This window comes from Lysinibacillus sp. FSL K6-4013 (assembly GCF_038630435.1).
GTDB classification, from domain to species: domain Bacteria; phylum Bacillota; class Bacilli; order Bacillales_A; family Planococcaceae; genus Lysinibacillus; species Lysinibacillus boronitolerans.
Window position 1 is genome coordinate 3,629,809 of sequence record NZ_CP152031.1, and the last position, 461,373, is coordinate 4,091,181.

Below are 461,373 nucleotides of genomic sequence, written 5' to 3' on the forward strand. Positions count from 1 at the left end.
TAAGCCTACAAATACAATACGTTTGAGGCTGGCATGGTCTTTCACAAATGGTAATTTCGTTAGTTTCTTTAATTCAGTTGAGACGTCCCCTGCACTAATCCATGTATCGAGGGCTTCACCGTAAAAAGATGAAAAGCTTGCCCAGTCCTGCATTTGTTCACGATGTTTTGTGACTCCTACCACTAATAGTTCGGTAGAAATCGTTTCAAATGTTTTTGCTTCTTTTACAATATGCATGTAAACTCCTCCATTCCATATACTATTATAACGAAGTTTCTGAAAATGGCGTAATATTTGCCTATATCTTCTTTTAGAAAATAATGAATGTTATAATAAAAGCAATTATTTGCGAAGGTTGTGATGATATTGAGTTTACTCCAAAATACCCCATTACTAATTGCCCTCTTTGCGGTTCTCTTTGCACAGTTTGTTAAAATCCCCATCCATTTTTTAATGACCAGACAAGTAAAATGGGGACTTTTTACCTCAACGGGCGGAATGCCTAGTTCTCACTCCGCTTCTGTCACTGGATTGGCAACCTCAATTGCCTATGAGACAGGTTTGGAATCCCCCATTTTTGCGGTAGCCGCCATGTTTTCCATCATCGTGATGTACGATGCCAGTGGTGTTCGTTACCAGGCAGGGCAGCATGCCGCTATATTAAATCAACTACGTAAGGATTTTCAAACATTGGTTCATGATTTAAAAAAGTGGCCACAGATGGACGGACAAGAGAAAATGGAGGAATTAAAAACACTATTAGGCCATAAACGAAGTGAAGTATTTTTTGGGGCTCTCACGGGTATTTTTATCGCCATCATAACCTACGAGTTTTTCATCTAACAGACATAAACACATCCTCAAAAGGGAGGCTGTGTTTTTTTTGTACAAAAAAAGTATCCCCTCTTCAATTGAAGAAAGAATACTAAGCACGTTAGAACATTCTGTATCCACTTTTACGTAAATAAATCATCACGATACCCGCCACAATAGATCCTGCAAAGCCACCTGATAAAATAGCAATATCTACAAACTGAAGAGCCTGTAATTTATCAATTAGTGCTGGGAAGGCAGAGCCTGGCTTAAAAATATAATCTAAGAAGCTTACTTCATCTACAATAAAGATGACAACAATTGGATACACAATTGCCATTAACCATGTCATCCGTAACAGCATATTTAACAAGAATCCGATACCAAAGAACATGACGAAAAATAACAATATAGAAATGATTAACTGTACTAATGAAACTGGACCATCCATGTATGTATAACCTCCGTTTTCCTCTCATTAGTTTACATGATTACGACACCGCTTTCAATGAACATATCCTTGTTTTCGCTTGTTCGTCATATTTAGGAAAATCATTCAATTGATCACCTGTGGTTGCTCTTTGAAGTTAGGGGTATTCTCCCACCTTCCGCGGGTAAACTATAGCTTCAAGTTAGATAAATGCTTTTTTTATCAAAAAAACTATTGAAGACAAATGCTTATCTTCAATAGTTTCTATGATTTTATGAAGTTGATTGAGCTACTAAAAACTTTGGTGATTTCCAAAGCTGTGCCCATTTTTTAAAGGCTGTCAGCACAATTAAGAAGCCAAGCATTAGCATGATAACAGATAAAATCCCATTTAACATATTAAAGCCTGCAGCGGCTGGATTCCAGTATACATTTTTAATCATCCAATAGCCTGCAACGTTGACCGTAATGTATAAATAAGCCAATGGGATAAAGCATGTCAATGCATAGATGCGTTTATCTGCGACCTTCAATACCATCGTCACTCCACATACTAGACCAATGGCTGCCATTAGCTGATTGGATACACCAAATAATACCCAGATTGAGCTTATATCCCCTGAATACAATAAATAGCCCCACATAAAGCAGGCAAGTGCACTAGCAAAAATTGTACCTGGTACCCAATTGGTACGCTTCAGTGGTTTATAAACATTGCCACCAAAATCTTGTATTAAATAACGAGCTACCCTTGTTCCAGCATCAATGGCTGTAAGAATGAAAACCGCCTCAAACATAATGACAAATTGATAGAAGTACGAAGATAACTCTGCGAACCAAGGAATACCTGTAAAGATATCTGTCATACCAACTGCTAGCGTTACAGCACCTCCTGTTCGTCCTTCCAAGTCCATGCCGATACTTTGAGACAATGCTTGTAGATGAACGGGCTCCATTCCTAATGTAGCAAATACAGCTGGTGCTGAGTTAATCGCAAAATAGTCGGCTGGATGAAGAGCAGTAGCTGCGATTAAAGCCATCACGCCTACTAGTGACTCTACTAACATAGCACCAAAGCCTACAATACGGATGTCCTCCCAACGATCAATCATCTTAGGCGTTGTTCCTGAGCCTACAAAAGCATGGAAGCCAGAAATGGCACCACAGGCAATTGTAATAGAAACAAACGGCCACACAGGACCGGCAATTACTGGTCCACCACCATGAATAAACTCTGTCAATGGTGGGAATTGAATAGCAGGATTAACAAAGAAAACGCCAATAATTAGTGCAATAAATACCCCAATCTTCATGAAACTACTTAAATAATCACGAGGTGCTAATAAAAGCCACACAGGTAATGCAGCGGCGAAAAAGGCATAGATCGGTAAGATGATAGCTAATGTATCCCGATCAAATGTTAAAAAATCACCGAATGCTGTGCCTTGAATAAGCGGTCCGATAAATACCCCAATCATTAATAAAATAAAGCCTATCGTAGATGTAACAATTAAATTGCCTGTTTTACGATAGGCAATACCCACAAGCATGGCGATTGGTATCGTAATACCTACCGCAAACGTTCCCCATGGATTGCGCTCTAAAGCGCCTAACACCACCATCGAGAGACCTGCCATTGTAATCGTAATAATGAATAGCATCGCAAGGCCTGTACAGAAACCTGCGATAGGGCCTAACTCCTCCTTCATCACTTCCGATAGGGATTTACCACCATGACGCATGGATGCAAATAAAACAACAGCATCATGAACTGCCCCACCAATTACTGCTCCGATTAATAGCCATAGAAGTCCAGGTAAATACCCAAACTGTGCAGCTAGGATTGGTCCCACTAAGGGTCCTGCTGCTGCAATCGCTGCAAAATGATGCCCAAAGGTTACCCATTTATTCGTCGGAACATAGTCTTTACCATCTTCCAAAGCGTGGGCTGGGGTGGGCGTATCATCTTTTATTTTAAGTACCTTCTTTGTAAAGAAAATGCCATACAAACGATAGCTGATCATCAAAATACAAATAGACCCTATCACTATTGTAATCGCATTCATGCAAACACCCCTTTTACTTTTTCCACATCATAGCAAAGGAATGTCCTTAATATTCCTAAAATAACTGAAATGTCAGAAATTAAAGCTGAGCGGTAGTATTTGTTCATTGAAATGCAACTACTTCGATAGGTCAAAAATTTTCCTTACATCCTTCATATACAGTCTGCTAACAGGAATGGAATGTCTGTTGTGCACGATTAAATTAAATTTAGAACTACTCCAGGGCTCAAGTTCCACAATATGCTCTAAATTGACAATATACGCACGATGGACACGTACAAAGCCTTTTAAAGTAAGCTTTTTTTCTAACGCAGCCAATGACTCGGAAGCAAAAAAACGTCCCTGCTCTGTCACAACAACCGTTTTACTATCCTCAGAGGTACAATACAAAATATCCTGTATTTTCAGCAGTAAAATTCGATCGTTTGCATAAACCGTTAATTTATCGAGCTTGTCTAGCTGTGAAACTTTTAGCTCCTCCATCGTTTTTGCCTGAGCAGCTCTTTTTTTAGCTAAAAGCTTTTCCACAGCTGTTTGTACCCTTTCTGCCTCAAAGGGTTTCAATATATAATCAAATGCATTGACTTCAAATGCCTGCAATGCATAGTCATCGTAGGCTGTTGCAAAAATAATTTCTGGCCTCTGTTCATTCAGTAATAATTGTTTAGCTAAATCAAGACCATTGTTTATGCCTAATTCAATATCCAAAAATATACAATCGACTTCTTCAAGCTGTGATGCTTTATACAGCTCCTCAAGATTTTCAGATTCACCACAAACATTCACCAACGCTGTTTGCTCTAATAAATATCGCAGTTCCGCACGTGCTAAGGGTTCATCATCCACAATATATACATTCAATTTCTTCTACTCCCATCTAGTCGCCTTTAACGGCAGTTGAATCATAATTTTTGTTCCTACATCTAACGTACTTGTTATATGAAAATCCGCCTCAGAGCCATAAATTTCATGAATTCGTTGATAAATATTCCATAGAGCAGTTCCTGTCCCCTGTTCGGATTGCATAATACGCTTGCCAAGTTGTTTTACCTGCTCCTTCCTCATACCACAGCCGTTATCTTCCGTTAACAGGACCAGCTTATCATTCACACGTTGTACTTTGACATAGATTTTGCCTTCATTACGATTTTTAAAGGCATGATAAATAGCATTCTCGACAAGTGGTTGCAAGGTAAATGGAGGAATTTGCACATCAAAGAGTGTTTCATCCATGATAAATTCAACTTCGTAACGATTTGGAAACCGTGTTTGCTCAATAGATAAATAAGCTTCAACATGATCTATTTCATTTTTCAATGGAATGAGCATTTGCCGTGCGCCCTGCAAATTGCTTCTAAAAAATGTACTAAGCTTGATTAATAATGCTCTTGCCTCATCTGCATCTGTCCGAATCAAGCTTGAAATAGTATTCAGACTATTAAAGAAGAAATGTGGATGGACTTGTGCTTGTAATGCCTTAATTTCAGCATCCTTTAATAATTTCCGCTGTTGCTCAATTTCAGCAAATTCAAGCTGTGAGGAAAATAGTCTACTTAAGCCCTCAGCTAATTCCTTCTTCACCCCTGTTAAAGAATCTGCTTTAGTAAAATAAAGCTTTAAGCTTCCAACCGTTCGATGTTGTACCTTCAAGGGCAAGACAATGGCAGCACTTAATGGGCAGCTAGCGTGCGGACATTGAATTTCCTTTTGAGATGTAGCCATTAAAATTTTGCCTTCCTCTAATACTCGTTTTGTCAAAGCTGTCATGATTTCTCGATGAATTAAATGATGATCCTCACCAACGCCAACATGTGCTAACACCCCATTTTTATCGGTAATAGCGACCGCATCTACTTTTATTTCTCTTTTAATAATTTCTGCAACCGTTTGGCATGATTCTTCATTCAAGCCCTTACGAAAATGCTCAATTGTTTGTTGGGCAATTGAAAAAGCTTGATGGGTTTGTAATGCCTTTGTGCGCTCCTCTTCATCAATAAACGTTTTAATAATCATGAAAAATAAAAATATCCCAAAGGCATTCATTAAAATCATTGGCATGGCAATTAATGAGACTAGCTGCAAAGCCTGCTCAAATGGCTTCGCGACTACTAAAATCACCAGCATTTGAATCGTTTCCGCACAGATGCCAATGATGACCGCTTTCTTATAGGAAAACGTTTGACGGATTTTGAAGCGTTTACTTAAACCACCTGTAATAAAGCCAGCAAGAATCGTTGAAACACCGCAGGCTATTGCTGTAAAACCACCAAGTGTAATTCGGTGAATACCTGCAATAATGCCTACACACACGCCAACGAGAGGTCCACCAAAAATTCCTGCAATAGCCACACCAATTAGCCTTGTATTGGCGATCGCCTCTTCTGCATTGATTGTACTATGTATCATCTGATTTAAAGGATGGATTGTCCCACTTTCAATTTTAATCCCTGTATAACTGCTGATAATACATAGGCTACTAAAGATAATAATGAGCCATATTTTCTCTTTCGTTCCTTGCTCCTGAAACAGCTTTTCTCGAAAGAGTCGCCATCTTGACATTAAAAAGGCAAACACAATGATCAGCCCAACTCGCTCTAACATAAATAAAAACAGCTCCATCAAAGGTCACCTCCTAAAAGTCATGTCATTTTTTAAAGAATAAACGATAAGAGGTATAGCCAAAAATATCACCTGGATTAATCCCTTCTATCGCCTCTAATTGATGTCTTTCAAATTGATTGGAGGCCATTTCCTTTAACATCACTGAGGTCGTTTCATCTTGTGCTAGTTCCTGTGGATACAGCCATTTCGCTTCTAAAATTTCTTTTTCTTGAATGGAAACCTGCTGCTGCTCATCTAGCATACGACAATAAAAGATGGCCATATTATCACTGATATCATCACGGATGACGCCTGTTCTAAACCCAATTAAGCCTGAGACTCTACAATCGATGCCTGTTTCTTCTTTGATTTCACGAATAACCGCTTCATCTACCGTTTCTCCTGCATTAACAAAACCTGCTGGCAATGACCAACGTCCTTTCAATCCGCTATAAGCCTTTTTCACAACTAACCATTGGCCAAGCTCATTCACCGTAACACCTGATACACCCAACCATATTTTCCCTCGATCTTTTCTCATAACCTTCACCTCTATCTACCTATTATACCTGCTCACTTTCTATGGAATGAAGCATTTATTCTGAATTTTACAGTTAATCCACAGTGAAAATGCTTCTTTCATTCAACCTCAATGAAAGAAGCTATTATACATTGCCTTGAATTTCACTAAATAAGGTCATAAAAATTTGTTGGAAGTGTCAGATGATTTTTAACATAGTTACTTACAAACGGGAAAATAAAAAGAAAGAAAAAAGCTCCTTTCATTCATCATGTTTTGCAACATCATCAATCAAAGAAGCCTATTATTGTTAGCCCATTATTCGAATGGATTTATTTACTTTTACTCACAAACCTCAGGCGTACCTTCACGCTTTGCTGTTCTGAAAGACGTACCGCAGCCACATGATGCAATGGCATTTGGATTATCGATTGTGAAGCCACCGCCCATTAGCGATTGTTTATAGTCAATTTTTGTTCCCATCAAAATCGGCGCATCTTCACGGGAAACAAGAATTGTTAAACCATGCTGAACATCTTCAAAATCATCATCTTTTTTCTCTTTATCAAAATGCATGCCATAGGATAGCCCGCTACAGCCGCCACCATTCACCACTACACGTAAAAAAGAACCTTGTTCTTCATTATGCTCCATCATTTCATTAATATGAAAGCCAGCAGCCTGTGTCACTTCTATAATTTGCTTTGTACTTGTCATCCCAATCACCTTCCTTCTTACGTATTATCATAACAATTTTGACCATTGTATGACAAACATTCAGCTTCAAGTCGATTATAAGTTATAATTCTCATATTTTTCACATTAATAGTATTTTTTATTCATGTTAATAAAAACATCATTGGTATAATAGTTACAACGAATTCTTGGCAGGGGGTAATATATATGGAGATTTCACCATATTATGAGAAAAAAATTCAATGTTTAAATTGCAAAAAAGAATTTCCAACATTAAAAGTGCGTTCAAAATTTATTAAAGTAGATCATACGGAAACAGATTTTCAACCTATTTATGCAGATGAAGTGAATGCTCTCTATTATAATGTTTTTGTATGTGAGCATTGCGGCTTTTCCTTTACAGAAGACTTTACAAAATATTTTGCACCGGGTATCCAAGATGATATACGTACACAAATTACAGAAAAATGGGTTCATCATGATTTCAAGGGTGAACGTACCGTATTTCAAGCGATTCAAGCCTATAAGTTAGCGTTTCTTTGTGGCACGATTAAAAAAGAAAAAAATGTAGCGATTGCTGGACTAACTTTACGTCTTGCATGGCTTTATCGTTCCTTAAACAATAGTGGACAAGAAGAGCGCTTTATGAAATTAGCGCGTGATTATTATATGGAATCTTATTCTACCGAGGACTATAGCTCTACACAAATGTCAGCTGTCCGAATTATGTATATGATTGCTGAATTATCTAGACGTATTGGAGATATTGAAAATGCGACACGCTTCTTTTCTAGAGTCATTGAAAAACAAAGTGTCGGTGGTGAGGCAAAAATTATAGATATGGCGAAAGAACAGTGGGCCATTATTCGTGAAGAAAAAGAACATGCGCGTCATAAATAGGTAAATAAAAAAGTTCTAGCTTGCAAAAAGCTAGAACTTTTTAAAAAGGCTTAGAATACTTGCTCTACTTCCACGATACCTGGTACTTCTTCTAATAATGCTCGTTCAATACCAGCCTTTAATGTAATCGTAGAACTTGGGCAACTGCCACAAGCACCTAATAAACGTAATTTCACAACGCCATCCTCAACATCTACTAATTCACAGTCTCCACCGTCACGTAGTAAGAATGGACGTAATTTATCTAATACCTCTTGAACTTGGTCGTTAATTGTTGCTTCTGCCATTTATCTCGACTCCTTTCCTTATAATGATTATAATGTTAGCAACAGAAAAAATCCAATATTGAATCACAAGGAGAGAAAATACTATGCCATCAACAAAACCTATGATTGAAATTTATGGAACAGCTGTCATCTGTGCTAGTTGTGTCAATGCCCCATCTTCCAAGGATACATATGAGTGGCTACAAGCAGCCATCAATCGCAAATATCCAGATCAAGCATATGATATTCGCTATATCGATATTGAAGGTCCAATTGAGAATGAACGCGACCAAGAGTATGCGTCACGTATTCAAGACGATGAATTTTTCTACCCCCTTGTCCTCATTAACAATGAGGTAGTTGGAGAGGGCTATGTCCAATTAAAGCCTGTATTTACGGCCCTTGAAAATTTAGGGTTTGTCCCAGACGAAACGGTTTAATAAAAATAAAGGGATTGTTTCAAAATGATTTTTGAAACAATCCCTTTCAGCTAATTAATCATTTTGACGTTTGTAATACCATAATAATCCTGATTTCATTAAGCGAGCGATACGCCCAGTTACTGTTGTATCAGCTAAGTATACAAAGCCTTGTTTTTTACCAAGAGCTCCCATAAAGCCTTTTAATTTAATATCTGGCATCTTCTCTGGTAAATGTTCACCTTTCCAACGCATACGAAGTACTTTCACAATTTGCTCCGCTTGTTCCTCTGCTAATTGTGCTGTTGGGGCTAAATCTGATGAAGCACAATCTCCTACAACATAGACATGTTCATCATCGAGTAAATTAAAATACTGTGTGACAAGTGGACGGTCATGTTTATCTTTCTCAACATCCATATCACGCACAATTTTGACTGGCTGGACACCTGCAGTCCAAACCACTGCATCGAGTAAAATTTCATCATCATGATTAAAAATTTTACCTGGCTCTACTCTTGTAATATTTGAATTGGCAACCACATCAACATTATGCTTAACAAACCAATCCTTTACATACTTACTTAGTTTTTCTGGAAAATCTTTCAATATACGTTGACCACGGTCAAATAGCTTGATTTTTAAATCTGAGCGACTTTCACGTAGCTCACTTGCAAGCTCAATTCCACTTAGGCCAGCCCCTATAATTCCAACTGTAGACCCAGCTGGTAACCCACAAAGTGCTTGGAATGTTGCACGTGATTTACCCATTGTTTGAATGCTGTACGTATACTCTTCCGCACCTGGTACACCATGATATTTATCTTCACAGCCAAGCCCAATGACTAAATCATCATATTCTATACGTTGTCCGTCTTCAAGAATGACTACTTTTTCCGCACGATTAATTTCAACGACTTCTCCATATACGGCTGTTAAACGTTCATGCTCTGGGAAGCTTACACGAATTTCTTTATCTGTTGCTGTCCCTGCCGCCAATGCATAAAACTCTGTTTTCAAACTATGGAAAGGGGCTCTATCTACTATAACTACCTCTCTGTCTAATGGTAGGCTGTTTAATAGACGAAGCATGACACGCATATTGCCGTAGCCGCCACCTAAAAGTACTAATTTTCCCATAATAGTCTCCTTTTATATCTCTTTTAATAATTGTTCACAAAGTATCCACAAACGAGTATAACCGATTGTGAGAAGTTTCACAATATCAGAATGAAATTTTGTGAAAGATTTCACAAAATAAACGAGAACCTGTTCATTTCTATTGATTTTTAAGCCATTAATAACAAATTCCCTTTATCTTTTATTAAAAAACGTTTCTTTTCTCTTAAACATAAATAATTGACGAAAATCGTAAAACCGAGTAGCATTACTTTGGTGAGGTGACATGGATGAATCCAATGGTTGAATTTTGTATAAGTAATTTAGCAAATGGCTCTCAAGCAACTTATGAAGTACTCGAACGCGATCCAAACATCGACGTTTTGGAATATGGCTGCCTCAGTTATTGTACAAAGTGCTCAGAATCCTTCTATGCAATAGTAAACGGTGAGTTAGTAGAAGCAGATTCTCCTGATGAATTAACGAAAGCCATTTATCAATTTATTGAAGAAAATCCTTTATGGTAGTTTTCTAAAATGCCTATATGAATAAATTTGAACAAATAAAAAGGATGTTATGCTGAAAATTAGCATAAACATCCTTTTATTACTTTAGTACGTCCACTACATATGTAGGTTGGCATTCTTTTTCGAGGACAGTCTTTGTAGGCGTCACCCCAGTATTCACATGAATGGTGTCACAGCCAAAACGAATGCCACACATAATGTCCGTATCATAATTATCACCGATCATTACCATGTCTTCTTTCGCAATTCCATGTTCGGTCGCAATTACTTCCAGCATGGCTGGCGATGGCTTACCAATATAGATTGGTTCAACATCTGCAACTTCTCCTACCAAGCGTGCAAAAGAACCATTGCCTGGTAAGAACCCATATTCTGTTGGGAATTTAATATCCTGATTCGTGGCAATAAAGGTCGCTCCTTGCTGAACAAAAACCGTGGCCCTAGCAAGTGCCATATAATCAAGCGTACGATCAATCCCCATAACAAATACATCGGGCTCATCCTCAACAGGCACAATATTTTCATTGAGTAGTGCCTGACGAATACCATCTGTACCCATCATCGCTACTTTTTTGCTTGGAAAATGTAGGGCCACATACTTTGCTGTGACCAATGCACTTGAATAAATATGCTCTAATGGCGCGTTCACGCCAATAGACAGTAAAGCTTCTTGCAGTTGTTCTCGCGTCTTCGAAGAATTATTCGTTACATAGAATGGCTCAATTCCTGCTTGCTGTAAACGATGAATAAAAGCTACCGCAGAAGGAATACCTTCCTTCCCACGGTAGACAGTACCATCTAAATCAAAGCAATAGGCCTTATATTGTTTCATTGATGATCCTCTGGCAAAAATGCTGAAACAGGTCCTAATTCATTTGTTAAATAATTATGAACTGCTGGCGAGAACTGCTTTAAAGCCATTAGATTGGCTGTTAGTACATGGATAACCTCTTGGATATCTACCTCTATAAACTCACGCACAAGCATTTTACGTAAGCCAACAACTGCTTTGTATGGTGCTTCCAAATCAGCAGCTACAACTTTTTCATCGACTAAAATATCAATAATATCCTCGTAGCTTCCTGGATCGCGCATAATGAAACCGTCAATCATTAAATTTCCTACATCCATCATTGACTCCATAATGTTGTGTCCAATTCGCTCGATAGCTAATTTCTTTATATCATTCTGAAGCCAGTTATCCTCTGTCTCCAAAATAGTTAATAGCCCATCTAAGTACTGTAAATTTTTTGTGATTTTATTACGATCTACAAAATACACAAGGAAAGCCCCCATTCAAATCTTTAAAAGTTGATAGTCTTTTCTCTTCTATAGTACCATAACTATAGGATTGGAAGGAGATTAAAAGATGGAACGTTTTTTTTTATATGATGATGTAGAAGATACGAAAACAAGATTTGTTAGTTTTGCTGGACAAAAGCTACGTTATGATTTAGCTATATTACAATCTGGCCGCTTCTTTGGAAAAGTGCTTGTCATGGATATCCAGTTCGGTCGCTTTGCTATTATTGGTCCTGATGATGTAGAAGAGCCTGGTTACTTAGAACATGTGTACAATCGCACAGAGGAAGAAACAATCGAATTACGGGAATACTTGCGTGAATTATTGAACTAACACCCATTTTATTGGGTGTTTTTTTATATAACATAAAAAAATTTCGCTAACCCTGAGCGATTGCGAAATCTTTTTACGTATTGTTATTTATTTAAAGTGGATGGATTATCTTTATTATGGGGCTTGTCTTTATTTTCATTATCATTTTGCTTTTTCGCTTGCTGATTTTGACCAATCACAGCTAAATCGTCTACACTAATATCAAAACCATACCCATATTCCTCTCGATCTAATGGCTTTTTATTGCGTTTTTCTTTTCCCAACATCATCACCTCCATTCATAAATTATCCCTTTTTTAATGATTTATACGCCCTTTTTCTCAATACATTTAAGCTGTGACATCCTTAATAATCCACTGGGCAGCGCTTATTAAATCTGGAAAGACAGCATCTGCTAATGGATCTTGTTCTCCTAGGAAAACACCCTTTGTTCCTGCCCGTTTTCCTGCAATAATATCCGTATCTGTATCACCAACCATATAGGATTTTGATAAATCAATGTTATATTTCTTTCCTAAATCCACAATTAATTTGCTATTGGGCTTGCGGCAGGCACAACCTGACTTAGGTTTGTGCGGACAATAAACGACTTCATGGATTACTGCCCCTTTTTTCTTTAGCTCCTTCACCATATGTTCATGTATTTTCTGTAAGCCACTTTCCTTCATAAAGCCTAAACCAACCCCACCTTGATTTGTCACGACAAACACATAATCAAAATGCTTATTTAGCTTTCTGATTGCCTCAGGCACTTGCGGTAAAAAATACAAATCCTTAGGCTTATTCACAAACTTCACACGATTGGTCAGTACTTCATTGATAACACCATCACGATCTAAAAATACGGCTCTTTTCATTTGCAACACACCTTCGATAAGCTGTTTTGTGCTTTAGTTTTCCCAAATTCCGAAAAAGCTAACAATGACGAAGAAAAAACCTGATGCCTATCACATCAGGTTTTTGTATGCTTATTTATTCTGCTAAAGGTTCATGGTCTGTTGGCTTTGTTTCTTCACTCATATCCACTATTTCTGGCTGTTTCATGACTTTCCCCAGTTTACGCAATACGAAATAAGCACAGCCGAAATTACAGTATTCATATAAATAATCTTGAAGCGTACTTATTTTTGTATCAAAAGTGGATTTTTGATTTTTATCATCAAAAAAGCCCTTTAAACGTAACTGATTATAGCCCCAATCACCTACAATATAATCGTATCTGGCTAAGATATCTGAGTACCTTTCCTGAAAAACTTCCTCCTGAAAGGCCTCGCGATAATCTTCTATTAGTTCATATTCTAATCCTTCAACTATGATCAAAGTGACACCACCCTTTTCGTTCAGCCTTGACGTTTACACTTCTGCTTGTAACTGACGTTCTTTCGTTGCAGCATTTACTTGTTCGTCTGCATGGTAACTACTACGTACAAGTGGGCCAGCCTCACAATGCTTAAAGCCTTTCTCCATGGCAATTTTACGCAATTTACCAAATTCTATTGGTGAATAGTATTTTTTAACTGGTAAATGCTTTTTCGTTGGCTGTAAATATTGACCAATCGTCATAATATCTACATTATTTGCACGTAAATCGTCCATTACTTCTAAAATTTCTTCATGTGTCTCGCCTAAACCAATCATTAGTGATGATTTCGTTGGAATTTCAGGCTGCATTTCTTTAGCTAGACGCAGGAACTCTAAAGAGCGTTCGTATTTTGCACGAGCGCGCACTCTTGGTGTTAAACGACGAACCGTTTCAATATTATGATTTAAAATATCTGGTTTTGCATCCATTAACATTTGAAGGTTCTCCTTCATCCCACCTAAATCTGATGGCAATACCTCAACAGATGTGAAAGGACTTTTACGACGAATAGCACGTACTGTTTCTGCTAAAACTTGCGCACCGCCATCCTTTAAATCGTCTCGTGCTACCATTGTAATAACAACGTGCTTTAAATTCATAATGGCTACGGAATCAGCAACGCGCTCTGGCTCTGCCAAATCTAGTTCATTTGGTAAACCTGTTTTTACTGCACAGAAACGACAAGCACGTGTACAAACGGAACCAAGAATCATCATGGTAGCAGTACGTCTCTCTCCCCAGCATTCATGGATATTTGGACAACGCGCTTCTTCACATACTGTATGCAGATTTTTCTCACGCATCAGCTTTTTAAGCCCTTTATATTCATCATTCGTGTTTAGTTTTATTTTTAGCCAATCTGGTTTTCTTACATGTTCTTCTTTACTTGTAGGTTTACAAGATGTCATACGAATATCGCCCCTATCAAAAATATACATTTTTTAATATTAACTATCTTCACTGTTGTCAATGTAACATATTAAAGGCACTCCAACAACTATCACAACAAACATTTCTATTTATAAGGGACAGGTATTTCTATGGACGGTTGAGGGGCATCACTACTATTGGTATAAATGTTTGGAACAGGTCCCCTTGTGAGGCCCATCGCTACAGGTATATCCTGCGCAACGGTAGAAGACTTACTAGCGAATGGGACAATAATCTGAACATTTACCTCTAAATGAATCCCTACCTCCACATAAGCACTGTTGATTCCAAATTCTTGAATAGAGGATGTCACATTACTATGAACATTCCCAATCACATGGAAGCGAATCGGAATCTTTGGCCCTAAATTTCCAAGCAACGGAATATTGGCTGCTTGACCAAGCGGCACAAAAAAGACAATGCCATCACCATCTTGGATCCTGTTAATATCATATTCAACATTATCTAATTCAGGTAAATGGGATAGCTCCCCCTGTTCAGCTTGCTCCAAATACATTTTAACAAGCTCTAATGTCTCTGCTCGAACACGATTAATGATTTCTGTATTAAACTTAGTCGTCATCATTTCAGACGTACCTGGAGGAATATCTTCAATGATATCATTTACATCTAATACATTCGAGGTACGCGAATTAATGGCTTTACTCACAACGTAAGATGCAATCTTCGTGGTTTGTACTTCCGCATATTGCAAATAGGTTGGCATGAGCCGTTCATTTAAATAATAAATAAATAATATAAGGCAAACAACCACACTAACAATTAAAATCGTCAATTTATTAAGACGCATTCCCCTTTTACCATATGAGCGTAATTTCATTCTTTTTCGAGGGAAAAACAAAAAAATCTCCTCCTGTTCCATAACGTATGAACAGAAGGAGCAATTTATTCTACTTTTGCAGGAACCACATAATCCGTCTCAACATTTTCAATTGTTACCGCAGGATAATCCACTAAATTAATTTCATATGTAGCTGTAAGCAATTGATCTTGTTCTTCAAAAATACGAATCCATGGTAATGCCGCATCCAATGTGTTTTGTCTAGATACAATCCCACGGCGTCCATCAGATAATTTTAAAATAACACCATTTGGATAATGAACGACAGCTCTTTTTAAAGCTTTTACAATTCGAGCATCATAAAGAGTGCCAGAGCCAGCTTCAACAATAGCTAGTCCTTGTGAAGGGAGCATCTTCTCCCGGTATACACGATTCGTCGTCACTGCATCAAAAACATCTGCAACGCCAATAATCTTGGCAAATGGATGAATTTCAAAGTCAACAAGCCCTCTTGGATAGCCACTTCCATCAATACGCTCATGATGCTGGAAAGCACAGTGCGCCACAAGCAGAGAGATTGAATGTAAATTCCGCAATAAATCAAAGCCGTAACGAGCATGCATCTTCATCATTTCAAACTCATCATTCGTTAAACGTCCTGGCTTTGTTAAAATATCCTTCGGTACCATTAGTTTGCCGACATCGTGTAATAATGCACCGATCCCGATTAAGCGTAAATCCTCAGCAGAGTAGCCAAGTTCTTTGGCAATGGCAATAGAATACAAAGTGACTTGGAAAGAGTGTTGATATAAATATTCATCAAATAAGTAAGCATCTGTTAAAATGGTTAGAATTTCATTATTTTCAGTAACTGCAGAAAGTAATTCATCTACAATCGAAACGATTGTCTTTGATTGCTGATCTAATATATAAGAAGCATTTACTGGATTCAAACCATCAATGGACTGAAACGAATCCTTTATAGTTTTGATGACTTTATTTCGCATAGCAGGTGGAACAGTCTCCTCTACTTCTATGCCCTCAGAAATCTCATCGTCAATATATAAATAATGTGTATTTAACTGTTGAAGTCTTTGAATAATACGGTCATTAATGACAACATCTTTCTTTAAAAGCGGATGACCTGCCTCATTCCAAATGGTTCTTCCTAATACCATTCCTTCTTTTAATACATCGATTGAAATTAATCGCATTGACTTCTTCCCCATTCCATTCTTTAAACTCTCTCTATTGTTTAAAGAATCTTTGACCATAATCTATCATAATGTTTCGTAAAAATTCAGGTAAAATATATTGTTTTTTTGCATATTTAAAACTTGGATAAAAATAACCAAATGTAAACAGATCCAATGTGACAAGTTTATAAATGTGATTTTGATCTGCTAGCTTACCATTAATCATTAATTGCCGATTTTCATTCATGGAAAATCCATATGTCAATATTTTTCCAAAAATGACGCCTCTAAACCCTAATCCTTTTAGCTCGATATAGGGCCATTCTTCATTTTTGGATTGCATATAAATCTCTTTCATTTCAGGGACGGATAATTCAATTGTACATAAATTAATTGGATGTGGAAAAATCCGGTGCAAATCTAGGGCAGTCACTATTCCTTTAGGAAGACCATCTAAAAATATCCCTGCATTGAATAATGCACAGTCGGCTCCGCTCTTTTCCAAAATTGCATGTGCAAATAAATCAGATAGCTGTGAATAATGGAACCATTCCTTGTTGTAGGCTTTCTTCGTAGTAAAAACTGGAGTATCCAATATTCTGTTTCCTTCATCCTCCAAAAGCTGTACCATTTTCTGTTCATTTTTAACAATTGGCAAATCCTTATTATGAATTAAAGTATCCTTTTTTTCAACAATTTTCCTCAATTTTTTATCATATTCTATGATAAGATGTCCAGTATATTGGCCAAACTTACCTCCACCTGTCAGTAAAACCCCATTAATCACTTTGCCCTCTGGTAGGACATGATGAGTATGAGAGCCGAATATAACATCAATTTCTGGACACTCATCCGCTAAGAGCTCATCCTCTGTAATGCCTAAATGGGATAAGCATACAACAATGTCTACTTCTTCACGTAGTTGATGCGCTAAACGTAGCAGTGTACTTCGAGCGTCGTCCATATGCCAATTTAATTCTTCATAATATACTTCAAACATGGCCGTGGCTGCAATGACGCCAATCTTCGTACCCATTGCTGTTGTTAAGATTACATAAGGCTTCATCCATGCTGGCTTCTTCCCGTGGGAGGCATATACATTTGCAACTACAACATCAAAATTAGCATTGTCATATAAGTGGAAGAGCTCTTCATGGGATAATGTAATGCCTTCATTGTTGCCGATTGTCACTACATCGTAACCCGCCTCATTTAGCAATCGCACATTACCTTTCCCAACTGTTGCTTCTGTATAAATGTTGGAACGATCTAAATGATCTCCAACATCAAACAAATAGCTTGTTTCCCCGATATTCCCTAATTTATTGCGCATTTCTTTCACATAGCTTTGCATTCGTGGCCAATACTTAAAATGACTATGCAAATCATTTGTGTGAAAAATATGGATCTTTTCAAGCATTAAAGCCACCTCACTTCAAATTAAGCTAATATGCCTTCTATAATAGATCGAATTCCTAATAATAATAGAATAATCCTTAAAGCTAGTACAAGTGTATCGGATTTAATTCTTTTATTTAACGCAGCACCGAGCTTTGCTCCAACATAAGCTCCAGGAATAACTGGAATAGTATAAAGCCATGGTACATGACCGAAATAAACATGGCTTGCGGAATTAACGATGGACGTTAAAAATACCATAAACATCGATGTTGCCACCGCGACATGTGGTGGGAATAAGAATAAAATAATCATTGCTGGCACAATCATGGAGCCGCCGCCTATCCCAAATAAACCAGAAGCAAAGCCAATACCAAATGTTAATGTAATAGCAAACCAAATGGGATAGCCATATACATAGGTTTTTCCCTCAGAGTCAGTAAATTCTTGCTGTATACCATTTTTTACAAACCATTTAACAGGCTTCAGTTTGTCCCGCACAAGCAAAATAATCGATAAAATAATAAGTAAAATACCAAAATATAAATTAAAGGATGGTAAATCTAACCCTTTATTGACCCATGCGCCAAGGATTGTTCCTGGAATACTTCCAATAAAGAATATAAAACCACTTTTATAATCCACCGTTTTAGATTTCATATAGCTTAGCGTGGAGGCAAGTCCCGTGAAAATCATCATCACCACTGATAAACCGACTACTTTTTGCGGCGTAATATCTGGAATCATTCCTAAATTTAAGCCAATGTATAATGTTGCTGGTACTAATACTACACCACCACCTAGCCCAACTAATGAGCCAATTAGACCAGCAAGCAATGCAATGATGACTAATAAAATAAACTCCATTATAGTTCCCCTTCAAACATGTTTAATTGTTTAGGTGCCAACCCGACATCGTTAATATTCAACATACCTTGTAGCTCCTTTGCGTTTTTCGCTGCATGATTACCTGAATTATTATTAAATAAAACGAAGAGTTCATTGACCTCGGGTTCAAGCTTTTTCATACTATCCCCAAGCTGCTGTAATTCCTCTTTATTATAATCATATAAGAAGCGAACTTTACGCCAATTTTCTGCATTTCCTGTGTTGCGCCAACCGTGTATATTGCGACCATGGAGACGAATCAACGCTTTATTTGCAGTCACTACCGGATAAAAAGGAACAGATCCAACACCAGCCTGTGGTTCGTCACAAATCGTATGGATAAATTGATGTTCTCGTAAAAAATCTATCGTCTGCTGGACAACATTTTCTGCGTACCATGTTTGATTTCGAAACTCAATCGCCACTTCAAAATCCTTGAGCTGTTGTCGGATATACAATAAATATTGCACATTTTTTCCTTGGCAATCAAACCATGGTGGAAATTGTGCTAATACCATGGCTAGCTTTCCATAACGTTTAAATTCATTGGCACATTCAATAAAAGCATTGAACATATCATTTTTTGATTCAAAGGGAATCTCTCCACGTAAATGACCCGTCATGCCTTGGTAAGCTTTCACAACAAAACGGAAGTTTTCAGGTGTATCCTCACACCATTTCCGAACATGCTCTTTGGCTGGTATGGCATAAAAGGAAGTATCTACTTCTACCGTTAAAAAATGACCTGTGTAATCAAATAATTTATCCTTTGAGGTAGTCACTCCACTATAAAGTGAAGGGTGATCGCCCCAACCAGTTAATCCTACTACAATCATGTGACATCCTCCTCTATGTACATAATCATAGCACACAGTATGTCACTACAAATAAACATCATGTAAAAAATATAGCTTTCTTTTGTCCATTCAAATAGAAAGCTGTCACTAACTTTTGGGCACTATACAAAAGAAAAAGCATGAGTCCATATTCCATTGAACTCACGCTACTTTAACGGACTACCATTTATTTCACAAGGTTTTGCTGAATAGCCTCTAAAAACTTAATCCTGCTGTATGCAGGGCCGCCTTCCATTAATGGATCTAGTACATTAACAAATACTTGGTCATTTTTAAATGCATTAATATTTTGGATGATTGGATTCTTTTTAAAGTCTTCTAAAGCATTCGGCGCATCTGCATTTTCATCTGTTGAAAACTGCACAAATAAATAATCAGGATTCATATCTGCAAGCTGCTCAACAGAAATGGCCTCTTGAGATTTAGCTTTAGCAACTTCATCTGGTACTGCTAAACCAAGCTCTCCATAAAGGACAGCATTTAAAAATACTTCTTTTGGATAAACATACGCTTGTCCTCCACGAATACGAATAGCCGCTACTTTTTGATCTTGTAGTTTCTCAGTTAACGTAGCTTTAGCAGCTTCTATATCAGCCTTATATGTAGATAATATCTTCTCAGCATCTGCTTGCTTACCAGTTAGTTCAGCTAATAACTTCAAATTAGATTCCCAGTTCGTCGAAATATGTGAAACCAAAATTGTAGGAGCAATTTTCTCTAATTTACTTTGTACCTCTTCTGGGAACTTTGTTGAACCTAAAATGACATCAGGATCTAATTCTAATATTTTTTCAAAGTTTGGTTTAATTTTCTCACCAATTGATTCTGCTTTGTCTGTTACAGAAGCATATAGCTCAGGGAACTTGCCACCAACAGCAATAGCCCCAACTGGATGAACATCCAGCACAACCATATCCTCCATCGCTTCCATAGCACCTGTTACAACAATTCTTTCAACCTTTTCTGGCACTTCATAGCGTTCACCAAGATATTCAAGCGTTCTCGTGCCATTTCCATTTGTCGATTCTTCTTTTGTTTGTGTCACTTCTTCTTTTGTTGTATCAGCGGATGATTCCTCTTCTACTGCCTTCTTCTCTCCACATGCGGCGAGAAGGAGCATAAATAATGCTATGAAACTAATAAATAAAAACTTCTTTTTCATTTACATTTTCTCCTTTTAAAGATGATTAACTATCTCATCTGGCTTATTGAAGTACTGAACATCTTCTAGATTTATCAACCCCTCCCTAATTGATATTGATTCTCATTTTCATTTTAGTGTGTAATCTTAAAAAAATCCAGTACTATTTCTCTCCATTTTTATTCGCAACATAAAAACACAAAAAACCCCTAGTCACAATTGATGTTGTGACTAGGGGTGGCTAATAAATTAACCGATAGAACCTTCCATCTCGAATTTAATCAGACGGTTCATTTCTACTGCGTATTCCATTGGTAGTTCTTTTGTGAATGGCTCGATGAAGCCCATTACGATCATTTCTGTCGCTTCTTCTTCGGAAATTCCGCGAGACATTAAATAGAATAATTGTTCTTCAGATACTTTTGAAACTTTTGCTTCGTGCTCTAAAGATACATTATCGTTAAAGATCTCGTTATAAGGAATTGTGTCAGAAGTCGATTGATTATCCATAATCAGCGTATCACATTCGATGTTAGCACGTGCACCACTTGCTTTAGGACCGAAACGAACTTGTCCCATATACGTTACCTTACCACCTTGTTTAGCAATCGATTTAGAAACGATTGTTGAAGATGTGTTTGGTGCCATATGGATCATTTTTGCGCCAGCATGTTGATGTTGTCCTTTACCTGCTAATGCAATCGATAATGTCATACCACGAGCACCTTCACCTTTTAGGATACATGCTGGGTATTTCATTGTTAATTTAGAACCGATGTTACCATCAATCCATTCCATTGTACCGTTTTCTTCTACAACTGTACGTTTCGTTACAAGATTGTAAACATTGTTCGCCCAGTTTTGAATTGTTGTATAACGGCAATAGGCATCTTTACGTACAACGATTTCAACAACTGCTGAGTGTAAAGAGTTTGTTGTGTAAACAGGAGCTGTACAACCTTCAACATAGTGTACGTGAGCGCCTTCATCTACAATAATAAGTGTACGTTCGAATTGACCCATATTTTCTGAGTTAATACGGAAGTAAGCTTGTAACGGTGTTTCTACTTTAACACCTGGTGGCACATAAATAAATGATCCACCTGACCATACTGCTGAGTTTAAAGCAGCAAATTTATTGTCTGTGTAAGGAATCACTTTGCCCCAATATTGTTTGAAAATATCTTCGTTTTCACGTAGAGCAGAGTCAGTATCTTTGAACACAATACCAAGATCTTCAAGGTCTTTTTTCATGTTGTGATAAACTACCTCAGACTCATATTGTGCAGATACACCTGCAAGATATTTTTGTTCTGCTTCTGGGATACCTAATTTATCAAAAGTTGCTTTGATTTCATCAGGTACTTCATCCCATGATTTTTGAGTAGCTTCTGATGGTTTTACATAGTACGTAATTTCATCAAAATCTAAATCTCCAAGATCGCCACCCCATTGTGGCATCGGTTTTGTATAAAATGTTTCAAGAGCTTTTAAACGGTATTCTAGCATCCATTCTGGCTCTTGTTTCATATTTGAAATTTCACGGACGATTTCTTCAGTTAAACCGCGTTTTGAACGGAAAATTGATACGTCCTTATCATGGAAACCGTATTTGTAATCGCCGATATCAGGCATTTTTTTAGCCATCGTTTCTCCTCCGTTCATTGAGATGTATTTTTCTGGGTAATCATCCCTTGCTTTGAGTGAAGCCATAGTAGCTTTCACTCAAGAACAAGGAAGTAAGATTTATTTCACACCTTTTTCCATTGCTTTCCAAGCCAATGTTGCACACTTAATTCGTGCTGGGAATTGTGAAACACCTTGCAGTGCCTCAACATCCTCAAGGTCATATTTATCGCTGTACTCCTCACCCATCATCATTTTAGAAAAAATATCAGAAAGCTCAATAGCTTCCTCTACTTTTTTTCCTTTGATGAGCTGTGTCATCATTGATGCAGAGGACATAGAAATAGAACAGCCTTCACCATCAAATTTCGCATCCTCTACAACACCGTCTGTCACTTTCAATGTTAAGTGAATACGGTCGCCACAAGTCGGATTATTCATATCGATCGTTACAGCATTATCATCTAAAGATCCTTTATTACGAGGATTCTTATAGTGATCCATAATGACTGAACGATATAGTTGATCTAAATTATTAAAAGACATCGCCAAAATACTCCTTCGCAGAACGTAACCCTGCAACTAAACGGTCAATATCCTCCTCTGTATTGTACAGATAGAAGCTTGCTCGTGCTGTCGCTACTTGCTGAAGACATTTCATTAGTGGCTGTGCACAATGATGTCCTGCACGAACAGCAATACCATTCATGTCAAGCACCGTTGCCACATCATGTGGATGTACATCATCTAGATTAAATGTTACTAATCCACAACGCTTCATAGGGTCACGTGGGCCAAAAATTTTCAAACCGTCAATTGTTTCAAGTTGATCCATTGCGTAGCCTGCAAGCTTATGCTCATGCTCTAGAATGTTATCTAACCCGATATCAGTTAAGAAATCAATAGCGGCTCCTAAACCTATTGCACCTGCAATAATAGGCGTTCCACCTTCAAATTTCCACGGTAATTCCTTCCACGTTGACTCATAAAGCCCAACAAAATCAATCATTTCGCCACCAAACTCAATTGGCTCCATCTTTTCAAGGTGTTCCTTTTTACCATATAGTACACCTATTCCAGTTGGTCCGCACATTTTATGCCCTGAGAAACCTAAGAAATCTACATCCAAATCTTGCACATCAATTTTCATATGTGGCGCAGCTTGTGCACCATCGGCTACCATGACAGCACCATTAGCATGTGCAATTTGAGCAATTTCTTTAATTGGATTTATTGTTCCAAGTACGTTTGATGCCATAGACACCGAAACAATTTTTGTTTTAGGTGTGACTGTCGCACGTACTTTCTCTAGGCTAAGAGTGCCGTCTGCTTCAAGCTCAATGTATTTTAAAGTTGCATTTTTTTCTTTGGCTAATTGTTGCCAAGGAATAATATTGGAATGATGCTCCATATGAGTAATGACAATTTCATCACCCTCAACAACATTTGCACGACCATAACTTGTCGCAACTGTATTTAAAGCGGTTGTTGTACCACGCGTAAAAATAATTTCCTGTGTTGATTGCGCATTAATAAACTTACGAACCTTTTCACGAGCACCTTCATATTTATCTGTTGCACGGTTTCCTAGTGTATGCACGCCACGGTGAACATTGGAATTATCAAATTCATAATAAGCTTTAATCGCTTCAATCACTTGAACAGGCTTCTGAGACGTCGCTGCACTATCAAGATATACAAGTCTATGACCATTTACATCCTGATTTAAAATTGGGAAATAGCTTTTAATGTCTTTATTCATCATTAGCGAACTTTCCTTTCAATAACCTCCGTCAGTTGCTTTTGAACGCCTTCAATTGGTAATTGCGTAACAACTGGCGCAAGGAATCCATGGATAACAAGGCGCTCTGCTTCTGCTTTCGAGATACCACGGCTCATTAAATAATAAAGCTGTAATGGATCTACTCGACCAACAGATGCTGCGTGTCCTGCTGTTACATCATCTTCGTCAATTAATAAAATTGGGTTTGCATCCCCACGAGCTTTTTCTGACAGCATTAATACACGTGATTCTTGTTGTGCATCGGCTTTTGTCGCACCATGCTCGATATAGCCAATACCGTTAAAGATTGATTGAGCTGCATCTTTCATTACACCATGCTTTAAAATATGCCCGTTAGAGTTTTTACCCCAGTGACGAACCTCAGTAGTGAAGTTAAGTTTTTGTTCTCCACGACCAACTACGACTGTTTTTGTATCTGCATGAGAACCGTCACCAATCAAATGCGTGATGTTTTCAGAGATTGTATCAGAATCATTCATTAGACCAAGAGCCCAGTCAACTTTTGCGTCACGTGCTAAACGTGCACGACGATTAACATATGTCGTAAATCCTTTTGCAAGGACATCTACTGCACCATAGGTTACCTGTGCATTATCTTGAACAACGACTTCCGCAATAATATTTGCTTGCCCTTTTGCCTCTTCTACTGTTGAAACATATGTTTCAACATATGTTACAGCTGAATTCGCTTCTGCTACTACTAAAACATGGTTATATAATGAAGCTTCCGCATTGTCATTAAGGAAAACAACTTGAAGTGGTTGTTCAATAATCACGTTTTTTGGTACGTATACAAACACACCACCATTAACAAGTGCTGTATGAAGTGCTGTTAATTTATGCTCATCTACTTTAACTGCTTCAGTCATAAAGTATTTTTGAACAAGTTCGCCATGTTCACGAACTGCTGTGAAAATATCAGTAAAAATAACACCTTTATCAGCAAGTTCTTGTGATGCCTTAATATATGCTGGTGTATTATTACGTTGAATATATAGGTTTTCTTGTGCTTCAAGGTCAATTAAACCTTTTGCTTCTTCAGGTAGAGCATCCAATGAAGGGAATGCCTCACTATGAACTGCCAACGCTGGGAAGTTCATGAAATCCCATTTTGTGATATTCGTTCTATCTGGTTTTGGCAAATCTAAACCAGTTACTTTGTCTAGTGCTGCCGCGCGAAGTTCTGTAAACCAAGTTGGTTCACCATTTGCTTCTGAGAACGAGCGCACGTCCTGTACTGTTACAGGCAAGTTAATTTCCACTGTCATGCTAGTTCGTCCTCCTTCTTATGCTTCTTGTTCTTCTGTTTCTTCTTCGATTCCTAATTCTTTTTTAATCCAGTCATAGCCTTCTGCTTCTAAGCGTTGTGCAAGCTCCGCACCACCTGATTTTACAACACGTCCTTGCATCATTACGTGTACATGGTCTGGAGTAATGTAGTTTAATAGGCGTTGGTAGTGTGTAATCATTAAGCAGCCAAAGCCTTCACCACGCATTGCGTTGATACCTTTTGACACAACTTTCAATGCATCGATATCAAGACCAGAGTCAATTTCATCTAAGATTGCAAATGTTGGTTTGATCATCATTAATTGAAGAATCTCATTACGTTTTTTCTCACCGCCAGAGAAACCTTCATTTAAATAACGTTGAGCCATATCTTCATTCATTTCAAGGAATTCCATGTTTTTATCTAATTCGCGGATAAATTTCATTAACGAAATTTCATCGCCTTCTTCACGACGTGCGTTAATTGCTGAACGTAAGAAATCAGCATTTGTAACACCAGCAATTTCAGATGGATATTGCATAGCTAGGAATAAACCAGCTTGAGCACGTTCGTCCACTTCCATTTCAAGCACATCTTCGCCATCAAGCTCAACAGTACCTGAAGTTACTTCATATTTTGGATGACCCATAATAGCAGAAGCTAGTGTTGATTTACCAGTTCCGTTTGGTCCCATGATTGCGTGAATTTCGTTTGTATTAATTGTAAGATTTACGCCTTTTAAAATCTCTTTCCCGTCGATAGCAACGTGAAGATCTTTAATAACTAAAGTTGACATGAAAATACCTCCATAGTGTTCAGTGAATGGGTCAACCATTCCTTAATTATCATCATTCTAATCTTAACTGAAAATCGTTCTCTATGCAAACCATTTCAATTACTTTCCCATTCCTTAAATAAAATCTTGAAAAATAAAGACTTTGTAAGCATTTTCAGATTATTACTCCTTCACCTAAACAATGAGAATTGACTTTCTTCATTTTCAATGAAATCTCTCTAATTGAGAATCGATTTCATCTAGCTACATAGTGAAAACCTCGAGAAAAGTGCTAATTGTAGCGGTTTTGTGACAAATTAGCATAAACAACATATCTATACTATAACCTATTTCATTAAAATGGAATCAATTTAAGTTCATATTGTAAGAAAGAAATTTTGCTATAATAATGGATGGATTATATCCTCAAAAGGATGATATTGTAGATATATTAAAAGACAGAAACGTAGGTTGTATCTAGCATTTCTGCCAATTCCCATTAGCTTAGATGTAATGCCCATAAATCTCCTTTTGTTTCTAGTAAAAAAACATCTGACAGCTGATACTTTTTATTTTGACATTAACAGTCATTTTTCATCTTAAATAATATATAATTAAGGTATAATCAATCTTATTTTTAGATTAATAGAGGTGAAATGTTAGTGGAGTTACGTCAATTACGCTATTTTGTAGAGGTTGCTGAACGTGAGCATATTTCAGAGGCTGCTGAGCATCTTCATGTAGCCCAATCTGCCATTAGTCGGCAAATCGCAAATCTTGAAGATGAGTTAGGCACTCCGTTATTTGAGCGAGTTGGACGAAATGTCAAATTAACACCAATAGGGAAGACATTTCTTGAGCATACCATTACGGCATTAAAGGCCATCGATTTTGCAGCAAAGCAAGTAGAAGAATATCTTGATCCTGCAAAGGGCTCAATTAAAATCGGCTTTCCAACAAGTTTAGCTAGCTATGTTCTGCCAACCGTTATTTCAGCCTTTAAACGCGAATATCCTGATTTACAATTTCAACTACGTCAAGGATCTTATCGATTTTTGATAGATGCAGTCAAAAATCGGGAGTTGAACCTCGCCTTTTTGGGACCCCTGCCACCGAAGGACGAATCCATTCAATCAACCATTCTGTTTACTGAAAATATTGCTGCACTCCTACCAGCCAATCATCCATTAGCTAAAAGAGAAAGCATACAGCTTGCAGAGTTGAGAAATGATCTATTCGTATTATTTCCAGATGGTTACATTTTGCACAAGGTAGCGATGGATGCTTGTCGAGCTGCAGGCTTTTTACCAAATGTCATTTCAGAGGGGGAAGACTTAGATGCACTAAAGGGCTTAGTCGCCGCTGGCATTGGTGTGAGCCTTTTACCAGAAAGCTCTCTTTATGATTCAGCAGCACGCTTTACCATAAAGGTTCCAATTGAATCACCTACGATCCCTAGAACTGTTGGCATTATTTCTCCTGTAAATCGCGAAATTGCACCATCAGAAATCATTTTCTTAGACTTTGTGAAAAACTTCTTTTCTCGTCTTTCTCAATTTCAATAAAAAAATCGCCTTTTTGGCGATTTTTTTGACTTTCAATTATTTAGTTGGATGATCACCAATCCATTGTAACGTTTTTACTCCTAAGCCTCCTGCACGCCATAACACCACGTCATGATAATTTCTCCGCGGTACATAGTTCACCCATTTTTCAAGCGTTACTTGATCAGCATACCAAACTTCATGGCTGATTCCGCTATCATCTAAATACGTAAAATAAACCACTTCACTTGCCTTATCACGTTTCTTTTCTGCTTTCGTTTCAGCTAATATTTGCTCAGCCTCTAGCTCCGTTAAAGCACCATTTTATCTTCTGCTACCCTTTCGAAACCACCTGTAGCAAAAGCAATGGCTAAATCTTGATTTTCTTCACTAAATCATTAAGAAAAGAAAAAGTGGCTTTCGCACCTAACATGTTGAAAAAGCATTATAAAATGTCTATTTTTCTCAAAATTCGACAAATAATGCAATAATCACATTATATTTATCAATAAATTCAAAACTACATATTCGTATTAAATAAAAAATAAATTCAAAAAAGGTATGCGAGTTATATGACTCACATACCTTTCAACTATTATTTAACCGGTACTACTGCACCTTTCCACTCTTCTAAAATGAAGTCTTGGATTTCTTTAGATGTTAATACTTCTAATAATTTTTTAATTTCAGGTTTTGTTTCATCACCTGCGCGTACAGCGATGATGTTAACATATGGAGATTCTTTATCTTCAAGAGAAATAGCATCTTCGATTGGGTTTAGACCGTTATCGATGGCAAAGTTAGAGTTGATAAGTACTGCATCGCCTTCATCATTTTCGTACATTTGTACAAGCATTTCTGGTGCAGTATTTGCATCGAATTTAAAGTTTTTAGGATTTTCTTCAATATCCTTTAATTCTGCTGCTGTTTTATCAATGCCTTCTTTTAATTTAATTAAGCCTTTAGCCTCTAACAATGAAAGCATACGACCATGGTCAGATACTGAGTTAGAAAGCAAAATTGTTGCGCCTTCAGGCAGGTCTTCTAACTTTTTATATTTTTTTGAGTAAATACCGATTGGTTCAATATGAACGCCACCTGCATTGACGAAATCATAGCCATTGTCTTTAATTTGTAGCTCTAAGTAAGGTATGTGCTGGAAATAGTTTGCGTCAATATCTTTTGACTCTAAATCTTGGTTTGGTAGAACATAATCTGTATAAGTTTCAATTTCTAGGTCTACGCCTTCTTTAGCTAAGATCGGTTTTGCTTTTTCTAAAATAACTGCGTGTGGTGTGTTAGAAGCACCTACTTTTAATGTTACGCTTTCTTTGCTATCTGTTTGATCGCCAGATGCTGATTTTTCATCTTCTTTTTTATCTGTACCGCAAGCTGCTAATGCTAGTACAAGTATTGATAAAAATAATCCTGCTAATAACTTTTTCATTTATGACACTCCCTTTTATTTGTTTAAAATATGTTAGCGGTAAAAACCGGAATAACCTCATTTCCGTGCTAGCGTTTATCAATTTTCTCGGTAATTAAATCACCAATCCATTGAATAATAAATACGACTACTAAGATCAAAATAGTTGCCATTAATGTCACATCTTGGCGATTTCGCTGGAAGCCGTCTAAGAAGGCTAAGTTACCAAGACCACCTGCACCGATAATTCCTGCCATCGCAGTATAACCTACAAGAGCAACAGCCGTTACCGTGATACCAGAAATCAAAGCTGGTAATGATTCAGGGACCAATACTTTCCAAATAATTGTAGAAGTTTTTGCTCCCATTGAACGGGCTGCTTCAATAACACCTTTATCAATTTCACGTAACGCAATTAATACCATACGAGCATAAAACGGTGCTGCACCGATAATTAAAGCAGGTAACGCCGCATTGGCACCTCGAATTGTACCTAGTAAAAACTTCGTAAATGGAATTAATAAAATGATTAATACAATAAATGGAATGGAACGGAAAATATTAACGAGTGATCCTGTTAAAAAGTTAACGATTTTATTTGCCCATAACTGATTGGGACTTGTTAAAAATAGAACGATACCAATGACTAACCCAAGAATAAATGTCACAACCGTTGATATAGCTGTCATGTATAAAGTTTCATACGTAGCTTGCCACATATTTTCCCAGTCTACATTCGGAAAGAGATTAGTTAGCATTTGCAATCACCTCCGTTTGTACTTCGACTGTATTTAAATAACGAAGGGCTTCTGCCACGTTTGTCTTTGAGCCATCAATTTGCACAATTAATGTACCGTAGGCACCATTTTTTGTTTGGGAAATGTTTCCATGAACAATACTTACTTCTACATCAAATTGTTTCACAAGATGTGAGATGACAGGCTGTTCTGTTTTTTCACCAACAAAAATTAATTTGACAAGTTGTCCAGTTGGATAGTTTGTTTTAATTTGTGCTACCGTATCCTGTGTTTCCTTAGTGTCTGTAATTTGAGATACAAACTTTTTGGTAATGGCTGCTTGTGGTGCTTGGAAGACTTGTAATACCTCACCACGTTCCACAATTTCGCCTGCCTCCATCACCGCTACACGATGACAAATTTTGCGGATGACATGCATTTCGTGGGTAATCAGGACGATTGTTAAGCCTAAGCGTTCATTTATATCAACGAGTAAATCAAGAATGGCATCCGTTGTTTCAGGATCAAGTGCTGATGTCGCCTCATCACATAGTAAAACCTCTGGATTATTCGCCAATGCACGTGCAATCCCTACACGCTGCTTTTGTCCACCAGAAAGCTGAGATGGATATGCCTTATCGCGCCCTTCTAAGCCTACAAGGGCTATTAATTCCTTCACACGTGCTTCACGTTGAGCCTTTGGAAAGCCTGCGATTTCTAAAGGGAAAGCTATATTTTCGGCAACTGTTCTCGACCAAAGTAAATTGAAATGCTGGAAAATCATACTTACCTTTTGTCTAGCTGCTCTAAGCTTTTGTCCTTTTATCGATGAAAATTCCTGATTGTTCACCGTTACTGTTCCTGCTGTTGGTTTCTCTAAACCGTTTAGTAAACGAATCATGGTGCTTTTACCTGCGCCACTATAGCCGATAATGCCAAAAATTTCACCTTTATTAATAGTAAGGTTGACGTCTTTGACTGCCGTTAATTCGCCATTTGCTGTTTTGTATTTCTTTGTAATATTTTGAAGCTGGATCATAGCGAATACTCCTTTTCTCATATAGAAAACCCCTTCACTCACAGACAAGTAGAAGGGGTCACGTATTATACGTTAAACCGTTCTCTCATCTTTCAAAGAAAAATCTTTGGGTGATTTGGCACCTTTTCACATTGTGATGGTTGCCGGGCTTCATAGGGCACTTCCCTCCGCCACTCTTCATAAGAGTTCGATATATTTAATGTTTTAGTAATATATTTGATACTTTACCACGCTAGTAAAGTTCAGTCAATTGATTTTTTTAACAATTCATATAAAAATGGTACGGATTGAAAGGCATAAATCTTTTCTGTCACTTTTCCGCCATCACTGATGAGTAGACATGGAACACTTTCAATCTGATGCTCATAGGCAATGTGTTCCAAAAAGTTGATATTTGCTTTACCTATTTGTAGCTGTGGCAGTAATTGTTCAATAATGGACATCATTTTAGATGCCACTGCACACGTTCCACACATCGGTGTATATAAATAAAATGCAGTTTTCTCTCCCGACTGTTTAGCCGCTTCCCACTGCTCTGTTGACCATTCTTCCATTTACTCACGCAACCTTACAAAATATATTCATTATGGATTGAAAAATGTGCACGCAGTAAAATCATCGCTAACACTTTTCTTGGTGTTGTTTCTACTTCCTTGTACGTTGGCATTGTGCGCAGATGTTCAGCTTCTGGATAATGTCTGTCCATTAATGCACGTAGCTTATCGCCTGAAGTATCTGCATCAAAAAAAGTAAATAGCTCACAGCCCTCATAGGGATCCAGTAGTTCTTCTAATTGATGCACACCAATTGTACCATTCGTACATAGTATTGTAACATTCTCATTCAAAATAGGCTCAATTTGTAGCTTATCTGAGCGCCCTTCTACTATCAAGCATTTTCCCTCGAACATTACGCCACCTCCATTTAGAGATCCCTACTTATAAGTCATTATATAACAAAAAACGCCGGTAGTTGCCGACGTTTTTCGATTATGGCTTGTCTTATTCAGCGATCATTTCTTCGTATTGCTCTGCTGTCATTAGTTTTTCGACTTCTGATGCATCAGCAGGCTCAACAACGATCATCCATGCTTTTTCATATGGTGATTCATTAACGAATTCTGGGCTATCTTCTAAATCTGCATTTACTTCCACTACAGTACCTGAGATGGGTGCATATAATTCAGAAACAGTTTTTACTGATTCTACGCTACCGAATGGATCATCTGTTTTGATTTCGTCGCCAACTTGTGGAAGCTCAACGAATACGATATCTCCTAATTCAGATTGTGCGAAGTGAGTAATACCGATACGTACTTTTCCATCTTCTACTTTTACCCATTCATGTTCTTCAGAGTATCGTAAGTCTTTAGGTGTGCTCATGCAAAAAACCCCTCCATAAATATGTAATATATTCACTTTCAGTGTGCCATACTTCTCCTATAAATACAAGGTTTAATACGGTTATTTCCAAGCTTGCTCAAAATCTACTTCTTTAAAACCTAAAGTAACTTTTTTTCCATCTGTGACGATGGGACGTTTAATTAACATACCATCTGAAGCTAGTAGCTCAAGCTGCTCATCCTCCGTCATTTCTGCTAACTTGTCCTTTAAGCCAAGCTCACGATATTTCATACCTGAGGTATTAAAAAATTTCTTCAAAGGTTGTCCACTAGCTTGCCAAATAGCTGTTAATTCTTCCTTAGTTGGCGGTTGCTCTGCGATATGTACCTCTTCATAGGAAACCTCATGCTCATTTAACCACTTCTGTGCCTTTTTACATGTTGTACATTTCGGATAATGGAAAAATTGAATCGTCATTACAATGCTCCTCTTCTGTCTTTTTCTGTAGTATACCATCATAGTTGTTTTCAATGGTGAACTTCACTCTTTTTTGTAAGTTTATCCATCCGTTGTGCAAATTTATCCGTTGCTTTTATGATTATCCATCTCATATAAAAAACCTAGCTATCTTTTGCAGATAGCTAGGTTAAATTTGCACTATTAAACAATATATTTTTCAGCATCAATTAATTTAACTGAAGCCTCACGCTTCTTCGCAATTAAATTGTATGGATTATTGCGAGTTAGCTTACGCAGTGCAGATAATGTCATACGAGCAGCATCGCCATCTGCGGAAGCAAGAATTGTGTCTTTTGCTTCTTTTTCGATCTCTGCGAATGCTTCCTGACAGAAGATTTGCGTATAGAGCAATTTTTGATGTGCTTTTTCAGCACCATCACGAGCAATTGCCTTTTCTGTACGTAAGACAGCTGATTCCATTGCAAATAATTGGTTTGCGATATTTGCAATGTTCACTAATACTTCTTGCTCTTGGTCAAGTTTTGCTCCAAAGCGTTGTGCTGCTAAGCCTGCAGCTAATACAGCAATTTTCTTCGCATTTTTCACTAAATATTTTTCTTGTGCTAGCGGCTCTGTACCGATGTCCTCTGGCATTAGCATAAGCAGCTCTTGCTGTAAATTTTGAGCAACTTGTAATAATGGTAACTCACCTTTTAGCGCCTTTTTCATAAATGTGCCAGGTACAATCATGCGGTTAATTTCATTTGTACCTTCAAAAATTCGATTGATACGAGAATCACGGTAAATACGCTCAACCTCGTATTCAGCCATAAAGCCATAGCCACCATGTAGCTGTACTGCTTCATCTGCAATGTAATCTAATGTTTCTGATCCAAAGACTTTTGCAATAGAGCATTCAATAGCATATTCAGCGATAGCACCTGCAATTACTTTTCCTTGCTTTTGCTCTTCAGGGCTTAACTGACTTAAGCGGTCCTCAAATAGACCAACCGTACGATAGTTTAATGATTCTGATGCATACAGTTGAGAAGCCATTGTAGATAATTTCTCTTTTGTCAGATTGAAATCAGAAAGCTTTGTTTTAAATTGCTGACGTTGGTTTGTATACTGAATAGCTAACTCCAATGCACGCTTCGATCCGCCAATTGTGCCCACGCCTAGTTTATAACGACCAATGTTTAAAATATTGAACGCAATGATATGACCACGACCAATTTCGCCTAATAGATTTTCTACAGGTACTTCCGCATCTTCCAATACTAATGTACGAGTTGATGATGATTTAATCCCCATTTTCTTTTCTTCAGGGCCTACTGAAACACCATTGTAGGCACGTTCTACGATAAAGGCAGAGAATTTATCGCCATCAATTTTTGCGTAGACAACAAATACATCAGCAAAGCCTGCATTCGTAATCCACTGTTTTTCACCATTTAAAATATAATGTGTGCCAGCTTCATTTAATTTGGCAGTCGTTTTTGCACCTAGAGCATCCGAACCTGAACCTGGCTCTGTTAATGCATAGGCAGCGATTAATTCACCTGAAGCAAGCTTAGGTAAGTATTTTTTCTTTTGATCTTCATTACCGAATAAAACAATTGGTAATGACCCAATTCCAACGTGAGCACCATGTGTGATAGAGAAACCACCTGCAACAGACATTTTTTCAGCGATTAAAGCTGAAGAAACTTTGTCTAATCCTAGCCCATCGTATTCTTCAGGCACGTCTGCTCCAAGTAAGCCTAATTCGCCTGCACTTTTTAGGAGACGCACTGAATGCTCAAATTCATGGTGCTCTAAATTTTCAACTACTGGTAAAACTTCATTTGCTACGTATTCCTCTGTTGTTTTAGCAATCATTTTATGCTCGTCAGTGAAATCTTCCGGTGTAAATACACGATCTAATTCCACATCTTCAATAAGAAATCCGCCGCCTTTAATGAAATCAGTTGTTTTTTCAGTCATGATTAATTCCTCCCAATATATCTTTTTGTTAGTTGATTCCCCTAATGATCATATATAGAAAAGCTTGATGTATACAATGTTCGGAGGCAACCGTAAACAGTACACCTCAAGCTGATCTAGCAAAATTTATAGAATTTCAAATACGCCAGCAGCACCCATGCCGCCACCAATACACATTGTCACGACGCCATATTTCTTCCCTTGACGCTTCAATTCATGAATTAGCTTTAAAGTTAAAATAGCTCCCGTTGCGCCTAATGGATGACCTAATGCAATCGCTCCACCATTGACATTGACTTTCTCTTGGTCGATGCCTAAATGCCGTACCACCTGTAATGACTGTGAAGCAAACGCTTCATTAATTTCCCATAAATCAATATCATCGATGGATAAGCCTGCAATTTCCAACGCTTTTGGCACTGCCACGATAGGCCCGATACCCATTACTTCAGGAGGTACACCGCCTACTGCAAAGCCTAGGAATTTTGCCATTGGTGTCAGTCCTTGCTTGTCAGCTTCTTCACGATCCATTACTAGTACAGCTGCTGCACCATCGGAAGTTTGAGAGGCATTACCCGCCGTTACACTGCCTTTTACATGGAAAGCTGGACGCAATTTTGCTAAACCTTCAACTGATGTACCTGGACGTACACCTTCATCCATACTGAATGTGAATTTTTTTACTTGTGGTTTATTGTTATCGTCTACGTAATGCTGTTCCACTTCGATTGGTACAATTTCATCATTGAATTTACCTTCTTTAATTGCCTTTTCAGCAAGCGTGTGCGAGCGAACAGCAAAAGCATCTTGATCTTCACGACTAACATTATATTGACGAGCTACTTCCTCAGCTGTATGTCCCATGCCCATATAATATTGTGGAGCCGTTTCCGCTAAAGTCGGATTTAAACGTGGTGTATTCCCTACCATCGGCACCATACTCATGGATTCTACACCACCAGCAAGAATGGCCTTTGAGTGTCCTAGCATAATTCGCTCTGCTGCATAGGCAATCGCCTGTAAACCTGATGAGCAAAATCTATTAATCGTCAGAGCAGGGGTTGTATCTGGTAATCCAGCAAGTGCCCCAATACTACGTGCTACATTCATTCCTTGCTCTGCTTCTGGCATCGCACAGCCTAAAATTAAATCATCAATCGGCCCTTCATAGCCTGCTCTTTTCAGTGTTTCTTTGACTACGACAGCACCAAAATCGTCTGGTCTTACTGTTGCTAAAGAACCTTTTTTTGCTTTTCCAATTGGAGTTCGTGCTCCTGCTACAATAACGGCTTCACGCATCGTATTAATCCCCCTTTGTTTCATGTGCAAGATTGGTTTATTTCGTCAATTTAGTTACGAAGTGGTTTACCTTTTAACAGCATGTGTTGCATTCTCTGCTGTGATAGCGGATCAGCAACAAGGCTAAGGAATGCCTCACGCTCTAAGTTCAATAAATATTGCTCATCGACTAATGTGCCGTACGGAACCTTTCCACCTGCAATAACATAAGCTAATTTTTTAGCAATTTTTAAATCATGTTCGCTAATAAAGCCTGACTCAAACATCCCTTGCGCACCGATGAGTAATGTACCATAGCCTGATGCACCGACCACTGGTACTTTTGTTGGTACAGGTGGTTGATAGCCCGCTTCGTAAAGCGCTAATGCCGCCTGCTTCGCATCATACAATTGATGATCTGGATTAACTGAAATACCATCCGCAAAGTTTAGGAAATTATTTTCACGTGCTTCCTCACCAGATGTTGAAACCTTCGCCATCGCAATTGTTTCAAATACTTTATTAGCAATATGTTGATAATCTACCTCTACACCGTTTGGTAAGCCCTTTAGGAATTTTTGATAGAGCGCTTTATTTCCGCCACCACCTGGGATTAATCCAACCCCTACTTCCACCAAGCCCATATATGTTTCCATTGTTGCTTGAATATGTGCAGCTGGTAAGCAAACCTCTGCTCCTCCACCTAATGTCATAGCAAACGGTGCTGCTACAACAGGCTTACGTGAATATTTAATTTTCTGCATAGCATCTTGGAATGCCTTAATGACGAAATCTAGCTCAAATATATTATCATCCTGTGCTTCTACTAAAATCATTCCTAGATTTGCGCCAACACAGAAGTTTTTCCCCTGATTACCGATGACTAAGCCCTTATAGTTAGCCTCTACTTCATCTACCGCAAAGTTAATCATTTGGATAATATCTAAACCGATCGCATTGGATTGCGAATGGAACTCAAGTAATGCAATTCCATCACCTAAGTCTATTAAACTGGCACCTGTGTTTGATTTAATCACACCATGCTTTTTCTTATAGCGTTTTAAATTAATCTCTTTTTCATTCACAGGCACTTTCACATATTGTGAACCATCATAGTATGCTAAATCACCGTCTAATTCTGTATAGAATGTCTCAAACCCATTTGCTAACATCTCTTTGACAAATGCAGGTACCTCTCGGCCTTCAGCCTCCATTTTCGCCACAGAATCTTCTACGCCTATAGCATCCCAAATTTCAAATGGCCCTTGTTGCCAGCCGAAGCCCCATTTCATCGCGTTATCAATGGCTACGATATCATCGGCAATCTCACCATGTAGCTGTGCAGAATAAAGTAGCGTTGGTGCAAAAATACCCCATAATAGCTCACCTGTACGATCCTTCGCATAGGTTAACGCCTTCACTTTATTGGCTAATCCACGAGTTTGTTTTGCCATTTCAATAGAAGGTGTTTTTAATTTTTTGGCTGGACTATACGTTAAGGTTGCTGGATCAATCTCATGTATCTCTTTTCCTTGTTTTAAGAAGAAACCTTGACCCGATTTTGCTCCTAGCCAACCGTTCGTGACCATTTTTTGTAAAAACTCTGGTACTGCAAATACTTGCTGCTCGTCACCTGTTGTTTGATCGTACACATTTTTCGCTACATGAATGAATGTATCTAAACCAACTACATCTAGCGTACGGAAAGTTGCAGACTTTGGACGGCCAATAAGCGGCCCTGTTACAGAGTCTACCTCACCAACAGAGTAACCACCTTTTAACATTTCCTGTAAAGTGACTAGTAAACCATATGTTCCAATGCGGTTGGCAATAAAGTTTGGTGTATCTTTTGCAAGTACAACTCCTTTACCAAGCACATCTTCCCCAAACGTTTTCATGAAGCTAACTACTTCAGGTGAAGTTGTATTGGCAGGAATCACTTCTAATAATTTTAAATAGCGAGGTGGGTTGAAAAAGTGTGTGCCAAGAAAATGTTTTTGGAAATCATCTGAACGCCCCTCTGCCATCGCATTAATGCTAATACCTGATGTATTTGAACTAATGATTGTTCCTGGTGTACGAACAGCATCAATTTTTTCGTAAAGACTTTGTTTAATTGATAAATTTTCTACAACAACTTCAATAATCCAATCTACGTCTTTTAGTTTCCCTAGATCGTCTTCAAAGTTGCCAACCGTTAGTAGTGATAAATTTTTCTTAGAAGTAAGTGGTGCTGGCTTTTGCTTTAATAACTTTTGCAAAGCTCCGTTTACAATACGATTTCTTACAGCTGGATGCTCTAAAGAAAAACCCTTTGCCTCTTCCTCTTGCGTCAGTTCCTTTGGTGCAATATCCAATAGTAATGTTGGTATACCGATATTTGCTAAATGTGCTGCAATTCCAGAGCCCATCACCCCAGAACCTAGAACAGCTGCTTTTTTAATGTTGTAAGTCACAAGCAATTCCCCCTTATTCTCCCATTGAATGAATAGCCATTCATTTTTTGGCCAAAAAAATATCAAGTGTACCTTAGTAAATTTTTTGTCCTTTTGTTGAATGAGATTCCCTCCACTCAACCAAGCACGACTAAGGTTTATCTTCGTTCCAAAACGACACTTCTCAATGAATGAAGATAAAACTACTTTTCTGTTTTTAGTGTAGATTATTTTGTCTAATTTAGCAATCTTTTTTCAAGAATTATTTTTGCAGTATACATCTTTTTTTGTTTTTAACGAGCTAAAAGAGGACAAGAAGTAGCGATCGAAACGGCCAAACAGAAAACTTTCAGATTGCAAGAAAAATGTGTAGAATGGAAAGCAAGGAGAGTGAATACTTAATGAAAACTATTACTACTGCAGAACAATTTAACGAATTAATCGCTGGCGATCAAAAAGTTTTAGTGAAATTTTATGCTGGCTGGTGCCCTGATTGCACACGTATGAATATGTTTATCGATCCAATCATTGAAGAGTACAACCAATATGACTGGTATGAGCTAAACCGTGACGAACTTCCAGAAATCGCTGATAAGTACGATGTTATGGGAATTCCAAGTCTATTGATTTTCCAAAATGGTGAAAAGCTTGCACACTTACATAGTGCAAATGCAAAAACACCTCAGCAAGTAACAGAATTTTTATCTGCTCAACAATAATGGCGAGAGAGCTGCATTTCTTCTTGAAATGCAGCTCTTTTTGAAAGGAGATTCCATTATGCGTCAACAATTAATACTACTTGGAAAATCACAATACGATGATTCGATTGCGCCAAGCTATCGCAATTCTGCCTGTGGACCTACTACGATTCATGTCATCTTAAATTTTTTAAACGAGTCAACTCCTTCCATTAATGAGCTATATAAACTGCTTGGTGGTACAAAAATTGGCTTATTCAAATGGAGACTGATTCACAATCTTCGTCAACTGCTTCCAACCTGGGATATTCGAACTTGTTCATTAAAGGAAGCTCTACAGGAAATTGACGCAGGCCGACCAGTTGCTATGCGTTTTGATCGCTATTTTAGCCTTCAGTGGCGAGATAAAAAATCAACCTTTGCTTATCATTGGGTACCGCTTATTGGCTATGAGATAAAAAATGATGAGCTATGGCTAATATTCCATGATAATGGTGGTCCACAACGTGATAGCCAAATTCGACAGGCTCTCTATAAAGATAACGAAAAGGTATTATCCTTTGTTAAATTAGCACCTTACTAGGGCAAACTACAGACTATTAATTGCTCTTTTTTAAGGTTTCTTTAATTACCTCTGCAAAAATATCAGCAGTTCGATAGGTTTCTTCCAGATTATTTTCCGCCCCTCCAATATTTAGTAACAATGAATTTCCATGCAGGTCTTGATTATAGGTATTGGCTGGTCTCTCTCCCTTTTCTATAACTCCTCTCGATAGCCCAGGGTATCGTTGCTCCAATTGTTCATGAAGCTGTACAGCAAATTGTTTATTCTGCTCATAATTAATACTGATTTTCGAAACAATAAATTGGATCTTTGCATATGATTTACCATTTATTTCGATCGTTGAATCACTTCTACTACTGGAATCTCGGTGAATGTCAAACACCATCTGAATACTGTCATTGTCTTCTAACGCTTTTTTTAAATAGTAACCAGAAAATAAATAGGCTTCTGTGTATTGCTTATTATATTTTTCTAAGACGCCAAAGATATCTGAATTATCATGAATGGCATTAATTTGCATATCATTTAATGCTTTACTTAACCTTTTCCCAACAAGCGTAACATTTTTCGTTTCACTCACTGCCGTCATCTTTTCCTTTTGTACGTCAAGTTCGGGAAAATAAGATTCCCGATTATGCGTGTGATAAATGTAAACTAGAGGCTTTGCTAACGTTTGTGCAGATTGTCCAAATGTATGGTTGACCCCATCTCTTTCAAGAATTAGCAAACAAAAAACGAAAATAGATACGAAAACGCCGCTTGAAATAATCGTCGTAAATCTTATAAATTTCCTTTTTTTCTCTAAGTCCCTCGCCTTCATTCGAAGCATCTTTTCCGTTGTGCTTTTAAACTCTTTTGATGGATGCTGAGGGTACAATTCTTTTAGCTCATCCATTAATTCCTGCTCATTTTGCATTTGGCAAAGCCCCCTCTACATCTATATTTAGTTTGTTTTTCAGAATCTTCAAAGCTCGATGGTAATCCACTTTAACTTTCGCCATACTGCATTGTAAAACGGCTGCAGTTTCACTTACTGAAAATTCATTAATACCTCTGAGAATGACAACAGCTCGGAAATTGGGCTTTAATGTTGCAATAGCCTCATGGATTAATCTTTTCGTTTCTGCTATTTCAAATTCTTCATCTGGTTTCTTATCGCTTGATGCTAACTGTTTAAAAAATCCCTCTTTAAATAAGGTCGTAAATCTCTTTTTTCGATAATGATCGATTGCTACATGTTTTGCTATTGATAATATCCAAGTATTTAAAGGATAGTTACTATTAAATTTTGGTAAACTTTTCAAAACTCGAATAAATACTTCTTGTGTTAAATCCTCTGCATCATTTTGATTACCCATAAAATAAATCAAAAACCGATATACATCCAAATAATACAAATTGTAAATTTCTACTATTTTTGATTCTAAATTAGGCGAATCAAACAAGCTCTCCCCTCCTCCATGTATATTGTCACTTATAATTCGTTTGAAAGTGAAAAAAGGTTACAAAAAATTTCAATAAAAAAAGCAGAGCATATGACTATACTCTGCGATGATCAACTAAATAAGGGTATACAAAGATCGGGCGTGCTTGGCAATTAGCGTGTAGCCACGCTCTTCTATTGCTTTAAAAATATGTGGTTCATACGTCGGTACCACAAGACTCGTAAAATCCGCATCAATTGGTACATTGGTTTGAATTGTTGCAAGCTCATGTGATAGCTGCAACATTTCTAAATTATCCTGGATTTTTGTCCTTTGGCCTGGCTTCAATTCACCAAGTGATGCCAGTATTTTGTCTATCGAGCCATATGTTTGAATAAGCGTTAACGCTTGTTTAGGGCCAATCCCTTTCACGCCTGGATAGCCATCACTTGAATCACCCATAAAGGCTTTCACCTGTGCAAACTGTGAAGGTTCAATACAATATTCTTCTTTAAAGCGAGCGTGTGTATAAATATCGTATTCTGTATAGCCCTTTTTCATAAACGCAATTTCTGTAGATGGTCTTAAAAGCTGAAGTAAATCCTTATCACCACTAATGACCGTAATGTCTGCCTCGTCCTGCCATTTTGTAATCATGGAGCCAATTAAATCATCCGCTTCCATACCCTTCACGCCGAAATTTTGCCAGCCCATTTGCTGCGATAAATTTTTCGCCATATCAAATTGTGGTAGCATCTCCTCTGGTGGTGCTGGGCGATTCGCTTTATAGCCATCAAATAAATCATTGCGGAATGTATGTGCCCCCATATCCCAGCAAACCGCCATATGTGTTGGCTTCATAATAGTTTGTGCTGTTAGAACATGGCGCACAAATCCTTGGGCTCCATTCGTTGGTGTTCCATCTGCCAAGCGAATAAAATGCCCCATGGCAGCCGAAGCGAAAAAAGAACGGAATAACAGTGCCATACCGTCGACAATCAATAATTTTGGTTTTGTTGTCATAATAAATTTCCTCTCTATTACAATACAAAGTTTGTATTAATTTATTGTTTTCTACTTAAACATTATAGCAAACTTTCAAAAATCAGCATTGTTAATACTCGGAAATACGCTTGCTCTACAACATAACCTTCCCTTTTTTCGAAATACGATTGCGATGATCTAGCTGAATGCCTGTTAACCATTGCAAAAATGCCGTCACACCGATTTTAACAGTTTCTGGACGCAGTATGCCTTCTTTAGGATCAGCATAAACAAAGTCAATATGACGAACACCCTCATTTTCTCCAATAAGCTTGAGGATATCAAACAACTCATAAGCAGTTAAACCACCTGGCGAGGCTGCAGGAACATCACAGGCAAATACAATATCAAGTGCATCTAAATCCACTGACACATAAATACGATCTACTTCATACATAAGCTGACGTAGCATTTCACGTATTGTGAGCTGAATACCATCACGTCGCATTTGCTTTAACGTAATCATATGGATGCCTTGTTCTTTAGCATAATGTATCATTTCAGGTGAATTGAAAAATCCATGCAAACCGACATTATAGACATGTCTTCCCTCAACAACCCCTGCTGCAATTAACTGATGAATTGGAGAATCTTGCGCTAAACCAATTTCCTCTTGGTTTCTTGCATCTAAATGCGTATCAATCTGAATGATGCCAATCCGATCCTGTGGGAAGGCATTTTTTATACCTTTTATGGAGTGCGCGGTAATTGTATGATCTCCCCCAATTAAACAAGTAAAGCTTCTTTGAAAGGCTATACTTAAATTTTCTGCAGCGGCCTCAATGGCAGATTCCGAAAGCATTCTATCCTTTTCTAGAATCGCCACATCCCCGATATCCACAACTGAAAGGGCACGCAAATTCACCTGCTCATCTAGATTATACGATTGAAAACCTGGCCAAGCCTTTCGAAACGCTGTTGGGTACTGTGCTTTTGATGACGCACCATTGGCATACGATAAAAGAGCACCATATACAACAATATCTACCTCATTTGGATTCGGATTTGCTTGCTGCTTTATCCACTGATGCATAGCTGATCCATTTTCCTGCTTCCATTGGCATTCTGATTGTATAAACATATTCATCTACCACCTTCTTCTCTATTCCACTCAAGTTAAATTGACCTACACTAATTGTTGCTCTCCTATAAATGTCCTAACATATTTTCTCTATAGTAATAGTACCATTCGTACAATGATTTTCGTCAAAGATTTTCTTTTTTCCTTTTATATTGAAAATATTCTTTTAATCAAACAAAAAAAGCAAACTTGAAATCAGTTTGCTCAGAAATTGCATGTATTTAAGTTAGGGTTATGTCAATTCTCTGCTTTGTGAGCGGGTTTCAACCTGCTTTTATCAAATACTCTTCAAATAGCCACCCTTATTTTTGCCAATACTTAGGTCAACTCTTCGTCGAGAAATCCCTCTTATCAAGCAGAGTCCCCCTCCATTTCGACTACTTTTGCTGTTTCGAATGGCTTTCGCAAAGTTCTGCTACCTCATACATGGAATAGCTTTGAAAATTATATTGACTACGTAGTTCTTGATGATAACTTAATAGCTCTTCTAGCATCGCCAAATTCTTATCAGTATGCTTACCAAAATTATGAGGGTGCCACCATAAATGATAAAAGGCTTGTGCCTGGGCAGCCTTGAGCATGCCTTCCTTTATTCGCTTTACTTTTAAATTTTCGAATATCCGCAATGGACTACAGTATGGCCTTAAAAAAGCACTTGATCGAATATTAATCAGTTGCTCCTCTTGCATTTCTTCCAAGGTGGCTATATGATGGCCAGTTATATTCCAATAGCTATCTATCCACTTCTTAGCACCTAAAAGTCTTCCCTTTTTCGTAAACTTTTGTGCGTCATATAGTACATGATTTTCGGTGCCTCTATAGCAAACATATCCCGCTTCTAAACAAGCTGTAAAATAGTCTTTGTTTATTTGATTACGAGGAAACACAATGGACTTCATGGGCGCAGTATAGCCGTCACTGATTGTTTTCGTTGCATGTAAATCAGCACAAAAGGCAGCTTTCGTTTGGCCCTTCTCCAAGCAATAAAAATGAGAAAAGGTATGACTTCCTATTTCCTGATGTGGTGTACGTTTAATTTCCTCAATTAATGATTTACCAAAATGCAGGAGATCCTCTTGTTCATTGTCGCCTACTTTTGCTAGCTGTGTATGTGCTGCAAAGCGCATATTTTCATATTTCACAGGGATACCTCGTAAATAATGAGCCATTTCTGCCTTTGATTCAGCAAATAATAATCCAACGGTAGCCCAAGTTGCATGGATGTCATATTGCTCAAATAACGCTAGTATCCTGGGCAAGGCTTTACGTACACCATATAGGTTTTTATTGTATTGCCCATAACGAAATACGTCATGGACACCCCAATTTAGCTCAAAATCTAATGAAATAACGAGACCCCCACCATTCATGTTGCTACTTCCTCCATTTTTGCACACCTAGTAGTAGTGCACGTATTTTTGATTGGATAATGTAGCCTGAGTAAACATGAACAACCTGGCCACCAAAGCTCAATTTAAAGGCTCGTACATTTCGATTGTCCGTTAATTCCCCCATATCATATAAGACAAAACCTTGCTCCTTTAGATGTAGCAGGTTATGCCAAATCAAAAACCGATTTGCATACCGGAAAGGACGTTTTAATTGGGCAGGCAAAGCTGTTGCATGACATGTTACCTCGTAATAAGACATCGCTTTTTTCTCATGCACAATATCTAATCGATAACATAATGTCTGTCCACAAAAACTCTGGATCTCCGATAATAATAATGCGCCCTGCTGATTGAGAAGCAGGATGGTTTCCATTTGCGACTTGCCGATTGTTTCAATTTTCTTCCTTTTGGCAAACTGATTGTAAAATTGCTGAAAAGCTCTCAAGTTTTCTATGGATGGCTCTTTATACAAAATGACTTGATACGATTCTTTTTGGGCACGTCGTAAGATTTTACGATTACCTTCAGACAGTGCTAAATACAATGAAAGCTCATGCTCTTGTAAATGAATATGAATTGTTTCGCTTTTCACAAGCTTCCGACTTGGTACTAGTGAATGCGTATAGCCTACAACTTTCATAGACTTTCGAAAATTGGCTGGCTTTTCGAGAAAATAAAAATGCTGCATTGCGATATTCCATCGCTTACTTTTAATGGACAGAATGTACATCGCCCCCACTCTCTGTATATTTTTCTACATGGTGTCGCTCAAAACGAGCAATTTTATAATGTTTCATTCGAGAAATAGGTTTATAGCCTAGCTGTACTAAACGCTTGCGCTTGCGCCATTGCCAAAAACTTACCGTTACCCACAATGTTTGTGCTGGTTTTATTTTTCGGAAAAAAGCTGTAATAATATCGATTTGTTTGAAAACATCATAGGCTAAAAAATAGGTTTGCTTCGGTAAGGCTTCTACAATTTGCATTGAATCCACTCGCCAATTTGAGGCATGTAATGCAAACGCTGGCTTATTCGTTTCTGCAAAGGAGTCTTTATAGATCGTATAGCCCTTATAAAAGAGGGCCATGACTTCTTCCTGATCAAGCTGCATCGCTTCCTGAATCGACATTTCTTCAAATAAATTCCCGACAGGTTGCTGTGGTGATACGTCCTCTGATGGGGATAACTCATACAGCTCCACTTGTTTCAACCGAATAAATTTTTCTACGAATTGTTGTCCATATTCTAGCCAATCTTTTACCTTTCCATACTTTACTAAATAACGTAAATGGCCCAGTGTGTTACGCTTCCAATCTACGACTCGATGGTTCCCTTTCATATATTCCTTAAGTCGTTGCTTTAACGATAAAAATCCTGCCAGTAAATTTGTACGTTTCGTACCGCTGCTAGCAAGCATCTGTCTTGTAAAATCAATGTCGGAGCGCCAGTCAAATTTATATTGCTCATAGCCTATACTCATATCAAATAAGCGATAGTTAGCAGCAAACGTTCGCTGGATGGTTTCCTGATTGATTATCCGACCAGCACCAAATAAATTAAAGGTTGGCTCATGCGCAAGAGCATATGTCACATAGCGACCACGACAGCATAATCCATAGGTGAAAGCAATCCACTGGTTTTCAAAGACAAGTGCATCGACCTCTACCTGTAATGCCTCACCTTTAAGCATCGTTAAACGCTCAAAAAAATCTCTCTTCTTGCCTTTAGTAAAGCCACTTGTATCCAGTTTTTTTGCCCATCGACGATCAAATAATCGAAACATTTGCCAAAGCTCGTCCTGTGAAGGTTCGCGCCTTGCTAAGGAGCCTAAATTTTTTAGTTTTCGTTCTCGTCGATCAACGCCATGCATTTTTCTACGTTGGTTGAAATGGTGCTGAAAATCTATTTCTGAAAAGGCAAGATAGGGTGTCACAACTCGGAAAAGACTTGTACGTAATTGTCTTTCTACAAAGTATTGCTCTAAGATTTTAGTAGACACCTTACTTTCTAATAAACCATGCAAAGAAAAAAGAATATGTCGATGCTTTTTTATAAGCTCATCAAAAACAAAAGTTGTAGCTTGCTGTAACCATTCCTTTTTAGACACAACCCCTGTATAATTGGCGATGTTTTCTCCTGCAAAAGCATACACCCTTACCCCTAAGCGAATAGACACTGTAAAGGGGAAAAAAGCCATAATCGTGCCCTCATGTTCAATGGCGTAAAGCTCTACACGCTCTTTCCGACCTACAATTTGCCACCAATTATAAAACCAAGCAAATTCTATAAACGGATTATCATTGTCCTCTTCTTCTAAAATGGCATCCCAAATTTCCTTGTACCACATAAGCTCATCATCAGTTCTAATGCGAATTAATTGCAATTTAATCCCCTTTCTTCACTAGTTCTGAAACAGCCTGTTGATAAACAGCCAATGTTTTTTGATACATGGGGTTAAAGGTGAAATATTGTAAATAACGGTGTTCACTTGCCGTCCCCATTTGCTTTCTTAAAGTAGCATCCATTAATAATTGACGCAGCCTCTTCTGCAATAATTCGTTATTCTCTCGTTCCACTAAAAATCCGTTGTTATGATCAAAAATAAGCTCTTTCACACCACCTACATTTGTTGCAATAATAGGAAGACCTACACGCATCGCTTCAATAATCGAAATCGGCAAGCCTTCCCAATCTGATAACAGAACAAACAGGTGGCATTTCTCTAGATAAGAATGAACGTCTAATTGATTACCTAAAAATGTTACACGATTCGATAAACCATTTTGTTCAACGAAATGTTCTAGAGCTGGACGCAGAGAACCATCCCCAATCAATTGAAGGTGCCATGGGATATCCGTCAGTTCCGCTAAAGTCTTTAACAAGACATCTTGTCTTTTAGGCACTTCAAAACGAGCAACCATGACAATGACTGGCTGCTCCTCCATGCATATCTTTTTAGTTGTCTCACTTCTCTTTATAGGGTCAATGCCATTATGAATCGTCAGTAATTTATGAGCAGGAGCAACCTTTTTCAGTAGTGCTAGTTCCCGATCATATTCAGACACCGTAATAATTTTTGTCGTGAATGGCTGAATTGATTTTTCCAACCGATGATAGAACAGCTTTTTCTTTTGAGGAACACCTTCTGTAAAGCTCCAGCTGTGTGCCGTAAAAATAGTAGGAATTCGTAACAAACTACCGACTACGCGACCAATCACACCAGCCTTGGATGAATAGGTGGCTATAACGTCTGGTTGTAGGTGTTTGAAAACGGCTCTTAATTGCCAAAATGCTTGAAAATCTTTCGTTATATGAATAGCCCGTTGAAGAGCAGGCACACTGATAACAGGAATTTTATGCGCTTGTAAGTGCCACAGTGATGGTTGATAGGAGCCCGTCACTACTGTGACATCATGCCCATCCTGTTTTAAGTGGATAGCAAGTGCCTCCACATGCTTTTGTGCACCTCCAACTTTATCCATTCGTGTAATAAGCTGAACGATCTTCAGTATGGCCACTCCTTATTTTTTAATAAGCACCTGTGCGTGCAACGACAACATAAATTGTCTTAAACAAAATTTGGACATCCAACCATAAGGAATAATGATCAACGTATTCAATGTCATATGATATTTTTTGTCCATGTGAAATATTCGACCTACCGTTAATTTGAGCTAGGCCTGTTAATCCTGGCTTTACCTCCAAACGTCGAGCCTGTAAGGAATTATATGCATTCGTAATCGTTGGTACCTCAGGACGTGGACCTACAATGCTCATATCACCCTTTAACACATTTAAAAGTTGTGGGATTTCATCTATACTGAGCTTTCGTAGGATAGCGCCTACTTTTGTGATGCGTGTATCTTGCTCTGTTTTAAAATAATAATCATCAGGGATACCATCAGCACAAATAGTTGGCATATTAACTGGAACGGCCTGAATACACATTGTTCGTAGCTTCCAAATCACAAAGCGGTGATGATCGAGGCCAGTTCGGATTTGTTTAAAAAATATGGGGCGACCTGTCGTGATGAGTAAAATGAGGAATACAGCTAGCATTAGAGGAATCGTTATAAAAAGCAAAAATAATGCCCCAATAATATCAAATATTCTTTTGCCGTACTGACCATAGAATGTGAGATTCTGAGCTGTCTGAACGTGCAATACATCATCCTTTGCATTTTTTTAGCACTTAACTCTATATATTCATTTTGAACATTTCTAGAACTATTTTAGAAAAAGTGCCTATTTTATGAAAAAAGGAGTTATATCAGCGACACTTGCTGAATAACTCCTGCTGTCTTATTATATGCTTGCTTCTAAAATTTGAACATCACATTCAATCACAACATTACCTTTTAACGCTTTACTAATCATACATGTTTGTTCTGCCTTGTATGCTAAGCGTAGCAGTCTTTTTTCAAGATGTTCTGTTAGCTCTTGCACAATAATCGTCGGTTTATGTACAATTTTTTCATACGTAAAAATGCCATTTTCTACACTAACAAATCCTTGTGCCTGCATGGATAACTCCAGCACATCTATTTCTGATCTTTCGAATAAAGCAGCTAGTGTAATCAAATAACAGGTTGCGGCTGCCCCTAAAAGCATTTCATCTGGATTTGTACCAATGCCTGGCCCATTCATTTCCTGAGGAATAGAAATTTGTGTTTGCAAATTACTTGCTTGGATATTTCCTGTACCGTTTCTTCCCTCCGACCAAGTTAAGTCCATTGTGAATTTATGCTGAACCATTCTAACTCCTCCTTTATTTATGAAGCGAAGAAAAATGCCCGCTTACAAATGTAAGACGAGCATTCCTTTTATTCAACTGTAGCTGTATTTTTTTCTGTCTCAATATGACGCCCTTTTTTAGTCATGGTTTGGTACTCAGCAAGACGAGCCGTTGTACGCCAATAGTGATAGACAAGTCGATCAATCCACAGCAAAGCCTCCACTTTCGATACGGCTGTCTCTAACTCTACCACATTTTCAACTGTATGCTCAAAATATGCGTTTCGTTTATCACGTCGCACCGCAGCCATTTCGGAAGAAGTGACTTCAAGCAAGGTTGCAATCTCAGGTAGACGTTCATCCTCATCAATGATCAGTAGTACTTTTTCCAATACCTCTAACCACTTTTGGGTTAATGTCTCCTGTAATTGAAAGGCATTTGGATGTTGCTCGCGTAATGCCTTTGACAAACGATAGAGGTGGTCTAAAGCATGCAAAAGGGCAATATGCTTAAAACGTTCTTTTTGAGAGGAAGATTGGATAGCATCCATAAATAAACGTGTTTTTTCAATCGCCTCATCCATTTGAGCCAATCTACTGTCTGTTTCAGCTGTGCGTTTTTTTCCTTGAATAAGAGAAACGAGTACAGTCGTCATTTCCTTAGTAATATCTTGTAATGTATTAAAGGATACCTCTACTGCAACCCCAGGTAATTTGGCAACACTATTATCTAAATTACGAGTTAAGTAATTTCCTTTTTCAGGTATCATTTTTTCAATGGCCTTTGCAAAAGGACGAACAAATGGCACAAAGAGTACCGCGCCAATCACACTAAACAATGTATGGAAAACAGCAATGCCTAGTGTTTCATCAAAGCTACCATTGATGGATTTCGTGACGAACTCTGTAAGAGCAAACATAAACCTTGCACCGAATGTCACGAGTATAGCAGTGACTACATTGAACATCACATGTGTCACAGCTGTTCGTTTCGCAGCTGTTGATGCACCAATCGCAGCAAATAATGCCGTAGCAGTTGTCCCGATATTTTGACCAATGACTAAATAAGCAGCCTGTTCAAAATCAATGGCACCTGCATATAAAGCTGTTAAAGTGGCTGCTATTGCGGCACTAGAAGCCTGCATAATAACCGTCATGATAAGACCCAAAACAATTAAAATGAGTTTTCCACTAATAGAATTAGCACTAAATGCGTCGAATGGAATTTTATCTTGTACAGCAGCCATTCCTCCCTGAAGAACATCAATGCCTAAAAATAATAAGCCAAAACCAGTCACTAGCCCTCCAATTGCTTTGTAATCACGCGGTGCGAGCAATTGGACAAATACACCAAGTGCAATAAAAGGCAGTGACATTGTCTGCATATTTATCTTGAAGCCAATTAAGGAAATAATCCAGCCAGTACTTGTACTCCCGATATTCGCGCCAATAATGACTCCTATCGATTGGACAAATGTGAGGAGACCAGCACTGACAAAACCAATCGTAATCAAGGTTGTGGCCGTGGAGGATTGTACAAGCATTGTCATGAATGTACCAGATAATACCGAGCTAATGGTCCCACCTGTAAAACGATTGAGCCATTTTTTCAAGGCATCTCCTGCCAATTCCTTTAAACCGTTCGTTAGCATCGTCATTCCAAGTAAGAATAAACCGATGCCCCCTAGCACATTGATCAACCTATCAACACTCCCCGCTAAAATTGTATCTATATTATGAAAGACTCCTTTTTTATAGGAGTTTTATTCCTCAAACATTCTTAATCGTACCATTAATAAATTTGAGAAAATAGGGATATTTCCCTGCATTGTATAAAATCAACCATTATTTTACGAAAAACAATGTGATAATTTTTATGGTAGAATAGAATAAATAATTCTTTAGGAGATTTTCAAAATGATTTTAACAAAGCAAGAAGCAATACAAGCACTTAAAAAGAACAAGTTCATCGGTTTTACTATTACAACAGGCAATATTATTATGAAAAAGATTAATAAAACCGAGTATAATATTTTTGTTTTTGAAGAAGGAAGAGAAAAACCATTACGCTATGTAGGCTCTATTATGAACGTAATGGCGACAATGAGCGATAAAGCTTCTAAAAAGGATTTTGTGATTGTTGAACAACTACCAGCTGGAAACAGTGCTGAAGAATCTCAATCTACTGAACAGGAAGGAGTAATAGAAGAGAAAGTCGAACCAATTGAGGAAAAGCCTTTAGTTGAAGGTCAAGAAGAAAGCCGTGCGATCGCTGGCTATGAAGGATTGTACGAAATGACGACAAGTGGTCGAATTATCACGGTAAGAGAAAACCGCCCATTGGCTCGTTGTAATGATGAGTATGGGTTCCATATTGCGCGACTAACAAAGGATGGGAAGGCATCTAGCCATAATGTCTTTGAACTTTGGAAACAGACATTCCCAGAGCTGGAGCACACTCTTTTCAAAGGGGCCTTAAAAGCCAAGTATGGTACAGGCTGTAAGCTAATTGATAAACCAGGTATCCATTTTTAATGAAACACCCTCAGCTTATTTGCTGAGGGTGTTGTTACTTAGTTATGATATATTTTTTGCCATTTGAAAATCTTTATTATATTGATTTTAGCTGCTTTATGAAAGCCAGCCTGCATGAGCTTTCTCCGTCTGTATCTCTTATACCAGGGGGCTATTGTACAGACTGTTCTCCCCTCCCGTTGCACATCTGCAACGATCTCAACTAGTCGCTGGCTGTCATATTCTTTTATAAACGACATATTGTCTGACAGCTCATAGGAATAGTTAACCGTTTCTTCCACTGCCGTTTGATCGTGTCGCTTATAGATGACATGATCGCTCTCTGCAAATAGCCGATAGCCCTTATAGAAGTCTGCAACATTTGTCGCTTGCTCCTTCACCGTCATGAGGTCCTTCATTGATAATTCTTGAAATCTCACATTTCCGTTATCCTGTTGTTGCTCTGCAATATAAACGTCTAAACTATGAATCGCTAGCATTCGTTGGAATATTTTTGTAACAGCTCTTAGCCACTCCTTCGTGCTTGCATGCTTCAGAAAATAACGCAGTTCTCCTAATCGGTCTCGCTTTAATTTTACTAGCTGATGATTATTCGTTAATAGCCCTTTTAGTCGGTCACGTAAGACCATCCATAAACGAATAATACGCTCTGTAACTCCTTTTGTACTCATCACAAATTTCCTAGTAAAATCAATATGTGTATACCATTCAAACTTATATGGCTCATAGCCACTTCCTAAGTCATAATAACGATAGCCAGCTTGATGTGCTTTTAGCATATTTTCTTTCTCAATGAGGCGTCCTGGACCAAATAGGTTAAAATCTGGTTCATGGCCCATTGCCTGACAAAAATTACGCTCTCTACAGCATAGGTCAATTGTAAATGCAATCCATTGACCTTCAAATTGTAAACTATCGACTTCTACCCGAAGCACCTTGCTGTTTGTTTTTGCTAGCCGCTCATAAAATAGGCGTGTTTGCTTTTCTGTAAAGCCACTTTTATCAATTTTCTTTTGCCATCTTCTCTTGAATAACATAAACATGTCTTGGAGATGATTGTGATTTACTTCCTGAAAGACGACATGACCAAGTGACTTTAATTTGTTTTCACGTCGTTTAAGGCTTTTGAATTTCTTGCGATGCTTTTGTAGAAATGTATCCATTGGAATGGTTTGAAAATCGATATAGGATGTGACAGTTCGAAAAATTGAATGAGGCATCTGATATTCAATCGCATACTTTTCTAATTCTTGAGAGGTATTTTTACTTTCTAATAATCCATGTAACACGATTAAATAACGCTTATATTTTCGTGAAAACTCCTTCAAGAGAAATGTGATAGAAGGTTCTAGCCACTCCTTGTCAGCGATCACTTCCATATAGGTCGCAAAACCTTGTCCTAAAAAGCTAAAATAATGGATTGTACTAAATCGTACAGAATGCACTAACGGAAAAAAAGCCACTGCTACACCTTGATGCTCCACTATGTAAATCTCGACATTGTCATGAACCCCAAGCGTTGTCCACCAAGTTGAAATCCATTCGTACTCAATAAAAGGGTTATTATTATACTCTTTTTCAAGTATCTCTGACCAAGTGCTCCGATAGGGCTCTAACTCTTTGATAGTCGTAATGAGTTTATAAGCTAGCAATGAACTAAATCGCTCCTTTTCCCGTGATCATCGCCATACATTTAGTAGCCACTATATTCCTAGCAAGAAAGTATTAGAACATTACACCAACGTAAAAACCCCTCCTTATTAGAAAGGAAGGGCTATGTTTCATTTATACGTTTACAAGAGATACCTCATCTTTTGTCACTGCATTGACCATATGTGCTGTCGCCACATAGCTTAATGTCATACCAGGTCCAATGGTTGCGCCAGGGCCTGGATATGTTTCCCCCATGATAGACGCTGAACAATTGCCAGATGCATACAATCCCTCAATGGGTTCACCATTCTCCTTTATTACCCGAGCATATTCGTCCACTACGAGGCCACCTTTCGTGCCGATGTCTCCAGGATAAAGACGTAATGCGTAGAATGGCGCTTTCTTGATTTCTGCTAAATTTGGATTTGGCAGTGTCGGATCCCCGTAGTAATTATCATAGGCACTATCTCCTCGATAAAAATCATCATCATGTCCGTTCCGCGCAAAGTCATTAAAACGATTCACCGTCGCGACTAGGCGCTCCGTTGGCACATCCATTTGTCTAGCAAGCTCTTCAATCGTTTTCGCACTTTTTGCGACTCCCTGCTCAAACCAACTTTTCGGGAAGGCCTGTCCTGGGAACAATCCCGTAAAAATATAACGGCTTTTAGCTGAAGCATCAATCAATATCCAGGAAGGAACCGCCTGCTTTGTGGTCTCTTGATGCTTATACATCGTATCCACGAATTCATGATAGGGAGCCGCTTCATTGACAAAACGTTGCCCTGTGCTATCCACTACAATCATATTGGGCACGCCTCGATCTGCCACAAGGAAGAATGGATGTCCTTTTGGATCAATAACAGAAGGTGCTCCCCACACTTTATCCATTAAATCCAACGTAGCACCAATTTTTAAGCCAGGTTCAATGATGTCACCTGTTTGTCCTTCTGGAGAAGAAGTCCATGCAGCATTCGTAGGGCTTGGTAAATACTTTTCACGAAGTGTTTGATTATGTGAGAAGCCACCTGATGACAGTACAACACCTTTCTTTGCCTCAATTTTAAGCTCTTGCCCATCTCGCTCCACAATCATTCCAATTACTCTTCCCTTGTCCATAATGAAATCTTTAAAGGCAGTTGATAGCCAAAGCTCACCATTTGCTTCTGCTAGGGAAAGTCGTAAACGTGCGATTAAAGCTTCTCCTAATGCTACCGGATCGCTCTTAGTCACCTTTGACTTGACTAAGCGCGCTCCTAATTTCAGTGCTGTAGTTTTACCTTTTAGCGTCCGTGTAATCATATTCACCTTATGAAACTCGTAGCTATTCATCGTGAAGCCTTTTGTTGATAGAGTTGCACGACGCATCGAATTTGCCAAAGAGCCCATTTTTGATAAATCGAAAATAAGTGGTTCAATGGCGCGTCCCTGTGATAAGCCACCAGGTTTTTCTGGATAATAATCCGAGTAGCCTTTTGCATATTGGAAGCGCATATGCTTTGTTTTATTGTATAAAAAGCGCAACATTTCAGGTCCTCTCGTAATATAAGCTTCCTTTAGCCCTTCTGGCACACGATCACCGATTGTAGAATCTAGATATTGGCGTGCAAGTTCATGTGTATCTGGGACACCTGCACCTTTAATGATATGATTATTAGGAATCCATAAGGCACCGCCTGAAATAGCAGAAGCACCACCATAGCGATCTGTTTTTTCAATCACTAATGATTTCATTCCTTGTAACTTTGCTGTTAAACCTGCTGTCAATCCCGCTGCACCAGAGCCTACTACTACTACATCATAACTAGCATCCCATTTCATTCAACCATTCCTCCCTATATGAGCTAAATCGATGAATCTGGCCTTTCTATTAAAAAGTATAGAATTAAACCAATATTCAGTCAATTTAAACCATTCCCTATTTTTCCACAAAAAAAGGAGCCTAGATGCTCCGTTTAAGGTTTTAGAATCACCTTTATACAGTTATCTTCCCGTCCACTAAATATTTTATAGGCTTTACTTGCTTCTTCTAATGGCAATTGATGTGTAATGGTACGATACATTAAAAGGCAAGATGACACGGTCACCCTCACATCAGTTCTTATCTATTACATAATCCTTCTGTGAAGGAATAACGCCTTGGTAAATATGCAAATCAGATCTCCAAATAGCAGTAGAAGTGATTTGCACAATAATATCGTCCTTCTCTTTAATAGTTGGACCCTCTACATTTTAACTTGGATATCTTTAATTCCCTGATATGTTACAGCCTTCATGACAACGACAACACTCCCATTGCATAGTATCATCACAACAAGCATATATTTTCGACTCTATTCTTTCCTTCGCTAACCTGCAGTATGCACATCTTTGTCATTATCGTTTTTATGCAGGCAATTCAATGTCAAGCATATTCATTTCTACTTAGCATATAGTTTGAAAAAGGCATTAAGTTGATGATAGGGCGGAGGAATTTTACAGGTGAGTGCAATGATACTTGGCGGTTTTCTATTTTTCAGTGTGAGCATTGGGGGCGCGATTGCCTGGATTTTCTCTAAGCTATTTCAGCATACGACACAGGGGTTATCATTATTGTGCGGAGGTTTTTTAGTAGGCTTACTTGTGCTAGATATCATCCCTTCTTCCTTTCAAATCTATCAATCATTTGGGATTATATTAGGTATTTTTATTGGTTATTTCATCTTCCAACTACTAGATACCTTATTTCATGCTTCTCATGCACAGAATCCCTCTGTCTCTCTATTAACACTAGCTATGATTATCCATACAATACCTATTAGTCTCACTGTTGGAAATTTACTTGGAAATGCTGCATTAAGTATTTCTCTCACAGCCTCCATTATTCTCCACCATGTTCCAGAGGGATTTGCATTATCTACTGCACTCATCTCTCAAGGTGAAAGGCTTTGGAGACTTTTCATTTATTTCTTCATCTTCTCTATTTTCTTTAGTATTTTCATCTGGTTTGGTCAGTATTGGGCTTTACCAGACAAAGCACAAGGGATCTTAATGGGCATTTCGATAGGATTGATTGCTACAGCTAGTATTTCTGAATTCATTTTGCATCAGCTACAGAAAGTCTCATTTAAAGCATTTTTTATGTATCTCTTTCTAGGTTATTTCCTAAGCTATATTTTCCATATACTTGTTGAATAACAAAGGGATGTCTCCGCGCATGAGACATCCCTTTCCTCTTTTATTCTTCTTCACTAACTAGCATTAAAGTAAGCGTTAAAATTTTAGAAACCTCTGCCCGAGTAAGATTACCTTTTGGGTTAAACTTACCATTCGTACCATTTAAAATACCTAGATGTTGCAATAGACCGATAGCCTGTACTGTTTCTTGACGCATTTGATTTTTATCTGTGAATGAATTGTCTTTGCTCACTTGCGCAACATTCACTTCCATACCTTCTAAATACCTAGCAGTAATATAGGCCATTTCCTCTCGTGTAACGGGCTTTTTCGGCTCAAATTTTTCACCATTGAAAATATCGATTAAGCCATACTCCTCAAGAATCGCTACCTCCTTAGCACCCCAGAAACCACTAAGATCAGTATAAGAAGCAGGACCCTCATAATCTTCATTCACATTTAAGCCAGATGCACGGAAAATAATAGCCGCCAGTTCTCCACGCGTCACTTGTCCATTTGGATTAAACGTAGTAGCCGTTGTCCCATTAATGATATCTGTTTGATATAGTAACTGAATATAGCTTTCAGCCCAATGACCAATAGCATCCTTGAAATATCCACCTGCTTTTAACTCAACGTCGGCACGAGCAAATACCTGTACCATATCATTTAAATCTTCTGCACTAACTGCTTCCCATTTGCCAGCTGTATATACCTCACTCTTATAGCCATTACTAGTTTGTGTAATTTTTATTTGAATCGCAGGCCCAAATAACTTCTTCAGTTCTTCATAGTTTTCCTTAAACTCTTTTTCTCCCTCTGGATAGAGGTTTGTACCATCTTTGTACGATTGAAGAATCGCCTCTAATGAAATTTTTACTGTAATACTATTTTTTGTTGTAACAATCGACACTTCATTATTTTCAAAGCCTATTTTAGATAACAAAAGCATTTTATAAATATCTTGATAGGGCATGGCTTGTAACTGACTAGTGGCTGCAACATTCTGCTTTGGATGGATTATATTTGCTACATTTACTACATCCTGTGCATACGCCTGTCCACCAACCCCTGTAAAACATGCAATACTCAGTGCACCAGCTAACATTATTTTCTTCACTGTTTTTCCCCCTTCAATTCATAGATTCAGTGTACTAAAACAACAGTTTATAAATCTATAAAAATATGGTAATTAAACAATAATTATATAAAAGACCCATTTTTAACACATTATAATTTTCCTATTTTACTTTTGAGTTTGAAACTAGTTTAACAGAAGGAGAAATTTCTCAATGCTATCTACCACAATTACATATGTAATTAGATATATCTCTTAAATGAGGGCAGCTTAAAGGCTGTTCTTTGTTATATTTCTTTTACACTGGGTACATACTTGGAAAGAAACTTCTTTCAGATAACTTTATATTTATATAATGTTAGAGGCTTTCATTTGATTTTTATTCAACGGTAGAAGTAGTATGGAATTGTAACGAAGGATTGATCTACATATCCACACTATTATATTGATGTAACAATTTCAAAGGAGGAATTTCGATGAATTATCAAAACATTACAGTTGCAGGTAGTGGTGTATTAGGAAGCCAAATTGCTTATCAATCTGCTTTCAAAGGTTTTAATGTAACAGTGTATGACATTAACGATGAGGCGTTAAAAAATGCACAGGATCGTATTACAAAATTAAAACCATTGTATCAACAAGATTTAGGTGCGACACAAGAAGAAGTGGATGCAGCCTATGCACGTCTTTCATTTAACAGTGACCTGGCTCAAGCCGTTGCCAATGCTGATCTTGTTATAGAAGCAATCCCTGAAGTTGTGAGTATTAAAACAGAATTTTACACGAATCTTGGAAAAGTAGCACCAGCAAAAACAATTTTTGCAACAAACTCGTCTACTTTACTACCAAGCCAATTTGCTGAAGCAACTGGCCGTCCTGAGAAATTTTTAGCTCTTCACTTTGCTAATACGATCTGGAAAAACAATACTGCGGAAATTATGAAACACCCTGGTACAGATATGAAAGTGTTTGATGAAGTTGTTGAATTTGCGCGCGCTATCGGCATGGTACCACTACCATTGCATAAAGAGCAACCTGGCTATATTTTAAACTCATTACTAGTTCCGTTTTTAGATGCAGCTGAATCTTTACTTGTAAAAGAAGTGGCTGATCCAGAAACAATCGATAAAACATGGATGATTGGTACAGGCGCTCCACTTGGACCATTTGCTATTCTAGACATCGTTGGCATTAACACTGCCTATAATATTGTGGAAGCGAAAGCAACTGCCACTGGCGATGAAAACATGAAAAAATTAGCTAACCTCTTAAAAACAGAGTACATCGAAAAAGGTAAACTTGGCCGTGCAACAGGGGAAGGCTTTTACACATATCCAAACCCAAGCTTCGCAAAACCAGACTTCCTAAAAGGCTAATCAATATAAAAAGATGTACATAGTACCTTTTACTATGTGCATCTTTTTTTCTTTCCCAATGTTCGTAGTGACAATCCGAACTTTAGATAAGACTCGTAATTTATTCTATCACGCATGTAGGAACGAGCTCTGTTAACAATATGTAATCTGGCGCCTACTCGAAATGCTCAGTTTTACAAAAGAAGTTCATCAGATTTCCGACTCGAACACCAGAATAGAAAAATCGACTGGTAGCTTTCACAGGAAGAAGTCCCAAAAACTAGGGGCGTCTTGAAATTTTACTGTTGCAAGCTTTTCTATAATTTTTAATTTAATTTCTTGTTCTAGGTCTTCCCTTTCATGATAGTCCGTATTGTGTAAACAATGTTTAATTTTTGGGATGAAATTCTCAATTATTGTTAGAGTCTCTTCGTTATTTTTATTTTCTAAATTTCCCATAATTTATTCCTCCTTTTTTCTGAGTGAATGATTGAGTTTATTTAAAGCCTTTCTATGATGATTAGATATATTCTGGGGAGTTGTTTTTAATATTTGAGCTATCTCTTTTATAGAAAGCTCTTTTACATAAATCATCTCTAAAATTTGAAGCTGTTTTACCGTTAGTTTTTGCAAGGACTTTAAGAGCTGTACATCTTCTATATTGTCCAATAAACCTCCACCAATTAAATGATCTAGACCATTTTCATTGCGTGTATCTTCTATTAGCTCTTTTAGGGTCGTCTCCCCTTCCTCTGATAATCCCTTATCTAAAATTAATAAAGATCGCTTTTGCAGTCTTCTTCTTTTTTTATCAAAATCTAAACTAAAGAAATAAATTAAATTACTAACATATTTGATCTTCCTAACATTTATATAGTGAGATTGAAAAGATTCATCAACGAGCTTCTTATTCAAATCAGTTGGATATAAGATCGCTTTTTGCACTAAATAAAGATTTTGGGGATCTGACAAAAAGCTTTTAACAATCGGATTGTTAACCTGTTCATTATTTCTATAGAAAAATTCCTCTATTTTTTGTTTATCATTCTTCATTTAATAATCCCTCCTATTATCCGCCTTCTTTCTATATAAAGTGAATGTTGTATCTACATTATAAACCAAAATAAGAACAAACGTTCTTAAAAAGGGTGAAAAAAATCACCTTTTATACAAAAAAGGTGATTTAATCCAACTTATTTAAATATCTAATATAGCTTTTATTTTTTCTGGCTGATAACCAGTAATTCTCTCTACTTTATTATCACTGACTAATAAAGTAAATGGGATAGCGCTACTATTAAATTGCTTAAACTCCATTAATACGTGCTCTTCATTAATATCCTTATTAATATAAGTAATATTATTTTCCTTTAACCAATCCTTCAACCTAACACAATATTGACATCCATCGCTTGAATATACCGTTATATCATACTTCATCTTAGAGACCTCCTTTTTTCTATAAAGAGGATTAAAACATAAGAAATGAAACCATGACAAAATAATGTTTTTTTACAGGAAGGTTGTTTTTATTATAAAAGAATCCTCTTTATATAGTACAGTTACAGTTTTGGTGATATAGCCAAGCGGTAAGGCAAGGGTCTGCAAAACCTGGATCCTCGGTTCGAATCCGAGTATCACCTTATATCACTAATTTGGAGTAAGAGGGAGGTAATTTACATTATGACACCAGAAAATGTTCCAATTTGGATTAGCCTAATAGGAAATTTTGGATTCCCTATTGCCATAACAGTCTACCTGTTCATTCGCTTTGAAAGGAAAATAGATAAATTAGAGGCTGTCATCATGGAGTTATCTGAAGTTATAAAATCTCTTAATTACAAGAAAGGAGGGTAAGCCACATGGAAATTGAAAAATTAATGGCCTGTTACTGTAAAGCAAGAGAAGTTCAATCATTTTATACAAATTGTTTAGCGGGTGACAGTCTGTCCCCAAAAGAACGCGATTTACTAATAAATCTTATTCAAAATGCCAGTATTTCTTCTAATTTATTGTGGGAATATTGTCAGATTCATGCTAATGAAACATGATCTATTAACAAAAATAAACCCATCAAATAATTTAGGTTAAGAACTACCTAATTTTATTTGATGGGTTTTAATTTTTAATAAGTGATTTAAGCTTCTTTAAATCCAAACGTTCCTATTAAAAATGCTATTAGAAATATTATTAGCAAAATGGAATTGAGGATAATTAAAAGTAATTCTACTACCGCATCTAATACCATACCACTTTTTATACAGTCGAATAACAAGAAATCAACATTTATGGAGCAACTTTTATATTATTATGTAATGTCGATAATAAGGTTTTTTCATAATCTTTAAGTACTGACTATTATAAATAAAAAAAGGCAAAGTTGATTTCAGGCAAGGAATGGTTTATTCGATGTGATGAAAACTGTAAATAACACGTGTGGTATAATTGTAATAAAGTCAAACCTTCATTTACATACAAAGGGGCGGTGCTATTTGCAAAGAAAAATTTTTACGTATTTATCAATAATTTTCTTGTTTTTAACATTTCTTATTGGATTGGCTCCTCAATATATTCTGGGAATTGGCATAACAATTCCATTTATTTTAGGAATTTCAGGACTAATATTTGCTATTTTAGGGATAAAGGGACCCACTCGTATGATTTTAGTTGTCCTTAATTCGTTTATATTAGTAGTGTTTATCGGGATTTATCTAATGGCTTTTTATGGATTTAATAAACCTTAAAAGAAGCAAAGTTTATCTTTAAAAGTCAGAATGATAGGAATTTTATGATAGTCTACAAAGAATAGCTATACTAAAAAGCATATAATTTCGTTTTATAGGTTTAATTTATATTTCCTGAAAAAAATTTAAAAATGCAGTTTAAATATCCAGTTGTATTTCACTTTACATAGTAATGAAGCACATCATACTAAATGTTGCTTCAAATACTTTAAAAGGGAGAGAAAACAATGACTGAAAAACAAACTAAATCAGGAATTAAAGAGTTATCGAAAAATGAGGTTAACAATTTAGTTGAAAAAGCATTGGCAAATGAAAGTGTGCAGACGCTTATCAACAACTCACTAAATCATTACCCTGCTATTAAAGCTAAGTATACTGATCTTCGAGCTTTAATAACACAATCATTAGGCGGAGAATTTACTAAAGGAACTACCCCTGTACAAGTTCTTACTTTAGTTATGGAAGAACTTCAGACAGTTATTACTTTTACTGTCGAAAACGCAGAATTTAAAGCTGTTTCGCATTTCCATGGTCATTCAAGTGTTATCGAAGTTACACAATCTGTTGGAGTAAATTTATTCCCAATTGTAACTATTAAGATTAATGGAGAGTATTTCGATTATGAATGGCACACAAACCCATTATATGATGTCAATGAATTACGTTCTTCTACACAAAATAATGAACTTAATCTAATGTGGTCAAATTGTACTATCTGTACTACTGTTTGTGACACTATCCAAGGTTTAGGATGTACCTTAGCTGGTACAGCAGCTTGTATGGTAGCTTGTGCTCCAATCGGTACTGTAGCGTGTCCATTTATTTGTGCAGCTGTTTTTGGATTAGTGTGCCTTAGCGAAAATAAGATCACATGTGGACCAGGTTGTAAATCATTAGGGTTTTGCTAAATAGAAATAACAAGTTATAAAGTTAATATCTCCCCACCAATAATGTTATAATTAAAATAGGAGGGGAGATTCTTGTTAGCCTATAAGAGAATAATTATAATACATTTACTTATTATGTTTTCTAGCATTTTTATTAGTTTTCAGATAAAAGGTATATGGATAGGATTACTTATATTTTTATTGGTGTATGCTTCTCTTTTTTGGTTGTTTATTGGACTACCTTATGCATTTCAAACAAAGTCGAAGTTTTTCGAAAGGTATTGGAATTGGTTAGTAAAAGGTGGGAAAATTGGTCCAAAAAGCTAAAGATTTATTCTTTAATATTGCTTAATAATAGTAACAGAATACTCAATTTTATAAGAGAAATATTAAATTTAATCTACCTCCGAAAATGTTAGACTTTTACTAACATTTCAGGGGTAGATTTTTGTTTAATATTGAGCGAATTTCTCCTTTTTATTTATTATCATCTTCCTTCTAACACTTTATTATTTAAAAGGAGATGACAAAATGAAATATGAAATCATTTTAGAGCGGGTAAAAGTGGTCAAGTTGTTTAAAGTTTTAAATGCAGTTCCTGATAATTTAGATAAGATTCGAGCAAGGGAATTGTGGCAAGAAACAGATCAAGGTTCAGGATCTGTTATTGCTGTATTAGATAGTGGTGTTCAGGTTGACCACCCGAGTTTAAAGGACAATATTATTGATGGCTATAATTTCACAGATGATGATGAAGGTAATCCTTCAATATTTAAAGATTATCTTGGACATGGTACACATGTATCTGGAATTCTAGCTGCTGTTGATAATGGCAAGGGAATCACAGGTATTGCGCCAAAAAGTAAACTTCTTATATTAAAAGTAATAAATCGTAAAGGAAGAGGAAGCTTTGAGAGTTTGATTAAGGCAATTATGTATGCCGTTACTTGGACTGGACCTAATGGAGAAAAAGTAAACATTATTAATATGTCACTCGGCAGCCCAGAACCAAATGAAGAATTGCATAAAGCCATAAAATATGCCCGTTCAAAAGGTATCGTATTAGTAGCCGCTGCTGGTAATCAAGGCGATGGAGAAAGCGCAACTATCGAAATATCATACCCTGGTTTTTACAAGGAAGTAATTCAAGTCGGCTCTATCTCTGAAACAGACACGCCTTCAAAATTTTCTAATACGAATGTTAATTTAGATTTTGTAGGGCCTGGTGAAAATATATTATCTACGCATTTAAACAGTGATTATGTAGAATTGACAGGAACCTCTATGGCAGCTCCGTTTGTTGCCGGTGCGGCTGCACTTATTACAAAAAAAATTAAACATTGTGAGCCCCATTTGATTCCAATGTATGTATATGACTACTTATTAACTCATGCTCTTTCATTGGACCATTTCTCCATTAATCAGGTAGGAAATGGTTTTATTCAGTTGAAATAATTTGTGGTAACAATGGCAGTTTATTCATTCCCCTTAAAAGATAAACATCAACATCTGCCTTTTAAGGGGAGTATTTTTCTTGTTTTTAGTTCATTATGCTTCTAATTACTATTTTGGGAGTGATAAATAGTTAGAGTTGTTGATATTTTATATCTTTGGTATTTAGCAAAAACATATTGTATTGAAAGGATTTGAATAAGGAGATGGGTATTCTAATTCCAATTGGGATAGGTTTTTTCGCTAATATGTTAGTATTTGGAATAAGTATACTTCTTATAAAAGATAATAGAAAAGCATCTAAGCTAACCCTTATTTTCTTCGGGGTCATTGTTCTTCTGTCGTTGATCATTGGTAGTTGGTCAGGAATAGGCTTATTTGTTATAAGCTTAGGTATGTTACTCTTATCTATCTGTTTATATGTATATATTTTTATTGAGCGTAGCTTGAAAAAGGACCTATAGAGAATGGGGCTGGGACAAAACCCATCTCTAAACTAAAAAGCCGATGAAATTTTACGATCAGTAAAATTTCATCGGCTTTCAATTTTTTCATAAAAATAAGGACCACTTCTGATAAAATTAAGTCACCACAACCAAATTATACAGAAAGAAGGATCCTTATGTTTAAAGATTATAACATGAATCAATTAGTTTTGCCTTTAGATTTAGAAGTAAAATTACAAAAGAATGATATTGCCTTCCATGTCCATCATTTAGTCGAAAGTATCCCGCCTGAAGCGTTTGAACCATTCCTTCGAAATGAGGGCTGCCCTGCCTACCATCCACGCATGATGCTTAAAATTATCTTATGCGCCTACACGCAATCTGTCTTTTCTGGTCGTAAAATTGAAGCGCTTTTAAAAGACAGTATTCGGATGATGTGGCTAGCTCAAGGGCATGAACCAACCTACCGCACAATCAACCGATTCCGTGTCCAACCAGACGTAAAAGAGTTAATTCGTCAATGCTTCGTTCAATTCCGCTGCCAGTTGGTACAAGGGGGATTAATTAACCAGGAAGCTATTTTTATTGATGGAACAAAGATTGAAGCGAATGCGAACAAGTTTACATTCGTGTGGAAAAAGTCGATTGAAAAATATCATAACGGACTAATTGAAAAGTCAAACCAGCTTTACGATGAGCTGCTTGAAAAAGAAATCATGCCAGAAATTGAACGGGAAAATGAAAATGAATTAGCATTGGAAGACCTCGCTCGAATGGTTGAAAAAGTAGATGAAGTAATTTCTGAATATGATCGAAAAATTGAGGATTCATCAGATGTAGCAGAGCGAAAGGCTTTAAGAACGGAACGGAAATTCCCAAAGCAAGCTCGGAAAAAATTAATCGACTATATTGAACGCAAACTAAAATATCAAAGAGACTTCGAAATCTTTGACGAACGAAATAGTTATTCGAAAACAGACCCGGATGCGACATTTATGCGTATGAAAGATGACTATATGAAAAATGGTCAATTGAAGGCAGGTTATAACATACAAGTGGCAACAGAAGGTCAGTATGTGCTTGCCTACAGCATTTTTCCGAACCCAACAGATACACGTACATTAATCCCATTTTTAGATGAAATCGAACAACGTTATTTTAAGTTACCCAAACACATTGTCGCAGATGCCGGATATGGCAGTGAACAAAATTATGATGATATCCTTTCGAATCGTAAGAGAGAAGCCTTAATCACGTACAATATGTATTTAAAAGAACAGAAGAAAAAGCATAAGCAAAACGAATTCAATACAGCGAACTGGGATTATGATAAAGAACATGATCGATACACTTGCCCAAACCAACAACAGCTTGTATTTAAATATCGTACCACGAAAACGGATCAATATGATTTCAAGCGTGAGTTTAAGATATACGAATGTGAAGACTGTTCCGGATGCCCTCTCCGTTCATCGTGTACAAAAGCAAAAGAAGGAAATAATCGTAAGATAATGGTGAATGAGAAGTGGGAAGAACAAAAAGAATATGTGCGAGCAAAGCTTTCAGAAGAAAAAACAAGTACCATTTATCGTCAACGTAAAATTGACGTGGAACCAGTTTTTGGATTCTTGAAGGCTAATTTGCGTTTCACCCGATTTTCTGTACGAGGAAAATCGAAGGTTGAAAACGAGATGGGCCTCGCATTAATGGCCGTGAATTTAAGAAAATTCACAGCCATTAGCTAAGATCTATAGGGAGACTACATAAAAAATAGAGAAATCCGAATTTGAATTCATTCAAATTCGGATTTCTCACTAATTGAAGCTAGTTATGTCCCAGCCTCATCTTTTCATTTCTCCATACTCACAGAATGCACGATGACAACAGGCACTGAGGTAATTATTGTAAGGAGCTTTGATTTGAAATGACGGCAGTTTTAAGGAGTACTGCCGTGTGACTTAAAGATGCTTCTGCATACCATATATGTAAGAACAAATATGTAGATGGGGGGATATTATGGATCTTCTGTTGACCACTTTTCTTAGGCTAGATATTCCGTATAATTACTTTCACGATTCATTCCCCATTATGATTGAATACTTGGGGATTCTTGGATTTTGGCTCGCATCCACATTTTCGGTCATTATTATCATGCTAAGTATATGGTTTCTTATAAAGAAAGCGGGCATTGTTAGTGCTTTACTTATTCTTTTTATCACGGTGATTCTTTTATTCCTTGCTTTCTTTTCATTGTTCCATTGCTACTCACCATAATAAATTGAAGCCTTTGAAGATGAATACTTCAAAGGCTTTTTAGCATTTTTAGAAATACAGCACCATATAATCCTCATCAAAATATTGCTGTCCTATTTTTAAGGCGTTTCGTTCTGTTCCAAAAACGTGAAAACCTAACGATGTGTATAATCCTTTTGCTGATTCATTGGAAGAAACAACTGTTAAATTAATTTGCTTGACGTCTACTAGTGACTTTGCTTGATTGATGATCTCTACCATTAGTTGTTTTCCTATGCCCAATCCCCGCTTTTTTGAAGAAACATAAACGGCAAAAATACTCGCTTTATGCTTTAGCTTCATTTTATTTGCTTGCACCAATGTCGCCACACCGAGTAAATCCTCCTGGTCAAATGCCCCAAATGTAAATGTTCCCTGTCCCTCGAGCCTATTTGCAAACGACTCAAGTGACAAATCCTTTTCTTCCTCGAAGCTAGCGCCAAAAGCTTCTGGATTTGTTTGCAATCCCTCTAATCTTAAATCTCTATATACCTCAGCATCTGCTGCTGTTAATTGTCTATTTTCCATGCCTTTTCCTCCTATCATACTTTTCCTATTTATCGGTCATAACAATTGGCATTTGATGTACTTTTCCAACAGTAATCCTTAAAATGGAAGTGAAGGAGCTGAAAATCTATGGAATCTACTAATATGTCAAAACATTTTCGTACGTTACAGGCACAACGAGCACACTATCTACCAGCTATTCATTCCCTTTCACAGGAAGAACTATGGCGAGTAACACGTGAGGGAAAATGGTCCATTGGTGAACACTTTTATCACCTTTATTTGATTCTCAAAATGCTCCACACAGCAACCAAATATTTTTTATTCCTCACGCCTATCGCTAAAATGCGAAGAAACAAGCCATTCTCTACTGAAATACATGATATTTATGAAGAATATCAATCCAAAAAAGGACAAGGAATGCGAGCACCAGGTATTTTAGTTCCACCTAAGAAAATACGCTTTGTATTAAACAGTTATGATATCGAGCATTTACTTATCAACGAGACACTTGCTTTGCAAAAGTTAGTACAAAATATAGACGAGGATGTTGCAGGACACATAGTTTTTCCTGATCCCATTGCGCATTATCCTAATCTCATTCAAGCTATTCAATTGTTGGCTATTCATGAGAGACATCACTATAAGATTGCTGTTAAAAGAAAAGTGACCTAAAATGATGCTAACATTTTAGGTCACTCTATAGTTTCTAAAGCAGCATGCGTAAAAACTTTTCAAAATGCACGCCTGCCTCACGAGGTACTTGCTCCTTCGAAGTAGCTTCAATTGCAGCGGCTAAAAATGTTTCTGCTAGTGTCATTGATTCCATTAAATCTTGTCCGCGCATCATGCCGCCCATTATGATGGATGCGAAGAGGTCGCCTGTGCCTGAATAGCTCTCACCATTATAGTTGCGGATATTATGAAAAGACCGCTCAGAATCGACAAACATATTCCCAACATAACGCTTGTCCGTATCCCCTACTGGTGGATTCAAACCCGTAATAATGACGTTTGCTCCAGTTGCTTGCTGTAGCTGCTGACCTGCCTCCTTAAGGGCATGAATATAATCTGTATCATTTTGATAGCTCAGTAGCCTTTCATATGATAAACCTGTAAGCAAGCAACATTCCGTAACATTTGGCGTAATAATATCAGCACACTTTACTAACGCTTTCATACGATCAAGCAATTCACCAGTAAACATTTTATAAACCTCACCATGATCACCCATTACTGGATCGACAAGCAACGTCGTCTTATTTGAGTGAAACACGTCTAAAAAGCGAAATATATTATCGATTTGCTCCTTACCTGTAACAAAGCCTGTGTGAATACCATCAAAGGTAGCTCCAAGCTTACTCCACTCATCTATGAAAGAGTCCATCTTTGATGTTAAATCTTCACAATAAAAGCTTGAATATCCTGTTTGAGCCGTTAAAATAGCTGTTGGTAGTGGGACTGCTTGCACACCCATCACAGAGAGTACAGGCATCGCCGCCGTTAACGAGCACTTTCCAAAGGACGACATATCTTGAATTACTGCAACTTTTTTCATCATACATTCCACCTAACTCATCCTGCTTTTACTCTCCTCATCGTATCACAATTAGAAAGTTGCGAAAATAACCTTAAACTGACCCTTAACTTTTTTATGAAATTGACACTTTTACAATAGTCAGACCTTTGTTAAAGTAAAAATCATCAAAATATTCATCATAGTGAGGAAGAGACAAATGCAAAATATACAAAGGCCAACATCCTATACAAAATCACGTACAAAAACATTTGATTTAGTCATTACAGCCATTTTAGCAGCACTTGTTTTCGTTGCTACAATGTTTATCAATCTGAAGCTACCGATAGGGCAAGGTGGTCTTATCCACTTAGGAACATCTATGCTGTTTATCTCCGCTATTTTATTTGGGCCAAAAAAAGGAGCACTTGCTGGAGCTATTGGAATGGGCTTATTCGATATCGTAGGTGGCTGGTTAATTTGGGCACCCACAACCATTATTTCACGCGCATTACAAGGCTTCATTGTTGGTAAAATTGCTTGGTCAAAAGGACATAAAGGTGATAATCTTGGGTTGAATATTTTAGGAGCAGTAGTATCAATGCCCGTGATGATTGCTGTTTACTATGTTGGGCAAGCCATTATGTTCAACAGCTGGATTGCCCCGCTGGCATCCATTCCAGGAGACGTCATTCAAAACATCGTAGGCTTAGTTATCGCCATCCCGGTATGTGTTGTATTGAAGAAAACGCCATACTTCAAAAAGAACTTTTAATGAGAATACGCCATCTTGCTGTTCAATACAGTAAAGATGGCGTTTTTTATGGTGTGAGATGTAGAAACAATGAATTTCAAGATAACGTGAAACTAGCCTTGATTTTTTTCATACTATAAGGTGGAGGTGGAAAAATGCCAAGAGTAAAATACCGTGATGCAGACGTTGCTTTAATGGCAAGGATGATGAGGGCAGAAGCTGAGGGTGAAGGTCAACAAGGTATGCTTTATGTGGGCAATGTCATTGTAAATCGTGCAGTGGCGTCCTGTTTAGACTTCAATGATGTAAGAACGATTGAGCAGGTTATTTACCAGGTACAAGGTGGAAACTATTCTTTTGAAGCTGTTCAAAAAGGCAATATGTTTTACCAACGAGCGAGAGAAACGGAAAAAAGATTGGCGAAACAAAACTTAGATTTTTGGCGAGAGCATCCAGCAAAATACGCACTCTGGTACTTCAATCCATATGCACCATGTCCCCCAACATGGTATGGTCAGCCGTTTACAGGACAATTTAAGAATCATTGCTTTTATGAACCTGCTCCAGATACTTGTGCCAGTGTATATATGGGATAAGGTTTTTTGACTTTTAATAACCTACATTCACAAGTTTAATAACGCACTACTACAATTCAAAGCCAAACGTGTTAATTGACTATAAATCGCCAGATGTAAAAAGGCTGAAGGAATAGATGCGAATCTAGTTCCTTCAGCCTTATGCTAGCTCTTATTTTTTAATCGTTACATATTTGCTATAAACATACCCCGACGTATTATTATAAGATATCTTATACCAGCCTTGTATTTCCTCTAAAATTGTAATTTCGGTATTCTTTGAAATTGTCCCATATACTTTTCCTGAGTTCGATGGCTTTGAACGAACATTTAAGTGATAAGCCGTAACAATCCCTTTAAGTGATTCTGGCTGAGTAATTGTTGGCTTCGATTTGTCTGGTGCTGTCTTACTTGGATTCACCGGTTTTTCTACTGGCTCATCTTTAGGTTTATTCAATGCTTTTACCAGCTTTTGATAAAATTCACCTGACGTTTTTACCCCAGTAAATTGGCTAGCATCTACTTTTGCTTTTGTTGCTAGCATTTTTATTTCTTCTTCTGTAATCAAAGCTTTGACATTAATCGATGCTATATTTGTATATTTACCATCTTCCGTTGTAGGAATGGCTAAAATATCTTTATTGATTAATTCAACAACAGCAGCACGGGCAGGCGATTTCATATCGACACCAACGATTTTCCAGTTATGTTGGATCACTGGCTCATACACACCGTTCATCTCTTCTTTTAGATATCGAATAGCTAGATTACGGATTGTACCGCCTGTTTCTCCATAGGCACTTTCTTCTTTAGAGGACCAAATCATATTAAACTTACGCCCTTCAAGTGCCTGACCTTTTGATACAAGAAAATCCATTCGATAAGAGTTCATACCAAGCTTTAAGTTGTCTTCTAGCTTAATCGGGGTACCATCTAATTTGCGTAGATTTTTTATTCTGTTACCTGGCTGCTCAGTTAAATCGATGTCATATTTTACATTTCCGAAATAATCATTCGTACTATATTTAGAGGAACGACGCGTTTTATCAAAACTAATCGTCACATCTCCATCTCGTGTGCTATTAAAATAGCCAACTGCCCATTCCATATAATCTTTTAAATCTTTGCCCGTTACTTCATAAACTGATACTTCTCCACCAGCAAATTGATAATTATAGGCGATATCCTTTTTCTTAATAGGACCTACATCCAATGAAGCTTTGTCATTATCAATCTGATGTGCTACCACATCTGCCTTACTATAATGCAGCATGACCTCATGGAAAAAATCTGATAAAGGTGTTTCTTGGATGTGTACAGCTGGTATACCCTTAATTTCATTTTTGGGAACAAGATTTGTTCCTTTAAGCTGTGCTACTTCGATATTAGCATCTTCACGTGCATAATCATGGTATGGCTTCAACGTTTTTTCTAGGTCTTTATCCGATTCAACAAAGGTCCCGTCTTCATTCTTTACTGGAATAGTTGAAGCATCTTTTTCTTTAAGCAACAATTTCTCACCTTGGCGAGTAAATGTTAAATCAATTCGTGAAATATGTGTTCCATATTTATTAGGCTCTGTTATAAAAACACCGTTCACTTCTTCTTTATTTATCAGTACATGATTGTGTCCTGCAAAAATAGCAGCTAGTTCTGGTACGGCATTAGCCATTTCCTTCACACCCGTTCCTGGAACACCATTTTCATTTTCCAATCCCATATGCATAAGGCCAATCATGACATCTACTTTACCCTCTAATTCCTTAACTGCCTTTTTAGTCTCTTCTATCGGGTTTTTGACAACTAAACCATCAAGATGATTTGTCCCCTTCTCATACTCTGTAATCAAAGGTGTAACCATGCCAATAACCCCGATTTTAACCCCTTCACGCTCAATAATTGTATATGCAGGTAAATAGCGTTCGCCATTTTCTTTATAAACGTTCCCAGCAAGTCTTGCTCCATTAAATTGACTGGAAACTTTATCTAATACATCCAAACCAAAATTAAACTCGTGATTACCATATGTCCAAGCTTCATAGCCCATTTCATTAACAGCAACCATCATCGGTGACTGCGGCTGGTCATTAAACAATTCTGCAGAATTATCCTGTATTAAATCTCCATTTTCCAGTAGGATGGTATTCGGATGATCTTTACGGATATCTTTAATAATTGTATATAATTGCGTTAAACTTCCTGTGAGATTTGGTCCATCCACTGCGTAATCCCAAGGCATAGAGCGGCCATGAATATCTGACGTAGCCAGGAGTGTAATATGAATATCTTTCTCTTCCTCTTGTGCATTGACAGGCGTTTGTGTAAAGACAATTCCTGTTGCCAGAATCAATACAGCCATACTTAGTATTGTTATAACTTGTTTCAATTGATTCATTTCCTAGTTTTCTCCCTTTTTATTCTGAATTTTAAGATTCCTAATCAGTGTAGCATTTATGGAGATGTCTAACCAGGTAAAATCTATCATAAAAGTAATATAATTTCATAAATTTAACAGATATTAGCGTGATTAAAGAGGAAAAAGCAATAGAAAATCGATATTCAACAAAAGTTTCACTCCCGTCCAATATCCCTATTTTAATAGGATTTATTTGATTCATCTGGATATGCTACAGCCACTCTCACACGTTTTTCCTTTAATAACAGGACTCCCATCAAACCAATGAAGGAGAATATAACAGGCGAAATGAAGCCATAGTAGTACCCATCACTTACATTGCCTGTGGCAGCTTGAAAGTAATCTAAAATATACCCAAAAATAATGGGTAGCAATGCGGCACTTAGAAAGCCCCCTGTATTGGCAAACCCAGAAACAATGCCTGATTCATTTAAAGGGAAAGTTTGACGAACTGCCGCAAAGGTTAAAGCACTTGCACCATAGCCAAAGCCGATGATAAAGAACAGGACAATGAGCATGAAAATGGACGGATGCCCTTTCAATAAAAGAAAGGCAAACCAACTCGCTAAAACCGCAATGTGCACAACAATATAGGGTCTCTTAATTGTACCTAAACAGCCAGCAATCCAGCTCATTAAGGGTGCTCCTATTAGTGCTCCGACTAGACCAATCATAATTAGCTGACTAGCCTCTGACCGTGACATCTCATACATATTGATCCCATATGGTACTGCCCACGAGCTAATAAAGCCAACATACCCGCCAACAACGCCAAAATGACAAAAAAATAAAGCCCATGCTTGCCTGCTTGAAAATATTCTTCGTAATAATCTGGAGCTTTTTTCACGTTGTATTTCTTCAGTTTTGAAGACTGGTTCCTTTGAAAAGATGCGTTTTGTGTTTTGTACGAGCACAAAATAAAGAAGTACACCACATAAGCATAGTAAAAGTCCTGTAGAGAAAAAGGTGATTCGCCAACCTAATAAAAGAATCAATGTAGCAAAAGGCACTGTTGCCAATAAGAAGCCTAAGCTCCCTGTCATACCTGCAAAGCCAATTAATCGTACAAACTCCTTTTTATGAAACCATTGTGCCAAAATAAGCACCATATTCACCCATATGGTGGCATCTCCTACACCAGTAAGTATTCTAGAAAAGAATAGAATGAATTCATGTGTACCTAGACTGTAAAGAATCGTTCCTATACCTGTAAGGGTGGCACCAATGATGAGGAAAAGGTTTGGCCCAAATCGGTCAGCTAGAATCCCCATTGGAATTTGCAAACTCGTGTACACAAAAAATTGAATACTCGTCAATAAGCCAATTGTCGAAGCCGTTACCCCAAAATCCTCCATCAATTGATCTGTAATTAACCCTGGAGCAGTTCGCTGACTTGCCATTAACAAATAGGTAAACAATACAGCAACAAACACAATCCATCTGTACTTATGTTGTTGTTTGTCCAATAATCACTACTCCTATTAGCTTTTATGTTATGTATATGAGTTCGAGGTCAGGATAAAACCTGCTTTTGAGGAAGCTTGAAAATTACGACAGAAAGAAAACGCACCCAGTCTACACTAAGTGCGTTCATGCTATATTATACTGCTGGCTGAGGCTGTTCACTGACATGTACTGCTGGTTGACGGTCTTTCCAAGGCATTGCTTCCTCTAGCTGTCTACCTAGCTGTAATAACGTCAATTCATCTGCAAACTTACCTGTCATTTGTAGACCAATTGGTAGACCTGATTTACTTTCTGCTAAAGGCAATGATATGGAGGGCTGACCTGTAGCATTGAATAAATTTGTAAACGGTGCATACGTGAAAATTTGCTCTGTCCATTCAACAGCCGAAATGTTAGGATTGTTGGCATTTAATTCACCAATTTTAGCAGGAAGTGTGCCAATAGTTGGACTCAATAAAATATCATAATCTTCAAAGAAGCCTGCAACTTGACGAGAAACGACTGCATTTGTATGAATAGCTTCCAATAAATCAGCCGCCTTTAATTGACCACCATATTCATAGCATTTCCAAATGGCGGCTTCAATATAGTCTGGAGAAACTGCTTTACCAGTTCCCGCTGCAGCCCCCTTAATCATTTGATAAATATTCGCTGTCCAAATATCGACCGTCGCCTTTGTGAATGATGCTTGTTCATATTTCGGACGCGCCTCTACTACCTCGTGTCCTAGTTCTTTTAATACTTGAACTGTTTTATGAACCGCTTCTATACATTCCGGATCGACAAATGCCCCAGAATTTGTTTCAGTTGTCCAAGCAATTTTTAGCGGGCGCACTGTTTCCTGGATAAGTTGTCCATACGGTGCATGTGTTACTTCTAATTTGGAATAGCTTCCTAAGTCAGGACCTGCTACTTGATCTAATAGCACCGCTGTATCACGAATTGTACGAGTCACAGCGAACTCAATGGCAATACCATTTAAAGGCTCACTATTGAATGGACCAGCTGGAACTCTTCCCCGTGTTGGCTTTAATCCCACTAACCCACTACAGGAAGCGGGGATACGAATAGAACCTCCGCCATCATTAGCATGAGCGATTGGCACAATACCACTTGCCACAGCGGCTGCTGACCCTCCACTCGAACCGCCTGGACTATGATTTAAATTCCACGGATTGCGCGTTGCACCATAAATAACTGCTTCAGTCGCTGCATTATAGCCAAACTCAGGTGTTGTCGTAGTACCTGCTAAAATCAAGCCAGCCTTTCTAAAACGCGCCATTAATTCACTATCGACGGGTATAACCGTATTTTCTCCAATACGACTCCCCATACTATGCGGAACACCCTCTGCATGTAACACAAGCTCTTTAATTAAAAACGGAACACCTGCAAACGGCGCATTTTCATCAACCTTCTCAATTGCTTTGTCAGCCTGCTCTTCTAACACACTAACAACTGCATTAATGGATGGATTGACTTTTTTTATTCCTTCTAACGCTAGCTCCTTTAATTCCTGTGGTGTTACTTCCTTTGATTTTACTAGCTCTGCTAACCCAATACCGTCATAGGATGCATACTCTTGTAAATTCATATTCTCACCTCGTATAATAGTAATCTTGCAACTATAATGTACTGAATATTCTAAATTTAAGATATTACCCGAAAGGATAATTCTGTTTTAAGTAGAATATAAAAGCATAATAGAGAAATGAGGTGTTTTCATGTTTTTAGAAAATGATTTAGAAAACATTCTTAAAGCGAGCTATCATATTTCAAATATGAATGTGAAACAAAGTAATGAAGGGTTTAAACATGAACTATTGCATACAATAAGTCAGCATCTCGGCTATCACCATATGTTATTTTGGGAAATAGCAAATAATGAGTTAACCGCCCCTGTGCTTTTTAATATAGAGCGTCATACGATTAATGAATATTTACAAAGATATAAAAACTTTGATCCATTACACCCTCAAAATATAAATACACAGCATTCCATTCAGCTAATGAATAGGAATGAAGTTATGTGCCTGCAAAAACAAACCCACTATAAAGAAGTTTTTTTGAAAGAAAATCGCTATGAAGATGAAATGGCCATGTATTTAAGAATAGACAATAAGCTCGTAGCAGTTATTGGCTTTTTAAGGAAAACAGGAGAGAAGCTATTTAATGAAAAAGATATTTTAAAGTTAGTGTATTTGAAAAGAAATATCGAAAACATGTATTCCCTCCATCACTATTCACAGCCTTCCATCTTATTTGAAATGACAGAAAGAGAAAAAGAAGTTTTAAGCTTTGTTTTAAAAGGCTTAAAAAATATAGATATCGCCCAGCAATTATTTGTCAGTGAAAATACAATCAAAAAACACCTTCAAAACCTATATAGAAAGTTTCAAGTAACCAATCGTACCCAACTGCTGGCAAAGTGTTTGAAGTATATTGATCATATTTAGGAGGGTCATCTATTGAATTCAAAGGTAGTATGATTAATTGGCATAAAACTATTTTCCCTCAGTAAAAAACCGCCCCACCAATTGGTAGAGTGTGTCTAACAATTGGTGGGGCGGTTCTCATTTTAATTCTAACTATAAGGTGCTCTTTTACTTAATTACTTTGTACTTTATACACTTTACTATCAAGCTGTCTATTTATTGCCTGCTGTAAAAATCGTGTGGCGGTAAATAGTTTTTCTTCATCAATATTCGTTTGAATGCCTAAACGATGCAGGAAATTTACTAAATCATTCGTTGACACATTGCCGCTTGCACCAGGGGCATAGGGGCACCCCCCTAAACCTCCAATAGCACTGTCGTATTTTGTAATCCCCAGCTCAAGTGCTGCAAAGATATTGGCTAAAGCACGGCCATACGTATCATGAAAATGAAGGGCAAACAAATCACGATCGTATTGAGTGAGTAGCTCTGATAAAATAGCCTTTACTTGTACAGGATCTGCTACCCCAATTGTATCGCCTAGTGAAATTTCAGAAACGCCCATTGCTAGATAGGCATCAATGATTTCCTTCACTGTTTGAAGCTTTACTTCATCACCAAACGGACTGCCAAATACAGTTGAAATATAGCCTCTTAACGGTATACCTTCACGATTTGCTGCTTCAGCTACAGCTTTTAAGTTCTGTAAAGATTGGTTAATTGAAGCGTTTACATTACTTTGATTATGCTCCTCAGAGGCAGAGATAAATAACGCAATTTCATCAACCTTTTGTTGAATGGCTCCTTCTACCCCTTTCAAATTAGGCACAAGAGCTGCATACGTTATTTTTTCATCACGTGCGATTTGCTCAAACACTTCATGATGATCGGCTAAAGCTGGTATCCACTTGGGACTAACAAAAGAGGATACTTCGATATGACGGACACCTGTTTCACTTATTAAATTAATCCATTGCACTTTCAAATCAGTTGGAATAAAAATTTTCTCATTTTGTAAGCCGTCACGAGGACCAACTTCTCTTATTTCCACTTGTTTTGGTAAAGTCATCAAGATACACTTCCTTTAATTAAATGCCGAACAGCTGTAGCATAATCCAGCTTGATGCATAGAATACCATGAATTGCACACCGGCCCCTACACCTAAAATACGATTTAATAAACCACCCACAGTTGCGACTGTAAATGTTAACACTACTCCTAGCAATTGTGCCTCGTTATAGGCAAGCAAAAATGCTAATCCGATGAACATCGCTACGATTGCTTCCTGGCTAATATATTTCAATACTAATACAGATGCTTTACGTGCATAATTCATCGCAAATGGATAAGCAATTAAAGCGGCTACACTAATACCGATTAACCCAAAAATGAAAAAGTCCCATGAAGACATGAGCGTGTGTAAGTTGTTAACTGGATCTACTGTAAAAATCGGTGGTGCATTAAATAAAGGTGATGCTGGCCCAAGTGCTACTGGGCTTAACGGAATACCGAATGCAATTAATGGAATAATCGCTTCAGCTATATATGTTGATTCCGTTACACCATTCATGACAGTAAGACTCGTTGTTGATTTTTTATAGGCACCTTTTGTACGTGAGCCCACAATTTCTCCCATCAATGACGTCATCCCGACAGGACTGAAAACAAATGTAAGGGAGGAAAGAAACGTTGTAATGCTCGTAAAAATGGTCTGCCTTTTCGATAAAATTTTAAATGGATTCGGGAAATAGCCCTTCCATGATTTCGTTTCGGGAGCAAGATTATATTGATTTGGCTTACTGCGAGCTAGATCATTTTTAGCAACCGAAGAAGCCGCCATTAAAATATTACAAAACATCGGTCCAATCGCAATTCCTAAAAAGAATGTAATACTTAAATGTTTATCCAGCATCGCGAAGCTAACGCTATCTAAAGCTTTAATGAAAAATGCAAATGGAATAATGATTAAAATACTTGCCCATTTTCCCTTTGAAAAGAATGCGATTAAAATAGCGGCAAGAGTAAAAATGATGCCTGATGAAGATTTAAAAAAGTCGGCAAATTGACCTAAAAACTGACCTAACAATACAGCGGTTGGTAGGGCGATAAAGGCACCGATAACACCGCCAGAAATCATTTTACGTAGTGCAACGTGCGGCATGCCTAAACGGCGTAATGTATTGGCATGATCGATTAACGGTACAGCCGTTGTATCCCCTGGAATGCCTAATAACGCAGTTGGGACAGCATGTGTTAAATGCTTAGCTAACACGCCCGCCATGAAAAAGGCGAATACCCCTTCAGGAGGCGCTCCCAGCAAAATAACTAACAATGTAATGGGTACCATAATTGCTGTTTCATCTGTACCTGAGATAAGACCAATGACAGTAAAGATAGCTGCACCAAGAAGTGCAAATAAAAGAGCTATTAAATAAATACTCATTTTTTATCCGCTCCTTTCAAGCCTTGTAAGCTAGAAAGAATGCCAAAATCCTCAAGCTCTTTTTTTGTCACTGGATCTTCCTCGATTAAGCGTATTTCCTCGTCTATATCAATTTGTAAATCCTCAAATGCTTCCTTTAAAGAATGACTGGATGCTTCATCTTCTACTAAAATACGCTTTGGTTTAAAAAGAATCGTATTAATAGCAACAACAATCAGAATACCCGTGATTCCTGTTAACAGTGAATAAGAGTTAATCATCTGAGGGTCTGCAAACTTCGGAAAAACCCACTGGCCAAACTGATAGCCTAAAAAGCTTGCGGCAACGCTTAAAATAATTGAAATAATTAACTGATTGCCAGAAACCGTGTCTCCTAAAATTTCAATAAACTTCTTTTCCTCTACATTTTTTTGCCCATTGTATGGAGTATTCGCCATGTATTATTCACCTCGCAGAGAGTTTGTAATCTCTAAAACACGATCATAACGGAAATCCTTCTCTTCTACCGCCTGCTGCACAACTCGATCAATAATATCGCCTGTTGCCCCAGCCATTACAGCCAAGTTTTTCGCATGCAGACGCATATGACCAGATTGAATACCCTCTGCTGAAAGTGCGCGTAAGCTTGCTAGATTTTCTACTAATCCTACTGCGGCAATGTAGCTGGCTAGCTCCTCTGCTGATTGCACATCCATAATTTTTAGCGCTGCTTTTGCAACAGGATGAGTCTTCGTAGCCCCTCCCACAATACCAACAGCTAATGGCAATTCCAACGTACCAACAAGATTGCCTGCTTTATTCAGCTCCCACGTTGTTAAAGAACGATATCTACCAGAACGAGCAGCATAGGCATGAGCACCAGCCTCAACAGCACGTGTATCATTACCCGATGCTAATACTGCAGCAGTAATACCATTCATAACCCCTTTATTATGTGTGGCAGCCCGATACGGGTCAGCATCTGCAAATTCGTAAGCACTTACAATATTTTTAGCAATCTCTATCCCCCCGAGCATTTCTGTCGAGAATTCTCCACGCGCACGGACAATACGCTTATCTGCTAAATTTGAAATAATCCGTAGCACAACTCGTCCATTTGTAATACGTTCGATTAATGGTGACACAGATTCCGCCATCGTATTGACTGCGTTTGCCCCCATTGCATCCTTCGTATCTACGATTAAATGAACGACAACCATTGTTTCTTTTGCTGTGTCGATTAAGTGTACTTCTATATCCTTCACTCCACCGCCTAACTTGACTAACGTTGGATCTTTTTCATTACAATGCTCAATGATCTCATTTTTATGTTCAAAAATTTTCGCCCTCGCTGCATGAGGATCCTCAATATTTAATACCTGAATCTGTCCGCGCATAACTGTGCCCGAGCTGGACGTAAAAATACCACCTAGCTCATATGCTGCACGGGCCGCATTACTAGCCGCAGCAATTACTGATGGCTCTTCCGTAGCCATCGGAATAAATACCTCTTTGCCATTCACCTTAAAGTTGGCCGCTACCCCTAGAGGCACTGAAATATGTCCAATAACATTTTCAACCATTGCATCAGCAAGCTCTAATGAAATTCCACTTTTTAAAGCTTCAACTTCCTCGTTGGTTAAATTTGATTTTTCAGCGATTAACTTAATTCGCTCTTCTACTGAAAGTAAATAAAATCCCTTTATACGTGAAGTCATCCCCATACCTCCAAAATTAAAAAAGTGTAATATAATTCAACTTAGTTGAATAACATTACACCAATTGTAAATTGTCTGAATAGTATTGTAAACAAGAAATTTGTATTTTCGATAATATTTACGTTTAAAAGAAAGATTTAATCCTCAACATAAATCGTTAATACCTTTGAGTTTTCTGCAGAATTATTAATAAAGATATGCTCCTTTTTCCCAGAAAAATACGCAGAGTCCCCCTCTTCTAAATGGTAAAATTTATGATCGTATTTCAAGACGATACTACCCGAAATGACATAAATAAATTCATCATTATCGTGTGTATAAGGGGCTAAATTTTCCGCCCCATTATGTACAGTAACAATAGAAGGATTGATATTGCTCATATAGCTCTTATTCGCTAACAGCTCATATTGATAGCCAAGTTCATTCGTCTCAACAGTCTCATTGCGTTCTTTTTTCGAAACAATCGAAATACCATCAAATTGATCCTGAATAACAAACCAAGCCATTGGCACATCAAATATTTCCGCAATCTTAGACAATGTCACCAGACTCGGTGTCGCTTTGCCATTTTCTATTTTTGAAATATGACTTTTCGTTAAATTAATTTGCGAAGCTAAATCATCCTGAGACATTTTATTTTTCTTCCGCATCTGCTTTATTTTTACTCCAACTTCTAGTAAGTTCATCTATTCCAGTCCCCTCGATCATTTCGGTTTTTACAATAACTATACTATATTTTTAAATGATGGATAGAAAAATACGGAGCGTATAATACTCCTTCATTTTCGTCTGTTCAATTAAATTCAAAAGGGTGTGCTGAAAGTTTCTCGACTTTTAGCACACCCTTATACCATTATAGTGATAGGATTCACATCTTCTTAGGCTGAATCCCGCGCGAAATTGTTGAATTATCCATAAAAATTAATTTTGAGAAGCAATAATCAGCTTAAATAAAGGAAATAAATGGAATTTTTATTTATAAATGGTATTAAATTATATTTAGTAAAAACGAAATGTTAGTCACAGTTTTTCTATACGAATAACTTTGATTTTTGCTGGATTTGACTCCAAAATTTCAGAATACCAAATCCTCACTTCATCTCCACTTTTAATTCCTTTCATAGAAAGTTTCGATTCATTAATTAAAATTGAAACTGTTTCAAATTTATTTAAGTACATGAGATTTTCGCTAGAGAAACTCTCTATATCAGATTGTTGAACGTCCTTTCCTTGAATAAAATAGACTATTCCTTCATGCATTACTATATAACCAATTTCACTTTCGGTATTTTCTTTACTAGCAAATAGTTGGCTAACATTACCTAAGAACCATAAAGCAACAAGAAAAAGTAACAATAAGACTGTATTGATAATAGGTTTGGGGATTCTGTTCTTCATTCAAACCACCACCTTATACATTTAATAATTTTCATATCATTTTAAATATACATAATATACAAAATATTGCGCTCACCTCTATTCTACAATACAAAACAGTACTTTACTTGTAATACTTCCCAAAGAAGGAATACAGAAAATATTTTGAAGTTTTCAATGCAATCGGATAGAATTAGGAAAATAAAAAAAACTTGTATTGAACTGCCGAAGATAAATTACAAGCTGTTGAGCGCTACTTAAGAGGAATGGAACAGAAATCTCCTATGCTATAGCTAAATCTATGGGGACTAATAATAAAGCAACCCTTAAATGGATTAAACAATATAAAATACAATGTAGTTGAAGCTATTATTCAGCCGTCTGTAACCGCTAGAATAAAATAGACAGTTTTCGCTCGAATCACGTGAACACTTTCGCTAACCAAATAGACTATCTAGTAAACTAGAATTATTCGTTTACTGGAGGTAAGAGACTTGGAGGAAAAGTTAGTGTTATATGTTGAGATTCATCAATTATTTAAACGGAAAATGAAAATTGCACAAATTGCTAAATATTTAAAAGTAAATCGTGGAACTGTTTATAAGTATTTAGCAATGTCCTTTGAAGAGGCACAGGAGTATTTAGGGAATGCACTTAGAAAGCCTAAAAAACTAGATCCCTATCGGGATTGGATTGTGGCTTGGTTGGAAGAATATCCTCATTTAAGTGCAGCACAAATTCAAGATTGGTTACTAGAGAGGTATCCTAATTTAGAAATTGGAGAAAGCACAGTACGCTCTTATGTAAAAGAAATTCGTGAAATATATCAGATTGAGAAAAGAAATATCGTTAGACAATACGAAGCCGTTCCACAACAGCCAATGGGTAAACAAATACAAGTGGACTGGGGCGAAACAAAACAGAAAACTACAGAGAAAAAAGAAATAAAACTGTATTTCATTGCTTTTGTATTAGCACATTCAAGATATAAATATATGGAGTGGCAAGACCGGCCTTTTACGACAAAGGATGCCATTCGCTGTCATGAAAATGCATTTAGCTTTTTTGGGGGAAGCACTGAGGAAATTGTTTATGACCAAGACCACTTAATCACAGTTAGTGAGAATGCCGGCGATTTAATCTTAACCTCCGAATTTCAAGCGTATGTAAAAGAACGGAAGTTTCGTGTGCACTTATGTCGAAGGGCAGATCCAGAGTCAAAAGGAATGATTGAAAATGTAGTGAAATACATAAAAGGTAATTTTGCGGATAGTAGAGTTTTTAAAGATATTAAAAGTTGGAATATAAGTGCAACCCAGTGGTTAGAACGAACAGGAAATAAAAACGTACACAATACAACAAAAAAGAGACCAGTAGAAGTGTTTCTCGTCGAAAAGCAACACTTACAACCAGTCTCCCCTATACTTTCATTAGAAAGTAACCATGAAGTTATTATAGCAAGGAACGTAAATAAGGACAATACGATTCGCTTTAAGTCAAATCGTTACTCAGTCCCATTAGGGACTTACGGTACGCTACATGATAACCAAGTGTACCTTCAAACAAAACAAAATACATTGATTATTCGTGAACAACCAGCTGGTGAAATCCTAGCTGAACATAAGATTAGTACGCAAAAAGGAAAACTGATTAAAAATCGAAATCACACAAGAGACAGATCTAAAGGCATTGAAGAGTTAAAACAAAGTGTCATTTTTAGTTTTGAGAATCGAGAAGCTGCAACGATATATGTAAATGAAATTTGCCAACTGTATAATCGTTATCGTCGTGACCAATTAGCAATTCTTTTATCTGTTATCAAAAGTGAACCTCAGTGGATTAATCAAACACTTGAAAAATGTATAGATGAAAATCTTTATAGTGCCAACGATTTTCGTGATGTCGTTAGTTATCTAAAGAAATTAGGTAATGATTCTATATTAGATATTAAAAAAAGTAATAGCACGCTAACTTCTAACACGAAAATTAAGGTAACGACACGTTCTCTTAGTACATATACAAGTATCTTAGGAGGACGTAATTAATGAATAAAACAGTCAAAGAATTACAAGAACACTTTCGTCAATTACGTTTAGCTGAAACCGCAGAGGAGCTCCCGCAGCTCCTTCGTGAAGCTGAAAAAGCATCTTGGACTTATTTAGAGTTTTTAGAAGCAATTACAACATTCGAACTAAATAAACGAGAAGCTAAAAGTATTGAGAGACGAATGAAATGGGCTCGTTTCCCTTTTATAAAAACACTTCAAGAGTTTAATATAGATGAACAAACAGCCCTAACAGAACGACAATTGACGCAACTTCTAGAGTTCAGTTGGTTAGAACAACAGTATAATTTAATATTTTTAGGACCGCCTGGTGTAGGAAAAACATTTCTAGCTATCGGGCTAGGTATAGAGGCAATTCAAAGAGGTTTTCAAGTGTATTTCATAACGATGGGAGAACTAATTCAGCTACTGAAAACACAAGAGTTTGCGCATAAGTCACAAGTGCAGATAAAACGATTACAAGCTTCTGACTTAGTAATTATTGATGACCTAATGTACATGGCAATGGATCAGCGCGAAGCAAACCTATTCTTCCAGCTGATTAATCATCTGTATGAACGGAGTTCAATTATATTAACCTCAAACAAAAGCCCTGAGCAATGGAGTGAATTAATGGGCGATGAAGGTATAACAACAGCCATTCTAGATCGACTATTACATCGTGTAGAAATTGTTCATATGAATGGTGATAGTTATCGAATGAAAAATAGACAGCATGTGTTTTAAGCAAAAGTGTTCATTTCAAACGAGCAAAAACTGTTATTTCAACTTGACGGTTACACCGTCTACAAATTAAACACTAGAGTTTACTCTAAACCAACCTATTCACTTGTTTCAGACATGTTGAACAAAGCACTCGAACGTTTACCTGAGCACCACCAGTTACTTATGCATACCGATCAGGACTGGCATTATCAAATGAATAAATACTGTCGCGCCTTAGAATCAAGAGGGGTTGTTCAAAGTATGTCTCGTAAAGGAAATAGTTACAACAACTCTGTCATGGTGAATTTCTTTGACATTATGAAATCCGATTTCCTTTACATGAGGGAATTAGAAAGTATAGAGCATTAAAAATAGAATTAGAAAAATATATAAACTACTAGGCAAAATTAAAAACGAGTCCGGTGCAATACCGAACTCATTTATCCAAAGTAGCCAAATGAAATAACGAAGCTTACATACTTCGAATTAACTATTTAATTCATTTATGTGTAACCTACTTAATTGCGCTCTGATTTTTGGAATGCTACAAATAAAGATAATTTTTTATTAGAAAAACCTTAGTTACCTCTAAAGACATTAGTCTCTATTATTGAAAGCAGATGCAAATAAAAAAATACTAAGAGACTGAGACATTCAGATGTAAAAACAATTTTATAAATTAATACCCAAAATAGAGCCTTTGAAGAATTTGATATGCATATATTCACATGAATTCTTTCACATTTAACCAAAAACGTTGGATATCAGTTTAAAGAGATAAACGGATGGTTATCTCGCTTTATGACTACTCCCACTCAATCGTCGTTGGGGCTAAGATGTAATATCATACGGTAGGTTTTAAGATTATTATCAAAACGGAAAAATGCATTCAAATCATGTAATTTTTTATCCTCAATTGTAGATGGTGACTCCCATTTATATGTCTATGTCGTTCCAATGTCTTTATCATCAATTTGAAAAGAAAAACATAGGGAAATTTTAGTCTTCCTATGTTTTCATTCAAATTATTGATCTGTTTGTTCTTGCTTCTTTTTCAAATACTCCGCACGTATTTTCTCAAGTTGCTGCTTTTTATCAAATTTGGCCGGCTTGTTTTTTTCATGATACTTTGCCACAGCCACCTTACCTTTAGTATCCAATTGATATTTCCCCACTTTGGTTCACCTACTTTTCCTGCCTTTAAAGAAATCTATTCAACAAATATAGTATACCTTATTTTGCTGATATAAACCTTTTTCCTATATTGTTGTACTGCTTAACCTTAATTTCGGAAAAAGCTTAGTAAATAATTCAATGCCAAATGTATTTAAAGTATCTGTATCCGCACTCATTTTAGATGCTGTTACCTTTATTCTTATTTAGCGTTAATTATTGCTCACCTTTATGTATGGAGACGGCGGGTGTTACTGATCAAAAAACCAAAAAGTGTGTAATATCAACGTTTACAAAGCTTTTTTGACCAATAAAAAGTGCGCTTACAAAGGAATTAATAAGGTTTACTCAATTTGCTTACGGAGACAAATTTTTCTATTACAATACTATAACTAGCTCTTCTTTTATATTTAGGATATTTCGCCAAACTACTATAGAGATTAGATAAAAACATGCAATTTGTCCAGTTAATGAAAGGTAGCAATGTTTCAAACTGAAACATTGCTATTACGTCTTATATTATGGTTTTCTACATAAATAATATCATTATTATCTATGGAGTTAAATAATTCTTGAATAGGTATAACTTCAGAAACTGTAAAATCTCTTCCTTTAACAGCGATTGCAATAACTTCGTTTCTATTATTAACAACTGGACCCCCACTATTTCCACCAAGTATAGACATATTAACGGTATATCTTAAAAACTGTGTTGGCGGTATGACATTTGCTCTAGCACTTTGAACTTTCCCTTCTAGTTCATGCAAATATTGCCCATCCTTATATTCTGGGTAGCCGAGTAAACAACATTCCATTCCAGATTCTATTTCAAGGGAATAATTAAAACCTATTTTGGATTTATCAATACCCTCGATTTCTAATATTGCTATATCTCTTACCTCATCAAATGCAATGATTTTTGCAAACCATATACCTTCTTCATATCTTGATTTGGAAACTGGAATATAATATTCATCTTCAAATCTTGTATAATCAAATTTTATCACTTTTTCTACGTAGGGCTTAATTACATGCCAATTCGTTATTAAACCTATGTCCTTTAACATAAAACCTGTTCCTTGTTCCGCTTCTAAATCTTGCATCTTATAGACTCCCGCAATATATTCCATAAATGCAATACTTTCGATTACAAATACATTTTGCTCCCTAAACTGTTTTCTTGATAAAGGAATATTAATAAAAGCATAAGTTTTCCCACTCTTATCATTTACTTGTTTAATTAATTCATTGTATCTAGTACCGTATTTCAAAAATACTTTATCATTTTTCCCTTTAACAAATCCTATGTGTGAAATCATTCCCCTTACTATATTAAACATATCATAATCTTTTAATTTAGTTTTTCTAAACGTATGCTTATTATAAAATAGTCTTTTAGCTTCTTCTAAATTATTAATATTTTTTTCAATATTATTTAATATGGTCCGGATTTTTTTTACATACTTACGATTTATGTTTAATTTACTATTAATCTTTATTCCTGTTACATATTGTGCCTTATTCTTTCTACTAATTCTGGTTTTACTATTATTTATAGTAAAACCATTAGATGTAATTATATTTGATAAAACACTACCAAGAACTAAATTTATTTCATCATGAAGTATATCCTTATTTATATCATCAAGTTTTGTTGAAAAAGTTATATCGTCAGCATATCTCGTATAAACACACCGTTTAGACTTAGCTAGTCTATGTAATTGTTTATCTAATTTATTTGCAATAATATTAGAAATTATAGGAGAAGTTGCTGCTCCTTGAGCAAGAACATTGTTATTATCACAACAAATATTTGCTAGAGTAGTTGCAACTTCTGAATTAAATTTAAAATACGTCATAAACATAGCTCTAACTCTTGCAAAGTTAATACTTCCGAAAAAATCTTCTAAATCGATATTTAAAACAACTTTATTATTAATATGTGATAACGCATTCGTTTTTATACTTTTATCTATAGTAAATCCATGAGCCGTGTTATGTAACTTTGTATAAACTAATCTTAATATGTAGTTTAACTTTTTCTGAATTATATCCAAATTTTTCGAAGGTTTGTTAATCTCCCGAAATTCGTCTTTTTGTTTTTTTGGAATTTTAAAGTTGGTATATGATTTTTTTCCTACCACTTGTTTCCATAAAAGTTGTTGAGGTACTTCTAGCAAATTAGCTATATCTTCAAATGATTTTAAAAGCTCAAATTCACTTTTAATAGTATCATCTGGCTTTGTTAAATTAATTTGCATCTATAGAACCCCCAATAAATTTTGGAGTAGCCATTCCTACCTTTCTAGTCATGCCGGCTAGATCAACGTTAAATAACAGTTGATTAAAAGTATATGTGCGCGGAATATATATTCCATTTTCTATTTATCAAATAAAGGCGATAACACCTTTGATGTTCGAAGCTACTCCAATAGTAATTATATATCTAATTGTGAATTTTGCATATTCTATGTGTAATAAATATGAAAAATCATGTTAATAGTATCTTTTTCTAACAGTTTTTCGTGACAAATAACCTTAAAACCTACAACTTGCGATTCAATAATCAAAGTTTAGAAAGCCCCCTACTTTCCAAATATTGAATCGCTATTGAAATTAGTGATAGGCAACGTTTATAAAAATAATCATAGTGTCTATCATCCTCAATATCTATTTTTGTAGTTTCATGATGGCGAATTCTAAAGTTATTGCCAATCGCAGTAAGATCATGAAATTCCTTTTCAAACATCTCTTTATATGATGCATTATTGTTGCTTATATCCCTAACAATTCTATTTATCGATTTCTTCTTATCTAATGTGGGAAAGTAATATGTCTTCAGCCTTTCAAAAGCATCCCAAAGTTTTTCAACGGCAATTTTTAAATTATCTTCTTCATAATATTTAGCCGCTTCCTGAAGTAACTCCTTGAGTCCTACCTCTTCGATTGTAACTAATGTTGTTTTCTTTATATGACTGTCAAACTTGCCTATAATTTTGCCGTTATCTAATTTCATTGCAATATCATTTAGCTTCAATATTGCATTAAATTGCATTTCAAAATCGTTAGAACAGCTATGTTTCGCAAAAAATTCGACTACATCCAATACATAATAGGGTAAATTGTTTAAAATAAAATCTTGAAGGTCGCTAGTTTCAACGTACTGATTTTGTTCATTGTAGCATTTAGGAATGTAAAACTGCCGTAAATCATTAAAAACTATTTCGCTTAATGAGACATTATATGTAAATCCCATTTCTTCTACTTGGTAGTTCTCATTATATTTTTCTAAAAGTTGATAAATCTGATTTCTTGCATGGCGTTTAATTGATAAGAATATTCTTTTCTCTTTTATTGCTTTTAAATTCCTCTGAGAGTATGGAATGAATATAATATTTTCTTCTGGTCGAAATATTCTCCATCCATAGACATCACGGTTAGATATTTTTTCTGCCGGATATAATTCATATCCATCGTTTCGCAACATTTTGTTTACTTCTGCAAGAAACTCCTTCCAATATCCTGTTTCATCCCTAACTATAGGATGAAAAATCTCACATATAAATTTCAAGTAAATTTCATCGTTTCCATTTTTCAGTTGGAATCGTTCATCCTCAAAAACCCAGCAAAATGGATAATCATCATTGTTTACAGTATGCTGCCATATGTCACTTTCCGCGTCTGGAAATCTTGAATCTATACTTCGCATATTTTTCAAATTATATAATCTCTTGAGAAACTCAATTTCATTCCAACGTCCAAAATAAGTATATTTAACATTTTTCTTCTCAAACCATTCATCTATATCAATTCCATTCCGGAACAAATCATAGATATCACGTTTTGTTATCTCACTAATTCGGTTCATGGTTTCAAATACCTCTCCTTTCATAAGTATCCCAAAGAAAACTAACAAGCGTTATACTACTGCCGACAGCAAGTTTTGCATGTCTCTCTTCAAGTCCTTTATATGTGGCACTTTTCCCATGTCCTCTTCCATAAGGGTTGCGCAACGCAGCCAAATTTGTAGCTATCGCACGTAAATTGCCCAAGATTGATTGCTTTTCTAAATCACTTGTTAATATCTCCAAGGTGCTTACCTTCATACGCTTGAATGTAAATTTTACCATAAAGTACAGGATTTGAAGGCAATAAAGGATTCCAAATTGAATGGTGCTATTGTTTATCCTTATGATGCAGTTCATCGTATTTATGTAAGAGGCAAAAAAACAAGGCAATGGTTATTAATTTTACCATTGCCTTTTATCTCTATTTCTACTTCAAGTATATACTAATCAATTTAAATAATATTCTCCCTAAGAATATAACTTACTGAAGAACCCTTTTCTATAAGGAAATTTAGCACAACTAGAATTTTTTGTTTTAATCTCTTATTCTTCTTAATCTTTTCTCGCTCTTCATAAACATACCTTCTCACCAAGTTTTCTAGATAGTAAGAAGTATTCATTTCAAGTTTCGAAGTGTAATATTCTGAATGCCTTGATAACATATTTGATACCCATATTAATCCATCAGCATAAAATGAACTACCGATGTCATTCAACAGTTTAGAAATTGAATATAATACTGAAGGATGCTGCCCCATATGCTCAGATACATCCTTAATCAATCTCATATTAATTACTTTTAATGAATCCCATTCTTTCTTAGAATCATTCCAATGTGTTTGTGCAAACAAGTAACTCTTTATAATTTTATCTACATACCAGCCATTATTAGTCAATTCCACCATTTTATCTTTGAAATGATTCCACACAAACCAAAAATTATCATAACTATGCATTCTATCTTCAGCATAAATAAATTTTTGAAACATTTCGGCTATAGGTTCTGTTGAGTTGAAATTATCGATAAATGGTTGAATCAATTGTGGCACTTCTTTAATTTCTGAATTTAAAACTAAATAAGCATATCTTTCCAAAAATTCATCACGAACCATATATTCAACATTATCACCATCTCTACCTTTTGTTAGCTCTCTTGCAAATTTGGAAATTATTTCATGAGCAATAGCAATATGTTCTTTAAAATGTAACTTAGTAGGCATCATTTTCAGAGCATTTGATAATATAAACAACTCTAGCTCTTGAATATTACCTAAATCAGAAATTGAAAACTCGTTATCAAACATCTTATTCAGGTTCATCTCATTATCAATTAAAAACCTATCCAATAATTCTCCTAAATCAAATCCGTTTAAGCCATCTTCAAAGCTCTTTTCGCGACTTTCATCTACTAATTCGTTATATTTTGGCTTTAATACTAGATAACCCAATAGCAAGGAATGAGCATTATCAAATTCTTTTTCCCACATCTTATGAATTGCTACCATAGAGAAAATGTTGAATCTTTCAGTCGACATTATTCCCCCAACAGATTCATCCTTTAACAGTATTAGTAAAAGCAATAATTTTATCGTTTGCCTTTCTTTAGGAAATAAATCCATCAGTTTTGGTAATGAAGCAATTGCTTCCTGCACACCATCCCCAACTTGGTAAACATAGTTTGGTTGTACACAGGATGCCACTTTAGCAATAATAATGCCCTTACAAAACTCTCTTTCTTCATCATTCAATTTATCTATATAATGCTCAACTAATACCGCACATACACATGATGGTATTTGATTATTAAATAAATGGAATAACTCATTTTCAGCATATGTTTCTTGAGATAGATCCGGGTTGTATGGCTCATTAAGTTTTTCTAGTATTTCCTTAACATCCTCTAATGCATTTTGAGGGTTACTATCATACCTCTCATATTCCTTATATTTGTCATCATTTTTAGATTTGAAATCAGCCCACAACTTCAAAGGTACATATCTCATATGTTCCTTATACACTTTTTGAGTTTCCTCTCTAAATGCATCAATTTCTGGGTCGATTTCAGGTTTAAACTCTATCGATATGCCTTCATCAGTCTCTTCAGCTTTAATACTCATTTTTCGCCTATCCATTCTTGCTAAAAACAATCTCCACGTCTTATCAGCTTCATTTTGTTCAGAATCTGGTGGGAGTTTACTATAATAATCATTAAGAATATTCCATAGAATTTCCTGACGTTTCTTCGCTTCTTCCTCTCCAGATTCATGCGTTGAAAATACTTGATAGTTTAGACATAGACTTTCTAAGTTCCACTTACGATGCTTATTTTCACAAGTTTCTAGCCTCTCAATATCATATATATTATTTTTACTAGAACCCATTTTTTGTCCTATCGAATATAGTGTTTTAGCACCTTGTTCTGAAACCGATCTATGAGTGTCGTGAATAATAAATTCTCTAGTTCTAAATAAGATTTTTGCAATATCAAATGTTTTTTCTGGACATGCTAACACGACACTTGTCACTACAGATGAAATAGAAGCGCTATCAGAAATCTCAAGTAGATAATTTAACCAACTCACTAACACTTCAGCATCTGCATTTTCAGCTAGTTCTAGCAGAAACTTTTCCAAAGCCATGTGTAAAGATTGCAATAAATTAGGACTTACTGGAGAACTTGTGCCTCTGTAAATCTCCCACAAGCACTGACTAACGTACTGCTTTTTCTGTCTGCCATCACTTAACTTAACTTCAACTTCGGTTATAGTATCGAGTCTAGAGGCTAGATCCGAATAAATATATTTCTTTACAGATTTATTTGTGAAATTTACTATGAAGTCCATAGTAGCTTTGGGTTTAATATGGAGCAACCAATAAATAGGACTTTGATAAGCACTAGCAGGAAAATATTCTATACCGTCTTTTTCTATACCAAAGTCGTGTTCAACATCTTCTCTCCAGCCCGAGAATAAACGGTTTTCTTTTGGTGTATAAGTCCAATAAAAATCAGCTAACTCTTAACTCTAAAATCTCATCAGGTACTACGCTACAGACAGGTAAACCATCAAGCTTTGTCAAAATGAACTTTGCTAAATCATAATAAGGGTCTCTATGATTCTTCCATTTATTACTTATTATTTCGGTAATAATAGCTTTCAATTCCGTGCTTAATTCATATGAGCCATTTATAATTGTCTTAATAATGGTTTCTAGTTTTTCATCTCGTCGATAGTAAGGATCCCTACGAATAGCATCTTGATAAAATTTCAGAGCAATAAGACCAGCAAATCTAGTAGTATTTCCTTTTCTGAATTTTTCATTCCAATCATTAATTATAGGCAAAACAAAATTAATATTTTCAATTCCTATTATTTCTATGTTATCAAAAGCAAACTCGATTAATGCCTCCCATCCGACTCCTTTTGGCTTTGTTAGAATGTGTTCCAGAGTAAAGAGATTTATATCTTCAATGCCTAATTGCTTGAAGAGTTCCTCATCTACTTCCTTGCAAGCAATCCTTAATATAAACGTTAATCTTTTCAATAGTCTACAATCATTTGATAATAATTCATTCTTAAATACATCGAAAAAATTTCTTGAATAGTTTGAAAGCAGGATCGAGGCGAATAACTCATCTTTCCAAAAAGAATCAATCTCATTATGCTTAATAGTATCTTCAATAAATTCTACAATTTCATAGTCCTCAAGTAATAGTTTTTCAGATATCCAATTTCTTAAACATCTTCTTATAGGCAAAGATTCACCAATTGATACAAAAAAGCCGTGTTCATCAGACCTATTAGTGAATTCTTTATTTATAATTTTCTCTAATGCCCATTCTTCATAAATATCATGAGTTATGAAATAACCCACGTCTTCATATCCCAGCATTCCGTCTTTCATTAACTCATCACATTGTTTACCTTGCTCAGCTGTTACATCAACAAAAAATTGACCTGTATTTGCCCTTTGTGCTGCAATCTCTAGGAAACACTTTTCTCTTTCTGGTTTACTTTTCTTTATTCTTTGCTCCCATAATTCAGATTTGAATTCAACATAATTAATTTCATCAATATCCTTATAAAATTTCAAATATTCATTAAGATAGAAGGGATTCCTTATCAATTCTAGTAACTTCTTATCTTTCGGCAGAGTAAAAGCATTCCTATTAGATATAGTGATTAGTTCTTCCTGTTCTAAAGGGCCTATCCCGATATTTAATGGAACAATTTTATATATCTCGAAAAATTGATAGTTAAGATCTTTAAGATAGGTATCTCTAGTTGTAAAAATAACTTTCCAGTTATCTTCAACTATTGCTGATAATAATTCTTTGAAAGGGTCTGTATTCTTCAGGTCTAGTAATTTTTCAGCTGAATCAATTACTATTGTTTTGCGCTCTTTATCTTTATGAACATCAAGAAAATCTCTTAAACCGAAATCACCAAATATATCATTAATGTTTCTTACCTCAAACTCTGTAGCCTTAAAGATATAGAATGGGACATCTTCTTCGTAACTTTCATAAATTTTCTTTACTAGAGAAGTTTTTCCGACCCCTCCAGCACCACTGATAATACATACTTGATTAGAACCATCAATGAGCAGTTTGAGTTCTGTCTCTCGCTTGATTTCAAATTTTTTATCATTAAAGGAAATCTCAGTATTTATGTACTTTAATAAATTCTCACTATGTTTTTGCATATCTTCTAGTACTGAAAACATACTTTTTTCTAATGTAAAAAAGTGCTTCGCTAAATTATCATTTTTTACAGTGACAAATTCAGATTCAAAAAAGCTGGCTAATTTCCACTCTAAACTTATCTCTAATGTTTTTGCTAACTTTTCAATCTCTTTTAACCCTTGAGGCATCTGTCCTTTGTTTTGTCCCCACTCCTGATTAGAGTAGACATACAACTTATTCACACTAGGGTAGTCCCTTTTTAATTTATTTAATGTATCCTCTAATTCTTTCTTATGATTGGAAAGTGGCGTTTCATAGAATTTTGCTTGCCACGCAACTACTTCATCATCATTAACCTTAATAGGATTTGTTTCTATTGCTGACTGATTCTTATATCTAAATATCCCATATTCCAAATTAAATTCTTTACAGAATAGCAAGTAACTAAGCCATTCAAAGTTATTCTGTGAATTTTCACTAAATTTCGCCTTAAAAATATCCCAATTTGGTTTTATCATAGATATCACCCCTTCTATAATCATCAAGTTCCTGTAATTATAGGCACTTTAAATTGCTCATGAGTATGTTGAATTTCACGCTCATTTGAGAATGGTAATCCCTTAATCCTCTCATGAATTACCTTCTTTATTAGTTATTTTTTTACACATTCCGACAACTCAATATTATTTTACCAAAAATTTCATTTAAGTGAATGATTTGCTATTGAATAAGAATAGCAAAATTACGAGATATAAAGGTTCTTTTATTTACTGGTAGAAAGAAGTTAACCTCGCCTCACTACATTAAATAGTTATTTAGTAAAGTGAATATTTTTCTCTAGATGTTTTCATATCAACGAATTTCTTTAAATATACTTTTTACCATTTTGAGAAATAACTTATCTTTTATATTTAAAATCATTAAAAAACAGACAGAATACAAATTTTCTGTCTGTTTTAGTTTATTTAAAGAGCTTAAATGCTAGTAATACTAAATGCCCTTTACAACCTATAAAATTATTGAACTATCACTATATCTAATGAATTTAATTTTGCTTTTATGTTTCAATAATACACCCCATACCAAAGGCCATTAATTCGCTAGATACCCTTTTTGATTAAATCAAGGAGCCCATCAGCTCGCTTCAGAAACTCATTTATTTTTTCTTCCCTAATCCTTCTTCGTTCTTCCATAATTGTATTCATTGATTTACTTTGCTCTATACTTCTAGGCCACTGATTAATATTAACTATCTTCTTGCACATCCCTACACATCACTTTCTAAAAAAAGTCTCACAGTTCTTAGGAATAACAAAAGCAGTGAACTCCTTACCCATTCCTTCATTCGGTTGATCTTTAATTGCTTGTATAAATGATGGGTTAGAAAAACCAAGAGGTACCGCAAACTTTCCCGTATATTCGGCAAGCTGCTGGTTTATATATCTCCCCTTACTTCTTCCACATCTGCAACTCTTTTCTGACATGTCTAGATTAAATATATCATTACATTCAAGGCACATAAGAAGCTTCATTTGCATCCCTCAATCTCTATTAGTATTCTTTTCCTTATCAATCATTTCCTGAATATATGTTATTACTTCGGGGTCGTTCCTGTACTTTGTTATTTTTTCAGTAATTAGCTTGTTTTCAAACATGCCCCTTAAAAGCTTATAGTTGTCAGCTTTCCTTTTAAAATTATAAAAGTCATCGAGTATTAGCTTTGCAAGTAGCGTTATAAAAAACTCTTCTTCTAGAACTCCTTCAAGTCTTAACCAAGCATCTTCGGTAAGATACATCTGAAATTTTTCAGTAAGCATCTTTCCGAGTATTAGCTTCATCGATTCAATTTCATAGCTATAAAGTCGATCTTTAATCTCAGGATTTTTCCTTAAAAATTTTTCAATACTAAATGCTACTGTTTTTAAAAGGAAGTCCTGCTTTTCGGACAGCAAAACCGAATGATTATCAAAATAAAGAAAAGCATCTTCATTATCCAAATAACTGCCTTCGCTTTCCTTCTTGTTATTTAGAGTCAACATAGGAGCAATACTCTTATAGAATTCCAGAAGTTCTTCTTCTATCCTACTATTTTCCTGTTGTAATAGAAGTCTCGCTTTTTTCTCCCAATCTGGAAAACATGAGGTGAACTTTTCCACAACCTTGGTTAAAGGGATAAAGGTTCTAATTTCACGACCCGAAAACTTGAAATCCATTACCATCATTCCAAATTTTCTTTCAACAATGGCTGGATGACCTTCAATTTTACGAAAGGCTTTTAAAAAATCATATTTTTCTGGTGGGATACTTACCCAAGTAAGAGCAATTGCCCTTAACATTTCTTCAGGGTTGTACTTCGGTCCCCCTTCCTCCTTGCAAGCCATAAAAAACAAACCATTCAGTTCCTTAACTAAATTCAAATAATAGACCAAGAGCTTAACAGCTCCAATCTGTGTTGGGGAAGAGTACTTAACTAATTTTTCCTTAATCCAATTATGGAAAGTTCCTTTATCAGAGTTCTTATAAACTATCTCCATGATTTTTTCCTGATCTGCAATTGTCCATCTTTCAATCAATTCTATCTTTTCACGTTCACTTTTAGGAAAATATCGGTTAAGCAACTGCTGTGGATCAACGCGTAACGGTAACCTTATTGGGGTTGAGAGATGAGTGTCTGCCCATTCTTTTGCTTTTACACACTGCAGATAATCTATATCTCCACTTACACTAGCAAACTTGGGAAAACGGCTCTCAATTAGCATAGCAATGGCTACTATATAAAGATGGTAAGGATATCCTTGAGTCTTAGCATCAAATACAATAACTGAGCTTTCGCTATTCATTAAAATATCTGTTTCATTATTAGTAGATGGTGCAGCATCCCTATACATTTTAATATCCGAGTAAAGGATGAAAGTTTCTGCAAATTTCTTACCGCCTAAATCACCACATGTTTCCCAATATCGAGAAGGCTCTTCGTGTTCTTTGGATTTAACATATACAGGAATCTGAGTGTCAAATAAATTTTTTTCTTTTATTTCTGCAAAATCATAAGCTTGTATTAATATCACTGTTTCTTTGTAAACACTTTTCCAATCTTTTTGAGAAATCTTATGAGGAAGCATCGAAAGACGAATATATGTCCCCACTCAATATCACACATCCCTTCTTCTATATATACAATTAAATAGAATTCTTCCCTCTCATTTATTGGTATGTTTTAATATCATTGAAATTAAAAGGTTATCTCGGCATTAGTAAGATAACCTCTTAGTTGCAATACCAGCATATCCTGCATAGCACATAAATTAATTAGATTATAGAAAAGCTGCCATCCTGTGTCTTTATTAATTCCTGCTACTCAATTCTAAAAGTTGCTCTGTTAGCTTTGTTATATACTCGGTGTACATCTTTCTTGGATTGTTTTACATATGATTTAATCATTGAATAATCGTTCGTGTTGACATCTTCCACTTTCTCCAGCGTTGCTCCTACACTTCCAGCCAAATACCCAGCAGCCCCCAGTATCACTCTCAGTTCCTGCATCAATTCTGAAGATAATGCTTCATGTGCATTATTTTTCATCACTTTTTCTTCATCGCTTTCAACAATTGTTGCCAGATCAATTACTAATTTCCCTGAATATATTTGCATATAGCTTGTCCCCTTCATGTTGTATTTCATTTTTATTGTTAAAGAATATATACTTTGCACTCATTTTTTTTTGGTTGATTTAAAAGACACTTAATTTTCTATTACACATTTTCTTGTAACAGTTGATTTTCCTTTTCGATTCGCATTCCCGCTTTTATCAAAGCTAAGTGCAAAATATCTCGCTGCTCACATTTCTCACTGCTGGAAAAATCAAAAATAAAATGGTCAGTCACAATTTCATACTTTGCCAGAAGAGTTATTAAATCTGTTAGAAGCTTTTCAGATATATCTGCACGGGGATCTTCATTTATTTTGGTAATTCTATGTAGCTCGACTTGAATAAATCCTAATTGCTTCGAATATTCCACACGCTCCCCTCCTACTAAAACATTTTCTGTGGATTGACCAAGGTATTTATCGCAAATACAAGGGCATCATTAAAAGCTGTCCTATATGCTAATTTTGTTTGGATATGTACTTGATCAAAGATGTTTCCTTTAATGTCATCGATGAATTCAATTCTTTTTGTCTCGTCGTCAAATTTTCCAAATTGGGCAAGCTTCTCATCCAAATCCCTATGCAGCAGTTCTGAATACATAACATACTCTTCACTTGTAATAATTTGTTCAAGCCTTTCTTCAATTAACTTGTTCACTACTTTTTGAAATCCATCAATCATTAAATATCACCTCTAATTATTCCTAATATGAATAAATTCTTAATTAGAATATATCATGATATATATTGATTGTAAAATGCAATAACGATACGATTACTAATAATGATATTTAGAGGGTTGAAATATGAGTGATTTATTAATTGGAAGACTAATCAAAGAACTTAGAAAAAAAAACAATATGACAATGGTTGACTTTGCAAAAAAAATTAAAATATCCCAGCCGTCACTATCTAAGATAGAATCAGGAAGACAAGAGGTATCGTTCTCCCTATTGGAAGCTATATGTCATGAATTTGGGATTACAAGGAGTCAATTTTTTAAAATACTTGAAAGGGATAGTATATATCACCAAACTTCTTCGGCTTTAGATTTCGAGGAATCTGTGGATGCAAACAAAGAAATTGAACATAAAATCGGAGAAATAGTTTCAAAGATGACATTTGAACAAAAAAGAGCTTTGTACATTTTTTTATTTTCCAGTAGCAAGGAGTAGTATTATCCTGTAAGTAGGTTTTTTAACTAAAAAGACCTAAGTCTGGACTTACCCCTGTCAAGTAGACAGCTTTAAAAAAGACTAAGCAGCCATCTGGTGTCGATATTCTATCGGTGCCAGGTGGTTGAGTCGTTTTTGGAAGCGTTGGAAGTTATAAAAGTAGATGTATTGCTCAACGGCTTGCCTCACTGCTTCTTCCGTATTATCGTGTAAAAGATACAAACACTCGCTTTTAAAGTGCGAGAAGAACGACTCGATACAAGCGTTATCATGGCAGTTTCCTTTGCGAGAATGACTGCCAATCATGCCAAGTTGACTTACGGTCTGATGATACTTAATCGATGTGTATTGGAAGCCCTGATCCGAATGGATGATGCTTCGGTACACCTTTCTTTTTGCCGTCAATTCCTGTAGTGTGTCCATGACTAATTCTAAATCGTTACGCTCACTAATTTTCCAGGCGACAATTTCGTTGTTATATAAATCTTGTACAGCTGATAGGTAGAGAAAACCATTTTTCGTCGGTAAATATGTAATATCTGTCACGAGCACCTCATTTTCTACACGCTCCTTAAAATTACGCGCCAGCACATTATCAAATACACGTGATAGTCGATTTCCCCATATACGATGCTTTTTACGGATAATCGATTGAATACCCAACTCACTCATTAATCGATAGACCTTCTTATGATTCACATGAAATCCTTTGTCTCGTAAAGCGATTTTCATACGAGGATAACCATACATTTTATGCGTTTGATGAATCGCTAAAATATGCTCCTTTAAAAGGATATCATCACGTTTACGTAACGATACCTTGCCATTTTTAAGCCATCTATAATAACCTGAACGTTCAACTTTCGCCATTTCAGTGAGCCATGTAATCGGATACCGATCTTTCATTTCTTCGATAATATGATAACGGTCTGGATAAGTGGGCATTCCTCCATTTACAGATTTGGATACTGCTTTTTTAAGTATTCTACCTGTGCCTTATAGTAATCACGTTCTTCTTCTACAGTTTTAAAGTGGGTACGTTTTCCTTTTAACGGATTCTTCACACCTTTCGCTCCAGAACCCGTAGATGGAAGGCGATTAAAGGCTTCAATTGATCCAACTTCTTTAAATTTTTTCACCCAGGCCTTCACTTGTGAAACATTGCGAATTTCATATCGATCCGCAATCTTTTGCATACTTTCATTGCTCGTTAAATAGGCTTGTACAATTTCTAACTTCAATTCATTTGAATACGTATTATTTTTTCGCGACATAGAGAAAATCCCCTTTAAGTAAAATGTTTATCTACAGCGTACTGTAGGTTTTTTAACATTGTCTACTTAAAGGGGATAATATCAGTCTTGGATTTTTTCTTATCCATGATTTAGGTCTTTTAGCTTTCGTTTTTCCCAAATGCTTTTAGTAACTTTTGTACTGAAGATTGTTGGAGTAATACATTTGTACTTCTAAAATCAAATGATTTTCCCCACTAAAGGTTGATAAATTTACTTACACATCTACAAACAAATCCTATAAAATTTTAGAGCCGCATTTTTGCATAATAGTCTACTATTTAAATAATTCCGGCACCAAAAAATTAGTTGCAACAGCCCCAGCATTTTTTAACGATACCACACCTACTGATAATTTTACTTGTCTAAGCCTATCAGTCATTAAGGGATCATTAAATATCTTGTTACGGATGTTTGATATTCGCTGACTTCTATCGCCATATTTAGTCCTTTTGGAAAAGCTTTCGTCAGGAAGAACAAATAAAACTCCGTGTTTACTGTCTGAATCCTGCTCAGCCAGTATACAGTATCTCCAAACCTTATCCTCTAGTTGTTCCAATGGCTCCGTACCGGTATCTAATTCGATGTTTAGATATTTTGTTTTTTGTCCTAGATTATCAACTTCCCTTTTTAATATCCAGTCTGGACGGATAATAGTTACCCAATCACCAGTGCTTTTTTTATACTGTTGATTTTTATTAATAAATTGTGCTGCCCTAGCGTGTGCTGCTCCCTTGTTAAACATAGCTACGGGCTTACTTGCCTTCTTAATCCACATTTCATATGGAACAAGAGACGGTGATAACGAGCTATATAATTTAGTTTGATTGTAATGCTTATATTGCGGCAATGCTAATCTTTGTTTTGTGGTACACATAATATTCAGAACTACCTCTTGTGTATATAAGAAATGTAGTTTATTCTTCTTTTCTAATAGTTGATATATTTGATTCTTATTGTAATCTTCAAACAAAAGTCCATTTTCAATTAACAAATTAATTCCACCAGTACCAATCGAAAAACACTTAAAACGTTCACCATCGAAACCTTCTGCAAAACTAGAAGAACGAACTAATTTAAATTCCTCCAGTCTTCTTAATCGATTTTTAAATGAGTATTCTTTAATCTCTTCTCCCAAGAACTGAGTAAAATACTTATATAGTTGTGCCATCGTAAGCATTCGATGACGTTCTAGATATTCTAATAACAAGATCTCAGCAGTTTTAACTTCCAACCGGGATCTCCCTTTCCCTTTAATTACATTAACATCGTCCAATCTTTCACAAACTCCCTTCCATTTTAGTTTTATAAATTTCTGTGAAAAACAATTAGCACCTAACCTCTTCTATAGTTGTTGCGTTCGAAGTCTATTACCACGGAATAAAAAAGCCTGAGTAACAGCGTTTTCCATAGTAATAGAGTTTCCTCTGCTTAAAAGCCTATTATTTCGGGTCAATTAAAATATATTACTTAGGCTAAAATGACCTAATAAAACTGGATTGGAATTCATATCACCTTGGTATATATAGAAAATTCTGTAGAGCAAAGCTCCAAATGGATTTAACTAACTACTTTTCATTAAGCATTATATCGGGGATTCTCTATATTTCTAGTAAACTACCATAATAAAACTGAAGGGCTACATCATGGTTAAGAATGTCCAATTAAATGCTCGAAAACTCTAATATAGAGCTATTGAATTGTGTTTATATGGCGATAATTTAAAATCATAAAAACGAAGTACTTTGAACTATATTGATTGTTCCCGTATCCGGAATTGCCATCAAGAAAAGTGTTTATCACGGCTATTAGTAACATTCAATGGTTACCAGATAAAGATACTGTGAATAAATATATCGCAAATCATTGATATAATGGCATTTTATATAGTTACCATCATTCGTTACCAAATCATTTTCAAACATAAGTCCTAGCTAGAATTCAAAAAATAATCCTTTTATGTGCCACTTAAATCTTAATAAACTATCATTTTTGGTTATGGTACTCAATAAAGGTAACCAGTCATGGTAACCAATACATGAAATAGACACTATTATGGGTTACCAATATCAGTTCCTCTCAAGAATTGGCTTCCTTATTTAATTTACTGTTGCTCTCATTGTTACAACGAATTAAACTAAATTCCCCATAATCGAATCCCTGTAAATAAATAACAAGATCAACCTAACCGGATTGATCTTGTTCATTGCATTTTATCTACATGCCGAATATTTTATTAAACAAGCCTTCATTTTCTTCTGCTGCTAAAATGGAACGAACGCTTTCCTCTGGCATTGCTAGAGGAAAGGTTATTTTTTCGATTCTGCTTTGAATTCTTCCAGCTGGATATTTACCCGACAATTCCTCTACACTCAAATTCGAGGTTAAAATGGTGACTTTTTTATAATTCATGCGCTCTTCTAAAATCTGAGTAAAAATGCTTTCTGACCAATCGGATGCTTTTTCTACACCAAAATCATCGATAATTAAAACTTCCACATTTCCGAAATAATTTAAAATATCTAATTCACGAATGCCATTCTTATTGTCAAAAGTATTTTTTAGCTCATTAAGCATATTTGCTGAAGAAATATATAGCACATTTACATCCAATCGTCTGATAATGTCATTCGCAATACTTACTGCCAAACTGCTTTTTCCACTACCAGTTGTTTTACTGTAAAGATACAATCCCTTTCCTTGATCCTTGAATTCATGAAAATTCTCCGTAAATTCAGTTGCGACTCGTTTTGCAAACTCGGCTTTCATCCGGTTTACCTCTACTTGATATATATCTGTTCGAAACTCCTTTACAGTACAATCTTGAAGGTCAATTGGAATCTTTGCGAATTTAAACTTAGTTAATAATTCCTTATCTCGTCGGCAGTTGCAAATAGCCATTTTAACTTCACCTAGATTATTTTTTAATACAATATATCCAGAACCGTCACACTGTTTATAAGGACATTTGTCTGAAACCACATCTAAGACTTCAAATGATTCCGTTCGCTTTTGCTCGATTGAACCATACTTCTCCTGAAGATTGCTTAGTATTTGTGAAAATTGGTCGTTTAGTTTTTCCATTAGATTTTTCCTCCTGAATATTATCTTGCTTGTGATTTAATTTCTTTTTAAAATTAGGATGCTTATCGAAAATGTAGTTTGCCACATATGCAAATGACCGAATACAGTCCCTTTCGTGTTGTGGTGCAAACCCATTGAAACAATTGTCAATTAACTGGGTTACTGTTTGTAAATTAAGATCCAGTTGTGCAACTTGTGTAATTGATAATCTATCCGAATCCGTTAAAACGTACTTTCTACTTTTCATTAGAAAATATCGAGCAATTTGATAAGCAAAGGGGTCTTGGAAATAACTATCATTTGCTGACTTAGAGTCTTCCTCATCAATTTCTTTGTAAAAAATCTCTGTAGTATTCTCTGGTATTGCTCGCGCATCTTGATTATCCGAAGAATCAGTCATACTTATCGAAGCTTCATTTTGCACATTCGATGATTCACTTAATACCTGTTTTGATAATTCAGTAGACTTAACTCGATCATTATAGAAAATATCAAAGTGTTCTAGTCTGTAACCTAATTCATTAAGTTCCTCAACTATTTTCACTAGATTGACCCTGTACTGCAGGGTTTTATCATATTTATATCTTGGGTTTGGATTTCTCCTTTCAAAGATATATTTCTTATTAACAAGCTCTTTCAAGTTTCTCCTAACTGTACTTGGACTGCCTAACATGATTTCCTGAGACAGTTCTTCAGAAGATTTATAAATCCAGCCATATCTTAAATCAGAAACTTTATTTGTAGAAATACGTGCTAACTCTTCAGCAATCAAGCCGTCTGAATCCTTTACTCGTTTTGACCAATAAAGTAATTGATTTAAAGTTGTTGCCAAGGCAAAGTTTCCTGTTAATTCTACTAGTTCCTCTTTAATTACTGCTCTTTTTAAAATGGAATTTGCCATACTTTCCCCCTTCTAATTAGAAATAAAAAGACCCCCTCCTTATTCAGATAATGAATGTTTAAAACACACATTATTAGAACCAAGTTGGGGATCTCCCTTTTTAAATTGAATTTAATTAATTTGTATTAAAACAAATTGAATTTATTTTAAACTTAATTTTATTATTTTCGCTCCTTTCAATTTAAACTATAAAAATTATAGCCGCATTTTTTAAGATTTTAAGTTATTTTTAGAAATTAATAAATAATAATTTTAAATTATTGCTGCCAATAACTACTTTCTCTTTAACTAGACTCCTATGCTTTGTTCCATTTTCACTTCTTCTACAATATTATGTTGATTTACCACATAAACATATACCAATCCATTTAATTCTTGGTAATCATTTATGTAAATAAATAATCCACCCTGCTACACTGTGAATGGTTAGGGTGGATTACTTTGCTCTAATCCACAATGGCACAGCCATTTGGATTGCCAAGGATTAAGTCCTTGATCTTACTTATTTTAACATATTTACAAAACTTTTCACCAGAGAATAGGTTGCCAGCATAAACGTTATTTAACTAAACTAAACAATTTTTTGACTATCTTTTAGTCTTCCGTTCACTAGGTTGCTCTTCTTTTAGTTCAGACTTTTCTTAGTGTTTTTCTGATTTCCACCGTACCTTTTCTATTCTGTTCCACCATTGAAAAAAATGCTACTACAGGAACACTTACCTATACCCCAATGATTTGTTCCATTTTCACTTCTTCTACAATATTATGTTGATTTACTACATAAACATATACCGACCCGTTTAATTCGCGGTAATCATTTAATTCCAATTGTTGAGAAAGCAACTCTATAGATGGTGTTAGTAAAATAAATCGTGTATTTCCATCTGCTTCTTCGCTTGTGAAATCGACTAAGCCAAATGCATTCTTAACACGGATGTTTAATCGCCCACTCTGATATTCATACTCTTTTACAACTTCTATGAAATCTTTTGGAATAACACGTGATGCACTTTGAATTGATTGTACATGTAGCTGTGTAATAGATTTAATGGATTGTAACTGGATACTTCTTTCTCTTTCGATATTTTCAAGTCGCTCTTTACTACGTTCCTCTAAGTCTTCAATTTGAGTATAGGTTTGGTTAATTAACGCGCTGTTTTTATTATTTAAGTTATCACTTAAATAATTAGTTAACCTTTCCTGCAGTGTTTGCATTTGTTCATCAAATGAACGTCGTAAATAAGTACTCTTACGGTTTAAATAATCATCACGTTTCATTTGAACAGATTGAAGTATCTTTTTCGCTTGAAGAATAGATTCTTTTTTAAATGTTTTATCTTCTTTACCTGCTGTATTGATTAATTTAAATTGCTTTTGGAATAGGAAATACGGATCTACTTGAATGAACTCCCCAGTTTCCCTTTTAGCTAATAACATTAATTCTTGTTCTAATTCCCGGCCTGTACCATCAACTACACTAATACTGCTAAGTTCTAATGTTAAAGGTTCACTTACATTTGTTTTTACTGTACAGATTGGTAAAGCAACTTGTTGTAACTCTTGACTTGCGAGTTCCATCGCTAATTTTTTTAAAGGATGATCATTCTGTAATATTGATAACTGTTCTGTTTGTTTATCTGGTCTTAATGTAAACCGTAATGATTCATCAGTTCTTAAAGAATATTTTCGCTTCTTAATTAGTTCACGAATATTTTTAGGGAATCGATCAATTCGAACTGTATTGTTATCGTTTGAGATATTTAATTTAATACGTGTTTCCTCAAACTGTTTTACTACAAACTCACCATAAACTCGTGATGGCATACTGCTAATTGAAATTTCTTGATATGCACGTCTTGCACCCGGTAAATCAAAACTCGAATCATCTAAGCGTTCTTGTTTTGCTAATTCTAATAATCTTTCATGTTCTTCAGATAATGTTTTTTCCATTTGTGCAATTAGCTCATCTAAATTCTCTCGTCCGCTAATTGCTTCCTCCATTAAGTGAGATAAATCGATATTATTTTCTTCAAGTACCTCACCAATAAAATCATAAACTTGATCTTGTCCTAAATCTGTGCGCATTTGTTCCATCTTATCGAGTAGACGTATCAGTACATCTCCTTCTCGTGTATTTTTAGCAACAAGATTAAAGATGAATACTTCATTTTTTTGTCCAATACGATGTATACGCCCCATACGCTGTTCCAAACGATTTGGATTCCACGGAATATCATAGTTAATCATTTGATTACAGAATTGAAGGTTAATAGATTCTCCCCCAGCATCTGTGGCAAGCATGATTTGTACATCATTTCGAAATCGCTCCACTTGTTCACGACGTTGATCCATCGAGTAGTTCCCAACGATTTTTGTGACTTCAGGGACATGCTGTAGAAGCTTTCGTTCAAGGTAATATAAAGTATCTTTTGATTCCGTAAAGATAAGAATTTTTTCTCCTTTAGAAAGCAATCCATCCGGACCGAATAATGTGTTTTCAAGCTCTAAATATTTACGTTCTATATCTTGATTTACGAGCATCTCTGCTTTATAAACTAAGCCATCTAAAATCTCTATTTCTAGCTTTAATTCCTCTATATCAATAACATCCGTTTCCCCTTCAACTAATGTTTCTATTTCTTCTTGCTCTTCTGTTGAAAGTTCGTCGTATTCAAATGGTTCAATTGATTTATTGACCGTTAACTCGGATTTTAATAATTCTTCTAACTTTTCTTTACGTCTTCTAAGAGATAAATAGATAGCATCTAAAGACGAACTTAGGCGACGTTGTAAAATCATCATTGCAAATGCTACGTTTGGTTTATTATTTTGTTTTGCTCGATTAAAATGCTCTCGTGCATAGGTAGTAACTTCTTCATAAAGTTCACGTTCGCTGTAGCTTAAATCAAATGAAATGGTCGTTGTGGTTCTTTTCGGGAATAACGGAGTACCATCAAAATTTTTCATTGTTTCCTTTAATCTACGAATAACAAAAGGATTACTCTTTTCATATATAGAATCACCTGTATTTAAACGTGAAAAAATATCATGGTCTACCAAACTCATTAAATGTCGGAAATTTTCTTTATCTCCTTTATGGGGTGTAGCCGTTAGTAATAAGCAATGCTCTGTATGACGTAGTAAACTCTCACCAAGTTGATAAATTTTCGTACGATTCACTTTACGTTTCTTGACACCATGTGTATAGGCAGCCATTTTATGAGCTTCATCAACTATAACTAAATCAAATTGTGCTTTTAAAATAAATGCTTTAATTTCTTCACGTGAAGCCCAATAAATTGATGCAATTATTTTGTCATGTGATTCGAATGGATTTACCTCACTTGAGCTATTTAATAAACTTCGATTTACGATGGTAAACTCTTCTCCGAACTTATCTTTAAGCTCTTCCTGCCATTGTTGCAATACTAGAGGGGGAACTAGAATTAAAATACGCTCTGCTGCTTGTCTTGCAATTAACTCACGAATCAACATTCCTGACATTATCGTTTTCCCTGCGCCGGGATCATCCGCTAGTAGATATCGAACTTGAGGTGACTGTAACATGCGACTATATACTGCCTCAATTTGGTGCGGTAGTGGAATAATCTTTTTGTTTCCTCTCGCACGAGACTTCGAAAACTTATCCTCTGTCTTTAAAATATAATATTGTAAATAGTGTTGCAGTCTTTGAGAATTAAATGAACTTTCCTCATCTTGAATGTTTTCTAATAGTGCTAGTTGCGACCTATCTAAATACTGTTCATAATATTTATTTGTTTTTCGCCCAATTGATTCAACTAAAAATAAATCATCGTCAATTTCTTCAAAATGCTTAATTTCAACAATTTCCGGCCAGAAAGAGCCTTTAATAATTTCTCCTATCTTTAACAAAATAACATCCCTCTCAATACTTACATTCTCTTAGTTTAAATTATATAGTAAACTCCCATATACTGTTAGAAGAAATATAAGACAAAAAAGCTAGAGAACGGAATTAACAGTTCTCTAGCTTCTCTTTAGTAAAGCGCATTATACATATGAATCGTAAATTCTGTCTCGCGATATAGTGTGGCTTTGTCATCTTCCACGGTTACCATTCTTAGTACACAAGTTTGTCCTGTTGGATAATAGTTTTCTACAAGATTAAATGTTAGTTGCTCAGTGCGTTCATGGTTTTCACCCACCATATCAAATGTCCATTCTAATTCATTTGAAATTCGCTCATCATTTAGGTAGAATGCAGCCCGAATTGTACGTGCCTTACATTCTTGAGAAATACTTTGTTCTTGATATATTGGCACTTGGATACGGAAACCTGTAATTACACGTTTTGGCATGGCTACGCTGATTTCAACAGGAACTGCTTGGGAAGTACGACGATAATCAATTAGCGGTACTATTACTTCTTGAGGTGTTGCACCTCCGTGTACAAACTGTAATCCTCCACCGCCAATAAATCGGTTTACGCCTTTAGCAATCACTTTTTCTACACCTTGTAATGTTGAAAAATCATCTGGCACATTAATTGCTCCATCATCTATTAGTAGATTATGACCAATAGCAAAACGACGATTAGAATCAATTATTTCACCTTTAACACTCACTACTTTAATATCATTTTCAATTCTTGGATACTGATAAAGGAATCCGTGATCTGCTGTTATAAAAATTCGTTTTGCTTGCAATTTAGATAATCGATCAACAGCAATTGATAATTCTTTTATTGCTCGTTCTGCAGCTATATATGTAGCACGCTCGGATTTTACAGAATCACCTGCTGCATCGATTACATCATGATATAAGTAAACGAGACGCTTTCCTTTTAAATTTTCATCTGCTGTCGTTCTTGACCAATCTAATAAATCTGTTAAACGATAGGCAATTGCTTCTCGATGAGCTGCTTGTAGAATTTTAGTGCGATTCGCTAATCCATTTGTAGGTTGATCATCTGCTAATACTGTTCCATTTTCAGTAATCGATAATGTTTTATGAGGTAATAAAGATGCCATACCTAATTGTGTATATGTTGGCATATTCGCAACTAACGGACTGATAGAGGCAACCCCATTCGAACGTAAATTTAACCGAGAAACTAATTCTGCTCCTACCTCATATCGTACTGCGTCCGAAATTATCACAAATACTCGTGTTGATTCTTTCTCAAGAATGGGCTGTAAAACTTCTTTATAAAACTTAGCCTGTTTAGGTAATTTTCCTACATCTGCAGTTTCTAAAAGGTAATTAGTCTCTTGAGCAATTTTCAATAAATATTTATTTTCATACCAATTTGTTAATTGCTCAGCTAGTTTTTCTAGCATTTCTTTGTTTTCTAATTGCAAAAACCCCGTCATAAAGCGTCGATATGCTTGATCAACTAAGTAAAGTTCACTTATATATTGGACATATAAAGGCTCACGAGTATCATATTGCTTCAAGAACATTTTATACTTTGATAAATCCACTGCATCAATCATTACATTTAACAAGTTTCGGATTCGTTCATTTCGTTTCGCCCAATACATTTTTAAACGCTTATTCAAAATCTCTGTCCAAGCATCAAAATTGGATGTTTGATGCAGAAGTTCTTCTGTTAGCCTATTTATCAATAAATAATCAATTATTGGGAAAGTTGAAATATCAGCAAATTGCTCGATTGGCCGTTCATGTAACACATCAATAATTGAAAATCTTTGTTCGATTTCCTTCATATATGTTTCTAAGACTTCTACTTCGCTTTCTTTTGTATGTAGCCAGTCATCAATAAATAAAGCACATGCATTACCACGTGTTGTTTCATATTTCTTTTGTAATGGCTGGTCTTCAAATTGTGCATGACGTTTGAAATGTGCATACAGTACATGTTCCATTAAATACTGTAAAGTCAAATCACTTGAATGCAAACCAAAGTATTCCGAAATATGCTCCCACATACGATTAGTGCTAAACCTTTTTGATATGGCTTTATATACTTCATTTGATTCTTCTTGTAAGCTACGCAACAATAAATGACGAGTAATCTCTTCCATATTTGCAATGGGTGCGCCTGTTAGCACTGCTAACATTGCATACTCGATTTCACGGTCAGTAGCATTAGGCGGTACTACTTTCTTTAATTTATTTTTACGCTCTGCACTTTTAAAAAAGTCTCCATATTCCTTAATCAAAGGTCTTAAAACGGCATCACTTACTTGTAACTGCTCTGCAAGTAAAGCATTCGTATCCGCTTTAAACTCTGTACCATAAAGCTCCATATCCAATAAAAAATTATCTTCTATCGCTGGCTTTGCAAAATCAGCATATAATAAAAAAGAATCCTTTTTCTTTTCTAACTCAATTTCTAATTTAAGCGTAAAGAAGTTATTACATGTTAATTGGCGGATTTGAATCGGTTGCTCTGCAAAAGCTTCTTCTAAATCAGAAACATTATATTCTCCTTGCTCGTCATACCAAAAAATAACCGTGCGCGGCTTATTTTTTTTATATAGTTCTTCCTCTATTCTCTCTTTTAACAGTTCAATGACATTCATTGTGTCACCTCATTATGAATATTTACTAATAATTTTAATTATACCTTAATATGAAACAAGCCTCCTTACCAAAGTAAGAAGGCTATGAATTATTTATTTAATCTTCGCTAATACACCTTTACCGCCACGATAAAACTTTTCATAGTTCACTTTCACACCATCGTCTAAATCAATTTCAAGCTCTTCGTTAGCTATTTCAGCTAGACGTTTATCAAATTCTCGTAGTTCATCTATTTTCTTTTCAAAAGATGTTTTTTCTGCTGTTAGCTTTTTCTTCTCACTTGCTGATAAGTTTGGATTAACTAATCGGTTCTCTAAATCTATAATTTCATTTTGATACTTAGCTTGAATTTCTTGCAGATGCTGGAAACGAATTGTTGCCATTGTATCTGGTTGATAATGATGCATATAAATAAGTGTCCGTAATCCTTTTTGTTTTCCAGAATCCACTAACCAATATATCGGACGTTTTTGATACATCCTACAATGATCTGCAAAAAACTCATCTAAGAAGTAACGACGCAATCGTGTTTCTGTATCTTCACTGTTCTTCATTTCCAGTGCTTCGGCTAGCCATTGCATATTTTCATCTACAGTAATAGGAGAAAAAGCAATAGATAAAAATTCACGAAGTCGAGTGATAATGTCATTTTCAAAATATTTCGTTTCGGTAATCTGTATATAGGGTTTAACGCTAATATTGTTAATAGTATATCTTCCCGTAATTACTCCTATAAAATATGATAGAAAAGACTTAGCATCGTTTTCTTTATTAGCTGTTTTTAAAGCGATTTCAGTAGTATCAACCTTGTAATTAACCTCTTTCTCTAATTGATAGCATGATATAAGAATTTTATTAATCTGTTCTTCATTTGAAAGTTGTTGGTTAAATCTATTTTCAGCATGAAGTGACCAATTGATATACGCTTCATTTAATTTTGTAGCATTTTCTTTATACTTCAATAATGGATGATTAGTAAAATCCCAAGAAACTTCGGAATCATTCCAATTCTCTTCTGCAATTTTAACGTTTTGTTGTGTTAAAGAAAGTAAATCAGGATTATCTAGCGGAATTATAGGTAAATTTGAAATTGGCCCTACGTTGAAGTCTAATGTTGGTGATAATATTTCTAATAGTCTTTTAGCTACATTAGAATTTAAAAATGCTAGTACGTATAGTCGAGTGTTATCATCCTCGAAAAACATAGAAGATCCCTTAGAATCAAAAATAAATCCTTCATCAAATAATCTTAAAGAAATGCCTCCAGAAGTTAATGCTGACCAAGTAATGCCTTTTTTGAAGAAGTAACTAATGTTAGTTATTGTTCGTGTAATTGAATTATATTTTTTTATTGCAAATTCTTTCATCTCTTGACCGTCATTTTCCCAATTTACAACATATTCATTGTTACCATACCATTTCATATATGTTCCACCTTTATTATAAGGGAACCATTTGTATTTTTTATCTAATGCCTCATTTAGAGATGTTATATTAAAACCAATCTTGTGATATGGTACTTCAAACCAAAACTTTAAAAAACGGTCATTATCTAAAGTTTTAACACCTTGTCTTGGAGCAGCAATATCACCTAATTTATTTCCTTTAGAGAATACTTTTTCAATGTTTTCAGTAACCCAATAACCAATAATATAACTTGGGATACTATTAAACTTAGTTTGATTTATAGAATAAATTTCACGATTACTTTGAATGTAATCTATAGCCTTCTGTTGCTTTAATATTGGATTCTTCTCTTCAACTAATCGTAAATAACGGCCGTTAATAGCTTTTAAAGTATAGTTTCTTAAAATAAATGTGGTTGATTGTACTACTTCCCCACTTATTTCTTCAAATGCTCTAGGCCCTAAGTGAATCATATTATCGATTAACTTTGAATCAATGATTTTCTTTCTTAATTTTTCATAGCTACTTAAAAACATCCATGAATTTTGATTTATACATGCGTATATGGAACTTTGATGCATAAAATGTTCAACTTCCATAAATGCTGAAAATAAATCTCCTTTTGAATCAGGATAGTTATTATTGATAAAAGTAATCAAAATAGTATTCATGTTTCTGTTACCCATATAGGGCGGATTTGTTACAACTACGTCATATTTATTACGCATAATCTTCGTTTGCTGAATTAAAGATGGTAGTGTTTCTTTGGCCGTGTCATGTTGTTCTGCAAAAAACAAATCTTCTACAGGGTGATTTTGGATATGCTCTAACCGTTCCTCAACAAATTTAAGGTTTCGTTCTGTAATATTAATTAAGGAACCATACGTTTTTGCATTTTCATATTGGTCAAAAAAAGCTTTTACTTGCTTATATCGCTCCCCCTTTTCTTCCTGAGCAATATATGCAATCACATCATCTGAAACATGATTCGTTTCTTGAATCGATGCTAAATTTAACCGTATACCCTCTCTTTCAATACTTCGCAAGAAACGGCGAGAATAAGAAGCGGCCTTCATGACTACCGCGAATGCTGCTAATTGATATGCGCGGTCATCAATATCTAATCCATATAAATTGTTTTCTATGATCAATCGTGGAATATCACGTTCTGGATATGCGCACTTTTCATAAATCTGATGGAATACTTCAAAGGCATAAACTAAAATATGTCCACTTCCCATTGCAGGATCAAGTAGCTTAATATCCTCTACTCTTAATTCTTTATTCACATATGGAGCAATTTTCTCGTGGAAATCCTCTTCTTGATGCTTAATGAAGTATTCCCAATTACTGATTAAATCTTCATCTTCTCGATGTGCCTCAGTCCAGTAGCGTCCAAGTGAGTTTTGTACCATATACTGCACTATCCACTTTGGTGTAAAGAGTTGTGTTGCAAAAGGAATTTCTTCTTTTTTATATTTGCTTTTTTGCGCAAAAACTCGGTCCTTTTCTTCCGCGATGTAATATTGATACAACCAACCAATCACTTCAATTTCATCGAAACTATTCGTTAATTCATCATTTTGAACAAGTACCTTAATAACTGATTCTGCATCAAGTAAAAAGTCTGGCAGTAGAAGTTCCGTATAATCTTGAATTTGTTCAAATAGGAATGGCAAAATACTGTTTAATTTATTACATTGTGCAATAAATAACTTGCGATATGCACCTTCTGTATCCCCTGCATCTAATAATTCACGAATTTCTTCTTGTTTTATTGGTAAATCCATTGTTTCATATTCAAATAAAATATCAGGGTCTACTCGTCCTACACTACTTGACAACACATTTACTTTTTCAGGTAAGTAATCATGTACTTCCATATAACGAATGGCAATAATACGGTTAAACCATGTATAGGCAACTTCTTCAACTAACTGCTTATAACCTTTTTGTCTAAGCTGATTTTTTAATGAGTTGAATGCTTGTTTCATATAAAGGGGATATGGCTTATCATTAATCATTAATTGCCCAAATTGTTCTTGAATTTCTAAATCATTCTTATCATCAATACCGTACATTAATGCCTTTATTTTTACTTGATTAATTAATTGACGTCGTGATTGAATGGCAAAGTTTTTCAATTCCGTTTTGTTCACTTTTTCCACCTCATTACAACAATGGAAAGGGAAAGTCCCTTCCAATGCCTATAATTCAATTTTTAATGTATTTTCTTTTAGTTCTTTTAATAACTGTGTTCGTAACTCGGCTAGTACAGCATCTAAGTCGGACTGTGTTTCGATGCTAGTGTGTGAAATCATATTTTTTAATTCGCTTGAAGAAATAATTTTTGTTCCTTTTTCACGTACAACAATAGGAGGTGCATCCGGAGTGGGTGGAGTTACTTTAGCTTGTCGATTTAACTCTTCCTCTTTCTGTTTCGCCTCTATTTGAATTGATTCGGTAACCGAACGTAGTTTTGATAAATTCATCTGAATGGTAATCAAACTATTGCTGCCTAGAATTTCTTGCTGTAACGCCTTGAATTGTTGCATCTTATCATTAATTAAAGCTAAAACAATATCATTATTTGAATAATAATCTTTCAAATCATCTAGTTTTTTCTCTAAATGATTAATTTGACTTACAAGACCTTGTTTTTGTTCTGTTACTTCTTCTTGAATTGCTTGTTCTAGTTTTTCAATTAAACGTGGTAATTGTGGAATTTCAAGATAAGGCAATGATTTTGTTAAGATATCTGTTATCTGCTTTTTTAGCACCTTTACTTTCTCTGATTGAGTATAACGTAAATCATTTTGAACTTGATTTAAAAAAGCTACGGCCTCATCAAATCGTTCAATTGGTGATTTTAGATAGAAACCAGATAACTGTTCGATAGCTTTTTCCCAAATGTATAAATCATCTTCGGCATCAATAAATGCCTTAACAAGCTGTTCCGGTTCTCGAATTTGTGTTAATTGAAGAATATCAATTTTTAAAGAACTAATCTTTGTTCCTTCAGGATAAGTAAACTCAGGAGATATTGTTTTCTTTCGACGTTCATCCATCTCATCTAATGGTTCGATAAAATATTTTTGTAATGCTGAACTTATCGCATTCGCGAACTCTTGATAAGAATCCCCAATATCCATTCGTCCAAACAAATCTTTATATAATCCAATGAAATCTCGACGTACTTTTGGATCCACTTCAATTTCGGGAATCACACGTATTTTATCTCGCTCTGTTGTTCGAGCAAGTTTATCATAAAATTGAGGTGAACTTGTTGGCGTAAAGTGTTCATCTGCAATCATTAACTTTACTTTACCAGAGTGCATTAAAGCTAGGACAATGCCAATTGTATCGTAGTCACTCCAGCCATAAGGGACCTGATTATATTTATCAATAAAGTCCTTTAACGACGGTTTCTGATGCATACGAATGAGTTCATCTAAATAGCGTAATATTTCGTTATAAGCTTTTATATTACCTGTTTCACCTAATAAATCATTTGAAATACCTTTCTCAGCTAGGTTTCTCCATTGTTCTTTGAATGTTTTCATTTGTATTGGTTCATCAATGTATTCTAAATACTTGTATGTGTTTTGAATTAACATATCAAAAGCATCTGATACTTGCTTTTCAAAATTTCCTCGGAATGTACGCTCTTGCATTTGAATGAAGATTGTTGCTTCTTCACAAGCTTTTCGTAATAATTCTTCTGCCTTTACCTCGTAGTCACCAATACTGTCCATTTTCGCGTCATAAATACGATGTTGGGATTGTGTTGTACTTGGATTACGTTTTAAATTCACATAACGACGAATCTGTTCAGAAATACGAATTGCTTCTTCTGCCTCGGCAATTAATTCCTCATTTAAATAAATAACCATTTGCCCTTCTATTGCCTGTAAAGCCGCTTCTGTATGTGTTAACCCTCCTGTAATAACTTGCATTGTTAACGGATATTTCATATTTGTTTTTGCATAATTATCAAAACGTTTATTGTAATCAAATAGCATTCCTTTTTGATAGTTATATTTAGTGTTTGGATACATTTTTTCAAAAAATGTATCTCCTAATCTTTCTTTGATTTTAATAGCATTAACATCAAGGTTACGAATTTCTTTGTTTATTTCTTGCTCTTCATCCGATAAGAATGAATAAGTACCGTCTGCGTGCTTTTCAATAAACATCGTTTGCTCCAGACGGTTTAACGATTCTTTAATCACAAGTTCATTTTTTTCTGACTGAATACTTTCTAATAAAAGAGTTGAAATATTATTTGGTGTTGCTTTAATGTGGTCTATTCCTTTAATCAAATACAATACTTTTAATACATCAACATCATATTTAACTAGACCTTCCGAATTTTTTGCGCGGCTTTCAGCTCTCGAAATCGTCTGTACGATTGCTGATTCTAAATGTTGACGAATAGTTGGATAAAACTCCGCCATCGTTACTAAATTGCCTAACTCTTCTTGGCCATTATAAATCGCTGCTTCTTGGAAAGCTTTTAATAATGAACGTTCCCCTCTTGAAGCGTAAGAACTTCCTTCACCATGTATACCAATTTTCTCTAAAACAGCTTGCAATAAATCTACTTGATAAGGTACAAATGGATATGTTTCCACAAACTCATTAGTAGAGCGATAACCAGAGCGATATTGTGTTCGGTCTTTATCAAAAGAAAGTCGATTTCGAATTAATTGTTCATTTGGTTCAAAGATGGACTCTAATGTTTTCGATGCCGTTTCTGTCTTTTCTAATAATCGGCGTTTTAAAACTTCGTCTGTATCTGAACTCGATAGATTAATCCGTGTTTCAAATCTTCCTTGAATTTTTGAGAAGTCTTTTGTATTGGCTGCATTCATATTAGAAACGTCTTTAATTTTTTCCTGAGAAGTAACAGCAATCCACGCTTGTCCCATTGCAGCTGCACCAATTTCTTCTACTGCGTTTTGTAAGTCAAGCATAAGGTTATTATCTGTACCAATATATTGACCAACTTCATCAATTAAAAAGATTAAGCGATAATCAGGGCCTTTAGATTTACAATATTGTGCAACAAGCTCCCCTAACTGAACCGCTGAAATCGAAAATTCCTTTTGTGCTGATTTTACTAGGAAATCCGCTGTCTCTTGTTCATAGCCAATTTCACAAAGTGCAGCAATAATTTTTGCATATCTCAAGCGGAATTTAGTACGGAAATCTTGCCAGTTTTCGTTATACAATTCTTCAATTTTAGAACAGAAAGCATCATATTTTTGGTCACTTGCTAACTGTCTTTCAAAATCTGCTACCCAAAGAGTATTTGAATAACCTAGATGTTCATTAAAAATACGTAAGATAATTTCGATAATACTTTCTTTCGTTCCACGTGCTGCACTAGCTCCAGCTTCAGAACCTACATTAAATAACAATGCATCTGAAGGTTTTGATTCTATCCGAGACATTGCATCTAAAATTACAGTATCAGAAATCTTATCTTTAAAGTATTCATATGGTGTTTTATTTCCCACTTTCTTACCATCCAATAAATATGATAGAATTTTAAGGAAATGTGATTTACCGGAACCGAAGAAACCAGAAATCCACACACCAACATTTTTGGTTGGATTTGAATACGCTTTCTCATAATTTTTATAAAACCCTTTTAAGCTATCTAAAATTTCTGCTGTGACAACGTATTCTTCTAATTCTGTTTGTATTGTTTTTTCATCAATTTGACCTGCTTGTACAACACCATTAATTGGTCGGTCAATTTTCTTCTCAAATATCTCTTGAATAATCATTATTCACACTCCTTATGAAATCCTTGTAATTTGATATTCATCTTCATGTCGGAATTTATTAAATAGTCGTAGATCTACTCCTGAAAAATAACCCGGATAAAATAATATAAGCGGTGTTCTAAATGCATGATTAGATAGTTTTTTAAGTAAATGACTAGATCGAATAAATGGATGTACCGTTCCTACACCTGTTATAAAAATCAATTCCACGTTATCCGCTTTTTCAATAAATGCATTTACCAATAAATCTTGATCTTCTAATACAGTTTGAATAGCTTGAGAAAGTTCCAAATAGCCTTCTTCTTCAGCAATAGTGATTAATTCTATTAGATCATCTTCGAATAAACTAATTAGAAATTCAAAAAGATTGATTTCTTTTATATTTAATGTTGTTCGCTTTAATAATCCTTCAACATATGTACGTACTGTTAATTCGTCTTCTGCTGGATAATCAAAAACAAAATGCGGAATTTCACTGCCAATTCCTTTGGGTGTTGTAAATCCTTCCTCGTTTATACGTTCTTCTAATTGTTCTAATCTTTTATATATCGTCATACTAAACACCTACCTCTAATGTAATCATCGCTTTTAACAATGGATCATGTTCTTCTGCAAATTGTTTTAGAGCCTGACTAACATGTAAAGGAAAGACTTTATACTCACCATCTACCAATTCTATCATACCACTCTCTCTGTAAAACAATAGGAGAATATTGTTAATTTTTCTTTTTGTCGTTACATTCCAATTTGCAATTTTTTCTGATTGCTGTTCCTTTTCTTCCATATAAAAGTTCATATTCGAACTGTGTAAAATCCCATGATTATACTGATACCGATAAATAATTAGCTCGTAGAAATTTTCATAGGCATATCGATAACTTTTCAAAAAACTATATAACAATAGTGCCTTTTGGTCATGATTATGTCCTTGAAAATAATAGTCGGTTAACATTGGATATAATGTCATCGCTCTTCGATAAACCATTTGAAATCTTTTACCTATGGTCAATTCACTTCTAAGTAAAAATGGATTTTCATTCAATACATTTTGTCGAATTTCGTCTCTACTTAATCCTTTATTAAGTGATTTTAAGACATATTCAATATCTTGTTGGAACCATCCTTCACTTGCAAAACTAGCTGAGTATTCCATTGAATTCCCCTCACTTTTCCTCTTATTTGGATTATATCTATAAATGACGTAAATGAGAAATCGGTTAACTAGAAAAATCACTACTAATAGGAATCTAGTATATGAATATGAAACTTTCTATTAATTTACTCGTATTACTTTACAAACACCATTTTTTAGGAGGTAAATTTGATGAGAGAGGCTTGGCATAAGAACGATGAAAAGATTTATTTGATTCCACAAAATTTATCGGAAAGAGATGTCGAAAATCATAAGCAAATAGCAAAGAAAGGTACATTTACTTGTCCCTATTGCGAAGCAAAGTTAATTGTAAAAAGCGGAGATGTGCTTGGAAATTATTTTTCTCACCTTCATGGTGAAGGTTGTGAAATTTCAAAGCAAAGTGAAGCAAGGTACAAAAAGTACGAGAAGCAAAAGAAAAATGATACACCACGACATCCACAGATCTTATCAATAATGAATGATGAATTAGAAGTATTATCTAGAGTATATCCATATCTGACTAGTTCCTACGGTTATCTAGATACTGAATTTAGTATGTACATTCCTGACATCTCATTAAAAATAAACGACAAAAAATATGCTTTTACTATTATAACGAACATTAGCAGTTCAACTGATACTACAATAGCAAAAAACATAAATAAACAAAAACAATATTACGAATCACTTGGGTATGAACCTTTATTCTTTATTGAACGTAGTCACTTAGGAGTTGATATAGACGGACAATCTTTAGTACTTTGGGCAGCTGAACATGAAGCGTTAACAACCCAAAAAGCCGATATAAGTTGGAAGCAATTTTTAACTAATTTAGCTCCAATGAATGAATACCATCAAATCCTAAACCTCCCAAATAAAGATTTGAATGTAAAAAGCATCATGTACATAACACCGGCGGGCGAAGAAATTGCAATCGAGGCATTCCATGTACTAGAGCAACCATTTACAACACCTGTAAAAGCCTATTTTTTAAGTAAACCATATAAAATGACATTTTCTAAAGCATTTAAACTAGCAGAAGACACACTGTTATTGGCAGATATGCAAATTGAAAGTGAGAACCAATCAATATACGCAGAGAAATTCAAAAAAGCAAAAAGCACATTTATAGAACAACAAAAAGAATTAGAACGAATAAGAGAGGAACAAGAAACACTTGCAAAACTCAAAGAGAAGGAAAGACAAAAGCAAGCAGAAGAAAAAAGAAAGGACTATCAAGAAAGCTTAAATAATAGTTCTTATAAAAAAGCGGATAAAGTAGCAAAGCTCGAATTGTTAAAACGAACTTATAACGCAAATAATTAGGTGAATTTGAACTCGAACATACACTAACTCTATTAATTATTTAATAGACAATCTATGTATAATACATTTAAATGTTTTTTTAATAAAATATTATGTAATTAATTATTATTGTTTAGGAAATTTTTAGACAAACTAATATTTTAATTTACTGATGAAAAAGAAATCATTTTCCATAGAGCCATAAGGATTCTACCTAAGTCTAGCCCAAAATGTCCTAGACATTCTCAATTCGGTTTTAGGACTCATAATATAATCTATTAAGTAAAAGATTTTATTTTTTGAGTAGGTTTTATTAGTTTAAATTTCTACAATCTGCCCAAATAACTGAACAACAATTTTAAAAGATCTGGATATTTATGTTAACATTGAGGTGAGATTATGAAGAAATGTTCTTAAACTAACATGGCAGTTTAATTCCGTAAAAGGAATAAGATTGTTCTATGTAGAATCAAGAAACAAGGATATGAATTTTGGGGTAGTAAGGTGTGTTGGCGAGATAGATAAAAGGAGTTGTTAGAATGGCAATTTTCCAAGAATTCTTTTACATACCTGATGAAAATATGACGAAGATTTCCACGGGAGAAAATAAAATATTTGGTGGTGAGGTTCGTAATAACAAAGGGCAAATTGTAAAACTTCTTAGACCTGTCAGCAAGTTGGAGGCTACTTTATATTATGGCTGGAAGTATAGGGATACACTTTTTAAGGTTGGTAAGTTAGGTATGGCAGGTGTAAAAAGTTATAAATCAAAGAAAAAACAAGAACCAGATGTTGTTGTGAAATTTAGAGATGCTCTACAGGTTTACCTAAATGCTGTGCGCAATGGATCGCTTACAATGGAGATAATTTCAGATGTGATGGAACATTTGGGTGAACTGAAAATGCAACCTAATTTTGAAAAAATCAATATTGCACTTTCTATGGAGGATTTGGATGTGCTTTTAAATCGAATGTTTGATTATACAAAAAAACTTGCAGCAGATAATGCGATTGAACTAACCAGTTTAGAGAAAGAAACACCTTCGCAATCTGTGAATCCAATTATAAATCTGCAGCGTTGTCTTGAAACACAAAAACGCATTTTTGAACTGGCTTCTTAGATTATAGCAAAATTGAGCAAGCTCCTTATGGAACAAATGTGACTATAGTTACTTTACTCAATGAATTGGGATATTTGAGTTTATCGTTTTATTGAAAAAAAGTTCAATCAAATTGATGTTCTTCAACTATCCGTCGCTAAAATGAAGGAAATAAAACATAAATTAGAAAAATTTAATATAAGAATTATTTATAAATATATTTAGAGCGTGTATTGATAATAACACGCTCTAATAATTTGTTCGTTTACACTGTTATTAGGATTATGTGCTATTCCTTATTTTCCAAAATTCGTCCAATCATAGGTGTTTTCTTTTTGTTTACGTTTCTTTTCTTCCGATATACTTTCTACGTTCTTTTCTTTAATAAAGCTCATGATGAATCCACAATCTTCACAAATATATTTATAGATATCAACGGATTTATCATAACGACTAAACTCTTTATTTTCTTCAGATATTAATCTAAAGGAAATATCCCCTTTTGCTACTATTTCATTATCAATTGAGGTATTTACATCAACGTCAACATCTATATGTACATCGTCATAACCTCTTGTTCTAACCTTAACATCATTATAGGCGGTTGGATAAATATCAATATTTACATCTATTTCGTAATATCCTTTACGAAAATGTACTCCCCCACACACTAAACAACCAATCTCACTAATATTAATCACTCCCAACTAGTTATTAATATATGTATATGAAATTAATTGACTTGATAACAATAAAATTGTTTTAAGGCTAAATGAAGTAATGTACGATAGAAACAAAGAAAAGTTGGCTCAATTGGATTTCTAGATGACTAGATGAAATTATTGTTTTACCTAATGTATACCCGCACATAAATCTTATAAGAAAGTTAGCGAAGCAGAATTAAGATAACTATTTACTAACTATTTATGAAAATGATCTTACTAATAAAAATAGTAAACATCTACAATCGCGAACGACTCCGCAGCAAGAATTGTGTTTTTTCTTTATGTTAAGCGCATTTCCTCCTACACATCCTGAATTATCATTAGTATTTATTCCTCTTCTCCCCTTCGAATTAAAAAATCCTTCTATTATAATATTTAAAATTCGAAAGGATTGAACTCAGGAAAATGAATTTAACAATCGCACAATACAAAGCGCTATATGAAGAAATGTTGGAAGTGAATGAAGAAAATATTCAAGGGATGTTTGTTGTATCTAAGGAAGAAGAACTTAAAGTACTGGCAATGCAGTTTTTAATTAATAAGTGGAAAAATGAAAATTATTATGAACAAGATGCGTCCTACTATGAAGATGCCGAAGTTGTTGTAGTGGAAATTCGACGGAAAGAAGAAGGGTTATACTCATTCTGAGGGCTTGGCTTTACGGGTAAGTGTACATTAGCACATATAACAGAAATTTTTGATGCAGAAACTAATGTTAGCCATATAATCTTTCTAGAAAACGAGGGAGAAATTGAAAAAGGGAAAAAAGAATTGTATTCGGCTTATGATTCTAGATATACTTATGCTGTGTTTGGAAACCAATAACATTTGAATTAATAGATGTCTTGTATCTAGACGAGAACTAGATAAAAACCATAATAAACATTTACTTTATTATATAGTCACTGAGATACGTGAATTAGATTATTATAGTTTTTATGATTTTTTAAGATATTCAATATTGGAATCTATTAGATGACAGCCTAAAAGCAGTGGGAATTTTCCCTCTGCTTTTTTATATGCATTTACTTATCAAAATTAAAAATATCAACCACTTAATTATTTTGTAGATCCTCGCACACTTAGTTATGAACGTAGTTTAATTCTTTCCAATATTTTTTTATTATCTTTAAAAAGCCTATTCGAATATTCAGTAACACCCGCTATTATATTTTCACCTGAATGAGCTAGTGATTAATTCACAAAAAAAAATATTTTTTTTAAAAAACCTATTCGAATATCTAAAATCACTCGCTATTATATTTTCACATGATTGAGCTAGTGGTTAATTCACAAAATATATTACTTTTTGAAATACCTATTCGAATATTTGAAATCACTCGCTATTATGTCTCTAGCTTGCAAGCACTAAAAATTTCCACGAACTGAAAGGAGCAAGATTTATGCTAACTAAAAACACACTACAAGAAAAAGTAGAACCAAACAATTTTAAAGGTGAATGGATGGATTTAAAGACAGCTGCAGTCTATTTAAATGTCTCATATAAAACATTAAGAACCTTTCAAATAATGGGTTTAGAAATTGTAGAAATCGGACGAATTCGTAGAGTTTCTAAGACTGCATTAGATAACTTTATGTATAAACATAGTATTTAACAAAAAAATCGGAGGTAAATAAGTATGACAAATAAATCAAAATATCATCCAGCAATTAAAGAATATAAATTAAAAAATGGCTCTAAATATTATCGTTTTACTGTCTACTTAGGCGTTGATCCATTTACCGGAAAAGATGCAACTGTGACTCGTAGTAAATTTCCGTCACAAAAAGCAGCTCAGGTAGCGATTGATAGACTAAAGTATGAATTTAACAACGGAAAAAAACCAGAAAACATGCGTAAAACATTTTCGGAGGTTTATGAAGAGTGGGATGTTCTTTATAAAAATTCTGGAATTGTGATGAGTACGTATTCTAAAACGGAAGGTTATTTTAACAATTATATCCTACCATTTTTTGGCCATATGAAAGTTTCTAAAATTACTGCTGATCATTGTGAGAAATTCGCTTCCAAACTTTCAAGTAAATTAAAGTATTTTCATCATATCATTAGCTATGCATCTGATGTTTTGGATAGAGCTATACGTAAGAAATACATTAACTCAAACCCATTTAATATTATCAAAATTCCGAAAGAAACAATACATGTAATTAATGAGAATTACCTAAATATCGAAAACTTAAAACTATTAACTACCCATTTACCATTATTAGATTTAAAAGTACATGCTTTACTGCGCATACTCATTTTTACAGGAATCCGTAAAGGCGAACTATTAGTATTAAAATGGGGAGATGTTGATTTTAAAATGAAGACACTAAATATTTATGAGGCTTATTCTTATTCCAAGCATAATAATAGAAATAATGTTGGTCCTACTAAATCAAAACATAGCCGCACCATTTTTCTTGACGATATCACTCTAGATATTCTAAAACAGTGGCAACAAGAACAAAATTTACGATTAACTCAGCTTGGAATTCGAATTAATAAGCCAACTGAACAATTAATTTTTAATAACTCTGTTAATAGCTACTTAAAGTCATATTATCCAAACGAGCAACTTACAGAGGTTCTCGAGGTACTGAAATTAAAGTTTATTACTGTGCATGGTTTACGACATACACATGCAACACATTTAGGTGAAGCTCATGCAGATTTTGTTGGAATTCAAAACCGTCTCGGACATTTGTTAACCAAAAACACTACAACCGAACACTACTTACATGTGACAGATAAAATTAAATGGGACACTCTCAACTCTTTACTAGCCTATTATAAAGAGCATGGCATCAACTAATTCAAGATGTACTATCGTGAGTTTTATTAGATTTGACGAGTATTTAAACCGCTACGGAGTATAAAATTACTCCCTAGCGGTTATTTTTTTGCTTACTCTTTTGTTTGCCAAAGCTAATTTCATCACATACACTTTAATTGTAGTAAATATTACTATACCTCTTCGTCTCCGTAAGCAATAGACTGGAGGAATATATGACCAATATTAAAAGTTACCAACTAAAAAACAAAGAAACAAGATACAAATTTCACGTATATGTAGGTGTTGATCCGTTAACTGGTAAAGAACAAACGACTACCCGAAGTGGATTTAAAACTAAAAAAGAAGCTAAAGAAGCTCTTCTTCAAATTCAACAAGAAATTCGTAATGGTAGTTTTCGTAAACAGGCAGTAGAAACATATCGTGACGTTTATGAATTATGGATGGAACATTATGAAAATACAGTTGAAGACAGTACATTGTTAAAAACGAAGCGGATTTTTAAAAATCATATTTTATCGATGTTTGGTGACTATAAGATTGCTAAAATTGATGCAGCAATTTGCCAAAAACATGTGAATCAGTGGGCAAAGAAGCTCCAGCGTTTTCGTATGGTTAAAAATTATGCTGCGTTAGTCATGAAATACGCAATCAAACATGGTCTAATCGATAAAAACCCCTTTGATCTTGTAGAAATGCCCATTATCAAATCAAAAATCAGTTTAGAGGATGAAGATGAAGAGTTTGAAAACTTCTATTCACGTGAACAATTGATTCAATTCCTACATTGTCTAGAGAAAGATAGCAATTTAAAAAGAACCACTCTGTTTCATCTTCTAGCATTTACGGGAATGCGTAAAAGTGAGGCATTTGCACTTCAATGGAAAGACATTGATTTTGAGTCGCAAGAAATCAGAATCACTAAAGCTGTAAAACGAGGGGAATCAGGGTTATACTTGGGGCCTACCAAAAACGGTGAGTCTCGCACAATCAAAGCTGATGAAAAAACGGTGAGTCTTCTTAAACTATGGAGGATTGAACAAGCGAAAATTTATAAAGCTAAAGGATCCAATACAAACAATAAAAAACAGCTAGTATTTTCAAATGAACTTAATGTAATACAAGATCCAAATAAAACAGTCCAATGGCTTTCATCTTTTCTTCAAAAGTATGATCTTGATTATATTACCGCTCATGGATTACGTCATACTCACTGTTCTCTCCTATTTGAAGCTGGTGCAACAATTAAAGAAGTGCAATTCAGACTTGGACATAAAGATGTGAAAACAACCTTAGATGTATATGCTCACGTTACAAAAAAAGCAAAGGCAGAAACAATCGATAAATTTACTAACTTTATTCATGAACCCAATCATGATTAATTTTCTAACAAAGGATTAACAAAGGTTAATAAGGTTTTTAATAAGGATTCAATCCTATTCAGTACAACTCAAAGGCAATAAAAAAGCGCCATAAACGTTGATATATCAACATTTATGACACTCCATGAAATTCAGTAAATTTCACTGTATGGAGACGGCGGGAGTCGAACCCGCGTCCAGAAACTCCAATACTTCAGCTTCTACGCGTGTAGTTTGCCTATTTACGATTCACGTAACATTATGCCGACAAACAGGCGTCCTGTACGCTAACCTGGAAATCTCTTGCCGATGACTCAGGTGGCACCATCGACCGTATCCCACTAAAGTTGGGCCCCACGTTCTCTACATGGGCGATAGAGAGGCAGAGCGCTTACGAGCTTACGCTGCGAAAGCTAAGTTTTGTTGTTTGCCAGTTATTATATAACTGTCGTTGATGACGGAGCCGAGCCCTCCGACGCGCGACCAAAGCTTGAACCATCCCTGTCGAATCCGTAACGTCCCCTTGAATATGAAGCGAAGCGGCTTGGCCTCGTTCAAACAAAGAGCTAGAATTGCTTCTAGTACGGTGGGAGCTTAAAAGTACGCTTCCATGAAATCTGGCAATCAGTAATACATATTATAAAACAAAATGAGAGAGAGTTCAAGTGTACCGCTTTAATAGAAAAAATTGGCTTCGCTATAAATACTATCCGCCAGATTAAGTCTGCTATCCACCACTTTTCAACCTCTATCCGTCACTTTCGCCATTCTATCCGCCAAACTCGCTCGCCCCACCCAACAACGAAAAAACTCACCGCTATCCGCAGTGAGCTTTCTCTAAATCTATTAATATTGATTTTTTGCTTTGAAGGCACGTTCCATCTCGCGTTTGGCTTCTTTTTTGCGCATGTCGCTGCGCTTGTCGTAGTCTTTTTTCCCTTTACCGATGCCGATTAGGAGCTTGGCGTAGCCATCCTTGATGTACATTTTCAGTGGAACGATTGTGTAGCCGTCACGTTTTACGGCACCGACTAGCTCGCCGATTTGCTTTTTGTGGAGCAGCAGCTTGCGGGTGCGTAGTGGATCGTGATTGAAGCGGTTGCCTTGTTCAAAGGCGCTAACGTGCATATTGTTGATCCATGCTTCGCCATTGCGGACGCGGACAAAGGAGTCTTTCAGTTGAACTTTGCCTGCACGGATGGATTTGATTTCTGTACCTGTTAGGACCATGCCTGCTTCGATTGTTTCTTCGATGAAGTAATCGTGGCCTGCTTTTTTGTTTTGTGCTAATACTTTACCAGAACCTTTTGCCATATCTTTCACCCTCTACTTAAAAGGTTGAGCTTAAGCGAAAGCACCCTTTCAATGGATACTTTCGCTTAGGCTTATTTACGTTTTGTTTTTTTCTTTTTGCCTTTTTTTGCAATGCCCTCATAGAACTTTTGCTTTTGCTTCACGCGTTTTTTTGGACCTGGGCTTGAGTCATCTTTGCGGCGTCCACGTGGATCACGGTCACTTTCGCGTCGTTCACCTTGCTTTGATGAGCTACGAGTTCCACGATCATCCTCTTGACGGCCGCCTCTACGATTGCCACCACGTCCGCCTTTTTCCTCATCATTGCGTGTGCTTCGGCGACTGCGTCCACCTTTGTTATCGCTGTAATTTTTACGTGCATGAATAACAGTTGGTGCTGCTTTGCGTGTTCGTCCATATGAAGTTACCATTCCAACGATTTCAAAGTCAATGGATGACTCCTCAATAATGACATTTGCCACACGAACTGTCACTTCATCCCCAATACGGAATTGGCGATTCGTTCGTTCCCCGATCATAATCATTTGACGATCATCGAAGCGGTAGTAATCATCAGTCATATTGCTAATATGGACAAGTCCTTCGATGGTGTTTGGTAGCTCCACGAAAATACCGAAGTTTGTAATGGATGAAACAATCCCTTCGAATTCTTCACCAATTTTGTCGGACATATATTGTGCTTTTTTCAGTGCGTCTGTATCACGTTCTGCATCAACAGCACGACGTTCACGCTCAGACGTGTGGTCAGCAATTTCATCCATCGCCATACTCCACTGTGCAATGGTTTCTCTCGATGTATCCTTGTTAATTAAATACGTACGAATTAAACGGTGTACAACTAAGTCAGGATAACGACGAATTGGTGATGTGAAGTGTGTATAGAAATCCGTTGATAAGCCAAAGTGTCCAAGACTTTCAGGGTAGTACTTCGCCTGCTGCATTGAACGTAGGAGCATCGTAGAGATAACAGGCTCCTCTGGCATCCCTTCAATAGCCTTCAAAACATCCTGTAATGCCTTAGGATGAACGGTATTACCAGTACCTTTAATTAAAATACCGAAGTTCGTGACAAATTCAAAGAAGCGTTGAAGCTTTTCAGGCTTTGGATCTTCGTGAATACGGTATAGAAACGGTACATTCATCCAGTGGAAGTGCTCTGCCACTGTTTCATTGGCAGCTAGCATGAAATCTTCAATTAATTTCTCCGCTACTGTTCGTTCACGTAATTCAATATCCACTGGCCATCCTTCTTCGTTTACGATCACCTTAGATTCTTTGAAGTCAAAGTCAATAGCTCCTCGCATTTCGCGTTTACGGCGTAAAATACCAGATAGCTCAGCCATGTTTTTAAACATTGGAACAAGTGGCTCATAGCGTTCAATTAATGCCTCATCCTGCTCCTCTAAAATCTTGTAAACGTCCTTATATGTCATACGTTCAGTCGTTTTAATGACACTTTGGAAAATTTCATGTGCAACCACATTACCATTCGCATCAATAATCATTTCACAGGAGAGTGTTAAACGGTCAACCTGTGGATTTAATGAACAAATGCCGTTTGATAAACGATGTGGAATCATTGGAATGACACGGTCTGTTAAATAAACACTTGTCGCACGATCATAAGCTTCAATGTCAATGACCGAGCCTTGCGTTACATAATAACTTACATCTGCAATATGTACGCCAAGTTTATACGTTCCATCTACATTTTTCGTTACGGTTACGGCATCATCTAAATCCTTTGCATCTGCCCCATCAATTGTCACAATCGTTTCATGACGTAAATCACGACGCCCTACTAAATCGGCCTCGGTAATTTCATCTGGCACACGCTGTGCCGCAGCAATGACTTCATCTGGGAATTCAGGTGGAATGTCATGCTTATACAAAATGGATAAAATATCCACACCTGGATCATTTTTATGCCCTAAAATTTTTGTAATATAGCCTGTAGCAGATTTTAAATCCTCTGGCCATGTTGCTACCTCAACAACAACTTTATGTCCATCGACAGCTCCTAATGTATCTCCTTTGGCAATAAAGATATCCATTGGTAGCTTTTTATCGTCAAGAACAACAAAGCCGAAGCCACGGTTAGCTTGGAATGTGCCGACAAAGCTTGTTTGACCACGCTCGACAACCTTTGTTACCGTACCCTCACGTCGATCACCAAATGATTCCTTTAAAACACGAATCAGAACGATGTCTCCGTTAATGGCACCGTTAATTTCATGCGGCGGAATGAACACATCATCCATGCCCTCGACATCAGGTGTCACGAAGCCAAAGCCCTTCGCATGTCCGATAAATTTACCTCTTAGTAAATTCATACGCTCTGGTAGGCCATAGCGATTGGAGCGAGAGCGTACAACTAAGCCTTGCCCCTCCATGCGGACAAGAGTTTTCACAAGCTCCTTGAACTCCTCCGCATCCTCAAAGCCGAATTCATCCTCGATTTCACCGACGGTTAGTGGTTTATAATCATCTTTGCTGAAAAAATCGAGTAAACGACTTTGTAGTGTATCTTTTTGATCTTTCATACATATTCCCTCCTTCATGAGAAAATCCTATTTATAATTATTGTGCCCAATTTAGGCTTTCTAAAAAGCGATAAATGTCCTCATGTAATTGATCTTTTTCTTGATCTAATGTAATAACATGTTTTGAGTTTTCATACCACTTGATGTGCTTTTCAAGTGACTCAGTTTGATTATATATAATGTTGGCAGATTCTGTCTCTATTACTTCATCATTTGTAGCTTGTACGACGAAAATAGGCGCGTAAATCATGTCAATTTCTTGACGAGTGCGAGCTATAAATTCTCGTAGCTGCTGTAGAGATGGCATGCCTTTGTCAGCAATGCTTGCAACTTCAGCTTCAATTTGCTCTTCCTGTTTCCCTTGGAACTTTTTATAGTCCCTTGCATATTTCAAGACACCCTCAAACATAACGTCGGTTGTACGCATTGTCATAGGGGCACACATTGTCACAATTCCTTTAACAGGATTATTTAATGCAACGTTTAATGCCATAACACCGCCTAATGAAAGGCCAGCAACGGCTATTTCCTGATAGCCAGCATCCTGTAACTGTTTGTAGGCGGCAATAACATCCTGCCACCAGTCTGCTGGACCTGTTGTGATTAGTTCTTCTGGTTCCACACCGTGACCTTTATAGTGAGGTGCTAATGTAGTATACCCTTTTTTCTCTAAAAATCTACCAAGCATTCGTACGTCTGCAGAGCTCCCTGTGAAGCCGTGTAATAATAAAACAGCACGAGGTCCTGCCTGAAAGAAAAATGGCTGTGATAATGATTTGTTCACTGTAAGCACTCCTTCATTCTAAAACACTTATACATACTATACCCATTCTCGTCATCTCGATGATGCCTAGCAGATGACATTGGTTATTGTGTTACAATTCATTTTTTACTACTGAGAGAGAAATTACCATTTAACTATGATAAAAGAAAACGCCCAACCAATTCGGTTAGGCGATATATCTTCAACTATTAGATTTTTGTAATAGCGATTGCTAATAAAAAGAACACTATAGCTAACACAATTGTTGCACGGTGAAGGATTAAATCCATACCACGTGCTTTTTGCTTTCCAAATAGTTGCTCAGCTCCACCCGAGATGGCACCTGATAAGCCTGCACTTTTACTAGATTGAAGTAATACCACAACGATTAACGCCAATGATACGATAACTAATGAAACTAATACTACTGTATGCATTCACTGCACCTCCCGAACTTTGAAACATCACAACAGACTACATTATAACAAAAAAAGGTTGTGATGACAAACTTCGCTTTATGTTTTGCTGGAAATTCTCCGCCTCATACTTCCACCCTTGTCGACTTATGCTACTATTTGTGGATGTCACTCCCAATAAATTAAATTATAATGGCAAAAATGAACTTTTTTTGGAGGGTGGGAAAATGAATAAAAAAATAACAGCGCTGCTAGTACTATGCTGCATGATTCCCTTTCTTACGGCATGCTCAAAGGCCATTGACCTACTTCTTGAGGAAGAGGATGTAACAACTACAACCTTAGCAGAAGATACAGAGAATGATATGAAGAAACCAGAAAGTAAAGCGCTATCTGCCTCTTTTTCACCTAATGATCTTTTCTCAACCTCATTATTTAAGGATGATCCTGCCTTACTACAATTCACTAAAAAAGTTGAAAAACAAGTAGCAAAGTTTGAACAGCACTTTGAAGTCCCTTATACTGGGAAGCTAAACTTCGAAGATTTTGAGGTGCAGCTGAATGACTTAAATAGCCTGCTTTCCTTCGTCGATCCCTATACAGCTGGTTATTTTCTTACTTATGAATGGACGGCTTGGGAAATAGATAATGGCTATTTGGTAGAGTTGTCGATTGATTACTTAACAGATGCCAAAAAGGAGCAAAAGGTCGATCAATATGTAGAGGCTTTTGCTGACCAGTATATTACGACAGATATGACAGATTTTGAACGTGCTAAAATCATTAATGATACGGTCGTACAGTTAGCCACTTATACAGAACAAGGCTCTACTGAGGGACAGACGGTTTTTGAGCTGATAGACGAGGAAACTGCGGTATGTCAAGCCTATGCTCTACTAGCTTATCGCCTACTATTAGCTTCAGATGTAGAAGCGAAATACGTATATGGCTATAGTGAGGATCAGCTGCATGCTTGGAATTTAGTCAGTATCGATGGCAATTGGTATCATCTTGATACAACGTGGAATGACGTGGATTCAGCGGAGCCTTATGCGATTTCCTATGAATACTTTTTAGTCAGTGATGAAAAACTAAGACAAGATCATTTATGGGTAAATGAAAATTATTTTACTGCTACAAATAACAATTATGATTTTATGCATGATATGTGGTATGCCAATACTGTGGACGATGTGATTTATTATAATAGTATCAATGATAATATGGTCTATTCTTATAATTTAGACACAAATGAAAACAATCAAATTACAGAAACGGCATGCTATTATTTAGCTACTTATGATGATTCCATTTATTGCAGTGACTATGACAATGCTGGTTATTTAACAAAAATAAATGTCCAGGACGGTTCGGAAGAAGTCTTGCTTGAAGATGAAGTCCTCAACTTGTACATTGAAGAAGACATTTTATATTATGAAACAATTGATGGCGCACAACATCAGGAAAATTTGTAATGCCCCAAAAGAATCTGTGTGACTTTTACACAGATTCTTTCCTTCCCCAATATTTACATAATTACCATATTCCATTAACAAACCTTTAACGCTAGCTTTACACCATTCCTTTACACTTACAATTGAATTCACCTAAAGGAGGAAAATCATGAAATACGCAAAAAAATGGACTTCATTGTTCTTAGCAAGTGCAGTGACTTTATCCGCAGTTAGTATCCCACAGCAAGAGGTACATGCAGCCGAAGTAAAGAAACCGACGAATGTCATTATGCTTGTGATGGATGGTAGCAGTAATAATGCTGTCACTCTTTCTCGCTGGTATAAAGGTGAAAGCCTAGCAATGGATGAAATTTTATCGGGTGCTATGCGCACATATTCTGCTGAATCTGCCATTACTGATTCTGCACCAGCTGCGACAGCATTAGCAACTGGGCATAAATCGAACGATAAATATATAGGTGTGCTGCCCTCTGTGATCAACTCCCCTGGATTAGCCCAAATCGCTAAGGAAGATGCCTTCCGACCTGTAGCCAATGTGCTAGAAGGAGCTAAGCAGCAAGGTATGGCCACTGGATTAATTTCTACTTCCGAAATTCAACATGCTACACCTGCTGGTTTTTCTGCCCATGTCAACAATAGAAGTCAATATGGGGATATAGCAGAGCAGCAGGTTTATCAAAATATTGATGTTGTCTTAGGCGGTGGTCTGGAATCACTATCACCAGGCACATCGAAAAATGCTCGTCAAGATGGCGAGGATTTAATCAAGGTTTTGAATGAAAAAAATTATGATCTCGTTAAAACGCGCGATGAGCTATTTAATAGTCAATCCTCAAAAATTTGGGGAAGCTTTGCCCCAAGTGCACTTGCTTATGATTTAGATCGTACCAAAACAAGAGCATCTGAGCCTACACTTGCTGAAATGACGAATAAAGCAATCAATACGCTGAAAAAGGATGAGGATGGCTTCTTCCTCTTTGTAGAAGGTAGTAAGGTTGACTGGGCTGCACATGCCAACGATACTATTGGTATCATTAGCGATATTTTATCATTCGATGATGCAGTGAAAGAAGCGGTTGATTTTGCGAAGGAAGATGGTAATACTTTAGTCATCGCAGTAACTGATCATGGAAATAGTGGCATTACGATGGGGAACGCTAACACAACTAGTACCTATTCCAGCATTCCAGTTTCTGCCTACATCGACCCGTTAAAAAAAGCTACAATGACCATTGAAGGAGCTTTAAGCCAACTAAAAGAAGATCGCTCTAATTTAGTTGAGGTCGCTGCTCTTTATGGCTTAGATTCATTAACGGAGGACGAGCTTAAAACATTACAGTCTGCTAAAGACTTAGGCAATGAAATGGTAAAAATGCTAGCCAATCGTGCAAACATTGGTTATACAACAGGTGGTCATACGGGGGAAGATGTATTCTTATATTCATTTGGTCCTTCTAAATTGACAGGATTAGTAGAAAACACTGATTTAGCCCATACAATGGCACGCTTTATGGGCTTTGACTTAAACACATTAACAAATGATTTATATGTGCCTGCAACGAAGGCATTTACGGAAAAAGGATTTACAACAAAAATTGACTTATCGGATAAAGAAAACCCAACATTTATTGCACAAAAAGCAGATATCACAGTGAAAATTCCAGTCAACAAAAACACGATGACGTATGAACAAACTTCCTCAAACACGGCAAAGACTCATACATTTGATACAATCAATGTCTACAATGGCTCTGAATTTTATGTATCTAAAAAAGTTATTAATGAAGTGAAATAAAAATAATAGCACGAACATAAGTTGAGATTATTCCCTTATGTTCGTGCTTTTTTTACATAAGTAAACCAGCCAATAATTTGTAAACTCTACATATCCCCCCAAAACCTTAAATTTACCTTAAATTAATCTTATGATTTACTGAATTCATCTTAATTCAGCAACATTTTTCTCCACATTCCGTCAAATCAGTGTTAAAAACATAAGGTAAGGATTTTTAACTAGTAAATTACTATTTTTTTGAAAGTTTAATCCTATACTTTTTTTCATTGGAGGTGGACAAATGCAATCCATCAAGAATAATGAGTATTTACGCTTCATTGGCTTCACGCTGTTTTATTTGATTGTTTTGGTACTGCTGTTTCTTATACATGGCTTCCATGATATGAACGCTGGACCATTTATATATACGGAATTTTAAATAAAGGAGATTAAAATATGTTAAGTATTTTGGCAGCTATTGAACGTGTGGCCCTCCAGCAGCCACAAAAAACTGCTTATCAGACACACAATGCCTCCTTAACTTATAGTGAGCTTTGGCATTTATCAGATCGTCTTGCCGATTATTTAATGAAGCTTAAGTTGCGGAGACAACAACCTATAGTCATTTATGGACATATGTCCCCCCTACAAATTGTTGCGTTTATCGGAGCTGTAAAGGCTGGCCATCCATATGTACCTGTTGATTCGTCAACACCATCCGAAAGATTACAGCTCATTACAGAAGCTTCTGGAGCAGGTTTAGTATTGACAACAGAGCTATTACAGATGCCGTTGAACCTGCCAGTTATGGCAGTGCATGATATTCTGGATGCCTCCTCAAAGGACGTGATCCTATCATCCGCAACATGGGTTCGAGATAAGGATATCCATTATATTATTTACACTTCTGGTTCAACAGGTCAACCAAAAGGGGTACAAATAACAGCTAGTAATCTAACACACTTTGTTAGGTGGATGCAGGAACACTTCCCTTTACAGCAAGACGGCGTATTTTTAAATCAAGCACCTTATTCCTTTGATTTATCTGTTATGGATCTCTACCCAGCTCTTGTAGGTGGACACACACTTTATGCGATTACACAGCAAGAAATTGCTAATCCAAAAGCCTTGTTTGATTCTTTAGCGACGTCAAATACTCGTGTATGGACTTCTACACCTTCTTTTGCCAAGATGTGTTTGATGAACAAAGAATGGGATCAAAAACTCATGCCTAGGTTGGATACTTTTTTATTTTGCGGAGAGGTTTTACCGATAGCGGTATGTAACGAGTTGATGTTCCGTTTTCCACAGGCAACAATTTATAATTTATATGGTCCTACGGAAACAACCGTCGCTGTATCCTATGTAAAGGTGTCGAAAGAGCTAGTAGCACGCTTCGAACAATTACCGATTGCCCCTATAACGGAGCCAAACGTATCTGTAGCCGAGGATGGAGAAATTATTATTTCAGGGCCAACCGTTAGTGCCGGGTATTTGGGAGCGCCTAAATTAACAGCTAAAGCTTTTCCGATCGTTAATGGCGATCGCATCTATCAAACGGGTGATATAGGCTATGAGCAGGATGGTTATTTGTTCTTTTCAGGTCGTAAGGATTTCCAAGTGAAATTACATGGCTACCGTCTTGAGATTGAAGAGATTGAAAAACAAATCAGTAACCTGCCACCTGTTTCAAGCTGTGTTGTTGTACCTGTTTATAAAGAGAAGGAAATCATTTCTCTTAGTGCCCATATTGTTTTACGTGAGCCATTAACAGACGCTGCTTTTAAAACAACAAAGCAATTGAAGGCTCTTTTATCGGCGTACTTACCTGCCTATATGATACCGAAAACATTTAAATATATGGACGCTTTACCACTAAATCCAAATGGTAAGGTAGATCGTAAAGGATTGGCGGTTATGGAGACAGTATGACGCCTTATGGAAATATAGCATTTTTTGTGATCATCGGACTTTTATTATTACCTACCATCCTCTTAGGGTTACGAGGCAAATCTTCGAAACGTTATAATCTTTTTGTATCGGTCATTGTCTTAGCATTAATCTTCGGACATTCATTAAACGGGACGATCTCGCTCGTATTATTTACTGTCTTTCAGGTTGTACTTATTGTGGCTTATCAGCGTTACCGACTTCAGCAAAATAGCGGTACCATTTTTATAATAGCAGTGCTTTTATCCATATTACCCCTGATTCTTGTGAAGGTTTTGCCAATTCTCGGGTTACATCATGTATTTGGCTTCCTTGGTGTGTCCTACATTACGTTTAAAGCGGTACAAATGATTTTAGAAACCCGTGATGGCTTGATGAAAGAGAAAATTTCTGTAGTAGAGCTAGTCTATTTCTTATTATTCTTTCCTACCGTATCATCGGGACCTATTGATCGTTGGCGTCGTTTTACAAAGGATTTTCATACCGTACCTTCCTCGGGAGATTACCAAAAGCTGCTATTGAGTGGCATTAATTATATTTTTGTCGGCTTTTTATATAAGTTTATTTTGGCTTATTTAATTTACAACTACACGCTTATTTATTTGCCTAACCATACGTATAACTATTTGACACCTTTTCAGGGGCAGCTAGCGTATATGTATATGTATAGCTTTTACTTATTCTTTGATTTTGCTGGCTATAGTGCATTTGCTGTTGGTGTGAGCAGACTAATGGGTATCCAAACACCAATTAACTTTAATCGCCCCTTCGCCAGCCGTAATATTAAAGATTTTTGGAATCGTTGGCATATGAGCCTTTCCTTCTGGTTTAGGGATTATGTCTATATGCGCTTTGTCCTTTGGATGACAAAGAAAAAATGGCTAAAAAATAAATTTGCTATTTCGTATATAGGCTTCTTTTTACTATTCTTTTTAATGGGTATTTGGCATGGTCTGGAATGGCACTTTGTGGTCTATGGACTCTATCATGCCCTATTGATTATCAGCTTTGATAAATTTGAACGCTGGAATAAAAAGCATAAGCGTTGGCCAAAAAATAAATGGACGCATGCTATTGGCGTAATTATTACGTTTCATGCTGTATGCTTCGGCTTCTATATTTTTTCTGGCACATTATTTTAAACAAAGGGCTGTAAGAGCCTGTTCACTAAAGGAGAATTATTAATGGATCAACAACAAGTTTTAGAAATGCTAGTCGAGTTATGTGAAGATGAAATTATTGTAGAAAACCCAGATATTGATTTATTTGAAGAAGGTTTACTAGATTCGTTTGGAACAATTAATTTACTAGTCGAAATTGAAAATCGTTTTAATATTTCTGTCCCTATTACTGATTTCAATCGTGAAGAATGGAATACGCCTAATCGAATTGCAGGGAAATTAGCTGAAAGACAATGATCAAAAAAGGCTTTCTTTCTTTATTTATTGCATGTGCTCTTTTTACTGGCTTTGTCTTTTTTCCTAATGCTTGGATTAAAGCCTGGATATCCAATGAGGATGTGGAGCAAGCCAAAACGAACATGTCTCCACTTGTATTTCAGGGCACCTATTTACAGGAGCGAATGTTGCAGGAGCCTAATTCCATGCCACTTTATGGCTCCTCGGAATTAAACCGTTTTGATCCGTTCCATCCATACAATTATACGCGAGCAACTGATGCTCCGTATTCGACATTTATGATTGGACGTGGAGGCATGCAGTCCATTACCCACTTCTTGAATTTTGCAGCACAAGAAAAGAATTTAAAGGATAAAAAAGTGGTCTTTATCATCTCCCCGCAGTGGTTTACAGAGAAGGGCATGGGTGAATTTCACTTTTCACCGAATTATTCCATGTTACATGCTTATGATTTAGCCTTTAATCAGGAAATGGATGCCAACCTTCGTAAAAGAGCAATGGAGCGCCTACTAGAATTTGATACTGTCAAACGAGATCGCCTCTTAAAGACCATGTATCAATATCAAATGTCTAACGGCAAGGAAAAACCAATTACTGGACGTATGGCTATGGTCGCGGGGCGTTTCCACAAGGAGTTACTAGAAAAGAAGGACTTATATTATTCCATTTTCCCACGTAAAGGTCATGCATTAAAAAGTAATGACAAGCTGATTGCCAATCAAAGCTTTGAGCAACAATTGCAGCATGCAGAGGCATATGGGGAGAAGCGTGTATCCAACGACTATATGATTGAAGATCGCGCCTATCAGCGACTTGTAAATGCTAAATTTTCAAAGTTTAAAGATATACGAAAAAAAGAGGATTATACAAACTCTCCTGAATATGAGGATTTCCAACTAGTTATCGATGTTTTAAAGGATGCAGGTGCCAAACCACTATTCGTCTCCATTCCAGTTAATGGCTATTGGTATGATTATAATGGCTATCCTGAGGAACGTCGTCAAAAGTATTACGATAAAATGGAGCAAGTATTAAAGGATGCAAATGTTGCCTATGTTGATTTTTCAGATCATGAATATGATCCTTACTTTATTATGGATACGATTCATATTGCCTGGAAGGGCTGGGTCTATCTCGATCAAGAACTAGATCAGCATTGGTCACAGCCATAACAATAGTCAGGACAGTCTAATATTAGTAGACTGTCTTTTCTTATTATCGTAAGAGACCTTTTATGTAAAGCGCCATTTGCTCGCTTATCTCATTTAGTTTTTCAATGGCTTCACTAAATTGTTGAACCTGCTCTGCCTGATCATTTGAAGCTACTTCAATTTGCTCCATGCTTTCCATAAGTGCTTGAATATTACTCGTAATCGTTTTAAGAGAGGTTTCAATTTGTTTTGTTACTGTAGCTGTCTCACTAGAAAGTTTCCTTACCTCTTGATCCCCATAGCCCTATCCCCCTCTAATTTTCTTTATTATACTTGACTGCTTGGGGTATACATACTTCTTAATAAAATACCTCAAAGCATGTACATACTTTGAGGTATTTTTTGTCTATATTATTTAAGGTTGTAGAACGATTGTAAACCAAGTTGCTCTTTAATGCGAAGAAGTTGGTTGTATTTTACTACACGGTCTGTACGTCATGGAGCACCTGAGCATGCACCTTAATTGATTATGGTCAATTCTATGATGTCTACAATAACTTCGGGAATATTAGTGAACACAAAAACTTGAACTTTCGGATTTTGCTTGTTCCCCATTGCATGGTCCAAATTGTGACCGCATAAATAGTTGAATCGCCAAACTCTTTTTGTACACGTTCTTCAATCCATTGGCTTTTGCGTTCAAAGTGATATTTAAATGATAAAGTTCTTTGTCTGTTAAAGGTCATTCTTCGTTCATAAATAAAACCCTCCACCGATAATGTTTTTGTATCCTAGTAATTGGTGGATTTTGTGTAATAAATATTAATGGTAACAAACAGAAAAATTTGCATACAATTTAAAAATTCGCCTATTTTTCATCTGTGTAAAATTGTTCAATATACTGCTCTTCTTCCTCGGGCGATAATAAACGAGTTGCTCTTCCTGAATTTGTTGTGTCATCGCCACCTTGCAATTCCCAAATTTTATTATGGTCGTCAACGGCGTTTGAAAAGTCACCTTTCGACCATCTTTCTAATATTGAAATGTAAAGATCTTTATATTTATAATCGTTCATTTTAACTACAGTTAACAATCGGTCAACTTTTTCTTGTGTTATTCGCTCACGACCCCATTGAGAAGCAGCTTTCACTTTTTGGTGAGACATGCTATGGATGGTTTCATTTACTTTGCTTTCCATTAAATTGTCAGGATAAAGCAATTCTTCTTTTGTAACTTTTTTATCTTCAAGCGCTACTCCGTCAACAACAATAGTGGCTCTTTCTTTTTTGGTAACAGGTTTTTCCTTTTGTTCGGTGGATTTAATGTAACCAAAAATCCCTCCAAAAATTATCAATATTGCAATGATAACAATTGCAGATTTTGTTTTTCTCTTCATGTTATTAACTCCTCATTGTAATTTATATCATTATATCATTATGTAATTATGTATTGGTTTATATTATGTAATTAGGATAATAATAACAGAGTGTTCAATGACTATAGTACGAAAACTGTTCGTAGATAATGGTATATACTTTGTATTCAGCATGTTAACCAACGCAAAATTGCGTCCTTAATTAAATACAACTAATACAATTTTGTATGCGTTAATCCGTCACAGGTGCTCTCTATAGAGGAGAGTACCTCAAAAAAACATTGCTGAGGTATCTAGCATTTTGCTAGGTACATAACGTTTTTACAAGGGGGGCGTGTTTTGCGACTCCTTTTACATGAACTGTAGAAACGTTTTCAATTTCATTCACCTCATGAAACTCGTCCAGATATTGAATGAAGTGAGTTGTATTGTAGTTATAAATTTCTGTTGTTCTGATTGAATAATTTTTAATCTGCAAATGTAAATTCTTTCAACAAATCTTTAATAAGCACGAAAAAACCTCCAATCTACAAGTGTTTCTCACACTTATAAATCAGAGGTTGAAACAATACATCCGTATTGCCTATTTTCTCTTCAATCAAATACCTATTTTAAGTTATAGAAGGAATTTAAACCAAGATACTCTGCTGTTGAACCAAGTTGATCTTCGATACGAAGAAGTTGGTTGTATTTAGCTACACGGTCTGTACGTGATGGAGCACCTGTTTTAATTTGACCAGCATTTGTTGCAACAGCGATATCAGCAATTGTTGCGTCTTCTGATTCACCAGAACGGTGAGAGATAACTGCTGTGTAGCCTGCACGTTTTGCCATTTCGATCGCTTCAAATGTTTCAGTTAACGTACCGATTTGGTTTACTTTGATCAGGATGGCATTGCCTACGCCCTGCTCAATACCAGCAGATAACTTTTTCGTATTTGTTACAAATAGGTCATCACCTACTAATTGTACGCGACTGCCGATACGGTCTGTTAATAGCTTGTGTCCAGCCCAGTCGTTTTCGTCTAAGCCATCTTCAATTGAAATGATTGGGTATTTATTTGTTAACTCTTCGTACCAATCCACCATTTCTTCAGAAGTTTTGACAACACCTTCTCCATCTAAGTGGTATTTGCCGTCTTCTTTATTGAATAGTTCAGAGGATGCTACGTCCATTGCAAGTTTCACTTCGTCACCTGGTTTGTAGCCTGCTTTTTCAATCGCTTCTAAGATCACTGTAATCGCTTCTTCGTTAGAGCCAAGGTTTGGTGCGAAACCACCTTCATCACCTACTGCTGTGTTGTAGCCTTTTGCTTTTAGAACAGCTTTTAGGCTATGGAAAATCTCAGCGCCAATACGTAATGCATGACGGAATGATTCTGCACCAACAGGCATAACCATAAATTCCTGAATGTCTACATTGTTATCTGCGTGAGCACCGCCATTTAGGATGTTCATCATTGGTACTGGTAATTGCTTAGAGTTGAACCCACCAAGATATTGATAAAGAGGTACATCTAAATAATCTGCCGCAGCATGTGCAACTGCCATGGATACACCTAGAATTGCGTTGGCACCTAGCTTGCCTTTATTTTCTGTGCCATCTAGCTCGATTAAAGCTTTGTCGATGACTACTTGATCAAGAACAGAATAGTTACCTTCCAATTCTTCCGCAATAATTGTGTTTACATTTTCAACTGCTTTTAATACACCTTTGCCTAGGTAACGAGATTTGTCACCATCACGTAATTCTACCGCTTCGTATTCACCTGTTGATGCACCTGATGGTACGATTGCGCGACCAAATGCGCCTGATTCTGTAAATACTTCAACCTCTACTGTTGGGTTCCCACGTGAGTCTAAAACTTCGCGCGCATAAACTTGTGTAATAAATGGCATAATTAATTCTCCTCTTTTTCAATTAATGATTGTCCTGTCATTTCAGTAGGCTGTGACACCTCTAATAATTCTAACATGGTTGGTGCTAAATCGGCTAAAATACCACCATTTCTTAACATTATATTTGGTTTTGTCACAATTACTGGAACAGGGTTTGTTGTATGAGCTGTCATTGGCTCACCTGCTAAAGTTAACACTTCATCAGAGTTGCCATGGTCAGCTGTAATAATAGCTGCGCCCCCTTTTGCAAGGAGTGCATCTACTACTTTCCCTAAGCATTCGTCTACTGCTTCAATGGCTTTAATAGTTGGCTCCAGCATTCCACTATGACCAACCATATCAGGGTTGGCAAAGTTAAGAATAATGCCATCAAATTTTTCAGCCTCAATTTCTGCAAGTAAAGCATCTGTCACCTCATAGGCAGACATTTCAGGTTTTAAATCGTATGTCGCCACCTTTGGAGAAGCAATTAAAATACGTTCTTCACCTGGGAATTTTTCCTCACGTCCACCACTCATAAAGAATGTAACATGTGGATATTTTTCAGTTTCTGCAATGCGCAACTGTGTTTTTCCATTCGTCGCTAATACTTCACCTATTGTATTTTTCAAGTTGTCATTTTCATAAGCAACCTGTGCGTTGACTTCATCACTATAGTGTGTGAAGGACACAAATTTTAAATTCTTTGGATGATTTGTAGATATAGCAAAGCCATCGAATGCTTCATTTGTAAACACTGTTGACAGCTGAATGGCACGATCAGGACGGAAGTTAAAGAAAATCACAGCATCATGATCGCCAATTGTTGCTACTGGCTCGCCATGCTCTTGAATGCTAAATGGGATGACAAATTCATCTGTTACCTCACGCTCATAGGATGCTGCTACACCACTTTTAGCACTTTCTGCTGTTTGACCAACGCCATCCACCAGGACATTATAAGTCAGTGCGACACGATCCCAACGTTTATCACGATCCATTGCATAGTAACGTCCATGAATCGAAGCAAATTGCCCTATGCCTATTTCAGCCATTTGCTTTTCAGTTTCTTCAATATAGTCTAATGCTGTTGTTGGACCAACATCACGACCATCTAAGAAGCCATGTACATAAACTTCATCTAATCCCTGCTGTTTAGCTAGCTTCAATAGTGCAAACATATGCTCATAATGACTATGGACACCACCGTCTGACAATAAGCCCATAACATGTAGCTTTGACTGATGAGCTTTAACATGTGCTACTGCATCTAAAAAGGCTTGATTCGTGAAGAAATCTCCATCACGAATAGATTTATTTAAGCGTGTTAAGCTTTGATATACGATACGTCCTGCACCGATATTTAAGTGCCCCACCTCGGAATTCCCCATCTGTCCTTCAGGTAATCCAACGGCTTCTCCCGCAGCTGTTAATGTCGCATGAGGGAATTGATGCCAATATCGATCAAAATTTGGCTTATGCGCCTGTGCTACTGCATTCCCGAATGTTTCATCTCGAAATGCAAAGCCGTCTAAAATAATTAATGCTACTGGCTTTTTAGGCATTTGCTGCCGCCTCCAATAATGTTAAATAAGATTCTGGTTGTAAGCTTGCTCCACCAACTAAAGCACCATCAATATGTTCTTTCGATAAAAGCTCCTGAATGTTATCAGGCTTGACACTGCCACCATATTGAATGCGCACAGCATTCGCAGTTTCAGCATTATATAGCTCTTCTACTACTGCTCGAATCGCTCCGCATACTTGATTTGCATCGTCTGCCGTAGCAGTTTTACCAGTACCAATCGCCCAAATCGGTTCATACGCAATGACCATATGCTCTACTTGCTGTGCTTCAAACCCAGCAAGTGCCGCTTTAATTTGGCCTGCCACTTTTTGCTCTGTTGTGCCTGCTTCACGTTCTTCTAGTGTTTCGCCACAGCAAATAATAGGCACGATAGCGTGTGCAAGTGCTGCTGCTACCTTCTTATTAATCGCTTCATCTGTTTCGTTGTAGTATTCGCGACGTTCTGAGTGTCCTAAAATGACATAGTCAACATCCACACTTGCTAGCTGTGCTGGACTAATTTCACCAGTAAAAGCACCTTCATTTTCATAGTGCATAGTTTGTGCACCAATCGCCAGCTCTGACTCACTAGCAACTTGCACAAGTGTAGGTAGGTAAAGAGCTGGTGCGCAAATAACAGCATCTACTTTGTCATTGGAAGGAAGTTTTTCTTGTACAGCATCTACAAACTGAATAGCCTCTTCAAATGTTTTAAACATTTTCCAGTTACCTGCAATAATTGGTTTACGCATCATTTTGCCTCCGATTAGCTTATTTATCGTTTAGTGCTACAATCCCTGGAAGCTCTTTGCCTTCCATTAATTCTAAGGAAGCACCACCACCTGTAGAAATGTGATCCATTTTATCTGCTACTTCAAATTTTTCAACTGCCGCTGCCGAATCGCCACCACCAATTACTGTGTAGCCTGCTGTTGTTGCCATTGCATCAGCAACAGTTTTTGTGCCGTTTGCAAATTTGTCCATTTCAAAGACACCCATTGGTCCATTCCAAATGATTAATTTAGAGTTTTTGATAACTTCTGCATAGTTTGCAGCCGTTTTAGGTCCAATATCTAGACCCATCCAATCAGCTGGAATAGCATCTACATCAACGATTTGTGTTTCAGCATCCTGTGAAAATTCATTTGCCACAACAGCATCGACTGGCATATGTAATTGCACACCTTTTGCTTTTGCCTTCTCAATAAAGGACTTTGCTAGCTCGATTTTATCTTCCTCTAGCAATGATTTACCGATATCGTGGCCCTGTGCCTTAATAAATGTAAAGGATAAACCACCACCGATAATTAAGTGATCTACTTTTTCTAATAGGCTTTCAATAACACCAATTTTATCTTTTACTTTGGCACCACCAATAATGGCTGTAAACGGATGCTCAGGGTTAGACAAGGCTTTACCTAGTACATCTAATTCCTTTTGCATTAAGAATCCAGATACAGCTGGAATATGCTTAGCGATTCCTTCTGTAGAAGCATGCGCTCGATGGGCTGCACCAAAAGCATCATTAACATAAATATCGGCTAGCTGAGCAAATTGCTGTGCTAATGTTGGGTCATTTTTCTCTTCACCAGCATGGAAGCGTACATTTTCAAGCAATAGAATGTCTCCATCTTGCATGTTTGCAACGGCTTCTTCCACTGCTTGCCCAATGGATTCATCAAGCTTCGTAACAGGCTTGCCCATTAATTCCGCTAAGCGAATGCCAACAGCTGTTAAACGCATATCCTCTTTTACCTCACCTTTTGGACGTCCTAAGTGAGAAGCTAGAATAACTTTAGCACCCTGCTCTACTAAATACTCAATTGTAGGAATCGCTGCACGAATACGCGTCTCATCGGTAATAGCACCATCTGCCATTGGCACATTAAAATCTACACGTACAAAAACGCGTTGACCCTTTACATCAATATCTTTCATTGTTTTCTTATTTAACATGAAGAAACTCCCTTCAAAGTTTGTTTTAGTTTTACACCCTTGTGTTTTACCCATCTTGGCTCTACACCATGCTTACTAAATTGAAAAGTCAGTTTAGTACTTTCAGCGTCACTATCTCATGTAAGTATGATTCTCCAACTTTTGATAATGAACCCTAATACTTGTTTTTATAGTAGCAAAAGTTAACTGCGATGTCTTGCAATCAACATGTATCAATTACGTCTCAGCGTAATTGTGACCAGATTTTTTTAGAACTTGCTCGAAACATTCCTTTTCAAAATCCGTGACATTCGCTGAGGCTTTTATCTTGATTCAGTCGTGATCGGACACCAATGAACCAAGAAAGTCATTTGTGTATGCATCTCACCACCTATAAAGGTGGATGTTTTCTGCTGAATCTAGAAAAAAGGAGTAAGGGTTATCCCTTACTCCCAATACCCTTGTATATTATATCTATTCGATATTATAAAGGCTATACTTTTTGTGCATAAAAAGCAGTAATATGTCACACTTTTTACTCAAAATGTCGAAATATGATACTTATTTATGGTTTAAGCCTTGTTCAGCAATGTATAAAGCTAGGTCCATTAAGCGAGTAGAGTAACCAATTTCGTTATCATACCAAGCTAAAACCTTCACCATTTTGTTTTCTAACACCATTGTTGAAAGGCCGTCTACCGTAGAAGAATGATGGTTACCATTATAATCAATTGAAACTAATGGTAGCTCATTGTAATCTAAAATGCCTTTTAACTCATTTTCAGAAGCTTCTTTTAATGCTGCATTAATCGTTTCTTTCGATACATCTGCTTTTAGCTCTACAACTAAGTCAACACATGATACGTTAGGTGTTGGCACACGCATAGAGAAGCCATCTAGCTTACCTTTTAATTGTGGCAATACTTTTGATACAGCTACTGCTGCGCCTGTTGTTGTTGGAATCATAGACACCGCTCCAGCACGTGCACGACGTGGATCAGAGTGTGGGAAGTCTAGAATTCGTTGGTCATTTGTATAAGAGTGAATTGTTGTCATCATACCGCGTTCGATGCCAAATTTCTCATCAAGTATTTTAGCTACTGGTGCCAGACAGTTTGTTGTACAAGAAGCATTGGAGATCACATCATCAGTTGCTGGGTTATAATCCTCATGGTTTACACCCATAACAAATGTAGGCATTGCTCCTTTTGCTGGTGCTGATAGAATCGCTTTTTTCGCCCCTGCTTCAATATGCTTGCCTACTTCTTCCATTGAACGGAATCGACCGGTACATTCAAGCACTACATCTACGCCTAATTCGCCCCACGGTAATTGTGCAGGATCTTTTTCAGCATATACTTTTACACGTTGACCATTTACTACGAAAGAATCTTCATCTGCATTGACTTCAGCATCATAGATACCGTGTACTGAATCATATTTCAATAAGTGCGCAAGCTGACCAGCATCTGTTAAGTCGTTTACGGCTACTACTTCAAATTCATCATGCTTCATTGCCTCACGAAATACTAAACGTCCAATACGTCCAAATCCATTAATCGCTAATTTTAATGCCATTGTTAATTCCTCCAATAATGTGTGATGTTTGTCTCTATGAATAGAGACATCAAAATTTACTTTATGCTCATTCAAAAAATGCTTTAGCACTTTCTGAGATCGAGTGACATGTTTACAACTTTGCCATCATTCAAGATGCTTATTTTCTATAGAAGATATTTTAGCAGCAATTGCTTTGGCCGCTGCTTCATCTGTTACAAATATGGTTTGCTTAGGTGCTACTTTAAAATAAGAAAGCATTGCATTGACCTTCTTTTTGCCTGCTGCAACTGCAATGACCTGCTCACTGTTTTGTACCTGCTCAAGCTGGATACCAATTGTGCGTATGCGATGTACTATTTCTCCATCGGCATTGAAATAATAACCGAAAGCCTCACTTACAGCGCCTTTTTCCTCAAGAATTCGCAAATCCTCAGGAGATGAGTTACGACGAATCGCCATTTCCTCTGCGGAGCCAATCCCATGAATGACGCAATCTGCTTGATCATAGAAGGCCATCATTTCTGTTACCATCGGCTCTGTTAACATCGCTTGATAAGCTTGCTCACTTAAATGCTCTGGTAAAAATAAAGTACGGTACTGAGTTTCCATTTGCATGGCAAATGTTGCAACAAGTGTATTGGCCTGCATTTGCATTTCATGTCCAATCCCCCCGCGTGCAGCTACAAAGGTGATATGCTTTTGTCCGTCTAAAGGATGTAAAAACTGCGCAAGAGAGGCAACAGATTTTCCACCAGTGACAGCTACAACTTGCTCATCAAAAGCAGTCGACATAAATTGCAATGCTGCTTCTTTGCCAAGCATGGTTAGGATTGTCTGATCCTCATTGTAATCACCAGGAACTACGACTACACGTTGGATGCCCAAGTGGCTTTCAAGCACTTTTGCAAGCTGGGTTAAACCAGCCCATTCATAAACGATGGCTCTTAATTTTTCAATGACTATTTCACCATCATCTGTACATACCATACCCGACTTTTGCGCATCTAATAACCCTTGTTCACGTAAAATATCAGTTTCTTTGCGTATTTCTCTTTCTGTCATTTTCAGTGAATCGGCTAGCGTACGTCGCCCGATTGGTTGCATAAGTTGAACGGCTTGCAAAATTCGATATCTTGCTTGCAGAAGCGGATACATTTCAGGAAGTAGCCTTTGCTGCGCCTCTGGAACAGTTAACATATCTATCTACTCCCCTAATTAATAGTGGTGGGTTTGTTTTTAACCCACTTAATTATTTTGTGTCCCACTTATGGTTTTATTATAATATGCATTGTTTTAAAGTGCAAGTAGTTGTCTTGTTCTGGATAAAAAAAAAGCCTCATAGCTATAAAAACAGCTACAAGACTTTGTTGAACTTATTTAGTGAAAGATAAAATCGCGTTCTTTTTAAAACCTTCTAAAGCTTTTGTTGCTTCAGTTTTATTTGTAAATTCAAAAATACGAACGTCCTTTTTCTCAAATACTGTAATTACCCACATTGTAAAATCTCCCTTCACTTCATTCATTTTTGTAATATAACAACCACTAAAATTTGTGATACATTTGCTAAACTGTTTTATAACAACTTCTTACTTGATACCTATTCTACTCCGATTTTTAGGAAAAGAAAGTCTAATGTGAAGGTCTTCACAAACTGTTCAAATTCAAACCGCTTTCATTGAACAATTTGTGAATTGTGAGAATGACAGCTAATAATAAAGTCATTTATACCGTTAATAACTCTTTATACTTTCAGTAGATTAACTGCCTAATCGCTCCATTAACGTGGCATAATCTAAATTACCATACTGAATGACGACACCATCTTTTTCAACTACCGGAATCATTAGCATATATTTTTCATGTATGCGATCATCCTGCTCTATATCAATTATTTCAATATCAAATAGAACATCTTCCTGAACAAGCTGTAATGTCTGTAGCCCTTCTACACATAAAGGACAATTCGCCCTACTAAAAAATTTAATTTTCATAGATAGCACCTCCTCCTTTATTATAAACGATGTGGCAATGAAGAAATGGCTACTATTCTTTGATGATGTTTATTTGAGCTTTCTTAGTATCCTTCTTTGTAATGGCTGTATTTTTGCCAACAATGACGGAAATCACGACAATCATTGCCACGACGATCGTAAACCAAGAGATGGATTCATTTAAAAATAGCGTAGCAAAAAGAATCATTAAAAATGGCTGTAAATATTGGATCTGACTAACTCTTGCAATACCTCCTAAAGCCATTCCACCATACCAAGCAACATATGCTAAAAACTGACTGACAACAGCTAAATATAATAGGCTAACCCACGCTGTAAGAGGGGCATGTAGCATTTCCAAGGAAAATTGGGAAATGACAGGGACAATAAAAAAGGGAGCCGCCAGCAAAATAGCCCAAGCAATAACCTGCCAGCTCCCTAATTCCTTCGCTAACTGTCCTCCTTCTGCATAGCTAAGACCTAATATTACAACTGCTGCTAATAATGCTAGATCTGCCATATGTAATTGTCCTAAGCCTAAAAAGCTAGCATAAATAATAACTGCTATAGCCCCAATAACACTCGATAACCAAAACTTAAATGAGGGACGTTCACCTGCTCTGAATAAAGCAAAGCCCGCAGTCGCTAAAGGTAAAAGTGCTAATTCGATTGCGCCATGTGTAACTGGCAGCCTTGTCATTGCCCAAGATGTAAGTAAAGGAAATCCTAATACTGCCCCAAAGGATACTATTATCAAGCTTTTAAATTGTCTAGCATTCGGTAGTCTTTCTTTTCTTACAAGTAAAACGATGGCTACTATGAACGCCGCGATGACAGCTCTCCCCAATCCTACAATTGTCGCTCCAAAGTATGGTACAGCTGTACTTGTTGCGGGTAACGTTAGACTAAAACAAATTACCCCCACAAATCCTAACAGCATACCTATTTTTTCTTTTCTTTTATCCTGCATGTGCTCATCCTTTCATTTTCCTCTCCATCTGTCCCTGGTATAATCCATAGTAATCGGTACTATCTCTAAAATGAACAGAATTTTCTGCCAACTGTCCTGGTACAGATAAAGGAGGAAGGACGATGATTGCAAAATATGTAGAGGTTGTAGAGAACATTAAAGAGCAGCTTGCTAATGGTGTGCTCATTGCAGGCAGTAAACTACCTTCCGTACGACAACTGTCTGAGAAATTTTCCTGCAGTAAAAATACAGTGATAAGAGCTTATAATGAGTTAGAAAAGGAGCATCTTATTTTTTCCAAACCTAAAAGTGGCTACTATGTTGTGAATAACATAGAGCAACCGAGTACACACCAACAAGTTATTGATTTTTTATCTGCTGGTCCAGACAAAAGCATTATGCCCTATATTGAATTTCAGCATTGCATCAATCAAGCTATTGACACATATAAAGAAGAATTATTTAGTTATAGTGATCAGCAAGGGCTTTACTCGCTACGTGTACAATTGGCTAAGTATCTGCAGGATTTACAGGTCTTTACTGAACCTGATCGATTATTTATTGTCTCGGGCTCACAGCAAGCATTACATTTACTAGCGGCGATGCCTTTTCCGAATGGTAAAAATAATATATTAATAGAACAACCTACCTATTTTGGTTTTATAGAATCTGTCCATCTACAACAAGCTACAACTTTTGGGATTGATTTAACAATGGAGGGCATTGATTTAGATCGTCTTGACTATATTTTTCGCAATAATGACATTAAGTTTTTCTATACTGTCCCGAGATTCCATAATCCTCTTGGTCATAGCTATACAAATGACGAAAAAAGAAAGATTGTGGAATTAGCAGACAAATATGATGTTTATATTGTGGAGGATGATTTTTTAGGAGATTTAGATCCTAACACAAAAGCGGATCCGTTATTTTCTTTTAATCCCTCTGGTAGAGTTATTTATATTAAAAGCTTTTCAAAAGTATTTCTTCCAGGTTTAAGAGTAGCGACAGTCGTTCTTCCCACTATAATGACAAATCATTTTCTACGTTATAAATTTAGTGCTGATTTCAATAGCTCTGTTCTCTCGCAGGGTGCCTTAGACATTTATTTAAAAAGCGGTATGTTTCATAGCCATATTAAAAAGATTAAAGAGCTTTATATAAGAAAAATGAGCGTTTTACAGGAGGCTTGCGAATCATTACTTCCCACCTCTACTAACTATACGAAACCAGTATCAGGCTTTTATCTTTCTATTGTTCTTCCTGATAATGTAAGTGCTAGGCAGGTGGTTCATTTATTAAAGGAAAAAAATATATTGATGGATGACGTTGCTAGAATGTTTCTACCAGAATTTAAAAAGGATAATCTTATTCGTTTAAGTATTTCTCAGGTAGATGAACAATTAATTTATACTGGTATTCAGGAGCTAGCACTTTGCATTTCATCATTTAAACGTAAAATGCGCTATCCAAATTCCATTCACCTATTGTAATTAAAAAAGGCATTGATTGTGAGCAAGCTACACATCAATGCCTTTTGTTTTAAGTTATTTTAAATGACTATCGAAGAATTTTACCATGGCATTATAGAATTCAATTCTATTTTCTTCATTTGCGAAGCCATGTCCTTCATTATCTTTTAGCATGTACTCTACCTCCACACCTCTAGCGCGTAAGGCTTCCACAATTTGATCGGATTCTGCTTTGTTCACACGTGGGTCATTTGCTCCTTGAGCGACAAATAAAGGTGTTTTGATTTTATCTGCATGGAAAACAGGTGAAACAGCAGTTAACAATTCTTTGTCTTTCTCTGGATGGCCTACACGCTCATAAAACATGTTACGCATAGTTTCCCAGTAAGGAGGGATGGTATTTAATAATGTAAATATGTTAGATACCCCTACATAATCAACTGCAGCAGCATATAGATCAGGTGTATACGTAATACCCGCTAATGTTGCATAACCACCAAATGATGCTCCATAAATACCAATGCGATCAGGGTCTGCAATGCCCTGGTCAATTGCCCATTGTACACCATCAGTAATATCATCTTGAATCTTCAGACCCCATTGCTTATTACCAGCCTGAAGGAACTCTTTACCATATCCAGTTGACGAACGGAAATTCACCTGAAGCACTGCATAGCCACGATTAGCTAATAATTGTACTTCTGGATTGAAGCCCCACATATCACGTGCCCATGGTCCACCATGTGGATTGACAATAAGAGGGAGATCTTTCACTTCTTTATTTTTCGGTAAAGTTAAATAGCCATTAATCGTTAAACCATCTCGGCTCTTATATGAAATTGGATGCATTTCTGCAAGTTCATTCGGATTTAACCAAGGGCTTAAAGTGGCCAACTCAGTTAATTCATCTGTTGTAGAATCGTAGTAATAATATTTTCCATAGACAGTATCACTTGAAACGCTCACAATAAATTTTGTCATTTCTTTATTGTAATCATTGATACCAAGCTCACTTTCATGCACATTCAGCTTGCTTTGGATTTTACGGAAAAGCTTTTCAAAGTTCTCGTCAAAGAATTGGTAATGTGGTTTATCTGTTACATACGCACCATATAGCAATTTATCGTGTTCGGCACTATATAAGACACCAGAAACATCTACTTGATCATTCGACATAATTACTTCTTCATTACCTTTTAAGTCGTATTTCACAACTTCAACTTTGTCTCTACCTTTGTTTGATGTAGCATAAATGTATTGATTGTCTTTTGAGAAAGCTAGTGGCATTACTTCATCTCCAGCTTTCATTTCAATAAATGGCTTGAATTCATCCTTTTCAGAATCTCGATAAAGAATCGTGCCTTCCACACCATCTGAAGCTACAGCAATTCGCACATTGCCATTGCGATCCGCTAGCCAGCTCGTAATATTACCTGGATTTTTTGCAACGTGCGTTGTTTCACCAGTCTTTACATTCAGCTTGTAGACATCAAAAACTGTTGCATCTTCCTTATTCATCATGATAAGTATTTCATCTTTAACACCCTGTAGGCCACTTAATACCCCAACTGTGACATTTGGATATGGCGTTAGATCTTTTTCCTCAGAGCCATTAAATGTTGTAGAATAAATATGGAAGTTCTCATCTCCACCTTTATCCTTTAAATATAGTAAATTATTATCCTTCCAGAAAAATCCTGCGACATCCCGATCTTTTGAATTCGAAACACGAACAGGCTCACTATCATCATTCATCTTTTTCACGAAAACATTCGCTCTATTCTCCCAAGCAGAGGAGTAAGTAATGTAATTGCCATCTGGTGAAAGTTCATAACCGAAATTACCAGGATTTTTCATAAAGTCTTCAACTGAAATTTCCTTTACACCTTCATGATTGGAACCATTTTTTATTTGTTTTGCATTGTTTAATATTTTTACTGCATCTTGTTTGGACATTGCTTCTGTATTTAATGATAAGCCATTAAATAGACCAATCTTATTGGCTTTCTCTAAATAGTCAGCAAGTGAAGCTTCTTTTTCTTCTTTATTTAACGCTCTAACTAAAATACGAGCCGCTTCATCACGTTTAATTGTCAAACTTAAATCTGTGAATTCTCCAGCCTTTACCCATTTATCAATAATTTGTTGACGCATTGAATCTGATCCGTGCTGGAATGTTAAAGTTGTTACAGCTAAATTCAAAAATTCCTGCGCTGACACACGTTCTTCTTGTGCTGTTACTGTGCTATTAGTTTCATTTGCAGCACGGACTTCTTGCATTGTTGCAGGAATAACTACAGAGGTTGATAAAATAATTGCTAACGATGCAGATAAAAATCTTTTTTTCAAAATGATTCCTCCCTATATCCGTTTACGTTATATCGATTGTCGATATATTTAAATTATACCAATTCTAGCATTATTGTCAATAATTGAGAGGCTATTATTTAAGCCATAATGAAAGCGAACTAAACAGATTAGTTCGCCACTACCTCTATTAAAATTTCCTGCTTGCTCCGCCACCAGCAGAAGATCCACCACCAAATCCACCAAAGCCGCCTCTACTCGAACGTCCTCCACCAAAACTACCAGGATAACCGCCATAGCCTCCAGCACGAGGACCTCCGCCACCTTTCGAAAAGAACGTATAAAAAATAAGGACAATGATAATGATTAGGATAATTAACCAAGTGGGCATGTCTTCCTCTTCGTTTGTTTGCGATGGCATATCACCGTTCCAATTATACTCTTGGGCAACAGCGCGAAAAACTTCAGAATAGGTTGCTTGAAAAGCTTGATCTAAATTACCCGTACTTGCCGAGGGATAAAATGCATTATCTAAAATGCGTCCTAATTTACCATCTGGTAATGCTCCTTCTAATCCCTGGCCCACTGCAATTACAACGTCGTTATTTCCTTCCCCTTGACCAAAGGTAGCTAAAATCAAGACACCGTTATTTTTTTCCTTATCTCCTATGCCCCATGAACGAATCAATTTTGTCGCATACATTTTCGGTTCTTGTCCATGAAGACTATCAATTGTGACAACCATGATTTCAGCCCCTGTGCCTTGATCCAATTGCTCGGAATAATGATTTATCTCTTCTTTGACATTCGCCGAAATGACATTAGCAAAGTCATGTATATACGTATTTTTCATAGGTGACGGCATCGTTGCTTTCGCTAGATTTGAGAAAAAAAGAAGCACCGAACAAACGATGATCATCTGTACAATGCAACGTTTCATTAATGGGTACCCGATTGGTTAAAGTCGATAGATGGTGCTTTGTCAGCTCCTGCTGCGGCTTTAAAGTATTCTTTTTGTTCGAAGCCAAACATTCCTGCCATTAAATTCCCCGGGAAACGTTTAACATGTTTATTGAATTGTTGCACCTCATTATTGTAATCCTCACGTGCTACAGCTAGACGATTTTCGGTACCTGCTAGCTCATCCATTAACTGGCGGAAGTTTGCATCTGCCTTTAAGTTTGGATAATTTTCTACAACTACTAGTAAACGACTAAGAGCGCCAGTTAAAGCATCATTGGCAACAGCTTGCTCCTCTGGTGTTCTTGCACTTCCCATTTGTGCACGTGCCTGCGTAATATTCGCTATCACCTCTTGCTCATGACTCGCATAGCCTTTCACAGATTCCACTAGATTGGGAATCAAATCATAGCGACGTTGGAGCTGATTTTCAACTTGTGCCCATTTAGAATCAACATTTTCCTCGGCTGTCACCAGGCTATTATATTTAGGTATAAATAATAAGGCGATTACAACAAGAATGATGACAATTATTCCAATTGGTCCAAGTAACTTTTTCAATTTTAAGCCTCCTTGACTTGCATTTCCTTCTAACTTTAGTCTACATTTTTACCTTTACATTTATACCGTATGAAATTGAATTGACACGACATACTAAATACTGCAACAAAAAATTATTGAGGAGGCGTTTTTTTTGTCACAATCGTTTTACAATGAATCATCAAACCAAACAAATTTCAATCAACAACATAGCCTAAATCATGGTGGACATGAAATGATGGACATGCATGAAACAATTGGCGAAATTATTGCAGGTATGAACCAAGCGATTATTTTGCGTCCCCATGTAAAAGATCCTGAATTACTCAATATTTTGGATCGCCAATATAATTTCACTCTTGGTATGTACAATACGATCGTAGAATCCTTCAAAACAGGACACGATCCATCTGTTCCAACAGGACGCTACCAAATGGAAACAGGAAATGACTTCAAATATGGCCTAAATCCTGGTCAACCAAAAAAGCCAATGCAAAACGCAAATGAAATCAATGATGAAGCTATTTCTGGATTTTTACTTGGCGCTCAAAAAGGAGCAGCAAAATGCATGACAACTGCTGCGTTGGAGACAACAAACCCTGTAGTTCGTCGCGTTGTTGCGGATAGTATTCCTAACTGTATCGAAATGGGATACGAATTATCCATTTATCAAAATAAACACGGCTATTATCAGGTGCCTCAGTACTCTCAACAGGATATGCAAGCGATGCTGAATGCATACGACACAACATCTAATCCCCTTCATTAAATAAAAACAGTCCATGGTGAATACTCACACCATGGACTACTTTTTTAGTACAAAAAAGCGAACAAGTATGTCGTTCGCTTTTTCAGTTTTATAATACTTTTCCTAAAAACGCCTTCGTACGGTCGCTTTGTGGATTGCCGAATAGTTCCTCTGGAGAACCTTCTTCTACAATATAGCCCCCATCCATGAAGACCACTCGATCGCCTACTTCACGGGCAAAGCCCATTTCATGTGTCACAACAACCATTGTCATCCCTTCAGCTGCTAGATTTTTCATAACATCTAGCACCTCTTTTACCATTTCAGGGTCAAGTGCTGAAGTTGGTTCGTCAAATAAAATAGCTTTTGGCTTCATTGCTAAGGCACGAGCAATTGCCACACGCTGTTGCTGACCACCTGATAGCTGCTCAGGATAATTATATGCCTTGCTATCGAGGCCAACCTTTTTTAATAGTTCATGTCCTAGAGCCTCTGCGTCTGTACGACTCATTTTACGAATTTGCATAGGTGCCATTGTAACATTATCAATAACAGTCATATGCGGGAATAAGTTAAATTGTTGGAACACCATACCTACTTCAGCGCGAATTTCATTGATATTCGTTTTAGGGTCGTTAATTTTTACATTTTCAATATAAATAGCACCATCCGTTACTTCTTCTAACATATTGATGCAACGGAGAAATGTACTTTTTCCTGAACCAGACGGCCCAATAACACAGACAACTTGTTTTTCTTGAATTTCATAATCGATTCCTTTTAATACTTCAAGCTTGCCAAAGTATTTGTGTAGGTTTTCAATTTTTATCATCTAGCTTCCCGCCCTTCTACCTTAGCTTTACGAGGGACATAGCTATTGCTAAATCGTTTCTCGATAAATGCCACAATTTTCGTTACACCATATGTTAAAACTAAATATAATAATGCTGCAACGATATACGGTTCCCAGAAGCGGAAGCTTGCACCAGCTACGACCTTACTAGCGTATAAAATATCTGGTGCTGCAATTACTGTTACGAGTGAAGAATCTTTTAATAATGCGATAAATTCATTTCCTAATGGTGGAATCATCCGTCTAAATGCTTGAGGTAAAATGACCTTACGCATCGCTTGGTTATGCGTTAATCCAAGAGAGCGAGCAGCCTCCATTTGTCCTTTTGCAATACTTTGGATCCCTGCACGGAAAATTTCTGCATTATAAGCAGCACAGTTTAAAATAAGCGCTGTAATCCCTGATACCATATAGCCTAAAGAATGACCAAAAATTGTTGGAATAACTGCTAAGTGAATTAACAAGATTTGTACAAGCATCGGTGTTCCACGGAATAAATCGATATATAGTTTAGATGGCCAATAGATCCATTTTTTACTCGATAATTTTCCAAGGCCTAAAAATAGCCCTAATAGAATACCGCCAAAATAACCACTAAGTGTCAAAATAAGTGTTACGCCAATACCTCGTATAAACATATCTCGGTAGTTCCAGACAATGTCCCAGCGTAAGTCAAAGATGTCCATCCGAAAACCCCATTCCCCTTTAAATTACGATTAATAAATGAGCCGTTAGCACAGTTACTATGTTAGTAGCATCATGTCATTCATTTCTTACTAAAAATCAGTACCTGTAATTTCTTTTAATTTACCGTTTTCTTTAATCTTTTTAAGACCTTCGTTTAATTTATCTAGTAATTCTTTATTGCCTTTTTGAACCATGAAGCCATAGTATTCTTTTTCGAATGCGTCATCTTCAATTACTTTTAGTTTTTGATCTGGATGAGCCTTAATATATTCATAAACGACTGCGTTATCTCCGATAGCTGCATCAACATTACCATTTAGCATCTCTTGAATAGCGATTGGCTGACTTTCAAAAGCCATAATATTTGTACTTGCTTCCCCTTGAAGCTTTTTCGCCGCCATATGACCAGTAGCATTAATTTGTACTGATACTTTTTTATCTTTTAATTCATCAAGAGATTTAATTTTTGAATCTTCTTTCACAACAATTAATAACTGAGACTCATAGTATGGTTCTGTAAAATCAAATGATTCTTTACGTTCTTCCGTAATTGTGATCCCTGAAGCACCGATATCTGTTTCACCGTTTTTAATTGTTTGGAACACTGGCTCCCATCCAATATTATTCCACTCAACCTCAAAGTCCATCTCATCTGCAATTGCTTGTAGAATATCGACATCAATCCCTACAATTTTCCCTGAATCGTCAACAGATTCAAATGGTGCAAAAGTGGCCTCAGTACCTACTTTATAGACCTTTTTGCCATCTCCACCATCTTCTGAAGAAGAGCTACCTGAAGATGCCCCATCTTTTGTACCACATCCTGCAAGCGCTAATGTTAATGCCGCAATAATCATCAGTAACATCCAACCTGTTTTTTTCATTATATTTCCCCCTAGTTCGATAATTTTCCAAATTACGTATTATTTTTCGCAATTCGGAAATGTTAGACTATTAGGTCAATTATATTAACATTATAGTATTTAGACAACAACTTTTCGCATAAAACTAAATATTTTTTCATATAAATTTATATGAAATTCATATAATTTGAAAAAACATGTATAAATAACAAGAAAATAAACCTAAAACTAATATATATACAATGAGAACCATGCCAAATTTCGATAAATTTAGGCAAAAAAAAAGAATCCCCTCAGATAGGATTCTTTTTTTTCGACTATTGCTAGTCTCACGTACAGTATGTTCACTAAAAAATAATTTGGAGTTGTTGCTTTTTTGAAGGTTTGAAAGGAATAAATAGGGGAATAATGCCAACTAGGACAGTATTCCCTATTCTTCCTCTCGATCTCCAGTAAGCAGGCTGCTAAACTACTTATTAGGAGATGAGCTATAACAGTATATCAATTAATCAGTAAAATGGCGCCCTCGGAGGGAATCGAACCCCCAGTGCAAGAACCGGAATCTTACGTGTTATCCATTACACCACGAGGGCAAAAGACACAAAAAAAAAGTACTCACTCTAGGCTTACGAAAAGCATGATGTAGATAACCCTCATTTTTGAAGCATACCTGCAAAATAGTGTTCTGTACTTTAAACCTTATAACCTTAATCATTATACAAGCCTATCCTATATAATTCAACCATAGATTGCAAAAACAATTTATTTTTTTTAATTTCACTTTAGCAGGGTTAATATTTGACCTTCCCTGACTATAATGTGTATGATAAGGATACAGCTGAAATACAAAGGAAAATTTTCAGCAAAGGTATTCGAATTTAGCTTTTTAAGGAGGATTTAACATGAATTTAATTCCTACAGTTATTGAACAAACTAGTCGTGGTGAGCGTGCATATGACATTTATTCACGTCTACTTAAAGACCGTATTATCCTTTTAGGAAGTGCCATTGATGACAATGTTGCCAACTCCATTGTCGCTCAGCTTCTTTTCCTACAAGCAGAAGATCCAGATAAAGATATCTCTCTTTACATTAATTCACCTGGCGGATCCATTACGGCTGGTATGGCAATCTATGACACAATGCAAATTATTAAACCACAGGTACAAACAATTTGTATTGGTATGGCTGCATCAATGGGTGCTTTCCTACTTGCAGCTGGAGAACCTGGTAAACGTTTTGCCTTACCAAATGCTGAAGTTATGATTCACCAACCACTAGGTGGTGCGCAAGGGCAAGCGACAGAAATTGAAATTGCTGCTAAACGTATTTTATTCTTACGTGAAAAATTAAATGGCATTTTATCTGAACGCACTGGTCAACCACTTGAAGTCATTGCAAGAGACACAGATCGTGATAACTTCATGACTGCTGAACGTGCAAAAGAATATGGCTTAATTGACCACATTATGCATCGTAGCGATAATAAATAAAAAAGAGAAGGCATCACAGAATTGCTCTGTGATGCCTTTTGTATTTATTGAATGTTAATCTTCGTTTTCAATAATTGTTGCCAACGCTGTAACCGCTTGCTCAGCATCGTTACCTTCACTGCTTAAAGTCACTTCAGTACCTTTAGCAACTGCTAAGCTCATGACACCCATAATGGATTTGGCATTTACTTTTTTCTCGTCTTTTTCTAGAAAGATATCAGCACTAAAACGATTTGCTTCCTGCACAAATAGTGCTGCTTGTCTAGCTTGTAGTCCTAATTTTAATTTAACCTGGACTCTTCTCTCAATCATTCTCAAAACTCCCCTTCACTACCGTTCATCTATTAGTTTTATCTTACCTTACTTACAGGCAAAAGAACAATAAGCGATTAGCATGACATTCATACCTGAAAAGTATGATAACTTAACCACCTATTTTTTCACCACGCCTTAATGCATCCGCAATCTCATCAATTTTTCTCAATCGATGGTTAACACCAGATTTACTAACCGTTCCACTAGATACCATTTCACCAAGCTCTTTCAATGTCACATCTTGGTATTCAACACGGAGACGAGCTATTTCACGAAGCTTCTCTGGTAGTTGATCAAGACCAATTGAATTTTCAATAAATCGAATATTCTCTACCTGCCGTAATGCTGCACCAATGGTTTTATTTAAATTGGCAGTTTCACAGTTCACAATACGGTTGACACTATTACGCATATCTCGCAAAATCCGAACATCTTCAAATTTCATCATAGCCTGATGTGCGCCAACAATATTAAGGAAATCTGAAATTTTTTCCGCTTCCTTTAAGTACGTCACAAAGCCTTTTTTACGTTCGATTGTTTTGGCATTGAGTTCAAATTCATTCATCAAATCCATTAATGCTTCACCATGCTCTTTATATAAAGAATAAACCTCTAAATGATAAGCCGATGTTTCTGGATTATTGACAGAACCTCCTGCTAAAAAGGCTCCTCTTAAATAAGCTCTTTTTTGGCCACTCTTTTGAATGAGCTTTCTTGAGATAGTATGGTTAAATTGAAAGTCGTCTGAGATGATTTCTAAATTAATTAATAGCTCACGCGCACCTTCTCTTACACGACATATATACACATTATTTTTTTTCAATCGCATTTTCTTTCGAACAAGTAATTCCACATTGTACGGATACAATTTTTTCATAATCGTATATAGTCTTCTGGCTATTGCAGCGTTTTCGGTTTGCACGTCTAAGCTTAGTTGTTTATTTGCAAAGGATAATGAACCATTCATACGAATTAGGGCAGAAACTTCTGCTTTCATACAATGATCGTCCGCTTCTATTTGTGTCAATTCTTTTTTTGTTTCAGAAGCAAAAGACATATCACGCCCCCCTTTCAATCATGATTTCTATGTATATGTTCATCTTACCATATACAATAAAGCCATTATGTTTCTATTATTGGTCCTCTTACTTTTTGATGGTAAATATCAGCATAATCTACCAGCCATTCCGCAACATTCGTAGCATTATGGCGAACCGTTCCATCTGGTCGAATTGTAGCAATGTCCCGTTTAATAACTTCTAATCCCATACTTTCAAGCTTTGCTACGTCAAATGTTACTGGTTCCGCTCTTTCTTCTTTATACAATTCTTTTACAGGGTTCGGTAGTTCTTCATCATTTACTAAAATGGAATCGATAAAATCATGGCCAACATGCTTATGTATGGCTGTTACATGATCGCCTGCTGTATAAGAAATAGTTTCGCCCTTTTGTGTCATTAAATTACAAACATATATTTTTCTTCCTTTAGCCTTAACAACTGCTTCTCCTATTTCCTTCACAAGCAAATTCGGAATAATACTTGTATATAGGCTTCCTGGTCCTATTAAAATATAGTCTGCACGAAGTATTGCACGAATAGCTTCTGGTAACGGTTGCACATTTTCAGGTACTAAAAAAACGCGATTAATGCGTTTGGTCGCTGTAGGGATTTTTGATTCGCCCTCTATAATTGAGCCGTCATCAAGTACAGCATGTAGGGTGATTTTTTTATTAGCAGCTGGAATTACTCGACCATGAACTTTTAAAACCTTTCCCATCTCACTTATAGCATGACTGAAATCTCCGGTAATATCAGTAAGGGCTGTAAGCATTAAATTTCCTAAGGAGTGGCCTCGTAAATCTTCAGATGCCGAAAAACGGTATTGAAACATTTGCTCTACAAGGGGCTCAATATCTGATAATGCTGCAATCACGTTGCGTACATCACCAGGTGGTGGGATATCATAATCATCACGTAAACGACCTGAAGATCCACCATCATCTGCTACTGTTACAATAGCAGTTATATCAAATGGGTGATGCTTCAGCCCGCGAAGTAACGTGGAAAGCCCTGTGCCACCACCAATTACCACAAGCTTTGTTTGCTTTTTCCCCATTCACTCATTCCTTTCTACGATTAATATCACGATGCGTAATAACCGTATTTTCCTTGCCCGCAAAATATGCACCAAAAAATTCTGCTAATGTCACGGAGCGATGCTGGCCCCCAGTACATCCAAAAGCAATAACAAGCTGTGATTTGCCTTCTTGTCGATAGAGCGGAATCATAAAGTCTAATAAATCCGTTAGTTTTTGTATTAGTATTTGTGTATCTTCCAACGCTAACACATAAGAAGATACCTCCGTTTGAAGACCCGTTTTTGGACGTAGCTCCTCCACATAGTACGGGTTTTTAAGGAAACGAACATCAAACACTAAGTCTGCATCAATCGGCATTCCATGTTTAAAGCCAAAAGACATAATATTAACGGTAAAAATAGTATCTGCCTCACTCGCAAATTCTTTGACGATTTTTTCACGTAATTGCTTTGGTTTCATGTTAGATGTGTTATAAACTAAATTGGCACGACCTTTTACGACAGATAAAAGTTCTCGTTCCTGTTTAATCCCATCTAGAGGTAAACCATTCACTGCTAATGGATGTGCACGTCTTGTTTCTTTATAACGTCTGACTAATGTGGCATCATCTGCATCTAAAAATAAAATACGAGCAACAATATCGCCTTCTTTTAGTATATGGTCTAATGCGCCAATTAGAGCATCAAAAAAGTCGCCTCCGCGCATATCCATCACTGCTGCAATTCGAGTACTGTTTTTACCAGAATCCCTTAGTAAGGTTAAAAAAGTTGTAAGTAACGCAGGTGGTAAATTATCAATACAGTAATACCCTAAATCCTCAAAGCTTTGAATAGCTACTGTTTTCCCAGCCCCAGACATTCCTGTAATAATAACCAATTCATGTGTACTTTGTTGGCCTTCAACCACCACTGTCATGCAACTCCTTTATTGTTCTTTTGAAATTTGTATTTTTTGATGAAGTAATTCAAAATCCGTTGTATAGTCAAACGTGCCATACTGAATGCCTGATTGCGAAACAGCAAATTGTAAATTAGTTCGATCTCCTTCAGCCATTGGCAAATGTGCTAAATCCTCTACTGGATGCCATGCAAGTTTGCCTTCTCTTGTTTCTTCAAATGGTACTCCATCTACATCCTTTGCAACAAATGTATAGAGCATCCATTCATCCACTACATCATTGTTTTCTTTAATGATCATCGTATAAACACCCTTTAAATGAACATGTAAAGGTGTGACATTTGTCTCTTCTTGAAACTCACGAATAGCAGCCTCAAAGATTGACTCGCCGCTCTCCATTTTCCCTCCTGGAGCTACATACCAGCCTCGTCTTGGTTTCTGAAGTAATAATACTTTACCGTCTTTTACGGCAATTAAATTTGCAATTCTTTGCATAGGCACACCTCTAATCACTTTTGCATTCTACTCTTCATTATAACAAGACCTTGTAAGATTTGTCCTCATTTACAACTCTTGTACGCAGACTATTAACAATTTAGTTCTATTCAAAGATAACCATCTCATCTTGGGCGAAATTTACGTGTTTCGTGATATTATTATTTGATTTTTTACACATAAAAAAGTAGGCTGCTCCCACCTAATGGAGGCGGAAACAACCTACTAAACAAAATAAAAGGGGGATTGCTAATTACATTTTTAATCATACACCTTTTATATGTCATTCAAGTTACAGCAATATTAAAACCACATTAAAATTGTATTTTTTTCCTTAAAATAGCCACGTTAGGCATTAATCTTCTCTAATAGCTCTTCTACATAATGTTGAACAGCTTGCGCGGCAATACTACCGTCACCAGTTGCTGTTACAATTTGACGAAGTGATTTTTCACGAACATCTCCAGCTGCAAAGATACCTGGGATTTTTGTTTCCATCGTGTCATTTGTCAAAATATAGCCAGCGTCATTTAAAATACCTAATGATTCAAATGGTTTAGTTAAAGGTAGCATACCAATATAGACGAATACACCATCTGTAGCAAATTCAGATTCTGTACCATCAACAGTTGATTGTAGTGTTACACTCCCAACTCTACCATTCGCTTCATTGATTTCTTTGACAGTTGCATTCCAAATGAAATCAATTTTTTCATTGGCGAAGGCACGATCTTGTAAAATTTTTTGTGCACGTAATTTATCGCGACGGTGGACAATTGTCACTTTATCTGCAAAGCGAGTTAAATAAACACCCTCTTCAACAGCTGAATCTCCGCCACCTACGACAACAAGATTTTTTTGTTTAAAGAATGCACCATCACATACTGCACAGTAGCTGACACCACGACCACCAAGTTCTTTTTCACCTGGCACACCCATTTTTTTATATTCTGCACCAGTTGTAATAATAATAGCACGTGTTTTATATTCTTTTGCGCCTGATTTAATTGTTTTATATTCTTCTCCATCGATGATTTCCGTTACATCACCATAGGCGTATTCAGCACCAAATTTTTTAGCATGCTCAAACATTTTTGTAGAAAGCTCTGGTCCTAAAATTGTCTCAAAACCTGGGTAGTTTTCCACTTCTTCTGTGTTTGCCATTTGTCCACCCGGAATGCCGCGTTCAATCATTAATGTTGACAAATTCGCACGAGATGTATAGACGGCAGCAGTCATCCCAGCAGGACCTGCACCAATAATTACTACATCATAAATTTTTTCTTCTGACATAAATACTTCCCCCTAAACAGAATACTTTTTATCTTCATACAACCAATACACAAAACGTCATTATAGAAGAAGATCAATGACGCTACGAAAAAATTGGTGTTAGCGTTAGTATGTTCATCGTATGTGAAAGTATAAAGTTATTCAACTATGTTGCTCATACTTTAATTATGACTGTTTGGCAAAAACGTTAAGATTTCGTCAATATACTTCGATAAAGTAGATACAGATACTCCATATTGCTGTGCAATTTCCTTTTTTGTCACTTTGAGCATTTGTGAAGATCTGAATAAATAATCATTTGCTCCTGCAATTGCTGTTGGATTTGTAAAACGATAATTTTCTACTAAAGCTTGTTCACATAGCACAAACCACATTTGAAACATAGGTACAATTAATGATGATAGCTTTCCATACTGTTCTAATAAAATTTCTGAAACCTGTACTGACCGTAAAAAGCTTGCTTCTACTTTGTTTTTCTTATCAAATTCATGTCCTAGTGCATAAGCCAAAAATAATTTCTCAAAAGAGCCTAATTGTTCAATATTAATCCATTTTGGATGGGCAATAATTTCTTGCTTATGCGCTGTGCCTTTCAGTAAAAACAAGCCAAAAATGCGCTCACTTTTATAAGTGCTCTCTAATTTTTCAACAATAAAATCACGATCATGCTCCAATGCATCAAGCCCAAATTCATTTTCTTGTTGACGCCAAGGTTCAAAGCCCTCTTTGTCTGGGTCTAATTCTAGAAGCTGATCCCAAGCACTTTTCGAAATCTCCTCATGTCCTGAGAAATAGGCAGCATGCGACAACCAAAAGTAAAATCCTGCATCTCCTACATAGCCTCTCTTTTGCATACTGCGCAGCCATTTATAGGCTAATTCATATTGGCCGATTAAGGCTAATGTAGCACCAAGTTTATATCGATGCTCCCAAGTATAGGGTTGAATTTTGACAAGAACATTTAACAGTTCTTGTAAATCCTCTTCATTTTTTTCATAATAAGCAATCACCGTTAAATTGCATAATGCATGTAGATTGCCCTTATTTTCACGTAGCACTGTATGCAAGAGAGCCTTTGCTTGCTCTTCTTCTCCAACATAAAAATAAGCGAGTGCTAGATTATTATAGGCGGACCAAAATGCTGGTCGATCTTCAATTAAATCTTCTAAAATAGTAATAGCTTCAGGAAAATCTCCCTTTTCCATGCAACGACGAGCTTGCTCCTGACGATATAAATCCTCACCAGAGCCTTCAAGCTCTTCAAAATCATCTTGCTCAAAAGCGACAAACTCTAATATTTCTGCCGCTTCATCTGCATAAGCACCCTCAGGTTCTAGCTTTAAATATTCTTCAGCAAAGCGTTTTGCATCATGCATGATGCCCACACATCCTGATACTTCTGCCATGTAAAATATGATTTCTGGATTATCTGGATCAATTTGATAGGCACGACGAAGTAGATCATACGCTTCCTCAAAACGTTGACCTTCTAACTCTACTATGGCTAACTGCAAGATAATCATTGGATCGTCGGGGCTTAAATCTACCGCACGCTGTAAATATTTATAGGCTTTATTCATTTGTCCACTGTTCATTGCTTGAATTGATTTCTTATAATAATAGTCGCCTGTTGGAATGAACGACACTATATTCGATTGAGTCTCATTTTGACGTTTCTTTTCCAATATATTTCCTCCGAAACAAGAAATAAGGAACGTATTTTACGTTCCTTTACACAGTATCTCCTATTATACCACACAATCAATAATATGCTGTTATTTCTCCTCGTGACGTTTTTCCAACACATGTAGAACATCATAAATGCTTACTTTTTGTTCTTGTAATAATACTAGTAGGTGATAAATTAAATCAGCAGCCTCCCATTTTACTTCCTCAGCATCTCGGTTTTTGGCACCAATAACCACCTCTGTTGCTTCTTCCCCAACCTTTTTACAGATTTTATCAATGCCCTTATCAAATAAATATGTAGTGTACGCTCCTTCTGGCATTTCCTGCTCTCGCTTTTCGATGACACGAGCAAGTTTAGAAATGATGTCAATAGAACCTACCTTCTCATTTTGCTGAATGACTTCAGTGAAGCAAGAAATTGTACCATTATGACATGCTGGCCCCGTCGGTAGAACCTCCACTATTAACGCATCTTGATCACAATCTGCTTTGATTGACACTACTTTTTGTGTATGGCCACTTGTTGCTCCCTTATGCCAAAGCTCTTGACGGGATCGAGAATAAAACCAAGTTTCCCCTGATTCAATGGTTTTAGCTAATGACTCCTTATTCATATACGCTACTGTTAATACCTCTTTTGTATTGGCATCTTGTACTACAGCTGTAACAAGACCTCTCTCATCAAATTGAATATTCTCTATCATCTTACCGCCACTCCTTTTTCACGTAAGTATTCCTTTACTTGCGCTACACTCGTTTCTTTATAATGGAAGATGGAGGCTGCTAGTGCAGCATCTGCATCTACCTCATGTGCTAATACTTCGTAAAAATGTTCGGCATGTCCCGCTCCACCACTGGCAATCACAGGAACTGTCACAGCTTCACGTACTGCTTTGGTTAAGGCTAAATCAAAGCCTGATTTTTCTCCATCTTGATTCATACTTGTTAATAAAATCTCACCAGCTCCTAAGCGTACAGCCTCTTTTGCCCATTCAATAGCTGACCAAGATGTTTTGTTGCGTCCACCATGTGTATAAACCATCCATGTGCCATCTTCCTCACTATAGCGAGCATCAATTGCTACAACAATGCATTGTGCGCCAAAGTAATCAGAGCCTTCCTTAATAAGTGCAGGTCTTTCCAACGCGGATGTATTCACCGAAACTTTATCAGCACCTGCTCGTAAAATACGCTTCATATCATCCAACGTACGAATGCCTCCGCCAACAGTAAAGGGTATGGCAAGCGTAGCCGCTGTTTGACGAACGACATCTACCATCGTTTCTCGACCTTCATGTGAAGCAGAAATATCTAAAAATACAAGCTCATCTGCTCCTTGTTCATCATAGAACTTCGCAAGCTCTACAGGATCTCCTGCATCTCGGATAGAGACAAATTGTATACCTTTTACAACACGACCTTCTTTCACATCAAGACATGGGATAATACGTTTTGTTAGCATGCCTTCACACCTTTCAACCATTGCTCTAATAAATAAACACCTAATTCCCCTGATTTTTCAGGGTGAAATTGCATGCCAGTCACAGAACCATTCGTCACAATACCAGGTACTTTAATGCCATAGTAATCAGCATAGGCAACAAGCTCTGATTCTACTATATCTGTTGCATAAAAGGAGTGAACAAAATAGACATGCTTGGCTGATACTTCATTGTGTAACCATGCAGGACGATTTGCCACAATCAGTTCATTCCACCCCATATGTGGTACTCTGTATGCTTGGCCCTCTTGGCTACCACTAAAGCGTTTAATACATCCCTTGAAAAAGCCTAACCCCTTTGTTGGGGTTACTTCATCACTTTGCTCGAATAATAATTGCATGCCTAGACAAATCCCTAAAAGAGGACGGTTTTCGCTTTGTACCTTCTGTAAATATTGATCTAAGTTTGTTTCAGCTAAACGCTTTCTGGCATCAGGGAATGCCCCCACCCCGGGTAATAAAAGTGCGTCAGCTGTATCTAACGCCTTCTCATCAGCAGTTATAATAACCTCACAGCCAAGCCGTTTTAATGCTTGCTCCACACTAAATAAATTGCCCATACCATAATCAATAACACCTATTTTCACGTCAACAGCCCCTTAGTAGATGGTACGCCTTTAACACGCGGGTCAATTTCCACTGCGGCATCAATCGCACGTGCTAATGCTTTGAAAATTGCCTCAATAATATGATGTGTATTCTGGCCATAAGGTACAATCACGTGAACATTCATCCTTGCCTCAAGGGCAAATTTCCATAAAAATTCATGCACTAATTCTGTATCAAATGTTCCTACTTTTTCTTTTAATGCTGGCACACGATACTCTAAATGAGGTCGATTCGAACAATCGACCACTACCTGAGCTAGTGCGTCATCCATCGGTACAAAGGCGTTACCATAGCGTTTAATGCCTTTTTTATCACCAAGTGCTTCTCGAACAGCCTGACCTAATACAATACCAAGGTCCTCTGTTGTATGGTGATCATCAATATAAGTATCGCCATTAGCATGTATTGTGCCATTAAATAGTCCATGCTTAATAAATAAGTCAAGCATATGGTCCATAAAACCTACGCCTGTTTGGATATCAGCCTTGCCCTCACCATCTAAATCAATGGCTACTGAAATTTGCGTTTCATTCGTTGTACGCTCTATCTTTGCATATCGTTTCTTTTCTGTCATCGTCCTATTCCTTCTCCCATCCACGTGATTCCACTGCACGAGCATGTCCCTCTAAGCCTTCCATACGCGCTAGACGTGCAATTTTTGATGCATTGTCACTCCAGGTTTTTTTACTATAGTAAACAATACTTGATTTTTTCACAAAATCATCGACATTTAAGCCACTTGCAAAACGAGCCGTACTATTGGTTGGTAGTACATGATTGGTCCCTGCAAAATAATCACCAACTGGCTCAGAACTATATCGACCTATAAAAATACCGCCAGCATGTCTTATTTGCTCAGCTAGTGCCTCCGCATTTTCTGTCACAATTTCTAAATGCTCTGGTGCTAATGAATTAATAGCTTCCACTGCATCCGCTAATGTTTCAGCTACATAAATTACCCCAAATTTCTCTATAGAAGCACGCGCTACTTCTTGACGTGGTAAGTTCAGCAGCTGCTTCTCTACTTCCTCAGCTACTTTTTTAGCTAATTGCTCTGAGGTTGTGACAAGAATTGCGCAAGCTAGCGGATCGTGCTCTGCTTGTGATAAAAGGTCTGCAGCAATTTCATCAGGATAGGCTGTATCATCAGCCAGCACAGCAATTTCACTCGGTCCAGCGATCATATCAATGGCCACTTCTCCAAATACCTCACGTTTGGCAAGTGCCACATAAATATTTCCTGGACCTGTTATTTTATCGACTGGGGAAATTGTTTCCGTGCCATAGGCAAGTGCAGCTATGGCCTGTGCCCCACCAACTTTATAAATCTCATCAATCCCTAAAAGGTGAGCCGCCACAAGTACACCTGCTGGTAGTTTCCCTTTCTGCCCTGCAGGTGAAGTAATAACAATACGTTTCACCCCTGCAACCTGCGCTGGTATCACATTCATCAATACAGATGAAGGGTAGGCTGCTGTACCACCTGGAACATATAGTCCTACTGCATCTAAGGCCGTTACCCGTTGACCTAACCAAGAACCCTCTCCCAGTTCTAGGCGATACCCTGAACGTATCTGTTGTTCATGATAAAAGCGAATATTTTCTGCTGCTTCCGCTAAGTCCTTATAAAGTTGAGGATCAAGTTCACTTACTGCTTCTTGTATTTCTTCTTCAGAGACGCGCAAACTCTTAGGGACATAGCCATCCCACATCTCAGTATAGGTACGTAACGCCGCATCTCCCTGTACCTTAACATCCGAAAGGACTTGTCGCACAACTTTTATTTGTTCCTCATTTCCTCCTTCAAGTGGTCTTTTTAAGGAAATGCCTTTTTCAAGCTTTGTTATTTTCATCGGATTAATCCCCTTTAGTCCTTCATATGTAGCTAAAAATGATTACTCTTTCTGCTCATTCACACATTTCTTTAATCGCTTCACAAGATCAATAATCCGCTCACCTTTCATACGATAACTTACTGGGTTTGCAATTAATCGAGAAGAGACAGCAGTAATAAATTCATATTGTACTAAGCCGTTCTCTTTTAATGTACGACCTGTAGAAACAATATCGACAATTCGATCAGCTAAGCCAATCATTGGTGCTAATTCAATAGAGCCATTGAGCTCGATTATTTCCACTTGCTCACCAATGCCTTTGTAGTACTTCATTGCAATATTCGGATATTTCGTAGCAATTCTTGGCGCAATTTCATTCATGGAGGTGTTTGGTAAGCCTGCAGAAGCGATATAGCAATTACTAATTTTCAAATCAAGTAATTCATGCACCTCTCGCTGTTGCTCTAACAAGACATCCTTACCAGCAATACCTATATCCGCAACACCATGTTCAACATAGACAGGAACATCCATTGGCTTTGATAAAATAAAGCGAATTTTTTCCTCTGGTATTTCAATCATTAATTTACGTGACATTTCTACTTCTTCTGGTAAATTAAAGCCTGCCTCTAACAGCATTTGATATGCCTCTTCAAAGATTCGTCCTTTGGGCATTGCAATCGTTAATTCATTCACCGCCAACTTCCTCCTGTCCAACTACCACCACTTCTGTAAAGTATGCTAAAAAGGCCGCTTCATCGACTAGACTACTACGTAACTGCAAAGTAGCTAATTTTCCTGCTGCTCGTAAAGTTTTAACCTTTAGTAAAGCTGCCTCAAATTGTTCTTCTTCAAAAAGTACAACTGTTGCTTCCTGTCGTTTCTCGGACTGCCCATTAAGTGTTTCTAATAAACGATCCACACGAATACTAAATCCTGTAGCACCAACCTTTGAACCAAATACCTCTAACAAGCCATCATAACGGCCTCCATTTCCTAATAGGAAGCCACTTCCTACAGCAAATACTTCAAATAGCATACCTGTGTAATAACTCATATGACTCGAAAGTGTGAAATCAAAAGCTACATAATCAGCTAAGTTAGCCATTTCAAGTAGTTGAGCAAGTTGTTGCATGTATTCTAATGCGTCATTTTTACGTACATATTTTTCAATATCTCGTATATCCTTGACATTCATGGCTTCTTCAATAAATTGTAAGAGGGCATCGGATTTAGCTTTTGGCAGATCAAATGATTCTACTGCTTCTTCAAACCCTACATAATTTCGTTGGACAAGCAATGTTCTAAGCGTTGTTTGCTGTTCAATACTCTCTGTGTAATCTTGTAAAATGCAATTTAATATACCAGCATGTCCAATTGTGATTTTAAACTCTTCCAATTTAAAATGCTTTAATAGCTCCATTGCCGTTACAATAACTTCTGCATCGGCAAAAACTGATTGATCACCTATTAACTCAATTCCCATTTGATCAAACTCAGCTGGCCTGCCACCTTCTGCTTCCTGAGCTCGAAAAACGCTGGCAAAATAGGCAAGGCGTAATGGAATCATTTCCTTTAATAGTTTCGATGTAGCTACTCGGGCAATCGGTGTAGTCATGTCAGGTCGCAGCACTAACGTATTCCCTTGGCTATCCACTAACTTAAATAAATGAGCATCAGCAATCGCTGAAGCCTTCCCCACTGTATCGAAATACTCCACCGCAGGCGTTTTTATAAACTCATAACCCCTTTTATATAAAAAGTCTCTACCAGCATGTCTAACTGCTTCAACTTTCTCATAGATTTGCGGAAATGTATCGCGCATTCCAAGTGGTTTTTCAAACATTTTTATCGACGACATATGGACACTTCCTCACATTTCACTTTAATTCACTAGAGTGTTAGAGAATTAGATTATGAAAGAATTTTAACTTATTTCAATAAAACAGTCAACGTTATCCTCATTAATTATCGAAATCTTTAAATACTTATTATTCTGTTAATTATACACATTGAATTGAAAAGACTTGCAAAAAAAGCATGACTCATTTTTCTTATAATTTGACAAAATGCTTTAGCGAGAACAAGAATAGGTCTAAAATGTGACAAAACAATCATCAAACTTTTATATTAATACCTTTCAAAAAACTTAATTTAGAATAGCATTAATAACAAAAAGAACCATTTACACTACACATTGGTGCGATTTATTATGGAAAAGGTGATTTTATACTGGTGACAAAGTGTCACTTCACTCAACTGAAAACATTGATGGAACTGCAATTAAATTAACTTTTGTTGAAACAACTTGCTTAGGCGATCATGACACTTGTAAATTCAAATCATACTATGACATAGCTCTTATATAAACAGTAAAAGCTACTCCAAAAACTAGTGTGTTTTGGAGTAGCTTTTTTATGCTAAAAAACTCACGAAGTATAGAACCATACTACGTGAGTTTTTATTATTTCTTTGGTGTACACCACTCTACAACCTCATTACGTTTGCGCTCTGCCATTTGTTCAGCTGTATAAATAATTTGCATCGGATTACCCCCTGCTAAACAGCCTGCTGGCACATCCTTATGTACAAGTGTGGCAGCTGAAACAATGGCGCCATCACCAATTGTTACACCTGGTAAAATGGTTGAATTTGCCCCAATCATTACTTCATTTCCAATATGAACATCACCTAAGCGATATTCCTCTATTAAATATTCATGTGCTAAAATGGTTGTGTTAAATCCAATCACAGTGTTGTCTCCAATAAAAATTCGTTCAGGAAACATGGTATCTGGCATGACCATTAAGGCTAATGACGTTTGCTTACCAATAGTCATGCTTAAAAATGTACGATAAAGCCAGTTTTTCACACGTAAAAATGGTGTGAAGCGTCCGATTTGAATGACAATGAAACACTTCATCACCTTCCAAAAGGACACCGTGTCATATATATTCCAAAGTGAATTGGCTCCTTGGACACGGTAACGTTCTGTTTTACGCGCCATCTACCTTACCCCTCTTTCACAATATCAAATAAATCTGACATATGTTGCAACATATATTCTGGTTGATACTGCTGTAAGTAAGCCTCTCCCTTAATTGCCCAAGCGACACCCGCTGCTCTTACACCAGCACGATGTCCAGCTTCAATATCGTGCGAATTATCGCCAATCATAATCGCATAGTCTTTTTCTATTCCTAATCTTTCCAACGCAAGTAATACTGGCTCTGGATCAGGCTTCACATTCTTCACATCATCTGTACCAATACGTACATCAAATAGATGTGTTGCACCAAGAATAGCAAGTCCACGATCGATGGTCTCATTACGTTTCGTCGAAACAATAGCCAATCGTATACCTTGCGCTTTTAATTGCTCTAGAGTTGACACAACATCAGGGTATTGGCTAACTAGTTCATCATGGTGTGCAATATTCCAAGCTCGATACATTTCTATCAAAGTATCTTCTTCACCTGGTGCAATGTCATTAAATGTCTGTTTCAATGATGGACCGATGAATTTCAGGCAGTCTTTTGGCGAATATTGCCCGGGAAATCGCTCATTTAATACATGCATAAATGTTTGAATGATTAAATCATTTGTATTCAGTAAAGTTCCATCAAAATCAAATAGTAGTGCCTTTACAGCCATTTTTTACAACCCCTTATTTATTATCCAAGTATTTTACGGCTGGTTTCACCTTTATTCTACGATAAATAATGGCACCTAGACCCACTACAATACCAATAATGGATACAACCTGTGCTGAACGTAAATCTCCAACTAAGTAGAGGCTATCTGTACGCATTCCTTCGATAAAGAAGCGACCGATAGAATACCAAATTAAATAGCTAAAGAAAATTTCACCACGATTTAAGTTCACTTTGCGCAAAACTAATAAAATGATAAGCCCAATCAGGTTCCAAACCGATTCATATAAAAAAGTGGGGTGTACATAAGAACCTAATTCTTCGATATACATTTGATTAATAATCCAATCTGGGAGCATTAGGTTTTCTAAAAATGCTTTCGATACCTCACCACCATAAGCCTCTTGGTTCATAAAGTTGCCCCATCGACCAATAATCTGCCCGATTAAAATACTAGGTGCTGCAATATCTGCTACTCGTAAAAAGCTTACATTTTTTATACGAGTAAATATGTAAGCTGTCACAAATGCCCCGATGAGTGCACCGTGGATGGCAATACCACCATTCCATATCTCAATAATTTTGCCTGGATTTTCGCTATAGTAATCCCATCGCATTGACACATAGTAAATACGTGCACAGACAATGGATATAGGCACTGCCCATAATAATAAATCTGCAAGAAAGTCTTCAGGCAAACCTCGCTTAACGGCCTCTCTCTGCCCAACAACATAGGCTAAAATGATTCCCGATACAATCAGTAATCCATACCAACGAACTGGAATTGGGCCTAAATGAAAGGCAATCGGGTCAATTTGCAATAGTAATAAATCCATTTTCTACTCCTCTCAATATGCCATTAACAATATTGTTTGAAAATTTTTAATCGTCTAACACATCATTTGATGAAATCACTTCATCTAAACGTCTTGAAAATTCCTCTGCCGCATTGACGCCCATTTTCTTTAAACGATAATTCATCGCTGCTACTTCAATAATAACGGAGACATTGCGTCCTGGTCTTACTGGAATTGTTAATTTTGTTAGTTCCGTATCGATTATTTTCATTTTTTCTTCTTCTAAGCCTAATCGATCATAAACTTTTTGTGGATCCCATATTTCGAGTTCAATGATGAGGGTAATACGTTTATAGGGGCGTACTGCACTTGCACCAAATAGTGTCATAATGTCAATAATGCCGATGCCTCGTATTTCCAATAAGTGCTCTAATAAAGGTGGAGGGCTTCCAATTAATAGGTTCTCTGATTCTTGACGAATTTCAACACAATCATCCGCTACTAAACGATGACCTTTTTTTACAAGCTCAAGAGCTGTTTCACTTTTACCCACACCGCTTTTGCCGATTATAAGCACACCGATGCCATACACATCGACAAGTACCCCGTGCGCTGCTGTCATCGGAGCTAAGCGTCCCTCTAAGTAGTTCGTCAATCTACTCGAAAATTTAGTTGTGGTCATATGTGTTTTAAACACAGGTACATGCTTTTCGTTTGATGCTTGAATAAGCTCCTCTGGTACTTCTAAATCTCTAGAAATAATGATAGCAGGCGTGTCCTGTGAACAAAGTAAACGCATACGCTCAAGCTTAACATCTGCTGGGAGCATTTCAAAAAAGGAAAGTTCAGTCTTGCCGAGTAATTGTACACGATTCGCTGGATAATGAGTAAAGTATCCTGCCATTTCAAGCCCTGGTCTTGAGATATCGCTAGTCACAATTGTCCTGCCTATTCCTTCTTCACCAGCTAATAACTCTAACTTAAATTTCTCCATAACATCTCTTGTTAATACTACGACCAATGAAAAAGCCTCCAATCAATGGATAAGGTTCACCTTATTTTAGCATGTCTATGTGTAAAAGAAATGTATTTACTCTCAATACAGCGTTTGCTTGCACTAAAAAAACTAGCGGCTCTCCAGCCCGCTAGTTTTTAAAAAGCAATTATTTTTGAGTTGCTAACCACTTAGCAACTGCCTCAGCATCTGCACCTTTTACTAATCCTGCAGGCATGCCGTTTTTACCATTATTTATAATATCTAAAATTTCTGATTCAGACAAACGTGAACCTACATTATTTAATGCTGGACCATTTGCACCTTGTAGCTCGCCACCATGACAAGTAACACAAGATTTCATCGCAATTGCTTCGCCATTTGGCTCTGCAGCACTTTCATTACCCTTATTAGATGCAGTTTTATCTCCGCCGCCACATGCAGCTAAGAAGATTGCTGATCCGAACACTAATGTTAACATTGCTTTTTTCATTAGTACCCCTCCTCATAATAAATACCTTACGCCGCCATTATACCAAAATTATGCACGTTTGAAACCTTCTCCTAATACCTCGTATGCATCAGAAACGATAACAAACGCTGATGGGTCAACGCTTTTAATGAGTTGTTTCAGCTTTGTGAATTCTGTTTGATAAACAACAACCATCAGAACTGGTCGTGCCTCTCCTGTATACCCACCAATTGCTGGTAACTTCGTTACACCACGATTAATTTCAGCATAAATGGCTTCTCTAACCTCATCTTGTTTCAATGTAATGATATAGACCATTTTAGATTGACTAAAACCTAGCTGAATAATATCAATCGTTTTTGTGGTAACATAAAGTCCAATGAGAGCATACAAACCTTTTTCTAAGTCAAAAACAATTGCTGCACTAATTGCGATTACGCCATCTATTAACAGCACACTTGTTCCAAGCGACAATCCTGTATACTTCGTAATGATTTGCGCTAGTAAATCAGTGCCACCAGTTGAAGCATTCCCCTTAAAGACCATTCCTATTCCTAGCCCAACAACAATTCCACCAAAAAGAGCACCCAATAAAGGATTATCAGTCCAAGGTTCCCAGCTATTTGTTAATAAAACAATAAACGGTAACGTAATTGTCCCAATAAAGGATTTTATCCCAAATTTTTTGCCCAGTAATAAAACACCAGCAATAAAAAGCGGAACGTTAAACGCATACTGAACAATTCCCGGATTCCAGCCAAATAAACCATGCAAAATCGTACTAATTCCACTTACCCCACCTGAAGCGACTTGATTTGGTAATAAAAAGACATTAAAACCAATAGCAATTATTGCCGCTCCTACAATGACATACACATACTCCACAATGCTATCTCTCACATCATGTTTCATTTCCCCACGCCCACTTCAACTATCAGAATTTTTTAAAGACGAGATGATTATAGCAAATACTTTTAGCATTGAGAACTTCATCTTGATGAAGGGATACTATATTGAGGAGCTGTAAAATAAGCTATCTTACTGTAATCAATAAGATAGCTTTTGCTGAATTAGTTTAAAATGATTTTTCTGCCCATTCAATGGCTTCATAATATAAAAGATCAATGTCAACTAACTGAATATTCAACTGTACAGCTAGCTCTTCTAAGCGCGGCCAATCTAGTTTACTTAACGCAACACTAAACTCCAAATAAGGAGTCATTTCCGTTTCAAAGCCCAGAATGGTATTCGTAATATCCTCTGAGAATGGTAGCTGCTGTAAAATAACATTCATCGGTCTTTGAAGTAATGTATCAATTAGAGAAAACATGCCGACTAAAAAATACTCTGAGAAATTCTTTTTATAAGCTAGCTTAGCTAGTTTTTCACAAACCTTAGCTCGGAATAAAGACGTACACATCACTTCTTTAAAAAGATCGGAATCGGCATCAATATCAATTTCACGCATGGCCAATAAATAAATCCATTTACGTAGATTTGATACACCCAATAACACAATCGCTTGTTTGATGGAGCGCACTTTCGATTTAGAACGTTTAGATGAGTTATTAATCATTTGCAATAACTTGTATGTTAATGAAATATCACGTTCAATATTTTCTGCTAACAATTGAATATTCGGTTCTTCCTCTTTTAGTAAGGAGATAGTGTGAATGTATTGAATCGCATTTGCTGGAATGTCTGTTGCTCGTATTATTTGCGGTTGTTCAAAAAAATAACCTTGAAATAACACATAGCCAGAGGATTTAGCGACTTCAAATTGATGACGCGTCTCTACTTTTTCAGCAAGCAATTGAATATGTGGAAACTTCTCCTTAACCTTATTTTCGATTTCCATTCTTTTTACAATGGAAGAAGCTAAAAAATCGACCTTAATATAATCAATTTGTTCGAATAATTCATCATAAACTTCCACTTGATCATCCATCATAAAATCATCCAAAGCAATTTGGAACCCCTGTTTTTTTAGCTCAATTACACGTTCCACTAATTGATAGGTAAGTGGAACATCCTCTAATATCTCAATCACTACCTGTGAGGGATTTAAAAATTCATATATAGAGCTCATCAATAAGTTTTCAGTAAAATTTACAAAACCAGGTTTACCTTTCGTTACCTCTTCAAAACCAATTGAAAGAAATGAGTTCACAAGTACATCAATCGTTGCTGCATCTGAATCGACCATTGGAAAGGCATTTACGTTTTTGCTACGATATAACAATTCATATGCAACAACTTGCTCATGAAGATTAAATATAGGCTGTCTGCCAATGAATACTTCCATTCCGTTGCCCCCCATTTCTCCATTTTCTAGTAATTTATAGTATAACATTTTTTACGACCTGATGCTTATACTTCAAGCTAACTTAACAGGCCAACTTGGCTTTTTCAGCCAATAAAAAGGAAAGGACAGTCCCTGTGATAATAATCACTTAAGGACTGTCCATATTATTTACCTACTTTGGATTTTATTGCACCAATCACTGCAGGCACAACAGATATAATGATAATCAAAATTAGTACAACTGAGAAGTTATCTTTAATAATTGGAATATTCCCAAAGAAGTAACCTAATAATGTACAACTGAATACCCATAAAATTGCACCAAAAATATTATAAAATAAGAAATAACTATATTTCATTTTACTTGCACCCGCCACAAACGGGATAAATGTACGAATAAATGGCATGAAACGTGCGATTACGATCGTTTTCCCACCATGTGTATTAAAGAATTTTTCAGCTGCTTCCATACGCTCTTTTTTAACAACTCTACCGAGGAGGCTCTTTGGCGGAATAGATGTCCCTACCTTATGTCCAATATGATAGTTCATCGTATCTCCCAAAATAGCTGCAGCTAAAAATACAGGGATTAAAATCCACATATCGAATGCGCCCATTGCCGCAGCTAATGTTCCACTTGCAAATAACAAGGAATCACCAGGTAAGAATGGGAAAATAACAACGCCTGTTTCTACAAAAACAATCGCAAATAAAATAAGATAGCTCCAATTGCCAAAATCACGAATAATTTCTTCTAAATGCACATCGATATGCACAATAAAACTTATTAACTCCTTAATGAGTTCTAACATGTTTTTGTATGCTCTCTTTCAATAGTATTTTTACCTAAAAGCTTTGACGTGGCTTCACCTCAAAGGGTTCCAGTTTTGTACGTCTTTTTACATTACTTCCTCACTATATGACAAGCTCTTGAAAAGTATGTAGAAGATTTCACAAGTTTGATTTTATCACTTACAGTCATCTACTCTCAACTGATTTTACTATTATACGAATAATGTACAAAAAAAGAGCTACCATTTTTCAATAGTAGCTTTTCTCGTTTAAACTTTTTCTTTTAATGAACGTCTTAATATTTTTCCTGTTGTGTTTTTTGGTAGTTCATCCAGTATTTCAATTACTTTCGGAACCTTATACTTCACCATATGTTTAGCACAATAGGATAGTAGATCATCTGTTGTAGTAGCAGCTACTTCTTTCAGCACAACATAGGCATGTACTGCTTCCCCTAAGTTAGGGTCTGGGAAGCCTACCACTGCTGCTTCTACAATATTATTATGGGCAAACAGCACTTCCTCCACTTCACGAGGATAAACATTAAAGCCCCCTACAATAATCATATCCTTTTTACGGTCAACAATGTAAAAATACCCTTCTTCATCTACCTTTGCTAAATCTCCTGTATAGAGCCAGCCGTCACGAATCGCCATCGCCGTTTCTTCAGGCATTTTATAGTATCCCTTCATCACGTTTGGACCACGTACAATTAGCTCTCCAACTTCGCCCACAGGTACTTCCTGACCATTAACATCGACAACTCTATTCTCGACATTACTAATGGATGTTCCAATAGAACCAGCTTTACGATCACGATCTAATGGGTTAAAACATGTAACTGGTGAAGCTTCGGATAAGCCATAGCCCTCTGACACACGCACATTAAATTTCTGTTCGAAATTATGTAATAGCGCAACAGGCAAGGAGGCACCACCTGAAATAGCTAAGCGAATTGTTGAGAAATCCTCTGGATTGCCTTCAGGTAATTGGTACAAGAAATTATACATAGTAGGAACACCAGCAAATACCGTTGCTTTTTGCTCTCGTGCTAAAGCGAAAATTTCGCTAGGGCTAAAGCGTGGGGCAAGTAAAACTGTTGCTCCACTTAATAAAGGCGCATTCACCACTACCGTTAAGGCAAATACATGGAAAACAGGTAGTGTCGCAATAACACGGTCCTCTGCATTAATGCCTAAATAATGCGCAACATCACGTGCATTTGAGTACACATTGCCATGTGTCAGCATAGCTCCCTTTGGACTACCTGTAGTTCCTGAAGTATATAAAATAATAGCATTGTCATCCTCTGCAACTTCAACAGGTTGTAAAGATTGAGTGGTTTTGGCGATTACATGTGTAAATAAATGTGTTTTTTCTTGTGCTTGTGGTGATAAAGCTGCCACTTTTTCTGCTATATCTGGTGTGGTTTCACAAACTATAAATGTTTTTACCTGTGGAAATGCTTGTACACCTTTTTCAACCAATGGTAGCAACATATCTAGAGCAATGACTGCTTTTACATCTCCATTATGCAAAATGTAAGAAATTTCATCCGGTGTATAGATTGGATTAACAGGTATTGCTGTTGCCCCTAAGCGCATTGTTGCATAGAGAGCGATTAAGTAGTGTGGCGTGTTGCCGAGTAAAAACGCCACATGATCCCCTTTTTCAACGCCTAAATCTTGTAATCCCTTTGCAAAGCGGCCAACTGTATGCTCAAATTCCCCGTAAGTCGTATCTTTCCCCATAAAATGATACGCCACTTTTTCAGGTTGTTCTGCTGCCTGTTGACGAACACGTGAAACTAAATTCAATTACACCATCCCCTTATCGTATAAAATGAATCGTTATTCAGTAATATTATATAAGAAATATATCTAAAAAACAATGAAACTTTTTATCTCATGTCATAAATTACGTTAAATAATTCATTTTTTTCTCCTTTAAACCATTACCTCATGAGCGAATATGGGAGATATAGCGCCATCGAATTAAATAAAAATAAACCACTTGTATTAAGACAAAAAAGCCAAAAGCAAAGAATACTTCTTTTACAATCGATATATTCGCGATGTCCCTTAAAATACCTTGAACCATTAGAAAAGCAAAGGCACTATGCATCATCGCAACACCCCAAGGTAAGAAGAATTGGGGAAACAAATGGCGATTAACTAGCTTTTTTAACTCCGTATCTGTTAAACCCATACGTTTTAATACATCAAATTTACGCTTTTCACGTTCGAGGGATGTATGCAATTTAAAATAGATAAAGCTTCCAGCCGCAAGTAAAAATACAGTGGCTACTAAAACACCCACTAATGTAAATAATGAGTAGGTAGCTAGTATATAAGAATAATTTAATCCTGCATTTTCAAAGTAAAAAGGGCTAAACTTATCCTTTTTAATAAAATATAAATTGGATTCTAGATAATCGATATCCTTACCGATTTCCTTCGTTTCCATCCATTGGGGAATAACAAATGTGAACAGATGATAGCTTGGTTGAATAATGTCTTGCTCGGAAATTGGATGAATAAGCTTTGCGAAATCTTCATCACTAATGACAATCGAATTGACACTGACAATAGAGCCTGGAAACACTATTTTTGGATAGACACTATCAATAGTGAGCGGTATATTATTTTCTTCTAAAACAGTATGCACAACTCGATCTTTTAATTTTTTTAGGGAATCCTCCGAATAAGGAATAAATACTGCCTCACCTGCTTCCAGATTCAGTAATGGATAACTGTAGGAAGAAAGCAGAACATTCATATCGGACTCTCGAAAAACCTCCACTTCATTTCGAGTGAAAGAGGAGGTTTGCTTCACAACAATAAAACGGGATAGCTGATAAGATAAACCTTTCTCCTCTAATTGCAGCCTTAAAGAATTGATATGCTCCCGTTCATATGGATTATCGACATCCCCTTTATAAACCAGCCCTAGTGGATTTAATCGATCATATTGCGTTGTATAGGAGGACATCGTTGCTAAAACACCAACAGATAAAAATGCAAGCGTCGATACCATCGTCACAACGAAAAACATTTTCACGTTATCCATCATTATATGCGTTTGTTCTGCTAGCGATAGTAGACGGTAGCGTTGCCAATGATATTTGCGTTTCCCACGTGCTAAATCTAAAAAACAAGGCACAGAATCACTGAAAAAATAATAGGTGCCAAATGTTGCGGAAAATGGTATTAACAGCGTTAGCCCGATTAGTGATGTATGTCCGACAACAAACGCGAGAATATACGTCGTTACAATTAAAACAATACCATAGAAAGCTCGTATTTTGGAATACGTTGTTAAGCTATTTAAATAATCACTGCCTTTTATAAGATCTCGTAATTTTCTCTCTCGTGTAAAATACACACTAATAAAGGAAATGACGAAAAATGCACTTGTGAAAACACCAATCGTTAATAAAAATGGCTCCCATGAAATATAGAGTGGTAAATCTTCTAAATGTAAAATTTCCCGAACAATCATAAAAAAGAATTTTGAAAAGGAGAAACCAAAGACAATCCCTACAATAATGGAGCCTGTTCCAATAATCATTGTCTCTAAAAAGACAAGTTTATTCATCTGACGTTTTTCCATTCCCAAGTGCAATAAAATAGCAAATTCATGTGATCTGGCCTCTAAAAAGGCACTCATGGAATAATATAAAAAGAATAATGTAAACAGGACGAGAACAATTTCAGCCCCCACCATCCCAATGAGAGACATCTCCCCTAATATCCCACGTTCAATATCAGGGTGAAACATCAGCATGGAATAGATAAAAAATACAGCCACAGAAAAAAAGCTTGCCATGAAAAAGGCGCCATATATCCGGCTGTTCCGCACGACATTACGGTAAGCGAATTGTCGAAAGGTCACCTACTTGCCCTCCTCCTAGTAAGCTCAAAACATTTAAAATACGTTGGAAAAACATCTGACGGCGGTCATCTCGATAAATTTCATTAAAAAATTCACCATCTTTAATGAATAACACTCGATCACAATAACTTGCTGCAATTGGATCATGCGTGACCATCACGATTGTCGTTTGTTTATCCTGATTCACCTTTGTCAATAGTTCAAGCACATCACGTGAAGAATTTGAATCTAAATTACCTGTAGGTTCGTCCGCTAAAATGAGACTAGGATTATGAATAAGCGCACGACCAATTGCTGTTCTTTGTGCCTGTCCCCCAGATATTTCATTTGGACGTTTATGAAGGAAGGAAGTTAAATCTAGCTTTTCTACAATACTTGCCAGACGCTCCTCCATTACCTCTAGTGGCTGTTGATCTAACGTTAAGGGCAACACGATATTTTCCTCGACCGTCAGCATATGCAAAAGATTGAAATCCTGAAACACAAAGCCAAGCTGTCTTCTTCTAAAATAGGCAAGCTCTGTTGCATTCAACTTATGTGGATTCATTCCATCTAAAATGATTTCTCCACTAGTTGGTTCATCGATGGTCGAAATAATATTCAACAATGTCGTTTTACCGCTTCCTGAGGGCCCCATAACAGCTAAAAACTCGCCTTCTTCCACGTCAAAGCTCAATTGATTTAATGCACGATGCGTTACTTTACCTTCGTACACTTTTGTCACATCTTTAATTTGTAAAATAGGCATACTTCATTCACCTTATTTCTTCATTAATTCTAAGGATTGAGGTAAAAGCCACTGTAAAACAACCTCAAAACCAATGTGAAAATGAGGCTCTGTTAAAGCCAGTATTGACTCTTCCTCTACTAAACTAAAGCAATGCTCCCCAATAATCACATCCCAAGCATCCATTTCTCCCTCTACGATTTCCCCACATACAGTATAATACCCACTATACATAATCTGTTGACCGTCTACAGGAAAAGCATTCAATAATGTTGGTTGCTGTAAGTTTAACCCAAGGCTCTTTGAAAAATGCAGTAGTTCTTCATCTAACTTTTCATTTGCCAGGATAAAATTTTGATAGGCTAATGGATCTCCCGCTTGCAGATGTGTCATATAAAGCGCATTTGTTTTCTCCTTATCAATCGTTAGTTTCCAATCTTCTATACGTACCTCTACCATCCTAGTGCCCCCTAATTTGTAAATGTTACTGTCACAATCGTCCCTTTTCCTACCTCTGATGTAATAGCCAGCTCATGCCCTAGCTTTTCACAGATTTCTTTGGCTAAATAAAGGCCCATTCCAGTTGATTCACCTGTTTTCCGCCCATTTTCGCCAGTAAAAAAGGCTTTCGTAACACGAGAAAGATCGGAAGCTGGAATCCCAATACCCTCATCACAAATCGCAAGTTGTACATAGTCATCCTTTTCAATGGCAGAAATAACAATTTTTTTATTGGCTTCAAACGTGTATTTCACTGCATTGGTGATAAATTGTCCAAGAATGAAACGAAGCCATTTTGAATCACTGGCAACAATTAGATCGTCGTCAATATGAATTTCTGGGAAAACTCTTTTCGTAATAAATAAACGTTTATTTTCATTAACAGTTGCAGTTACAATACCCTTTAGCGCAACTCGCTCTACTTGCATATCATCCTCAAAATTTTCTAGGCGTGCATTAACAAGTACCATGTCCAATCCTCTACGCAAGCGATCGATTTCCTCCTGAACATTCTTTTTATCAAGAGGTCGGTCATCTTGTAATAATAATTCAATCACTGAAATAGGTGTTTTCATTTGATGGACCCACTGGTTCATAAATTGATCATGCCTTTTTTGACTTGCATATAAAGCATGCAGCTCATGTTGATAAAGTCGATACAATTCATGCATATACTTCTCGGTTTGTATAGCTTCTGGCGTTTTTGCATTTTTTTGTAGCACATCCTCCATTGCTGATGGAAGCTGAGTTATCTTCAATAAGTAGCGTTGCCGCATTAAATAGCGGACAAGTAAAAAGGATGCTAATAGCACAAGGCTAATACAAAAGGAATAAATAGCCGTATCAATATTTCGAAAACCGTCTAGTGCATAGATAACCATGATGAAGCCAACTAATAAGAGCTGGAACACAATAAATGATGCATAATCACGTAAAAAAAGTTTCCAGCCCACTATAGCTCACCTGCACTTAATATGAATCGATAGCCTGCACCACGTACCGTTTCGATTGTTGACGATATATGATAATCCGCTAACTTTTTTCGAACTCGGGTCATATTCACATTCAAAGTGTTTTCATCGACAAATGCTTGATCGTCCCAAAGCTCCTCTAACAATTGCTCACGGGAAACTACTTTCGGTGCATTGCCCATCAATAGCTCTAAGATGATACATTCTTTTTTCTGAAGTGGAATTTCTAAATCATTTTTATGTAGCTCCATTCTTTCTAAATGAAGTACAAGCTGTCCTTGCTTGATTGTCCGTTCTTCTTGCCTTGCTGCATATTCACCATATGTACGGCGTAGATGACTACGGATTTTAGCCAACACAATTTCGTAGTTAAAAGGCTTTGTAATAAAATCGTCGCCCCCATTTTCAAGTGCAAAGATTTGGTCCATTTCTCCTGAGCGTGCAGAAATGAAAATTATTGGACATGTTGTATGCTGACGTAGCTGGCGACACCAATAATAGCCATCGTAAGCGGGTAAATTTATATCAAGCAGCACCATATGTGGATTAAATGCTGTAAATTCTTCTATAAGATGATCAAATTCTTGAATTATTGCAACTTCGTATTGATATTTTCTAAGCGTTTCCGCTAGTAATGATGCAATCTTGACATCATCTTCAACTATGAATATTCGATGCTTTTCCATATCAACACTCCTTTCTTTCTATATTGTATCAAAAAAAGGTTCGACGACATAATTGTCAGCGAACCTTTAGGCTAAAACATTACATGAAACCGTATTTTCCTTAATAAATTAATTGTAAAAAGTCCTCAGTTGAAATTCCGCCAAAATAGGTAGGAATATCGATGTCTGCTAATGTCTTAGCAATTGCCGCTCTGTCATAGTTTGTCCCAACTAAGCGCTGTTCTATATCAGCCATATCTCCTACACCAAAGAAATCTCCAAAAATATGCGCTTCTTCAATCACACCATGATTTACTTCCAGGCGAATATCAATGCCTCCTGTTGGGAACCGATGTGTTTTTTGAATATTAAAGCGTGGTGATTTCCCAAAATTCCACTCCCATGTTTGATAGCGCTCTTCTGATAGCTTATGGATATTTGCCCAATCTTCTTCGGTTAACTCATAATAACGAATATTTTCTTCCCCACCAAAAATGGATTTCAAAATTTCAAGACGGAATTCCTCAATCGTCATTTTCTCTTTTAAAAACTCTGAGATGTTTGCTACTCGTGAGCGAATCGATTTAATACCTTTTGATTCAATTTTATCCTTTTTAACCTTTAAGGCAGAAACAACCGCATCAATTTCTGTATCGAACATCAAAGTACCATGACTGAACATACGTCCTTTTGTAGAGAACTGAGCATTTCCTGAAACTTTACGTCCCTCTGCTAATATATCATTGCGTCCTGAAAGTTCTGCATTCACACCCATTTTTGCTAGAGCATCAACTACTGGCTGCGTGAATTTTTTATAATTCATGAAGCTATCGCCATCATCATTTGTAATAAAGCTGAAGTTAAGATTCCCTAAATCATGATAAACAGCACCACCACCTGAAAGACGGCGCACAACAATAATGCCATTGTCCTCTACATAGTCTGTATTGATTTCTTCAATTGTATTTTGGTTCTTACCGATGATGATGGACGGTTGATTAATGTAGAAAAGGAGCACCGGCTCTTTCTCAACGTCCATTGTTTTTAACAAATACTCCTCAATAGCAAGGTTAATGCGTGGATCATGGATCCCTTTATTATCAACGAAAATCATAGTTCACGTTTCCTCCTTCACAAAATATCCATATTTATTTTACCGTAAATTAGGCATTTTGTGTTGACGAAAAGCATCTGTTATAATACACTAGAAAATATCAAAACAGTAATAGTACAGATGAACTTAAAGGAGGAGTCCACAATGTTAGAAAACGTAGTTGAATTTTTCAAGAATTTACCTGCAAAGCAATGTACTGAGTGCGGTGAAAAAATGGAAGAACAAAGCGAATGCTACAGCAACACTTGTGAAAAATGTAACCACCTATAAGCATTTGCCTATTCTGATATAGTCATATACGTGCCCCACACGTAGCAATCATGACACCCTTCATCATATTTTGATGAACCCTTAATTAAATCTCTTACACTTACAAAAAACAACAGCTGATACGCTCATATCAGCTGTTGTTTTTATATTGTTGAAAAAGACTGTGTCACTTATTGTTGGAAGCAGCTTGCTACTCGTTCACAGGAAAGTAGCCTGAAATGGAAATCCCATTTCACCTTTCTATAGATGTTTTGTTTTATTTAGGTCATTTGAGGCTAAGGAATTAGCGTTGTGTGTTGATAAGCTACTCGGATCTGAACAAAAAAAGCACTCACCGTTCATTGGGTGAGTGCTTCATGATTAGTTTTCTTCAGCCACTTTAGAGTAACGTTTATTGTGCAGTAGCATGAAATAACCAAATGTGATAGCTAAGAATGCTACTAAGAAACCAGCTAGAACACCATAGTTTTGCATTAAGAATGACGTATCACCAGTAGAAATACTTGATTTAAATGCTTGAACTGTATATGTCATCGGTAATAGCTTGTTAAATACTTGTAATGGTGATGGAATTAATTCTAATGGGAATGTACCTGCACTTGTTGTTAATTGTAAAATCAATACAACAATTGCCATGAAACGTCCTGGATCACCGAAGATTGAAACAAGCATTTGGATTAAGGCTAAGAATACATAGCTTGTTAATAATGCTGTTAAGATAAAGTAGCCCATGTTATTCACTTCAAGCCCTAGGCCCCATTTTACAATGACTACTGTTAGTAATGTTTGCACTAAACCTACGACTGCTAGTACAGTCACTTTACTTGTAAACCAAGATGCGCCGTTTTTAGGACGAATAGCAGGTTCAACAAGTGGGAACACAATCGAAATTAATAATGCCCCTACGAATAAGCCTAGTGAAATAAAGTATGGTGCAAAACCTGTACCATAGTTAGGAACATGGTTTACAGACTCTTTTTCAACTTCAACTGGACTACCTACCATATCATACGTATCTTGATTTGCTTTGACTTCATTTGCTTTTTCACTAGCCTCACCTAGTTTGCCAGATAAAGTAGCTGTACCATCTGCTAGCTCCGTAGAACCATCTGCAAGTGTTGCAGATCCTTGTGCTAGCTCACCAGATTTTGAAGCAAGTGTAGAAGTACCTTGATTTAATGTTGTTGTACCATTCGCTAATTCATTTAATCCAGATGCTAATGTTTTTGAACCTGTTACAGCTGTATTCACACCTGCATGTAGTTCACCTAATTTAGCAGCTAATGTGGCATTACCTGCTTGTAGACCTTTTGCACCTTCCAATAAAGCATTACTTTTAGCTGTTAATGCATTCGCACCAGCTAGCACTTCTGCTTGACCTGCTGCAATTTGGCTTGCACCAGAGCTTACTTGATTAGCACCGGCTTGTAATTTTTCTGTACCAGCTGATAAAGATGTTAAACCGTTATGCACACTAGCACTACCTGCCTGTAATTCTGCTAATGTTTGTTTTAATGCTGCTGCTTGTTCTTCAGGCATTGAAGCCATCATCGTTTGTAATTGATTCGATAGGGCTGTAATGCCTGCCTCCACTTTTGCAGATCCCGCTGTTAATTGGTTTGCTGCACCATTCAAAGCACCCGCGTTCTCAGCAATAGATGCTGCACCTGCACTAATTTGCTGTTGTTTGTCGTTTAAAGTGTTTAAACCAGCACCAACTTTTGCAACACCTTGTGTATATTGTGATAACCCCTGTTCAAGGCTCGTTGCTCCATTTGCAGCTTGCTGTGCACCCTGTTGTAATTGAACAGTACCATCTTGTAGTTTGACTAAACCACTAGATAAGTCATTCGCGCCTTTTGCGGCATCTCCTGCACCTTTTGTTAATTTATCAGTACCATTTGATAGTTCAACTGTGCTCGATGCTAGTTGCTCCAGATATCCTTTTAAATCTTTTGCACCATTCGCTACTTTTTGTGCACCCTCATCTAGCTTATTTGAGCCATCTGCAGCTTCTGTAAAGCCATCTCCAAGTGTTGCAATTGAATCAAATAATTTTTCAGCATAAGTCGCTGATACTTGAGAATTTACTTCAGCGCGTACACGATCCATTGCAGTCTCACCAATTTGAGCACCAAGGAAGTTCAATCCCTCGTTTGGAATGTAGTTCATTACTAATTTTGATGGTTTGTCATCTAATAGTGTTGTTGCATGTTCAGAGAAATTTGTTGGAATTTCTAAAATCATATAATAGTCACGACTATTTAAGCCTTTTTCAGCTTCCTCTTTTGAAACTTCTATAAAGTTAAATTGCTCGCTATCTATCAATTTATCGACCAAGGTATCCCCTAAGTCTAATTTAACGCCATCCATCTCAGCACCAGTATCCTCATTAACAACAGCTACTGGAAGATTAGGAAGCCCCGCATAAGGATCCCAAAACGCCCATAAAAACATACCCGCATACATTACTGGAATAAATAATACAGCAATGATTGACACAAGCATTTTTCTTGTTTTAAAGATCTTCAGCCACTCAGCTTTAATCATATAATATCCTCACTTCTAAACTATTTGACCGAAAACGTCATTTGGTCATTTTCATTCAAAAAAAATAATCAACCTCGACAATATTGCAAAAAGAGCACTTGATTCAATACTTATACAGCTGTATTTTATCGAATCAAGTTAAAATCAAACCTCGAAAGATAGTTTCCTTAAAAAGATTAAGAATCTTTTCTTCAGGGATTACATCACCATGTAACTCATGCCAATCGACAACAAAAGCAAGATATGCCTTCAGCAATAAGTAACTAACTAGCTCCGCATCACACTCTCTAATTTCACCTTTATTAATACGTCGTTGTATTAACTCTGCGACATACGATAAGATTTCAGTCTCGATACGTAGTAGCACCTGTTTAACTGCTGGTGTTCGTAATTCTTTTTCTTCCTCGATTAGCTTTGCAAATAAAAGATGTTTTTCTCGGAACTGTAGCATTTTCATTAAAGCATTATGCGCATTATCCATAAAGCTTGCTGATGCATCCAACACTGCATCTGCTTCCGCTTTCATCTCTCGTACAAGTGACATTGCGATCTCTTGAAATAAAATTTCTTTATTTGCAAAGAATGTATAAATCGTACCTTTACCGACATTGGCAATTTTCGCCACTTGCTCCATTGTTGTTGCCTTGTAGCCAAACATTGTAAAAGATTTTGCAGCTGCTTCAAGAATTTCCTGCCTACGATCCATTAGTAACATCCTTTCTTGTTAGGTTATGTACATCTCTCGTACACTTTAATAAAAATGACCAGAAAACCATTTCGGTCATCTGGTCATTATCATATTCCTATTTCAAAAAAATTGCAAGCCTTTAATGATGATTTTTTTCATCTTTTTTGTCGTCATCATGATCCATACCATTTGAAGTATCATTATTATGATCCATCATGTTATTATCCATGCTGTTATTGGCTTTTTCATCCTCTGGGACAACCTTAGTCATATCAGGGCTTCCAGCAATAATTTGTTGTTTTGGCATATTATGAACACCGTTAGCTGTTGTATGTGCATACATATAATACACACCATCATGTTCAAATGTAGTCGTTGCTTTATAAACACCATCTTGCTCTAATTTCCCATCAATCATTTGTCCTTCATCACGTTTTCCTGATTCCCAAACTTCAAATTCTACTACAGCATCATCCACATTTTCTCCACCCTGTTCAACATGTGCTGCCAGCTCAATCGTTTCATTAAGTGCTACTTCTTTTGGTGTTAAAATTTCAACTTCTGGGATTTGAGGTACTTCTGGTTCTGGCAGTGCCTCTTTTTTTTCTCCACATCCTACTAATAATGTAGGGACTGCAATTAGCGCAAATAACCACTTTTTCATCTTTTAATCCTCCATTAATGGCAACCGTATCTTCACGGATGTGCCTTTTTCAACAACACTTTCAATTTCTAATGTACCCTGTAACTGTTTTAATAACTGTTCAACAATAGATAAACCCAATCCACTTCCACCGTCCGCACGACTTCTTGCTTTGTTAACGCGATAAAATCGTTCAGTAACATGTGTTAAATCCTCAGCAGGAATACCAATTCCATAATCCCTAATGGTAATTTGTGCACTACCAGCCTTTTCAACAGCCACTATTTCCACCTTAGAATTTTCATGTGAGTAATTAATCGCATTTTCAATAATGTTAATAAAAATTTGTTTTAGCTTTACTTCATCCGCTTCAATAATTAGTGCATCATCTACATCTAAATATAAAGTTATGTTCTTTTTATTTGCTTGATGTGCTAAGATTTTTTGAACCTCTCGTAATGTTTCTCCTAACGGAATTGGATATAACTCAATATCGGTTTGTTCATTTTCTGTTCTTGCCAGTTGAAGTAATTCGTTTGTTAAGCGTTCCATACGGTTGGCCTCACGAACGATTAGCTGAATGGTTTCTTCTTTTTGGCCTTCTGTAATGATGCCATTTTGCATGGCTTCGCTATAGCCCTTTACATAGCTAATCGGTGTTCGTAATTCATGGGAGACTGTTGCCAAAAACGTTTTTTGTGCTTCATCCTCTTGCTGAATTGCCTCTGCCATTTTGTTAAAGGTACTAGATAATTTACCGATTTCATCTCGTGAATTGACAGGTACACGAGTCTCATAATTCCCATAGGACATCTGCTCCACTGCAAGCTGTAAATCGTTTAATGGTCGCATAATATGTCGTATTCCTTTATAAATTAAATAGCTAACAACTACTAAAAATATAAAGGCACTAATAAACAATAAAATAACGCCACTATTAGCCAATTCACTGATTTTAGCCAGTGGAAAATAAATATAGATAATACCTTCTAATCGATTTTGATCAACAAGTGGTACAACCACCGAAATAAGTTGTCGATCAAACCGAGGCTCGTACCCAATTTTTTGCACATATTTTCCTGCTAGTAATTTTTGTCTTTCCTCTGGGCCAATCAATGTCTCATAATCTATATCAAATGGAACACAGGCACTTAATTCACGAGGATTCCTTACCGCAAATATATTCAAATTGGAATAATCATTAAATTCTTCAATATCTGCAATAAATTCATCCGTAACCTTGCCATTATCATACATCGTCTGAAGCTTTAAGCCGACTTCCACCATTGTATCTTCTGTATCCTGTACATATAAGCGTTGATATAAAAAATTTGTGAGCACATACATAAAGACAACGGTAATAATTAAAAAAGCGAAAATTAACAACCAAATGCGAGTGGCGATCTTTTTCATTCGCCAGGGTCAAAGCGGTAGCCCACTCCCCAAACGGTTTGAATATGCGAAGCCGCATCCTTTCCAAGCTTTATTCGTAAGGTTTTAATATGTGTATCAACCGTGCGCGTACCACCTACATAATCAATATCCCAAATGCGTTCTAGTAGTTGCTCCCTCGAATAGGCATTACCTGGATTTTTCATAAATAAGTGTAAGAGCTCAAATTCTTTTAAAGTAAGTGGAATACTCTTTCCATCAACAGATACTTTACGTGCTATTTCATCTATTTTAATAGAGCCATAAATCACGTACTTTTGCTGTAGCTCTGTAATATTTGCACCACTTCGTCTTAATACAGCATAAATTCTGGCTACGAGTTCTTCATGTGTAAATGGTTTAACAATATAATCATCCCCGCCAAGGGTAAGACCTTTCACCTTATCCTCATTCGCATCACGTGCAGTCAAAAAAATAATCGGCACATTTGACATAGCACGAATACTTTGACAAACAACAAAACCATCCTCATGTGGCATCATTACATCAAGTAGTACTAAATCTATATTTTCACGTACTATTACATCGTAAGCTTCCGTTCCACTAGCGGCAGTAAATGTCTCTATATCAGAGTTCTTGAGCATCATTTCAATTAAATTACGCATATCCTGCTCATCATCAACTATTAATACAGTTGTCATTATTGTTCCTCCCTTACTAACAGCTGAAAGGCACCTTTCCCTACATCAACTGTTTTTTCCTTCTGGCCATCCTTTATAAAGTACAATGTGTGATCATCATAGCCAGCGACAACAATATAATCTTTAAACTGGTCCACTACAAAGGGGTTTGCCCCAACCTCTTGCTGCCATAATATATGTCCATCAAAGTCTGCCACATATAACTCATTATGACCATGACTCACAACAAGAACAGCATCTTTGGTCTTTTTTAAGCCTACTGGCATCAAAGGCATGTCGATCTCTCCATGCAGTTGACCTGTAGTCAAATCATATTTTTTAACAGAACTATTTGGCTTACTTCCTTCTCCATGACCACCAACCCATAGCTCATGTGTTTCTTCTAGAACAGCAATTCCATGTGCAGATTTTTGAATCGGCCACTCTTGCTCAATTGTTAAATCCTTCATATTTAACACCGATAATTTTGTATCTTTAAAATTAATAACATATAGTTTATCCCTATACGATGTCATTGACATTGGATAATTGCCTAGTTGTTGTGTAGCTAGCTGATTTCCTTCTTGATCAAAGCTTGTCACTGTATTGGTTTTACTATTCGTGATAAAAAATTGCTTGATGTTGTCATCGTAGTATACATTGGTCGTACCAATCTCTACTTTTTTTGAATAGAGCTTTTCTCCGGTTGATATTGTATAGACGTCGATGTTATTTAGTTGGTGTCCATATAATAAAACTTGGTCATCACCTAATAGTATGGCTCCTGAATAAGCCTTATCAAATAACCATGTCGCAAGTACAATCCCATCCTCATCAATAAAATCTAATGATGGCTCTTGTATGTTTAATGAAGCTATAAAACTTCGTTCCCTTTCAATGGGTTCATATGACTTTTCAGCGCAACCCGCTAACCATATAATTTGTAGTAACGAAAAAATGAAGAATGCCCATTTTTTCAACTTTATCACCTCTGCCCCTTAACTATACTTCACAATTGTGAAATTCGGGTGAAACTTGGAAGGTAAATTTATGACAAACCATGAAAATACATTTCACATTTCATGCTCGCAATTCCTCTAACAGTCTAATCATCCAACCAATATTTCCGTCCTAACATATATTACAAAGATAATGGTAAGGAGGAATATAGTATGATTTCCATTAGCTTATGTATGATTGTAAGAAATGAAGAAGAAGTTATTGGTCGTTGTCTTGAGTCCGTCAAAGATATTGTAGATGAAATTAATATTGTTGATACGGGATCAACAGATAATACAAAGCAAGTGGTTGCACAGTATACAGACCGAATTTTTGATTTTAAATGGATACATCACTTTGCAGCAGCACGGAACTTTTCCTTTCAACAAGCAACAAAGGATTACATCCTTTGGCTTGATGCCGACGATGTTTTTTTAGAGGAAGATCGCCAAAAATTAAAGGCACTCAAAGCATCTCTTAACTCTGATATTGATGCTGTTTCAATGAATTATCATTTAAGTTTCGATCATGAGGGAAATGCAGACGCCTTAATAAGAAGATATCGACTTGTCAGAAGGGAGAAGCAATTTCAATGGATTGGTGCTGTTCATGAATATTTAGAAGTTAGTGGTATGTTGTTTGATAGTGATGTCGCTGTTAGCCATTTACCATTAACACACGATCACTCCCGCAATATTACGATTTATAGACAACTGATTGAAGCTGGAGAAACACTATCACCACGTGATACATTTTATTTTGCTAATGAATTAGTAGATCATGGCCTGTTTGAGGAAGCTATTTATTATTATGAATTATTTTTAACGTCCAAATTAGGGTGGGTTGAAGATAACATTCGTGCCTGCTTAAAATTAGCAGATTGCTATTCCCATTTAAACGATAAAGAAAACAATCTCAGTGCTATACTACGAAGCTTTGAATACGATATCCCCAGACCAGAAGCCTGCTGTCGCCTAGGCTATCACTTTATGGAACAATCTAGAAATTACGAAGCTATATTTTGGTATGAACAGGCTCTAGTTATTAAACAGAAGCCCAATGCCCCCTTTCAGAACAAAAGCTTTTCTACATGGCTACCCCACTTGCAGCTCTGTGTTCTTTACGACCGCTTACAACAATATGAACTGGCCAATGCCCATAATGAATTAGCGGGCTCGTTTATTCCAAATGACCCCAAAATTCTACACAATAAAGAGTATTTCAAGCGTATTTTAACAATCAATCAAAATGACTCTTAAAAAATATCAACAACCATCTAAAAAAATTTCAGCTCATCTTCACATGATAAACATCCAATTATCTTAAAAATATTTGCAACGAATCTATAAATAACTCTCTATTTACAAGTAATTAATAGTTATGTGTCTACCTCCTTTATCATTACGCAGAATACGATATTTGAGAGAGGAGGTGAGACTATGCATTTTGGAAATTTTAAAGATAGAGTTTGCAGTAGATGTCATTCATTTCCTTGTTGTTGTAAAACTGGTCCTATTCCAAGTTGTCCAATTTGGCCAGTGAAACCTACAGGACCGACTGGGGGAATAACTGGACCTATAGGTAGTACTGGGGCGACTGGCGCGACTGGGGCGACCGGGGTTACTGGCGTTACTGGCGCGACTGGGGTCACTGGTTCTACCGGAGTTACTGGGGCTACTGGGGCTACTGGCGTTACTGGCGCTACTGGCGCGACTGGCGCTACTGGTGTTACTGGCGCGACTGGTGTTAATGGGGCGACTGGCTCTACCGGCGTTACTGGCTCTACTGGGGTCACTGGGGCTACTGGTGTAACTGGCGTTACTGGGGCTACTGGGGCGACTGGGGCGACTGGGGCGACTGGGGCGACTGGCTCTACCGGCGTTACTGGCTCTACTGGTGCAACCGGGGCTACTGGCGTTACTGGTGTTAATGGGGCGACTGGTGTAACTGGTTCTACTGGGGCTACTGGGGCTACTGGGACTACTGGCGTTACTGGCGCTACTGGGGTCACTGGGGCTACTGGCTCTACTGGTGTTACTGGGGCGACTGGCTCTACCGGCGTTACTGGGGCTACTGGGGCTACTGGGGCTACTGGTGTTACTGGTGTTACTGGTGTTACTGGTGTTACTGGCTCTACCGGCGTTACTGGCGCTACTGGGGTCACTGGGGCGACTGGGGTCACTGGCGTTACTGGCGTTACTGGCGCGACTGGGGTCACTGGGGCTACTGGCGCTACTGGCTCTACTGGTGTTACTGGCGCGACTGGCTCTACTGGTGCAACCGGGGCTACTGGCGCTACCGGCGTTACTGGTGTTACTGGCGTTACTGGTGTTACTGGGGTTACTGGCTCTACCGGCGTTACTGGCTCTACTGGGGTCACTGGGGCTACTGGTGTAACTGGCGTTACTGGTGTTACTGGCGTTACTGGCGTTACTGGCGTTACTGGCGTTACTGGCTCTACTGGTGCAACCGGGGCTACTGGCGTTACTGGAGCCACTGGCGTTACTGGGACTACTGGTGTAACTGGTTCTACTGGTGTAACTGGTTCTACTGGTGTAACTGGTTCTACTGGCTCTACTGGTGCAACTGGGGCTACCGGCGCTACTGGCTCTACTGGCGTTACTGGTGCTACTGGTGAGATCGGGGCTACTGGGGTCACTGGTTCTACTGGTGTTACTGGCGCTACTGGCTCTACCGGCGCTACTGGAGCCACTGGCGTTACTGGCTCTACTGGCATTACTGGAGCCACTGGCGTTACTGGCTCTACTGGTGTAACTGGGGCTACTGGCGTTACTGGCTCTACTGGTGCTACCGGGGCTACTGGCGTTACTGGGGCCACTGGCGTTACTGGGACTACTGGTGTAACTGGTTCTACTGGCTCTACTGGCTCTACTGGCGTTACTGGTGCTACTGGTGAGATCGGGGCTACTGGGGTCACTGGTTCTACTGGCGTTACTGGCTTTACTGGCTCTACTGGTGTTACTGGGACTACTGGTGTAACTGGTGTTACAGGAGCTACTGGTGTAACTGGGGCTACTGGGGCTACTGGTGCAACCGGGGCTACTGGTGTTACTGGGGTTACTGGGGTTACTGGCGCTACCGGGGCTACTGGCTCTACTGGCTCTACTGGTGCAACCGGGGCTACTGGCATTACTGGAGCCACTGGCGTTACTGGTGTTACTGGTTCTACTGGCGCTACTGGTGCAACCGGGGCTACTGGCATTACTGGAGCCACTGGCGTTACTGGGACTACTGGTGTAACTGGTTCTACTGGGGCTACCGGCGTTACTGGGGCTACCGGCGTTGCTGGGGCTACTGGCGCGACTGGCACTACGGGAGCTACTGGCGTTACTGGCTCTACTGGGGCATTTGGAGCTACTGGAGCTACCGGCGCTACGGGGGTTACTGGCGCTACGGGTGTAACCGGAGCTACTGGCGCTACCGGCGTTACTGGGGTTACTGGGGTTACTGGGGTTACTGGCTTTACTGGCGCGACTGGGACTACTGGCGCAATTGGACCTACTGGGGTGACTGGTACTACTGGCGCAATTGGACCTACTGGGGTGACTGGTACTACTGGGCCTGCATTTACTGAAGGGTTCTCTGCCTTTAAAAACTCGTTGACTGTTAGTGGATCTACTCCAATCACTAACTGGAGTGTCGCTTCACCATACTTTACAACACCTGCTTTCAATCCAACAACTGGTATATTCACTGTACCAACTACAGGTAGGTATTCCTTTGAAGCAACCATTAACTACTCCACTGCTGCGGCTATTACCGTTACTTTAGGAGCAGGAATAAACCCTTCATTTGCAATTAGACAAAATGCTACTACAAATTTAATTAGTGGCTTGTTCCCTGTACTAAACGTCAATGTGGCACTTGTATTAACATTACGCGCAGTTCTTGGAAATGGCACAATCACTTTAGCAGGAGAAGTGGATTTAAATGCTGGAGATACGATCGATTTGTTCTATGAAGCCAATGGATTGACCATCTCTCTTACACTAGGCGGCGCTAACTCTGGTGGTATTGTTTGGTCATGTCATCGAATTTCTTAGGGCTAGGACATTAATAAGCAATACAATTCTTAGAAGAAATAGCCAACCTCAAAATAGTGGTTGGCTATTTCTTTGACAATATAAAGGATGGTACAAACATTGATAATAAATGTTTGTCCCATCTGATTTGTATTACTTGAAGATTTCCATTAATACTTCATTTGCAACCTGTTTACCTTGCTGCACACACTCTGGAATCGATATCCCTTCAAACGAGCTTCCTGCTAGCTTTACTGTTGGAAAATGTTCTTGTAGTTCCTGCTTGATACGAAGGACTTTCGCCTCGTGTCCAACTGTATATTGTGGCATCGCATTTTTCCAACGTGTTACAACAGTTGTAATAGGTTCGCCATCGATACCAATCGTTTTCTTTAAATCCTGAAGCACAGTTTTTTCAATCTCCGTATCCGATAAAGCCACAATCGCTTCGTCGCCCACTCGACCAATATAACTACGTAATAATACATAATCCTCTGGTGAAGTACCTGGCCATTTTCGATTCATCCAAGTACAAGAAGTAATCGAAAAATCACTATTTCTAGAGACATAAAAAGAAAGAGCATCTAAATCACCGAGCTGTTCCTTTTTAAAGGCCATTGTAACGGTAGCAATAGTCGCAGCCTTCATTGTCCCCAATTCATGTAATATACTTAGCTTGCTAAACATTTTTTCAGCCATATTAAAAGGGGTAGCAATAATAACAGCATCCGCTTTGATATGCGAGAAATTATTGAGCATCACCTGAACTGAGCCATCCTTACCATGCTCTATTTCCTCTACTTTGACACCCTTCATCACGGTCCCCGGAAGTAGTGATTCTTCTATACTTTCGATGAGTGTTTCTAGGCCATTGCTAAAGGTTTGAAAGATTCCTTTATTTTCAGCTATCTGATGATTGCTTAAGAAATTCGTTCCTGACTTCTTCATACCAATCAGCAAACTACGATATTTTTGTTCTAAACTATAAAGCTGTGGGAATGTTGAACTCATACTTAATTGCTCAATATCCCCTGCAAATGTACCCGCTAGTAAGGGCTCTACTAGATTTTCCACAACCTCCGCACCAAATCTTCTTCTAAAAAACGCTCCTAATGGTTGATCGTCATCCTGTGTAGAACGGGGAATGAAAAAGTCCCCCGCCGCACGAACTTTACCACTAAGTGAAAACAAGCCTGACGTTATAAATGAAGAGATATGGGGTGTCTCTCCTGATAGGAGATGACTAGGTATTGGGTATAACTGACTACCAACAGCAACATAGTTTGGCCCCGCATTACTTGTTAATAGTTTCTGTTCGATCCCGAGATCCTTTGCTAAAGCATTGACATAATTTTCACGATCAAAAAAAGATTCTGGCCCACGCTCAATAATAAAGCCATCTTTTCTTAGAGTTTGAATTTTTCCGCCAAGACGTAATGACGACTCGACAAGTACGATATCTAATGGCAATTCTTTTGCGCTTGCTTCTTTTTGCATATAGAACGCAGCTGTAAGGCCTGTAATGCCACCGCCTACGACAACTACCTTTCGTCTTTTCTGAGTCACCAACATCATCACTTTCTTTTCGCTTAGCTTAATTTTTTATGAATCGCCTCTACCATCGCATCAATAAATAATGGGTGTGTATTTGGCATTGCTGGACGATAGTATTTTGCACCAAGTTCATCACAAACAACTTTACATTCAAAATCGTTGTCATACAACACTTCTAAATGCTCTGTTACAAAACCTACTGGTGTATAAACAAATGAACGGAAGCCTTTTTCTTCAAATAGCTCACGTGTCAAGTCTTGAACATCTGGACCAATCCAAGGCTCTGGTGTTTGGCCTGCTGATTGCCAGCCAACCTCTACATTTTTTAAACCTGTCGCAGCTTGAATAAGACGAGCTGTTTCAATAAGTTGATCTTCATATGGATCACCTAAGTTTTTAATTTTTTCAGGCAATGAATGTGCTGACACAATTAGACAAGCTGTTTCACGTTCTTCTTCTGACATTGCATTGAATGTCTCATTCACTTGTTGTTTCCAGTACTCAATGAATTTCGGCTCGTCATACCAAGATTCTACAGAAGTAATCTTTAAGCGACCTCCTGCTGCCTCTTCAGCACGACCATTATAAGACTTAATAGAGAAAGTAGAGAAATGAGGAGCTAAAACAATAGAAACCGCTTCTTTTATGCCCTCTGCTACCATTTGCTCAACTGCATCTTCTATAAATGGATGAATATGTTTTAAACCAATAAACAATTTATATTCTACAGCATCCTGTACTTCGTTCAAACGTGCACATAATGCTTCAGCTTGTGCTTCTGTTGCCGCAGCTAATGGAGATAAACCACCGATTGCTTCATAGCGGCTACGTAAATCTTCTAAATGCTCTGCAGAAGGTTTACGTCCATGACGAATATGCGTATAGTAAGGTTCAATATCTTCTTCTTTATAAGGTGTTCCGTATGCCATTACTAGTAAGCCTTTAACTTCTTTCATTACCCTTTTCACCTCTAAAATTGTTTTATGTTTTCATACATTATGTGATAAAAAGAAGCTGCCCAATCTTGATTATTGGACAGCTCCTTTTCTACATTGAAATTAAAATTCCCTATATAGAAAAGGACATATTATTCACATTTGATTGACTTCTATAAAGAACGAGCATGAATTTGTTGAGCACTATATTCATGAATAAGCGTTGTAAGACGTTTTAAGACATCCGGGTCAACCTCTGGGAAAACACCATGGCCTAGATTAAAGATATGACCTGGCATTTCTAGACCTTGATCGATAATATCTTTTGTTCGTTTTTCAATAATTGACCAATCTGCAAGTAATAGGGATGGATCTAAGTTTCCTTGTACAGGTTTTGTAATACCATTGGCACGCGCGTCTTTAATAGGTAAACGCCAGTCTAAGCCCACAACATCAATCGGTAAATCATTCCATTCTTTTGCCAAATGGCTAGCACCAACTCCAAATTGAATTAGTGGTACATTTTCTTTTTGCAACTCTGCAAAAATACGAGTCATAATCGGTTTAATAAATACACGGTAATCCTCTACATTTAAGGCTCCAACCCATGAGTCGAACACTTGGATAGCTTTTGCACCAGCTTTAATTTGAGCCGTTACATCTGCAATAATCATGTCAGCGAGTTTATCCATTAAAGCAAACCAAGCTTGAGGTTCAGATACCATAAATGACTTTGTTTTATTATAGTTTCTTGAAGGACCACCTTCAATCATGTAGCTTGCAAGTGTAAATGGGGCTCCAGCAAAGCCGATTAAAGGCACATTCAATTGCTCTTCTGCAAGTAACTTGATTGTCTCTAAAACAAATGGTGTATGCTCTTTGGCATTGAATTCACCTAATTTTTCTACATCTGCTACTGACCGAATAGGATTAGAAATAACAGGACCAACACCTGCCTTAATTTTCACATCTATCCCGATTCCAGGGAGAGGTGTGACAATATCTTTATATAAAATTGCAGCATCCACATTGTAATTCTCTACAGGTAGACGAGTGACATACGCACATAGCTCTGGTTGATGTGTAATTTCCTCTAAGGAATACTTTTCTTTAATTGCACGGTATTCTGGCTGAGAACGTCCTGCCTGACGCATATACCAAACAGGTGTATGTGCGGTCCTTTCTCCACGTGCAGCACGTAGAAGTGTATCATTAAAAGTTGTCATGAATAATTCCTTCCCCTCGTTAAATTCTTACTATAAAAAATCGCTTGTTTATTCCTTTATTATTGATATCCGTTTCCAATAGTAAACGCTTCCTCTGTTATTGTATAGTTTTCCTAGTGAAATGTCATAAAATTGTTCTTTCTCGACATATTCTTTTTGAACGGAGCGTTAGACTTACACCAGAAAGGGTATAATCACGCTATATTAGTAAGATTCATAAGGAGGATAAATTCATGTATATTTATTTAACTTCTGGTACTGGTGATTTTTTGGAGCAGGTAAAAAATAAGTATCCTAATGAGCATATGATTTTAATTCATGGGGAAGGAAACTCTGTACTGATACATGAAACCGAAGGAAAAACAGTATTTGCGACACCCCGTAAATTTGAAGTGCTGGATGCAGTAAATGATTTAGAGGAACGTGGTTTCTTTGTTTTCAATAATATTCCTGTAACAGATGAAGGACGGCCAGTTTTCGAGCACCGCTTTTTAGAACGATCACGCGCTATTGAAAATGAGCCTGGCTTTGTTGCATTTCGTTTATTACGTCCAATCAAGAGTGAGACTTATATTGTCATGACTCAATGGAATGGACCACATTCATTTGAAGCTTGGAAAAGCTCGAAAGCATTTGAATCAGCTCATGCTAAAACAGATGACTCAACGGCCGTACGCCAGCAAAATATCTTTTCAGCAGCTTCTTATGTCACAACTTACAATGCAATACCAAAAGAAGATATTGAGTAGCTAATATAAAAGCTCATTTTCCGAATGTTTGCATTGGAAAATGAGCTTTTCAATTTGTCAGCTATAGCCTCTTCATTTGGACATTTTGGCTGTTAATTCACTAATCACCAAAACTATAATAACGGCTATATAAAACATCGGCTGTGTAATGGCGCACAAACCTACAATAATGGCTTGAGTAATCATTGCTAAACGCACAATTTGCTTCACAGCTAGTTGACGAGCATGATCTGGTAACGGATAGAGCATGTCCATTCGAAATTCGCCGCTGGATAACAGAGCTTGTTTTAACTGAATAGTTGTCGCAAAGCTGAGTGCACCTGCTACAATCCATGTAACGACAGGAATATCTACAAATGCTGCAATGATTGCTGAAATAGCAGTAAGGCGTACCCATAAATAGAAATGGTCATCTGTTCGAATAAAGGTACGAAATACCAAGTACTTTTGAGCATTTTCCTTACCATATGGTACAAATTTATAGAGCCAGTCCATCCAGCTTCGACGCCGAATGCTACCGTGTAAATGAGGTACGTCTGTAAAATAATTTGCAAAACGATAGAAGCTCATCATACGATTCTGTTCAAGCTTGACAAAATGCTCATACGGCACTGGTTCACCAACTGATTTTTTACTAAAGACTATCATATAAATAACACTAATAACTGTCGCGATTACTGCTAATAACAACTGTGCATGGAGCCCCATATAAATAGCAGCTGCAAAAATGACAGCTCGAATAAACCTATCCACCCAAACCATCTGCCCTCGTTCACTATAACGATAGCTGAATTCTCCTCGAACACTTAGATATTTCAACACAATAGTAAGTAAAAATATTGTCCATATTTCGACCGTTGTTAATTCAGTCACGGCTTTTAATAAAGGGATACTAACAATATAGACAATCGCTACAATCCACACCTGAGACCAAAACGTCCAAGCCAACGCCTTGCTGAAGTACAAAGACATCTTTGATTCTAAAGGTAATAAGTATACTTGATCTGGCTCTCTCAACAATGTAGTCGGACGGCTAAAGGCCAATAAAATCCCGATGATAACAGCTATCAGGACTTCTGCTGGAAAGTCTGTTTGAACAACTTTCAGCCATTCGCTATATTGATAGCCCCCTGCTCCTATTAGAAATACAAGTACGATAGCAATATGCCCTGTAAAAATAAATTGCATATATTTTTGTACTTCTCCTATATAATGCATGAAGCGAGAGGACCATACATCACGCAAGTTCTTCATGGTCCCGCTCCTTTGTCATAGCAATATAGAGGTCATCTAATGTCGCATACGGCATAGCAAATGATTGACGTAAATCAGCCATTGTTCCTTGTGCTCGAACTCTTCCTTCATGCAATAAGATAATGCGATCACAATGCTTTTCAGCTGTTGATAGAATATGTGTAGACATTAATATAGAAGCGCCTTCTTTTTTCTTTTCATCCATTTGATCTAATAACGATTGAATACCTAATGGATCCAATCCCACAAAAGGTTCATCAATAATATATAGACTTGGATTCACTAAAAAGGCACACATAATCATAACTTTTTGACGCATTCCCTTTGAAAAATGTGAAGGGAACCAATTTAATCTTTTCTCCATTCGAAATTCTTTTAACAGTACCTCAGAACGAGCATCGAGTGTTGCTTTGTCAATACCGTAAGCCATTGCAGTTAATTCTAAATGCTCTCTTAATGTTAGCTCATCGTACAATACAGGGGTTTCAGGAATATAAGAAAAAGCTGTACGATACTTGTCCGTATCTTCCTTTAATGTTACACCATTTAAACGAATGTCACCTTCCTTTGGCAACATTGTTCCTATAATATGTTTAATCGTTGTACTTTTCCCAGCTCCATTTAAGCCGATTAAGCCAACTAGTTCACCTTCTCCAATCGTAAAAGATAGATCTTTAATAACAGGTTTTCTTGTATAACCACCTGTCACATGCTGTACCTCTAATACTGACATATCCTCACTCCTCTTCTTGAATTATATTTTATCAAAAATTAGCAAATGATACAGGTTTGAGTATGATAGAATGTACTTACATATACGTTAAGGGGGAAATTCTTATGAGCGATTGCCTATTTTGCAAAATTATTGACGGATCAATTCCAAGCACAAAAATTTATGAAGACGATCATGTCTATGCATTCACGGACATTTCACCTGTTGCAAAAGGACACACACTATTAATTCCTAAGCATCACTGCCAGGATCTATTCGAAATGCCAGAGGAAGTAGCACGTCATTTATATGCTGTTGCACCAAAAATCGCGAATGCTATTAAAGCAGCGTTTCAGCCAATTGGTTTGAATACAATTAATAACAACGGTGCTGCTGCTGGACAAACTGTTTTCCACTACCACTTACATTTTATTCCGCGTTACGATGAAAAAGAAGGGCTAGGCTTAATTTGGCAAACACAAACATACGCACCAGAGCAGTTGGCAGAAGTAGCAGAAAGTATTAAAGCCAATCTATAAGCCATTTGTAATATATTAACATCTGAATGTTCAGAATGCTGTATTGCAAATTTTTAAAATTTAGCGTACAATCACAAATAAGTTTCGCTAGCGGTCAAGAGGACACGCTAGGAGACAAATAGATTAGCATAGTCGAGGAGAGATTCAAATGAATACAAAGAATTTAGTATTAATGGCACTGTTAGTAGGTGTCGGTGCTGCTCTTTACGTGGTTACACCAGGAATGGTGAATGGGATGAAGCCTGATTTTATGTTAACCATGATGTTTATTGGTATTTTATTATTCCCAACAGTGAAAGAAACGTTCCTACTTTCTCTTTCAACAGGGGTACTTTCAGGTTTATTTACAACATTCCCAGCAGGTCTTGTTCCAAATATTATTGATAAAGCTGTTACTGGTTTTGTATTTTTAGCTGCTTTACTCATTCTCAAAAAACTGGCAGGTCACTTCGCCGTATCTGCTGTATTAGTTGGTTTGGGAACGATTCTTTCAGGAACTGTCTTTTTAGCAGTTGCACTTTTTGTATTCAATGCAAATGTTGGTGCAACGTTTGCGATGCTATTTATTGGCGTTGTCCTTCCAGCTGTCGTATTTAACGTTGTTGCTTTTGCAGTGATATATCCAATTGTTTCAAAATTAGTGAAGCGCTCCAAGTTCAATACAGCTATTTCTCAAATATCATAAATAAACACTTAAATAATCCAAAGAAACTAAACTGTGATGGCCAAATCACTCGTTTAGTTTCTTTTTTCTTTTTGTATTTATGCATTTCATGGTTTAATAGTAAATAAACATGACTAGAAATGAGGTATCTAATATGAAAGCAAAACCATTTTTACTAGGACTAACAACAGGAATTATCGGCGGGACAATTGCTGTGCTTTTCTCAACGCCGCAATCTGGGCAACAGCTACGTGCTTCTGTTAGACAAAATGTTTACCAAACAAAAGGTATGCTCCTTGATGTAAAACAACAAGTAGGAACTGTAAAACAATCTGTTAATACACTAACAAATGAAGTAAAAAATAATATCCCACAAATAATAAATGATTTAAAGCAAACAATTACGACTTTTACTGAAGAAATCGAACCAACGAAAAATAATTTGCAACAAGAATTAGATGCTTTACAGAATTCGATAAGCGAAATCGAGAAAAACATTGCACAAATTACGGAAAACAAGAAAAAACCTCAAGAAAAAGTTAGCGACTAAAGTCCTTATTCACAGTCGGATAATCTATTTTTTTACCAAAAACTATTGCTATAATATTATTTTTTAACCACTTTTCAATTTTTTAATTTTTCTAACTTTAAACTTTTTTTCTTTACTGCTATAATATTTTTAAAAATGTGAAAGAAAGCAGTAGGTGATGGCTTTGTCAGAGGAATTATATACACAAAAAGAAGCGATGCTTTATAGTCAAAGAATCGCACAGTTATCAAAAGCGCTGTGGAAAGCGGTTGAAAAGGATTGGCAACAATGGATTAAACCTTATGATTTAAATATTAATGAACACCATATTTTATGGATTTCATACCATTTAAAAGGTGCTTCCATTTCTGATGTTGCGAAATTTGGCGTTATGCATGTTTCTACAGCATTTAATTTCTCCAAAAAATTAGAAGAGCGTGGCTTTCTTAAGTTTTCCAAGCGTGATGACGATAAACGTAATACGTATGTTGAGCTTACAGAAGCCGGCACAGAGCTCATTGTAGAGATGAATAAAAACTACCATAATACGTACCATTCTGTACTTGAAGGGTCATTAGCATTAAAAGATTTATACGGCCGTTTCCCTGATTTTTTAGATGTAATGGCTGTTATTCGCAATATCTATGGTGAGGATTTCATCGATATTTTCGAACGCTCTTTCCAACATTTCCGTGATTCCTTTGACACGCTAGAAGAACGCACACCTGTAAAAGGATAAGACGAAGCTTCAAACTGCACATAATTTTTCCTGCAATTATTTATAAGTTGAACAAAAATGAGTTATACTGTTCATTCAGGAATGAGTCATGTGAAGGAGGTATTTCAGAAATATTTCTGAAGTGCCTCCTTTTTCTTGCATTCTAACATAATTCAATTTACATTAAATAGGACACTTCCTATTTCGGAGTTGATAAAAAACCATGCATTGCTGGAAAATTTTAAATTTAGAACATCATTACGGTACTACGCGTATTATTATAATGGGTGTCATTACTTTTTTAGTGGTCTTTTCTGTTTCGTATGTAACGTTTAATTTATTCAATGAAGAGCATTATACAGATCGACTATTCTGGCTCTTTGTAATAGCTGTGCTAACACTTTATCCCATTCATAAATTTTTGCACTTTGTGGCTCTATTTGATTTACGCCAGCATTTAAAATTACGCGTACGTAGTCAGTTTTATATAATTCCTGTTTTACACATGCGAATTCGAGAGCCTTTATCTAAAAATCGATACATCTTAGCATTACTTACGCCTTTTATCGTTCTAAATACTAGTATTATAGTTGGAACATGGCTTTTACCAGCCTATACCCATTATGGGACATTGCTGTTAGCCTATCACTGTAGTCTATGTCTGATTGATATCCTTTACGTGAAATATCTATTGAATTCACCTAAAAATTCGCAAATAGAAGAAACACCTAAAGGCTATGAAATTTTAGTTCCACCGACCGTTCACTAAATTGCTTGTACTTGTTTTTTATTGACGTTCTTTGTTATGCTATTACTATTGAAAGAGGGGAGGAATAGACTTGCTATTAATGATTGTAGTTCTATTCTCGGTATTCTATTTATTTCAAATTAATCGCATGACCTATGCTCTATGCATGCGACGTGAAATTCCCGAAGAAAACCAACCAAAAATATTCCGAACTATAAATATACTTATTACTATCCTACTTGTCTCATTCTACATTGAAATTTTATATGCAGTATAGCAGAAAAATCCATTACGCCTCGGCGTAATGGAATCTAATTTTTTCTGGCTTTTTTTGAAAAGCTCCTTTCAAAAACATGTGACATCCGCGCCCGTCCGCACGCTCGAAGATAAGTCGAGCCCCCCATGCAACAACTTTTACTAATCAATTAAATTGTTTAGAATCTAAGGCATGCGGCGCGAATGCCTACATTGTCAAGAAAAGCTAAGAGTTAAAGCTCTTAGCTTTTCGCTGTTTTATTAATTAGTATAGGAACGCTGCACCAACGATAATTAATAAAATAAATAACACAACTAATAAAGCAAAGCCTGAGCCGTAGCCACCGCCACCGTATCCTCCGTTGCCCATAACTTCACCCCCTTTCTTTTCTATATCCTATGCGCTTCAAAATTTGAAATATAGGCAATACTCAAGGGGGAACCATTTTGTTTTTAAATCGTTTATGTTATAGTAAAAAATGGACGAAACCATGTTAGGAGAGAATATCCACTATGAAAAAGACAGTTTTATCTTTAACTCTAGCTGCATCTGTATTAGCGCTTGGTGCTTGTAGCGGCGGAGACAGCAAAGCAATCGTTACTTCTAAAGTGGGCGATATTTCAGTAGCTGATTTTAATGAAAAGGCAAAAGCTTTAACAGGCTCATATGTAATGCAGCAAATGGTGACTGAAAAAGTTTTAGCTGACAAATATGAAGTAACAGATAAAGAAATCAAAGAAGCTTATGACACTACTGCATCACAATTTGGTGATGGCTTTTCACAAGCGCTTGCTGAAAGTGGCTTAACTGAACAGGGCTTTAAAGATTCTTTACGTGTTCAACTTCTTCAAGAAAAAGCTTTAAAAGATCAAGCAATTAAAGAAGATGATGTGAAAAAATACTACGAGCAAATGAAAACAGAACTAAATGGTCGTCATATTTTAGTAGCAGATGAAAAAACAGCAAAAGAAGTGATTGCAAAAATTAAGGGTGGCGCTAAGTTTGAGGACGTTGCAAAAGAGTACTCAACAGATACTGGTTCTGCTCAAAAAGGTGGAAAGCTTGGATGGTTCTCTGTAGGTTCAATGGTTGACGAGTTTAACGATGCTGCTTATGCTCTTGAATTAAATACATTAAGTGAACCAGTAAAATCTAGCTTTGGTTACCACGTAATTGAAATTACGGACAAGCGTGATGTAAAAGGCGTAGGTTCATTTAAAGACGAAGAAGAAAACATTCGTTCAACTATGTTAAGTAAACTGAACCAAACTGGCGAAGCTCAAACGATTCTTAAAGATATTGTTGCAAAGATGGCTAAAGATGCAGATGTAAAAACATCTGATAAAGATTTAAAAGAATCACTTAAATTCTTTACAACAACAAGTGAAGAACAAGCAAAAGCAGCTGAAGAAGCAGCTAAAAAGGCTGAAGAAAATGCGCCAAAAGAGGATTCCGAAGATAAAGCAAAAGATACTGACAAGGAATCTAAATAACTTAGAGACGAGTCTATACAAAAAAGAAGCACCTGATATATCAGATGCTTCTTTTTCTTCTCTATTTTACTTTAAATTGGCTAATTTCAGTTTGTAGGTCGTTTGACATTGTTTGAAGAACATTTGCAGCACTTGCTATTTCCTCATTAGAGGCACTTTGCTGCTCAATTGATAAAGCAATATGCTGTATGCCTGAAGATGTGCCATTCGCTATGCCAACGACTTCTTTTACAGCCTCATCTGTTTGACTTGTTTTCTCATTGACACGCAAGACAATATCCTTTACTTCCTTTGTACGATGACTTATCTGTTGCAAATCTACGACTATATTTTTAAAGGTATCGCCTGTCTGTTCAACAGATTCACGCCCTTCCTCCACAAACTGCGTCCCACTATTAATAGCATAAACAGCACTGGAGGTTTGGTTTAAAATATCATCCACCAATGTTCGAATATTATCTGCAGCTTTTCCAGATTCCTCTGCTAGCTTTCTTACTTCATCTGCCACTACTGCAAAGCCTTTTCCAGCCTCTCCTGCACGAGCTGCTTCAATAGATGCATTCAATGCAAGCAGGTTTGTTTGATCTGTAATACTTGTAATCAGCGCTACAATCGTACTAATTTCCTTTGATTTTTCACCTAAAGCATTCACAACTTCGGTTGATTGATGAACAGATTCATTAATGGTATTCATTTTCTCAATCGTTTGCTCAATTAACTGTAATCCTAAATCAGCCTTTTGGTTCGTTTCATTCGCTATTGAGGCCACTGCCTGTACAGCAGAAGATGCATGATCCATATCTTTAGTGATTAAATGTGCCGATTCAGATAATAAATCCATTTGCCTTAATTGTCCTTCTGCACTGGAGGCAATTTCCCCAATGGCACTGGAGATAGTTTCAACTGTTTGACTGCTTTGCTCGGTAATCGTTGTAAATTCCTTTGTAAAGGCTGATACATCTGTCGATGCTTTATTCGTCTTTTCAATGACCGTGCCAATTTGCTCTAACATATGATTAAATTCAGTAGATAATTGACCAATTTCATCTTTCAATCGATCATCAATGCGAACAGTTAAATCGCCATCAGCAGCCAGTGTCATAGCATTTAACACACGCTTTACACGCCTTAAGACGATATACCTTGTACATAACGAAATAATTACTGTGCCGATAAATAACGAAATAAATGTATTGATGACAACCCCTGCACTACCATTTAAATGCACTACTTTCTCGAATTGACGACTAACAAATTCTGAAATATGGGAGCTAATAAACAAGCTTATGCCAATTGCTAATATCATTTTGAAAATTAAACTTTTCCAAAACTTAATTTTCCGTGAAAAAAGTCCCTCTGTATCCATTACTTTTCCCCATTCCTATAATTTCTCTCTCTATTCTAAAATAAATATTCACATTGGTACAATAGTTAGGCACTACAAATAAATATATGAATACTTAGACTCAGAGAAATTAATAACGAATAGCTAGACAGCAATGTTAGTTTATGGGCTGATTTATACTGCTTTTTAAATAGTAGGCTTGTAGAATGAACGATTATCAAGAGGGAAGAGTCTCTCTGTAAATTCACCCGGTGTCGTTTTTCCTAATGCTCTTGTTAACATATTCATCTTTGCATCAATGTTATCAATATAATGCAAGATTTCTGCTTCCTGAATCATCGGTTTTTTCGGGCTACCCCATTCTTCTTTCCCATGGTGAGACAATACCATATGCTGTAACAGCATGACTTCCTCACCTTCAATTTCAAGCTCACTAGCAATCTTAGCAATTTCATTCACCATAATCGTAATATGGCCTAATAAATTGCCCTCCACTGTATACATTGTGGCAACTGGTCCTGATAACTCTACAACCTTGCCTACATCATGTAAAATAATTCCCGCATATAATAAGTCACGATTTAGTGTTGGATATAGATCAGCAATGGCTTTACCTAGTTTAAGCATAGAGACCATATGATCTAATAAACCTGACGCGTAGTCATGATGATTTTTTGTCGCTGCTGGAAAAACTAAAATGGCCTCTTGGTGTTTTTTTATAGCCGCTCTAGTAATTCGTGAGATATTTGGGTTTTTAATATCAAAGAAAAATTGTGTTAATTCTTCATATAGTTGTTCTTTCGGTGTTGCAGAGGACGGCACTAAATCATGAATAGCGATTCCTTCCTCTGGCTTTGCAACACGAATAGATTTGATACGCAATTGATTCTTTCCTCTATAGTCATGAATCTCTCCGCCAACACGTACAATGGCTTCCGCATGGTACATCTTTTCATGATCCTCATTCGTGTCCCATAGCTTTGCCTCTATATCCCCACTTTTATCTTGTAATAATAGCGACATAAATGGCTTTCCAACGGTTGTAACACCTTTTGTCGCTTGTTTTATTAATAAAAATTGATCAACTGCTTCTCCAACTTGGAGCGTCGTAATCCCTTTCATGTTGACGCCACTCCCCTTTCATTTGCTAATGCTCCTATATCGACAATCTGATCTCTCTGCCAATATTTGAGCATTGTATCATGGCAAGTAAAATATAAAATTTGACGTTCATATCCTACTTCTTTCATTAATTGTACCATTTTGTCTGTGCGGTTTCGATCAAAATGGACAAAAGGATCGTCCATAATCATGGGAAATGGAGCTGCGCTCACTAGGGTTTTTGCTAGAGCCATTCGCAATGCAATATAAGCTTGCTCTTTGGTAGCCTGCGACAACTCCACCATTTGATAACGTATTCCTGCAGCATCCTGTGCTACAAAATAACCTTCCTCATGAATCGAAAGTTTGTCATAGTTTCCTTCTGTTAGTAAACGGAATATGGCATTTACCTCTGCAAGGACATGAGGTAATTTTTCTTCGCGAAGACGGAATAAAGTTTCATGAATAGCTGTTGCCACAGCTTTTTTAGTTGCCCATTGCTCTATTAACTGCTGCAATTCTGTTTTCTCCTGCTCAAACTGTTGAAGCAATTGACCATACTTTTCATCATTTAATAGCTGTTCTTTTTCCATTAGCAAAGCGGCACGTTGTTCAAGACATTGGTCAATTTCTAATTGCAATGACTGCTGCTCTTGTTGTAAAGCAAATATGCCCTCGTTAACAGTGTCCTCCATCAGATTTTTCTTCTGTTGAAGATCGAGTGAAGATAATTGAGCCTGAACAGTTTGCAATTCTGTCTCAATTTTTCTTCTCTGTTCAAATTGCTCATGCATTTCATAATAAGCCTGTTCATTTTGGATTTTTGCTTCACTGAATAGCTCGTACATTTCAGCTGTATAACGATCCATTCTTGATTGTCCACCTTCTATTTTTATTTGGATGTTGGCTAGCTGATCTTTTGCATGCTGTGCTTGCTGCTGATGCTGTTGTGCTTCAAGGTAGGCTGTTCGTAAATGCATATAAATTTCCTGTTCATCATAGGCTCCATCTAAAACCCGTTGAAGCTGCTCATAAATGTTGCTCTTTTCTACCTGTGTTTCTTGCAATAGACTTGAGGTACTGTTTCGTTTAGCTGCTAATTCTTGTACACCACGAATACGCATAAATAATTCGGGCATTAGCGTTCTAGCTATCGTTCCTTGTAAGCGATAACGCTTTAAAAAATGCTGGAGTGTCTGAGTGGCTTCTTCACTCTCTACCTCCGCTTGTTGAATTTTATATTCAAGAGAAGTGTATTGCTGCTCTTTTTCTTTCTGCTGTTCATTGATGTGTAACCAACGATCTTCATATCTTTGCTTCTTTAAAAGAACTGCTTGTACTGTCAATTCCTCCTGCTCTAACTCCCGTAGGAGGAAATTGTGCTCTTTATTAGTAGGTTCATCTGCTTGCTTAACATATCGAATAAACAAAAAGGTTAGCAATGATAAAACTGCTCCAATTAGGATTACAACTATGTTTTTTTCAAATACGCCATAAGCAAACGACATGAAACCAATCAGTAGTACAAGCCAGATAAAATAATGAGGCTGCTTCTGCTTACTGCGTTGCGATTTGGCAGCACGTAATTGCTCAAGCCTCCGCTTTTGTTGTGGCCACTGTGCTAAAATATGTTCTTCCTCGCTTGTTAATGACTCAAGCATTAGCTGCTGCTTCTGTTTGGCTATTGCATCTAACTCTTGGTGTACTTGATCGAGTGAACGTAGATAAAATTTTAGCTCCTCCTCGGCCTCCTCTAATTTACTTATTTGAAGCTGAAATTGTTGCTCCTGTTGGAGTGAAACTGTTTCGTTCAGAAGATTTTCTTGTGCCTCTTTGTCTGTTACACCTAGTAAACGAAACTGTGCTTCAATTTCTTGTTCGAGTAAAAAGAGATCATCCTGTAAATTTTGCTCCTTCACCATTAGCTGATGCCACGTTGCCTCTTTTTGCATAAGGTAAGCCATTTCATTAACCTTTTGCTCATCCACTGCTGCTATTAGTTTCTCCTGCAATGTTTGATGCTGCTCCTTTAATTGCATCAGTTGTTGACTTTCATGTAACAGACGATCCTTTATTTGTTCATAACGTCTAATACCCTCTGATGGAAACTGAACATGCTGATAATTGGTCATTGTTTGTTGCAAAGTCTGTTGCTGCTTGAGAAGAGGAAGCGCTTGCTTTTGAATAGTTAATTGCTGCCACTGTTGCTGTTGCTGTTTTTGCGTACCATATAGTTGTTCTAACTTTTGCTCGAGTAACTGTAATTGCTGTAATTTATCCTCAAAGGTTTGTATTTTTCCCTGTTCCTGTTTAATCGTCCGCTCCAGCTGCTTTAATTGCTCGATCTTTTGATTAATCAATGGCACTTTACCTGTCTTTTTAAACAACTCACTAGCCTCTTTATCCATTTTCTTTTCAAGGGTGGATAAATGCTGAATACCTGTTGTACCTGAGGCCAGTAGCAAATGAGTTAGCTCCTCTTCAGACATTTTTTCAATACCTTGTAGCTCATGCAGTGAAAAAGAAAAAATGGCTTCAAAGGATGCCCTAGAATAACCATATAAAAGCTTTCCTAACAGCTCCTCATGCCCCGTTGTACCATCCTCAAGATAGACAGTAACATCACCAACAGCTTTTCCTTTCACACGTTCAATTGTGCATTGACCATAAATTGGATGCAAAAGTGTCAGCTGACCCCCATATTTTGTCGAAATTTTCGGCTCATATTTGCGCTGTGTCTGCTGCCTTGTAGGGAAGCCAAAAAGCATTTGTAGTATAAACTGTTGAATCGTCGTTTTTCCTGCTTCATTTAAACCATAAAAAATAGTGACACCATCATTTAACGAAATGGAGATATTTTCATGCTTACCAAAGCCATAAATTTGGATTTTTTGAATTGTCAGCATGTAATCACGCCCTTTGAATTTCTTCTGCTAATAATGTCTGTGCACGATGCGTTAAGTTCTCAATATCCTTTTCACTAAGTGGCTCTATTAGCCTTGCCCCACCGGCATATTGGTACAAATCTTTTAAAATATCCTTCCATTCATTACTGTCCCACTGTTCCATTAAGCTCACAACGGATTGGGTAGTTGCGGTATGCTCATAAAATCTCGCGGCCTTTTGCAACACCATTTTTTGTACCCAACACATTGGCTCAATACCTTCCTCAGCCTCTCGAATAGTCTCTAACCATGCATCTACTGTTGCATGCTCAAATAAAGCTTCCGTTTGTTCGTCAATTTGTTGCAAATGAAGCTCTACTACCGATGCGCCAAACTTCTTTCTATTGGCTGTAATCGCTTCTGCACATCTCTTCAGCAATTCATTGGCGTGTACCACATCCGTACAATCCACCTCTATCGTGTTATAAACGACAGCAGAAGTAGAGATAAAATCAAGCTCAGTCGATGTTTTGGATAACGTCACATCATAAAAACCTTTCATTCCTTGTTCTTTACGATGTCGACTTTGAATATTGCCTGGATAAACAATGGGCGGGTTTTGATGTAAAAGCTGTCGTTTATGAATATGGCCAAGCGCCCAATAATGATAGTTCTTTTCAAGTAACTGCTGTTTTGTAAAAGGGGCATACACATCATGTGTCGTATTGCCTGCCTCACTGCCATGTAGCATACCAATATGAAGGGCATGCTGATCATGCGCAGTTGGATAGCTTTCAATAACGGATTCCCTTAAATGACGTTCGGGATAACTAAAACCATATATATTCACTTGCTGACCACGTATTTTTAATTGAACTACACTCGTTTCAACCGGTAATTCATAGACATTACTTGGTAAAGCAAAGCGTGTCCATGTGCCATTTAAATGATCATGATTTCCGTAGCTCACAATCACAGGGATATTGTGTTGAAAGAGCTTTTCCATTGCATCTTGAAATCTTCGTTGTGCTTGCAAGCTACGATTTTCACCATCATAAATATCCCCAACAATTAGTAAAAAATCAGGTTTTTCCTGAATCGCTTTAACGATAATTTTATCGAACGCTTCAAAAGTGCTTAACCGTATTTTCTTTAAAATGGGTTCGGGTAGACCAAATAAGCCCTTAAATGGACTATCTAAATGTAAATCTGCCATATGGAAAAAACGAATTGCTGACATCCAATCACCTCAAATAGTAGATAATTCTCTCTTTAGTGCAAACCAAAGTAATAATATGCTGATTAACCAATACCGAATATTTGTTCTATTTTATCATAATTCATGTTTGATGAAAAATGCTATTACGGAAAAAACAACATTGCCTCACTTTTTCCACAATTTTCGTAATTTATCAAAAAATCCACTAGTTTTACCGTGAAGTTTATAAATCTTCTATGTATAATAGAAATATATTCAAGTAAAAGGGTGGGGTCTGTATGGAGAATTATCGTTTTACAGCTTTTGAAAAAACAGGAGAAACATTATTTGATGAAACTTGGACTTTTGAAAATGATGAGGCTGCTAAACTAAATGGACAACAACAAATTGAAGAAAAAGGTGTTGCCGATAAAACTCATCGTCTTGTAAACGCTTCAGGTAAATTAATTTTATTCCATGTTTAGTGGCTAATAAAAGGCACGTAGTCAAGTGTTTGCTACGCGCCTTTTATTATTTTTATTTACCTACAAAGACAGGCATTCTTTTCTCTACAAATGCATGAATGCCCTCAACATGATCTGTTGTTTTACGCATTGCAGACTGGCCCTCAGCCTCTAATGCTAAGATATTTTCTAGCTGTGGCATATTTTGTGCATGCAGAATTTTTTTCGTCGTAATCATGGAAGAGATAGGGGATGCAAGCATTTTCCCAACAAGCTGATCTGCCATTGCAAATACAGTGCCCTCTGGTGCAATATAATCAATTAACCCTACATCTAATGCTTCATTTGCTGTTAATACCTTCCCTTCCCATATCATTTGTTTCGCTTTAACCGTTCCTACACGTTCCTTCATGAAGAAATGACCGCCACCATCTGGAATCAGTCCTATTCCAATGAAATTCATAGCAAGCTTACTATTTTCACAGGCTACAATAATATCTGCCCCTAGTGTTAGACTAAATCCTAAACCTGCTGAAGCTCCATGAACTGCTGCAATCACTATCATCGGTAGCTGATAATATGCCTTTACGATACGTGTCAGATAAACCATTGCCTCATCAATATTCAGCGGTTTGCTTTCATCTAGCATTGCTTTTATATCACCACCCGCAGAAAAGACCTTTCCTTCTCCACGAATAACAAGCACCTGAATATCTTTTTCCTGTTGTAGAGCTTCAAAGCATTCTGCTAGTTCACGCATCATAATATCATCCATAGCATTCATCGCCTGCGGACGATTCAACGTTAATGTTGCACGACGTTCTAATTTTTCTAAAGTAATTGTTGAAAATTCCATCTCTATAACCCCCAAATATGAATAGTCATTCACTATATATAATTCGTGTTTTTTTAGAAAACTCCTTCTCTCTAAGCAAAAATGCTCCTTGTTATGCTATATTAAAGGACGAATATTGAGATAAAGGTGGTAACGTATTTTGACACAAAAAGACTATCGTGTATTACTTTATTATAAATATATTACGATTGAAGACCCTGAAGCTTTTGCAGAAGAGCATCTAGCACTGTGTAAAGAGATAGGGCTTCTTGGTCGCATTTTAGTAGGCTACGAAGGTATTAACGGCACTGTATCAGGTACCATTGAGCAAACAGATGCTTACATGAGCCATATGAAGGCTGATGCTCGTTTTAATGATATTATGTGGAAAATTGATGAGGTTGAAGGGCATACCTTTAGAAAAATGCATGTACGTCCTCGTAAGGAAATTGTTCACCTAGGCTTAGAACAGGATATCAATCCGTTAGAAATCACAGGTGATTATTTAACACCTAAAGAATTTATGGAACAGATGCAAGATGACAACACAGTAATCATCGATGCCCGTAATGACTATGAATATGATCTCGGTCATTTCCGAGGTGCTGTACGACCAGATATCGAAAACTTCCGTGACCTACCTGCTTGGATGGAGGCACATAAAGAAGATTTTGCAGATAAAAAGATCTTAACTTATTGTACAGGTGGTATTCGCTGCGAAAAATTCTCAGGTTGGCTAAAACGTGAGGGCTATGGTAAGAGCGTAGGTCAATTGCACGGCGGTATTGCTACATATGCGAAGGATCCTGAAGTAAAAGGTCAATTATGGGATGGTCAAATGTTTGTTTTTGACCGTCGTCGAAGTGTACCGATTAATCAGGTGGAGCATGTCATTGTTGGGAAGGATTATTTTACAGGGGAACCTTCTGAACGATATACAAACTGTGCAAACCCTGCGTGTCATAAATTAATGCTTTGTGAAGAAAAACACGAGGCATTTTACATGCGTAGCTGTTCAGATGATTGTCGCCGTGCCGAACGCAACTTTTTCGTGGAGGAAAATGGTTGGACAAAGGAACAAGTTGAAGCGCAAATTGCTAAGATTGCAGAGGTCCAACAATCAAATTGTTAATACTTAGAGAGATAATGCATTAAAGATAGTTTCCCTGTAGTTTGGGCAAGTAAGATCCCAAATCCATTCAATTTAATTCAGGGGATTATTTCATAGTCATTGCAGCTCAAAAAATTCAGCATAGTGATCATCAGTTCAAAAGAGCATCGTTCATCAAGACGATGCTCTTATTTATACACTTTATCCTTGTCCTAAATAACGTCCTACCTGGCGTCCACTAAATAAACACCCACCAACAAATGTCCCTTCTAAAGCGCGGTAGCCATGGACACCACCACCACCGAAACCACTTACTTCACCAGCAGCATATAACCCAGGAATTGGCTGACCGTCCATACCCAAAACAGCACCATTTAAATTTGTTTGTAAGCCACCTAAAGTTTTCCTTGTTAGAATGTTTAAGCGAACAGCAATTAAAGGCCAATTTTTGGTATCTAAAATTTTATGTGGCTTGGCAACACGCACCCATTTATCGCCAATATAATTTCTTGCTCCATGAATAGCGTTTACTTGCAAATCCTTCGTAAACTTATTGTCCATTTCACGATCTCTTGCCAAGATTTGTTCTTTAATCTTCATGAAATCAAGTAGCTCATTCCCAGCAAGTTTATTCATTCCATCTACAAGTTCCTTTAGATCATGTGCAATCACAAAATCCTCTCCGTGATTTTTAAAAGCTTGGATCGGAGCCGGTGGGCCTGGTAAAATGCGTTTTAGAACATCGCTAATGCTTTTGTTTGTTAAATCTGGGTTTTGCTCTGAGCCAGATAAAGCAAATTCTTTCTCAATAATTTTTTCCGTTAAAATAAACCAGGAATAGTCATAACCAGTTTTTTGAATCGCCTCCAACGTACTGAGCGTATCAAACCCTGGAAAGTTGGGTGCATGAAAACGATTCCCCTCTGCATCAAACCACAGGGAGGAGGGACCAGGCAATATCCGAATCCCATGGTTAGGCCATATCGGATCCCAATTTTTTAACCCCTCTGTGTAATGCCACATACGATCACGATTAACAATGCGTCCCCCAGCGTGTTCCGTAATCTCTAGCATTCTTCCATCAACGTAAGCTGGCACACCACATACCATATTTTTAGGAGGTGTCCCTAATCGAGCAGGCCAATTTTTTCTTACTAAATCAAAATTAGCCCCAATACCTCCACTTGCCACAATCACAGCTTTAGCTTCGTAGGAAAATTCGCCGATCCCTAATCTGGAACTTTTTTCACCTCGATTAATAAAGGTTTCAGCAAGCACCGTTCCGCTAATTCCTGTAATCTCCCCTTCTTGCTGGATAAATTCATCCACACGATGTCTTGGCTTGAAGTCAATAAATCCATCTTTTATAGCCTGTTTCACTTTATCTACAAATGGCTTTACAATGCCAGGGCCTGTTCCCCAGACAATGTGAAACCTTGGTACTGAATTGCCGTGTCCTCCTGCTAACGAACCTCCCCGCTCTGCCCATCCAACAACGGGGAAAAACTTTATTCCTTTTGACTTTAACCAGTCGTATTTTTCACCTGCAGCAAAATCGACATAGGCTCTTGCCCATTTATATGCCCAAGAATCCTCATCATCTAAACGATCAAAGCCTGCAGTTCCTTGCCAATCCTGCCATGCAAGCTCCTTACTATCTTTAATCCCAAGCCTTCGTTGCTCTGGAGAATTTACTAAAAATATGCCACCGAACGACCAATATGCCTGTCCCCCGATTGAATTTTCAGGCTCTTGATCTACTAAAAGAACTTTTTTCTTTGCATCGATTAATTCACAAGCTGCGACTAATCCTGCAAGTCCAGCACCGACTATTGCAACATCATACTTCATTCTTACACCCCCAAATCCATATCCTTAACTAACATTCTTCTCTCACAGTCTATTTACCTTCTACTATTCATATTTTTGTCTAAAATGTGACAAACAAAATCGTTCGCTTTCTCGGATCCACACCATCGACAATTAGCATAAAACCTCTATTTTATTCCATTTAATTCCCATATAATTTTTTATTCTAAAACTGCACAGAAACCTGATACTATCGGACTTTTCAAATAGCGTTAGCGCTTTCATTGTACTCCCCAAAAAGACGAACAATAAAATAATATAATACATAAATTGTTCGTAATTGGTTATTTTTCAGACTTTTGAAGTCAATATTTTTAAAGTTTTTAAGAAATATCGTTGACAAAGGTGAACAATAGGGATTATGATGTTAACAAATTTAATCACAAAAAATATAACGACGGAGACACACTAGTCGCAAGAAAATCCAAAGAGAGCTGATGGTTGGTGCAAATCAGTGATTTCTACGATAATAGTTCCACTCCTGAATAGATAGGCTGAACAACTTAAAAGTAAGCTTATCCGTCTCATGCACGTTACGCATATAGCTAAGACTGCCAGAATAAATTTTCCAGCAGTGATTAAGGGTGGTACCGCGAACCAAAGTTTATACAGCCTTTCGCCCCTTACAACACAATAATTGTGTTTGTAAGGCGTGGAAGGCTTTTTATATTGTTTTCGATTTAGAAAGGAGATTGTTTGCATGCTGTAAGATGTTCGAATTTTACAAATTTCAGACTGTCGTAGATAAAGCCACTACCAACCAATAATGATAAAAAAGGAGCTAATTATAATGACTACTGCAACAAAAACAAGAACTATTAACGTATTTATCGCTGATCCACTAAGTGAGGATGGTATTTTCCCATTACGCCAGGAACAAGATTTAGATTTAAACATTATTGTTGACACAGGACTAGCACCAGAAGAATTAATCGCTAAAATCGCAGATGTAGATGTATTACTTGTTCGTTCTCAAACAACGGTAACACGTGAAGTGATTGAAGCAGCTAAAAGCTTAAAATTAATTGGTCGCGCTGGTGTTGGTGTCGATAATATTGACCTTGCTGCTGCTACAGAACACGGTATTATTGTGGTAAACGCACCAGACGGCAACACAAACTCAGCTGCCGAGCATACAATTGCGATGATGACTTCACTTGCCCGTCATATTCCACAAGCTTTTAATACATTAAAAAATGGGAAATGGGATCGCAAATCTTATGTTGGCGTGGAGCTAAAAAATAAAACTTTAGGTGTTGTAGGTTTTGGTCGAATCGGCGTTGAAGTAGCGTATCGCGCAAAAGGTCAACGTATGAATGTTATGGCATATGATCCTTTCCTAACTGATGAACGTGCCAAAGAATTAGGTGTAACAAAAGCAACGGTTGAAGAAATTTGTGCAGCTGCAGATTTCATTACAGTTCATACACCACTTCTACCTGAAACTCGCAACCTTATTAATAAAGATAAATTTGCGATGATGAAAGATGGCGTACGTATTATTAACTGTGCGCGTGGCGGTATTATCAATGAAGACGATTTATATGATGCAATCGTAGCAGGTAAAGTGGCTGGAGCAGCTCTTGATGTATTTGTTTCTGAACCAGCAACAGATCATAAGCTACTGACTTTACCACAAGTTATCGCAACGCCTCACTTAGGAGCATCTACAATCGAGGCACAGGAATCTGTAGCGGTTGATGTATCAAATGACATCATTAAATTTTACAAAACAGGTACTGTAACAAATCCAGTAAACATGCCATCTATACCAAAAGAGCTTCTTGCACAAGTTGAGCCTTTCTTTGAATTAGCTGAAAAGCTTGGTTCATTCCTATCACAAGTGACAACAGAGCCAGTCAAGGAAATCAACCTATCTTATGCTGGCGAAGTAGCAAACTATGACGTTCGTCCATTAACTTCAAATGCGTTAAAAGGTTTACTGTCTAAAAATCACGGTAATCATGTCAATGATGTGAATGCTCGTTACTTATCTGAACGTATTGGTATGAAAATTAATGAGCACAAAACAACAACAGCAAAAGGCTTTACAAGCTTAATTACTATTGAAATTATTACTGCTAACGAAACGCATACTGTAGCAGGTACACTATTAAACGGTTTAGGTGCACGTATTGTAAAAGTGGAGGACTATGTTGTAGACGTCATTCCACAAGGCCACCTACTTTACATTAAAAATACTGACAAACCAGGTGCAATTGGCCGTGTAGCAACAAAGCTAGCAGAAAAAGAAATCAATATCGCGACAATGCAGGTTGGTCGTGCACAGGTTGGTGGTACAGCGGTTATGATGCTAACGGTTGACAATGTTGTAACAGAAGAAGATTTAGTATTTGTGGCACAGCTTGAAAACATTGATGAAGTGAAAGCCATTACCCTATAATTATCAACAACAAGAAGCAGGGAGTCTCTACTCTCTGCTTTTTCATTTTGGTAAAATGATACTTTTCTAAAGGTTCTTCGTCTTTAAAGAAAAGGAGGTGCACAGCTTGAACATAGAAGAAATATTTTACTTACATAATCACACCATTTTTAAATACTTATATTACTTACTAAATGACGAAAAATTAGCGGAGGATTATACACAGGAAACCTTTGTCCGTTATTTGAAACATCACCAAACAATTAAAGAAGGGGCTGATCTCGCTTGGTTACGGTGCACCGCGCGTAACCTTGCCTATGATCATTATCGTCGAAAAAGGATTATTCAATTTGTCCCTTTTTTACAACAGCATGAAGAACAAACGTCACCTTCTCCTCATCAATGGCTGATGCAACGAGAAGATGCCAGGATACTATATCTTGCAATTCGCAAACTAAAAATTACCTATCGTGATGTGATTATCCTGCGCAAAATAGAGGGACTATCGATCGAGGAAACCTCCAATATTCTTGGCTGGAATGAGGGGAAAGTAAAAAACACATTAAAACGAGCACTCGTCGCTTTAAAAAAAGAGCTAGGAGGTGAGATGGATGAAGCATGATAAGAAGACATGGCAACACTTAGATGGTTTAATGCTATCTGATCAGCAGGAAAAAAAATTATTACGCAATATGACAGAGCCTTTAGTAATTAATAAACAAACGAGAAAAAATAAATGGAAAATCCCTTCTGTATCATTGCTATTTATAGTAGTTCTTGCTTTATTAGTTTTATCTTTTGTTCAACGTCCTACTAATTCTCCTATGACAACGGATTCGTCCAAAGCAATCCAACGAATCTATTTAAAGGAGAATATAAACAAGGAAACCTTTATAGCAAAGGATTCTTGCCTTTATGTTCCTCAGCAATGCTATGCTCATTCAAAGGCTATCATACAGCTACAAAAAAATTTGGACAACGCTTCTCCTGTAACAATATCCGCTAGTCAATGGAAAAATGGTACTATCTATGATATTTTGATTCTCTATAATGACCGTACACAAGAGAAATGGAAGGTACTCAATAACAAGATTTTCTTCAATGTTGAAACCAAGCAAGCCTTTCTAATTGAAGAATCAATTGACTCTCTACGCTATTTTTATGATGAGAAGCGGTCGACGAAACTTATTATGGGGAATATTTTCATCCTACTTACGCATTTCATCCTATGGATTGCAAAAAAAAGAATGCCTTATACAGAACGTCGCTTTTTCGCTGCGACAGTTGAGCATGCCATTGCCAATGCCATCATGCTCGTGTTGTTTGGAGGTATTTCATTTGGTATCTATCTTGTGCACCATACTATTCATGCAACAATTATTTATGGCCTTTTCTCACTCTACTCCTTTATGCAAATCTATTATCGTAAAAAGGCTGGTGAACCTCAGGGTTACTTAATTGCTAGCGCTCTTGTTCAGCTTTGTATAGCTATAGCTTTTACATGTTTATACCTTAGACTGAATGTCTATTTTTAACAAAAAAATGTACTGACTCCATGAAGGATCAGTACATTTTTTATTATAGCCTATTTACAAGCTCCAACAACGCTGTCAAAGAGTCCACCTCATAGGTAGGTGTCACAGCCCCGTTGGCGATATTGCTTTCACGATTAATCCATACATTGCGCATTCCCACACGAGATGATCCTAAAATATCAGTATTAAGATTGTCGCCAACCATAATTGCCTCATCAGCTGTAATACCTGCCTTCTCCATTACATACTCAAAAATAGATGCGTCCGGCTTACCTTTACCAAAGTCACCTGAAATAATAATATGATCAAAATATGGGGCAATTTCTGGTGTGATTTCTAGCTTTAGGTTTTGCAAACTTGGTGCGCCATTTGTAAGCAATACAAGCTGATATTTTCCTTTTAATTCATCTAACACTGCAAAAGTATCTTCGTATAAAAATGGAGCCACTTTACGCTCGGCTACAAAGCGCTCTCCTAGCTCTGCTCCAAACGCTGTATCCTCAATCCCAAGAGCAGCTAACCCTTTTGTCCAAGCCGCTGCACGATAGCTAGGAACAATTTCCTTCATTTTTTGGAAGGAATCCGTCGAGTCGTCAAATGTTCCCCAAAGACCTTCAAATGGATTGATACCAATTAAAACCGTATAATCATATGTTTCATAACCCTCATATAAAGCACGTGCCTCTCGGCGAACAGCTTCCTCTAACTCAGCAGGATTCACATTATGTACAGTTGCTGCATAGTCACATGTTTTTTCAAATGCTGTTTTGACTGATTTTTTATCCCATAGTAATGTATCATCTAAATCAAAAATAATAGTATTTATCGACATTTTGTCCGCTCCTAGCTCCCGATTAATACTATTATTTTAGCATATTTTCAAAATATTTAGGATAAAAAATTATACACATTTCCTCTAGCTAAAAACAAGCTGTGCATCAATTTCTCACAGCTTGTCATCTATTAATTATTTTTATTTCGTAAACGATTCATTAAACTCTGAATGTCTGCTCTTTTTTGTTGTGTTTCTTCTTGTAAAATTTCAATATGGTAAATACCATTTTTTTCTTCTATCTGAACACGATCGCCTACTTGCACAGCCTTGTTTATGGCTGACTGCGAAATAATGAGCTGTTCCTCTTCTGCCGGAAACTTTAAAAAAACCGCATAGCCATCTTCAATACGGTCCAATGTGTATTTACTCAAGCTCACTTACAAGTTCCCCTTTCTCATTCCGTAATTGCGCAGCATCTCCATCGTTTAACCAAATTTGTTTAGTCGTCCATTTCAAATAATTTTGCCCTTCCCGCGCATTGGTTCCACTAGTAATATAAATTATTTTCCCTGGCTGTAAAGAGAGATTAGGGAAATTATAAACTTGATGCCCTTCAATTGAAATAAGCTGCCAACCTTTTAAAGATACTGCTTGTTGTCCACTATTTTTGATTCCTACTATTTCAGTAACTAGATCCTTGCTAACGATTTCAATAGCTGTTGTCGGTGCTACTTCTTTAGATGGTTTATTGCCCGTTTCCACTCTAGAAGTTTCCTTGCCATTCACCGCATAGTTTACCCCATCTGTGGACACCGTAATCGTTCCTAAATCCGCGGTGGCATATATTTTACTACCAATAGCCTGCAAACGGTCCACAATTTCTGCATGTGGATGTCCATACTTATTATCCTCTCCATAACTTAATATCGTGACCTCTGGTTTTACAGCCTGAATGAACTCCTCTGAGCTACTTGTGTTAGAGCCATGATGTCCAGCTTTTAAAACTGTTGCTTTCACATCATACTGCAACATTTCCTTTTCTAATGCCACTCCCGCATCTCCTGTCAATAAAAAAGAGACATTCCCATAAGTCATTTTTAAGACAATGGAGGCATCGTTATTGTCTGTAGCCTGATCATTGGCATTTAAAACTTTCACATTTACATCCTTATCAAATTCGATATCATCGCCGATTTTTGGCACATGATAAGGAATATTTTTTTCATCGATACGTGTCAGCATCTCTTCAAAGGTTTGCGATGTATGTACTTTTCCCGAATCAAAAAATTGCTCAATCGTCATGTTATCTAATACAGGAATAAGCCCTCCAATATGATCAGCATCTGGGTGTGTTGCTACTACAATATCAAGCTTATTTATCCCAAGTTCTTTTAAATAAGAGACAATCTGTTGCCCTGCGCCCTTCACTCCCCCATCTATAAGCATCGTTTTACCACTTGGTGATTCGATCAGTATAGAATCCCCCTGTCCTACATCAATAAAATGAACCTGCATTTCATGACCAGCTGTTACAGGAATTTTCTCTGTCTTGACTGCCTCGGTACAGCCGGCTAATAAAAAAATACAAAGGAGTAATACTATTATTTTTTTCATCTACTAACTTCCTTTCTATTCTCCTATTATACAAAAAGAGAGCTAGCCATGGGCTGCTCTCCTTTTACTTTAAACAAATATCCACCATAAAATCATCGTAATTATAATAGTCACAAGCCCTTGGAGTAATGTGGCCACCGTTTGGGCTTTATAGGCTTGTGTTACTTCCATACCACTATACTGCGTAATCACCCAAAAGAAGCTATCATTCACATGGCTAACTGTCATTGCTCCTGCACCTATTGCCATCACCACTAATGCTAATGGTACCGCTCCATCAATCCCCAATGTCACAAGCATTGGGGCTACTAAAGTAGATGTAATCACAAGAGCTGTTGTGGAAGAACCTTGAGCCGTTTTCAACGCTGCTGCTACTATAAACGGCACAAGAAGGAATAATGTACCTGAGGCAAACATACCTAAATCCATTTCTTGAAGCATTTCTCCAACACCAGCATTTTTTATAACAGTTCCAAACGAACCACCAGCCCCTGTTATAAGTAAAATTGGTGCTGCTTCTTTTAGACTTTCGCCAATCCAACCTGTTAATGTCGTTTCATTGATTTCAGGTAATAATAAAAAGGCTGCTGCTACACCTAAAAATAAGGCCACTGTTGGAGAACCTAAAAATTTAAAGATGGTATTGAAAGTCGATTCCGTATCACCAACTAATGCTGCTATAGAACCCAAACCAATTAACACAATCGGCAGAACGATTGGTAAAAATGCTTTAAATGTTGAGGGCATTTTACCAAAGGATTTAATGACTTCCTCATAATCTAATGCCTCTACCTCATCTTCAGGAACGCGAATTTTTGTCGCCACTTTTACTGACCATAGATAACCTACGAATGTTGCTGGTATCGCGACTAGTAAACCAATGACAATGACTGTTCCTAAATAATCAGCTGCGCCAATATTTCCTGCTGCTGCAATAGGCCCTGGAGTTGGTGGTACTAATACATGCGTCGCAAATAAGCCAGTTGCTAAAGCTACTGCCATAGATGCAATCGTAACATTGGCTCGCTTTGCTAATGATTTTTGCAAGCTGGATAAAATAATAAAGCCAGAATCACAAAATACTGGTATGGATACGATATAGCCAATTAAAGACATCGCTAATTGTGGACGTTTAGGTCCTACAATTCTTAACACTACTTCTGCCATTCGATAAGCAGCACCTGATTTTTCTAATATTAAGCCTATAATAGTACCAGCAATAATGACTAAACCAATACTTGTCATTAAGCCTCCAAATCCAGTATTAATGCTTTCCACTACTGTCAATAATGGCATACCTGAAGCAATTCCAACGAAGAAAGCACTGATTAATAAAGCTAAAAACGGATGAAGCTTTAACTTAGCTGTTCCTAAGACAACAAATAATACCCCTATTAATATAATAATGAACAACATCTAGACATCCCCCTTTTGTAAGTAACGCTCTATCATTCTTTTAGTTTTTAACCGAATAAAGTGTGCAGGTTCTTGCATTGCCTGCTGCACACCAATCTCCTCATCTACCAATGACTCAACAACTGTAAAATACGCTTGTAATGCTGTATTTGCCTTTCTATCAATTCCTCCAGATAACAGCATCACCTCTACATGCGCTTGCTTTGCAGCCTTTGCTACACCTAATGGTGCCTTACCATGTAATGTTTGGAGATCCGATTTTCCTTCACCGGTGATCACTAACTGTGCTCCTGCTAAATGAGCCTGAAGCTGTACAGCATCCAGCACAAGGTCAATTCCTGCATGGAAGGTGCCTTTTAAAAAAGCGATTAATGCGCCCCCCATTCCCCCAGCGGCCCCCGCACCTTTATAGTCATGTAATCGTATAGTAAATTGAGCTTCAACAATATCTGCAAAATGCTTTAAACAACGATCAAATTCAGCGATTTGATGTTTTTGAACCCCTTTTTGTGGACCAAAAATAGCTGTTGCTCCTCGATCTCCAATGAGCGGATTATCCACATCACAGGCAATCGTAAATGTTGCTTCGGCTAATCTAGTATCTAGTAGACTCATATCTATGACATCTAATTGCATTAGGTTAGAAACACCTGCATCAAGTTCCAACCCCTCAGCTGTTAATAATCGCACACCTAATGCTTGTAACATACCAGTACCCGCATCATTTGTAGCACTTCCACCAATGCCAATAATAAATTTTCTAAAACCTTGATCAAGTGCGGCTTTTATTAATTGTCCTGTGCCATAAGATGTAGCAAGTTCAGGATTTTTCTCATTTTCTTGTAACAGCATAATACCAGATGCTTGAGCCATCTCTATTACACAGGTTTCTTGATCGCCCAGTACACCATATTGAGCCTGGATAGCTCTTCCCAATGGATCAAGCACAGTTGCTGAGCAATATCGACCATCTGTAGAGGCAATAAGTGATTGTAGTGTACCTTCACCACCATCTGCCACTGGTAATATAATTGTTTCAATAGAATGATCCACATCCAGGATTCCTTTTTGCATTGCTTTTGCTACTTCAACTGCTGATAGAGTACCCTTGTAGGAATCTGGACTAATGATAACTTTCATGTTCTACCTCCACTTATGTCGTCCATTGACATTTACGTAAATTTTCATATCCCCAAGTTAAGCGCTTACAATTTATTATAATGACAATAAATTCAGAAAACATTATAATAGGTGTACAATTTAACTGTCATATAACAGGCTGTTTTTTATGCGAGGTGTATAAACATGTTGACAAAAAAGTTAGCAGAAGAAATCGTCCATCAAACGATGTTGCGCTTGCGTCACAATATTAATGTTATCAGCCCAAGTGGGGTCATTTTAGCTTCCGGAGATAAAATGAGGGTGGAAAATATTCATGAAGGGGCACTATATGTAGCACAGACAAAAGAGACTTTAATTATAAATGAGGAAAATATAGCACTTTATCCAAACACAAAACCAGGCATCAATATGCCGATTATGTATCAAGATGAGGTTGTAGGTGTTATAGGTATTACAGGAAATTCAGAGGATATGCTTGAAATTGCTAATCTTGTGCAACTCACAACAGAGATTATGGCTCATCAAGCAATTGTTGAATCTAAAAGCGAATGGCAACGAAAGAATAACGATTACATATTCGAAGCACTCGTTCATGGGAGTAAGCTAGATGGAGCCTTAAATGAACGAATTCAGAAATTACCATTTACTCTTTCGAGCCCTTTTCAGGTGATTTTAGTAAGCTTAAATGAAGCATCTTACGCAGAAAATACAATACCCTTCTTTTTTGAGGATCTATTTTACAAACAGCCTATTCTTGCTGGTCATAGCCAATTACAGGAATACTATATCCTACTAACAAATTGTGGGGAGCAAAATAGCCGTCCCATTATAAAAGCACTTCGCAAGCAGAAACAGAAACTACCATCCCTTCAAATTGGTGTAGGGCCCGTGGTACAGCATTTATCTCAGCTTCCCTATAGCTATCAAGGTGCCAGAACAGCTCTAAAATTTGCTGTAATTTATAATGAATTGACTTTTTTTGAAGATGTCGAGTTATTTTCTCTTTTTAAACCTCGTGATTCCGAGGAAGTACAAGCATTTTACCGTCGTATACTCAAAAACTTGGACGCTAAACAATTGGAAACATTACAATCGTTTTTTGACTGTAATTTACAGCTAAAGCATTGTGCTCAGCAATTGAATATTCATCGACATACACTTACGTATCGTTTGAATAAAATAAGGGAATTAACAGGCTATGATCCACAATACTTTGAGGATGCTGTTCTGCTAAAAATGGCCTGTACATTACGAACACTACAAACAATGAAGGCAATCTGAACACATCAGATTGCCTTTATTATTAAGCCTTATATAATTCATTTAAAAACTCAATTTTCTTTCCAATAGCCTCTTCAAAGGTCATGATATAGGCAGCAGGATCTTTCGGATTATGGAATTGTGTAATTCTCCCTGTTTCGGGATGAACAAATTTTGAGGATGCCCCACAGCCAATTCCTAAGATTGTCTGCACTTCTTCCATAATAACGATATTATAAATACTTTCTTCTCCTGCTTTACTATAGCCGACATTTTCTAAATTACCTAAAATATTTTTCTGACGATATAAATAGTATGGAACATAATCATTTTCTTTTGTCCAGATTTGTGCCATTTCCATCATTTCAGCAACCGTATCACGGTCGGCTACTTTGTATTTATCCTTATTACGTGTCATCTCTGATGCACGTTTAAATGATAGCGTATGAACAGTTAAAGACTCTGGCTGCATCTTTGCCGATTCCTCTAATGAATGCTGGAATTCTTCAATCCCTTCATTTGGTAGCCCAATAATGAGATCCATATTAATATTGTTCATACCTGATTCTCTTGCAAGCCAAAACTTATCAATGGTTTCCTGGACTGTGTGATGACGACCAATTGCTTTTAATGTTTCATCTGTATAAGATTGTGGATTTACACTAATACGATCAATACCCCATTTTTTTAGTACTTCTAATTTTTCTGGTGTGATGGTATCAGGTCTTCCTGCTTCAACTGTCACTTCTCGAATTGTTTCAGGATTAGGGAATGATTCATACATTGTTTGATATAAGGCGTCCATTTCATCGGCCTCGATGGAAGTCGGTGTACCACCACCCCAATAAATGGAGGTGATTTTCATATCATTGTCCTTCAGCCATTTGCCCATTTCGCGCAATTCAATATGCAAGCCATCTAAAAAAGTCGTAACACGGCCTTGCTTACGATTACTACCAATCGCATAGGCTGGGAAAGTGCAATATGCACATTTGGTAGGACAGAATGGAATACCGATATAAACACTGATCTCTTGTCCAATTGCATCAAGATCAGGAATAGTAACTAGTTGTCGGTCCACAATTTCCTTCAATAGGGCAACTTTGTCCTTTGATAAGCGGAAATCTCGAATTAATAGATCAGCAATTTCTTGCTCACTCTTACCTTCTTTTCTAAATTTATGATACAGCTTTGTTGGGCGTACACCCGTTAAAATCCCCCATTGCTGATGCACTCCAGTATGCTGTTCAAGAACATCTAAAAATACATGTGACAATGCACGTTTTATGCGAATATTTAGCTCACGATCTGTTGCTGGGGACTCATATTGAATACTGTACTCATTTGTGTATTGCTTACCATCTACAATCAAGTTTGCTTTTGTAGAAATGGAAAAATCGTCCCCAGTCTGATAGTCAAATGAAGCAGACATGTCTGCTCCCATTGGTTCAACCTTCAGCTTGGAATCCTCAAAAAATAAATTCGCAATATGATTTAATACGCGAATCCAATCTTCAGGATATTTTTGATCTATGTGAATAATTTTCATTTCGTTTCGCTCTCTTCTTTTATATAATTGCAGATTTAAGTTTAACAAATTTCTATGACTATAAGCAAAATAACAATTAGAATCCATAAAATAACAGAATATTCAGTTTAAATATAGACAAACAATTTTTTTGTCATTATAATTTTCAGAAAAGGTGGTGTCGAGATTGTTTATTTTAAAAAATGGCAATTACACATCTGTTTCGAGCTTTATTCATCAAGTAGAAGTAGCATTCCACCATTTTGATTTAGAACGATGTGACGAAAAAACATTATATGTCACGGTAAAACTTAAATACGGCACACATAAAGTACTTTGTGATTTTATTTACATTATTGATCAACAAGAAATCTATGGTGCTATTTCAATTAACAAGCATTATGAAAAGACCAGGGTATTTATTCAACAGCAGTTTCAGCAATTTTTATTGTATTCAGATGAAATGGTATTAGCTAAAAACTTCATGAACACAGTACCTTTTAAACAATGTCTTCAACAATTTGCGAAAATATATCCAGCCCATATTTCCTCAAAGATCCATTACACTCCAGCAATGGCTGAGTAACTACAAATAAAAAATAGTATGCCAAACATTGCTGGCATACTATTTTCTTAATTATTTTAAATATTCGTCCACAAATTCAATAGGTACATATGTCTTTGTATCTTTCAATGTTGGTGCAACTGTTAGTGTACGTAATGCCTTATTATAGCCAAATGTTTTTTCACCGCGAGTAATTGTGTAAGACATATTCCCTTTTGAAAGGATTGCCCCCTTGCCTGTAGAATCCACTTTGAAGCCAAGCTTTTCAGCGATCACACGCAATGGCACCATTTTTGTACCAGCTACTTCATAAGAATCTGATGCGATAACATTATCAATTTCTTCATTTATTGGATTCTTAGTAGCTGAGGAATCATCGTCCAGTACAATTACTTTAGATGGTGTTGTTTGCGCTGGAATACTTTTAGTAGAGGCCGTATAGAAAACAACTAGATGCTTCTCTGCTAAATCTTTAGCGTCCACCTTTTCACCTTTTTCATTGAATAGCTCTGTTTCTTTCCCGATATTTAATTTTAAAATATCATACGTATTAGTTAAATCTTCAAAGAAATAATCCACTTCTACAAAGCCTGCTTTTTCTGTTTCAACGATGACAACCTCTGGATTGAATTGTGGTGGATATATATATTTTTGAGGTTTGTTAGCAAATGTATAAGCTACTATTTTATCACCCTTTTGAAGCTCCACTTTCTTCCCAGTATTGTCGAACACAAGAGTATCTTTAGTCATTTCTAATACATTTGTTTGCTCGCCTTCTTTTACTGTGTAATATGTAATATTTTCCCCAACACGAACATCTTCCACAGTACCACGAGTATCATTAAAAATGTGTACGGGATCAATTTGTATTTGTGGTACCTCTGCTTCTGTAGATTGCTGCTCATTTGCTGAAGCTACCGGTACAAGGGCACTTCCAAATAATAATGCAGACATAGCTGCAGGTGCTATTTTTTTCATGTTCATAAAATCTCTCCTTATTGTTTGGATTCAAAGGAGTAGTAGTTTTAAAATGGAAAAAGTTTCAGTACAAGCAGAGGATTTTATAAGAAAGAGGTGGCAGTAGATACTACCACCTCTTATTCGCTATTCTTTAACAATCTCGCTCAAACCAGTAATATCGATGCCATTTAAAGCTTGAGTAGCAAGGCGATCCGCTTCCGAATTATCCTTACGTGAAACAAGCTGGTATTCGGCTTGAATGTGAAGTTGCTCCAGCTTAGCATCAATTTTATCTGCCCAGCTTGCTAGTTCTTTTTCCAATGCTGGCCATTCCCCATTCAGCTGATTGATGACCACTTGTGAATCTCCTATAATACGCACAGGCAAATGGTGGACATTTAAAAGTTCTAGCTCTACTAAGGCTAAATAAAGCGCTGCATACTCTGCCTCGTTATTTGATTTCAATTCAGACGAAAAGGCATTCCTTCTCAATCGTAAAGGTTTACCATTTTGTTCGTAATAAATGGCGCAGCCTAGTCCTGCTTGCCTTGTCCCACGATCAAAACCTCCATCAAAATAGAGCGTAATATTATGAGGCTCTGTATCAATTTCCTTTAAATATGCTTTTAGCTCTTTAAGTGACCAATTTGTATCTTGCCGATCAATACAATGTAGCGATTTTACCCTTCCCGTTCTTTCCATATCCTCTGCAAGTAAAAGTGCTTGAGCTGCAGGCATTTCAGCGGAACGTAAAACTGTTGTTGCTCCTTTTGGTGTTTTATAGGTCCATTCAATGATGACATGCATATTCATAACCTCCCATACTCTTTAACTGGTACATAAAGCAAAAACGTGTACCGACCAATAGCGGATACACGTTTTCCTCTCACTTGTTATATGTGCAATTCCTAGAAAAATTATTCCTTTTTAAATTGCGATTATCACCTATTATTGAATTCCTTCATATAAACCTTGGATAGGTTTTATTAAAATGCGATTTACTTCTTCGATTACTTTACTTACCTTCATTTCTGCCTCAAGCATCGTTGAAATTTTTTCATTTTGCTGTGCAAGCTGTGCCGCTTTTTGTGCATAGACAAGCTCATCCTCCAAAATATCCTCACCAGCTAATTGCTTTTTCTGTAATTCGATTTGGATTTTACGGAAGTTTTTAAAGACATTTAATGCCTCTTCATCATTTTTAACAACTTCAACAGCAGCTTTTAACGCTTCAAATTCTGGAATCTTACGGAAAGTTGCTTCTAGCGCATTAATGTCATTATAAATATTAATCATTCATACAATCTCCTTTTAAATAAAGTAAACAATCAAGCCTTGCACAATCCCAATCAATCCACCAAGCACTGCACCTAATACAGTAATCATTTTAAACTCACGTTTAGAAATGCCTAATACAAGTTCCTCTAATTTCTCTACTGGGAATGAGTCTACCTGCTCTCGCACTACTTCTTGTAAGTTTAAACGTTTTAGTACATCCTCAAGTTTTTCCTCTGCCTTCACAAAAGCCTTTTCTATAACCTGTGGAATCACGGTATACTTCGCCCACTCATTTCCTTCAGGCCAATAATAAGAAATCGGTTGATTTAAACGTTCAGAGATTGCTAATTGTTCTTTCACGTACACTTGTAATTTCGATAAAATGGGGTCAAATTGAACATCTTGCAAAAAGTCCATAGCTGGTCGATCTTTGAATTTTTCCCATTCCTGTGAAAATATTTTTGTTAGTAATGTTGTTGTTCCTGGTGCTTGTAAAAACTTCACAAGCTCACGTTGAACTTTCCCAACTAGTGAAGTGGAATCACCTAAGAACATATTGATCATGCCGCCTAGAGATCCTTTGGATGATAAAAAGTCATCAATCATTGCCTTAATCGTCATTTCGCCTTCTGGTGATAAAAAATAATCCTCGCCTTTTTCTAAAATATGCTGAACCGCTACTGGAATTTTAGCATCAATCGTATTTTGGATATCCTCAGATAGCAATGTACGAATTGATTTTGTTGATAGTGTATTCTTTACTGACGAAAATTGTCCCTCTACAATTGCTTCAACCTTCTGCTCAATGGTAGCAGGCATATGTGAAAACCCGGCTAAGTTTAGCCAATCCTGAATTGTTTTGTCGTTTGTAAAGATTGTTTCTTCAACTTTTGTTTGTACAAAGTGTTCTACTTTGTCTTGAATATCCTTTGAGAAAAACTTTTTTCTAAATGTTTCGGGAGTTAGTAAATAATTTACTACTGTAAGACCCAGCTGTTTCGCTAATTCATCACGTCGTTTGGGTATAAGACCGGGTGTAAACGGTAATCGCCAATTTTTAATATATATCGCTTTATATGGGCGAAAAAGCATTTTAATGGCTAAGTGATTTGTAACGCCCCCAATTGCAGCCCCAATGAAAGCCATGAAAAGTAATGTCACTATAAAATTATCCATTAGTATCCTCTCATTTCAATTGTATTCAAGATTGGCGTTTTTTGTCGCCTTCTGCACCCATTATAGCAGAGCAATGATTTTCAACGAAAGAAATACCTCTTTAGAATTTCAATGTCATCCTATTTACTTCTATGAAAAGTGAATAGTTGCAAAAATACCGTTATACTTGAATAATATGACTACATACTATAGAAACGAGGTTTGATGATGATTCAACATTTCAGTTTTAAACCACTATTTGAAAACACGCAACTACCTGGTTGGACTATTTCATTTTTTTATCAACGAGAACGATACCAAGCGGAGTATTTAAAGGACGGTACGATTGAGTGGATAGGGGCCATTCCGTCAGACGAGGAGGCTGTTAAAAAAATGATACATGAGCTAATGCTGTTTCATGTATACGATTAAAATCCGTAGTCAATTTTTCATTCTGAACCCGTATAAAAATACCTATATTTACTATAAATAGCACATCATTTAAGCTAATTATGTTGAATCATGTTGAAATTTGTATATTTTTCTTATACATTTATGATATCAGCTTAAGAGTAAATGTTTTTTATGCAGGGGGCCATTTCAATGAGTAAAGTCACACTTTCGGATGACTTAAATAGCTATAATTCAAAAGCGTTAATTCGTGTAAAAGTAAAAGAATTTTTTTCAGAATTTTCCGCTAAAATATTCGAATTAGCGGATGAAGCGGGAGCTGTTAATAGTAAGAAATTCGAGGAACTTTCTGGCTATAAAAGCGACTTTTACAATGAGTATTGCAGTCAATTAAAGGGCTTTTTTGATTCTTCTACTAGCTCTTTCGGCAAGAAATCGATTAAAACGTTCTATTTAACGTATAATAATAAGAACTATGTTCTAACACAGCAAGGCATAACTGAAAAAGCACCTGTTTCTATCGCACCGTTTACAGGTGTGATACCTTTCAAGGAAACGGTCCATGATGTTGAAAAAGCGTGTTTAAAATTACGCTTCCAGCAAGAATAAATAGGGTAAACGTTTAGAAAGGGGGGAGTCTCAATGAGCATTTGAGACTCCCCCTTTACTATAAAAAATAATTCATTTAAAAAAATCCGCAAGCTAAAGCACTCTTGAGATTTTTGACGTGTCGTATTATATGAGATGCAAAATGCTTCTTTCCCTAAACAAACTATCTTTGATCTTTTTAAAGTTAGCATATAGTACTGGTAAATACAATCTTTTGATAGTTGAATCTAGCGACTTTTTTCGCAATGCCTCTTAATAAACAAACGAAAAAATCGTTGTCAATATTTGTGTTTTTCTTTTAAATAATTTATGATTGAAACATCCAACAATTTTTTAAATCATAGGAGGTGTACACTTTGTTTACTTCCCTCATTCGGGCGGGAACAAAGGAATTATTTGGACGGAGACATATTGGAGATAACCATTAGGTTGGCGGCATTCGCCCTACTAATTATAATGACTGGATTTTTCGTTGCAACTGAATTTGCAATCGTAAAAGTGAGATCTACCCGCATTGATCAATTGCTCGCGGAAGGGCATAAAAAAGCGAAAAATGCAAAACGTGTTGTTTCAGATTTAGATGAGTACTTATCTGCCTGTCAGCTAGGTATTACCATCACTGCACTTGGTTTAGGTTGGTTAGGTGAACCTACATTTGAAATCATTTTGCACCCAGTGTTTGAATTTCTAAATTTGAATGGTAGTATTACATCTATCCTTTCATTCATACTTGCATTCTCAATCGTTACGTTTATGCATGTTGTTATTGGGGAATTGGCGCCAAAAACATTAGCCATCCAAAAAGCAGAATTTGTCACATTAAACTTTTCTGGCCCATTAATTATCTTCCACAATATTACGTATCCTATCATTAAGCTATTAAACGGCTCTGCCCGTGGTTTAACAGGTCTTTTCGGCTTAAAAATGATGTCAGAATCAGAAGTAGCTCACACAGAGGAAGAGTTGCGTATGATTTTGTCGGATAGTTTAAAAGGTGGAGAAATTAATAACTCAGAATATGAATATGTTAACAGTATTTTCGAGTTCTCAGATCGTCTTGCAAAAGAAATTATGGTTCCTCGAACTGAAATTGTCGGCATTGAAAAAGAGCTAACGATTAAAGAAGTTTTTGATTTAATGGGTGTTGAGCAATATACTCGTTATCCAATTCTGGATGGAGATAAAGATCATATTATTGGCTTAGTTAACATGAAGCATTTATTAACCGCTTACATCAAAGATTCTAAAAATGGTGATAAGCCAGTTATTGATTATATGCAACCTATTATTCGAGTGATGGAAACAACGCAAATTAACGATCTATTACTAAAAATTCAACGTGAACGTATTCATATGGCCATTTTAATGGATGAATATGGCGGAACATCTGGTTTAGTGACGATTGAAGATATTATTGAGGAAATTGTCGGCGATATTCAAGATGAATTTGATGAAGACGAAATCCCGGAAGTACAAGAAATTGCAGAAAATCATTTTATTTTAGATGCGAAGATGCTTCTTGAAAATGTAAATGATATGCTTGGTACTGACATAGAAGATGATGATATTGATACTATCGGTGGTTGGTTCATGACGAAGCGTTTTGATGCGGTCGAAGGAGACAGTATTCAAGAGCAAGGTTTTGAATTTATCGCAAAAGAATTAGATGGTCACCATATTTTATACTTAGAAGTTCTGAAATTACCTAACAGTGATTTATCAAATGAATATGACGCAGTCATTGATTAAAATTGAATTGAATTGCCATACTCGTCGTGGTACTATTAGAAGCACGCTTGTAATCTAGGCTATAAATATGGTCTTTTCTTCACACCTTATAGAGGTGGGAGCAACGTCCGTAATAAATAGATGAAAACGACTCCCTTTTTAAAAGGGGGTCGTTTTCTAATGTCGGAAAGTTTTGCGAGGAGGAAACAAAATGGAGCTCTATACAAATTTACGTCAAGGGGAAAAAGGTGCATGGCTATCCATTGGTACATATCTAATCCTAAGCTCTGCTAAGCTAACAATAGGCTACATTGGTACATCTGAGGCACTGAAGGCAGATGGTTTAAACAACACCACTGATATCATTGCATCCATCGCGGTACTGATTGGTTTACGCATTGCCCAAAGACCACCTGATTCCAACCACCAATACGGACATTTACGAGCTGAGACTGTTGCCTCTTTAGTCGCATCGTTCATTATGCTTGTTGTCGGTCTCCAAGTATTAGTTAGTTCCCTAAAAAGCTTGTGGGAGCCCACTGGTACAACACCTTCACTATTAACAGCCTATGTAGCAATAGGTAGTGCAGTTGTCATGTATGTGGTTTATCGCTATAATTTGGCACTATCAAAGAAAATTAAGAGTGCCGCTGTTAAAGCTGCTGCCTTTGACAATCGCTCTGATGCACTTGTCAGCATCGGTACAGCCATTGGTATTTTTGGAGCCATTTTCGGCTTTCCGATCATTGATTCACTTACAGCTCTCATTGTTGCCTTTTTAATTATTAAAACAGCAGTAGAAATTTTTTGGGAAGCTGTTCAAAGTCTTACAGATGCATTTGATATTGATGAAGTTGAAACGTTATCGGTCTTAATCCGTAACGTGGACGGGGTAATGGAGCTTTTAGACTTTAAAGGACGTGCCCATGGCAATATGTATTTCATCGACGTAACTGTCACAGTAGATCCTTATTTAAATGTCTTTGAAAGTCATCGCATAACCGAAGAAATCGAACATACCATTATGCGTGAAAATCGCTTTTGTCAGGTTCTTGTGCATATTGAGCCATATATCATTCCTCCGCAAAACGAAGAAAAGTCTCCTACCAGTTGATTGGTAGGAGACTTTTCTTATTTAATAGCTATATAAATATCCACTTGTGATTCATGTGGATTAGCGCATCGTTCATCATACAGTTCAAAGTCGCCTGTATATGTTCGTTCAACTTTAGAATTTGCAAACCATGCCCAAATCTCTTGCCAAGTTTGGATGACAACTTCAGGCATCGTGCCTTTATCTGATGTAAATACTAGATACTTAGCTGCTGGAATCATTTTAACTACTAAATCTGTTGGAATGTCATCATTATTTACTTCTACTCCTAGTGTAAGAGTATAATTACCATTCACATCCGTTTCATAGTCTGAATACAAACCAAAGACATGGCCATTTTTTCGTTCGGCTATTTGGCCCGCAATATTTTGCTGATAAAAGTCATCCCATAATTGTGGAATTTTAGCATGCTCTGTTATTTCATTTGCATTACTTGTTTGAGTTGAAATACCTACGATGTTAAATGCGGTTAATTCAACTACTTTTGGTTCCTTCCCTTCACTTTTTCTCCATCGCTTCAAACTTGGCAAAAAGGAAGTCAGCATATTCCGTGCCTCATTTTCTGGCATACCACCTTCCTTAAGATGCGGTACACAAATTTCGATCATTTCTTCTACTGTTAACTCGGGTTGTTTAAACTTGCCTCCCTCGTAACAATATATACAATACTCCAGAATTTTGTCCCCATCTTTTTCAGTACCCAATAATGCCTCTTCTACTAAAGGCATACCGCAGCTTTGACAATAGCTTTGCATCGTCATTCCACCTTTCGCTTTATTTGTACTTACTATAGCAAAGGAAACCTGACAACTGTCTGTCATCAATTATCTAGATTTTTATATAATTGAACAATTTCTAAAGCTCGTTTTTGAATAATATCTCTTATATAAAGTGGTTCCATAATTTTAATGCGATGCCCAAAGCTTAACAAGAAACCATAAAGCCATTCATCTTCGGGTATAGATATATGAATCATAGATTGTTCATGGTCTATATGTTCTGCACCAAAGGATTCCTCCACTAATGTTGTAATGTCTTTATCAAAAGAAATGACTAAATCGACTACGTTTTGTGGTCGATGCCATTCTTTACCCCAAGGGAGTTCACTTAAATTCACTTCCTTACGCTCAAAGGTAGAATCAGCTTGAAGCAAATGTTTCATTCTCGCAAGCTTAAATAAACGAAAGTCCTTTCTTAATGTACAATAGCCATACAAATACCATATCTTCCCTTTTTGAACAATTGTATGTGGTTCGACTATTCGGCTTGTTTGTTCACCATAAGTAGTAGAATAATGAAAGCTTATGCAACGATTATTCTCTATAGCTGTCTTGAGCGTCGTAATAAGCTCTTTAAAGAGAGCGTTTGGTCCCCATGGACTAAGATCAACAAATAGATGGTCCATCGATTGTTTTACATGATCATCAGCAATACTCGTTATTTTCTCGAGCACGGCTTCAGCGTGGGAATCTTCATAGGTAGTCAAAGCACTTTTAATCGCAATAGAAAGTGACGTGAGCTCATCCTTCGTCAACACTTGCTTATCAACACGATAACCATCGATTAAACTAATGCCACCATTTACACCTTGCTGACTAATAACAGGTACACCAGCACAGCTCAATGTTTCAATATCTCGATAAATGGTACGAATCGAAACATTAAATAACTCTGCTAATTCCTGTGCCTTAACCTTTTTACGGTTGATTAATATCATCGTCATGGTTAGAAGTCTTTCTAATTTCATGGTAAAATCTCCTTTCTTGCCATCCCATTATTCCTATATATACTTCTATTTTAATTAATAACCTATCTTTTTAAGTATTTTTTAAGTACTTTTTGAGTATTTTTTAAGACAAATGTACTATAATAACGCCTAATTATTGTTACAACAATTATACTATTTTAACAATAAAAGAAAAAACAAGGCTTATGCCCATATGCAACTTTCATTAACAATACTATGTTGTTTCATTTTTGTATAAGAATAGTTTGATTTTAACGCCTAAGCAATTATTTCAATTCTCTTAACACAAACTAAAAAACTTTTATCTTCTATATAATGAACGGCGAAATTTTCTTTGAATGGATTTGACGCGATGTGACAAACACATCGGGATTCATTGACTCTCACCCGTGAAAGAACTACACCATAAATTGCTTTTTTCTGGCATCAAATTTTTAATAGAAAAGTTGAGTGATTTTCACTTTTCTTGCCCTTCACTATATATAGGAAGCCTTTTCACCCAAAATGAACTAGAGTTTAATGTTTTTAATTTAATTGTATAAAGGAGAGTTTGATGTGATTCGAGCCGTTTTAATAGACAATGAACCGTTAGCTTTACACTATTTTCAAAATAAACTACATGCCTTTCAACAAATACAGGTGATGCAAACCTTTACAAGCGTAGAAGTATTTCTGAATGAACTACCAACTATGGAATTTGAGGCTATCTTTTTAGAAGTAAAACTTCAAGAATTATCAGGACTTGAAGTTGCTGATATTATCAAAACGGAACGCCCACAAGTCAGTGTAATTTTCATTACCGCCTATCATGAATTTGCATTACAAGCCTATGATATTGGCAGTCTCGACTATGTATTAAAGCCTATCAGTCATGCCCGTTTAGAAAAAACTGTAGCCCGTATTGAGCATGAATTTTCCATTCAGCAAATGCTTCAACAGGCTACACAAACTGTCTTAAATGTACAATGCTTCGATCAATTTGCCGTCTATAGTAACAATAGTTTAGTGGCATTTAAAACAGAAAAGACAAAAGAATTGTTTGCTTATTTTATTTTGCATCCAAATATACCGATTCATCGAGATTATTTAATTGAAATTCTATGGCCAGATTTAGATTATGTACGAGCCAAATCAAATCTTCATACAGCTCTATCTTATTTAAGGAAAACGCTAAATACAATTGGCTACGAAAACTGTATTGTCTTTTCAAATAAATACTATATCTTCGAAAAGCCAAATATCGTATGTGATTTATACGATTTTCAAAAACTTCATGAGGATTTTTCAAGACTTGAATTTCCTTCTATTTCTTTGATTAATCAATGTCTTTCTATTTATAAGAATGGCTTATTTGTTTTTGATGATTATGAATGGTCAACTGCCTATAAAGATAAATTAATGAAATCATACATAGAGCTATTAGAAAAAGGGTTTCAAACAACGGTCTTTTCAGATACTGAAAGAGCTATGGAATTTTTACATGCATTAATAGAGTATGATCCCTATAATGAACAAAAACTTGAGCACTATTTATATACGTTAATACAGGCAGGGCTTCATGAACAGGCACTCAAAATTTTCCAAACATATACGCAAAGACTAGAGGAAGATTTAGCACTAACACCTAGCTCTACATTATTAGAGATATCTAAAAAATTATTTGTTCAACATAAATAATGTAAAAAACGGCGAGTGCTTCTATGTGAGTAGAAGCTCGCCGTTTATTTATATCCCACTACCTTCAGTTAGCCCGTGTTTAACAGCATACAGCGCTGCCTGTGTACGGTCTTGTACTTGTAGCTTTGTAAAAATATTCGAAATATGGGTTTTCACTGTCTTTTCTGTGACAAATAGTGAGGATGCAATTTCCCGATTACTCTTTCCTTTTGTAAGCTCTGCTAGCACATCCTGTTCACGAGGTGTCAGCGGATTTATTAAATGGGGTGCATTCTGAGACTCCTGGCGATCCATTTCAAGCGTTGACGTTGCTTCAGGATGTAGAGTGTTTTCACCACGCATAATACGACGAATGGATAAGACCAATTCATCTGGCTCAATATCTTTTAACTGATAGCCTGCCGCTCCTGCCTCCATTGCTGGAACCACATGATCTCGATCAGAAAAGCTAGTGAGCATTAAAATTTCTATTTGTGGAAACTTCGCTTTGATGCGTTTAGTCGCCTGGATGCCATCCATTTCAGGCATGACTAAATCCATTAAAATAATATCTGGTTGAATGCTTTCTGCTAATGCAACAGCTTCGTGCCCATTTTTGGCCTCTCCAACAACCTCAATATCCTTTTGTGTCTTTAAGAAAAACAGTAGTCCTCTACGCACCACGTGATGATCGTCTGCAATTAATACACGTATCATGTCCTCTCCCCCTTAATATGGCAAGCGGATTAGCAGCTCCGTACCTTTGCCAATTTCACTTACCCAGTCGGCAGTTCCACCAACTGATTTTGCACGATCCTTGATAGATTGTAAGCCCATTGAAAGCAACTTTGTATTGTTGTCAATGACAAAGCCCCGTCCCTCATCACGAATAACCAACAAAATATCTGTTGATGTAACAGTAATATACAATGCTGCCTCTAATACACCTGCATGGCGACGTACATTATTTAACGCCTCTTGGGCTACGCGAAATAATGTTTCTTCAATACGTGAGGGAAATTGCAATACGCCTGAAACTGTTACATGTAGTTTTAAGCCAAGCATTTCAGCGTATACTTTCATGGCCTCAAGTAAACCATTTTCCAATCCTTTAGGTCGCAATTGCCAAATTAACGCACGCATCTCTGTAAGTGCATCTTGTGTTAAATGCTGAATCTCTTTAAATGTTTCTTTCACTTCGCAATCATCCGTCATTTCAATGCCAGCCCTAGCTGTTAACGTAACCGAGAATAGTAGTTGATTAACTGAATCGTGTAAATCACGAGCTAGGCGATTACGTTCCTTCACAAGCGCCATTTCCTGCTCCTGCTTTGTCAGTAAAATTCGCTTAATAGCTGAACCCATCTGAAAGGCAACTGATTCTAATAAAGCAAGCTCCTCCTCTGAAAAGCGTACTGTATCCTTAGATGCAACATTTAATACGCCAAAACGTTCTTGTCCAGATTGAAGAGGTACTGTCGCATGATGCGTGATTCCTTCATGATCCCCAACATTTGCAGCTATGGCACTTTCAATACGCTGACACTCGATAATATTGGAGGCTTTTTTTAGCTCTTCATTACGATAACGCGATACACACCAACAACCGCCCTTTTTTAAATAATGGCAATTGTTATATTCCAATGCCTCTGGTAGATTTTCATGGACAACTAGTTCTGAACGCCCCTTTGCATCAATAAAAAAAATCCAGCCTGTTTCAAAATTGGTGCCATTTAAAAATTTGATGAGCGCACCTTTTAGCATTGTGACAATTTCAGTTTCTTCATTTAATAGTTCAGCAATCTCTTTTAAAATACTGATATTGGAATGCTCATTCTCCCTCACGAAAACACCTCTTCTTTAGCATTACTATTGTTAATGATACCATTAAGCTATTGAAAGCGTCTGCTTCCACCGTTCATACTTTAGACTGAAATTCATCACTTACCTTATTTTGTGTAAGTTGATTTACATATAAAACTAGAACCACTATAATCGAACAAGGACATGGTTTTATGAAGGGAAGATTGAATATGTCTAAAAAAGAAGAAAATGGCTTATTATTTATTTGGATTGTTTCTGCTATAGCAACACTAGGTTCGTTATATTTTTCTGAGATTCGTCATTATGAACCTTGTAAATTATGTTGGATTCAACGTATTTTTATGTACCCAATTGTTATAATGACGACAGTAGCATTTATACAAAAAAATGCACGTATTGCTGTCACAACAGCTGTATTTTCTGTGGTTGGCGGCTGTATTTCACTTTACCATTACGGAATTCAAAAGCTTAGCTTTTTAGCTGAAAATGCCCCCTCCTGTGGCGCAGTTTCTTGTACAGGACAATATATTAATTGGTTAGGCTTTATTACTATTCCGTTTTTAGCATTAACTGCATTTATTTTAATCGCAGGGGCAAGCTTTTATTTAATCAAAGCTTCTAAAGCTGCAAAATAATCGAAAGACCGTGTTCTACCTTTGGAATACGGTTTTTTCTACGGAGGAAGATCTATGTTTCATTATGAAATTGCTGAAGATAACTTAAGTGTGGAAGAATTGCTACGTAATCATTGGCGACTCGGTAAAAAACTCGTTCATGAATTGCGTATGGCCAAAGCCATCACATTGGTAAATGATGAGCTGATTCAATGGAATACACCATTACAAACTGGAACAATAATCAAATTTACGTTTCCTGTTCCAACTTCTAGCTACAAACCAACACCTGTATGTGCTATTGATGTAGTCTATGAGGATGACCATTGTTTAATCGTATCAAAGCCAAAAGGTATGGCAACACATCCTAATGATGCTCGTGATACACATACATGTATGAACCATGTCATGGCACATATCAAAGAACAGGGTGGCATTTATGCTGAACATGTTCATCGTCTTGATAAAGGGACACAGGGCTTATTACTAGTAGCAAAGCACCCTTTAGCAAAGTCCATTTTCGATCGAATGATTGAGGAAAAAACCATTATTCGTACGTATGCAGCAGAGGTGCAAGGTAACTTACGAACGTCTTCTGGAACGATTGCTGAACCAATTGGCAAAGACAGACACCATGCCACAAGACGTGTTGTGTCCAAAACTGGACAGCATGCTGTAACACACTATGAAGTGGTGGCGCGTTACAAAAATTCCTGTGTCGTTCATCTCATACTTGAGACTGGGCGAACACATCAGATCCGTGTGCATTTAGCCTATATTGGCCATCCAATTATTGGGGATACAATGTATGGTGCACGAGAAACAGTAAGTGATGACTACGAACTACATGCCATTCAATTAGAATTTGACCATCCATTTTTAAATAAACGTATTATCGTCAAGGACGAGCAATAATCAGAACCACCAGTATAACTGGTGGTTTGCTCTGCGCGTGAAACGCTGGGGTACTGGCCCATGTCTAAAGACATTCTGAATGGTCCGCCAACCGCACTCCGTTTTCACACAAACCGCTAAAGCGGCTTACTTATTTTTTCTTTCTCTTGATTTCTTCTCCTGTGAATGGGTCAATGAATTCTTTCATCGTCATTTGATCTTGCAGGATATCTTCTTGTAATTGATTTTTTATATACTCCTGTATCTTTTTCTTATTTCGGCCGACTGTGTCCACATAGTATCCTCGACACCAGAATTGACGATTACCGTATTTATACTTTAAATTTGCATGTCGGTCGAAAATCATTAGACTACTCTTCCCTTTTAAATAACCCATGAACGCAGATACACTCAATTTCGGTGGAATACTTACCAACATATGAATATGGTCAGGACAGGCTGTTGCCTCTATGATTTCTACATCTTTTCTTTCACATAATTGGCGCAATATTCTTCCAACATCCGCTTTAATTTGACCATAAATAATCTGCCTTCTATACTTTGGCGCAAAGACGATATGATACTTACAATTCCACGTTGTATGTGCTAAACTTTTATTATCCATTTATGGGGGCTCCTTTCGTACGAAGTCGGTTGACTAGACCTGACTTTATTGTACGTTTGGAGTTTTTTTATTGTCCATAGCTAAAAGCTTTCCGGAACCCCCTGCATAGCAGGGGGTTTTCAAAGCACACAAAGAAAAATCCCGCCTCTATTGGAGAGCGGGATTTAATCATTTTTTAAAAATCAAATTTAAAATGATCAGGATCTTGTCCAAATCGTTGGTTACGATCTAATGTTGCCATTTTCTCCATTTGATCTTGGGTTAATTCAAAATCAAAAATCTGTGCGTTTTCCTCAATTCGGCTCGGTGTTACGGATTTGGGAATAACGAGTGTATCATTTTGTAAATGCCAACGCAGTACTACCTGAGCAGGGGTTTTATCGATTTCTTTCCCAATCTCAATAATGGTAGGATCAGCAAGTACACCACCACGTCCTAGTGGAGACCATGCAGTAACAGCAATTTGGTGTTCACTACAAAATGCCCTTAATGGCTGCTGTTGTAAATATGGATGTACCTCCACTTGATTAACCATCGGTGCAGTATTTGCCTTAGCCAATATTTTTTCTAAATGATGCTCATGATGATTCGATACTCCTGTTGCGCGAATTAACTTTTCATCGTAAAGGCGTTCAATAGCTCGATATGTTTCTTCAAATGTTTCAGGGACAGCCCAATGAGTTAAATATAAATCTAAGTAATCCATATTTAAATTCTTTAGCGAAACCTCAAAGGCACGTAATGTTGCATCATATCCTTGGTCATTATTCCATACTTTTGTTGTAACAAAAATATCTTCACGACGAATGCCTGAATGTCGAATTGCTTCTCCTACTTCTACCTCATTACCATATAAGGATGCTGTATCAATAGCTCGATAACCGTATTGAAGGGCTTTATCAATAGCTTGTAATGTTTCCTCACGTTCTGTCATTTTGTAAACACCTAAGCCAAAACGAGGCATTTCTACACCATTTGATAATGTTTTCGTTGATTGTAAATTCAAAAAGCACAACCCCTTTCTTTTCCTAGTACCATTATACAAAAAATTGGATTTAAGAAAAATAAAGCGGCTAGTTAATACTATTTTTTCTTCTGTTCAACATCTTCCAATTGAATTGGATCAGCGATGCGCTCATCCTCTGCAAGCTCTAGCCCATCACGTAAATGCTCCATCTGCTTGCCCAAATCTTTTAATTCCTTCATATCTCTCACCATTGTCCCATTTTCAATATTTGGCACCTTTTTTTCCATACTGATCACCTCACTTTTAGTTTTCCCGATATCAAGCTGTTTGAACCATTTCTGACATATTTTATTCTGCTATGTCGTTTCATTTTTTAAGTAGATAGGCTATACTAAAAAGAGATTTCTTTATAACATGAGGAGGGTTACTTCCATGAAATTATTATTAATCATTGGTGTAACAGTTGCTTTCTTAACAGCTATTTTCACTGCTGGATACGAAGGCGACTACAAAGCTGACAAATAATATCTCAAGAAAATCACTAAGCTTTTAGAAAAGCTTAGTGATTTTCTTTTTTTGTGGAACAATAGAAATACTTGACTTTCCTTTATTTTTAAAATAAACTAACTTACATAAAGTAACTTAATAAAAAAAGATAACTACACGGAGGTATTCTAAATGCATTTTCATGAAAAACCTAACACGTATGTAACGAATGTTGAAATTAAAGTGAGTGATTTACAACGCTCTCTAACCTTTTATCAAGAAATTATTGGCTTTAACGTGTTACAACAAGATTCACATAAAGCTATGTTAACTGCCGATGGTGAAACAGCTCTATTAACTATTGTTCAGCCTAAAACCGTGGAAGATAAGCTTAGCATGACGACAGGACTTTATCACTTCGCCCTATTATTACCTAGTCGACGTGACTTAGCTAATGTCATTTCTCATTTTCACGAAAAAGGTGTATACCTTGGGGCTTCTGACCATGCTGTAAGTGAAGCACTCTATTTAAATGATCCTGATCATAATGGAATCGAGATTTATGCCGATCGTCCTGAAAGTGAATGGGCATGGCATAACAATCAGGTGCATATGGTGACAGAACCACTCAATATTCGTTCTATTTTAGAAGAGGGAGATGGAAACTGGCTTGGTCTACCTGCTGGCACAGTAATGGGCCATATTCATTTATCGGTCTCTAACTTGGCTGAAGCAGAGCAATTTTATACAAAGGGATTAGGATATGATATTGTCACACGCTACGGGTCCCAAGCATTATTTATTTCTACAGGCCGTTACCATCATCATATCGGTTTAAATACTTGGCACTCAGAGAATGCACCAAGGCTTGGAAAAAATCAAGTTGGCTTAAAAACGTTCTCATTGCGTTTAGATAACGAAGAACAAGCGGCAACGATGAAAAATAATCTTCGTGGTATAGGCGCACCAGTTACAGAAATTGTCGGAGGGTTTCAAACAGAGGATCCTGCGGGGAATGTTGTGTTATTAAAGTTTTAATATTAAAAAGCAGTTCTCACAAGCGGAGAACTGCTTTTTAATGTAACCCTGGATATCCTTGTTGACGTAATGCCTCATAAATAACAATTGCAGCCGTATTGGACAAATTAAGTGATCGCACATGATCACTTTGTGGAATACGTAAACACATATCTCGGCGTTCATAAGCAAAGTCCTTCGGCAAACCTGTAGTTTCTTTTCCGAACATAAAATAAATATCTCGGTCTTGATCACTAAAATCATTTTTCGTAAACGGCTCATCACTGTATGTTTCGATTAAATAAACATCTCCATTTTTAGAGTACTCTATAAAATCCTCAAGTGAATCATGATAGACAATATTTACACTATGCCAATAATCTAAGCCCGCCCGTTTCAGCATTTTATCATCCGTTGAAAAACCTAGCGGACGAATTAAATGGAGCGATGTATTAGTACCCGCACAGGTACGTGCAATATTCCCCGTATTGGCTGGTATTTCTGGTTGATATAAAACGATATGCAATGGCATAACGACACACTTCCTTATTAAAAAATTCTTTAAGATGACTCTTTAAAAAGTTAACGAAGCCTTCCTCTTTTGGAGCGACTCTTCTCACAATTAGAGCGGATCCGCTCTCAATCATAGAAACTCCAAGCAATTGATTTCATCCCTACATTAAACTGTAGTTAGTCAATTGCTTCTACATCCAATACTACTTAAAAAACTGCAACCCTTTATAAATTTCACTTCGCACTTCTTTGTCCTGCTCTGTAGCTTCTGCTTCATGTAAGGCAGTTTGTGCAGTATCCCCGCCAATCTTACCCAAAGCCCATGCGGCTGTGCCTCGAATGACAGGACGGTCATCTTTATGAAGTAGAGCAATCAAATCTGGTATGGCGGCTTCCTCTTTAAAATGAGCAAGTGCCAAGATGGCATTACGCTGGATAGGCTTTTTTCCACGCCATGAGCCTGAAACATGACCAAATCTCCCCTTAAATTCCCGATTAGTAATCGTTAAAAGCGGTGTCAATAATGGTTTGGCTAGCTCTGGATCTGGTATAAATTCTTCATGAATCCAATTAATTTTCCCTTTATTTTTAGGACATACTGTCTGGCATGTATCACAGCCATAGAGTCGATTACCGATATGACTACGAAACTCATCTGGTAATGTACCCTTCGTTTGAGTCAGAAAAGCAATACAACGCTGTGCATCCAATTGTCCACCTTGAATTAAGGCTCCCGTTGGACAAACATCCAAGCACAGTCGACAATCTCCGCATTCATCCTCCATTGGCTTATCTGGCGCAAATGGAATATTTGTAATGAGCTCTCCTAAATACACATAGGAACCAAATTCAGGCGTTATAATCGAGCAATTTTTTCCGCTCCACCCAATGCCTGCACGTTCAGCTACCGCCCGATCTACAAGGGCTCCTGTATCAACCATTGATTCAATACGTACACCTTTGACATGTTCCTCAAGCCAAGTGGATAATAGCTTTAAACGCTCACGTAATGCTGTATGATAATCGACACCCCATGAAGCACGGCAGAAAATTCCACGTCGCGCACCCCTTTTACCAATTGGTGCATTTTGCATACGTGAAGGGTAAGCCACAGCTATCGCTACAATACTCTCTGCTTCATCTAGTAATTGAAGGGGTTCTGTACGTTTTTGAATATCACTTTCTTCAAATCCAGACTGATAGCCAAGCTCCTGCTGGCGACGCAATCTGTTTTTTAATTCTGTAAAGGGAGCTGCTGTTGTAAAACCTATTTTATCAACACCAATGGACATCGCATATGCCACAAAATCACGTTGTAGGTCGTGTATGTTCATTTTATTTCCAACTCCTTACATGGTACAATATTAGAAATAGATAAAGTAGGTGATGTTCATTGGAAATTTCCATTAACCCAACTCTATTAACACAACATCCCGAGCTAAAAATCGGCATTATTCATTATACCAAAATTGTTGTAGCAGAATCCCCTCAAATGATTAAAGGGCGTATGCAATTGTATCAGGAAAATCTTTTTCTTGAAATGCAGGAACTTCCTGTAACACAGCGTGAGGGGATCGCAGAATGGCGACAAATTTGGAAAAAGCTTGGTGCTGATCCAAATCGCTATCGTCACTCAGCAGAAAGCCTTATGCGTCGAATTAGTAAGCAGAACTATTTAACGCCAATTCATTCAGGTGTTGATTTAAATAATTTCTTTTCACTTCAATATGAAATGCCAATTGGGCTATATGATGTTGCTCAAATCAAAGGGTTTGTAACAATTGATCTTGGTCATGACGAGATTGGTTATGAAGGTTTGAATGGGCGCTTTAACACATTAGAAAATATTCTGTATAGTCGTGATGAGGTAGGAGCATTTGGCTCACCTTTTGTTGATTCTAAACGCACAGCTGTCACAGAGGAAACAACTGATGCGTTACATATTTTTTATTTCCGCCCTTCCTTAACAAATGATGCAGCGAATGAACTGCTAGCGTCAGCTGGGAAAATGTTTAATCAAATTCATGGCGGACATTATCAAATCGCAATTATATCAAATGATGTACCATCTATAACACTATAAAAAGGACGTGTTTTCGTGATTAATCTTGCAGAAGCTGTTAAACTAAAAAGTATTTTAGGAAAGAAAACTCAAGAGCTAGTAAACGAACTACATCGCAGTGCCTTTGTAACAGTTGAAAAGGGACAAGCCCCTAAAACAAGTAATCGAGCACTCCCCCTTATTGAAGCTGACTTAGCCCAAGTTCGTCTAGATACTCGTACATTAGACCGCCTCGTTTACGAAGCAAACATCCAAAACACAGTAGACTTTAAAGGTCAAAAGCTAGCACTAGTAGAAGCCATCGAACTAGCAACACAACTTCGTGCCGAGGCTGATATGTGTAAAGATTTCAGTATGCGAGAAAAAGAGAGTGTAAGATTTGGCTATGGCGAAAATACAATGTTATATGAAATTGCTTTGTATGAGCCAGATGAATATAGAGAACGAGCTACAAAGCTTGAAAAAGATGCACATAAGCTATCTAATCTTATTAATTCAAAAAATTACAGTATTCAAATTAATTTTGACGATTCCCGTTATTTCTAGACTCGGGACGGTGAGACTCCAAACCGAGTTGGATGTGCTGTTTTCAAATCTAGCTTTTTTGGCTAATTAGTTAAAAACCAATAACAAGTTACCTGTTACTGTATGACCGATGACTAATGACCAACTATAAGCAATGGCCATACTCAAAACAACTTGATTCCATTTGAAAACGCCATCCAAGGCTCTCCTACATTTATGTATGGAGAGCTTTTTTATTTACTCAAAGAATAATTTGGATGACTAGTTTGCCCCATTCAAGGACAAAATGGAAGTATCTATAGGAAAGGGGTCATACTATGACACAGCAAAATGATTCAACACATGAGCAAGATATGACATTGACCAATCGACAGGGACATCCCATTACAAACAATCAAAATTTAAGAACAGTTGGTAATCGCGGTCCTGCAACACTTGAAAATTATGATTTTCTAGAGAAGATGAGCCACTTTGACAGAGAGAGAGTTCCAGAACGGGTTGTGCATGCTCGTGGTGCTGGAGCACATGGGTATTTTGAATCCTATGGTGTTGTTGGCAAAGAACCCATTTCTAAATATACACGCGCAAAAGTCTTTCAGGAAAAAGGGAAGAAAACGCCTGTCTTTGTGCGCTTTTCAACTGTTATCCATGGTGGGCACTCTCCAGAAACATTACGTGATCCCCGTGGTTTTGCAGTAAAGTTTTATACAGAGGATGGCAACTGGGATTTGGTGGGCAATAATTTAAAAATCTTCTTTATCCGCGATGCGCTGAAATTTCCAGACATGATTCATGCTTTTAAGCCTGATCCCATTACTAATATTCAAAACGTTGAACGTTTCTTTGATTTTTGTGCTAGCTCACCAGAAACCTTCCATATGGTAACATTTGTGTACTCTCCATGGGGAATTCCTGCAAATTATCGTATGATGCAGGGTTCTGGGGTTAATACGTACAAGTGGGTGAATAGTGAAGGCAAGGCAGTCCTTGTCAAATATCATTGGGAACCGCTTCAAGGAATTAAAAATTTAACACAAAAAGAAGCAGAAGAAATCCAACAGAAGAATTTCAATCATGCTACACAAGATTTATATGATGCCATCGAACGTAAAGACTTCCCTGAATGGGAGCTACATGTTCAAATTATGGAGGATGGTCCACACCCTGAGCTTGATTTTGATCCATTGGATGATACAAAGCTTTGGCCTAACGATCAATTCCCATGGTATCCAGTGGGCAAAATGGTATTAAACAAAAACCCTGAAGATTATTTTGCTGAGGTAGAACAGGCTACTTTCGGCACAGGGGTACTTGTCGATGGCTTAGACTTCTCTGATGATAAAATGTTGCAAGGTCGTACTTTCTCTTATTCTGATACACAACGCCATCGTGTAGGAGCCAACTACTTACAGCTTCCAATTAATGCACCGAAAAAACGTGTAGCTACCAATCAACATGGTGGGCAGATGATGTATAAGCGTGATTTGGCACCTGGCCAAAATCCACATATTAATTATGAGCCATCCATGCTGAATGGATTAAGGGAAGCAACACAGGCTGGTAAAGAATATACACCATTCGTTGAAGGAAACCTTGTTCGTGAATCAATTGATCGTCAAAGTAATACCAAACAGGCTGGTGAAACTTATCGTAACTTTGAACAGTGGGAGCGCGATGAACTTCTTGAAAATTTAATACGTGATCTATCGGTCTGTCATGAGGACATTCAAAACGCCATGATTGCTTTAGCAGAAGAAGCCGATGAAGAATATGGTCGCTTACTGAAGAAAGGTTTAAACAACGCTCAAAAAGACTCCTCGGCATCAAAACCACTTGGCAATATCAATGGTGATCAAGCACCTCAAGATGCAGTGAAGAAAGGACACGATGCCGAACCTTATTAACGAAGCTAAAAAAAATGATCCAGGGGGCGTCCCTGAGCCGCTTCACTCACTTCCGTTCGCTCCAGGGTCTCATCTGCGACGCTAAATCTCCTAGGAGTGAAGCTGGCTCCGCTCCAATCAACCATTCTGCAAAGGTCTTTACTTTTTCATAGATCAAATAGCCCATTATCGGTATTTAGACCTCTCGTGGGATACGAGACAGGCAAGCCTCTAAACGGAGCAGTAGCGGAGGAAGCGGCTCGGCGCTCACACAGGAAAGCAAGTAGCCTGCAACGGAAATCCATTTCTACCTTTCAATTGACTGTTTTGCAACATTAAGAAAAGACATTACATTTTTTGTAATGTCTTTTGCTTATTGTTCATATGCCTTATACCAATGATAAGGTTGAATTTCCTTTAATGATTTAAATACCAATTCACCATCTGCATTCGTAATCGCCGCCTTTACATTCTCTCCCCAATAGAAAAGTCTTTCCTGGCAGACTCCACAGGGTGTCAGCACTACAAATTTAGATGTTTCGTCTTCCCTAGCAACACAAATCGAATGCGTAACCTTTGTATTCAATTTATGTGCCTCTAGGATGGCACCTGTTTCCATACATAATTCAGTAGCAGCATTCATGACCTCTGGTGCGACACTTGTTAAAATTTGCCCATCTGCGGTATATAAAGCTGCGGCTCCTCCCCATCCAGAGGGGTATCTTTTTTCTGCTAATGCTACCGCTGCTTCATAAAGTTTTCTTTCTATATTCATCTTACTTACGTCTCCTTATTCCTCATGCACGCCTGGTAATAGCCTCAACATCTTTTCCTGTGCATCTAAAATAGCCTCTGTTCCTAATGGAATGGCAATATTCGTTGTTTCATGTCCAATCTTAAAACCTGCCACTACTGGAATCCCTAAATCTGCAAAATACTCCTTCATTAATGAATGAAGTGCTGCTTCATCAGTTCCTGTCTGTGTAAATGAGCCAATGACGACTCCTGCTAATTGCTCGAACTTCCTTGCTTGTTTTAAATGCTGAAGCATCGAATCAATAACCGGAATCGTTTCATTTACATCCTCTATTAATAAAATCCTGCCCTCAGTTTGCACTTCAAATTTGGTTCCTAGTGTGCTGACAAGACGATAGAGATTCCCTCCAATCATTTCACCACGTGCAATGCCTCCAGCAATCGTTGTTAACAGAGAAATTGCCTCTGTATACTGAATTTCCATCGGAGAGAATAGCTGTAAAAACATTTTCTTCGATAAATCATCCATCTTATTAGCTGACATAAGCATTGGTCCATGAAATGTCACCATATTGGCATATTCATTAATCGCACAATGTATATATGTAACATCAGAAAAGCCCCAGAAAATTTTAGGATTTTCCTCTATTAAGGCATAATCAATTTTTTCAGCTATTCTGGCAGAGCCATAGCCTCCCTTTACACAAAAGATTGCTTTCACTTCTGGGTTTTTCACCATGTCATGAAAATCAGCTAGTCTGATTTCATCACTACCTGCCAAATATTCATGTTTTGCATGAATCGTATCACCCACAATATAACGAAGTCCCAATTCGTCTAAAAAGGCTACTGCTTCTCCTAGTTTTTCAGGCTCTACAAGACTTGAAAGTGCAACAACACCGACTAAATCTCCCTTTTGTAAACATGGTACGGTACTTTTCACAGTTATTCCTCCTCTTGTTTTCCTTATTTTAGCATAGCAAAACTTCAGAGGCATTGATTATTGCTACGCTGATTGCCTATAATTAACTTTACTATTCAATTAATAAAGGGGTTATGGCTTCATGAAAATACCACCATATATATTATTAGTACTCGCAACTCTTTTATGGGGTGGTAATTTTGTTATTGGACGTGCCATTAGCGGAGATATCCCTCCCCTAACACTTGCCTTTTTACGCTGGTGTGTCGCATTTATTATCTTTTTTCCCATAGCATTTCGCCAATTAAAGCATGAATGGCGGATACTGAAAAAACATTGGCTGATTGTCATTATCTTATCGTTAACAGGTGTTGCAGCATTTAACACGCTTGTTTACATTGGATTACATTACACAACGTCCATTAATGCATCGTTGATGAACTCTTCTACGCCTATAATGATTTACATACTTTCTTTTATTTTTTTGAAGGAAAAACTATCAAAATTTCAGTTAATAGGGACCGTTTTATCTCTGTGTGGAGTTGCCTTTATTATAATGGGAGGCTCTTTTACAAGGATGGTAGATTTTACTTTCAACAAAGGAGACTTAATTGTGATCGCAGCGGTATTTTGTTGGAGCGTGTATTCATTGCTCATTAAACAGTATGCCACTCGTTTACCAGGGCAATCTACCTTTCTAGTAACGATTGGACTTGGGGCTATTGTGTTATTCCCATTTTCTCTCTATGAAACACTGTCTAGCGCAACTGTAATTCATTGGGAATGGTCAACCATTGCTGCTATTTTATATGTTGGTATTTTCGCTTCCATCGTTGCTTTTCTCTGCTGGAACAGTGGTGTTATCCAGCTTGGAGCGAACAAGGCAAGTATTTATTTAAATTTCATTCCTGTTTTTGCCTCCATTTTCGCTGTTCTTTTTCTAAGTGAAAGATTGCACTCTTTTCAGCTTATAGGTGGACTAGCCGTTGTAGCAGGGGTTATTTTATCAGGAAAAATAAATAAGCAAAGACTTCAATCCTAAGAAGTCTTTGCTTATTTTTGCTAATTCGTACCACCATAAATTACTGTAACATTAGGATGGTTTAATAATTGGCTTGCTGGGAATTCTTCTGTAATATGACCACTTTTCAATTTCTCAATCGCTGGGAGTTTTTTTTCACCAAAGGCAATGAGGATGATTTCCTTTGCCTTCATTATGGATTGAATGCCCATTGTAATCGCATGTGTTGGTACTTCAGATGGATCATCAAAGTAAATAGCATTTTCTGTTCTTGTGGACTCTGTTAACTCCACGATATTCGTCTTGGAATTAAACGATGTGCCTGGTTCATTAAAAGCGATGTGTCCATTTACACCAATGCCAAGAAGCTGTAAATCAATGCCTCCTGCTTCTTCAATGCGCTTATCATATGCAGCACATTCTTCTGCTAAATTGGCTGCCTTCCCATTTGGCAAATGGATATTTTCCGGCTGTATATCCACAAAATTAAATAAATTCTCATGCATAAATGTAAAGTAGCTTGCTGGACTTGTTTGCTCAAGACCTACATACTCATCCAAGTTAAAGGTTTGTACTTTTTTAAAAGATAAATGGCCAGCCTGATGTCGAGCCACTAATTTCTTATACATACCTACAGGTGATCCACCAGTTGCTAAACCTAAAACACTATCAGGTTTCTCTTGTATTTGTTTGGAGAAAATAGTAGCTGCCACTTCACTAAGTTCCTCGTATGTATTCACTTCTATCCATTTCATTCCTTATACGATACCTACCTTACTATCAATATTATTAACTAATATGTATAATATTTCACTTTATAGTAGCTAATATATTAATCTTACTAGTTATTTATCTATTTTTCTATCATTTCCTACTTCATTTTATGCGTGTAATCCTAGACTATTTCGGTTATGTTATTAATAAGGAAGTGAGGCGATTGTATGAATGAACAGATTCAGCACTATTTACAGCATATTCAATTTCAAGGAACGTTAGAGCCATCTATACAGCTACTTGGACAATTACAAACTAAACATCTATTAAACATTCCCTATGAAAATTTAGATGTTGCCTTGAACCGTGGGATCTCCTTCGCTATTCCTGATTTATTTCAAAAAATAATTATTGATAAACGTGGTGGCAATTGTTTTGAACTAAATATCTTATTCAGCTGGCTCTTACGGGAGCTTGGCTTTTCTGTCACCAATCGCTATGCTCAGTTTTGGCGCAACATAACGGAAAATACTCCTTCAGAGGAAATCCCCATGCATCAATTATTGTTAGTGAATGATGGTGGTCAATTCTATATCTCGGATGTAGGTGTCGGTGCCTTAGCGCCCTGTAAACCAGTGCCACTGATTGCTGGCTATCAACACCGTGAAGGTAAAGAGTTATATAAAATAGATTATGATGAAGCGAATGGTTGGATGCTGTTGGAACAAGCTAAACATAGTTGGCGTTTGCTTTATAGTTTTCACGACGATGCCAATGATGCAAAATTTGCACCACGACTTTCCAAGCAAAAAAATAAAATTGCTATGATTCGAACCATTGGTGGCCGTCATACCATGATGAACAACGAATTTAGAATTTATGAAGGACAATCCTTAACTACTTATACAACAAACACTGAGAAGGAATGGCTGCAAGCTCTACAGCGTTTTTTTCATATCTCTATACAACAATAAGGAAAGCAAGTCCATCGGTGGCTTGCTTTCCTTTCACATTATTCCATTGTCCGATTGAGCAATTCAAACACAACTATGTCATTGTGTAGCTCTTTGACTAATCCTATATCATCTACAAAATAATAAGTTTTCACCACATCACTAAATTCTGACCTTTTCTCTACTATAACCACGCCCGTATATTGCACTTCACCAGCTTGTACTGTGCCATCAGTAGATTTTACAGTTACTCGTTCCCCGGCAGAAATCCCTGGATCATCTTCATGTAAAACAACACCTATTCTAAGTGGCAGTTCTATATATAAATCATAATGTGTGTTAGCTTCACTAGCAATGGCTTGACCGTATGCTCGATCATGACCATATAAAAGCTCATCAGAAATAGTTTGTCCTGTAGTTACATTTTTGACTGTCCATACATCATTTTTACCGTCGTGTTGCTGATATTGATAGTTTAAAGTATAACGCTTATTGTCACTTAAAGAGTAATAGGCATACGTATATTCAAATGCGGGGTCCTTTAGCAAGTTAGGCTTAGATAGCGTCATTGCTCTTGCTAAAAACGCTGAGAAATGGGCGCGTGTAACAGGGTCATTAGGTTTAAACGAACCATTCTCATAGCCCCTTACTAAATGATTATGGGCCAGTGTTAAAATTTCTTTATAACCTGGTGTCTGCTTACTCACATCTGTAAAATAATAAGGATCTGAACCTTTTAATTGAAAGGCCCTACTTAGCACAATCGCCATTTCCCCCCTTGTAAGCGGTGCATCTGGATGAAATTTATGGGCAGTATCAAATATACCTTTATTTTGCACAGCCGCAATTTCTTTATAAAATTTATGGGTGGTTGTGACATCTTGATAGTTTGGATTTTGTACATGGATCGTGTTTAAGCCTAAAGCACGTGTTAGCATTACAGCTACCTGTGCTTTCGTAATATAATCATTCGGCTTGAACAAGTTATTAGAATACCCTTTCGCAATATCCTGTTCTACTAAATAATGAATTTCCGTCGTCAATGTATCATCCGTTAGATCGATAAAGTTGGCTGCCTGCACTTCCTTTGGTAAAATACCAATCGTTATCAGGATCAAACATACTAGCTTCAATATGTTCTTCACATTATCCCTCCTCCTTCGATTCTTTACCCATAAAGACGTATTCATATGCTTAAAATGAAAAAAGCCTCTATTAAAAGAGACTTTATTCGTTATTTTTATATTGAATTAATCCAATCCCTATTCCAGTCGGATCGACCAAATAAGCAAGATAGAAATCATCAAACGCCATTTTGTCACGCAAAATAGTAGCACCGTTGTGTTTTGCCTGTGCAATGACTTCGTCAATTGCATCGACTTCAATTTGAATTCTTGTACCATGTGGAAAATCGCTTGGTCCTTTACCAATGCCACCATTTATTCCAGCTTTGTCTTCATTTCCAGTCATAACTGCCCAATAATCCCAATTTGGAGCTGCCACCTCCCAGCCAAACACTTTACTATAAAAAGCTGCCGCTTTCTCCGGTTCCTGACTATTTAATTCAAAGCCAATCACTCTTCCCATCCATATGCCTCCTCTTTATTTTTAGCATAACAAATAATTCAACAATTAATTGGAATTCCCTTCCTAAAGGCTTTAGAATTTTGACAATATTCCGAATAAAAAATTTATGTATTTAATTAGTTAGAAAATTATGTATAATTAAATTAGAACGACTGTTCAAATCATTAAAGGAGTACAACATTGAGTAAAAGACGCTATGACAGTGATAAGGCAAAGATTGAAATTATCAAACACGCCATCCAATTATTTTCTCAACATGGCTATAATCAGACATCTGTTGGTGATATTGCGAAAGCCTCTGGTTATAGTAAAGGACATATTTATTATCATTTCGAAAATAAAGAAAAGTTATTTGTGCTTTTGGCGCAGCAATCGATGAAAAATTGGCATGACAAATGGTTGCAACAAGAATCTTCATACACCACATCAACAGATAAATTGTATGGTATGGCCATGCATGTCCTCTATGAGTATCAAACACCTTTACTAAAGTCAGGTCAGGAACTGGCATCTAATCCAAAATCAAGTCCTGATTCTATACAACAGTTATTTAATTTAGCTATTACGCCAATGAATGCTTATCGAGCAATTCTTCAAGAGGGCATCGACAAAAACGAATTTATTAATGGCAATGTTGATACATGGACCATCTTACTTGGTACATGGCTAGGTGGATTATGTCAGCTCACCAATACTCAAAATTTAAAATCATTAGAACCACTCTTTCAACAGGCAATAACGATTTTCTTAAAAGAAATTAAAAAAGGTGGGATTTAAATGAAAGTAGGTTTAATAGGTGATAGCTTAACAGAAGGTCGTCCAGGCGTTTCATTTTATAATGTCTTGAAACTTCAATATCCTCATATTTCATTCGATAATCTTGGCAATCCAGGCGAGACGATTAAAAGTTTATTTACTCGCTTGGAAAAAGCACCACTCCAATCTTCCTATGATCTCCTTATTATTTGGATAGGCGTCAATGACGTCTATTCAAAATTATTAAAGGTGCAAGCACAACCAGTGGCGAAGGATCATATTGAATTCGAAGAGTACTGCCTCAAAGTAGTAGAGAAGGCACATGCCGCTTCTAAAAATGTAGTGTTAGTATCTCCAACATTAGTAGGAGAAGATCTTCAAAATCCCTCTAACAAAGAAATAACACAATTAACGTCTGTTATGGAGTCTATTTCAATGAAATCTGGCAATGTTTATTTTGTAAATATGCAAAATCTCTTTAAAGAGCATTTAGAACATTTGGAGTGCTCAGGCTTTATTAATACGAATGTAATAAGAGTCCTACTGGATGTTTTATTTTACAAAAGTCCTTTACGTATCGATAAATTATCTCAAAAAAGAGGGCTACATGTAACTTTAGATGGTGTTCATTTGAATAGTAAAGGTGCTGATATAGTGGCACAGCAATATAGCTCTATCATTGAACTTTATAAAGTCGAAGGAGACAAAATCGGGAGGTTCTAAAGATGAGAAAGGTTGCAGTTGTTACAGGTGGTGTATCAGGGATAGGAAAGGCTATTTGCCAGGAATTAATTGCTCGCCATATATTTGTCATTATTGCTGATATTCAAGATCATGAGGGTCGTGTGTTAGAAGCAGAGTTAAATAAGGATATCGCCCATGTAAAATTTGTACATTTAAATGTAACCGATTACAAAAATGTAACTTCTGTCATTCATGATGTATTTGAAGAATTTCACCGTATAGATTATCTGTTTAATAATGCTGGTATCGCTATGTATGGGGAGATGGGTGAAATGACTATTGAGGATTGGAAGGAAATTATGGCCATTAATTTATGGGGTGTCATTTATGGGACTCAAATAGGCTACCCACTTATGAAAAAACAAGGTTTTGGTCATATCGTCAATACCTCCTCTGCTGCAGGGTTAGGACCTTCTCCTTTTTCTACTGCATACGCTACTACCAAACATGCTGTTATAGGACTAACAACCTCTCTACACTATGAGGCTGAGGAATTCGGGATTAAGGTGAGTACTTTATGTCCAACGTTTGTGGATACACCAATTTTCGATAATGCAAAGGCGATTCATATGGATAAATCAATTATCACCCAACAATTAAAGCAGCAAAAAATGATCTCACCTCAGCGAATTGCAAAAATGGCTATAGAGGGTGTTCATCAAAATAAGCCTATCATTTGTCCAATGCCAATGCGCAAAACACTGGATGTTGTTTTTACTATTTTTCCTTTTTTACACAAAGCGTTAATGAGAATGGTTTGTAAAGTGAGTCGTAATGCACGTTTAACCTAATGTTTCACAAGGCTCCCTTCTAATGGGAGCCTTGCTTATTTTATAATACGACACCATCGCTCATTTTAATAATACGATCTGTATATGCCAACATTTCTTCGTCATGCGTCACTAATAATGTTGTTATATTTAAAGTTTTTGTTAATGTTCTTAATAACACCATAATCTCTTTAGAGCGCTGTGAATCTAAACTAGCCGTTGGTTCATCAGCAAACAATACTTTCGGTTGATGAATAATAGCACGTGCAATTGCTACACGTTGCTTCTCTCCCCCTGACAAGGAGGAAGGATAGGCAGTTTTACGATGTTCCATTCCAACTAACTCCAATAGCCGATTGACTTCATATTTCTGTTCATTCTTTTTTAATGAAGATTCAGCAACATCTAACATTAATAACAATTGCTCCTCCACTGTCAAAAATGGGACGAGATGTGCAAATTGAAAAACAAAGCCGAATTTACTTGCACGTAATTTTCGTATCTGTTCAGGGCTCATCATAGTTAGATTTTGTTCTTCAAATAGCACTTGCCCATCTGTTGCTGGTTGTAATCCTGCTGCTATCGTTAATAATGTACTTTTCCCAGAGCCAGAAGCACCTACCAATGCTGTAATCTCTCCCTCTTTTAAAGAAAGATTGATGCCCTTTAAGATTTCCTCCTCGACTTCTCCATTCTTAAACGTTTTTCGTACTTCATCCATTGTAAATACCGTCATGATTAAGCCTCCCCCTGCTGTATTGCTTGTAACGGTTCAATTTTTTTAATTTGCATTCCTGATAATGTAGCACCGATAAAGCCTATGAGGAGGAACACAATGGATAACTGTGCTGTAGTACCCATTGATAAGGTGAATGGCATCCCCTTAGGAGCAACGACGTTGAAAAGCTGGCTAAGGCTGACTGATACAATAAGTGAAAAAATTGTAATAATAGCCATCTGTGTCCAAATCATTTTAAATAGCTTACTTGTTTTTAATCCAATCGCTTTTAAAATGCCATACAAGCCAATTTTTTGTACATTCATCATATAGAAGAAAATAGCAAACAACATCCCACTAATCACCACTAAAAACCAGATAATCATATTTAAAGATAACTGTTCCGCATTATAACTAGGGATAGTATTGAGAAACTCTTTATTGCTATAAGCTTGCAATCCCTTAATATCTTTCGGCTCACTATTTGGTACATAAATTAACTGCTTATCATCCACTCGATACATCTCCTGATAAGCCTTTTCACTAATATAAACAACGGGAGCATGGCTATATTTTTTTTGCTCTACAAAACCTGTTACAATAAACTTTCCACCGTACTGATTATTCGTTAATATATCTCCAACTTGAATTCCTTTATCTTGCAGCGAACGATCCAAAAGCACCTCGTTTTGTTGCACATTGCTAAAAAGTTTAGATTCCGTTGATGTCACAAAGGCTACACTTTGCTGTTTATCATCCTGATCGTTTAAAAAGCCCATCTGGATCGAAAAAGCTACTGCCTCTTTTTCTTTACTAAAGACTTCCTGCTGGAGATTGCTATCGATTCTTGAAAGATTAAACGTTCCATCCGCATCCTCAGCCATATAAAATTGTCCCTTCGGTAAATCCTTAATTAAAGCAGCATTATCCTGTGACAGACCATTTGCTAAACCCGAGATAATAAACGTTAAAAAACTAACTAGGAAGATAATGGAGCCCAAGATTAAAAACCGTACTTTATTCTTCTTCATTTCTTTCCAGGCAAGATTCATCACTAACCCCTCCATTTCTTTGATTACTCATAGCTTATAATTGTTAAATGAACAGAGCATGAACTAATCGTTAAAATGTAGGGATGATATAGAAAGCCACTCTATAAAGGCATTTTTATCCCTGAACTGCCCCGTAAAAGTTAGACACCAATCTAACTTTTACGGGGGTTTTTTTATGGCAAAAGTAAGTGCTGAACAACGTATTCAAGCAGTTCAACGATATTTAAATGGAAATGAAACTTTGATCGAAATTGCGAAAGATATCGGTGTGACAGCTCAGATCGTCAGTGAATGGGTTCGCCGTTATCAAAAAAATGGCGTAGAGACTTTCTTAAAGTCCTATACAAACTATTCAGCTGACTATAAAATGAATGTACTTAATTATATGAACGAGACAGGTACATCTTCGAGAGACACAGCTGCACTATTCAATATTTCATCTCCTGGCATGATTCGGAATTGGAAGTTGAAGTTTGAAGTTGGTGGTTATGATGCCCTTGTTTCTAAGAAAAAGGGGCATCCATCTATGAAAAAAGAGACAAAAAGAACAACGAAATCAACACCAGCTGAAGGATCTGTTGAGGCGTTAGAAGCACGAATTAAACAATTAGAAATGGAGAATGCGTACTTAAAAAAGTTGAATACTTTAGTTCAAATGCAAGAAAAATTACCAATCAAATCAAAGCGCAAGTAATTTATGAACTGAAGGAAATCTATGAAGTAGTGGAATTAATCAAAGTCGCTGATATTCCACGTAGTACGTATTATTACTGGGAAAAGCGTTTGAATCGTCATGATAAATACGCTGATGTGAAAGTCGCAATTCAGTCCATTTATCATGAACATAAGGGACGTTATGGTTATCGTCGGATCACCAAAGAATTAAAAAAATTTGGTATTCATCACGATCCAAAAACGATTAACTGCTTGATGAATGCCATTGGCATAAAGTGTGAAGTCCGCATGAAGAAATATCGTTCGTATAAAGGTAACGTCGGAAAAATTGCCCCAAACATATTACAACGCGATTTTACAGCGGAAAAAATGAACGAGAAATGGGTAACAGACGTGACAGAGTTCCATCTATTTGGTGAGAAACGCTATTTATCACCCGTCCTTGATCTATGTAATGGCGAAATCATTGCATACACGGTAATGAAGCGTCCAGTGTATAAACTAGTCCATAATATGTTAGAACAAGCATTGGAGCGCCTCGAATCAGGTGATCAAGTCATTCTTCATTCAGATCAAGGTTGGCATTATCAAATGAAAAAGTATCAACAAACATTAAAACAACACGGGATTACGCAGAGTATGTCCCGTAAGGGCAATTGTTTGGATAACGCAGTTATTGAAAATTTCTTTGGCTTATTAAAATCTGAACTCCTGTATCTACAAGAATTTGAATCCATGGCACATTTTGAACAGGAACTCCATGACTATATTTACTATTACAATCACAAACGAATAAAGGCAAAATTAAAAGACCTAAGTCCGGTGGAATACCGAATTCAGGTCTTAGAAGTTGCTTAACTAAATATGTCTAACTTTTTCGGGTCAGATCACCCATAGAGTGGCTTCTTTTGTGAATTTTATTTATCTTTACTTGCTAAAATCTTATTTTGTTATAGAACCTCGCCTTGAATGAATTGCTATTTTTTGATTTCTAATCACGGTCTTACTATTTTATACGAACTGTGAATATCAATTGTTGTATGAATATAGTATCTATAATAGAAGACAAGCACACATTTATCTATTAGTTAACGTTACCACGATCATCGTGATTACATATAATATAGCTGTTGTATAGGCAACAATAAGACCCATTCAGTCTACCTCTTTTTTATCTATGTTTATATACATTCTATAATTTTTTACAATAAAAAAAGAATCCCTAATAAATCAAGGATTCTTCGTTGTAATTGATACCGGTGGTCGGGGTCGAACCGACACTCCAAAGGAACACGATTTTGAGTCGTGCGCGTCTGCCAATTCCGCCACACCGGCATAATGGAGATAAAAAAAATCGGATAAACCGATTAACAGTTAAAATATGGAGGCGGCAACCGGATTTGAACCGGTGATAAGGGTGTTGCAGACCCGTGCCTTACCACTTGGCTATGCCGCCGTCATACATGGAGCGGAAGACGAGGTTCGAACTCGCGACCCCCACCTTGGCAAGGTGGTGTTCTACCACTGAACTACTTCCGCAAAAATGGCTGGGGTACTAGGATTCGAACCTAGGCATGACGGAATCAAAATCCGTTGCCTTACCGCTTGGCTATACCCCAACAATGGGGCGACTGATGGGAATCGAACCCACGAATGCCGGAACCACAATCCGGTGCGTTAACCACTTCGCCACAATCGCCATTGTATTATGATGTTTATTAATTTTATATTAGATGGGGCGACTGATGGGAATCGAACCCACGAATGCCGGAACCACAATCCGGTGCGTTAACCACTTCGCCACAATCGCCATAAAATTAATTGGCAGGGGCAGTAGGAATCGAACCCACACCAAAGGTTTTGGAGACCTCTATTCTACCGTTGAACTATGCCCCTAAAATAATAAAACTGGTGGAGGGGGACGGATTCGAACCGCCGAACCCTAAGGAGCGGATTTACAGTCCGCCGCGTTTAGCCACTTCGCTACCCCTCCGGGAAAATCTGGTGCCGGCTATAGGAATCGAACCCACGACCTACTGATTACAAGTCAGTTGCTCTACCTGCTGAGCTAAACCGGCAAAAAAACAAGATGGGTCAGGACGGAATCGAACCGCCGACACTTAGAGCTTCAATCTAATGCTCTACCAACTGAGCTACTGACCCATATTTTAAAATAAATGGCGGTCCCGACCGGGATCGAACCGGCGATCTCCTGCGTGACAGGCAGGCATGTTAACCGCTACACCACGGGACCATTTGGTTGCGGGGGCTGGATTTGAACCAACGACCTTCGGGTTATGAGCCCGACGAGCTACCACTGCTCCACCCCGCGATAATACTATAATGTTGTAAAAATAATGGTGGAGGATGACGGGCTCGAACCGCCGACCCTCTGCTTGTAAGGCAGATGCTCTCCCAGCTGAGCTAATCCTCCATCTGGGTATTTAAATGGTGACCCCTACGGGATTCGAACCCGTGTTACCGCCGTGAAAGGGCGGTGTCTTAACCACTTGACCAAGGGGCCATCGTTTGGAACACATCAAAGTGCTGGCGGAGAGTAAGGGATTTGAACCCTTGAGACAGTGTTAACCGCCTACACGATTTCCAATCGTGCTCCTTCGGCCACTCGGACAACTCTCCAAGAATGGCTCCGAAGGCAGGACTCGAACCTGCGACAACCTGATTAACAGTCAGGTGCTACTACCAACTGAGCTACTTCGGAATAATTTTAGTATATAGCCTAGCGACGTCCTACTCTCACAGGGGGAAGCCCCCAACTACCATCGGCGCTAAAGAGCTTAACTTCCGTGTTCGGTATGGGAACGGGTGTGACCTCTTTGCCATCATCACTAGACTATTTGAAAGACAATACTTATTATAACATAACTTATAAAAATTACAAGTATATTCTAATATTTTATTCTTTCAAAACTGGATAAACGATACATTGAATGTTTCAAACATATTGGTTAAGTCCTCGATCGATTAGTATTCGTCAGCTCCATGTGTCACCACACTTCCACCTCGAACCTATCTACCTCATCGTCTTTGAGGGATCTTACTTACTTGCGTAATGGGAAATCTCATCTTGAGGGGGGCTTCATGCTTAGATGCTTTCAGCACTTATCCCGTCCACACATAGCTACCCAGCGATGCCTTTGGCAAGACAACTGGTACACCAGCGGTGTGTCCATCCCGGTCCTCTCGTACTAAGGACAGCTCCTCTCAAATTTCCTACGCCCACGACGGATAGGGACCGAACTGTCTCACGACGTTCTGAACCCAGCTCGCGTACCGCTTTAATGGGCGAACAGCCCAACCCTTGGGACCGACTACAGCCCCAGGATGCGATGAGCCGACATCGAGGTGCCAAACCTCCCCGTCGATGTGGACTCTTGGGGGAGATAAGCCTGTTATCCCCGGGGTAGCTTTTATCCGTTGAGCGATGGCCCTTCCATGCGGAACCACCGGATCACTAAGCCCGTCTTTCGACCCTGCTCGACTTGTAGGTCTCGCAGTCAAGCTCCCTTGTGCCTTTACACTCTACGAATGATTTCCAACCATTCTGAGGGAACCTTTGGGCGCCTCCGTTACCTTTTAGGAGGCGACCGCCCCAGTCAAACTGTCCGCCTGACACTGTCTCCTGCCCCGCTAAGGGGCATGGGTTAGAATTTCAATACAACCAGGGTAGTATCCCACCGACGCCTCCTTCGAAGCTGGCGCTCCGAGATCTCTGGCTCCTACCTATCCTGTACAAGTTGTACCAAAATTCAATATCAGGCTACAGTAAAGCTCCACGGGGTCTTTCCGTCCTGTCGCGGGTAACCTGCATCTTCACAGGTACTATAATTTCACCGAGTCTCTCGTTGAGACAGTGCCCAGATCGTTACGCCTTTCGTGCGGGTCGGAACTTACCCGACAAGGAATTTCGCTACCTTAGGACCGTTATAGTTACGGCCGCCGTTTACTGGGGCTTCAATTCGCAGCTTCGCTTGCGCTAACCACTCCTCTTAACCTTCCAGCACCGGGCAGGCGTCAGCCCCTATACGTCACCTTACGGTTTTGCAGAGACCTGTGTTTTTGCTAAACAGTCGCCTGGGCCTATTCACTGCGGCTCTCATGCGCTTGCACGCTCAAGAGCACCCCTTCTCCCGAAGTTACGGGGTCATTTTGCCGAGTTCCTTAACGAGAGTTCTCTCGCACACCTTAGGATTCTCTCCTCGACTACCTGTGTCGGTTTGCGGTACGGGCACCTCTCACCTCGATAGAGGCTTTTCTTGGCAGTGTGAAATCAGGAACTTCGTCCATACGGACTCGCCATCACAGCTCAACGTTACAGTGTGCGGATTTGCCTACACACACGCCTTACTGCTTGGACGCGCACAACCAACGGCGCGCTTACCCTATCCTACTGCGTCCCCCCATTTCTCAAACGGTGAGGAGGTGGTACAGGAATATCAACCTGTTGTCCATCGCCTACGCCTATCGGCCTCGGCTTAGGTCCCGACTAACCCTGAGCGGACGAGCCTTCCTCAGGAAACCTTAGTCATACGGTGGACGGGATTCTCACCCGTCTTTCGCTACTCATACCGGCATTCTCACTTCTAAGCGCTCCACCAGTCCTTCCGGTCTGACTTCAACGCACTTAGAACGCTCTCCTACCACTGACATCGTAGATGTCAATCCACAGCTTCGGTGAATCGTTTAGCCCCGATACATTTTCGGCGCAGCGTCACTCGACCAGTGAGCTATTACGCACTCTTTAAATGATGGCTGCTTCTAAGCCAACATCCTGGTTGTCTGTGCAACGCCACATCCTTTTCCACTTAACGATTACTTTGGGACCTTAGCTGGTGGTCTGGGCTGTTTCCCTTTTGACTACGGATCTTATCACTCGCAGTCTGACTCCCGTGTATAAATATCTGGCATTCGGAGTTTGTCTGAATTCGGTAAACCGGGATGGCCCCCTAGTCCAAACAGTGCTCTACCTCCAGTATTCTCATCACGAGGCTAGCCCTAAAGCTATTTCGGAGAGAACCAGCTATCTCCAAGTTCGATTGGAATTTCTCCGCTACCCACACCTCATCCCCGCACTTTTCAACGTGCGTGGGTTCGGGCCTCCAGTAAGTGTTACCTCACCTTCACCCTGGACATGGGTAGATCACCTGGTTTCGGGTCTACGACCACGTACTACTTCGCCCTATTCAGACTCGCTTTCGCTGCGGCTCCGCCTTCTAAAGCTTAACCTTGCACGTAATCGTAACTCGCCGGTTCATTCTACAAAAGGCACGCTATCACCCATTAACGGGCTCTAACTACTTGTAGGCACACGGTTTCAGGATCTCTTTCACTCCCCTTCCGGGGTGCTTTTCACCTTTCCCTCACGGTACTGGTTCACTATCGGTCACTAGGTAGTATTTAGCCTTGGGAGATGGTCCTCCCGGATTCCGACGGAATTTCACGTGTTCCGCCGTACTCAGGATCCACTCAGGAGAGAACGAACTTTCGACTACAGGGCTTTTACCTGCTCTGGCGGACCTTTCCAAGTCGCTTCATCTAACTCGCTCTTTTGTAACTCCGTATAGAGTGTCCTACAACCCCAAGAGGCAAGCCTCTTGGTTTGGGCTCTTCCCGTTTCGCTCGCCGCTACTCAGGGAATCGATTTTTCTTTCTCTTCCTCCAGGTACTTAGATGTTTCAGTTCCCTGGGTCTGCCTTCAAGACGCTATGTATTCACGTCAAGATACTACGCGATTAAACGTAGTGGGTTCCCCCATTCGGAAATCTCCGGATCAAAGCTCACTTACAGCTCCCCGAAGCATATCGGTGTTAGTGCCGTCCTTCTTCGGCTCCTAGTGCCAAGGCATTCGCCGTGCGCCCTTAATAACTTAACCAAGTTATTAAGCCTATAAAAAAACTTAAAAAATAAATGTGTTTGTTACAATTTCAATGTCGTTTTATCCAGTTTTCAAAGAACAAGTTTTGAAGTATTTCATTCAGAAAGAATGAACCTTCAAAACTGAACGCAAAACGTAATCTTACAAACCCAAGGTTTGTATTCCGAAATAATCCTTAGAAAGGAGGTGATCCAGCCGCACCTTCCGATACGGCTACCTTGTTACGACTTCACCCCAATCATCTATCCCACCTTCGGCGGCTGGCTCCAAAAGGTTACCTCACCGACTTCGGGTGTTACAAACTCTCGTGGTGTGACGGGCGGTGTGTACAAGGCCCGGGAACGTATTCACCGCGGCATGCTGATCCGCGATTACTAGCGATTCCGGCTTCATGTAGGCGAGTTGCAGCCTACAATCCGAACTGAGAACGACTTTATCGGATTAGCTCCCTCTCGCGAGTTGGCAACCGTTTGTATCGTCCATTGTAGCACGTGTGTAGCCCAGGTCATAAGGGGCATGATGATTTGACGTCATCCCCACCTTCCTCCGGTTTGTCACCGGCAGTCACCTTAGAGTGCCCAACTAAATGATGGCAACTAAGATCAAGGGTTGCGCTCGTTGCGGGACTTAACCCAACATCTCACGACACGAGCTGACGACAACCATGCACCACCTGTCACCGTTGCCCCCGAAGGGGAAACTATATCTCTACAGTGGTCAACGGGATGTCAAGACCTGGTAAGGTTCTTCGCGTTGCTTCGAATTAAACCACATGCTCCACCGCTTGTGCGGGCCCCCGTCAATTCCTTTGAGTTTCAGTCTTGCGACCGTACTCCCCAGGCGGAGTGCTTAATGCGTTAGCTGCAGCACTAAGGGGCGGAAACCCCCTAACACTTAGCACTCATCGTTTACGGCGTGGACTACCAGGGTATCTAATCCTGTTTGCTCCCCACGCTTTCGCGCCTCAGCGTCAGTTACAGACCAGAAAGTCGCCTTCGCCACTGGTGTTCCTCCAAATCTCTACGCATTTCACCGCTACACTTGGAATTCCACTTTCCTCTTCTGCACTCAAGTCCCCCAGTTTCCAATGACCCTCCACGGTTGAGCCGTGGGCTTTCACATCAGACTTAAAGGACCGCCTGCGCGCGCTTTACGCCCAATAATTCCGGACAACGCTTGCCACCTACGTATTACCGCGGCTGCTGGCACGTAGTTAGCCGTGGCTTTCTAATAAGGTACCGTCAAGGTACAGCCAGTTACTACTGTACTTGTTCTTCCCTTACAACAGAGTTTTACGATCCGAAAACCTTCTTCACTCACGCGGCGTTGCTCCATCAGGCTTTCGCCCATTGTGGAAGATTCCCTACTGCTGCCTCCCGTAGGAGTCTGGGCCGTGTCTCAGTCCCAGTGTGGCCGATCACCCTCTCAGGTCGGCTACGCATCGTCGCCTTGGTGAGCCGTTACCTCACCAACTAGCTAATGCGCCGCGGGCCCATCCTATAGCGACAGCGAGATGCCGTCTTTCAGTCTCTTGCCATGAAGCAAAAGAGATTATTCGGTATTAGCCCCGGTTTCCCGGAGTTATCCCAAACTATAGGGTAGGTTGCCCACGTGTTACTCACCCGTCCGCCGCTAACGTCAAAGGAGCAAGCTCCTTTTCTGTTCGCTCGACTTGCATGTATTAGGCACGCCGCCAGCGTTCGTCCTGAGCCAGGATCAAACTCTCCATAAAAGAAATTTGATTAGCTCAAATTGTTTTGCTGGCATCATGTTTGATGTCCAAAATTGTGTTTTGTTCACTAGCTAAGCTAGCTACTTAAAACTTTATTGATTACGTTTTGCTTGTTCAGTTTTCAAGGTTCATTTTTGTTTAAGTCGTTTTTTTCAGCGACTTCTTTATATTAACATCTTATTTAAAACATGTCAACAACTTTTTAAGAGAAGTTTTTTATGCTTTTTTCTGAGTTAATCGTTATGTCTTAGCGACAATTAATATAATACAATACTAAGATATTATTCGTCAACAACTTTTCTAAAAAAATATCGAGGTATTTTTAGATACCTCGATTACAAGCATACTACAGTCATTGCCCCATTTCTAGAGCATCTTTATTTACCTTGTAATGACGGTGAAATATCCTTTCATTTTTCGCTGCAATTGGTTCAATTTGAATATAGCCTTTATCCACTAAATACTCCACAAACACTTCTAAATCCACTGAGTAATTCACGAGCTCATGATGATCATGTAATTCCTGAATGGTCCACATTTCTTTTGTTTGCATGACTTCTAGTATATGCTGTGCCCCATCTCGTGTACGAGAGTGGATTAAAAACTCACTTGCTAAAAACAACAATTCTAAGCGCTTTTCTATTGGCTCATTACTTGTCACTAGCTCTTCATACAGCTTATAGATGGCTGGCTCAATTTTTTTCACCTGAGCCCAAACAGTTACTTCAGGATACAGGCCACTATCGATAATAGATAAACGACCTAAATGATGTAGGGAATCCACAACGTGATTATAAGCATCCAAGTAACTTCCTTTATCGAAGTATTCTTTCCCTTCCAAATAGCGACGAATTAACTTTGAAAATTGAATACCTGTTTTAATTTTACGTCCGCTATACGGAAATTCCTGCAATTCTATTTTTAATTTATGCAGAAATTCATTCCGATCAAATAATACTCTACCGAAGAATATCCAATCGACGACCTTCCGATTTGAACCGATGAGTAACCATTTTCGAATTAATTTTTCCGTAACAGTATGTAGAGCGATTTTATTTCCTTCATATAAGTAATGTTTTGAAAAGACTGGTTGCTCTGCTTCTTTTACGATAATGAGTAAAACCGTATCAAATGTATCTGTAACGTTACTTTGTTCTTCACGCTTTTCCACTAAAATTACGCCTAATGTATTCGACTGACTCGCACGTTCTTGATAGATTGGACGCAGTACTTGCTCCATGTTCAGCCCTCCTTTATTCATAATAGGTTCTTTATTCCGTTAAAAATTCGACATACTCTAAAAGTATTCCTTCTTTCATTCAGTTCAAAGCTAAAATACTTTGTCCTTATATGTTATAGTAGATTTTAGATTGGGAGGCAAGATGAAATATGAAACCTTATAAAAGTAAAATTAATAAAATTCGTTCATTCGCACTAGCACTAATCTTTTTTGGTTTTATTGTCATGTACGGAGGCATTTTCTTTAAAAATAGCCCGATATTAGTTTTAATTTTCATGTCACTAGGTGTTCTTTGTATTATCGGTAGTACAGTTGTATACGCTTGGATCGGATTACTGTCAACAAGAGCTGTTCAAGTTGAGTGTCCTAATTGTCATAAGCATACAAAGGTTTTAGGACGAGTAGATATGTGCATGTACTGCAATGAGCCATTAACACTTGATCCTACTCTAGAAGGTAAAGAGTTCGATCAATCCTATAATAATAAATCAAAAAAATCCTAGCCCTTTCTAAGAGCTAGGATTTTTATTGAACTTTTGCAGTAGCAACTTTACATGTTGGACAAGTGCCGTATATCTCTAAGCGATGCGAATGCACATCAAAGCCTGTTACCTGTGATGCAAAATGCTCTATTTCGTCGAGTCCAGGATAATGGAAATCGACGATCTTACCACAGCATTCACAAATCATATGGTAATGATCGTTTGTCACGAAATCAAAGCGACTTGAAGCATCCCCGTAAGTTAGCTCTTTCACAAGACCTACTTCACGAAATACACGCAGGTTGTTATAAACAGTCGCTACACTCATATTAGGGAACTTGCCCTCAAGTGCTTTATAAATTTCATCGGCAGTAGGATGTGCCATTGATTGAATTAGATATTCCAAAATAGCATGACGCTGAGGAGTAATACGTACACCAGTTGTTTTCAACGTGTCCAGTGCATCTTGTAAATGCGTTGTAGACATCGTCATGCACCTCTTCCATAAGTATTATTAATTTATAATTGTTATAAATAGTGTATCCAATTCGTACTACTTCGTCAACAATCACACATTGCTTATCCTCAATAAATCAATGGCTGTTCCTTAATATCCTCTTGATAGATCCATGACATTTTCTAAATCAGTATCACCTTTTAGCCATTTTGTTAGGCTTGGCTTGAAGATTTCTAAGCTACGCTCGACATATCGAGAAGAATGACTGGATACATGGGGTGATACTATGACATTTGGTAATGTCCATAATGGATTGTCAGATGTCAGGGGCTCCTCTTCGAATACATCTAAAACTGCGTGTCCTATTTGCTTTGTTTCGATCGCTTGAATGAGTACCTTTTCATCCACTAAATTACCTCGACCAAAATTCATGAAGATCGCATTATTTTTCATCGCAGCAAAATGCTCTTCTTCTAATAAATGGGTCGTTTCTGTTGTTTTTGGTAATACAGAAATAACAATATCCGCTTGAGGTAGAGCCTCTTTTAATTGAGCAAAGCTAATCATCGTATTCATATAGGCCGCTTCTTTACCAGAGCGGTTACAGCCGATCGTCGTAACCCCAAAAGCTTGCAATAAACGCCCAACTTCCGAACCAATGGCACCCGGTCCCAAAATAAGTGCCGTACTATCTCGTAATTCCGTTTGTTGTGCTTTTTTCGACCATTCACTTTTCTTTTGCTGCTCATACATCCAAGGCAAAGCTCGTTTAATGGCTAAAATATGAGCAAGCATGGATTCAGCCATAGGCGTTTTATGAATGCCCCGAACATTTGAAACTAGAATGCCGCGTTCGATAATAGCCTGAGCCGGCATTTTTTCTATACCTGCCGATGCAACAAAAATCCATTTTAGCTTCGTCGCATATTGAATACTCTCTTCTGTTAAATCTTCACCATATGTAACTAAGACATCCGCTTGTTGAAGCTCTTCATTTGATAAGCTCTTTTCAAAGATAAATTCAACCTGTGGAAATTCTGCTAATAATGGCTCTCGTAAATCTGGTCTAGGTTCAAATGTAAAATAGATTCTCATTGTTTTGCCTCCTGTTCTGCTAAATAAGCGTAAACTTCTTCAATATGATTTTTTACTCGAACCTTGCGCCAAGCTTTTACAAGCTTCCCCTCAGTATCAATTAAAAACGTTGAACGCTCTATGCCCATATATTCACGTCCATACATTTTCTTTAAAGTCCATACATCATATGCTTCAGCAATAGCATGATCCTCATCCACTAATAATGAAAATGGCAAGCCATGCTTATCAATAAATTTTGCATGTTTTTTCTCGTTATCTGGACTAACACCAAGAACAACAGCATTTAAATGACTGAAGTCCTCAAACTTATCGCGAAAATCACATGCCTCTGTCGTACAGCCTGGTGTCATATCCTTTGGGTAAAAATATAAAATAACATTCTTCCCTTTAAAATCAGCTAAATGCACCATCTCGCCCTTTTCGTTCATTAGAGAAAAATCTGGCGCCTTTTGTCCTTCTAGTAAAGTCATACAATCTCCTCCTCTGTAGGTTCTATTTTACTCTAAGTAACAAATCAAGTCATATCCCTTAATTTCTTTGGATTTCTTACAGTGATAGGTCTACAATAGATTACGTATAAAAAGTTAGGAGGCAATTCTATGAATCATGCAAAATCTGAAGCAATACATGCAGAGGCTTTACAGCATATTGTTGGTGGTGTAAACAGCCCTTCTCGTTCATATAAAGCAGTAGGTGGCGGTTCTCCTGTAGCCATGGCGCGAGGAAAAGGTGCCTATTTTTGGGATGTAGATGGCAATCGCTATATCGACTACCTAGCAGCATATGGTCCAATCGTTACTGGTCATGGCCATCCACATATTGCAAAGGCCATAGCGCACGCAGCTGAAAATGGTACACTGTTTGGGACACCGACTGAATATGAAGTTACTTTTGCAAAAATGTTAAAGGAAGCCATCCCTTCGATGGATAAAGTACGCTTTAACAACTCTGGCACAGAAGCTGTTATGACAACGATTCGTGTGGCACGTGCCTATACAGGCCGTACAAAAATCATGAAATTTGCTGGCTGCTACCACGGGCACTTCGATTTAGTATTAGTGGCTGCTGGATCAGGTCCAGCAACATTAGGAACACCTGATTCAGCAGGTGTTACAACTTCGACTGCTGAAGAAGTTATTACTGTACCTTTTAATAACCCTGAAGCCTTTACAGAAGCCATGGATAAATGGGGCGAGGAGATTGCAGCTATTTTAATCGAGCCAATAGTAGGAAACTTCGGTATTGTTGAACCGAAGCCAGGTTTCCTTGAATTAGTACATGCTACAGCAAAGGAAAAAGGGGCCCTAACGATTTACGATGAAGTCATCACGGCCTTCCGCTTCCACTATGGTGGCGCTCAAAATTTACTTGGCCTAACACCTGATCTAACTGCACTTGGTAAAGTTATTGGTGGTGGTTTACCAATCGGTGCATATGGCGGACGCAAAGAGATTATGGATACTGTTGCACCACTCGGCCCAGCATACCAAGCGGGTACGATGGCTGGAAATCCTGCATCTATGCAAGCTGGTATTGCTTGCCTAGAAGTGCTACAAACACCAGGTATATATGAGGAAATGGATAGATTAGGCGCAATTTTAGAAGAAGGTATTTTAGCTGCCGCTAAAAAACATGGCGTAACCATCACGTTAAATCGTCTTAAAGGAGCGCTTACTATTTACTTTACAGATGTGAAGGTAGAAAACTATGAACAAGCTGAAAGCTCTGATGGTGAAATATTTGGACGCTTCTTTAAACACATGCTTGAGCAAGGTATTAATCTAGCTCCTTCTAAATATGAAGCATGGTTCTTAACAACTGAGCATACAGAAGCAGACATTCAGGAAACAATTAAAGCAGTAGATATTGCGTTTTCTCAATTGTAATCTTGACAAGAAAAAGGCGACTTGCAAGTAGAAGTCGCCTTTTTCTTATTATCCATGCAAATCTATGTATTTTATGAGCACTTCCTTCTATAATGTAAAGAAGCTAAAAAATATTAGACAGAAAGGACATCTTTATGAAATTAGGTGCCCGTGTATTTAAAACTGGTGTAGCTATCGTATTTGCATTATTTATTGCAGAGTTGTTAAAACTACCTTCACCTGTTTTTGCTGGAATTGCAGCTATTTTTGCTATTCAGCCTTCTATTTATCGTTCTTACCAAACCATTGTGGAGCAAGTACAAGCGAATATTATAGGTGCGACAATTGCCGTCATTTTCGGCTTACTTTTTGGCCATCATGTCGTTGCCATTGGTATAGCCGTCATAATAGCTATTGGTTTAATGTTAAAGTTTAAACTCGAAAAATCACTTTCGCTAGCGTTGGTATCAGTTGTAGCTATTATGGAATTTCAAGGGGATGACTTTTTAACGTTTGGTTTGATACGCTTTGTTACGATATTAGTTGGGGTATTAGCAGCATTTGTCGTAAATCTTGTGTTCTTACCACCTAAATACGAGGTAAAACTATTTCGCAAAATTTATATTTTACAAGATGATATTATTCGTTGGACACGACTGGCTGTACGGCAAGCTTCTGAGCATACATCCACAAAAACAGCATTAAGTAAGTTTAAAAACCGTATGCTACGAGTGGATACGCTGTATGATTTTTATAAGGAAGAGCGTAATTACTTAAAAAATAAAAAATATGTGAAAGCACGCAAACTAGTAGTCTATCGTCAAATGATTTTAACTTCCAAGAAAAGCTTGGAATTGCTACAGCGTTTGCATAATCACGAAAATGAATTAGCTCAGCTCCCTACACAATTTCATTTAATGATTCAGGAGAGACTTGATTCCTTGTTAACATACCATGAGCAATTGCTCTTAAAATATACAGGAAAGCTAAAGCCTGAGCATTCGGAGTGGAGTAAAAGCATTGACTATGTCCAACGTAATGAGCTGATGGAAATTTTCATCAAGCAAATCAACTTTGCTCGTGAAGAGGGCGATACGGAGTTTTCTAGCTATCACCTACTCTATATATTATCGCGTATTTTAGATTATGAGGAAAACCTAGAACATCTCGATACACTCATTGTGTCCTACCAAAGCTATCATGGACATGAAATCAATGTAGAATTTGAAGAAGAATTCATTTAGCTAGCATTTTATGGCAACAGATTACCTTGATTCTAGGGGCTTTTGATCACCCTTTGAATGAAGAAAAGTCTGTTGCTTTTTCTATACAAAAAACCTCCAAGTAGTAATCTACTTAGAGGAAAGGAGCTAAGAACGTAATGTTAGCAGTTGTTGCTCTGCTTGTTGGCGTTTGACCGTTTGTTCATCACGTAATTGCTGATAATTGGCAATGCCTGATACAATAGTATCCCACATTTCTTCAAGAGTCTGGGTAGTGCTGGATTGTTGAGCCATGGCAGTACTTAATTGCACCGCTTCCTTGCTAGCTCCCCCAAATTGCTTCATACGGTCTTCAAAGGCAGAGGCTGATTGACTTTGTAATTGTTGACGTCTTTCATTAACTGCATTCATCAAACCCATTTTAAAAACAGGAATGGTTTTAACAAAAGCCCCATTAATTTGTTCAATCAATTCACTGTTACCATTACGTAGCATATCGATTTGGGGAGCTGTGATAATAGCCACCATACGCGATTTTTCTAAATCATCTATTTTTTGCTGGAGCATCTCTGCAATAGCTTGCAAACGATTTAGCTCCATTTTCGCCAGCTGATTACCTGCTTCACTCTGTTTTTCATACATCGGAATCAATGTTGTTTGGACTTCATGAAGTTTCATATCAGTTGCTACGATATATTTTTCTAGCTCTAGATAGTACATGAGGTCCTCTTGATATAAGCGTGCAAGTACTCGATTATCCTTCGCTAATTCTTCTTCCATCAGCACAAATTGATAATGGATTTTCTCAATCTCTCTCCCCAGTCCATTGTATTTCGTAAATAAATCGCCATCATTTTTGGTCTTCCGTGCAAATAGCTTTTTAAAAAAGCCCTTTTGTTCTGTAAAATCTTGTTTGTCGAAAGTCTGCATAAGGGCTTCAAGCTGCTTAAATAATTCATTTGATTCGAAAGTTGTTGACTGGGTGATGATTGCTAAAATTTGATCTGCAAATGTAGCTAATTTTGTAGCCGGCTCTTTTCCCAAAGCTAATAGCTCTAACTGATTTTTTATATCGATTTGATTGGCAATTTGCTTTACCTCTGCATGATCCCGTAACTGTTCTTTGAAGGCTTCTGCTGTTTCCAGCGTTAGCTGCTTCAGCGTCAACGAGTTATTTGACATTTGTGCCGCCTCCTTCCTATCATCAGAAAAAACGATTAAAGAGTTTTTTTATGATTTTGTCGGGTGCAGTTTTCTGTGGCTTTGGTTCTTCGTAGTGCAAGTCAAATAGCATATGCTCTAAACGATGTACATCGTAACTATCTTCTCGTAAATGTTTTTCTAAATCTAGTTGTCCTGTCGGGTTATAAAAAACAATATCCACACCAAATCGATTTAAAAAGGCCAATAATGCCATATCCTCACGTGATAAAGCTGGTTGTTGAGGTGCTTGGAATAATACCAGCTTCGGTACCTCTTGTGAATAATCAAAGCTTTGTAGTAATCGCAGTACCTCCGGAGGAATCATCGTCATTTGTTTAAATAAAAATAACTGTAAATCATATAAGGACTCATTCAGCTGTTGTTTCAACATGGGCTGCTCACAGGAAGTTTTTATCGTATGTGCAATTGCACGCTGTAGCTCCAATGTTAATTCCCCATATTGCCACCAATCACTTTGCATAATACGCTCTACTGACAGCTCTCCATTTACTAGGCAATGCTTATAGTGAAAGTGGAAATTGGCTCTGCTCGTTGATGCATAGGGGAATTTCTGGACAAAAACAGTTTGCGGATTTGCTAATAACTGATGCATATAATGCCAGTATTCTTCACGTTGGCTCGAAACCCCACTAATTTTTGCAAATATGACTGGTATGACAACCTCATCTCCAACCACTTCAAACTGCGGTCGAACCAAAGCTTTCTCTTTTGCATAAATAAAAATATCGTCATATGTCATCCTTAATGTTAAGGAGCGTGGCATAAAATCTTTAAACTGCCAAGGCTTATAGACACCTGATTGCTGATCATGCATTAATTGTTCAAAATGCTGACTCGATCGATATCCGACCGTTGCCTGTCGATCACGCAACTTATCAGGAAATGGCTGTAAAGCTGTTTGATTTGAATATGCATATGTGATGGAGAAAGAATCATTAGGATCAATCTCAGCAAATTCATCCGTTTTAGCTGGATGAAAAATTAATACGTCACAACCTAGCTCCATTAATAATAATAAGAAATAGCGCTGACTGAGTGTTGCTTCCCCGTACCAAACTACTTTAGGAAAATCATCTGTTGGTTTCATGGATTTTGTCCATAGAATCCAATGATTTTTTAACCATTTCACCATATCAATTAAAAAACGGCGAAAGTCATTTGCTAGCAAACCTAACGATTGCTGTTTTTGAAAGAGCTCTACTACTTTAATGGTTGCTAACTGTAAATGGCGATTCATTACACTATCATCATGTTTAGGAATTAATTGATAACCATACATCATTGCCACTAAACGATTAATAGATAGACCTTGTGGAGTTTGTTGATGCTGTGAAAGGATTGCTTGTATTGCCTGAAAGTCTTTTGGTTCAATATGTTTATTTAATTCTTCACTTAAAATATGGATGTTAGCGTTTTGTGACAATGTAAATAATGAATTGAAGTAATCATCTTCTTCGATTGGTACACCCAATACACGTACAGCAATTCTACTAAAACTCACTTGTTGCTCTGTTTTTTCATAAAATGCACGATTCTTTGGTGAATCTTGAAACGCCTGTAGCCAATCATCAGGATGACGCTCCAACACTGATTTAATTGTGATTGTTTGCATACAAACGCACCTCCTAAAAATCATCCTCAGCCTATGTGGAAGCATTCATTTATCATAGGGCGCCTCACCTAATGACAACAAAAATATTTGAACTTTTATATGACCGTATGTTGTGATGCCATCTTTAAAACCGCTTCCAATAAATCTTTTGTAAATGCTTCGCCGTAGAGAGGCGAGTAAGTTGTATTTTGTAAAACTTTAGGCTGTTTATCCTTTAAATCTCCATGATTTGGTGTAAAACCTAAATCAGCCATTGCAAGCATGCCATAATCCATAATAGAATCACCTGCTGCGATATGCATATCGTATGTACAGAATTCCTTTATATATTCTATAGCCGCTTCCTTTGTCAGCACCTTAGGCATAAAATACAATTTTTTCCCTTGTAATAGAACATACCAACCATGCACATCAAACTCTCGAATCATCGCTTGTAATTCATCGGATGGTAAAACGTTGATATCTACATGATGTACGTAAAAAAGCTCATCAATATACAAAGAACGTTGTAGCCATGTATCAGATTTAATCGTCTGAAAAAGCTTTAGCATATCCATACGAGGAATTGAAGAATCTTCAATGCGTCTAGATAATGTTTGTGTCCATTTTTCATATGGCTGACCCTTTTCTACTATTGTACCCCCATTGCTTGTAATTGCAAAAGCAGGGCATAAATCATGAATAAAATGAATTCTTTTATATTGATGTAATGCTCTTGTTGTAACAGGTACAAATAGAGTTTGTTGGTGCACCTGTTGCAATAGGGGTGCTGTTGCCTGGGTCATCATACTCATTGCAGTTTCAATCTTGTGTTCAACGACGATTGTCTCTGTAGCTGGCGGAAACATCTCCATCATGCGTTTAGAATAAATAAGGGTTCTATCTAAATCAGATGTAAATAATATCATCATATTCTCCTCTATAATTCTTTGATCAAACCACAACATGCATAGGACATATACGAATACTCTTCAACCAATACATTTTTTTCCTGTGCTAATAACAAAATATGTTTTAGCTCATCCATGTACTGTGGGTTAATTAAAATTTTCCAAGGTATCCTTCGCAGCAAAACTCTTGTCGTTTCCCCAACACCTGGCTTAATGAAATGAATATTATCAATACCAAAATCTCGTTGAATTGTTTGCACGGACTTCATGCCCTCCCAAGTAATCGGAGAGAATTCCTGCTCTTGAATTTGTTGCACAATTTTACTCTGTACTTGTTCAAAACATGTGACGATACGTTCTATGTACAGCTTGGAGACATCTACGGCCTCTAATTCTTTATAGTATTTTGCACCATGAAAATCGTTTGCATCCATAAACTGCAAATTTAATACCGTTCTACTCACTAAACCAGATACAGTTGAATTTAAACAAGCAGAAGGTATTAAAAAATCCTCACGAGTTCCATAAATAGCGGCACAATGGCCAGGATCAGCCAAAACAGCTAAATTGGCGCTTAACTGTGCTTGATATTGTAAGTTAAACTTTTGGCAGGATTGAATTAATTCATTGGTAATTGCCCCTTTTCCTGTCCAACCATCAATAAATTGAAGACTTCCTAGAGGGTGCTGTGTCAAAATATAACGAATTGCCGTTTCATCAAAACCACGACCTCGTAGTATAGAAATGGAGTAATGTGGAACATTCACATGATAACGTATGGCTATATACCGTTTGATTAAAATACCAATGGGTGTACCTGCACGAGCTAAACTCACAAGAATTAAATTTTCTAACCCTCTATTTTCAATGATTTGCTCTGCCACTACGCCAACTGCGATTGCTATTCTTTCTGCATAAGCATCTAACGCTTTATAAAAAAGATTCATGTAGGTATCAGATGGTTGCTTCTCCACTGGCAGCATTTCCGAATAATGTATGCCCGATTGAATGAGCTGTTCACGTTTCTCATTATCCATTTCAAGGAATGCACTTCCAATATCACGCAATAAAAAAATAACGTCCTCTGGTGCATAACTCCCCATTTTATCTGGCTGCAAAGTCGATATCATCGTTCTCCCTCCAATTCATGCATACTAATTACGTATACTTTGGCTTTAGTGGCTTCTTGTAATGCCTTCACCACACGAGCAACTACCGCTTTACTTGCTATACGTTCCACAATGAAGAAAAGTTCCATGTAGGACTGGCTTTGAAGATTATATAAATAATTAGTAACCCCGTTATTTTCTGGACTTTCAAAGGCTATTTTTTCGTTAATCGTATATCCCAAATCATCCGTACAATAGATTGGACTACGAGTAGTTGATTGAAAGTAAACATCATTTCCTAAATAAGAGGCAATTTGCATAGGAACATACATGAACTCACCCGTGCCAATAACAAGCGCTGGCCCGTTTGTTCTTAGCTCTTGTAATTGCTTAGCGATAGCTTGTAACGATTTCTTTTGTGCAACATGCTGTTTTGAAGTGAGCAAAAACCTCCCTGTCGCTACTAGATAAGGCTGATTATTTACTAAACCATTCTCCGCAACAGATTGATAGAATTTACGATCAACAGGCGCCTGAATTGACCATAGTTCCATATCTTCTGTAGCCTGTGTTTGTAAATTTGGTTGCGTGCTTGTTAAGCTTGGCATACCTGAACAGCTAAAATTCCCACACATAATGGAGATGAACTCTATAGAGATATCCCATTGTACTTCTAATTGCTTAAAGATGGATTGCTGCTGTTTTGAACGCCAATCTAAAATAGATAGTACCGCATACTGTCTCACTAAAGGAAATTTCTGTCTTAATGTCTCAATAATATTAATGACCGTATTCCCCGTCGTAATCTCATCATCAATTAACACAATGCGCTTAGCTTGCAGTAAAAATTCTGGTTCCTCCGTATAAATTCTATGGCTTGTCGCATGTGAATGTTCTTCCTCAAACGTAACAAATGGCTCAAAATCAGGCAGCACTTCACGTGTTGTGTGGATATACATAGCATTCGAGTGAAAGGCATTAAATACTGCGTGTCCAAGTGCTGTTGCCGTCTCTGCAAAGCCAATAAACAATGTTTCATCCGTTAATTTCAGGGTTCCTTCTATGGATTTTTGTACTTCATCCAAATTAGCTCCGTCTTTTAAAGCTTTTACGACAGACTTAGCCATTACCTTTTGTCCAGTAAGATGCTGCTGATACAGCATAGCTAAAAGAGTTCCTGTCAGTAAAGGGATTTGCGGACGGACAGCCAAATGTTTGCCTAGTACTGTGCTTACAAACAAAAATTGTCTTTTCTTATTAATCCGAGCCGCCATTTTAAACAAATTGGATAGCGCAAAATTATGTGGATTGTAGGTAATTTCAATATCTATTGAATAATTCGGTAAAATGCTTAATTTACTCATTTGTTGTTGCATATAGACTACCACCTATTTCAGACTGTAATAAAAGTGAGGCAAAATCGACAGATTCATGATAGACACCATAGACATGAGCCTGTTTTAAAATCCGCTGTGCCCATCTCATATGTGGCTTAATTTCATTCATTTTATTAGCATAGTGACTTTTCATAACACCTTTTTGTCCATCATTATTTTCTATAATACTTAGTGCATCTAAGTATTCCTCATACGAAATAGCATAGAGGGCATGCACAACACGGATATGGCTCGGATGAATAATTGTTTTTCCCACTATGCCATTTTGTTTATCCATTAAAACTTCTTTCATTAATCCGTCTAAACAATCGTCTAATAATGCTTTCCTTGTATTAAGCGCACCTTTCTCACTGAATGGTGTCACTCTAAGTGCGGGCTTTAATACACGCTGATTATTAAAATACTCCCAGACAGGCCCAGAAATAATAAAACCATCTTCCTCACGGCCTAATATATTAACAATATCTGCAATACAATCGCGAATGACACTAATATCATAAATGGTAGAATCCATACGGCGTCGAATTCCGTAAATACCACAAAAATCGGTAGCACCAATTCGTACATTTAACACACGGGCTTTGTATTGATGTAGAACTGCTTTAATGTCTAATAACGCTTCCATGCGAGATTCCTTATATAGTACCTCACGACTTTCTAAAATTGGCATACCATATAAAATTAAATCGTTTTCTAAAATGGTTTGTTCAAGCAACTCGAAATAACGGGCACCCTGTTCTGCTGTAAACTTCGGAAAGACATAGCCAGTTAATATTTCTTGCTTTTTTCCTAAAACAGTTGTTAGCTTTTGAAATTGCTCAACATGACGTACTCGAACAAAAAGTAAAGGGAGCTCCTGAAGTAATAGCTGTTTTTGCTGATAGAGTGCATATAATTCACTAATATCCTCTATCAGCTTAGCTTCACAATCTACTAACTCTGCATCTCCAACTGCATCCTCCAAATCAATGACAAGTGATGTGAGTTCCTTATATTTTTGTGATCGGATCAAGCTCACAATCGTAGGCATGGAAGCTGGCATATACAAAGTCGCACCTAAGGCATATGACAAAATATCCGACGTTTCCCATTTTGTAAACGGCTGTGGCTTCTTATAAAAAATCGTCTCTGCTTCTGTTGCAAAGTGTTGCATCTAATCCTCTCCCCAGTAACTATGCCTTTTGTGAAAAAAGCACTGTATCAGCCTGTTCCATACAGACTAATACAGTGCCTTGTTTACACTGCTGTTTTCTTTTTCAACTTGTAAATAACAAATGTCAATAAGAATGCAGCAATTAAAATAATAACGATAATTTCATGTGAAAGATGGTAGCCCGAAAAACTAGCAAATATTTTTAGTGCATTACGATTGGCGCCCTGATACTGAATCTATTAAAACAAGTCCACACATCTGCCAGTGAGCATATGTATTTAATACATCCAAACAAAATCAAGATCCTTCGTCATGTACCTATTTCTCAAACTAGTTACTGTAAGCCATATGCATTGATTAATGCAGCTAGTCCACCCTGGTAACCTGAGCCTACTGCAGCAAATTTCCACTCACCATTATGTCGGTACAGCTCACAAAATACTACAGCCGTTTCAATACTGAAATCTTCGCCTAGATCGTAACGCAATACCTCTGATCCCGACTCTTCGTTCGTCAATCGTACATAGGCATTTAAAACTTGCCCGAAGTTTTGATGACGTCCCTCGGCATCGTAAATAGTAACCGTCACTACAATTTTTTCAATTTGAGGTGATACTTGCTTTAGGTTGACAAGAATTTTTTCATCATCCCCATCCCCTGCACCTGTACGATTATCTCCCGTATGGATAACAGACTGGTCTGGGCTCGCTAAATTATTATAGAAAATAAAGTCCTGTTCATTACGACATTTACCTGAAGCATCTAGTAAAAATACAGATGCATCCAGGTCAAAGTCTTGCCCACCGTCAAATTGCTTTACATCCCAGCCTAAACCAATGCCAATGCTATTTAAGCCTGGATCTTGCTTTGTTAAATCAATACGTTGCCCTTTACTTAATTGTATAGCCATTCAAAAATCTCCCTTTCTGTCCAAAGATGAAATTTTAGTTTACACTTAAGCCATAATCATTACATAAAGCAGCTAAGCCACCTTGATAGCCTGCACCAATCGCATTAAATTTCCATTCTCCGTTATGGCGATATAATTCCCCTACAACAATCGCTGTTTCGATACTGAAATCCTCGCCTAAATCATAGCGAATAATTTCTTCGTTGGAAGCAGCATTTATAATACGAATATAGGCATTAGACACCATACCGAAGTTCTGACTGCGAGACTCTGCATCATGGATTGTTACAGTGAAGGCTAGTCGCTGAACATGTGCAGGTACTTGAGTTAATGCCACTTTCACCACTTCATCGTCACCTTCGCCTACACCTGTTAAATTATCGCCTGAATGCTCAACTGAGCCATTGCCACCTGTAGTGTTGTTATAGAAAATAAAATCATTTTGATCTGCAACTTTGCCTGTATCAGCAAGTAAAAATACAGAGGAGTCTAAGTCAAAATCATGACCACCATCATATTTATTTGTATCCCAGCCTAAACCTACAACAACATTCGTTAATCCTGGATTTGTTTTAGTTAAATCTACCTTTTGACCTTTTTGTAGTGAAATGCCCATAATTTTTATTCCTCCTATTTAGTCAATTATTTATTGATATCTTCGAACAACGTCGCCAAGCTTTATGTCATTTGTTCCCGTACCAACCGCAGCAAATTTCCATTCATTATTATGACGGTAAATTTCTCCACATACTAACGTCGTTAAATTCGAATAATTATCAGTTAAATTATAGCGAATTAGTTCGCTTCCTGTCCTATCATCATACACACGAATATATGCATTTTGAATCATACCGAAGTGTTGATTGCGACCTGCCGCATCATAAATGTTTACAACAAACACAAGCTTGTTATATTGCGTAGGTACAGATGATAGCTCAATTGTAATTACCTCATCATCACCATCGCCGTCACCTGTTAAATTATCACCTGAATGTCGAACAGAACCGCAGCTACTTGTTAATTTCCCGAAATAAACAACATCGTCACCCGCAACAACCTTATCATCCTGTAACATCAATACCGAAGCATCACAGTCGATACTTCTGCCACTGCCACTATTTCTGCTGGAAAATAAACCACCTAAAAAGCCGCCACTTTTCTCTTGACCTACAGGGTCCCACCCTAAACCTACTTTTATTTTATTTAATCCTGCGTTACCCTTTGTTAAATCAACTCTTTGTCCTTTTTGTAAATTAATCCCCAATTTTAACACCCTCCTAAAATATGTATTTCAGTCGAAAGATTTTATGGTAAGCAATAATCTACTAAGCTAAAAGATTTCTACTTAAATTAAGTCTAAAATAACGTGACAAAAAATTCAATTAATGGCTCCGAAAAGGTTTTTTCACTTATTTTAGAAAGCCCCTTATGCCTTTTTCTATAGCATTGAACGTTTTTGTAGTAAAAATGTTCCTTTTATATCCATTGGTCCAAGCAGCTAAAAAAACCTTCTAACTTGTAGAAGGTTATTGTTCCTATTTACTAACTTTTCATTTTTGGATCAAGTGCATCTCGTAGTCCATCACCCATTAGATTAAAGCCAAGAACTGTTAACATAATAGCTAAACCAGGGAAAATCATCGTCCACGGAGCATTTAATAAAAACTTACGTGCATCCGCTAGCATTTTCCCCCATTCTGGTGCTGGAGCTTGAGCCCCTAGCCCAAGGAAGCCTAATGCTGCCGCTTCAATAATGGCTGTCGCAATTGCTAGTGTTCCCTGTACAATTATTGGGGTTATGGAATTCGGCAAAATATGTGAAAATAGAATTCGCGCATCACGCATACCAATTGCTTTTGCCGCTACTATATACTCTTCTTCCTTGACACTTAAAACTTTAGAACGGATTAAGCGCCCAAAATTCGGTACGTTAATAATAGCAATAGCGATTAATGCATTTTGTAAAGATGGACCTAACACTGACACTACTGCAATCGCTAGTAGCATACTAGGGAAAGCTAGCATAATATCAAAAATACGTGAAATTATCGTATCAACCCATTTTCCATAATAACCTGCAATGATGCCAAGTAAACTACCAATTATCACGGACAAAATAACAGAGAAAAAGCCTACCCATAGCGAAATCCTTGCACCGTGAATGATCCTCGAAAAAATATCCCGTCCAAAATCATCCGTTCCAAACCAATGATCAGCGGATGGTGCCAGTAAACGCTTCGTTAAATCTTGTTCATTGATGCCCTGTGGTGCAATGAACGGACCAATGACAGCCAGTAAAATAAAAAATATAACAATTCCTGCTCCTACAAGGGATACTTTGCTCTTTTTAAAACTACGCCAGCCTTCGAGCCATGGGCCTACTGCCTTTTCTCGAACTGGTGCTGCTTCTTTTTTTATATCGATTGCTCCAGTCATCATTGCAACTCCCTTCTATTTGTATTTAATACGTGGGTCGACTACTGTATACAGTAAATCCACGATTAAGTTAATCATGATGAAAATAAATGCAACGATTAGAATACCTGATTGAATAACAGGATAATCCCTGAAGCCAATCGCATCATAAATATAACGACCAATTCCTGGCCAACTAAAAATTGTCTCTGTTAAAATGGCCCCACCTAACAGTAATCCTGTTTGTAGACCAATTACCGTTAGCACAGGAATAACCGCATTCTTTAATGCATGTTTATAAACAACAATAAACATTTTTTGTCCTTTTGCTCTTGCAGTCCGCACATAATCTGAGCGCATAACTTCCAGCATGGAAGACCTTGTGATTCTGGCAATGATAGCCATTGGAATCGTTGCAAGTGCTACTCCTGGTAATATTAAGCGCTTTATGACTTCGATGAATTGATCAAAGCGGCCTTGAATGAGCGTATCCAATAAATAAAAATGGGTTATGGCGGTAATTGGATTTCGCACATCTTCTCGACCAGAAGTAGGCAGCCAGCCAAGCTTACTACTAAATGTCCACTGCTCCATCAATCCAAGCCAGAACACGGGTACAGATACACCGATTAACGCTATAATCATTGCTGTATAATCAAACCAAGAATTTTGGAACCATGCAGAAATAATGCCCGCATTCACACCAATAACAATTGCAATAATCATCGCAAATAGTGCAAGTTCAGCCGTTGCTGCTAAGTATGGGAAAATTTCTTCTGATACAGGTAGTTTCGTACGTAGGGAAACCCCTAAATCTCCCTGAAAAATACCTGCTAAGTAACTAAAATATTGTGTATACCAGGGCTTATCTAATCCTAAACTTGCGTTTAACGCCTCGACCGCCTCTTTTGTTGCCTGTTGTCCTAAAATAACTTGTGCTGGATTTCCAGGAATTGCCCGTATCAACATAAAGACGATAAAAGTCATTCCAAGCAAAACTGGGATTAGTTGAAGTAAACGTCTCCCCATATAGTGAAGCATTTTCATCACCTCTCTATGATTTTCATAATCTACTGTGAAGTCTTTATATACTGTTGAAAGGTTGAGCCTTCACTAAACGGTTTTGAATGTTTAGTTGAGATCTTTCATACAGGAAATAATCATTATCTTTACTTGAAAAGAATCTGCGAGATTTCCACGGCTTACCCGCAGAAAAGCAAGCAGATTCTTCACATTACATTTCTTTGTTCAATTTAAAATGGTGAAATTTACTATTGAATATCTACTGCATCTAAACGGTCAGAGCCAGTAGGATGCGCAATATAATTCGTCACTTTCACATTAGCAGCTAAAATTGGAATAGAGTGAGCAAGTGGAACCCATGGAGCATCCTCAGAAATAATTACTTGAGCTTGCTTATAAAGTTCATTACGCTTGTCTTCATCGATCTCAGTTTGAGCAGCTGTTAAGATCTTGTGTAATTCTGGATTATCATAGAACGTATAGTTATTAGAGCCAATATTATCGCCGTCTAATAACGTGTATAGGAAGTTATCCGCATCCCCATTATCACCTGTCCAGCCAAGTAGGAATGCATCTGCTTCACCATTTTGAGCTTTTTCTAAATACGTAGCCCATTCAAATGATACAATTTTAGATTTAATACCTACATCTTCTAAATTCTTTTGAATCGCTTCAGCAACTTTTTGTCCGTCTGGCATGTATGGACGTGGTACTGGCATTGCCCATAGCTCAATTTCCTTACCATCGTAGCCTGCTTCAGCAAGTAATGCTTTCGCTTTTTCAGGATCATACGTATAGCCTGTCACTTCATCGTTATAACCAGAAATTACTGGTGGCATTGGGTTTTTCGCTGGCTCAGCAAGCCCTTCATAAAACGCATCCACTAATGCTTGTTTATCAATTGCATAGTTGACTGCTTGACGCACTTTTACATTATCAAAAGGTGGACGTGTAACAGTTAAGCCAAGGTAACCAACGTTCATAGATGGACGTTCGATTAACTGTAAATTTGCATCGCCTTCGATTGTTGCTTTATCAGATGGGCTTAAGCCATCAGCTACATCAATATTGCCTGCTAATAAATCATTTAAACGTGCTGAGTTTTCTGGAATAGAACGATAAATTACTTTATCTAATTTAGGATAGCCATCAATATAGTAATCTGGGTTTTTCTCAATTGTGATTGAATCATTACGTACCCAGCTAACAAATTTGAATGGACCTGTTCCTACAGGATTTGCTGATAAACCTTCTTCATCTGCTTCAAATGCTGTTGGAGAAGCAATTGCAAATGGAGACATTGCTAAATTTTTCAAAAATGGCGCTTGAGGTTGACTTAACTTAAAGACAACTGTGTAGTCTCCCTCTGCAGTTACTGATTCAATTACTTGCTTGTCACCAACGACAAATTGCGAACTAAAGTATGGGTGTTTATCTGCCCCTGTTTTCCAACGTTCAATATTCTTAACAACAGCCTCAGCATTGAAATCTGTGCCATCATGGAATTTCACACCTTCGTGTAGCTGGAAAGTATACGTTAAACCATCCTCTGATGCCTCCCATGATTTGGCTAAGCCTGGTTGAATTGTTACATCTCGCTCTCCAAAGTTTACAAGTGTTTCATAAATATTAGCTGTCACCGTGAAGGATTCACCGTCTGTAACAACAGCAGGGTCAAGCGCTACAGAATCTCCACCACGACCATACACTAAAATTTTTGGTTCTCCACTGCTAGCTGTATCGCCACCAGTTGAAGTATCTTTACTACCCGTATCCTTCGTATCTGAGCCGCCACAAGCTGCTAAGATTGTCGAGAGAATAAGGAGTAGCATTACACCTAAAGTCCAAAACTTCTTTTTCTTCATCGAATTTCCCCCTATGAGTTTTTATATCATTTAATGTTGGAGTGCCTCATAAAGATGGCAAGCAACATAATGACCCGGTTTCACTTCTTGCATTTTAGGTACTACCTGTGAGCACTGATCCATTTTAAATGGACATCTCGTATGGAAAGTACAACCGCTTGGCGGGTTTGATGCACTTGGAATATCTCCAGAAATGATGATCTGTTCTCGTTCAAACGTAGGATCTGGAACAGGAACCGAAGATAAAAGTGCTTGTGTATATGGATGAAGCGGTTCAGCATATAAGTCCTCACTCGCTGTCAGCTCAACTAATTTACCTAAATACATAACGCCAACTCGATTACTAATATGACGCACAACCCCTAAATCATGGGAAATAAAAATATAAGTTAGCTTTAAATCCTTTTGCAGCTTTTGCAATAAATTTAAAACCTGTGCCTGGATGGATACATCAAGTGCCGATACTGGCTCGTCCGCAATAATTAAGCGTGGATTGGTCATCAAGGCTCTAGCAATGCCAATACGCTGCCTTTGCCCTCCACTAAATTGATGCGGATAACGCTTGATATGATATTCATTCAATCCAACAATCTCAAGCAGCTCCAACACTTTCTGTTTTCGCTCTTTGGCATTACCTATCCCATGAACAATAAGAGGCTCCTCTAAAATTTTGCCGATGTTATGGCGAGGATTTAGTGAGGCATAGGGATCCTGAAAAATCATTTGAATATCTCTACGTGCCTTCCTCATTTCGTTGTTGGATAATTCCGAAATCATTTTACCTGCGAATTCTATCTTACCCCCAGTGGGCTCCAGTAAACGCATTAATAAGCGACCCGTTGTGGACTTACCACAGCCTGATTCGCCAACAATTCCTAATGTTTCCCCTTCAAATACTTCAAAGGAAACATCATCTACGGCCTTTACATCCCCGGCATGTGAATTAAGGACTCCTTTTCGAATCGGAAAATATTTTTTTAACCCTTCAACCTTTAATAACGCTTTCGACACGTTGCTCCACCTCCTGCTTCTCTAGTAAAAAACATCTCGATTTATGATTCTCTGCTGCTTCAAATAAAGGTGGTGTTTCCTGCAAACAACGTTCCATTGCATATTCACAGCGTGCCGCAAAACGACAGCCTACCTGAATACTTCCTGGTTTCGGTACACTTCCAGGGATGGAGTATAAATTTTCCTTTTTATAACGCATGTCAGGTACTGATTGAATGAGTCCTTGTGTATAAGGATGTTTCGGATTAGTGAAAATTTCATGAATCGGTGCCTCTTCCACTATTTGTCCTGCATACATAACAATCACTCGCTCACAAGTTTCTGCGACAACCCCCAAATCATGTGTAATTAACAACACAGCTGTATTCAATCGTTTATTTAAGTCTTTCATAAGCTGTAAAATTTGGGCTTGTATCGTAACATCCAATGCAGTTGTAGGCTCATCCGCAATTAATACTTGTGGATCACAAACAAGTGCCATAGCAATCATCACACGTTGACGCATACCGCCAGACAGCTGATGTGGGTAGTCCTTTAGCAATTCCTCAGCACGTGGTAGACCCACCAATTTCATGATTTCAACCGCTCTTGCAAACGCTTCCTTTTTCGACCATTTTGGATTATGTATTAATATAGCCTCCTTTAACTGGTCACCAATCGTGAACAAAGGGTTTAGCGAAGTCATTGGCTCTTGGAAAATCATTGCAATGTCTTTTCCACGTATTTTTTGCATTTGTTTATCCGTATATTTAGCAATATTTTTGCCATCTAGCAAAATTTCTCCACCCGTTATTTTACCTGGTGGTGATGGAATTAATCCCATGATGGACAGCGACGTAACACTTTTACCACTTCCCGATTCTCCTACAATCCCTAAAATTTCTCCTTCATGGACAGAAAAATCGATATCGTCTACAGCAGGAATTTGCCCATTATCTGTGAAAAAGGTTGTTTTCAAACCTTTTATTTCTAGTAGTTTTTTCCTCATGTGTAACGCCCCACCCTACCTATATTTTACTTAAATGTATAATAATATTAATAGAATACTATAACTTTCGTTAAATTCCTTATTTTCAGATAATTCTAACTAAAAATCCTTACTCTTTCAATCATTAATATTCTGCAAATTACATAGAAATTCTACAATAATCGCCTTCGATAATAATAAAATCTTATAAAGAGATAATTTTTTACACTTTTCAAAAAAAAATAGCCTTCCATTTTCAAATAAATGAAAGACTTTTTTTTGAAAAAAATTCTTAAACCGTGTAATTTACGGAAAATTTTAATCTAAATGCTGTACTTGGAATAAATTATAATAGGTCCCCTGACTGTCCATTAACTGTTCATGTGTTCCACTTTCGATTAATTGACCATGATCGATAACGAAAATCTTGTCAGCATGTGTAATTGTAGAAAGACGGTGCGCAATAATAATAGTTGTTCGTTCATGAGCTAGCTTGTCTAATGATTCTTGAATCAGTGCCTCACTTTCCAAATCTAATGCAGAAGTAGCCTCATCCAGGATTAGAATCGGTGGATTTTTTAAAAACACACGCGCAATAGCAACTCGTTGTTTTTGTCCGCCAGAGAGCTTTACTCCTCTTTCTCCAACCTTTGTGTCATAACCATTAGGTAGACTCATAATAAAGTCATGGGCATTTGCCGCTTTCGCTGCTTCGATGACTTGTGCATCTGTTGCATCTGGTCTCCCCATTAAGATATTCTCTTTGACAGAATCACTAAAAAGTATATTATCTTGCAGGACAATACCAATTTGAGATCGTAAGGAATGTAAAGTGACATCCCGTACATCGTTTCCATCAATGGTCACTTGCCCGCTTGTTGTATCGTAAAAGCGAGGAATTAGGCTGATAATCGTTGACTTACCACCACCACTCATCCCTACAAAGGCAACAGTCTCTCCAGGATTTATCGTTAAATCGATAGCATCTATAATAGGGGAGCCAGTTTCTTCATATTGGAAGGATACATTGTGAAAGCGAACCTGCCCATTTGCACGTGGGAGTTCACGAGCATAGTCCTTATCCTTCACTTCATAAGGCTCATCTATTAAATCGAACATTCGATCCATTGAAGCGATTGACTGCGTTAAAGTTGTGGAAGAGCTAACAAGTCGACGAAGTGGGCCATACAGACGTTCAATATAAGCAATAAAAGCAACCATTGTTCCAACTGAAAGTGACCCATTTATTACTTGATAGCCCGCATAGGCGATAACGAGCAATGGCGCTACATCTGTAATAGTATTCACGACAGCAAATGATTTTGCATTCCACTTTGTTTGATCAAGTGCTTTTTCTAAAAACTCACCGTTTGCTGAATCGAACAATTTTTGTTCATGCTTTTCTAAAGTAAAGCTTTTAATAATGCTCATACCAGCTACACGTTCATGTAAATAGCTTTGTACACCCGCAAGTGCTTGAGAACGTTTCCGTGTCAAATCTCTCAATTTGCCAAAAAAGTACTTCACACTGAAGGCATAAAATGGAAATGCGATCAATGCGACTAGCGTTAGCTTCACATCCATGGTTAACATAATGGCAATCGCAATTACAATCGTCGCCAGATCTAACCAAACATTCATTAACCCCGTCATGACAAAGGTTTTTGTTTGCTCAACATCATTAATTACCCTTGAAATAACATCACCTGCACGTGTATTGGCATAGTACCTTAAACTTAAACGCTGTAAATGTGCATAAATTTCCTTACGGATATCAAAAAGCACCTTGTTGCTTACGTGTTGTGCAAAATATTGTCGATAGTACTCAATAGGTGGACGAATAATAAAGAACACAATAATAGTTCCACCTAGCCAGTAAAATAATTCTTTTGTTTTTTCTACATCTGTTAAGTCATCTGCTGCAATAATGTCATCCAATACAATCTTAATGAGCAGTGGAATAAATAGTGGAATAGCAAATTTTACTATACCAATGATAATCGTTAAAATAATTTCCCATGTATATGGTTTAACAAAGCGCATATATCGCTTAATGCTTCCCAATTTATCATCACATCCTTACAAAAAGAAACAGACATTCGAAGATGAATGCCCTAAGTATTATAGCAATATTTTGATTAAAATACAGTTATAGTGACTTTATAGCGAACTATTTCGATTTTGCCTTTACAGCTCTCTGTTCCCCACCAATAAAAAACACCTATTAGTTAAACTAATAGGTGTCATGAACGATCATCTGACTGCATATCAAGCTGGAATTTGTAACGATTTGTCCAGACATCGATGAAATCGGGTGCAAAAGGTCCTCTTTTTTGTTGAATCCAGCTTATCAATTTATCGACATTGCGCTTTAAAATCTTATCTATGACATCAGGATAAGACATTTCCTTACGATGGAGCTCATATTCATCCTCGTCTAAAAGGGTATAAGACATGTCAGGAAAAACTTTAATATCTAAATCATAGTCGATATATTTAATGGCATTATTATCGAAAACAAATGGTGAGCTTAGATTGCAATAATAATACACACCGTCTTCACGTAGCATACAGATGATGTTAAACCAGTGTTCCGCATGGAAGTAGCAAATAGAGGGCTCTCTCGTTAGCCATGTACGACCATCGGATTCTGTCACAAGTGTCCGTTCATTTGCACCGATTACGATATTTTTCGTTCCTTTTAAAACCATCGTTTCTTGCCAAACACGGTGGATACGGCCATTGTGCTTATAACTATGTATTTGTATCGTTTCTCCTTCTACCGGTAATGCCATTTTGTTAGCCCACCTTTTCGTCTATGCTACCTAAATCTAGCAGTCTCTAGTATATTATAGCAATGTGTACGCGAAAGGTGTAGTTAGAAAACCACAAATTTCACTACGCTATTTTGAATTTGTATAAAATTTAGTCAATTATAAGCGAATTTTATTATAATGTCAGCTTTGATGGGATTTTTTAGTTAATTACTTAGAGGATTTCCTTTACAGCTGACGATTTACTTACCTAAACAATTTAAAAGGGGCTGTCTTTTTCATCTTTTCGGATTTAAGACAGCCCCTTAGAGGTAAATGCAATTATGCAGTTACAAAGTGTTACTCACCTAAATCTTGGTTAGTTTTTGAGAAACGACCAGAAGCTGGAGCTTTCTTTTGCTCTGCTTTCGCATTTTGCTTTTGCACTTCATTTACGTCTGTTTCATAACCAAATTCTTCACTTTGACGTTGCATGTTTTTATTCGGTTGGAAATTTTGGTTGTTTTGTTTTTTCATCCTTCATTCACCTCCACGCTAGTTATTGTGTACGGAGGTGATTACTTTTATGCTCATGATTTGATGATTTTAAGAAGGATTTATTTTCCTGCGGTTTGCTTTTTTACTTCCTCCCAAATTTTTAGCATAGGAACAGGCATCGGTAATAATTCTATTTGCTCACGGCTTAGCCAATCACCTAGCTCAGTGGACTCGGATTTTATATAATAGCTATTTAAATGCCAAGTTAAATGTGAAAAAACATGTTTAAATGTAAGTAGCTCCTGTTTGGCCTGTGCATTGACTGTATATTCCTTTGTAAAGTTTTCTGCTGAAGATTGACTTGTATCAATCATTGGAAATTGCCATAGGTTAGCTAGCAGACCTTCCTCAGGACGTTGCTGCATTAAAAATTGACCTTTGTCATTTTCATATACGAGCACATCATATGTGAGATGCTTCATTTTTATCTTTTTTGATTTGACAGGTAATTTTTCTGGCTCTCCCTCATTAAAAGCGGTGCAATACTCTCTGACTGGGCATAATAAACATTTTGGAGAGGTAGGTGTACAAATAAGTGCACCTAGTTCCATTAAGCCTTGGTTAAACGATGAAGCATGATGAGGATCAATTAGTTCCTCAACCGCCACTTCAAAAATTTTCTTCGTTTTCGGAAGGGCTATATCATCATGTATATCAAGCACTCTACTTAGAACCCGCATAACATTACCGTCAACTGCATGTTCAGGCTTATTATAGGCAATACTTAAAATAGCGCCTGCAGTATAGGGACCAACACCTTTTAATTTAGATATTTCATGGCGATTGTCAGGTACTATACCGCCGTAATTTTCTAAAACCTCACGAGCACCTGCTTGTAAATTGCGAGCTCGGGAATAATAGCCAAGACCTTCCCAATGCTTTAATAAATATTCTTGGGGTGCTTCCGCAAGCAAATCTAATGTTGGAAAACTTTCCATAAAGCGATTGTAATAAGGAATAACTGTGTCGACACGTGTCTGTTGTAGCATCACTTCAGATACCCAAATTTTATAAGGGTCTGTTGTGTGTCTCCAAGGCAAATCACGCTTCTCTGTGTTAAACCAGTCAACTAATGATTGTCGAAATTCTGTTACATATGGGTAATTCACAGTGACCTCCGTTGTTTTTACGATTTAATTTATGATGAAAAGGGTATACAATTATGAAGTAAAGAATATTCGTGAAAGATCGACAATAATCGTCTCTTTCACATGAATGTCAAAATATTTCAATATACCTTTTATTATTTTTGAAATAAAGTTGTATGCACATTGTACTCGATTTTAATGCATACTAGGAGTGGATATTTTTGGATTCAGGTACACATTTCGTTATGGGTATTGCCCTTGGCGGTCTTGCATTAGCCGACCCTGTAGTAGCCGATCATTCAATGACTTTTACAGCAGTAATGGCAGGTACAATTATTGGCTCACAAGCTCCAGATGTTGACACTGTGTTAAAACTACGTAATAACGCCATCTATATTCGACATCATCGAGGAATTACACACTCACTACCAGCTGTAGCTATTTGGCCTATTTTAATTACCATTGTTTTATCACTAATTTTGCAAGACGTGAATGTGTTACATTTATGGCTTTGGACATTTTTAGCTGTGGCGCTTCATGTTTTTGTCGATATTTTTAACGCATATGGTACACAAGCAATTCGACCCTTCTCTCGAAAATGGGTTGCATTAGGTGTCATTAATACATTCGATCCCATAATCTTTTCCTTACATTGTGTCGGAATTGTGTTATGGGCATTTGGTACAAATCCAGTATGGACATTCAGTATCATGTATATCGTTATCGTGATTTACTATATTTTACGATTTGCCGTGCAAAAAGCAGTAAAAAATGCGGTGCATCATACCATTCAAGATGAAGAATATGTCATTGTAGCACCTACTATGCGCTTTTTTCACTGGCGAATCGCAGCCAAGTCCAAAACTCATTATTATGTTGGGCGTGCATATGGAAGGACTGTTAATATTTATGATAAATTCGAAATTAAGCCTTTGCCTAAAACGGCTCTTGTAGATGCTGCAATGAAAGATCCTAACTTAGCTGCATTTGTGTCCTTCTCCCCTATGTACCGATGGGAGATTTCAGAGCTTGAAAACGGCCTAATAGAAGTACGGTTAATCGATTTGCGTTACCGTAGTGACAATCGTTATCCTTTCGTGGCCGTAGCACATTTAAATGAGGCGAATGACATCATTACGTCTTACACAGGCTGGATCTTTACAGAAGATAAGCTCCAGAAAAAACTTCAAATTGGTGCAAGTAATTAAGCAGTAAACCCTGACCAATATTGGTCAGGGTTTTATTATTGTACCATATCATCACTAGCATCTAGTAAATGTATATATTTCGGATTACGCCCGGCAAATGCGTGTAGTTTATCACCGTAGCTAGCAATTAATTGACGAACAAGCTTTTCTGTATACTCTGCTCCACGATAATCATACCCTGCTTTCGCGGCAGTTGATTCAAAATCACTCCATAACAACTCTACCCAAACCTGCGCCCGTCCAACAGACATCTGAGGATTCTTTGCAAGTAACTCTGCTGTTAGTTTCTCAATTTTTTCATCCATTTATTTGCCCACCTTTACTGGAGAAAGGATAGATACTGGTAGTGCCTCTTGGTACTTGTCCCCGCCTAAACGGTGACCCCAAGCAAAGCGTCCCTTTAAATAATCTACTTGGAAAAACTCATTATCTGAACCATCAATACGATACATTTCTCCTGGAACGATCGTATCAAGATCCACTAAATAAGCCGCAGCCATTAAAGCTTTGCGTTCATAAACAGCAAATTCATTGATGATTCCTAGCTGTTCAGCCTTTCGAGCTTTCTCTTTTAGAAATGCAATTTCCTCTCGCAATTCATGTTCAGACATAGCTGCATAATTTTTTTCACTCATTCTTCATTCTCCTTCTCTTCTATAAAACGGTCTATTACTTCTATAGGAAACCCTTTTTGATAGAGCGCCTGTTTAACCTTCATCTTTAGCTCATAACCAGTATACTTCGATACGTACTTTTTCCAAACTTTTTCGCCTTGAGCATCGAGTAACTGCTGCCAGTTGTCATCATCCTGCCCTATCTCAACTTGGCTAAGCACCTCTTCCACTATCGAAAAAGCATAACCTTTTCTTAATAAGTAATCTTGAATTTTGGTCTTAATTTGTGTTGGCGTCCTCTTGCTCTCCGCACGAACAATTTTCTCAGCAAGTTGCTTAGCAAGTTTTTCTTGTTCCTCAAAACTATAAGTAGCAAGCACCTCATCCTGCAAGTTTTTCTCAATGCCTTTTTTGATCAGGTCTTGTCTAATGGCTCTCGGCCCTTTTTTCATAGTGGCTTTCTTTGTATCAAGCAATGCCTTTGAATAGTTTTCATCATTAATAAAGCCATAGGATTTTAACTTTTGGATCGCCTCTAACACTACAGCTTCTCCAAATTCTAAGGCGAGTAGTTTTTTCTTAACCTCATGCTCACTTCGCATTTGATAAGATAAGAAGTTTAGCCCCTTATTAAATGCCTTACGTATCTCATCTTCATAGGCAATTTCTTGGATTTCAAATTCATCGAGCACCTTTCCCTTTGTTAAACCAAACTGAATAAGAATGGCTTCATCAACCGGAAAAGCATACTCTTCATTTAAATAGATATTGTAGCGTTCAGGATTGTTTTTTTGACGTGCAATTTTCGTGATCATACGCATAGCAAACACCTCACTATTGTCATTATAGCATTTCTTTATAGGGAATCTGACAATTAGCGCGGTTAATTCCCCTCTGTTTGCGGGTATTCTCTTCCCTTCCACGGGTAAACTTCCTGCTCGCAATGAATGCCTAAAGATGTTTACTTTCTGGTTACATGATAAACTTATTAGTAAGCTTTTTTATTCGAGAAAAGAGGTGCTTGTTATGAAAATTGTGATTGCAGGTGGTACTGGCTTTGTTGGAAAAGCTCTTATACAGCTATTGCAGGACAACGGACATGACCTTTTTGTCTTAACACGTCATAAGTCTAGGCTAGAAAACGGCGTTCACTATGTTCAATGGCTACAGCAGCAGGAGCAATCTTTGGAAATCTTTGAAGGTGTGGATGCCTTTGTGAATTTAGCAGGTGTTTCATTAAATAATGGTCGTTGGACAAAAAAGCAAAAGAAAGCAATCTATTGGAGCCGAATGAATGCCACATTGGAAATAGTACGAATAATGGACATGCTCACAATAAAGCCAAAAGTCCTTATCAATGCTAGTGCCGTTGGTATTTACCCAACTTCCACAGAAACCATCTATGATGAAGATTTTACGGATTACGCAACTGATTTTTTAGGCACCACAGTCCACGATTGGGAGCGACATGCGAAACGAGCAGAAGCATTAGGCATTCGTGTAGCACTTGCACGCTTTGGTGTCATCTTAGGTAGAAATGGTGGCGCACTTCCACCAATGCTATTGCCCTATCAAATGCATGTGGGTGGAACGATTGGCTCTGGAGAGCAGTGGCTTTCATGGGTACATATTGAAGATGTAGCACGTGCGATTTATTTCGCTATTACAAATGAAAATATACATGGTCCATTTAATATAACAGCACCGCATCCAATGAGAATGAAGGAATTTGGTCAAATGATTGCAAAAGTTATGGACAGACGTCATTGGCTAGCTGTTCCTAGCTTTGCGATGCGTTTAGCTCTCGGCGAACAAAGCAAACTTGTGTTAGAAGGACAACAAGTGCTACCAACCCTTTTAGAACAACAACATTTTATATTTAAATTCCCTTATTTAAAGCAAGCACTTGAAAATTTGTTAAAGACTCAAGATTAGAAAAAATTAAGTTGGATAATTTTTTTAGAAATTACGCATTCTAATGAAAAAGAAAGGATGCGTTTTTTATGTGGAAACAACATATTGTAGGCGCGGTAATTGCTACTTTTATTATTGCCGCAGGAATTAGCTTTAATCCATTTTTTGCTGCCGGTTCTGATGAACACCATTGGGGCTTTAAACGCGCTCAAAACGGAGAGCAGGCAGAAGCAGGCGCACAGCTCGATCAGTTACTCGACAAATATGGTGCGATTTATAAAGGGAAGGCAGATAAAAAAATTGCCTATTTAACATTTGATAATGGCTATGAAAACGGCTTTACTGAAAGTATCTTGGATACATTGAAAAAAGAAAATGTACCTGCAACTTTCTTTTTAACTGGCCATTACTTAGACAGTGCTAGCGATTTGGTGAAACGCATGGTGAAGGATGGTCATACTATCGGGAATCACTCATATGGACACCCTAATATGGCTCGACTTTCGCCGGATGGCATGCGTGCAGAATGGCAAAAGTTTGATGGCAAATTACGTGAGTTGACAGGCATCGATCGTACAACATATGCTCGTCCACCTGAAGGTATTTTTAATGCAAAAGTGCTAGAAGTGGGCAATGCTGAAGGTTATCGCCATATTTTTTGGTCTGTGGCCTTTAAGGATTGGTTGAAAGATGAACGTCGTGGTGCAGATTATGCTTATAATGCACTTATGGAACAATTGCATCCTGGTGCTGTTATTTTAATGCATACAGTAGCACAGGATAACGCAGAAGCATTACCAATGTTTATTGCAGAAGCTAAAAAGCAAGGTTATACTTTCTTATCACTTGACGATTTAGTATTAGAATACGAAGATTTCCCTGTTGCTTTGCAATCGCCTGCTCCTTCGCTATAATGGGGAGATGACATTATAGAGCAGGGACGTGGAACGTTTGACGCAGCAAACAACAATGACCGTGGGACAAAAATTCCCACTAACAATAAAAAGGCTAGGTATTAATGGTGAAGGTGTAGGATTTTATAAACGCAATGTAGTATTTGTAAAAGGAGCTATTCCTGGAGAAGAGATCACAGCACAAATAACAAAAACACAACGTAATTTTGCTGAAGCAGAGATTTTAGCCATTCGTAAAGCTTCAAAACATCGTCAGGAAGCACCTTGTCCAGTGTACAATGAGTGCGGCGGCTGCCAGCTTCAGCATATGACCTATGAAAAACAGCTAATAGAAAAGCGAGACATTGTTATACAAGCATTAGAGCGTTATGCCAAACCTTTACTCGAAACAATTGAAGTACGAAAAACTCTTGGTATGGATGATCCTTGGCATTATCGTAATAAAAGCCAATTCCAAGTGCGTAAAGAAGGCAAGCGTGTTTATGCGGGTTTATTCGCTGAAGGAAGTAATAAGCTATTAAACATTAATGATTGCCTCGTTCAACACCCAATTACTTCCAAAATTACCGTCGCCACTCGAAAAATCTTACAAAAGCTAAATATTACTATTTACAATGGTCGTACACTAGATGGTTTAGTGCGTACGATTGTTGTACGTACCGGGATTCGTACCGGTGAGACACAAGTTGTTCTTGTCACAACACGAAAAGAAATCCCTCATTTAGCTGAATTAATTTCACGTATTAAAAAAATTGATCCAAGTATTGTATCCATTGCACAAAATATTAACCGTGAAAAAACATCATTAATCTTCGGTGATGAAACCATTGTACTTGATGGCAAAGAAACAATTCATGAAGAGCTTGGCGAATTGGCTTTTGATTTATCTGCCCGCGCCTTCTTCCAACTAAATCCAACACAAACAGTTCATCTTTATAATGAAATTAAAAAGGCTGCTGCTTTAACAGGAAAAGAAACAGTCGTTGATGCATACTGTGGCGTTGGCACAATTGGATTATGGTTAGCAGATAAAGCAAAGGAAGTTCGTGGAATGGATGTCATCCCTGAAAGCATTCAGGATGCCCGTAAAAATGCTCGCAACCATGGCTTCAAGCATACAAAATATGCGGTGGGTACAGCGGAAAGTGTCCTAGCAAAATGGTGCAAGGAAGGATTTACACCAGATGTAATTACGGTAGATCCGCCACGCACAGGACTAGCACCTGAGTTTATTCGAACAGTCCTTAAACTAAAACCTAAGCGTTTTGTTTATACCTCCTGTAACCCATCTACTTTGGCAAAGGACTTACAACAATTAGCGAAGCTTTATGACGTTGAGTATATTCAGCCCGTCGATATGTTTGCACAGACTGCGCAAGTGGAATGCGTGGCAAAACTTGTTTTAAAAAACAAATGATATGAAAAGGACGTATCCCTTTGGAAACGTCCTTTTTCTGATGCACAGCACAAGCTGCCTGGTGGATGATGGATGGTCCAGAAAAGTCGATACCTTAACCAATAACCCAGGATTTAAATGACTATTAAATGTTAAATTTTCAGCTTTTATCTAAAGAACTTTAAAACGTAAGCTTTGTACTTTCACCTTTTACCTTTGAGCTTTCAAATCAGTTTAGTTGAAAGTTACATTGGAGTAAGGCATGTTTTACGTTTTAACTCGCACACATGCCTTGAAGCACGAGCGACTTTTCGTTTTCCATTTTCGCTAGGCCATGCAAATTTTGTTAAACTTGTACTTCAATAAAGGTTGTGGCATTCGACTCTGATAAGACAGCGTCAACCTCTGATTCAAATTCTTCAATCCGATTGCTCAATTTCTCAATTTGTTGTTTAACATTTAGGGGATCAATGATTTCAAACTCATTTCTTTTCATAAATGTTTCGGTATGTAATTTGACTTCCTCTGGTGATTGTTTATCTTTATTGCCCAGTATGTTAATTAAATAGGTTTCCAGCTTTGCAGGTAACGCATCATTTTCTTTGGCAACTGTATTAATAGCTGAACGATGCTGATGTTGTATAACTTCTAGCAAATTCTTTTCGTATTGAATGGATTGTTTCCGTTCAATTGCCTCTGCTACAGTCATTTCCTCTTTGCCCACCATCACCTTTGTGTTTGCATTGGACTGCACAACTAACGCTTTTATTTTATTTCGATAGGAAATTAAACCTACCACTTTATCATAGGATGCTTGCATTTGTTTTTCATATTCAGGAATGTCTACACCATTAATTTTACGATTGCTTTTTCGATTAGCTACGACTGCGCTAACCTCATTTGTTGCTGCTTCAATTCGTAGAGTCAGCATTTTTAATTCTGTTAAAGCACGGTGGATAGATAGTTTTTTCATTTCTGTCATGATAAAAACCTCCTTTTTAAGCAAGTGTTCTTTTATTATAAATAGAAGGATTGATAATGTCCAAAAATCTCCATTTTCTTTTTTATTGCTTTCATTAGAACATGTCTGTATAATAACTTTCTAGGTGCCAAACCTATGTAACATGGACGGAACATCCTTGTTACGCAAAAAACGCCATAACAGCACGGATTTGCTGGGCGTTTTTTGTTTTTTGAGCGGGAGATGAGCCCCGCTCTTTTTATTTTGCCATCGTTGGTTGTTGATGCTTGCGGCGTCCAAATATAAATAAAACGATTGCAACGGCTAGCAAAAGCATAGCCACAAGTAAAAGGAAGCTATAATTTTTTACATATTCTAAATAAACTCCACCTAAAAATGGACCTGTTAAGCTACCAATACTTAGAGCAATTCCGCAAAGTAAATTCCCCGTAGGCAGTAGCTCCTTTGGTGTCAAATCAGCCATAAATGTAATCCCTAAAGAAAACATCGAGCCAACCAGTGTACCCGTTAAGAAAAATGCCACAGCTACAGCGAATTGTGAATGCTCTAAAAAGCTTGCAATCGCGAAAATAATTGCACCACCAAATGAACCAATCATCAAAATATTCCTTCTCCCAACTTTATCTCCTAGTGCACCGAGCGGCACTTGCGTTAAAATACCACCAAATGTAAACACAGATAAAATGATAGGAATCATGCCGACTTCAAAGCCCTTGCGTAATGCATAGACAGGAAACAAGGCATTTAGTGAAGACTCCAGAAAACCATAAACAAATGGACCTAAAAAGGCAATCCACCCAAATAAAATAGCCATTTTATACCGTTGCCATCCTCTGGCATTTAAATCACCTGTTAAACGCTCAGGCTTTTCATTTTGTAAGAGAAATACAAAGGACCATGCAAAGAGGCACATTATTGAAGATACGATAAACGGTAGCGCTTCAGCAATTTCAATGAGCTTCACCATAAGTGGCCCAACAGCAAAACCTATGCTAAATGATAAGCCATAAATGGCCATCCCCTTCCCTAAGCTTTTATGATCTGCTGTACTTGTAATCCATGTTTGAGTGGCATAATGCAAGGCATGATCGCCTACACCAATTAATAAACGAAGGACAAACCAAAAGGTCACACTTTTCCATAAAGGAAATGTAAGTAAAGACGCAAAAACTAGTGCTCCACCAATTAAAATAATCGGTTTATAGCCCCATCTGCGTAAGGGCTGCTCGATAAATGGTGAAATTAGTAATGTCCCTATGTATAAGCCAGTTGCATTCAAGCCATTCAATGCAGAGGATACCCCATCTCGTTCAAATATTATCGAAATAAGCGGTAAAAGCATCCCTTGAGAAAAGCCTGATATGGATACAATTAATACTAGAATGGTAAATCTTTTTTTGCTGTAATCTGAGAAGTACGTCATTTTTTCCTCCAATATCAAGTCATTCTTCCAAAGAACAGCATACCAAAAAGCCTTAGCGCTCACCACATGTGATTTTACGCTAAGGCTTAACTAATACTTATCCTCATTTAATTGTATAAACACGAATTTCGGCTTTTGAATATTACCGATTACTTGTTTAAACTCCCTCCTTTTCGAGTTAGCGTTGGCAAATGACTTTTTTTCAATCAGCTCCTTTACTTTATCTTAAAACAACTTTAACATACATCCTCAATATTGTAAATATTCTGTCTATTGTTTTTTAAAATTAATCTCTTAGTCCTAGGTGTTTACCTAAACATTGAAATTTAAGCTCAAATCCGCTACGATGAAAGGGATGAAATGAGGTGTACGAATGTCAAAGCCAATCACTGATAAAGAGCAACAAGTAACCTATTTAAAAGAGCGTCTAGAGATGTTTTTAGAAGTATTAGATGCCCTTGATCCTGAAACAGCTGAGTTAGAAGATATTGATCGCTTAATCCAAATGATGGATGATTTAGAGGACAAAATGGAGCAATTTCATGCTCGTGAACAATAATGAATAAAAAACAAGCGAGCATCGTGTGCTCGCTTGTTTTTTAATGACAATCCCAATTATAAAGTACCTTGCTAAAATCTTTATTCATTAACTCTTCATCTGTGATAAAGAAATTGCCAACGCCACAATCGCCCCAAAGAATATTGTCGCCGACACTATCAATCTGTAACAGCATAATGATTGAATCTTTATAATCTCCATAAGCTCGAGGATCCTCTTGCGTAAAGAATGGATACCCTCCAATTTTATGTCCATCACCAGTCATAGCATCATAGAAGCTGTCTTCTAATGCTTCATCATTCTCCAAAGCTGTTAAGATGCTAGCGTACTTGTCGTTGCTTCTAAAATCATCAATCGACATTGGTTCAACGCCTGTAGTAAAGGATAATGCCATTTCACGCTCAACAGGAAAATATAATTCCTCATCATCTAATTCTATAAAAGAAAAATCTTGAATAAGCTGTGCTTCATCTTGCGTAACCTGTTCATGAAATATTACACGAAAGCCTTCTTGATTTTGCCCATTATCAAAATCCATTCCTAAAACATCGTCATAACCATCAATATAAAATTGCAATATCCCCTCTTTTGGAAAATTGGGTAAATGCTTTGGAACCTCTGCAAAGTTAATTTGAGCTAATAGCTTTAACGGTTGTCCCTTTTTGTTTTTTGGATAGTCCATTGCCAACGGGAAATAAGGATCTCCTGCAAACTTACTTTGAAATAAAGTTGTTTTACTTATCTCCGTATCAACCAATACTACAGGCTTCAATGTTCCTTCTATTAAAGGTCTATATTGTTCGAAAGCTTCTGGTAATTCAAGTAAAGTTTTAGCAGCCATACAAGTTCCTCCTAATAATGGATTTATTCTATTTTAGAACAAATGTTCTGTAAAATCAATCCCCCTCTTCCATACTATTAAAATATGCTTTAATTTAGGGCTCTTAGATAACGGCTCTTTTTTTCATTAGTTGAAAAGAGTATAATGTAACGTGGAAATAATCAATTTTTCTATGGGGGGCAATACCAATGAATCTACAAACTTTGGAGAAGAGTCTTTACGATTTAATTACTGAAACATCTACGAATCTACCTAAGGATGTACGTCGTGCTATTAAAAAAGCAAAAGAAGCTGAGAATGCTGGTACTCGTGCAGCAATGAGCTTAGACACAATTGCAAATAATATTATTATGGCAGAAGATAACGTGTCACCAATTTGTCAGGATACAGGGCTACCAACTTTCAAAATTTATACTCCTGTTGGCGTAAACCAATTAGAAATTAAAGCTGCAATCAAAAAAGCAATCAACGATACAACTGCAGATGCTAAATTACGTCCTAATGCGGTGGATTCATTATCTGGTGCAAACAGTGGTAATAATCTTGGTGATGGTTTGCCAGTAATGAAATTTGAGCAATGGGAAAAAGATTACATTACAATTAAGTTAATTCTCAAAGGTGGCGGCTGTGAAAATAAAAACATTCAATACAGTCTACCATGTGAATTAGAAGGTCTTGGTCGTGCAGGGCGTGACTTAGATGGTATTCGTAAATGTATTTTACACTCTGTATACCAAGCACAAGGTCAAGGGTGTTCTGCTGGTTTCATTGGTGTAGGTATTGGTGGAGACCGTTCTTCGGGCTATGATTTAGCAAAAGAGCAATTATTCCGCCATGTTGAAGATACAAATCCAAATGCAGATCTTGCTAAGTTAGAAGAGTATGTTGTTAAAACGGCTAACACATTTGGTATCGGTACAATGGGCTTCGGTGGTGAAGCAACATTATTAGGCTGTAAAATTGGCGTAATGCACCGTATACCTGCCTCTTTCTATGTATCAGTAGCATATAATTGTTGGGCTTACCGTCGTATGGCTGTGGACATCGATCCTCAAACTGGCGAAATTTTGAATTGGCACTATCAAGAGGGTGAAAAAATTACCTTCAAAGAGAATGAAGTAGCTGCTACAACAGAAGATACAACTACAGATGTAGTAGAACTTACTGCGCCAATTACTGAAGAACAAATTCGTTCATTAAAAGTTGGAGATGTCGTTTCTATTACTGGTCGTATGTATACTGGCCGTGACGCCATCCACCACCATTTAATGAGCCACGATGCACCAGTTGATTTAAATGGACAAGTTATTTATCACTGCGGACCTGTAATGGCTAAGGATGAAGAAGGCAATTGGACAGTGAAAGCTGCTGGCCCAACTACTTCAATTCGTGAGGAGCCTTATCAAGGCGATATCATGAAAAAATTCGGTATCCGTGCTGTTATTGGTAAAGGTGGAATGGGACCAAAAACATTAAAAGCGCTTAATGAGCATGGTGGCGTTTACTTGAATGCAATTGGTGGAGCAGCACAATACTATGCGGACTGTATTAAAGGCGTTGATGGTGTTGATTTAATGGAATTCGGTATTCCTGAAGCTATGTGGCACTTAAATGTTGAAAAATTTACAGCAGTTGTAACAATGGATTCACATGGTAACTCACTACATGCAGATGTGGATAAATCATCATTAGAAAAACTTGCTCTGCATGCAGAAAGAGTCTTCTAATTAAATAATAGATAGCAGTAGTAACTCATTTTTTTGCACAATTTTGTAAGGCACAGAATATTCCTAGTGAATAGACTGTGCCTTTTTCAATTTACAATCTTTGTCTAATTGTTTAAAATTCATCAAACTTCCTACTTTATTTTTATAAATTCCTTTGTTATAATAATTCTAAATAAAACAGATAGTAATTGAAATCCATTTTCAATTGAATAGCTCGAAATAATGTTATTTTACAAAGGTTTTGATATTGATTTTCATTATCAGGAGGGATATAGATGGAATACTCTAATCGAGAAAATATAAACTTAATTGAGAAAGTAAAAGAGCATGCAGAATTAATCGCTGCATTAATGGCTGGAATTTTCATCTTACTTGCATGGCGTTTAGACTCAAGTGGACAAACAACAGCTTCTGTTCTATTATATTTAATTGCCTTTTGTGTAGGTGGATTCGCTAAAGCAAAAGAAGGCATTGAAGAAACCATAGAAGAGCGAAAGTTAAATGTTGAGCTATTAATGGTATTAGCAGCAATTGGCTCAGCAGCAATTGGCTATTGGACTGAGGGTGCCATCCTAATATTTATTTTTGCAGTAAGTGGTGCACTTGAAACATATGCGATGAATAAAAGTCATCGTGAAATTTCAGCCCTTATGAATTTACAGCCAGAAGAAGCATGGTTAGTGCGTGGTGGATTTGAGCCGATGAAGGTGTCCGTTTCCACATTACAAATCGGGGATCATTTATTGATTAAACCTGGTGAACGCATTCCTGCAGATGGAATTATTTTCAAGGGCCAATCTTCCATTGATGAATCAGCTATAAGCGGGGAGCCCCTGCCTATCTCAAAAGGTGAAGGTGACGAAGTATTTGCAGGCACAGTAAACTTAAATGGTGCTATTACAATGGAAATGACAAAGGCGAATTCAGAGACACTTTTCCAAAAAATTATACAGCTCGTCCAAAGTGCTCAAAGTGAAAAATCTCCCTCTCAGCAATTCATTGAAAAATTTGAAGGGACTTATGTAAAATTTGTTTTACTTGGTGTTGCCGTCATGATGTTTCTTCCCCACTTCTTGCTCGGCTGGGACTGGACAACAACCTTTTACCGAGCAATGGTGTTATTAGTAGTTGCTTCTCCTTGTGCACTCGTTGCGTCTATTATGCCTGCAACACTTGCTACGATATCAAATGGTGCAAAAAATGGTGTGCTATTTAAAGGTGGTTTACACTTAGAGCATCTTAGTGTATTACGTGCATTGGCTGTCGATAAAACAGGTACTTTAACTCAAGGAAAACCAGTTGTGACAGATTTTATTGTTCGTGATGGCGTAGAACGTGATACGGCCTTAGCAATTCTCGCAGGAATTGAATCTCAATCCAATCATCCCCTTGCCCAAGCTATTACCTCATATGCTAAGGCTGAAGGAATCGACGTATTGCCACAGGCAACAATTGAAGATATTCCAGGCTGGGGTATTAAAGGAACGATTCAAAACAAGGAGTATCAGGTAGGCAAACCAGAGTTTGTTGATGTGCAACTTGCTAACAATTTTGCCAATAGTGCTGTAACTAAACTTGCAGCAGAGGGAAAAACAGTTATTTTCATTCGCGATCAACATGGTATTGTTGCATTAACAGCATTAAAGGATACTGTGCGCCCCGAAGCTAAAAAGGCTGTTACATTATTAAAAGAGCTTGGTATTCAAGTGGTGATGCTTACAGGTGACAACGAAAAAACAGCGAAAGTTATCGCGAAGGAGGCTGGCGTTACTGAATACGTCGCAGAATGTCTGCCAGAAACGAAGGTAACTGAAATGAAACGCCTACTTACACAACATCAATTTGTTGGCATGGTCGGCGACGGTATTAATGATGCCCCTGCATTGGCTACTGCAACTACTGGCATCGCTATGGGTGAAGGTACAGATGTGGCGCTTGAAACAGCGGATGTCGTGCTAATGAAAAATGACTTATCAAAAATCGCCTATGCTGTTCGTTTATCACGTAAAATGCAACGTATTGTGAAACAAAATATTTTCTTTTCTATCGGGGTTATTGTCTTATTAATCGCCTCTAACTTTTTACAAGTTGTCGACTTGCCTTTAGGCGTAATCGGCCATGAAGGTAGTACAATTCTAGTAATTCTAAATGGTTTACGTATGCTCAATAAAAATGTCTAACCTCAATTAAGCCTCAGCATAATTGAGTCCAGCTTGCTTAAAAGCTACTCTTCCTGCACCATCCGTTGAGGCTTTTATTGAATAATTGATGCATTTAATCAGCTAAAATCAAGTTAAAATAGCCTCGCTACTCTCTAGGAGTTTAGCGAGGCTTTTGTTAATGAATTTTCATTTCCTTATCGACGAATTTCCTTTTGAAGTGCTCTTTTCTGCATTGTAGCGTTTAATACGCCTCCAAAGATTAAAATGATTCCCGTAAAGTATAACCAGAGCATTAAAATAATGACGCCACCAATACTACCGTATGTAGCAGAGTAATTTGCAAAATTATTAATATAAAAAGAGAAACCATACGTGACTGCTAACCAAGCAAGTGTGGCAAATAACGCTCCTGGCCATACGCCCATTATTTTCAAACGTGGACTTGTATTTGGCACAAACCAGTAGATGCCCATTAATACGATAAAAATCAATAATGGCGGGATTGACCATCTTAATCTATGCCAAACTGATTCAAATTGCTCCTCTATTCCGACGATTGAGAATAGGAAATGTCCAATTTGCTGACCAAAGACCGGTAATAAGAGAGCAACAGCAATAACAATAACGAGAGCGATTGTAAAAACTAGTGATAAACCCCTATCTAATATGCCTGCTCTCCCTTCTGTATCATAGGCTTTATTTAAAGCACGAAGCAGTGCATTAATGCCTTTAGATGCAGACCAAATTGTACCTAAAACCCCAATCGATAGTAAACTACTGTTGCGATTTGTTAAAATCTCATTCAGTGTATTTTCAATAAGCTTATACACTTCATCTGGTAATATATTCACTAAAAATGAATAGACCTGAGTTGTTTCTAAGTTAAGATATGGTAGGAGTGTCACCAAGAAAATAAGTAAGGGGAAGAACGATAGTAAAAAGAAATAAGCCAATTGTGCAGCAAGCGCAGATATTTCAACTCGCTTGAGCCGACCTATTAAATCTTGGATAAAACCCTTGGATGTCATAATATCAATCGCTCCCTCCTCTGGAGAGACAAACGATTTAACAAACCCAAAAGCGTTATGCAATGTTGCTTTATTCTTTTCCATACATTTCCTCCTAAAACGACCTTTACTCCTTATGAGGTAAAGTAAAGGCTGATTTCGTATCTTCAATCATTCCCTGTATCGTGGTAGGTAAATCCTTAAATTCATCCACCTTTTCAGCAATTGTGTTGACATTATCTGACACACTTTCACAAAGCACCTTTGCTGCTAGTACTTTTTCCTCTACCAAAACCTGCAATTCTTCTCGATTTGCAGCATAGTATGAGATGGCTTCCTTCATCTTTTTTGTTGAGGCAATTGTTTTTTCTCGTGTAGCGTGATCTAACATACTTAATGCTGCTCCTACAGCTGCTCCTGCTACAATAGATACTAATAATTTACTTTGACCCATAATAAAACCCCCTGCTTGTATAGTTGCATATTCCCTATTATTTCATAAATAAACAGTCTTCTGCCCTTATTCTACCCAATAACAGTCTATTTTTAAAGCAATGCCTAAATACAGAGTTGACATTTTTTTTATTCAATGAAATGATATGTGCGAGGATGACGAAAGGTAGGGTAAAAAATGGATTTATCAGTTCCATCTAAAGAAAACGTTGTGTATATGGTTGATCAAATGAAGGACAAGCTTCGTATGGTGAATGTCGATGCAATGAAATCTGAAAACTTCGATGAAGCAAATTATGAAGATTTAGTGTATCTATATGAAATGGTTATGAAGAGAGAAACTTTTAGTCCAAGCGAAATGCAAGCGATTGTTGCTGAATTAGGATCTTTGCGTAAATAGGTAAAATGAAAAGCTATTAGCTTAAGACATTTGTCTGCTGCTAATAGCTCTTTTATTACTGTGTACTCTAAGTTTCTGAACCATCCTCAGTAACTAATGGTTGAATTAATACTTCCACACGACGATTCTTCGCACGTCCTTCGGCTGTGTCATTTGGTGCAATTGCACGATACTCACCGTTTCCTTTTGCACTAAAGCGCGTAGGATCTAATTTGTCATTACTTTCAATAAGCAGTTCTAAAAATTTAGTTGCACGCATTACAGATAACTGAAAATTCGATGTGAAATTCGGACCTGCTGGCACATTATCTGTATGACCTGTGATGACAATATTTCGAGCTGGATCAGATTCCAGCATAGTTGATAGCTCTTTGGCAATAGGGACATACTCAGGTTTAACTGTTGCCTGCCCTGGATCGAATAAAATACTATCACGGATTGTCACTAGCAACCCTTCATCCGTCATTTCTGTGGCAAATTGACCTTCCATTTCATTGACTGCAATAAAATTATCCACACTATCTTTTATTTCAGCTAACTCCTGTTGATCCTTTAAATAGGCAGAGTTTTGCTGTGGCGTTTGGTCGCTATCCGCATTCGGAGTAGGGACTGGTGCAGGTTGCTCTAGAAAACTAGTTCCACCATCAAAGACTTGATTAAAAACTGCCGACATTCTTTCTAGCTTTTCTTGATCGACTGAACTTGAGGCAAACAAAATAATGAACACGGCTAGCAGCAAAGTTAAAATATCTGCGTATGGCACTAACCAAGATTCATCAATATGTTCATCATGCTTTTTTTTCTTAGCTTTCTTTGCCAAGGCCACCCGCCCCGCTTTCACCAGAAATTTGACGACGTTCTTCCATTGTTAAGTATGATGATAGTTTCTGTTCAATAACACGTGGTGCCTCCCCTTCTAATACTGAAAGGATACCCTCAATCATCATTCTCTTTTGTTTTACCTCTAAAGCAGATTTACGCTTTAGCTTGTTCGCAAATGGATGCCATAAAACATACCCTGTAAAGATACCGAGTAGTGTAGCCATGAAGGCAGCTGAAATAGCATGTCCTAGCTTTTCGATATCATTCATATCAGCCAATGCGGCGATTAACCCTACTACTGCACCAAGAACCCCTAAAGTAGGTGCATATGTACCTGCTTGCGTAAAAATAGCTGCTCCACTAGTATGTCGCTCTTCCATCGCTTCTACTTCTTCTGTTAGGACATCACGTATGTAGTCAGCATTTTGACCATCAATTGCTAATGTAAGGCCATTTTTTAAAAATGGATCTTCAATCTCTGAAGCCTTACTTTCAAGTGCTAGTAGCCCTTCGCGACGAGCTAAGTCAGCCCATTGTGAAAACATTTTAATAATCTCTATATCATTTGCTAATTTTGTTTCTTTAAAAAGAATTTTAAATAGCTTTGGCACACGCTTTAACTCCTGCATAGGAAAGGCAATTGTTACTGCGGAAATAGTACCAAAAATGATAATTAGGATAGCTGCAGGGTTATAAAATGCAGATAAACTTACACCCTTCATTACCATCCCTGTTAATAATGCTACTAAAGCAAGTATTAACCCTATAATCGACGACTTATCCATTCTAGAACCTCCAAATCTCTACTATCTAATGTTATTTCGTCTTTTTTTCCATATTTTAAATATATATATTTCTAGTATAAATGTATTTCATATATTTTTCGATGTAATTAATGCTTTTTATTCACATTTCGACCATTTTTGATTATATTGAATTAAGAATAATACACTTAACTGTCTTAAATTGAAGGGGGATATGATTTTGTTATTATCGTTTGACACAAAATTACTAAAATATGCAGAGTTAGCGGTGAAAGTAGGAGTAAATATCCAAAAAGATCAGTATCTTTATATAAGCTGTTCGACTGATAATCTAAAACTCGCACAAATAATTACTAAAATAGCCTATAAAAATGGTGCAAAACAAGTTTTTGTCGATATATCCGATGATGAACTTGTACGTGCTCGCTATGAAGGAGCACCAAAAGACTCATTTGATTTTTTCCCACCATGGAAAGTGCAGGAACGTGAATGGTTAGCTGAACACGGTGCTGCCTTCTTAAGCATTAGCTCACAAAATCCAGATTTATTAAAAGGTATTGAGCGTGATCGAATCATGGCATTCCAAAAAGCATCTGGCCAAGCACTTGCAAACTATTATCATTGGTTGCAAGCAGATAAATTTAGCTGGTCGGTCATTGCTGCTCCTTCTAAAGCTTGGGCAGCAAAGGTCTTCCCTCACCTACCAGAAGAACAGCAAATAGATGCATTATGGCAAGCTATCTTTGCAGCCACACGTATAGACGTTGAAAATCCTGTTGAAGCTTGGCATGCCCATGATCAGGAATTACATAGCAAAGCTGATTACTTAAATGCAAAGCAATTTAAGTCACTGCACTATACGGCACCAGGCACGGATCTAATAATTGAACTGCCTCCACATCATGTGTGGACAGGAGGTAGTAGTAAAAGTACACAAGGCCAAACATTTATGGCCAATATGCCAACTGAAGAAATTTTTACAGCACCGTTAAAAACAGGTGTTAATGGTTATGTATCAAGCACTAAGCCTTTAAGCTATGGTGGCAATATTATAGATAATTTCACACTAACATTTAAAGATGGTCGAATCATTGACGTCAAGGCGGAGCAAGGCCAAGAAATTTTAGCTTCTCTTATTGAAACAGATGAAGGTTCTCATTACCTTGGTGAGATAGCATTAGTACCACATCAATCACCTATTTCACAATCCGACCTATTATTTTACAATACATTGTTTGATGAAAACGCATCCAATCATTTTGCCATTGGTAGTGCATATGCTTTTTGCATTGAGGGCGGCAAAGAAATGACTTCTGAGGAACTAAGCGCGCATGGTCTCAATCAAAGCTTGACACATGTAGACTTTATGATTGGCTCTACCAAAATGAATATAGATGGAATAACACATGATGATCAAATAGACCCAATATTCCGTGATGGAAATTGGGCATTCTAAATAATCCATTCCTACTAATAGTATTCTAGGCTAAGTATGTTAAGGTTGTCATAAATTATCCTTAGATTTTCCTAGTAACCTATTGTATAATTGTTTTAGGGAATTTTAGTAGATCATTTAAGTAGAGAGGAGCTCTAATAATGTTCATTACAACTGTTCTTGGCTTTTCAGCAGTTTTATTAATTTCAACGGGATTCTTCATCCACTACCTACAAGTTGGTTTAGATAGCAAGTCTTCAGTAACTGTAGATCCAAAGCCAAACGAAAAATTTTAATGTGTAAAAAACAGCTACTATTTATAGGTAGCTGTTTTTTTATAGCTTACAAGTTATTTCATCTACTAAAGCGTATGAAACTGCTCCTTTATTGTAAAAATTATCTGAATAAAGTCTTTATTGTTTGCATATTGAAAATTTTGCTCTACAATATTTTTTGTAAGGAAGGGAGCAATATTTATGACAATGTTACAAGATATTCTAGAATTTAACAAAGAGTTTGTACAAGAAAAAAAATATGAGCCATTCATCACTACGAAATATCCTGATAAACGTATTGTTGTTTTATCTTGTATGGATACTCGTCTTGTAGAGCTTTTACCAAAAGCGATGAATTTGCGTAATGGCGATGTAAAAATAGTGAAAAGTGCTGGTGCGTTAGTGAGCCATCCTTTCGGTGCAGTTATGCGTAGTTTATTAGTTGCTGTCTACGGCCTACAAGCTGATGAAGTGTATGTTGTTGGACATTATGACTGTGGTATGAGTGCGGTTGATCCTGACGCCATGCTTAGCGAAATGGTACAACGAGGCATCGATCCAGAAACAATCAAAATGTTGGAATATTCTGGTTTTGATTTGAAAGAGTTTTTACGAGGTTTCGGTGATGTAGCAACAAGTGTTAAGAAAAGTGTCGATACAATTCGTAATCATCCATTAATGGTAAAAGACGTACCTGTTCATGGTTTAATAATTGATCCAAATACAGGTCATCTAGATTTAATTGAAGATGGAAATAAACAATAAAATTATTTCTTCATACATTCATAAAAGAGCAAGTGCCTATCCTCTCTATGTAGAAGATAGGCACTTATTTTTCTATTCATCCTCTAAACGTGCATACATATAGTGATCTACCCAATGACCATTGATATACAGTAGCTTTCTTAGCAGACCCTCCTGCTGAAATCCAGCCTTCTCTAATACACGCATGGAGGCATTATTTTGTGTCGATACGTAGGCCTCTACACGATGTAGACCAATTTGTTCAAATGCAAATCGGACCACCATATTCACAGCTTCTGTGACAATGCCCTTTCCAACATAAATCTCATCCATCGCATAGCCAACAAATGCACTCGAGTACGGTAAGCGTTTGACAGCATAAAGTGCAATATGCCCTATTAGATTATTTGTACTATGCTCAAAAATACCAAAAGTAAATTCACGCTTAGACTCCATTAAATAGAGACTTTCTTGAATTTTTTTGTATTGAGCATCGACTGTATAGTATTCAGGTCTTTGCAGTGGCTCGTATATAGACCAAAAGTATTTATTACGGCTTACGAGACCCGTTAAACTTCGTGCATCTTTTTCTTGGAATGTGCGGATGTAGCATTTTTCCCCCTTTATTGTTACCACATTCCCACCCTTTTTTCTTAATAGATTCCAAATTTTAAGCACCATTTCTCCACACTAGCCTTCCAATAAAAATCAATACGTTTCTCTTTGTTTCATTGGCTACAAGCCATAATTGCAAACCCTATTTATATTTCATTGTATGTAAAAAAACAGGCTGCTACAACCAAAACAGCTTATGTCTTATTGTCATAGCAGCACAATTCAATTATTTAGTTTTTTGTTCTTTCTTTTTCTCGTTTACTATTTCTAAGCTGGAGGAATCAGCATCCTCTAGTTGAGTATTGTCTAACACATTTGTTAAATGAAGACCACGTCTTTGAGCCTCTCGTTCAATGTGTGCAATAGTTTCCTGTAGCACCTGAACACGTGCATACTTTTTGTCATCTCCAGCGACTAAGACCCATGGTGCATCTTTTTTATCTGTCTTTTCAAACATCGCATTTGCTGCTTCAATATACTGAGGTGTTTTATCTCGATTGCGCCAATCCTCGGCTGTTAACTTCCAAGATTTATAAGGGTTTTGTTCACGTTCTTTGAAGCGTTTTAATTGCTCCTCATCTGAAACATGAAGCCAGAACTTAATAATTATGTAATCTCCAGCAGTTAAAATCTTCTCGAAATTATTAATTTCTTCATAAGCACGAGACCATTCATCCTTTGTTGCGAATCCTTCGATGCGTTCTACTAGTACGCGGCCATACCACGAGCGATCAAAAATAGCGATTTGCCCATGTTGAGGCAATTTTCTCCAAAATCGTTGTAAATAATTGTAGCGTAATTCATGAGCTTGAGGAGCAGAAATAGGATGTACAACATAACCGCGGGGATCGACACGTTCGATTAATCGTTTAATAGCGCCACCTTTACCAGCTGCATCCATTCCTTCAAATACCAAGATCAAGCCAATCTTGTTTTTTAATAAAAATTGTTGTGCGTTCAACATTTCATATTGGAGTACTTTTAATTTCTTTTTATACATCTTTTTGTCTAGTTCAACAGTTAGATCTAGATTTTTCAAATTTTGTGTCATGAAACTTCACTCCTTTTATTTGGCTATTCTTATTGTACTAAAGAAATATATGGATGCCTATCAGACATGGTAAATTGTAGGTATTAATAGTAAAACAACACGATACATTGTTGTAAATTTCCGTTATAATAAAAAAAGTGACAGTACTATACTTATTTGTCTTTTCCCTATACAATCTAACACGAAGGGAGAGGAAAACATGCCTCGGTTTATCTTGATGACAATCTCTTATCTTGTCTCAATCATCCTAACCTTTTCATCCTTTTTCGTGAACATCAACGGTCAATCTTCGCTAGAAATCGCTAATCGTTTTTCTGTTGTATTTGCACCAGTTAGTGTAAGTCATGTAATTTGGATTATCATTTATTTTTTACTCGGTTATTGGTTAGTTATGAACATGAAAAAGACAACTTTGAAACAGTCTGCGCTTTTTAGTTGCATAAATATATTACAAGCATTGACGATATATGTCTGGCACCATGAGTTATTTATTGTTTCTCTTGGCATTACATTACTCTTAGTCTTGTACTTGTTTATGTTGTATAATACGTACCCTCTTCAGGACAAATCCTTGTTTGGTCGTATTCCTTTCTCTATTTATTTAGCATGGATGACATTTATTTTTATCACAAATACAAGCTTTACGTTAACGGCTTATGGTTGGAACGGCTTTGGTCTTAGTACGCCTCTTTGGGCAGTGATTTTACTTACTTTAGGAGGAGCCATTGCGCTACATATCCGTTTCCATCACTTTGATGTTATGTATCCAAGTGTTTTTATTTGGGCTTATATTGGAATCGCCATACATAATGGTTTTGATGAGCTACTTGTCACTACAGCCGCTTTATTTTTATGCGGTGTTCTCTTTGTTGGCATTTTATTTATTAAAAAAAATCCTGCCTACCAAAAATAAATTGGTTAGCAGGATTTTTTCATTACATCCTATTCTTCGTCTAATGACGTTAAGATAATTGGTTTATCTTTTGTTACAATGACTGAATGTTCGATTTGAGCTACAAGTGATTTATCAGGCGTCACGAATGTCCAGCCATCACCTGCTTCGACGATATGCTCTGCCTTTGCTGAGATAAATGGCTCAACCGCAAGGACCATACCTTCTTTCATAATAGTAGCATCCCATGCATCGTAATAATTTAAAATATGGTTTGGTTCATCATGTAAAGATTGACCTAAGCCATGACCTGTTAAATTCATAATAACAGTTAACCCATTAGCATTAGCCTCGCGCTCAACAGCTTTGCCAATTTGATTTAATTTAGATCCAGCCTTTACCTTTGTCATTGCTCGATCAAAGGCACTTTTAGCAACACGGCAAAGCTTTTCTTTGTCCTCATAGCCATCACCCACAACAAATGAAATACCTGTGTCAGCAAAATAGCCATTTAAAGAGCCTGAAACATCAATATTTACGATATCTCCCTCTTGAATAACACGCTTTCCTGGAATACCATGTGCTACTTCTTCATTGACGCTAATACATGTATACCCTGGAAAATCATATTCTCCCTTTGGTCCTGAAATAGCGCCAGCCTCTGCAAACATGCGACCAGCAATTTCATCAAGCTCAAGTGTTGTAACACCTGGTTTTGTGGCAGCTTTCATTGCTTCGCGAATTTCAGCACAAATGCGTCCTATTTTTTTAAAAGCTTCAATCTCTTCTTGCGTTTTTACAATCATGTATAACGTCCCTTTCATCTAATATCTATTCTTTAATATAACATAACTTTTTATGCGTATAACGATAAACGCTTTAAATATTGTATGCTTTCCTACTTTGCAAAGTGCTAAAAGAGTTATTCACGACAAAAAAGTCCCTCCACTCCTGTGAAGGGACTAGCATTAAGCTTTTCTTTGCATTAATTGGGGAGCGGCTGTAAATAAAAGAACACCAACGATAGCCGTTAAAATGGTTGCTGGTAGCATATATGTACCATTGTAGATGATGGAATAGATCCATGCATTTTGGTCACCCGCATATTCGGCAAAAAATACAGCACCAGCGATTGTATGTGCTGTGTATCGTAAGAAGCCTGCGAAAACGGTACCTATGATTATATAAAGTGCCATTTTTGTTTTGTTCATATGTTTAGCAGCGTCTAACACTGGTCCACGTACAACCGCCGCTAATCCTACAACAGTAAAAGCAACGCCATAATCTAGTAATCCTTGTAGCCAGTGCACGATATAAGAACCAAACATTGTTTGCATAACACCCACAAGTAGTCCCGTAGTAAGACCAGCTACTAAGCCCCAGCGAAATGCTATTAACATAATTGGTACCATAACAAGACTAACTGAGCCGCCTTGTGCCCATACTTTAAAGGAAACCTGATCCAGTACGAGACCTATCGCTGCAAAAATCGCAATCTCCACTAGCATTAATAGTCTTTTTTTGTCCATACATATTCTCTCCTTTGTTCCGATGTAGGATACAAGAGCAGGAATAGAAAAGCGCTGATATGTCTCTTTCTGACACCTTTTTCCTTTAAGGACGAAAAAACGATGTCAGGACAGAGCCTCACATCGTACAAGTGTCGGTTTCTATCCACATCCCTACGCAAGCGTTAACTTACAGGTTCGAAGAGTCAAGGCATTACGTGCCCAGTCTCAGCTGACATCATCAGCTCCCCTTGTGGTCGTTACATCTGAATTTATTTGAACACTCTCATTGTACGCAAAGGATTGAAGGATTACAACCTTCCATACATCATTTTTTTGAAACTTTGCTGTTTTTCATGCGTAAATATTTAAAAAGGAGGTACAACTATGGAGAATCAAAAAATTTTAGCTGCCTTTAGTTATCTTAGTATTTTCTTCGCCCCTTTTATCGTTCCATTAATTGTATATTTCGTGACAAAAGACAGTGATGTAAAAAGCCATTCGATTCGTGCACTTGTCTCTCATTTAATACCCTTTGTTTTTGGCATTCTATTCTTTATTGTCTTTGTTTTTTCTACATTTAGTTTAGATCCAACCTCCAGTAACAAGACAGTGATGATTATTTGGTTTGCTTCATTCGCCATCTATGCTCTCGTCTCACTCGGTATTGTGATTTGGAATATAATTCAGGCTGTTCGTGTTATCCGTTAATGTTTTATTTTTAAGTGAAACAGGTAGTAGTAATTGTAAAAGGAGCTGTTTTGGGATGAAAGTATCAAACGTTGTAAAAACTGCCGTTAAGTTAGCACCTATTGTTATTCCTATCGTAAAAAAAGTAATGGCTGCAAAAAAGGGCACAACGCCTACAACCACAACTCGAAAAAAATAAAACGAAGGCGTATTCCTTTTAGAAATACGCCTTCGTTTTATTTCACTTCAAAATGGGTTTGACTATGGCCATTTAATGTTTTTTCCACATGTAAAACTGCTGGCATCGCAGATTTCAATTCAGGTACATGCGAAATAACGCCAATCATACGACCAGAATCCTGCAAATCAATTAATGTATCGATTGCTTTATTTAGTGATTCCTCATCGAGCGAGCCAAAGCCCTCATCAATAAACATCGTTTCAATATGAATATTACCTTGGTAGCTTTGAATCACATCTGCCATCCCCAATGCAAGGCTCAACGAAGCATTAAACTTTTCGCCACCTGATAAAGTTTTGACATCTCGTAATTGATCTGTATAAGCATCATAAACATCAAGACCAAGGCCACTTTGCTTCGCATGCTTTTCTAATCTATCTGAACGTCTAAGCTCAAATTGACCGTTTGATAAATGATACAGACGTATATTGGCAGCTTCTGTAATTTGATCTAAGTAGTTAATTTGTATATAACGCTCAAAGGATAGCTTTTTCGAATTTTGTCCATTTAATAATCCATAGAGCTCCTTTACTCGTCCTGCTTCTTGTTCAAGTAAATGAAGCTCTTTCGCTATTTCTTCCACCCTTTCACTAAAGCCTTGGCATGCTTGTATAAAGCCATTCATCTGTTGCAAACGTTTAAATGCTTCCTCATAGGAAATTCGCTGCTGTTCTACTCTTGCTTCCATCGCCTCTAAATCTTGCTTCTCTTTTCCTTGAAGGTATGTAGCTCCTTCGGTAATCTGAATTTGCAACGTGTGTACTTGTAAAGCATAGTCGCTACATGCTTTTCGAAGTGCATCCAATTGTATGGCACTCCGTTTAGCAGTTGCATAAGCCTCATAGCTTTCGAAACCTATTTCTTGCATATCTGCTGAAAATTGCTGAAGCTTTTCATTCATTTTAAGCTGTAATTCCTCAAAGGACTGTTTGGCAATTTCTACAGTTAGTGTTGCATTGCTAGCTGCTTCCTTTGCTGCATGCAAATTTTCTTGACTCACTTGCCAACTTTTTTGAAGCTCTTCTTTCTGTTTACTAACTTCATTTAGTTGTTGCTTTAATTGCTGTAAAGTTGGTAAATTAGGGGGCATCTGCTTAAGTTGTTCGTCTACAACCGCTTGTAATTTTGTCCATTCTTTTATCTGCTCTGCTAAATATTGCTCTAGCTTCATATGCTTATTTCGTAGCTGCTCTATTCGGTCATGCTGATGCTTTATTTTTAATCGCACATCAGCTAATTGATGTTGAATAATTTTTAATGCAGCAATCTCTTGTTCCACTTCATGTAAAGTAGCGGTGATCTGTGGTTGGTCTTCTTGTTTAATATGTTGAGCTTCGAGTTGTCGCCATGTATCTTGAAGAAGTTGCTGCGCTGATGCTAAAAATGCCTCTTTCTCTAAATACTTACGCTCGTCTGATGATGCCTTCGCTCTTAATGCTTCCACTTGAGCAAGCTCAATAACTTCCAGTTGCTCATTGTGTGCTTTCTGATGTGTCATACTACCACAAACAGGACAAGGCTCTCCTTCCTTCAGCTGTTTGGCTAAAATACTAGCCTGACTCGTCAGCCACCGTTGCTGCAAAAGTTGAAGAGCCTCTTTACTTTCTTGATAGAGACTTTCTGAAGCAACTACATCCTGCCTAGCTAACTCTACGGCATGTTTATATTTCTCCGCTTGCTTGATTAAAGCAACCTGTTCCCGTAGTTTCGGTAATTGTTCTAAATAGCTTTCATAGGGTTCAACCTGTTTTTCATAGCCTTCTAATGATTGAGAAAAATGCTGTAATTGCTCTTGTTCATTTTCCAAAAGTTTGAGGTTATCATGTACTGCTCGTTTTGCATTTTCAGCATACTGCTCTGCTATTTGCAGCTGTTGTACATTGTGTTCATACGCTTCAAATTTCGGTAATAGCGCTAGCATCTCTATTTCCTGCTGTAAGATTTGCTGTCGTTCAGATTCTTTAGCCTCTTCTATCTCATAATTTTCTTGTGCTTCTTGCAACTGTTCTTGTGATTGCTGTTGCTTAACCTTTGCTTGTTGAAAAGCTAGTTCTTTTACATTCAGTTCAGCACGTAAATCCTTGCATTGTTGTTCTTGCAGCGTAAGTCGCTCTGCTTGTTCTGCTAAAGCAATCTCCTGCTCCTTTGCTCGGTATGAATCCTGCTGTTGTAAAAGTGTTTGCAACCGCTGCTGTCGATTAGCTTGCTCATCGAATTGCTCATTAAGCGTTTTTGCTAAGCGATAATATTCCTGCTCTTTTTGATGAAGGCTATACGCTTCTTCATAGTGTAGCAGTTCACTTTCTCCACATTTCTTATAGTAGCTAAGCTCCTCATCAAGCGCCTCTGTCAGTTGATGTAGATTCTCTGTATTATCAGCAATCAATGTGAATAAAGCGGATGAACGCTGTGGTAAGGCACCCACAATTTGACCAAGTAAATGTTCTTTTAATTGTTTGGCACGCTCAACATCACTTTCAGCCTCTTTACGCTTGGCATCAAGCTTTTTTGCCATGACACCGAAACGATCTGTTTTAAAGATTTTCCGTAAAATTACTTCCTTATTTGTTGAATCAGAGGTTAATAGTTTTCTAAATTCACCTTGAGGTAACATCACTATTTGGCTAAATTGATCTTTTGTGAGACCAATAATTTCCTGTAACTTCTTATCGACTTCAAGCGTTTGCTGTTTCTCTACAATGCTATAATCCAGCTTTCCCTCTTTTACTTCTGCTAGCTCTATTTTCTTCCCAGTAACCGTTTTATTTTTTTCTTTAATATGACCTGGCTGTCGTACTATTTGATAGACTTTCCCATGCATTTCAAAGACGAGCTCTACAGCTGTATATACATCATCATGCGCAAAGCCGCTTCTCAGTAAAGCTGTATCCTGCCGATCCTCCCCACTACCTGATCCGTAAAGAGCATAGCAAATAGCATCGAAAATAGTTGTTTTACCTGCACCCGTTTTTCCAGAAATGGCAAACAATCGATGCTCCCCTAGCTCTTGAAAATCAATTACTTCCGTGTCTTTATATGGACCAAACGCAGTAATTGTTAACTTTAATGGCTTCATTTTACAGTCTCTCGCTCCTCATCTAATAATTCCTGTAACATCTCTGTGAATAAGCGTTCCGTATCTTCATCAGGCTGAACGCCAATAATATTAGTGAAGAATGAACGGAATAAATCTATATCCTCTAGTTTTTCAGCCTCTACCACTTGTAGTTCACGTGATGTATCTTGCCTTAGTACCTTCCGTTCCACATGCATAGCGTGGGGATATACACTACGAATACGTTCCATCGGTGAAGTCACAGATATTGTATCCGTCAATCTAACAAATACATAATCCTCACTTGGTGTGTGCGTTAATAACTCCTCTAATTGACCTTCTACTACTCGCAGATCTCTTCTTGGCACAAGCTTTCTTTTACTTACTGTTGTATTACCTTGTTCATCTAATTCGATGATTAAAAAGCCTTTTTCATGTGAATGCTCAGATAACGAATATTTTAAGATAGAACCTGCATAGCGAATGGTTTCATTTAAGACAAAATGTGCCTTATGTAAGTGCCCAAGTGCCGTATAGTGAAAAGACTTAAATAAAGCTGCATTCACACAATCTGAGCCTCCAATGGAAAGTGGCCGCTCGGAATCACTAGTATTGGCTTCTTCCTCACCATACTTCGTCACAAAGGCATGTCCAACAAATACATGACGCTTACTTGTGTCCATGTCTTCCGTGATATGCTCAATAATTTTTTGCATGGCGTCTTGATGAGAACGGATTGATTCTTCTTCAAAGATGTTGCGAATAGCTACTGGCTCCGCATAGGGCACTAAATGGAAATGCACTTCTCCATGTTGATCATTCAAAACAATAGGTACATGATTTTTTGTAAATTGGCCCTTAATATATAAACCACTATCACTCATTAAACGACTACCAAAATTTAAACGACCTGCACTATCATGATTTCCCGCCACTGCTAGAACAGGAATCTTCTTCTCTAATACTATTTTCGCTAATACATCATTTAATAAATTAACTGCCTCAATAGGAGGCATCGAACGATCATATAAATCACCTGCGATGATAATTACATCTGGTTTTTCCTCATCTATTGCTTGTATAAATTGTTGAAGAATATAATGTTGATCTTCTGTCATATAGACGCCTTGAACAAGCTTTCCTAAATGCCAGTCTGCTGTATGAAATATTTTCATTCTAGTACCTCCTAGTCTTCTCTATATTTTAGCATGACTATTCCCCATCTAGTGCTCTCTAAAGGTTTAGTAGTTCTAGCCAAAATTGGTTTTCATAGAAAAAAGCATCTTATTAGGTAAGATGCCTTATATCAATTATTTAGATGTATTTGATAAATGCCTTATATCCTGGGAATCCCTGAATCACGTAAGTCGTACGTGGAGATTGATGTTGTACCACTTTTTGCTGCTGAGGCTTCACTGAGGATTGTTGCTTGAGGATATCCTCAAATGACATAGGATTTGGCTCTGGCAATTCTGATGAAGAGATGTTTAATGCACCACTACCACTATAAACCTGTAAAAATGAGTTAGCCATTTGTCGATAGCCTTCAAAATTTGGATGGACATCTGCACTATTTGGTAAGTAGTTAGTTGCATTCAATCCAAAGGCATCATAGACATTTATATAAGCCGCTTCAGCTTGCTCTGCTTGTTGTTGTAATATCGAATTTAATCTAACTAGCTGGGCATTGGTTCCTTCTTTTTGCGTCGGATGAACTGTTGGATAAGCAAAATAATAGCCTATAACATAGATTTTTGCTTTAGGCGCACGTTCTTCTAATTCATCCAAAATCGATATCATATTTTTTCTTGCCAAATTTAAAGCGTAATCTGCCTGAAGCTGTGAAAAAGCTAAGGTCCCTGCATTTGGGTTTACCTGGACAAGACGTAATAAATCATTAGCCCCTGCCGAAACTGTAATAAGTGTCGCATTTGCTAATAAATTTTGTGCTTCCTCAGTTCGTATTCGTTCTAATACATCCGCCGTAGTAAAGCCAGGAAAAGCCAGTTCTTTTGTATAAAATGATAATTGACCAATCGAACTTAATTTCATGGCAATCAAATCACTATACCCTACATCAATTTCTTTGTAGGGTGTTTGACCCGCTGCTAAGGAATCACCAATCGCCACATAGCTTTCTGTTTGAGCAAAAGCAGATGAAACCCAAAAAGTTATGAATAATATTGTCATACCTAGCAAGCTACATATTCGTTTCATCTGCTTCCCTCTTTTCTTTTTACTAAAGGTTAAAAAGCCCAGCTACCCTTGCGGAAAATTGGCTCAACTGTACCATCAGGTAAAATACCATCAATGTCCATTTCACCACTGCCAATCATGAAGTCTTCATGCGTCACAGAAATATTGGCACCCAAAGCTTCAAGTTGACCGTTTTCTAGGTCTCTACCGCCTTCTAAGCAAGTCGGATATGCCTCACCAATGGCTAAATGGTTTGAAGCATTCTCATCAAACAGCGTATTGAAATATAAAATCTCCGACGCTGAAATAGGTGATTCGTGTGGGACAAGTGCTACTTCACCTAAGTAGCATGAGCCTTCATCCACTTGAATAAGCTCTTGCAATAAATCATGCCCTACTTCAGCCTCTGCCTTAATAATTTTGCCCTCTTCAAATGTTAATTTAAAGCCATCGATGATATTGCCCTGATAGACTAATGGCTTCGTATTACTAACATAACCGTTTACACCTTGTTTCATTGGCAGTGTATAAACTTCTTCTGTTGGCATATTAGCCACAAAAACATTATCTTCTGGTGTTTTACTACCACCAGTTAGCCATTTATGCTGTGGTGCTAAAGCAATTGTTAAATCTGTACCTGGAGCTGTATAGTGAAGCTTTGCATACTTTTTATTATTCAAAAGCTGTGCACGAGATTCTAAATTAGCTACATGCTGACGCCAATTATCAACTGCATTGCCTTCCCCAATATGCACCGTTTTAAAGATAGCTTCCCACAATGCAGGCACCTGCTGCTCTTCTGGTAATTGAGGGAATACCTTTGCTGCCCATTTAACTGAAGGAACGGCTACAATGGACCAAGCAATTAAATCCTTCATGACTGCATTGCGATAGTTTTTCAATGCTGCCCCTGATACTTTTTGATGTGTTGCTAGTCTGTCTGCTGGAATTCCTGTTAGCTTATCAGGATCTGCTGCATCAATCCATAATAGAGCTCCTTTACGTTCAATCAGTTCATCACGCATTTTCACAACCCATTCAGGGAAGCGATTAAATTCCTCATCGGAAGCATGCTCAAAATAAGCACGATCCAATTCATCATCGGAAAAGTTTACATGAACACGGCCTGCCCCAGCCTTGTAAGCCTCTTTTACAACTAAACGGGCAAAATCTAAAGCATCCACAGATGTATTGACTAATAAGTACTGACCTGGTTGGATGTTCACACCCACTTTTACTGCAAGCTCTGCATATGCCTGTAATTTCTCTTCAAATGTCATACTATTTCCCTCGCTTCTGTCCAATTGTTTTAGAATTACCTTCAATCAGCTCGCCATCATGCCATATTTTTTGCACAGGCTTGCCTGGAAGTTCCCTTGTCCATTTTTTATAGGTTTTTTCATCACGATAAGATAATAAGGTTAATACTTCACCATCTGCTCCAGCACGGCCAGTACGACCAGAACGATGCAAATACTGTTCAATTGTTCGTGGGACATCAACATGAATAACATGTGTTAAACCAGCAATATCTAAACCACGAGCTGCAATATCTGTTGCAATTAAAATACGTGCGTCCCCTTTACGGAATGCATCTAACGCTTTTTTACGTTCTTCTTTCTTCATATCAGAATGGAGCGTAACAATCGGTGCTGAACGGTATTGTAGTTTTGTTTCCTTCATTAATAATTGATCGATATTATTAACAAAAGCCAGCGCTCTTAAACCCTCTGTATGGGAAAGTCGGCGCAGGAAATCCGTTTTATCACGCTCTTCTACCTTTACAAAAGAATGGACAACTTTACCGACCTTTAACATGTCCTCAGGCTTAATTTTAAAACGTAGAGGCTCAAACATCATACGACTTGCCACTAATTCAATTTCCTCTGTAATCGTAGCCGAAACAACAACTACTTGTCGGCCATAGGCAGAACCTTCGATAAAGGATTTAATAACAACACGGTATTCACGACTTAGTAATTGATCACATTCATCTAAAATAACCGTTTCGACTTCTTTGAGTTTTAATTTTCCTGCTCGTGCTAATTCGTTTAAACGTCCAGGTGTGCCAACAACAATTGTTGGCTTTTTCTTCAACTTTTCAATTTGACGAGCAGAATTGGCACCACCAATCAGCTGCTGAACAGTAATGTCTGTTCCAGCTGTCCACTCACGAATGACTTCTACGATTTGCATAGCAAGCTCTTGTGAGGGAGCTACGATCAGTCCTTGTGTTTGCTTTTTTGCCCCATTCACTTTATTTAATAATGGTAAGACATATGCTAACGTTTTACCTGATCCTGTTGGTGACTCCGCTACAATATCTTTGCCTTCAAGCATAGCTGGTATCATTTCATCTTGAATTTTCATGGGTGTTTCAAAGTTCCATTTTGCTTGTAGTTCTTCTTTTAATAAATTAATGACTGACATGTTATTTCCCACCTTCTATCTACTTGACACTAGTTTAACACACTCCGCAGGTTCCTACTTTATATGTACGTAAGCAATTGTCTAATCGTTTCAAGAAAACATTGCTTGCTTTCATAAAAAATCTGCTTCACTCAACACGGCTGACCACAACTCTTTCAAGAATTGTAGCTTACCCGTAAAAAGCAAGCAGATTCTTTTCAATTCATTTAACGACTAATCGACTAATTCATAACCACAAGCTAAAATGGCACATTCAGCTAAAACGATTAATGAATCAATATAAATGTTACTTAGCTTCAAATCTCTGTTAACAATAGAAAGCTCTGTACAACCTAATACAATTCGATCGCAATTTAATGCTAGCATCGCCTCTTCTATCGGTTGCCAATCTTCTAGCGTAACATCCTTCCCAGCCTTGACGTAATCATAAATGATCGACATCACATAGGATCTCATTTCATTATCTGGAACAACTGGTGTAATACCAAATTCCTCAAGTGCATCCTGATACATCCGTGACGTTAACGTGCCTGTTGTTGCTAAAATCCCTACACGCTTCGCTCCTAAATCAGCAGCACGCTTCGCTGTTTCGCGAATCATATGCAATACAGGTATAGGAGAACCTTCTTCAATTTCATGATAAAACGTATGTGCCGTATTACATGGGATAGCAATTACGTCTGCTCCTACCGAAGCTAGTTTTTTTGCATCCTCAATAATGACAGGAACTGGATTATCCTTTGTATTATCTAAAATAAAAGCCGTACGGTCAGGAATATTTGTATCATTATCAATGATGGTATGTAAATGCTCCTGATCCTTTTGTGCCTTCGTACGTCTTACAATCATTTCACCAATAAACATTGTTGCAAGTGGACCAACGCCACCAATTATACCTAAAGTTTGTTTTTTCATGTGTTAGACAGACCTTTGTTATTAAAATATTTCTTATAGCTGCGATAAAAGCTTAAATTATCTAGCGTGACATTCAACCAACGTTTTGCATTCATATCCTTATAATTAAAAATAGAATCTGTAGCCATACCTTGACGAATTAAACTTTTCGCTTCCATTACTAGTTGTTCATTTTGAACATATTTGAACAGCACACCATTCGGTACAATTGTCCAAAGATGCTTGTTCTTCACGTATGTTAGTTGTTGTTTACTTCCGCGAACATAATCGTCCGCTACATACTGCATTAAATTGAAGCCACTGGCCGTCACATAATAATTGGAAAGTTCATTATGTAATTCAATACTCAACAATTTATATTGACCATCACGATCATCATATTTCATATCAAATGTGGCAAAGCCATGGAATTGTATCGCTTCAAGAAATGACTTAACATTATCCATTAATTCCTGATGATAGGTTGTCATAATCGCTACATAACGCCCTATCCCTTCTGGAGAATGCTCTTCTAAAATAGGATTTCCTACCGCAAGAAGTTTTGCCTTTCCATCTTGTCCTATATATGCATTAACAACACGCATGTTAGCGTCTTCACCTGGTATATATTGTTGAATCATCAGATCATCACGATAAGCTGATTCTTTATAGATAGCACGTAATATACTGTCCTTTTCGTCCTTATCATATGCAATATATACTTTTTTCTTACCAGGAAAAATACAAGTAGCATATTTTGTCATATTCATCGGCTTAATGACAACTGGATAATCAAATGGCATGTCGTAGTCTTCATAATCATTCACCGTGCAAACATGTGAGGCAGGGTATTGAAAACCAAATTGTGCGCATAGTTCATACATGCTTTCACGAGTTAAAAGTTGATGCGCAAGTGGTGCGTCTACATAAGGAACTAGAAAATTCTCTACTAACTCCTCTTTATGTTCAACGATTTTTTTGACATAAAACTCATCACAGGCTAATAGCAGTAATTTTTTTTCTTTGAACTCCTCCGCAATAGCTTTTAAAGCGGTCACAAATCTTTCTTCGATATGAAGTCGTGGTATCTCACGAAAAGTCCATAAATCACTTTGTTGAATTTTTTCCATGTTCGTATGGTTTAGTGCAAGCGGCTTCACTCCATAGGCTTCGTAAAATGCTCTGGCCATGCCATAAGCATTCATTTCATCTCCAAGTAAAACCGGTAAAAAAACGTGCTCAATGGCCATTCTACTCAACTCACTTTTGCTTTTTTATTAGTGTAACATACTAACGATTTGTAGCTTATTTATGAACAGCTACAGCCTGTTTACCTAATTCCTGATAACTTTTGAAAAATTGTTCGACATTGTACGTAACATACCCTTTTAAAGGATCCATTACGACTACCTTATCACCTAAATGTCCCGTCAAGACAACTGCATGTAAGTTCATAAAAGCATCATGCGGAGTTGTTTCCCCTGTATAAATCCAGCCTCTTTCTGCTTTTCGTTTAGGCTTTGATAAATCTAGCGTTACCCATGTCACGACAGGAATACCTTCACGCACAAGCTGTAAAATATCATCCTGTGAGGCGTTACTCATATTTTTGACATGTAAGTCAGCTTGTTTATCTGTAATAACTGCCTCAGCCGCTTTGACAATTGGAGCAGCAAAAACATACATGCCACGAGCTTTATCACGAGGATTACCTGCAAAAGCTTCATTTGGATTTGGTCCAAAACGTTGATTGCCTACTGTTCGTATTTCTTGCTTTGGTAAATATTTGTCAGTCATTTCAAGTTTTGACACGTTCATTCCAAAATAATTTAATACAGCTGTGAGTGATGTAATTTCACAACCATGTGGCAGCTCAGGATTTTGCATGACAACAGGGACATCTAACTCCTGATCGTCTCTTAAAAAATGTGTTTCCAATCGATAATAGGGCTTTGTTGTATCGTAAGTGAAATTCTCGATTGTTGTATACCCATCGTTTGTCGAACTATTTTCAAGTGTGGTTGCAGCAATTGCATATTCTCGCCCTGCCTTTAGCTTTGAAAATACAGCCTCTCCCTCTTCTGAGCCAATTGCTTCTTCCACTACATCACCTGTTTGTACATCTGTAACCGTAAGGAAAAGATTTGGAATAGGTGCCCCGCTATTAAATTCTACTGTTAAAACCGTTAATTGACTTTTTTGTTCAGCATCTTGCCGTGAAAATGGCTGACAGCCTGAAAGTAACATAATAATCAAAATGCCAATAAGTAAAAGGCGTTTATACCACGTCCACAAGACAAATTCCGCTCCTATTCTAAGGCGAAGAGCACCCCCTTCGCCATTCTAATTATTCAATTTGTCGTAGTAGACTCTATTATACGATACTTTCATAGCCGTTCCTATTTTATCTTGATTTAGTAGCTATTTTTTGTACCAAAGTGAGCGGCAAAATTACACAAATCTCCTTCTTTACGAGTAAGCTTAAAAAATCTGAACAGTAATTATACTAAGAGATAATTGAAGTGACTCACATCGTTGTCACTTTCGGCCGTAATGTATGCTTTAGTACCTTACCAGAGGCATTACGTGGCAATTCTATTAAAAACTCAATTTCATATGGTACTTTATATTTAGCAAGTCGTGTTTGACAATAGGATAGTATCGAATTTTCATCAAGAGATTTTCCATCCTTTAACACTACAAATGCTTTTGGTACTTCTCCGTATACTTCATGAGGCAACCCAACCACTGCTGCTTCTAAAATTTCTGGCATTTGATATAGAACTTCTTCTACTTCAATTGGGTAAATATTCTCTCCACCACGGATGATCATATCTTTTTTTCGATCTACAATATATAAATACCCTTCCTCGTCAAAGCGTCCTAAATCACCTGAGTACAGCCAGCCATCTCTAATCACTCTTGCTGTTTCCTCAGGGTTGCGTAAATAGCCCTTCATTACTTGTGGTCCTCTTACGCAAATTTCCCCCACCTCTCCAGCCGGTACGGTCTTTCCTTCACTATCAACTACACATACCTCTGTCTGTGCTAATGGTTTTCCCACTGAGCCAATTTTCGTCAATGCATCCGTATCTAATAAAGAGGTTGCTGCAGGTGAATTTTCGGTTTGACCATAAAGATTTTGAACCTTTACATTTGGAAATGCTTCTTTTACTTGCTTTACAAGCTCATATGGCATTGGGGCAGCCCCGTAACATAATAAACGTAAATGATTAAAGCTATGTTCCTTGAATCCAGGAGTATTTAAAATGATGGTATACATAGATGGAACACCAAAGAAAATTGTCGCCTCTGTAGCTACAATTTGAGCTAATGTTTTAGTTGGTGAAAATACTTCTTCAATGACCACTGTTCCTCCTTGATAAAACATAGGCATAGCAAATACATGAAGACCTGCACAATGAAACAATGGCGTACAAATAAACATCTTGTCCCTGTTAGACATATTCATAGAAGACGACCAGATATCTGCTGTAGCCACGATATTCTGATGCGTTAGCATGACGCCTTTGGGTTTACCTGTTGTTCCTGACGTATACATAACCACTGCCGTATCGTGAGCCTCTAATTGCACAATTTTTCTAGCACGATTATTATACTCAATTATGTTTTTCATTTCTTGAAATCCGATCGTATGTTGGAATGAATAGGAAACGTCCTCTAATGCTTCTGTTAATCTTTCATCAAAAATTAAGCCCTTTGCTTGTGAATGATTAAAAATAAAATCAACCTCAGGAGCAGCTAATTTAGTGTTAATAGGCATCACGATAAAGCCAGCTAATTGGACACCTAAATAAGCGATTAAAAATAAATCTGAATTGAGCGTATATAAGGCAATCACATCATCTTTTTCAAAATCTTGTTCCTGCAAGTAAGCCGCAAATCTTTCTACACGTTGATAAAAATCATGATAGCTTAATGCTTTTCCATCATACAACGTTGCAATTGCATTTGGTTGCTGTCCTGCATAGTCTTCAAGAATATCTGTCATAAACATATTCATTATAAGCCCTCCATACATTCATTTTTTTATTACCGAATGGGAAACTATTAAACTTCTTAAAATTCAGAAAATTACGATTATATTTTATCAAGCAATGTATTTCTTGGCAATTTTTCCACACATTCAAAATATGTAGCCGAACTAACGAAATATTCTTAGACATTTTACTTTTCTAGCAATTTCTATTGGGTGTATGATACTTGTACGATTATTATTAGGAAAGGCCGGGTTTAAATGCTTTATGCACTTTTAGGAGATTTACATTCTAATATAGAAGACACTAAGGCTGTTCTAGCTCATATTCAACAAACAGCAGAGGAAGCAAAGATCATTGGGCTAGGTGATTTATATGAATGCACTGTTAGTAAGAAAAAGGCACAAACCATATCTGGCTTACCTTTGCAAAAGGCGGCCATAATAGAAAGAGAATTTGAAAAACTGCTAACCTTCCCCTCTATTCGAGGCAATCAAGAAGAACGTATTACTCAGGTCACTGGTATCGAACGTTTTAAAGCATTACCTGAGACAATAGAGATTGATGGGGCCACGCTTATGCACGGTCATCAATTTCAGTGGAATGTAAGCTGGCAGCCGACTTTCCCACCCTTTCAAAAATCATTATTTTTCTTTGGGCATAGTCACGAATCAGGTCTTTATCATCAACAAAAAAAGCTGCCGATTCGTATTCGCTTCGGGCAGCCAATTGTGTTACAAGACAAGCAGTATGGTGTGAATGTAGGCTCTGTTATCAATCACCGTGAATGGTGTCTTTATGATAGCCAAAAGCGAACAGTGACATTTATGTGTGTCCCACCTATTAATCTATAAAAGAGCAAGCTAGTCTATATTAGCTTGCCCTCCATTTTTAATGAATGTATTGCTTTTTCTCGCTCAATAAAATTTCCTTTAACTCTTTTAATTTTTCAATTACAACATACGATTCATCCGTAATTTCTTTCAGGTATTTTTCAGCGCCCGTTTTATTGCCTACATTGTATTCACGCACTGCTTTTTTTGCTATATCATGCACGTGAATAAAAGGCTGTTCTAACTCTGCGTAAACACGCTCATCACCTAACAGTTTTTTTCCGGTGCCGTAATACCATTCGCCGAGGCGTGATTCTTTTGGAGACCCTACATCCTGCTCCGTCATCGTTTCAAAGCCTAGTAGCAAATTGTAGATTTTCCATCTCCACAATAGATGGTCAGTAATGGCTAATTCAATAATATCCTCTTGGCTAATAATAAAGTTTTTAGAAATCGTCGTGGATCGGTATCCATCAATCATTTTACTTAACTTATAAATGGCAGAGCCCATATCAAAAACGATTACCTTACTTTTTTGCATGCTCTCCGTAATAGTATGGTTACGTTCAGAAATAGTAGTAGCAGATTGAGCCTGTACCTTTGTCGTTGTAGCTATTTCCTCAAAGCGCGCGCCCTGCTGCTGCAAGTTTTTATTTAGCTCTGCTAGCGTCTGTGATATATATAAAGTATCTGTAACACCTTGATGTAAATCTTGGGAAAATTGAGTCGTCAATGAGCTAATATTATGGGTAATATGAAGTAGTTCCTGTATATCTGTATGTATAGATTTGACAGATGTACTTGTATCATCAGCAAGTTTCCTTACTTCCTCTGCAACAACCGCAAAGCCCTTTCCTGCTTCTCCAGCACGGGCTGCCTCAATTGATGCGTTTAAAGCCAACAAATTTGTTTGATCTGCTATTTTTTTAATTAATTCCATCAATTTCGCTACACTATTTACACGTTCAACTAAACGCTTAATATCTTCCTGCATTGCTTTATGACCTTCATCAGTCGTCTGTAAAATAGATGATACTTGTTGTAATGATTCTAAATCCTGATTTAATTTTTTAAAGGCATGCTTTGTTTGCTCTGAAATATCACCAACAGATGTGGCAATTTCTTCAATACTCTCGTCCAACTCATGCATTAATTGATCTGCTGCAACAATCTCCTGTTGCTGAATCTCTTGAAATTCAATCAATTCCTTAATGGTATCTAACTGTGTATTATAAGTAATAATTTCACCTAATCCATTTACAACAGATCCTGCTTGAATTTCAATATAGGTCTCTAAAATAATTTGCTGATCAATTGTTACTAAGCTATCGTAAGACAATAAAACATCCAGCATTTTCTCTTCATCACGAGATAGTTCTTTGACAATCAGTGGAATGATTAGTTGGTTGATCAGTGTATAGGCAGAAATCATCCAGTTTGGTAGTACACCAATTCGAGCATGAACATACGCAATTTTCCGTCGCTTAAAGACATAATCTAAATCCAATTCATCATCAAATAAGCTTATAAAGTGTGTATCAAACAGCCCTTTTAAGCGCTCTACTGATGAATGTGTATTGATGACATGATTAAACTCTGGAATTTCCAGTAGACGAGCATAAAAATTATCGAGTATATGCTGTCGATTATTCTCGTAAATTTTACGTAAAAACCCAACAGATTCTCGCCTAATTCTAGATAAAGCAAGGAAATCCAATTTTTCTTTAAAGCGTTCATTTGTTTCGATGTCTGAATTTTTCGCAGCTGAGAAATAATCATAACTTTGATTAATCTTCTTCCTTTTGAACATAGCTCCCACTCCTAGTTGTATTAAAGTAAAATAAAATTACCAATATTTTAAAGCCAATTATAGATTTTTCTTTATTACCTTCAACTAATAAAACATATATATTTTACCAACAATAGAAAGACAAAAATAGATGCTCATTTAATTCTTTACACATTATTATTTTTTCGTCCACTTTATTGACAATTTCTTATTTTCTTAGTTAAACACTGTCTTTATGCAGAAAAAACGCTAAAATCCCGATTGATCTTAGCGCCTTCTTCCCATATAAAATTATCGTTAATGTTAGCACTCGCAATCGCAATTTTGTAAGCTATCCAGTAGCTTTTCCATGGCTTCTAGTTGCTCACATAGCGTTTGAATCATGCATCGTAGGATTGGAATTAATTCTTGACAGATGCAGAACCTAAGCACATTTTGTGCCAGTCTTATGCCCCCCTGATGATGGACAATCATTTCCCGAAGATAATTGATATTAATACTATTAGAGACTGGTGGAGCACACATTGCATTGAACATAGCTTCTGTAATTTCTTTGTAAGCACACATATACTCGTATAATTCATACTCTGAATTTTGCACGACACAACATCGGTTTTGTATCGCTTCAAGACTCTCAAGCATTTCTGTATGTGTTCGAATGATTTCTAATGCGAGATTTTGCACAGGTATATTCGTTGTATAACGTAAAACATTTTCAGACATTTGGATTGCTGCAACTTGATGAGGGATGATTTGCTTAATAAAATTTTCTGAGATGCTACAAGTAATGGTAACATAGGTCATACCCTGCATCATTTTTTTGAGGATTCGCTGATATTCCTCTAAATATGCCTTTGTCACATTACTAAGTTCAATTGGTTTAGCCATTAGACACACTCCTTTCAGAGTAATGTATGCCTGCTAGGTTGTTGTGCGATAGACAATTGTACCAATTGCTCAATTTTTATCAGGCTTAATCATCGTAAAAAACTATACTTGCTCTTTCTTATATGTATCTATGCATGTTGAACAAATGCATATATTTGGCTTTCTTTGCACTGTTTTTAACAGGTGTTCGGGAATGCTAACTGTCATACACCAGCACTCTTTTTCTCCTTTCGCCACACCACATTGATTTTCTCCCCCACATAATGGACATCTCTTTTCTTCAGTTGACATGCTCTTACAACTCCTTTATTTTTCACCATTGTAAAATAAAAAGGGAAGAGCGCTCAATACCTTGCTCCTCCCAAAATGTTTAATGTTGATGCTTGTGTATGTCTTGTTTCACTTCTTCAATATCTGTGTCACTATAAATGGATGTTCCATGTCCACCGCTTTTTGCTAACAGGGCCTTCACTTCATTATACGATAATCCTGCCTCTGCATTTTTTTGCTTCACTTCGTTAATATTTGTGCCTGCAGATGTAAACTGGACGTCTTTTTCATGATTCATTATTTTTACCTCCTATAGTTCATCTGGCTGCATTTCAATTAATTCGTCGCCTTCTCTTTTTACACGCTTATTGAGTTCCTCTATCGGAATGGCATCTACAGTTTGCATATCCTCATGCAGATCGAAAAGACTGATCGTATCTGATTCAACCATGTCAGGCTTGTCCTTACTATTTAAATTCATGAACATTTTCTTTTCATGTGGTATTTTTTCGATGTCCATTCTGTCACACTCCTTTTCCTATAATGTGTGTAAAGCTGAACAGATTATGTGTCTTTCTCTTTCGCACTTTTATCAATTCGATGATACTCAGCTATTTGAATAACTCGTACATGCTTTGTGTGCAGTTCATGGTATATCCCCCTACTATCCGTAAAGGAGATATATTGATCACGTTCATTTTTCACTAATTTTTCTGCCTCTTGTTGCGATTCAATATCAATTACGCCTCAGCGTAATTGCGTCCAGATTTTTTTCGAGCTTGCTCGAAAAGCTCATCTTCAAAATCTGTGACATCCGCTGGGGCTTTTATCTTGATTCAGTTGGTGTTTGGACACCCACTAAATCAAAGAGAACAATTTATACATTCATCTCACCACCTATAGAGGTGGACGTTTTCTGCTGAATCAAGATAAATGAATCTTCGAACATAATGTACCTCATCAAAAAAATAAGTAATTTTAAATTCCTTCATCTTTATGCCCCTTAACCTGCAATGTCACTGCTTATTCTGTCCAGAAACAGAAAAACCTTGCATTCCTAAAATTACATAAAACATTTGAAGCATATAGTAGAACAATAAACCATTGCATTGGAGGGAATAATAATTGATTCATACTGTCAAAGCTGGTGAAACCCTTGCTCAAATTTCTCAAGATTACCGTACACCTTTAGCATCCATTATCGCTGCGAACCCAGGAATTCAGCCTGATCATCTTGTCATTGGTCAACAAATCGTCATTCCTGGCTTGCCCGACCCCGAGACAATTCCTTACCGTATCGAGATCTCTACCAATAATCGCTGGCTACGTTTATATAGAAACAATATCCTTCAAAAACAATACCCTATTGCAGTTGGACGCATGCTTCACGAAACACCCGTAGGTAGTTTTATTATCATTAATAAAGCGCCAAACCCTGGCGGTCCTTTTGGCACGATGTGGATGAGTCTTTCTAAAGAACACTACGGAATTCATGGCACAAATGATCCTAGCTCTATTGGGCATGCTGTGTCACATGGTTGTATCCGTATGCATAATCGAGATGTTGAAGAGCTTGCCAGTATTGTGCCAATCGGTACAGAAGTAGTGATTCATCCCTAACTAAAAAGGCTATCTATACAAATTAGATAGCCTCAGACTGTAGACAAACTCAATGAATTTTGAGTTTGCCTACAGTCTTTTTTCTTTTACAATAAAATAAAGTAAAGCCGTTGATTTCCACTACGGGCGGACGCTTTCCGCGGGCGGGGTCGAGCTGCTTCCCTCGCTTCGCTCAGTCCAGGATCTCGACTTTCCCGCTTTTCCCGCAGGAGTCGCCACCCTTCGTTCCAATCAACTTCTACATAAAGAATTATTGATAAAAAGTACACTTTCGAGGTGATCAACCATGATGACGAAAAATCAAATCAATGAACGTGAACAATTAGAAATGCTAACGATTGATCAATTAGTTCCCCAAGATCATTTAGTACGAAAACTAGAGGCGGCTATTGATTTTTCATTTATCTATCCTTTAGTAGAAAACCTCTACTCTGCTAAAGGACGCCCTAGTATTGATCCTGTTGTTCTCTTTAAAATGACGTTTATTCAGTACGTTTTTGGTATACGGTCCATGCGTCAAACCATCAAAGAAATTGAAACGAATATGGCGTATCGTTGGTTTTTAGGATTTGGCTTCCATACAGAAGTCCCGCATTTCTCTACCTTCGGTAAAAATTATGTCCGTCGCTTTCAAGACACTGATATATTTGAGCAGATATTCTATCGTATATTAAAAGAGATTATGCATCAAGGACTCCTCCATGCAGACCATTTATTTATCGATTCTACGCATGTGAAAGCGAGTGCGAATAAACGAAAGTATGATAAAAAAGTTGTGCGAAAAGAAACACGAGCTTATGAAGAGAAACTTCAATTAGAGTTAAATATGGATCGTGAGGAACACGGAAAAAAGCCCTTTCCCCCGGAGAAGTTTGAAAAGGAAGAATGGAAAGAAATAAAGGAAAGCACGACAGATCCTGAAAGTGGCTATTACGTGAAGGATGAACGTACGAAGCAGTTTGCGTATTCTTTTCATGCAGCGACAGATGAAAAGGGCTTTGTCTTGGGTGCCATTGTAACTCCGGGAAATGTGCACGATAGTCATGTATTACAGCCACTTGTGGAAAAAGTCATTGAAAACGTTCAAAAACCATTAGCTGTTGCGGCAGATGCAGCCTATAAAACACCAGCGATTACGAATTTTTTATTAGAGAATCAAATGTTGCCTGTTCTTCCTTATACACGTCCTAAAACGAAAGATGGATTCTTCCGAAAGCATGAGTATATATATGATGAGCACTATAATTGTTATCTTTGTCCACAAGGACAGATATTGAAGTATACGACAACGACTAAAGAAGGGTATCGTCAATATAAATCGAATCCTTTGATTTGTGCGAAGTGTCCAAGCCTTTCCCAATGTACAGAAAGTAAGCATCATCAAAAACTCATTCAACGCCATATTTGGGAGTCGTATGTGGAGGAAGCTGAACATTTACGCCATTCCTATGACATCAAACAGATTTATGCAAAGCGCAAAGAAACGATTGAGCGTGTATTTGCGGATGCAAAAGAAAAGCATGGTATGCGATGGACAACCTTAAGAGGTCTAAAAAAATTGTCCATGCAGGCGATGCTTACTTTTGCTGCCATGAATTTAAAGAAACTGGCTACTTGGACGTGGCAGGCAGCTTAAGAAGGTAGCTATGCTCGAAGAGTATGTTGAATTTGGTAGTATATTACCAAATGTTAAAGATAAAATAGGAAGAAAAATGACAAAAGCCCATCGAGAGTGAACCTCTCGATGGCTTTTGTCTACAGTCTGAGGCTATCTATACAAATTAGATAGCCTCTTGTTTTCATTATCTTATCCTCTAGTCTGAGCAGGCTTCGTTAAATAGTATTGCTCTTCCCGCCACATATAATCCGCCATCGGAGCTTTAAATTTCAATCCTCCCCATTCTCTTAAAACGTTTTCATAATGCTACATCTCATAGTAGTAAGATTAAGCATTGCAAATTTCGTATAGGATGAAATGCTAAAAGCTATACTACCTATGGCAAAAGCAATTATTTGATAGCTTTATTTAAAACTATAGGAGGGAATACGTTGTCCACAAGTAAACAGTTATTATCCATTTTCGCCCTAGGTGGCATCAATGAAATTGGAAAAAATATGTATATAGTACAATATGCAGATGACATAATTATTATTGATTGCGGAGCAAAATTTCCAGATGAAACCCTGCTTGGAATTGATCTTATCATTCCTGATATTACGTATTTACTTGATAATAAGGAAAAAATTAAGGCATTAATTGTCACACATGGGCATGAGGATCACATTGGTGGGATTCCTTATTTACTAAAAAAATTAAATGTCCCTGTGTATGCTACTCGATTCACTCTCGGACTTATTGAATTAAAGCTAAAGGAACATAAGCTTTTGAGAGAAACGGATTTAATTGAAATTCACGCTGACTCAGCTCTACATTTAGGACAAATTGATATTAATTTCTTCAGAACCAATCATAGTATACCCGATTGTTTAGGAATCGTTTTAGCTACTCCTGAAGGAAATGTTGTCCATACGGGAGACTTTAAATTTGATCTAACGCCCGTTAATAACCAGTTTGCTGATATTCATAAAATGGCGGAAATCGGTTCAAAGGGTGTGCTAGTTCTGATCTCTGAAAGTACAAATGCAGAAAGACCAGGTTTGACACCTTCTGAGCAACTGGTAGGGCATCATATTGAGGAAGCCTTTTTACATGCTGAACGGAAAGTAATCATCTCTACCTTCGCTTCAAATGTTAATCGTATTCAACAAATCGTACATGCAACAATTGCCACCAATAGGAAGTTAGCTTTAGTTGGGCGCAGCATGGTCAATGTTGTGGATGTTGCGATTGAACGAGGTTATTTATTTGTGCCAGAAGATCTGTTAATTGATGCACGAGAAGTTAAATACCTCCCCCCAGAAGAAGTCGTGGTCCTCTGCACAGGTAGCCAAGGCGAGCCTCTTGCAGCACTTGCTCGATTAGCAAATGGCAACCATCGTGAGGTAAAAGTTCTGCCAGATGATACAGTCATTCTTGCCGCTTCTCCTATTCCAGGTAATGAAAAGGGCGTTTCTCGTATTGTAGACAATTTGTTTCAGCTTGGTGCTAAGGTGATTTATGGTTCTTCCAGTCATACAGGTATGCATGTTTCAGGACATGGTCATCAAGAAGACTTGAAGCTGATGCTGACGTTTATGAAGCCTAAATTTTTCATCCCTATTCATGGTGAGTATCGCATGTTACATCAACATCGTTTATTAGCGGAATCTATTGGTGTTCAAAAGGGACATACCTTTATTATGAAAAATGGAGATGTCGTGGACATTGAAAATGCGAAGGCAAGGCAAACGCGTAAAATTCCAGCTGGTGATACGTATGTTGATGGGATTGGCATAGGTGAAGTAGAGGGAATTGTCCTCCGTGATCGCAAGCAACTTTCAGAAGATGGAATGCTTGTTATTGTATTAACACTCAATAAAGCAGATGGTTCTTTTATTTCAGAACCTGATACCATTTCACGTGGTTTTGTTTATGCTAAAGATTTCGAGGCACTGTTAACTAAGGTCAATGTGCTTACCAAAGAAATCGTAAATGAGCTTCAAGAAGAAAGCAGACAGCAAATACATGTCCTACGTCGGGAAATTAAAAGAGCTGTTGGACAATATTTATTTACCCAAACCAAACGAAAGCCAATGATTTTACCGATTATTATTGAAATTTAATAAGTCGGTGCAAGGATTGTCCAATCCATTTTGCACCGACTTATGTTAATTGCTCAACCTTTGAAAGGAATCATTTAGAAAATCTCCATTAAAAACTTTATGTAACATATCAGCATATACATGTTGGAGCTGTTCAAAGCTATGATGTAAGTTTTTTGAATGCTGATTTACTTGGTTTGAAATATTATTGAAATACTGTGGAAGGTCCTCTATCGCTGCGACTAAAGAATCTTTATTCATTAATAAATGTTGAACAGCATTTAATAATTGAGCTGCTCTATGCTGAATATCAAGAGGAGGTAATACAATTCTTAAACGAAAGATATTACGTCTCTCCTTATTTATTTGAAACCATTTAAAAAAGTGAAATAAATAATCACTGACAACAATGGATTCATTCGGAATAATGGCAATGATATCCTGACCGATACACACAGCTTTTTTACATTGATAAATCAAGGTTTCCTGTAAATTAAATTTATTTAGAAGAATGCTTTTAGCAGGCACGATTGACAAATTAAATGAATCAACTGTGTGATCAACCTTTGGCACTTGACTAAAATCATCTTCTCTCAATAATTGCATTAGCATTTCTTCGGTGATAAAAGGAGTATCTTCCCTAGTAAAACATTGATCATTCACAATCAAATGACCAATTTGTATTTTTGCTATTTCTTCTAAAAAAAACTGCTTCACCATGTATGAACCCTCCAATCCTCTGTCCCAATTAATACCCTTAATACAATCTTCATTAACGCATTATACCTAGCTTTTTATTTAGGTCATTTGTCTGATGAAAAGTATTACTCTAATAATTGTACCATTTTAATGTAACTTTTTCTCTATTATACCACTATAATAGTATAGTCATTTCCATTGTTTTTCACTAGCTTTTAACTTAGAGGTGAATCATATGTCAGATTTTTTAAAGCTAGTAGGTGAACAACTTCGGATTATTCGGTTATCTAAAGGACTTAGCCAAGAAGAAGTGGCTGAAAGGACAGGGAAGTTAGGTTTCAGTAAAGGAAGGGTTTCCAATATTGAGCATGGACAATCTAATATTACCTTAAGTACTTTGGAAACAATCATGAAGGCATTAGACATTACCCCTGAGGAGCTATTTAATTTTCAAAAATTATCTGGCGTTACTGATATTGAGGAGAAAAACCTCATGCTAGACATTCATCGCTCATTATTAAGAGAACGAAATTTAGACGAGGTCAAATATGTAGTTCGTATTACGAAGGATTTTTTAGATACCATTGATTCTCAATCAAAGAAAAACAGCTCCAACGGTCAATGACCAGTGGAGCTGCTTCTTTATTCAACATAACTTTTAGTAGCTACATACCAAACTTTTGACGATAGCCACATTTTCTACATAATTCTTCTACAGCTTCCCTTCGTGAGAAGCCTGCTACGATCTTATTGGCACGTTCCCCTTCTACAATTTCGGAGAAGGATTTTTCGTGTACATTTCCTAAATTTATGACACCTTCCCCATCCAAACAGCAAGGTACAACGGTGCCATCCACCAATATAGCTGCTTGACTACGCAGTGCATGACAAAAACCCTTACCTTCATCCTCAGGCTCTAGAAGACTTGGCCATCTAAACTCATGATCCTGATTTAAATACACATGAGGGGCAATTTTTACCCCTTTTCCAGGCTCTACTTTTTCTTCTATACGGTAATCAAGATTATACTCATTTTCTAATATTTCTAAAGTCTCACGGTTGCGACGGGCTGCAACATCCGAAACATGATCCTGTTGTAGATTCCATAAACGATAGGAAATAATCGTATTGTATTCCCTTGATTCTCGCACAAAGTTCAAAATATCCCCTAAATATTTTTCACGGTTTTCAGAGCCTTCATGCCCATCAAAGCTATGCAACGAGAAATTAATTTGACGTAATGCTGGTTTTCCTAATATTTTCTCACGATTCTTTTTTATTAGCGTACCATTCGTTGTAATATTGACTTTAAATCCTTTTGCATGGGCAGCATCTAATAGCTGATCAATTCTTGGATGTAGTAATGGCTCTCCTTTCACATGCAAGTAAATATATTTTGTATGTGGACGAATTTCATCTAATATTTTATTAAATTGTTCGACTTTAATAAGCCCTTTTGCACGAGCTGTTGGTGGACAAAAACTACATGCTAAATTACAGACACTCGTAATTTCTATATAAACCTTTTTAAATGTTTTCAATGTTACTTCTCCGTTCCCATTCACTAAATAATCAAATCTCATTCATTTTAACAAATTTATTGGATAGATAGCAAAAATCGTTGAGTTTCCATCTAGAACTCCTACCTTTTCTCTAGGTAACATGGCTACACGTACAGGTGGGTTCACGAAGCACTAATATCTTAATAGTAATAGGAAAGGAAGGGAGGAGAAACGATGTCTAATTTTAATTCTAAAAAATTTTATGGACCTGATGAACCTGAGCAGGAATCCTCTAACAAGCAAGGGAAGAATCATATAACAATCAATTTTACATTCAATATAGGAAATACTGATTTTCACTTTGAGCAACGAGCGGAAGGCGGAGGCCAAATCAATCATGATGTAGGTACAAATGCCAACCAAGGTGGTCAAAATGCTAGTAATGGTAGTCATACACGCAACGTCAATTCGCAATTTGCTGACGGTAATGGAAGAAGTGGTATTGCTGGTAATAATAATGACGAGGCTGGTGGGCAACAAGGCATTAAAGTACGGGATAGTCTTGTCATTGATAGTGATATTCATTCATCCTCTAACCATAGTGAAAGTAATGAAGAGCCTGATGTATTAACTGAAGAAGGTGAGTAGATTTGTTTAAAAAAGTCATATCAGTAGCAGAAAACAAGACGAGTGATTGTTTCCTTTCCACCAACGTCCTTTTTATGGAGTACGAAGAGCTCTGTACTCTGCAACTGGAAAGCAAGTAGCCTGCAACTGATTGCATGACCTTTCACAAAAAGACTATTGATGGTTTTGTTTTTCAACACGATGAAAAAACTTCTATCTGCTTGATGGTACCCTCAACAGATAGAAGTTTTTTTATTACACATTGCGTTTATAGTTTTTTGTGCCATCATATGAATAAAGCATCGGCTTTTTATCCACATAGGTTTCTAAATGAACAGGACGTCCCCATAGCTGGTAAATATAAGGCAATACATTTTCTAAATAGTGTGGATCTAACTCCATCCCTTCATAGCCATGAACTAAATATAGCTCGCCATTTCGCAAATAATCACCATTTTTTACGACAATGTATGGGAAGCCTCCATTTACACGCATGGATACAAGCTGATCGCGAACCATCTCGTGATCCTTATCCGTTATACGGTATTCATTCCCTTTCTTTTGGAACAAGTACAAATCTTCACGCTTCGCTAAATCCTTTGTTAAATAGTTTCGAATAAAGGAAATATCTGATTCTACCTCTCTAACCTCAAAAATCTTTTCACGTCCTGTATTTGGCAAAACACCTAACCGTTTCATTTCCTCAGTAGGGTTATTATAACGATTTTCAATATCCTCGAAAATTTTAATCCCAAGATAATATGGATTAATCGATGTTTTGGAAGGCTGCACAACCCCCGCATTTAATTTGGCATATTCGATTGTTTCAGCAGTTGTTAGCTTTAGCTCCCGCATGATTCGTTGATGCCAGAAGGAGGCCCAACCCTCGTTCATTATTTTTGTTTCTAACTGAGGCCAAAAATAAAGCATTTCCTCTCGCATCATTGTTAATATATCTCGTTGCCAGTCTTCCAATTCACGGCTATGCTCCTCTAAGAATAACAACAGATCCTTTTCTGGCTGAGGAGGAAATTGCCTTAATCGGCGTCGGATTGGTTTATAAACTTTTTCTTTTTCTTCTATACTCCATAAATCATCGTACGGTGATTTTGCTGGTGGTTTTTCCTCCTCAAGCTCATCCTCCTCACTCCAGGATAGCTTCGGTCGTAAAATAGATGGATCAATATGCTCTTGAATAGCTAAAACAGCATCTAAAAACTGCTCCACCTCATCCTTGCCATATTCTCTCTCATAGCCAGCTATTCGCTCCGCGGTTGCGGTCATACTTTCTACCATATCTCTTCTTGTATTAGAAAAACGTATATTATTTTTGAAGAAATCGCAGTGTGCTAAAACGTGGGCAATAATCAATTTATTTTGCGTTAATGTATTGGTATCGAGTAAAAATGCATAGCAAGGATTTGAATTAATCACAAGCTCATAAATCTGACTAAGCCCTAAATCATATTGAAGCTTCATTTTATGAAATTGTTTACCAAAGCTCCAGTGGGAAAAGCGCGTAGGCATACCGTAGGCGCCAAATGTATAAATAATATCTGCAGGACAAATTTCATAACGCATTGGATAGAAATCTAAGCCAAAGCTTGAGGCAATTTCGGTAATTTCATCTATTGCTCGATGAAGCTCTTTTGTGTCCATGTTACGCCCCCTCCTTTGAACGTGGTGCTGAGCAAACTTCCTTGTTACTCTTCATTTTTCTTGAAAAAGCTCTTTAAGGCGTCATAGACATCGCCTTTTTTTCTCAGAATATGGTATCTAAATTTAGGATCATCAATTTTTTTATACGTATACATAAGCGTTGAGAAACGGTTATGCTGATTCACCTCACCATAGCCAAACATGCTGGATACATCCATTAATTCTCCTACTAGCTTTAAGCACTTTTCATTATCCATCGATATATTTTCACCGTCTGAAAAATGGACAGGATAAATATTGTAGCGAGATGGATGATATTTATCCTGAATTAATTCCAATGCCTTTTTATAAGCTGAAGAACAAATGGTTCCTCCACTTTCGCCCTTTGTAAAGAATTCCTCTTCTGTGACAACCTTTGCCTCTGTATGATGAGCAATAAATTCAATTTCTACTGTTTCATATTTTGAACGTAAAAATTTCGTCATCCAAAAGAAGAAGCTTCTGGCACAATATTTTTCAAATGCTCCCATCGAGCCACTTGTATCCATCATGGCGAGCACTACTGCCTTGGATTCTGGTTTCTCCACTTCATCCCATGTTTTAAAACGTAAATCGTCATTGTGGATTGGCGTTATTTCTGCTTTCCCATGCATCGCATTGCGCTTTAATGCATTTAAAATGGTACGCTTTTTATCGACATTACCCATGAGTCCCTTTTTTCGAATATCATTAAACTCTATTTTTTCTGTTTTAATATCTGCCTTTTCTTTTTGCTGTAAATTAGGTAACTCTAGTTCATGGAATAAAACATTTTGAATTTCCTCAATACTGACTTCCGCTTCATAATAATCTTGGCCAGGCTTGTCACCCGCTTCTTTTCCTTTACCTGGAGCCTGATTGGCCTTACTTCCATCGCGCGCTACTACATCTCCAACACTACTATCCCCTTGTCCTTGCCCTACATGCTTAGAATTATCATAGTTATATCGAATCTTATATTCATCAAGTGACCGAATTGGTATTTTAATAACCTCGCGACCATTGGACATCACAATACTTTCTTCGCTAACTAAATCAGGTAAATTATTTTTAATCGCATCTTTCACTTTTTCCATATGGCGTTGCTGGTCCTGGTGCCCTTTACGATGGAGGGACCAATTTTCCTGAGAAATGACAAAGCGTTTATTTTCGTGTTCAGTCATTTTTATCCTCACCCATCTATCAAATTCGCTTTTTCTATACTATGCTTGTGAGCTAAATTTTTGAACTTTTTTCATAAAATCAATTGCTTCCAGATTTTTTTGAGCTTCCTCGAAAAGCTACTCTTCAAAATCTGTAACATCCGCTAAGACTTTATCTAGATTTTTTCATTGAACCAAAGAGAACAATTTGTGCATCCATCTCGCCACCTATAAAGGTGAGCGTTTTCTGCTGAATCAAAATAAATCTCTCATCCTGATAATAAAAGGAGTGCCCTAAAAATGGGACACTCCTATCTTAATTGGAACAATGAACATCAAGTTATCGATTGAGCAAACTTCCTACATACTGTAGCAACTCATTTGCTGATGTTGTATTATAGCCATGTTCATCAACAAGCCTTGCCACAACCTCATTAATCTTCTTCAGTTGAGATTCATCTGGCATTTTAGAAGAAGTAGTAATTTTAACGATATCTTTTAAATCTGCAAATAATTTCTTCTGAATGGCCTCTCGCAATCTTTCATGAGAATTATAATCAAAACGTTTACCTTTTCGTGCATAGGCAGAAATTCGAATGAGAATCTCTTCACGGAATGCCTTTTTAGCATTTTCTGAAATGCCAATTTGCTCCTCAATCGAGCGCATTAATTTTTCATCTGGATTCATTTCTTCCCCAGTAAGTGGATCATAAATTTTATTTTTATTACAGAATGCCTCTACATTATCAAGGTAGTTATTCATCAATGTTTTTGCCGATTCCTCATAGGAGTACACAAAAGCCTTTTGTACTTCATTTTTAGCAATCTCATCATATTCTCTACGAGCAACCGCAATGTAATTCATGTATTTTTCACGATCCTCTTGAGAAATCGATGCATGCTGATCTAACCCATCCTTCAATGCTCGTAAAACGTCTAATGCATTTATCGATGGTATCTCTTTGCGGATAATAGCAGAAGAAATACGATTAATAATATAGCGTGGATCAATACCGTTCATGCCTTCATTCGGGAACTCTTTCTTCAGCTCCTCTAAGTCAACGGAATTAAATCCCTCCACATTTTCTCCGTCGTACAAGCGCATTTTTTTAATTAGATCCACACCTTGTTTTTTCGGAACTTCCAAACGAGTGAGAACCGAAAAGATTGCTGCGGCCTTTAAAGCATGCGGTGCAATATGGACATGGGACATATCGCTTTCTTTTATCATCTTTTCATAAATATGCTCTTCCTGACTAACTTTGAGGTTGTAGGGAATTGGCATAACGATAATTCGAGAATGTAATGCCTCATTCTTTTTGTTCGAAATAAATGAACGATACTCTGTTTCATTTGTATGAGCAACGATTAACTCATCTGCACTAATTAAAGCAAATCTTCCTGCTTTGAAATTTCCTTCCTGCGTTAATGATAATAAATTCCATAAGAATTTTTCATCTAGTTTTAGCATCTCCTGGAATTCCATCATTCCTCTATTGGCCTTATTCAGCTCCCCATCAAAGCGGTAAGCACGAGGATCCGACTCTGAACCAAATTCACCAATTGTAGAAAAATCAATACTTCCTGTTAAATCTGCAATATCCTGTGATTTAGGGTCTGATGGTGTAAATGTCCCTATACCCACACGTTTATCTTCTGAAAAAGTAATACGTTCAATCATTACATTTTCAATGCGTCCATCGTATTCCTTTTCAAGACGCATTGTATTTAAAGGCGATAAACTTCCTTCAATTCTAATCCCATATTCCTCAAAGAACTCATTACGCAAATGATGTGGAATTAAATGGAGCGGATCTTCATGCATTGGACATCCCTTAATTGCGTAAACTGCACCTTCATCAGTTCGCGAATATTGCTCTAATCCGCGTTTTAGTAAGGTAACGATAGTTGATTTACCACCACTAACTGGTCCCATTAATAATAAAATACGTTTTCTAACATCTAACCTGCGTGCTGCTGGATGGAAATATTCCTCCACCAGTCTTTCAATTGCTGTTTCAAGCCCAAAAATTTCTTGTCCGAAAAATTTGTACATTTTTTGCCCATCGCGTTCCTCTACACCAGCACTTTTTATCATATTGTAGACGCGTGAATGGGCTGTTTGAGCAACTTCAGGTCTTTCCCTAATGATGTTTAAATAATCTGCAAATGTCCCTTCCCACTTCAGCCTGTTTTCTTCTTCGCGATAGTTTTTCACTTTATCTAAAATGTTAATAGCCTTCCCTCCATTCAGGGCTTGATTTATAACATAGTATGAAGTTAATGGCATGATGATACCATTACTTTTTCTTTGATGAAGTTTCTTCTTATTATTTCTATTTTTGGGGGCAAAAAAATTGCCGATATATCAACTGTTTTCATACATAGAACCTTACTGAATGAAGATAAAAATTTCGGTTATTCTAACGTTAGAAAGGAGGTCCATCATTGCATCGCCATTTTACATTTCTTTTCACATTTTTATTTTTAGGAATTATGCTGTACCCCTCTGTCTCTTTTGCAAAGGAAGAGCTAACAGAAGAAGAAATTTTACAGCAGCGTATGTCCTATTATGTACAATTTGACGAATTACTCATTCCTTGGCATTTTTTAGCTGCTATCGATCAATATGAAAGAAACCTACAGTCAGTTCGTAAAGATATCCCTAAACGAGAAGGTTATTTGGCTATCCAATTTTCTGATGAATACTGGTCAGGTGCATTAAATCCTATAAAGGAAGACACTTCTCCTGAGACAATCAGCTATTTCGGAGGAATGGGCCTTGATGGCAATCACGATGGGATCGCCAGTCCTAAGGATGATGAGGATGTCATTTTCTCGATGGCTAGTTATTTAGGGAAATTTGGAACCACTGATGAGGATTTTAAATTAGCTTTATGGGAATATTATGGAAGCGAAGAAGCAGTCAATCAAATATTCACCATCTCCACATTGTACAGACATTTTAAAACAATTGAGCTTGATGCACATACCTTCCCGTTAAATGTTCGCTCTGATTACAGTTACAGGGGCACTTGGGGCGCCAATCGTGGTTGGGGTGGACGCCGAATTCATGAAGGAACTGATATTTTTGCCAGCTATGGAACGCAAGTATTATCTACCTCTTATGGAATTGTTGAGGTAAAAGGATGGAATCAATTTGGTGGCTGGCGCATCGGTATTCGCGACAATCATAATTCCTATCACTATTATGCCCACCTTGGTAGCTATCATAAGGATATTGAAGTCGGTTCAATTGTAAAACCTGGTACTGTTCTTGGTTATGTTGGAAGCTCTGGGTATGGGAAAGAAGGTACATCTGGCAAATTCCCTCCACATCTTCATTATGGGATATATAAATTTAATGGCAGAAACGAATGGGCTTTTGACCCGTATCCTTCACTTCTACAGTGGGAGCGGCAAGCAAAAAATCAAAAACAATAAAGAAACTTTTACTTATGGCACTTGAAGCAAATTGCTTCAGGTGCGTTTTCTTTCCACATAGGAAATTCTACATAAATATATAAATCAGTTGTTAGACATCTATATATATTTAACTATTAATAAAAGGAAAACAATTATGTCATTGTACTAAAAAACTATTTTTAAATATTTCTATCGAAAGGCTTATTAATATGCATAAATAGTTATAAAATAGTATTTGTGATTGAAAAAATTTCTCAATGAGATAGTAAAGGGATGGGAAAATGAAAGGCATTATCAAGTTTAAAACACTTAAAACACGAATTTTAAGTGCATTTATTCTTTTGTTAGTTTTAGTAGTTAGCTTTACAACCTACACTTACAATTCCAATACAAATATGGAAAAACAGGCAAAAGATTTAGTGAAAGAAGATTTAGTTGTTTTAAATGCAAGTAAAAATTTAGCACTCTCTATGAGTGTCCGTCTATCTGCAGCGTTAAATTATGTGTTGACAGGCGACGAAAAATACAAAGAATCATTTGATGAGTATCGCAAAATGGCTGAGGAAAATAATGCTATTCTAGACAAATATGAAAAATCAGATGAACGCGATCAACTTGTAGCAATCGCTCGTGATTGGAGTACCCTTGTCAATACAGAGGTATTTGATATCTACCAAAAGGGCAATAAAGAATTAGCTTTAGAAAATTTAATGGATACACATGAACTCGTAACGAAAGTACGATATGGTTACGAAAAACTGGCAGATGAACATGCTCAAGCCATTACAGATGTTGGTAATGATGTTGTATCAACAAGCTCTGAGAATCGAACAATTGGTATCGCCTTTAGTTTGATCCTAACTATAGCTGGTATTCTAATTGCCATTATCACAGCTAATACCATCTCTAAACCTGTTACAGTCGTAGCCAATCGAATGAAAGAATTAGCAGATGGAAATTTGCAGCTAGAGTCTCTACCTGTCAAAACACGAGATGAAATTGGAACGTTAATGGTGGCAGCAAATGATATGAACGAAAAACTAAAACAAACGATCCGCTCTATTTACACGGTTTCTGAAACAGTAGCAGCTAGTAGTGAAGAACTTGCTCAATCATCGAATGAAGTACAAGCAGGTACTGAGCAAATTACAATAACAATGCAAGAGCTAGCATCAGGTACAGAAACACAAGCATCCACAACAGGGGATTTGGCAGAAACAATGACAGCATTCAAGCGTAGCATTCAGGAAACGACACAAGAGGGCATTGAATTAAGTGAGCATTCTAGTCATGTTCAAAAATTAACGGTTTCAGGGAAAAGTTTAATGGTTCAATCTACCAAACAAATGGCTACAATAAATGAAATTGTATTAGACTCTGTGAAAAATGTCGAGAATTTAAATGAACAGTCTGCTGAAATTTCCAAGCTTGTGTCAGTTATCGATGATATCTCAAACCAAACAAATTTACTTGCATTAAATGCAGCAATCGAAGCAGCACGAGCAGGTGAGCATGGCAAGGGCTTTGCTGTTGTGGCAGATGAAGTCCGAAAGCTTGCTGAGCAAGTACAGTTCTCTGTTACGGATATTGCAACAATTGTCCATCGTATTCAAGGTGAGACAGGCAATGTAACATCTGCCCTTCAGACTGGCTATGAGGAAGTAAAAAGAGGAACAACACAGCTCGATGAAACAAATGAAACATTTGAAAAAATTTCTGATGCTGTTGGGGATATGATTGATAATATTTCAACTATTTCAACGAATTTAAATCAGCTTGCTCGAAATTCAGAAACCATTAATACTTCTATTGATGATATGGCCTCCATTTCACAGGAATCCGCTGCTGGCGTTGAGCAAACAACAGCAACTGTTGAGGAAACCGCTGCTACAATGGATGAAATCGCTAGAAGTGCAAATCAGCTTGCTGGAATGGCCGAGACGTTAAATACGCAGCTACAACAATTTAAAATTTAATCATCTAAACAACAAAGGCTATCTCAAATTTTTCTATTTTGAGATAGCCTTCTCTTTTATTGCCAATGACTTATCGGCACTCGTTCTAATTCATGACGTTTAATAATAACACTTATCTTTTGAAACCATTTCTCACAAAGCTCCAGGGCTTCTTTATAGTCATCTTCCTCTTTTGATATAGGATCTTCACTATTATCCATGAACATATATTCTTGAATAGGCTCTGATAAATGATCTACTACTAGCTTTAACGATAGCTGTGAGATTGTATCTTCTTCTACCTCCTCTTCTTCTACTTCATCTGCTTCAGCAAGTAAGGAACCACTCATTAGATGATTCTTTGTTCTAACCGTAAATACTTCATCTTCCATGATGGCAACCTCATATATTCTGTTAAATGGAACCTCTATTATTTTTAGTTCTTCGTCTAAAGCTTCTCTTCGGGCAAAAATAAGCGTGTTTGTCTGTTCATTTAACAATAAAGCATTTAAAGCGTCACTGGAAACTGTACATTGTGTATGAGGAATAGCCATTATCTCCTCTTCACTAGCCTCCGTCATGGCAGTTAAAGTTTGTATGGCAATATAACGCTCTTTTAAATAACGGATACTACCTATACCAACTAAAGCTAGCCCAATTAAAAAAAATAGCTGCTTAATAATGACTAATTCAATGGCCTTTGCTAGATAAAGATAGATAATCCCTAATAAAATGAAGAAAATATTTTTCATTTTTAATTCCCGCCTTTATCAAGATACTCACTAGAAAAATTTAATTGATGTACTAGCAATAGTATTCTTGATTCTATCTTTTCATTCTAATAAAAAACACGAATCCATTGAACTTTTCAATGAACCCGTGCTTTTGCTTTTAACGACCAATTAACTCTTCTTTACTACTTACGTCGTCTAATGTTTTATCTTTTTCTATTTTGTGCATCTCAAGAACATGCTCAGATGGCGGAACGAGTAAGCTCACCACGACAATTGTGATACCAGTTATTACAACACCCGAAAATACAGGAGCCTGCCATAATTCATTTAATAGACCTATAAAGCCTTCTGATTGGATTGTCAGACTAGGTACGAATGTTAGAGATGTCACAATGTAATAAACTAAGCCAACAGAAATACTTGCCCAAACTGCAGGAGTACTCACACGTTTCCAAAATGGTCCTAGAACGATTGGCCAGAATATTGTCACGAAAATAATATCCCATGCTAAATAAGCTAAATCAATTACTTTTTGGAAGCTTAAAGCTAGCACTAAACCTAATAAAGCACTAGATAGAATAATAGAGCGCGAGAATCTTAGTAGCTTCTTGGGATCAGGGTTACGATTAATAAAATCTAAATAAATATTTTTTGTCACAATCCCCGAAGTCGCTACATAACATGCAGCTACTGTGGACATCCCCATGGCTGCCATGGCTGTTAGGAAAATAGCTGCTAGTAAGGGCGGAAAATAACCTTGTGCAAAGGTAAGCATCAATGTTTCTGGGTTTGTGCTCTCAGGATAAATAGACTTGAATGCTTCCCCTAGCATCCCTGGAATCCAGCTAATTGCTATGACAATAATACCAGCAATAATCATACTGCGCTGTGCCACTCGCGGACTTTTCGCAGCAGCTACCCTCTGCCCAAGGTCAACTGCAGGAATATCTCCAAGTGCTAGTACAAGATACAAAGTCCAGAATTCTGCTCCTGCCTTCTCAAATAATGTACTGATATTCCACCACTCAGGATTAAATGTAACGTCTGGATAGTAAAACAAAATAAAAATGGTAATACCCAAAATACCTGCCACTGCAAGCGCACCTTGCACAATTTCAGTATAGGCAACTGCCCATAAACCACCAATAACTGAATAAATAGCTGTTAACGATACAAATAGAAGTGCCGCAGGTATAAAATCAATTTGCAACAATTGCTGAATAATATATGTTCCACCAACTGTTAACGCCGCTGCATTAAAAACACCAAAAGCAATTGCCATAACAACCCCTGTATAGGCTCCTAGCTTTTTACTGCCATAGCGTAAACCGTAGTAATCTGCTAATGTCCAGCCCTTTAAACGTCGTAATGGCTTTGTCCAAATGAGTGCTCCAAGAATCATACAAGTCCCTAAACCACCCATTGTTGCCGAGCCTTCAAAGCCACCACTTGTATAGCCAGAGCCTACCGCTGCAAAAAAGAAGGGAGCTGCTAATAAAGCAGCGACTAAACTACCCGTTACAACGGATAAAGGCATGCTCCAGCCAGCAACAATTAAATCTTCGGCTGTGTTGACACGCTTATAGCCTTTATAGCCAATGTAATAGATAAATAATAAGTATAAGCAAAAGATAATAATATTTAACATTATTTACACCTTCTTTTTCCATTATCCGTTCATTACGACTCCACCATTTGGCGTTAAGATTTGGCCTGTATAGAAGTCAGCATGATTAGAGGCTAAAAATAATACACTTTTCGCAATCTCTTCTGGTTGCGCTAAACGTTTTAATGGATATTTTGCGGATTCTTCCTCCACATAGTTATCGCCAAACTCTTGTAAAATGTCCGTAAATGTTCCACTAGGAGCAACTGCATTGACAAGTATAGAAGGTGCTAATTCTCTTGCTAAAGCCTTTGTAAAAGCATTAATAGCACCCTTCGCAGCTGAATAATGCGTGAATTCTTCACAACCTAAGCTACCAATATCAGATGAAATATTTATGATTTTTCCTGTATTACGTTCCTTCATTCTTTTAGCTGCTTCACGGCAATTATAGAAGCAGCCATATAAATGAACTTTAATCATGCGATCCCACTGCTCATCCGTTAAATCTGTAATGCTGGAACCCTGTGCAAATCCAGCATTATTTACAAGAATATCAATTTCCCCGAGGTGCTCGTCCATAAATTGATGCATCGCTTGTACTTCTTGTGAGTTAGAAACATCAGCGTGGAATATTAAAGCTTTCACACCATACCTTTCTGCTTCAGCACGTACAGCTTCTGCCTCTTGCTCATCCCCAATATAATTAATTAAAATATTGGCTCCATGTTGCGCAAAGCCTAATGCAATTGCTTTACCGATTCCTTTACTAGAGCCTGTTATTAAAACATTTTTCCCTGTAAAATTAATGTCCATTATGATCATTCTCCAATTTGAATTTTGCCACAAGACCTTGCAGCTCTTCTGCTGTTTTGCCCAATGATGAAGAGGCATCCTTTACTTCCTGCATGGTAGATAATTGCTCTTGTGTAGAATTCGAGACATTTGAAGAGAACTCTGCTGACTGCTCTGCAGATTGTTTAATATTATTAACAGATGCCGCCACTTCTTCTGAGGATGCAGAAATTTGTTGTGAGGCTGCTGAAATTTCACGTATTTGGCTAGCGACTTCTTCTGAGGAAGTAAGAATTTCTTTAAAGATTTCTCCTACTTCATTGGTAAATGCCATCCCTACCTTAACATCCTCTTTGCCTTTCTCCATAACCGTGATAGAAGCGTTTGAATCAGACTGAATAGAACTAATTAAATTGTAAATTTCTGTTGCTGATTGAGAGGATTGTTCAGCTAAGCGTCTCACCTCATCCGCAACAACGGCAAAGCCTTTACCGTGTTCACCTGCTCGTGCCGCTTCGATAGCAGCATTTAATGCTAATAGATTTGTTTGATCGGCAATAGCAGTAATTAAGCTAACAATTTCACTTATTTTTTTAGTATTAACATGTAGTCCATTAATGGTTGTCCCTATTTGTTCAACAGAATCATTAATTAACTCCATTTGGGCAATAACTTGTTGGACAACTTCATTCCCTCGTTCAGAAGCCTGTGATGCTGAAATAGAGGATTCCGCAGCTACATTTGCAGAATCAGCAATTTGCTGAATACCTGTTGCAGTTTCTTCCATAGCAGCGGCTGTTTCCTCTGTCATGGTCATCGAGGCCTCAGCATTTTGTGTAATTTGATTCATGTCTAGTGCAATATTTGTTGAGCTGTTATAAGTTTCACCAGCATGTACTGTTAATTGATTGGCTGCTGAAGAAACGTGATTGGATGTATTGCGTATGTTTAAAATAATATGTTGCAAATTAGCCACCATTGTACGAATGGATTCAGATAATTTACCAATTTCATCCTTCGATGTCTCTAAATCAACATCTATTAATTCACCATTTGCCACTTGATTGGCAACGTTCACTACTTTTTTCAGTGGCTTTAATAGTCGATCTATAATTATGTAAACTAAAACTAATAAAATTAAAATACCGATAATAGCAATGACAATTTGCTTAATCACACTTGTTTTAATAATCGTATTGATATAATCAGCGGAGTAATCAATCCCTAATAGGGCAATCAGTTGGCCATTATCATCTTTAATAGGACTAAAAACCGTTCTCCAAGAACCAAAAGGATCCTCGAAAATATCAGTTACCTCTGTACTATTATTTTCAATAGCTAATTTTGCTGTTTCTACATGCTCATCCGCTAAATCAGTAAAAATTTCACCAGCTTCATATACTTCATTTAGATTAGAGGTATAGCCAATTGGATTGACGCCACCCTCATCCTTGACATCCCAAATATAACTCCAGCTCATAATACCTTGCTGGTCCTGAATCATATCAAGTTGCTTTTGGATCTTTGTAAACTTTGCGTTTGTTTCCCCTTTTTCGGACAGCAAATCTTTTACTTCATCACTGTCTAAGTTCATAGCTGTTAATAAACCAACACTTTTTAATTCTTGCTCCAAATCCACATTCATCCGATTATTCAATTCACTAATACTTTGCGTCGTAATAATAGCGATAAGCAGTAATACAACGATAGAGACTGTTAGTAAAAGCTTATTTTTTAATGATGTGTTTTTTAACAACTTCATTTCCCCTTTTCCTCCTTTGAACTTTACTTGCAAAAAAATGCCTATTTCAAAAGAAATAGGCATAAAAGAACAAAAACTAGAATGAGAATGATACAACTAGCACTCTTTTGCAACCCAGCCGCCATAGCATTTATTGCCTTAGACCTGTAGCTTTGCGTCTTTACTTTTCAGTAAATTTGCCTATATTTCCCTACCAAAATTAACACAGTAGGTAAAAGTAGTCAATGCTCTCTACTTAAAACATACATATTTTATACTAGCTGTTCCTTCATTAATAATTATATAAATTACTTAATTATGATTCATCTATTGAACAAAATAAAAACAGCTACAACCTCAATTAGCGTTGTAGCTGTCCACTTTCAATTCACTTACCCCTAAGTGTTTGAATAAATTATACGTTTTGTGTGACAAGTAATACGGATGGTATAAAGGATAACGCAAACATAGCGATATACCATACGGAAGTACGACGTAATGAAAAGCGTACTTTTTTTCGTTCCGCATAAAAAATATCTAACATAACTGCAACAATAAAAGGCATTGTAATACATGCAATAGCTACTAATAAGATGTCAAAATAAATCATACAAGCCCCCCCTTTGTCTGTGAACATTTTTCATCTTTTTTGTGAACGTTTTGTGATAATTTTATTGTACACAATTTCGTCACAAATTGTCAACGAGTTTTAAAGAAAAAAATGGCACTTTATGATTGATATCCATTGTGCATTATGCTCTATATTTATATGTTAGGCCCCTTAAAAAATTTCGTACGAATGAATCGCCACACTCTTTATAATTACGATGACTTGGATTTCTTAAAATAGCACCTAATTCACCTTTTGTAACTTTAATGCCGCCGTCATATAAAATCTCAAGCATCTCCTCAGTTGTTAAAGCTAAAGCAATTTTTACTTTCTTTAGCAGCATATTATTTGGGCTTTCTTTACCTGACACAGGTAAAGGTCCAACAGCCTGTCCTTCTCTTGGTTTCTGAGGCCCGCGTTTAAAAGTAATTAATCCATTTAAAAATGCCTCTAACATTTTATTATTACATTTGATGTATTCCTCTGGCGCTTCTTCCTCATCATTAATCTTAATCAGCATATTTAATACTTCTTCCTTTGTATAATCCATGCCACCAAGTTTAAAAATTTCTACCATATCTACATTTTTTATATCGAACGCATAGCGTAAACGAATTAAGATATCATTATTTGTCATTATATTTCCTCCTTTAATTAACCTTATATAGTAAAGAGCCAGGCTTAATTATAACAGAGAGTTTGCTGATTATTGCTAGCTTTCCACAAGTTGTTGTTGTTAGCAAATAGCGTGTGCATTTCCTACTTTTTAAATGTATGAAAAATTTAATCGCAACCATTCTAAGGTCAAGGAGGTGAGAACAATGGCTAACAATAACCGCAGTTCAAATAAACTTCTAGTACCTGGAGTACATGAGGCTGTCAATCAAATGAAATATGAAATTGCACAAGAGTTTGGCGTTCAGCTTGGGCCAGAAGCATCTTCTCGTGCAAATGGTTCCGTTGGAGGAGAGATTACAAAACGTCTTGTTGAAATCGCTGAAAAACGTTCAAAAGGTTTATTATAATTAAATACTAATAAGAAAAGAACGAATCCCATTTACATAATTGGAATTCGTTCTTTCGTGCTCTATAAAATTATGCTGTTTGCAATTCCTTCCCTGAGCTCTTAAGCGTTAGCATAACGATAAAGGAAATACAATACAGTGCTGCTAAGTAAATCATCACGACAGTCATATCGTAGCTTTGTAAAATAAAACCTACAAAGATTGGTGAAAACCCACCTATAGCTCGTCCAAAGTTAAAAATGGTGTTTGTTGCTGTACTGCGAATTTGTACTGGATAAAAGCTACTAATTAATGCACCATACCCTGCAAACATTCCATTAGAGAAGAATCCTACAACCGCACCGCCTACTAATATCGCTACTGCACCTGTTGCAAACGAGTAAAAGAATACAGCACATGCAGAGGCTACTAAAAAGATCCCGAATGTTCGCTTTGCACCAAAACGATCCATAAATCTGCCAAACGTCAGCATTCCAATGATCATGCCAACTGCGGTACTAATTGTCCACAATGCTGAGCTTGAAACCGATAAACCTTGCGATTTCTGTAACATCGAAGGTAGCCAAATCATTAGACCATTATAGCCTGCAATTTGAACAGTTGCCATTAGAATTAGGGAGAGTGTTGTCATGGTGATACGAGGTGAAGCAAATAATTGTGCTAATTTCCCGTTCTCTTGCTTATTATTTTGTTGTTTCTGCGCTGCTAACCATTCTGGTGATTCATCAATATTTTTACGTACGATGAAGGCAAAAATAACTGGTAGTAATCCTACAAAGAATAATGCACGCCACCCTAAAGTTGGTAAAATAATAGCACTTAATAAAGCAGCTAAAATTACTCCATATTGTGCACCTACACTGACATAAGAGGATGCTCTGCCTTGTTTATTCTTTGGCCAAGCCTCCGCCACAAGCGCCATCCCAATACCATATTCTCCGCCAGCACCTAAACCAGCGATAAATCTATAAACATAAACTTGTTCAATACTTGTTGCTACTCCTGTTAAGGCCGTTCCGATGGCAAACAAAATAATCGTATACGTAAACACTTTTACTCGACCATATTTATCTGCTAATACACCGAAAATAATACCACCCAGTAGCATCCCAATATTCGTGATAGATGAAATCAATCCACCTGTTGCAAGATCAATATTAAATTCTGCAATAATCATTGTCATAGCAAAGGAAATAAACATAATGTCCATTCCTTCTAGCGTTAGCCCTGCCACTGAAGCAACCACGGTTTTTTTACGATAATCCATTCTTTTTAGCCTCCATTTTCTAGTTGTCGATCTCTTTTAGTGAATGGATTATAGCTGTCTTGTCCATTCTCTTTTGAAGCCTCACGGGACTTCCTTTAAAAGAGGAGTACGGAACAATAATAAAAGCCCTTCCGTCACAGAGGACAAAAGGGCATGACAAAGCAAAGATATTAGCTTAAAAATATCACATAGCCCTTTTCAGCCTCTCTGGACCGTATTAAAGGATTTATATATCGTTCATTTATACCGTTCTACATTCTATAAGATTACGGAAGAAAAAGCAATGGTCGAATAGTGGAAATTCAACACGGTATTTCTATAAAGTTTTGAGCAAACTGATAAATTAGATTGGCAGGTACAGCCAAATTAAGGTTTTGACCATCATCGAAGCCTGCTGTAATCAGACCAACCAATCGCCCATGCATATCCAATAAAGCACCACCTGAACTGCCATTTGATATAGCGGCTGTAAATTGAATCATAGACATTTGCCGAATATCACGAAAACCCGAAACAATCCCATCAGAAACTGAGTTAAACAATCCTAACGGACTGCCAATCGCCACAATTTTTTGCCCTCGAACTAATTGTCCATCCATTTTTACAGGTAAAGGATGGCTTATTCTGTCTACCTTCAAAATAGCCAAATCATGCATATCATGATATTTCACAAATTGATGGGTAATATACTCGTTGGTATCATTTTCATAGAGCACAGAATAATATTTTCCACCACCCACAACATGCAGATTTGTTAAAATATATCCATCTTGGTGGAGAATGACACCAGAGCCATAGCATAAAACCTTGTCATCCTCCCCGAAGGTCTTAATCATCACAACAGATGTGGCTAAGGAGGCTAATTGCTCATAGCTCCACTCCTCCGTCGCATTCGTTTTTTGAGCAGGAATGTTCAATTGTCTTGAAGTACTTTTAATAGGCAATATTATTTCTTTTTCATAGAAATGTCGACACATATGTAAGGTAGATGACGCTTCTATTATAGGATACAAATTGGCAATATCTCCTTTGGGATTCATGTAACAAATATCGCACCCCAGTGACGATAAGAAATATAAAAATAGTAATTCATGCTGCGTAATGTCACCTATAAAAACAATTTTGGGGGAAGTTGGATTTTCCTCCGAAAAAATTTGTGGTAAATAATAATCCATCCAATACAAAAATTTAACTGCAAAATTTTTTAACAACGTTTCATTAGGATAAGGCTGACTTTCTTTAAATAGTTGAATCATCTGTTTAAAGCTTAGCTTTTTTGTCCATTCAAGTTGATCACTCGCTAATTTACTGCACAAAGATAGCTTATACAGTAATTGCGGGTTTTCAGCAGCAGTCTGCCACATTCTCCAACTTTCCGACAATCTATCTACATCTTCCTTATTACGAATGACCTCAAGCTTATGCAGTCGTAAATAAAAAATGCTTTGCTTGGAGAAATACTCCTCCATTTTTAGAATCTCATCTTTATAAAAATCTACAGAATCAGGTATACCGATATATCGTAGAAAAACAACTTCCTTCGTAAGAGAATGTTTGTTGTGATTAATTTGCATAAACTCCTGAAAAGTATTTGCTGATTTATTGTATTTAATTTTTAACGGTCTAGTTGTCACAATCATCTTCATACAACTCCTATAAGCTCTTCATTACATATAATGGTACTTATATACAATTCTCTGATGTTTCTCTAAATCCTCTATTGATTGCAAACAAAAAAACCCGACTCTATAAAGAATTGGACGTAGCTTTGGAATAAAGATTTAGAATAACAACTCCCAATGTTTTCTAGTTGTTCATTAGTATTCCATTAGTTGTTAATGCCACTCTAACATAATTAAAAACTAAAAAGATGTTTTATCCATTCAATTTAGTGGAATAGATTGAATGTGAACATATATAGGAGGGATCAATAATGACAGTCAAATTGACAGTAGAAAACGTAGTACAGGCGAAACAAGAAGTGGAGAAATTAGAAGCGCAAGGATATCTTCGAGATAACATTTACATCTTTGCGCACTATGAAGAACGTGAAGATGATATTAACGAAGCACTCGGGACAGAAGAAGCTGGTATTAGCGAGCAAGGGTTCCTGACTTCTATGAAGAACCTTGTGAATTCCCGTGGAGATGAACTCCGCAACAAGTTAGCTTCTGTCGGATTAAGTGAATCGGAAGCTGCTCAATTCGAAAAGGAACTGGATACAGGCAAATTGGTCATAATTGCCAATAAGTAAAAACAAACCCGGGGACATAATCCCGGGTTTGTTTTTCATTTTACAAGTCCTCCTCGTATTCCGGGGACCCTGTATTCCAGATAGCCTTTCAATCAAGTCAGTATAAAAACCCATCCTTCTTTATTGTCAATGATCTGCTCAAGAAAATTTTCATCTTCTTCATTAAAGCGTCTTCTTCAACAATCTGGCCTTATTCATAAAGAATGGCACATTTCCTTATTACGGAAATGCGCCCGATAATCGAATAACTAAATATGATTTCAATCAGATTATTTCTCCCAAATTAATACAGCATGTTCTAAAGCTGAATCCCAAGAATCCTTTCCTCCTGGAACCATCTCTTCTGAATCAAATTCCACATAATATACCGCATCGTTATTTCCACTTTCAGGTAGAACAAAGGTATCTTCTTGTCCAAGCCTCTTTTCATCATCAATCAAGTTTCTCGAAGGCGAATCAGCCACTGTTTTTGTATAATAAATAAAACTCACAATCTTTTTCTCTCCATCAATTTCAATTCCCATAGGAAACGTTCCGTGAACACCTGCACGGCTTTTGCCATAATATCGGGAAACCAACTGATGATCATTTTGTCTTTCGATTTTGATCAAATCTTCCGAATAAGGAATAACCGTTTCATAAAAGAAAACAGACAAATAGGTCCCCAATAAAATAAGTGCCGTTATGAAAACCGAAGTAATGGAAATGATCACTTTTTTCTTACGCCATTTTTTGCCTATCTCTTTAAATTGAAAAGCCTTATTTTCTGCCGGGATATAAAGTTCCTGTTTCATGGTTTCATATTCTTTTTGACATTTTTCACAATGCTGTAAATGTTCGTCTACCATTTCTTTTGTATCTTGACTAACTACCTCATCAACATACAGAGGTAAAACATCTTGAATAATTGTGCATTTAATCTCTTTCATAATTCATCGCCTCCATATACTCGATAATTTGCTTTCTCGCTCTGTAAAAGGTAACCCTTGCCCATCCTGCACTTTTTCCAAAAAGACGTCCTATTTTTTCAAAAGGTAATTCTCCAAAAGTACGTAATGAAAAGACCTCCTTATATGGCTCATTCATCGAGTGAAGAAACTGATGAACCATGAAGGCATCTTCTTCATTCATCAAATGCTTTACAATTTGCACTTCCATACTTGATTCTTTTACTGCACCTGAGTCTACTTGTCGTTTCTTTCTTTTGTAGTGTGAGAAATATGTATTTTTCGCAATTGTAAAAAGCCATGCTCGAATATCCTTAAAACCATCAAATTTTTTAATTGCTTTTAATGCCTTAAAAAATGCTTCTTGTGTTATTTCCTCGGCTATGCGCTCATCGTGACTTAATGATAGGATAAATAAATAAACTTCTTTAAAGTATTCGTGATAGATTTCCTCAAAGTCCATCTATTTTCACCCCCTTCACTTATATAACTCTTAGAATTTAATTACGTTACAAAAATATGTTATTTTCGATTTCCAATCTATAAATGATTAAGGGGCAATATTGTTATTTTCGCAAAAATAACAATAGGCATATTCAAGAGAATATACCTCATCCTTCTTTTACTTCTTCTATCATTTAAGCACAATTTCTTTGAAAGAATTAGTTAATTTCTTTTAATATTATTCTTCCTCTATTAAATGGGCCCTTTATGAAGAAAGACGCTTTCCTTATTTCAGAAATTCACCTTTCTAAATTAATAGGACTAAAAGTAGGACTTGTCTAGATAAAAACAAAGCATAAAAACAAGAGCCCTTCCACTAGCATTTGAAGCCTAAACCTCAATAGCGATAAATTGAAAGGAGCAAAGAAAGGGAAATCTCATCCTCAAATCTTTGCTCCTATTTCTACTGTTATTTACTTGACTTTATTAGTGGTTTCATCATTTCATTGTCATTCAATATTGTTTGATTCAAAGTTGTCTAGCAATACACGCACTTCATCCGTTGATTTTGTGTTCATCAATTGACTTCTTAATTCGCCAGCTCCTCGGAATCCTTTGACATAAATTTTGAAGAAGCGATGAAGCCCTGTGATGGAACGTGGTAGTTCTTCCGCGTATTGATCTTGAAGATCGAGCTGCAGTCTTAAAAGATTAAGGTACTCTTTACTGCTATGCTCTTTTGGCTCTTTTTCAAAAGCAAAAGGATTTTTAAAAATACCTCGTCCAATCATTACGCCATCAATCCCGTATTGTTCAGCTAGTTGAAGTCCCGTTTGACGGTCAGGAATATCTCCATTGATCGTCAGTAGCGTATTAGGTGCAATACGGTCACGTAGTTTTTTGATTTCCGGAATAAGCTCCCAATGCGCATCTACTAGGCTCATTTCCTTTCTTGTTCGTAGATGAATCGAAAGGTTCGCAATATCCTGTTTTAATATATGCGTTAGCCACTCTTCCCACTCATTTACATCCTTGTAGCCAAGTCTAGTTTTCACACTAACAGGCAGTCCACCCGCTTTTGCTGCTTGAATTAATTCTGCCGCCACATCTGGTCGGAGAATAAGGCCACTCCCCTTCCCTCTTGATGCTACATTCGGTACAGGGCAGCCCATGTTAATATCAATGCCTTTAAAACCTAGTTCTGCCATCCCAATACTCATTTCACGGAAATATTCGGGATTATCTCCCCAAATATGTGCCACCATTGGCTGCTCATCTTCTGTAAAGAGCAAACGACCGTGCACACTTTTCTTTCCCTCTGGATGACAGTAGCTATCCGAATTTGTAAACTCAGTAAAAAACACATCTGGTCGACCTGCTTCACTTACAACGTGACGAAAAACAACATCCGTTACATCTTCCATCGGTGCAAGCACAAAAAAAGGCCGTGGTAAATCGCGCCAAAAATTATCTATCATGTTAATTCCAAATCCTCTCACTATGGATATATCGCCAAACTCTCAGTCAAAAAATATAATGCTCAATGTACACTTATTTCTTGCTCAATAACTAATTATCAAATTCCAATAAATCGACACTGTTTATTTTAACGAAAATCAGTCCTAAATGGTATTTTTTTAAAAAATGCTATAGATTTTTTCTATACCAACTGTTCATCTATATATAATAATGGTAACACCTTTACAAGTTAAATATCTTAAGCGTTTTCCAATTGATCAAAATAGAGAAAGGTAAAATTGAACGAACTCAATTTCACCTTTCATACCTTTGAAGCTAATTATGCCTCAGCTTCTTTTATTCAAATTAGTTAGTAATTTACACTCAAAAGTAATTAATATTTATAAGATTGACCACCATCGATTGGCACAACTACACCATTAATGAAGTCTGCTTGACTTGAAAGTAGGAAGGCAACTAAGTAACCAACCTCTTCTGGTTTACCAAAGCGACGCATTGGGTTTGGTTTTACGAATTCTTTACCTACCTCTTCCCAATTATCTCCACCGATTTGACGTAAAGAGCCCTCTACCATCGGTGTCATTATGGCACCTGGTGCGATTGCTTTAATCGAAACACCAAATTGTCCATATTCGATTGCCGAATTACGTGTTAACCCGACAACACCATGTTTAGACGCTGCGTAGCCTGATTGATTGCCAACACCGCGAATACCGCCTACAGATGCTGTATTGACAATTGATCCTGAACCTTGTTCTTTCATCACTTTTAAAACATATTTCATGCCATAGAAAACACCATTCAAGTTTATAGAAACAACTTTTTGGAACTCATCAATTCCAAAGTCTTCTGTTAAATTTTGTTTCCCTTCGATACCTGCATTGTTAAAGAAGCCGTCAATTTTGCCGAATTTTTCAACAGTCGCATCTACAAAACCTTTTACAGCATTTTCATCTGCTACGTTTGCTGCAATTAATAACAGTTCGGCTTGTGATGAAACAGCCAACACTTTTTCTTCCGTTTCTTTTAGACCCGCTTCATTCAAGTCAACTAATACCAGTTTAGCCCCTTCCTCTGCTAATTGAAGTGTTGCTGCTTGACCAAGACCTGATCCAGCACCTGTAACAATGACTACTTTATCTTCAAAACGTTTCATTTGAAATTCCCTCCGTTGTTAAATGTTAAATTAAATGTTATACAATGATCCATCTACTGTGTAAGATGAAGAGCTGACATAAGAAGCTTCGTCAGATAGTAAAAATGCAATGACATTTGCTACTTCTTGCGGCTCCCCATAACGCTTCATCGGCACAGCATCTTGATATGCGGATTGCGCTGCTTCTGCAGCACCTGGCGCTACTTTTGCCTCAATCTGGCGCATCATCTGCGTATTAATAACACCAGGGTTTACTGTATTCACACGTACATTATATGGTGCAGCTTCTAACGCAGCTACTTTATTGATGCCCATAAGAGCATGTTTTGATGAGTTATAAAGCATCATATTTGGAGAACCAATTAATCCAGCAACAGAAGCTGTATTGACAATTGAACCTGCTTTTTGTTGCTTCATGATTGGCATTACATATTTTAAACCGTAGAAAGCACCTTTAACGTTAATGCTATATACGAAATCGAAATCTTCTTCAGTAATTTCTTCTAAAATTTTTGCTGGGCCTTCAACTCCTGCATTATTTGCAAATCCATCGATGCGACCAAATTTTGTTACAGTTTGATCAACATAATTTTTTACTTCTGCTTCTTTTGAAACATCTGCTTTTAATGTGAGGACGCGATCTTCACTTAAGTTAAGTTCCTCTGCAACCGCTTTCGCAGCAGCTTCATTTAAATCCACTAGTGTTAACTTTGCCCCTTCACCAGCAAGTTTACGAGCAATCTCTTTACCGATACCCCCTGCAGCACCTGTAATAATAATAACTTTGTTTTCAAATCTCATTTTTTGGACCTCCCCTTAAGTTTCTTGGTACATATCTAGTTTAATATGTTTCACTTTCTGTAAGCCATCCTTAATATTTGCTATAATGTCGAAGAAACCAACACTTTTTATCAGTCTGTCTAATGTAGGAGATAATTTGATGAAATCTAATTCCAATCAAGCTTTACGTACAAAGCATTTCTTAAAGAAGGCATTTATTGATATGGTACATCAAAAAGGATTTAGTGCTGTTACAGTGAAAGACATTGTAGATTATGCTCAATATAACCGAACAACTTTTTATGTGTACTATCAAAACATAGATGATCTTGTTGAAGAATTAATGGATGAAATGTTTGAAACCATTCAATATTACAGCATGTCTAAATACGAAAGTAATAGTCGAGTAAAAGTACATGAGTTGACAACAAACTCCTTCGAATTGTTGTATTACATTTATGATCACAGGGATTACTTCACATTACTACTTTTAGAAGATACGTTACCTCGCATTCACCAGCAATTACCTGAAGCGATTTTTAATTTGTTAAAAGATAAATTTGATATTCAATACTCCGTGTCCTTTGTTGACGATCACTCCCAAAAGCGCTATATGGCTTATGGGACGGCGGGGTTGATTTTAGATTGGATTGCACACGATTTCGATGTGACGCCCAGTGAAATGACAGAACGTCTCATACGAATTTTAAACACCTTTGCAAAAGGGTTTATCATCAAAGAAATCGACAATTAACCAACATAATAAAATTAAAAATACTGTTTTGCCCGTCATATGTTATTTCTTCTATCAGTTTTTAAAAAATTAATTGTGAGATACCCCCTTCACAAGCAAAAAGAACGAATTCCATTAAAGTCGGAAATCGTTCTTTTAATGAAGTTATGTGTTCCTTTAAAATAAACTCACCCCATCTTCACACCCCGCCAACCCGCATTCCACCGTTGCCGTTTAAAATAAAGTCACGCTATCTTCCCCTCATTTTCACACATTTTTAATCACGTTTTGCACGTTTTTCCGCCCTTTTTTCACACTTTTTGTTCACGTTTTTCTCGATTTAAAATAAAGTTCTGTAAGATTCAAATCAAGAAAAGATAGTAGTTACAAGGGTTTCGGGCATTTTGGGTACAGGACTTTATTTTAAACGGTTGAATATGGATATTGCGACTTTATTATAAAGTACAGGAGTTTATTGCTTGTCTACATTATGATAATTTCAACCAAGCTACTGCTTCACAATGCGTCGAATGTGGGAACATATCCACTGGCTGGATTTCCTGTGTGTGATAGCCGCCATCCTCTAAAATGCGAAGATCGCGTGCTAGTGTGGCTGGGTTACAGGATACGTAGACCACTCGTTTTGGTCGTTGCTCTAGAATCGTAGTTAGCAGTGCTTCATCGCAGCCTTTGCGCGGTGGATCGACGACTAGTACGTCTGCTTCCTTGCCTTCTTTATACCATCTTGGGATAACTTCCTCTGCTGGGCCTGCTTCAAAATAAGTATTTGTAAAGCCATTAAGCAGTGCGTTGCGTTTGGCATCTTCAATCGCTTGTGGGACAATTTCCACGCCCATGACAGCCTTTGCTTTTTGAGCAAGGAATAAAGAGATCGTACCAATTCCACAATACGCATCAATGACACGTTCATCTCCCTGCAAGTCAGCATAATCTAGTGCTTGCTTGTAGAGGACCTCTGTTTGCTCTGGATTGACTTGATAGAAGGAGCGAGCAGAGATTTCAAAACGTACGTCACCAATTGTATCAATAATAACGTCTTTACCCCAAAGGTTGATTGTGTCATCACCAAAAATAACATTGGTTTTCTCACTATTCACATTTTGCATAATTGATGTAACGTTTGGCACTAGCTTTTGGATGACTGCAATAGCTGCCTCTTTTTGTGGGAACTTTTTCTTTTTCGTTACAAGGACAACCATGACTTCGCCTGTTGCTCGTGCTTTACGGATAACGACATGACGCAACATGCCTTCATGTGTATGCTCATTGTAAGAGCGAACACCTAACGTTGCTAATTCCTTTTTCAAGCCTGCAAGAATAGCATCTGCTTCTCCTGTTTGAATTAAACAGCGATCCATATCCACAATGCTATGCGTTTTTGTTTTATAAAAGCCGGCAATCGCTTGTCCTGCTTCATTTTCAGAGAAAGGAATTTGTGCTTTATTACGGTAGTGCCAAGGTTCTTTCATACCTTTTACTGGGTGAACAGGTGCATGAATTTTACCAATCCGCTGCATCACATTGCGCACCATATTTTCTTTCCATTTTAGCTGCCCCTCATAGGATAAATGCTGTAATTGACAGCCGCCACACTGCTTGAAGTAATCACATGGAGCTTCAACACGGTCTGGAGATGGCTTGATAATATCTATTACCTTTGCAAAGCCATAGTTTTTTAATGTTTTTAACACATGGATTTCGGCCGTTTCGTTTGGCAGTGCGCCTTGTATGAATAGTGGATAACCTTCAACCTTTGCGACACCATTGCCATCATGCGTTAGATCTTCTATATAAACTGAAAGTCGTTCATTTTTTTTTACGGGTGCTGACATTCGTACATCCTCCATTTCAATCTCCTTATTGTAGCATGTGTTGGCGAATGAAAAAAGAACAAGACTTGGCTGTTGCGTGTCTCTGCTAATTAACTTGAAAAAAGAGTCGCTATTCGCGACTCTTTTCCTGCTCTTTTGTAATATGATAATCCCTTGGTGCCCACCAAAATGCACACAAGATCCCAAGTATGACGACAATAAAAGGTGCATAAAAAATTAAAAAACTTTGCATATGTGCTTTCCTCCTATGCGTGATTGTCTTCTTTTCCTGTCACATATTTTTTATTGAATAAGAATAGTTTCATCAATAAATAAAGTGAAGGAAGAAGAAGACACAGTCCTAAAATAAATGCGATAACTAAAGCAATCGCCATTTGTGTGCTTGTAAAGCTATCGTAAATGGTTAAATACGGATACAGTAGGTATGGATATTGAGCTATTCCATAAGCAAAGAAGGCTACGGCAAATTGAGCAATCAGGAGCCCAACTGCAAGTCCGTACTTTTTACGCATGGCAATGAGTACGACTGTGACAATAAATAAGACAGCTGAAATCGCAAACATCCACCATAAATTTACCATATGACTGTAGCTCTCTGGGTTGATGGATTTCATTTCATACATAATGCCAAGCGCACTAATCATTAGCGGTGCTGCCCACACAAGAGCATATTTTCTCATCAGTTTCGTTGCTTCGCTATCATTTGCTTTATGCGCGTACCATGTTAAAAATACGGCTGAAATATACAATACCGCAGCGATACTGAGTACCACTATGCTCCAAGCAAATGGACTTGTATATAAAGTCCAGTAGTTCAGCACAGGCTGCCCATCAATTACATCAACATAGCCTCCACCAGCAATGGCAAAGACAACGGATAAAGAAGCGGGAATTAATAAACCTGCTACACCATATGTCAGTGTATATCCGATATGGCCTCGTGTACCATACGATTCAAAGGCATAATAGGAGCCTCGAATTGCCAATAGTACAAGCGAAATACTAACGGGCACAAGTAAAATCGTTCCGTAATAAAAAGCGGTTTGCGGGAAAAATCCTACGATTCCTACAAAGAAGAATACTAAAAAGACATTGGTAACTTCCCAAACAGGCGATAAATAACGTTTAATAATATTTGTTAAAATATGATTTTTTCCAATAAGTAGACTGTATGCATTAAAGAAGCCAGCACCAAAATCGATTGATGCGACAATGACATAGCCAAATAGGAATATCCATAATACTGAAATACCTAAAATCTCTAACGTCATAGGATGTCACCGCCTTTTTCAGAGTGGCGATCTTCAATCTCGCGTTCGATTGGGTTCTTTTTAAACATTCTTACCAATACGACAATACTTCCCACTGCTAATACTGCATAGACGCCTGCGAATAAAAGCAGCATTAAATCGACATGGTCGCTCGTCGTAGCTCCCTCAGGTGTACGCATTAGTCCATAAAGTATCCATGGTTGACGTCCAACTTCGGCAAGCCACCAACCTGCTTCAATGGCGATAATTGATAGTGGTCCACCCGCTACGATAATCCATCTATACCATCGTGAATGAATAAACTGCCAGCCCCGTGCTTTCCCTACAACATAAAGTAATGAAACTAGCAGCATAAACATACCAATGGAAACCATGATATCAAAGAGATAGTGAATATAGAGTGGCGGTAGATCCTCTTCCTCAAATTGATCTAAGCCGATTACCTCTGCATTAGGATTAAAATGTGCAAGAATGCTTAAAGCATACGGAATTTTAATAGCATATTTAACTTCTTCTCCATCTAAGACACCAAATAATACAAGAGACGCCTTACCTTCTGTTTCAAAATGCCATTCTGCTGCTGCTAGTTTTTCGGGTTGATATTCGGCTAAGTATTTTCCTGAAAAATCTCCAATCACAGCGGCTGCTATGGAGAAAATCAAGCCAATTTTCATTAGTAAAAGTAGTGATTTTTTATGGTATACATGCTTCGAGCCTTTTAACATTCTAAATCCTGCAATAGCTGCTAGCACAAAAGCCGATGTCATGTACGCTGTCACAAGTACATGTGCAACCTTCGTTGGCATGGCTGGGTTAAACATTGCAAGAAAAGGTTGAATATTAACAAGTTCTCCGTCTACGATATCAAATCCTCTTGGTGCGTTCATAAAAGCATTAACGATTGTGATAAAGACTGCTGACATGGATGCTCCGACAGCAACAGGGATTAACAGAAGCATATGCTTTTTCTGACTATCAAAGCGATCCCAAGTATATAAATAGATGCCCAAGAATATCGCCTCAAAGAAAAATGCAAACGTTTCCATAAAAAGTGGTAACGCAATTGTTTGACCAGCGAGTTGCATAAAATTAGGCCACAATAATGATAGTTGTAAGCCGATTGCGGTTCCAGTTACCACACCGACTGCTACAGTAATGACAAAACCACGGGCCCAACGTCTTGCCATTAAGATATAATGTTCATCATTCTTTTTATACCCAGTCCATTGAGCAATCATAATCATTAACGGGACACCCACACCAATTGTTGCATAAATAATATGGAACGATAATGTTAACTCCGTTAATGCTCGGCTCCAATAGACCGCTGATTCATTAATCATCTCATTGCCCCCTTAACTTCCAAATATTCTTCCAAGAATAGAAAGTAGCATAATGATTGCAACACCAAAGCTTAGCCATATAAGCTTCTTTTCTTGTGACTTATACAAAGGCAACACTTCCTTTCCCTTATCCATACCCCCATTTTCCACTATTCCAACGAAAAAAACCTTAATAACGGACCGAAACTTCAGTCTATTATTAAGGTTTCAAATTTTGTTCAAGTAATATACGCACATTTGCCAAACATTTTTCTAATTTCATTCACATTCTTACTTCTAAAGCTTAGTTTATGGGATTTAGCCAGTTTTATTCTAATGATGGAATTTTAATTTGGAGCGGCCTCACCTCCTTTGAGAGCGCTTCAAGCAATCAACCAAAAAATACAAAATAAAGCTCATCCTCAATAAAATCGGATGAGCTTTTCGGGTTCATTAAATACGGTCTTCCTCTCGAATATCTGCGAGTGGAACAAAGATTTCGATGTGACGCTTTAGGTTTTCAAATGTAGCAGGAGCGTCTCCGCCATATTCGCCATCGAGGTTAAGGTGGACCTCATTTTCTGTAGTCACTTTGACAACACTAGCTTTCTTGTAGATGACACGATCATCATTTAAATGTTCGCCTCTTAGTGCCATGGCAGCTAGCTGAATAAATTCAGGAAGACTTACCTTCTTTAGCACTATTAAAGTAAAGTAACCATCATTAATGCTTGCATCAGGAGCTAGTTTTTCAAAGCCGCCTACTGAATTCGTTAACCCACATAGGAACATCATAGCGTCGCCATCAAATACTTCGCCATCATATTCAATGCGCATATGTGAGGCTTTGATGGATGGAATCATCTCAACTGCCTTTACATAATAGGCTAGCTGACCAAGCATTGTTTTCATTTTGCTTGGTACTTCGTAAGTAAGCTCTGTAATACGTCCGCCAGCAGCAATATTGATGAAATAGCGTTCGCCATTTAAGAGACCAACATCCACTGGCAATGTGTCGCCTTGAATAATAATGTCTACTGCCTCTTCAATATTTCGAGGGATATGCACGGCACGGGCAAAATCATTTGTAGTGCCCATTGGAATTAGACCAACTTTCGGACGGTTTTCAAATGGACTTACACCTGAAACAACTTCATTTAATGTGCCATCTCCACCAACTGCGATGATGATATCAAAACCGCGTTCTACCGCATTTTTTGCTGCAAGCATTGCATCGCCTTCACATGTTGTTGCGTGACAGGATGTCTCATAGCCTGCTACCTCTAGTTTTTCCAACACCTCTGGTAGATGTTTCTTAAACACTTCGCGTCCAGATGTAGGATTATAAATGATTCTTGCTCGTTTCATAACATACCTTCCTGCTTCATAAGATTCTACTTCATTCAACGATTTATACATTGAAATGTTGCAATGCTCTTGTTATTTTTGTAATGCTTCTGTTACTTGCTTCTTAAAATCCTCATAAACAAATGTCCAATATGTTTGATTGGAGATATTTTCTTCACGAATTTCTGCATAAAGAGCCTTTTGTGCCTCTTCAAAGGTTGGATCTTCTTTATCTGGTAAGCTTGCTCGTTTCGTTACGACGAACTCTTGTAATTCTGGTGCGCGTGGTCCCCATTTTCCAATCACTTCTCCAGCATCATCTAATAATAGATAAATTGGAATTGCACGACCACCGTTTGTTAAATAACGATCAATTAGCTCTGTATCAGCATCACGGAAAACGGTACGCATATCTAATCCTGCCGCTTCAGCAATACGGCGAATAATTGGATTATTTAACATTGCGTCTCCGCACCAATCCTCTGTAATCGTTAAAATTTTAGGTTGTTTTTCTTTTAATAACGCAATAAAACCATCGTTTGTTGGTACTTCAAAGCCATCATAAATACGAAAGCTTTCTTCTTTTAACGTCGTCATGTTCTCCATATATTGCTGTATTGATATAGCTTCATTAAAATACTGTTGTTCTGTTTTCATTGGCTCGTCCCCCTTATTACTGTCTATTCTATATTTTGCTATGGATACGCTTTTTAAACAACTATTAAGTTTCACAAAATGCAAATTTGTTACATTTTTGAATAGTAATAGCCGAGGGAGCAATGAAGCTCTCTCGGCTATTATGTTACAACGAGTATTATCGTTTGGCAATTTCTTGTTGTAATAATTTATTAACCATTGGTGGGTTAGCTTGACCTTTTGTTGCCTTCATAATTTGACCAACTAAGAAGCCAATCGCACGGTCTTTACCATTTTTGAAGTCCTCGATAGATTGAGCATTGTTATCTAAAACTTCTGTTACGATTGCTAGTAATGCACCTTCATCGGAAATTTGCACTAAGCCTTTTGCTTTCACAATATCCTGTGCAGAGCCACCGTTTTCTACCAATTCAGCAAATACTTTTTTACCGATCTTAGAAGAAATTGTACCGTCCGTGATTAATTTTACCATTTCAGCAAGGTTTTCTGGTGTTAATGCAGTATCTTTTAGATCTTTTTGCTCTGCGTTTAAATAAGCAGAAACATCTCCCATTAACCAGTTAGCAGAAAGCTTAGCATCTGCCCCATTTGCTACCATTGCCTCAAAGAAGTCTGAGATCTCTTTAGAGATAACAAGAACTCCAGCATCATAAGGTGTTAAGCCTAGTTCTTCAACATAGCGTTTTTTACGAGCATCTGGAAGCTCAGGAATTTCAGATTTCACACGCTCTAACCATGCATCATCAATTGAAAGACGAACTAAGTCTGGCTCTGGGAAGTAACGGTAATCGTCTGTCCCCTCTTTAACACGCATTAAAATTGTTTTACCTGTTTTTTCATCAAAACGACGTGTTTCTTGCTCAATCACACCACCAGATAATAATACATCTGCTTGACGTAATTCTTCATGCTCTAAACCACGACGAACATAGTTGAAGGAGTTCAGGTTTTTAAGCTCTGTTTTTGTACCAAATTCTTCTTGACCATAAGGGCGAATAGAAATATTGGCATCACAACGTAATGAGCCTTCTTCCATCTTACAATCAGATACGTCAGTATATTGAATAATCGATTTTAATTTTTCGAGATATGCATATGCTTCGTTTGGTGTACGAATATCTGGCTCAGAAACGATTTCAACAAGCGGTGTTCCTTGACGGTTAAAGTCAACTAGTGAATGGTCACCAGCATGTGAAAGCTTACCAGCATCTTCTTCCATATGAAGACGTGTGATACCGATACGTTTTGTATAGCCATCTACTTCAATATCAATCCAACCATTTTTACCGATTGGCTTATCGAATTGTGAAATTTGATAAGCTTTCGGATTATCTGGATAGAAGTAGTTTTTACGGTCAAACTTTGTTTCTTGTTCGATTTCCATATTGAGTGCAAGCGCTGCACGCATAGCGAAATCTACTACATTTTTGTTCAGGACTGGTAGGACCCCAGGATAGCCTAAATCGATTACTGTTGTATTTGTATTTGGTTCAGCACCAAAGTGAGCTGGTGCTGGTGAGAAGATTTTTGAGTTAGTCTTCAACTCAACGTGTACTTCTAAACCAATGACTGTTTCAAAGTTCATGTTATTTTCCCTCCCACATTTGAGGAACTTCTTTATGGAACTCAGTTGCTTGTTCAAAAGCATGAGCCACACGGTAAATAGTTGCTTCATCGAAATATTTACCAATTATTTGTAAACCTAATGGTAGGCCGTTTTCAAAGCCACAAGGAATTGAAATCGCTGGTACACCTGCTAAGTTCATCGGGATTGTTAAAATATCGTTTGCATACATTGTCATTGGATCATCAACATTTTCACCAATCTTGAATGCTGGTGTTGGAGCTGTTGGTCCAACGATAACATCAAAGTCTTCAAATACTTTATCGTAGTCTGCTTTGATCAATGTACGTGCTTGTTGTGCTTTTTTGTAGTACGCATCATACGTACCTGCACTTAGTGAATAAGTACCTAGCATGATACGTCGTTTTACTTCATCACCAAAGCCTTGTGCACGTGTTTCTTTGTAAAGGTCCATTAAATTTGTAACGTTTTCTGCACGGAAACCATAGCGGATACCATCGAAACGAGATAAGTTAGAAGACGCTTCAGATGAAGAAAGGATATAGTACGCAGCTAGTGCATATTTCGAGTGAGGAAGTGATACCTCTTCTACAGTAGCACCTAAGCCTTTTAATACCTCTAATGCCGCAAGCACTGATTGACGAGCTGCTTCACCAACGCCTTCACCAAGGAATTCTTTTGGCACAGCGATACGTAAGCCCTTAACATCACCAGTAAGAGCTGCAGCGTAATTTGGCACCTCAACATTCGCAGAAGTCGAATCATTTGGATCTAATCCAGCGATAGCTTCTAGTAATAGCGCATTATCTTCAACATTGCGTGTAATTGGTCCAATTTGATCTAGAGAAGATGCGAATGCAACGAGACCAAAACGAGATACACGACCATATGTAGGTTTCATCCCTACAACACCACAGTAAGCTGCAGGTTGACGGATTGAACCACCTGTATCTGATCCAAGAGAGAATGGTACTTCACCAGCTGCTACAGCTGCTGCAGATGCACCTGAAGAACCTCCTGGTACGTGGTTTAAGTTCCATGGATTTTTTGTTGTTTTATAGTATGAGTTTTCGTTTGAAGAACCCATTGCAAATTCGTCCATGTTTAATTTACCAACTGTAATCATGCCAGCTTCACGTAGCTTGTTGACAACAGTTGCATCATAGATTGGCATAAAGCCTTCTAGAATTTTAGAGGCACATGTTGTTTCTAAGCCTTCTGTTACGATGTTGTCTTTCACACCGATCGGTAGACCGAATAATGGTCCACGCTTTTCAAATGGTACTTTATCCATTTCAGCAGCTTGAGCAGTTGCTTTTTCTTCGTTTGAAGCAAGGAATGCTTGTACATCGCCATCAAGCTTTGCAATACGCTCGTATGCTTCTTTCGTTAAGTCAGCGATTGATAAGTTACCCGCTTTAATTTCTGCTTGTAACTCCTTAGCTGAACGTTCAAATAGCGTCATGAGGAATCCTCCTATGTTTTAGTATTACATGATAGCTGGTACTTTTACTTGACCATCTTCTTGTTCTTTTACGTTTAACATCATTACTTCGCGGTCTAAACCTTTTACTGCTACGTCTTCACGCATTACATTCACTAATGGTAAAACGTGCGTTGTTGGTTCAACATTTGTTGTATCCAGTTCATTTAACTGCTCCGCAAAGTCTGTAATTTTACCAAGCTGTTCAGCAAATTTCTCTGCTTCTTCTTCTGTAATTGCAAGACGTGCTAAATTTGCCACGTGCTTTACTTCTTCTTTTGTTAATTTAGCCATTTTTCACACCTCCGAATACTTGTTCAATTCATTGTTTTTATTGATAACAATAGGGTTGAATAAAGTTAACCATGCCAATAATCATAACATTTTTCATTTTAAAAATCACAACTTTCACTAAAAATATAGAAACTTTCACTACTATAACAAAGTGTTGTCTCTATCATCCTGTTGTGTTCCTCTATTTCAATCCATTACCATAAAAAATATAGTCAGCACAAAGGCTGACTATATTAATCATAAACATGCACGTAAGGGTCCTTGTCATTGGCCTTTTTGATGATTAATGCCTCAGGACCATTCACTGAAGTAACACTCACTTCCACATGAATATTATCAAATTGATTGATTAAAATCCCTGTTAAATATTGCGTGAATCCTATTATCTCTGCTTTGCCGAAAAATTGGATTGGGATTTCAATCGAAAGGTTTTGTATTTGTTTATTACGATAGAAACCAGTTCCGATCACACTTGTATAGTTAGAAAAATATTTATCAACATCTTGCTTGAAGTTCTTGAAGTTATTGTTGACATCTCGGTATACATCTTGTGAATCATCTGTCGGGAACAAGACGTAATTTTCATCTATACCTTCCCAATCAGCGATGCTGTTCTGCCCAGCTTTTGCTACACCATAGCTAAAGTATGTCCCTGGAATAATTTGATTACGGGCTTGCTGCTTAAACAGACCGACCACAATCGGTACATCCTTTAACTCTTCACGTGAACGTAAACGAGAAACGATTTCAGCAGCCATTTTTTTGCCCTGCTCAATAAGAGTAGACTCTGAAATTGGTTCCTCGTAATATTCACCATACTGTTCTTTTTGATAGTAATAGATAGAATTTAAGGCAAGACCGATTGAAATCCCGCCTAGTTTCACTTTATTATCCTTCGTTTTTGTTAAGTAGTTTTGCTCTACAATATGGGATAAATAAACTGGAGCCTTTGTTGCTCGCTCCTCAGGTGTCATTGTGTCTGTTGTCGGTGGATTTAATCCATCCTCTGTTTGTGAACTACGAGCAAGCCAAGAGCTTACTGTACTTTCAGCTAAATATTGACCTTCTTGGAAGTAGTAGTTTTCTGTGTCGAACTCGTTTTGAGATAAACGCATTAAACCTGATTCAACTTCCTTCATATCATATTTCGTATAAATGTTAGATACCACTAGACCTCTACTTGCACTCTCTTTATAAGGGATAAGCGTCTTATAATAAGATTCATCAATTTGTATGCTTGGAATAATTGTTGTTTCAGCTTTTTCTTTCTGTTGCGTTTCCTGTGTAAGCTCTGTCTCCTTCTTGTCAGAAGGCACACAGCCGACTAGCATTGCAGCAGCTACGATTGCTGGAATGAGTCGAAAAGACTTCATTATTTAGTGCTCCTTTACTAATAGTCAATTTTAGGTCGACGAATCTACTCGACGCCTTGTTGTAACGGTTGTGCACTCAACATTGCCTCCTATTCATAAAAGGGAGGATATCATGCACTTATTAAATGAGGTTAAGTTGTTCAATTAAGTTATCTTCAGTCCAAACTTCGATACCCAATTGCTCAGCCTTTGTTAGTTTAGAGCCTGCATCCGCACCTGCGATCACTAGATCTGTTTTTTTGCTGACACTACCCGTGACTGTACCACCTAACTCTTCTATTTTCGCTTTTGCTTCGTTGCGTGTCAATTGCTCAAGTTTACCAGTTAAGACAATTGTTTTACCTGCAAAAGGACTATCACCTATCGCTACTTCTACTTTTTTACCTTTGTATGTCATATTCACGCCTGCTTCAGCAAGACGCTTAATGACTGCTCGTGCATCTTCATTTGAGAAATACTCCACTAACGATGAAGCCATTTTATCTCCAATTTCATAAATTGCCACAAGCTGCTCCTCTGTTGCAGCCATCACTGCTTCCATTGAACCAAATTCCTCTGATACGATTTTGGCTGCTTTTTCACCAACATGACGAATTCCTAGTCCAATTAATAAACGCTCCATCGAATTTTCCTTCGATGCTTGAATGGCATTTACTAAATTAGTTGCTGATTTTTCGCCCATACGCTCCAATTCCACAAGCTGCTCTACCGTTAAATGATACAGGTCAGAAACATCATGTATTAAATCTGCACGTAATAATTGCTCCACTACTTTATCCCCAAGACCGTCAATATTCATCGCGTTTCGAGAAACAAAATATTTTATGCTTTCTGCAATTTGCGCAAAGCAGGCAGGATTTACACAGCGCAGGGCAACTTCGCCTTCAATCCGAATCAATTCACTATCACAAACAGGGCAATTTTTTGGCATGACAAAAGGGACTGAATCTTCAGGACGTTGTTCTATTAGCACACCCACAACTTGAGGAATAATGTCACCAGCTTTTCGAATAATAACTGTATCGCCAAGACGAATATCCTTATCTCGAATTAAATCTTCATTGTGTAAAGAAGCACGTTGAACCGTCGTTCCTGCTACTTGTACGGGAGTTAAAATCGCCGTAGGAGTAACAACACCTGTACGACCTACTGTTAAATCAATATCAAGTAACGTTGTAACAACTTCCTCTGCGGGAAATTTGTAGGCAATCGCCCAGCGTGGACTCTTTGCTGTATAACCTAGTTCATCTTGCTGAGCATAACGGTCAACTTTAATAACAATTCCGTCAATCTCGTAAGCTAATTTTGGACGGTTTTCTGTCCAATGTTCTATAAAGGCCATTACCTCTTCAATAGTAGAGCATCGTTGGCGTTCTTTATTGGAAGGGAAGCCTAAGCCTTCTAAATAATCAAGCATTTCTGCATGACCGTCGATACCATATACTTCACCGTCTCCGCCAATGGCATAGATAAACGTTGATAATTGGCGACTGGCCGCAATTTTAGGGTCTAACTGACGTAATGAGCCAGCAGCAGCATTCCGTGGATTAGCAAACAACTCCTCACCATTGTCTGCACGTTGGGCATTTAAGTTTTCAAAGGATTTTTTTGGCATATACGCCTCACCACGTACTTCAATCGTAATGGGTTCCTTTAAACGAAGGGGAATCGCACGGATTGTCTTTAAATTGGCGGTAATATCTTCTCCTACCACACCATCTCCTCTTGTAGCCCCTTGTACAAACATGCCATTTTCATATTTTAATGAAATAGCTAAACCATCTATTTTCAGCTCACATACATATGAAAATTGATCTCCGATAGCCTGACGCACTTTACGATCGAATTCTCGTAAATCCGCTTCATGAAAAGCATTTGAAAGACTAAGCATTGGGTAATCATGCGTCACTTTTTTAAAACCTTCTACCACTGCTCCACCAACACGCTGCGTAGGAGAATCGGGGTAAATAAGGGATGGGTTCGCTTCTTCTAATGCAATCAGTTCCTGTAATAGCTGGTCATAGACACTATCTGCTACGACAGGTTTATCTAACACATAATAGGCATAACCATATTCATGCAGTAATTTATTTAACTCCGCTATACGCTGTTCTATTTCGTTCATTTACGTTCCTCCGCTTACGCTTTTTCAATCGGTGCAAATTGAGCAAGTAATCGCTTTATACCAATTGGTTGTGGGAATGCGATATCAAGCTCTGTACTATCACCTTCACCTTTTACACTAACAACCATACCTGTTCCCCATTTTTTATGAATCGCCTTATCTCCAGCTTTCCATCCAAATTGATCTCCCCCCGTTGCTTGTAAACGTGCTGTGGCAGGTTGTGTTTGCTGAATAGCACCCAGCGTACGCTTTTGATGGCCACCGGTTGAACGATTGTTAGTAGCAAATGGTACTGTTGATGTTGTCCCTGCCTTAGAAATTGACTCTGTAATATCTTGAGAAATTTCACCTAAAAATCGGGATGCATTATTAAAGCTTGAACGACCAAAAATCGTTCGGCTTTGGGCACATGTTAAATATAGACGTTCCTCAGCACGGGTCACACCTACGTACATAAGGCGGCGTTCCTCTTCCATTTCTTCTTGATCGTCTAGTGAGCGGGAATGTGGGAAGATGTTTTCCTCCATACCGATAATAAAGACAACTGGGAACTCTAAGCCTTTAGCTGCATGCATCGTCATTAAAATAATATTGCCTTTAGATGCATCCTCTTTGTCGAGTGCATCAATATCAGCTATAAGGGCTAAATCTGTTAAAAAGGCAATTAAGCTTTTATCATCACTGCGCTCTTCAAAAGCCTTTGTGACAGATAAAAACTCTTCAATATTTTCTAAACGGCTTTCTGCTTCAATTGTTTTTTCGTTTTGTAACATTGCTCGATAACCCGATTTATCAATAACTTGCTCCACAATTTCAGTGACAGATAGATATTCCTGCATTTGTGTAAAGCCTTTAATCATGGCATAAAATTGCTCAGCCGAATTTGCTGCTTTCCCTGATAATCCCATGAAAACAAGATCATTCATCGCGTCAAAAATCGAACGATCCTGATCTATCGCATAACGTGCCATTTTTTCAAAGGAAGTTGCACCAATACTGCGCTTTGGCTCATTAATAATACGTGCTAGTGATAAATCATCATCATTATTAGCAATAAGTCGTAAATATGCTAGTAAGTCCTTTATCTCTTTTCGATCATAGAACTTTGTTCCACCTACTATTTGATAGGCCATATTGGACTTAACAAGTACTTCCTCCATTACACGAGATTGAGCGTTTGTACGATATAAAATAGCAAAGTCATCAAATGAACGATTTTCTTTTTCAATTAACTGTTGAATCGTTTGTACAACAAATTGCGCTTCCTCCTGCTCGTTATAAGCTTTATATAGTGCAATCTTTTCACCTTCTGAATTTTCTGTGCGTAATTCTTTTGGGTAACGTGTTGTATTATTTTGAATGACGTCATTGGCTGCCTGTAGGATGCGTTTAGTTGAACGATAATTTTGCTCTAGCATAATCACCTTTGCAGTTGGATAATCCTTTTCGAAGGATAGGATATTCCCAATATCTGCACCACGCCAACGATAGATAGACTGATCGGAATCACCTACAACACAAATATTTTTAAATTTCTTTGCTAGTAACTGTACAAGTAAATACTGAGATTTATTGGATATGGATAGGTAAGCATTTGAAGTAATCTCCTGCTTTTCCCCCCATTCACACCGTACGTGAGGGTTTCCCCTCATACGGCGTTCCATCAATTATGAATCTTTATACTAATACTTTATTTCCAGCTTTCACACGAAGTTTATTTACTTTGTCCAAACTTTGTTTTGTTAACTCTAACATTTGAAGGTATTTATTAATGACGTCTTCTGTTGTGGCATGAATCAGTTTATGGGCTTCTTTCGTTATAAAAACTAAGTTGTCATACTTATCGTTACCACCTTTTGCCTTTGGAACGATGTGATGTAATTCCATATTTTTCAGAATGAGTGCTTCTCCTGTAATAAAGCAAACCCCTTTTTGAGCAATGTATTTAGAAATACGATTGTCGTTGTATTCAATACTACGATTGATGACAGGATTTTTCATGAGATACTTCACAACTTCTTCTGATACTGATTTTTGCTTTTTATGAATCAGACTTCTACCTTCAACTGTATAATTATTGATTTCTTGCGTAAAGTTTGTCGGATTTTTGTGTTTGATTCCATCGATAGGGAATATCGCTACTTTTGCAACGAATGTCTTTTTCTTGCCAAGATAATCTTTGAAATGTTTCTTGTAGTACGTACTTGGCTCACCTTTATCCGATGAAACTTTCTTCAAGCTGTTATATAAGGTTCGTTTGACTGAAAATGCAATTTCACTAAAATCTTTCGTTACCATCGTTGCTTGCTGATAGAAGTTATGAAGTCCTAGAATTGTTGCATTGAGTTTGGACACTTCTGAAGCATTAGATTTCTTTTTAATTCGTTTGATGTTTTCTTTGATTTTGCTAATTGCGTTTTTCTTCGCCTTATTTGTCATGAATGATTTTACGGTATGCTTCTTTTTATTTCTAGCCACTTTCATTTTAAACCCTAGAAATTCCGAAAAGTTTTTCCTTAAATTAATGACCTTTGATTTTTCTTTACTAATGTCGAGATGTAATCTTTCTTTTAACCATTTTTTCACACCTTCGAAAATCTTGAAGGCACTTTTATGGTCTCTACAAAAGATTTTAAAATCATCTGCATATCGCACAATGAACATTTCTTTCAAGCTTGTGGCTCTTTTTAAGGTACTATATTTCACTGACCTATCAAATCTAACCTTGCCACCAATAATTCTTTTACGCTCATAGTTTTTCTGCGTTTCAAACGTTTCCCATTGATTGCTTATCCACCAATCTAATTCGTTTAGCACAATATTAGATAGTAGCGGTGATAAAATACCACCTTGAGGAGTCCCTTTATTAGGTGTTCCTGCTCCTACAATTTCTGCTTTCAGTAGTTTACTTATGATTGAGAGAACCTTTTTATCCTGGATACCCATTGACCACATTTGTTTAAGAAGTTTGCCATGATTGACATTATCGAAGAAACCTTTGATGTCAATATCAACCACATAGTGCAGTTTGTTGATATTTGCTAATGTTACTGCTCTAGAATATGCATGTAAAGTTCCTCTGTTCGGTCGAAAACCGTAACTGTGATGATGGAATTTCGCTTCGCATATTGGCTCTAGAATTTGTTTAATACATTGTTGAATGATTCGGTCCTCGATTGTCGGGATGCCGAGTGGGCGAATTCCTCCATTAGCTTTTGGTATTTCTTTTCTTCTTATTTTGTGTGGTATGAAGTTTTCAAGTCTTTTTCTGACATAATCAATTAATGCGTTCGGGTCTTTTTCTCCGATAGTAATGATTGTCGATTCATTACTACCTTTGGTGAGAGAACCCTTGTTTTTCTTGATGTTTCGATATGCCAGTAAAATATTTTCTCTTCTAATAATCAATTCATACAGATTTTTAAAGCGTTTGTTCATTTGACTTGCTTTGTAAAGGTCATCTAAGGTTTGTTGCATGTCGTAATATTCATTGTTTCGTAAGGACTGTCGTTTTAAAACTTTCTTGTTTGCTGTTTCAGTCAATACTCTCACCACTTTATTACTTCTTTTGGCGATTGCATTTCTTTTAGTCATACGAGAACCTGATAGTATAAAGTAATGTTTTAGTTATTCATAAATTGACTAATGGCTATCCCTCCACCGCTTATTATCACGGCTTCACTGGTACTGTGCCATCACTTTCACTGTGCTTAAAATGAGGTTATACTATAGACGCTTTCCCTCATACCGCTTCAACGAGTGCAATCTCTCCACGTAGCCAGCTTACCACGTTCCAAGAAATCATATCTGTACATATAATACTTTTAGGTCATTCCTCTAACCCTGTTAGCTGGATAGTGCCTGTAACACTATAAGGTGTTTCATAAAGACAAATTTTACTCCACCTCACTAACCCAACAATAAGTTGGTGTACCCTTTCGAATACCTATACCTCTAGAGCCGTACATTCGGAATTTCGTCAGTAGGAAGTTTTGTTCCCTACATTCTAACCATGAGTATTTTTATAGACCCCCAGTCTATCCATCCCACAGAATACCTCTATCCCGCTTTCCTTCTTTCGATTAGGAGGATGTTCAACTGACTTCACCGAGCTTATAACATCATCACGATTGCACGCGACAATGCTATTCGGAGGATTAGGTCGAGCCTTTCAGAGCGTTACCTCATCATTCGACTCATCTGATTTCTTAGTTCTCCTAGCGAAATGATGCTAGTGGCTAATCTTTTCAATTAGCAACGTGTCGCACTATCCTGGTATTCATCTACATGAATATATTGAAATTTATTTTGATAATATTCTAGCACTTCAGGTACACGTTTAAATAAAGTAATCGTTGTCATAATTAAATCGTCAAAATCGAGGGATTGGTTACGGCGTAATCTTTTCTCATAGCCTTTATAGACACGTGCAACAGTTTGTTCATAAGGGTTTTTATCATTCATTTGTCCAGCGTAATCATCCGCTGTTATACACTCGTTTTTTGCTGCACTAATAGCATTTAAAATTGCTCGTGGCTCAAAACGTTTTGGGTCAATATTTTCTTCCTTCATCACATTTTTAATGACTGAAAGCTGATCCGTAGAATCTAAAATAGAGAAATTACGAGAAATGCCTAGCTGATCGATATTACGGCGTAAAATTCTTACACACATGGAGTGGAAAGTCGATACCCACATGCTATCGCCAGTACCATTGCCAAGAATGCCATCAATACGGTCACGCATTTCTCGTGCTGCTTTATTCGTAAATGTAATCGCTAAAATTTTAGAAGGATATACTTCCTTTTCGATAACTAGGTAGGCAATACGATGTGTTAAAACTCGTGTTTTTCCTGACCCAGCACCCGCCATAATCAGTAATGGTCCTTCAGTTGTTTTAACTGCTCTTTCCTGTTCAGGATTCATGCCTGCTAGTAAATTTTTTGTTAACTGTTCCATTTCGCACCGCCTTACAAACATTTGTTCTAAAATTATAACGTATTTTTAACAGCCTTAACAGTCGCAAGTGCAGCTTTTAAATCTTCATAAATAATATTTCCTACTACTACCGTATCTGCAACCTGTGCCATTTCCTCTGCTTGCTTTGCAGATGTTATGCCACCACCATAAAAGAGTCTAGTATGATTTAGTTCGTTTTTAACAGCACTAACTACCTCTAGATTGCCATACATTCCACTGTACTCTAAATAAAAAACAGGCAGTTTAAAGAAATTTTCTGCCATGCGTGCATAAGCTACCACATCATCAATCGTTAAATCTGTTTTCGCACCCGTTTCATGGGCTACTTTACAATCAGGATTTAAAATACAATAGCCTTCTGCTACTAATTCATCCCATACCATAATATCGCCGTATTCCTTAATAGCCTCATGATGTAAATTTTTAATCCATTTTGGATCATCACTATTTAATACCGTTGGAATGAAATAATAGTCATAACCTGGTGTTACCGCATCGATCGTAGAGATTTCAAGTGCTATTGGCACCTCAAAACGACGGACGCGAACAAGTAAATCTAATACCCCATCTAATGTTACATTATCTGTTCCACCAACTAAAATAACGTCTGTCCCAGATTCACAAATTTTTTCTAAGTCTTCATCTGAAATGTCCTTCGCTGGATCTAGCTTGAACACATGTCTCCATTCTAAATAATCCATCTATGTTTACCACCTATCATTTTCTATCTATTCGTTTACAAGTATAGCTTATGATTCACGACAAAAAAATGAAAAAGACCGAGTAGAACTTTAAACTGTACCCTATAAGATAGACACTTTGAAAAAAGTCTATCCTATAGGGTACTTTTGTTTATAATGAGAAAAAAGATGTTGGGGTAGAGTGAAATGACCAAAAGATATTTTACGAAAATGGAACAAGAACAACTAAAATGTAATCCAAATGTGCAAGCAGTTAGCGAGAAAGCGATCACATATACTGACGAATTTAAACGTCATTTTATTGCGGAAAATGAAAAAGGTAAATTCCCAAGAGAAATTTTTGAAAATGCGGGTTTAGATGTTGAATTAATCGGTATAAAACGAATCGAATCTTCAGGCAAACGCTGGCGAGCTTCTTATCGTAAAGCAGGTGTCGGAGGTTTACAAGATACACGTAAAACAAATTCAGGTAGACCTTCCGAACGCGAATTGACATTAGAAGAAAAATTGAAGCGTTTAGAGGCGAAAAATCGGTTACTTGAAGCAGAGAATGAATTGTTAAAAAAGCTCGATCTACTCGAAAGGCAGATGTTGAAGAAGAAATAAAAATCGCTACGACACTAAAATTTGAACTCATCCATCACACGATGAAAAAGTATAAATTAAAGCGTTTAGTCAGCTATTTATGTGATGTGATGGGTATATCTCGGTCTGGCTATTACAATTATTTTTTAGAAAAATCAGCTCAGAAGCGTGTGGAGCAAGAACAAGCAGATGAAGTGGTAAAGGAAATCATTTTAAAAGCGTATCATTTCAGAGGGCGAAAAAAAGGAGCACGTCAAATTAAAATGACGTTAGAAAATCAATATGGAATTACGTACAATCTGAAACGTATTCGCCGTGTGATGAAAAAATATCAGATTATCTGCCCGATTCGAAAAGCGAATCCAACTCGACGTATGGCAAAAGCAACGAAAGAACATCGTACGTGCCCAAATGAATTACAACGCAACTTTAAACAGGGTATGGCCGGAAAAGTGTTACTGACAGATATCACCTATTTAACGTATGGAAGCAGTAAACGCGCTTATTTATCAACGATTAAAGACGCTGAAACGAATGAAATTTTAGCGTATGAAGTGTCGTCTTCATTAAGTATTGATATTGCCCTCAATACGCTTCATCAATTGAAGAAACACCGTCATTTAACGGAAGATGCCTTTATTCATTCGGATCAAGGATTCCATTATACCAATCCACAATTCCAAAAACTTGTGAAGAAAATGGGGTTAGGACAATCCATGTCTCGCCGTGGAAACTGTTGGGACAATGCGCCACAAGAATCATTTTTTGGACATTTTAAAGATGAAACAACTATCGAGAAATGTGAAACATTAGAAGAAGTCAAACGAGAAATTAAGAGTTATATGATGTATTACAACCATTATCGAGGGCAATGGCATTTGAAAAAGCTGCCGCCTGCAAAATACAGACAGCAGCTTCAACAAGTTACCTAGCTTTTTTTAAAATGTCCTTTACAAAGGGTACAGTTTACTTCTACTCAGCCTTTTATCTGACTATTCTTTTGGTGCTTGAAAGGGTTTTTCATCAGGATACAAACGACCTAACATTTCATCATATGTATCATTCCCATAATCGAAGCAGCGACGCACTCGCGAAATAGTTGCAGTACTTGCCCCTGTTTCCTTTTTAATGGATTCGTAGGTTTTCTTTAATCGTAATAAATGTGCAACCTCAAAGCGTTGTGCCAACGATTGAATTTCACTAATCGTACATAAATCATCAAAAAACTTATAGCATTCCTCGATGTCCTTCAACTCTAACACTGCTTTAAATAATTGATCTGTTTGATGCCCCCGAATTTTTTCGATTTGCATACAATTTTCCTCCCTTTAAGGCTGCGTTTTCACCATTGCTTGTAACCCTGGCGAAGATGGTACGAAATGAACCCACGACTTTCCTGGTACAAGCTTTACAGGATCCCCTGTTTGCTCTACAGCCATTGGTATTCCATTAACATTAGCCCATTTGACTTCCCTCAAATAGCCATTTTGAAATACATACGCATTTCCACCAGACGTTAAATCAATTGCTTGGCGACCAATATCATCAATTGTTTGGTGATCCATTTCGAAAAATAGAACATTTGCCAATGACACTGTTTCGCCTGTTAACATATCTTTAGTGTCCACGCTAGCCGATTGTCGTTCATAGTGATTAGTTTGATGATCATACACATACGCGTTATGGAAATCTTCATTATTTCCGTAATAAATGTCAACTTGACTTGTTTCAATACCTATTTTACCACGTTCATCTGGTTCATAAAAAGCCTGAAGTACTTTTTCACTGTAATTCATTGAAGCGCCTACCATTTCAGCACCTTTTAGAATGTTTTCTGCTGTAATATAGGAATTGTGTGGTGCAACGCGGTCGTTAGAACGTTTAAACAGAATACCATCATAAGCCATACCGTTGATATTGTCGACGATACGATGATCAAGCATTGTTTTCGCCTCTGGGCTATAGCCATGTGCTACATAAAAGGCATCAAATCCCTTGGCCATATCGATAAAATAAGAGCGTGCACTGCGAACTGGCCCAATATTTTCAGGCAGTTCACTTTGGTATACTGCTAAAAAGCGTGTCACATTACCTTCTGCAAGCATTTCATAAACAATATCCGCCGCAGCTAAGCCTGATTGTGGACGTGCCGCTGGATGATTATTAATGGTTACGATAATTGGTCGCTGTGTAATTTCTTCTTTTACAGCCTCCCCAGTAAGTGGTGCAACAAAAGCTGGTTGTTGCACAGGCTCCTCCACAACTGCTTCTTCCTCTACAATTGGTTCATCATCCTCTTTGACTTTTGGTGTATCCTTTGAACATCCCCCGATCACCAAAGCACTAAATGCAATAGCAATCCATAATTTTCTCGATTTGAACACAAGCATATCTCTCCTTTGAACAATTACACATATTTGTAATTGTTTAAACAACTGAAACACTTTCATGAATTAGCGCATAACAGCAGGTAATAATAACTTATTCTTCATGACATCGAAAATTCCTTGTGGTGTTATACGAATATACGGTAAATGAGTAGATTGTAAAAATAATAGTGTATAAATGGCATCTCCTAATTGATAGCCTCGATCTGCTAAAGCTTGTTTTAAAGCCTTTTCTTTCTCTGTTAAAGTGAATACATCTCCATCATATAAAAGTCCACCAATTGTTAATGGTATATCCGCTATAACTTCTCCTTTTTCGACGAGAACAATACCACCATTCATGGCCTTCATTTTTTCGAAGGCTTTCATCATATCGTCTTTATTTTTTCCAATTAACAATATGTCACCCGTGTTGGAGTAAGAGGATGCAAAGCCTTGGACATCTGTTGCAAATCCTTTAATCATTGTATTTACATGCCATTTGCCTTTTCGGTTAATGAGCATTAAATAGCACTCATCATGATTTGCCAATTGCCCTTCTTTAGTGATTAAAGAATTATAAGGCTTTGTAATGACATCATTGACTAATTGAATACCAAACGGCATAGAAAACTGGAAATCCTGTGAATCTAATGAAAAATCTAAATCTAAAGCTGGGATGGCAGAATAATCAATTGGCGCCATTCTATGCACACGATCCCCATCACGCTTCAACCAGACACCCTTTGATATGACACTTTCTGGAACAGGATGATATTCATCTTGTAAAATATTGAGCGAAGCAAAACGCCCCGTCGCGATAAAACCATGTAAATTGGACATGTTATAATAACGTGCCACATTATAGGAAGCCATTTGATAAGCATCGATAGGAGATACCCCTGCATCTAAAGCTACTTGAATGCATTTATCCATCACACCATCCTCATGGAATGAAGGTGTCGAACCATCTGTCGTCATCATTAAATGATCAAAAATTGGAAGCTGTTTTTCTACTATTCCTTTTAATAGATGCGGTAAGTCCGGTCGAATGGAGGAATGACGTAATGTAACAGCATAGCCTTGCAGGATACGACGCTCTACTTCTTCCACTGTCATTGCCTCATGATCCCCATCAGCACCAAGCAGTTTCATGCGTGCCAACGTTCTTTCTGAAGCTCCTGGGAAATGTCCTTCAATTTTTTTTCCGAGTCCCTTAGCCATTTGCATACGATAAAGCATTTGATCGTCACCATGCAACAGTTTAGGCCAGCCTGTCAGCTCTCCACCAAGCAAGACATCACTTCGCTCTAACCACTCTAATATAGAGGTATTAGAGAAAACCTCTTCCTCTTGCTCCAATTCAGTTTGTGAATCAAAGCGAGTCCACCAATAAAAAGAAAAGGGCAGCTTTTTCAAACTCTCTAAAATTGAAAACGCTTTCTTATTTTCCAAATTTAAAACAAAACTTAAATTATCCGAAATAAAAGTCGTTGTCCCGAGCTGACCACAAAAATCTGCAAATGACTGTGGATGATAAAGCTGAAACGGATGAACATGTGGTTCAATATAGCCAGGTACAATTGTTTTTCCCGTACAATCCACCACTTCTGTTCCTTCTAATAAAGGAGGCATTCTGTCACCAGCATAGACAATGCGATCTCCCAAAATCCAAATGTTTCCTACAATAAATTGTTTTAACATACTATGCAAATAACGTGCATTTTTCAGTACGATATCTGGTGCCTTTTTCCCATCGATTACTGCTAATTGCTGACGTATTTTTGTTATTTTCCATACTGGATCCATACTATTCGCTCCTTCCTAAATTACGTAATTTTTCATTGTGTAAATCCAACTTGAAATCACATACTACTACTGCATAATCGCATATTTTCATAAAAATTATGCTTTATGCAATCATCTTGTTTCAATCGTAACACAGCACTTTCATAAAGCAAAGTGCACCTCGCTTATTTTTTCCACAATGACTAAAGGAGGAAGTATGATGATGCAGCAAGCAAATTTAAGCGAAAAGAATGCATTTTGTCGTTTTGCCATGGGGACGAGTTTGACCGCATTTGGTATCGCTAAAGTTTCTAGAAATCCTAATTGTACAAAAGGTCGATTAATGATTGCATTAGGTGCCATGAAAATGGCTGAGGGACTTTTTAAATATTGTCCAACGAAAGCACTTTTAAGCTCCAATATGCAGAATGCCATGAACACCTCTATGCAAAGTATGTTCAGCGGGCAAAATTCTATGTCTACTGAACAAATCGATAAGCTCATGAAGGATTTTTCCTCTGCTATAGCTGGTAATTCTTCAGGTTCACAAGCTGCTTCAAAACAATCTGACACCAGCACTTCAACTCAAAATTCCTCAAATAGTAGCGATTCTTCAACGAATAAAGCTCAGAATCCTTCTTAGTCAAAGGAGCCGTCCCAATCTATTATTGAGACGGCTCTTACCTCTTACGTTTTGAAACAACAAGAGGTTTCAAAAGACGATAAAAAATATTTAGTGAAAATAATAATTACTTAAATGTACGCCAACCAATATCTTTACGGAAGAAAAAGTGCTCCCATGTTTCCGTTGCAATACCTTCATAAACCTTTTCCTGTGCTTCTTGTAAAGTAGCTGCTTTTGCACCAATTAACAGTACACGTCCACCATTACCAACGAATTGACCGTCTACTAATTTTGTACCTGCATGGAAAACTGCATGTGATGTCGAAAGTGCCTCTAAACTCGGTAATACCTTACCTTTTTCAACGTCTCCTGGGTAACCCTCTGCTGCAATGACAACACCAAGCATCGCTTCTTCTGACCACTGTAAATCAAAAGGCTGTTCATCCATTAGCGCCATCATAAATGCACCAAAATCTGAAACCATACGTGGCAATACAACTTGCGTTTCTGGATCACCAAAGCGAGCATTAAACTCTATGACCTGAGGACCTTTCTTCGTTAAAATTAACCCTGCGTATAAAATACCTGTAAAGGAAGCACCATCTGCCTCCATCCCTTTAACAGTAGGTTCTACAATCGTTTGAAAAGCAATATCAACTACCTCTTGTGGAATTTGTGGTACTGGTGAATAAGCACCCATACCTCCTGTGTTTGGCCCTTTATCACCGTCATAAGCTCGTTTATGATCTTGTGCAATAACCATCGGATAAATTTGCCCTTTATGCACAAAGGACATGAAGGAGAATTCTTCACCGTCTAAAAATTCTTCCACGACAACACGTGAAGAGGATTCACCAAAGCGTTGATTTCCAATCATATCCTCTACTGCTTCAATTGCTTCTTCCTCTGTCATTGCCACAACAACACCCTTACCAGCCGCTAAACCATCCGCCTTAATGACAATAGGCGCTCCTTGTTCTTTAATGTAGGCTATTGCTTTTTCTGCTTCAGAAAACGTTTCATGTGCTGCTGTAGGAATATTATATTTATTCATAATTTCTTTTGCATAGGATTTACTGCTTTCTATTTGAGCAGCCACTTTTGTAGGACCGAAAATACGTAAACCTCTAGCTGTAAAGAAATCGACAATGCCTTCAGCAAGCGGCTGTTCCGGGCCAACAAATGTTAATGCTATATCATTTTCCTTAGCAAATTGAGCGAGACCTGCGAAATCCATTGTATCAATAGCAACAACTTCTACCTCGCCTCGCATCCCATCATTTCCTGGCGCTACAAATACGTTGTTCACTGATGGAGAGATGCTAAATTGTTTAGCGATTGCATGCTCACGACCGCCGCTTCCGATTACTAGTACATTCATTTTTAGAGAATCCTCCTCTTTGTAAGTAAGACCGAGATGAACCAACATCTCGGTCTGTTTTGTTTCCTATATGCTTTAACAATTAATGTTTAAAGTGACGTACGCCTGTGAATACCATTGCAATGCCGTATTCATTTGCTTTATCAATGGAATCTTGATCTTTAATCGAACCACCTGGTTGAATAATTGCTGTAATTCCTGCAGCTGCTGCAGCCTCCACAGTATCACTCATTGGGAAAAATGCATCTGATGCTAATGCAGCACCTTTTGCTTTTTCTCCAGCTTGTTCAAAGGCGATTTTAGCTGCACCTACACGGTTCATTTGACCTGCGCCAACGCCAAGTGTCATGTGAGAGTCTGTTACAACAATCGCATTTGATTTCACATGTTTGACAACAGACCAACCAAGTTGCAATGCTTCCCATTCTTGCTCTGTTGGTTCACGATCTGTCACAACTTTAATATCCGCATTGCTAAAGCCATAACGATCTGGTTCCTGTACAAGTAGGCCACCCTCTACTGATACTACATTGAATGAATCTTGTTTCGCTTGCTCGAAAGGAATTGTTAGTAAGCGGATATTTTTCTTTTTCGTTAAAATATCTAATGCTTCTTGTGAGAAAGCAGGTGCAATAATAATTTCTAGGAAAATATGACTTAGCTTCTCAGCAGTTGCTGCATCCACTTCCATATTTAATGCGATAATACCGCCAAAAATAGATGTTGGATCTGCTTCATATGCTTTATCGAATGCTGCCTCTAACGTGACACCTGTGCCAACACCACATGGATTCATATGTTTCACCGCTACGGCAGCTGGCAATTCAAATTCTTTTACAATTTGTAAAGCTGCATTACCATCTTGAATATTATTGTAAGATAACTCTTTACCATGCAATTGTGTAGCAAATGCTAATGAAAAGTCAGAGCCAAGACGCTTTTGGTAGAAGGCCGCTTTTTGATGAGGGTTTTCGCCATAGCGTAAATTTTGCTTTAATTCATATGTCATCGTTAAGCTCTCTGGGAACTCTTCTTCAGTCAGGTAATTTGAAATATAGGAATCATAAGCGGCTGTGTGACGGAAAACTTTCGCAGCTAGTTTACGACGTGTTTCAATTGTTGTGGCACCGTCTGCTTTAAGTTCCTCTAATACAATTGCATAGTCATTGCTGTCCACGATTACTGTTACATATTGATGGTTTTTTGCAGCAGAACGTAACATTGTTGGGCCACCGATATCAATGTTTTCAATTGCATCATCCCAAGTTACATTAGGCTTTGAAATTGTTTCAACAAATGGATATAGATTAACACAAACAATTTCAATTGGCTCAATTCCATGCTCATTCATCTGTGCTTGATGAGACGCATCGTCAAACTTTCCTAATAGACCACCGTGAATCATTGGATTTAATGTTTTCACACGACCATCTAAAATTTCAGGAAATTTCGTTACTTCATCTACTGCTGTTACAGCTACTGCATTGTCCTGTAACATTTTTTTTGTACCGCCAGTTGATAAAATTTCATAACCTAATGCTACTAATTCCTTTGCAAATTCTAAAATACCATCTTTATTGGAAACACTGATTAATGCACGTTTTGTCACAACAATATCCTCCTAATTTTTATCGTGCTGTCCACGAACTGACCTTTAATAGATTAATAGAGTTAGGTCTTGTTTAAATTGAGTAGGGTTCTCGACCTAACTCCTTCTTCAGTTACTGTAATAATTGCTGTAATGCCTTTGTATATAACAAATGCTCTTGTTTATGAATTTCAGCTTCTGTTGCCTCGCGATTTCCTTCAATGACAGGTACCGCTGCCTGAGCGATAATTGGACCAGTATCCATCCCTTCATCAACAAAATGCACTGTTACACCTGTGATTTTCACACCATGATTGATGGCCTGTCCAATAGCGTCTTTTCCAGGAAAAGCCGGCAGTAGGGAAGGGTGAATGTTAACAATTCGCTGTGGAAAGGCTGCTAATAATACATCACTGATTAAACGCATATATCCTGCAAGCACAATCCATTTCACATCGCACTCATGTAAAGCTTCGATAATAGCTGTCTCATATGCTGACTTCGAGACAAACTCTTTTGGATTCAATGCTAACACTGGAATCCCAAAGTTTTCAGCACGTGTTACTACAAATGCTCCAGGCTTATCTGTGACCACAAGTGCGACCTTTGCATGAAGTTCACCACGTTCAATGGCCTCTTGAATGGCTTGAAAATTACTACCGCTGCCTGACGCGAACACGGCGATTTTTGTTGGTGCAGTCATTACACTAAACTCCCATCATGTGAGCCATTAAATACTACGCCATCACCTTTTATAACACGTCCGATTGTATAGGCCTTTTCACCATTTGCTTCTACTGCAGCAATTACTTTATCAGCTTCAGTTGCTGGCACAGCTATTACAAAGCCAATACCCATGTTAAACACATTGTATAAATCTTTATCTTCTAGCTGACCTTTTTCTTTTAGGAATTCAAAGATACGTAATACAGGCCAAGAACCTAAGTCGATTTCCGTTGCTAGTCCCTCTGGCATCATGCGTGGTAGATTTTCATAGAAACCGCCACCTGTAACATGTGCACAGCCATGTACATCTGCTGCCTTTAAAGCTGCTAGAACGGGTTTAGCATATAGCTTTGTTGGCACTAGAAGCGCCTCACCGATTGGGCCTAGATCTTCATAGCCTTCTATAATCGCATCCACCGCATACTGATGATCTGCAAAGACAATTTTACGCACTAAAGAATAACCGTTTGAATGTACACCACTTGAGGCAATCCCAATCAGTACATCGCCTTCTGCAATTTTTTCACCTGTCACAATAGCAGACTTTTCACAAGCACCCACTGCAAAGCCAGCTAGATCATATTCATCTTCTTCATAAAGACCAGGCATTTCTGCAGTTTCGCCACCGATTAGGGCCGCACCAGATTGCACACAGCCATCTGCAACACCTTTGACAATTTGTTCGATTTTTGCAGGCTCTGCTTTTCCAAGAGCTACGTAATCTAAAAAGTACAGTGGTTCTGCTCCTTGGGCAACAATATCATTTACACACATTGCTACACAGTCCACACCGATTGTATCGTGTTTGTCTACCATGAAGGCTAGCTTTAGCTTTGTTCCCACACCATCTGTCCCTGAAATAAGAACAGGTTCCTTAAGATTAAGTTGTGACAAGTCAAACATGCCACCAAAGCCACCAAACGTCCCCATTACACCTAGACGGTTCGTACGTTCAACATGAGACTTCATTCGTTTTACGGCTTCATAGCCCGCTTCAATATTTACACCTGCTTGTTCATATGCCTTTGACACGCAGAGTTCCTCCTTATCATCCAAGTCGCCTAAGTTTCCTAGATAGAAATGACTGTAAATTCTCTAGAGTACACTAATTTGTTGCGATGTTTTTCTTAACGTAATAATTCTTTTTCATGTGGCAAGATCGTATCCGGGAAAATCTCTGTTGGATATTTGCCTGTAAAGCAAGCAAGACAAAGCCCTCGGTTTTCATCTTCATATGGTCGTGCAATTGTTTCTACCATCCCCTCAACAGAAAGGAAAGTTAGAGAATCTGCCCCAATTGCTTCACGAATTTCATCTACATTATGACTAGAAGCAATCAGTTCTTCGTGCGTTGATGTATCAATGCCATAATAACAAGGATTTGTCATCGGCGGTGATGAAATAACAACATGAACTTCCGCTGCACCAGCATCTTTTAGCATTTTGACAATGCGACGAGATGTTGTACCACGAACGATAGAATCATCTACCATTACTACTTTTTTTCCTTTTACGACTTGAACAACAGGTGAAAGTTTCATTTTTACACCACGTTCACGTAACTCTTGTGTCGGCTGAATAAACGTACGACCAACATAACGGTTTTTAATAAGTCCTAATTCATAAGGGATTCCACTTTCTTCTGCAAAACCAATCGCTGCTGAAATACTTGAATCAGGAACACCTGTTACAACATCTGCCTCAATATGTGCACACTCACGAGCAAGCTGTTTACCCATACGTTTTCGTGCCATATGAACGTTAATACCATCAATATCCGAATCAGGACGTGCTAAATAAACATATTCCATCGCACACATTGAACGTTTATCCATATCAGCAAAACGATCTGATTTTACGCCCTCATCGTTAATAATGATTAATTCGCCTGGTTCTACCGAACGAACGAATTCTGCACCAATTAAATCGAATGCACAAGTTTCAGAAGCTACCACCCAGCCATCTCCTAGCTTTCCAAGAGATAATGGACGTAAACCATGTGGATCACGTGCAACAAGCATTTCATCCTTTGTCATAATTAAGAAAGAATAGGCACCCTTTAAAAGAGATAGGGCATTTTTCACCTTCGCCCGGAATGGTGAATGTGAGCTTTTCTTAATAAGATGCGCCAGCACTTCTGTATCCGAGCTAGAGTGGAAAATGCTACCTTGTCGCTCTAGATACTGCTTTAAATGTGTCGCATTGACTAAGTTACCGTTATGAGCAATTGAAAGGCTACCAGTTGAGGAGTGGAATAATAATGGCTGTACATTTTCGATACCGCCACCACCAGCAGTTGTGTAACGAACATGCGCAATAGCTGCTTTACCGTTCACTGCTTTTAATTTATCTTCGTTGAAAACATCATTAACTAGTCCTTCGCCTTTCACCGCGCGAAGATGCTGTCCGTCTGAAACGACAATTCCAGCGCCTTCTTGTCCACGGTGTTGAAGAGCATGAAGCCCGTAATAGCTAAGGTGTGCTGGATTTGGGTTACCCCAAATACCAAACACCCCACATTCTTCGTTTAAGCCTCTGAGTTCAGCAAGCATGGGATTGCTCCTTTCCAATTAGAACGGAATTCCTCCACTGTACCTTCTACAAGCACACCTTTGTCCCCGTTGATTTTCACAAGTGCATCGTTTGTTACGACACCAATTTTTTGAGCATCTTTGATGATTTCTACAAATGCTGCAGCATTTTCTTCTTTAACTGTGACAACAAAACGAGATTGACTCTCACTGAATAACGCTGTTGTTGCAGAGCCTGTTAATGTTACGTCCACACCAAGACCGTTTGCGCCAAATGTTGTTTCCGCAATTGCAACAGCTAGACCGCCCTCTGCTACATCATGAGCAGATTGAACAAGGCCTGCTTTAATCGCTTTTAATAAAGCTTGCTGACGTGTCGCTTCAACCTCTAAATCGATAGATGGCGCTTTCCCTGAAATAACACCATTATTTAATAGCTTTTGAAGCTCTGAACCACCAAATTCTGTTTTTGTCTCACCAATAACAAAGACAAGATCCCCTGCAGCTTTTACTTCCTGTGTCGTTACATGGGCTAAGTCTTCAATAAGACCAACCATACCAATTGTCGGCGTTGGATACACCGCTTCGCCTGAACGCTCATTATAAAGTGAAACGTTACCTCCAATTACTGGCGCATTTAATGCCGTACAAGCTGCTGAAATACCATCAGCAGATTTTTCAATTTGCCAGAAGATTTCTGGTTTCTCTGGATTACCAAAGTTTAAGCAGTCTGTAATCGCAAGTGGCGTACCACCAGTTGCCACGATATTACGAGCTGCTTCGGCTACCGCGATAGCACCACCTACTTCAGGGTCTAAATAGATATAACGAGAGTTACAGTCTGTTGTCATTGCTAACCCTTTATTTGTGCCACGTACTCGAATAACGGCAGCGTCAGAGCCTGGTTTAACAACTGTTGATGTACGTACCTGATAATCATATTGATCGTATACCCATTCTTTAGAAGCAATTGTCGGTGCTTTTAATAAAGCATTTAGTGTTTCTTTATAATCTGTCACAGCAGGCTCAGTGTTTTCGATTGCTTGGAACTCTGCATAGTAAGCAGGCTCTGCAGATGGTTTATGGTAAACAGGTGCATCTTCTGCTAATGCGTCTGCAGGTACCTCTGCCACTATCTGTCCTTTGTGTAGCAGACGAAGCATTTTGTCATCTGTAACGCGGCCAATCGCTACTGCATCTAAATCATATTTATCGAAAATCGCTTTAATTTCATCTTCGCGACCTTTTTTCACAACTAAAAGCATACGTTCTTGAGACTCAGACAACATCATTTCATATGCTGACATTCCTGTTTCACGTTGAGGCACTAAGTCTAAGTTCATTTCTACACCAGAACCAGCCTTTGAAGCCATTTCTGCTGAAGAAGAAGTAAGACCAGCGGCACCCATATCTTGAATACCAACTAAAGCATCAGATTTTACAACCTCTAAACATGCTTCAAGTAAAAGTTTCTCCATAAATGGATCGCCAACTTGTACTGCCGGACGTTGGTTTTCTGATTCCTCAGTTAATTCCTCAGAGGCGAATGTTGCACCATGAATACCATCACGACCCGTTTTCGCTCCTACATACATCACTGTATTACCTACACCAGCTGCAATACCTCGTTGAATATCTTTATGATCAATTAAACCGACACACATAGCATTCACAAGTGGATTACCTTCATAGCAAGGATCGAATTGAATTTCGCCACCTACTGTCGGGATTCCAATACAGTTACCATAACCTGCGATACCCGCTACTACTTCTTCAAATAGATATTTACCACGTGCTGACTTTAATTCACCAAAGCGTAATGAGTTTAACATAGCGATTGGACGTGCACCCATTGAAAAAACATCACGGATAATGCCACCCACACCCGTTGCAGCCCCTTGATAAGGTTCAATTGCAGATGGATGGTTATGCGATTCCATTTTAAATACGACCGCTTGCTCATCACCAATATCCACAATACCCGCACCTTCACCTGGTCCTTGTAGTACTTGAGGTCCTTTTGTAGGGAATTTACGTAGTACTGGCTTTGAATTTTTGTAAGAGCAGTGTTCAGACCACATTACTGAGAAAAGACCTGTCTCTGTCCAGTTAGGTAGACGTCCTAAAATACCTTCTACCATTGCAAATTCTTCGTCTGACATCCCCATTCCAGCGTATAGCTTTTCATCTTTAATTTGCTGTGCTGTTGGCTCAAACTTAGTTGTTGACATGATTTTCCCTCCACTGCTTCACGATTGATTTAAATACTGCTAGACCGTCTGCGCCGCCCACCAGTGCATCAACAGCTCGCTCTGGGTGTGGCATCATCCCTAATACATTGCCGCGCTCGTTTATAATCCCTGCGATATCTTCTAAAGAACCGTTTGGATTGTCACCTGAGTATGTGAATACGATTTGATTATTATCTTTTAGTGATTGTAAAGTTTCCTCGTCACAGTAGTAGTTACCTTCACCATGTGCGATTGGAATATTGATGATTTGACCTTGCTCATATTGATTTGTGAATAATGTATTGTTGTTTTCAACTTTAAGCTGCACTGTACGGCACATAAATTTGAGGTTTTTATTGCGTAATAAGGCTCCTGGCAATAAACCTGCTTCCGTTAGGATTTGGAAGCCGTTACATACACCTAATACAGGTTTACCAGCATCTGCTGCCTTCTTAACTTCGGCCATAATGTTAGATTGATTAGCCATTGCGCCACAACGAAGATAATCTCCATAGGAGAATCCTCCAGGTACTAAAATGCCATCAAAACCACTTAGATCTGTTGCTGTATGCCATACATATTCTACTTCTTCACCTAGCTCGTCTTTAATCGCATGATACATATCGATATCACAGTTTGACCCAGGGAATACGAGTACTGCGAATTTCATGATTAAATAGCCTCCTCGACTTCGTAACGGTAGTCTTCAATTACAACGTTCGTTAAAACCTTTTCACACATTTCTTTTACTAGAGTATCAATATCACGTTCTGTATCTTTAATTGATAGTTCAAGATATTTACCGATACGTAAATCTTCTACTTCACCGTAGCCCATTTTAGCTAAAGAACCCTGTACTGCAGAGCCTTGAGGATCAAGAATGCTCTCACGTAATGTTACATAGATTTTTACTTTTTTCATTGTTATTTGCCTCCGAGTCTAGAAAGTATAATAGTATAAACTTCAGTTAAATTACCAAGGTCACGACGAAAAACATCTTTGTCTAACTTTTGCTTTGTTGTAGCGTCCCAAAGTCTGCAAGTATCTGGTGAAATTTCATCAGCTAATAATACATTGCCATCCATATCACGACCAAATTCTAATTTAAAATCAATTAATGTGACATTAACATCTTTAAAGATAGGTTGTAGAACTTTGTTAACGGCTAGTGCGCCATCATAAATAGCAGTTACTTCAGAAGGTGTCGCAAGATCTAGAACGTCAATATGCTCTGTTGTAATAAGTGGATCGCCTAATTCATCATCTTTATAATAAAATTCGACGATTGGTCTTTTTAAAGCTGTACCCTCTTCAAGTCCAAGACGTTTTGCTAAACTTCCTGCAGCGATATTACGAACAACCACTTCAATCGGAATAATTTCTACTTTTTTTACAAGCTGTTGCGTATCAGATAATAGTTTTACGAAATGTGACGCAATTCCGTTAGCTCGTAATTTTTCGAAAATTAATGAAGTAATGCGATTATTTAAAATGCCCTTGCCTTCAATTTCTTCTTTTTTTTCTCCGTTGAATGCTGTTGCACTATCCTTATACTCAACAAGAAGAACATCGGCTTCCTCTGTTGTGTACAATTTTTTTGCTTTACCTTCATACAAAAGTTGACCTTTAGTCATTTCGTTTTCCCCCTGATATTATGAGATACGCTTGTAATAATGTTCAGAATTGAACCGTATCTCTACGATTCAACTCTGAAACTTTTACTGGTGGCTCTAACATTTATTATTAGATGGCTAAATAAATATTAGTTAAGTCCTAGTCGTTCAAAAATCATATCAACATGCTGTAAGTGGTAGTTGTAATCAAAACAATCATCCAACTCTTCTTTTGTTAAATAAGATGTGATTTTTTCACTTGCATCGACTAATGTACGGAATTGAACTTGTTCGTCCCAAGCCTGCATTGCTAAAGGTTGTACTGTATCATAAGCTTCCTCACGTACTAAACCTTTATCAATCAATGCTAGTAAGATGCGTTGAGAATAAATAAGACCAAATGTACGATCCATATTACGTTTCATGTTCTCAGGGAATACTGTTAAGTTTTTCACAATATTACCGAAGCGATTTAGCATATAGTTAAGAGTAATTGTTGCATCCGGTAAAATAACGCGCTCTGCAGATGAATGTGAAATATCACGTTCATGCCATAAAGCTACATTTTCATAAGCTGTCACCATATAACCACGCATCAAACGAGACATACCAACCATGTTTTCAGAACCAATTGGATTACGTTTATGTGGCATTGCTGATGATCCTTTTTGACCTTTTGCAAAAGCTTCCTCCACTTCACGTGTTTCAGATTTCTGTAGCCCACGAATTTCTGTTGCGAATTTTTCAATTGAAGTAGCGATTAAAGCTAATGCCCCTAAATACTGAGCATGGCGGTCACGCTGTAAAGTTTGTGTTGAAATCGGTGAAGCTGCAAGGCCTAATTTATCGCAAACATATTGCTCAACACGAGGATCGATATTGGCATATGTTCCAACAGCTCCCGACATTTTCCCTGTTTCAATTACTTTGGCAGCCGCTTCAAAACGTTCAAGGTTACGCTTCATTTCCTCATACCATAAACCAAGTTTCAAACCGAAAGTTGTTGGTTCAGCATGAACACCATGTGTGCGTCCCATCATAACTGTATGTTTATGTTCTTTTGCCTTAGCAGCAATAATATCAATGAAATTTACGATATCCTTTCGTAAAATATCATTTGCTTGTTTGATTAAATAAGAAAGGGCTGTATCTACTACGTCTGTAGAAGTTAAACCATAATGCACCCATTTACGCTCTTCTCCAAGTGTTTCAGAGACAGCACGAGTAAAGGCTACAACGTCATGACGAGTTTCTTGTTCAATTTCTAAAATACGATTCACATCAAATGAAGCATTTTCACGAATTTTAGCAACATCCTCTTTTGGGATATCGCCTAACTCTGCCCATGCTTCACAAGCTAAAATTTCAACCTCTAGCCAAGCTTGGTATTTATTTTGTTCTGTCCAAATTGCGCCCATTTCGGGTCTTGTGTAACGTTCAATCATCGCTTATCTCCTTCTATTCTGACCAAATGCCAGAACTCTCGATTTGTTGTAGTGTAGCTTCTAAGTCTTTTGTCATAATCGTCACATGGCCCATTTTACGGTTGACCTTAGCTTCAGCTTTCCCATAAAGATGTATGGACCATTCAGGATATTTAGCAATTGAGTTACTGAGTGGCACGACATGCTGCCCTAATACATTGACCATAATGGACGGTGCCCATAATTGCGGCTTACGTAACGGCCATCCACAAACAGCACGAATATGCTGATGAAATTGTGAAACATTACATGCTTCAATTGAATAGTGACCAGAATTATGAGGTCTTGGTGCTAATTCATTGATAACAATACTACCATCTTCTAATACAAACATTTCTACTGCTAGCGTTCCTACTAAATGTAAGTAATCTGCAATTTTCAAAGCTTCTCGTTCCGCAGCTTGAGCTGTGCTTTCAGTTATGCGAGCAGGTACAATTGTCTCGTGAAGAATATGATGAACATGAATGTTCTCTCCAACTGGCTGACAATACGATTCACCATGACCATTTCTTTGAACAATGACCGATACTTCCTTTACGAAAGGAACAAATCCTTCTGCAATACACTGCGAATGCATGAATAATTCTTTCGCTAAAGGTAAATCTTCAGTTGATTTTAAAAGCTGCTGTCCCTTGCCATCATAACCACCTCTTGCTGTTTTGACTATACAAGGATAACCAATCAAATCAATATTGGCTACTAATTCTTCATAAGTTTTTGCGACAATATATGGTGCTACTGGGCAACCAGCTTTCACAATAGCTTCTTTCTCTGTTATACGGTTTTGTGTAATACGTACCAACTCTGCTCCTTGAGGAACATAAGCCATTTGAGATAAACGCTTTAAGCCTTCATAATCAATATTTTCAAATTCATAAGTGATAACATCACTTACTTCTGCAAGTTCTTCTAAAGCAGCTTCATCATCATATGGAGCTACAATACGAATATCAGCTACCTGCCCACACGGTGAGTCCATTGTTGGCTCAAGAACAGCCACTTTAAAACCAGACTCCTTTGCAGCCAGCGCCATCATTCGACCAAGTTGTCCTCCGCCTATAATGCCTATCGTTTGTCCAGGATAAATAATCTTCGTCACACTAAGTCACCTGTACTTTCTAATACTTGCTGCTTTGTTGCTTCACGTCTAGCATCTAATTTATTAGCAAGCTCCGCATCTGTTGTTGACAAAATTTGAGCTGCAAGTAACCCTGCATTAGTCGCTCCTGCTTTGCCAATTGCTACAGTTGCTACAGGTACGCCACCAGGCATTTGAACGATGGATAATAGTGAATCAAGTCCATTCAGTGCACGTGATTGAACTGGTACACCGATGACAGGTAATGTTGTTTTAGCTGCCACCATTCCTGGTAAATGTGCAGCCCCACCTGCTCCAGCAATAATTACTTGTATTCCTCGTCCTCGAGCTGCCTCTGCATATTCAAACATTAAATCAGGTGTACGATGTGCAGATACAACTTTCTTTTCGTACGGTACTTGTAATTCTTCTAAAATATCACATGCATGTTTCATTGTTTCCCAGTCACTTGAACTACCCATAATGACACCGATTTTCGGATTCATAAATTGTCGCTCCTTTTAAACGATAGAAAAATGATCAATTATTTATTGTGCTAGCCTCTATTTTGATTAGCTACTGCAATTCTTTATTTATTTACAAAGAAAATCCCCAAATAAACTACTCTCTACCATTACACGTGAAAGCAGTTTACTTGAGGACTATTAGGACAAGATCATCTCCATGTACATAGCTGTACAAAGACCTTCTCACCATATACCAAAAGTGCTTTCCCGCATAGTCCAGCATTTACGGTGCCGGGTAGAGACACTAGAGCCAATCCTCTAGCATATATGTGGGATTTATTTGTTTTTCCTTCTCACATTTTAACAAGGGATTGTCTTATCGTCAATGCAAAAATGCGAACATTTTTTATTAGGTTAAAAAAAACGTTCGGTTTTTAGTCAAAATCATTCGATATCTTGAGCAGGTATACCTTTAAACTGTATTTTTTGACGTAAATAAGCTGGCTCACCATCTACGATATGAAAAAGCGGCTCTTCTTTTCGTCCTATGACCATAAAGCCGTCTTTCCGCATTCTTGCCAAACAATCCTCAATTGACTCGTTTTCTTGTACCTCATACCAAATTTGCTTTTTTCCCAACTTTTTCTTCCTTTCCACTGTACATATTCATTCAACCAATTTGTAATTCATTATACCTTTTGTTGCTTACAGAAGTATGTAAGAACTTAAATATATAGAAAAACTGCAGATTTCTCTCCGCAGTTTTGATTAATGACTATGAACCATAAAATACCTTTAAATAGATACAAAAAAATAATAGCTGTAGGAACAAATGAAGGACAACAAGAACCAGACGATATCCTTTGATGCCTAATAGAGCACTGACAATGCCTAAACCACCTAAAATAAACGGCATAAACATATTTATATGATAGAGAAGTGTAAAAAAGCCTCCATACCATTTTGCTGAATCATAACCAAACATAAAGAATATAAGTAGAAGACTCGAGATCGAAATCGCAGAAAAAATGTTCTGCCTCATTTTGATTCCTCCATTATTAAATCCAAAATGTATCTAGTTGAAAGAATTTATCTTTAAATCTGCTTGAAAATATTAAATATATTATAGCATTTTATGAATAGTTCACATAATAAAAAAAGCCATGGAATAGATCCATGACTTTTTTTATTGCCTAGCGACGTCCTACTCTCACAGGGGGAAGCCCCCAACTACCATCGGCGCTAAAGAGCTTAACTTCCGTGTTCGGTATGGGAACGGGTGTGACCTCTTTGCCATCATCACTAGACTTTGTATTTAATTGAAAGATTTATTCTTTCAAAACTGGATAAACGGTGCATTGAATGCTTCAAACATATTGGTTAAGTCCTCGATCGATTAGTATTCGTCAGCTCCATGTGTCACCACACTTCCACCTCGAACCTATCTACCTCATCGTCTTTGAGGGATCTTACTTACTTGCGTAATGGGAAATCTCATCTTGAGGGGGGCTTCATGCTTAGATGCTTTCAGCACTTATCCCGTCCACACATAGCTACCCAGCGATGCCTTTGGCAAGACAACTGGTACACCAGCGGTGTGTCCATCCCGGTCCTCTCGTACTAAGGACAGCTCCTCTCAAATTTCCTACGCCCACGACGGATAGGGACCGAACTGTCTCACGACGTTCTGAACCCAGCTCGCGTACCGCTTTAATGGGCGAACAGCCCAACCCTTGGGACCGACTACAGCCCCAGGATGCGATGAGCCGACATCGAGGTGCCAAACCTCCCCGTCGATGTGGACTCTTGGGGGAGATAAGCCTGTTATCCCCGGGGTAGCTTTTATCCGTTGAGCGATGGCCCTTCCATGCGGAACCACCGGATCACTAAGCCCGTCTTTCGACCCTGCTCGACTTGTAGGTCTCGCAGTCAAGCTCCCTTGTGCCTTTACACTCTACGAATGATTTCCAACCATTCTGAGGGAACCTTTGGGCGCCTCCGTTACCTTTTAGGAGGCGACCGCCCCAGTCAAACTGTCCGCCTGACACTGTCTCCTGCCCCGCTAAGGGGCATGGGTTAGAATTTCAATACAACCAGGGTAGTATCCCACCGACGCCTCCTTCGAAGCTGGCGCTCCGAGATCTCTGGCTCCTACCTATCCTGTACAAGTTGTACCAAAATTCAATATCAGGCTACAGTAAAGCTCCACGGGGTCTTTCCGTCCTGTCGCGGGTAACCTGCATCTTCACAGGTACTATAATTTCACCGAGTCTCTCGTTGAGACAGTGCCCAGATCGTTACGCCTTTCGTGCGGGTCGGAACTTACCCGACAAGGAATTTCGCTACCTTAGGACCGTTATAGTTACGGCCGCCGTTTACTGGGGCTTCAATTCGCAGCTTCGCTTGCGCTAACCACTCCTCTTAACCTTCCAGCACCGGGCAGGCGTCAGCCCCTATACGTCACCTTACGGTTTTGCAGAGACCTGTGTTTTTGCTAAACAGTCGCCTGGGCCTATTCACTGCGGCTCTCATGCGCTTGCACGCTCAAGAGCACCCCTTCTCCCGAAGTTACGGGGTCATTTTGCCGAGTTCCTTAACGAGAGTTCTCTCGCACACCTTAGGATTCTCTCCTCGACTACCTGTGTCGGTTTGCGGTACGGGCACCTCTCACCTCGATAGAGGCTTTTCTTGGCAGTGTGAAATCAGGAACTTCGTCCATACGGACTCGCCATCACAGCTCAACGTTACAGTGTGCGGATTTGCCTACACACACGCCTTACTGCTTGGACGCGCACAACCAACGGCGCGCTTACCCTATCCTACTGCGTCCCCCCATTTCTCAAACGGTGAGGAGGTGGTACAGGAATATCAACCTGTTGTCCATCGCCTACGCCTATCGGCCTCGGCTTAGGTCCCGACTAACCCTGAGCGGACGAGCCTTCCTCAGGAAACCTTAGTCATACGGTGGACGGGATTCTCACCCGTCTTTCGCTACTCATACCGGCATTCTCACTTCTAAGCGCTCCACCAGTCCTTCCGGTCTGACTTCAACGCACTTAGAACGCTCTCCTACCACTGACATCGTAGATGTCAATCCACAGCTTCGGTGAATCGTTTAGCCCCGATACATTTTCGGCGCAGCGTCACTCGACCAGTGAGCTATTACGCACTCTTTAAATGATGGCTGCTTCTAAGCCAACATCCTGGTTGTCTGTGCAACGCCACATCCTTTTCCACTTAACGATTACTTTGGGACCTTAGCTGGTGGTCTGGGCTGTTTCCCTTTTGACTACGGATCTTATCACTCGCAGTCTGACTCCCGTGTATAAATATCTGGCATTCGGAGTTTGTCTGAATTCGGTAAACCGGGATGGCCCCCTAGTCCAAACAGTGCTCTACCTCCAGTATTCTCATCACGAGGCTAGCCCTAAAGCTATTTCGGAGAGAACCAGCTATCTCCAAGTTCGATTGGAATTTCTCCGCTACCCACACCTCATCCCCGCACTTTTCAACGTGCGTGGGTTCGGGCCTCCAGTAAGTGTTACCTCACCTTCACCCTGGACATGGGTAGATCACCTGGTTTCGGGTCTACGACCACGTACTACATCGCCCTATTCAGACTCGCTTTCGCTGCGGCTCCGCCTTCTAAAGCTTAACCTTGCACGTAATCGTAACTCGCCGGTTCATTCTACAAAAGGCACGCTATCACCCATTAACGGGCTCTAACTACTTGTAGGCACACGGTTTCAGGATCTCTTTCACTCCCCTTCCGGGGTGCTTTTCACCTTTCCCTCACGGTACTGGTTCACTATCGGTCACTAGGTAGTATTTAGCCTTGGGAGATGGTCCTCCCGGATTCCGACGGAATTTCACGTGTTCCGCCGTACTCAGGATCCACTCAGGAGAGAACGAACTTTCGACTACAGGGCTTTTACCTGCTCTGGCGGACCTTTCCAAGTCGCTTCATCTAACTCGCTCTTTTGTAACTCCGTATAGAGTGTCCTACAACCCCAAGAGGCAAGCCTCTTGGTTTGGGCTCTTCCCGTTTCGCTCGCCGCTACTCAGGGAATCGATTTTTCTTTCTCTTCCTCCAGGTACTTAGATGTTTCAGTTCCCTGGGTCTGCCTTCAAGACGCTATGTATTCACGTCAAGATACTACGCGATTAAACGTAGTGGGTTCCCCCATTCGGAAATCTCCGGATCAAAGCTCACTTACAGCTCCCCGAAGCATATCGGTGTTAGTGCCGTCCTTCTTCGGCTCCTAGTGCCAAGGCATTCGCCGTGCGCCCTTAATAACTTAACCAAGTTATTAAGCCTATAAAAAAACTTAAAAAATAAATGTGTTTGTTACAATTTCAATGTCGTTTTATCCAGTTTTCAAAGAACAAGTTTTGAAGTATTTCATTCAGAAAGAATGAACCTTCAAAACTGAACGCAAAACGTAATCTTACAAACCCAAGGTTTGTATTCCGAAATAATCCTTAGAAAGGAGGTGATCCAGCCGCACCTTCCGATACGGCTACCTTGTTACGACTTCACCCCAATCATCTATCCCACCTTCGGCGGCTGGCTCCAAAAGGTTACCTCACCGACTTCGGGTGTTACAAACTCTCGTGGTGTGACGGGCGGTGTGTACAAGGCCCGGGAACGTATTCACCGCGGCATGCTGATCCGCGATTACTAGCGATTCCGGCTTCATGTAGGCGAGTTGCAGCCTACAATCCGAACTGAGAACGACTTTATCGGATTAGCTCCCTCTCGCGAGTTGGCAACCGTTTGTATCGTCCATTGTAGCACGTGTGTAGCCCAGGTCATAAGGGGCATGATGATTTGACGTCATCCCCACCTTCCTCCGGTTTGTCACCGGCAGTCACCTTAGAGTGCCCAACTAAATGATGGCAACTAAGATCAAGGGTTGCGCTCGTTGCGGGACTTAACCCAACATCTCACGACACGAGCTGACGACAACCATGCACCACCTGTCACCGTTGCCCCCGAAGGGGAAACTATATCTCTACAGTGGTCAACGGGATGTCAAGACCTGGTAAGGTTCTTCGCGTTGCTTCGAATTAAACCACATGCTCCACCGCTTGTGCGGGCCCCCGTCAATTCCTTTGAGTTTCAGTCTTGCGACCGTACTCCCCAGGCGGAGTGCTTAATGCGTTAGCTGCAGCACTAAGGGGCGGAAACCCCCTAACACTTAGCACTCATCGTTTACGGCGTGGACTACCAGGGTATCTAATCCTGTTTGCTCCCCACGCTTTCGCGCCTCAGCGTCAGTTACAGACCAGAAAGTCGCCTTCGCCACTGGTGTTCCTCCAAATCTCTACGCATTTCACCGCTACACTTGGAATTCCACTTTCCTCTTCTGCACTCAAGTCCCCCAGTTTCCAATGACCCTCCACGGTTGAGCCGTGGGCTTTCACATCAGACTTAAAGGACCGCCTGCGCGCGCTTTACGCCCAATAATTCCGGACAACGCTTGCCACCTACGTATTACCGCGGCTGCTGGCACGTAGTTAGCCGTGGCTTTCTAATAAGGTACCGTCAAGGTACAGCCAGTTACTACTGTACTTGTTCTTCCCTTACAACAGAGTTTTACGATCCGAAAACCTTCTTCACTCACGCGGCGTTGCTCCATCAGGCTTTCGCCCATTGTGGAAGATTCCCTACTGCTGCCTCCCGTAGGAGTCTGGGCCGTGTCTCAGTCCCAGTGTGGCCGATCACCCTCTCAGGTCGGCTACGCATCGTCGCCTTGGTGAGCCGTTACCTCACCAACTAGCTAATGCGCCGCGGGCCCATCCTATAGCGACAGCGAGATGCCGTCTTTCAGTCTCTTGCCATGAAGCAAAAGAGATTATTCGGTATTAGCCCCGGTTTCCCGGAGTTATCCCAAACTATAGGGTAGGTTGCCCACGTGTTACTCACCCGTCCGCCGCTAACGTCAAAGGAGCAAGCTCCTTTTCTGTTCGCTCGACTTGCATGTATTAGGCACGCCGCCAGCGTTCGTCCTGAGCCAGGATCAAACTCTCCATAAAAGAAATTTGATTAGCTCAAATTGTTTTGCTGGCATCATGTTTGATGTCCAAAATTGTATTTTGTTCACTAGCAAAGCTAGCTACTTAAAACTTTATTGATTACGTTTTGCTTGTTCAGTTTTCAAGGTTCATTTACTAGTTACGCTAAGTAACTTTTTATAATTTAACATATTGTTAACATGTTGTCAACTGTTTATGTTAATATTTTTGAAGTTGTTCGTTTGTTTCGTAACAACGTGTTTAAATATATCATCTTAAATTTAAGTTTGCAAGCCTTTCGTTAAAGTAAAACTATTCTCATTATTTAAAAACGAGTTTCTTCTATATAATGTATAAAAACCATAACTCTTTTAATTAGGATCAACTTAATTTTTGATTGCTCTAACCAACAATTTATTGCTTTTTATTTTTAATAAAAAAACACCTCTCATGATTAGTATCTTACTAACAATGAGAGGTGTCTGTTTAACTAACGTACCCAAATGAAGTATGCAAGGAAGACAAAGAATAGACCATACATCATTGGGTGAATTTCTTTTTTTCGACCTGCTAATAACATTGTAATTGGGTAGAATACAAAGCCGATTGCAATACCAGTAGCAATTGAATAACCAAGTGGCATCATTAATACTGTAAAGAATGCAGGTACTGCTATTTCGAATTTATCCCAATCAATTAAACGTAATGACGATACCATAAGTACCCCTACGATTACTAAAGCTGGAGCAGTAACTGCTGGCGTTACAACTGCTAGTAATGGTGAGAAGAATAGTGCAACTAAGAATAGTACTGCTGTTACAACTGCCGAGAATCCTGAACGAGCACCTGCAGCAACTCCGGAAGTTGACTCTACGTACGCAGTTGTTGTTGATGTACCAAATAAAGAACCGATAGTTGTTGCTAGTGCATCTGCCATTAAGGCACGGCCAGCACGTGGTAGTTTATTATCTTTTACTAAGCCTGCTTGTGTCGCAACAGCCATTAAAGTACCAGCTGTATCAAAGAAATCAACAAACAAGAATGTTAATACTACTACTAAGAACTTCACATTAAATAATGTGCCAATGTCACCGAGTGGTTCTAATGCTACCATGAATGTAGAATCTACACTTGGGATAGCTGATACAACCGCTGTTGGGGGATCAATGATACCTGTGATCATCCCAATAACTGCTGTAATCACCATTCCCAGGAAAATACCAATACTGCGCAATTTAATAATAAGAATAACTGAAAGAATTATACCGAAAACCGCTAATAATGTAGCGCCTGTGAAACTTCCTAATGTGACCAAAGTAGCTGGGCTATCGACAATGATCCCCGCTCCTTGTAAACCAACAAAAGTGATAAATAAACCAATACCTGCAGAAACTGCATATTTAAGTTGTACTGGAATTGCGTTAATAACTGTTTCACGTATACCAGTTAAAGATAAAATAATAAAGATAATCCCTGAGAAGAACACACCTGTTAAACCAGTTTGCCATGGAATACCGTATGCTCCGACTACAGTAAATGCAAAGAATGCATTTAGCCCCATTCCAGGAGCAAGTGAAATCGGGAATTTAGCGAAAATCCCCATAATTAAAGAACCGACTGCTGCTGCTAATGCTGTTGCTACGAAAACAGCACCTTTATCCATCCCTGCATTTTCTAGAATACCTGGGTTAACAGCTAGAATATATGCCATTGCAAGGAAGGTTGTAATACCACCTATTATTTCGCGGCGATAATTAGTTCCTAATTCATCGAACATGAAATATTTTTTCATTATCAAAAAATCCTCCGTGTGGTCGTCCTCAATATCGAAAACAAAAAAGACACGCCGACTACTCTACTAGTCGCATGTCTACGATATATTTCATCACAATTAGTGTGTGAAACAAATTAGTGTTTATACGTTTATGTATAAACCTAAATCGTAGTCAAGTTATTTACGGTAACTTGGTAGAAACTCACGGGCCTTATCCCCGACATTATACGACGACGTATTTAATTTACATTCGTAATATATCATTTCGTTTTTTAGATTTCAACCCTATTTCCGAACATTTTTCTAAAAAGAAATACGAAAGTTCGTGTAAAATTCTTATTTATTGTTCAGGTTCTATTAAAAACGTTACTAAAGAAGCTTTGTACTGAACATTCCATCTATCCGTTTAAAGAAAAAATCCCCTAGAAATTCTAGAGGATCCTTCTTTTGAACTTATGTTTTAACTCGTCACTTTACTTTGCAAGACCTGAATTCTTTTTTCTAATTTTTCTTTCCAATCTTCTGCTAATGCATCTACTGCTTGTATTTGTTTCATTGCGATCGCATCTTTGTTTTTAAAGTACACTTCATTGCAATACAAAACAGATATACATGCAGGATGCTTTTCTACAAGCTCAATTGTTGATTCTGCACTGATTGTCCCTTCTTCTAGTACACGTGCAAGGAAACCTGTATAGCCTGTTTCGATTAAACGCTTGAGTAATATGTTTGCCTCTGTATATCTATCGATCGTGCTACACGGAATACGCCCCTGTGTAATTTGGATGACAGCATCTCCAATTTTATAAACATCACCAATACAAACATCTGCTTCTAACATATTTGTTACTGTTAAATTTTCACCAAAGGCAGCAATGGGCAACGTTTTCCCAAGTTCCTGTTCCCATTGTATGTAATGCTCCGCAGGATATAAACAAACTGCGCGGTCAGGGCCACCATGATGTTTTTTATCTGCCACATCATCTCCTTCGAAGCCATGAGAGGACAAGTAAACTTCCTGCACGCTTTGCTTTTCAATCCCCGTAATCATTGAACGCCCTTTACTATCAATCAACTCTTTTGGCATCCCAACTGCTAATGTATGTATTTTTGGTTTATTTTTCTCCATTTAAATCCCCCCTAATCTGACTAATATAATTTCTTTTGCATTCATTTAGTTTACTACATACATCACTTTACCAGCAATTTTTGCATGTTAGGAAACTTTATTCAGCCATAAATTCAGAAAGAATGAAATCAAAAAAGCCCTAAAAACCTCTTAGAGCTTTTAGGGCTTTTGCTATTATTCCCACTCAATCGTTGCTGGTGGCTTAGATGTAATATCATACAGCACGCGGTTCACGTGTTTTACTTCGTTTACAAGGCGGACGGAGATTTTCTCTAGTACATCCCAAGGAATACGTGCCCAGTCAGAAGTCATACCGTCGATAGATGTAACGGCACGGATACCGATTGCATAGTCATACGTACGAGCATCGCCCATTACACCTACTGAACGGATATCAGGTAATACCGTAAAATATTGCCAAATGTCACGATCAAGGCCAGCTTTTGCGATTTCTTCACGTAGAATGAAATCAGATTCGCGAACGATTTCTAATTTTTCTTCTGTTACTTCACCAAGCACACGGATACCTAATCCAGGACCTGGGAACGGTTGACGCCAAACGATTTTTTCGTCTAGTCCAAGCTCTAAGCCTAGCGCACGTACTTCATCTTTAAATAAAGTTTTCAGTGGCTCAATTAGTTGGAATTGCATATCTTCAGGAAGACCACCAACATTATGGTGTGATTTGATTGTTTGTGCAGTTGAAGTACCAGATTCAATAATATCTGTGTAAAGAGTTCCTTGTGCTAAGAAATCCATACCTTCAAGCTTAGATGCCTCTTCATCAAACACATAAATGAATTCATTACCGATAATTTTACGTTTTTTCTCTGGATCAGAAACCCCAGCAAGTTTGTCCATGAATCGTTTACGTGCATCAATTTTAATAAGATTCATGTCAAAGTCTTCTGTGAATGTTTTCATTACTTGTTCAACTTCGCCTTTACGGTTTAAGTTGTGGTCTACGAACATACAAGTTAATTGATCGCCTATTGCTTTATGGATTAACACCGCTACCACTGATGAGTCTACACCACCAGAAAGTGCACATAATACTTTTTTATCGCCAACGATTTCACGAATTTTTGCAATTTCAAGCTCAATGAAGTTTGCCATTGACCAATCGCCTTTCGCTTCACAGATGTCGAATACGAATTGACGTAATAGATCATTACCATATACAGAGTGACGTACTTCTGGATGGAATTGTACAGCATATAGTTTACGTTCAACGTTTGCCATTGCAGCAATCGGACAAGATGCACTAGTTGCGATGACTTCAAATCCAGCTGGAACTTCTGTTACATGGTCACCATGGCTCATCCAAACGATTTGTTCTGTAGGTAATTCACCAAATAATTTGTTTGGTGTTGTTACTTGAATTTCGGCTTTACCATACTCGCGTGTTTCAGCACCTTCAACTTTACCGCCGTTTGTATGGGCCATTAATTGCATACCATAGCAAATACCTAAAATCGGTAAACCTAATTCGAAGATAGCTGGATCCACATGAAAGGCATTTTCATCATAAACAGAGTTTGGACCACCTGAGAAAATAATACCTGTTGCGTTCATATCTTTAATTTCTTCTGCAGTTACCGTATGTGGATGTAATTCACTGAAAACACCAAATTCACGAATACGACGTGTAATTAATTGGTTAAATTGGCTACCGAAGTCTAGTACAACGATTTTTTCTTGCTCTTTTAATAAAGGGCTAGCTGTCAAAATTTCCACCTCTTCTATTATTTTTAAAGGATTTTTCATGTGTTCAAAGAAAAACGCGAAGAAAGTAAAAAAACTTTCTACGCGTTCATAAGCTCTAGAATATTGATAAAGGCGAATGCGTAGCAAAGTAAAGTGTTTTACTATACTTTTCACCTAACGAAAACATCCGCCTTCATAGAGAAACCATTTATGGTGATTTCGTAGAAACATCCGAACCCTATTATCGAACTTATATGAAAGCAATCCTTGCATTTAATTTTTTTCATTTTACTCTTTGTCTACGTTAAAATCAACTGATAGTGCGATTGATTAAATATTCCCAACTTTCTTTCAGCTTCACAAAATCAACATCCTCTTTGTCTTTCCCATAAATATGTTGCTCGTAGACTACCGTCAGCTTTTGCATTTCATCTGTTTCTAATGCTGCATCTACACGCTCTGCGAATGCACTTAACGTTTCTCCATCATTTCTGCGCAAGCCAATACGAGATAATTGTTTTAGTAAAACATGGTAAGAAGAATCGAAATTTGACCAATCCGCTACTTTTTTACGGTAAGCCCGAACATGCATTTTTGGAATCCATGTTTTACGCTGTAAAAATAAAGAAATACCCGTGATTATTAATAATACAACAATTATCACCCAAACATAAGCAAACTTTTTCATCCATAACCATATTGCATCAAAGCTAAATGTTGAGTTCGGTTGTTCCTTCTCGGTTACCTGTTCTTGTGGTTGTGGCTGCTCAGGTTTTTGCTCTGGCTGCAATACTTCTTCCTCGTCAGACGTATCTAACGGGATATCATAATCAATGTTTACATTGCCGGTAAAACCGATTGTAGGTTCAAACTCCATCCATCCCGTTCCAGGTATAAAAGCTTCTACCCATGAGTGCGCATTGTCATTCGTGATGCGATATTCGCGTAGTCCATCTGACATAGGGCCTGCAGTTCCTGGAGCAAAACCTTTTACCCAACGAGCTGGGATCCCTACTGAACGTAAAAGTACCACCATTGACGTGGAGAAATTATCACAATACCCTACTTTTGTATCGAACAAAAATTGATCGACATAATCTTGATTTTCAGCAGGAATGGCGGCTTGCGTTTTATCGTACTTAAAACCATTTGTTCTAAAATAACTTTCTACAGCCTTAATTTGTTCATAAACCGTATCTTTCTTTTGCGTTATTTCAGACGCTAAGTCCCTTACACGCTGAGGAAGTTGGTTAGGTAACTGCAAAAATCGATCAAAGGAAGAATCCATTGTTTCAAGTGTTGCTGGATATGACAATTGGAGCTGCTCCATACTATAAACAGGCTCACTATAAGACAATGAATAGTTTGATAATGATTTCGATTCCCCTACCTGTTGTTCTATATTCATTTTTTCAGTCTGCTCATCTTGAATAAATAAAGTGGAATCTTGAGCCGAAACAGAAAGCATACCATATGTTTGAATTAAAAATGGCATTGGAACAGCAATATCTAATTGAATCTGACGTTCACTTTCGGGCGGCCCTACTTGTAAAGAAGTCAGAATGGGTGTATTTGACTCATAAACATTTTTCCCAAAGTTCCCCTCTGAAACAATCCAACCTTTTGACGTATACGTATCTTTTGTTTCAATACGCCAATAATGACGATCACGGGAAGAGGCAGTGAATATTAAAGTATTATCTCCTTGGAACGGACCACCTAACTGACTATCATCCTGGCTATAACCAACTGATTTTTGACCATTTCCATTTCCGTCTTGTCCAGTAACCCCTTGGATAAACGGCACCGGATCTGCCCATGTTGGCCCAGTCTTTGGTAAAAAGTATGCTACAGAACTAACGAGTAATACAGATACTAGCATGGGAATAACAATTTTCCATTTCTCCATTACCGTACTTGTAGTTTCTACTTGAAGCCATAGGCGCTTGACAAAAAGAACACCTGTCATGATTAATCCTAAAACAACAACTTTTACAATTGCCGCTTTACCGTCATAGTCACTAAATGTATCCAAAGTAGCAATAAAGAATACGGTCATGGCAAAGAAGTAGAATATATTTTTTCGCACCGAAACCCAATGGTGAATTAAATAGACCAGCATCCAAATCAATACAAGAAATAACACTGTTCTGAAAACATCTGAAACCTGTCCAAAGTCACCTGTTAGAATCGTGGCCATGTTCCCTCTCCATTCAGCCAATAAAAAAGGCAATGTATCACCAGATAATACAGGACTAGGGCTATAGATAAAAACGACAAACCAGGTAATATAACCAAACTTCACTAATCCTGATAATAAAGGATGTACGCGGAAAAGACTTAGCGCTAAAGACATACCGATAAACACTAAGAAAAGATGCATCCCACCTGTATTCGTTAATTGCATAATGGGAATAAGCCATTCACGCAAAATGAAAAATACAATAACATAAGCTATGGCTAATTCTAAAAATTCTCCTAATGATTGCTTCACGGTCTTATCACCTCCGTGAATAAATGATAGAAATCTGCTGGATTTACATAAATAACTTGTATATGTTTATACCGCATCGCAAGCTCAGATTGCACTGGTTGCTGCTTTGCCACTACAAAACAAAAACAGCTTTTCACTATATTCGCAAGAGTATGTAGGAATTCATCTGAAACATCACTTGTCACATAAAGCAGTGTTGCAACTTGTTTAAAGGCTTGTTGGTCATGAAATCGAAACTTGACATTCTCTGTAGGTTTTATCGCAGCTAAATGATACATGACTTGATCTAAATGCTTGTCACCCTGTATAGCTGGGAATACTTTCGTCATTGCTCCAGCAGAAATAAATGATAAATCTCCTCGTTCCTGAACGATCATTTGTAGCATTGAAGCTACTAACTCTACTTTTTCTTCAAACATCGAGGATTTTGTAGCGTCTAGCACTAACATTAGTTCAGATGATTGTCGATCCTCAAATTCCTTAGACTGTAACTTTTGTGTACGTGCAAATGATTTCCAATGAATCCACGAAAAACGATCTCCTGGAACGTACTCTCGTAATCCAACAGCCATCGATGTGTCCTTCACAATAGAGTATGGAGACATCATCAAGCCAACATCATATTTTGTTTGAAGCGCAGCATATTTCATCTCTTGTACTCTTGGGTAAACTAAAATAGTTTGGTCCTTTTCTGCTACGACAACCTTTTTAGCCCAGCCAAAAAAATCATAGAAAACAATTGTAACACCTAGGTAACGATGTTCACCACGTGGCATATTTTCCAATTCATATTGCCAGCTAAAGGTTTTTTTAAATCCAACGAACTTAATGGCATTCGCATTTTGTATTTTAGCTTGCACTAATCCCTCACTATCCACAAGTTCCTCCATTACGATATAGGCAAATGGAAAACGTGTTTTACGTTCTATCGTAATAAGCACCTTCGCTGATTGACCTCGTTCTATATGAATCGGGTCAATCTTGCGTTCGATTAGTAAAATATCTTCTCTAACGACAAAGAAAATGAATGCATATACTAAAAATGGGCTAACCGTAAAAAATACAAACCAGCTCACAAACCCACCTTGGAACATTGCATAACAAAATGTTATGATCATCAAGAAAGCGATTAATAGGAAATGTTTACTTTTTTCTACAAAAGCTTTCCATTGCCTCATTGTTCTGCAAACCTCTTTGTCGGAACTGGTGTTTTAGCAATGATCCGCTGGATAATTTCGTCTGCTGTCACGTTATCATAGCGTGCATCTGGTTTTAAAACTAAACGATGATTAAAAACAAATGGCACTAAATATTGAACATCATCAGGGGTAACATAGCTTCGTCCTTTTAAAAATGCGTAAGCTTGAGAAGCTTTCATTAGCGCTATTGTGGCACGTGGACTCACACCTAAATAGACATAATTATTTTCTCTTGTTAGGGTAGCAAGCTCCACCATATAATTTTTAACAGAATCTTCTACATACACACCTTGAACAAGTTCCTGTAATTCGATTAATTGCGCTACCGATAATACTGCTTCGATTTTTTCAATGGCTTTACCATTCTCAGCTCTTCGTAAAATTTCAACCTCTTGCCCCCTAGATGGATAGCCCATTTTTATCTTTAAGAGAAATCGATCTAGTTGTGCTTCAGGTAAAGGATAGGTACCTTCATGTTCAATCGGGTTTTGTGTAGCCATCACAAAAAATGGCTGATTGATCATCAGCGTTTTCCCATCAATTGTAACAGAAGCCTCTTCCATCCCCTCTAACAACGCTGATTGAGTTTTCGGTGACGTTCGGTTAATTTCATCGGCTAATACAACATCCCCCATGATTGGCCCTGGACGAAATTCAAACTCCATTGTTTTGGGATTATAAATAGAAATACCGACTACATCTGATGGCAATAGATCTGGCGTAAATTGAATACGCTTAAATTGTGCATCAAACGATTTTGCAAGTGCTCGCACCATCATTGTCTTTCCTACTCCAGGTACATCCTCCAATAAAACATGTCCCCTTGCTAATAATGCGACAATACTGAGCTCAGCAACTTCTCTTTTACCAATCATTACCTTTTCTATATTTTCTAAAACATTCTGTATTTGAGCATTCATTAATCGAAAAGCCTCCCATTCCATCAAGCAATTGTGTGAATTGCAAGCAAACTTAATCTAAGCATAGCGAAATCTGTCTTGTAAAACAATTATCTGAAACTTCTACTTCCTACGAACATTCATAAAAAAGGCTTGTTTGATAACATCCAAACAAGCCTAATCCTTATTATATAACGTCATTAACCATTAGAATGTTACAAATTCAATCTTTTTAACCATATTTCTTCTAAAGATGTAGAATTTTCTTGCAAGAAAATTTCAGATATCGCCCCAGAAATGATAATTTCACCTTCATGTAAAACTAATACATCATCTGCTATTTCTTCAGCAAAAGATAGCAAATGAGTAGAGAAGATAACGGTATTGCCTTTTTTCTTCTCCTCCAACATCATGTTTTTCAACTGTGCTATCCAAAAGGGATCTAGACCATTCGTTGGCTCATCTAAAATTAACAATGACCCGTTACCAAGTAAGCTCTGGGCTAGGTTTAGCCGTTGGAGCATCCCTTTGGAAAAGTGTTTAGCTCTTTGCTTCCGAACATCCCACAAGGAAACACGCTTCAGTACATTCTCTTGCTCATATTTATCTACTTGTTTTAAAGATGCCAACAGCTCTAATATTTCAGCTGCAGTTAGCATAGTTGGAAAGTTTACATCATCAGGCATAAAACGGATTGTTTGTGGTTGATGCCATATTATTTCACCAGATTGCTGTTTCTCTTGACCCGTTAACAAACGAATCAAAGTACTCTTTCCAGCCCCGTTTCCTCCAACCAATGCAAGAATTCGACCAGCTTGCAGCTGAAAGGAGGCTTCTTTTAATCCTCTATCATTTTCATAAACCTTAGCTACATTTTTTCCCTCTAACAGAATCATCGCCGCTCCCCCTCCTTTAACAGCTTCGTAGCAAGCATTAACGGTAGTACAATCCAGAGTATTGTTATTATTCCATACCCCACCTGACCAAGCGGTGATAAGTAAAACCTCGTTACATCATAAAAGGCTGGACCAAGCACACTAGCTTGATTACTAAATATAAAATAGCCGAAGCGCAGCCATTCTACTGGATTAATATGTATCGTTATGATGATGAGCTTTTGTAAAAGATGCCCTGAAACAACTGCACCTATCGCCATTAAAGCATAAGAAATGAGCAATAAAAGAAAGGACCATACTACAAGTGATAATGCAAGTGCAAATAATCTTGTTTTTGCAAATACCCCTAGCAAGATTCCTAAAGACACAAAGATAATAATACATAATAGCGTAAGAATAACTAAAACAATTGGTAACCGTACCCCACCTAGTAACCCACCTACGGTTAATACAAAACCAAATGCCACTACTATTACTAATAAAAACGCAAGTACCGTAGCTACATATTTGCCTGTAATATATTGCTTCCGCTTCATAGGGTATGTTTTTAATAACGATAACCAACCTGATTCTATATCACCAGCTATACTCATACTACCAATGGTGAGGATAAATAGCGGCAGCAGAAATAATAACACACTTAAAAATGATGCAGTTTGACGTGTAAAGCCTTCAATATCTGGTAAAGCCATTTGTTGAATGACGACTATGGCAACGAAAACAAACGTAAACAGAAAGGCTACTAGTTGCATCCATCGACTTCTTAAAATCTGCTTCAACTCTATTTTTACAAACATCACTCATGAATCCCCCAATTCAATGTCAGCAAATCACGATAGGCAAATAGTTGACCTTCTTCTTCATCATTCATCCATTCTTTGGCTTCGTCTTTTGTAGCAAATGCAATAACACCATAGTTCATCGGCGTCCAATAATTTTTGTTGTACACATAAATCGCTTTATAAACGTCAATCCATTCATTCGTTGCTTTATTTTTAATATAGGCTGCTCCCACTTCACCATCGCCATTTAGCTCAATGTAATCCATTAAGCATCCAATATCATCAAAAATCTCATAGTCTCCATTTTTCAAAACAATTTGCCCTGCGTATTCATTATGAACAATACTCATATTACAAACTTCACAAACATCTGTTTCACTATTAATTTCACGTGGAAGGTATGTTTTTTCACCACAGCCTACTAAAATAACGCCACATATAATTACTATCATTATCCATCTAGTCACACTCGTATCCCCCTTTTCCAAAGCCATAAACTTCCCATAAACACGATAAAACCAATCACTAATTGTAAGATATTGAATGAAAACTCTATCTCTTTCATATTGCTCAGTAATTTTGGTTCATTATCTACCAGTAGATTTCGTTCTGTTTTATTAATCTGTTGATCTAGTGACGTCAGGATAACAACGCTTGGTGATGCCACAAAAAATTGATAAACCGGCTGTCTCACCATCCATTGTCCAAAACTTGACACAGCCACATATGGAACATCTCCAAAACCATCACCTGTAACATCTAGCCCTGTATAATCATCATAAAAATTATGAATTAAACGTAACCCCCGATTGTCTGACCTTGCTGTTAATATATTGCCTGTAAACTGATTATCCATAATGATCGAACGCTCATCGACTTTTGTACCTTCTAATGCAGTTTGATTCATCTGAAAGCGATTTTCTTGTATTTGAATCACTGAACTCTTCTGCAACGCTACCCCTACACGATTATGTAGAAAGCTATTTTCTCTTACCATTGCCTCCTGTGTGTCATACATCATAAGTCCATAACTATTGAAGCCATTATGAGCACTAATTGTATTACTACTTATTTCTAAATTAGTAGTCATCATCACCATAAGACCTGTAACATTCTGTAAATATGTATTGAACAACACCTTCACATTACTTGAATACATAAAATGTGTTCCATAACGGCTATTTGTTACCTTGTTTCGCTGTACATCTATTCGCGTCCCTTCTTCAACATATATACCATCCTGGACTTGTTCGATCGTATTTTGATCGATCACGACATCTTCACTTTTAAAAATCGCAATTCCATTTCCTTTTTCAGCAAAGTGAGATTCATTTCCAATGATCCTATTTTCTAAAATTCGAATATGCCTTGATTGTTGAAGATATATACCAACTCGGATATCTTTTAGTTCAATAGCTCTTAGCTCTAAATTATCCGTCTCATTAGCAACAATTCCTTTATTTTTTGCTGTTATCCTTATATTTTCTATAGAAACATTCGATACATGTTCAATTTTTAATACAGGTTCATCATTTTGAGCATAAAGCTCAGTCCCTTTTTGTCCGTACAGTTTGATCGGTTTCTTCACCGTGAAATTCCCTTGGTAACGACCAGCAGGAATATGAATACTATCTCCAGCTTTTGCTTGATCGATAGCATATTGAATATCAAATTCTGCATACGCCGTTTGACTTGTCATGAGAAAAAATAAAAAGAACAACATGATTTGCTTCATCACTTTCCACCTCCTCATTCAGCAAGAAAAGACTAGAGGATTTCCCCTAGTCTATGATTTAATGACCGTGCCCTTCTTGATTCATCTCATTCGAATGCATAGAACCGGATGCATCTTTTTCATCCTCAGCCTTTTTTTGCATCATTTTCTTACGTCTCTCCAATGCATCATCTTTAATTTTTTGTAGTTCCTCCACATAAGCTTTCGAATTTTCTTGCATATATTTATCTGCTTCAGCCTTGTCCACGAAATAAATATAGCCCCAGTTCATCGGAGATTTCAGCTCTGTTTTTATAATTGTTACATCTTCAATCTTTGCCCAATCTTTCGACACAAAATCACGTACAAATTTTTCGTTTTTTTCTTCATTAGCAACCTCTGCATTTAATAAACAGCCAATATCGTCATAAAAAGCGATTGTTCCATCTTCTTTTATTGCCTGTGCTGAAAATACACCCATATCATGGTCTTTCATATAAACTTTCATATTACACATTTCACAAGTTGTCTCTTCTTCTGGCTCTTGTAACCGTGTATCTACTAATGAAGCAACTTGCACGGTTTCTGATTCATTTTTCGTAACTTCTTGCTCAATTTCCGTTTCTTCTACCTGTTTTTTTTCGCTACCACAAGCTGCAAGTACAAATAATAATATTAGTGCAGGTAACCATAATTTTTTCACAACTTTATCCTCCAAGTTTAGTTTTTTGTTGCCACCTCCTACATTACAGATTAGTTGTGAAATTAGTTAAAAATCGCTGTGAAGAAATGGAAAAATTACCTTGAACATTCCATGAACATCTTCACTTCAAATATTTTGAATTTAGTACTTTCATTTACTTCCCCTCAAAAATAAAAACTCTCCACACTGATGTGGAGAGTTTGGCTTATATGGAAGAACGGTAACTATTGAGACGCTTCTTTTGTTTGTTTAAACGACTGAGCTTTAATGCCGTCTCATTTAATTCACGGCGAATTTCCAAATCACTAGCGCTATCTATATGGATAGGTGTAATCGGTTGCTGCTGTTGTGAATTAACAGAAATAGTTGTTGAATTGTACGTCTTCTCTTTATTTTTTTGTAATCTATTCCGAAATTGCTTTTGTGGATTTTGCCCAAAGTTATGGCTGAGATCACCAGCATGTAAATACTGTTGTTCCTGCCGAAAAACACTACTTGTCGTTGCACTCACTCTAGAAGTCCTCATAAAAAGTTACCCTCCCCTACATTTTATTATCCTTATAGGTAATTATATCGACATTATATGCCGACAATTAACAACATAGAACCATAATACATAAAAAAAGAGCGAAAAGAGCTATTTTTAAAAGTGAAACCACTTTCTTTATAACCCTTTTCGCTCATCTTACTTCCAAAAATCATCAAATATTGTAATTGGCATATGACGTTTATGTTGGGAACGCAAATAATACCCTTCTAATCTTTGGCGAGGTTCTTCTGGAATTTCTTTCCCCTCTAAATAATCATCTATTTGATCATACGACACACCTAGCGCCACTTCGTCTGGCAATGAGGGACGATCTTCTTCTAAGTCTGCTGTAGGCACCTTTTTATAAAGATGCTCAGGGCATTGAAGTTCTGCTAACAATTGCTTTCCTTGTCGTTTATTTAAACGAAAGATTGGCATTAAGTCTGCTCCACCATCCCCGAACTTTGTATAGAAGCCTGTAATAGCTTCCGCAGCATGATCTGTTCCTAATACAACCGCTCCATTCATTGCAGCAATTGAATATTGGACCTTCATACGCTCACGAGCCTTTTCATTCCCTTTCACAAAGTCATTCAGCTCAACCCCCGCATTTGTTAGAGCTCTCACACTAGCATCCACTGCGTCTTTTATATTTACTGTATAAACCTTCGTTGGCTTTATATAATCAATGGCATCTTGGCAATCCTGTTCATCAGCTTGTACGCCATATGGTAATCGTACAGCGAAAAACGAATACTTCATTTCTCCCTCTTCTGCATTTAATTCATCAATAGCCAACTGCGCTAGTTTTCCTGTTAATGTTGAATCTTGACCACCAGAAATACCAAGAACAAAACCTTTTACAAAACTATAGCGTTTTGCATATTCCTTTAAAAAATCAATTGATTTACGTATTTCCCTCTGTACATCAATGTTAGGCAGTACGCGTAATTCCTCAATAATTTGTTGCTGTAAAGTCATTGCACCCGTCACTCCTTTTTACATTCGTTTAACCATCGCATGCACTTCTTCAATATTACGCATCTTATTATCCCAGCATTTTTGACTGAGATCGACCGGATATTCTTCAGGATTCATCGCACGCTTATATTCATCCCACAACAGCTCTAAATTCTCCGCCGCGTAATCACGCATTTCCTCTAATGTAGGGTTTTGATAATTGATCGCTCCATTTTTAATAACATGCTGATGTAAATTTTTTGCTTCAAAATTCGTGACAAACTTCGAGACAAACGTATGGATTGGATGGAACATTTTGATACGTTCCTCAACTTGAGGATTTTCATCGTGCATTGTGATATAGTCTCCCTCTGCCTTCCCATTCTTTTTATCGATAATACGATAGACATTTTTTAATCCTGGCGTTGATACCTTTTCCGCATTAGCTGAGATTTTTATCGTATCTTCAAGCTGCCCTTCGCTATTCTCGATAGCCACCATTTTATATACAGCACCTAACGCAGGCTGATCGTAAGCTGTAATAAGCTTTGTACCGATTCCCCAAACATCTACTTTTGCTCCTTGTGCTTTTAAATTTAAGATTGTGTATTCATCTAAATCGTTAGAGACAATGATTTTTGCATCATGGAAGCCTGCAGCATCCAACATACGACGAGCTTCTTTCGATAAGAAAGCAATATCACCGCTATCTAAACGTATGCCAATAAAGTTAATTTTGTCTCCTAGCTCTTTAGCCACTTTAATAGCAGTTGGCACCCCTGATTTCAATGTATTATAAGTATCTACCAAAAACACACAATCGCGATGACGTTTAGCATAAGCATGGAATGCATCATAATCATTTTTATAAGCTTGTACTAATGCATGGGCATGTGTACCAGAGACAGGAATTTTAAAAAGCTTACCTGCTCGAACATTACTTGTGGAAGCAAAACCACCGATAAACGCTGCACGTGTTCCCCAAATAGCAGCATCCATCTCTTGTGCACGCCTTGTACCAAATTCCATCGCCACTTCATTTTTAATAATTTGCTTGATACGGCTAGCCTTTGTAGCAATTAATGTTTGATAGTTAACAATATTAAGTAATGCTGTTTCAATTAACTGTGCCTCCACTAATGGAGCTTCAATTCGAACAATTGGTTCATTAGCGAAAACTAGTTCCCCTTCTATCATGGAATACATATCTCCTGTGAATCGGATGTTCTTTAAATACTCGATAAAGTCCTCTTTATAACCTACTTCATCTCGTAAATACGCAATATCCGATTCACTAAAATGAAAATCACGTAGATAATCAAGCATTCGCTCTAACCCAGCAAATATAGCATAGCCATTACCAAATGGTAATTTTCTAAAATACAATTCAAAAACTGCTTTTTTATTATGTATGCCATCCGCCCAGTAGGATTCTGCCATATTGATTTGATATAAGTCTGTGTGTAGCGCTAAGCTATCATCTGCATAGTTTGATCTCAAAAGAAACCCCTTCTTCCGCTTTGATAATTAGTCCTAGTATACACTATATACCCAAATTCTTGCGTATTACATTCTCTCTTATAGATGTTAGGTTTTCTAACATAAATAGTCAGAAAATTTAGAACTGTACACATTTTAGACACAAATTTTAGTACCGCTTTCATTCCCTTTATAAAAACCTTTTTTCTAAAATACTTCGGGAGTAGAAATATTGTGTGTAAACTAACCTTACATAGAATCTAAAAAAACAATTGCACTGTTTTTAATACCGTTTTAACATGTAAATTAAATTTACGCAAGGAGCTGGTACAAATGAAAAAAATTGAAGCAATCATTCGTCCTGAAGTTTTTGGAGCAGTTCGGGATGGTCTTGCACAGGAAGGAATTGCGGGGTTAAGCGTTTCTGAAATCGCTGGTTGTGGTCGTCAGCTAGGTAGAACAGGACTCTTCCGCGGCAATACGTATGAAATTGAATTTTTACCTAAATTAAAATTAGAAATGATTGTAGACGATGGCAAAGTTGATGCCATTGTAGAGATTTTATTGCGTGAAGCAGCAACTGGTAAAGTTGGGGACGGCAAGATTTTCATTTATCCAGTAGAACAAGCAATTCGTATCCGAACAAAAGAAATCGGATTGATTGCAGTAGAATAAAGGGGGCGATATAGATGGATGATGTACTATTATCTGTTAATTTAATTTGGGTGATGCTTGGCACTATTTTAGTATTCTTTATGCATGCAGGTTTTGCTATGGTCGAGGCTGGATTTACTCGCTCGAAAAATGCAGTCAATATCATCATGAAGAATTTTCTTACCATTTCTCTTGGCGGGATCGTCTATTTTTTATGTGGCTATGCCATTATGTTCGGAGACTCAGTAGGTGGCATTTTCGGCACTAGTGGCTTTGCTTTAAAAGGGGTCGATGATCTTTCTTTCTTTATCTTCCAAACAATGTTTGCTGCAACAGGAGCCACTATTTTGTCGGGGGCTGTTGCAGAACGTACTAATATTTTCGCTTATGTTGGAGTTATTATACTTATGTCTTTAGTTGTTTATCCTGTAGTAGGCCACTGGGTTTGGAGTGGTCAAGGTTGGTTAACAGATTTAGGTTTTGTTGATTTTGCTGGCTCGACAGTTGTTCACTTAACAGGTGCTGTTGCAGCCTTTGTCGCAGCCGTTATGGTTGGACCTCGACTAGGTAAATATGAAAATGGTCGAGTAAATGTTATTACAGGACACAGTATTCCACTAGGAGCTTTAGGCGTATTTTTACTTTGGTTTGGTTGGTTCGGCTTCAATGGCGCTTCTACATTAGCTGCCGATCCAGAGCTAGTTCCTAGTGTTATTGCCAATACGTTTTTTGCAGCTGCGGCTGGTGTCGTTGCTACTGCCTTCTATACAAAATTTCGATACGGACATATCGATGGCTCTCTTACATTAAACGGTGCGTTAGCTGGGCTTGTAGGCATTACTGCTGGTGCAGCGAATGTCAGCATTTTTGGCTCGCTTATCATCGGCTTAATTGCTGCACCCTTACTTGTGGAAGGTGTACGCTTCCTAGAGTGGAAGCTAAAAGTTGATGATCCTGTTGGAGCAATTGCTGTTCATGGTATTTGTGGTATTTGGGGAACACTGGCAGTTGGCCTTTTTGATATTGGTGGGCAAGGCTTATTTTATGGCGGGGGTTTTGGTCTATTAGGTATTCAAGCAATCGGCGTTATTGCAACTATTGCGTGGGTTAGTGTATCTGTTGCAGCAGGTTTATTGATCATCAAAGCATTTGTCCCATTACGCGTAACGGCTGAAGAAGAAATTGCTGGGTTAGATGTAATGGAACACGGAACGCCTGCGTACGAATACCAAGATATTTTCAAAAGCTCTGCTGTACGAGGCGAAACCTTCGCACATCGTTTAACACATTTCGGTAAAGCACAGAACAATGTTCAAGAAGAACAACATGTATAGCTAGTAGAAACATCTGCTCCTTTATCTCTGGATAATGGGGCAGATTTCTTTTGGCACTTTCCTACATTGGAAACCGTTCATTTACAGAAAAGGTAGGAGAGTTGGTATAAAGTGATCAAATCTCTAGAATCGATCATTTTTCAGCTAAGCGCTCTTATCTTTGTTAGAACCGCTTTGTTTCTTTAATTTAGCAACTAATTACCATTTACAATAAATTACTTCGCTTCAATTAAATTATTCCTGCTCTAGCTCAAGTAAAAATTGCTTCATAGCCAAGCCACTTCTGAAGCCTGTTAATTGACCATTTTTGCCAATGACGCGATGACATGGAATAATCGCTAGAATTGGGTTCGCTCCTATAGCAGTCCCTACCGCTCTAACTGCTTTGGGGTTACCAATGCGTTGAGCAATATTCCCATAAGTTGTTGTTGTCCCATAGGGTAATTCTTTTAATGCATCCCACACTGCTCATTGAAATGCTGTCCCTTTTACATGGATTGGAAGGTCAAATTCAATAAGTTCCTTCTTAAAATAGGCTGTTAATTGCTCTTTATATGGTAGTAATTTTTCCGAATTCTCTTCAAAACAATATCCTTTGAATGGTTTTTTAGCCCACTCCTTCACTTCATCGAATGCTGCATTTGGTGTTCCTATATAAACAAGTCCTTCGTCTGAAGCCACAACATACATATCACCTTGTGCATATGTCAAAGTATCGAAATACAATATTTCCATTTCCAAATTCCCTTCTTTCTTTTTTCAACACCATCTTCCATCATTTCATGCTACAGTTATTTTACTGACTAAAGCAAAGGAGTTTCAATAGATGAATATGTTATATGAGCCTGCGATTCACTTTCAACAAGTTCATTTTTCAGTAAATGACAAAATGATATTAAAGTCAATTACTGGGTCATTTCCAAAAGGACAAATTACGACTCTCGTTGGCCCCTCTGGCGCAGGTAAAACAACGTTACTTAAATTATGTAATGGCCTTCTTTCACCATCAAATGGGCATATACTCGTTGATAATCAACCTATTTCTACATATGATCCAACAGCTTTAAGAAGGCATGTTGGTATTGCTTTACAGGCAGCTCCTATGATAGCAGGTACAGTGTTAGAGAATCTTGCACTTCCCCGTACACTGCAAGGACAAAAACTTTCGGATCGGGAGGCTATTCAATATTTAGAGGACGTTGGGTTAAACGAAAGCTTCTTGCATCAATCTACAAATGATCTATCAGGCGGACAACGTCAAAAGGTATCCATCGCTCGAACACTTATCAATCAATCCTCTATTTTATTATTAGACGAAATAACGTCAGCCTTGGATCGTCAATCCGTACAGGATATTGAAAAATTGATTGTCACCATTAACAAAAAATACAATGTCACCATGATTTGGATTACTCATAATTTACAACAAGCATTAACGATTGGTCACTATACATGGGTTATGATGAATGGGGAGCTCATGGAAACTGGTAAAAGCTCTTTACTCAATGCACCAACAAATCCACGTGTTGCCGAGTTTGTACAGGGGGTAAACAAATGACCTATACAGCCTTATCACTGACATTAATTTTTGTTTGTATTCCGTTACTCTTATCCAAAATATTAAAGTTAGACCTTGAAAAAGATACGCTCATCGCAACATTACGCTCCATCATTCAATTGCTTGCTGTCGGCTATATATTAAAATTTGTCTTTGACGCAAATAGTTATAGCTATATTTTCCTGATGGTAGCATTAATGATTATCGTTGCCACGTTAAATGCCCGAAAAAAAGGAGCAGGTATAAGAGGAATAACCTGGAAAATAGCGCTAACTCTTGTCATGATAGAAATAATTACACAAGGTGTCTTGCTAGGCTTTCATATTGTTCCAACAACTGCTCAATATATCATTCCCATTAGCGGGATGTTAATCGGTAATTCAATGGTGCTATCCATTCTATTCTTAAATCGTTTTACGGCTGAAATTATTAACCATAAGGACCAGATGGAACTAATACTATCCCTAGGTGGCACACCAAAACAGGCTATTCATCGCCAATTAATTAATGCCATAAAAGCTAGTATGATTCCTACTATCGAGAGTCAAAAGACAATTGGACTAGTACAGCTACCAGGTATGATGAGTGGTCAAATTATCGGAGGAGCTGACCCTATTCAGGCAGTCCAATTTCAACTTTTAATTATCTTTGCTCTCCTAACAACTGCAACATTATCCAGTGTTATGATTGGTTTTTTAAGTTATCCTGCGTTATTTAATGAACGTATGCAAATACTTGAAATGAAATAATTGTTAGGCTGAATGTAATATAGTTTAAAAAATTTATGTTATACTAAAAAGAAAATGCAGTTAGGAGAATGACCATGTTATTACGCGATTTTTTCATCCATTTATCTGAGAACCAACTATTAAATAGTGCTGCAAAGAAATATGGCCTAAAATTAGGAGCACAAAGTGTAGTAGCTGGTACAAATATCGAAGAAACAATTGCAAGCATCAAAGAGCTAAATGCACATAATATTTCTTGTACTGTAGATAACCTAGGTGAATTTGTTTCAAGTAAAGAAGAAGCGACTGCTGCTAAAGAAAAAATCCTTACTGTGATCGAAGCTATTCACGAAAATGGTGTAGCTGCACATATTTCATTAAAACCATCTCAATTAGGTTTAGATATTGATGTTGATTTTTGTTATGACAATCTGTATGAAATTGTAGAAAAAGCCGCTTCATATGATATCTTTGTAAACTTTGATATGGAAGACTATGGACGCCTACAAACTTCCTTTGATATGGTGGAAGAACTATCTAAAACATTTGATAATGTTGGTACTGTCATCCAATCATACTTTTACCGCGCAAAAGATGATATTGAAAAATTCAAGGACTACCGTTTACGTATCGTAAAAGGTGCTTATAAAGAGCCAGTTGAAGTAGCCTATCAAGACAAATTAGATATTGATTTAAACTTTATTGAGTTGATTGAATATCACCTACTAAACGGTAAATTTACATCAATCGCAACACATGATCACAATATCATTGCACATGTAAAACGCTTTGTAGCTGATCATAATATCCCACTTGATAAATTTGAATTCCAAATGCTATATGGTTTCCGTACAGATATGCAAAAAGAGCTTGCAAAAGAGGGCTATAACTTCTGTGTGTACGTTCCTTTCGGTGAAGATTGGTACGGCTATTTCATGCGCCGTTTAGCTGAGCGTCCTCAAAACCTTAATCTTGTCACAAAACAAGTATTTACGAAAAAAACGAATACTGTTCTTGCAGTAGCAGCAGGTGCATTCGTTCTTGGTCGTTTGACTAAACGCAATAAGTAAAAAAAAGAGAACCTTTTCGCTTATGATGCGATAAGGTTCTCTTTTTATTTATTCCATCCTTTTTCTTTAAAGCGTGCAATGGCCTCAATTCGATTGCCAACGTTCAGTTTTTCTAAGATCGTTGAAATATAGTTACGAACCGTGCCAGCAGACAAAAACAGCTCAGCAGCAATTTCCTTTGTCGTCTTGCCCTCTGCCACAAGTGTCAGTACTTGGCTCTCTCGCTCCGTTAAAGGATTTTCACTATCATCTTCATAGACAAAATCAACGAGCTCTGGTGCATAAATACGTTTACCATCCATTATTGTACGGATTGCGCTCACTAACTCCTCTATAGGGCTATCCTTTAATAAATAGCCTCTGACACTCGCTTTTCTAGCACGTTCGAAATAACCCGGTCTAGCAAATGTAGTTAAAATAATGACTTTACAATCTGAACCAGTACTATGCATTTCCTCTGCTGCGTCTAGTCCAGTTTTCACTGGCATTTCAATATCCATAATACAAATATCAGGTTGATGCTCTTCCACAAGCATCAATGCTTCCTCACCATTTTTTGCTAAGCCAACAACCTCCATATCCTCCTCCATACTAAGTAAAGAGCGAAGCGCGCCTAATAGCATCCCCTGATCTTCAGCAATCACAATTCGTATCATGTCACAATCCTCTTTTCTATATGTTCTTCAGATTGTCTTTGACATTCTGATGTGTAATAGCTACTGGGATAGTTACCGTTAATGTGGTGCCCTCAACACTTTCAATTTTGAAGGACCCATTAATAAACTCTAAACGTTCCCGCATTCCTTTCAATCCATTACCAGTTCTCCAAGCTTGTTTTTTCGTAATGCCCTGTCCGTTATCTCGCACTACTAAGTAAACTTCTTTAAAATTTTGATGGAAAGCAATTTCACATTTTGTTGCTCCACTATGTTTGACAACATTATTAACCGCCTCTTTTAAGCACATAGATAAAACATTCTCTACAAGCGGTGGAACTTGCAGTGCATTTTTATCACCCTCAAAGACAAACTCCATTTCAGCCGCCTTTAGTATTTGTGAAATACGCATGATCTCATCTTCGAATTTTGCCGTGCGCATATCTGAAACTAATTCCCGAACCTCTTTTAAGGCAATACTAGCTGTCTGACGTATATCCTTAATCTCAATCAAGGCTTGCTGGGGATCTCGTTCAATCAGCCTAGAAGCTAGATCACTCTTCAAACCAATCATGGACAATTTTTGTCCTAATGTATCATGCAAATCTCGAGCTATTCTTTGTCGTTCCTCAAAAACAATTAACTCAGCAATACGTTCATTGGCTGTTTCTAATTGTCCCTCTAAATTTTCACGTTTATTTTTGGAATAAAGCGTTAGCGGTAAAAGGACGACAGCTAAAATAGTTAATACAACGAAAGGCAATTGTGATAAAAATAGGTTAAGCTCCACAAAGAATCCAGCCCCAGTTGAAATAACTGTAAACCCAATATGTAGACCGTACATAATATAAAAGCCGACGGGTCTTCGGATATTCCCAATAAAAAATGCTGTGAAAATGGACAAATAGACATAGCCATATAATATAGTCATAATGATGTTTATGACCATTTCAAAGCTAATCCACATATAAACTAAACCGCTTTTCGAATTCATGGCAAATCGATAGAAGATAAAATAGAGCATTAAAAACGTAATGCCTATCGATATTTCGATATAAGATGATTTCCTAAAAATGAAGAAAAACGGTAGGAAACAAAAAATTATCCATAAATATACACTGAGCATCGGACTATTCGGAATAATACTATGCCATTTCCTCAATATAATCTCACGCTCTTTCCTGCTTTTCCCTTATTATAACAAGAAAATTAAATTTATGCCTGTACATACTTTGACTAAGACTCTTCCCTTTACATAAAACAGCCATCTCTCTTGTAGAGATGGCTGTTATCAACTAAGCGGCAATACTGCCTCTTGCTTTACGCTTTATAATTTCATTTACCTCTTTAAACGTCACAAATTTACCTTGATCCTCATCATATAACTTGTAACGTAGTGATTCTAAACTCGTACGTAAAGTAATTGTTGTTGCCATGTGTAATGGCGGTGTTTCATTGTGTGCCTTTTCAAGATTATAGTTAGGTACACGAGGAGCTAAATGGTGGACATGATGGAAACCAATATTCCCTGTTACCCATTGTAAAATTTTTGGCAATTTATAATACGAGCTACCTTCTACTGCGGCTTTCACATAATCCCACTCTGAATCATGCTCAAAGTAAGAATCTTCATACGTGTGCTGAATGTAAAATAACCAAATGCCTAAAGAACCTGCAATAAATAAAGTAACGCCTTGTACTAATAAAAACGCTTGCCAGCCCATGAAGAAAATTAAAGCTGCACAAATTCCCACAATGACAATATTTGTCAAAACTGTATTGAGACGTTCCTTCTTCTTCGCATCCTTACGATTAAAACGATTTAAAACAAGTACCATATATAGTGGTCCTAAACCAAACATCACAAATGGATTACGATAAAAGCGATACCATAAACGTTGGCCTTTTGAGGCTTGCATATATTCTTCCACTGTCATCATATCAATATCACCAATACCACGCTTGTCTAAGTTTGAGCTTGTTGCATGGTGAATTGTATGCTCACGTTTCCATTTTTCGTAGGGGAAAGATGTTAGCACCCCAGTAAAAAATCCAACCCAGTCGTTTGCCTTTTTACTTTTGAAAAATGACCCGTGTGTACAATCGTGAAAAATAATAAAAGTTCGTACGACAAAACCTGCTGAAATAGCACTTAAGCCAACTGTTAGCCAAGGTGAGACATCCACTAACAAGTAACCAGCCACCCATAATGCAATTAACGGTACAATTGTATTTATAATCTGAAAAACACTTTTACGCGTATCCGATTTAGCAAATGGCGCTACATCTTGACGTAACTTTTTCGTTTTTTCTTTAATTGTTGCCATCTTCTACTCCCTCGTTTCCTTTTCCTTATGAGCTCATCATAAAACAAGAGTACAAGTCAGTAACAGACGCAAACATCACAAAAAGGATATGACATTTGTCATATCCTTTTATGATTTGGGTCCAGTCAAATGAAGTTGGTAGAACACCAGGTCTAGCCATTGTTCAAATTTATAGCCTGCATTTTTGATTGTGCCTGCATATTCAAAGCCTAATTTTTCATGTGCTTTAATACTACCAATGTTTTCTCCATCAATACCCGCGACAAGCGTTTTCACACCATTTTCTTCAGCAATCGCGATCAACTTGTGCATGAGCTTTGTCGCAATCCCTTTTTGATAATGCTCTTTATGCACATAGACAGAGTGCTCCATTGTAAATTTATAACCTGGATAAGGACGAAATTGACTATAGCTAGCAAAGCCAGCGACAAGCCCATTATCCTCAAATACAAGCAAAGGATTACCTAATGCTTGTTGCTCCTTAAACCACTGTACTTTTTCATCTAAAGTTTGTATATCGTATCGATAGACAGCCTTGCTTGTTAAAATAATATCATTATAGATGTCCAAAACCCCAGGTATATCTTTCTCTTCCATAAATCGTATCATTCTGCTCACTTCCCTTAACCAAATCATTATCATCTACAATGAAACGAGGCTGGGACAGAACTAGCTTCGAATAAGGAGAAAGGAGAATTTGAGTTCGCTCAAATTCTCCTTTCTCCATTTTTTACTATTTAATTTTATATGTTCTTGTTTGTTGGCCGTGTATTTTCGTAAATTCACGGCCAGTAATGCGAGCCCCATTTCGTTTTCTACCTTCGATTTTCCTCGTACAGAAAATCGAGTGAAACGCAAATTAGCCTTCAAGAATCCAAAAACTGGCTCCACGTCAATTTTGCGTTGACGATAAATGGTACGCGTTTTTTCTTCTGAAAGCTTTGTTCTTATATATTCTTTTTGTTGTTCCCATTTTTCATTCACCATCATTTTTCGATTGGTGCCTTCTTTTGCTTTTGTACATGATGAACGGAATGGACATCCTGAACAGTCCTCGCATTCGTAGATGTTGAACGTATGTTGGAAGCCTGTCCGATCATTCCGTACAGTTTGATTTTTCCATTCGAGACGTTTCTGATTCGGGCATGTATAGGTGTCTGTTTCTTTATCATATGGCCAGTTATCGGTGTTAAATTGGTTTTGTTTGTACTTTTTCTTTTGCTCCTTCTCATACATGGTATAGGGAATCAGTGCTTCTCGTTTTCTGTTCGAAAGGATCTCCTCATAGTTTTGTTCACTACCATAACCTGCATCTGCGACAATGTATTGCGGTAACTCGAAATAATGCTGCTCGATTTCATTTAGAAATGGAATGAACGTACGTGTATCCGTTGGGTTCGGAAAAATGCTGTAGGCAAGCGCATACTGACCTTCTGTTGCGATTTGTACGTTATAGCCTGGTTTTAGTTGTCCATTCTGCATGTAATCGTCTTTCATTCGCATAAACGTCGCATCTTTGTCCGTTTTTGAATAGCTGTTGCGTGTGTCAAAAATCTCAAAATCTTTTTCGTACCTCTGCTTACGAATCAGCCAGTCATGTACTTGTTTTAACAGTTGCTTTGGCGTTTTTCGTTCACTACGCAGCTGTTTCCGCATCCCGACATCATCCGTACTATCGATTTTTTGTGTATAGTCCTCGACCACTTCCTCTAACTTTTCAGCGATTTGCGTGAGTTCTTCCATAGAAAGCTGCTCCTCATCTTCACGTTGCAATGCTGGTATAATTTGTTTTTCAAGTAGCTCATTATACAATTGATTCGATTTTTCAACGAGATTGTGATGATGTTTTTCCACTGCTTTCTTCCAAACGAACGTGAATTTATTGGCATTCGCTTCAATCTTCGTACCATCAATAAAAATGGCCTCTTGATCGATGATTTTTTCTTGGACAAGCTGGACACGGAACTGCACAAAACACTGGCGAATGAGCTCTTTCATATCGGGATGAACACGGAAACGATTGATCGTACGGTAGCTTGGTTCATACCCTTGGGCCAGCCACATCATCCGTATACTGTCTTTGGTTAGGTCTTCTATTTTACGGCCAGAGAAAACCGATTGCGTGTAGCCACATAAAATAATTTTAAGCATCATGCGTGGGTGATAAGATGGGCAACCTGTTTGGCGTTGAAAGGAGTCGAAGGTTCTCTCAGGAATACTTTCGACTAAATGATGGATGGCAAAAGCAATATCATTTTCTTGTAATGGAACTTCTAAATCTAGAGGCAAAACTAATTGATTCATGTTATAATTTTTGAACATAAGGATCCTTCTTTCCTGTAAAATTTTGTGTGGTAACTTTATTTTATCAGAAGTGGTCCTTATTTTTATTCAATAATTATTGAAAGCCGTTGAAATTTTACTCATCGTAAAATTTCAACGGCTTTTTCAGCTCAAAGGTGGGTTTTGTCCCACCCTCTATTTTATGCCTTAAACATTGAAGTAGCGAGCATCAGGATGAGCAAAAACGATTGCAGATACAGATGCTTCTGGCTCCATCATAAAGCCTTCTGTAAGATGGACGCCAATATCCTCAGGTTTTAACAAGCCGAATAGTTTTTCTTGATCCTCCAAGTTAGGACATGCAGGATATCCGAATGAAAAGCGTTGACCCTGATATTTTGCAGCAAAACGATCTCTCATAGTGAAATCTGTTGCATCAGGGAAGCCCCATTGGTCACGAATTTCCTGATGCATACGTTCAGCAAAGCCCTCTGCTAATTCTAAAGCAGTCGATTGCAAGGCATGACTTTCAAGGAATTTCCCATCCTCTTTTAACTGGTGAGCTGTAGCCATTACTCCTTGACCTGCTGTTACAACCATAAGCGCAATATAGTCCATTTCACCGCTCTCTACCGTTTTTAAGAAATCTGCAAGACATAAAAATGGTTCCACCTGCTGACGAGGGAAGGTAAAACGTTCAATTTCCGTCTTACTATCAGCAGGATCATACACAACGACATCATCACCATCTGCTTGAGCAGGGAAAAATTGATACAAACCTGATGGCTTTAATAGATCACTTTTCAAATAATCATCTACTAAATCCTTTAGCTCTGTCGCTCTTGAATCACCTGCATCAAGCAATTGCTGAACCTGCCCTTTCAAGCCTAAATGGTGTCCCAATAAAGTACGCATATTAACATAAGGATATAAATGCGATACAGAATAGTCTTTTTTCACATGACGTCGTAAATCAGCTGGTAAAAATACAGGCGCTCCCTTTACTGTTCGTGCAGGCTTTATTGTTACCTCTTTTGCAGGACGAGCAGCTCGTTTTTCATCGGCCGCTAAACGTTTTTGACGGGATTCTTCAATTTCTGCTAAGAAATTTTCACGTGTCCCTTCACCCATTAATAGATTCGCTTGCTCTAAGCCTTGCATAGCATCCTTTGCATAAATAACAGGACCACCATATTCATCTGCAATTTTTGTTTCAGTAAAACGACGTGAAAGTGCAGCACCACCAACTAAAATAGGAACATCAATTCCCGCCTCTTTAAAATCCTGAGCAGTAATAACCATCTGTTGCGCTGATTTCACGAGTAAACCTGACAGCCCAATAAAATCAGGTTTTTCCTTACGAATCGCTTCAATCAATTGGGCAGGAGTTACTTTAATGCCCAAATCGACTACCTTATAGCCATTATTACTTAATATAATATCAACAAGGTTTTTCCCAATATCGTGAACATCACCTTTTACTGTAGCAAGTACCATTTTCCCTTTTCCAGCACTCTCTTCATCCTTCTCCATGAATTGCTCTAAATGAGCCACTGCGGCCTTCATCACACCTGCTGATTGTAAAACCTCTGCTACAATGAGTTGATTATCATTAAATAATCGACCTACCTCAGCCATGCCCTCCATTAAAGGACCATTAATTATATCAAGCGGCGCCTCGAAGATTTCCCGTGCAGCGTCTAAATCCTCAATTAGCCCTTCTTTTGTACCTTCTAATATATAGTAAGCTAAACGACCTTCAACCGTTTTTGGAATATCAGCTTCCGTTTTTTCCTTCTTTTTATCTCGATAAAAATCGGTAAACACTGCTAATGTTTCATCATTTGTATTAAAGAGCAGGTCATTTGCGAGTTTGATTTCCTCTTCAGGGATGGATGCATAACGCTCCAATTTCTCTGTATTAACAATGGCATAATCTAAGCCCGCCTGTGTACAATGATAGAGATAAACAGCATTCAGTACTTCACGACCAACAGGTGGTAAGCCAAATGAGATATTACTTACGCCAAGTACAGTCAATGTCTTCGGCAATTTTTCTTTGATGAGACGAATGCCTTCAATCGTTTCCAAAGCTGAACCAATATACTGCTCATCACCCGTTCCTACAGGGAACATTAATGGGTCGAAAATGATATCCTCTGGTGCAATTCCCCATTTCTCCGTTAAAAGTTGATAGGAGCGTTCGGCAATTTCAAGCTTTCGATGACGGTCAACCGCCATTCCCTTTTCATCTATCGTTCCAACAACTAATGATGCACCATATTTTTTCACAAGTGGTAATACTGCATCAAATCGTTCTTCACCATCCTCTAGATTAATAGAGTTAATGATGGCTTTCCCTTGGGAAAACTTTAATGCTTCCTCAATTACTTTTTCATCAGTTGAGTCAATCACAAGAGGCACCTTAACCTTTTTTACAACCTCCTGCATAAATCCACGTATATCGGCTAATTCATCACGATCAGGGTTGGCTAAACAAATATCGATAACATGTGCACCATTTTTAACTTGAGCACGTGCAATCTCTGCGGCCTCCTCAAACTTTCCATCAATGATTAAATTCTTAAATTTACGAGAGCCGATAACATTTGTTCTCTCCCCAATAAATAACGGACGCATAGAATCGTCATACAATAACGGTTCGATTCCTGATACCGCATGACCATGTGTTTTTTCTGGAACTCGACGAGGTTTTTCATCTTTTAAGACCTCACGAATGGCTGCAATATGAGCGGGTGTCGTCCCACAACATCCACCTACAATATTAAGCCAACCCTTTTCTGCAAAACCTTTTAATTTTTGTGATAGCGATTCTGGGGATTCATGATAACACCCTTCTTCATCTGGTAAGCCAGCATTCGGGTAACAGCTAATATAGCCTGTTGAAAGCTCTGCTAATGAACGAATGTGATCCGTCATAAACTCAGGTCCTGTCGCACAGTTTAGGCCAACAGATAATGGTTTAATATGCTCGATCGAAATATAAAAGGCATCGATCGTTTGCCCTGCAAGCGTTGTACCCATCGGCTCTATTGTTCCTGAAATCATGACGGGGAGTTCTTTTCCCGTTGATGCAAAAGCACGCTTTACGCCAAGTGTGCCTGCTTTGACATTGAGCATATCCTGACTTGTTTCTAATAACAGAACGTCGGCTCCTGCCTCAATTAATGCCTTTGCCTGTACATAGAAATTTTCCTCTAGCTCATCAAATGTAATACCACCAGTTACTGATAACGTTTTTGTTGTTGGCCCCATAGCCCCTGCAACAAAACGTGGCCAATCCGATGTTGAATAACGATCCACTGCTTGACGAGCAATTTCCACTGCACGCTTGTTAATTTCTTCGGCTTTTGCGCCAAGATCATATTCATTTAACACTAGAGGCGTCCCACCAAATGTATTAGTACAAATAATATCTGCGCCTGCCTCTAAGTATTTATGATGAATTTTTTCAATGACATCTGGTCTAGTAAGCACAAGATTTTCATTACAGCCATCTAGCTCCTCACCACCAAAATCTTCTGCTGATAAATTTTCGTTTTGTAGCATTGTTCCCATTGCGCCATCAAGAATTAAAATACGTTTCTCTAGTTGCTCTTCAATCGAGTGCTTAGCCATGTATACTTACTCCTTTTTTCTGTTCATCCAATTGCTCTATATATTTCATCAACTCTAGTGTCACATCGTAACGTAAAAATGGTGTAATAAGGTATATACCATTGAAGTATTGCGCAGCCACTTCAACTAATTCTTTAGCAATGGCAATCCCTTCCAATTTCGCTCGTTCCTTGTCTTCTCCACATACTTTCATTCTTGCCAAGGCATCTTCGGATAATTTGATACCTGGCACTTCATGATGTAAAAATTCAGCACTTTTATAACTCGTAACAGGCATAATGCCGATGTAAATAGGAGCTTGTAAATGCTTTGTTGCCTCATAAATTTCTACAATTTTTTCTTTCGTATACACTGGTTGAGAAATGAAGTAGTCTGCCCCATGCTCAATTTTCTTCTCTAAACGTGTCACAGCACGTTCTAACACACGGACGTTTGGATTAAATGCAGCAGCAACTGAAAAATTTGCTTTTTTACGAAGTGGTTTACCTGAGAAGGAAACCCCTTCATTTAACTGCTTAATTAATTGGATCAGCTCCATCGAAGATACATCATAAACACTTGTCGCACCTGGGAAGTCTCCCACTTTCGTTGGATCACCCGTAACAGCCAACACATCATGAATACCTAAAGCATTTAGACCCATTAAATGCGATTGAAGACCAATTAAGTTACGGTCTCGACATGTAATATGTGTTAGTGGGCGTACACCATGTGTACTCTTCAACAATGCTCCCATTGCAATATTGCTAATCCGTGGTGAGGCCAGTGAATTGTCTGCCATCATGACTACATCTGCACCTGCATCATACAATTGCTTTGCTCCTTCAAGGAATCCATCAATCTCTAAATGTCTAGGCGTATCCAACTCTACTATGACAGAGCGTTCACGTTTTACTTTTTCATGAAGAGGCTCATACTTTGGTGGCTCCGCTTCACGTACAATCTCAATCTTTTCAGGTTTCGCATGCTTCTCCTGAACCGGTGATAACTCTTCTAAATACTTCTTTGCTGCTGCAATATGTTTGGGTGTAGTACCACAGCAGCCCCCGATTAAACGTACACCTTGGTCACGTAATTCAACAGCTGCTCGACCAAAATAATCAGCTTCTGACTCATAAACGACACGTCCATCCTCTAAGTCAAGAAGTGACGCATTCGGATAGGCAGACATGAATGCCTTATTAGGAAGTTCTACACCTTCAAATGCTAGAATTGTATGGTGAGGACCTAGTCGACAATTGACGCCAACAATATCTGCACCGAGGGCTTCAAGCTCATGGAGAGCATTATTTAAAGACATCCCATTTTGTAAAACACCAGGCTCATGCATAGAAACTTGTGCAATAATTGGCAAATTTGTTTTTTCTCGTAGCATCTTTAAGGTTGCTGATAATTCTTCAAAATCATAATAGGTTTCGAGTAAAAGACCATCTGGATTCCCTGCCAGTAAGACACTTGCTTGTTCTTCAATAGTCGCTAATATTTCATCCAAGGTTGCATCACTTTTACGAATTCCCCGAATACCTCCAATTGTTCCTAAGACAAATTGACCGCCATCTGCCGCTGCTCGTTTTGCAATGGTAATAGCTGCTTCATTAAACTGTTGGACACGTGATTCTAATCCATAGCGAGCTAATTTGATGGCATTTGCACCGTACGTATTCGTTTGAATGATGTCAGCACCAGCCGCAATATATTCTCTATGAATCTTCTCAATTAACTCGGGTCTCTGAACATTCATTTCCTCATGGCAATACTCCAATCCATAGCCATATAGCACTGTGCCTATTGCACCGTCCGCTGTCAATACATGCGTTTTTAACTTTTCAAGCAATCCCATAAAACTAGCCTCTCTTCCTATGTCTCTATATAATAAAAAGCCCTCTTTCATAAAAAAAGAAGGCTTTAACGATTCATCATTGTTGTTCCTTCTCATCTTCGACTCAACGGTCTTCTGGATTTAGCACCTGACAATAAAGTTGGTTGCTGAAGCTTCAATGGGCCAGTCCCTCTGCTTCTCTTGATAAGAATTAAGTATGAATTTTTTAAATAATTAAAAGAATCATATCGTTTACTGACGAATGAGTCAAGACTATTTCACATAAGAAAGTTTTTTTCCACTTAAAACCTTAGAAATTGGCAAGTTCCTTTGCAAGCTCTTCACCAATTTTTTTCCCATTTTGAATGCAAGCACCAATACCTACGCCAAAATATGAGCACCCAGCAATGGATAAATTTGGATATTTTTCATGTAATTCATGTAGTAACCCTTGTAATGCTTCACGATGCGCTAGATCATATTTAGGCATTTGATCAATCCATTTTGTTACATTTACAACGGTTGGCTGTTCTTCTATTCCTAGGCTCTTTCTCACATCTTCTAAAGCAACTGCTGCCAATTCTTCATCCGTCATGGCACGTAGTTGCTCATAGGCTGGATTGATGCTCTTATAAAAGAGTCGCACAAGTAATTTATTTTCTTTCGATGTATGCTTCCATTTGCGACTAGTCCAAGTAGCTGCATTACAAGTAACGTCTGAATTATGGGAAACAATATAGCCCGTTCCATCTGCTGGTAATCTAGAGTCCGGCACATCAAAACCTAAATAAATAGTAATCGCTGACGCTGTCGTAAATTGGTCAAAATAGCGATTTAAAGATTCATCCTGTAGTAGATTTTGGACAGTATCGTTCGGTAATGCTAAAACGACATATTCTGACTCAATAATTTCACCATTGGCTAAGGAAATTGTATAGTTCTTATCTTGTTTTTTAACATTTAGAGTAGTAACGCCCTTGATGATTTCTACATCGGATAATGTTTGTTCAAGTCGATCAATTAAAGAAGATAAACCATTTTTAAAGGATATAAATTTTTTGTTCGCTGCTTTAACAAATTGCTCACGATTCGCATCAAAGCCTCTAATAATACTTCCATAATCATTCTTATAATCAATCAGATACGGTAAAGTAGAGCCAATAGAAAGCTGATGTAAATCTCCCGAATAAACACCTGCAAGGACTGGTGCAATTTGATTTTTCACCAGTTCCTCTCCTAAATAGTAAGTTAAAAATTCACCGATTGAACTTTCCTTTGTGAAGCGATCGTTAGGTAATGTTAAATCCTTCAACGCTTCTTTTTTCCCTTGCTCGGAAATGAGTGTACTTTCCTCTAAGGATGTCAAACTCATCGGTATTCCAAAAGTTGAATCTGCTGGAATAGCGTGTAACTCATTATTCGTATAAATATAAGAAATACCTGTTTCGTTGTAGACTAGTTCCGCTTCAAAATCAAGCTCCTGTACAAGTTCCATAACACCTTGGTGACGCGCTACAATAGAATCAGCACCTGTTTCCATGATGAAACCTTGTTCATGTGCCGAATATAATTTGCCTCCTAAATATGTATTTTTTTCTATAAGTACTAGACGAACATCTAAATTATGTTCCTTCACTTGACGTTGCAAATAATGCATTGTACATAGTCCTGTAATACCGCCGCCTAAAACAACAACTGTTTTCATAGTAACCGCCCCTATTATTCGTTCTTTCTACAGTATAATCTTTTTTTCACTGAAAATTACGTTAAACCCTTTACAAATTTAGCAAAAATAGAGCTATTTCATCAGCGAAATAGCCCTCCTTAGTGTTGAAAAACAAAACAGTCAATTGAAAGGTAGAAATGGATTTCCGTTGCAGGCTACTTGCTTTCCTGTGGGCGAGCGCCGAATCGCTCCTCCGCTACCGCTCCGTGCAGGGCTTCGCCTGTCTCGCTATCCCACGGGAGTCAAGTAGCCCTCCACTTCAACCCACTAACTTTTTAGCAAAGGTTTTCAAATAAAGTGAAGGTGCTCACTACTCTTTATGAAGAGGTGTTGTCACGCATCACTTCTCCACACTGAAAATAAGAGCTTATCCCCGCTAAGAATACAGATAATGGGCGATTTGATCGCTATGCTACTATGAAAAAAAAGTAAAGACACTTTGCAGAATGGTTGATTGGAGTGGAGCCAGCGTCACTCCTAGGGGATTTAGCGTCACAGAGGAGACCCTGGAACGAACGGAAGTGAGTGAAGCGGCTCCTCGGACGCCCCCTGGAAAGGACGCTGGCGGAACGGAAATCAACCCCTCACCCTGCAAAGTTGCCTTTTCTGCCGTTGACATCATCTTTTTTCAACAACATGTAGAGCTATTTCATCAGTGAAATAGCTCTCGCTTTCTGAATCTCTAAAAGATCCATCCTCTATTGCAATATTTACACAACAAACATTTTAATAGGTACTATAGTGTTTAATACTTCTAAAAATATAAATAGATGTAAATGTTAGTAGCCTATCCTTTTAAATTTTGCGCAAAGCTCGCTAATTTTTCTGCTGAATTCGTTACATCAGTAAATGAAGTGCCTAATTCACTTAATATGCCTACAATTGCTTGTATTTTCGTTGCCATACAATCATTTTGTTCTTTTGCTTCTGTCATAGCTCCCAAAATATTCGTAAATTGGCCTTCCGTTTGTAACATATTTTCCTCACCTGCTGCAACTTCATCTTGAATATTTGTCAAAGAATGCTCTAATTTTTCTGTTCGTTCACCCGTTTTTTTCAATAACAAAGCAACCGCTGTCACTGATTCTTTTGTCTGAATCGATAATTTACGCACTTCATCAGCCACTACACTAAAGCCCTTCCCCGCTTCACCAGCACGCGCTGCTTCAATTGCAGCATTCAAAGCCAATAGATTCGTTTGATTCGCAATATTGGTCACAACACTCATGATTGTTTCCATTTCCTTAGACATCCCTGATAATTGTTCAATATTTTCCTCTATATCGTGAAGAGAATGAATAATATTGAGCATATTTTGTGATTGATTTTTTAAACGTTCGCGACCCTCTAGTGCTTGATTTTCAGCTAATGTAGATACATCGAGTGACTTTTTGGCCAAATGTTTAATTTCGTCAGATTGCTTGCTTAAGCAGCAAAATGAATTATTTGTTTCCTGCGAAATTGTTGCAAGAGCTTCTGAAGAGTCTACAATCTGTCGTTCAATAACTTCTTTCTCATGCACCATTTTTTCCTTCAGTTGTTCGACAGTGTTTTCAAAAGCTTCTAAAACGAGTTGTTGCTCAAAATTACAAATTTTCGATATAGCTCTGATCGTATTAAATTGATCTTGTGGGAATTCTATATTTTTTTCGACCAAATCAATAAATGACATTGATAAATCTTGGAATGCACAGATATACCACTGTGTTCTAAGCCCAATGTGGACATGCACCTTTGCAATTTTCACACGCCTTTGATAATACAACTCATCAATGGTTCCGTTAAACATTTCAATAATATGCTGCCGTAATGTTATTTTAAGCTTTTCTACAGAACTATGATGACTGATAATATCTATCAAATGATGCTCTGTTCCTATCATGTTGTAAAAACGGTTTACGATGTGATCTACATTGTCCATAACTATTGGCTGGAAAGCTTTTAAATATTGTAAGTCTTTCTTCGTTAAGTTCAGCATTTCAATTTGCTTCGCCATTGATTGACGAGAGGACAAATCCATTTTCACTGTGTATTGCTGTAAATCCAATACCTTCGTCTTTCTCTGTTTTTGAAAAATCACACATCTTCCCTCTTTCATTCCGTTTACTTTCATCAGGCTGAGAAACATCAAATCCTTTTAACATATTGATGGATACACGAAAAAATACCGATAAAATCAGATTGACCAGATTTAATGGTCGCAACAGATAGTGCATTCCGTATGACGTACTTCCTCCAAAAGTATGTGCGTATCCCTTTGCTCAATTATCATAAGGTCATATGCTCTCAACAAACAGATATAGTCACTACATGACTAACAGTAAATTATTTACGTATGCTTCTTTTCAAAATCACTCATATACATTAATCATTTTATAAATGACTGTCAATCTTACATATACCATTATTTTACATAAAATGTATAAAAAGTCCTTGTTGTTAAATAAAGCGTAATAATCAATAAAAAAGCTACCACAATATTATTGGGTAGCTTTTTTAACCATTTTTTTGTTTATTATGCTTACTTGTTTTATATTTATTCTATTTTTTTATTGATCATCTTTAAATTTCACTATATTAATATTTTTCATTCTCAATCAACATCTATCTACATACCCATCACAGTAATCATTTTTAGACCAAAAGTTTCATTAACTATAGCTATATAAATAATTCTAAAAACCTATATTTTTTTAACACTAAATTTACAATCCTTTAAGTTCCTGTAATATTTTAGTCGCTTCTTCGGAGCCAGCATCTGCTGCAAGTCTATACCATTTAATAGCTTCTTTCAGATTTCTATCTATTCCTGGATCTTTATTAAAAATATGCCCTAACTGTAACTTGGCATCCACATCTCCTTGAAGTGCTGCCTGCTTAAACCAATGGATACCTTTTTCGATATTGCGTATTCCTGCCAGCCCGTTACTCCATATATAACCTAAGTCATAAAAAGCATCTACATGATATTGTTCCGCAGCTCTTTCATACCAAAATAGGCCACGATTGACATCTTTCGTTTTCCCTAAGCGCCCCTCTAAATAAATTCCGCCAAGTCGATATTGTGCTTCCACATACCCTGCCTCAGCGGATTTTTTATAGGCATTAAAAGCTTCTTCCGCATCTACCTCAACGCCTAACCCCTGCTCATACATAATTCCTAACGTAAACATTGCCTCTGCGACATTCTTTTGTGCAGCATAGTCAAACCATTTTTTTGCTAATGTATAATTCGTTGGTACGCCCTCACCATTAAAGTACATATCCGCTAAATTATTGGCAGCATCCGCATGTCCCTGCAAAGCCGCTTTTTCATAGTAGGAAAAGGCTAGGGAATAATTCTCCTCCACACCTATGCCCCCAAAGCAAAAATTCCCAAGCATATATTGAGCATCTGCATTTCCCTGGGCAGCAGCTAGCTCGAACCATTTCAATGATTTTTCAGGTTGAAAATGTTTACCCTCTCTAGAATTATAGTATTCTCCCAGTTGATATTGAGCATCCCCATCCTGCTCTTCAACCGCCTCTTTATACAAATCAATAATGAGCTCATGATCTAATTCCTCTTCATCTAAAATAGCGACTTGTTCCTCTTGATGACGAAAATACCACTCGACAATATCAAGCACATCATCCACTACTTCTATACTGTTTTTTAACTTTTCTAGCGAAGAAATTTGCCAAATGAGTATATAGATAGGCTGGGGGATAGCATCGCGCAAGACATCATCATATTCTGCTAACAGCGTTAATACATTTTCCTGAATCGATTGAGATTGCACTGTATGGACAATTTGCAAATGACGCTGTTGCTGTTCTTTTAATAACCCCCGTACTACTTGATACAATATCCTCTGCAAGGCTGTTAGGTTAACTTCAGCGAATGTAAGCAATTTTATATTTTGAGCAAACCACGGATCTTGAGTTTGTGTAAGACTTTGTAGGGTATTTATTCGTTCTTTATTTCGCTTGGCTAAAATTTGCTCGTACATTATTTTCCTCCCCTGCACACTATGTAAAAAAACTGTCTTACCACTATTATATGGAAGACAGTTGAAGTTTGGTTACACATATGCTCTCAATAGTAAGCCTACGAATAGCGTAATAATTAAAAAGACTGTGACATGGGTCCATTTATACATTACTAATAAACCTATAAATTCTCGTGTGAATGCATTAGGAACATAGTAAAATGCTGTCTTTGAGCCAATCCCCTCGGCATCTAGTGCTGCTTTCCTAGCATAAATACTTGCACGAAACACATGAAAATTATTCGTAACAAAAATGGAACGATAGTTCACCCCATGAGAATGGTGGTCCATTATTTGCTTTGAAAAGATCATATTTTGTTCTGTATTGGCTGAACGATCTTCAATAAGAATCTTGTCAGTTGGAATATGATGAACTTCTATTAAGTATTGTTTCATTGCAAATGCTTCAGATACCTTTTCATCATTCCCCTGACCACCGGAAACAATGATAAAAGGCTTCTTCTCATACTTTATATATTGCTTTACTGCTTCATCTAAACGACTTGCTAAAAGTGGAGGTACCCTATCGCCAATTAACCCTGAGCCTAATACAATGATGTAATTTGGTTCATAACGGATAGGTGTAAAATGATACAACGTTGAGTAAGCAAGGACACTCGTGTATAAGAACATGGTATAGCCAAAAATCAAAAACGCATAGAAGAAAAGAATATGCCAAAATACATTTTCAATTTGAATAAAAATGACGAATACATACCATATCATCATAATAACAAAACTTAGCCCCAATATGGCTAACATTAAATTATGAAATTTGCGCCCTTCCTTTTCCAATAATACTTTACTATTAAAAAACATGGCTATCGATAAAATAAACATAATACTTGGAAAGCTTCCTAATATAATAAATATCCCCATTTCGGAAATAATCCCCTGATCATTTGGCAGCAATAATGGATAATGAATAATAAGCGCTCTAATAATAAATATACCTATCAGGCCAAGGATTACCGCGTTGAGAAAGCGCCTTTTTTCTGTTAGGTAGAAAATGAAAAAAATGATGATGAAGATCGATAAAGTTAGTAGCATCTTTTCACTCCTTTCTTTTGCATAATTTATCCAATCATTACATCTGCCACTATTTGTCCATATTTTTTGGTATAGCTCAATTTTTGAAAGCGTTTGTTTTATTTTTTAATATAGTTCATGTAATATTACTATATAAGAACTAGTTTATGATTAGATTAAAAATTATATTGGAGGAATGTATGTAATGAAAAAAATTCTTGCCGCTCTTTTTGCAGCGACACTGATATTTTCGACTGTTGGTGCAACATTATTCATTTCTGATACGCCAACCGCAGAAGCTAAATCCTATAAATCGGGTAAAAAGGGCTTCTCTAACAATAATAATAGCTCGAATATCCAAAAATCGAAGGATACTACTAAAGATCAAAACAATGCAACAACAAATAAAAACAACTCAACATCTACTAGTAAAGCAGATACTACTAAAAAAGGTGGCTTTTTCTCAGGCGGTCTGATGAAGGGATTAATGCTTGGCGGACTTGCTGGATTATTATTCGGTAGTCTATTTAGTGGTATGGGCATACTGGGGAATATTTTAGGTTTACTTATTAATGTAGCAGCAATTGTTGTTATTGTGATGCTTGTGGTGAAGATAATGAATATGTTTAAAGATAAAAAGCGTAAAGAGGAAGCACAATGGCACAAATAATCAACGAACAAGATATTATTAATGCTATTTGCTTATCTCAAGCCTACTATCAAAACATTCGCCCCGAGGATGTTCTAGTTGAATTGACTTACGAGGATGATGCAGGCTTTGGGGCAGAGGTTGAAGTCAACGGACAAATCGAGGTGCTTAATACAGCAGCCATGATTGGTGCCTTACGTGTTTGGATCAAGGATGTTCTACATGGTGATCCATTCTCGACAGGGATTGAGCTTGTTTTAGATGACGAAGAAGGCATTATTGCCAAACTATCATAAAAAATAGCAGTACAATGAATCGTCCAAAAGATTCATTGTACTGCTATCTTACTTTTTCAAACGTTTTTTAACCTCTTCTTTTTCTTCTTCATTAAGAGAAAAATCTACGATAGAGCGTCCCAGCATTAATAACATGATAAACATTACTCCTGTACCAACAATCAAATAAATCATTGTAAATATTTTAGAATAAGTCGTTGTTGGATATAGTCCTGTTTCAACCCCTGTTGGAATCAAGCTTACTACAGCAAAATACATGGCATCCAACCAGTACCACCCTTCTGTCCCCTTGTAGAATAAAGTTCCTGATAGAATGATTAAAAACAGTGTAGTAAATAATGATAGGAACTGTGGACGTTTAAAGGCCCTCCACAAGCCTTTTAGTAATCTTTTAGCGGATAATATAAATGACAGCATCCCATTCTCCTTTATCTATGGACGTTCAACAGCATAGTTAGACTATACTTCGTTTTTTACGACAACGTCAAAAGGTAGAGGTGACAGTACCCCTACCTTTTAATTATTATTGAATGTATAGCTGACTTAGGTTTGTAAATATTTTAGCTGCTTGACCTCTTGTTGTGACAGCTTCAGGTGCAAATTTCCCTCCATTCCCTGTCACGATTCCTAACTCATAAAGCATTGTGATTGCATGTTTTGTTTCTGCATTATAGGAAGCGACATCTGAAAATGGCACATCGCCTTTTGCAATATATGGCTGATTAAATTGCTGTTCATAGGCGCGATGAATCATTACAGCTAATTGAGCACGTGTCACAGGCTGTCCAGGCTTAAATTTCCCATCTGTCCCTTTAATAAGACCATGTGCATATGCTGCCGCTATTTCGGACTGAGTTGTTGCATCATAATTTGCGATATCAGTAAATGGTGCTTTTTCTTCTGTAGTTAAGCCTAAACTTCTTACAAGAATAGCTGCAGCTTGTGCACGTGTTACACTGCTTTCAGGTCTAAATGTCCCATCTGTATAGCCATTCATTATACCTGTATTTGCAGCTTTTTGAATATACTCTTTTGCCCAGTGATTCTGTGTATCTGTAAAGCTAACTGTTCCTTTCGTAGTGAAAGTAACTGTAGGATTTTGAACACTTTCATTACCAGCAGCATCAATTGCTTTGATGGATACATTGTAGGTTGTATTTTCTAATAAATCTTTGAGCGTAATTTTAGTAGTATCAGCATTTAGTGTTGACGTTAATTTTCCATTCACATAGACATGGTAATTTGCCACGCCTACATTATCTGTCGCTTCTTGCCAGCTAACCTCAACAGTTGTACGATCTTTTACATCTACTCCAATGGCCTGCGTTACATCCCATAAAGAGCTTGTTTTAATAATTGGTAAAAATGCTTCTTTTGCTACCGCTAAATACCCAGCTTCACTTAAATGAATATTTTCAGGGTTTGGTAGATAGTTGGCAACATCCTTTGCAACAACATCATATGTAGGAACAAAAATAGCGCCCGCTTTTTCAGTAGTTGTTTTGATTGTTGAATTCAAGGTAGCTAATAACAGTTTAAATTGATTTTGTAAGCTCTCACTATAGTATGGGAAGGAATTATAATAACCCATCACATATACTTCAGCTTTTGGATTAATCTTTTTGATTTCCGATAGAATAGTAGCAATGTTCGATACAGCTTCTTTAGTAGCTTTTATAATAGCCACAGTGTCAATACCCGTTGCTTGAGATTCTTTTAATATTGGCAGTAAATCATTTGCCCCAGCTGTTAATGTGATGATTTCAGCTTCTTTTATAGAAGCTCGTAATTTTGCCTGCTCCTCTTTATAACCAAAACCAGTCACTGTTTTTGCTACATCATTTTGTAGATCCGCCAAAACATTTTTAGTTGTGTAGCCTGACATAGCAAAACCCTTATTAAAGGAAGTAAGGAAGCCGTCTTGCTGTAAAGCCTGTGCAATAAAATCGGTGTAGCCTAATCCAATTACACCTATTTCATTCATCCCATGTGCTAATGAATCACCAAGTGCTACATAATCGGTTTGTACAACCCAGCTTGGTGCTATATGGTCACCTTGTACCTCTTCTGCATTAGCTGCTACAGGTATAGCTAATTGCAAAGCCAATATACTTGAGGCTAAAAAACGAAATTTCTTCGATAATCGCATTTACTGTCTCCTCCGCTTATAAAATAATCATTGTTTTCACTATTTTACTAGAGGAGCGTTAAAAATAGGTTAAATTACACCAATCTTTTTGAAACTTTTCATTTTTTATCTAGTCAACCTGTATCTTTCCATAAATTCCACCTCCACCAACTTCAATAGCTAATTGACCCGTTCTCGCTAAATCGATTAATTGAGCTAGTTTATGTGGCACAATTTGCTCAAGCTGGTCTACTGTTACACGGTGCAAAATATTCATTTCTGTGCCAAATGCTTCGATTAAACGTTCCATCATTTTAGGACCAACACCTGGAATGAAATCAAGTGGTACCTGATGAATGTAAGGTGGTCTATTTCGCTTATTGGGAAAGTCTTCAGATAGCTCCTGTATACGGGTAGCTACTCCCTTTATAATTTGAGTACTCCCACATTGTGTACAAATGGTAGCTTCTTTACTTAGCTGTTTACTACATTTTGCACAAACTGTTTGATGATATTTGCCAAGAAGAGGATTTAGGCCATAATTGGCAATTACTGCTCGTCCATGCTGATCATGCAGAGCCATTTTTAATTCTGCAAAATTCGCTTCTGCTAATCGTAACTTTTGATACTCTCTTGCCAATTTCCCAAGCGAATGCGCATCAGAATTGCTAACGAATGTATATGCTTGTAATTCTTTAATATGACTTACCATATTTGTATCAGAGCTTAAACCTAATTCAATGCCATCGATAAGCTGCGGATCAAAGACTTCAGTTAAACTTCGACAAACCCCTTTGCCATACAAGCTTTTAAACGGTGTAAATACATGTGCCGGAATAAAAATACCTTCTAATTCATGCACCTTTTGCTGCAAAGTTTGGCCGTCACAATAAATGCGCTGTGAACTTAAATGGATATTTTTCATATGCTGTGACATCCAGTCTGAGAACTGCTTCATGAGCTCTAGTGTAGGAAAGTAAGCAAGCACATGAATAGGACCATGACAATGTTGATCATAAATTTCGATCTCCGATCCGGGAATCAAAGTTGTTTCCTGAAATTGCAGACCACCTTCTTTTAGTTCTTTCAGTTCTCCGCGTTCAATCATCTTCACCATTTCTTCGATTACTTCAGGGGAGTGACAATCAATGATCCCAATGATGTCTAATCCTTTTCTTGCACTAGCCGTCTCTAAAATTCGTGCTAATGTTAACGTTTTACTGCCAGTAATTTTCACAGCCCTTCCACTAGAAGTACGTCCAATATGAATATGTAAATCCGCATAGAATTCTTTCAATTCAAACACTCCTTTTAGTACGTCTATAAAATGAAAATACCTTACATTACTGCAAGGCATTTCTCACTTCATTATGATGGATGATTTGTAGTAGTGCTATTATTTGACTCAAAAGCGCCAGAACCCTGTGATGGTGTGGAGGAAGGATCATAGGCAACTAATGTTACACCAATCTTTTCTTCAAGTTCATTAATTTTTTTAAGTTGCTGCGTGTCTAATTGTGCAAACTTAATTTCGTTCATGTTCATCAATCCTTTCAATCTTAAAATTCCCCGAAATATAGAAAATATACTCCTTCGCATCATTGTGTTATTGGCTATTCAAATGAACATTGAATAACAAAAAATGACTGACTATCAGTCATTTTTATATTGACATTGTTTTTCTTATTCTGTAACATACTAAATAAGTAAGGCAAAAGTGAGGGATTGCATGTCAAAGGAAGAAAAAATCATTCAAGCCGCCATTGAGGTTTTCAGAGAAAAAGGTATTGAAAAAACAAAGGTTTCAGATATCGTTAAAGCTGCTGGGATCGCTCAAGGAACATTTTATCTTTATTTCCCATCACGCCTTTCTGTTATGCCTGCTATTGCAAAAAATATGGTAGAAAGAATTATCGCTACCTTAGATGAAGGTATTTCAAATCATAAGCCTTTTGAACAACAACTTGAAGAGGTTGTGGAAATGATTTTTTTAATCACGAAAGATTATGGAGATATCGTTGCACTTATTTATGCAGGTATTGCGCAAACTGAGCAT

At 37.5% G+C, this 461,373-nt stretch carries 423 protein-coding genes, 18 tRNA genes, 6 rRNA genes, 1 other RNA gene, 5 pseudogenes, 7 riboswitches and 1 other annotated feature (2 of these 461 cut by a window edge); of the genes and pseudogenes, 115 read left to right on the forward strand and 338 right to left on the reverse strand.

The annotated features are described in order from the left end of the window. On the reverse strand, positions 1–237 hold the 5' portion of the coding sequence (locus MHB39_RS18005) for a leucyl aminopeptidase (RefSeq protein WP_016991510.1). The gene continues 1,272 nt to the left of window position 1, outside the view; only the first 237 of its 1,509 coding nucleotides appear in the window; the start codon lies at positions 235–237; the stop codon falls past the left edge of the window. A 123-nt stretch (positions 238–360) separates the two neighbouring features. On the opposite strand from MHB39_RS18005, the gene MHB39_RS18010 reads away from it, so the two are divergent. Beyond that, a complete protein-coding gene (locus MHB39_RS18010) occupies positions 361–843 on the forward strand; it encodes a divergent PAP2 family protein (protein WP_342544778.1) in 483 nt (160 codons plus the stop codon). Between the two features lie 91 nt (positions 844–934). On the opposite strand, the gene MHB39_RS18015 is transcribed toward MHB39_RS18010, so the two are convergent. From MHB39_RS18015 to MHB39_RS18040, 6 genes are all read right to left on the reverse strand, one after another. Further along, a complete protein-coding gene (locus tag MHB39_RS18015; protein WP_004228336.1) occupies positions 935–1,264 on the reverse strand; it encodes a YuiB family protein in 330 nt (109 codons plus the stop codon). Positions 1,265–1,515: 251 nt separating this feature from the next. Further along, on the reverse strand, positions 1,516–3,309 hold the full coding sequence (locus MHB39_RS18020; protein WP_004228334.1) for a carbon starvation protein A: 1,794 nt from the start codon (positions 3,307–3,309) through the stop codon (positions 1,516–1,518). Between the two features lie 117 nt (positions 3,310–3,426). Next, entirely contained in the window at positions 3,427–4,170 is a 744-nt protein-coding gene (locus tag MHB39_RS18025) for a LytTR family DNA-binding domain-containing protein (RefSeq protein WP_258860186.1), read from the reverse strand. A gap of 6 nt (positions 4,171–4,176) precedes the next feature. Next, positions 4,177–5,928, reverse strand: a complete 1,752-nt coding sequence (locus tag MHB39_RS18030; protein WP_342544782.1) for a sensor histidine kinase — start codon at positions 5,926–5,928, stop codon at positions 4,177–4,179. Between the two features lie 25 nt (positions 5,929–5,953). Then, positions 5,954–6,451 (reverse strand): NUDIX hydrolase, encoded by a 498-nt coding sequence (locus MHB39_RS18035; RefSeq protein ID WP_036078588.1) that lies wholly within the window; start codon positions 6,449–6,451, stop codon positions 5,954–5,956. A gap of 321 nt (positions 6,452–6,772) precedes the next feature. Continuing rightward, positions 6,773–7,147: an iron-sulfur cluster assembly accessory protein gene (locus tag MHB39_RS18040; protein WP_048394421.1), complete on the reverse strand. Its 375-nt coding sequence runs from the start codon at positions 7,145–7,147 to the stop codon at positions 6,773–6,775. Between the two features lie 186 nt (positions 7,148–7,333). On the opposite strand from MHB39_RS18040, the gene MHB39_RS18045 reads away from it, so the two are divergent. Then, positions 7,334–8,026, forward strand: a complete 693-nt coding sequence (locus tag MHB39_RS18045; protein WP_048394419.1) for a DUF2225 domain-containing protein — start codon at positions 7,334–7,336, stop codon at positions 8,024–8,026. A gap of 50 nt (positions 8,027–8,076) precedes the next feature. On the opposite strand, the gene MHB39_RS18050 is transcribed toward MHB39_RS18045, so the two are convergent. Next, entirely contained in the window at positions 8,077–8,313 is a 237-nt protein-coding gene (locus MHB39_RS18050) for a NifU family protein (RefSeq protein WP_004228295.1), read from the reverse strand. Between the two features lie 83 nt (positions 8,314–8,396). Between MHB39_RS18050 and MHB39_RS18055 the strand changes: the two genes are divergently transcribed. Then, positions 8,397–8,732, forward strand: coding sequence for a YuzD family protein (locus MHB39_RS18055; protein ID WP_054549443.1), 336 nt, complete (start codon positions 8,397–8,399; stop codon positions 8,730–8,732). A gap of 54 nt (positions 8,733–8,786) precedes the next feature. Here MHB39_RS18055 and MHB39_RS18060 read toward each other — a convergent pair whose 3' ends face one another. Beyond that, positions 8,787–9,851, reverse strand: coding sequence for an NAD(P)/FAD-dependent oxidoreductase (locus MHB39_RS18060; RefSeq protein ID WP_004228288.1), 1,065 nt, complete (start codon positions 9,849–9,851; stop codon positions 8,787–8,789). 269 nt (positions 9,852–10,120) lie between these two features. On the opposite strand from MHB39_RS18060, the gene MHB39_RS18065 reads away from it, so the two are divergent. Continuing rightward, positions 10,121–10,357 carry a YuzB family protein gene (locus tag MHB39_RS18065; protein WP_004228286.1) on the forward strand — a complete coding sequence of 79 codons (237 nt, stop codon included), beginning with the start codon at positions 10,121–10,123 and terminating at the stop codon, positions 10,355–10,357. A gap of 79 nt (positions 10,358–10,436) precedes the next feature. On the opposite strand, the gene MHB39_RS18070 is transcribed toward MHB39_RS18065, so the two are convergent. Together MHB39_RS18070 and MHB39_RS18075 are read right to left on the reverse strand one after the other, a co-directional pair. Beyond that, entirely contained in the window at positions 10,437–11,189 is a 753-nt protein-coding gene (locus MHB39_RS18070; protein ID WP_048394415.1) for a TIGR01457 family HAD-type hydrolase, read from the reverse strand. Next, on the reverse strand, positions 11,186–11,638 hold the full coding sequence (locus MHB39_RS18075) for a DUF86 domain-containing protein (protein WP_048394413.1): 453 nt from the start codon (positions 11,636–11,638) through the stop codon (positions 11,186–11,188). Before MHB39_RS18075 ends, MHB39_RS18070 begins: the two co-directional genes overlap by 4 nt. Before the next feature lie 88 nt (positions 11,639–11,726). Here MHB39_RS18075 and MHB39_RS18080 point away from each other — a divergent pair, with 88 nt between their 5' ends. Further along, the gene (locus MHB39_RS18080) at positions 11,727–11,993 is read left to right on the forward strand and encodes a DUF3055 domain-containing protein (RefSeq protein ID WP_009371988.1); all 267 of its coding nucleotides are present in this window, start codon (positions 11,727–11,729) and stop codon (positions 11,991–11,993) included. 83 nt (positions 11,994–12,076) lie between these two features. On the opposite strand, the gene MHB39_RS18085 is transcribed toward MHB39_RS18080, so the two are convergent. The 15 genes from MHB39_RS18085 to sufC all read right to left on the reverse strand — a co-directional run bounded on the left by MHB39_RS18085 (position 12,077) and on the right by sufC (position 26,070). Further along, positions 12,077–12,271 carry a hypothetical protein gene (locus tag MHB39_RS18085; RefSeq protein WP_196333040.1) on the reverse strand — a complete coding sequence of 65 codons (195 nt, stop codon included), beginning with the start codon at positions 12,269–12,271 and terminating at the stop codon, positions 12,077–12,079. 51 nt (positions 12,272–12,322) lie between these two features. Then, positions 12,323–12,850, reverse strand: coding sequence for an HAD family hydrolase (locus tag MHB39_RS18090; protein ID WP_054549444.1), 528 nt, complete (start codon positions 12,848–12,850; stop codon positions 12,323–12,325). Positions 12,851–12,965: 115 nt separating this feature from the next. After that, positions 12,966–13,313: a YutD family protein gene (locus MHB39_RS18095; protein ID WP_342544794.1), complete on the reverse strand. Its 348-nt coding sequence runs from the start codon at positions 13,311–13,313 to the stop codon at positions 12,966–12,968. Between the two features lie 33 nt (positions 13,314–13,346). Then, a complete protein-coding gene (gene lipA, locus MHB39_RS18100; protein ID WP_004228269.1) occupies positions 13,347–14,264 on the reverse strand; it encodes a lipoyl synthase in 918 nt (305 codons plus the stop codon). Between the two features lie 107 nt (positions 14,265–14,371). Beyond that, positions 14,372–15,169: a sporulation protein YunB gene (gene yunB / locus MHB39_RS18105; protein ID WP_052125384.1), complete on the reverse strand. Its 798-nt coding sequence runs from the start codon at positions 15,167–15,169 to the stop codon at positions 14,372–14,374. A 23-nt stretch (positions 15,170–15,192) separates the two neighbouring features. Further along, positions 15,193–16,302: an HD-GYP domain-containing protein gene (locus MHB39_RS18110; protein WP_342544797.1), complete on the reverse strand. Its 1,110-nt coding sequence runs from the start codon at positions 16,300–16,302 to the stop codon at positions 15,193–15,195. Between the two features lie 34 nt (positions 16,303–16,336). After that, positions 16,337–17,704 (reverse strand): bifunctional UDP-sugar hydrolase/5'-nucleotidase, encoded by a 1,368-nt coding sequence (locus MHB39_RS18115; protein ID WP_342544799.1) that lies wholly within the window; start codon positions 17,702–17,704, stop codon positions 16,337–16,339. Between the two features lie 20 nt (positions 17,705–17,724). Then, on the reverse strand, positions 17,725–18,549 hold the full coding sequence (locus MHB39_RS18120) for a sulfite exporter TauE/SafE family protein (RefSeq protein WP_036078612.1): 825 nt from the start codon (positions 18,547–18,549) through the stop codon (positions 17,725–17,727). Beyond that, positions 18,549–19,406: a DUF72 domain-containing protein gene (locus MHB39_RS18125; RefSeq protein ID WP_258860192.1), complete on the reverse strand. Its 858-nt coding sequence runs from the start codon at positions 19,404–19,406 to the stop codon at positions 18,549–18,551. Before MHB39_RS18125 ends, MHB39_RS18120 begins: the two co-directional genes overlap by 1 nt. 187 nt (positions 19,407–19,593) lie before the next feature. Beyond that, a complete protein-coding gene (locus MHB39_RS18130) occupies positions 19,594–20,589 on the reverse strand; it encodes an ABC transporter substrate-binding protein (RefSeq protein WP_342544803.1) in 996 nt (331 codons plus the stop codon). Between the two features lie 228 nt (positions 20,590–20,817). Further along, positions 20,818–22,215 carry a Fe-S cluster assembly protein SufB gene (gene sufB / locus MHB39_RS18135; protein ID WP_016993620.1) on the reverse strand — a complete coding sequence of 466 codons (1,398 nt, stop codon included), beginning with the start codon at positions 22,213–22,215 and terminating at the stop codon, positions 20,818–20,820. 99 nt (positions 22,216–22,314) lie between these two features. Beyond that, positions 22,315–22,740: a Fe-S cluster assembly sulfur transfer protein SufU gene (gene sufU / locus MHB39_RS18140; RefSeq protein WP_054549449.1), complete on the reverse strand. Its 426-nt coding sequence runs from the start codon at positions 22,738–22,740 to the stop codon at positions 22,315–22,317. After that, a complete protein-coding gene (locus tag MHB39_RS18145; RefSeq protein WP_048394396.1) occupies positions 22,730–23,959 on the reverse strand; it encodes a cysteine desulfurase in 1,230 nt (409 codons plus the stop codon). Before MHB39_RS18145 ends, sufU begins: the two co-directional genes overlap by 11 nt. Beyond that, positions 23,959–25,266: a Fe-S cluster assembly protein SufD gene (gene sufD, locus MHB39_RS18150; RefSeq protein ID WP_342544809.1), complete on the reverse strand. Its 1,308-nt coding sequence runs from the start codon at positions 25,264–25,266 to the stop codon at positions 23,959–23,961. The genes MHB39_RS18145 and sufD overlap by 1 nt, the downstream gene beginning before the upstream one ends. 18 nt (positions 25,267–25,284) lie before the next feature. Further along, positions 25,285–26,070, reverse strand: a complete 786-nt coding sequence (gene sufC / locus MHB39_RS18155; RefSeq protein ID WP_088364074.1) for a Fe-S cluster assembly ATPase SufC — start codon at positions 26,068–26,070, stop codon at positions 25,285–25,287. Between the two features lie 635 nt (positions 26,071–26,705). Between sufC and MHB39_RS18160 the strand changes: the two genes are divergently transcribed. Further along, complete coding sequence (locus MHB39_RS18160) at positions 26,706–27,608, forward strand: LysR family transcriptional regulator (protein WP_036078627.1); 903 nt, start codon at positions 26,706–26,708, stop codon at positions 27,606–27,608. A 36-nt stretch (positions 27,609–27,644) separates the two neighbouring features. Here MHB39_RS18160 and MHB39_RS18165 read toward each other — a convergent pair whose 3' ends face one another. The 11 genes from MHB39_RS18165 to MHB39_RS18215 all read right to left on the reverse strand — a co-directional run bounded on the left by MHB39_RS18165 (position 27,645) and on the right by MHB39_RS18215 (position 38,311). After that, positions 27,645–27,830: a hypothetical protein gene (locus tag MHB39_RS18165; RefSeq protein ID WP_342544811.1), complete on the reverse strand. Its 186-nt coding sequence runs from the start codon at positions 27,828–27,830 to the stop codon at positions 27,645–27,647. A gap of 352 nt (positions 27,831–28,182) precedes the next feature. Beyond that, positions 28,183–29,034 (reverse strand): MetQ/NlpA family ABC transporter substrate-binding protein, encoded by an 852-nt coding sequence (locus tag MHB39_RS18170; protein WP_016993956.1) that lies wholly within the window; start codon positions 29,032–29,034, stop codon positions 28,183–28,185. A gap of 68 nt (positions 29,035–29,102) precedes the next feature. Continuing rightward, the gene (locus MHB39_RS18175; RefSeq protein ID WP_004228234.1) at positions 29,103–29,771 is read right to left on the reverse strand and encodes a methionine ABC transporter permease; all 669 of its coding nucleotides are present in this window, start codon (positions 29,769–29,771) and stop codon (positions 29,103–29,105) included. Further along, positions 29,761–30,789: a methionine ABC transporter ATP-binding protein gene (locus MHB39_RS18180; protein WP_258860865.1), complete on the reverse strand. Its 1,029-nt coding sequence runs from the start codon at positions 30,787–30,789 to the stop codon at positions 29,761–29,763. The genes MHB39_RS18175 and MHB39_RS18180 overlap by 11 nt, the downstream gene beginning before the upstream one ends. An 82-nt stretch (positions 30,790–30,871) precedes the next feature. Further along, a riboswitch (SAM riboswitch) is annotated at positions 30,872–30,975 on the reverse strand. Between the two features lie 56 nt (positions 30,976–31,031). Next, entirely contained in the window at positions 31,032–31,343 is a 312-nt protein-coding gene (locus tag MHB39_RS18185) for a thioredoxin family protein (protein ID WP_036078640.1), read from the reverse strand. Between the two features lie 14 nt (positions 31,344–31,357). Next, on the reverse strand, positions 31,358–31,699 hold the full coding sequence (locus MHB39_RS18190; protein WP_004228229.1) for a hypothetical protein: 342 nt from the start codon (positions 31,697–31,699) through the stop codon (positions 31,358–31,360). A gap of 91 nt (positions 31,700–31,790) precedes the next feature. Then, positions 31,791–32,171: a glycine cleavage system protein GcvH gene (gene gcvH, locus MHB39_RS18195; protein ID WP_004228227.1), complete on the reverse strand. Its 381-nt coding sequence runs from the start codon at positions 32,169–32,171 to the stop codon at positions 31,791–31,793. A gap of 81 nt (positions 32,172–32,252) precedes the next feature. After that, positions 32,253–32,609 carry an arsenate reductase family protein gene (locus MHB39_RS18200; protein ID WP_004228225.1) on the reverse strand — a complete coding sequence of 119 codons (357 nt, stop codon included), beginning with the start codon at positions 32,607–32,609 and terminating at the stop codon, positions 32,253–32,255. A 183-nt stretch (positions 32,610–32,792) separates the two neighbouring features. Beyond that, positions 32,793–34,577, reverse strand: a complete 1,785-nt coding sequence (locus MHB39_RS18205) for an acyl-CoA dehydrogenase family protein (RefSeq protein ID WP_016993952.1) — start codon at positions 34,575–34,577, stop codon at positions 32,793–32,795. A gap of 126 nt (positions 34,578–34,703) precedes the next feature. Beyond that, positions 34,704–35,876, reverse strand: a complete 1,173-nt coding sequence (locus MHB39_RS18210) for an acetyl-CoA C-acetyltransferase (RefSeq protein ID WP_036078642.1) — start codon at positions 35,874–35,876, stop codon at positions 34,704–34,706. A gap of 50 nt (positions 35,877–35,926) precedes the next feature. Continuing rightward, positions 35,927–38,311: a 3-hydroxyacyl-CoA dehydrogenase/enoyl-CoA hydratase family protein gene (locus MHB39_RS18215; RefSeq protein ID WP_342544817.1), complete on the reverse strand. Its 2,385-nt coding sequence runs from the start codon at positions 38,309–38,311 to the stop codon at positions 35,927–35,929. 353 nt (positions 38,312–38,664) lie between these two features. On the opposite strand from MHB39_RS18215, the gene MHB39_RS18220 reads away from it, so the two are divergent. Together MHB39_RS18220 and MHB39_RS18225 are read left to right on the forward strand one after the other, a co-directional pair. Continuing rightward, positions 38,665–39,009: a thioredoxin family protein gene (locus MHB39_RS18220; protein WP_081010969.1), complete on the forward strand. Its 345-nt coding sequence runs from the start codon at positions 38,665–38,667 to the stop codon at positions 39,007–39,009. 58 nt (positions 39,010–39,067) lie between these two features. Next, on the forward strand, positions 39,068–39,571 hold the full coding sequence (locus tag MHB39_RS18225; protein ID WP_342544819.1) for a C39 family peptidase: 504 nt from the start codon (positions 39,068–39,070) through the stop codon (positions 39,569–39,571). Between the two features lie 16 nt (positions 39,572–39,587). On the opposite strand, the gene spoIIP is transcribed toward MHB39_RS18225, so the two are convergent. From spoIIP to MHB39_RS18280, 11 genes are all read right to left on the reverse strand, one after another. After that, complete coding sequence (spoIIP, locus tag MHB39_RS18230) at positions 39,588–40,469, reverse strand: stage II sporulation protein P (RefSeq protein WP_342544820.1); 882 nt, start codon at positions 40,467–40,469, stop codon at positions 39,588–39,590. Then, complete coding sequence (locus tag MHB39_RS18235) at positions 40,459–40,998, reverse strand: RNA polymerase sigma factor (protein WP_016992341.1); 540 nt, start codon at positions 40,996–40,998, stop codon at positions 40,459–40,461. Before MHB39_RS18235 ends, spoIIP begins: the two co-directional genes overlap by 11 nt. A 114-nt stretch (positions 40,999–41,112) precedes the next feature. Further along, positions 41,113–42,000 (reverse strand): 5'-3' exonuclease, encoded by an 888-nt coding sequence (locus tag MHB39_RS18240; RefSeq protein ID WP_016992340.1) that lies wholly within the window; start codon positions 41,998–42,000, stop codon positions 41,113–41,115. A gap of 115 nt (positions 42,001–42,115) precedes the next feature. Continuing rightward, complete coding sequence (locus MHB39_RS18245) at positions 42,116–43,102, reverse strand: agmatinase family protein (protein ID WP_339280249.1); 987 nt, start codon at positions 43,100–43,102, stop codon at positions 42,116–42,118. Positions 43,103–43,479: 377 nt separating this feature from the next. Continuing rightward, positions 43,480–44,472, reverse strand: a complete 993-nt coding sequence (locus MHB39_RS18250) for a polysaccharide deacetylase family protein (protein ID WP_342544823.1) — start codon at positions 44,470–44,472, stop codon at positions 43,480–43,482. Positions 44,473–44,476: 4 nt separating this feature from the next. Continuing rightward, positions 44,477–45,223, reverse strand: coding sequence for a hypothetical protein (locus MHB39_RS18255; protein ID WP_342544826.1), 747 nt, complete (start codon positions 45,221–45,223; stop codon positions 44,477–44,479). After that, complete coding sequence (locus tag MHB39_RS18260) at positions 45,204–46,877, reverse strand: GNAT family N-acetyltransferase (RefSeq protein ID WP_342544827.1); 1,674 nt, start codon at positions 46,875–46,877, stop codon at positions 45,204–45,206. Before MHB39_RS18260 ends, MHB39_RS18255 begins: the two co-directional genes overlap by 20 nt. Before the next feature lies 1 nt (position 46,878). Continuing rightward, on the reverse strand, positions 46,879–48,012 hold the full coding sequence (locus MHB39_RS18265; protein WP_342544828.1) for a glycosyltransferase family 4 protein: 1,134 nt from the start codon (positions 48,010–48,012) through the stop codon (positions 46,879–46,881). 10 nt (positions 48,013–48,022) lie between these two features. Then, entirely contained in the window at positions 48,023–48,658 is a 636-nt protein-coding gene (locus MHB39_RS18270; protein WP_016992335.1) for a sugar transferase, read from the reverse strand. Positions 48,659–48,799: 141 nt separating this feature from the next. Further along, positions 48,800–49,249, reverse strand: coding sequence for an SACOL1771 family peroxiredoxin (locus MHB39_RS18275; protein ID WP_016992334.1), 450 nt, complete (start codon positions 49,247–49,249; stop codon positions 48,800–48,802). Between the two features lie 68 nt (positions 49,250–49,317). Continuing rightward, positions 49,318–50,919 (reverse strand): Na/Pi symporter, encoded by a 1,602-nt coding sequence (locus MHB39_RS18280; protein ID WP_244905037.1) that lies wholly within the window; start codon positions 50,917–50,919, stop codon positions 49,318–49,320. A 226-nt stretch (positions 50,920–51,145) separates the two neighbouring features. Between MHB39_RS18280 and MHB39_RS18285 the strand changes: the two genes are divergently transcribed. Further along, positions 51,146–51,763 (forward strand): 3-ketosteroid-delta-1-dehydrogenase, encoded by a 618-nt coding sequence (locus MHB39_RS18285; protein WP_342544830.1) that lies wholly within the window; start codon positions 51,146–51,148, stop codon positions 51,761–51,763. A gap of 38 nt (positions 51,764–51,801) precedes the next feature. On the opposite strand, the gene MHB39_RS18290 is transcribed toward MHB39_RS18285, so the two are convergent. The 3 genes and pseudogenes from MHB39_RS18290 to MHB39_RS18300 form a co-directional block, all read right to left on the reverse strand. Beyond that, on the reverse strand, positions 51,802–53,415 hold the full coding sequence (locus tag MHB39_RS18290) for a GNAT family N-acetyltransferase (RefSeq protein WP_342544831.1): 1,614 nt from the start codon (positions 53,413–53,415) through the stop codon (positions 51,802–51,804). 133 nt (positions 53,416–53,548) lie between these two features. Continuing rightward, positions 53,549–55,237 carry an FAD-binding protein gene (locus MHB39_RS18295; RefSeq protein ID WP_342544833.1) on the reverse strand — a complete coding sequence of 563 codons (1,689 nt, stop codon included), beginning with the start codon at positions 55,235–55,237 and terminating at the stop codon, positions 53,549–53,551. A gap of 285 nt (positions 55,238–55,522) precedes the next feature. Then, positions 55,523–55,692: pseudogene (locus tag MHB39_RS18300) on the reverse strand (glutathione-dependent formaldehyde dehydrogenase); the annotation flags it as partial. A gap of 214 nt (positions 55,693–55,906) precedes the next feature. Here MHB39_RS18300 and MHB39_RS18305 point away from each other — a divergent pair. Next, entirely contained in the window at positions 55,907–56,593 is a 687-nt protein-coding gene (locus tag MHB39_RS18305; RefSeq protein ID WP_231595704.1) for a zinc transporter family protein, read from the forward strand. 40 nt (positions 56,594–56,633) lie between these two features. Here MHB39_RS18305 and MHB39_RS18310 read toward each other — a convergent pair whose 3' ends face one another. Then, the gene (locus MHB39_RS18310) at positions 56,634–57,692 is read right to left on the reverse strand and encodes an S-layer homology domain-containing protein (protein ID WP_342544834.1); all 1,059 of its coding nucleotides are present in this window, start codon (positions 57,690–57,692) and stop codon (positions 56,634–56,636) included. Between the two features lie 434 nt (positions 57,693–58,126). On the opposite strand from MHB39_RS18310, the gene MHB39_RS18315 reads away from it, so the two are divergent. Then, positions 58,127–59,026, forward strand: a complete 900-nt coding sequence (locus MHB39_RS18315) for a 3-hydroxyacyl-CoA dehydrogenase (protein WP_036078675.1) — start codon at positions 58,127–58,129, stop codon at positions 59,024–59,026. Positions 59,027–59,263: 237 nt separating this feature from the next. Here MHB39_RS18315 and MHB39_RS18320 read toward each other — a convergent pair whose 3' ends face one another. From MHB39_RS18320 to MHB39_RS18330, 3 genes are all read right to left on the reverse strand, one after another. Beyond that, the gene (locus tag MHB39_RS18320; RefSeq protein ID WP_036078677.1) at positions 59,264–59,464 is read right to left on the reverse strand and encodes a hypothetical protein; all 201 of its coding nucleotides are present in this window, start codon (positions 59,462–59,464) and stop codon (positions 59,264–59,266) included. A gap of 3 nt (positions 59,465–59,467) precedes the next feature. After that, the gene (locus MHB39_RS18325) at positions 59,468–60,058 is read right to left on the reverse strand and encodes a sigma-70 family RNA polymerase sigma factor (RefSeq protein WP_258860862.1); all 591 of its coding nucleotides are present in this window, start codon (positions 60,056–60,058) and stop codon (positions 59,468–59,470) included. Between the two features lie 144 nt (positions 60,059–60,202). Continuing rightward, positions 60,203–60,445, reverse strand: a complete 243-nt coding sequence (locus MHB39_RS18330) for a glutaredoxin family protein (protein ID WP_342544838.1) — start codon at positions 60,443–60,445, stop codon at positions 60,203–60,205. Positions 60,446–60,577: 132 nt separating this feature from the next. Between MHB39_RS18330 and MHB39_RS18335 the strand changes: the two genes are divergently transcribed. From MHB39_RS18335 to MHB39_RS18365, 7 genes are all read left to right on the forward strand, one after another. Next, positions 60,578–60,648 (forward strand) — tRNA-Cys (locus tag MHB39_RS18335). Positions 60,649–60,688: 40 nt separating this feature from the next. Further along, complete coding sequence (locus MHB39_RS18340) at positions 60,689–60,862, forward strand: YvrJ family protein (RefSeq protein WP_016993736.1); 174 nt, start codon at positions 60,689–60,691, stop codon at positions 60,860–60,862. A gap of 5 nt (positions 60,863–60,867) precedes the next feature. Then, on the forward strand, positions 60,868–61,056 hold the full coding sequence (locus MHB39_RS18345; RefSeq protein WP_258860863.1) for a hypothetical protein: 189 nt from the start codon (positions 60,868–60,870) through the stop codon (positions 61,054–61,056). Between the two features lie 441 nt (positions 61,057–61,497). Continuing rightward, the gene (locus MHB39_RS18350) at positions 61,498–61,749 is read left to right on the forward strand and encodes a hypothetical protein (protein WP_016993735.1); all 252 of its coding nucleotides are present in this window, start codon (positions 61,498–61,500) and stop codon (positions 61,747–61,749) included. Between the two features lie 227 nt (positions 61,750–61,976). Further along, on the forward strand, positions 61,977–62,657 hold the full coding sequence (locus tag MHB39_RS18355) for a hypothetical protein (protein WP_016993734.1): 681 nt from the start codon (positions 61,977–61,979) through the stop codon (positions 62,655–62,657). Positions 62,658–63,167: 510 nt separating this feature from the next. After that, positions 63,168–64,091 carry a S8 family peptidase gene (locus MHB39_RS18360; protein ID WP_258860389.1) on the forward strand — a complete coding sequence of 308 codons (924 nt, stop codon included), beginning with the start codon at positions 63,168–63,170 and terminating at the stop codon, positions 64,089–64,091. Positions 64,092–64,710: 619 nt separating this feature from the next. Continuing rightward, positions 64,711–66,279, forward strand: coding sequence for an IS1182 family transposase (locus MHB39_RS18365; RefSeq protein WP_342544841.1), 1,569 nt, complete (start codon positions 64,711–64,713; stop codon positions 66,277–66,279). A 577-nt stretch (positions 66,280–66,856) separates the two neighbouring features. Here MHB39_RS18365 and MHB39_RS18370 read toward each other — a convergent pair. Beyond that, positions 66,857–67,354, reverse strand: a complete 498-nt coding sequence (locus MHB39_RS18370; RefSeq protein WP_342544843.1) for a GNAT family N-acetyltransferase — start codon at positions 67,352–67,354, stop codon at positions 66,857–66,859. Positions 67,355–67,462: 108 nt separating this feature from the next. Between MHB39_RS18370 and MHB39_RS18375 the strand changes: the two genes are divergently transcribed. Beyond that, positions 67,463–68,008: a DinB family protein gene (locus MHB39_RS18375; protein ID WP_333003633.1), complete on the forward strand. Its 546-nt coding sequence runs from the start codon at positions 67,463–67,465 to the stop codon at positions 68,006–68,008. 34 nt (positions 68,009–68,042) lie between these two features. Here the strand turns inward: MHB39_RS18375 and MHB39_RS18380 are convergent, their stop codons facing one another. Further along, positions 68,043–68,891 carry a pyridoxamine kinase gene (locus MHB39_RS18380; RefSeq protein WP_269899045.1) on the reverse strand — a complete coding sequence of 283 codons (849 nt, stop codon included), beginning with the start codon at positions 68,889–68,891 and terminating at the stop codon, positions 68,043–68,045. A 178-nt stretch (positions 68,892–69,069) separates the two neighbouring features. Between MHB39_RS18380 and MHB39_RS18385 the strand changes: the two genes are divergently transcribed. Further along, a complete protein-coding gene (locus tag MHB39_RS18385; RefSeq protein WP_048394329.1) occupies positions 69,070–69,624 on the forward strand; it encodes an ECF transporter S component in 555 nt (184 codons plus the stop codon). A 134-nt stretch (positions 69,625–69,758) separates the two neighbouring features. Continuing rightward, a complete protein-coding gene (locus MHB39_RS18390) occupies positions 69,759–70,199 on the forward strand; it encodes a cell wall hydrolase (RefSeq protein ID WP_004228176.1) in 441 nt (146 codons plus the stop codon). Between the two features lie 151 nt (positions 70,200–70,350). On the opposite strand, the gene MHB39_RS18395 is transcribed toward MHB39_RS18390, so the two are convergent. From MHB39_RS18395 to MHB39_RS18405, 3 genes are all read right to left on the reverse strand, one after another. Further along, a complete protein-coding gene (locus tag MHB39_RS18395) occupies positions 70,351–72,573 on the reverse strand; it encodes a 5'-nucleotidase C-terminal domain-containing protein (RefSeq protein ID WP_342544847.1) in 2,223 nt (740 codons plus the stop codon). Between the two features lie 200 nt (positions 72,574–72,773). Next, positions 72,774–74,060 carry an MFS transporter gene (locus tag MHB39_RS18400; protein ID WP_333003639.1) on the reverse strand — a complete coding sequence of 429 codons (1,287 nt, stop codon included), beginning with the start codon at positions 74,058–74,060 and terminating at the stop codon, positions 72,774–72,776. A gap of 134 nt (positions 74,061–74,194) precedes the next feature. After that, complete coding sequence (locus tag MHB39_RS18405) at positions 74,195–75,655, reverse strand: amidase (RefSeq protein WP_342544848.1); 1,461 nt, start codon at positions 75,653–75,655, stop codon at positions 74,195–74,197. Positions 75,656–75,785: 130 nt separating this feature from the next. On the opposite strand from MHB39_RS18405, the gene MHB39_RS18410 reads away from it, so the two are divergent. Continuing rightward, a complete protein-coding gene (locus MHB39_RS18410; RefSeq protein WP_342544850.1) occupies positions 75,786–76,517 on the forward strand; it encodes a helix-turn-helix transcriptional regulator in 732 nt (243 codons plus the stop codon). 151 nt (positions 76,518–76,668) lie between these two features. Here the strand turns inward: MHB39_RS18410 and MHB39_RS18415 are convergent, their stop codons facing one another. The 6 genes from MHB39_RS18415 to MHB39_RS18440 form a co-directional block, all read right to left on the reverse strand. Further along, entirely contained in the window at positions 76,669–77,565 is an 897-nt protein-coding gene (locus tag MHB39_RS18415; RefSeq protein WP_342544851.1) for a hydroxymethylglutaryl-CoA lyase, read from the reverse strand. Positions 77,566–77,584: 19 nt separating this feature from the next. Beyond that, positions 77,585–78,940: a tripartite tricarboxylate transporter permease gene (locus MHB39_RS18420; RefSeq protein WP_205445360.1), complete on the reverse strand. Its 1,356-nt coding sequence runs from the start codon at positions 78,938–78,940 to the stop codon at positions 77,585–77,587. Then, complete coding sequence (locus MHB39_RS18425) at positions 78,937–79,377, reverse strand: hypothetical protein (RefSeq protein WP_004228167.1); 441 nt, start codon at positions 79,375–79,377, stop codon at positions 78,937–78,939. Before MHB39_RS18425 ends, MHB39_RS18420 begins: the two co-directional genes overlap by 4 nt. A 3-nt stretch (positions 79,378–79,380) precedes the next feature. Next, the gene (locus MHB39_RS18430; RefSeq protein ID WP_048394314.1) at positions 79,381–80,637 is read right to left on the reverse strand and encodes a hydroxymethylglutaryl-CoA reductase, degradative; all 1,257 of its coding nucleotides are present in this window, start codon (positions 80,635–80,637) and stop codon (positions 79,381–79,383) included. A 137-nt stretch (positions 80,638–80,774) separates the two neighbouring features. Next, positions 80,775–81,323: an XRE family transcriptional regulator gene (locus MHB39_RS18435; protein WP_066037146.1), complete on the reverse strand. Its 549-nt coding sequence runs from the start codon at positions 81,321–81,323 to the stop codon at positions 80,775–80,777. A gap of 334 nt (positions 81,324–81,657) precedes the next feature. Next, the gene (locus MHB39_RS18440) at positions 81,658–82,035 is read right to left on the reverse strand and encodes a DUF3221 domain-containing protein (protein ID WP_048394308.1); all 378 of its coding nucleotides are present in this window, start codon (positions 82,033–82,035) and stop codon (positions 81,658–81,660) included. 488 nt (positions 82,036–82,523) lie between these two features. Here MHB39_RS18440 and istA point away from each other — a divergent pair, with 488 nt between their 5' ends. The 3 genes and pseudogenes from istA to MHB39_RS18455 form a co-directional block, all read left to right on the forward strand. After that, positions 82,524–84,059 (forward strand): IS21 family transposase, encoded by a 1,536-nt coding sequence (gene istA, locus MHB39_RS18445; protein WP_342546941.1) that lies wholly within the window; start codon positions 82,524–82,526, stop codon positions 84,057–84,059. Next, the gene (gene istB, locus MHB39_RS18450; RefSeq protein WP_342544854.1) at positions 84,059–84,805 is read left to right on the forward strand and encodes an IS21-like element helper ATPase IstB; all 747 of its coding nucleotides are present in this window, start codon (positions 84,059–84,061) and stop codon (positions 84,803–84,805) included. Before istA ends, istB begins: the two co-directional genes overlap by 1 nt. Before the next feature lie 78 nt (positions 84,806–84,883). Then, positions 84,884–85,182 (forward strand): annotated as a pseudogene (locus tag MHB39_RS18455) (IS3 family transposase); the annotation flags it as partial. A gap of 627 nt (positions 85,183–85,809) precedes the next feature. Here MHB39_RS18455 and MHB39_RS18460 read toward each other — a convergent pair. The 11 genes from MHB39_RS18460 to MHB39_RS18510 all read right to left on the reverse strand — a co-directional run bounded on the left by MHB39_RS18460 (position 85,810) and on the right by MHB39_RS18510 (position 98,819). Next, positions 85,810–85,959: a hypothetical protein gene (locus MHB39_RS18460; protein ID WP_004228154.1), complete on the reverse strand. Its 150-nt coding sequence runs from the start codon at positions 85,957–85,959 to the stop codon at positions 85,810–85,812. 486 nt (positions 85,960–86,445) lie between these two features. Further along, positions 86,446–88,218 (reverse strand): reverse transcriptase domain-containing protein, encoded by a 1,773-nt coding sequence (locus MHB39_RS18465; RefSeq protein ID WP_342544857.1) that lies wholly within the window; start codon positions 88,216–88,218, stop codon positions 86,446–86,448. Positions 88,219–88,523: 305 nt separating this feature from the next. Beyond that, positions 88,524–89,825, reverse strand: coding sequence for a hypothetical protein (locus MHB39_RS18470; RefSeq protein ID WP_342544860.1), 1,302 nt, complete (start codon positions 89,823–89,825; stop codon positions 88,524–88,526). A 4-nt stretch (positions 89,826–89,829) separates the two neighbouring features. Further along, positions 89,830–90,162, reverse strand: a complete 333-nt coding sequence (locus MHB39_RS18475; RefSeq protein ID WP_342544862.1) for an abortive infection family protein — start codon at positions 90,160–90,162, stop codon at positions 89,830–89,832. 95 nt (positions 90,163–90,257) lie between these two features. Continuing rightward, entirely contained in the window at positions 90,258–92,444 is a 2,187-nt protein-coding gene (locus MHB39_RS18480; RefSeq protein ID WP_342544863.1) for a hypothetical protein, read from the reverse strand. Between the two features lie 367 nt (positions 92,445–92,811). Continuing rightward, positions 92,812–95,007, reverse strand: a complete 2,196-nt coding sequence (locus tag MHB39_RS18485) for a hypothetical protein (protein WP_342544865.1) — start codon at positions 95,005–95,007, stop codon at positions 92,812–92,814. Positions 95,008–95,763: 756 nt separating this feature from the next. Beyond that, positions 95,764–96,027 (reverse strand): hypothetical protein, encoded by a 264-nt coding sequence (locus tag MHB39_RS18490; RefSeq protein WP_342544866.1) that lies wholly within the window; start codon positions 96,025–96,027, stop codon positions 95,764–95,766. Between the two features lie 3 nt (positions 96,028–96,030). Beyond that, positions 96,031–97,635, reverse strand: a complete 1,605-nt coding sequence (locus MHB39_RS18495; protein ID WP_342544867.1) for a hypothetical protein — start codon at positions 97,633–97,635, stop codon at positions 96,031–96,033. A gap of 208 nt (positions 97,636–97,843) precedes the next feature. Next, entirely contained in the window at positions 97,844–98,140 is a 297-nt protein-coding gene (locus tag MHB39_RS18500; protein WP_342544869.1) for a hypothetical protein, read from the reverse strand. A 101-nt stretch (positions 98,141–98,241) separates the two neighbouring features. After that, positions 98,242–98,508: a hypothetical protein gene (locus MHB39_RS18505; RefSeq protein WP_107933583.1), complete on the reverse strand. Its 267-nt coding sequence runs from the start codon at positions 98,506–98,508 to the stop codon at positions 98,242–98,244. A 14-nt stretch (positions 98,509–98,522) separates the two neighbouring features. Beyond that, a complete protein-coding gene (locus tag MHB39_RS18510) occupies positions 98,523–98,819 on the reverse strand; it encodes a hypothetical protein (RefSeq protein ID WP_342544871.1) in 297 nt (98 codons plus the stop codon). A gap of 124 nt (positions 98,820–98,943) precedes the next feature. Here MHB39_RS18510 and MHB39_RS18515 point away from each other — a divergent pair, with 124 nt between their 5' ends. Then, a complete protein-coding gene (locus MHB39_RS18515; protein WP_342544873.1) occupies positions 98,944–99,312 on the forward strand; it encodes a helix-turn-helix transcriptional regulator in 369 nt (122 codons plus the stop codon). Positions 99,313–99,393: 81 nt separating this feature from the next. Here the strand turns inward: MHB39_RS18515 and MHB39_RS18520 are convergent, their stop codons facing one another. The 11 genes from MHB39_RS18520 to MHB39_RS18570 all read right to left on the reverse strand — a co-directional run bounded on the left by MHB39_RS18520 (position 99,394) and on the right by MHB39_RS18570 (position 119,475). Next, on the reverse strand, positions 99,394–100,257 hold the full coding sequence (locus MHB39_RS18520) for an IS3 family transposase (protein WP_053996766.1): 864 nt from the start codon (positions 100,255–100,257) through the stop codon (positions 99,394–99,396). 8 nt (positions 100,258–100,265) lie between these two features. After that, a complete protein-coding gene (locus MHB39_RS18525) occupies positions 100,266–100,586 on the reverse strand; it encodes a helix-turn-helix domain-containing protein (RefSeq protein WP_016995084.1) in 321 nt (106 codons plus the stop codon). 295 nt (positions 100,587–100,881) lie between these two features. Next, the gene (locus MHB39_RS18530; RefSeq protein ID WP_342544875.1) at positions 100,882–101,880 is read right to left on the reverse strand and encodes a replication-relaxation family protein; all 999 of its coding nucleotides are present in this window, start codon (positions 101,878–101,880) and stop codon (positions 100,882–100,884) included. A 941-nt stretch (positions 101,881–102,821) separates the two neighbouring features. Then, a complete protein-coding gene (locus MHB39_RS18535; RefSeq protein WP_342544876.1) occupies positions 102,822–103,688 on the reverse strand; it encodes an ATP-binding protein in 867 nt (288 codons plus the stop codon). After that, complete coding sequence (locus tag MHB39_RS18540; RefSeq protein WP_342544877.1) at positions 103,597–104,589, reverse strand: hypothetical protein; 993 nt, start codon at positions 104,587–104,589, stop codon at positions 103,597–103,599. The genes MHB39_RS18535 and MHB39_RS18540 overlap by 92 nt, the downstream gene beginning before the upstream one ends. Before the next feature lie 720 nt (positions 104,590–105,309). After that, a complete protein-coding gene (locus tag MHB39_RS18545; RefSeq protein ID WP_342544878.1) occupies positions 105,310–108,483 on the reverse strand; it encodes a helicase-related protein in 3,174 nt (1,057 codons plus the stop codon). A 125-nt stretch (positions 108,484–108,608) separates the two neighbouring features. Beyond that, a complete protein-coding gene (pglZ, locus tag MHB39_RS18550; protein ID WP_342544880.1) occupies positions 108,609–111,119 on the reverse strand; it encodes a BREX-1 system phosphatase PglZ type A in 2,511 nt (836 codons plus the stop codon). A 93-nt stretch (positions 111,120–111,212) separates the two neighbouring features. Next, the gene (pglX, locus tag MHB39_RS18555; protein WP_342544882.1) at positions 111,213–114,686 is read right to left on the reverse strand and encodes a BREX-1 system adenine-specific DNA-methyltransferase PglX; all 3,474 of its coding nucleotides are present in this window, start codon (positions 114,684–114,686) and stop codon (positions 111,213–111,215) included. Between the two features lie 48 nt (positions 114,687–114,734). Next, positions 114,735–118,322: a BREX system P-loop protein BrxC gene (gene brxC, locus MHB39_RS18560; RefSeq protein WP_342544883.1), complete on the reverse strand. Its 3,588-nt coding sequence runs from the start codon at positions 118,320–118,322 to the stop codon at positions 114,735–114,737. A gap of 12 nt (positions 118,323–118,334) precedes the next feature. Continuing rightward, the gene (locus MHB39_RS18565; RefSeq protein ID WP_342544885.1) at positions 118,335–118,877 is read right to left on the reverse strand and encodes a BREX protein BrxB domain-containing protein; all 543 of its coding nucleotides are present in this window, start codon (positions 118,875–118,877) and stop codon (positions 118,335–118,337) included. A gap of 1 nt (position 118,878) precedes the next feature. Then, positions 118,879–119,475, reverse strand: a complete 597-nt coding sequence (locus tag MHB39_RS18570; RefSeq protein ID WP_342544887.1) for a BrxA family protein — start codon at positions 119,473–119,475, stop codon at positions 118,879–118,881. A 171-nt stretch (positions 119,476–119,646) separates the two neighbouring features. On the opposite strand from MHB39_RS18570, the gene MHB39_RS18575 reads away from it, so the two are divergent. Beyond that, positions 119,647–120,783, forward strand: a complete 1,137-nt coding sequence (locus tag MHB39_RS18575) for a competence protein CoiA family protein (protein ID WP_342544888.1) — start codon at positions 119,647–119,649, stop codon at positions 120,781–120,783. Positions 120,784–121,301: 518 nt separating this feature from the next. After that, positions 121,302–121,883 (forward strand): hypothetical protein, encoded by a 582-nt coding sequence (locus MHB39_RS18580; RefSeq protein ID WP_342544891.1) that lies wholly within the window; start codon positions 121,302–121,304, stop codon positions 121,881–121,883. A gap of 275 nt (positions 121,884–122,158) precedes the next feature. On the opposite strand, the gene MHB39_RS18585 is transcribed toward MHB39_RS18580, so the two are convergent. Further along, the gene (locus MHB39_RS18585; RefSeq protein ID WP_342544892.1) at positions 122,159–122,563 is read right to left on the reverse strand and encodes a hypothetical protein; all 405 of its coding nucleotides are present in this window, start codon (positions 122,561–122,563) and stop codon (positions 122,159–122,161) included. A 429-nt stretch (positions 122,564–122,992) separates the two neighbouring features. Between MHB39_RS18585 and MHB39_RS18590 the strand changes: the two genes are divergently transcribed. From MHB39_RS18590 to MHB39_RS18605, 4 genes are all read left to right on the forward strand, one after another. Then, positions 122,993–123,235 (forward strand): hypothetical protein, encoded by a 243-nt coding sequence (locus tag MHB39_RS18590; protein ID WP_342544893.1) that lies wholly within the window; start codon positions 122,993–122,995, stop codon positions 123,233–123,235. Positions 123,236–123,990: 755 nt separating this feature from the next. Beyond that, positions 123,991–124,203 carry a DNA-binding protein gene (locus MHB39_RS18595; RefSeq protein ID WP_342544894.1) on the forward strand — a complete coding sequence of 71 codons (213 nt, stop codon included), beginning with the start codon at positions 123,991–123,993 and terminating at the stop codon, positions 124,201–124,203. Between the two features lie 24 nt (positions 124,204–124,227). Continuing rightward, positions 124,228–125,406: a site-specific integrase gene (locus MHB39_RS18600; protein WP_342544895.1), complete on the forward strand. Its 1,179-nt coding sequence runs from the start codon at positions 124,228–124,230 to the stop codon at positions 125,404–125,406. 194 nt (positions 125,407–125,600) lie between these two features. After that, positions 125,601–126,767, forward strand: coding sequence for a site-specific integrase (locus MHB39_RS18605; protein ID WP_342544896.1), 1,167 nt, complete (start codon positions 125,601–125,603; stop codon positions 126,765–126,767). Between the two features lie 146 nt (positions 126,768–126,913). Here the strand turns inward: MHB39_RS18605 and ssrA are convergent. The 5 genes from ssrA to secG all read right to left on the reverse strand — a co-directional run bounded on the left by ssrA (position 126,914) and on the right by secG (position 131,803). Beyond that, positions 126,914–127,269, reverse strand: a transfer-messenger RNA (tmRNA) gene (gene ssrA / locus MHB39_RS18610). A 323-nt stretch (positions 127,270–127,592) separates the two neighbouring features. Beyond that, positions 127,593–128,060 carry an SsrA-binding protein SmpB gene (gene smpB / locus MHB39_RS18615; protein WP_048390901.1) on the reverse strand — a complete coding sequence of 156 codons (468 nt, stop codon included), beginning with the start codon at positions 128,058–128,060 and terminating at the stop codon, positions 127,593–127,595. 71 nt (positions 128,061–128,131) lie between these two features. Next, positions 128,132–130,603, reverse strand: a complete 2,472-nt coding sequence (gene rnr / locus MHB39_RS18620; protein ID WP_054549540.1) for a ribonuclease R — start codon at positions 130,601–130,603, stop codon at positions 128,132–128,134. Between the two features lie 37 nt (positions 130,604–130,640). Then, the gene (locus MHB39_RS18625; RefSeq protein ID WP_004228103.1) at positions 130,641–131,387 is read right to left on the reverse strand and encodes a carboxylesterase; all 747 of its coding nucleotides are present in this window, start codon (positions 131,385–131,387) and stop codon (positions 130,641–130,643) included. Between the two features lie 188 nt (positions 131,388–131,575). Next, the gene (gene secG, locus MHB39_RS18630) at positions 131,576–131,803 is read right to left on the reverse strand and encodes a preprotein translocase subunit SecG (protein ID WP_004228101.1); all 228 of its coding nucleotides are present in this window, start codon (positions 131,801–131,803) and stop codon (positions 131,576–131,578) included. 206 nt (positions 131,804–132,009) lie between these two features. On the opposite strand from secG, the gene MHB39_RS18635 reads away from it, so the two are divergent. The 7 genes from MHB39_RS18635 (at position 132,010) to dltD (ending at position 139,571) form a co-directional block, all read left to right on the forward strand. After that, positions 132,010–133,257, forward strand: a complete 1,248-nt coding sequence (locus MHB39_RS18635; protein WP_131521151.1) for a DUF5050 domain-containing protein — start codon at positions 132,010–132,012, stop codon at positions 133,255–133,257. Positions 133,258–133,405: 148 nt separating this feature from the next. After that, the gene (locus MHB39_RS18640; RefSeq protein ID WP_342544903.1) at positions 133,406–135,052 is read left to right on the forward strand and encodes an alkaline phosphatase; all 1,647 of its coding nucleotides are present in this window, start codon (positions 133,406–133,408) and stop codon (positions 135,050–135,052) included. Positions 135,053–135,332: 280 nt separating this feature from the next. Continuing rightward, positions 135,333–135,470, forward strand: a complete 138-nt coding sequence (locus MHB39_RS18645; RefSeq protein ID WP_004228095.1) for a teichoic acid D-Ala incorporation-associated protein DltX — start codon at positions 135,333–135,335, stop codon at positions 135,468–135,470. A gap of 17 nt (positions 135,471–135,487) precedes the next feature. Then, the gene (gene dltA, locus MHB39_RS18650) at positions 135,488–136,963 is read left to right on the forward strand and encodes a D-alanine--poly(phosphoribitol) ligase subunit DltA (RefSeq protein WP_342544905.1); all 1,476 of its coding nucleotides are present in this window, start codon (positions 135,488–135,490) and stop codon (positions 136,961–136,963) included. After that, positions 136,960–138,123 (forward strand): D-alanyl-lipoteichoic acid biosynthesis protein DltB, encoded by a 1,164-nt coding sequence (gene dltB, locus MHB39_RS18655; protein WP_131521148.1) that lies wholly within the window; start codon positions 136,960–136,962, stop codon positions 138,121–138,123. Before dltA ends, dltB begins: the two co-directional genes overlap by 4 nt. A 42-nt stretch (positions 138,124–138,165) precedes the next feature. Continuing rightward, a complete protein-coding gene (dltC, locus tag MHB39_RS18660) occupies positions 138,166–138,399 on the forward strand; it encodes a D-alanine--poly(phosphoribitol) ligase subunit 2 (protein ID WP_016994756.1) in 234 nt (77 codons plus the stop codon). Further along, on the forward strand, positions 138,396–139,571 hold the full coding sequence (dltD, locus tag MHB39_RS18665; protein ID WP_342544908.1) for a D-alanyl-lipoteichoic acid biosynthesis protein DltD: 1,176 nt from the start codon (positions 138,396–138,398) through the stop codon (positions 139,569–139,571). Before dltC ends, dltD begins: the two co-directional genes overlap by 4 nt. 43 nt (positions 139,572–139,614) lie before the next feature. On the opposite strand, the gene MHB39_RS18670 is transcribed toward dltD, so the two are convergent. The 11 genes from MHB39_RS18670 to MHB39_RS18720 form a co-directional block, all read right to left on the reverse strand. After that, on the reverse strand, positions 139,615–139,740 hold the full coding sequence (locus MHB39_RS18670; RefSeq protein WP_274517289.1) for a hypothetical protein: 126 nt from the start codon (positions 139,738–139,740) through the stop codon (positions 139,615–139,617). Between the two features lie 678 nt (positions 139,741–140,418). Next, entirely contained in the window at positions 140,419–140,946 is a 528-nt protein-coding gene (locus MHB39_RS18675) for a DUF6241 domain-containing protein (protein ID WP_016994759.1), read from the reverse strand. Between the two features lie 585 nt (positions 140,947–141,531). After that, positions 141,532–142,824 carry a phosphopyruvate hydratase gene (gene eno / locus MHB39_RS18680; RefSeq protein WP_016994760.1) on the reverse strand — a complete coding sequence of 431 codons (1,293 nt, stop codon included), beginning with the start codon at positions 142,822–142,824 and terminating at the stop codon, positions 141,532–141,534. A gap of 2 nt (positions 142,825–142,826) precedes the next feature. Then, a complete protein-coding gene (gpmI, locus tag MHB39_RS18685) occupies positions 142,827–144,368 on the reverse strand; it encodes a 2,3-bisphosphoglycerate-independent phosphoglycerate mutase (RefSeq protein WP_016994761.1) in 1,542 nt (513 codons plus the stop codon). After that, positions 144,361–145,122, reverse strand: coding sequence for a triose-phosphate isomerase (gene tpiA / locus MHB39_RS18690; protein ID WP_016994762.1), 762 nt, complete (start codon positions 145,120–145,122; stop codon positions 144,361–144,363). The genes gpmI and tpiA overlap by 8 nt, the downstream gene beginning before the upstream one ends. Positions 145,123–145,141: 19 nt before the next feature. After that, positions 145,142–146,326: a phosphoglycerate kinase gene (locus MHB39_RS18695; protein ID WP_026023505.1), complete on the reverse strand. Its 1,185-nt coding sequence runs from the start codon at positions 146,324–146,326 to the stop codon at positions 145,142–145,144. A gap of 540 nt (positions 146,327–146,866) precedes the next feature. Next, positions 146,867–147,883, reverse strand: coding sequence for a type I glyceraldehyde-3-phosphate dehydrogenase (gene gap / locus MHB39_RS18700; RefSeq protein WP_016994764.1), 1,017 nt, complete (start codon positions 147,881–147,883; stop codon positions 146,867–146,869). 126 nt (positions 147,884–148,009) lie between these two features. After that, on the reverse strand, positions 148,010–149,062 hold the full coding sequence (locus MHB39_RS18705; protein ID WP_016994765.1) for a sugar-binding domain-containing protein: 1,053 nt from the start codon (positions 149,060–149,062) through the stop codon (positions 148,010–148,012). 176 nt (positions 149,063–149,238) lie between these two features. Beyond that, positions 149,239–149,361 (reverse strand): hypothetical protein, encoded by a 123-nt coding sequence (locus tag MHB39_RS18710; RefSeq protein ID WP_004228055.1) that lies wholly within the window; start codon positions 149,359–149,361, stop codon positions 149,239–149,241. Between the two features lie 261 nt (positions 149,362–149,622). After that, on the reverse strand, positions 149,623–149,856 hold the full coding sequence (locus MHB39_RS18715; RefSeq protein ID WP_016994766.1) for a glutaredoxin family protein: 234 nt from the start codon (positions 149,854–149,856) through the stop codon (positions 149,623–149,625). A gap of 52 nt (positions 149,857–149,908) precedes the next feature. Further along, positions 149,909–150,826, reverse strand: a complete 918-nt coding sequence (locus tag MHB39_RS18720) for a DMT family transporter (RefSeq protein WP_342544913.1) — start codon at positions 150,824–150,826, stop codon at positions 149,909–149,911. A gap of 122 nt (positions 150,827–150,948) precedes the next feature. Between MHB39_RS18720 and MHB39_RS18725 the strand changes: the two genes are divergently transcribed. After that, positions 150,949–152,319 carry a PLP-dependent aminotransferase family protein gene (locus MHB39_RS18725; RefSeq protein ID WP_342544914.1) on the forward strand — a complete coding sequence of 457 codons (1,371 nt, stop codon included), beginning with the start codon at positions 150,949–150,951 and terminating at the stop codon, positions 152,317–152,319. Positions 152,320–152,373: 54 nt separating this feature from the next. Here the strand turns inward: MHB39_RS18725 and MHB39_RS18730 are convergent, their stop codons facing one another. The 3 genes from MHB39_RS18730 to MHB39_RS18740 form a co-directional block, all read right to left on the reverse strand. Beyond that, on the reverse strand, positions 152,374–154,647 hold the full coding sequence (locus MHB39_RS18730) for a S9 family peptidase (RefSeq protein ID WP_339280312.1): 2,274 nt from the start codon (positions 154,645–154,647) through the stop codon (positions 152,374–152,376). Positions 154,648–154,795: 148 nt separating this feature from the next. Beyond that, complete coding sequence (locus MHB39_RS18735; RefSeq protein WP_312124165.1) at positions 154,796–155,545, reverse strand: TPM domain-containing protein; 750 nt, start codon at positions 155,543–155,545, stop codon at positions 154,796–154,798. Then, positions 155,545–156,126 carry a LemA family protein gene (locus MHB39_RS18740; RefSeq protein WP_312124166.1) on the reverse strand — a complete coding sequence of 194 codons (582 nt, stop codon included), beginning with the start codon at positions 156,124–156,126 and terminating at the stop codon, positions 155,545–155,547. Before MHB39_RS18740 ends, MHB39_RS18735 begins: the two co-directional genes overlap by 1 nt. A 133-nt stretch (positions 156,127–156,259) precedes the next feature. On the opposite strand from MHB39_RS18740, the gene MHB39_RS18745 reads away from it, so the two are divergent. After that, positions 156,260–156,874, forward strand: a complete 615-nt coding sequence (locus MHB39_RS18745) for a spore coat protein (protein ID WP_036078811.1) — start codon at positions 156,260–156,262, stop codon at positions 156,872–156,874. Positions 156,875–156,962: 88 nt separating this feature from the next. Here the strand turns inward: MHB39_RS18745 and MHB39_RS18750 are convergent, their stop codons facing one another. The 4 genes from MHB39_RS18750 to MHB39_RS18765 all read right to left on the reverse strand — a co-directional run bounded on the left by MHB39_RS18750 (position 156,963) and on the right by MHB39_RS18765 (position 159,849). Beyond that, entirely contained in the window at positions 156,963–157,685 is a 723-nt protein-coding gene (locus tag MHB39_RS18750) for an amino acid ABC transporter ATP-binding protein (protein WP_016993912.1), read from the reverse strand. Next, positions 157,682–158,392, reverse strand: a complete 711-nt coding sequence (locus MHB39_RS18755) for an amino acid ABC transporter permease (protein WP_004228035.1) — start codon at positions 158,390–158,392, stop codon at positions 157,682–157,684. The genes MHB39_RS18750 and MHB39_RS18755 overlap by 4 nt, the downstream gene beginning before the upstream one ends. Positions 158,393–158,482: 90 nt before the next feature. Beyond that, positions 158,483–159,277, reverse strand: a complete 795-nt coding sequence (locus tag MHB39_RS18760; RefSeq protein WP_016993913.1) for a basic amino acid ABC transporter substrate-binding protein — start codon at positions 159,275–159,277, stop codon at positions 158,483–158,485. Between the two features lie 497 nt (positions 159,278–159,774). After that, a tRNA-Arg gene (locus MHB39_RS18765) sits at positions 159,775–159,849 on the reverse strand. A gap of 309 nt (positions 159,850–160,158) precedes the next feature. Between MHB39_RS18765 and clpP the strand changes: the two genes are divergently transcribed. Next, the gene (gene clpP, locus MHB39_RS18770; protein ID WP_004228025.1) at positions 160,159–160,749 is read left to right on the forward strand and encodes an ATP-dependent Clp endopeptidase proteolytic subunit ClpP; all 591 of its coding nucleotides are present in this window, start codon (positions 160,159–160,161) and stop codon (positions 160,747–160,749) included. Between the two features lie 54 nt (positions 160,750–160,803). Here the strand turns inward: clpP and MHB39_RS18775 are convergent, their stop codons facing one another. From MHB39_RS18775 to MHB39_RS18915, 29 genes are all read right to left on the reverse strand, one after another. Next, positions 160,804–161,061, reverse strand: a complete 258-nt coding sequence (locus MHB39_RS18775; RefSeq protein ID WP_004228023.1) for an HPr family phosphocarrier protein — start codon at positions 161,059–161,061, stop codon at positions 160,804–160,806. A 112-nt stretch (positions 161,062–161,173) separates the two neighbouring features. Then, a complete protein-coding gene (whiA, locus tag MHB39_RS18780) occupies positions 161,174–162,121 on the reverse strand; it encodes a DNA-binding protein WhiA (protein WP_342544920.1) in 948 nt (315 codons plus the stop codon). Between the two features lie 65 nt (positions 162,122–162,186). Continuing rightward, positions 162,187–163,182 carry a YvcK family protein gene (locus MHB39_RS18785; protein ID WP_016993556.1) on the reverse strand — a complete coding sequence of 332 codons (996 nt, stop codon included), beginning with the start codon at positions 163,180–163,182 and terminating at the stop codon, positions 162,187–162,189. Between the two features lie 4 nt (positions 163,183–163,186). Next, positions 163,187–164,080 (reverse strand): RNase adapter RapZ, encoded by an 894-nt coding sequence (gene rapZ, locus MHB39_RS18790; protein WP_342544923.1) that lies wholly within the window; start codon positions 164,078–164,080, stop codon positions 163,187–163,189. A 9-nt stretch (positions 164,081–164,089) separates the two neighbouring features. Then, positions 164,090–164,557 (reverse strand): 8-oxo-dGTP diphosphatase, encoded by a 468-nt coding sequence (locus MHB39_RS18795; RefSeq protein ID WP_016993558.1) that lies wholly within the window; start codon positions 164,555–164,557, stop codon positions 164,090–164,092. 348 nt (positions 164,558–164,905) lie between these two features. Next, positions 164,906–165,850, reverse strand: coding sequence for a thioredoxin-disulfide reductase (gene trxB, locus MHB39_RS18800; protein WP_342544924.1), 945 nt, complete (start codon positions 165,848–165,850; stop codon positions 164,906–164,908). A gap of 161 nt (positions 165,851–166,011) precedes the next feature. Further along, positions 166,012–167,535 (reverse strand): tetratricopeptide repeat protein, encoded by a 1,524-nt coding sequence (locus tag MHB39_RS18805; protein ID WP_342544926.1) that lies wholly within the window; start codon positions 167,533–167,535, stop codon positions 166,012–166,014. A 90-nt stretch (positions 167,536–167,625) separates the two neighbouring features. Then, positions 167,626–168,243, reverse strand: a complete 618-nt coding sequence (gene hisIE, locus MHB39_RS18810) for a bifunctional phosphoribosyl-AMP cyclohydrolase/phosphoribosyl-ATP diphosphatase HisIE (RefSeq protein ID WP_016993559.1) — start codon at positions 168,241–168,243, stop codon at positions 167,626–167,628. Next, positions 168,240–169,001: an imidazole glycerol phosphate synthase subunit HisF gene (gene hisF / locus MHB39_RS18815; RefSeq protein ID WP_016993560.1), complete on the reverse strand. Its 762-nt coding sequence runs from the start codon at positions 168,999–169,001 to the stop codon at positions 168,240–168,242. Before hisF ends, hisIE begins: the two co-directional genes overlap by 4 nt. Next, positions 168,995–169,627 (reverse strand): imidazole glycerol phosphate synthase subunit HisH, encoded by a 633-nt coding sequence (gene hisH, locus MHB39_RS18820; RefSeq protein ID WP_016993561.1) that lies wholly within the window; start codon positions 169,625–169,627, stop codon positions 168,995–168,997. The genes hisF and hisH overlap by 7 nt, the downstream gene beginning before the upstream one ends. Next, entirely contained in the window at positions 169,624–170,223 is a 600-nt protein-coding gene (gene hisB / locus MHB39_RS18825; protein WP_004227994.1) for an imidazoleglycerol-phosphate dehydratase HisB, read from the reverse strand. Before hisB ends, hisH begins: the two co-directional genes overlap by 4 nt. 4 nt (positions 170,224–170,227) lie before the next feature. Then, positions 170,228–171,502 carry a histidinol dehydrogenase gene (gene hisD / locus MHB39_RS18830; protein WP_016993563.1) on the reverse strand — a complete coding sequence of 425 codons (1,275 nt, stop codon included), beginning with the start codon at positions 171,500–171,502 and terminating at the stop codon, positions 170,228–170,230. Between the two features lie 42 nt (positions 171,503–171,544). Next, entirely contained in the window at positions 171,545–172,180 is a 636-nt protein-coding gene (hisG, locus tag MHB39_RS18835; RefSeq protein WP_342544930.1) for an ATP phosphoribosyltransferase, read from the reverse strand. Next, positions 172,173–173,345, reverse strand: coding sequence for an ATP phosphoribosyltransferase regulatory subunit (locus MHB39_RS18840; protein WP_342544932.1), 1,173 nt, complete (start codon positions 173,343–173,345; stop codon positions 172,173–172,175). The genes hisG and MHB39_RS18840 overlap by 8 nt, the downstream gene beginning before the upstream one ends. Before the next feature lie 603 nt (positions 173,346–173,948). Beyond that, positions 173,949–174,491 (reverse strand): acyltransferase, encoded by a 543-nt coding sequence (locus MHB39_RS18845; RefSeq protein WP_016991706.1) that lies wholly within the window; start codon positions 174,489–174,491, stop codon positions 173,949–173,951. Positions 174,492–174,496: 5 nt separating this feature from the next. Beyond that, a complete protein-coding gene (gene ppaX, locus MHB39_RS18850; protein ID WP_016991707.1) occupies positions 174,497–175,138 on the reverse strand; it encodes a pyrophosphatase PpaX in 642 nt (213 codons plus the stop codon). Positions 175,139–175,151: 13 nt separating this feature from the next. Then, entirely contained in the window at positions 175,152–175,973 is an 822-nt protein-coding gene (lgt, locus tag MHB39_RS18855) for a prolipoprotein diacylglyceryl transferase (protein WP_016991708.1), read from the reverse strand. Positions 175,974–176,019: 46 nt separating this feature from the next. After that, positions 176,020–176,955, reverse strand: a complete 936-nt coding sequence (gene hprK / locus MHB39_RS18860; RefSeq protein WP_004227974.1) for an HPr(Ser) kinase/phosphatase — start codon at positions 176,953–176,955, stop codon at positions 176,020–176,022. Positions 176,956–177,097: 142 nt separating this feature from the next. Then, the gene (gene cccB / locus MHB39_RS18865; protein ID WP_016991709.1) at positions 177,098–177,421 is read right to left on the reverse strand and encodes a cytochrome c551; all 324 of its coding nucleotides are present in this window, start codon (positions 177,419–177,421) and stop codon (positions 177,098–177,100) included. A gap of 48 nt (positions 177,422–177,469) precedes the next feature. Beyond that, the gene (locus MHB39_RS18870) at positions 177,470–178,312 is read right to left on the reverse strand and encodes a YitT family protein (protein WP_258860816.1); all 843 of its coding nucleotides are present in this window, start codon (positions 178,310–178,312) and stop codon (positions 177,470–177,472) included. Between the two features lie 163 nt (positions 178,313–178,475). Continuing rightward, entirely contained in the window at positions 178,476–179,705 is a 1,230-nt protein-coding gene (locus tag MHB39_RS18875; protein ID WP_036078836.1) for an HDOD domain-containing protein, read from the reverse strand. 164 nt (positions 179,706–179,869) lie between these two features. After that, positions 179,870–180,517 (reverse strand): VTT domain-containing protein, encoded by a 648-nt coding sequence (locus MHB39_RS18880; RefSeq protein WP_004227966.1) that lies wholly within the window; start codon positions 180,515–180,517, stop codon positions 179,870–179,872. Between the two features lie 249 nt (positions 180,518–180,766). After that, on the reverse strand, positions 180,767–182,314 hold the full coding sequence (locus MHB39_RS18885) for a fatty acid--CoA ligase family protein (protein ID WP_048390826.1): 1,548 nt from the start codon (positions 182,312–182,314) through the stop codon (positions 180,767–180,769). Positions 182,315–182,456: 142 nt separating this feature from the next. Beyond that, complete coding sequence (locus MHB39_RS18890; protein WP_342544937.1) at positions 182,457–184,391, reverse strand: ABC transporter permease; 1,935 nt, start codon at positions 184,389–184,391, stop codon at positions 182,457–182,459. Further along, complete coding sequence (locus MHB39_RS18895) at positions 184,363–185,139, reverse strand: ABC transporter ATP-binding protein (RefSeq protein ID WP_004230460.1); 777 nt, start codon at positions 185,137–185,139, stop codon at positions 184,363–184,365. Before MHB39_RS18895 ends, MHB39_RS18890 begins: the two co-directional genes overlap by 29 nt. A 12-nt stretch (positions 185,140–185,151) precedes the next feature. Next, complete coding sequence (locus MHB39_RS18900; protein WP_048390821.1) at positions 185,152–185,577, reverse strand: hypothetical protein; 426 nt, start codon at positions 185,575–185,577, stop codon at positions 185,152–185,154. Positions 185,578–185,588: 11 nt separating this feature from the next. Next, positions 185,589–186,572, reverse strand: coding sequence for a sensor histidine kinase (locus MHB39_RS18905; RefSeq protein ID WP_048390819.1), 984 nt, complete (start codon positions 186,570–186,572; stop codon positions 185,589–185,591). Further along, the gene (locus MHB39_RS18910) at positions 186,572–187,276 is read right to left on the reverse strand and encodes a response regulator transcription factor (RefSeq protein ID WP_342544939.1); all 705 of its coding nucleotides are present in this window, start codon (positions 187,274–187,276) and stop codon (positions 186,572–186,574) included. The genes MHB39_RS18905 and MHB39_RS18910 overlap by 1 nt, the downstream gene beginning before the upstream one ends. A gap of 100 nt (positions 187,277–187,376) precedes the next feature. Further along, complete coding sequence (locus MHB39_RS18915) at positions 187,377–188,369, reverse strand: lipoate--protein ligase (RefSeq protein ID WP_258860811.1); 993 nt, start codon at positions 188,367–188,369, stop codon at positions 187,377–187,379. 144 nt (positions 188,370–188,513) lie between these two features. Here MHB39_RS18915 and yhfH point away from each other — a divergent pair, with 144 nt between their 5' ends. Beyond that, the gene (gene yhfH, locus MHB39_RS18920) at positions 188,514–188,639 is read left to right on the forward strand and encodes a protein YhfH (protein WP_004230455.1); all 126 of its coding nucleotides are present in this window, start codon (positions 188,514–188,516) and stop codon (positions 188,637–188,639) included. A 360-nt stretch (positions 188,640–188,999) separates the two neighbouring features. Here the strand turns inward: yhfH and MHB39_RS18925 are convergent, their stop codons facing one another. The 6 genes from MHB39_RS18925 to MHB39_RS18950 form a co-directional block, all read right to left on the reverse strand. Next, positions 189,000–191,189, reverse strand: coding sequence for a YhgE/Pip domain-containing protein (locus tag MHB39_RS18925; RefSeq protein WP_342544941.1), 2,190 nt, complete (start codon positions 191,187–191,189; stop codon positions 189,000–189,002). A 133-nt stretch (positions 191,190–191,322) separates the two neighbouring features. Further along, positions 191,323–191,895: a TetR/AcrR family transcriptional regulator gene (locus MHB39_RS18930; protein WP_342544943.1), complete on the reverse strand. Its 573-nt coding sequence runs from the start codon at positions 191,893–191,895 to the stop codon at positions 191,323–191,325. A gap of 121 nt (positions 191,896–192,016) precedes the next feature. Further along, complete coding sequence (locus MHB39_RS18935; RefSeq protein ID WP_036078856.1) at positions 192,017–192,541, reverse strand: FixH family protein; 525 nt, start codon at positions 192,539–192,541, stop codon at positions 192,017–192,019. A 3-nt stretch (positions 192,542–192,544) separates the two neighbouring features. Further along, positions 192,545–193,933, reverse strand: coding sequence for an ATP-binding protein (locus tag MHB39_RS18940; protein WP_016995103.1), 1,389 nt, complete (start codon positions 193,931–193,933; stop codon positions 192,545–192,547). Further along, positions 193,930–194,613: a response regulator transcription factor gene (locus MHB39_RS18945; protein ID WP_016995104.1), complete on the reverse strand. Its 684-nt coding sequence runs from the start codon at positions 194,611–194,613 to the stop codon at positions 193,930–193,932. The genes MHB39_RS18940 and MHB39_RS18945 overlap by 4 nt, the downstream gene beginning before the upstream one ends. Next, positions 194,613–195,572: a YncE family protein gene (locus tag MHB39_RS18950; protein ID WP_036078858.1), complete on the reverse strand. Its 960-nt coding sequence runs from the start codon at positions 195,570–195,572 to the stop codon at positions 194,613–194,615. Before MHB39_RS18950 ends, MHB39_RS18945 begins: the two co-directional genes overlap by 1 nt. Positions 195,573–195,764: 192 nt before the next feature. Here MHB39_RS18950 and MHB39_RS18955 point away from each other — a divergent pair, with 192 nt between their 5' ends. Together MHB39_RS18955 and MHB39_RS18960 are read left to right on the forward strand one after the other, a co-directional pair. Continuing rightward, positions 195,765–196,850 (forward strand): glycosyltransferase family 2 protein, encoded by a 1,086-nt coding sequence (locus MHB39_RS18955; protein ID WP_342544945.1) that lies wholly within the window; start codon positions 195,765–195,767, stop codon positions 196,848–196,850. Positions 196,851–197,030: 180 nt separating this feature from the next. Then, positions 197,031–199,655: a collagen-like protein gene (locus MHB39_RS18960; RefSeq protein WP_342544948.1), complete on the forward strand. Its 2,625-nt coding sequence runs from the start codon at positions 197,031–197,033 to the stop codon at positions 199,653–199,655. Positions 199,656–199,787: 132 nt separating this feature from the next. On the opposite strand, the gene hemY is transcribed toward MHB39_RS18960, so the two are convergent. The 3 genes from hemY to hemE all read right to left on the reverse strand — a co-directional run bounded on the left by hemY (position 199,788) and on the right by hemE (position 203,349). Further along, a complete protein-coding gene (hemY, locus tag MHB39_RS18965; RefSeq protein ID WP_258859082.1) occupies positions 199,788–201,209 on the reverse strand; it encodes a protoporphyrinogen oxidase in 1,422 nt (473 codons plus the stop codon). Positions 201,210–201,223: 14 nt separating this feature from the next. Further along, a complete protein-coding gene (hemH, locus tag MHB39_RS18970; RefSeq protein ID WP_339280322.1) occupies positions 201,224–202,144 on the reverse strand; it encodes a ferrochelatase in 921 nt (306 codons plus the stop codon). A 152-nt stretch (positions 202,145–202,296) separates the two neighbouring features. Continuing rightward, positions 202,297–203,349: a uroporphyrinogen decarboxylase gene (gene hemE, locus MHB39_RS18975; protein WP_016994888.1), complete on the reverse strand. Its 1,053-nt coding sequence runs from the start codon at positions 203,347–203,349 to the stop codon at positions 202,297–202,299. 233 nt (positions 203,350–203,582) lie between these two features. Between hemE and MHB39_RS18980 the strand changes: the two genes are divergently transcribed. Next, the gene (locus tag MHB39_RS18980; protein ID WP_016994889.1) at positions 203,583–204,098 is read left to right on the forward strand and encodes an antibiotic biosynthesis monooxygenase; all 516 of its coding nucleotides are present in this window, start codon (positions 203,583–203,585) and stop codon (positions 204,096–204,098) included. A 72-nt stretch (positions 204,099–204,170) separates the two neighbouring features. Here the strand turns inward: MHB39_RS18980 and MHB39_RS18985 are convergent, their stop codons facing one another. Both MHB39_RS18985 and MHB39_RS18990 read right to left on the reverse strand, forming a co-directional pair. Beyond that, positions 204,171–205,352: an ABC transporter permease gene (locus MHB39_RS18985; protein WP_342544952.1), complete on the reverse strand. Its 1,182-nt coding sequence runs from the start codon at positions 205,350–205,352 to the stop codon at positions 204,171–204,173. Next, positions 205,336–206,085, reverse strand: a complete 750-nt coding sequence (locus MHB39_RS18990) for an ABC transporter ATP-binding protein (protein ID WP_066037077.1) — start codon at positions 206,083–206,085, stop codon at positions 205,336–205,338. The genes MHB39_RS18985 and MHB39_RS18990 overlap by 17 nt, the downstream gene beginning before the upstream one ends. Positions 206,086–206,189: 104 nt before the next feature. On the opposite strand from MHB39_RS18990, the gene MHB39_RS18995 reads away from it, so the two are divergent. The 6 genes from MHB39_RS18995 (at position 206,190) to MHB39_RS19020 (ending at position 209,539) form a co-directional block, all read left to right on the forward strand. Beyond that, complete coding sequence (locus tag MHB39_RS18995; RefSeq protein ID WP_016994891.1) at positions 206,190–206,603, forward strand: HIT family protein; 414 nt, start codon at positions 206,190–206,192, stop codon at positions 206,601–206,603. Between the two features lie 148 nt (positions 206,604–206,751). After that, positions 206,752–207,288 (forward strand): tryptophan transporter, encoded by a 537-nt coding sequence (locus MHB39_RS19000; protein ID WP_016994892.1) that lies wholly within the window; start codon positions 206,752–206,754, stop codon positions 207,286–207,288. A 133-nt stretch (positions 207,289–207,421) separates the two neighbouring features. Further along, positions 207,422–207,817 (forward strand): YtxH domain-containing protein, encoded by a 396-nt coding sequence (locus tag MHB39_RS19005; protein ID WP_016994893.1) that lies wholly within the window; start codon positions 207,422–207,424, stop codon positions 207,815–207,817. A gap of 157 nt (positions 207,818–207,974) precedes the next feature. Further along, positions 207,975–208,535 (forward strand): HTH-type transcriptional regulator Hpr, encoded by a 561-nt coding sequence (locus tag MHB39_RS19010; RefSeq protein ID WP_016992097.1) that lies wholly within the window; start codon positions 207,975–207,977, stop codon positions 208,533–208,535. A 202-nt stretch (positions 208,536–208,737) separates the two neighbouring features. Beyond that, positions 208,738–209,283: a DUF3267 domain-containing protein gene (locus tag MHB39_RS19015; RefSeq protein ID WP_036075845.1), complete on the forward strand. Its 546-nt coding sequence runs from the start codon at positions 208,738–208,740 to the stop codon at positions 209,281–209,283. A gap of 70 nt (positions 209,284–209,353) precedes the next feature. Then, on the forward strand, positions 209,354–209,539 hold the full coding sequence (locus MHB39_RS19020) for a hypothetical protein (RefSeq protein WP_008173337.1): 186 nt from the start codon (positions 209,354–209,356) through the stop codon (positions 209,537–209,539). A gap of 243 nt (positions 209,540–209,782) precedes the next feature. Here the strand turns inward: MHB39_RS19020 and MHB39_RS19025 are convergent, their stop codons facing one another. After that, positions 209,783–209,887, reverse strand: a complete 105-nt coding sequence (locus MHB39_RS19025) for a YjcZ family sporulation protein (RefSeq protein ID WP_004230765.1) — start codon at positions 209,885–209,887, stop codon at positions 209,783–209,785. 143 nt (positions 209,888–210,030) lie between these two features. Between MHB39_RS19025 and MHB39_RS19030 the strand changes: the two genes are divergently transcribed. Next, positions 210,031–211,011 carry a peptidylprolyl isomerase gene (locus MHB39_RS19030; RefSeq protein WP_342544958.1) on the forward strand — a complete coding sequence of 327 codons (981 nt, stop codon included), beginning with the start codon at positions 210,031–210,033 and terminating at the stop codon, positions 211,009–211,011. A gap of 61 nt (positions 211,012–211,072) precedes the next feature. Here the strand turns inward: MHB39_RS19030 and MHB39_RS19035 are convergent, their stop codons facing one another. The 4 genes from MHB39_RS19035 to MHB39_RS19050 all read right to left on the reverse strand — a co-directional run bounded on the left by MHB39_RS19035 (position 211,073) and on the right by MHB39_RS19050 (position 217,582). Beyond that, entirely contained in the window at positions 211,073–212,377 is a 1,305-nt protein-coding gene (locus tag MHB39_RS19035; RefSeq protein WP_036075847.1) for a HAMP domain-containing methyl-accepting chemotaxis protein, read from the reverse strand. Between the two features lie 165 nt (positions 212,378–212,542). Further along, entirely contained in the window at positions 212,543–213,478 is a 936-nt protein-coding gene (gene yhaM / locus MHB39_RS19040) for a 3'-5' exoribonuclease YhaM (RefSeq protein WP_036075849.1), read from the reverse strand. Then, positions 213,475–216,363, reverse strand: a complete 2,889-nt coding sequence (locus tag MHB39_RS19045; protein WP_036075851.1) for an AAA family ATPase — start codon at positions 216,361–216,363, stop codon at positions 213,475–213,477. The genes yhaM and MHB39_RS19045 overlap by 4 nt, the downstream gene beginning before the upstream one ends. 4 nt (positions 216,364–216,367) lie before the next feature. Next, on the reverse strand, positions 216,368–217,582 hold the full coding sequence (locus MHB39_RS19050; RefSeq protein WP_342544961.1) for a DNA repair exonuclease: 1,215 nt from the start codon (positions 217,580–217,582) through the stop codon (positions 216,368–216,370). Between the two features lie 257 nt (positions 217,583–217,839). Here MHB39_RS19050 and MHB39_RS19055 point away from each other — a divergent pair, with 257 nt between their 5' ends. Continuing rightward, the gene (locus tag MHB39_RS19055; protein WP_036075853.1) at positions 217,840–218,025 is read left to right on the forward strand and encodes a YhzD family protein; all 186 of its coding nucleotides are present in this window, start codon (positions 217,840–217,842) and stop codon (positions 218,023–218,025) included. 52 nt (positions 218,026–218,077) lie between these two features. Here MHB39_RS19055 and MHB39_RS19060 read toward each other — a convergent pair whose 3' ends face one another. Beyond that, complete coding sequence (locus MHB39_RS19060; RefSeq protein WP_342544962.1) at positions 218,078–218,860, reverse strand: enoyl-CoA hydratase; 783 nt, start codon at positions 218,858–218,860, stop codon at positions 218,078–218,080. 139 nt (positions 218,861–218,999) lie between these two features. On the opposite strand from MHB39_RS19060, the gene MHB39_RS19065 reads away from it, so the two are divergent. Next, positions 219,000–219,971, forward strand: coding sequence for a rhodanese-related sulfurtransferase (locus MHB39_RS19065; RefSeq protein ID WP_036075855.1), 972 nt, complete (start codon positions 219,000–219,002; stop codon positions 219,969–219,971). 180 nt (positions 219,972–220,151) lie between these two features. On the opposite strand, the gene MHB39_RS19070 is transcribed toward MHB39_RS19065, so the two are convergent. Further along, complete coding sequence (locus tag MHB39_RS19070; RefSeq protein WP_036075857.1) at positions 220,152–221,801, reverse strand: FAD-binding dehydrogenase; 1,650 nt, start codon at positions 221,799–221,801, stop codon at positions 220,152–220,154. 403 nt (positions 221,802–222,204) lie between these two features. Beyond that, positions 222,205–222,446: a binding site (T-box leader), on the forward strand. 163 nt (positions 222,447–222,609) lie between these two features. On the opposite strand from MHB39_RS19070, the gene serA reads away from it, so the two are divergent. The 3 genes from serA to MHB39_RS19085 all read left to right on the forward strand — a co-directional run bounded on the left by serA (position 222,610) and on the right by MHB39_RS19085 (position 225,737). Then, entirely contained in the window at positions 222,610–224,223 is a 1,614-nt protein-coding gene (serA, locus tag MHB39_RS19075) for a phosphoglycerate dehydrogenase (RefSeq protein WP_036075859.1), read from the forward strand. Between the two features lie 106 nt (positions 224,224–224,329). Beyond that, complete coding sequence (locus tag MHB39_RS19080) at positions 224,330–224,824, forward strand: RNA polymerase sigma factor (protein ID WP_258859061.1); 495 nt, start codon at positions 224,330–224,332, stop codon at positions 224,822–224,824. After that, positions 224,814–225,737: a hypothetical protein gene (locus MHB39_RS19085; RefSeq protein WP_258859062.1), complete on the forward strand. Its 924-nt coding sequence runs from the start codon at positions 224,814–224,816 to the stop codon at positions 225,735–225,737. Before MHB39_RS19080 ends, MHB39_RS19085 begins: the two co-directional genes overlap by 11 nt. 43 nt (positions 225,738–225,780) lie before the next feature. Here the strand turns inward: MHB39_RS19085 and MHB39_RS19090 are convergent, their stop codons facing one another. From MHB39_RS19090 to MHB39_RS19110, 5 genes are all read right to left on the reverse strand, one after another. Next, positions 225,781–226,569 (reverse strand): HAD family hydrolase, encoded by a 789-nt coding sequence (locus tag MHB39_RS19090; protein WP_016992114.1) that lies wholly within the window; start codon positions 226,567–226,569, stop codon positions 225,781–225,783. A gap of 131 nt (positions 226,570–226,700) precedes the next feature. Then, positions 226,701–226,949, reverse strand: a complete 249-nt coding sequence (locus MHB39_RS19095; protein WP_339280330.1) for a DUF3006 domain-containing protein — start codon at positions 226,947–226,949, stop codon at positions 226,701–226,703. After that, positions 226,936–228,126, reverse strand: a complete 1,191-nt coding sequence (locus MHB39_RS19100) for an MBL fold metallo-hydrolase (RefSeq protein WP_342544968.1) — start codon at positions 228,124–228,126, stop codon at positions 226,936–226,938. Before MHB39_RS19100 ends, MHB39_RS19095 begins: the two co-directional genes overlap by 14 nt. Before the next feature lie 69 nt (positions 228,127–228,195). Further along, positions 228,196–229,542, reverse strand: a complete 1,347-nt coding sequence (locus tag MHB39_RS19105; protein WP_054548651.1) for a GntP family permease — start codon at positions 229,540–229,542, stop codon at positions 228,196–228,198. Beyond that, on the reverse strand, positions 229,543–230,682 hold the full coding sequence (locus tag MHB39_RS19110) for a glycerate kinase (protein WP_342544971.1): 1,140 nt from the start codon (positions 230,680–230,682) through the stop codon (positions 229,543–229,545). Positions 230,683–230,847: 165 nt separating this feature from the next. Between MHB39_RS19110 and MHB39_RS19115 the strand changes: the two genes are divergently transcribed. Further along, positions 230,848–231,945 carry a sugar diacid recognition domain-containing protein gene (locus MHB39_RS19115; protein WP_258859064.1) on the forward strand — a complete coding sequence of 366 codons (1,098 nt, stop codon included), beginning with the start codon at positions 230,848–230,850 and terminating at the stop codon, positions 231,943–231,945. A 22-nt stretch (positions 231,946–231,967) separates the two neighbouring features. On the opposite strand, the gene MHB39_RS19120 is transcribed toward MHB39_RS19115, so the two are convergent. Further along, the gene (locus MHB39_RS19120; RefSeq protein ID WP_036075876.1) at positions 231,968–233,473 is read right to left on the reverse strand and encodes a coproporphyrinogen III oxidase; all 1,506 of its coding nucleotides are present in this window, start codon (positions 233,471–233,473) and stop codon (positions 231,968–231,970) included. Between the two features lie 157 nt (positions 233,474–233,630). Between MHB39_RS19120 and MHB39_RS19125 the strand changes: the two genes are divergently transcribed. Continuing rightward, positions 233,631–234,038 carry a hypothetical protein gene (locus tag MHB39_RS19125; protein WP_342544972.1) on the forward strand — a complete coding sequence of 136 codons (408 nt, stop codon included), beginning with the start codon at positions 233,631–233,633 and terminating at the stop codon, positions 234,036–234,038. A 51-nt stretch (positions 234,039–234,089) separates the two neighbouring features. On the opposite strand, the gene MHB39_RS19130 is transcribed toward MHB39_RS19125, so the two are convergent. The 4 genes from MHB39_RS19130 to MHB39_RS19145 form a co-directional block, all read right to left on the reverse strand. Then, positions 234,090–235,001 (reverse strand): copper amine oxidase N-terminal domain-containing protein, encoded by a 912-nt coding sequence (locus tag MHB39_RS19130; protein ID WP_342544974.1) that lies wholly within the window; start codon positions 234,999–235,001, stop codon positions 234,090–234,092. 120 nt (positions 235,002–235,121) lie between these two features. Continuing rightward, positions 235,122–235,784 (reverse strand): ribonuclease H family protein, encoded by a 663-nt coding sequence (locus MHB39_RS19135; protein ID WP_112116644.1) that lies wholly within the window; start codon positions 235,782–235,784, stop codon positions 235,122–235,124. Between the two features lie 141 nt (positions 235,785–235,925). Further along, positions 235,926–236,273: a YlbF family regulator gene (locus MHB39_RS19140; protein ID WP_004230811.1), complete on the reverse strand. Its 348-nt coding sequence runs from the start codon at positions 236,271–236,273 to the stop codon at positions 235,926–235,928. 15 nt (positions 236,274–236,288) lie between these two features. Further along, positions 236,289–237,431, reverse strand: coding sequence for a DUF445 family protein (locus MHB39_RS19145; protein ID WP_016992126.1), 1,143 nt, complete (start codon positions 237,429–237,431; stop codon positions 236,289–236,291). Positions 237,432–237,638: 207 nt separating this feature from the next. On the opposite strand from MHB39_RS19145, the gene MHB39_RS19150 reads away from it, so the two are divergent. The 4 genes from MHB39_RS19150 (at position 237,639) to MHB39_RS19165 (ending at position 241,272) form a co-directional block, all read left to right on the forward strand. Next, positions 237,639–237,842, forward strand: a complete 204-nt coding sequence (locus tag MHB39_RS19150) for a YheE family protein (protein ID WP_016992127.1) — start codon at positions 237,639–237,641, stop codon at positions 237,840–237,842. Between the two features lie 171 nt (positions 237,843–238,013). Beyond that, entirely contained in the window at positions 238,014–238,430 is a 417-nt protein-coding gene (locus MHB39_RS19155) for a hypothetical protein (protein WP_016992128.1), read from the forward strand. A 429-nt stretch (positions 238,431–238,859) separates the two neighbouring features. Continuing rightward, complete coding sequence (locus MHB39_RS19160; protein WP_016992129.1) at positions 238,860–240,179, forward strand: hemolysin family protein; 1,320 nt, start codon at positions 238,860–238,862, stop codon at positions 240,177–240,179. Between the two features lie 190 nt (positions 240,180–240,369). Then, the gene (locus tag MHB39_RS19165) at positions 240,370–241,272 is read left to right on the forward strand and encodes a cation diffusion facilitator family transporter (protein ID WP_342544977.1); all 903 of its coding nucleotides are present in this window, start codon (positions 240,370–240,372) and stop codon (positions 241,270–241,272) included. A 17-nt stretch (positions 241,273–241,289) separates the two neighbouring features. On the opposite strand, the gene MHB39_RS19170 is transcribed toward MHB39_RS19165, so the two are convergent. Together MHB39_RS19170 and MHB39_RS19175 are read right to left on the reverse strand one after the other, a co-directional pair. Continuing rightward, positions 241,290–242,027: an effector binding domain-containing protein gene (locus MHB39_RS19170; protein WP_342544978.1), complete on the reverse strand. Its 738-nt coding sequence runs from the start codon at positions 242,025–242,027 to the stop codon at positions 241,290–241,292. 65 nt (positions 242,028–242,092) lie between these two features. Further along, positions 242,093–243,019 carry a YafY family protein gene (locus MHB39_RS19175; RefSeq protein WP_112116648.1) on the reverse strand — a complete coding sequence of 309 codons (927 nt, stop codon included), beginning with the start codon at positions 243,017–243,019 and terminating at the stop codon, positions 242,093–242,095. Between the two features lie 555 nt (positions 243,020–243,574). On the opposite strand from MHB39_RS19175, the gene MHB39_RS19180 reads away from it, so the two are divergent. After that, positions 243,575–244,696 carry a response regulator gene (locus tag MHB39_RS19180; RefSeq protein ID WP_342544980.1) on the forward strand — a complete coding sequence of 374 codons (1,122 nt, stop codon included), beginning with the start codon at positions 243,575–243,577 and terminating at the stop codon, positions 244,694–244,696. Between the two features lie 48 nt (positions 244,697–244,744). Here the strand turns inward: MHB39_RS19180 and MHB39_RS19185 are convergent, their stop codons facing one another. Both MHB39_RS19185 and MHB39_RS19190 read right to left on the reverse strand, forming a co-directional pair. After that, positions 244,745–245,392: a response regulator transcription factor gene (locus MHB39_RS19185; protein WP_066038286.1), complete on the reverse strand. Its 648-nt coding sequence runs from the start codon at positions 245,390–245,392 to the stop codon at positions 244,745–244,747. 12 nt (positions 245,393–245,404) lie between these two features. After that, the gene (locus MHB39_RS19190) at positions 245,405–246,520 is read right to left on the reverse strand and encodes a GAF domain-containing sensor histidine kinase (RefSeq protein ID WP_054548662.1); all 1,116 of its coding nucleotides are present in this window, start codon (positions 246,518–246,520) and stop codon (positions 245,405–245,407) included. Positions 246,521–246,708: 188 nt separating this feature from the next. Between MHB39_RS19190 and MHB39_RS19195 the strand changes: the two genes are divergently transcribed. Both MHB39_RS19195 and MHB39_RS19200 read left to right on the forward strand, forming a co-directional pair. Continuing rightward, on the forward strand, positions 246,709–247,134 hold the full coding sequence (locus MHB39_RS19195; RefSeq protein ID WP_048391807.1) for a disulfide oxidoreductase: 426 nt from the start codon (positions 246,709–246,711) through the stop codon (positions 247,132–247,134). Positions 247,135–247,188: 54 nt separating this feature from the next. After that, entirely contained in the window at positions 247,189–248,028 is an 840-nt protein-coding gene (locus MHB39_RS19200) for an RluA family pseudouridine synthase (RefSeq protein ID WP_054548663.1), read from the forward strand. 130 nt (positions 248,029–248,158) lie between these two features. Here MHB39_RS19200 and tnpA read toward each other — a convergent pair whose 3' ends face one another. The 3 genes from tnpA to MHB39_RS19215 form a co-directional block, all read right to left on the reverse strand. Next, complete coding sequence (gene tnpA, locus MHB39_RS19205) at positions 248,159–248,632, reverse strand: IS200/IS605 family transposase (RefSeq protein ID WP_036129052.1); 474 nt, start codon at positions 248,630–248,632, stop codon at positions 248,159–248,161. Positions 248,633–248,807: 175 nt separating this feature from the next. Next, positions 248,808–249,638 carry an aldo/keto reductase gene (locus MHB39_RS19210; RefSeq protein WP_342544985.1) on the reverse strand — a complete coding sequence of 277 codons (831 nt, stop codon included), beginning with the start codon at positions 249,636–249,638 and terminating at the stop codon, positions 248,808–248,810. Between the two features lie 77 nt (positions 249,639–249,715). Further along, positions 249,716–249,886 carry a hypothetical protein gene (locus tag MHB39_RS19215; RefSeq protein WP_004230831.1) on the reverse strand — a complete coding sequence of 57 codons (171 nt, stop codon included), beginning with the start codon at positions 249,884–249,886 and terminating at the stop codon, positions 249,716–249,718. Between the two features lie 391 nt (positions 249,887–250,277). On the opposite strand from MHB39_RS19215, the gene MHB39_RS19220 reads away from it, so the two are divergent. Further along, entirely contained in the window at positions 250,278–251,123 is an 846-nt protein-coding gene (locus MHB39_RS19220; protein WP_016993720.1) for a VOC family protein, read from the forward strand. A gap of 37 nt (positions 251,124–251,160) precedes the next feature. Here the strand turns inward: MHB39_RS19220 and trmL are convergent, their stop codons facing one another. Both trmL and queG read right to left on the reverse strand, forming a co-directional pair. Further along, entirely contained in the window at positions 251,161–251,634 is a 474-nt protein-coding gene (gene trmL / locus MHB39_RS19225; RefSeq protein WP_004230835.1) for a tRNA (uridine(34)/cytosine(34)/5-carboxymethylaminomethyluridine(34)-2'-O)-methyltransferase TrmL, read from the reverse strand. A 184-nt stretch (positions 251,635–251,818) separates the two neighbouring features. Then, positions 251,819–252,949, reverse strand: a complete 1,131-nt coding sequence (queG, locus tag MHB39_RS19230; protein WP_054548666.1) for a tRNA epoxyqueuosine(34) reductase QueG — start codon at positions 252,947–252,949, stop codon at positions 251,819–251,821. Positions 252,950–253,008: 59 nt separating this feature from the next. On the opposite strand from queG, the gene MHB39_RS19235 reads away from it, so the two are divergent. From MHB39_RS19235 to MHB39_RS19245, 3 genes are all read left to right on the forward strand, one after another. Then, entirely contained in the window at positions 253,009–253,698 is a 690-nt protein-coding gene (locus MHB39_RS19235; protein ID WP_048391818.1) for a phenylalanine--tRNA ligase beta subunit-related protein, read from the forward strand. A 15-nt stretch (positions 253,699–253,713) separates the two neighbouring features. Beyond that, positions 253,714–254,223 carry a hypothetical protein gene (locus MHB39_RS19240; RefSeq protein WP_048391820.1) on the forward strand — a complete coding sequence of 170 codons (510 nt, stop codon included), beginning with the start codon at positions 253,714–253,716 and terminating at the stop codon, positions 254,221–254,223. A 296-nt stretch (positions 254,224–254,519) separates the two neighbouring features. Beyond that, entirely contained in the window at positions 254,520–256,106 is a 1,587-nt protein-coding gene (locus MHB39_RS19245; protein WP_342544987.1) for a catalase, read from the forward strand. 352 nt (positions 256,107–256,458) lie between these two features. Here the strand turns inward: MHB39_RS19245 and MHB39_RS19250 are convergent, their stop codons facing one another. Then, positions 256,459–256,860 carry a cytidine deaminase gene (locus MHB39_RS19250; RefSeq protein WP_339280335.1) on the reverse strand — a complete coding sequence of 134 codons (402 nt, stop codon included), beginning with the start codon at positions 256,858–256,860 and terminating at the stop codon, positions 256,459–256,461. 15 nt (positions 256,861–256,875) lie between these two features. Continuing rightward, entirely contained in the window at positions 256,876–257,784 is a 909-nt protein-coding gene (locus tag MHB39_RS19255) for an LD-carboxypeptidase (RefSeq protein ID WP_342544989.1), read from the reverse strand. Between the two features lie 121 nt (positions 257,785–257,905). Between MHB39_RS19255 and MHB39_RS19260 the strand changes: the two genes are divergently transcribed. Next, positions 257,906–258,805, forward strand: coding sequence for a DMT family transporter (locus tag MHB39_RS19260; protein ID WP_342544990.1), 900 nt, complete (start codon positions 257,906–257,908; stop codon positions 258,803–258,805). A 20-nt stretch (positions 258,806–258,825) separates the two neighbouring features. On the opposite strand, the gene nagB is transcribed toward MHB39_RS19260, so the two are convergent. Beyond that, entirely contained in the window at positions 258,826–259,539 is a 714-nt protein-coding gene (gene nagB, locus MHB39_RS19265; protein WP_342544991.1) for a glucosamine-6-phosphate deaminase, read from the reverse strand. A 186-nt stretch (positions 259,540–259,725) separates the two neighbouring features. Here nagB and MHB39_RS19270 point away from each other — a divergent pair, with 186 nt between their 5' ends. After that, positions 259,726–260,472 carry an arylamine N-acetyltransferase gene (locus MHB39_RS19270; protein ID WP_342544992.1) on the forward strand — a complete coding sequence of 249 codons (747 nt, stop codon included), beginning with the start codon at positions 259,726–259,728 and terminating at the stop codon, positions 260,470–260,472. 38 nt (positions 260,473–260,510) lie between these two features. Here MHB39_RS19270 and MHB39_RS19275 read toward each other — a convergent pair whose 3' ends face one another. Both MHB39_RS19275 and MHB39_RS19280 read right to left on the reverse strand, forming a co-directional pair. Then, positions 260,511–261,596 (reverse strand): S-layer homology domain-containing protein, encoded by a 1,086-nt coding sequence (locus tag MHB39_RS19275; protein ID WP_342544993.1) that lies wholly within the window; start codon positions 261,594–261,596, stop codon positions 260,511–260,513. A gap of 82 nt (positions 261,597–261,678) precedes the next feature. Then, complete coding sequence (locus tag MHB39_RS19280) at positions 261,679–262,038, reverse strand: VOC family protein (RefSeq protein WP_016992092.1); 360 nt, start codon at positions 262,036–262,038, stop codon at positions 261,679–261,681. A gap of 180 nt (positions 262,039–262,218) precedes the next feature. On the opposite strand from MHB39_RS19280, the gene MHB39_RS19285 reads away from it, so the two are divergent. The 3 genes from MHB39_RS19285 to MHB39_RS19295 are packed head-to-tail and all read left to right on the forward strand — an operon-like array spanning position 262,219 to position 264,329. Then, positions 262,219–262,815, forward strand: coding sequence for a TetR/AcrR family transcriptional regulator (locus MHB39_RS19285; protein WP_016992091.1), 597 nt, complete (start codon positions 262,219–262,221; stop codon positions 262,813–262,815). Beyond that, the gene (locus MHB39_RS19290) at positions 262,816–263,517 is read left to right on the forward strand and encodes an SGNH/GDSL hydrolase family protein (protein WP_342544996.1); all 702 of its coding nucleotides are present in this window, start codon (positions 262,816–262,818) and stop codon (positions 263,515–263,517) included. Between the two features lie 2 nt (positions 263,518–263,519). Further along, positions 263,520–264,329, forward strand: a complete 810-nt coding sequence (locus MHB39_RS19295) for an SDR family oxidoreductase (protein ID WP_342544997.1) — start codon at positions 263,520–263,522, stop codon at positions 264,327–264,329. A 40-nt stretch (positions 264,330–264,369) separates the two neighbouring features. On the opposite strand, the gene MHB39_RS19300 is transcribed toward MHB39_RS19295, so the two are convergent. After that, positions 264,370–265,044 (reverse strand): ABC transporter ATP-binding protein, encoded by a 675-nt coding sequence (locus MHB39_RS19300; RefSeq protein ID WP_342545000.1) that lies wholly within the window; start codon positions 265,042–265,044, stop codon positions 264,370–264,372. A gap of 2 nt (positions 265,045–265,046) precedes the next feature. Continuing rightward, positions 265,047–266,078: an ABC transporter permease gene (locus tag MHB39_RS19305; protein ID WP_342545003.1), complete on the reverse strand. Its 1,032-nt coding sequence runs from the start codon at positions 266,076–266,078 to the stop codon at positions 265,047–265,049. 175 nt (positions 266,079–266,253) lie between these two features. Between MHB39_RS19305 and MHB39_RS19310 the strand changes: the two genes are divergently transcribed. Continuing rightward, positions 266,254–267,611 (forward strand): IS3 family transposase gene (locus tag MHB39_RS19310; RefSeq protein ID WP_128568261.1). Its coding sequence is split into 2 segments (ribosomal slippage): positions 266,254–266,707 and positions 266,707–267,611, totalling 1,359 coding nucleotides; the frame shifts between segments, so codons are not numbered across the junction. Between the two features lie 396 nt (positions 267,612–268,007). Here the strand turns inward: MHB39_RS19310 and MHB39_RS19315 are convergent. The 20 genes from MHB39_RS19315 to MHB39_RS19410 all read right to left on the reverse strand — a co-directional run bounded on the left by MHB39_RS19315 (position 268,008) and on the right by MHB39_RS19410 (position 275,621). Then, positions 268,008–268,088: transfer RNA gene (locus MHB39_RS19315), tRNA-Leu, on the reverse strand. A 47-nt stretch (positions 268,089–268,135) separates the two neighbouring features. Further along, positions 268,136–268,209: transfer RNA gene (locus MHB39_RS19320), tRNA-Cys, on the reverse strand. Between the two features lie 8 nt (positions 268,210–268,217). Further along, a tRNA-Gly gene (locus tag MHB39_RS19325) sits at positions 268,218–268,292 on the reverse strand. 5 nt (positions 268,293–268,297) lie between these two features. Next, positions 268,298–268,372, reverse strand: a tRNA-Gln gene (locus MHB39_RS19330). Positions 268,373–268,376: 4 nt separating this feature from the next. Continuing rightward, a tRNA-His gene (locus tag MHB39_RS19335) sits at positions 268,377–268,452 on the reverse strand. Positions 268,453–268,487: 35 nt separating this feature from the next. Further along, positions 268,488–268,563: transfer RNA gene (locus tag MHB39_RS19340), tRNA-His, on the reverse strand. A 12-nt stretch (positions 268,564–268,575) separates the two neighbouring features. Beyond that, positions 268,576–268,649 (reverse strand) — tRNA-Trp (locus MHB39_RS19345). 13 nt (positions 268,650–268,662) lie between these two features. Continuing rightward, positions 268,663–268,746: transfer RNA gene (locus MHB39_RS19350), tRNA-Tyr, on the reverse strand. A gap of 9 nt (positions 268,747–268,755) precedes the next feature. Further along, positions 268,756–268,831, reverse strand: a tRNA-Thr gene (locus MHB39_RS19355). Between the two features lie 12 nt (positions 268,832–268,843). Then, positions 268,844–268,916: transfer RNA gene (locus tag MHB39_RS19360), tRNA-Phe, on the reverse strand. A 15-nt stretch (positions 268,917–268,931) separates the two neighbouring features. Beyond that, a tRNA-Asp gene (locus tag MHB39_RS19365) sits at positions 268,932–269,007 on the reverse strand. A gap of 3 nt (positions 269,008–269,010) precedes the next feature. After that, a tRNA-Met gene (locus MHB39_RS19370) sits at positions 269,011–269,085 on the reverse strand. 26 nt (positions 269,086–269,111) lie between these two features. Next, a tRNA-Val gene (locus tag MHB39_RS19375) sits at positions 269,112–269,187 on the reverse strand. A gap of 15 nt (positions 269,188–269,202) precedes the next feature. Continuing rightward, positions 269,203–269,277 (reverse strand) — tRNA-Glu (locus MHB39_RS19380). A 24-nt stretch (positions 269,278–269,301) separates the two neighbouring features. Next, positions 269,302–269,393: transfer RNA gene (locus MHB39_RS19385), tRNA-Ser, on the reverse strand. A 5-nt stretch (positions 269,394–269,398) separates the two neighbouring features. Then, positions 269,399–269,475, reverse strand: a tRNA-Asn gene (locus tag MHB39_RS19390). 16 nt (positions 269,476–269,491) lie between these two features. Continuing rightward, a 5S ribosomal RNA gene (gene rrf, locus MHB39_RS19395) occupies positions 269,492–269,607 on the reverse strand. A gap of 111 nt (positions 269,608–269,718) precedes the next feature. Further along, positions 269,719–272,646 (reverse strand): 23S ribosomal RNA (locus tag MHB39_RS19400). Positions 272,647–272,828: 182 nt separating this feature from the next. Then, a 16S ribosomal RNA gene (locus MHB39_RS19405) occupies positions 272,829–274,381 on the reverse strand. The 16S, 23S and 5S rRNA genes sit together here with 16 tRNA genes alongside, the layout of an rRNA operon. Before the next feature lie 352 nt (positions 274,382–274,733). Continuing rightward, positions 274,734–275,621, reverse strand: coding sequence for a nucleotidyltransferase-like protein (locus MHB39_RS19410; RefSeq protein ID WP_036077012.1), 888 nt, complete (start codon positions 275,619–275,621; stop codon positions 274,734–274,736). 149 nt (positions 275,622–275,770) lie between these two features. Here MHB39_RS19410 and MHB39_RS19415 point away from each other — a divergent pair, with 149 nt between their 5' ends. After that, a complete protein-coding gene (locus MHB39_RS19415) occupies positions 275,771–276,124 on the forward strand; it encodes a YgzB family protein (RefSeq protein ID WP_258860977.1) in 354 nt (117 codons plus the stop codon). Between the two features lie 22 nt (positions 276,125–276,146). Here MHB39_RS19415 and perR read toward each other — a convergent pair whose 3' ends face one another. From perR to bcp, 3 genes are all read right to left on the reverse strand, one after another. Beyond that, positions 276,147–276,590: a peroxide-responsive transcriptional repressor PerR gene (perR, locus tag MHB39_RS19420; RefSeq protein WP_016994016.1), complete on the reverse strand. Its 444-nt coding sequence runs from the start codon at positions 276,588–276,590 to the stop codon at positions 276,147–276,149. A gap of 120 nt (positions 276,591–276,710) precedes the next feature. Continuing rightward, positions 276,711–277,655: a D-2-hydroxyacid dehydrogenase gene (locus MHB39_RS19425; RefSeq protein ID WP_036077007.1), complete on the reverse strand. Its 945-nt coding sequence runs from the start codon at positions 277,653–277,655 to the stop codon at positions 276,711–276,713. After that, on the reverse strand, positions 277,652–278,128 hold the full coding sequence (gene bcp, locus MHB39_RS19430) for a thioredoxin-dependent thiol peroxidase (RefSeq protein WP_036077006.1): 477 nt from the start codon (positions 278,126–278,128) through the stop codon (positions 277,652–277,654). Before bcp ends, MHB39_RS19425 begins: the two co-directional genes overlap by 4 nt. 129 nt (positions 278,129–278,257) lie before the next feature. Between bcp and MHB39_RS19435 the strand changes: the two genes are divergently transcribed. Continuing rightward, on the forward strand, positions 278,258–279,544 hold the full coding sequence (locus MHB39_RS19435; protein WP_036077004.1) for a glutamate-1-semialdehyde 2,1-aminomutase: 1,287 nt from the start codon (positions 278,258–278,260) through the stop codon (positions 279,542–279,544). Positions 279,545–279,678: 134 nt separating this feature from the next. After that, positions 279,679–280,767 (forward strand): aromatic acid exporter family protein, encoded by a 1,089-nt coding sequence (locus tag MHB39_RS19440; RefSeq protein ID WP_016994014.1) that lies wholly within the window; start codon positions 279,679–279,681, stop codon positions 280,765–280,767. Between the two features lie 126 nt (positions 280,768–280,893). Here the strand turns inward: MHB39_RS19440 and MHB39_RS19445 are convergent, their stop codons facing one another. From MHB39_RS19445 to mutY, 18 genes are all read right to left on the reverse strand, one after another. Beyond that, positions 280,894–281,928: a toxic anion resistance protein gene (locus MHB39_RS19445; protein WP_342545012.1), complete on the reverse strand. Its 1,035-nt coding sequence runs from the start codon at positions 281,926–281,928 to the stop codon at positions 280,894–280,896. 22 nt (positions 281,929–281,950) lie between these two features. Beyond that, positions 281,951–283,582 (reverse strand): YceG family protein, encoded by a 1,632-nt coding sequence (locus tag MHB39_RS19450; protein WP_036076999.1) that lies wholly within the window; start codon positions 283,580–283,582, stop codon positions 281,951–281,953. Positions 283,583–283,677: 95 nt separating this feature from the next. After that, on the reverse strand, positions 283,678–284,493 hold the full coding sequence (locus MHB39_RS19455; RefSeq protein ID WP_342545013.1) for an HAD family hydrolase: 816 nt from the start codon (positions 284,491–284,493) through the stop codon (positions 283,678–283,680). An 8-nt stretch (positions 284,494–284,501) separates the two neighbouring features. Further along, positions 284,502–285,602: a cysteine protease StiP family protein gene (locus MHB39_RS19460; RefSeq protein WP_342545014.1), complete on the reverse strand. Its 1,101-nt coding sequence runs from the start codon at positions 285,600–285,602 to the stop codon at positions 284,502–284,504. Further along, a complete protein-coding gene (locus MHB39_RS19465) occupies positions 285,599–286,957 on the reverse strand; it encodes a phosphoribosyltransferase family protein (protein ID WP_342545017.1) in 1,359 nt (452 codons plus the stop codon). The genes MHB39_RS19460 and MHB39_RS19465 overlap by 4 nt, the downstream gene beginning before the upstream one ends. After that, on the reverse strand, positions 286,938–288,131 hold the full coding sequence (locus tag MHB39_RS19470; protein ID WP_342545018.1) for an HpcH/HpaI aldolase/citrate lyase family protein: 1,194 nt from the start codon (positions 288,129–288,131) through the stop codon (positions 286,938–286,940). The genes MHB39_RS19465 and MHB39_RS19470 overlap by 20 nt, the downstream gene beginning before the upstream one ends. Positions 288,132–288,465: 334 nt before the next feature. Then, positions 288,466–289,041: a TerD family protein gene (locus tag MHB39_RS19475; protein WP_342545019.1), complete on the reverse strand. Its 576-nt coding sequence runs from the start codon at positions 289,039–289,041 to the stop codon at positions 288,466–288,468. Positions 289,042–289,075: 34 nt separating this feature from the next. Beyond that, positions 289,076–289,657, reverse strand: coding sequence for a TerD family protein (locus MHB39_RS19480; RefSeq protein WP_016994006.1), 582 nt, complete (start codon positions 289,655–289,657; stop codon positions 289,076–289,078). A gap of 30 nt (positions 289,658–289,687) precedes the next feature. After that, complete coding sequence (locus MHB39_RS19485; protein WP_016994005.1) at positions 289,688–290,305, reverse strand: TerD family protein; 618 nt, start codon at positions 290,303–290,305, stop codon at positions 289,688–289,690. 278 nt (positions 290,306–290,583) lie between these two features. Then, entirely contained in the window at positions 290,584–291,480 is an 897-nt protein-coding gene (nikC, locus tag MHB39_RS19490) for a nickel transporter permease (RefSeq protein ID WP_258860939.1), read from the reverse strand. A gap of 12 nt (positions 291,481–291,492) precedes the next feature. Continuing rightward, positions 291,493–292,497 (reverse strand): ABC transporter permease, encoded by a 1,005-nt coding sequence (locus MHB39_RS19495; RefSeq protein WP_004230491.1) that lies wholly within the window; start codon positions 292,495–292,497, stop codon positions 291,493–291,495. Positions 292,498–292,727: 230 nt separating this feature from the next. Beyond that, positions 292,728–294,344, reverse strand: coding sequence for an ABC transporter substrate-binding protein (locus MHB39_RS19500; RefSeq protein ID WP_342545022.1), 1,617 nt, complete (start codon positions 294,342–294,344; stop codon positions 292,728–292,730). 30 nt (positions 294,345–294,374) lie between these two features. Next, the gene (locus MHB39_RS19505; RefSeq protein ID WP_016995058.1) at positions 294,375–295,355 is read right to left on the reverse strand and encodes a dipeptide ABC transporter ATP-binding protein; all 981 of its coding nucleotides are present in this window, start codon (positions 295,353–295,355) and stop codon (positions 294,375–294,377) included. Continuing rightward, positions 295,330–296,343, reverse strand: coding sequence for an ABC transporter ATP-binding protein (locus MHB39_RS19510; RefSeq protein ID WP_016995057.1), 1,014 nt, complete (start codon positions 296,341–296,343; stop codon positions 295,330–295,332). Before MHB39_RS19510 ends, MHB39_RS19505 begins: the two co-directional genes overlap by 26 nt. A 297-nt stretch (positions 296,344–296,640) precedes the next feature. Next, complete coding sequence (locus tag MHB39_RS19515) at positions 296,641–298,386, reverse strand: ABC transporter ATP-binding protein (protein ID WP_036076981.1); 1,746 nt, start codon at positions 298,384–298,386, stop codon at positions 296,641–296,643. A gap of 179 nt (positions 298,387–298,565) precedes the next feature. Continuing rightward, complete coding sequence (locus tag MHB39_RS19520) at positions 298,566–299,117, reverse strand: DUF402 domain-containing protein (RefSeq protein WP_016995055.1); 552 nt, start codon at positions 299,115–299,117, stop codon at positions 298,566–298,568. A gap of 318 nt (positions 299,118–299,435) precedes the next feature. After that, the gene (locus MHB39_RS19525) at positions 299,436–299,612 is read right to left on the reverse strand and encodes a gamma-type small acid-soluble spore protein (protein WP_008173504.1); all 177 of its coding nucleotides are present in this window, start codon (positions 299,610–299,612) and stop codon (positions 299,436–299,438) included. Between the two features lie 80 nt (positions 299,613–299,692). Continuing rightward, on the reverse strand, positions 299,693–300,742 hold the full coding sequence (gene mutY, locus MHB39_RS19530) for an A/G-specific adenine glycosylase (protein WP_258860024.1): 1,050 nt from the start codon (positions 300,740–300,742) through the stop codon (positions 299,693–299,695). A gap of 200 nt (positions 300,743–300,942) precedes the next feature. Here mutY and MHB39_RS19535 point away from each other — a divergent pair, with 200 nt between their 5' ends. Continuing rightward, a complete protein-coding gene (locus MHB39_RS19535; protein ID WP_016995053.1) occupies positions 300,943–301,929 on the forward strand; it encodes a metal-dependent hydrolase in 987 nt (328 codons plus the stop codon). A 35-nt stretch (positions 301,930–301,964) separates the two neighbouring features. Here MHB39_RS19535 and MHB39_RS19540 read toward each other — a convergent pair whose 3' ends face one another. From MHB39_RS19540 to recX, 3 genes are read right to left on the reverse strand one after another with little or no spacing between them, the layout of a single operon-like run. After that, positions 301,965–302,234: a YfhJ family protein gene (locus tag MHB39_RS19540; protein WP_036076979.1), complete on the reverse strand. Its 270-nt coding sequence runs from the start codon at positions 302,232–302,234 to the stop codon at positions 301,965–301,967. Continuing rightward, on the reverse strand, positions 302,235–302,564 hold the full coding sequence (locus MHB39_RS19545) for a YfhH family protein (RefSeq protein ID WP_036076977.1): 330 nt from the start codon (positions 302,562–302,564) through the stop codon (positions 302,235–302,237). It abuts the gene before it with no gap. Beyond that, complete coding sequence (gene recX, locus MHB39_RS19550) at positions 302,561–303,364, reverse strand: recombination regulator RecX (protein ID WP_342545024.1); 804 nt, start codon at positions 303,362–303,364, stop codon at positions 302,561–302,563. The genes MHB39_RS19545 and recX overlap by 4 nt, the downstream gene beginning before the upstream one ends. Before the next feature lie 205 nt (positions 303,365–303,569). On the opposite strand from recX, the gene MHB39_RS19555 reads away from it, so the two are divergent. The 3 genes from MHB39_RS19555 (at position 303,570) to rlmD (MHB39_RS19565) (ending at position 306,788) form a co-directional block, all read left to right on the forward strand. Then, positions 303,570–304,478 (forward strand): TIGR01777 family oxidoreductase, encoded by a 909-nt coding sequence (locus MHB39_RS19555; RefSeq protein WP_036076971.1) that lies wholly within the window; start codon positions 303,570–303,572, stop codon positions 304,476–304,478. A gap of 68 nt (positions 304,479–304,546) precedes the next feature. Next, positions 304,547–305,371, forward strand: coding sequence for a polysaccharide deacetylase family protein (locus MHB39_RS19560; protein WP_016995377.1), 825 nt, complete (start codon positions 304,547–304,549; stop codon positions 305,369–305,371). 37 nt (positions 305,372–305,408) lie between these two features. After that, on the forward strand, positions 305,409–306,788 hold the full coding sequence (rlmD, locus tag MHB39_RS19565) for a 23S rRNA (uracil(1939)-C(5))-methyltransferase RlmD (RefSeq protein ID WP_342545029.1): 1,380 nt from the start codon (positions 305,409–305,411) through the stop codon (positions 306,786–306,788). Positions 306,789–307,113: 325 nt separating this feature from the next. Here rlmD (MHB39_RS19565) and MHB39_RS19570 read toward each other — a convergent pair whose 3' ends face one another. Then, positions 307,114–307,749 carry a hypothetical protein gene (locus MHB39_RS19570; protein WP_036076970.1) on the reverse strand — a complete coding sequence of 212 codons (636 nt, stop codon included), beginning with the start codon at positions 307,747–307,749 and terminating at the stop codon, positions 307,114–307,116. Positions 307,750–307,987: 238 nt separating this feature from the next. After that, positions 307,988–309,172, reverse strand: coding sequence for an MFS transporter (locus MHB39_RS19575; RefSeq protein ID WP_258860028.1), 1,185 nt, complete (start codon positions 309,170–309,172; stop codon positions 307,988–307,990). A 373-nt stretch (positions 309,173–309,545) separates the two neighbouring features. Here MHB39_RS19575 and MHB39_RS19580 point away from each other — a divergent pair, with 373 nt between their 5' ends. After that, positions 309,546–309,731, forward strand: coding sequence for an SE1561 family protein (locus MHB39_RS19580; RefSeq protein WP_016995373.1), 186 nt, complete (start codon positions 309,546–309,548; stop codon positions 309,729–309,731). 40 nt (positions 309,732–309,771) lie between these two features. On the opposite strand, the gene MHB39_RS19585 is transcribed toward MHB39_RS19580, so the two are convergent. Beyond that, on the reverse strand, positions 309,772–310,572 hold the full coding sequence (locus MHB39_RS19585) for a YwqG family protein (RefSeq protein WP_342545030.1): 801 nt from the start codon (positions 310,570–310,572) through the stop codon (positions 309,772–309,774). Positions 310,573–310,760: 188 nt separating this feature from the next. Between MHB39_RS19585 and MHB39_RS19590 the strand changes: the two genes are divergently transcribed. Together MHB39_RS19590 and MHB39_RS19595 are read left to right on the forward strand one after the other, a co-directional pair. Beyond that, positions 310,761–312,299, forward strand: a complete 1,539-nt coding sequence (locus MHB39_RS19590) for a fumarate hydratase (protein ID WP_342545032.1) — start codon at positions 310,761–310,763, stop codon at positions 312,297–312,299. 275 nt (positions 312,300–312,574) lie between these two features. After that, the gene (locus tag MHB39_RS19595; RefSeq protein ID WP_342545034.1) at positions 312,575–314,479 is read left to right on the forward strand and encodes a heavy metal translocating P-type ATPase; all 1,905 of its coding nucleotides are present in this window, start codon (positions 312,575–312,577) and stop codon (positions 314,477–314,479) included. 176 nt (positions 314,480–314,655) lie between these two features. Here the strand turns inward: MHB39_RS19595 and MHB39_RS19600 are convergent, their stop codons facing one another. Both MHB39_RS19600 and MHB39_RS19605 read right to left on the reverse strand, forming a co-directional pair. Further along, positions 314,656–315,573 carry a YihY/virulence factor BrkB family protein gene (locus MHB39_RS19600; protein WP_004225576.1) on the reverse strand — a complete coding sequence of 306 codons (918 nt, stop codon included), beginning with the start codon at positions 315,571–315,573 and terminating at the stop codon, positions 314,656–314,658. Between the two features lie 22 nt (positions 315,574–315,595). Continuing rightward, positions 315,596–315,922, reverse strand: coding sequence for a YtxH domain-containing protein (locus MHB39_RS19605; protein ID WP_342545037.1), 327 nt, complete (start codon positions 315,920–315,922; stop codon positions 315,596–315,598). Positions 315,923–316,099: 177 nt separating this feature from the next. Between MHB39_RS19605 and MHB39_RS19610 the strand changes: the two genes are divergently transcribed. Beyond that, a complete protein-coding gene (locus tag MHB39_RS19610) occupies positions 316,100–316,321 on the forward strand; it encodes a DUF1128 domain-containing protein (RefSeq protein ID WP_016995366.1) in 222 nt (73 codons plus the stop codon). Between the two features lie 67 nt (positions 316,322–316,388). Here MHB39_RS19610 and motB read toward each other — a convergent pair whose 3' ends face one another. Together motB and motA are read right to left on the reverse strand one after the other, a co-directional pair. Then, positions 316,389–317,141 carry a flagellar motor protein MotB gene (motB, locus tag MHB39_RS19615; RefSeq protein ID WP_131521945.1) on the reverse strand — a complete coding sequence of 251 codons (753 nt, stop codon included), beginning with the start codon at positions 317,139–317,141 and terminating at the stop codon, positions 316,389–316,391. After that, positions 317,125–317,928: a flagellar motor stator protein MotA gene (gene motA / locus MHB39_RS19620; RefSeq protein WP_004225583.1), complete on the reverse strand. Its 804-nt coding sequence runs from the start codon at positions 317,926–317,928 to the stop codon at positions 317,125–317,127. Before motA ends, motB begins: the two co-directional genes overlap by 17 nt. 193 nt (positions 317,929–318,121) lie before the next feature. On the opposite strand from motA, the gene MHB39_RS19625 reads away from it, so the two are divergent. From MHB39_RS19625 to MHB39_RS19635, 3 genes are all read left to right on the forward strand, one after another. Next, positions 318,122–319,363 carry an aminopeptidase gene (locus MHB39_RS19625; RefSeq protein WP_342545040.1) on the forward strand — a complete coding sequence of 414 codons (1,242 nt, stop codon included), beginning with the start codon at positions 318,122–318,124 and terminating at the stop codon, positions 319,361–319,363. A gap of 140 nt (positions 319,364–319,503) precedes the next feature. Then, positions 319,504–319,638 carry a hypothetical protein gene (locus MHB39_RS19630; protein WP_004225590.1) on the forward strand — a complete coding sequence of 45 codons (135 nt, stop codon included), beginning with the start codon at positions 319,504–319,506 and terminating at the stop codon, positions 319,636–319,638. Between the two features lie 180 nt (positions 319,639–319,818). Then, complete coding sequence (locus tag MHB39_RS19635; protein ID WP_004225593.1) at positions 319,819–320,382, forward strand: carbonic anhydrase; 564 nt, start codon at positions 319,819–319,821, stop codon at positions 320,380–320,382. 72 nt (positions 320,383–320,454) lie between these two features. Here MHB39_RS19635 and MHB39_RS19640 read toward each other — a convergent pair whose 3' ends face one another. Next, on the reverse strand, positions 320,455–321,042 hold the full coding sequence (locus tag MHB39_RS19640; protein WP_054549012.1) for a GNAT family protein: 588 nt from the start codon (positions 321,040–321,042) through the stop codon (positions 320,455–320,457). A gap of 160 nt (positions 321,043–321,202) precedes the next feature. Further along, entirely contained in the window at positions 321,203–322,027 is an 825-nt protein-coding gene (locus MHB39_RS19645; protein WP_048394803.1) for a polyphosphate kinase, read from the reverse strand. A gap of 199 nt (positions 322,028–322,226) precedes the next feature. Between MHB39_RS19645 and MHB39_RS19650 the strand changes: the two genes are divergently transcribed. Further along, entirely contained in the window at positions 322,227–322,940 is a 714-nt protein-coding gene (locus MHB39_RS19650; RefSeq protein ID WP_048394805.1) for a hypothetical protein, read from the forward strand. Between the two features lie 29 nt (positions 322,941–322,969). Here the strand turns inward: MHB39_RS19650 and map are convergent, their stop codons facing one another. Both map and thiT read right to left on the reverse strand, forming a co-directional pair. Beyond that, complete coding sequence (gene map / locus MHB39_RS19655; RefSeq protein WP_131521949.1) at positions 322,970–323,725, reverse strand: type I methionyl aminopeptidase; 756 nt, start codon at positions 323,723–323,725, stop codon at positions 322,970–322,972. Positions 323,726–323,887: 162 nt separating this feature from the next. After that, a complete protein-coding gene (gene thiT / locus MHB39_RS19660; protein WP_036076950.1) occupies positions 323,888–324,448 on the reverse strand; it encodes an energy-coupled thiamine transporter ThiT in 561 nt (186 codons plus the stop codon). A 133-nt stretch (positions 324,449–324,581) separates the two neighbouring features. Further along, positions 324,582–324,689: riboswitch (TPP riboswitch) on the reverse strand. Positions 324,690–324,814: 125 nt separating this feature from the next. On the opposite strand from thiT, the gene MHB39_RS19665 reads away from it, so the two are divergent. Both MHB39_RS19665 and MHB39_RS19670 read left to right on the forward strand, forming a co-directional pair. Next, entirely contained in the window at positions 324,815–325,138 is a 324-nt protein-coding gene (locus MHB39_RS19665) for a DUF4870 domain-containing protein (RefSeq protein ID WP_048394810.1), read from the forward strand. A gap of 55 nt (positions 325,139–325,193) precedes the next feature. Then, positions 325,194–325,316 (forward strand): hypothetical protein, encoded by a 123-nt coding sequence (locus tag MHB39_RS19670; protein WP_004225603.1) that lies wholly within the window; start codon positions 325,194–325,196, stop codon positions 325,314–325,316. A 37-nt stretch (positions 325,317–325,353) separates the two neighbouring features. Here MHB39_RS19670 and MHB39_RS19675 read toward each other — a convergent pair whose 3' ends face one another. The 9 genes from MHB39_RS19675 to MHB39_RS19715 form a co-directional block, all read right to left on the reverse strand. Further along, a complete protein-coding gene (locus MHB39_RS19675; RefSeq protein ID WP_342545045.1) occupies positions 325,354–328,434 on the reverse strand; it encodes an SMC family ATPase in 3,081 nt (1,026 codons plus the stop codon). Then, positions 328,431–329,588, reverse strand: a complete 1,158-nt coding sequence (locus tag MHB39_RS19680; RefSeq protein WP_339280345.1) for an exonuclease SbcCD subunit D — start codon at positions 329,586–329,588, stop codon at positions 328,431–328,433. The genes MHB39_RS19675 and MHB39_RS19680 overlap by 4 nt, the downstream gene beginning before the upstream one ends. A 139-nt stretch (positions 329,589–329,727) precedes the next feature. Continuing rightward, the gene (locus tag MHB39_RS19685; protein WP_339280346.1) at positions 329,728–330,630 is read right to left on the reverse strand and encodes a GDSL-type esterase/lipase family protein; all 903 of its coding nucleotides are present in this window, start codon (positions 330,628–330,630) and stop codon (positions 329,728–329,730) included. Between the two features lie 29 nt (positions 330,631–330,659). After that, a complete protein-coding gene (locus tag MHB39_RS19690; protein WP_339280347.1) occupies positions 330,660–331,889 on the reverse strand; it encodes an aminopeptidase in 1,230 nt (409 codons plus the stop codon). A gap of 1 nt (position 331,890) precedes the next feature. Further along, positions 331,891–333,039, reverse strand: a complete 1,149-nt coding sequence (locus MHB39_RS19695; protein WP_258860037.1) for a DEAD/DEAH box helicase — start codon at positions 333,037–333,039, stop codon at positions 331,891–331,893. A 213-nt stretch (positions 333,040–333,252) separates the two neighbouring features. After that, positions 333,253–333,954, reverse strand: a complete 702-nt coding sequence (locus MHB39_RS19700; protein WP_016993481.1) for an amino acid racemase — start codon at positions 333,952–333,954, stop codon at positions 333,253–333,255. Continuing rightward, complete coding sequence (locus MHB39_RS19705; protein ID WP_036076939.1) at positions 333,951–335,183, reverse strand: hypothetical protein; 1,233 nt, start codon at positions 335,181–335,183, stop codon at positions 333,951–333,953. The genes MHB39_RS19700 and MHB39_RS19705 overlap by 4 nt, the downstream gene beginning before the upstream one ends. A gap of 55 nt (positions 335,184–335,238) precedes the next feature. Beyond that, positions 335,239–336,228, reverse strand: a complete 990-nt coding sequence (locus MHB39_RS19710) for a C39 family peptidase (RefSeq protein ID WP_016993478.1) — start codon at positions 336,226–336,228, stop codon at positions 335,239–335,241. A gap of 232 nt (positions 336,229–336,460) precedes the next feature. Next, on the reverse strand, positions 336,461–337,957 hold the full coding sequence (locus tag MHB39_RS19715; RefSeq protein WP_016993477.1) for a long-chain fatty acid--CoA ligase: 1,497 nt from the start codon (positions 337,955–337,957) through the stop codon (positions 336,461–336,463). 234 nt (positions 337,958–338,191) lie between these two features. Between MHB39_RS19715 and MHB39_RS19720 the strand changes: the two genes are divergently transcribed. Further along, the gene (locus MHB39_RS19720; protein WP_342545051.1) at positions 338,192–338,785 is read left to right on the forward strand and encodes a metallophosphoesterase family protein; all 594 of its coding nucleotides are present in this window, start codon (positions 338,192–338,194) and stop codon (positions 338,783–338,785) included. A 37-nt stretch (positions 338,786–338,822) separates the two neighbouring features. Here MHB39_RS19720 and MHB39_RS19725 read toward each other — a convergent pair whose 3' ends face one another. The 6 genes from MHB39_RS19725 to MHB39_RS19750 form a co-directional block, all read right to left on the reverse strand. Then, positions 338,823–340,574 (reverse strand): protoglobin domain-containing protein, encoded by a 1,752-nt coding sequence (locus MHB39_RS19725; RefSeq protein WP_036076931.1) that lies wholly within the window; start codon positions 340,572–340,574, stop codon positions 338,823–338,825. Between the two features lie 282 nt (positions 340,575–340,856). Then, the gene (locus MHB39_RS19730) at positions 340,857–341,441 is read right to left on the reverse strand and encodes a DUF305 domain-containing protein (RefSeq protein ID WP_016993472.1); all 585 of its coding nucleotides are present in this window, start codon (positions 341,439–341,441) and stop codon (positions 340,857–340,859) included. 102 nt (positions 341,442–341,543) lie between these two features. Further along, positions 341,544–341,732: a cysteine-rich CWC family protein gene (locus MHB39_RS19735; RefSeq protein WP_081977478.1), complete on the reverse strand. Its 189-nt coding sequence runs from the start codon at positions 341,730–341,732 to the stop codon at positions 341,544–341,546. Positions 341,733–341,811: 79 nt separating this feature from the next. Next, the gene (locus MHB39_RS19740) at positions 341,812–342,009 is read right to left on the reverse strand and encodes a gamma-type small acid-soluble spore protein (protein ID WP_342545053.1); all 198 of its coding nucleotides are present in this window, start codon (positions 342,007–342,009) and stop codon (positions 341,812–341,814) included. 12 nt (positions 342,010–342,021) lie between these two features. Next, positions 342,022–342,231: a hypothetical protein gene (locus MHB39_RS19745; RefSeq protein ID WP_004225632.1), complete on the reverse strand. Its 210-nt coding sequence runs from the start codon at positions 342,229–342,231 to the stop codon at positions 342,022–342,024. A 44-nt stretch (positions 342,232–342,275) separates the two neighbouring features. Then, the gene (locus MHB39_RS19750) at positions 342,276–342,416 is read right to left on the reverse strand and encodes a hypothetical protein (protein WP_342545055.1); all 141 of its coding nucleotides are present in this window, start codon (positions 342,414–342,416) and stop codon (positions 342,276–342,278) included. Between the two features lie 420 nt (positions 342,417–342,836). Here MHB39_RS19750 and MHB39_RS19755 point away from each other — a divergent pair, with 420 nt between their 5' ends. From MHB39_RS19755 to MHB39_RS19765, 3 genes are all read left to right on the forward strand, one after another. After that, positions 342,837–343,331, forward strand: a complete 495-nt coding sequence (locus MHB39_RS19755) for a L,D-transpeptidase family protein (RefSeq protein ID WP_205445672.1) — start codon at positions 342,837–342,839, stop codon at positions 343,329–343,331. A 286-nt stretch (positions 343,332–343,617) separates the two neighbouring features. Continuing rightward, positions 343,618–344,967 carry an IS1182 family transposase gene (locus MHB39_RS19760; protein WP_339280244.1) on the forward strand — a complete coding sequence of 450 codons (1,350 nt, stop codon included), beginning with the start codon at positions 343,618–343,620 and terminating at the stop codon, positions 344,965–344,967. 413 nt (positions 344,968–345,380) lie between these two features. Continuing rightward, the gene (locus tag MHB39_RS19765) at positions 345,381–347,054 is read left to right on the forward strand and encodes a ribonuclease J (RefSeq protein ID WP_342545058.1); all 1,674 of its coding nucleotides are present in this window, start codon (positions 345,381–345,383) and stop codon (positions 347,052–347,054) included. A gap of 45 nt (positions 347,055–347,099) precedes the next feature. On the opposite strand, the gene MHB39_RS19770 is transcribed toward MHB39_RS19765, so the two are convergent. After that, on the reverse strand, positions 347,100–347,753 hold the full coding sequence (locus MHB39_RS19770; protein ID WP_342441640.1) for a restriction endonuclease subunit S: 654 nt from the start codon (positions 347,751–347,753) through the stop codon (positions 347,100–347,102). Positions 347,754–347,967: 214 nt separating this feature from the next. On the opposite strand from MHB39_RS19770, the gene MHB39_RS19775 reads away from it, so the two are divergent. Next, positions 347,968–348,357 (forward strand): helix-turn-helix transcriptional regulator, encoded by a 390-nt coding sequence (locus tag MHB39_RS19775; protein WP_004225641.1) that lies wholly within the window; start codon positions 347,968–347,970, stop codon positions 348,355–348,357. A gap of 40 nt (positions 348,358–348,397) precedes the next feature. Here MHB39_RS19775 and MHB39_RS19780 read toward each other — a convergent pair whose 3' ends face one another. Beyond that, on the reverse strand, positions 348,398–349,273 hold the full coding sequence (locus MHB39_RS19780; RefSeq protein WP_342545061.1) for a radical SAM/SPASM domain-containing protein: 876 nt from the start codon (positions 349,271–349,273) through the stop codon (positions 348,398–348,400). A gap of 195 nt (positions 349,274–349,468) precedes the next feature. On the opposite strand from MHB39_RS19780, the gene MHB39_RS19785 reads away from it, so the two are divergent. Beyond that, entirely contained in the window at positions 349,469–349,882 is a 414-nt protein-coding gene (locus MHB39_RS19785) for a hypothetical protein (protein WP_016993463.1), read from the forward strand. Between the two features lie 234 nt (positions 349,883–350,116). Here the strand turns inward: MHB39_RS19785 and MHB39_RS19790 are convergent, their stop codons facing one another. The 3 genes from MHB39_RS19790 to MHB39_RS19800 form a co-directional block, all read right to left on the reverse strand. Beyond that, positions 350,117–351,520 (reverse strand): SpoVR family protein, encoded by a 1,404-nt coding sequence (locus MHB39_RS19790; protein ID WP_016993462.1) that lies wholly within the window; start codon positions 351,518–351,520, stop codon positions 350,117–350,119. A gap of 44 nt (positions 351,521–351,564) precedes the next feature. Further along, positions 351,565–352,722 carry a sporulation protein YhbH gene (gene yhbH, locus MHB39_RS19795; protein ID WP_036076919.1) on the reverse strand — a complete coding sequence of 386 codons (1,158 nt, stop codon included), beginning with the start codon at positions 352,720–352,722 and terminating at the stop codon, positions 351,565–351,567. Between the two features lie 319 nt (positions 352,723–353,041). Beyond that, complete coding sequence (locus MHB39_RS19800) at positions 353,042–354,991, reverse strand: PrkA family serine protein kinase (protein WP_342545063.1); 1,950 nt, start codon at positions 354,989–354,991, stop codon at positions 353,042–353,044. Between the two features lie 158 nt (positions 354,992–355,149). Between MHB39_RS19800 and MHB39_RS19805 the strand changes: the two genes are divergently transcribed. Then, entirely contained in the window at positions 355,150–356,145 is a 996-nt protein-coding gene (locus MHB39_RS19805) for a M23 family metallopeptidase (protein ID WP_342545065.1), read from the forward strand. Between the two features lie 263 nt (positions 356,146–356,408). Next, on the forward strand, positions 356,409–358,103 hold the full coding sequence (locus MHB39_RS19810; protein WP_342545067.1) for a methyl-accepting chemotaxis protein: 1,695 nt from the start codon (positions 356,409–356,411) through the stop codon (positions 358,101–358,103). 56 nt (positions 358,104–358,159) lie between these two features. Here the strand turns inward: MHB39_RS19810 and MHB39_RS19815 are convergent, their stop codons facing one another. The 6 genes from MHB39_RS19815 to MHB39_RS19840 form a co-directional block, all read right to left on the reverse strand. Continuing rightward, positions 358,160–358,834, reverse strand: coding sequence for a hypothetical protein (locus MHB39_RS19815; RefSeq protein ID WP_342545069.1), 675 nt, complete (start codon positions 358,832–358,834; stop codon positions 358,160–358,162). A 139-nt stretch (positions 358,835–358,973) separates the two neighbouring features. Beyond that, positions 358,974–360,464: a sodium:solute symporter family protein gene (locus MHB39_RS19820; RefSeq protein WP_342545071.1), complete on the reverse strand. Its 1,491-nt coding sequence runs from the start codon at positions 360,462–360,464 to the stop codon at positions 358,974–358,976. Positions 360,465–360,485: 21 nt separating this feature from the next. Then, the gene (locus MHB39_RS19825) at positions 360,486–361,238 is read right to left on the reverse strand and encodes an SDR family oxidoreductase (RefSeq protein ID WP_036076910.1); all 753 of its coding nucleotides are present in this window, start codon (positions 361,236–361,238) and stop codon (positions 360,486–360,488) included. Then, the gene (locus MHB39_RS19830) at positions 361,228–362,979 is read right to left on the reverse strand and encodes a HAMP domain-containing methyl-accepting chemotaxis protein (RefSeq protein WP_009374258.1); all 1,752 of its coding nucleotides are present in this window, start codon (positions 362,977–362,979) and stop codon (positions 361,228–361,230) included. The genes MHB39_RS19825 and MHB39_RS19830 overlap by 11 nt, the downstream gene beginning before the upstream one ends. A gap of 105 nt (positions 362,980–363,084) precedes the next feature. Further along, positions 363,085–363,170, reverse strand: a riboswitch (cyclic di-GMP riboswitch). Positions 363,171–363,373: 203 nt separating this feature from the next. After that, positions 363,374–363,568: a hypothetical protein gene (locus MHB39_RS19835; protein WP_004225659.1), complete on the reverse strand. Its 195-nt coding sequence runs from the start codon at positions 363,566–363,568 to the stop codon at positions 363,374–363,376. A 142-nt stretch (positions 363,569–363,710) separates the two neighbouring features. Further along, entirely contained in the window at positions 363,711–364,205 is a 495-nt protein-coding gene (locus MHB39_RS19840) for a DUF1456 family protein (protein WP_103118849.1), read from the reverse strand. Between the two features lie 184 nt (positions 364,206–364,389). Between MHB39_RS19840 and MHB39_RS19845 the strand changes: the two genes are divergently transcribed. Further along, positions 364,390–364,593 (forward strand): alpha/beta-type small acid-soluble spore protein, encoded by a 204-nt coding sequence (locus MHB39_RS19845; protein WP_004225662.1) that lies wholly within the window; start codon positions 364,390–364,392, stop codon positions 364,591–364,593. A gap of 70 nt (positions 364,594–364,663) precedes the next feature. On the opposite strand, the gene MHB39_RS19850 is transcribed toward MHB39_RS19845, so the two are convergent. After that, entirely contained in the window at positions 364,664–365,860 is a 1,197-nt protein-coding gene (locus MHB39_RS19850) for an MFS transporter (protein WP_004225665.1), read from the reverse strand. Positions 365,861–366,162: 302 nt separating this feature from the next. Beyond that, a complete protein-coding gene (locus tag MHB39_RS19855) occupies positions 366,163–367,500 on the reverse strand; it encodes a trypsin-like peptidase domain-containing protein (protein ID WP_342545074.1) in 1,338 nt (445 codons plus the stop codon). A 293-nt stretch (positions 367,501–367,793) separates the two neighbouring features. Between MHB39_RS19855 and MHB39_RS19860 the strand changes: the two genes are divergently transcribed. Further along, positions 367,794–368,114 carry a general stress protein gene (locus MHB39_RS19860; RefSeq protein WP_342545075.1) on the forward strand — a complete coding sequence of 107 codons (321 nt, stop codon included), beginning with the start codon at positions 367,794–367,796 and terminating at the stop codon, positions 368,112–368,114. 269 nt (positions 368,115–368,383) lie between these two features. Here MHB39_RS19860 and MHB39_RS19865 read toward each other — a convergent pair whose 3' ends face one another. From MHB39_RS19865 to MHB39_RS19885, 5 genes are all read right to left on the reverse strand, one after another. After that, on the reverse strand, positions 368,384–369,043 hold the full coding sequence (locus tag MHB39_RS19865) for a zf-HC2 domain-containing protein (protein ID WP_342545077.1): 660 nt from the start codon (positions 369,041–369,043) through the stop codon (positions 368,384–368,386). Beyond that, a complete protein-coding gene (locus tag MHB39_RS19870) occupies positions 369,030–369,524 on the reverse strand; it encodes an RNA polymerase sigma factor (RefSeq protein ID WP_342545079.1) in 495 nt (164 codons plus the stop codon). Before MHB39_RS19870 ends, MHB39_RS19865 begins: the two co-directional genes overlap by 14 nt. Positions 369,525–370,014: 490 nt before the next feature. Next, positions 370,015–370,983, reverse strand: coding sequence for a tRNA-dihydrouridine synthase (locus MHB39_RS19875; protein WP_342545080.1), 969 nt, complete (start codon positions 370,981–370,983; stop codon positions 370,015–370,017). A 374-nt stretch (positions 370,984–371,357) separates the two neighbouring features. Continuing rightward, positions 371,358–372,140, reverse strand: a complete 783-nt coding sequence (locus MHB39_RS19880) for an SDR family oxidoreductase (RefSeq protein WP_342545082.1) — start codon at positions 372,138–372,140, stop codon at positions 371,358–371,360. A gap of 30 nt (positions 372,141–372,170) precedes the next feature. Continuing rightward, complete coding sequence (locus MHB39_RS19885) at positions 372,171–372,941, reverse strand: glucose 1-dehydrogenase (protein ID WP_342545083.1); 771 nt, start codon at positions 372,939–372,941, stop codon at positions 372,171–372,173. A gap of 139 nt (positions 372,942–373,080) precedes the next feature. Between MHB39_RS19885 and MHB39_RS19890 the strand changes: the two genes are divergently transcribed. Beyond that, positions 373,081–373,674 carry a TetR/AcrR family transcriptional regulator gene (locus MHB39_RS19890; RefSeq protein ID WP_342545084.1) on the forward strand — a complete coding sequence of 198 codons (594 nt, stop codon included), beginning with the start codon at positions 373,081–373,083 and terminating at the stop codon, positions 373,672–373,674. 467 nt (positions 373,675–374,141) lie between these two features. Here MHB39_RS19890 and rlmD (MHB39_RS19895) read toward each other — a convergent pair whose 3' ends face one another. The 15 genes and pseudogenes from rlmD (MHB39_RS19895) to MHB39_RS19965 form a co-directional block, all read right to left on the reverse strand. Continuing rightward, the gene (rlmD, locus tag MHB39_RS19895; protein WP_342545086.1) at positions 374,142–375,506 is read right to left on the reverse strand and encodes a 23S rRNA (uracil(1939)-C(5))-methyltransferase RlmD; all 1,365 of its coding nucleotides are present in this window, start codon (positions 375,504–375,506) and stop codon (positions 374,142–374,144) included. A 109-nt stretch (positions 375,507–375,615) separates the two neighbouring features. Then, positions 375,616–375,738, reverse strand: a complete 123-nt coding sequence (locus MHB39_RS19900) for a hypothetical protein (RefSeq protein ID WP_004225690.1) — start codon at positions 375,736–375,738, stop codon at positions 375,616–375,618. 13 nt (positions 375,739–375,751) lie between these two features. Beyond that, positions 375,752–376,777 (reverse strand): cytochrome d ubiquinol oxidase subunit II, encoded by a 1,026-nt coding sequence (locus tag MHB39_RS19905; protein WP_004225693.1) that lies wholly within the window; start codon positions 376,775–376,777, stop codon positions 375,752–375,754. Further along, positions 376,774–378,120: a cytochrome ubiquinol oxidase subunit I gene (locus MHB39_RS19910; RefSeq protein ID WP_131521994.1), complete on the reverse strand. Its 1,347-nt coding sequence runs from the start codon at positions 378,118–378,120 to the stop codon at positions 376,774–376,776. Before MHB39_RS19910 ends, MHB39_RS19905 begins: the two co-directional genes overlap by 4 nt. A 432-nt stretch (positions 378,121–378,552) precedes the next feature. Further along, positions 378,553–379,467, reverse strand: a complete 915-nt coding sequence (locus tag MHB39_RS19915) for a diacylglycerol kinase (protein ID WP_342545090.1) — start codon at positions 379,465–379,467, stop codon at positions 378,553–378,555. A gap of 72 nt (positions 379,468–379,539) precedes the next feature. After that, positions 379,540–380,103: a thioredoxin family protein gene (locus tag MHB39_RS19920; RefSeq protein ID WP_342545092.1), complete on the reverse strand. Its 564-nt coding sequence runs from the start codon at positions 380,101–380,103 to the stop codon at positions 379,540–379,542. Positions 380,104–380,260: 157 nt separating this feature from the next. Continuing rightward, positions 380,261–381,688, reverse strand: a complete 1,428-nt coding sequence (gene gatB, locus MHB39_RS19925; RefSeq protein WP_048394874.1) for an Asp-tRNA(Asn)/Glu-tRNA(Gln) amidotransferase subunit GatB — start codon at positions 381,686–381,688, stop codon at positions 380,261–380,263. Between the two features lies 1 nt (position 381,689). Continuing rightward, complete coding sequence (gene gatA / locus MHB39_RS19930) at positions 381,690–383,153, reverse strand: Asp-tRNA(Asn)/Glu-tRNA(Gln) amidotransferase subunit GatA (protein WP_342545095.1); 1,464 nt, start codon at positions 383,151–383,153, stop codon at positions 381,690–381,692. 24 nt (positions 383,154–383,177) lie between these two features. Beyond that, the gene (gene gatC, locus MHB39_RS19935; protein WP_004225708.1) at positions 383,178–383,465 is read right to left on the reverse strand and encodes an Asp-tRNA(Asn)/Glu-tRNA(Gln) amidotransferase subunit GatC; all 288 of its coding nucleotides are present in this window, start codon (positions 383,463–383,465) and stop codon (positions 383,178–383,180) included. Positions 383,466–383,698: 233 nt separating this feature from the next. Further along, positions 383,699–384,838 carry a CamS family sex pheromone protein gene (locus tag MHB39_RS19940; protein ID WP_048394876.1) on the reverse strand — a complete coding sequence of 380 codons (1,140 nt, stop codon included), beginning with the start codon at positions 384,836–384,838 and terminating at the stop codon, positions 383,699–383,701. 121 nt (positions 384,839–384,959) lie between these two features. Continuing rightward, positions 384,960–386,963, reverse strand: a complete 2,004-nt coding sequence (ligA, locus tag MHB39_RS19945; protein WP_048394879.1) for an NAD-dependent DNA ligase LigA — start codon at positions 386,961–386,963, stop codon at positions 384,960–384,962. 14 nt (positions 386,964–386,977) lie between these two features. Further along, positions 386,978–388,540: pseudogene (locus MHB39_RS19950) on the reverse strand (3'-5' exonuclease); the annotation flags it as partial. Between the two features lie 100 nt (positions 388,541–388,640). Then, positions 388,641–390,557, reverse strand: a complete 1,917-nt coding sequence (gene ltrA, locus MHB39_RS19955; protein WP_016994770.1) for a group II intron reverse transcriptase/maturase — start codon at positions 390,555–390,557, stop codon at positions 388,641–388,643. A gap of 672 nt (positions 390,558–391,229) precedes the next feature. Continuing rightward, positions 391,230–391,922: pseudogene (locus MHB39_RS19960) on the reverse strand (UvrD-helicase domain-containing protein); the annotation flags it as partial. A 32-nt stretch (positions 391,923–391,954) separates the two neighbouring features. Continuing rightward, entirely contained in the window at positions 391,955–392,644 is a 690-nt protein-coding gene (locus MHB39_RS19965; protein ID WP_342545097.1) for a heptaprenylglyceryl phosphate synthase, read from the reverse strand. Positions 392,645–392,830: 186 nt separating this feature from the next. Between MHB39_RS19965 and MHB39_RS19970 the strand changes: the two genes are divergently transcribed. Then, positions 392,831–394,161 (forward strand): IS3 family transposase gene (locus tag MHB39_RS19970; protein WP_339280167.1). Its coding sequence is split into 2 segments (ribosomal slippage): positions 392,831–393,212 and positions 393,212–394,161, totalling 1,332 coding nucleotides; the frame shifts between segments, so codons are not numbered across the junction. A gap of 60 nt (positions 394,162–394,221) precedes the next feature. Here the strand turns inward: MHB39_RS19970 and MHB39_RS19975 are convergent. The 3 genes from MHB39_RS19975 to MHB39_RS19985 all read right to left on the reverse strand — a co-directional run bounded on the left by MHB39_RS19975 (position 394,222) and on the right by MHB39_RS19985 (position 397,404). Next, on the reverse strand, positions 394,222–394,542 hold the full coding sequence (locus MHB39_RS19975) for a YerC/YecD family TrpR-related protein (protein ID WP_004225717.1): 321 nt from the start codon (positions 394,540–394,542) through the stop codon (positions 394,222–394,224). Between the two features lie 15 nt (positions 394,543–394,557). After that, positions 394,558–395,613: a DUF3048 domain-containing protein gene (locus MHB39_RS19980; protein WP_016992376.1), complete on the reverse strand. Its 1,056-nt coding sequence runs from the start codon at positions 395,611–395,613 to the stop codon at positions 394,558–394,560. A gap of 69 nt (positions 395,614–395,682) precedes the next feature. Then, positions 395,683–397,404 carry an adenine deaminase C-terminal domain-containing protein gene (locus MHB39_RS19985; RefSeq protein WP_312127150.1) on the reverse strand — a complete coding sequence of 574 codons (1,722 nt, stop codon included), beginning with the start codon at positions 397,402–397,404 and terminating at the stop codon, positions 395,683–395,685. Between the two features lie 196 nt (positions 397,405–397,600). Here MHB39_RS19985 and MHB39_RS19990 point away from each other — a divergent pair, with 196 nt between their 5' ends. Continuing rightward, positions 397,601–398,026 (forward strand): YgaP-like transmembrane domain, encoded by a 426-nt coding sequence (locus tag MHB39_RS19990; protein ID WP_342545100.1) that lies wholly within the window; start codon positions 397,601–397,603, stop codon positions 398,024–398,026. Positions 398,027–398,132: 106 nt separating this feature from the next. On the opposite strand, the gene purD is transcribed toward MHB39_RS19990, so the two are convergent. From purD to MHB39_RS20145, 31 genes are all read right to left on the reverse strand, one after another. Further along, positions 398,133–399,389, reverse strand: a complete 1,257-nt coding sequence (gene purD, locus MHB39_RS19995; RefSeq protein WP_312127146.1) for a phosphoribosylamine--glycine ligase — start codon at positions 399,387–399,389, stop codon at positions 398,133–398,135. An 82-nt stretch (positions 399,390–399,471) separates the two neighbouring features. Beyond that, positions 399,472–400,998, reverse strand: coding sequence for a bifunctional phosphoribosylaminoimidazolecarboxamide formyltransferase/IMP cyclohydrolase (gene purH / locus MHB39_RS20000; protein WP_312127144.1), 1,527 nt, complete (start codon positions 400,996–400,998; stop codon positions 399,472–399,474). A gap of 112 nt (positions 400,999–401,110) precedes the next feature. Next, positions 401,111–401,680, reverse strand: coding sequence for a phosphoribosylglycinamide formyltransferase (gene purN / locus MHB39_RS20005; protein WP_004225729.1), 570 nt, complete (start codon positions 401,678–401,680; stop codon positions 401,111–401,113). Beyond that, positions 401,680–402,735, reverse strand: a complete 1,056-nt coding sequence (purM, locus tag MHB39_RS20010; RefSeq protein ID WP_016992380.1) for a phosphoribosylformylglycinamidine cyclo-ligase — start codon at positions 402,733–402,735, stop codon at positions 401,680–401,682. The genes purN and purM overlap by 1 nt, the downstream gene beginning before the upstream one ends. 95 nt (positions 402,736–402,830) lie before the next feature. Beyond that, entirely contained in the window at positions 402,831–404,255 is a 1,425-nt protein-coding gene (gene purF / locus MHB39_RS20015; RefSeq protein WP_004225733.1) for an amidophosphoribosyltransferase, read from the reverse strand. Continuing rightward, entirely contained in the window at positions 404,231–406,465 is a 2,235-nt protein-coding gene (gene purL / locus MHB39_RS20020) for a phosphoribosylformylglycinamidine synthase subunit PurL (RefSeq protein ID WP_342545104.1), read from the reverse strand. Before purL ends, purF begins: the two co-directional genes overlap by 25 nt. Beyond that, positions 406,452–407,135 carry a phosphoribosylformylglycinamidine synthase subunit PurQ gene (purQ, locus tag MHB39_RS20025; protein ID WP_016992382.1) on the reverse strand — a complete coding sequence of 228 codons (684 nt, stop codon included), beginning with the start codon at positions 407,133–407,135 and terminating at the stop codon, positions 406,452–406,454. The genes purL and purQ overlap by 14 nt, the downstream gene beginning before the upstream one ends. Before the next feature lie 2 nt (positions 407,136–407,137). After that, the gene (gene purS / locus MHB39_RS20030) at positions 407,138–407,386 is read right to left on the reverse strand and encodes a phosphoribosylformylglycinamidine synthase subunit PurS (protein WP_016992383.1); all 249 of its coding nucleotides are present in this window, start codon (positions 407,384–407,386) and stop codon (positions 407,138–407,140) included. A 2-nt stretch (positions 407,387–407,388) separates the two neighbouring features. Next, a complete protein-coding gene (gene purC / locus MHB39_RS20035; protein ID WP_342545107.1) occupies positions 407,389–408,099 on the reverse strand; it encodes a phosphoribosylaminoimidazolesuccinocarboxamide synthase in 711 nt (236 codons plus the stop codon). A gap of 128 nt (positions 408,100–408,227) precedes the next feature. Further along, complete coding sequence (gene purB, locus MHB39_RS20040; protein ID WP_016992384.1) at positions 408,228–409,523, reverse strand: adenylosuccinate lyase; 1,296 nt, start codon at positions 409,521–409,523, stop codon at positions 408,228–408,230. Positions 409,524–409,536: 13 nt separating this feature from the next. Further along, positions 409,537–410,661 (reverse strand): 5-(carboxyamino)imidazole ribonucleotide synthase, encoded by a 1,125-nt coding sequence (gene purK, locus MHB39_RS20045; RefSeq protein WP_016992385.1) that lies wholly within the window; start codon positions 410,659–410,661, stop codon positions 409,537–409,539. After that, a complete protein-coding gene (gene purE / locus MHB39_RS20050; RefSeq protein WP_016992386.1) occupies positions 410,658–411,146 on the reverse strand; it encodes a 5-(carboxyamino)imidazole ribonucleotide mutase in 489 nt (162 codons plus the stop codon). The genes purK and purE overlap by 4 nt, the downstream gene beginning before the upstream one ends. Positions 411,147–411,359: 213 nt before the next feature. Further along, positions 411,360–411,458: riboswitch (purine riboswitch) on the reverse strand. Positions 411,459–411,551: 93 nt separating this feature from the next. Continuing rightward, positions 411,552–411,746 carry an NETI motif-containing protein gene (locus MHB39_RS20055; protein ID WP_036076850.1) on the reverse strand — a complete coding sequence of 65 codons (195 nt, stop codon included), beginning with the start codon at positions 411,744–411,746 and terminating at the stop codon, positions 411,552–411,554. 136 nt (positions 411,747–411,882) lie between these two features. Continuing rightward, positions 411,883–412,149, reverse strand: a complete 267-nt coding sequence (locus MHB39_RS20060) for a hypothetical protein (protein WP_036076848.1) — start codon at positions 412,147–412,149, stop codon at positions 411,883–411,885. A gap of 149 nt (positions 412,150–412,298) precedes the next feature. Further along, positions 412,299–412,414: ribosomal RNA gene (gene rrf, locus MHB39_RS20065) — 5S ribosomal RNA — on the reverse strand. 69 nt (positions 412,415–412,483) lie between these two features. Beyond that, positions 412,484–415,411: ribosomal RNA gene (locus MHB39_RS20070) — 23S ribosomal RNA — on the reverse strand. Positions 415,412–415,593: 182 nt separating this feature from the next. Beyond that, positions 415,594–417,146: ribosomal RNA gene (locus tag MHB39_RS20075) — 16S ribosomal RNA — on the reverse strand. A 469-nt stretch (positions 417,147–417,615) separates the two neighbouring features. Continuing rightward, positions 417,616–418,917, reverse strand: a complete 1,302-nt coding sequence (locus MHB39_RS20080) for an NCS2 family permease (RefSeq protein WP_342545110.1) — start codon at positions 418,915–418,917, stop codon at positions 417,616–417,618. A gap of 131 nt (positions 418,918–419,048) precedes the next feature. Beyond that, positions 419,049–419,150: riboswitch (purine riboswitch) on the reverse strand. Positions 419,151–419,359: 209 nt separating this feature from the next. Then, positions 419,360–420,028: an MOSC domain-containing protein gene (locus MHB39_RS20085; RefSeq protein ID WP_342545111.1), complete on the reverse strand. Its 669-nt coding sequence runs from the start codon at positions 420,026–420,028 to the stop codon at positions 419,360–419,362. Positions 420,029–420,202: 174 nt separating this feature from the next. Further along, positions 420,203–421,756 carry a glutamine-hydrolyzing GMP synthase gene (gene guaA, locus MHB39_RS20090; protein ID WP_036076059.1) on the reverse strand — a complete coding sequence of 518 codons (1,554 nt, stop codon included), beginning with the start codon at positions 421,754–421,756 and terminating at the stop codon, positions 420,203–420,205. Positions 421,757–421,911: 155 nt separating this feature from the next. After that, a riboswitch (purine riboswitch) is annotated at positions 421,912–422,013 on the reverse strand. A 32-nt stretch (positions 422,014–422,045) separates the two neighbouring features. Then, a complete protein-coding gene (locus MHB39_RS20095; RefSeq protein ID WP_342545112.1) occupies positions 422,046–424,229 on the reverse strand; it encodes a transglutaminase domain-containing protein in 2,184 nt (727 codons plus the stop codon). Beyond that, positions 424,226–425,407 carry a DUF58 domain-containing protein gene (locus tag MHB39_RS20100; RefSeq protein ID WP_342545114.1) on the reverse strand — a complete coding sequence of 394 codons (1,182 nt, stop codon included), beginning with the start codon at positions 425,405–425,407 and terminating at the stop codon, positions 424,226–424,228. The genes MHB39_RS20095 and MHB39_RS20100 overlap by 4 nt, the downstream gene beginning before the upstream one ends. Then, positions 425,404–426,348: a MoxR family ATPase gene (locus MHB39_RS20105; RefSeq protein WP_048395021.1), complete on the reverse strand. Its 945-nt coding sequence runs from the start codon at positions 426,346–426,348 to the stop codon at positions 425,404–425,406. The genes MHB39_RS20100 and MHB39_RS20105 overlap by 4 nt, the downstream gene beginning before the upstream one ends. Positions 426,349–426,542: 194 nt before the next feature. Next, positions 426,543–427,223, reverse strand: a complete 681-nt coding sequence (locus tag MHB39_RS20110; RefSeq protein ID WP_103118863.1) for an ABC transporter ATP-binding protein — start codon at positions 427,221–427,223, stop codon at positions 426,543–426,545. Further along, positions 427,220–428,020 carry an ABC transporter permease subunit gene (locus tag MHB39_RS20115; protein WP_279496392.1) on the reverse strand — a complete coding sequence of 267 codons (801 nt, stop codon included), beginning with the start codon at positions 428,018–428,020 and terminating at the stop codon, positions 427,220–427,222. The genes MHB39_RS20110 and MHB39_RS20115 overlap by 4 nt, the downstream gene beginning before the upstream one ends. After that, complete coding sequence (locus tag MHB39_RS20120) at positions 428,020–428,472, reverse strand: nitrous oxide reductase accessory protein NosL (RefSeq protein WP_231595734.1); 453 nt, start codon at positions 428,470–428,472, stop codon at positions 428,020–428,022. The genes MHB39_RS20115 and MHB39_RS20120 overlap by 1 nt, the downstream gene beginning before the upstream one ends. Further along, positions 428,469–429,740: a NosD domain-containing protein gene (locus MHB39_RS20125; RefSeq protein ID WP_279496294.1), complete on the reverse strand. Its 1,272-nt coding sequence runs from the start codon at positions 429,738–429,740 to the stop codon at positions 428,469–428,471. Before MHB39_RS20125 ends, MHB39_RS20120 begins: the two co-directional genes overlap by 4 nt. A gap of 58 nt (positions 429,741–429,798) precedes the next feature. Continuing rightward, positions 429,799–430,422 carry a hypothetical protein gene (locus MHB39_RS20130; protein WP_054548895.1) on the reverse strand — a complete coding sequence of 208 codons (624 nt, stop codon included), beginning with the start codon at positions 430,420–430,422 and terminating at the stop codon, positions 429,799–429,801. A 205-nt stretch (positions 430,423–430,627) separates the two neighbouring features. Then, positions 430,628–430,948, reverse strand: a complete 321-nt coding sequence (locus tag MHB39_RS20135) for a hypothetical protein (RefSeq protein WP_048395004.1) — start codon at positions 430,946–430,948, stop codon at positions 430,628–430,630. Positions 430,949–431,107: 159 nt separating this feature from the next. Continuing rightward, positions 431,108–431,932 (reverse strand): ammonia-dependent NAD(+) synthetase, encoded by an 825-nt coding sequence (gene nadE / locus MHB39_RS20140; protein ID WP_048395002.1) that lies wholly within the window; start codon positions 431,930–431,932, stop codon positions 431,108–431,110. 18 nt (positions 431,933–431,950) lie between these two features. Further along, the gene (locus MHB39_RS20145) at positions 431,951–433,411 is read right to left on the reverse strand and encodes a nicotinate phosphoribosyltransferase (RefSeq protein WP_342545122.1); all 1,461 of its coding nucleotides are present in this window, start codon (positions 433,409–433,411) and stop codon (positions 431,951–431,953) included. Positions 433,412–433,723: 312 nt separating this feature from the next. Here MHB39_RS20145 and MHB39_RS20150 point away from each other — a divergent pair, with 312 nt between their 5' ends. Beyond that, positions 433,724–434,065 (forward strand): P-II family nitrogen regulator, encoded by a 342-nt coding sequence (locus MHB39_RS20150; protein WP_342545123.1) that lies wholly within the window; start codon positions 433,724–433,726, stop codon positions 434,063–434,065. 14 nt (positions 434,066–434,079) lie between these two features. Beyond that, a complete protein-coding gene (locus MHB39_RS20155) occupies positions 434,080–435,378 on the forward strand; it encodes an ammonium transporter (protein WP_342545124.1) in 1,299 nt (432 codons plus the stop codon). A 234-nt stretch (positions 435,379–435,612) separates the two neighbouring features. Here MHB39_RS20155 and MHB39_RS20160 read toward each other — a convergent pair. Continuing rightward, positions 435,613–436,113 (reverse strand): annotated as a pseudogene (locus MHB39_RS20160) (methylated-DNA--[protein]-cysteine S-methyltransferase). Between the two features lie 91 nt (positions 436,114–436,204). Between MHB39_RS20160 and MHB39_RS20165 the strand changes: the two are divergent. The 3 genes from MHB39_RS20165 (at position 436,205) to MHB39_RS20175 (ending at position 438,734) form a co-directional block, all read left to right on the forward strand. After that, positions 436,205–436,936 carry a phosphate ABC transporter ATP-binding protein gene (locus tag MHB39_RS20165; protein WP_342545125.1) on the forward strand — a complete coding sequence of 244 codons (732 nt, stop codon included), beginning with the start codon at positions 436,205–436,207 and terminating at the stop codon, positions 436,934–436,936. Next, complete coding sequence (gene fetB, locus MHB39_RS20170) at positions 436,933–437,685, forward strand: iron export ABC transporter permease subunit FetB (RefSeq protein ID WP_312126808.1); 753 nt, start codon at positions 436,933–436,935, stop codon at positions 437,683–437,685. The genes MHB39_RS20165 and fetB overlap by 4 nt, the downstream gene beginning before the upstream one ends. 74 nt (positions 437,686–437,759) lie before the next feature. Further along, positions 437,760–438,734: a proline dehydrogenase gene (locus MHB39_RS20175; protein WP_036076039.1), complete on the forward strand. Its 975-nt coding sequence runs from the start codon at positions 437,760–437,762 to the stop codon at positions 438,732–438,734. 44 nt (positions 438,735–438,778) lie between these two features. On the opposite strand, the gene MHB39_RS20180 is transcribed toward MHB39_RS20175, so the two are convergent. The 11 genes from MHB39_RS20180 to MHB39_RS20230 all read right to left on the reverse strand — a co-directional run bounded on the left by MHB39_RS20180 (position 438,779) and on the right by MHB39_RS20230 (position 456,265). After that, positions 438,779–439,390, reverse strand: a complete 612-nt coding sequence (locus MHB39_RS20180) for a response regulator transcription factor (protein ID WP_016993691.1) — start codon at positions 439,388–439,390, stop codon at positions 438,779–438,781. A 16-nt stretch (positions 439,391–439,406) separates the two neighbouring features. Continuing rightward, a complete protein-coding gene (locus tag MHB39_RS20185) occupies positions 439,407–440,414 on the reverse strand; it encodes a sensor histidine kinase (protein WP_004224458.1) in 1,008 nt (335 codons plus the stop codon). Positions 440,415–440,685: 271 nt separating this feature from the next. Beyond that, positions 440,686–441,717 carry a fatty acid desaturase gene (locus MHB39_RS20190; protein ID WP_312126804.1) on the reverse strand — a complete coding sequence of 344 codons (1,032 nt, stop codon included), beginning with the start codon at positions 441,715–441,717 and terminating at the stop codon, positions 440,686–440,688. Between the two features lie 108 nt (positions 441,718–441,825). Next, a complete protein-coding gene (locus MHB39_RS20195; protein ID WP_016993695.1) occupies positions 441,826–442,326 on the reverse strand; it encodes a GNAT family N-acetyltransferase in 501 nt (166 codons plus the stop codon). A gap of 60 nt (positions 442,327–442,386) precedes the next feature. Beyond that, the gene (locus MHB39_RS20200) at positions 442,387–444,039 is read right to left on the reverse strand and encodes an IS1182 family transposase (protein WP_339280866.1); all 1,653 of its coding nucleotides are present in this window, start codon (positions 444,037–444,039) and stop codon (positions 442,387–442,389) included. A gap of 168 nt (positions 444,040–444,207) precedes the next feature. Beyond that, entirely contained in the window at positions 444,208–447,639 is a 3,432-nt protein-coding gene (metH, locus tag MHB39_RS20205) for a methionine synthase (RefSeq protein ID WP_342545132.1), read from the reverse strand. Then, positions 447,632–449,479 carry a bifunctional homocysteine S-methyltransferase/methylenetetrahydrofolate reductase gene (locus MHB39_RS20210; RefSeq protein WP_333005903.1) on the reverse strand — a complete coding sequence of 616 codons (1,848 nt, stop codon included), beginning with the start codon at positions 449,477–449,479 and terminating at the stop codon, positions 447,632–447,634. The genes metH and MHB39_RS20210 overlap by 8 nt, the downstream gene beginning before the upstream one ends. 89 nt (positions 449,480–449,568) lie before the next feature. Then, positions 449,569–449,669, reverse strand: a riboswitch (SAM riboswitch). A 99-nt stretch (positions 449,670–449,768) separates the two neighbouring features. After that, complete coding sequence (locus MHB39_RS20215) at positions 449,769–451,163, reverse strand: protoporphyrinogen oxidase (RefSeq protein WP_016993698.1); 1,395 nt, start codon at positions 451,161–451,163, stop codon at positions 449,769–449,771. A gap of 808 nt (positions 451,164–451,971) precedes the next feature. Then, positions 451,972–453,264, reverse strand: coding sequence for a globin-coupled sensor protein (locus tag MHB39_RS20220; protein WP_016993699.1), 1,293 nt, complete (start codon positions 453,262–453,264; stop codon positions 451,972–451,974). Between the two features lie 625 nt (positions 453,265–453,889). Continuing rightward, positions 453,890–455,176 carry a tetratricopeptide repeat protein gene (locus MHB39_RS20225; protein WP_258859695.1) on the reverse strand — a complete coding sequence of 429 codons (1,287 nt, stop codon included), beginning with the start codon at positions 455,174–455,176 and terminating at the stop codon, positions 453,890–453,892. Between the two features lie 72 nt (positions 455,177–455,248). Next, positions 455,249–456,265, reverse strand: coding sequence for a YdcF family protein (locus MHB39_RS20230; protein ID WP_036076030.1), 1,017 nt, complete (start codon positions 456,263–456,265; stop codon positions 455,249–455,251). A 184-nt stretch (positions 456,266–456,449) separates the two neighbouring features. Here MHB39_RS20230 and MHB39_RS20235 point away from each other — a divergent pair, with 184 nt between their 5' ends. Together MHB39_RS20235 and MHB39_RS20240 are read left to right on the forward strand one after the other, a co-directional pair. Beyond that, positions 456,450–456,914, forward strand: coding sequence for a hypothetical protein (locus MHB39_RS20235; protein ID WP_312126767.1), 465 nt, complete (start codon positions 456,450–456,452; stop codon positions 456,912–456,914). Further along, complete coding sequence (locus tag MHB39_RS20240) at positions 456,902–457,189, forward strand: DUF2653 family protein (RefSeq protein ID WP_004224435.1); 288 nt, start codon at positions 456,902–456,904, stop codon at positions 457,187–457,189. The genes MHB39_RS20235 and MHB39_RS20240 overlap by 13 nt, the downstream gene beginning before the upstream one ends. Positions 457,190–457,237: 48 nt before the next feature. Here MHB39_RS20240 and MHB39_RS20245 read toward each other — a convergent pair whose 3' ends face one another. The 4 genes from MHB39_RS20245 to MHB39_RS20260 all read right to left on the reverse strand — a co-directional run bounded on the left by MHB39_RS20245 (position 457,238) and on the right by MHB39_RS20260 (position 460,856). Next, positions 457,238–457,606 (reverse strand): ion channel, encoded by a 369-nt coding sequence (locus tag MHB39_RS20245; protein ID WP_026023450.1) that lies wholly within the window; start codon positions 457,604–457,606, stop codon positions 457,238–457,240. 106 nt (positions 457,607–457,712) lie between these two features. After that, a complete protein-coding gene (locus tag MHB39_RS20250; protein ID WP_342545138.1) occupies positions 457,713–459,338 on the reverse strand; it encodes an S-layer homology domain-containing protein in 1,626 nt (541 codons plus the stop codon). A 109-nt stretch (positions 459,339–459,447) separates the two neighbouring features. After that, positions 459,448–460,614, reverse strand: coding sequence for an endonuclease Q family protein (locus MHB39_RS20255; protein WP_342545140.1), 1,167 nt, complete (start codon positions 460,612–460,614; stop codon positions 459,448–459,450). 71 nt (positions 460,615–460,685) lie between these two features. Further along, positions 460,686–460,856 carry a hypothetical protein gene (locus MHB39_RS20260; protein WP_342545142.1) on the reverse strand — a complete coding sequence of 57 codons (171 nt, stop codon included), beginning with the start codon at positions 460,854–460,856 and terminating at the stop codon, positions 460,686–460,688. 190 nt (positions 460,857–461,046) lie between these two features. Here MHB39_RS20260 and MHB39_RS20265 point away from each other — a divergent pair, with 190 nt between their 5' ends. Beyond that, on the forward strand, positions 461,047–461,373 hold the 5' portion of the coding sequence (locus tag MHB39_RS20265) for a TetR family transcriptional regulator (protein ID WP_333005897.1). 252 nt of this gene lie beyond the right edge of the window; only the first 327 of its 579 coding nucleotides appear in the window; the start codon lies at positions 461,047–461,049; its stop codon lies off the right edge, out of view.

Bases quoted from the DNA above. Each gene is read 5' to 3' on its own strand.
- MHB39_RS18010 (WP_342544778.1), top strand. From the start codon at position 361: ATGATATTGAGTTTACTCCAAAATACCCCATTACTAATTGCCCTCTTT.
- MHB39_RS18015 (WP_004228336.1), bottom strand. From the start codon at position 1,264: ATGGATGGTCCAGTTTCATTAGTACAGTTAATCATTTCTATATTGTTA.
- MHB39_RS18020 (WP_004228334.1), bottom strand. From the start codon at position 3,309: ATGAATGCGATTACAATAGTGATAGGGTCTATTTGTATTTTGATGATC.
- MHB39_RS18030 (WP_342544782.1), bottom strand. From the start codon at position 5,928: ATGGAGCTGTTTTTATTTATGTTAGAGCGAGTTGGGCTGATCATTGTG.
- MHB39_RS18035 (WP_036078588.1), bottom strand. From the start codon at position 6,451: ATGAGAAAAGATCGAGGGAAAATATGGTTGGGTGTATCAGGTGTTACG.
- MHB39_RS18040 (WP_048394421.1), bottom strand. From the start codon at position 7,147: ATGACAAGTACAAAGCAAATTATAGAAGTGACACAGGCTGCTGGCTTT.
- MHB39_RS18045 (WP_048394419.1), top strand. From the start codon at position 7,334: ATGGAGATTTCACCATATTATGAGAAAAAAATTCAATGTTTAAATTGC.
- MHB39_RS18050 (WP_004228295.1), bottom strand. From the start codon at position 8,313: ATGGCAGAAGCAACAATTAACGACCAAGTTCAAGAGGTATTAGATAAA.
- MHB39_RS18055 (WP_054549443.1), top strand. From the start codon at position 8,397: ATGCCATCAACAAAACCTATGATTGAAATTTATGGAACAGCTGTCATC.
- MHB39_RS18060 (WP_004228288.1), bottom strand. From the start codon at position 9,851: ATGGGAAAATTAGTACTTTTAGGTGGCGGCTACGGCAATATGCGTGTC.
- MHB39_RS18065 (WP_004228286.1), top strand. From the start codon at position 10,121: ATGAATCCAATGGTTGAATTTTGTATAAGTAATTTAGCAAATGGCTCT.
- MHB39_RS18070 (WP_048394415.1), bottom strand. From the start codon at position 11,189: ATGAAACAATATAAGGCCTATTGCTTTGATTTAGATGGTACTGTCTAC.
- MHB39_RS18080 (WP_009371988.1), top strand. From the start codon at position 11,727: ATGGAACGTTTTTTTTTATATGATGATGTAGAAGATACGAAAACAAGA.
- MHB39_RS18085 (WP_196333040.1), bottom strand. From the start codon at position 12,271: ATGGAGGTGATGATGTTGGGAAAAGAAAAACGCAATAAAAAGCCATTA.
- MHB39_RS18090 (WP_054549444.1), bottom strand. From the start codon at position 12,850: ATGAAAAGAGCCGTATTTTTAGATCGTGATGGTGTTATCAATGAAGTA.
- lipA (WP_004228269.1), bottom strand. From the start codon at position 14,264: ATGACATCTTGTAAACCTACAAGTAAAGAAGAACATGTAAGAAAACCA.
- yunB (WP_052125384.1), bottom strand. From the start codon at position 15,169: ATGGAACAGGAGGAGATTTTTTTGTTTTTCCCTCGAAAAAGAATGAAA.
- MHB39_RS18110 (WP_342544797.1), bottom strand. From the start codon at position 16,302: ATGCGATTAATTTCAATCGATGTATTAAAAGAAGGAATGGTATTAGGA.
- MHB39_RS18115 (WP_342544799.1), bottom strand. From the start codon at position 17,704: ATGCTTGAAAAGATCCATATTTTTCACACAAATGATTTGCATAGTCAT.
- MHB39_RS18120 (WP_036078612.1), bottom strand. From the start codon at position 18,549: ATGGAGTTTATTTTATTAGTCATCATTGCATTGCTTGCTGGTCTAATT.
- MHB39_RS18125 (WP_258860192.1), bottom strand. From the start codon at position 19,406: ATGATTGTAGTAGGATTAACTGGTTGGGGCGATCACCCTTCACTTTAT.
- MHB39_RS18130 (WP_342544803.1), bottom strand. From the start codon at position 20,589: ATGAAAAAGAAGTTTTTATTTATTAGTTTCATAGCATTATTTATGCTC.
- sufB (WP_016993620.1), bottom strand. From the start codon at position 22,215: ATGGCTAAAAAAATGCCTGATATCGGCGATTACAAATACGGTTTCCAT.
- sufU (WP_054549449.1), bottom strand. From the start codon at position 22,740: ATGTCTTTTAATAATTTAGATCAACTATATCGTTCAGTCATTATGGAT.
- MHB39_RS18145 (WP_048394396.1), bottom strand. From the start codon at position 23,959: ATGATGAATAAAGACATTAAAAGCTATTTCCCAATTTTAAATCAGGAT.
- sufD (WP_342544809.1), bottom strand. From the start codon at position 25,266: ATGACAGTGGAAATTAACTTGCCTGTAACAGTACAGGACGTGCGCTCG.
- MHB39_RS18170 (WP_016993956.1), bottom strand. From the start codon at position 29,034: ATGAAAAAGTTATTAGCAGGATTATTTTTATCAATACTTGTACTAGCA.
- MHB39_RS18175 (WP_004228234.1), bottom strand. From the start codon at position 29,771: ATGCTAACTAATCTCTTTCCGAATGTAGACTGGGAAAATATGTGGCAA.
- MHB39_RS18180 (WP_258860865.1), bottom strand. From the start codon at position 30,789: ATGATCCAGCTTCAAAATATTACAAAGAAATACAAAACAGCAAATGGC.
- MHB39_RS18185 (WP_036078640.1), bottom strand. From the start codon at position 31,343: ATGGAAGAATGGTCAACAGAGCAGTGGGAAGCGGCTAAACAGTCGGGA.
- MHB39_RS18190 (WP_004228229.1), bottom strand. From the start codon at position 31,699: ATGTTCGAGGGAAAATGCTTGATAGTAGAAGGGCGCTCAGATAAGCTA.
- gcvH (WP_004228227.1), bottom strand. From the start codon at position 32,171: ATGAGCACACCTAAAGACTTACGATACTCTGAAGAACATGAATGGGTA.
- MHB39_RS18200 (WP_004228225.1), bottom strand. From the start codon at position 32,609: ATGACGATTCAATTTTTCCATTATCCGAAATGTACAACATGTAAAAAG.
- MHB39_RS18205 (WP_016993952.1), bottom strand. From the start codon at position 34,577: ATGACTGAAAAAACAACTGATTTCATTAAAGGCGGCGGATTTCTTATT.
- MHB39_RS18210 (WP_036078642.1), bottom strand. From the start codon at position 35,876: ATGCGTGAAGCCGTTATTGTAGCAGGAGCACGAACTCCAATTGGAAAA.
- MHB39_RS18220 (WP_081010969.1), top strand. From the start codon at position 38,665: ATGGAAAGCAAGGAGAGTGAATACTTAATGAAAACTATTACTACTGCA.
- MHB39_RS18225 (WP_342544819.1), top strand. From the start codon at position 39,068: ATGCGTCAACAATTAATACTACTTGGAAAATCACAATACGATGATTCG.
- spoIIP (WP_342544820.1), bottom strand. From the start codon at position 40,469: ATGCAAAATGAGCAGGAATTAATGGATGAGCTAAAAGAATTGTACCCT.
- MHB39_RS18240 (WP_016992340.1), bottom strand. From the start codon at position 42,000: ATGACAACAAAACCAAAATTATTGATTGTCGACGGTATGGCACTGTTA.
- MHB39_RS18245 (WP_339280249.1), bottom strand. From the start codon at position 43,102: ATGTTTATACAATCAGAATGCCAATGGAAGCAGGAAAATGGATCAGCT.
- MHB39_RS18250 (WP_342544823.1), bottom strand. From the start codon at position 44,472: ATGAATGGTGGGGGTCTCGTTATTTCATTAGATTTTGAGCTAAATTGG.
- MHB39_RS18255 (WP_342544826.1), bottom strand. From the start codon at position 45,223: ATGTACATTCTGTCCATTAAAAGTAAGCGATGGAATATCGCAATGCAG.
- MHB39_RS18275 (WP_016992334.1), bottom strand. From the start codon at position 49,249: ATGGTTCAGCATAAATTCACAATGGACTTAACTTGGTCGGAGGGAAGA.
- MHB39_RS18285 (WP_342544830.1), top strand. From the start codon at position 51,146: ATGATTTTAACAAAGCAAGAAGCAATACAAGCACTTAAAAAGAACAAG.
- MHB39_RS18295 (WP_342544833.1), bottom strand. From the start codon at position 55,237: ATGAAATGGGATGCTAGTTATGATGTAGTAGTAGTAGGCTCTGGTGCA.
- MHB39_RS18305 (WP_231595704.1), top strand. From the start codon at position 55,907: ATGATACTTGGCGGTTTTCTATTTTTCAGTGTGAGCATTGGGGGCGCG.
- MHB39_RS18315 (WP_036078675.1), top strand. From the start codon at position 58,127: ATGAATTATCAAAACATTACAGTTGCAGGTAGTGGTGTATTAGGAAGC.
- MHB39_RS18320 (WP_036078677.1), bottom strand. From the start codon at position 59,464: ATGGGAAATTTAGAAAATAAAAATAACGAAGAGACTCTAACAATAATT.
- MHB39_RS18325 (WP_258860862.1), bottom strand. From the start codon at position 60,058: ATGAAGAATGATAAACAAAAAATAGAGGAATTTTTCTATAGAAATAAT.
- MHB39_RS18330 (WP_342544838.1), bottom strand. From the start codon at position 60,445: ATGAAGTATGATATAACGGTATATTCAAGCGATGGATGTCAATATTGT.
- MHB39_RS18340 (WP_016993736.1), top strand. From the start codon at position 60,689: ATGACACCAGAAAATGTTCCAATTTGGATTAGCCTAATAGGAAATTTT.
- MHB39_RS18345 (WP_258860863.1), top strand. From the start codon at position 60,868: ATGGAAATTGAAAAATTAATGGCCTGTTACTGTAAAGCAAGAGAAGTT.
- MHB39_RS18355 (WP_016993734.1), top strand. From the start codon at position 61,977: ATGACTGAAAAACAAACTAAATCAGGAATTAAAGAGTTATCGAAAAAT.
- MHB39_RS18360 (WP_258860389.1), top strand. From the start codon at position 63,168: ATGAAATATGAAATCATTTTAGAGCGGGTAAAAGTGGTCAAGTTGTTT.
- MHB39_RS18365 (WP_342544841.1), top strand. From the start codon at position 64,711: ATGTTTAAAGATTATAACATGAATCAATTAGTTTTGCCTTTAGATTTA.
- MHB39_RS18370 (WP_342544843.1), bottom strand. From the start codon at position 67,354: ATGGAAAATAGACAATTAACAGCAGCAGATGCTGAGGTATATAGAGAT.
- MHB39_RS18375 (WP_333003633.1), top strand. From the start codon at position 67,463: ATGGAATCTACTAATATGTCAAAACATTTTCGTACGTTACAGGCACAA.
- MHB39_RS18380 (WP_269899045.1), bottom strand. From the start codon at position 68,891: ATGAAAAAAGTTGCAGTAATTCAAGATATGTCGTCCTTTGGAAAGTGC.
- MHB39_RS18385 (WP_048394329.1), top strand. From the start codon at position 69,070: ATGCAAAATATACAAAGGCCAACATCCTATACAAAATCACGTACAAAA.
- MHB39_RS18390 (WP_004228176.1), top strand. From the start codon at position 69,759: ATGCCAAGAGTAAAATACCGTGATGCAGACGTTGCTTTAATGGCAAGG.
- MHB39_RS18395 (WP_342544847.1), bottom strand. From the start codon at position 72,573: ATGAATCAATTGAAACAAGTTATAACAATACTAAGTATGGCTGTATTG.
- MHB39_RS18405 (WP_342544848.1), bottom strand. From the start codon at position 75,655: ATGAATTTACAAGAGTATGCATCCTATGACGGTATTGGGTTAGCAGAG.
- MHB39_RS18410 (WP_342544850.1), top strand. From the start codon at position 75,786: ATGTTTTTAGAAAATGATTTAGAAAACATTCTTAAAGCGAGCTATCAT.
- MHB39_RS18415 (WP_342544851.1), bottom strand. From the start codon at position 77,565: ATGACTTTACCAAAACAAGTGGAAATAAGAGAAGTTGGTCCTCGTGAC.
- MHB39_RS18420 (WP_205445360.1), bottom strand. From the start codon at position 78,940: ATGAGTATTTATTTAATAGCTCTTTTATTTGCACTTCTTGGTGCAGCT.
- MHB39_RS18425 (WP_004228167.1), bottom strand. From the start codon at position 79,377: ATGGCGAATACTCCATACAATGGGCAAAAAAATGTAGAGGAAAAGAAG.
- MHB39_RS18430 (WP_048394314.1), bottom strand. From the start codon at position 80,637: ATGACTTCACGTATAAAGGGATTTTATTTACTTTCAGTAGAAGAGCGA.
- MHB39_RS18435 (WP_066037146.1), bottom strand. From the start codon at position 81,323: ATGAACTTACTAGAAGTTGGAGTAAAAATAAAGCAGATGCGGAAGAAA.
- MHB39_RS18440 (WP_048394308.1), bottom strand. From the start codon at position 82,035: ATGAAGAACAGAATCCCCAAACCTATTATCAATACAGTCTTATTGTTA.
- istB (WP_342544854.1), top strand. From the start codon at position 84,059: ATGAATAAAACAGTCAAAGAATTACAAGAACACTTTCGTCAATTACGT.
- MHB39_RS18465 (WP_342544857.1), bottom strand. From the start codon at position 88,218: ATGCAAATTAATTTAACAAAGCCAGATGATACTATTAAAAGTGAATTT.
- MHB39_RS18470 (WP_342544860.1), bottom strand. From the start codon at position 89,825: ATGAACCGAATTAGTGAGATAACAAAACGTGATATCTATGATTTGTTC.
- MHB39_RS18475 (WP_342544862.1), bottom strand. From the start codon at position 90,162: ATGAACTGCATCATAAGGATAAACAATAGCACCATTCAATTTGGAATC.
- MHB39_RS18480 (WP_342544863.1), bottom strand. From the start codon at position 92,444: ATGGCTTTGGAAAAGTTTCTGCTAGAACTAGCTGAAAATGCAGATGCT.
- MHB39_RS18485 (WP_342544865.1), bottom strand. From the start codon at position 95,007: ATGATAAAACCAAATTGGGATATTTTTAAGGCGAAATTTAGTGAAAAT.
- MHB39_RS18490 (WP_342544866.1), bottom strand. From the start codon at position 96,027: ATGCAAATGAAGCTTCTTATGTGCCTTGAATGTAATGATATATTTAAT.
- MHB39_RS18500 (WP_342544869.1), bottom strand. From the start codon at position 98,140: ATGCAAATATATTCAGGGAAATTAGTAATTGATCTGGCAACAATTGTT.
- MHB39_RS18510 (WP_342544871.1), bottom strand. From the start codon at position 98,819: ATGATTGATGGATTTCAAAAAGTAGTGAACAAGTTAATTGAAGAAAGG.
- MHB39_RS18515 (WP_342544873.1), top strand. From the start codon at position 98,944: ATGAGTGATTTATTAATTGGAAGACTAATCAAAGAACTTAGAAAAAAA.
- MHB39_RS18520 (WP_053996766.1), bottom strand. From the start codon at position 100,257: ATGCCCACTTATCCAGACCGTTATCATATTATCGAAGAAATGAAAGAT.
- MHB39_RS18525 (WP_016995084.1), bottom strand. From the start codon at position 100,586: ATGTCGCGAAAAAATAATACGTATTCAAATGAATTGAAGTTAGAAATT.
- MHB39_RS18535 (WP_342544876.1), bottom strand. From the start codon at position 103,688: ATGGAAAAACTAAACGACCAATTTTCACAAATACTAAGCAATCTTCAG.
- MHB39_RS18540 (WP_342544877.1), bottom strand. From the start codon at position 104,589: ATGGCAAATTCCATTTTAAAAAGAGCAGTAATTAAAGAGGAACTAGTA.
- pglZ (WP_342544880.1), bottom strand. From the start codon at position 111,119: ATGAATGTCATTGAACTGTTAAAAGAGAGAATAGAGGAAGAACTATAT.
- brxC (WP_342544883.1), bottom strand. From the start codon at position 118,322: ATGATTATTCAAGAGATATTTGAGAAGAAAATTGACCGACCAATTAAT.
- MHB39_RS18565 (WP_342544885.1), bottom strand. From the start codon at position 118,877: ATGACGATATATAAAAGATTAGAACAATTAGAAGAACGTATAAACGAG.
- MHB39_RS18570 (WP_342544887.1), bottom strand. From the start codon at position 119,475: ATGGAATACTCAGCTAGTTTTGCAAGTGAAGGATGGTTCCAACAAGAT.
- MHB39_RS18575 (WP_342544888.1), top strand. From the start codon at position 119,647: ATGAGAGAGGCTTGGCATAAGAACGATGAAAAGATTTATTTGATTCCA.
- MHB39_RS18580 (WP_342544891.1), top strand. From the start codon at position 121,302: ATGGCAATTTTCCAAGAATTCTTTTACATACCTGATGAAAATATGACG.
- MHB39_RS18590 (WP_342544893.1), top strand. From the start codon at position 122,993: ATGAATTTAACAATCGCACAATACAAAGCGCTATATGAAGAAATGTTG.
- MHB39_RS18595 (WP_342544894.1), top strand. From the start codon at position 123,991: ATGCTAACTAAAAACACACTACAAGAAAAAGTAGAACCAAACAATTTT.
- MHB39_RS18600 (WP_342544895.1), top strand. From the start codon at position 124,228: ATGACAAATAAATCAAAATATCATCCAGCAATTAAAGAATATAAATTA.
- MHB39_RS18605 (WP_342544896.1), top strand. From the start codon at position 125,601: ATGACCAATATTAAAAGTTACCAACTAAAAAACAAAGAAACAAGATAC.
- smpB (WP_048390901.1), bottom strand. From the start codon at position 128,060: ATGGCAAAAGGTTCTGGTAAAGTATTAGCACAAAACAAAAAAGCAGGC.
- rnr (WP_054549540.1), bottom strand. From the start codon at position 130,603: ATGAAAGATCAAAAAGATACACTACAAAGTCGTTTACTCGATTTTTTC.
- secG (WP_004228101.1), bottom strand. From the start codon at position 131,803: ATGCATACAGTAGTATTAGTTTCATTAGTTATCGTATCATTGGCGTTA.
- MHB39_RS18635 (WP_131521151.1), top strand. From the start codon at position 132,010: ATGAATAAAAAAATAACAGCGCTGCTAGTACTATGCTGCATGATTCCC.
- MHB39_RS18640 (WP_342544903.1), top strand. From the start codon at position 133,406: ATGAAATACGCAAAAAAATGGACTTCATTGTTCTTAGCAAGTGCAGTG.
- MHB39_RS18645 (WP_004228095.1), top strand. From the start codon at position 135,333: ATGCAATCCATCAAGAATAATGAGTATTTACGCTTCATTGGCTTCACG.
- dltA (WP_342544905.1), top strand. From the start codon at position 135,488: ATGTTAAGTATTTTGGCAGCTATTGAACGTGTGGCCCTCCAGCAGCCA.
- dltB (WP_131521148.1), top strand. From the start codon at position 136,960: ATGACGCCTTATGGAAATATAGCATTTTTTGTGATCATCGGACTTTTA.
- dltC (WP_016994756.1), top strand. From the start codon at position 138,166: ATGGATCAACAACAAGTTTTAGAAATGCTAGTCGAGTTATGTGAAGAT.
- dltD (WP_342544908.1), top strand. From the start codon at position 138,396: ATGATCAAAAAAGGCTTTCTTTCTTTATTTATTGCATGTGCTCTTTTT.
- MHB39_RS18670 (WP_274517289.1), bottom strand. From the start codon at position 139,740: ATGGAGCAAATTGAAGTAGCTTCAAATGATCAGGCAGAGCAGGTTCAA.
- MHB39_RS18675 (WP_016994759.1), bottom strand. From the start codon at position 140,946: ATGAAGAGAAAAACAAAATCTGCAATTGTTATCATTGCAATATTGATA.
- eno (WP_016994760.1), bottom strand. From the start codon at position 142,824: ATGCCATTTATTACACAAGTTTATGCGCGCGAAGTTTTAGACTCACGT.
- gpmI (WP_016994761.1), bottom strand. From the start codon at position 144,368: ATGCCTAAAAAGCCAGTAGCATTAATTATTTTAGACGGCTTTGCATTT.
- tpiA (WP_016994762.1), bottom strand. From the start codon at position 145,122: ATGCGTAAACCAATTATTGCAGGTAACTGGAAAATGTTTAAAACATTT.
- MHB39_RS18695 (WP_026023505.1), bottom strand. From the start codon at position 146,326: ATGTTAAATAAGAAAACAATGAAAGATATTGATGTAAAGGGTCAACGC.
- gap (WP_016994764.1), bottom strand. From the start codon at position 147,883: ATGGCATTAAAATTAGCGATTAATGGATTTGGACGTATTGGACGTTTA.
- MHB39_RS18705 (WP_016994765.1), bottom strand. From the start codon at position 149,062: ATGTTAACTGTTCCAGAGGCGCAGCAAAGGCTACTTCCTGAAATGTAT.
- MHB39_RS18710 (WP_004228055.1), bottom strand. From the start codon at position 149,361: ATGTGGGTAATTACAGTATTTGAGAAAAAGGACGTTCGTATTTTTGAA.
- MHB39_RS18715 (WP_016994766.1), bottom strand. From the start codon at position 149,856: ATGAAAATTAAATTTTTTAGTAGGGCGAATTGTCCTTTATGTGTAGAA.
- MHB39_RS18720 (WP_342544913.1), bottom strand. From the start codon at position 150,826: ATGCAGGATAAAAGAAAAGAAAAAATAGGTATGCTGTTAGGATTTGTG.
- MHB39_RS18725 (WP_342544914.1), top strand. From the start codon at position 150,949: ATGATTGCAAAATATGTAGAGGTTGTAGAGAACATTAAAGAGCAGCTT.
- MHB39_RS18735 (WP_312124165.1), bottom strand. From the start codon at position 155,545: ATGAAACGTTGCATTGTACAGATGATCATCGTTTGTTCGGTGCTTCTT.
- MHB39_RS18750 (WP_016993912.1), bottom strand. From the start codon at position 157,685: ATGATAAAAATTGAAAACCTACACAAATACTTTGGCAAGCTTGAAGTA.
- MHB39_RS18755 (WP_004228035.1), bottom strand. From the start codon at position 158,392: ATGGACATCTTTGACTTACGCTGGGACATTGTCTGGAACTACCGAGAT.
- MHB39_RS18760 (WP_016993913.1), bottom strand. From the start codon at position 159,277: ATGAAAAAAACAGGTTGGATGTTACTGATGATTATTGCGGCATTAACA.
- clpP (WP_004228025.1), top strand. From the start codon at position 160,159: ATGAATTTAATTCCTACAGTTATTGAACAAACTAGTCGTGGTGAGCGT.
- MHB39_RS18775 (WP_004228023.1), bottom strand. From the start codon at position 161,061: ATGATTGAGAGAAGAGTCCAGGTTAAATTAAAATTAGGACTACAAGCT.
- whiA (WP_342544920.1), bottom strand. From the start codon at position 162,121: ATGTCTTTTGCTTCTGAAACAAAAAAAGAATTGACACAAATAGAAGCG.
- MHB39_RS18785 (WP_016993556.1), bottom strand. From the start codon at position 163,182: ATGGGGAAAAAGCAAACAAAGCTTGTGGTAATTGGTGGTGGCACAGGG.
- rapZ (WP_342544923.1), bottom strand. From the start codon at position 164,080: ATGACAGTGGTGGTTGAAGGCCAACAAAGTACACATGAATTGGTTATT.
- MHB39_RS18795 (WP_016993558.1), bottom strand. From the start codon at position 164,557: ATGCAAAGAATTGCAAATTTAATTGCCGTAAAAGACGGTAAAGTATTA.
- trxB (WP_342544924.1), bottom strand. From the start codon at position 165,850: ATGTCAGAAGAAAAAATTTATGATGTAGTAATTATTGGTGCAGGTCCT.
- hisIE (WP_016993559.1), bottom strand. From the start codon at position 168,243: ATGATAGAGAATATTCAATTTGATGAGAGAGGTCTTGTTACAGCTGTA.
- hisF (WP_016993560.1), bottom strand. From the start codon at position 169,001: ATGCTAACAAAACGTATTATCCCATGTCTTGATGTGAAAGAAGGTCGT.
- hisB (WP_004227994.1), bottom strand. From the start codon at position 170,223: ATGACAGAAAAGAAACGATATGCAAAGATAGAGCGTACAACGAATGAA.
- hisD (WP_016993563.1), bottom strand. From the start codon at position 171,502: ATGAAAATAACAAAGCTTGAAAAAGGCATTTCCTTAAAAAGACCACTT.
- MHB39_RS18840 (WP_342544932.1), bottom strand. From the start codon at position 173,345: ATGTCGTCGATAAAAATGTTTGAAAAACCACTTGGAATGCGCGATACA.
- MHB39_RS18845 (WP_016991706.1), bottom strand. From the start codon at position 174,491: ATGGCGCGTAAAACAGAACGTTACCGTGTCCAAGGAGCCAATTCACTT.
- ppaX (WP_016991707.1), bottom strand. From the start codon at position 175,138: ATGGCTGTAAAGGCACTACTATTTGATTTTGATGGAACTTTACTGAAT.
- lgt (WP_016991708.1), bottom strand. From the start codon at position 175,973: ATGGATTTATTACTATTGCAAATTGACCCGATTGCCTTTCATTTAGGC.
- cccB (WP_016991709.1), bottom strand. From the start codon at position 177,421: ATGAAAAAAGCAATGTTAACATTAGTGTTCGGATCAGCAATCTTCTTA.
- MHB39_RS18870 (WP_258860816.1), bottom strand. From the start codon at position 178,312: ATGAAACATGATGTGAGAGATAGCATTGTGGAGTATGTGTATGTCATT.
- MHB39_RS18875 (WP_036078836.1), bottom strand. From the start codon at position 179,705: ATGGAAGTATTCATTGGCAGACAGCCTATATTTAATCTTCATGAGCAA.
- MHB39_RS18880 (WP_004227966.1), bottom strand. From the start codon at position 180,517: ATGTTAGAACTCATTAAGGAGTTAATAAGTTTTATTGTGCATATCGAT.
- MHB39_RS18895 (WP_004230460.1), bottom strand. From the start codon at position 185,139: ATGCCTATTTTACAAATTAAAGATGTGACAAAAGTGTACGAAGGTAAA.
- MHB39_RS18900 (WP_048390821.1), bottom strand. From the start codon at position 185,577: ATGGTAGAGGTACGTATAGAAGATTGGAAACTAACGATTGATAAGGAG.
- MHB39_RS18910 (WP_342544939.1), bottom strand. From the start codon at position 187,276: ATGGAAAAGCATCGAATATTCATAGTTGAAGATGATGTCAAGATTGCA.
- MHB39_RS18915 (WP_258860811.1), bottom strand. From the start codon at position 188,369: ATGATTTTCGTTGATAATAAAGGGATCCATGATCCACGCATTAACCTT.
- yhfH (WP_004230455.1), top strand. From the start codon at position 188,514: ATGTTAGAAAACGTAGTTGAATTTTTCAAGAATTTACCTGCAAAGCAA.
- MHB39_RS18925 (WP_342544941.1), bottom strand. From the start codon at position 191,189: ATGATTAAAGCTGAGTGGCTGAAGATCTTTAAAACAAGAAAAATGCTT.
- MHB39_RS18930 (WP_342544943.1), bottom strand. From the start codon at position 191,895: ATGGATCGTAGGCAGGAAATTCTTGAAGCAGCTGCAAAATCTTTTACA.
- MHB39_RS18935 (WP_036078856.1), bottom strand. From the start codon at position 192,541: ATGAAAAAGTGGTTATTTGCGCTAATTGCAGTCCCTACATTATTAGTA.
- MHB39_RS18940 (WP_016995103.1), bottom strand. From the start codon at position 193,933: ATGAAAAAGATCGCCACTCGCATTTGGTTGTTAATTTTCGCTTTTTTA.
- MHB39_RS18945 (WP_016995104.1), bottom strand. From the start codon at position 194,613: ATGACAACTGTATTAATAGTTGATGATGAGCAGGATATGCGTAATTTA.
- MHB39_RS18955 (WP_342544945.1), top strand. From the start codon at position 195,765: ATGATTTCCATTAGCTTATGTATGATTGTAAGAAATGAAGAAGAAGTT.
- MHB39_RS18960 (WP_342544948.1), top strand. From the start codon at position 197,031: ATGCATTTTGGAAATTTTAAAGATAGAGTTTGCAGTAGATGTCATTCA.
- hemY (WP_258859082.1), bottom strand. From the start codon at position 201,209: ATGATGTTGGTGACTCAGAAAAGACGAAAGGTAGTTGTCGTAGGCGGT.
- hemH (WP_339280322.1), bottom strand. From the start codon at position 202,144: ATGAAAGAAGTTAAAGGCTTACTAGTAATGGCATACGGAACACCTTAT.
- hemE (WP_016994888.1), bottom strand. From the start codon at position 203,349: ATGACAACTTTTAATGATACACTTCTACGTGCTGCACGTGGAGAAAGG.
- MHB39_RS18980 (WP_016994889.1), top strand. From the start codon at position 203,583: ATGTATATTTATTTAACTTCTGGTACTGGTGATTTTTTGGAGCAGGTA.
- MHB39_RS18985 (WP_342544952.1), bottom strand. From the start codon at position 205,352: ATGAAGAACTTGCGTGATGTATGGTCCTCTCGCTTCATGCATTATATA.
- MHB39_RS18990 (WP_066037077.1), bottom strand. From the start codon at position 206,085: ATGTCAGTATTAGAGGTACAGCATGTGACAGGTGGTTATACAAGAAAA.
- MHB39_RS18995 (WP_016994891.1), top strand. From the start codon at position 206,190: ATGAGCGATTGCCTATTTTGCAAAATTATTGACGGATCAATTCCAAGC.
- MHB39_RS19000 (WP_016994892.1), top strand. From the start codon at position 206,752: ATGAATACAAAGAATTTAGTATTAATGGCACTGTTAGTAGGTGTCGGT.
- MHB39_RS19005 (WP_016994893.1), top strand. From the start codon at position 207,422: ATGAAAGCAAAACCATTTTTACTAGGACTAACAACAGGAATTATCGGC.
- MHB39_RS19010 (WP_016992097.1), top strand. From the start codon at position 207,975: ATGGCTTTGTCAGAGGAATTATATACACAAAAAGAAGCGATGCTTTAT.
- MHB39_RS19015 (WP_036075845.1), top strand. From the start codon at position 208,738: ATGCATTGCTGGAAAATTTTAAATTTAGAACATCATTACGGTACTACG.
- MHB39_RS19025 (WP_004230765.1), bottom strand. From the start codon at position 209,887: ATGGGCAACGGAGGATACGGTGGCGGTGGCTACGGCTCAGGCTTTGCT.
- MHB39_RS19030 (WP_342544958.1), top strand. From the start codon at position 210,031: ATGAAAAAGACAGTTTTATCTTTAACTCTAGCTGCATCTGTATTAGCG.
- MHB39_RS19035 (WP_036075847.1), bottom strand. From the start codon at position 212,377: ATGGATACAGAGGGACTTTTTTCACGGAAAATTAAGTTTTGGAAAAGT.
- yhaM (WP_036075849.1), bottom strand. From the start codon at position 213,478: ATGAAAGGGATTACGACGCTCCAAGTTGGAGAAGCAGTTGATCAATTT.
- MHB39_RS19045 (WP_036075851.1), bottom strand. From the start codon at position 216,363: ATGCTGACAATTCAAAAAATCCAAATTTATGGCTTTGGTAAGCATGAA.
- MHB39_RS19050 (WP_342544961.1), bottom strand. From the start codon at position 217,582: ATGTCAGCAATTCGTTTTTTCCATATGGCAGATTTACATTTAGATAGT.
- MHB39_RS19055 (WP_036075853.1), top strand. From the start codon at position 217,840: ATGGAGAATTATCGTTTTACAGCTTTTGAAAAAACAGGAGAAACATTA.
- MHB39_RS19060 (WP_342544962.1), bottom strand. From the start codon at position 218,860: ATGGAATTTTCAACAATTACTTTAGAAAAATTAGAACGTCGTGCAACA.
- MHB39_RS19070 (WP_036075857.1), bottom strand. From the start codon at position 221,801: ATGAAGTATGATGTTGCAATAGTCGGTGCTGGACTTGCAGGATTAGTC.
- serA (WP_036075859.1), top strand. From the start codon at position 222,610: ATGACTACTGCAACAAAAACAAGAACTATTAACGTATTTATCGCTGAT.
- MHB39_RS19085 (WP_258859062.1), top strand. From the start codon at position 224,814: ATGAAGCATGATAAGAAGACATGGCAACACTTAGATGGTTTAATGCTA.
- MHB39_RS19090 (WP_016992114.1), bottom strand. From the start codon at position 226,569: ATGTCGATAAATACTATTATTTTTGATTTAGATGATACATTACTATGG.
- MHB39_RS19100 (WP_342544968.1), bottom strand. From the start codon at position 228,126: ATGAAAAAAATAATAGTATTACTCCTTTGTATTTTTTTATTAGCCGGC.
- MHB39_RS19105 (WP_054548651.1), bottom strand. From the start codon at position 229,542: ATGTTGTTCATTATTATATTAATAGGGGTATTATTTGTTGTCTTAGGA.
- MHB39_RS19110 (WP_342544971.1), bottom strand. From the start codon at position 230,682: ATGAAAGTTATCATTAGTCCAGATTCCTACAAGGGTACTCTATCAGCA.
- MHB39_RS19115 (WP_258859064.1), top strand. From the start codon at position 230,848: ATGTTGACAAAAAAGTTAGCAGAAGAAATCGTCCATCAAACGATGTTG.
- MHB39_RS19120 (WP_036075876.1), bottom strand. From the start codon at position 233,473: ATGAAAATTATTCACATAGATCAAAAATATCCTGAAGATTGGATTCGC.
- MHB39_RS19130 (WP_342544974.1), bottom strand. From the start codon at position 235,001: ATGAACATGAAAAAAATAGCACCTGCAGCTATGTCTGCATTATTATTT.
- MHB39_RS19135 (WP_112116644.1), bottom strand. From the start codon at position 235,784: ATGCATGTCATCATTGAATGGACCTATAAAACACCAAAAGGAGCAACA.
- MHB39_RS19140 (WP_004230811.1), bottom strand. From the start codon at position 236,273: ATGATTAATATTTATAATGACATTAATGCGCTAGAAGCAACTTTCCGT.
- MHB39_RS19145 (WP_016992126.1), bottom strand. From the start codon at position 237,431: ATGGATAATTTTATAGTGACATTACTTTTCATGGCTTTCATTGGGGCT.
- MHB39_RS19150 (WP_016992127.1), top strand. From the start codon at position 237,639: ATGATTCAACATTTCAGTTTTAAACCACTATTTGAAAACACGCAACTA.
- MHB39_RS19155 (WP_016992128.1), top strand. From the start codon at position 238,014: ATGAGTAAAGTCACACTTTCGGATGACTTAAATAGCTATAATTCAAAA.
- MHB39_RS19165 (WP_342544977.1), top strand. From the start codon at position 240,370: ATGGAGCTCTATACAAATTTACGTCAAGGGGAAAAAGGTGCATGGCTA.
- MHB39_RS19170 (WP_342544978.1), bottom strand. From the start codon at position 242,027: ATGCAAAGCTATTGTCAAAGCTGCGGTATGCCTTTAGTAGAAGAGGCA.
- MHB39_RS19175 (WP_112116648.1), bottom strand. From the start codon at position 243,019: ATGAAATTAGAAAGACTTCTAACCATGACGATGATATTAATCAACCGT.
- MHB39_RS19185 (WP_066038286.1), bottom strand. From the start codon at position 245,392: ATGATACGTGTATTAATTGCAGACGATCATCACGTGGTGCGTAGAGGA.
- MHB39_RS19195 (WP_048391807.1), top strand. From the start codon at position 246,709: ATGTCTAAAAAAGAAGAAAATGGCTTATTATTTATTTGGATTGTTTCT.
- MHB39_RS19200 (WP_054548663.1), top strand. From the start codon at position 247,189: ATGTTTCATTATGAAATTGCTGAAGATAACTTAAGTGTGGAAGAATTG.
- tnpA (WP_036129052.1), bottom strand. From the start codon at position 248,632: ATGGATAATAAAAGTTTAGCACATACAACGTGGAATTGTAAGTATCAT.
- MHB39_RS19215 (WP_004230831.1), bottom strand. From the start codon at position 249,886: ATGGAAAAAAAGGTGCCAAATATTGAAAATGGGACAATGGTGAGAGAT.
- MHB39_RS19220 (WP_016993720.1), top strand. From the start codon at position 250,278: ATGCATTTTCATGAAAAACCTAACACGTATGTAACGAATGTTGAAATT.
- trmL (WP_004230835.1), bottom strand. From the start codon at position 251,634: ATGCCATTGCATATCGTTTTATATCAACCAGAAATACCAGCCAATACG.
- queG (WP_054548666.1), bottom strand. From the start codon at position 252,949: ATGAACATACACGACCTACAACGTGATTTTGTGGCATATGCGATGTCC.
- MHB39_RS19245 (WP_342544987.1), top strand. From the start codon at position 254,520: ATGACACAGCAAAATGATTCAACACATGAGCAAGATATGACATTGACC.
- MHB39_RS19250 (WP_339280335.1), bottom strand. From the start codon at position 256,860: ATGAATATAGAAAGAAAACTTTATGAAGCAGCGGTAGCATTAGCAGAA.
- MHB39_RS19260 (WP_342544990.1), top strand. From the start codon at position 257,906: ATGAAAATACCACCATATATATTATTAGTACTCGCAACTCTTTTATGG.
- nagB (WP_342544991.1), bottom strand. From the start codon at position 259,539: ATGAAATGGATAGAAGTGAATACATACGAGGAACTTAGTGAAGTGGCA.
- MHB39_RS19270 (WP_342544992.1), top strand. From the start codon at position 259,726: ATGAATGAACAGATTCAGCACTATTTACAGCATATTCAATTTCAAGGA.
- MHB39_RS19280 (WP_016992092.1), bottom strand. From the start codon at position 262,038: ATGGGAAGAGTGATTGGCTTTGAATTAAATAGTCAGGAACCGGAGAAA.
- MHB39_RS19290 (WP_342544996.1), top strand. From the start codon at position 262,816: ATGAAAGTAGGTTTAATAGGTGATAGCTTAACAGAAGGTCGTCCAGGC.
- MHB39_RS19295 (WP_342544997.1), top strand. From the start codon at position 263,520: ATGAGAAAGGTTGCAGTTGTTACAGGTGGTGTATCAGGGATAGGAAAG.
- MHB39_RS19300 (WP_342545000.1), bottom strand. From the start codon at position 265,044: ATGACGGTATTTACAATGGATGAAGTACGAAAAACGTTTAAGAATGGA.
- MHB39_RS19305 (WP_342545003.1), bottom strand. From the start codon at position 266,078: ATGAATCTTGCCTGGAAAGAAATGAAGAAGAATAAAGTACGGTTTTTA.
- MHB39_RS19410 (WP_036077012.1), bottom strand. From the start codon at position 275,621: ATGGAGCAAGTACTGCGTCCAATCTATCAAGAACGTGCGAGTCAGTCG.
- MHB39_RS19415 (WP_258860977.1), top strand. From the start codon at position 275,771: ATGAAACCTTATAAAAGTAAAATTAATAAAATTCGTTCATTCGCACTA.
- perR (WP_016994016.1), bottom strand. From the start codon at position 276,590: ATGTCTACAACGCATTTACAAGATGCACTGGACACGTTGAAAACAACT.
- MHB39_RS19425 (WP_036077007.1), bottom strand. From the start codon at position 277,655: ATGAGAATCTATTTTACATTTGAACCTAGACCAGATTTACGAGAGCCA.
- bcp (WP_036077006.1), bottom strand. From the start codon at position 278,128: ATGACTTTACTAGAAGGACAAAAGGCGCCAGATTTTTCTCTAATGAAC.
- MHB39_RS19435 (WP_036077004.1), top strand. From the start codon at position 278,258: ATGAATCATGCAAAATCTGAAGCAATACATGCAGAGGCTTTACAGCAT.
- MHB39_RS19440 (WP_016994014.1), top strand. From the start codon at position 279,679: ATGAAATTAGGTGCCCGTGTATTTAAAACTGGTGTAGCTATCGTATTT.
- MHB39_RS19445 (WP_342545012.1), bottom strand. From the start codon at position 281,928: ATGTCAAATAACTCGTTGACGCTGAAGCAGCTAACGCTGGAAACAGCA.
- MHB39_RS19450 (WP_036076999.1), bottom strand. From the start codon at position 283,582: ATGCAAACAATCACAATTAAATCAGTGTTGGAGCGTCATCCTGATGAT.
- MHB39_RS19455 (WP_342545013.1), bottom strand. From the start codon at position 284,493: ATGATGATATTATTTACATCTGATTTAGATAGAACCCTTATTTATTCT.
- MHB39_RS19460 (WP_342545014.1), bottom strand. From the start codon at position 285,602: ATGATATCGACTTTGCAGCCAGATAAAATGGGGAGTTATGCACCAGAG.
- MHB39_RS19465 (WP_342545017.1), bottom strand. From the start codon at position 286,957: ATGCAACAACAAATGAGTAAATTAAGCATTTTACCGAATTATTCAATA.
- MHB39_RS19470 (WP_342545018.1), bottom strand. From the start codon at position 288,131: ATGCAACACTTTGCAACAGAAGCAGAGACGATTTTTTATAAGAAGCCA.
- MHB39_RS19475 (WP_342545019.1), bottom strand. From the start codon at position 289,041: ATGGCTATACAATTAAGTAAAGGGCAACGTATTGATTTAACAAAGCAA.
- MHB39_RS19480 (WP_016994006.1), bottom strand. From the start codon at position 289,657: ATGGGCATTTCACTACAAAAAGGTCAAAAGGTAGATTTAACTAAAACA.
- nikC (WP_258860939.1), bottom strand. From the start codon at position 291,480: ATGATGACTGGAGCAATCGATATAAAAAAAGAAGCAGCACCAGTTCGA.
- MHB39_RS19495 (WP_004230491.1), bottom strand. From the start codon at position 292,497: ATGCTTCACTATATGGGGAGACGTTTACTTCAACTAATCCCAGTTTTG.
- MHB39_RS19500 (WP_342545022.1), bottom strand. From the start codon at position 294,344: ATGAAGAAAAAGAAGTTTTGGACTTTAGGTGTAATGCTACTCCTTATT.
- MHB39_RS19510 (WP_016995057.1), bottom strand. From the start codon at position 296,343: ATGAGGAAAAAACTACTAGAAATAAAAGGTTTGAAAACAACCTTTTTC.
- MHB39_RS19520 (WP_016995055.1), bottom strand. From the start codon at position 299,117: ATGGCATTACCGGTAGAAGGAGAAACGATACAAATACATAGTTATAAG.
- MHB39_RS19525 (WP_008173504.1), bottom strand. From the start codon at position 299,612: ATGAAAAAACAAAACAACCAAAATTTCCAACCGAATAAAAACATGCAA.
- MHB39_RS19540 (WP_036076979.1), bottom strand. From the start codon at position 302,234: ATGGATGAAAAAATTGAGAAACTAACAGCAGAGTTACTTGCAAAGAAT.
- MHB39_RS19545 (WP_036076977.1), bottom strand. From the start codon at position 302,564: ATGAGTGAAAAAAATTATGCAGCTATGTCTGAACATGAATTGCGAGAG.
- recX (WP_342545024.1), bottom strand. From the start codon at position 303,364: ATGCGTATGATCACGAAAATTGCACGTCAAAAAAACAATCCTGAACGC.
- MHB39_RS19555 (WP_036076971.1), top strand. From the start codon at position 303,570: ATGAAAATTGTGATTGCAGGTGGTACTGGCTTTGTTGGAAAAGCTCTT.
- MHB39_RS19560 (WP_016995377.1), top strand. From the start codon at position 304,547: ATGTGGAAACAACATATTGTAGGCGCGGTAATTGCTACTTTTATTATT.
- MHB39_RS19570 (WP_036076970.1), bottom strand. From the start codon at position 307,749: ATGACAGAAATGAAAAAACTATCTATCCACCGTGCTTTAACAGAATTA.
- MHB39_RS19575 (WP_258860028.1), bottom strand. From the start codon at position 309,172: ATGACGTACTTCTCAGATTACAGCAAAAAAAGATTTACCATTCTAGTA.
- MHB39_RS19580 (WP_016995373.1), top strand. From the start codon at position 309,546: ATGTCAAAGCCAATCACTGATAAAGAGCAACAAGTAACCTATTTAAAA.
- MHB39_RS19585 (WP_342545030.1), bottom strand. From the start codon at position 310,572: ATGGCTGCTAAAACTTTACTTGAATTACCAGAAGCTTTCGAACAATAT.
- MHB39_RS19590 (WP_342545032.1), top strand. From the start codon at position 310,761: ATGAATCTACAAACTTTGGAGAAGAGTCTTTACGATTTAATTACTGAA.
- MHB39_RS19595 (WP_342545034.1), top strand. From the start codon at position 312,575: ATGGAATACTCTAATCGAGAAAATATAAACTTAATTGAGAAAGTAAAA.
- MHB39_RS19600 (WP_004225576.1), bottom strand. From the start codon at position 315,573: ATGGAAAAGAATAAAGCAACATTGCATAACGCTTTTGGGTTTGTTAAA.
- MHB39_RS19605 (WP_342545037.1), bottom strand. From the start codon at position 315,922: ATGGGTCAAAGTAAATTATTAGTATCTATTGTAGCAGGAGCAGCTGTA.
- MHB39_RS19610 (WP_016995366.1), top strand. From the start codon at position 316,100: ATGGATTTATCAGTTCCATCTAAAGAAAACGTTGTGTATATGGTTGAT.
- motA (WP_004225583.1), bottom strand. From the start codon at position 317,928: ATGGATAAGTCGTCGATTATAGGGTTAATACTTGCTTTAGTAGCATTA.
- MHB39_RS19625 (WP_342545040.1), top strand. From the start codon at position 318,122: ATGATTTTGTTATTATCGTTTGACACAAAATTACTAAAATATGCAGAG.
- MHB39_RS19630 (WP_004225590.1), top strand. From the start codon at position 319,504: ATGTTCATTACAACTGTTCTTGGCTTTTCAGCAGTTTTATTAATTTCA.
- MHB39_RS19635 (WP_004225593.1), top strand. From the start codon at position 319,819: ATGACAATGTTACAAGATATTCTAGAATTTAACAAAGAGTTTGTACAA.
- MHB39_RS19640 (WP_054549012.1), bottom strand. From the start codon at position 321,042: ATGGTGCTTAAAATTTGGAATCTATTAAGAAAAAAGGGTGGGAATGTG.
- MHB39_RS19645 (WP_048394803.1), bottom strand. From the start codon at position 322,027: ATGACACAAAATTTGAAAAATCTAGATCTAACTGTTGAACTAGACAAA.
- MHB39_RS19650 (WP_048394805.1), top strand. From the start codon at position 322,227: ATGCCTCGGTTTATCTTGATGACAATCTCTTATCTTGTCTCAATCATC.
- map (WP_131521949.1), bottom strand. From the start codon at position 323,725: ATGATTGTAAAAACGCAAGAAGAGATTGAAGCTTTTAAAAAAATAGGA.
- thiT (WP_036076950.1), bottom strand. From the start codon at position 324,448: ATGGACAAAAAAAGACTATTAATGCTAGTGGAGATTGCGATTTTTGCA.
- MHB39_RS19665 (WP_048394810.1), top strand. From the start codon at position 324,815: ATGGAGAATCAAAAAATTTTAGCTGCCTTTAGTTATCTTAGTATTTTC.
- MHB39_RS19670 (WP_004225603.1), top strand. From the start codon at position 325,194: ATGAAAGTATCAAACGTTGTAAAAACTGCCGTTAAGTTAGCACCTATT.
- MHB39_RS19675 (WP_342545045.1), bottom strand. From the start codon at position 328,434: ATGAAGCCATTAAAGTTAACAATTACTGCGTTTGGTCCATATAAAGAC.
- MHB39_RS19680 (WP_339280345.1), bottom strand. From the start codon at position 329,588: ATGAAAATATTTCATACAGCAGACTGGCATTTAGGAAAGCTTGTTCAA.
- MHB39_RS19685 (WP_339280346.1), bottom strand. From the start codon at position 330,630: ATGAAACGAATATGTAGCTTGCTAGGTATGACAATATTATTCATAACT.
- MHB39_RS19690 (WP_339280347.1), bottom strand. From the start codon at position 331,889: ATGACATTTGAAGAGAAATTACAGGCATATGCAGAGCTTGCAGTAAAA.
- MHB39_RS19695 (WP_258860037.1), bottom strand. From the start codon at position 333,039: ATGTCAGTCATTAATTTATTAAAAGAAGAACTACAAGCAAAATGGAAC.
- MHB39_RS19700 (WP_016993481.1), bottom strand. From the start codon at position 333,954: ATGAAAAAACAAACTTTAGGTATAATTGGTGGCGTTGGTCCACTTGCA.
- MHB39_RS19705 (WP_036076939.1), bottom strand. From the start codon at position 335,183: ATGGCCATTGAGCACGTTTTTTTACCGGTTTTACTTGGAGATGAAATG.
- MHB39_RS19715 (WP_016993477.1), bottom strand. From the start codon at position 337,957: ATGAATATGTTTATGACAGATATTCTTGAAGACTATGCAGGACAGCAA.
- MHB39_RS19720 (WP_342545051.1), top strand. From the start codon at position 338,192: ATGCTTTATGCACTTTTAGGAGATTTACATTCTAATATAGAAGACACT.
- MHB39_RS19725 (WP_036076931.1), bottom strand. From the start codon at position 340,574: ATGTTCAAAAGGAAGAAGATTAATCAAAGTTATGATTATTTCTCAGCT.
- MHB39_RS19730 (WP_016993472.1), bottom strand. From the start codon at position 341,441: ATGGCTAAACCAATTGAACTTAGTAATGTGACAAAGGCATATTTAGAG.
- MHB39_RS19735 (WP_081977478.1), bottom strand. From the start codon at position 341,732: ATGTCAACTGAAGAAAAGAGATGTCCATTATGTGGGGGAGAAAATCAA.
- MHB39_RS19740 (WP_342545053.1), bottom strand. From the start codon at position 342,009: ATGAATCATGAAAAAGACGTCCAGTTTACATCTGCAGGCACAAATATT.
- MHB39_RS19745 (WP_004225632.1), bottom strand. From the start codon at position 342,231: ATGGACATCGAAAAAATACCACATGAAAAGAAAATGTTCATGAATTTA.
- MHB39_RS19760 (WP_339280244.1), top strand. From the start codon at position 343,618: ATGATGACGAAAAATCAAATCAATGAACGTGAACAATTAGAAATGCTA.
- MHB39_RS19770 (WP_342441640.1), bottom strand. From the start codon at position 347,753: ATGGTGAAGCAGTTTTTTTTAGAAGAAATAGCAAAAATACAAATTGGT.
- MHB39_RS19775 (WP_004225641.1), top strand. From the start codon at position 347,968: ATGTCAGATTTTTTAAAGCTAGTAGGTGAACAACTTCGGATTATTCGG.
- MHB39_RS19785 (WP_016993463.1), top strand. From the start codon at position 349,469: ATGTCTAATTTTAATTCTAAAAAATTTTATGGACCTGATGAACCTGAG.
- MHB39_RS19790 (WP_016993462.1), bottom strand. From the start codon at position 351,520: ATGGACACAAAAGAGCTTCATCGAGCAATAGATGAAATTACCGAAATT.
- yhbH (WP_036076919.1), bottom strand. From the start codon at position 352,722: ATGACTGAACACGAAAATAAACGCTTTGTCATTTCTCAGGAAAATTGG.
- MHB39_RS19800 (WP_342545063.1), bottom strand. From the start codon at position 354,991: ATGCCATTAACTTCATACTATGTTATAAATCAAGCCCTGAATGGAGGG.
- MHB39_RS19810 (WP_342545067.1), top strand. From the start codon at position 356,409: ATGAAAGGCATTATCAAGTTTAAAACACTTAAAACACGAATTTTAAGT.
- MHB39_RS19815 (WP_342545069.1), bottom strand. From the start codon at position 358,834: ATGAAAAATATTTTCTTCATTTTATTAGGGATTATCTATCTTTATCTA.
- MHB39_RS19820 (WP_342545071.1), bottom strand. From the start codon at position 360,464: ATGTTAAATATTATTATCTTTTGCTTATACTTATTATTTATCTATTAC.
- MHB39_RS19825 (WP_036076910.1), bottom strand. From the start codon at position 361,238: ATGGACATTAATTTTACAGGGAAAAATGTTTTAATAACAGGCTCTAGT.
- MHB39_RS19830 (WP_009374258.1), bottom strand. From the start codon at position 362,979: ATGAAGTTGTTAAAAAACACATCATTAAAAAATAAGCTTTTACTAACA.
- MHB39_RS19835 (WP_004225659.1), bottom strand. From the start codon at position 363,568: ATGATTTATTTTGACATCTTATTAGTAGCTATTGCATGTATTACAATG.
- MHB39_RS19840 (WP_103118849.1), bottom strand. From the start codon at position 364,205: ATGACAAATAATGATATCTTAATTCGTTTACGCTATGCGTTCGATATA.
- MHB39_RS19845 (WP_004225662.1), top strand. From the start codon at position 364,390: ATGGCTAACAATAACCGCAGTTCAAATAAACTTCTAGTACCTGGAGTA.
- MHB39_RS19850 (WP_004225665.1), bottom strand. From the start codon at position 365,860: ATGGATTATCGTAAAAAAACCGTGGTTGCTTCAGTGGCAGGGCTAACG.
- MHB39_RS19855 (WP_342545074.1), bottom strand. From the start codon at position 367,500: ATGATTGTGACAACTAGACCGTTAAAAATTAAATACAATAAATCAGCA.
- MHB39_RS19860 (WP_342545075.1), top strand. From the start codon at position 367,794: ATGACAGTCAAATTGACAGTAGAAAACGTAGTACAGGCGAAACAAGAA.
- MHB39_RS19865 (WP_342545077.1), bottom strand. From the start codon at position 369,043: ATGAAAGAGATTAAATGCACAATTATTCAAGATGTTTTACCTCTGTAT.
- MHB39_RS19870 (WP_342545079.1), bottom strand. From the start codon at position 369,524: ATGGACTTTGAGGAAATCTATCACGAATACTTTAAAGAAGTTTATTTA.
- MHB39_RS19875 (WP_342545080.1), bottom strand. From the start codon at position 370,983: ATGATAGATAATTTTTGGCGCGATTTACCACGGCCTTTTTTTGTGCTT.
- MHB39_RS19880 (WP_342545082.1), bottom strand. From the start codon at position 372,140: ATGAAACGTTTTGAAGATAAAGTAGTCATTGTTACAGGTGCTGGATCA.
- MHB39_RS19885 (WP_342545083.1), bottom strand. From the start codon at position 372,941: ATGAGATTTGAAAACAAAGTTATTATTATTACAGGTGCTGCAGGGGGT.
- MHB39_RS19890 (WP_342545084.1), top strand. From the start codon at position 373,081: ATGAAATCTAATTCCAATCAAGCTTTACGTACAAAGCATTTCTTAAAG.
- rlmD (WP_342545086.1), bottom strand. From the start codon at position 375,506: ATGTCAGCACCCGTAAAAAAAAATGAACGACTTTCAGTTTATATAGAA.
- MHB39_RS19900 (WP_004225690.1), bottom strand. From the start codon at position 375,738: ATGCAAAGTTTTTTAATTTTTTATGCACCTTTTATTGTCGTCATACTT.
- MHB39_RS19905 (WP_004225693.1), bottom strand. From the start codon at position 376,777: ATGACGTTAGAGATTTTAGGTATTTCAGTATTATGGATATTCCTATTT.
- MHB39_RS19910 (WP_131521994.1), bottom strand. From the start codon at position 378,120: ATGATTAATGAATCAGCGGTCTATTGGAGCCGAGCATTAACGGAGTTA.
- MHB39_RS19915 (WP_342545090.1), bottom strand. From the start codon at position 379,467: ATGAAACGAGCAAGAATCATTTATAATCCTACATCTGGACGCGAAGTG.
- MHB39_RS19920 (WP_342545092.1), bottom strand. From the start codon at position 380,103: ATGAAAACAGAACAACAGTATTTTAATGAAGCTATATCAATACAGCAA.
- gatB (WP_048394874.1), bottom strand. From the start codon at position 381,688: ATGAACTTTGAAACAGTCATTGGTTTAGAAGTACACGTTGAGTTGAAG.
- gatA (WP_342545095.1), bottom strand. From the start codon at position 383,153: ATGACGCTATTTGAACGTTCAGCTAAGGAGTTACAAGCAGAAATTAAA.
- gatC (WP_004225708.1), bottom strand. From the start codon at position 383,465: ATGGCTAAATTAACAAAAGAAGAAGTAAAGCACGTGGCAAATTTAGCA.
- MHB39_RS19940 (WP_048394876.1), bottom strand. From the start codon at position 384,838: ATGAAGTCTTTTCGACTCATTCCAGCAATCGTAGCTGCTGCAATGCTA.
- ligA (WP_048394879.1), bottom strand. From the start codon at position 386,963: ATGAACGAAATAGAACAGCGTATAGCGGAGTTAAATAAATTACTGCAT.
- ltrA (WP_016994770.1), bottom strand. From the start codon at position 390,557: ATGACTAAAAGAAATGCAATCGCCAAAAGAAGTAATAAAGTGGTGAGA.
- MHB39_RS19965 (WP_342545097.1), bottom strand. From the start codon at position 392,644: ATGGATTATTTAGAATGGAGACATGTGTTCAAGCTAGATCCAGCGAAG.
- MHB39_RS19975 (WP_004225717.1), bottom strand. From the start codon at position 394,542: ATGCAAATCGAAAAAATTCGGGGGCATCAAACAGATCAATTATTTAAA.
- MHB39_RS19985 (WP_312127150.1), bottom strand. From the start codon at position 397,404: ATGGATCCAGTATGGAAAATAACAAAAATACGTCAGCAATTAGCAGTA.
- MHB39_RS19990 (WP_342545100.1), top strand. From the start codon at position 397,601: ATGATGATGCAGCAAGCAAATTTAAGCGAAAAGAATGCATTTTGTCGT.
- purD (WP_312127146.1), bottom strand. From the start codon at position 399,389: ATGAATGTACTAGTAATCGGAAGCGGCGGTCGTGAGCATGCAATCGCT.
- purN (WP_004225729.1), bottom strand. From the start codon at position 401,680: ATGACTGCACCAACAAAAATCGCCGTGTTCGCGTCAGGCAGCGGTAGT.
- purF (WP_004225733.1), bottom strand. From the start codon at position 404,255: ATGCTTGCTGAACTCAGAGGCTTAAACGAAGAATGTGGGGTGTTTGGT.
- purL (WP_342545104.1), bottom strand. From the start codon at position 406,465: ATGTCAACAACTAAGTTTGAGCCAACAGCACAGCAAATTAAAGATGAA.
- purQ (WP_016992382.1), bottom strand. From the start codon at position 407,135: ATGAAATTCGCAGTACTCGTATTCCCTGGGTCAAACTGTGATATCGAT.
- purS (WP_016992383.1), bottom strand. From the start codon at position 407,386: ATGAAAAAAGTAAAAATCTATGTAACATTACGTGAGAGCATTCTTGAT.
- purC (WP_342545107.1), bottom strand. From the start codon at position 408,099: ATGACTAAAGGTCAACTTTTGTATGAAGGTAAAGCAAAAAAATTGTAC.
- purB (WP_016992384.1), bottom strand. From the start codon at position 409,523: ATGATTGAACGTTACACAAGACCCGAAATGGGCGCAATTTGGACAGAA.
- purE (WP_016992386.1), bottom strand. From the start codon at position 411,146: ATGAATCCGAAAATCGGTGTCATTATGGGTAGTTCAAGTGACTGGGAA.
- MHB39_RS20060 (WP_036076848.1), bottom strand. From the start codon at position 412,149: ATGAGGCAGAACATTTTTTCTGCGATTTCGATCTCGAGTCTTCTACTT.
- MHB39_RS20080 (WP_342545110.1), bottom strand. From the start codon at position 418,917: ATGAAAAAATATTTCATGTTCGATGAATTAGGAACTAATTATCGCCGC.
- MHB39_RS20085 (WP_342545111.1), bottom strand. From the start codon at position 420,028: ATGGAGAAAAATAAACCAAAAATACATACATTAGCAGTTGGGATGCCA.
- MHB39_RS20100 (WP_342545114.1), bottom strand. From the start codon at position 425,407: ATGAGGCAATGGAAAGCTTTTGTAGAAAAAAGTAAACATTTCCTATTA.
- MHB39_RS20105 (WP_048395021.1), bottom strand. From the start codon at position 426,348: ATGAATGCTCAAATACAGAATGTTTTAGAAAATATAGAAAAGGTAATG.
- MHB39_RS20110 (WP_103118863.1), bottom strand. From the start codon at position 427,223: ATGATTCTGTTAGAGGGAAAAAATGTAGCTAAGGTTTATGAAAATGAT.
- MHB39_RS20115 (WP_279496392.1), bottom strand. From the start codon at position 428,020: ATGTTTGTAAAAATAGAGTTGAAGCAGATTTTAAGAAGTCGATGGATG.
- MHB39_RS20125 (WP_279496294.1), bottom strand. From the start codon at position 429,740: ATGAAGCAAATCATGTTGTTCTTTTTATTTTTTCTCATGACAAGTCAA.
- MHB39_RS20135 (WP_048395004.1), bottom strand. From the start codon at position 430,948: ATGAGGACTTCTAGAGTGAGTGCAACGACAAGTAGTGTTTTTCGGCAG.
- nadE (WP_048395002.1), bottom strand. From the start codon at position 431,932: ATGACTTTACAGCAACAAATTATTGAGGAATTACGCGTACTGCCTAAC.
- MHB39_RS20150 (WP_342545123.1), top strand. From the start codon at position 433,724: ATGAAAAAAATTGAAGCAATCATTCGTCCTGAAGTTTTTGGAGCAGTT.
- MHB39_RS20155 (WP_342545124.1), top strand. From the start codon at position 434,080: ATGGATGATGTACTATTATCTGTTAATTTAATTTGGGTGATGCTTGGC.
- MHB39_RS20165 (WP_342545125.1), top strand. From the start codon at position 436,205: ATGAATATGTTATATGAGCCTGCGATTCACTTTCAACAAGTTCATTTT.
- fetB (WP_312126808.1), top strand. From the start codon at position 436,933: ATGACCTATACAGCCTTATCACTGACATTAATTTTTGTTTGTATTCCG.
- MHB39_RS20175 (WP_036076039.1), top strand. From the start codon at position 437,760: ATGTTATTACGCGATTTTTTCATCCATTTATCTGAGAACCAACTATTA.
- MHB39_RS20180 (WP_016993691.1), bottom strand. From the start codon at position 439,390: ATGATACGAATTGTGATTGCTGAAGATCAGGGGATGCTATTAGGCGCG.
- MHB39_RS20185 (WP_004224458.1), bottom strand. From the start codon at position 440,414: ATGCTCTATTTTATCTTCTATCGATTTGCCATGAATTCGAAAAGCGGT.
- MHB39_RS20190 (WP_312126804.1), bottom strand. From the start codon at position 441,717: ATGGCAACAATTAAAGAAAAAACGAAAAAGTTACGTCAAGATGTAGCG.
- MHB39_RS20195 (WP_016993695.1), bottom strand. From the start codon at position 442,326: ATGATACGATTTATGGAAGAGAAAGATATACCTGGGGTTTTGGACATC.
- MHB39_RS20200 (WP_339280866.1), bottom strand. From the start codon at position 444,039: ATGTTCAAAAATTATAACATGAATCAATTAGTTTTGCCTCTAGATTTA.
- metH (WP_342545132.1), bottom strand. From the start codon at position 447,639: ATGGCTAAGCACTCGATTGAAGAGCAACTAGAGAAACGTATTTTAATT.
- MHB39_RS20210 (WP_333005903.1), bottom strand. From the start codon at position 449,479: ATGGGATTGCTTGAAAAGTTAAAAACGCATGTATTGACAGCGGACGGT.
- MHB39_RS20215 (WP_016993698.1), bottom strand. From the start codon at position 451,163: ATGAAAACAGTTGTTGTTTTAGGCGGCGGTATTACAGGACTATGTACA.
- MHB39_RS20225 (WP_258859695.1), bottom strand. From the start codon at position 455,176: ATGTACGAGCAAATTTTAGCCAAGCGAAATAAAGAACGAATAAATACC.
- MHB39_RS20230 (WP_036076030.1), bottom strand. From the start codon at position 456,265: ATGCTACTAACTTTATCGATCTTCATCATCATTTTTTTCATTTTCTAC.
- MHB39_RS20235 (WP_312126767.1), top strand. From the start codon at position 456,450: ATGAAAAAAATTCTTGCCGCTCTTTTTGCAGCGACACTGATATTTTCG.
- MHB39_RS20240 (WP_004224435.1), top strand. From the start codon at position 456,902: ATGGCACAAATAATCAACGAACAAGATATTATTAATGCTATTTGCTTA.
- MHB39_RS20245 (WP_026023450.1), bottom strand. From the start codon at position 457,606: ATGCTGTCATTTATATTATCCGCTAAAAGATTACTAAAAGGCTTGTGG.
- MHB39_RS20250 (WP_342545138.1), bottom strand. From the start codon at position 459,338: ATGCGATTATCGAAGAAATTTCGTTTTTTAGCCTCAAGTATATTGGCT.
- MHB39_RS20260 (WP_342545142.1), bottom strand. From the start codon at position 460,856: ATGAACGAAATTAAGTTTGCACAATTAGACACGCAGCAACTTAAAAAA.